The sequence below is a fragment of the Actinoallomurus vinaceus genome (genome assembly GCF_039542055.1).
In the GTDB taxonomy this organism is placed as follows: Bacteria; Actinomycetota; Actinomycetes; order Streptosporangiales; family Streptosporangiaceae; genus Actinoallomurus; species Actinoallomurus vinaceus.
The window spans coordinates 344,209-801,668 of record NZ_BAABHK010000003.1 but is presented as its reverse complement, the minus strand read 5'-3'; the positions used below and the strand labels follow the sequence as shown (position 1 = coordinate 801,668).

425 protein-coding genes, 2 tRNA genes, 5 pseudogenes and 2 riboswitches (2 of these 434 only partly in view) are annotated in these 457,460 nt (G+C 71.4%); of the genes and pseudogenes, 273 read left to right on the top strand and 159 right to left on the bottom strand.

Going from position 1 to position 457,460, the window contains the following annotated elements; translation table 11 throughout:
• From ABEA24_RS14750 to ABEA24_RS14735, 4 genes are all read left to right on the top strand, one after another.
• A protein-coding gene (locus ABEA24_RS14750; RefSeq protein ID WP_345431339.1) for a histidine kinase crosses the window boundary here: on the top strand, positions 1-639 show its 3' portion. The gene continues 564 nt to the left of window position 1, outside the view; the window shows 639 of its 1,203 coding nt (coding positions 565-1,203); its start codon lies off the left edge, out of view; its stop codon occupies positions 637-639.
• 62 nt (positions 640-701) lie between these two features.
• A complete protein-coding gene (locus ABEA24_RS14745; RefSeq protein WP_345431338.1) occupies positions 702-1,463 on the top strand; it encodes a LytR/AlgR family response regulator transcription factor in 762 nt (253 codons plus the stop codon).
• Positions 1,456-1,806 (top strand): hypothetical protein, encoded by a 351-nt coding sequence (locus ABEA24_RS14740; protein WP_345431337.1) that lies wholly within the window; start codon positions 1,456-1,458, stop codon positions 1,804-1,806. The genes ABEA24_RS14745 and ABEA24_RS14740 overlap by 8 nt, the downstream gene beginning before the upstream one ends.
• Positions 1,807-1,918: 112 nt before the next feature.
• Positions 1,919-3,616: a sodium/solute symporter gene (locus ABEA24_RS14735; RefSeq protein ID WP_345431336.1), complete on the top strand. Its 1,698-nt coding sequence runs from the start codon at positions 1,919-1,921 to the stop codon at positions 3,614-3,616.
• A gap of 591 nt (positions 3,617-4,207) precedes the next feature.
• Here ABEA24_RS14735 and ABEA24_RS14730 read toward each other — a convergent pair.
• The 5 genes from ABEA24_RS14730 to thiO form a co-directional block, all read right to left on the bottom strand.
• Positions 4,208-5,071 carry a deoxyribonuclease IV gene (locus ABEA24_RS14730; RefSeq protein WP_345431335.1) on the bottom strand — a complete coding sequence of 288 codons (864 nt, stop codon included), beginning with the start codon at positions 5,069-5,071 and terminating at the stop codon, positions 4,208-4,210.
• A gap of 117 nt (positions 5,072-5,188) precedes the next feature.
• Positions 5,189-7,210, bottom strand: a complete 2,022-nt coding sequence (gene pknB, locus ABEA24_RS14725) for a Stk1 family PASTA domain-containing Ser/Thr kinase (RefSeq protein ID WP_345431334.1) — start codon at positions 7,208-7,210, stop codon at positions 5,189-5,191.
• 217 nt (positions 7,211-7,427) lie between these two features.
• Complete coding sequence (locus ABEA24_RS14720; protein WP_345431456.1) at positions 7,428-8,186, bottom strand: thiazole synthase; 759 nt, start codon at positions 8,184-8,186, stop codon at positions 7,428-7,430.
• 229 nt (positions 8,187-8,415) lie between these two features.
• Entirely contained in the window at positions 8,416-8,616 is a 201-nt protein-coding gene (thiS, locus tag ABEA24_RS14715; RefSeq protein WP_345431333.1) for a sulfur carrier protein ThiS, read from the bottom strand.
• The gene (thiO, locus tag ABEA24_RS14710; protein WP_345431332.1) at positions 8,613-9,728 is read right to left on the bottom strand and encodes a glycine oxidase ThiO; all 1,116 of its coding nucleotides are present in this window, start codon (positions 9,726-9,728) and stop codon (positions 8,613-8,615) included. The genes thiS and thiO overlap by 4 nt, the downstream gene beginning before the upstream one ends.
• Before the next feature lie 148 nt (positions 9,729-9,876).
• Between thiO and ABEA24_RS14705 the strand changes: the two genes are divergently transcribed.
• From ABEA24_RS14705 to ABEA24_RS14685, 5 genes are all read left to right on the top strand, one after another.
• Positions 9,877-11,043 (top strand): NAD(P)/FAD-dependent oxidoreductase, encoded by a 1,167-nt coding sequence (locus ABEA24_RS14705; protein ID WP_345431331.1) that lies wholly within the window; start codon positions 9,877-9,879, stop codon positions 11,041-11,043.
• Between the two features lie 41 nt (positions 11,044-11,084).
• Positions 11,085-11,462 carry an Rv2175c family DNA-binding protein gene (locus ABEA24_RS14700; RefSeq protein ID WP_345431330.1) on the top strand — a complete coding sequence of 126 codons (378 nt, stop codon included), beginning with the start codon at positions 11,085-11,087 and terminating at the stop codon, positions 11,460-11,462.
• Positions 11,463-11,514: 52 nt separating this feature from the next.
• Positions 11,515-12,198: a thiamine phosphate synthase gene (gene thiE, locus ABEA24_RS14695; RefSeq protein WP_345431329.1), complete on the top strand. Its 684-nt coding sequence runs from the start codon at positions 11,515-11,517 to the stop codon at positions 12,196-12,198.
• A 107-nt stretch (positions 12,199-12,305) separates the two neighbouring features.
• Positions 12,306-12,473, top strand: coding sequence for a hypothetical protein (locus ABEA24_RS14690; RefSeq protein WP_345431460.1), 168 nt, complete (start codon positions 12,306-12,308; stop codon positions 12,471-12,473).
• A gap of 266 nt (positions 12,474-12,739) precedes the next feature.
• Positions 12,740-13,159: a hypothetical protein gene (locus ABEA24_RS14685; RefSeq protein ID WP_345431328.1), complete on the top strand. Its 420-nt coding sequence runs from the start codon at positions 12,740-12,742 to the stop codon at positions 13,157-13,159.
• 134 nt (positions 13,160-13,293) lie between these two features.
• On the opposite strand, the gene ABEA24_RS14680 is transcribed toward ABEA24_RS14685, so the two are convergent.
• Both ABEA24_RS14680 and ABEA24_RS14675 read right to left on the bottom strand, forming a co-directional pair.
• On the bottom strand, positions 13,294-13,464 hold the full coding sequence (locus ABEA24_RS14680; RefSeq protein ID WP_345431327.1) for a hypothetical protein: 171 nt from the start codon (positions 13,462-13,464) through the stop codon (positions 13,294-13,296).
• Positions 13,465-13,560: 96 nt separating this feature from the next.
• Positions 13,561-14,622 carry a polyprenyl synthetase family protein gene (locus tag ABEA24_RS14675; protein WP_345431326.1) on the bottom strand — a complete coding sequence of 354 codons (1,062 nt, stop codon included), beginning with the start codon at positions 14,620-14,622 and terminating at the stop codon, positions 13,561-13,563.
• Positions 14,623-14,671: 49 nt separating this feature from the next.
• On the opposite strand from ABEA24_RS14675, the gene metF reads away from it, so the two are divergent.
• The gene (metF, locus tag ABEA24_RS14670) at positions 14,672-15,580 is read left to right on the top strand and encodes a methylenetetrahydrofolate reductase [NAD(P)H] (protein ID WP_345431324.1); all 909 of its coding nucleotides are present in this window, start codon (positions 14,672-14,674) and stop codon (positions 15,578-15,580) included.
• Here metF and ABEA24_RS14665 read toward each other — a convergent pair.
• The 4 genes from ABEA24_RS14665 to ABEA24_RS14650 all read right to left on the bottom strand — a co-directional run bounded on the left by ABEA24_RS14665 (position 15,532) and on the right by ABEA24_RS14650 (position 18,329).
• Positions 15,532-16,119, bottom strand: a complete 588-nt coding sequence (locus ABEA24_RS14665; RefSeq protein WP_345431323.1) for a GNAT family N-acetyltransferase — start codon at positions 16,117-16,119, stop codon at positions 15,532-15,534. The two genes, metF and ABEA24_RS14665, sit on opposite strands and share 49 nt — an antisense overlap.
• A gap of 5 nt (positions 16,120-16,124) precedes the next feature.
• Positions 16,125-16,451: a hypothetical protein gene (locus tag ABEA24_RS14660; protein ID WP_345431322.1), complete on the bottom strand. Its 327-nt coding sequence runs from the start codon at positions 16,449-16,451 to the stop codon at positions 16,125-16,127.
• Positions 16,448-17,467 (bottom strand): hypothetical protein, encoded by a 1,020-nt coding sequence (locus ABEA24_RS14655; protein ID WP_345431321.1) that lies wholly within the window; start codon positions 17,465-17,467, stop codon positions 16,448-16,450. Before ABEA24_RS14655 ends, ABEA24_RS14660 begins: the two co-directional genes overlap by 4 nt.
• A 397-nt stretch (positions 17,468-17,864) precedes the next feature.
• Positions 17,865-18,329, bottom strand: coding sequence for a YbaK/EbsC family protein (locus ABEA24_RS14650; protein WP_345431320.1), 465 nt, complete (start codon positions 18,327-18,329; stop codon positions 17,865-17,867).
• 344 nt (positions 18,330-18,673) lie between these two features.
• On the opposite strand from ABEA24_RS14650, the gene ABEA24_RS14645 reads away from it, so the two are divergent.
• The gene (locus ABEA24_RS14645) at positions 18,674-19,057 is read left to right on the top strand and encodes an SAV_6107 family HEPN domain-containing protein (RefSeq protein WP_345431319.1); all 384 of its coding nucleotides are present in this window, start codon (positions 18,674-18,676) and stop codon (positions 19,055-19,057) included.
• Positions 19,058-19,886: 829 nt separating this feature from the next.
• On the opposite strand, the gene bldD is transcribed toward ABEA24_RS14645, so the two are convergent.
• Positions 19,887-20,381 carry a transcriptional regulator BldD gene (gene bldD, locus ABEA24_RS14640; protein WP_252782932.1) on the bottom strand — a complete coding sequence of 165 codons (495 nt, stop codon included), beginning with the start codon at positions 20,379-20,381 and terminating at the stop codon, positions 19,887-19,889.
• Positions 20,382-20,930: 549 nt separating this feature from the next.
• On the opposite strand from bldD, the gene pyrR reads away from it, so the two are divergent.
• From pyrR to ABEA24_RS14550, 18 genes and pseudogenes are all read left to right on the top strand, one after another.
• The gene (gene pyrR / locus ABEA24_RS14635; protein WP_345431318.1) at positions 20,931-21,467 is read left to right on the top strand and encodes a bifunctional pyr operon transcriptional regulator/uracil phosphoribosyltransferase PyrR; all 537 of its coding nucleotides are present in this window, start codon (positions 20,931-20,933) and stop codon (positions 21,465-21,467) included.
• Positions 21,464-22,372: pseudogene (locus ABEA24_RS14630) on the top strand (aspartate carbamoyltransferase catalytic subunit); the annotation flags it as partial. The gene pyrR and the pseudogene ABEA24_RS14630, both read left to right, overlap by 4 nt.
• 98 nt (positions 22,373-22,470) lie before the next feature.
• Positions 22,471-23,751, top strand: a complete 1,281-nt coding sequence (locus ABEA24_RS14625) for a dihydroorotase (protein WP_345431455.1) — start codon at positions 22,471-22,473, stop codon at positions 23,749-23,751.
• A complete protein-coding gene (carA, locus tag ABEA24_RS14620) occupies positions 23,748-24,863 on the top strand; it encodes a glutamine-hydrolyzing carbamoyl-phosphate synthase small subunit (protein ID WP_345431317.1) in 1,116 nt (371 codons plus the stop codon). The genes ABEA24_RS14625 and carA overlap by 4 nt, the downstream gene beginning before the upstream one ends.
• Positions 24,860-25,057: a hypothetical protein gene (locus tag ABEA24_RS14615; RefSeq protein ID WP_345431316.1), complete on the top strand. Its 198-nt coding sequence runs from the start codon at positions 24,860-24,862 to the stop codon at positions 25,055-25,057. Before carA ends, ABEA24_RS14615 begins: the two co-directional genes overlap by 4 nt.
• A complete protein-coding gene (gene carB / locus ABEA24_RS14610) occupies positions 25,057-28,395 on the top strand; it encodes a carbamoyl-phosphate synthase large subunit (protein WP_345431315.1) in 3,339 nt (1,112 codons plus the stop codon). Before ABEA24_RS14615 ends, carB begins: the two co-directional genes overlap by 1 nt.
• Positions 28,392-29,270 (top strand): dihydroorotate dehydrogenase electron transfer subunit, encoded by an 879-nt coding sequence (locus ABEA24_RS14605; protein ID WP_345431314.1) that lies wholly within the window; start codon positions 28,392-28,394, stop codon positions 29,268-29,270. Before carB ends, ABEA24_RS14605 begins: the two co-directional genes overlap by 4 nt.
• Positions 29,267-30,292 carry a dihydroorotate dehydrogenase gene (locus ABEA24_RS14600; RefSeq protein WP_345431313.1) on the top strand — a complete coding sequence of 342 codons (1,026 nt, stop codon included), beginning with the start codon at positions 29,267-29,269 and terminating at the stop codon, positions 30,290-30,292. Before ABEA24_RS14605 ends, ABEA24_RS14600 begins: the two co-directional genes overlap by 4 nt.
• A complete protein-coding gene (gene pyrF / locus ABEA24_RS14595; RefSeq protein WP_345431312.1) occupies positions 30,289-30,987 on the top strand; it encodes an orotidine-5'-phosphate decarboxylase in 699 nt (232 codons plus the stop codon). The genes ABEA24_RS14600 and pyrF overlap by 4 nt, the downstream gene beginning before the upstream one ends.
• A gap of 1,011 nt (positions 30,988-31,998) precedes the next feature.
• On the top strand, positions 31,999-32,325 hold the full coding sequence (mihF, locus tag ABEA24_RS14590; RefSeq protein ID WP_252782942.1) for an integration host factor, actinobacterial type: 327 nt from the start codon (positions 31,999-32,001) through the stop codon (positions 32,323-32,325).
• A gap of 58 nt (positions 32,326-32,383) precedes the next feature.
• Complete coding sequence (gene gmk, locus ABEA24_RS14585) at positions 32,384-32,968, top strand: guanylate kinase (RefSeq protein ID WP_345431454.1); 585 nt, start codon at positions 32,384-32,386, stop codon at positions 32,966-32,968.
• 14 nt (positions 32,969-32,982) lie between these two features.
• Positions 32,983-33,249 carry a DNA-directed RNA polymerase subunit omega gene (gene rpoZ / locus ABEA24_RS14580; RefSeq protein ID WP_252782944.1) on the top strand — a complete coding sequence of 89 codons (267 nt, stop codon included), beginning with the start codon at positions 32,983-32,985 and terminating at the stop codon, positions 33,247-33,249.
• Between the two features lie 137 nt (positions 33,250-33,386).
• Positions 33,387-34,571 (top strand): bifunctional phosphopantothenoylcysteine decarboxylase/phosphopantothenate--cysteine ligase CoaBC, encoded by a 1,185-nt coding sequence (gene coaBC / locus ABEA24_RS14575; protein ID WP_345431453.1) that lies wholly within the window; start codon positions 33,387-33,389, stop codon positions 34,569-34,571.
• Positions 34,572-34,694: 123 nt separating this feature from the next.
• Positions 34,695-35,888, top strand: a complete 1,194-nt coding sequence (metK, locus tag ABEA24_RS14570) for a methionine adenosyltransferase (protein WP_345431311.1) — start codon at positions 34,695-34,697, stop codon at positions 35,886-35,888.
• Positions 35,889-36,140: 252 nt separating this feature from the next.
• Entirely contained in the window at positions 36,141-36,896 is a 756-nt protein-coding gene (locus ABEA24_RS14565) for an MBL fold metallo-hydrolase (RefSeq protein ID WP_345431310.1), read from the top strand.
• Between the two features lie 533 nt (positions 36,897-37,429).
• Positions 37,430-38,644, top strand: a complete 1,215-nt coding sequence (locus ABEA24_RS14560) for a cytochrome P450 family protein (protein ID WP_345431309.1) — start codon at positions 37,430-37,432, stop codon at positions 38,642-38,644.
• 141 nt (positions 38,645-38,785) lie between these two features.
• Entirely contained in the window at positions 38,786-38,983 is a 198-nt protein-coding gene (locus ABEA24_RS14555; RefSeq protein WP_345431308.1) for a hypothetical protein, read from the top strand.
• Positions 38,984-39,018: 35 nt separating this feature from the next.
• Positions 39,019-39,387 (top strand): MmcQ/YjbR family DNA-binding protein, encoded by a 369-nt coding sequence (locus ABEA24_RS14550; RefSeq protein WP_345431307.1) that lies wholly within the window; start codon positions 39,019-39,021, stop codon positions 39,385-39,387.
• Positions 39,388-39,453: 66 nt separating this feature from the next.
• Here the strand turns inward: ABEA24_RS14550 and ABEA24_RS14545 are convergent, their stop codons facing one another.
• Entirely contained in the window at positions 39,454-39,750 is a 297-nt protein-coding gene (locus ABEA24_RS14545) for a hypothetical protein (RefSeq protein ID WP_345431306.1), read from the bottom strand.
• Between the two features lie 108 nt (positions 39,751-39,858).
• Positions 39,859-40,803, bottom strand: coding sequence for an ABC transporter permease (locus ABEA24_RS14540; protein ID WP_345431304.1), 945 nt, complete (start codon positions 40,801-40,803; stop codon positions 39,859-39,861).
• Positions 40,804-41,103: 300 nt separating this feature from the next.
• On the opposite strand from ABEA24_RS14540, the pseudogene ABEA24_RS53535 reads away from it, so the two are divergent.
• Both ABEA24_RS53535 and ABEA24_RS53530 read left to right on the top strand, forming a co-directional pair.
• Positions 41,104-41,505: pseudogene (locus ABEA24_RS53535) on the top strand (primosomal protein N' family DNA-binding protein); the annotation flags it as partial.
• Between the two features lie 1,386 nt (positions 41,506-42,891).
• Positions 42,892-44,427, top strand: a pseudogene (locus ABEA24_RS53530) (primosomal protein N'); the annotation flags it as partial.
• A 45-nt stretch (positions 44,428-44,472) separates the two neighbouring features.
• On the opposite strand, the gene ABEA24_RS14530 reads toward ABEA24_RS53530, so the two are convergent.
• Together ABEA24_RS14530 and ABEA24_RS14525 are read right to left on the bottom strand one after the other, a co-directional pair.
• Positions 44,473-44,958, bottom strand: coding sequence for a pyridoxamine 5'-phosphate oxidase family protein (locus tag ABEA24_RS14530; protein ID WP_345431302.1), 486 nt, complete (start codon positions 44,956-44,958; stop codon positions 44,473-44,475).
• A gap of 15 nt (positions 44,959-44,973) precedes the next feature.
• On the bottom strand, positions 44,974-46,416 hold the full coding sequence (locus tag ABEA24_RS14525; RefSeq protein WP_345431301.1) for an MFS transporter: 1,443 nt from the start codon (positions 46,414-46,416) through the stop codon (positions 44,974-44,976).
• 98 nt (positions 46,417-46,514) lie between these two features.
• Between ABEA24_RS14525 and ABEA24_RS14520 the strand changes: the two genes are divergently transcribed.
• The 4 genes from ABEA24_RS14520 (at position 46,515) to ABEA24_RS14505 (ending at position 50,040) form a co-directional block, all read left to right on the top strand.
• Entirely contained in the window at positions 46,515-47,009 is a 495-nt protein-coding gene (locus ABEA24_RS14520; RefSeq protein ID WP_345431300.1) for a winged helix-turn-helix transcriptional regulator, read from the top strand.
• 154 nt (positions 47,010-47,163) lie between these two features.
• Complete coding sequence (def, locus tag ABEA24_RS14515; RefSeq protein ID WP_345431299.1) at positions 47,164-47,709, top strand: peptide deformylase; 546 nt, start codon at positions 47,164-47,166, stop codon at positions 47,707-47,709.
• Positions 47,710-47,728: 19 nt separating this feature from the next.
• The gene (fmt, locus tag ABEA24_RS14510) at positions 47,729-48,655 is read left to right on the top strand and encodes a methionyl-tRNA formyltransferase (protein WP_345431298.1); all 927 of its coding nucleotides are present in this window, start codon (positions 47,729-47,731) and stop codon (positions 48,653-48,655) included.
• Positions 48,655-50,040 (top strand): RsmB/NOP family class I SAM-dependent RNA methyltransferase, encoded by a 1,386-nt coding sequence (locus ABEA24_RS14505; protein ID WP_345431297.1) that lies wholly within the window; start codon positions 48,655-48,657, stop codon positions 50,038-50,040. The genes fmt and ABEA24_RS14505 overlap by 1 nt, the downstream gene beginning before the upstream one ends.
• A 293-nt stretch (positions 50,041-50,333) precedes the next feature.
• Here the strand turns inward: ABEA24_RS14505 and ABEA24_RS14500 are convergent, their stop codons facing one another.
• From ABEA24_RS14500 to ABEA24_RS14490, 3 genes are all read right to left on the bottom strand, one after another.
• Entirely contained in the window at positions 50,334-50,813 is a 480-nt protein-coding gene (locus ABEA24_RS14500) for a pentapeptide repeat-containing protein (protein ID WP_345431296.1), read from the bottom strand.
• Complete coding sequence (locus ABEA24_RS14495) at positions 50,813-51,526, bottom strand: hypothetical protein (protein ID WP_345431295.1); 714 nt, start codon at positions 51,524-51,526, stop codon at positions 50,813-50,815. Before ABEA24_RS14495 ends, ABEA24_RS14500 begins: the two co-directional genes overlap by 1 nt.
• A 118-nt stretch (positions 51,527-51,644) precedes the next feature.
• Positions 51,645-52,928, bottom strand: a complete 1,284-nt coding sequence (locus ABEA24_RS14490; protein ID WP_345431294.1) for a pyridoxal phosphate-dependent aminotransferase — start codon at positions 52,926-52,928, stop codon at positions 51,645-51,647.
• Positions 52,929-53,054: 126 nt separating this feature from the next.
• On the opposite strand from ABEA24_RS14490, the gene ABEA24_RS14485 reads away from it, so the two are divergent.
• Entirely contained in the window at positions 53,055-53,975 is a 921-nt protein-coding gene (locus ABEA24_RS14485) for a LysR family transcriptional regulator (protein WP_345431293.1), read from the top strand.
• Positions 53,976-54,072: 97 nt separating this feature from the next.
• On the opposite strand, the gene ABEA24_RS14480 is transcribed toward ABEA24_RS14485, so the two are convergent.
• On the bottom strand, positions 54,073-54,663 hold the full coding sequence (locus tag ABEA24_RS14480) for a hypothetical protein (RefSeq protein WP_345431292.1): 591 nt from the start codon (positions 54,661-54,663) through the stop codon (positions 54,073-54,075).
• Positions 54,664-55,088: 425 nt separating this feature from the next.
• On the opposite strand from ABEA24_RS14480, the gene rpe reads away from it, so the two are divergent.
• Entirely contained in the window at positions 55,089-55,754 is a 666-nt protein-coding gene (rpe, locus tag ABEA24_RS14475; RefSeq protein ID WP_345431291.1) for a ribulose-phosphate 3-epimerase, read from the top strand.
• Positions 55,755-56,202: 448 nt separating this feature from the next.
• Here the strand turns inward: rpe and ABEA24_RS14470 are convergent, their stop codons facing one another.
• On the bottom strand, positions 56,203-57,225 hold the full coding sequence (locus tag ABEA24_RS14470; protein WP_345431290.1) for an MBL fold metallo-hydrolase: 1,023 nt from the start codon (positions 57,223-57,225) through the stop codon (positions 56,203-56,205).
• A gap of 185 nt (positions 57,226-57,410) precedes the next feature.
• Positions 57,411-57,541: riboswitch (FMN riboswitch) on the top strand.
• Positions 57,542-57,609: 68 nt separating this feature from the next.
• Between ABEA24_RS14470 and ribD the strand changes: the two genes are divergently transcribed.
• From ribD to ABEA24_RS14425, 9 genes are all read left to right on the top strand, one after another.
• A complete protein-coding gene (ribD, locus tag ABEA24_RS14465) occupies positions 57,610-58,752 on the top strand; it encodes a bifunctional diaminohydroxyphosphoribosylaminopyrimidine deaminase/5-amino-6-(5-phosphoribosylamino)uracil reductase RibD (protein WP_345431289.1) in 1,143 nt (380 codons plus the stop codon).
• The gene (locus ABEA24_RS14460; protein WP_345431288.1) at positions 58,753-59,352 is read left to right on the top strand and encodes a riboflavin synthase; all 600 of its coding nucleotides are present in this window, start codon (positions 58,753-58,755) and stop codon (positions 59,350-59,352) included. It abuts the gene before it with no gap.
• Positions 59,349-59,996 (top strand): nicotinamide mononucleotide transporter family protein, encoded by a 648-nt coding sequence (locus ABEA24_RS14455; protein ID WP_345431287.1) that lies wholly within the window; start codon positions 59,349-59,351, stop codon positions 59,994-59,996. Before ABEA24_RS14460 ends, ABEA24_RS14455 begins: the two co-directional genes overlap by 4 nt.
• Positions 59,993-61,201, top strand: a complete 1,209-nt coding sequence (locus ABEA24_RS14450) for a bifunctional 3,4-dihydroxy-2-butanone-4-phosphate synthase/GTP cyclohydrolase II (RefSeq protein ID WP_345431286.1) — start codon at positions 59,993-59,995, stop codon at positions 61,199-61,201. Before ABEA24_RS14455 ends, ABEA24_RS14450 begins: the two co-directional genes overlap by 4 nt.
• Positions 61,202-61,301: 100 nt before the next feature.
• Complete coding sequence (gene ribH, locus ABEA24_RS14445) at positions 61,302-61,814, top strand: 6,7-dimethyl-8-ribityllumazine synthase (RefSeq protein WP_345431285.1); 513 nt, start codon at positions 61,302-61,304, stop codon at positions 61,812-61,814.
• Between the two features lie 46 nt (positions 61,815-61,860).
• The gene (gene hisG, locus ABEA24_RS14440; protein WP_345431284.1) at positions 61,861-62,736 is read left to right on the top strand and encodes an ATP phosphoribosyltransferase; all 876 of its coding nucleotides are present in this window, start codon (positions 61,861-61,863) and stop codon (positions 62,734-62,736) included.
• Positions 62,737-62,760: 24 nt separating this feature from the next.
• On the top strand, positions 62,761-63,189 hold the full coding sequence (locus ABEA24_RS14435; RefSeq protein WP_345431283.1) for a PH domain-containing protein: 429 nt from the start codon (positions 62,761-62,763) through the stop codon (positions 63,187-63,189).
• Between the two features lie 209 nt (positions 63,190-63,398).
• A complete protein-coding gene (locus ABEA24_RS14430) occupies positions 63,399-64,622 on the top strand; it encodes an FAD-dependent monooxygenase (protein ID WP_345431282.1) in 1,224 nt (407 codons plus the stop codon).
• A 34-nt stretch (positions 64,623-64,656) separates the two neighbouring features.
• The gene (locus ABEA24_RS14425) at positions 64,657-65,373 is read left to right on the top strand and encodes a TetR/AcrR family transcriptional regulator (RefSeq protein WP_345431281.1); all 717 of its coding nucleotides are present in this window, start codon (positions 64,657-64,659) and stop codon (positions 65,371-65,373) included.
• Positions 65,374-65,416: 43 nt separating this feature from the next.
• On the opposite strand, the gene ABEA24_RS14420 is transcribed toward ABEA24_RS14425, so the two are convergent.
• Positions 65,417-66,154 (bottom strand): ABC transporter ATP-binding protein, encoded by a 738-nt coding sequence (locus ABEA24_RS14420; RefSeq protein WP_345431280.1) that lies wholly within the window; start codon positions 66,152-66,154, stop codon positions 65,417-65,419.
• Positions 66,155-66,502: 348 nt separating this feature from the next.
• Between ABEA24_RS14420 and ABEA24_RS14415 the strand changes: the two genes are divergently transcribed.
• On the top strand, positions 66,503-67,300 hold the full coding sequence (locus tag ABEA24_RS14415; RefSeq protein WP_345431279.1) for a helix-turn-helix domain-containing protein: 798 nt from the start codon (positions 66,503-66,505) through the stop codon (positions 67,298-67,300).
• On the top strand, positions 67,288-67,455 hold the full coding sequence (locus ABEA24_RS14410; RefSeq protein WP_345431278.1) for a DUF397 domain-containing protein: 168 nt from the start codon (positions 67,288-67,290) through the stop codon (positions 67,453-67,455). The genes ABEA24_RS14415 and ABEA24_RS14410 overlap by 13 nt, the downstream gene beginning before the upstream one ends.
• Positions 67,456-67,608: 153 nt before the next feature.
• On the opposite strand, the gene ABEA24_RS14405 is transcribed toward ABEA24_RS14410, so the two are convergent.
• Entirely contained in the window at positions 67,609-68,166 is a 558-nt protein-coding gene (locus tag ABEA24_RS14405) for a NuoB/complex I 20 kDa subunit family protein (RefSeq protein WP_345431277.1), read from the bottom strand.
• Between the two features lie 85 nt (positions 68,167-68,251).
• On the opposite strand from ABEA24_RS14405, the gene ABEA24_RS14400 reads away from it, so the two are divergent.
• Both ABEA24_RS14400 and ABEA24_RS14395 read left to right on the top strand, forming a co-directional pair.
• Positions 68,252-69,142 carry a LysR family transcriptional regulator gene (locus ABEA24_RS14400; RefSeq protein ID WP_345431276.1) on the top strand — a complete coding sequence of 297 codons (891 nt, stop codon included), beginning with the start codon at positions 68,252-68,254 and terminating at the stop codon, positions 69,140-69,142.
• Positions 69,143-69,209: 67 nt separating this feature from the next.
• On the top strand, positions 69,210-70,220 hold the full coding sequence (locus tag ABEA24_RS14395) for an aldo/keto reductase family protein (RefSeq protein ID WP_345431275.1): 1,011 nt from the start codon (positions 69,210-69,212) through the stop codon (positions 70,218-70,220).
• A gap of 142 nt (positions 70,221-70,362) precedes the next feature.
• Here ABEA24_RS14395 and ABEA24_RS14390 read toward each other — a convergent pair whose 3' ends face one another.
• The 3 genes from ABEA24_RS14390 to ABEA24_RS14380 form a co-directional block, all read right to left on the bottom strand.
• Complete coding sequence (locus ABEA24_RS14390) at positions 70,363-70,623, bottom strand: peptidoglycan-binding domain-containing protein (protein WP_345431274.1); 261 nt, start codon at positions 70,621-70,623, stop codon at positions 70,363-70,365.
• A gap of 188 nt (positions 70,624-70,811) precedes the next feature.
• The gene (locus tag ABEA24_RS14385) at positions 70,812-72,488 is read right to left on the bottom strand and encodes a hypothetical protein (RefSeq protein ID WP_345431273.1); all 1,677 of its coding nucleotides are present in this window, start codon (positions 72,486-72,488) and stop codon (positions 70,812-70,814) included.
• A 376-nt stretch (positions 72,489-72,864) separates the two neighbouring features.
• Positions 72,865-73,491 carry an NADPH-dependent F420 reductase gene (locus ABEA24_RS14380; protein WP_345431272.1) on the bottom strand — a complete coding sequence of 209 codons (627 nt, stop codon included), beginning with the start codon at positions 73,489-73,491 and terminating at the stop codon, positions 72,865-72,867.
• A 65-nt stretch (positions 73,492-73,556) separates the two neighbouring features.
• On the opposite strand from ABEA24_RS14380, the gene ABEA24_RS14375 reads away from it, so the two are divergent.
• Positions 73,557-73,967, top strand: a complete 411-nt coding sequence (locus tag ABEA24_RS14375) for a winged helix-turn-helix transcriptional regulator (protein ID WP_345431271.1) — start codon at positions 73,557-73,559, stop codon at positions 73,965-73,967.
• Here the strand turns inward: ABEA24_RS14375 and ABEA24_RS14370 are convergent.
• Entirely contained in the window at positions 73,964-75,445 is a 1,482-nt protein-coding gene (locus tag ABEA24_RS14370) for a glycoside hydrolase family 71 protein (protein WP_345431270.1), read from the bottom strand. The two genes, ABEA24_RS14375 and ABEA24_RS14370, sit on opposite strands and share 4 nt — an antisense overlap.
• Positions 75,446-75,659: 214 nt before the next feature.
• Here ABEA24_RS14370 and ABEA24_RS14365 point away from each other — a divergent pair, with 214 nt between their 5' ends.
• The 6 genes from ABEA24_RS14365 to ABEA24_RS14340 all read left to right on the top strand — a co-directional run bounded on the left by ABEA24_RS14365 (position 75,660) and on the right by ABEA24_RS14340 (position 80,399).
• A complete protein-coding gene (locus ABEA24_RS14365; protein ID WP_345431269.1) occupies positions 75,660-76,520 on the top strand; it encodes an AAA family ATPase in 861 nt (286 codons plus the stop codon).
• Positions 76,521-76,834: 314 nt separating this feature from the next.
• Entirely contained in the window at positions 76,835-77,941 is a 1,107-nt protein-coding gene (locus ABEA24_RS14360) for a vWA domain-containing protein (protein WP_345431268.1), read from the top strand.
• Positions 77,934-79,031 (top strand): XdhC family protein, encoded by a 1,098-nt coding sequence (locus tag ABEA24_RS14355; protein ID WP_345431267.1) that lies wholly within the window; start codon positions 77,934-77,936, stop codon positions 79,029-79,031. Before ABEA24_RS14360 ends, ABEA24_RS14355 begins: the two co-directional genes overlap by 8 nt.
• Positions 79,032-79,158: 127 nt before the next feature.
• Complete coding sequence (locus tag ABEA24_RS14350; RefSeq protein ID WP_345431266.1) at positions 79,159-79,299, top strand: hypothetical protein; 141 nt, start codon at positions 79,159-79,161, stop codon at positions 79,297-79,299.
• Positions 79,300-79,354: 55 nt separating this feature from the next.
• On the top strand, positions 79,355-79,933 hold the full coding sequence (locus tag ABEA24_RS14345; protein ID WP_345431265.1) for a nucleotidyltransferase family protein: 579 nt from the start codon (positions 79,355-79,357) through the stop codon (positions 79,931-79,933).
• A 145-nt stretch (positions 79,934-80,078) separates the two neighbouring features.
• Positions 80,079-80,399 (top strand): hypothetical protein, encoded by a 321-nt coding sequence (locus ABEA24_RS14340; RefSeq protein ID WP_345431264.1) that lies wholly within the window; start codon positions 80,079-80,081, stop codon positions 80,397-80,399.
• Between the two features lie 202 nt (positions 80,400-80,601).
• Here ABEA24_RS14340 and ABEA24_RS14335 read toward each other — a convergent pair whose 3' ends face one another.
• The 4 genes from ABEA24_RS14335 to ABEA24_RS14320 form a co-directional block, all read right to left on the bottom strand.
• A complete protein-coding gene (locus ABEA24_RS14335) occupies positions 80,602-81,798 on the bottom strand; it encodes a DUF6986 family protein (RefSeq protein ID WP_345431263.1) in 1,197 nt (398 codons plus the stop codon).
• Positions 81,799-82,069: 271 nt separating this feature from the next.
• Entirely contained in the window at positions 82,070-82,975 is a 906-nt protein-coding gene (locus tag ABEA24_RS14330; RefSeq protein WP_345431262.1) for an aldose 1-epimerase family protein, read from the bottom strand.
• Entirely contained in the window at positions 82,972-83,397 is a 426-nt protein-coding gene (locus ABEA24_RS14325) for a hypothetical protein (protein ID WP_345431261.1), read from the bottom strand. The genes ABEA24_RS14330 and ABEA24_RS14325 overlap by 4 nt, the downstream gene beginning before the upstream one ends.
• A gap of 213 nt (positions 83,398-83,610) precedes the next feature.
• The gene (locus ABEA24_RS14320) at positions 83,611-84,537 is read right to left on the bottom strand and encodes an oxamate carbamoyltransferase subunit AllH family protein (protein WP_345431260.1); all 927 of its coding nucleotides are present in this window, start codon (positions 84,535-84,537) and stop codon (positions 83,611-83,613) included.
• 223 nt (positions 84,538-84,760) lie between these two features.
• Between ABEA24_RS14320 and ABEA24_RS14315 the strand changes: the two genes are divergently transcribed.
• Together ABEA24_RS14315 and ABEA24_RS14310 are read left to right on the top strand one after the other, a co-directional pair.
• Entirely contained in the window at positions 84,761-86,482 is a 1,722-nt protein-coding gene (locus tag ABEA24_RS14315; protein WP_345431259.1) for a PucR family transcriptional regulator, read from the top strand.
• Between the two features lie 92 nt (positions 86,483-86,574).
• A pseudogene (locus ABEA24_RS14310) lies at positions 86,575-86,961 on the top strand (AraC family transcriptional regulator ligand-binding domain-containing protein); the annotation flags it as partial.
• A 39-nt stretch (positions 86,962-87,000) separates the two neighbouring features.
• On the opposite strand, the gene ABEA24_RS53525 reads toward ABEA24_RS14310, so the two are convergent.
• Positions 87,001-87,147: a transposase gene (locus tag ABEA24_RS53525; RefSeq protein ID WP_425551193.1), complete on the bottom strand. Its 147-nt coding sequence runs from the start codon at positions 87,145-87,147 to the stop codon at positions 87,001-87,003.
• A 150-nt stretch (positions 87,148-87,297) separates the two neighbouring features.
• Here ABEA24_RS53525 and ABEA24_RS14305 point away from each other — a divergent pair, with 150 nt between their 5' ends.
• Both ABEA24_RS14305 and ABEA24_RS14300 read left to right on the top strand, forming a co-directional pair.
• Positions 87,298-88,575 carry an RNA-guided endonuclease InsQ/TnpB family protein gene (locus ABEA24_RS14305; RefSeq protein ID WP_345431257.1) on the top strand — a complete coding sequence of 426 codons (1,278 nt, stop codon included), beginning with the start codon at positions 87,298-87,300 and terminating at the stop codon, positions 88,573-88,575.
• A gap of 62 nt (positions 88,576-88,637) precedes the next feature.
• Positions 88,638-90,035 (top strand): uracil-xanthine permease family protein, encoded by a 1,398-nt coding sequence (locus ABEA24_RS14300; RefSeq protein WP_345431256.1) that lies wholly within the window; start codon positions 88,638-88,640, stop codon positions 90,033-90,035.
• A 101-nt stretch (positions 90,036-90,136) separates the two neighbouring features.
• Here the strand turns inward: ABEA24_RS14300 and ABEA24_RS14295 are convergent, their stop codons facing one another.
• Positions 90,137-90,940, bottom strand: coding sequence for an SAM-dependent methyltransferase (locus tag ABEA24_RS14295; RefSeq protein ID WP_345431255.1), 804 nt, complete (start codon positions 90,938-90,940; stop codon positions 90,137-90,139).
• Between the two features lie 106 nt (positions 90,941-91,046).
• On the opposite strand from ABEA24_RS14295, the gene ABEA24_RS14290 reads away from it, so the two are divergent.
• Positions 91,047-91,580 (top strand): NUDIX hydrolase, encoded by a 534-nt coding sequence (locus ABEA24_RS14290; protein WP_345431254.1) that lies wholly within the window; start codon positions 91,047-91,049, stop codon positions 91,578-91,580.
• A 37-nt stretch (positions 91,581-91,617) separates the two neighbouring features.
• Here ABEA24_RS14290 and ABEA24_RS14285 read toward each other — a convergent pair whose 3' ends face one another.
• Positions 91,618-92,352, bottom strand: a complete 735-nt coding sequence (locus tag ABEA24_RS14285) for a TSUP family transporter (protein WP_345431253.1) — start codon at positions 92,350-92,352, stop codon at positions 91,618-91,620.
• 118 nt (positions 92,353-92,470) lie between these two features.
• Positions 92,471-92,555, top strand: a riboswitch (ZMP/ZTP riboswitch).
• A gap of 23 nt (positions 92,556-92,578) precedes the next feature.
• Between ABEA24_RS14285 and ABEA24_RS14280 the strand changes: the two genes are divergently transcribed.
• Positions 92,579-93,475, top strand: a complete 897-nt coding sequence (locus ABEA24_RS14280; protein ID WP_345431252.1) for a bifunctional 5,10-methylenetetrahydrofolate dehydrogenase/5,10-methenyltetrahydrofolate cyclohydrolase — start codon at positions 92,579-92,581, stop codon at positions 93,473-93,475.
• A 282-nt stretch (positions 93,476-93,757) separates the two neighbouring features.
• Positions 93,758-94,057: a DUF6247 family protein gene (locus ABEA24_RS53520; protein WP_486303921.1), complete on the top strand. Its 300-nt coding sequence runs from the start codon at positions 93,758-93,760 to the stop codon at positions 94,055-94,057.
• 245 nt (positions 94,058-94,302) lie between these two features.
• On the opposite strand, the gene ABEA24_RS14275 is transcribed toward ABEA24_RS53520, so the two are convergent.
• Positions 94,303-94,914 (bottom strand): hypothetical protein, encoded by a 612-nt coding sequence (locus ABEA24_RS14275; protein ID WP_345431251.1) that lies wholly within the window; start codon positions 94,912-94,914, stop codon positions 94,303-94,305.
• Between the two features lie 222 nt (positions 94,915-95,136).
• Between ABEA24_RS14275 and deoC the strand changes: the two genes are divergently transcribed.
• The 3 genes from deoC to ABEA24_RS14260 are packed head-to-tail and all read left to right on the top strand — an operon-like array spanning position 95,137 to position 98,364.
• Positions 95,137-96,081, top strand: a complete 945-nt coding sequence (gene deoC, locus ABEA24_RS14270; RefSeq protein WP_345431250.1) for a deoxyribose-phosphate aldolase — start codon at positions 95,137-95,139, stop codon at positions 96,079-96,081.
• Positions 96,082-96,088: 7 nt separating this feature from the next.
• A complete protein-coding gene (locus ABEA24_RS14265) occupies positions 96,089-97,513 on the top strand; it encodes an aldehyde dehydrogenase family protein (RefSeq protein WP_345431249.1) in 1,425 nt (474 codons plus the stop codon).
• Positions 97,510-98,364, top strand: a complete 855-nt coding sequence (locus tag ABEA24_RS14260; protein ID WP_345431248.1) for an aldehyde dehydrogenase family protein — start codon at positions 97,510-97,512, stop codon at positions 98,362-98,364. The genes ABEA24_RS14265 and ABEA24_RS14260 overlap by 4 nt, the downstream gene beginning before the upstream one ends.
• 165 nt (positions 98,365-98,529) lie before the next feature.
• Here ABEA24_RS14260 and ABEA24_RS14255 read toward each other — a convergent pair whose 3' ends face one another.
• The gene (locus ABEA24_RS14255; RefSeq protein ID WP_345431247.1) at positions 98,530-98,940 is read right to left on the bottom strand and encodes a hypothetical protein; all 411 of its coding nucleotides are present in this window, start codon (positions 98,938-98,940) and stop codon (positions 98,530-98,532) included.
• Between the two features lie 41 nt (positions 98,941-98,981).
• Positions 98,982-99,557: a PadR family transcriptional regulator gene (locus tag ABEA24_RS14250; protein WP_345431246.1), complete on the bottom strand. Its 576-nt coding sequence runs from the start codon at positions 99,555-99,557 to the stop codon at positions 98,982-98,984.
• A gap of 82 nt (positions 99,558-99,639) precedes the next feature.
• Here ABEA24_RS14250 and ABEA24_RS14245 point away from each other — a divergent pair, with 82 nt between their 5' ends.
• Complete coding sequence (locus tag ABEA24_RS14245) at positions 99,640-100,578, top strand: alpha/beta hydrolase (RefSeq protein ID WP_345431452.1); 939 nt, start codon at positions 99,640-99,642, stop codon at positions 100,576-100,578.
• Positions 100,579-100,586: 8 nt separating this feature from the next.
• Here the strand turns inward: ABEA24_RS14245 and ABEA24_RS14240 are convergent, their stop codons facing one another.
• Together ABEA24_RS14240 and ABEA24_RS14235 are read right to left on the bottom strand one after the other, a co-directional pair.
• Positions 100,587-101,450 carry a polysaccharide deacetylase family protein gene (locus tag ABEA24_RS14240; RefSeq protein WP_345431245.1) on the bottom strand — a complete coding sequence of 288 codons (864 nt, stop codon included), beginning with the start codon at positions 101,448-101,450 and terminating at the stop codon, positions 100,587-100,589.
• 95 nt (positions 101,451-101,545) lie between these two features.
• Positions 101,546-102,376 (bottom strand): polysaccharide deacetylase family protein, encoded by an 831-nt coding sequence (locus tag ABEA24_RS14235; protein ID WP_345431244.1) that lies wholly within the window; start codon positions 102,374-102,376, stop codon positions 101,546-101,548.
• Between the two features lie 197 nt (positions 102,377-102,573).
• Here ABEA24_RS14235 and ABEA24_RS14230 point away from each other — a divergent pair, with 197 nt between their 5' ends.
• Positions 102,574-104,295, top strand: coding sequence for a protein kinase domain-containing protein (locus tag ABEA24_RS14230; protein ID WP_345431243.1), 1,722 nt, complete (start codon positions 102,574-102,576; stop codon positions 104,293-104,295).
• Positions 104,296-104,502: 207 nt separating this feature from the next.
• On the opposite strand, the gene ABEA24_RS14225 is transcribed toward ABEA24_RS14230, so the two are convergent.
• Complete coding sequence (locus tag ABEA24_RS14225; protein ID WP_345431242.1) at positions 104,503-105,087, bottom strand: TetR/AcrR family transcriptional regulator; 585 nt, start codon at positions 105,085-105,087, stop codon at positions 104,503-104,505.
• Between the two features lie 122 nt (positions 105,088-105,209).
• Here ABEA24_RS14225 and ABEA24_RS14220 point away from each other — a divergent pair, with 122 nt between their 5' ends.
• Positions 105,210-105,845, top strand: coding sequence for an NAD(P)-dependent oxidoreductase (locus ABEA24_RS14220; RefSeq protein WP_345431241.1), 636 nt, complete (start codon positions 105,210-105,212; stop codon positions 105,843-105,845).
• Positions 105,846-105,970: 125 nt separating this feature from the next.
• Here ABEA24_RS14220 and ABEA24_RS14215 read toward each other — a convergent pair whose 3' ends face one another.
• Positions 105,971-106,345: an FKBP-type peptidyl-prolyl cis-trans isomerase gene (locus ABEA24_RS14215; protein ID WP_345431240.1), complete on the bottom strand. Its 375-nt coding sequence runs from the start codon at positions 106,343-106,345 to the stop codon at positions 105,971-105,973.
• 106 nt (positions 106,346-106,451) lie between these two features.
• Here ABEA24_RS14215 and ABEA24_RS14210 point away from each other — a divergent pair, with 106 nt between their 5' ends.
• Together ABEA24_RS14210 and ABEA24_RS14205 are read left to right on the top strand one after the other, a co-directional pair.
• A complete protein-coding gene (locus ABEA24_RS14210; RefSeq protein WP_345431239.1) occupies positions 106,452-107,069 on the top strand; it encodes a DsbA family oxidoreductase in 618 nt (205 codons plus the stop codon).
• Positions 107,070-107,208: 139 nt separating this feature from the next.
• On the top strand, positions 107,209-108,588 hold the full coding sequence (locus ABEA24_RS14205) for an APC family permease (protein WP_345431238.1): 1,380 nt from the start codon (positions 107,209-107,211) through the stop codon (positions 108,586-108,588).
• Here the strand turns inward: ABEA24_RS14205 and ABEA24_RS14200 are convergent.
• The gene (locus ABEA24_RS14200) at positions 108,524-109,312 is read right to left on the bottom strand and encodes a carbon-nitrogen hydrolase family protein (protein ID WP_345431237.1); all 789 of its coding nucleotides are present in this window, start codon (positions 109,310-109,312) and stop codon (positions 108,524-108,526) included. The genes ABEA24_RS14205 and ABEA24_RS14200 overlap by 65 nt on opposite strands.
• A 51-nt stretch (positions 109,313-109,363) precedes the next feature.
• On the opposite strand from ABEA24_RS14200, the gene ABEA24_RS14195 reads away from it, so the two are divergent.
• The 10 genes from ABEA24_RS14195 (at position 109,364) to aroQ (ending at position 117,913) form a co-directional block, all read left to right on the top strand.
• Entirely contained in the window at positions 109,364-110,542 is a 1,179-nt protein-coding gene (locus ABEA24_RS14195; RefSeq protein ID WP_345431236.1) for a pyridoxal phosphate-dependent aminotransferase, read from the top strand.
• Between the two features lie 21 nt (positions 110,543-110,563).
• Positions 110,564-111,250, top strand: a complete 687-nt coding sequence (locus ABEA24_RS14190; protein ID WP_345431235.1) for an SseB family protein — start codon at positions 110,564-110,566, stop codon at positions 111,248-111,250.
• 9 nt (positions 111,251-111,259) lie between these two features.
• Positions 111,260-111,823 (top strand): prepilin peptidase, encoded by a 564-nt coding sequence (locus ABEA24_RS14185; protein WP_345431234.1) that lies wholly within the window; start codon positions 111,260-111,262, stop codon positions 111,821-111,823.
• A 189-nt stretch (positions 111,824-112,012) separates the two neighbouring features.
• Entirely contained in the window at positions 112,013-112,552 is a 540-nt protein-coding gene (locus ABEA24_RS14180; RefSeq protein ID WP_345431233.1) for a hypothetical protein, read from the top strand.
• Positions 112,553-112,649: 97 nt separating this feature from the next.
• Entirely contained in the window at positions 112,650-112,814 is a 165-nt protein-coding gene (locus tag ABEA24_RS14175) for a hypothetical protein (RefSeq protein WP_345431231.1), read from the top strand.
• Between the two features lie 199 nt (positions 112,815-113,013).
• On the top strand, positions 113,014-114,567 hold the full coding sequence (locus ABEA24_RS14170) for a M28 family peptidase (RefSeq protein ID WP_345431230.1): 1,554 nt from the start codon (positions 113,014-113,016) through the stop codon (positions 114,565-114,567).
• 126 nt (positions 114,568-114,693) lie between these two features.
• Positions 114,694-115,872 carry a chorismate synthase gene (gene aroC / locus ABEA24_RS14165; protein ID WP_345431229.1) on the top strand — a complete coding sequence of 393 codons (1,179 nt, stop codon included), beginning with the start codon at positions 114,694-114,696 and terminating at the stop codon, positions 115,870-115,872.
• Positions 115,869-116,369, top strand: coding sequence for a shikimate kinase (locus ABEA24_RS14160; RefSeq protein ID WP_345431228.1), 501 nt, complete (start codon positions 115,869-115,871; stop codon positions 116,367-116,369). The genes aroC and ABEA24_RS14160 overlap by 4 nt, the downstream gene beginning before the upstream one ends.
• Positions 116,366-117,433, top strand: coding sequence for a 3-dehydroquinate synthase (gene aroB / locus ABEA24_RS14155; protein WP_345431227.1), 1,068 nt, complete (start codon positions 116,366-116,368; stop codon positions 117,431-117,433). Before ABEA24_RS14160 ends, aroB begins: the two co-directional genes overlap by 4 nt.
• Positions 117,434-117,466: 33 nt before the next feature.
• Positions 117,467-117,913, top strand: coding sequence for a type II 3-dehydroquinate dehydratase (gene aroQ, locus ABEA24_RS14150; protein ID WP_345431226.1), 447 nt, complete (start codon positions 117,467-117,469; stop codon positions 117,911-117,913).
• 106 nt (positions 117,914-118,019) lie between these two features.
• Here aroQ and ABEA24_RS14145 read toward each other — a convergent pair whose 3' ends face one another.
• Entirely contained in the window at positions 118,020-118,592 is a 573-nt protein-coding gene (locus ABEA24_RS14145) for a TetR/AcrR family transcriptional regulator (protein WP_345431225.1), read from the bottom strand.
• A gap of 95 nt (positions 118,593-118,687) precedes the next feature.
• On the opposite strand from ABEA24_RS14145, the gene ABEA24_RS14140 reads away from it, so the two are divergent.
• The 8 genes from ABEA24_RS14140 (at position 118,688) to ABEA24_RS14105 (ending at position 125,193) form a co-directional block, all read left to right on the top strand.
• Complete coding sequence (locus ABEA24_RS14140) at positions 118,688-119,119, top strand: PaaI family thioesterase (RefSeq protein ID WP_345431224.1); 432 nt, start codon at positions 118,688-118,690, stop codon at positions 119,117-119,119.
• A gap of 51 nt (positions 119,120-119,170) precedes the next feature.
• A complete protein-coding gene (locus ABEA24_RS14135) occupies positions 119,171-120,217 on the top strand; it encodes an LLM class F420-dependent oxidoreductase (protein WP_345431223.1) in 1,047 nt (348 codons plus the stop codon).
• Positions 120,218-120,455: 238 nt separating this feature from the next.
• Positions 120,456-121,523, top strand: coding sequence for a M24 family metallopeptidase (locus ABEA24_RS14130; protein WP_345431222.1), 1,068 nt, complete (start codon positions 120,456-120,458; stop codon positions 121,521-121,523).
• Positions 121,524-121,559: 36 nt separating this feature from the next.
• A complete protein-coding gene (gene efp, locus ABEA24_RS14125; protein WP_345431221.1) occupies positions 121,560-122,117 on the top strand; it encodes an elongation factor P in 558 nt (185 codons plus the stop codon).
• A 3-nt stretch (positions 122,118-122,120) separates the two neighbouring features.
• Positions 122,121-122,537 (top strand): transcription antitermination factor NusB, encoded by a 417-nt coding sequence (gene nusB, locus ABEA24_RS14120; RefSeq protein ID WP_345431220.1) that lies wholly within the window; start codon positions 122,121-122,123, stop codon positions 122,535-122,537.
• 72 nt (positions 122,538-122,609) lie between these two features.
• Positions 122,610-123,332: a methyltransferase domain-containing protein gene (locus tag ABEA24_RS14115; RefSeq protein ID WP_425551191.1), complete on the top strand. Its 723-nt coding sequence runs from the start codon at positions 122,610-122,612 to the stop codon at positions 123,330-123,332.
• A gap of 8 nt (positions 123,333-123,340) precedes the next feature.
• Positions 123,341-124,612 (top strand): DNA polymerase IV, encoded by a 1,272-nt coding sequence (locus ABEA24_RS14110; protein ID WP_345431218.1) that lies wholly within the window; start codon positions 123,341-123,343, stop codon positions 124,610-124,612.
• A 182-nt stretch (positions 124,613-124,794) separates the two neighbouring features.
• Positions 124,795-125,193: a DUF3040 domain-containing protein gene (locus tag ABEA24_RS14105; protein ID WP_345431217.1), complete on the top strand. Its 399-nt coding sequence runs from the start codon at positions 124,795-124,797 to the stop codon at positions 125,191-125,193.
• 220 nt (positions 125,194-125,413) lie between these two features.
• Here ABEA24_RS14105 and ABEA24_RS14100 read toward each other — a convergent pair whose 3' ends face one another.
• From ABEA24_RS14100 to ABEA24_RS14090, 3 genes are read right to left on the bottom strand one after another with little or no spacing between them, the layout of a single operon-like run.
• Positions 125,414-127,789, bottom strand: coding sequence for a transglutaminase TgpA family protein (locus ABEA24_RS14100; RefSeq protein ID WP_345431216.1), 2,376 nt, complete (start codon positions 127,787-127,789; stop codon positions 125,414-125,416).
• Entirely contained in the window at positions 127,786-129,021 is a 1,236-nt protein-coding gene (locus ABEA24_RS14095) for a DUF58 domain-containing protein (protein WP_345431215.1), read from the bottom strand. Before ABEA24_RS14095 ends, ABEA24_RS14100 begins: the two co-directional genes overlap by 4 nt.
• A 1-nt stretch (position 129,022) precedes the next feature.
• Positions 129,023-130,000, bottom strand: coding sequence for an AAA family ATPase (locus tag ABEA24_RS14090; RefSeq protein ID WP_425551186.1), 978 nt, complete (start codon positions 129,998-130,000; stop codon positions 129,023-129,025).
• 490 nt (positions 130,001-130,490) lie between these two features.
• On the opposite strand from ABEA24_RS14090, the gene mraZ reads away from it, so the two are divergent.
• The 18 genes from mraZ to ABEA24_RS14000 all read left to right on the top strand — a co-directional run bounded on the left by mraZ (position 130,491) and on the right by ABEA24_RS14000 (position 152,004).
• On the top strand, positions 130,491-130,922 hold the full coding sequence (mraZ, locus tag ABEA24_RS14085; protein ID WP_345431214.1) for a division/cell wall cluster transcriptional repressor MraZ: 432 nt from the start codon (positions 130,491-130,493) through the stop codon (positions 130,920-130,922).
• A 329-nt stretch (positions 130,923-131,251) separates the two neighbouring features.
• Entirely contained in the window at positions 131,252-132,319 is a 1,068-nt protein-coding gene (gene rsmH / locus ABEA24_RS14080; RefSeq protein WP_345431213.1) for a 16S rRNA (cytosine(1402)-N(4))-methyltransferase RsmH, read from the top strand.
• Positions 132,316-133,308 (top strand): cell division protein FtsL, encoded by a 993-nt coding sequence (ftsL, locus tag ABEA24_RS14075; RefSeq protein WP_345431212.1) that lies wholly within the window; start codon positions 132,316-132,318, stop codon positions 133,306-133,308. Before rsmH ends, ftsL begins: the two co-directional genes overlap by 4 nt.
• 221 nt (positions 133,309-133,529) lie before the next feature.
• Positions 133,530-135,293 (top strand): peptidoglycan D,D-transpeptidase FtsI family protein, encoded by a 1,764-nt coding sequence (locus tag ABEA24_RS14070; RefSeq protein ID WP_486303922.1) that lies wholly within the window; start codon positions 133,530-133,532, stop codon positions 135,291-135,293.
• 47 nt (positions 135,294-135,340) lie between these two features.
• Positions 135,341-136,873, top strand: a complete 1,533-nt coding sequence (locus tag ABEA24_RS14065; protein ID WP_345431449.1) for a UDP-N-acetylmuramoyl-L-alanyl-D-glutamate--2,6-diaminopimelate ligase — start codon at positions 135,341-135,343, stop codon at positions 136,871-136,873.
• 120 nt (positions 136,874-136,993) lie between these two features.
• A complete protein-coding gene (locus tag ABEA24_RS14060) occupies positions 136,994-138,391 on the top strand; it encodes a UDP-N-acetylmuramoyl-tripeptide--D-alanyl-D-alanine ligase (protein WP_345431211.1) in 1,398 nt (465 codons plus the stop codon).
• Positions 138,388-139,446: a phospho-N-acetylmuramoyl-pentapeptide-transferase gene (mraY, locus tag ABEA24_RS14055; RefSeq protein WP_345431210.1), complete on the top strand. Its 1,059-nt coding sequence runs from the start codon at positions 138,388-138,390 to the stop codon at positions 139,444-139,446. Before ABEA24_RS14060 ends, mraY begins: the two co-directional genes overlap by 4 nt.
• The gene (gene murD / locus ABEA24_RS14050; protein WP_345431209.1) at positions 139,431-140,837 is read left to right on the top strand and encodes a UDP-N-acetylmuramoyl-L-alanine--D-glutamate ligase; all 1,407 of its coding nucleotides are present in this window, start codon (positions 139,431-139,433) and stop codon (positions 140,835-140,837) included. The genes mraY and murD overlap by 16 nt, the downstream gene beginning before the upstream one ends.
• A 171-nt stretch (positions 140,838-141,008) precedes the next feature.
• Positions 141,009-142,262 (top strand): putative lipid II flippase FtsW, encoded by a 1,254-nt coding sequence (gene ftsW, locus ABEA24_RS14045; RefSeq protein WP_345431208.1) that lies wholly within the window; start codon positions 141,009-141,011, stop codon positions 142,260-142,262.
• 45 nt (positions 142,263-142,307) lie between these two features.
• Positions 142,308-143,405, top strand: coding sequence for an undecaprenyldiphospho-muramoylpentapeptide beta-N-acetylglucosaminyltransferase (murG, locus tag ABEA24_RS14040; protein ID WP_345431207.1), 1,098 nt, complete (start codon positions 142,308-142,310; stop codon positions 143,403-143,405).
• The gene (gene murC / locus ABEA24_RS14035) at positions 143,402-144,799 is read left to right on the top strand and encodes a UDP-N-acetylmuramate--L-alanine ligase (RefSeq protein WP_345431206.1); all 1,398 of its coding nucleotides are present in this window, start codon (positions 143,402-143,404) and stop codon (positions 144,797-144,799) included. Before murG ends, murC begins: the two co-directional genes overlap by 4 nt.
• A 190-nt stretch (positions 144,800-144,989) precedes the next feature.
• Positions 144,990-145,877, top strand: coding sequence for a cell division protein FtsQ/DivIB (locus tag ABEA24_RS14030; protein WP_345431205.1), 888 nt, complete (start codon positions 144,990-144,992; stop codon positions 145,875-145,877).
• Between the two features lie 325 nt (positions 145,878-146,202).
• A complete protein-coding gene (ftsZ, locus tag ABEA24_RS14025) occupies positions 146,203-147,642 on the top strand; it encodes a cell division protein FtsZ (RefSeq protein ID WP_345431204.1) in 1,440 nt (479 codons plus the stop codon).
• Between the two features lie 2 nt (positions 147,643-147,644).
• Complete coding sequence (locus tag ABEA24_RS14020) at positions 147,645-148,343, top strand: YggS family pyridoxal phosphate-dependent enzyme (RefSeq protein ID WP_345431203.1); 699 nt, start codon at positions 147,645-147,647, stop codon at positions 148,341-148,343.
• Between the two features lie 100 nt (positions 148,344-148,443).
• On the top strand, positions 148,444-148,962 hold the full coding sequence (locus ABEA24_RS14015) for a cell division protein SepF (RefSeq protein ID WP_345431202.1): 519 nt from the start codon (positions 148,444-148,446) through the stop codon (positions 148,960-148,962).
• A gap of 21 nt (positions 148,963-148,983) precedes the next feature.
• Positions 148,984-149,265, top strand: a complete 282-nt coding sequence (locus ABEA24_RS14010) for a YggT family protein (protein WP_345431448.1) — start codon at positions 148,984-148,986, stop codon at positions 149,263-149,265.
• A 50-nt stretch (positions 149,266-149,315) separates the two neighbouring features.
• Entirely contained in the window at positions 149,316-150,260 is a 945-nt protein-coding gene (locus tag ABEA24_RS14005; RefSeq protein WP_345431201.1) for a DivIVA domain-containing protein, read from the top strand.
• Positions 150,261-150,354: 94 nt separating this feature from the next.
• The gene (locus tag ABEA24_RS14000) at positions 150,355-152,004 is read left to right on the top strand and encodes a midas domain-containing protein (RefSeq protein ID WP_345431200.1); all 1,650 of its coding nucleotides are present in this window, start codon (positions 150,355-150,357) and stop codon (positions 152,002-152,004) included.
• A 74-nt stretch (positions 152,005-152,078) separates the two neighbouring features.
• Here ABEA24_RS14000 and ABEA24_RS13995 read toward each other — a convergent pair whose 3' ends face one another.
• Both ABEA24_RS13995 and ABEA24_RS13990 read right to left on the bottom strand, forming a co-directional pair.
• The gene (locus ABEA24_RS13995) at positions 152,079-152,786 is read right to left on the bottom strand and encodes a DUF1707 SHOCT-like domain-containing protein (RefSeq protein ID WP_425551190.1); all 708 of its coding nucleotides are present in this window, start codon (positions 152,784-152,786) and stop codon (positions 152,079-152,081) included.
• A 174-nt stretch (positions 152,787-152,960) separates the two neighbouring features.
• Positions 152,961-153,101, bottom strand: coding sequence for a hypothetical protein (locus tag ABEA24_RS13990; RefSeq protein ID WP_345431198.1), 141 nt, complete (start codon positions 153,099-153,101; stop codon positions 152,961-152,963).
• A gap of 77 nt (positions 153,102-153,178) precedes the next feature.
• Here ABEA24_RS13990 and ABEA24_RS13985 point away from each other — a divergent pair, with 77 nt between their 5' ends.
• Positions 153,179-154,345: an RNA-guided endonuclease InsQ/TnpB family protein gene (locus tag ABEA24_RS13985; RefSeq protein ID WP_345431197.1), complete on the top strand. Its 1,167-nt coding sequence runs from the start codon at positions 153,179-153,181 to the stop codon at positions 154,343-154,345.
• A 129-nt stretch (positions 154,346-154,474) separates the two neighbouring features.
• Here ABEA24_RS13985 and ABEA24_RS13980 read toward each other — a convergent pair whose 3' ends face one another.
• Together ABEA24_RS13980 and ABEA24_RS13975 are read right to left on the bottom strand one after the other, a co-directional pair.
• Positions 154,475-155,041: a PadR family transcriptional regulator gene (locus tag ABEA24_RS13980; protein ID WP_345431196.1), complete on the bottom strand. Its 567-nt coding sequence runs from the start codon at positions 155,039-155,041 to the stop codon at positions 154,475-154,477.
• Positions 155,042-155,270: 229 nt separating this feature from the next.
• Positions 155,271-156,689 (bottom strand): Ig-like domain-containing protein, encoded by a 1,419-nt coding sequence (locus tag ABEA24_RS13975; RefSeq protein ID WP_345431195.1) that lies wholly within the window; start codon positions 156,687-156,689, stop codon positions 155,271-155,273.
• A gap of 261 nt (positions 156,690-156,950) precedes the next feature.
• Between ABEA24_RS13975 and ABEA24_RS13970 the strand changes: the two genes are divergently transcribed.
• On the top strand, positions 156,951-157,352 hold the full coding sequence (locus ABEA24_RS13970; protein ID WP_345431194.1) for a hypothetical protein: 402 nt from the start codon (positions 156,951-156,953) through the stop codon (positions 157,350-157,352).
• 138 nt (positions 157,353-157,490) lie between these two features.
• Here ABEA24_RS13970 and ileS read toward each other — a convergent pair whose 3' ends face one another.
• Entirely contained in the window at positions 157,491-160,682 is a 3,192-nt protein-coding gene (gene ileS, locus ABEA24_RS13965) for an isoleucine--tRNA ligase (protein ID WP_345431193.1), read from the bottom strand.
• 513 nt (positions 160,683-161,195) lie between these two features.
• Between ileS and ABEA24_RS13960 the strand changes: the two genes are divergently transcribed.
• The 3 genes from ABEA24_RS13960 to ABEA24_RS13950 are packed head-to-tail and all read left to right on the top strand — an operon-like array spanning position 161,196 to position 163,473.
• On the top strand, positions 161,196-161,705 hold the full coding sequence (locus tag ABEA24_RS13960; RefSeq protein WP_425551184.1) for a TraR/DksA family transcriptional regulator: 510 nt from the start codon (positions 161,196-161,198) through the stop codon (positions 161,703-161,705).
• 8 nt (positions 161,706-161,713) lie between these two features.
• On the top strand, positions 161,714-162,544 hold the full coding sequence (lspA, locus tag ABEA24_RS13955) for a signal peptidase II (RefSeq protein WP_345431192.1): 831 nt from the start codon (positions 161,714-161,716) through the stop codon (positions 162,542-162,544).
• Positions 162,544-163,473, top strand: coding sequence for an RluA family pseudouridine synthase (locus ABEA24_RS13950; RefSeq protein WP_345431191.1), 930 nt, complete (start codon positions 162,544-162,546; stop codon positions 163,471-163,473). The genes lspA and ABEA24_RS13950 overlap by 1 nt, the downstream gene beginning before the upstream one ends.
• 160 nt (positions 163,474-163,633) lie before the next feature.
• Here ABEA24_RS13950 and ABEA24_RS53510 read toward each other — a convergent pair whose 3' ends face one another.
• A complete protein-coding gene (locus ABEA24_RS53510) occupies positions 163,634-163,813 on the bottom strand; it encodes a transposase (protein ID WP_425551183.1) in 180 nt (59 codons plus the stop codon).
• Here ABEA24_RS53510 and ABEA24_RS13945 point away from each other — a divergent pair.
• Together ABEA24_RS13945 and ABEA24_RS13940 are read left to right on the top strand one after the other, a co-directional pair.
• Positions 163,755-163,919, top strand: coding sequence for a hypothetical protein (locus ABEA24_RS13945; protein WP_345431190.1), 165 nt, complete (start codon positions 163,755-163,757; stop codon positions 163,917-163,919). The genes ABEA24_RS53510 and ABEA24_RS13945 overlap by 59 nt on opposite strands.
• 11 nt (positions 163,920-163,930) lie before the next feature.
• Positions 163,931-165,208 (top strand): RNA-guided endonuclease InsQ/TnpB family protein, encoded by a 1,278-nt coding sequence (locus ABEA24_RS13940; RefSeq protein ID WP_345431189.1) that lies wholly within the window; start codon positions 163,931-163,933, stop codon positions 165,206-165,208.
• Here ABEA24_RS13940 and ABEA24_RS13935 read toward each other — a convergent pair.
• The gene (locus tag ABEA24_RS13935; protein WP_345431188.1) at positions 165,191-166,324 is read right to left on the bottom strand and encodes an epoxide hydrolase family protein; all 1,134 of its coding nucleotides are present in this window, start codon (positions 166,322-166,324) and stop codon (positions 165,191-165,193) included. The two genes, ABEA24_RS13940 and ABEA24_RS13935, sit on opposite strands and share 18 nt — an antisense overlap.
• Positions 166,325-166,371: 47 nt before the next feature.
• Complete coding sequence (locus tag ABEA24_RS13930; RefSeq protein ID WP_345431187.1) at positions 166,372-167,205, bottom strand: NAD(P)H-binding protein; 834 nt, start codon at positions 167,203-167,205, stop codon at positions 166,372-166,374.
• Between the two features lie 124 nt (positions 167,206-167,329).
• Between ABEA24_RS13930 and ABEA24_RS13925 the strand changes: the two genes are divergently transcribed.
• Both ABEA24_RS13925 and ABEA24_RS13920 read left to right on the top strand, forming a co-directional pair.
• On the top strand, positions 167,330-168,280 hold the full coding sequence (locus tag ABEA24_RS13925; protein ID WP_345431186.1) for a helix-turn-helix transcriptional regulator: 951 nt from the start codon (positions 167,330-167,332) through the stop codon (positions 168,278-168,280).
• A gap of 151 nt (positions 168,281-168,431) precedes the next feature.
• Positions 168,432-168,791 carry an avidin-fold protein gene (locus ABEA24_RS13920; RefSeq protein ID WP_345431185.1) on the top strand — a complete coding sequence of 120 codons (360 nt, stop codon included), beginning with the start codon at positions 168,432-168,434 and terminating at the stop codon, positions 168,789-168,791.
• 117 nt (positions 168,792-168,908) lie between these two features.
• On the opposite strand, the gene ABEA24_RS13915 is transcribed toward ABEA24_RS13920, so the two are convergent.
• Complete coding sequence (locus ABEA24_RS13915) at positions 168,909-169,532, bottom strand: Lrp/AsnC family transcriptional regulator (RefSeq protein WP_345431184.1); 624 nt, start codon at positions 169,530-169,532, stop codon at positions 168,909-168,911.
• 135 nt (positions 169,533-169,667) lie between these two features.
• On the opposite strand from ABEA24_RS13915, the gene ABEA24_RS13910 reads away from it, so the two are divergent.
• Genes ABEA24_RS13910 through ABEA24_RS13885 form a run of 6 tightly spaced genes read left to right on the top strand, consistent with a single transcriptional unit; the run spans position 169,668 to position 175,812 of the window.
• Positions 169,668-171,260, top strand: coding sequence for an ABC transporter substrate-binding protein (locus ABEA24_RS13910; RefSeq protein WP_345431183.1), 1,593 nt, complete (start codon positions 169,668-169,670; stop codon positions 171,258-171,260).
• Positions 171,257-172,282 (top strand): ABC transporter permease, encoded by a 1,026-nt coding sequence (locus ABEA24_RS13905; RefSeq protein ID WP_345431182.1) that lies wholly within the window; start codon positions 171,257-171,259, stop codon positions 172,280-172,282. The genes ABEA24_RS13910 and ABEA24_RS13905 overlap by 4 nt, the downstream gene beginning before the upstream one ends.
• Positions 172,279-173,124 (top strand): ABC transporter permease, encoded by an 846-nt coding sequence (locus tag ABEA24_RS13900; RefSeq protein WP_345431181.1) that lies wholly within the window; start codon positions 172,279-172,281, stop codon positions 173,122-173,124. The genes ABEA24_RS13905 and ABEA24_RS13900 overlap by 4 nt, the downstream gene beginning before the upstream one ends.
• Positions 173,121-173,897, top strand: a complete 777-nt coding sequence (locus tag ABEA24_RS13895) for an ABC transporter ATP-binding protein (RefSeq protein WP_345431180.1) — start codon at positions 173,121-173,123, stop codon at positions 173,895-173,897. The genes ABEA24_RS13900 and ABEA24_RS13895 overlap by 4 nt, the downstream gene beginning before the upstream one ends.
• The gene (locus tag ABEA24_RS13890) at positions 173,894-174,814 is read left to right on the top strand and encodes an ABC transporter ATP-binding protein (RefSeq protein ID WP_345431179.1); all 921 of its coding nucleotides are present in this window, start codon (positions 173,894-173,896) and stop codon (positions 174,812-174,814) included. The genes ABEA24_RS13895 and ABEA24_RS13890 overlap by 4 nt, the downstream gene beginning before the upstream one ends.
• The gene (locus ABEA24_RS13885; RefSeq protein ID WP_345431178.1) at positions 174,811-175,812 is read left to right on the top strand and encodes a M24 family metallopeptidase; all 1,002 of its coding nucleotides are present in this window, start codon (positions 174,811-174,813) and stop codon (positions 175,810-175,812) included. Before ABEA24_RS13890 ends, ABEA24_RS13885 begins: the two co-directional genes overlap by 4 nt.
• A gap of 135 nt (positions 175,813-175,947) precedes the next feature.
• Here the strand turns inward: ABEA24_RS13885 and ABEA24_RS13880 are convergent, their stop codons facing one another.
• The 4 genes from ABEA24_RS13880 to ABEA24_RS13865 form a co-directional block, all read right to left on the bottom strand.
• Complete coding sequence (locus tag ABEA24_RS13880) at positions 175,948-176,259, bottom strand: AzlD domain-containing protein (RefSeq protein ID WP_345431177.1); 312 nt, start codon at positions 176,257-176,259, stop codon at positions 175,948-175,950.
• Between the two features lie 13 nt (positions 176,260-176,272).
• Positions 176,273-176,983 carry an AzlC family ABC transporter permease gene (locus tag ABEA24_RS13875; protein ID WP_345431176.1) on the bottom strand — a complete coding sequence of 237 codons (711 nt, stop codon included), beginning with the start codon at positions 176,981-176,983 and terminating at the stop codon, positions 176,273-176,275.
• 144 nt (positions 176,984-177,127) lie between these two features.
• Positions 177,128-177,805 (bottom strand): SDR family NAD(P)-dependent oxidoreductase, encoded by a 678-nt coding sequence (locus ABEA24_RS13870; protein WP_345431175.1) that lies wholly within the window; start codon positions 177,803-177,805, stop codon positions 177,128-177,130.
• 42 nt (positions 177,806-177,847) lie between these two features.
• Entirely contained in the window at positions 177,848-178,039 is a 192-nt protein-coding gene (locus ABEA24_RS13865; RefSeq protein WP_425551182.1) for a zinc-binding dehydrogenase, read from the bottom strand.
• Positions 178,040-178,173: 134 nt separating this feature from the next.
• On the opposite strand from ABEA24_RS13865, the gene ABEA24_RS13860 reads away from it, so the two are divergent.
• On the top strand, positions 178,174-178,872 hold the full coding sequence (locus ABEA24_RS13860) for a TetR/AcrR family transcriptional regulator (RefSeq protein ID WP_345431173.1): 699 nt from the start codon (positions 178,174-178,176) through the stop codon (positions 178,870-178,872).
• A gap of 145 nt (positions 178,873-179,017) precedes the next feature.
• Here the strand turns inward: ABEA24_RS13860 and ABEA24_RS13855 are convergent, their stop codons facing one another.
• Together ABEA24_RS13855 and ABEA24_RS13850 are read right to left on the bottom strand one after the other, a co-directional pair.
• Complete coding sequence (locus ABEA24_RS13855) at positions 179,018-179,836, bottom strand: AraC family transcriptional regulator (RefSeq protein WP_345431172.1); 819 nt, start codon at positions 179,834-179,836, stop codon at positions 179,018-179,020.
• The gene (locus ABEA24_RS13850; RefSeq protein WP_345431171.1) at positions 179,833-180,846 is read right to left on the bottom strand and encodes a sigma-70 family RNA polymerase sigma factor; all 1,014 of its coding nucleotides are present in this window, start codon (positions 180,844-180,846) and stop codon (positions 179,833-179,835) included. Before ABEA24_RS13850 ends, ABEA24_RS13855 begins: the two co-directional genes overlap by 4 nt.
• 366 nt (positions 180,847-181,212) lie before the next feature.
• Between ABEA24_RS13850 and ABEA24_RS53505 the strand changes: the two genes are divergently transcribed.
• Positions 181,213-182,148, top strand: coding sequence for a chorismate mutase (locus tag ABEA24_RS53505; protein ID WP_425551181.1), 936 nt, complete (start codon positions 181,213-181,215; stop codon positions 182,146-182,148).
• Positions 182,149-182,380: 232 nt separating this feature from the next.
• Here ABEA24_RS53505 and ABEA24_RS13835 read toward each other — a convergent pair whose 3' ends face one another.
• The 3 genes from ABEA24_RS13835 to ABEA24_RS13825 form a co-directional block, all read right to left on the bottom strand.
• Complete coding sequence (locus ABEA24_RS13835) at positions 182,381-183,721, bottom strand: IS200/IS605 family accessory protein TnpB-related protein (RefSeq protein WP_345431170.1); 1,341 nt, start codon at positions 183,719-183,721, stop codon at positions 182,381-182,383.
• Positions 183,722-183,749: 28 nt separating this feature from the next.
• Positions 183,750-184,334, bottom strand: a complete 585-nt coding sequence (locus ABEA24_RS13830) for an IS607 family transposase (RefSeq protein ID WP_345431169.1) — start codon at positions 184,332-184,334, stop codon at positions 183,750-183,752.
• 83 nt (positions 184,335-184,417) lie between these two features.
• The gene (locus ABEA24_RS13825) at positions 184,418-184,687 is read right to left on the bottom strand and encodes a hypothetical protein (RefSeq protein ID WP_345431168.1); all 270 of its coding nucleotides are present in this window, start codon (positions 184,685-184,687) and stop codon (positions 184,418-184,420) included.
• 388 nt (positions 184,688-185,075) lie between these two features.
• Here ABEA24_RS13825 and dnaE point away from each other — a divergent pair, with 388 nt between their 5' ends.
• Positions 185,076-188,600, top strand: coding sequence for a DNA polymerase III subunit alpha (dnaE, locus tag ABEA24_RS13820; protein ID WP_345431167.1), 3,525 nt, complete (start codon positions 185,076-185,078; stop codon positions 188,598-188,600).
• 175 nt (positions 188,601-188,775) lie between these two features.
• Here dnaE and ABEA24_RS13815 read toward each other — a convergent pair whose 3' ends face one another.
• Positions 188,776-190,176 carry an FAD-binding oxidoreductase gene (locus ABEA24_RS13815; protein WP_345431166.1) on the bottom strand — a complete coding sequence of 467 codons (1,401 nt, stop codon included), beginning with the start codon at positions 190,174-190,176 and terminating at the stop codon, positions 188,776-188,778.
• Between the two features lie 224 nt (positions 190,177-190,400).
• Here ABEA24_RS13815 and ABEA24_RS13810 point away from each other — a divergent pair, with 224 nt between their 5' ends.
• Both ABEA24_RS13810 and ABEA24_RS13805 read left to right on the top strand, forming a co-directional pair.
• Positions 190,401-191,831 (top strand): sensor histidine kinase, encoded by a 1,431-nt coding sequence (locus ABEA24_RS13810; protein ID WP_345431165.1) that lies wholly within the window; start codon positions 190,401-190,403, stop codon positions 191,829-191,831.
• On the top strand, positions 191,828-192,517 hold the full coding sequence (locus tag ABEA24_RS13805; RefSeq protein WP_345431164.1) for a response regulator: 690 nt from the start codon (positions 191,828-191,830) through the stop codon (positions 192,515-192,517). Before ABEA24_RS13810 ends, ABEA24_RS13805 begins: the two co-directional genes overlap by 4 nt.
• A gap of 134 nt (positions 192,518-192,651) precedes the next feature.
• Here ABEA24_RS13805 and ABEA24_RS13800 read toward each other — a convergent pair whose 3' ends face one another.
• Positions 192,652-193,617: a GlxA family transcriptional regulator gene (locus ABEA24_RS13800; protein WP_345431163.1), complete on the bottom strand. Its 966-nt coding sequence runs from the start codon at positions 193,615-193,617 to the stop codon at positions 192,652-192,654.
• 71 nt (positions 193,618-193,688) lie between these two features.
• Here ABEA24_RS13800 and ABEA24_RS13795 point away from each other — a divergent pair, with 71 nt between their 5' ends.
• Positions 193,689-194,960 (top strand): MFS transporter, encoded by a 1,272-nt coding sequence (locus ABEA24_RS13795; protein ID WP_345431162.1) that lies wholly within the window; start codon positions 193,689-193,691, stop codon positions 194,958-194,960.
• Positions 194,961-195,015: 55 nt separating this feature from the next.
• Entirely contained in the window at positions 195,016-195,645 is a 630-nt protein-coding gene (locus ABEA24_RS13790; RefSeq protein WP_345431161.1) for a GOLPH3/VPS74 family protein, read from the top strand.
• Between the two features lie 30 nt (positions 195,646-195,675).
• On the opposite strand, the gene ABEA24_RS13785 is transcribed toward ABEA24_RS13790, so the two are convergent.
• A complete protein-coding gene (locus tag ABEA24_RS13785) occupies positions 195,676-196,080 on the bottom strand; it encodes a RidA family protein (RefSeq protein ID WP_345431160.1) in 405 nt (134 codons plus the stop codon).
• Positions 196,073-196,837 carry an IclR family transcriptional regulator gene (locus ABEA24_RS13780; protein WP_345431159.1) on the bottom strand — a complete coding sequence of 255 codons (765 nt, stop codon included), beginning with the start codon at positions 196,835-196,837 and terminating at the stop codon, positions 196,073-196,075. Before ABEA24_RS13780 ends, ABEA24_RS13785 begins: the two co-directional genes overlap by 8 nt.
• A 179-nt stretch (positions 196,838-197,016) precedes the next feature.
• Between ABEA24_RS13780 and ABEA24_RS13775 the strand changes: the two genes are divergently transcribed.
• The 3 genes from ABEA24_RS13775 to ABEA24_RS13765 all read left to right on the top strand — a co-directional run bounded on the left by ABEA24_RS13775 (position 197,017) and on the right by ABEA24_RS13765 (position 201,496).
• Complete coding sequence (locus ABEA24_RS13775) at positions 197,017-198,270, top strand: type III PLP-dependent enzyme domain-containing protein (protein WP_345431158.1); 1,254 nt, start codon at positions 197,017-197,019, stop codon at positions 198,268-198,270.
• On the top strand, positions 198,270-199,859 hold the full coding sequence (locus ABEA24_RS13770; protein ID WP_345431157.1) for an N-acyl-D-amino-acid deacylase family protein: 1,590 nt from the start codon (positions 198,270-198,272) through the stop codon (positions 199,857-199,859). The genes ABEA24_RS13775 and ABEA24_RS13770 overlap by 1 nt, the downstream gene beginning before the upstream one ends.
• Positions 199,860-200,110: 251 nt before the next feature.
• Positions 200,111-201,496, top strand: coding sequence for a GntP family permease (locus ABEA24_RS13765; protein ID WP_345431156.1), 1,386 nt, complete (start codon positions 200,111-200,113; stop codon positions 201,494-201,496).
• 67 nt (positions 201,497-201,563) lie between these two features.
• Here the strand turns inward: ABEA24_RS13765 and tuf are convergent, their stop codons facing one another.
• Both tuf and ABEA24_RS13755 read right to left on the bottom strand, forming a co-directional pair.
• Complete coding sequence (gene tuf, locus ABEA24_RS13760; protein ID WP_345431155.1) at positions 201,564-202,748, bottom strand: elongation factor Tu; 1,185 nt, start codon at positions 202,746-202,748, stop codon at positions 201,564-201,566.
• Positions 202,749-203,076: 328 nt separating this feature from the next.
• Positions 203,077-203,757 (bottom strand): DUF6882 domain-containing protein, encoded by a 681-nt coding sequence (locus ABEA24_RS13755; RefSeq protein ID WP_345431154.1) that lies wholly within the window; start codon positions 203,755-203,757, stop codon positions 203,077-203,079.
• A 102-nt stretch (positions 203,758-203,859) separates the two neighbouring features.
• Here ABEA24_RS13755 and ABEA24_RS13750 point away from each other — a divergent pair, with 102 nt between their 5' ends.
• Entirely contained in the window at positions 203,860-204,471 is a 612-nt protein-coding gene (locus tag ABEA24_RS13750; protein ID WP_345431153.1) for a hypothetical protein, read from the top strand.
• Here the strand turns inward: ABEA24_RS13750 and ybaK are convergent.
• Together ybaK and ABEA24_RS13740 are read right to left on the bottom strand one after the other, a co-directional pair.
• Positions 204,355-204,852, bottom strand: coding sequence for a Cys-tRNA(Pro) deacylase (gene ybaK / locus ABEA24_RS13745; protein ID WP_345431152.1), 498 nt, complete (start codon positions 204,850-204,852; stop codon positions 204,355-204,357). The two genes, ABEA24_RS13750 and ybaK, sit on opposite strands and share 117 nt — an antisense overlap.
• Positions 204,853-204,882: 30 nt before the next feature.
• A complete protein-coding gene (locus ABEA24_RS13740; RefSeq protein WP_345431151.1) occupies positions 204,883-205,545 on the bottom strand; it encodes an LON peptidase substrate-binding domain-containing protein in 663 nt (220 codons plus the stop codon).
• 265 nt (positions 205,546-205,810) lie between these two features.
• Here ABEA24_RS13740 and ABEA24_RS13735 point away from each other — a divergent pair, with 265 nt between their 5' ends.
• The 14 genes from ABEA24_RS13735 (at position 205,811) to ABEA24_RS13670 (ending at position 218,875) form a co-directional block, all read left to right on the top strand.
• Entirely contained in the window at positions 205,811-205,984 is a 174-nt protein-coding gene (locus tag ABEA24_RS13735) for a hypothetical protein (protein WP_345431150.1), read from the top strand.
• Positions 205,985-206,192: 208 nt separating this feature from the next.
• Complete coding sequence (gene hisD, locus ABEA24_RS13730; RefSeq protein ID WP_345431149.1) at positions 206,193-207,500, top strand: histidinol dehydrogenase; 1,308 nt, start codon at positions 206,193-206,195, stop codon at positions 207,498-207,500.
• On the top strand, positions 207,497-208,570 hold the full coding sequence (locus ABEA24_RS13725) for a histidinol-phosphate transaminase (RefSeq protein WP_345431147.1): 1,074 nt from the start codon (positions 207,497-207,499) through the stop codon (positions 208,568-208,570). Before hisD ends, ABEA24_RS13725 begins: the two co-directional genes overlap by 4 nt.
• 23 nt (positions 208,571-208,593) lie before the next feature.
• A complete protein-coding gene (gene hisB / locus ABEA24_RS13720; protein ID WP_345431445.1) occupies positions 208,594-209,184 on the top strand; it encodes an imidazoleglycerol-phosphate dehydratase HisB in 591 nt (196 codons plus the stop codon).
• Complete coding sequence (gene hisH, locus ABEA24_RS13715; protein ID WP_345431146.1) at positions 209,181-209,807, top strand: imidazole glycerol phosphate synthase subunit HisH; 627 nt, start codon at positions 209,181-209,183, stop codon at positions 209,805-209,807. The genes hisB and hisH overlap by 4 nt, the downstream gene beginning before the upstream one ends.
• A complete protein-coding gene (locus tag ABEA24_RS13710) occupies positions 209,807-210,139 on the top strand; it encodes a hypothetical protein (protein ID WP_345431145.1) in 333 nt (110 codons plus the stop codon). The genes hisH and ABEA24_RS13710 overlap by 1 nt, the downstream gene beginning before the upstream one ends.
• Before the next feature lie 227 nt (positions 210,140-210,366).
• Positions 210,367-211,392: a trypsin-like serine peptidase gene (locus tag ABEA24_RS13705; RefSeq protein ID WP_345431144.1), complete on the top strand. Its 1,026-nt coding sequence runs from the start codon at positions 210,367-210,369 to the stop codon at positions 211,390-211,392.
• 263 nt (positions 211,393-211,655) lie between these two features.
• On the top strand, positions 211,656-212,900 hold the full coding sequence (locus ABEA24_RS13700) for a DUF2637 domain-containing protein (RefSeq protein ID WP_345431143.1): 1,245 nt from the start codon (positions 211,656-211,658) through the stop codon (positions 212,898-212,900).
• A 128-nt stretch (positions 212,901-213,028) separates the two neighbouring features.
• Positions 213,029-213,757, top strand: a complete 729-nt coding sequence (gene priA / locus ABEA24_RS13695; protein ID WP_345431142.1) for a bifunctional 1-(5-phosphoribosyl)-5-((5-phosphoribosylamino)methylideneamino)imidazole-4-carboxamide isomerase/phosphoribosylanthranilate isomerase PriA — start codon at positions 213,029-213,031, stop codon at positions 213,755-213,757.
• Positions 213,754-214,158, top strand: a complete 405-nt coding sequence (locus tag ABEA24_RS13690; RefSeq protein ID WP_345431141.1) for a RidA family protein — start codon at positions 213,754-213,756, stop codon at positions 214,156-214,158. Before priA ends, ABEA24_RS13690 begins: the two co-directional genes overlap by 4 nt.
• Complete coding sequence (gene hisF, locus ABEA24_RS13685; RefSeq protein WP_345431140.1) at positions 214,155-214,907, top strand: imidazole glycerol phosphate synthase subunit HisF; 753 nt, start codon at positions 214,155-214,157, stop codon at positions 214,905-214,907. Before ABEA24_RS13690 ends, hisF begins: the two co-directional genes overlap by 4 nt.
• A gap of 368 nt (positions 214,908-215,275) precedes the next feature.
• On the top strand, positions 215,276-216,325 hold the full coding sequence (locus ABEA24_RS13680) for a glucose 1-dehydrogenase (protein ID WP_345431139.1): 1,050 nt from the start codon (positions 215,276-215,278) through the stop codon (positions 216,323-216,325).
• A 12-nt stretch (positions 216,326-216,337) separates the two neighbouring features.
• A complete protein-coding gene (locus ABEA24_RS13675) occupies positions 216,338-217,744 on the top strand; it encodes a sugar porter family MFS transporter (RefSeq protein WP_425551180.1) in 1,407 nt (468 codons plus the stop codon).
• A 150-nt stretch (positions 217,745-217,894) separates the two neighbouring features.
• Positions 217,895-218,875 (top strand): aldo/keto reductase, encoded by a 981-nt coding sequence (locus ABEA24_RS13670; protein ID WP_345431137.1) that lies wholly within the window; start codon positions 217,895-217,897, stop codon positions 218,873-218,875.
• 185 nt (positions 218,876-219,060) lie between these two features.
• On the opposite strand, the gene ABEA24_RS13665 is transcribed toward ABEA24_RS13670, so the two are convergent.
• Positions 219,061-219,534, bottom strand: a complete 474-nt coding sequence (locus ABEA24_RS13665; RefSeq protein WP_345431136.1) for a RidA family protein — start codon at positions 219,532-219,534, stop codon at positions 219,061-219,063.
• A gap of 79 nt (positions 219,535-219,613) precedes the next feature.
• Between ABEA24_RS13665 and ABEA24_RS13660 the strand changes: the two genes are divergently transcribed.
• The 4 genes from ABEA24_RS13660 to ABEA24_RS13645 all read left to right on the top strand — a co-directional run bounded on the left by ABEA24_RS13660 (position 219,614) and on the right by ABEA24_RS13645 (position 221,622).
• Positions 219,614-220,402: an IclR family transcriptional regulator gene (locus ABEA24_RS13660; protein WP_345431135.1), complete on the top strand. Its 789-nt coding sequence runs from the start codon at positions 219,614-219,616 to the stop codon at positions 220,400-220,402.
• The gene (locus ABEA24_RS13655) at positions 220,399-221,172 is read left to right on the top strand and encodes an alpha/beta fold hydrolase (protein WP_345431133.1); all 774 of its coding nucleotides are present in this window, start codon (positions 220,399-220,401) and stop codon (positions 221,170-221,172) included. Before ABEA24_RS13660 ends, ABEA24_RS13655 begins: the two co-directional genes overlap by 4 nt.
• Positions 221,173-221,265: 93 nt before the next feature.
• Entirely contained in the window at positions 221,266-221,403 is a 138-nt protein-coding gene (locus ABEA24_RS13650; protein WP_345431132.1) for a hypothetical protein, read from the top strand.
• Positions 221,404-221,622: a DUF6247 family protein gene (locus ABEA24_RS13645; protein ID WP_345431131.1), complete on the top strand. Its 219-nt coding sequence runs from the start codon at positions 221,404-221,406 to the stop codon at positions 221,620-221,622.
• On the opposite strand, the gene rfbB is transcribed toward ABEA24_RS13645, so the two are convergent.
• From rfbB to ABEA24_RS13620, 5 genes are read right to left on the bottom strand one after another with little or no spacing between them, the layout of a single operon-like run.
• Positions 221,623-222,675, bottom strand: coding sequence for a dTDP-glucose 4,6-dehydratase (gene rfbB / locus ABEA24_RS13640; protein WP_345431130.1), 1,053 nt, complete (start codon positions 222,673-222,675; stop codon positions 221,623-221,625).
• Positions 222,676-222,729: 54 nt separating this feature from the next.
• Positions 222,730-223,599: an SDR family oxidoreductase gene (locus tag ABEA24_RS13635; protein WP_345431129.1), complete on the bottom strand. Its 870-nt coding sequence runs from the start codon at positions 223,597-223,599 to the stop codon at positions 222,730-222,732.
• A 1-nt stretch (position 223,600) separates the two neighbouring features.
• Positions 223,601-224,149 (bottom strand): PadR family transcriptional regulator, encoded by a 549-nt coding sequence (locus tag ABEA24_RS13630; protein ID WP_345431128.1) that lies wholly within the window; start codon positions 224,147-224,149, stop codon positions 223,601-223,603.
• 59 nt (positions 224,150-224,208) lie between these two features.
• Positions 224,209-225,582, bottom strand: a complete 1,374-nt coding sequence (locus ABEA24_RS13625) for a glutamine synthetase family protein (protein WP_345431127.1) — start codon at positions 225,580-225,582, stop codon at positions 224,209-224,211.
• A gap of 27 nt (positions 225,583-225,609) precedes the next feature.
• Entirely contained in the window at positions 225,610-226,167 is a 558-nt protein-coding gene (locus tag ABEA24_RS13620) for a TetR/AcrR family transcriptional regulator (protein ID WP_345431126.1), read from the bottom strand.
• 104 nt (positions 226,168-226,271) lie between these two features.
• Between ABEA24_RS13620 and ABEA24_RS13615 the strand changes: the two genes are divergently transcribed.
• Positions 226,272-227,408, top strand: a complete 1,137-nt coding sequence (locus ABEA24_RS13615) for an FAD-dependent monooxygenase (RefSeq protein ID WP_345431125.1) — start codon at positions 226,272-226,274, stop codon at positions 227,406-227,408.
• 294 nt (positions 227,409-227,702) lie between these two features.
• Here the strand turns inward: ABEA24_RS13615 and ABEA24_RS13610 are convergent, their stop codons facing one another.
• Positions 227,703-228,932, bottom strand: coding sequence for a HEAT repeat domain-containing protein (locus tag ABEA24_RS13610; RefSeq protein WP_345431124.1), 1,230 nt, complete (start codon positions 228,930-228,932; stop codon positions 227,703-227,705).
• Positions 228,933-229,151: 219 nt separating this feature from the next.
• Positions 229,152-230,123 (bottom strand): Lrp/AsnC family transcriptional regulator, encoded by a 972-nt coding sequence (locus ABEA24_RS13605; RefSeq protein WP_425551179.1) that lies wholly within the window; start codon positions 230,121-230,123, stop codon positions 229,152-229,154.
• A gap of 112 nt (positions 230,124-230,235) precedes the next feature.
• Here ABEA24_RS13605 and ABEA24_RS13600 point away from each other — a divergent pair, with 112 nt between their 5' ends.
• A complete protein-coding gene (locus ABEA24_RS13600) occupies positions 230,236-231,711 on the top strand; it encodes an MFS transporter (protein ID WP_345431121.1) in 1,476 nt (491 codons plus the stop codon).
• A gap of 276 nt (positions 231,712-231,987) precedes the next feature.
• On the opposite strand, the gene ABEA24_RS13595 is transcribed toward ABEA24_RS13600, so the two are convergent.
• Complete coding sequence (locus ABEA24_RS13595; RefSeq protein ID WP_345431120.1) at positions 231,988-232,626, bottom strand: TIGR03085 family metal-binding protein; 639 nt, start codon at positions 232,624-232,626, stop codon at positions 231,988-231,990.
• Between ABEA24_RS13595 and ABEA24_RS13590 the strand changes: the two genes are divergently transcribed.
• The 3 genes from ABEA24_RS13590 (at position 232,625) to ABEA24_RS13580 (ending at position 236,796) form a co-directional block, all read left to right on the top strand.
• On the top strand, positions 232,625-234,532 hold the full coding sequence (locus ABEA24_RS13590; protein WP_425551178.1) for an ABC transporter ATP-binding protein: 1,908 nt from the start codon (positions 232,625-232,627) through the stop codon (positions 234,530-234,532). The two genes, ABEA24_RS13595 and ABEA24_RS13590, sit on opposite strands and share 2 nt — an antisense overlap.
• Positions 234,529-236,304, top strand: a complete 1,776-nt coding sequence (locus tag ABEA24_RS13585) for an ABC transporter ATP-binding protein (protein ID WP_345431118.1) — start codon at positions 234,529-234,531, stop codon at positions 236,302-236,304. The genes ABEA24_RS13590 and ABEA24_RS13585 overlap by 4 nt, the downstream gene beginning before the upstream one ends.
• Before the next feature lie 288 nt (positions 236,305-236,592).
• A complete protein-coding gene (locus ABEA24_RS13580; protein ID WP_345431117.1) occupies positions 236,593-236,796 on the top strand; it encodes a cold-shock protein in 204 nt (67 codons plus the stop codon).
• A gap of 12 nt (positions 236,797-236,808) precedes the next feature.
• On the opposite strand, the gene ABEA24_RS13575 is transcribed toward ABEA24_RS13580, so the two are convergent.
• Positions 236,809-237,363, bottom strand: a complete 555-nt coding sequence (locus ABEA24_RS13575; RefSeq protein ID WP_345431116.1) for a PadR family transcriptional regulator — start codon at positions 237,361-237,363, stop codon at positions 236,809-236,811.
• A gap of 97 nt (positions 237,364-237,460) precedes the next feature.
• On the opposite strand from ABEA24_RS13575, the gene ABEA24_RS13570 reads away from it, so the two are divergent.
• The 20 genes from ABEA24_RS13570 to ABEA24_RS13475 all read left to right on the top strand — a co-directional run bounded on the left by ABEA24_RS13570 (position 237,461) and on the right by ABEA24_RS13475 (position 262,436).
• Positions 237,461-238,936, top strand: coding sequence for an MDR family MFS transporter (locus tag ABEA24_RS13570; protein WP_345431115.1), 1,476 nt, complete (start codon positions 237,461-237,463; stop codon positions 238,934-238,936).
• Positions 238,937-238,945: 9 nt separating this feature from the next.
• Positions 238,946-239,314, top strand: coding sequence for a phosphoribosyl-AMP cyclohydrolase (hisI, locus tag ABEA24_RS13565; RefSeq protein ID WP_345431114.1), 369 nt, complete (start codon positions 238,946-238,948; stop codon positions 239,312-239,314).
• Entirely contained in the window at positions 239,311-239,898 is a 588-nt protein-coding gene (locus ABEA24_RS13560) for a Trp biosynthesis-associated membrane protein (protein WP_345431113.1), read from the top strand. The genes hisI and ABEA24_RS13560 overlap by 4 nt, the downstream gene beginning before the upstream one ends.
• Before the next feature lie 152 nt (positions 239,899-240,050).
• Positions 240,051-240,677 carry a response regulator transcription factor gene (locus ABEA24_RS13555; RefSeq protein ID WP_345431112.1) on the top strand — a complete coding sequence of 209 codons (627 nt, stop codon included), beginning with the start codon at positions 240,051-240,053 and terminating at the stop codon, positions 240,675-240,677.
• Positions 240,678-240,920: 243 nt separating this feature from the next.
• Positions 240,921-241,367: a DUF2752 domain-containing protein gene (locus tag ABEA24_RS13550; RefSeq protein ID WP_345431111.1), complete on the top strand. Its 447-nt coding sequence runs from the start codon at positions 240,921-240,923 to the stop codon at positions 241,365-241,367.
• Between the two features lie 291 nt (positions 241,368-241,658).
• Positions 241,659-242,465: an indole-3-glycerol phosphate synthase TrpC gene (trpC, locus tag ABEA24_RS13545; RefSeq protein ID WP_345431110.1), complete on the top strand. Its 807-nt coding sequence runs from the start codon at positions 241,659-241,661 to the stop codon at positions 242,463-242,465.
• A gap of 108 nt (positions 242,466-242,573) precedes the next feature.
• Positions 242,574-243,800, top strand: coding sequence for a tryptophan synthase subunit beta (trpB, locus tag ABEA24_RS13540; RefSeq protein ID WP_345431109.1), 1,227 nt, complete (start codon positions 242,574-242,576; stop codon positions 243,798-243,800).
• Between the two features lie 68 nt (positions 243,801-243,868).
• Entirely contained in the window at positions 243,869-244,693 is an 825-nt protein-coding gene (trpA, locus tag ABEA24_RS13535) for a tryptophan synthase subunit alpha (protein WP_345431444.1), read from the top strand.
• A gap of 113 nt (positions 244,694-244,806) precedes the next feature.
• Complete coding sequence (locus ABEA24_RS13530; protein ID WP_345431108.1) at positions 244,807-245,442, top strand: MauE/DoxX family redox-associated membrane protein; 636 nt, start codon at positions 244,807-244,809, stop codon at positions 245,440-245,442.
• A gap of 31 nt (positions 245,443-245,473) precedes the next feature.
• Positions 245,474-246,307, top strand: a complete 834-nt coding sequence (locus tag ABEA24_RS13525) for a DsbA family protein (protein ID WP_345431107.1) — start codon at positions 245,474-245,476, stop codon at positions 246,305-246,307.
• A gap of 209 nt (positions 246,308-246,516) precedes the next feature.
• A complete protein-coding gene (lgt, locus tag ABEA24_RS13520) occupies positions 246,517-248,013 on the top strand; it encodes a prolipoprotein diacylglyceryl transferase (RefSeq protein ID WP_345431106.1) in 1,497 nt (498 codons plus the stop codon).
• A 127-nt stretch (positions 248,014-248,140) separates the two neighbouring features.
• Entirely contained in the window at positions 248,141-248,926 is a 786-nt protein-coding gene (locus ABEA24_RS13515) for a hypothetical protein (protein WP_345431105.1), read from the top strand.
• A 493-nt stretch (positions 248,927-249,419) separates the two neighbouring features.
• Positions 249,420-250,127, top strand: a complete 708-nt coding sequence (locus tag ABEA24_RS13510; protein WP_345431104.1) for a hypothetical protein — start codon at positions 249,420-249,422, stop codon at positions 250,125-250,127.
• 169 nt (positions 250,128-250,296) lie between these two features.
• Positions 250,297-251,328 (top strand): hypothetical protein, encoded by a 1,032-nt coding sequence (locus tag ABEA24_RS13505; protein ID WP_345431103.1) that lies wholly within the window; start codon positions 250,297-250,299, stop codon positions 251,326-251,328.
• A 318-nt stretch (positions 251,329-251,646) separates the two neighbouring features.
• Positions 251,647-256,218 (top strand): glutamate synthase large subunit, encoded by a 4,572-nt coding sequence (gene gltB / locus ABEA24_RS13500; protein ID WP_345431102.1) that lies wholly within the window; start codon positions 251,647-251,649, stop codon positions 256,216-256,218.
• A 10-nt stretch (positions 256,219-256,228) separates the two neighbouring features.
• The gene (locus tag ABEA24_RS13495; RefSeq protein ID WP_345431101.1) at positions 256,229-257,692 is read left to right on the top strand and encodes a glutamate synthase subunit beta; all 1,464 of its coding nucleotides are present in this window, start codon (positions 256,229-256,231) and stop codon (positions 257,690-257,692) included.
• A gap of 277 nt (positions 257,693-257,969) precedes the next feature.
• Complete coding sequence (locus ABEA24_RS13490; protein WP_345431100.1) at positions 257,970-259,493, top strand: PstS family phosphate ABC transporter substrate-binding protein; 1,524 nt, start codon at positions 257,970-257,972, stop codon at positions 259,491-259,493.
• 248 nt (positions 259,494-259,741) lie between these two features.
• On the top strand, positions 259,742-260,500 hold the full coding sequence (locus tag ABEA24_RS13485; RefSeq protein WP_345431099.1) for a trypsin-like serine peptidase: 759 nt from the start codon (positions 259,742-259,744) through the stop codon (positions 260,498-260,500).
• A 175-nt stretch (positions 260,501-260,675) separates the two neighbouring features.
• On the top strand, positions 260,676-261,752 hold the full coding sequence (locus ABEA24_RS13480; protein ID WP_345431098.1) for a WD40 repeat domain-containing protein: 1,077 nt from the start codon (positions 260,676-260,678) through the stop codon (positions 261,750-261,752).
• 102 nt (positions 261,753-261,854) lie between these two features.
• Entirely contained in the window at positions 261,855-262,436 is a 582-nt protein-coding gene (locus ABEA24_RS13475; RefSeq protein WP_345431097.1) for a hypothetical protein, read from the top strand.
• 28 nt (positions 262,437-262,464) lie between these two features.
• Here ABEA24_RS13475 and ABEA24_RS13470 read toward each other — a convergent pair whose 3' ends face one another.
• On the bottom strand, positions 262,465-262,737 hold the full coding sequence (locus tag ABEA24_RS13470; RefSeq protein WP_345431096.1) for a hypothetical protein: 273 nt from the start codon (positions 262,735-262,737) through the stop codon (positions 262,465-262,467).
• Positions 262,738-262,856: 119 nt separating this feature from the next.
• Between ABEA24_RS13470 and ABEA24_RS13465 the strand changes: the two genes are divergently transcribed.
• The 4 genes from ABEA24_RS13465 to ABEA24_RS13450 all read left to right on the top strand — a co-directional run bounded on the left by ABEA24_RS13465 (position 262,857) and on the right by ABEA24_RS13450 (position 264,810).
• A complete protein-coding gene (locus ABEA24_RS13465) occupies positions 262,857-263,693 on the top strand; it encodes a helix-turn-helix domain-containing protein (protein ID WP_345431094.1) in 837 nt (278 codons plus the stop codon).
• Complete coding sequence (locus ABEA24_RS13460) at positions 263,693-263,881, top strand: DUF397 domain-containing protein (protein WP_345431093.1); 189 nt, start codon at positions 263,693-263,695, stop codon at positions 263,879-263,881. The genes ABEA24_RS13465 and ABEA24_RS13460 overlap by 1 nt, the downstream gene beginning before the upstream one ends.
• A gap of 52 nt (positions 263,882-263,933) precedes the next feature.
• On the top strand, positions 263,934-264,260 hold the full coding sequence (locus tag ABEA24_RS13455) for a DUF6191 domain-containing protein (protein ID WP_345431092.1): 327 nt from the start codon (positions 263,934-263,936) through the stop codon (positions 264,258-264,260).
• Between the two features lie 109 nt (positions 264,261-264,369).
• On the top strand, positions 264,370-264,810 hold the full coding sequence (locus tag ABEA24_RS13450) for a DUF3995 domain-containing protein (protein WP_345431091.1): 441 nt from the start codon (positions 264,370-264,372) through the stop codon (positions 264,808-264,810).
• 170 nt (positions 264,811-264,980) lie between these two features.
• Here the strand turns inward: ABEA24_RS13450 and ABEA24_RS13445 are convergent, their stop codons facing one another.
• Positions 264,981-265,718 (bottom strand): dienelactone hydrolase family protein, encoded by a 738-nt coding sequence (locus tag ABEA24_RS13445; RefSeq protein ID WP_345431443.1) that lies wholly within the window; start codon positions 265,716-265,718, stop codon positions 264,981-264,983.
• Positions 265,719-266,260: 542 nt separating this feature from the next.
• Between ABEA24_RS13445 and ABEA24_RS13440 the strand changes: the two genes are divergently transcribed.
• Positions 266,261-266,881: a dihydrofolate reductase family protein gene (locus ABEA24_RS13440; RefSeq protein ID WP_345431090.1), complete on the top strand. Its 621-nt coding sequence runs from the start codon at positions 266,261-266,263 to the stop codon at positions 266,879-266,881.
• A 132-nt stretch (positions 266,882-267,013) separates the two neighbouring features.
• Here the strand turns inward: ABEA24_RS13440 and ABEA24_RS13435 are convergent, their stop codons facing one another.
• Positions 267,014-268,000 (bottom strand): alpha/beta fold hydrolase, encoded by a 987-nt coding sequence (locus ABEA24_RS13435; RefSeq protein ID WP_345431089.1) that lies wholly within the window; start codon positions 267,998-268,000, stop codon positions 267,014-267,016.
• 470 nt (positions 268,001-268,470) lie between these two features.
• On the bottom strand, positions 268,471-269,322 hold the full coding sequence (locus tag ABEA24_RS13430) for an SDR family oxidoreductase (RefSeq protein ID WP_345431442.1): 852 nt from the start codon (positions 269,320-269,322) through the stop codon (positions 268,471-268,473).
• 148 nt (positions 269,323-269,470) lie between these two features.
• Here ABEA24_RS13430 and ABEA24_RS13425 point away from each other — a divergent pair, with 148 nt between their 5' ends.
• A complete protein-coding gene (locus ABEA24_RS13425; protein ID WP_345431087.1) occupies positions 269,471-269,815 on the top strand; it encodes a hypothetical protein in 345 nt (114 codons plus the stop codon).
• Between the two features lie 206 nt (positions 269,816-270,021).
• Here ABEA24_RS13425 and ABEA24_RS13420 read toward each other — a convergent pair whose 3' ends face one another.
• From ABEA24_RS13420 to ABEA24_RS13410, 3 genes are all read right to left on the bottom strand, one after another.
• The gene (locus tag ABEA24_RS13420; RefSeq protein ID WP_345431086.1) at positions 270,022-270,375 is read right to left on the bottom strand and encodes a VOC family protein; all 354 of its coding nucleotides are present in this window, start codon (positions 270,373-270,375) and stop codon (positions 270,022-270,024) included.
• 234 nt (positions 270,376-270,609) lie between these two features.
• The gene (locus tag ABEA24_RS13415) at positions 270,610-271,479 is read right to left on the bottom strand and encodes a Gfo/Idh/MocA family protein (protein ID WP_345431085.1); all 870 of its coding nucleotides are present in this window, start codon (positions 271,477-271,479) and stop codon (positions 270,610-270,612) included.
• Between the two features lie 12 nt (positions 271,480-271,491).
• Positions 271,492-271,974 (bottom strand): SRPBCC domain-containing protein, encoded by a 483-nt coding sequence (locus tag ABEA24_RS13410; RefSeq protein ID WP_345431084.1) that lies wholly within the window; start codon positions 271,972-271,974, stop codon positions 271,492-271,494.
• A 167-nt stretch (positions 271,975-272,141) separates the two neighbouring features.
• Between ABEA24_RS13410 and ABEA24_RS13405 the strand changes: the two genes are divergently transcribed.
• Positions 272,142-272,888, top strand: a complete 747-nt coding sequence (locus ABEA24_RS13405) for a phosphotransferase (RefSeq protein ID WP_345431083.1) — start codon at positions 272,142-272,144, stop codon at positions 272,886-272,888.
• Between the two features lie 12 nt (positions 272,889-272,900).
• Here the strand turns inward: ABEA24_RS13405 and ABEA24_RS13400 are convergent, their stop codons facing one another.
• Positions 272,901-273,269, bottom strand: a complete 369-nt coding sequence (locus ABEA24_RS13400) for a DUF427 domain-containing protein (protein WP_345431082.1) — start codon at positions 273,267-273,269, stop codon at positions 272,901-272,903.
• Between the two features lie 161 nt (positions 273,270-273,430).
• On the opposite strand from ABEA24_RS13400, the gene ABEA24_RS13395 reads away from it, so the two are divergent.
• From ABEA24_RS13395 to ABEA24_RS13380, 4 genes are all read left to right on the top strand, one after another.
• Complete coding sequence (locus tag ABEA24_RS13395; protein ID WP_345431081.1) at positions 273,431-276,247, top strand: tetratricopeptide repeat protein; 2,817 nt, start codon at positions 273,431-273,433, stop codon at positions 276,245-276,247.
• Between the two features lie 61 nt (positions 276,248-276,308).
• Positions 276,309-276,749, top strand: a complete 441-nt coding sequence (locus tag ABEA24_RS13390; protein ID WP_345431080.1) for a helix-turn-helix transcriptional regulator — start codon at positions 276,309-276,311, stop codon at positions 276,747-276,749.
• 75 nt (positions 276,750-276,824) lie between these two features.
• Positions 276,825-277,280 (top strand): VOC family protein, encoded by a 456-nt coding sequence (locus tag ABEA24_RS13385; protein WP_345431079.1) that lies wholly within the window; start codon positions 276,825-276,827, stop codon positions 277,278-277,280.
• A 154-nt stretch (positions 277,281-277,434) separates the two neighbouring features.
• On the top strand, positions 277,435-278,010 hold the full coding sequence (locus tag ABEA24_RS13380; protein ID WP_345431078.1) for a YceI family protein: 576 nt from the start codon (positions 277,435-277,437) through the stop codon (positions 278,008-278,010).
• Between the two features lie 159 nt (positions 278,011-278,169).
• Here ABEA24_RS13380 and ABEA24_RS13375 read toward each other — a convergent pair whose 3' ends face one another.
• Together ABEA24_RS13375 and ABEA24_RS13370 are read right to left on the bottom strand one after the other, a co-directional pair.
• Positions 278,170-279,291: a YncE family protein gene (locus tag ABEA24_RS13375; RefSeq protein ID WP_345431077.1), complete on the bottom strand. Its 1,122-nt coding sequence runs from the start codon at positions 279,289-279,291 to the stop codon at positions 278,170-278,172.
• Between the two features lie 27 nt (positions 279,292-279,318).
• Positions 279,319-280,749: an alkaline phosphatase family protein gene (locus ABEA24_RS13370; protein ID WP_345431076.1), complete on the bottom strand. Its 1,431-nt coding sequence runs from the start codon at positions 280,747-280,749 to the stop codon at positions 279,319-279,321.
• 350 nt (positions 280,750-281,099) lie between these two features.
• Here ABEA24_RS13370 and ABEA24_RS13365 point away from each other — a divergent pair, with 350 nt between their 5' ends.
• The 4 genes from ABEA24_RS13365 to ABEA24_RS13350 all read left to right on the top strand — a co-directional run bounded on the left by ABEA24_RS13365 (position 281,100) and on the right by ABEA24_RS13350 (position 285,009).
• Positions 281,100-281,654, top strand: coding sequence for a type 1 glutamine amidotransferase domain-containing protein (locus ABEA24_RS13365; protein WP_345431075.1), 555 nt, complete (start codon positions 281,100-281,102; stop codon positions 281,652-281,654).
• Positions 281,655-281,915: 261 nt separating this feature from the next.
• The gene (pyk, locus tag ABEA24_RS13360; protein WP_345431074.1) at positions 281,916-283,352 is read left to right on the top strand and encodes a pyruvate kinase; all 1,437 of its coding nucleotides are present in this window, start codon (positions 281,916-281,918) and stop codon (positions 283,350-283,352) included.
• A 181-nt stretch (positions 283,353-283,533) separates the two neighbouring features.
• Positions 283,534-284,736, top strand: a complete 1,203-nt coding sequence (locus ABEA24_RS13355) for a hypothetical protein (RefSeq protein WP_345431073.1) — start codon at positions 283,534-283,536, stop codon at positions 284,734-284,736.
• Between the two features lie 81 nt (positions 284,737-284,817).
• Complete coding sequence (locus tag ABEA24_RS13350) at positions 284,818-285,009, top strand: hypothetical protein (RefSeq protein ID WP_345431072.1); 192 nt, start codon at positions 284,818-284,820, stop codon at positions 285,007-285,009.
• Here ABEA24_RS13350 and ABEA24_RS13345 read toward each other — a convergent pair whose 3' ends face one another.
• Positions 285,010-285,786, bottom strand: coding sequence for a transcriptional regulator (locus ABEA24_RS13345; RefSeq protein WP_345431071.1), 777 nt, complete (start codon positions 285,784-285,786; stop codon positions 285,010-285,012).
• A gap of 63 nt (positions 285,787-285,849) precedes the next feature.
• Positions 285,850-285,922 (bottom strand) — tRNA-Leu (locus tag ABEA24_RS13340).
• An 89-nt stretch (positions 285,923-286,011) separates the two neighbouring features.
• Between ABEA24_RS13340 and ABEA24_RS13335 the strand changes: the two genes are divergently transcribed.
• The 6 genes from ABEA24_RS13335 to ABEA24_RS13310 all read left to right on the top strand — a co-directional run bounded on the left by ABEA24_RS13335 (position 286,012) and on the right by ABEA24_RS13310 (position 291,838).
• Entirely contained in the window at positions 286,012-286,629 is a 618-nt protein-coding gene (locus ABEA24_RS13335) for an ANTAR domain-containing response regulator (protein WP_345431070.1), read from the top strand.
• Between the two features lie 300 nt (positions 286,630-286,929).
• Entirely contained in the window at positions 286,930-288,069 is a 1,140-nt protein-coding gene (locus tag ABEA24_RS13330; protein ID WP_345431440.1) for a branched-chain amino acid ABC transporter substrate-binding protein, read from the top strand.
• Between the two features lie 89 nt (positions 288,070-288,158).
• Positions 288,159-289,124, top strand: coding sequence for a branched-chain amino acid ABC transporter permease (locus tag ABEA24_RS13325; protein WP_345431069.1), 966 nt, complete (start codon positions 288,159-288,161; stop codon positions 289,122-289,124).
• Positions 289,121-290,308: a branched-chain amino acid ABC transporter permease gene (locus ABEA24_RS13320; protein WP_345431068.1), complete on the top strand. Its 1,188-nt coding sequence runs from the start codon at positions 289,121-289,123 to the stop codon at positions 290,306-290,308. The genes ABEA24_RS13325 and ABEA24_RS13320 overlap by 4 nt, the downstream gene beginning before the upstream one ends.
• On the top strand, positions 290,305-291,117 hold the full coding sequence (locus ABEA24_RS13315) for an ABC transporter ATP-binding protein (RefSeq protein ID WP_345431067.1): 813 nt from the start codon (positions 290,305-290,307) through the stop codon (positions 291,115-291,117). The genes ABEA24_RS13320 and ABEA24_RS13315 overlap by 4 nt, the downstream gene beginning before the upstream one ends.
• A complete protein-coding gene (locus ABEA24_RS13310) occupies positions 291,107-291,838 on the top strand; it encodes an ABC transporter ATP-binding protein (protein ID WP_345431066.1) in 732 nt (243 codons plus the stop codon). Before ABEA24_RS13315 ends, ABEA24_RS13310 begins: the two co-directional genes overlap by 11 nt.
• A 60-nt stretch (positions 291,839-291,898) precedes the next feature.
• Here the strand turns inward: ABEA24_RS13310 and ABEA24_RS13305 are convergent, their stop codons facing one another.
• Together ABEA24_RS13305 and ABEA24_RS13300 are read right to left on the bottom strand one after the other, a co-directional pair.
• Entirely contained in the window at positions 291,899-292,498 is a 600-nt protein-coding gene (locus tag ABEA24_RS13305; RefSeq protein ID WP_345431065.1) for a DUF4352 domain-containing protein, read from the bottom strand.
• Positions 292,499-292,748: 250 nt separating this feature from the next.
• Positions 292,749-293,165 (bottom strand): PaaI family thioesterase, encoded by a 417-nt coding sequence (locus tag ABEA24_RS13300; RefSeq protein WP_425551177.1) that lies wholly within the window; start codon positions 293,163-293,165, stop codon positions 292,749-292,751.
• 53 nt (positions 293,166-293,218) lie between these two features.
• Here ABEA24_RS13300 and polA point away from each other — a divergent pair, with 53 nt between their 5' ends.
• The 7 genes from polA to ABEA24_RS13265 all read left to right on the top strand — a co-directional run bounded on the left by polA (position 293,219) and on the right by ABEA24_RS13265 (position 303,005).
• A complete protein-coding gene (polA, locus tag ABEA24_RS13295; protein ID WP_345431064.1) occupies positions 293,219-295,912 on the top strand; it encodes a DNA polymerase I in 2,694 nt (897 codons plus the stop codon).
• 283 nt (positions 295,913-296,195) lie between these two features.
• The gene (locus ABEA24_RS13290; RefSeq protein ID WP_345431063.1) at positions 296,196-297,341 is read left to right on the top strand and encodes a polysaccharide deacetylase family protein; all 1,146 of its coding nucleotides are present in this window, start codon (positions 296,196-296,198) and stop codon (positions 297,339-297,341) included.
• A 206-nt stretch (positions 297,342-297,547) separates the two neighbouring features.
• The gene (gene rpsA, locus ABEA24_RS13285; protein ID WP_345431062.1) at positions 297,548-299,017 is read left to right on the top strand and encodes a 30S ribosomal protein S1; all 1,470 of its coding nucleotides are present in this window, start codon (positions 297,548-297,550) and stop codon (positions 299,015-299,017) included.
• A gap of 42 nt (positions 299,018-299,059) precedes the next feature.
• Complete coding sequence (locus ABEA24_RS13280) at positions 299,060-301,066, top strand: endonuclease/exonuclease/phosphatase family protein (protein ID WP_345431061.1); 2,007 nt, start codon at positions 299,060-299,062, stop codon at positions 301,064-301,066.
• A gap of 5 nt (positions 301,067-301,071) precedes the next feature.
• Positions 301,072-301,557, top strand: coding sequence for a GNAT family N-acetyltransferase (locus tag ABEA24_RS13275; protein ID WP_345431060.1), 486 nt, complete (start codon positions 301,072-301,074; stop codon positions 301,555-301,557).
• A gap of 14 nt (positions 301,558-301,571) precedes the next feature.
• On the top strand, positions 301,572-302,186 hold the full coding sequence (coaE, locus tag ABEA24_RS13270; RefSeq protein ID WP_345431059.1) for a dephospho-CoA kinase: 615 nt from the start codon (positions 301,572-301,574) through the stop codon (positions 302,184-302,186).
• A 123-nt stretch (positions 302,187-302,309) separates the two neighbouring features.
• Positions 302,310-303,005 (top strand): protein phosphatase 2C domain-containing protein, encoded by a 696-nt coding sequence (locus tag ABEA24_RS13265; RefSeq protein WP_345431058.1) that lies wholly within the window; start codon positions 302,310-302,312, stop codon positions 303,003-303,005.
• 50 nt (positions 303,006-303,055) lie between these two features.
• Here ABEA24_RS13265 and ABEA24_RS13260 read toward each other — a convergent pair whose 3' ends face one another.
• The 4 genes from ABEA24_RS13260 to ABEA24_RS13245 form a co-directional block, all read right to left on the bottom strand.
• Complete coding sequence (locus tag ABEA24_RS13260; RefSeq protein ID WP_345431057.1) at positions 303,056-303,877, bottom strand: glycerophosphodiester phosphodiesterase; 822 nt, start codon at positions 303,875-303,877, stop codon at positions 303,056-303,058.
• 265 nt (positions 303,878-304,142) lie between these two features.
• A complete protein-coding gene (locus ABEA24_RS13255) occupies positions 304,143-306,500 on the bottom strand; it encodes an FtsX-like permease family protein (RefSeq protein ID WP_345431056.1) in 2,358 nt (785 codons plus the stop codon).
• Complete coding sequence (locus tag ABEA24_RS13250; RefSeq protein WP_345431055.1) at positions 306,497-307,186, bottom strand: ABC transporter ATP-binding protein; 690 nt, start codon at positions 307,184-307,186, stop codon at positions 306,497-306,499. The genes ABEA24_RS13255 and ABEA24_RS13250 overlap by 4 nt, the downstream gene beginning before the upstream one ends.
• 262 nt (positions 307,187-307,448) lie before the next feature.
• A complete protein-coding gene (locus ABEA24_RS13245; protein ID WP_345431054.1) occupies positions 307,449-308,657 on the bottom strand; it encodes an RNA-guided endonuclease InsQ/TnpB family protein in 1,209 nt (402 codons plus the stop codon).
• 155 nt (positions 308,658-308,812) lie between these two features.
• On the opposite strand from ABEA24_RS13245, the gene ABEA24_RS13240 reads away from it, so the two are divergent.
• The 4 genes from ABEA24_RS13240 to ABEA24_RS13225 all read left to right on the top strand — a co-directional run bounded on the left by ABEA24_RS13240 (position 308,813) and on the right by ABEA24_RS13225 (position 314,118).
• Positions 308,813-310,129 (top strand): sensor histidine kinase, encoded by a 1,317-nt coding sequence (locus tag ABEA24_RS13240; RefSeq protein WP_345431053.1) that lies wholly within the window; start codon positions 308,813-308,815, stop codon positions 310,127-310,129.
• On the top strand, positions 310,126-310,800 hold the full coding sequence (locus tag ABEA24_RS13235) for a response regulator (protein ID WP_345431052.1): 675 nt from the start codon (positions 310,126-310,128) through the stop codon (positions 310,798-310,800). The genes ABEA24_RS13240 and ABEA24_RS13235 overlap by 4 nt, the downstream gene beginning before the upstream one ends.
• Before the next feature lie 148 nt (positions 310,801-310,948).
• Entirely contained in the window at positions 310,949-313,063 is a 2,115-nt protein-coding gene (gene uvrB, locus ABEA24_RS13230) for an excinuclease ABC subunit UvrB (RefSeq protein WP_345431051.1), read from the top strand.
• Positions 313,064-313,089: 26 nt separating this feature from the next.
• Positions 313,090-314,118 carry a WD40 repeat domain-containing protein gene (locus ABEA24_RS13225; protein ID WP_345431050.1) on the top strand — a complete coding sequence of 343 codons (1,029 nt, stop codon included), beginning with the start codon at positions 313,090-313,092 and terminating at the stop codon, positions 314,116-314,118.
• A gap of 209 nt (positions 314,119-314,327) precedes the next feature.
• On the opposite strand, the gene ABEA24_RS13220 is transcribed toward ABEA24_RS13225, so the two are convergent.
• The gene (locus ABEA24_RS13220; RefSeq protein WP_345431049.1) at positions 314,328-314,531 is read right to left on the bottom strand and encodes a cold-shock protein; all 204 of its coding nucleotides are present in this window, start codon (positions 314,529-314,531) and stop codon (positions 314,328-314,330) included.
• A gap of 300 nt (positions 314,532-314,831) precedes the next feature.
• On the opposite strand from ABEA24_RS13220, the gene ABEA24_RS13215 reads away from it, so the two are divergent.
• The 3 genes from ABEA24_RS13215 to ABEA24_RS13205 all read left to right on the top strand — a co-directional run bounded on the left by ABEA24_RS13215 (position 314,832) and on the right by ABEA24_RS13205 (position 324,756).
• Positions 314,832-315,872 (top strand): SGNH/GDSL hydrolase family protein, encoded by a 1,041-nt coding sequence (locus tag ABEA24_RS13215; RefSeq protein ID WP_345431048.1) that lies wholly within the window; start codon positions 314,832-314,834, stop codon positions 315,870-315,872.
• Positions 315,873-316,064: 192 nt separating this feature from the next.
• Complete coding sequence (locus ABEA24_RS13210) at positions 316,065-317,642, top strand: acyl-CoA carboxylase subunit beta (protein WP_425551189.1); 1,578 nt, start codon at positions 316,065-316,067, stop codon at positions 317,640-317,642.
• A 64-nt stretch (positions 317,643-317,706) separates the two neighbouring features.
• Positions 317,707-324,756, top strand: a complete 7,050-nt coding sequence (locus tag ABEA24_RS13205; protein WP_345431046.1) for an SDR family NAD(P)-dependent oxidoreductase — start codon at positions 317,707-317,709, stop codon at positions 324,754-324,756.
• A 112-nt stretch (positions 324,757-324,868) separates the two neighbouring features.
• On the opposite strand, the gene ABEA24_RS13200 is transcribed toward ABEA24_RS13205, so the two are convergent.
• The 6 genes from ABEA24_RS13200 to pip all read right to left on the bottom strand — a co-directional run bounded on the left by ABEA24_RS13200 (position 324,869) and on the right by pip (position 332,801).
• A complete protein-coding gene (locus tag ABEA24_RS13200) occupies positions 324,869-327,826 on the bottom strand; it encodes a type 1 periplasmic-binding domain-containing protein (protein ID WP_345431045.1) in 2,958 nt (985 codons plus the stop codon).
• A gap of 181 nt (positions 327,827-328,007) precedes the next feature.
• Positions 328,008-329,132, bottom strand: coding sequence for an NAD(P)H-dependent flavin oxidoreductase (locus ABEA24_RS13195; protein ID WP_345431044.1), 1,125 nt, complete (start codon positions 329,130-329,132; stop codon positions 328,008-328,010).
• Positions 329,129-329,518, bottom strand: a complete 390-nt coding sequence (locus ABEA24_RS13190; RefSeq protein ID WP_345431043.1) for a Zn-ribbon domain-containing OB-fold protein — start codon at positions 329,516-329,518, stop codon at positions 329,129-329,131. Before ABEA24_RS13190 ends, ABEA24_RS13195 begins: the two co-directional genes overlap by 4 nt.
• The gene (locus tag ABEA24_RS13185) at positions 329,515-330,681 is read right to left on the bottom strand and encodes a thiolase C-terminal domain-containing protein (protein WP_345431042.1); all 1,167 of its coding nucleotides are present in this window, start codon (positions 330,679-330,681) and stop codon (positions 329,515-329,517) included. The genes ABEA24_RS13190 and ABEA24_RS13185 overlap by 4 nt, the downstream gene beginning before the upstream one ends.
• A 184-nt stretch (positions 330,682-330,865) precedes the next feature.
• Entirely contained in the window at positions 330,866-331,789 is a 924-nt protein-coding gene (locus ABEA24_RS13180) for an arginase family protein (RefSeq protein WP_345431041.1), read from the bottom strand.
• 55 nt (positions 331,790-331,844) lie between these two features.
• Positions 331,845-332,801 carry a prolyl aminopeptidase gene (gene pip / locus ABEA24_RS13175; protein WP_345431040.1) on the bottom strand — a complete coding sequence of 319 codons (957 nt, stop codon included), beginning with the start codon at positions 332,799-332,801 and terminating at the stop codon, positions 331,845-331,847.
• Positions 332,802-332,990: 189 nt separating this feature from the next.
• Between pip and ABEA24_RS13170 the strand changes: the two genes are divergently transcribed.
• From ABEA24_RS13170 to ABEA24_RS13125, 10 genes are all read left to right on the top strand, one after another.
• Positions 332,991-335,111, top strand: coding sequence for a coiled-coil domain-containing protein (locus tag ABEA24_RS13170; protein WP_345431039.1), 2,121 nt, complete (start codon positions 332,991-332,993; stop codon positions 335,109-335,111).
• Between the two features lie 429 nt (positions 335,112-335,540).
• On the top strand, positions 335,541-337,199 hold the full coding sequence (pyrG, locus tag ABEA24_RS13165; RefSeq protein ID WP_345431038.1) for a CTP synthase: 1,659 nt from the start codon (positions 335,541-335,543) through the stop codon (positions 337,197-337,199).
• 94 nt (positions 337,200-337,293) lie between these two features.
• On the top strand, positions 337,294-337,926 hold the full coding sequence (locus tag ABEA24_RS13160; protein ID WP_345431037.1) for an NUDIX domain-containing protein: 633 nt from the start codon (positions 337,294-337,296) through the stop codon (positions 337,924-337,926).
• A gap of 74 nt (positions 337,927-338,000) precedes the next feature.
• Positions 338,001-338,912, top strand: coding sequence for a site-specific tyrosine recombinase XerD (gene xerD, locus ABEA24_RS13155; protein WP_345431036.1), 912 nt, complete (start codon positions 338,001-338,003; stop codon positions 338,910-338,912).
• 141 nt (positions 338,913-339,053) lie between these two features.
• Positions 339,054-339,944, top strand: a complete 891-nt coding sequence (locus ABEA24_RS13150) for a ParA family protein (protein ID WP_345431438.1) — start codon at positions 339,054-339,056, stop codon at positions 339,942-339,944.
• A gap of 114 nt (positions 339,945-340,058) precedes the next feature.
• Entirely contained in the window at positions 340,059-340,883 is an 825-nt protein-coding gene (locus ABEA24_RS13145; RefSeq protein ID WP_345431035.1) for a segregation and condensation protein A, read from the top strand.
• 337 nt (positions 340,884-341,220) lie between these two features.
• A complete protein-coding gene (scpB, locus tag ABEA24_RS13140) occupies positions 341,221-341,790 on the top strand; it encodes an SMC-Scp complex subunit ScpB (RefSeq protein ID WP_345431437.1) in 570 nt (189 codons plus the stop codon).
• Positions 341,787-342,524, top strand: coding sequence for a pseudouridine synthase (locus tag ABEA24_RS13135; RefSeq protein ID WP_345431034.1), 738 nt, complete (start codon positions 341,787-341,789; stop codon positions 342,522-342,524). Before scpB ends, ABEA24_RS13135 begins: the two co-directional genes overlap by 4 nt.
• A gap of 34 nt (positions 342,525-342,558) precedes the next feature.
• Positions 342,559-342,927, top strand: a complete 369-nt coding sequence (aroH, locus tag ABEA24_RS13130; RefSeq protein ID WP_345431033.1) for a chorismate mutase — start codon at positions 342,559-342,561, stop codon at positions 342,925-342,927.
• 71 nt (positions 342,928-342,998) lie between these two features.
• Entirely contained in the window at positions 342,999-345,311 is a 2,313-nt protein-coding gene (locus ABEA24_RS13125) for an ATP-binding protein (protein WP_345431032.1), read from the top strand.
• Between the two features lie 24 nt (positions 345,312-345,335).
• On the opposite strand, the gene ABEA24_RS13120 is transcribed toward ABEA24_RS13125, so the two are convergent.
• Entirely contained in the window at positions 345,336-346,289 is a 954-nt protein-coding gene (locus ABEA24_RS13120) for a cyclase family protein (RefSeq protein WP_345431436.1), read from the bottom strand.
• Positions 346,290-346,558: 269 nt separating this feature from the next.
• Here ABEA24_RS13120 and ABEA24_RS13115 point away from each other — a divergent pair, with 269 nt between their 5' ends.
• The 4 genes from ABEA24_RS13115 (at position 346,559) to ABEA24_RS13100 (ending at position 351,458) form a co-directional block, all read left to right on the top strand.
• Positions 346,559-348,016, top strand: a complete 1,458-nt coding sequence (locus ABEA24_RS13115; RefSeq protein ID WP_345431031.1) for a sugar ABC transporter ATP-binding protein — start codon at positions 346,559-346,561, stop codon at positions 348,014-348,016.
• Complete coding sequence (locus tag ABEA24_RS13110) at positions 348,016-349,134, top strand: ABC transporter permease (protein WP_345431030.1); 1,119 nt, start codon at positions 348,016-348,018, stop codon at positions 349,132-349,134. Before ABEA24_RS13115 ends, ABEA24_RS13110 begins: the two co-directional genes overlap by 1 nt.
• Positions 349,135-349,327: 193 nt before the next feature.
• Complete coding sequence (locus ABEA24_RS13105) at positions 349,328-350,329, top strand: substrate-binding domain-containing protein (protein ID WP_345431029.1); 1,002 nt, start codon at positions 349,328-349,330, stop codon at positions 350,327-350,329.
• Positions 350,330-350,390: 61 nt separating this feature from the next.
• Entirely contained in the window at positions 350,391-351,458 is a 1,068-nt protein-coding gene (locus tag ABEA24_RS13100) for a prephenate dehydrogenase (protein WP_345431435.1), read from the top strand.
• A gap of 62 nt (positions 351,459-351,520) precedes the next feature.
• Here ABEA24_RS13100 and ABEA24_RS13095 read toward each other — a convergent pair whose 3' ends face one another.
• Together ABEA24_RS13095 and ABEA24_RS13090 are read right to left on the bottom strand one after the other, a co-directional pair.
• Complete coding sequence (locus tag ABEA24_RS13095; RefSeq protein ID WP_345431028.1) at positions 351,521-352,828, bottom strand: MFS transporter; 1,308 nt, start codon at positions 352,826-352,828, stop codon at positions 351,521-351,523.
• 37 nt (positions 352,829-352,865) lie between these two features.
• Positions 352,866-353,489 (bottom strand): GntR family transcriptional regulator, encoded by a 624-nt coding sequence (locus ABEA24_RS13090; RefSeq protein WP_345431026.1) that lies wholly within the window; start codon positions 353,487-353,489, stop codon positions 352,866-352,868.
• 139 nt (positions 353,490-353,628) lie between these two features.
• On the opposite strand from ABEA24_RS13090, the gene cmk reads away from it, so the two are divergent.
• Positions 353,629-354,360, top strand: coding sequence for a (d)CMP kinase (gene cmk, locus ABEA24_RS13085; RefSeq protein WP_345431025.1), 732 nt, complete (start codon positions 353,629-353,631; stop codon positions 354,358-354,360).
• On the top strand, positions 354,353-355,729 hold the full coding sequence (der, locus tag ABEA24_RS13080; RefSeq protein ID WP_425551176.1) for a ribosome biogenesis GTPase Der: 1,377 nt from the start codon (positions 354,353-354,355) through the stop codon (positions 355,727-355,729). Before cmk ends, der begins: the two co-directional genes overlap by 8 nt.
• Before the next feature lie 84 nt (positions 355,730-355,813).
• On the opposite strand, the gene ABEA24_RS13075 is transcribed toward der, so the two are convergent.
• Complete coding sequence (locus tag ABEA24_RS13075) at positions 355,814-356,230, bottom strand: STAS domain-containing protein (RefSeq protein WP_345431024.1); 417 nt, start codon at positions 356,228-356,230, stop codon at positions 355,814-355,816.
• Positions 356,231-356,534: 304 nt separating this feature from the next.
• On the opposite strand from ABEA24_RS13075, the gene ABEA24_RS13070 reads away from it, so the two are divergent.
• Positions 356,535-357,620: an S-(hydroxymethyl)mycothiol dehydrogenase gene (locus ABEA24_RS13070; protein ID WP_345431023.1), complete on the top strand. Its 1,086-nt coding sequence runs from the start codon at positions 356,535-356,537 to the stop codon at positions 357,618-357,620.
• Entirely contained in the window at positions 357,617-358,246 is a 630-nt protein-coding gene (locus ABEA24_RS13065) for an MBL fold metallo-hydrolase (RefSeq protein WP_345431022.1), read from the top strand. Before ABEA24_RS13070 ends, ABEA24_RS13065 begins: the two co-directional genes overlap by 4 nt.
• 499 nt (positions 358,247-358,745) lie before the next feature.
• Here the strand turns inward: ABEA24_RS13065 and ABEA24_RS13060 are convergent, their stop codons facing one another.
• Complete coding sequence (locus ABEA24_RS13060) at positions 358,746-359,543, bottom strand: IclR family transcriptional regulator (protein ID WP_345431021.1); 798 nt, start codon at positions 359,541-359,543, stop codon at positions 358,746-358,748.
• Positions 359,544-359,674: 131 nt separating this feature from the next.
• On the opposite strand from ABEA24_RS13060, the gene ABEA24_RS13055 reads away from it, so the two are divergent.
• The 3 genes from ABEA24_RS13055 (at position 359,675) to ABEA24_RS13045 (ending at position 363,530) form a co-directional block, all read left to right on the top strand.
• Positions 359,675-360,616 carry a 5-dehydro-4-deoxyglucarate dehydratase gene (locus ABEA24_RS13055; RefSeq protein WP_345431020.1) on the top strand — a complete coding sequence of 314 codons (942 nt, stop codon included), beginning with the start codon at positions 359,675-359,677 and terminating at the stop codon, positions 360,614-360,616.
• Between the two features lie 15 nt (positions 360,617-360,631).
• Positions 360,632-361,924, top strand: coding sequence for an enolase C-terminal domain-like protein (locus ABEA24_RS13050; protein ID WP_345431019.1), 1,293 nt, complete (start codon positions 360,632-360,634; stop codon positions 361,922-361,924).
• Between the two features lie 148 nt (positions 361,925-362,072).
• Positions 362,073-363,530: a GntP family permease gene (locus ABEA24_RS13045; protein WP_345431018.1), complete on the top strand. Its 1,458-nt coding sequence runs from the start codon at positions 362,073-362,075 to the stop codon at positions 363,528-363,530.
• Positions 363,531-363,583: 53 nt separating this feature from the next.
• Here ABEA24_RS13045 and ABEA24_RS13040 read toward each other — a convergent pair whose 3' ends face one another.
• The 4 genes from ABEA24_RS13040 to ABEA24_RS13025 form a co-directional block, all read right to left on the bottom strand.
• The gene (locus ABEA24_RS13040; RefSeq protein WP_345431017.1) at positions 363,584-365,284 is read right to left on the bottom strand and encodes a CBM35 domain-containing protein; all 1,701 of its coding nucleotides are present in this window, start codon (positions 365,282-365,284) and stop codon (positions 363,584-363,586) included.
• 246 nt (positions 365,285-365,530) lie between these two features.
• Complete coding sequence (locus tag ABEA24_RS13035) at positions 365,531-366,517, bottom strand: pyridoxal-phosphate dependent enzyme (protein ID WP_345431016.1); 987 nt, start codon at positions 366,515-366,517, stop codon at positions 365,531-365,533.
• Positions 366,518-366,589: 72 nt separating this feature from the next.
• Entirely contained in the window at positions 366,590-367,270 is a 681-nt protein-coding gene (locus ABEA24_RS13030) for an SDR family oxidoreductase (protein WP_345431015.1), read from the bottom strand.
• Positions 367,271-367,295: 25 nt separating this feature from the next.
• The gene (locus ABEA24_RS13025; protein ID WP_345431014.1) at positions 367,296-368,312 is read right to left on the bottom strand and encodes an alcohol dehydrogenase catalytic domain-containing protein; all 1,017 of its coding nucleotides are present in this window, start codon (positions 368,310-368,312) and stop codon (positions 367,296-367,298) included.
• 148 nt (positions 368,313-368,460) lie between these two features.
• Here ABEA24_RS13025 and ABEA24_RS13020 point away from each other — a divergent pair, with 148 nt between their 5' ends.
• Complete coding sequence (locus tag ABEA24_RS13020; protein ID WP_345431013.1) at positions 368,461-369,051, top strand: TetR/AcrR family transcriptional regulator; 591 nt, start codon at positions 368,461-368,463, stop codon at positions 369,049-369,051.
• A 36-nt stretch (positions 369,052-369,087) separates the two neighbouring features.
• Here the strand turns inward: ABEA24_RS13020 and ABEA24_RS13015 are convergent, their stop codons facing one another.
• Complete coding sequence (locus tag ABEA24_RS13015) at positions 369,088-370,272, bottom strand: NAD(P)-dependent alcohol dehydrogenase (RefSeq protein ID WP_345431012.1); 1,185 nt, start codon at positions 370,270-370,272, stop codon at positions 369,088-369,090.
• A 169-nt stretch (positions 370,273-370,441) separates the two neighbouring features.
• Between ABEA24_RS13015 and ABEA24_RS13010 the strand changes: the two genes are divergently transcribed.
• Together ABEA24_RS13010 and ABEA24_RS13005 are read left to right on the top strand one after the other, a co-directional pair.
• A complete protein-coding gene (locus tag ABEA24_RS13010) occupies positions 370,442-371,824 on the top strand; it encodes an NADP-dependent succinic semialdehyde dehydrogenase (protein ID WP_345431011.1) in 1,383 nt (460 codons plus the stop codon).
• Between the two features lie 24 nt (positions 371,825-371,848).
• Complete coding sequence (locus ABEA24_RS13005) at positions 371,849-372,646, top strand: maleylpyruvate isomerase family mycothiol-dependent enzyme (RefSeq protein ID WP_345431010.1); 798 nt, start codon at positions 371,849-371,851, stop codon at positions 372,644-372,646.
• On the opposite strand, the gene ABEA24_RS13000 is transcribed toward ABEA24_RS13005, so the two are convergent.
• Together ABEA24_RS13000 and ABEA24_RS12995 are read right to left on the bottom strand one after the other, a co-directional pair.
• The gene (locus ABEA24_RS13000) at positions 372,643-373,188 is read right to left on the bottom strand and encodes a YbhB/YbcL family Raf kinase inhibitor-like protein (RefSeq protein ID WP_345431009.1); all 546 of its coding nucleotides are present in this window, start codon (positions 373,186-373,188) and stop codon (positions 372,643-372,645) included. The two genes, ABEA24_RS13005 and ABEA24_RS13000, sit on opposite strands and share 4 nt — an antisense overlap.
• Before the next feature lie 197 nt (positions 373,189-373,385).
• A complete protein-coding gene (locus ABEA24_RS12995) occupies positions 373,386-374,138 on the bottom strand; it encodes a GntR family transcriptional regulator (protein WP_345431008.1) in 753 nt (250 codons plus the stop codon).
• 295 nt (positions 374,139-374,433) lie between these two features.
• On the opposite strand from ABEA24_RS12995, the gene iolC reads away from it, so the two are divergent.
• The 8 genes from iolC to ABEA24_RS12955 all read left to right on the top strand — a co-directional run bounded on the left by iolC (position 374,434) and on the right by ABEA24_RS12955 (position 383,549).
• On the top strand, positions 374,434-375,525 hold the full coding sequence (gene iolC / locus ABEA24_RS12990) for a 5-dehydro-2-deoxygluconokinase (RefSeq protein ID WP_345431007.1): 1,092 nt from the start codon (positions 374,434-374,436) through the stop codon (positions 375,523-375,525).
• Complete coding sequence (locus tag ABEA24_RS12985; protein WP_345431006.1) at positions 375,515-376,405, top strand: Cgl0159 family (beta/alpha)8-fold protein; 891 nt, start codon at positions 375,515-375,517, stop codon at positions 376,403-376,405. Before iolC ends, ABEA24_RS12985 begins: the two co-directional genes overlap by 11 nt.
• Positions 376,402-377,331 carry a 5-deoxy-glucuronate isomerase gene (locus ABEA24_RS12980; protein WP_345431005.1) on the top strand — a complete coding sequence of 310 codons (930 nt, stop codon included), beginning with the start codon at positions 376,402-376,404 and terminating at the stop codon, positions 377,329-377,331. Before ABEA24_RS12985 ends, ABEA24_RS12980 begins: the two co-directional genes overlap by 4 nt.
• A complete protein-coding gene (gene iolD / locus ABEA24_RS12975; RefSeq protein WP_345431004.1) occupies positions 377,328-379,220 on the top strand; it encodes a 3D-(3,5/4)-trihydroxycyclohexane-1,2-dione acylhydrolase (decyclizing) in 1,893 nt (630 codons plus the stop codon). Before ABEA24_RS12980 ends, iolD begins: the two co-directional genes overlap by 4 nt.
• Before the next feature lie 15 nt (positions 379,221-379,235).
• Positions 379,236-380,228 (top strand): sugar ABC transporter substrate-binding protein, encoded by a 993-nt coding sequence (locus tag ABEA24_RS12970; protein ID WP_345431003.1) that lies wholly within the window; start codon positions 379,236-379,238, stop codon positions 380,226-380,228.
• A 60-nt stretch (positions 380,229-380,288) separates the two neighbouring features.
• On the top strand, positions 380,289-381,347 hold the full coding sequence (locus ABEA24_RS12965) for an ABC transporter permease (protein ID WP_345431002.1): 1,059 nt from the start codon (positions 380,289-380,291) through the stop codon (positions 381,345-381,347).
• Positions 381,344-382,234 carry an ATP-binding cassette domain-containing protein gene (locus ABEA24_RS12960; RefSeq protein WP_345431001.1) on the top strand — a complete coding sequence of 297 codons (891 nt, stop codon included), beginning with the start codon at positions 381,344-381,346 and terminating at the stop codon, positions 382,232-382,234. Before ABEA24_RS12965 ends, ABEA24_RS12960 begins: the two co-directional genes overlap by 4 nt.
• 145 nt (positions 382,235-382,379) lie before the next feature.
• Positions 382,380-383,549 carry a Gfo/Idh/MocA family protein gene (locus tag ABEA24_RS12955; protein ID WP_345431000.1) on the top strand — a complete coding sequence of 390 codons (1,170 nt, stop codon included), beginning with the start codon at positions 382,380-382,382 and terminating at the stop codon, positions 383,547-383,549.
• 1 nt (position 383,550) lies between these two features.
• Here ABEA24_RS12955 and ABEA24_RS12950 read toward each other — a convergent pair whose 3' ends face one another.
• The gene (locus tag ABEA24_RS12950; RefSeq protein ID WP_345430999.1) at positions 383,551-383,709 is read right to left on the bottom strand and encodes a hypothetical protein; all 159 of its coding nucleotides are present in this window, start codon (positions 383,707-383,709) and stop codon (positions 383,551-383,553) included.
• A 33-nt stretch (positions 383,710-383,742) separates the two neighbouring features.
• Positions 383,743-384,447 carry a class E sortase gene (locus ABEA24_RS12945; protein ID WP_345430998.1) on the bottom strand — a complete coding sequence of 235 codons (705 nt, stop codon included), beginning with the start codon at positions 384,445-384,447 and terminating at the stop codon, positions 383,743-383,745.
• A gap of 286 nt (positions 384,448-384,733) precedes the next feature.
• Between ABEA24_RS12945 and ABEA24_RS12940 the strand changes: the two genes are divergently transcribed.
• Positions 384,734-385,738, top strand: coding sequence for an HtaA domain-containing protein (locus ABEA24_RS12940; protein ID WP_345430997.1), 1,005 nt, complete (start codon positions 384,734-384,736; stop codon positions 385,736-385,738).
• A 66-nt stretch (positions 385,739-385,804) separates the two neighbouring features.
• Here ABEA24_RS12940 and ABEA24_RS12935 read toward each other — a convergent pair whose 3' ends face one another.
• From ABEA24_RS12935 to ABEA24_RS12920, 4 genes are all read right to left on the bottom strand, one after another.
• A complete protein-coding gene (locus ABEA24_RS12935; RefSeq protein WP_345431433.1) occupies positions 385,805-386,569 on the bottom strand; it encodes a phosphate ABC transporter ATP-binding protein in 765 nt (254 codons plus the stop codon).
• Positions 386,570-386,658: 89 nt separating this feature from the next.
• The gene (locus ABEA24_RS12930; protein WP_345430996.1) at positions 386,659-386,982 is read right to left on the bottom strand and encodes a hypothetical protein; all 324 of its coding nucleotides are present in this window, start codon (positions 386,980-386,982) and stop codon (positions 386,659-386,661) included.
• Positions 386,983-387,141: 159 nt separating this feature from the next.
• Positions 387,142-388,083 carry a class E sortase gene (locus tag ABEA24_RS12925; protein ID WP_345430995.1) on the bottom strand — a complete coding sequence of 314 codons (942 nt, stop codon included), beginning with the start codon at positions 388,081-388,083 and terminating at the stop codon, positions 387,142-387,144.
• A complete protein-coding gene (locus ABEA24_RS12920) occupies positions 388,080-390,404 on the bottom strand; it encodes a hypothetical protein (protein ID WP_345430994.1) in 2,325 nt (774 codons plus the stop codon). Before ABEA24_RS12920 ends, ABEA24_RS12925 begins: the two co-directional genes overlap by 4 nt.
• Positions 390,405-391,225: 821 nt before the next feature.
• On the opposite strand from ABEA24_RS12920, the gene ABEA24_RS12915 reads away from it, so the two are divergent.
• Positions 391,226-391,804 (top strand): hypothetical protein, encoded by a 579-nt coding sequence (locus ABEA24_RS12915; protein ID WP_345430993.1) that lies wholly within the window; start codon positions 391,226-391,228, stop codon positions 391,802-391,804.
• Between the two features lie 47 nt (positions 391,805-391,851).
• Here ABEA24_RS12915 and ABEA24_RS12910 read toward each other — a convergent pair whose 3' ends face one another.
• The 5 genes from ABEA24_RS12910 to pstC form a co-directional block, all read right to left on the bottom strand.
• On the bottom strand, positions 391,852-392,850 hold the full coding sequence (locus tag ABEA24_RS12910) for a substrate-binding domain-containing protein (protein WP_345430992.1): 999 nt from the start codon (positions 392,848-392,850) through the stop codon (positions 391,852-391,854).
• Positions 392,851-393,077: 227 nt separating this feature from the next.
• Positions 393,078-394,136: a PstS family phosphate ABC transporter substrate-binding protein gene (locus tag ABEA24_RS12905; RefSeq protein WP_345430991.1), complete on the bottom strand. Its 1,059-nt coding sequence runs from the start codon at positions 394,134-394,136 to the stop codon at positions 393,078-393,080.
• 294 nt (positions 394,137-394,430) lie between these two features.
• The gene (locus ABEA24_RS12900; RefSeq protein WP_345430990.1) at positions 394,431-396,017 is read right to left on the bottom strand and encodes a phosphate ABC transporter substrate-binding protein PstS; all 1,587 of its coding nucleotides are present in this window, start codon (positions 396,015-396,017) and stop codon (positions 394,431-394,433) included.
• A gap of 3 nt (positions 396,018-396,020) precedes the next feature.
• Positions 396,021-397,187 (bottom strand): phosphate ABC transporter permease PstA, encoded by a 1,167-nt coding sequence (pstA, locus tag ABEA24_RS12895; protein WP_345430989.1) that lies wholly within the window; start codon positions 397,185-397,187, stop codon positions 396,021-396,023.
• Between the two features lie 34 nt (positions 397,188-397,221).
• Positions 397,222-398,211, bottom strand: a complete 990-nt coding sequence (gene pstC / locus ABEA24_RS12890) for a phosphate ABC transporter permease subunit PstC (RefSeq protein ID WP_345430988.1) — start codon at positions 398,209-398,211, stop codon at positions 397,222-397,224.
• 221 nt (positions 398,212-398,432) lie between these two features.
• On the opposite strand from pstC, the gene ABEA24_RS12885 reads away from it, so the two are divergent.
• Positions 398,433-398,509: transfer RNA gene (locus ABEA24_RS12885), tRNA-Pro, on the top strand.
• 70 nt (positions 398,510-398,579) lie between these two features.
• On the opposite strand, the gene ABEA24_RS12880 is transcribed toward ABEA24_RS12885, so the two are convergent.
• The 6 genes from ABEA24_RS12880 to ABEA24_RS12855 form a co-directional block, all read right to left on the bottom strand.
• Entirely contained in the window at positions 398,580-398,930 is a 351-nt protein-coding gene (locus tag ABEA24_RS12880; protein ID WP_345430987.1) for an L-rhamnose mutarotase, read from the bottom strand.
• A gap of 13 nt (positions 398,931-398,943) precedes the next feature.
• Positions 398,944-400,032 carry a mandelate racemase/muconate lactonizing enzyme family protein gene (locus tag ABEA24_RS12875; RefSeq protein ID WP_345430986.1) on the bottom strand — a complete coding sequence of 363 codons (1,089 nt, stop codon included), beginning with the start codon at positions 400,030-400,032 and terminating at the stop codon, positions 398,944-398,946.
• Between the two features lie 35 nt (positions 400,033-400,067).
• Complete coding sequence (locus ABEA24_RS12870) at positions 400,068-400,982, bottom strand: carbohydrate ABC transporter permease (RefSeq protein WP_345430985.1); 915 nt, start codon at positions 400,980-400,982, stop codon at positions 400,068-400,070.
• Positions 400,979-401,821, bottom strand: coding sequence for a carbohydrate ABC transporter permease (locus ABEA24_RS12865; protein ID WP_345430984.1), 843 nt, complete (start codon positions 401,819-401,821; stop codon positions 400,979-400,981). Before ABEA24_RS12865 ends, ABEA24_RS12870 begins: the two co-directional genes overlap by 4 nt.
• 71 nt (positions 401,822-401,892) lie before the next feature.
• On the bottom strand, positions 401,893-403,254 hold the full coding sequence (locus ABEA24_RS12860) for an ABC transporter substrate-binding protein (protein ID WP_345430983.1): 1,362 nt from the start codon (positions 403,252-403,254) through the stop codon (positions 401,893-401,895).
• Positions 403,241-404,533 (bottom strand): alpha-L-fucosidase, encoded by a 1,293-nt coding sequence (locus tag ABEA24_RS12855; RefSeq protein WP_345430982.1) that lies wholly within the window; start codon positions 404,531-404,533, stop codon positions 403,241-403,243. The genes ABEA24_RS12860 and ABEA24_RS12855 overlap by 14 nt, the downstream gene beginning before the upstream one ends.
• Before the next feature lie 182 nt (positions 404,534-404,715).
• Between ABEA24_RS12855 and ABEA24_RS12850 the strand changes: the two genes are divergently transcribed.
• The gene (locus ABEA24_RS12850) at positions 404,716-405,426 is read left to right on the top strand and encodes a GntR family transcriptional regulator (protein WP_345430981.1); all 711 of its coding nucleotides are present in this window, start codon (positions 404,716-404,718) and stop codon (positions 405,424-405,426) included.
• Between the two features lie 15 nt (positions 405,427-405,441).
• Here ABEA24_RS12850 and ABEA24_RS12845 read toward each other — a convergent pair whose 3' ends face one another.
• Positions 405,442-407,631 carry an alpha-galactosidase gene (locus ABEA24_RS12845; RefSeq protein WP_345430980.1) on the bottom strand — a complete coding sequence of 730 codons (2,190 nt, stop codon included), beginning with the start codon at positions 407,629-407,631 and terminating at the stop codon, positions 405,442-405,444.
• Between the two features lie 104 nt (positions 407,632-407,735).
• Complete coding sequence (locus ABEA24_RS12840; RefSeq protein ID WP_345430979.1) at positions 407,736-408,797, bottom strand: Lrp/AsnC family transcriptional regulator; 1,062 nt, start codon at positions 408,795-408,797, stop codon at positions 407,736-407,738.
• 118 nt (positions 408,798-408,915) lie between these two features.
• Between ABEA24_RS12840 and ABEA24_RS12835 the strand changes: the two genes are divergently transcribed.
• Positions 408,916-410,112, top strand: coding sequence for a lactate 2-monooxygenase (locus tag ABEA24_RS12835; RefSeq protein ID WP_345430978.1), 1,197 nt, complete (start codon positions 408,916-408,918; stop codon positions 410,110-410,112).
• 860 nt (positions 410,113-410,972) lie between these two features.
• Here the strand turns inward: ABEA24_RS12835 and ABEA24_RS12830 are convergent.
• Entirely contained in the window at positions 410,973-412,064 is a 1,092-nt protein-coding gene (locus tag ABEA24_RS12830) for a LacI family DNA-binding transcriptional regulator (protein WP_345430977.1), read from the bottom strand.
• 241 nt (positions 412,065-412,305) lie between these two features.
• On the opposite strand from ABEA24_RS12830, the gene ABEA24_RS12825 reads away from it, so the two are divergent.
• From ABEA24_RS12825 to ABEA24_RS12815, 3 genes are all read left to right on the top strand, one after another.
• On the top strand, positions 412,306-413,217 hold the full coding sequence (locus ABEA24_RS12825; protein WP_345430976.1) for a carbohydrate ABC transporter permease: 912 nt from the start codon (positions 412,306-412,308) through the stop codon (positions 413,215-413,217).
• Between the two features lie 3 nt (positions 413,218-413,220).
• Positions 413,221-414,159 carry a carbohydrate ABC transporter permease gene (locus ABEA24_RS12820; protein WP_345430975.1) on the top strand — a complete coding sequence of 313 codons (939 nt, stop codon included), beginning with the start codon at positions 413,221-413,223 and terminating at the stop codon, positions 414,157-414,159.
• A 91-nt stretch (positions 414,160-414,250) separates the two neighbouring features.
• The gene (locus tag ABEA24_RS12815) at positions 414,251-415,564 is read left to right on the top strand and encodes an ABC transporter substrate-binding protein (protein ID WP_345430974.1); all 1,314 of its coding nucleotides are present in this window, start codon (positions 414,251-414,253) and stop codon (positions 415,562-415,564) included.
• A gap of 68 nt (positions 415,565-415,632) precedes the next feature.
• On the opposite strand, the gene ABEA24_RS12810 is transcribed toward ABEA24_RS12815, so the two are convergent.
• Both ABEA24_RS12810 and ABEA24_RS12805 read right to left on the bottom strand, forming a co-directional pair.
• A complete protein-coding gene (locus ABEA24_RS12810) occupies positions 415,633-417,666 on the bottom strand; it encodes a beta-galactosidase (RefSeq protein WP_345430973.1) in 2,034 nt (677 codons plus the stop codon).
• 178 nt (positions 417,667-417,844) lie between these two features.
• Positions 417,845-418,639, bottom strand: a complete 795-nt coding sequence (locus ABEA24_RS12805) for an IclR family transcriptional regulator (protein ID WP_345430972.1) — start codon at positions 418,637-418,639, stop codon at positions 417,845-417,847.
• Between the two features lie 259 nt (positions 418,640-418,898).
• Between ABEA24_RS12805 and ABEA24_RS12800 the strand changes: the two genes are divergently transcribed.
• Complete coding sequence (locus ABEA24_RS12800; RefSeq protein WP_345430971.1) at positions 418,899-420,065, top strand: aldose epimerase family protein; 1,167 nt, start codon at positions 418,899-418,901, stop codon at positions 420,063-420,065.
• On the opposite strand, the gene ABEA24_RS12795 is transcribed toward ABEA24_RS12800, so the two are convergent.
• From ABEA24_RS12795 to ABEA24_RS12780, 4 genes are all read right to left on the bottom strand, one after another.
• Positions 420,054-420,209: a hypothetical protein gene (locus ABEA24_RS12795; RefSeq protein WP_345430970.1), complete on the bottom strand. Its 156-nt coding sequence runs from the start codon at positions 420,207-420,209 to the stop codon at positions 420,054-420,056. The two genes, ABEA24_RS12800 and ABEA24_RS12795, sit on opposite strands and share 12 nt — an antisense overlap.
• 203 nt (positions 420,210-420,412) lie before the next feature.
• Positions 420,413-422,392 (bottom strand): WD40 repeat domain-containing serine/threonine protein kinase, encoded by a 1,980-nt coding sequence (locus ABEA24_RS12790; protein WP_345430969.1) that lies wholly within the window; start codon positions 422,390-422,392, stop codon positions 420,413-420,415.
• 104 nt (positions 422,393-422,496) lie between these two features.
• Positions 422,497-423,906, bottom strand: coding sequence for a class F sortase (locus tag ABEA24_RS12785; protein ID WP_345430968.1), 1,410 nt, complete (start codon positions 423,904-423,906; stop codon positions 422,497-422,499).
• Between the two features lie 393 nt (positions 423,907-424,299).
• A complete protein-coding gene (locus tag ABEA24_RS12780) occupies positions 424,300-425,328 on the bottom strand; it encodes a glycoside hydrolase family 6 protein (protein WP_345430967.1) in 1,029 nt (342 codons plus the stop codon).
• A gap of 406 nt (positions 425,329-425,734) precedes the next feature.
• Here ABEA24_RS12780 and ABEA24_RS12775 point away from each other — a divergent pair, with 406 nt between their 5' ends.
• From ABEA24_RS12775 to ABEA24_RS12730, 10 genes are all read left to right on the top strand, one after another.
• On the top strand, positions 425,735-428,092 hold the full coding sequence (locus tag ABEA24_RS12775) for a sensor histidine kinase (protein ID WP_345430966.1): 2,358 nt from the start codon (positions 425,735-425,737) through the stop codon (positions 428,090-428,092).
• Between the two features lie 21 nt (positions 428,093-428,113).
• The gene (locus tag ABEA24_RS12770) at positions 428,114-428,539 is read left to right on the top strand and encodes a roadblock/LC7 domain-containing protein (protein WP_345430965.1); all 426 of its coding nucleotides are present in this window, start codon (positions 428,114-428,116) and stop codon (positions 428,537-428,539) included.
• Positions 428,540-428,545: 6 nt separating this feature from the next.
• Entirely contained in the window at positions 428,546-428,920 is a 375-nt protein-coding gene (locus tag ABEA24_RS12765; protein WP_345430964.1) for a DUF742 domain-containing protein, read from the top strand.
• Positions 428,901-429,503, top strand: coding sequence for a GTP-binding protein (locus ABEA24_RS12760; protein ID WP_345430963.1), 603 nt, complete (start codon positions 428,901-428,903; stop codon positions 429,501-429,503). The genes ABEA24_RS12765 and ABEA24_RS12760 overlap by 20 nt, the downstream gene beginning before the upstream one ends.
• Positions 429,504-429,896: 393 nt before the next feature.
• Entirely contained in the window at positions 429,897-430,283 is a 387-nt protein-coding gene (locus ABEA24_RS12755; RefSeq protein ID WP_345430962.1) for a hypothetical protein, read from the top strand.
• A gap of 157 nt (positions 430,284-430,440) precedes the next feature.
• Entirely contained in the window at positions 430,441-431,658 is a 1,218-nt protein-coding gene (locus tag ABEA24_RS12750) for an acyl-CoA dehydrogenase family protein (protein ID WP_345430961.1), read from the top strand.
• Positions 431,658-432,266 carry a TetR/AcrR family transcriptional regulator gene (locus ABEA24_RS12745; RefSeq protein ID WP_345430960.1) on the top strand — a complete coding sequence of 203 codons (609 nt, stop codon included), beginning with the start codon at positions 431,658-431,660 and terminating at the stop codon, positions 432,264-432,266. The genes ABEA24_RS12750 and ABEA24_RS12745 overlap by 1 nt, the downstream gene beginning before the upstream one ends.
• A 32-nt stretch (positions 432,267-432,298) precedes the next feature.
• A complete protein-coding gene (locus tag ABEA24_RS12740) occupies positions 432,299-432,640 on the top strand; it encodes a cupin domain-containing protein (protein ID WP_345430959.1) in 342 nt (113 codons plus the stop codon).
• A gap of 144 nt (positions 432,641-432,784) precedes the next feature.
• On the top strand, positions 432,785-434,761 hold the full coding sequence (locus tag ABEA24_RS12735) for a glycoside hydrolase family 97 protein (RefSeq protein ID WP_345430958.1): 1,977 nt from the start codon (positions 432,785-432,787) through the stop codon (positions 434,759-434,761).
• Between the two features lie 96 nt (positions 434,762-434,857).
• A complete protein-coding gene (locus tag ABEA24_RS12730) occupies positions 434,858-436,714 on the top strand; it encodes a family 43 glycosylhydrolase (RefSeq protein ID WP_345430957.1) in 1,857 nt (618 codons plus the stop codon).
• Between the two features lie 60 nt (positions 436,715-436,774).
• On the opposite strand, the gene ABEA24_RS12725 is transcribed toward ABEA24_RS12730, so the two are convergent.
• Complete coding sequence (locus tag ABEA24_RS12725) at positions 436,775-437,344, bottom strand: TetR/AcrR family transcriptional regulator (protein WP_345430956.1); 570 nt, start codon at positions 437,342-437,344, stop codon at positions 436,775-436,777.
• Between the two features lie 83 nt (positions 437,345-437,427).
• On the opposite strand from ABEA24_RS12725, the gene ABEA24_RS12720 reads away from it, so the two are divergent.
• Complete coding sequence (locus ABEA24_RS12720; RefSeq protein WP_345430955.1) at positions 437,428-438,357, top strand: NADP-dependent oxidoreductase; 930 nt, start codon at positions 437,428-437,430, stop codon at positions 438,355-438,357.
• 22 nt (positions 438,358-438,379) lie between these two features.
• Here ABEA24_RS12720 and ABEA24_RS12715 read toward each other — a convergent pair whose 3' ends face one another.
• Positions 438,380-438,787, bottom strand: a complete 408-nt coding sequence (locus ABEA24_RS12715) for a RidA family protein (protein ID WP_345430954.1) — start codon at positions 438,785-438,787, stop codon at positions 438,380-438,382.
• A 98-nt stretch (positions 438,788-438,885) separates the two neighbouring features.
• Between ABEA24_RS12715 and ABEA24_RS12710 the strand changes: the two genes are divergently transcribed.
• Both ABEA24_RS12710 and ABEA24_RS12705 read left to right on the top strand, forming a co-directional pair.
• Entirely contained in the window at positions 438,886-439,269 is a 384-nt protein-coding gene (locus ABEA24_RS12710) for a winged helix-turn-helix transcriptional regulator (protein ID WP_345430953.1), read from the top strand.
• A gap of 119 nt (positions 439,270-439,388) precedes the next feature.
• A complete protein-coding gene (locus ABEA24_RS12705) occupies positions 439,389-440,363 on the top strand; it encodes an STM4015 family protein (RefSeq protein ID WP_345430952.1) in 975 nt (324 codons plus the stop codon).
• A 138-nt stretch (positions 440,364-440,501) separates the two neighbouring features.
• Here the strand turns inward: ABEA24_RS12705 and ABEA24_RS12700 are convergent, their stop codons facing one another.
• Entirely contained in the window at positions 440,502-441,476 is a 975-nt protein-coding gene (locus ABEA24_RS12700) for a GlxA family transcriptional regulator (protein ID WP_345430951.1), read from the bottom strand.
• A 97-nt stretch (positions 441,477-441,573) separates the two neighbouring features.
• Here ABEA24_RS12700 and ABEA24_RS12695 point away from each other — a divergent pair, with 97 nt between their 5' ends.
• The 5 genes and pseudogenes from ABEA24_RS12695 to ABEA24_RS12680 all read left to right on the top strand — a co-directional run bounded on the left by ABEA24_RS12695 (position 441,574) and on the right by ABEA24_RS12680 (position 445,733).
• A complete protein-coding gene (locus ABEA24_RS12695; protein WP_345430950.1) occupies positions 441,574-442,425 on the top strand; it encodes a dienelactone hydrolase family protein in 852 nt (283 codons plus the stop codon).
• 253 nt (positions 442,426-442,678) lie between these two features.
• Positions 442,679-443,449 (top strand): annotated as a pseudogene (locus ABEA24_RS12690) (DUF5753 domain-containing protein); the annotation flags it as partial.
• A gap of 35 nt (positions 443,450-443,484) precedes the next feature.
• Positions 443,485-443,613 carry a DUF397 domain-containing protein gene (locus ABEA24_RS53500; RefSeq protein WP_425551175.1) on the top strand — a complete coding sequence of 43 codons (129 nt, stop codon included), beginning with the start codon at positions 443,485-443,487 and terminating at the stop codon, positions 443,611-443,613.
• A 40-nt stretch (positions 443,614-443,653) separates the two neighbouring features.
• Positions 443,654-443,830 carry a DUF397 domain-containing protein gene (locus ABEA24_RS12685; RefSeq protein WP_345430949.1) on the top strand — a complete coding sequence of 59 codons (177 nt, stop codon included), beginning with the start codon at positions 443,654-443,656 and terminating at the stop codon, positions 443,828-443,830.
• A 610-nt stretch (positions 443,831-444,440) separates the two neighbouring features.
• Positions 444,441-445,733, top strand: coding sequence for a cytochrome P450 (locus ABEA24_RS12680; RefSeq protein WP_345430948.1), 1,293 nt, complete (start codon positions 444,441-444,443; stop codon positions 445,731-445,733).
• 176 nt (positions 445,734-445,909) lie between these two features.
• Here the strand turns inward: ABEA24_RS12680 and ABEA24_RS12675 are convergent, their stop codons facing one another.
• The 5 genes from ABEA24_RS12675 to ABEA24_RS12655 all read right to left on the bottom strand — a co-directional run bounded on the left by ABEA24_RS12675 (position 445,910) and on the right by ABEA24_RS12655 (position 449,214).
• Positions 445,910-447,169 carry an RNA polymerase sigma factor gene (locus ABEA24_RS12675; RefSeq protein WP_345430946.1) on the bottom strand — a complete coding sequence of 420 codons (1,260 nt, stop codon included), beginning with the start codon at positions 447,167-447,169 and terminating at the stop codon, positions 445,910-445,912.
• A 2-nt stretch (positions 447,170-447,171) separates the two neighbouring features.
• Entirely contained in the window at positions 447,172-447,588 is a 417-nt protein-coding gene (locus ABEA24_RS12670; protein ID WP_345430945.1) for a YciI family protein, read from the bottom strand.
• Positions 447,589-447,620: 32 nt separating this feature from the next.
• Positions 447,621-447,965 (bottom strand): DUF1801 domain-containing protein, encoded by a 345-nt coding sequence (locus ABEA24_RS12665; RefSeq protein WP_345430944.1) that lies wholly within the window; start codon positions 447,963-447,965, stop codon positions 447,621-447,623.
• A gap of 44 nt (positions 447,966-448,009) precedes the next feature.
• Positions 448,010-448,558, bottom strand: a complete 549-nt coding sequence (locus tag ABEA24_RS12660) for a dihydrofolate reductase family protein (RefSeq protein ID WP_345430943.1) — start codon at positions 448,556-448,558, stop codon at positions 448,010-448,012.
• 263 nt (positions 448,559-448,821) lie between these two features.
• Positions 448,822-449,214, bottom strand: coding sequence for a winged helix-turn-helix transcriptional regulator (locus tag ABEA24_RS12655; protein ID WP_345430942.1), 393 nt, complete (start codon positions 449,212-449,214; stop codon positions 448,822-448,824).
• A gap of 79 nt (positions 449,215-449,293) precedes the next feature.
• Here ABEA24_RS12655 and ABEA24_RS12650 point away from each other — a divergent pair, with 79 nt between their 5' ends.
• Positions 449,294-450,163 carry an NAD(P)H-binding protein gene (locus tag ABEA24_RS12650; protein WP_345430941.1) on the top strand — a complete coding sequence of 290 codons (870 nt, stop codon included), beginning with the start codon at positions 449,294-449,296 and terminating at the stop codon, positions 450,161-450,163.
• Between the two features lie 84 nt (positions 450,164-450,247).
• Here ABEA24_RS12650 and ABEA24_RS12645 read toward each other — a convergent pair whose 3' ends face one another.
• From ABEA24_RS12645 to ABEA24_RS12620, 6 genes are all read right to left on the bottom strand, one after another.
• Positions 450,248-451,012 carry a S1 family peptidase gene (locus ABEA24_RS12645; RefSeq protein WP_345430940.1) on the bottom strand — a complete coding sequence of 255 codons (765 nt, stop codon included), beginning with the start codon at positions 451,010-451,012 and terminating at the stop codon, positions 450,248-450,250.
• 211 nt (positions 451,013-451,223) lie between these two features.
• Complete coding sequence (locus tag ABEA24_RS12640) at positions 451,224-452,651, bottom strand: rhamnulokinase (RefSeq protein ID WP_345430939.1); 1,428 nt, start codon at positions 452,649-452,651, stop codon at positions 451,224-451,226.
• A gap of 12 nt (positions 452,652-452,663) precedes the next feature.
• Positions 452,664-453,398 (bottom strand): LutC/YkgG family protein, encoded by a 735-nt coding sequence (locus ABEA24_RS12635; RefSeq protein ID WP_345430938.1) that lies wholly within the window; start codon positions 453,396-453,398, stop codon positions 452,664-452,666.
• Positions 453,380-454,756, bottom strand: coding sequence for a lactate utilization protein B (locus tag ABEA24_RS12630; RefSeq protein WP_345431431.1), 1,377 nt, complete (start codon positions 454,754-454,756; stop codon positions 453,380-453,382). Before ABEA24_RS12630 ends, ABEA24_RS12635 begins: the two co-directional genes overlap by 19 nt.
• A 71-nt stretch (positions 454,757-454,827) precedes the next feature.
• Entirely contained in the window at positions 454,828-455,556 is a 729-nt protein-coding gene (locus ABEA24_RS12625) for a (Fe-S)-binding protein (protein WP_345430937.1), read from the bottom strand.
• Position 455,557: 1 nt separating this feature from the next.
• A complete protein-coding gene (locus tag ABEA24_RS12620) occupies positions 455,558-456,592 on the bottom strand; it encodes a LacI family DNA-binding transcriptional regulator (protein ID WP_345430936.1) in 1,035 nt (344 codons plus the stop codon).
• Positions 456,593-456,890: 298 nt separating this feature from the next.
• On the opposite strand from ABEA24_RS12620, the gene ABEA24_RS12615 reads away from it, so the two are divergent.
• A protein-coding gene (locus ABEA24_RS12615; RefSeq protein WP_345430935.1) for a sugar ABC transporter ATP-binding protein crosses the window boundary here: on the top strand, positions 456,891-457,460 show its 5' end (the start). Its footprint extends 942 nt past the window's final position; the window shows 570 of its 1,512 coding nt (coding positions 1-570); the start codon lies at positions 456,891-456,893; its stop codon lies beyond the right edge, outside the window.

Below are 457,460 nucleotides of genomic sequence, written 5' to 3'. Positions count from 1 at the left end.
CTCGAGGAGGCGGAGATGCGGGCCCTGCGCGCCCAGATCTCCCCGCACTTCGTCTACAACTCGCTGACCACGATCGCCTCGTTCGTCCGCACCGATCCCGAGCGCGCCCGTGAGCTGCTGCTCGACTTCGCCGACTTCGCGCGTTACTCGTTCCGCGACCGGCGGGACTTCACGACGCTGGCCGAGGAACTGCGGTCGATCCACCGGTACCTGCTGCTCGAGCGCGCCCGCTTCGGCGACGAGCGGCTGCGGTTCAGCGTCGAGATCGCGCCGGAGGTGCTGCCGGTCGCGGTGCCGTTCCTGTCCCTGCAGCCGCTCGTCGAGAACGCCATCCGGCACGGCATGCAGTACGGGACCGAACGGTTCCACGTACGGATCACGGCGCGGGACGCGGGCGCCGAGGCGGAGATCAGCGTGGAGGACGACGGGGTCGGCATGGATCCCGGCAAGCTGCGCGCCCTCCTGGCGGACGGGGGAGAGGACGCGGCGCACGGCGGCATCGGCCTGGTGAACGTCGACCACCGCCTGCGTCAGGTCTACGGGGAGGAGTACGGCCTGGTCATCGAGACGGCCGTCGGAGCGGGGATGAAGGTCGGCCTCCGCGTGCCCAAGAGCCACCCAGGTGTCGCCGCAGGGTAAAAGAAAACAACTACTTAGTGAAACGAGTTGCATACTGACGGTAAAAGAGGGAGTCTCCTGCCATGCTTCGCGTGCTCGCCGCCGATGATGAGGCCCCCGCGCTGGAGGAGCTCACCTACCTGCTCCGCCGACACCCGCGGATCGAGCACGTCAAGCCGGCCCGGGACGCCGCCGAGGCGCTCCGCGAGATCGGACGGATGATGAAGAGCGGTGAGCGGCTCGACGCGGTGTTCCTCGACATCTGCATGCCGGCGCTCGACGGCCTCGACTTCGCCCGCCTCGCCGCCGGTTTCGCCGACCCGCCCGCCATCGTGTTCGTCACCGCCCACGACGAGTTCGCCGTCACCGCCTTCGAGTTCGGCGCCGTCGACTACATCCTCAAGCCCATCGACCCCGACCGTCTCGGCGAGGCCGTTCGCCGCGTCGACGAGGCCGTCCACCGGGAGATCGCTCCGTACGAGCCGGAGACGGACGAGGTGATTCCGGTGGAGCTCGGGGGGCGCACCCGCCTGATCTCCCGTGCCGACGTCACCCACGCCGAGACGCAGGGCGACTACATCCGCCTGCACACCGCCGACGGCAGTTATCTCCTCCGGATGCCGCTGGCCGCCCTCGCCGAGCGCTGGCGGACCGCCGGTTTCATCCGGATCCACCGGAAGACGCTCGTCGCCGCGGGGCACATCACCGAGCTCCGCTTCGACGAGGGCCGCGCGCTCGTGCAGGTCGGCGACCTGCTGCTGCCGGTGAGCCGCCGCCACACGCGGGAGGTCCGCGACCTGCTCATCAGGCGCTTCCGGCAGAGGCCCCCATCGCCAGATGAGTGAACGCGTCACCGTCACCAGCCCGCGCGGACGCTCCAGGCGGCCCCTGAGCCGCGTCACCGGTGGCCGGAGCCGCGTCGACGCGGCACCCGTCCGGGCGCTCATGCGTGTCCAGGCCGGGCACGCCGCCGTGACCTGCGCGATCGTCGCGCTGCTCACCGGCGGGCTGCCGCTGTTGTTCGCGTGGGAGCCCGCGCTGTCGCGGGTGCGGCTGTTCGGCGTGCGCCTGCCCTGGCTGGTGCTGTGCGTGGTCGTCCCGGTCGTGTGGGTCGCCGTCGCGCGCCGGCACGTACGCCTCGCCGAACGTGCCGAGCGCGACTTCGCCGCCATGGCCCGGCACGAGTGACCCGAGCCCGCGCCGACGCCGAACGAGTTACCCGATCCTGCGCCGACCGATCCTGCGCCGACGCCGAACCCCCCGGAAGGTGGTGGGACTCGCCGCCCGGCGAGGAGAACACATGATCACAATGCTCGCGATGGCCCTGCTCATCGCCTCCCTGGCGACCGTGCCGGCGCGGGGCCGGCCCGCCCAGGTGTCCGACCTGTACACCGCCGCCCGCGAGGTGTCGCCCTGGTGGAACGCCTCGGCGATCAGCGGCGAGTACGTCTCCGCGGCGGCCTTCCTCGGCATGGCCGGCCTCGTGCTCGCGTACGGCGCCGACATGCTGTGGCTGCCGATCGGCGCCGCCGCCGGTCACGTCGTGCTGCTCGCCCTCGTGACGGCGCCGCTGCGGCGCTCCGGCGCGTACACCCTGTCGGACTTCGCCGAATGGCGGCTGGGCTCGCGGCGGGTGCGCCGCGCGGTCAGCGCCTGCGTCCTCGTCATCGGCTGGTTCTACCTGCTGCCGCAGTTCCAGGGAGCCGGAGTGACCCTCGCGGTGATCAGCGGACTGCCGGTGTGGATGGGCTGGCTCGTGGTGATGGCCGCGGTCGTCGTGCTCGTCCTCCCCGGCGGGGTGCGCAGCATCACCGGCGTCCAGGCCGTGCAGTTCTGGCTGAAGCTGACCGCCGTGACCATCCCCGCGCTCGTCTTCCTGGCCGTCTGGCGGCTGCAGAACGACGCCGACGCCGCCCGGCCCCCGTACTTCCACCGCGAGACCACGGTGACGGCCGACACGGCCGCCGGAATCCACCTGACGGCCCCCGCCGTCGTCGCGGTCACCGGCGTCCTCGACGGCCGGCGGCACACCGGTGAGCGGCTGCGCCTCCCGGCGGGCCGCCACCGGGTGCGGGCCGGGACCCGTCTCCGGTTCCCGGCGGGCGCCGCCGTGCCTCACACGTCCCGGATCGCGCTGCTGCGCGGCGACCGCTGGGCGACGCCCTTCGCGGGCGGCCGTGAGCATCCGCTCGCGGCCACCTACTCCGTGCTCCTGGCGACGATGCTCGGCACGATGGGCCTCCCACAGATCATGGTGCGCTTCTACACGAACTCGTCCGGGCGCACCGCCCGGCGAACGGCCGGGCTCGTCGTCCTGATGCTGGCGGTCTTCTCCCTGTTCCCGGCGTTGTTCGGCACGCTCGGCCGGCTCTACACGCCGGAGCTGCTGATGACCGGGGAGACCGACGCGACGCTGCTCCTGCTGCCGCACCGGATCGTGCCCGGCGTCACCGGCGACCTGCTCACCGCCCTCGTCGCGACGGGGGCATTCGCCGCCTTCACGTTCACGTCGTGCGGCGTCGTGGTCGCCGTGTCGGGCAGCATCGCGCGGGGCCTTGGAGGCGGTGTACGCGGCTTCCAGACCGCCGTCTTCGTCGCCGTGGCGGTGCCGCTGCTGCTCGCGCCCTGGGCCTGCACTCCGCAGTCGGCGGCGCTGGTGACCGTCGCGTTCGCCGTCGCGGCCTCGTCGCTGTGCCCCCTTCTCGTCCTCGGCGTGTGGTGGCGGCGGATCACCCCGCCCGGCGCGCTCGCCGGGCTGCTCGCCGGCGGAGTGCCGGCCACCGCCGCCGGGCTGGCGCGGGTCCTCGGCGACCCCGGTTACGGCTCCGGCTGGCTCGGCACTCTCCTCGAGCAGCCGGCGATCGTCACCGTGCCGCTGGCGTTCGCGGTGACGGTCGCGGTCTCGCTCCTCACCCCCGGGTGGGTCCCCGACCGTACGGACCAGGCGATGGCCCGCATGCACCTGCCCGAGGACCTCCTGCCGGAGGGGCCGCCGTGAACCGTTCGTCGCGTCCCACAGACCGCTCGACTCTCGATTACGGAACGTATACCGCGCACTACTGACCGTTTGCCGAGGCGAGGCCAATATGGGTTTCGCGGGGCGGTGCCGGGACCCTAGGGTTTCGGACACAGCAACGTTCTCGGGACGGCCGCCAGGCTCCGACTCGGGGGGGTGGACGCCAGGCGGCGCGCCTGGGTGCTGCTGAACGGTCGGGGGGTTGTTCAGCGGCACCCAGGCCTTTTTCATGCCGGGGCCGTGCCCGTATCGGGCGCGCGGGTACCGGGCGCCGCTCCCTCGCCAGACCGGCGGGGGAGCGGCCTAACCCGGACACGAAGCCCGGCTGGAGTGGCCCGAGCTGGGCGTGAGGCTCGGCCGGAGTGGCCCGAGCCGGATGCGACGCCCAGCGGGAGCGGCCCAAGCCGGGCGCGATGCTCGGCCGGAGGTCCGAGCCGGATGCGAGGCGCGGCCGGAGCGACCCAAGCCGGGCGCGATGCTCAGCCGGAGGTCCGAGCCGGACGCGAGGCGCGGCCGGAGCGGTCCGAGCCGGATGTGAGGGTCGGCCGGAGCGGCCCGGGCGGGCCGCCGGGCTCAGCCGTCGCGGAGCTTCTTGAGGGCCTCGACGTCGGCGCGGTGCGGCTCGGCGCTGCGGCCCGGGGTCTCGATGACGAGAGGCACGCCGCGGCTCACCGGATGGCGGAACAGCTCGGCGAACGGAGCCGCGCCGATCAGCCCGGCGCCGATGTTCTCGTGCCGGTCCTTGCGGGAACCGCAGGGGTCCTTGCTGTCGTTGGCGTGGATCAGCTTGAGCCGGTCGGCCCCAGCGGTCTCGGCCAGGGCGTCGAGCATCTCGGCGACGCCGCCCGGCGCCGTCAGGTCGTGCCCGGCGGCGAAGGCGTGGCAGGTGTCGAGGCAGACCCCGGCGCGCGGGTGACGGTCGACGGCGTCGAGGTACGGGCCGAGGTCCTGCACGGTGGCGCACAGCATGGCGCCCTGGCCGGCCATCGGCTCCAGGAGCAGGTCGGGGCCGTCGTCGGGGATCTCGTCGAGCAGCGGCCGCAGGTGCTCGCGGAGTTGCCGCATCGCGTCCTCGCGCGGCTGCGACACCGCGGAGCCGGTGTGCACGACCACGCCGCGCGCGCCGATCGCGGCGCCGCGCTGCAGGGCGTGCCGGATCGAGGCGACGGAGTTGGCGATGGTCTCGGGGCTCGGCGAGCCGAGGTTGATGAGGTACGGGGCGTGCACGAACACCGGCAGGTCGTGCTCCTCGCCGTACTCGCGCAGCCGCTGGTCCTCGTCGGGCTTCCCGGCCGCCCGGGCCCAGCCTCGAGGGTTGCTGACGAACACCTGGACGGCTTCGGCGCCGATCTCGGCGGCGTAGCGCAGCCCGCCGGTCGCGAGCCCGCCCGCCACCGGGACGTGCGCGCCGATCGGATTGATGGGTTCACTGGCCATGACCGGTTCAGCTTAGTGCCCCGCACCGGTGCCGTTCGGCCGGGCGCCGCTCCGAGGAGCGGCGCCGACCGACGACCGGCGCCGCCTCCCCGGCGTGGTGCACCCGGGAGGCGGCGGTCAGTGCCAGATCTTGACGACCGTGCCCTTCGGCAGCGGGGTGTTGCCGGGCGGGTCCTCGCCGGTGACGACGTCACCGGCGTTGCCGCCGGCCACCTGGGGCTGGAAACCGTTGTCCATGAGCGTCTGGGCCGCCTGCACGATCGGCTGGCCGCGGACATCGGGCACGACGGCCGGCTGGCCGTTCTGGTCGTTGCCGTGGTCGCGCTGCTGCCACTGGCAGATGAAGTCCAGGGGGTCGCACTTCTTCTTGGCCTTGGTGACGACCACCTGGACCTGCTGGCCACGGGCGACGGTCTGGTTGGGCTGAGGGTTCTGCCCGATCACGGTGTTCGGCTGCTGCCCGTCGGCCGGGTCCTGCTCCTGCCACTGCACGGTGAGGCCGAGGTTGGCCAGCTTCTGGGCGGCCGCCTCTCGCTTGAGGTTGACCAGGTTGGGCATCTGCATGCCCTTGCTGACGACGAGGGTGACCGGGTCGTCCGGGCTCTGCTGGGTGCCGGCCGCCGGCCGCGTCTTGATCACGGAACCGCTCGGCACCGTGGTGCTGCTCAGCTTGACCTGATTGCCGACCTTGAGCCCCAGCTGCTGCAGCTTCTGCGTGGCCACGTCGACCGTGTCGCCCTTGACGTCGGGGATCCCGACCGGCTGCTTGCCCTTGGACAGGATCAGCGTGAGCAGGGTGCCCTTCTTGACCTCCGTGCCCTCCGTCGGCTGGACCTCGGCGACCTTGTCCTTCGGGACCCGCGGGTCGTAGCGCGAGGCGCCGACCTTGACCTTGAACCCGACCTTGGCGGCGTTGACGCGGGCCTGCTCCTCGGTCATCCCCGCCAGCGTGGGCACACGCTCCTTGTTGCCCACGGTCTGGAACCACACGACCCCGCCGATCAGCAGCACGACAACGAGGCCGGCGGCGATCAGCCCGTACAGGCCCGGCGGCCGCAGCAGCCGGTCCCGCATCGTCGGAGGCGGTGGCGGCGGCTCGCGGTGGATCGCCATCGTGTGCGGGCCGAACGTCTGCGTCCCCGCGTGCGGCGGCGCATAGCCGCCCGCGTGGGCGCCGAACATCTGAGTCGAGCCGTCGGCGGCCGTGACGCCGACGGGGGGCGCCGGCGGAAGCGGAGCAGGTGGAGGCGGCGGCGCCGGCGCGACTCCGGCCAGCGCCGTGTCGACCTCCGGCGGCAGCGTCCGGTAGACCTCGCCGGCCGCGGCGTGGAAGTGGTCGGCGTCGGAGGGCCGTCGGGCGGGGTCGCGGTTGGTGGCGCTGGCCACGAGTGCGTCCAGCTGCGGCGGAAGGCCCTGGATCACGCTGGAGGGCAGCGGCACCGTCTCGTTGACGTGCTTGTAGGCGACGGCCAGCGGCGTACCGCCGTCGTACGGCTGACGGCCGGTGAGCAGCTCGAACAGCATGATGCCCGCCGCGTAGACGTCGGTGCGGGCATCGGCGTCACCGGAGATGACCTGCTCGGGCGCGAGATAGCCGACCGTGCCGATGATCATGCCGGTCGCGGTCTGCTTGCTCGCCGTCTCCGCCCGGGCGAGGCCGAAGTCGGCGACCTTGACCTGCCCGTCGGTGGTGAGCAGGACGTTCTCGGGCTTGACGTCGCGGTGGATCAGCCCGGCGCGGTGCGCGGCACCGAGCGCGGACAGCACCGGCTGCATGACCTGCAGCGCCTCGCGCGGACCCAGCCGGCCGCGCTCGGTCAGCAGGGCGCGCAGCGTACGCCCGGGGACGAACTCCATCGCGAGGAACACATAGCCCTTGTCGGTGCCCTGGTCGTACACAGCGACGACGTTGGGGTGGGACAGGGCGGCGGCGTGCTTGGCCTCGCCGATGAAGCGCCGGACGAACTCCTCGTCCCCGGCGAGGTTTCCGTGCATGACCTTCAGCGCCACCGTACGGTCGAGCTTGGTGTCGTGACCTTCGTAAACGGTGGCCATGCCTCCGCGGGCGACACGTGACCGTACGAGGTAGCGCCCGTCGAGCACCTGCCCGACGAGGGGGTCCGCAACCGTCGTATCCATCAGGGGGAGTGTATTAGGGATTGAGGCCCATACTCGTCACCAGTCCGGATCAAAGCATCAATCCTTGTGCGATCGAGACCAAGTTCCCGGCGAATCCCCTGCTGAGCCACTTGCCCGGCGAACCGAACCGATCCGGGTCGTCGCGGAGATCGGGGGAGTGGCGGCTTCCAACCGCCGGGTGCGTGCGGCGTGACCGTTTCCGGCCATGGGAACGGGTTCATCCGGCCGAGCTCAGCCCTTCCCACGGCGAGGACGCCTGGGCGTAGCGGCGCTTGGGGATCCGGCCCGCGAGACGGGCCAGCCGGCCGGCCTCCACCGCACGCCGCATCGCCTCGGCCATCAGCGCGGGCGACTGGGCCCGGGTGACGGCGGTCGCGAGCAGGACGGCGTCGCAGCCGAGCTCCATGGCGAGGGCGGCGTCGCTGGCCGTTCCCAGGCCCGCGTCCAGGATCACCGGCACCCCGGCCTGCTCGACGATCAGCTCGATGTTGTGCGGGTTGCGGATGCCCAGCCCCGAGCCGATGGGAGAGCCGAGCGGCATCACCGCGGCGCAGCCGGCCTGCTCGAGCCGCCGGGCGAGCACCGGGTCGTCGTTGGTGTACGGCAGTACGACGAACCCGTCGTCGACGAGCCGCTCCGCCGCGTCGAGCAGCTCGATCGGGTCGGGCAGCAGGGTCCGCTCGTCGGCGATCACCTCGAGCTTGACCCAGTCCGTCCCCAGGGCCTCCCGGGCGAGTTTGGCGGTGAGGATCGCCTCGCCCGCCGTGAAGCACCCGGCGGTGTTCGGCAGTATCCGGATGCCGCATCGGCGGAGGACGTCGAGCACGGAGCCGGGGGCGTCGGCACCGACGCGGCGCATCGCGACGGTGGTCAGCTCGGTGCCCGACGCGGTCAGAGCCTCTTCCAGGACGTGCATGCTCGGCACGCCGCCCGTGCCCATGATCAGCCGCGACTCGAAGCTCTCACCCGCGATCACGAGCGGCCCCGGCCGGGCCGCCGGGAGGTCGGTCGGGGTCGGTTGGTCGGGAGAGACACGGCCGGCCGCATCCGTTCCGGCGCGGCCGGCGGCCGGTTCGGCGACGGCATCGCCGCGGTCGGCGGGCGCGCCGGCGCGGTCTCCGGCCGATCCGGCCGAGCCGGCGGTACGGTCGCCGGTCATGGCGTCGAGGGCCTCCGTGGGGCCGTCTTCGGCGTGTGGCTGCATGTCAACCTCCCTGGACGGCGGTCAGCACCTCGATGCGGTCCGCCTCCCGAAGAATCGTGGTGTTCCAGTCGGCGCGCGGCACGACCTCGTCGTTCAGCGCGACGGCGACGCCGGCCGGTCGCCCGGTCAGCGACGCGACCACGCCCGCCACGGACGACCCGTCGGGGGCGTCCCGTTCGGCGCCGTTCACGGTGATCTTCAATCGTGGAACCTTCCGGGTGAGAACGGCCGGATGACCTCGGGCGGCTCTCCGGTCGCGATGGTCTCCGCGAGGGCGTCGGCGGTCACCGGGGTGAGGAGCACGCCGTTGCGGAAGTGACCGGTGGCGAGCAGCAGACCGGGCACGGACGACGGCCCGAGCATCGGGGCGTTGTCCGGCGAGCCGGGCCGCAGGCCGGCGCTCACCTCCTCGAACGCCAGCTCGGTCACACCGGGCACCAGCTCGCGGGCGTCCCGCAGCAGCTCCCACAGCCCGCCCGCGGTGACCGTCGTGTCGTAGCCCATCTCCTCCTGGGTCGCGCCGATGACGAGCTCGCCGTCGGCGCGGGGCACCAGGTAGACGGAGGAGCCCCGCACCAGGCCACGGACGGTACGGCCGAGGAAGGGCACCGCACTCCGCAGGCGCACCACCTGGCCCTTCACCGGGCGGACCGGGGGGACGGCGTCCGGCGGCAGGCCCTTGATCTCGTGGCTCCAGGGACCGGCGGCCAGGACGACCTGGTCGGCGGCGAGGGAGTCGCCGCCGGCGAGGCGCACCCCGGCGGCACGGTCGTCGACCAGGATCTCGGTCGCGCGGTCCCGGATGAGCGTCCCGCCGAGCCGGTCGACGGCCGCCAGCAACGCCGCCGACAGGCGACGCGGATCGACGGAGCCGTCGTCGGGCGCGAACAGCCCGCCGCGTACCGACGGCGCCAGCATCGGCTCACGGCGCCGGCACTCCCGGCCGGTGAGGGCCTCCGCGGCGAGGCCGAGCGACTCCTGGAACCGGCGCAGCTCGTCCAGGACGGCCAGGTCGTCGGCGTCGAGGGCGACCTGCAGCACCCCGTCGCGCCGGAACGCGGTGTCGACGCCGGAGGCCTCCTCCAGCTCGGCGACGAACGAGGGGAACCGGTCACGCGAGACGATCCCGAGGCGCAGCAGGGCGTCCTCGCCGTACCCGAGCTCGGTGACGGGGGTCAGCATTCCGGCGGCGACGCGCGACGCCTTGCTCGCCGGTTCTGGATCGACGACCGTGACGCGGATGCCACGGGTCAGGGACCGCCACGCGATCCCGAGACCGATCACTCCGCCGCCCACGATGACCACGTGCCGCACGCATGCGCTCCCTTCGCCGGCATGATCCGGATCAGGTCCAGAGCCCGCTGTGGACTCATGCGGTCGGCGGCCGCTGTGCCGCCCTCTCAGCCCGGTGCGCCGGACTCCCGCGCTTACGCTTACGTATCCAGACTATAAGGTCACGACCATGGAACGGGTGATCGTCGCAGGTGGCGGGCTGGCGGGCGTCCGGACCGTCGAGGCCCTGCGGGCACAGGGCTACCCAGGCCGGTTGACCCTGGTCGGGGCCGAGCCCCACCGCCCGTACGACCGGCCGCCGCTGTCCAAGGCCGTCCTGCGCGGCGAACTCGACGACACGACCGTCGACGCCGACTGGACGGCGCTCGACTGCGAGCTGCTCCTGGGCCACCGTGTGACCGGCCTCACGGACGTCCTGGAGACGACGGCGGGCCCCCTCGGCTTCGACGGCCTGGTGATCGCGACGGGCGCGTCGCCGATCCGGCTGCCCGGCGACGGCCCACAGCACGTGCTGCGCACGATCGACGACGCCCGCGCCCTCCGCGCCGACCTGCGCCCCGGTGCCCGGGTGGCCGTGGTCGGCGCCGGCTGGATCGGCGCGGAGGTCGCGACCGCGGCGGCCAAGGCCGGCTGCCGGGTCACCGTCGTGGAGGCCGCCGACACGCCGCTCGCGGCCGCCGTCGGCGCCGAGGTCGGCGCGAAGACCGCGCCCTGGTACGCCGAGGCGGGCGTCGAACTCCGCCACGGCGTCAAGGTCGCCTCCGTGGAGCGCGGCGGCCTCGAGCTGGCGGGCGGGGGCTCGATCGAGGCGGACGCGGTCGTGACCGGCATCGGAGTCCGCCCCGAGACGTCGTGGCTCGAAGGCTCCGATCTCACTCTCGACGACGGGATCGCCGTCGACGAGCGGCTGCGCACCGGCCGCCCCGGCGTGTTCGCGGTCGGCGACTGCGCCGCCTGGTGGTCCTCGACGTTCCGGCGCCGCCTGCGCGTCGAGCACTGGGACACCGCGCTGAACGCCCCGGAGGTCGCGGCCGCCAATCTCCTGGGCGGCGAGCGGGTCTACGATCCGGTGCCGTACTTCTGGTCGGAGCAGTTCGGGCACATGGTGCAGTACGCCGGGCATCACCCGGTCGCCGACACCATGATCTGGCGCGGGGACCCGGCGGCGGGCGGCTGGGCGGCCTGCTGGCTCACCGGCGATCGGCTCGCCGCGATCGTGACGGTCGACCGGCCTCGCGACCTGGTACAAGCGAGGCGTATCATCGCAGCTCAGAAGCGGATCGACCGGTCAGCGCTGGCGGATCCCGCCATTCCGGTCAGAGACGCTGCCCCGTGAGTGAGGTTTCAGAAGGTGCCGAAGGTGGTAGGCAGGGTTCCGTGACGCACACCGTTGCCGAAATCGAGATCGACCGAAAGACCGACGCACTGGTGGGCGAGTGGCTCACCCTGCGCGAGGCGGCCGACAGGCTGGGCCTCGATCTCAAGCGAGTGAAGCAGCTTCTCCGCGACCACAAGCTCCTGGGGGTGCAGCGGGCCGACGGCCTCTGCGTCCCGGCGGCGTTCATCTCCGGCGACCAGCCGCTCAAGGGACTCCAGGGCACCCTCAACGTGCTCGCGGACTCCGGCTTCGACAACGTCGAGGCGCTGCGCTGGCTGTTCACCGAGGACGCCTCCCTGCCGGGCACGCCCGTCCAGGCGCTCACCCAGCACCGCGTCAAGGAGATCAACCGGCGCGCCCAGGCGCTCGCCCTTTGATCGTCATAGGGCGGGTGGCGCGGCGCGCCGGAATGACCGAAAGGCCAACCGAGTGCTCAGGCACCTGCCCTCTGAACGCGCCGTGACCCTGCGGGCCCGGCTCGACCGGGCCCGCCTCTACCTCTGTACGGACGCACGGGAGTCCCAGGGCGACCTGGAGGCATTCCTGGACGCGGCCCTCGCGGGCGGCGTCGACATCGTGCAGCTCCGGCAGAAGGGTCTGGAGGCGCGGCAGGAGATCGAGTACCTCTCGGCCTTCCGCGCGGCCTGCGACAGGCACGGCGCGCTGCTGGCGGTCAACGACCGGGCCGACATCGCCCACGCCGTACGCGCGGACGTGCTCCACCTGGGGCAGGACGACCTCCCGGTCCCGGCGGCGCGTGCCATCGTCGGCCAGGACGTGCTCATCGGCCGGTCGACCCACTCGGAGGCGCAGGCCGCGGCCGCCGCCGCGGAGCCCGGCGTGGACTACTTCTGCGCGGGCCCGACGTGGCCGACGCCGACCAAGCCGGGCCGTCACGCGCCCGGACTCGGCCTGCTGGAGTACGTCTCCCGAGGCGGCTTCACCCGCCCGTGGTTCGCGATCGGTGGCATCGACGCCGGCAACCTCGACCAGGTGCTCGCGGCGGGGGCCCGCCGCGTCGTCGTGGTCCGGGCGATCACCGAAGCGGACGATCCGCGCGGCGCCGCCGCCGAGCTCGCCCGCCGCCTCCGCGCCGCCGACCCGGCGTTCTAGGGGGTGTCCGGCGGATCTGAACAAGGTCCGCCGGACACCGCCTAGCCTCCGGGGCGGTCGGCGGCCCCGGTCTCGGAGCACTCGTCGGATGCGCGACAATGGGACGCGTGATCGGCAACCCTGACGATGACCGCTTCGTTGAGCTGGCCGACGACGACGATCTGGCGGTGCTGCCCGACCAGACGCGCGACGAGTCCGAGCTCGGCTGGGGCGGTTACTCCGTGGACGATGACGACGACGCCCGCCTGCTGGAGGACCGGCCGCCGCACTGGTAACAGACCCGGCCCGGTCGCGCCAGAGTCCGCTTGATCATTTCTCTGGCGGCCCGGGGACGCCGGGGTTCACCCTCTCTCTGCCAGGAGCTTTGAGCAGGGGCGACAGGTCTTCCAGACTATTTTGGTCGACTTTATGGGGGACTTCCGGCTCAACTTGGTCCTGGGACCTTCCAGCAAGATCGAAGAGCTTGCTAGCTTCACCTCCGGCCGCGGGTGAAGGGTCGCCCAGACGCGGCCGAACCCCCCTTCTCAAAGAGGAGAAACGCATGTCGTTGATCCGTAAGACGCTTGCCGCCACGATCGTGTCCGGTGTCGCCCTCATGGGCGCCGCCGGCACCGCCGAGGCCGCCACCGCCGCGAAGCCCAAGCCCAAGCAGGTGGTGAAGCACTTCCACGTTTACGCGTCCGGCAAGAAGGCGCAGGCGCTTGGAACGGTCACCTTCAACCCGAAGCGTGCGGCGGGCACCAAGGTGAGGGGCTCCGCCGTCAACCTCTCGAAGACCGCAGTCACGCTCAAGGTCACCGCCTACCGGGGCAAGATCGTGATCGGCAAGGCGACGGTCGTCGTCAAGGGCCTCAGTAAGGGCTCTGCGGTGAACCTGGTCTCCAAGAAGACGGCGACCAAGGTCGTCATCAGCATCGGCAACGGCAAGCCGGAGACGGTCACGCCGAAGCGCGTGTTCTAAGCCTGAGTCCTCACCCTCGTACGACAGGAGCCCCCGGCCCGCTCTCTCGGGCCGGGGGCTCTTCACTTTGCCGGGATGGGGGGCCGGTCTCGCCGGCCTCTGCTCAGGAACGCGCCGCCGCGTCAGGTGAGATCTCAGGGATGGGCCGGCAGGCCCAGGCCCAGCAAAAACCCGGCGACGGCCACCAAGGTCAGCGCGAGAATCAGTCTCCGGCTGCGGGGGCTCCGTCGCGGCGCGGGCGCGGGGACGCACACTCGGGCCACGGGTTCGGCGATACGCGGCGGGTACGGCGTGTCGAGCTTCATGCGTGCAATCGGGTTGTCATGCCCCCATTCTTGAGTACTCAAACCCGGCTTGTCCGGCGAATCTGGATCTTGTGCGGAGGTCCAGGTCAGAGAGGGTCAGACCTTTCGGGCCGTGGCGGCGATCGTCAGCTCCGACAGGGCCGCGCGGGCCTCCGCCGTGAGCGGCGCGCTCGCCAGCGCGCCGGACGCCTCGTCGGCGTACCGCTCGATCATCCGCTCGCAGGCGTCGAGCGCGCCGGTCTCCACGATGATCGACCGGAGCCGCTCCACCCCGTCGGGGCCGAGCGTGGGGTCGCCCAGCAGCCGCTCCACCGTCGCCGCCTGCGCCTGATCCGCCCGCTCGAGGGTCAGCGCGATCAGGACGGTCCGCTTGCCCTCGCGCAGGTCGTCGCCCGCGGGCTTGCCGGTCTCGGCCGGATCCCCGAACACCCCCAGGACGTCGTCGCGCAGCTGGAACGCGATCCCCACCGGCATGCCGTACGCCGACAGCTCCGCCATCGCGCCGGATCCGGCGAGCGCCGCACCCAGCTGCAACGGCCGCTCGACGGTGTACTTGGCGGCCTTGAACCGGACGACCCGCAGCGCCGCCTCCACCATGGCCCGGCCGTCCGCCGCCGAACCCCGCGCCTGCCCGACGAGGTCGAGGTACTGCCCGCACATCACCTCGGTGCGCATGATGTCGAAGACGGGCCGGCCACGGCGCAGCGCCTCCGGCGGCAGGCCGCTGCCCTGGAACATCTCGTCGCACCAGGACAGGCACACGTCGCCGAGGAGGATCGCCGCGCCCGCGCCGAACGCCTCGGCCGAGCCGCGCCAGCCCGACTCGGCGTGCAGCGCCTCGAACCGGCGGTGGGCGGCGGGCTGACCGCGCCGCGTGTCGCTGCCGTCCATCACGTCGTCGTGGATCAGCGCACTCGCCTGCAGGAGCTCGAGGGACGCCGCCGCCGTGAAGATCTCCGGCCCGTCCTCGCCGCCCGAGCCGCGCCACCCCCAGTAGCAGAACGCGGGCCGCAACCGCTTTCCGCCGGCCAGTAGTGCGTCGAGCGCGGTCAGCATCGGGGTCAGGTCGTCGCCGACGGCGCTCAGTACCGGGCGCTGCCGGTCGACGAAGGCGTACAGCGCCTCGTCGACCTCCTTGCGAACGCGACTGGGGGTCATACGATTGAGACTAGTGGGCCTTAACGCCCGTCCCGTTACCCTGGTCTGCATGACGTCCGCTCGCCCCACGATCCGGGAAGTGCTCGCCGCGGGCGAGCCCACGTTCTCCTTCGAATTCTTTCCGCCCAAGACGGAGCAGGGTGCGCGCAACCTGTGGCAAGCGATCCGCCGGCTCGAGGTGCTGCAGCCGACGTTCGTCTCGGTCACGTACGGGGCCGGCGGCGGCACCCGCGACCGTACGGTCGAGATCGTCGAGCGGATCGCGACCGACACGACGCTCACCCCGGTCGCGCACTTCACCGCCGTCGACCACTCGATCCGCGAGCTGCGGCACCTGATCGGCAGGTTCGCCGCCGTCGGCGTGCGCGACCTGCTCGCGCTGCGCGGCGACCCGCCCGGCGACCCGATGGGGGAGTGGGTCAAGCACCCCGACGGCGTCGAGTACGCCGAGGAGGTCGTGCGGCTGATCAAGTCGTCGGGCGACTTCAGCGTGGGCGTCGCCGCGTTCCCCTACAAGCACCCGCGGTCCCCGGACGTCGACAGCGACACCCTGCACTTCGTGCGCAAGTGCCGGGCCGGCGCCGACTACGCCATCACGCAGATGTTCTTCCGGGCCGAGGACTACCTGCGGCTGCGCGACCGGGTCGCCGCGCACGGCTGCGAGGTGCCGATCATCCCGGGCATCATGCCGGTCACCCAGCTCAGCACGATCGAACGCTCCGAGCAGCTGTCCGGCGCGCCGTTCCCGCGGGAGCTGGCCGAGCGGTTCGAGGCCGTCGGCGACGACCCGGAGGCGGTGCGCCGGCTCGGCATCGAGCAGGCCGCGGAGCTGTGCCGGACGCTGCTGGACGAGGGCGCACCCGGCATCCACTTCATCACGTTCAACAAGTCGACCGCGACGCGCGAGGTCTACGACCGCCTGGAGGTCAGCGGGAGGCGCGCGCCCATCACCGCGTAGAGCGGTCCGCCCCCGGGGAACCGGAAGCCGGTGAGCAGGTCCGTCATGCCGAGCGAGCGGTAGAGGTTGCGGGCGGGCGTCTGGGCGTCGAGCGTGGACAGCACGACCGTGCGCTCCGGGCGCTCGGCGCACAGCGTGGTGATCAGTCTCCGGCCGAGCCCCTGGCCCTGGCTGTCCGGGTGGACGTGCAGCTCGGCGACCTCGTACGCGTCGCCCATCCATTCCCGCGCGTGCGCCGCGCCACCGGTCTGGGTCAGCGCCGCGAAGACGACGTCGTGCCACCACTGGCCGGACTCGCCGTGGAAGCCGTACACGAAGCCGGCCACGTCGCGCCGGCGCCCGGCGACGAACGCGCGGAAGCCGGGGTAGGCCGCGTGGCGTTCCATGATGGTGCGCCGGCCCGGCATCTGCTCGGCCGGCGGCTCCATCGCCGCCGCATAGGTCGCCAGCATGGCGTCGAGCCGCCGGAAGAACGTCCGCTTGTCGATCTCCCGTATCTGCGGCGCGGTCTCCCGCCGGGATCCGAAGGCTGATCTCACGTGGCTCACTTTGGTATGTAAGGCGGGACTTTCGACAGTGCGCCGTAAATGTCCCACAGAATCTGCGCCGCCGCCTTCTTCAGCTGACCGCGCTCCGTCTCGAGCTGCTGCTGCCACGTCCGTGCGGCCGGACCGACCCAGGCTTCGCCGGCCGTACGGACCGGCGGATCCAGCGCGGCCTCCAGCGTGTGCGCGCTCGCGTAGGCGCGTTCGTAGGCGGCGTACAGCTCGGCGTACTCCGGGTTGGGCCGCTGGGCGGGACTGCCCGGCGGGCCGGTCGGCGGCTCCGTCGGCGGGCGGAGAGTGCCCGGAGAGGGCGGATAGGCGGTCATGCGTGCCTCCCGGCCTCGACGTCGGTCGTATGGGCGGTCGTGACGTGATCGGTGGCGTTGGCCGCGGCTTGGGCGTCGGCGGCCGCATGGTGGGCGTCGGCCGGGTGGACGGCCGCGGTGTGACCGGTGGTGGCGTGGGCGGTCGTGGCGTGGCCGGCGAGGCGCTGCAGCGCCGTCGAGCCCGGGCAGGCCGCCAAGGCCCGGTGCACGGTCTCGGAGTGGCGGGCGTAGAGCTCGGCCGCCGCCTCGGGGTCTGTCGCGGCCGCGCGGACCATCGCCTCATGCGGCGGGCGCGGAGTGGGGAACCGGTGCCCCGGCGGGATCGCGGCCAGGTGCGTCAGCCCGATGTGGCCGAGAGCGACCTTCGCGCGCCGGTCGAGCCCGGAGTGCTCCAGCACGTGGACGACGTCGTCGTGCACGCCCTTCCGCGACGCCTCGTCGAGGAGCTCGCGGAGCCACTTCTCGTCCATCCGCAGATGGTGGCTCGCCAGGCCCAGCGACTCCCGGACGGCGGCCAGACGCGCCTCGTGGCCGAGCGCGGCGGCGATCAGGTCGGCGCTGCCGGCCGGGCCGAGACGGGAGTAGAGCCCCTTGGCGTAGTCGGGGTCGTCGGCGTCGGCTGACAGTCGCTTCCAGACGTCGGCTGGGATCGGACGGTGGGCGCCGAGCGCCGCGTGGATCGCGGCCCCGTCGGCGGCCCCCGCTCGGGTCGCGGCGTGCGCGTCGGGGAAGTGGCCGACGGCGTGTCCCGCACCGGCCGGTGTCGTACGGCCCGGACGGCCGCCGAGCCGGCCCACGCCGACCCGGGGCATGTTCGCGGCGCCCTTGCTCAGATGCGCGATGGCGTAGGCCCGTCGCCGGCCGAGCATCCCCGGCTGGGCGCGGACCCAGCTCTCGACGGCCGCGGCCTGGCGGAGGCCGGTGCGCGGGACGCTCGGGGGCAGCGCGGCGTTCGTGCGCAACCAGGCGGTGATGGCGTTCGAGGCGCTCGTCATCTGCTGGATCAGCTCAGCCATCGCGGCCGTGTCGAGGCCGACGAAATCCTTGTCTCGCGCCGCACTGGCACGTAGACCGTCCTGTCCAGCCATAGGGCACCAGCTCCGAAGAGTGCGCTCGAGCCTCCGGTGACCGTTGTATCACCGCCTGTCGGCCGTTGTCCCCGGCGACGCGGGCCCGATGCCGTGACGGACCGTCCGGCTCCGGTCACCCGAGCGGGCTGAGCGGCGTCGGTCTGTGTGCCGCCGATTGGGCAGGTGGGCTGCGCGACATCCGCCGTGTCGTGGTCGGGCGGGTGGTCTATGCGGCATCGGCCGGCGTGCCGTCGGCGGGCAGGTGGGCTGCGCGGGCTCGGCGCGCCGTCGGTCGGGTGGGTGGGCTGCGTCACACCCGCCGTGCCGTGGCCGGGCGGGTGGGCTATGCGACGTCGGCCGGTGTGCCGCCGGTCAGGCGGAGCAGTTCGTCGTACGAGGTGGGGAAGACGGTGTGGGGATGTCCGGCGGCGGCCCAGACGACGTCGTACTTGGCCAGCCATTCGTCGACGAGCGTACGGATCGGCTCAGGGTGGCCGAGGGGCGCGACGCCTCCGATGGGCTGCCCGGTCGCCGCCCGGACGAACTCGGGGTCCGCCCGCTTGATCCGGGCGACGCCGATCCGCTCGGCGAGCCCGGTGGTGTCCACCCGGTGCGCTCCACTGGTCAGCACGAGCAGCGGCTCGCCGTCGGCGGCGAAGATCAGGCTGTTCGCGATGGCGCCGACGTCGCAGCCGAGCTGAGCCGCGGCGGTGGCGGCCGTCGGGGCGGCCTCCGGAAGCTCGCGGACCTGCCCGGTGGCGCCCAGTTCGCGCAGGCGGGCGGCGACGTTTTCGACGTTGGGGTGCATGGCAGCACCCTACGGCCAGGCGTGAGGTAAGAGGTTCCGAACTGCGAAGACACATCTATTCGAACACGTTGACGAATGGGGCGGCGGACGCTTTACTGAAGTACATGCTCGAACCTGTGTTCGAGTACGGCGCGGGACTCGCGGCCCGCGCCGAGGGGATCGTCTCTCGCGGGCAGCGCATGCCGGGCGGGATGCGACGGCCGGGCGGGGCGAGGGGAAGCGCTTCGCCCGGCCCCCCTGGGCCCTCGGGCCCGCCGAGCGGAAGGAGGCATGTCATGTCCGCAAGGTCGTCAACTGCCGCCCCCCTTCGTCCTACGCCACCGCGCAGGCCCGCCGCATCGGCGATGTCACTCCTCCAGACGGCCCGGCGCGGCCTGATCGAGGCCGCGGAGTCGGCCGCCCCCGCGCTGCGCTATGTCGCGGCGCACCTGGCGGCGTTGCGCGCGGCCGCCGCCGTACTCGCCGAGCGCGCCGATCCCGGATCGCGCACCCGTGGTAGACCGCGCAGCGTCTGGGTGCTGCTCCCCGAGGCCGAGCCCGCGCTGCGTGAGTGGGCGGCGTTCTTCGCCGCCGGCGCCGACAAGCGCGCAGCGGCGGAGGCCGGCCTGCCGCGCGCGGTCACCGCGGACGAGGCCGATGAGCTCCTGCGCGACGCGGAGATCTTCGTGTCACTCGTCGAAACGACCCTCGGCGTCCCGGGCCAGCCCATGCTGCCCGCTGCCGGCTGAAGCCCCTCTGGGGACCGGCTCTTCACCGGAGCACGGTTCGTGCCCGCGGGTCCCGTCGTGGACCTCCCCCCGAAGCGACGGGACCCGCGCGGCCGCTCACCATTTCCACGGTCCGCCGGGTGGCACCCGGCCCGCGGCGCGCTGCCCTCGGTGATCCGGCACAGGCCGTGGCCGGCGATCCGCGGGTCGGTGGTCCCTGAATCACGCCGTCCCGTGGCGAGGGACAAGTCCCTCCTGGTGGGATGGCGCACTGGCGGAGGCCGGTGTCGTCGACGTCCCGGCGCAGGCCGACGGCGAGGACGCGGTCGAGCAGCGGATCCTCGTGGCGGTCGGTCCCCCCGTGCCGGATCCGGCCTCGACGCCGATGAGGTGAAGGCCCGGCTCGCAGCCGGGCGCCGGCCTCGTAGGGCGCGATGAACGCCGGCGATCGCATACGTGCGGCTGCCGACGGCGAGCGGCGGTTCGGTACGCGCGCCGGTGCGGGTGGCCGCTGCACGCATTCTCGGCCGAAAGGGTCCGGGTCGCGTGGCGTTCGGTATGCGCGCAGGGCTGGTGCGGGTGGCTGCTGCGCGCATGCTCGGCTGAGAGGGGCCGGGTCGCGCGGCTGTCGATGCCGAGCGGCGGCTCGGTACGGGCGCAGGGCTGGTGCGGGTGGCTGCTGCGCGCAGGCTCGGCCGAGAGAGGCCGGGCCGTGCGGCGGCGCGATCTGCGACGTGGCGGACCGCGCGCGGGCATGAAGAAACCCGTCCGGTGGCATGCCGGACGGGCTCCGTCACGACGCATCGATCATGCGGCGACCCGTGGGGGCCGCACGATCACAATTTATGGATCAGAACGCCTCGACAGCGCGGCGTGCCTCAGGATCGAGGACGCCCCAGCCGATGAGCTCCTCGGTGAGCTCCGTCGGTGACTTGTCGTAGATCACCGCCAGCGAACGCAGATCCTCCTGCCGGATGGACAGGACCTTTCCGTTGTAGTCGCCCCGCTGGCTCTGGATCGTCGCGGCGTAACGGGCGAGTGGACCGGCCTTGTCCTTCGGAAGCTGCTGGAGTCGCTCGAGATCGATCACGAGCTTCGGCGTCGGGCCGAGCGGGCTCGGCGCGGCTCCGCCGGGGAGCAACTCGGACACCGGCACGCCGTAGAACTCGGCGAGCTCGGCCAGCTTCTGAACGGTGACGGCGCGGTCGCCCCGCTCGTACGAACCCACGACGACGGCCTTCCAGCGGCCACGTGATTTCTCCTCCACACCGTGCAGGGACAGGCCCTGCTGGGTACGGATGGCGCGAAGTCTCGCGCCGAGAGCCTTAGCGTATTCAGACGGCATCGCGGCCCCCAGGCTCACTTTCTCGTCGTCGATAGTGGCCCCGGGAGGAGACCCCGGACGGGAAACCCCGCCGCCCCGAGACGGGTGTGCCGTACGGCGCACTCTCAGCCGGCCGGGGGGCCGACTGCCCGAGGGGTCCATCTCCTGGGATGGTTACGGACAGTGACGGTAAAACGGGTCGAGCCCCAGGTCAAGCTGATTGGAAAAAAGCGGCGAAACAGTCGGCGCTCGGAGGGGCTCCGACGAGGGACTCGGAGGGCCCGGAATCCCTTGCCCGCAGGGGCTCGCGGGATCCGGTGGGCCGGCGCCGTGAGGGCCGTCGACCGTTGGGTAAAAGCTTGCCATATCCCCGGCCCGGCGTCCGGCGGCCCGTTTGCGCAGCGTCGTCACCAGCGGAAACGTGACGGTGCCGGTGTGGGGCGTGTACGCCCGGGCTGCTACCGTGATAGCGCCCGACGTCCTTTAAGACCCGTCCAGAGAGGCGGGAAAGGAGGTATCGCGGTGAGTGCTGCCTCCGTGCCTGCGCACGGACCGTCACCCGATAGTGATGTGAGTCACAAGACCGTTCTCGAGGCCCCCGACATCCGGCGGGCGCTCACTCGGATCGCCCACGAGATCCTCGAGCGCACCAAGGGCGGCCGCGACATCGTCCTGCTCGGCATCCCGACACGCGGGGTCACGCTCGCCGCCCGGCTGGCCGAGCGGATCACCGACGTGGAAGGCACCCCCGTCCCGCGGGGCTCGCTCGACGTGACGATGTACCGCGACGATCTGCGCCTGCGCCCGGCGCGCGCCCTCGGCCGCACCGAGCTGCCGCCCGAGGGGGTCGACGACCGCGTCGTCGTCCTCGTCGACGACGTCCTCTACTCCGGCCGCACCGTCCGTGCGGCCCTCGACGCGCTGAACGACCTCGGCCGCCCGCGCTCCGTGCAGCTCGCCATCCTGGTCGACCGCGGCCACCGGGAGCTGCCCATCCGCGCCGACTACGTCGGCAAGAACCTTCCGACCAGCACCCGCGAGAAGGTCAGGGTGCTGCTCGCCGAGACCGACGGCCGGGACGCCGTCGTGCTGGAGGTGCCCAAGTGAAGCGCCACCTGATCTCGGCGGCCGATCTCACCCGGGACGACGCGCTGCTCATCCTCGACACGGCCGAGGAGCTGTCCCGGATCGCCGATCGCCCGATCAAGAAGCTGCCCACGCTGCGCGGGCGCACCGTCGTCAACCTCTTCTTCGAGGACTCGACGCGCACGCGGATCTCGTTCGAGGCCGCCGCCAAGCGGCTGTCGGCCGACGTCATCAACTTCTCCGCCAAGGGCTCGAGCGTGTCGAAGGGCGAGAGCCTCAAGGACACCGCGCTGACCCTGGAGGCGATGGGCGCCGACGGCGTCGTCATCCGCCACAACGCCTCCGGCGCGCCGCAGCGGCTCGCCGGCTGGGTGCGCGGCAGCGTCGTCAACGCCGGCGACGGCACGCACGAGCACCCGACGCAGGCGCTGCTCGACGCGTACACGATGCGCCGGCGGCTCGGCGACCTCGACGGCCGCCGCGTCACCATCGTGGGCGACATCCTGCACAGCCGGGTCGCCCGCTCCAACGTGCTGCTGCTGAACACCCTCGGCGCGGAGGTCACGCTCGTCGCGCCGCCCACGCTGTTCCCCGTGGCGGTCGACACGTGGCCGTGCGAGGTCGCCTACGACTTCGACGCGGTCCTGCCCAAGAGCGACGTCGTGATGATGCTGCGGGTCCAGCAGGAGCGGATGACCGACGCCTTCTTCCCGACCGTCCGCGAGTACAGCCGGCGGTACGGCCTGGACGCCCGCCGCCTGGCCGCGCTCGAGGACCACGCGATCGTCATGCACCCCGGCCCGATGAACCGCGGCGTCGAGATCGCCGCGGAGGTCGCCGACTCGCCGCGCTCGACCATCGTCGAGCAGGTCGCGAACGGCGTCACCGTCCGGATGGCCGTGCTCTACCTCCTCCTGGGCGGCTCCGAGCCGGCCATCGGCGGCGACGTCGCCCGGAGCGGCGACGCCTCCCGCCAGGAGGACGCACCCCGCGACGGCGACGCATCGAGAAGGGAAGAGGCGTGATGTTCCTCATCAAGGGCGCGCGGATCCTCGGCGGGGCGCCCGCCGACATCCTGCTCCGCGACGGCGTCGTCGCCGAGATCGGCGCGGGCCTGACCGCGCCGGAGGCGACCGTCGTCGAGGCCGACGGGCTGATCGCGCTGCCGGGCCTGGTCGACCTGCACACCCACCTGCGCGAGCCGGGCCGGGAGGACGCCGAGACGGTCGAGACCGGCACCCGCGCCGCCGCGGCCGGCGGCTACACCGCGGTCCACGCCATGGCCAACACCGAGCCCGTCGCCGACACGGCCGGCGTCGTCGAGCAGGTGTGGCGCCTCGGCCGTGAGGCCGGCCACTGCGACGTCCACCCGGTCGGCGCGGTCACCCGCGGCCTGGAGGGCGAGCGCCTCGCCGAGCTCGGCGCGATGGCCGACTCGGCCGCGCGGGTCCGGGTGTTCTCCGACGACGGGCACTGCGTGTCGGACGCGGTGCTGATGCGCCGCGCGCTGGAGTACGTCAAGGCCTTCGACGGCGTCGTCGCCCAGCACGCGCAGGAGCCCCGGCTCACCGAGCACGCGCAGATGAACGAGGGCGAGGTCTCCGGGCGGCTCGGCCTGGCCGGCTGGCCCGCCGTCGCCGAAGAGGCGATCATCGCCCGCGACTGCCTGCTCGCCGCGCACGTCGGCTCCCGGCTGCACGTCTGCCACGTCTCCACCGCCGGCTCGGTGGAGATCCTCCGGTGGGCGAAGAGCAAGGGCTGGCAGGTGACGGCCGAGGTCACGCCGCACCACCTGCTGCTCACCGACGAGCTCGCCGAGACGTACGACCCGGTCTACAAGGTGAACCCGCCGCTGCGCACCAAGGCCGACGTCGAGGCGCTGCGCGAGGCCCTCGCCGACGGCACGATCGACTGCGTCGCCACCGACCACGCGCCGCATCCGGCCGAGGCCAAGGAGACCGAGTGGGCGCCGGCCTCGATGGGCATGATCGGGCTGGAGACGGCCCTGTCCGTCGTGCAGGAGGCCATGGTCGAGACCGGCCTGCTCGACTGGGCCGGCGTCGCCGACCGCATGTCGGTCCGGCCGGCGCACATCGGCCGCCTCACCGGCCAGGGCGGCCCGATCGAGGTCGGCGCCCCGGCCAACCTGACGCTGTACGACCCGGCCCCGCGCACGGCCGTCGACCCGGCGGCCTTCGCCTCGAAGAGCCGCAACACGCCGTTCCGCGGGCTGGAGCTGCCGGGCCGGGTGCACGCGACGTTCCTGCGCGGCCGTCCCACCGTCCTGGAAGGAAAGGTCATTTGAGTTCCGCGACCAAGCCCGCGCTGCTCGTCCTGGAGGACGGCCGGACGTTCCACGGCGCCGCGTACGGCGCCGAGGGCGAGGCGTTCGGGGAGATCGTCTTCAACACCGGCATGACGGGCTACCAGGAGACGCTGACCGACCCGTCGTACCGCCAGCAGATCGTCACGATGACCGCGCCGCACATCGGCAACACCGGCGTCAACGACGAGGACCCGGAGTCCGGCCGCGTCCAGGTCGCCGGGTACGTCGTCCGCGAGCCGTCCCGGATCGTCTCCAACTGGCGGGCCCGCCGCTCGCTCGACGACGAGCTGCGGGAGTACGGCGTCGTCGGCATCGCGATCAACGGCACCCGGGCGCTCACGCGCCACCTGCGCGACAAGGGCGCCATGCGGGCCGGGGTCAGCACGACCGAGACCGACCCCGAGGCGCTGCTGCAGCGCGTGCTGGCCAGCCCGGACATGATCGGCGCCGACCTGGCGCGCGTGGTGTCCACGCCCGAGCCGTACGTCGTGCGCCCCGAGGGCGAGGTCCGTTACCGGGTGGCGGCGATCGACCTCGGCATCAAGGCGATGACGCCCCGACGTATGGCCGAGCGCGGCTGCGAGGTGCACGTCCTGCCCGCGACCGCGACGGCGGAGGAGATCCTCGCCGTCGGCGCGGACGGCGTGTTCTACAGCAACGGGCCGGGCGACCCGGCCGCCTGCGGCTACGCCGTCGAGTCGATGCGCGGCGTGCTGGACTCCGGCACCCCGGTGTTCGGCATCTGCCTCGGCAACCAGATGCTGGGCCGCGCGCTCGGCCTCGGCACGTACAAGCTGCGCTTCGGCCACCGGGGCGTCAACCAGCCGGTGCAGGACCGTGCCAACGGGCGGGTGCACATCACCAGCCACAACCACGGCTTCGCGGTCGAGGCCCCCCTGGACGGCCCGTTCGACACGCCGTACGGCCGCGCGGAGGTCAGCCACGTCGACCTCAACGACGGCGTCGTCGAGGGGCTGCGGCTGCTCGACCGGCCGGCGTTCAGCGTGCAGTACCACCCGGAGGCCGCCCCGGGCCCGCACGACGCCACCGGCCTGTTCGACCGGTTCTGCGAATTGATGGACTCAAAATGAGTGACGTTCACGGGCACACGGACGACCACGCCGCAGGCACCGCGTCGCACGGCCACGTGCCCGGCGACCCGAACGACGGCGTCGTCCGCGCCCGTCCGCCCTCTCCGCTCGCCCTCATCCTCACCGCCGCCGCAGCCGTCTTGACCGCGCTGGCCCTCATCGCCGTCGTGGTCGCGTCCGGACAGGGAACCTGATGCCGCGCCGTACCGACCTCAAATCCGTCCTCGTCATCGGCTCGGGCCCGATCGTCATCGGCCAGGCCGCCGAGTTCGACTACTCCGGCACCCAGGCGTGCCGCGTCCTCAAGGCGGAGGGCCTGCGCGTGGCCCTCGTCAACAGCAACCCCGCGACGATCATGACCGACCCGGAGATCGCCGACGCGACGTACGTCGAGCCGATCACCCCGGAGACCGTCGAGAAGGTCATCGCCAAGGAGCGCCCCGACGCGCTGCTGCCCACCCTGGGTGGGCAGACCGCGCTCAACACCGCCGTGGCGCTGCACGAGTCCGGCGTCCTGGAGCGGTACGGCGTCGAGCTGATCGGCGCCAAGGTCGACGCCATCCAGGCGGGGGAGAACCGCGAGCGGTTCAAGCAGATCGTCGCCGACATCGGGGCCGAGTCCGCGCGCAGCGTGATCTGCCACTCGATGGACGACTGCCTGGCCGCCGCCGAGACCCTCGGGTACCCGATGGTGGTCCGCCCGTCGTTCACGATGGGCGGCGCCGGATCCGGCATGGCCTACGACGAGACCGACCTGCGCCGCATCGCCGGCACGGGCCTGGCCGCCAGCCCGACCAGCGAGGTGCTCCTGGAGGAGTCGATCCTCGGCTGGAAGGAGTTCGAGCTGGAGCTGATGCGCGACCGGCACGACAACGTCGTGGTCGTCTGCTCCATCGAGAACGTCGACCCGATGGGCGTGCACACCGGCGACTCGATCACCGTCGCGCCGGCCATGACGCTCACCGACCGGGAGTACCAGCGGATGCGGGACGTCGCCATCGACGTCATCCGCGCCGTCGGCGTCGACACCGGCGGGTGCAACATCCAGTTCGCGATCGACCCGCGCACCGGCCGGATGATCGTCATCGAGATGAACCCGCGTGTGTCACGGTCCAGCGCGCTGGCTTCCAAGGCGACCGGCTTCCCGATCGCCAAGATCGCCGCCCGGCTCGCCGTCGGCTACACCCTCGACGAGATCCGCAACGACATCACCCAGGAGACGCCGGCGAGCTTCGAACCGAGCCTCGACTACGTCGTGGTGAAGGCGCCGCGGTTCGCGTTCGAGAAGTTCCCCGCGGCCGACAAGACGCTGACGACCCACATGAAGTCCGTCGGCGAGGCCATGGCCATCGGCCGGTCCTTCCCCGAGGCGCTGCAGAAGGCCCTCAGGTCGCTGGAGAAGGCCGGAAGCTCCTTCTCCTGGGCTCCGGGCCCCGAGGCGCTCACGGAGGGCGAGCGGGCCGCCCTGAAGGCCGAGCTGGTCGAGCGGGCCCGCCGGCCGCACGACGGGCGGCTGCGCGACGTCCAGCAGGCCCTCCGGGCGGGCGCGACCGTCGAGGAGCTGTACGAGGCGACGCGGATCGACCCGTGGTTCCTCGACCAGATCGCGTCCCTCGACGAGGTCGCCGCCGCCCTGGCGGGCGACCAGCTCGACCCGGAGGCGCTGCGCGAGGCGAAGCGGCACGGCTTCTCCGACGAGCAGATCGCCGAGATCCGCGGCACCTCCGCCGAGGTCGTCCGCGAGCTGCGGCACGCCCTCGGCATCCGGCCCGTCTACCTGACCGTCGACACCTGCGCCGCCGAGTTCGAGGCCCGCACGCCGTACCTCTACTCGACCTACGACGAGGAGACCGAGGTCCCGCCGGGCGACCGGCCCAAGGTGATCATCCTCGGCAGCGGGCCGAACCGCATCGGGCAGGGCATCGAGTTCGACTACAGCTGCGTGCACGCCTCGTTCACGCTGGCCGACGCCGGCTACGAGACCGTCATGGTCAACTGCAACCCCGAGACCGTCTCGACCGACTACGACACCTCCGGCCGGCTCTACTTCGAGCCGCTCACCCTCGAAGACGTCCTGGAGGTCGTGCACGCCGAGCAGGAGACCGGCGAGGTCGCCGGGGTCATCGTGCAGCTCGGCGGGCAGACGCCGCTCGGCCTCGCGCAGAAGCTCAAGGACGCCGGCGTGCCGGTCGTCGGCACGTCGCCGGAGAGCATCCACCTCGCCGAGGAGCGGGGCGCGTTCGGGCGGGTCCTGGCCCGCGCCGGGCTGCCCGCGCCCAAGCACGGCACCGCCACCTCGTACGAGGAGGCGGCCGCGATCGCGGCGGAGATCGGCTACCCGGTGCTCGTCCGGCCGTCGTACGTCCTCGGCGGGCGCGGCATGGAGATCGTCTACGACGACGACACGCTGAAGTCGTACATCGAGCGCGCCGGTGGCGGGCAGTGGAACCCCGAGCACCCGGTGCTCGTGGACCGGTTCCTCGACGACGCCATCGAGATCGACGTCGACGCGCTGTACGACGGCGAGGACCTGTACCTCGGCGGCGTCATGGAGCACATCGAGGAGGCCGGCATCCACTCCGGCGACTCGGCGTGCGCGCTGCCGCCGATCACGCTCGGGCACGAGGACATCGGCCGCATCCGCACCTCCACCGAGGCCCTCGCCCGGGAGATCGGCGTGCGCGGCCTCATGAACGTCCAGTACGCCCTCGCGGCGGGCGTCCTGTACGTCCTGGAGGCCAACCCGCGCGCGTCCCGTACGGTGCCGTTCGTGTCCAAGGCCACGGCGGTGCCGCTGGCCAAGGCGGCGGCCCGCGTGATGATGGGCGAGAGCATCGCCAAGCTGCGCGCCGAGGGCATCCTGCCCGCCAACGGCGACGGCGGAGACCTCCCGCTCGACGCGCCGATCTCGGTCAAGGAGGCGGTGCTGCCCTTCGACCGGTTCCGCACGCCGGAGGGCGTCGGCGTCGACACCATCCTCGGCCCGGAGATGCGCTCCACCGGCGAGGTCATGGGCATCGACGCGGTCTTCGGCACGGCGTACGCCAAGTCGCAGATCGCGGTGTACGCCTCGCTGCCGACCAAGGGCCGCGCGTTCGTCTCCGTGGCGAACCGGGACAAGCGAGCGATGATCTTCCCGGTGAAGCGGCTGGCCGACCTCGGCTTCGAGATCCTGGCCACCGAGGGGACGGCGGAAGTCCTGCGCCGCAACGGCGTGCGTGCCAAGATCGTGCGTAAGCACAGCGCCGGCCCCGGGCCGGATGGCGAGCCGACGATCGTGCGGCGCATCCTCGACGGCGAGGTCGACCTCATCGTGAACACCCCGTTCGGCAGCCCGGGCCAGTCCGGCCCGCGGCTCGACGGATACGAGATCCGCACCGCCGCCGTCCTGCGCGGCGTGCCCTGCCTCACCACCGTGCAGGCGCTCGGCGCGGCCGTTCAGGGCATCGAGGCGATCGCGGCGGGCGTCGTCGGGGTCCGGTCGCTGCAGGAGCACGCGGAGCACCTCTGGGGTGGCGAGGAGGACAGTTGACCGACTCACCGGTCGCACCGGTACAGGTGCCCGGAACGGTCCTGACGGTACGGCGGACCGGGGCCTACCACACGATCACCCTGGTGGCCCCGGGCGTCGCCGAGCGCTTCCGGCCGGGCCAGTTCGTCGCCCTGGCCGTCGGCGGCGACGAGTCGAGCATGCTGACGCGGCGATGCTTCTTCGTCCACGAGGTCAAACCCGAGTACGGCGGCACCGTCGAGATCGTCTTCGCGGTGCGCGGCGCCGGCACCCGGTGGCTGGCGGCGCTGCGGCCGCGTGACATCCTCGACGTTGTCGGCCCGCTCGGCCGCCCCTTCCCGCTGCCGCGCCACCCCGTGCGCTGCGTCCTCGTCGGCGAGGGGCACTCCGGGGCGGCGCTGTTCCCCCTCGCCGCCGTGCTGCGCCAGCGCGACTGCGCCCTGCACTTCGTGCTCGGCGGCACCGACTCCGAGCACGTGTACGGCACGCGCGCGGCGCGCCGCATCGCCGACTCCACCTCCGTCGTCACCGAGGACGGCTCGCTCGGGCAGCGCGGCCGGCCCGAGGACCTGGTGGCCGCCGTCGTCGAGGAGGTCGGCGCCGAGGTCGTGTACGCCTGCGGGCCGACGGAGACCCTCCGTGCCGTCACCCGGACCGCCGCGCAGTACGACCTGCCCGCCCAGGTGGCGGTCGAGGAGCCGATGTCCTGCGGCACGGGCGTCTGCATGGCCTGCGCGCTCCCCGTGATCGACGACGAGGGCGTCACCCACATGGCGCGGTCGTGCGTCGAGGGCCCGGTGTTCCGCGGCGAGCGGGTGCGCTGGGACGACCTCGGCACGATCCCGTTCGACGCCTACGGCGCCCCCCGCTCCGTGCTCCCGGGATCCCTCTCATGACGGACCTGGAGACCCGGATCGGCGACGTCACGCTGCCGAACCCCGTCATGACGGCGGCGGGCTGCGGAGGCACCGGCCGGGAGCTGGGCCGCTTCTTCGACGTGGGCAAACTCGGTGCCCTGGTGACGCCGTCCATCATGCCCAGCCCGCGCGCCGGGCGCCCCGCGCCCCGGCTCACCGAGACCCCCAGCGGCGTCCTCAACGCCGCCGGGCTGCAGGGCCCGGGGATCGAGGCCTTCCTGACCCGCGACCTGCCCTGGCTCGCCGAGCGGGAGGCTCGCGTGATCGTCTCGATCGCGGGCGGCAGCGTCGGCGAGTACGCCGAGGTCGCCCGCCTGCTCGCCGACGCCCCCGGCGTCGCGGCGATCGAGATCAACACCTCCTGCCCCAATGTGGAGGACCGCGGGTCGATGTTCGCGGCCCACCCGTCGGCCGCCGCCCGCCTGGTGCGCGCGGTGCGGGCGAGCGCGCCGCGCCGCGTCCCCGTGCTCGCCAAGCTGTCCGCGGACGTCACCGACATCGTCGGCGTGGCCATGGCCTGCGCGGACGCCGGCGCGGACGGCCTGTCGATGATCAACACGCTGCACGGCATGGCCATCGACACCGACACGCTCCGACCGCGGCTGGCCGGGATCACCGGAGAGCTGTCCGGGCCGGCGATCCGCCCCGTGGCGGTCCGCTGCGTCTACCAGGTGCACGCGGCGCTGCCGGAGGTGCCGATCGTCGGGATGGGCGGGATACGGACCGGCCTGGACGCCCTGGAGTTCGTCCTCGCGGGCGCCTCGGCCGTCGCCGTGGGCACGGCGACCCTGCACGACCCGTCCGCCTGCGTACGCGTCCTGCGCGAGCTCGACGGGGCGTTGAAGGAGCGCGGCATCGACCGGCTCGCCGACGTCGTGGGGCTCGCCCACAAACCGGCGGGGAGCCTCTACCGCCGCATCGACCCCAACGTCGGCCTGGCGGTCGCCGACACCGCCGGCACGGGCTCGACCGAGCCGATCGAACAGGAGACCACCCAGTGAACACCGCTCCCATCGCCGTCGCGCTCGACGCGGCGGACCTCGAGACCGCCGCGCAATGGGCCGCGCTCGTGACCCCGCACGTCAGCACGGTCAAGGTCGGCCTGGAGCTGTACCTGCGGTACGGCCCGGACGTCGTCGCCAGCGTCCGCGGGGCGAGCGGAGTCCAGGTCTTCCTCGACCTGAAGCTGCACGACATCCCGGCGACCGTCGCGGGCGCCGCGCACGCGGTGGCCCGGCTGAAGCCCGCGTACCTCACCGTGCACGCCGGCGGCGGCGCCGCCATGATCCGCGCGGCCGTCGAGGCGGCCCCTCAGACCAAGATCGCCGCCGTCACGGTCCTCACGTCGCTCTCAGAGGCCGATCTGGCCGGGGTGGGACTCAAGGGTCCGGCGTCCGACGTCGTGCGCCGTATGGCCGCTCTCGCGGTCGACGCCGGGGCCCAGGCCCTGGTGTGCTCGCCCCGCGAGGTCGCGGACGTGCGCGCGGAGGTCGGTCCCGGCATCACGCTCATCACCCCCGGCGTACGGCCGGCCGGCACGGCAACACAGGACCAGGCGCGCGTCGCCACGCCCGAGGAGGCCCTCGCCGCCGGAGCCGACCTCCTCGTGATCGGCCGGCCCATCACCGGCGCTCCGGACCCGGGCGCCGCGGCGGCGGCCATCGCGGCGGCCCTCCGCCGCACGGGCGCAGCCTGACCGGCCCGCTGGGGGCGGCGACCGGTCGGACGGGAACGGTCCGCTGGACGGGCCGCGTCGGCGATGCGTTCGGGCGAGCCGCCCTGTGGACGCCGGGCGGGGGCCTGCAAGCGATCTCGGGGGAGCGGGAGCCGTGCGCGCATGGGACCCGCTGAGCGCTCCGCTGAGGAGCCGTCGGGCCGAGTGCCGCGTGGACGCTCTGTACGGCCCTGTGGGGCATCTTGGGGCAGCGGGAGTCTTGTGCGCCCGTGAGCGGTCCGCTGAGGAGCCGTCGGGCCGAGCGTCGCGCGGACGGCTCTGTACGGGCGTGTGGGCCGTCTTGGGGGCAGCGATAGTCGTGACGGTCCCGCTCTGAGGAGCCGTTGGGCCGAGTGCCGCGTGGACGCTCTGTACGGCCCTGTGGGCCGTCTTGGGGCAGTGGGAGTCTTGTGCGCCCGTGAGCGGTCCGCTGAGGAGCCGTCGGGCCGAGCGTCGCGCGGACGGCTCTGTACGGGCGTGTAGGCCGTCTTGGGGGCAGCGGCAGTCCTGTGTGCCCTGACGGTCCGCTGAGGGCCGCGTGGGCGGTGCGTCTGGCCCCCGGACGCCCGTGGAAACGTTTGGCGCGGAGGGAGCCCTCTGTGAGCGCTCTCGCGGCGGCGGGGCCGGTTCGGTGGAGCGCCGAGGCGATCCGCTGAGGGATGCCGCGCCGGGGAGGTGTCCGGACGGGACGCCGCGCGGCGGCTCCGGGTGAAACGGGGCTTCGCGAGCGACACACCGCCGCCGGGCGTCCCGGGTGTCCCGGTGCCGCTTGACTGGCCTGTTTTCCCCTCGCAAGAAACGCCAGGCCGTCGTACGGTTCGGGGTGTAAGAACCCCCTACTTTCAATACAGTGAGTGACCAGGGAACCCCATAGAGTAACATCTGCAACTTAATGACGGGCTATACGGGCTTTCACGTTGCTTTATGGGCCCTGAACTCGCTAGGTTCCCAAGCCGTCCGACTCAATCGAGTGGAAACACGAGGTGACCCGGCGTGGCGCTTCCGCCCCTAACCCCTGAACAGCGCGCCGCAGCCCTGGAAAAGGCTGCAAAGGCTCGCAAAGAGCGTGCCGAGGTCAAGGACCGGCTCAAGCACGGGGGTACCTCCCTCGCTGAGGTTCTGAAGGATGGGCAGGCCGACGACGTCATCGGCAAGATGAAGGTGTCGGCTCTCCTGGAGTCCCTGCCTGGCGTCGGCAAGGTCCGCGCCAAGCAGATCATGGAGCGGCTCGGTATCGCCGAGTCCCGCCGTGTGCGGGGTCTCGGTGCCAACCAGCGCGCCGCTCTCGAGCGTGAGTTCGGCGGCGGTGGCAATCGCTGACCGACTCGCCACGGGCGGGCGCGGCGGGCACACCGCCGCGGCCGCTTCCGCCACCCCCATGGCGGGCGGCTCCATCCCGTCCAGGCGCCTGACGGTCCTTTCCGGGCCGTCCGGCGTCGGCAAGAGCACGGTCGTCGCCGAGATCCGGCGTGCCCACCCCCAGGTGTGGCTGTCGGTCTCGGTGACAACCCGTGCGCCCCGTCCTGGCGAGGTCCACGGTGTGCACTACTTCTTCGTCGACGGCGCCGAGTTCGATCGGCTCGTCGCGGAGGGGGAGCTGCTCGAGTGGGCCGAGTTCGCGGGCAATCGTTACGGCACGCCGCGCCGCGCGGTGCTGGAGCACCTCGAAGCCGGCGTGCCGGTCCTGCTCGAGATCGACCTGCAGGGCGCCCGGCAGGTGCACGCCGCCATGCCGGAGGCGCTGTTCGTCTTCCTCTCGCCGCCGTCGTGGGACGAGCTCGTCCGCCGCCTGATCGGCCGTGGCACCGAGCCGCCCGAGGTGATCGAGCGCCGCCTCGACGCCGCCCGTACGGAGCTGGCCGCCGAGAAGGAGTTCGACGTCACACTGGTCAACACGTCGGTCCAGGACGTCTGTGCGGAGCTGGTAGCCTTGCTGGCTGCACAACCACCGAACTCCGACTAGCGGAAGGCGCAGGAGTGGCATCGAATGCCCCTGGTGCCGAAGGCATCACGAACCCGCCGATCGACGACCTGCTGAAGATCGTTGACAGCAAGTACAGCCTCGTGATCATGGGGGCCAAGCGCGCCCGCCAGATCAACGCCTACTACGCCCAGCTCGGCGAGGGCCTCCTGGAGTACGTCGGTCCCCTGGTGGAGACCCAGGTCCAGGAGAAGCCGCTGTCGATCGCGCTGCGCGAGGTCCGCGAGGGCCTGCTGCACTCCGAGGCCATCGAAGGCGCCTGAGTTGTCCTCCGGCGGCCCTGGGGCGCGTCGCGCCCTGACGGGCGGGCGTCCGCGGCGACGGCCGTACGGCGTCGTGGCCTGCCCGGAGGAAGGGCCCGCCGGTGAGTGCGGGACCTGACCCGGACGGTCGCCCCCGGGTGATCCTCGGGGTCGGCGGCGGCATCGCCGCGTACAAGGTCTGCGAGCTGCTGCGGCGGCTGACCGAGTCCGGGCACCGCGTCCGGGTGATCCCGACGCGCGACGCGCTGCGCTTCGTCGGTGAGCCGACATGGGCGGCGCTTTCCGGCGAGCCCGTGGCCACGGAGGTCTGGTCGGACGTCGCCGAGGTGCCGCACGTCCGCCTCGGCCAGGGCGCCGACCTCGTCCTCGTCGCACCGGCCACCGCCGACCTGCTGGCCAGGGCCGCGCACGGCCTCGCCGACGACCTGCTCACCAACACCCTGCTGACGGCGCGCTGCCCGGTCGTGTTCGCGCCCGCGATGCACACCGAGATGTGGGAGCACCCCGCCACGCAGGCCAACGTCGCGACCCTGCGCTCGCGCGGCTGTCTCGTGATCGAGCCGGCCGTCGGCCGGCTCACGGGCGCCGACTCCGGCAAGGGGCGGCTGCCCGATCCCGACGCCCTGTTCGACGTCGCCCGCCTCGTCCTGGCGCGGGGCGGCATCCCCACCGACCTCGCCGGCCGCCACGTCGTCGTCTCCGCCGGCGGCACCCGTGAGGCGATCGACCCGGTCCGGTTCATCGGCAACCGCTCGTCGGGCCTGCAGGGCTACGCCCTCGCGCGGACCGCGCTCGCCCGCGGCGCGCGGGTGACCCTCGTCGCCGCCAACGTCGCGCTGCCGGACCCGGCGGGCGCCGAGATCGTGCGGGCCGGGTCGGCGCTCGAGCTGCGCGACGCGGTGCTCAAGGCGTCCGCCGACGCCGACGCCGTCGTCATGGCGGCCGCCGTGGCCGACTTCCGGCCGGCCGGCTACCGCGACGTGAAAATCAAGAAAACGGACGACGACGAACCCGCGCCGATCACCCTGGTCAAGAACCCCGACGTCCTCATCGAGCTCGTCGCCGCCCGCCGCCCCGGCCAGGTGATCGTCGGATTCGCCGCCGAGACGAACGACGTGCTCCGCCACGGCCGGGAGAAGCTCGCCCGCAAGGGCTGTGACCTGCTGGTCGTCAACGAGGTGGGCGAGCGCCTGACGTTCGGCGCGCCCGACAACGCCGCCGTGATCCTGTCCGCCGACGGCACCTCCGTCGACGTCCCCCGAGGGTCGAAGGAAGACCTGGCCGACGTCGTATGGGACCAGGTGACAGGGCGGCTACAGTAAAGAACACGGGTCCAGCGTGGCTTGAGCGTGCCTTAATCGCCTCTGGATAGACTGCGCGTCCGATACCCGTAAGAGATCCGCTCTGCTACGTCAGTCAGCAGCCGCTGCAAGGAGTGCACCCACGTGTCACGTCGCCTGTTCACCTCCGAGTCCGTGACGGAAGGTCACCCGGACAAGATCGCCGACCAGATCAGCGACGCGATCCTCGACTCGATGCTGAAGGACGACGCGCGCAGCCGCGTCGCCGTCGAGACGTTGATCACCACCGGTCAGGTCCACGTCGCGGGTGAGGTGACCACCGAGACGTACGTTGACATCCCCGGCGTCATCCGGGAGAAGATCCTCGAGATCGGCTACGACTCCTCCAGCAAGGGCTTCGACGGCCACTCCTGCGGCGTGTCGGTCTCCATCGGCGCGCAGTCGCCCGACATCGCGCAGGGCGTCGACGACGCGTACGAGACCCGCGAGGGCGAGGGCTCGGACGAGCTCGACCGCCAGGGCGCCGGCGACCAGGGCCTGATGTTCGGCTACGCCTGCCGCGAGACGCCGGAGCTGATGCCGCTGCCGATCACGCTCGCGCACCGGCTCGCCCGCCGCCTGTCCGCCGTCCGCAACAGCGGCGAGGTCCCCTACCTGCGCCCCGACGGCAAGACCCAGGTCACGATCGAGTACGACGGCGACCGCGCGGTCCGGCTCGACACGGTCGTCGTGTCGTCCCAGCACGCCCCGGACATCAGCCTCAGCGACCTGCTGAGCCCCGACATCAAGGAGCACGTCGTCGACCCGGTCGTCGCCGAGCTCGACCTCGACATCGAGGGCTACCGCCTGCTCGTCAACCCGACCGGCCGGTTCGAGATCGGCGGCCCGATGGGTGACGCGGGCCTGACCGGCCGGAAGATCATCATCGACACCTACGGCGGCATGGCCCGCCACGGCGGCGGCGCGTTCTCCGGCAAGGACCCCTCCAAGGTCGACCGCTCCGCCGCGTACGCCATGCGCTGGGTCGCCAAGAACGTCGTCGCCGCGGGCCTCGCGGACCGCTGCGAGGCGCAGGTCGCCTACGCCATCGGCAAGGCCCACCCGGTCGGCCTGTTCATCGAGACCTTCGGCACCGAGAAGGTCCCGGTGGAGAAGATCCAGGAGGCCGTCCTCCAGGTGTTCGACCTCCGCCCGGCCGCGATCATCCGCGACCTCGACCTGCTCCGCCCGATCTACTCCCAGACCGCCGCCTACGGCCACTTCGGCCGCGAGGAGCCGGACTTCTCGTGGGAGCGGACCGACCGCGCCGAGGCCCTGCAGGGGGCCGCCGGGCTCTGACCCCGCGCGCTCTCCGGCGGGGAAGCACCCTGCTTCGCATCGCGGCCGTCCTGGATCTCCGGATCCGGGGCGGCCGCGTCGTTTTCGGCTCCACGGCCGCAGCCGGGTCGTCCGGGCCGCTCATGACGATCTCGAGCTGGTTGGAAGTGCTTCTCCCGTCAGCGGAGGTCACCTGATCCCGAAGTAGCCCTCGTGTCGTACCGGCCGCGCGTCGTGGCATGTGACCATCGGCCCGCCGGTAGGGTCCTCGCCATGAAGATCACCGTGCTGGGCGGCTGCGGCGCGTGGCCGACGGCGGGAGCCGCGTGCAGCGGGTTCCTCGTGGAGCACGACGGCCACCGGCTGCTGCTGGACCTCGGCTACGCGACAGTGCCCGAACTGCTGCGGCACGTCACGGCCGACCAGGTCGACGCGGTGCTCATCAGCCACGGGCATCCGGACCACTGCGCCGACCTCAACCCGCTCCTGCGGGCCCGGGCCCTCGCGGCGGAGCCGGCCCCGGCCCTGCCGGTGTACGCGCTGCCCGGCGCCCTGGACGCGGTCCTGGCGCTGGACCGTCCGGGGATGCTCGACCACGCCCTCGCGCTGCGGGAGTTCTCCGCCGGGGACCGCCTGAGCGTCGGCCCGTTCACCGTCGACACCCGGCTGCTCCCGCACTGGGTGCCGAACGCCGGGATGCGGGTGGCCGCAGGCGGCAGGATCCTGGCCTACACCGGCGACACCGGCCCGAGCCCGGACGTGGTCGAACTCGCCCGGGACGCCGATCTGCTGATCGCGGACGCGACCTATCCGGAGATCGTGCCGCCGGAGGACGCGGCCTTCCTCACCAGCGCCCGGCAGGCGGCGCGGCAGGCCGCCGGCGCGGGTGCCGCCCGTCTGATGCTCACCCACCTGTGGCCCGGAACCCCGCCCGAGACCGCCCGGGAGGCCGCCCGCAAGGAGTTCGCGGGTCCGATCACGGTCGCCGCGAACGACATCGGGCTGAGTCTGTCAACTTCTCGGCCGTGAACGACTGAGCCTGTCGGCTCAGTCGGCCACACCGATTCATGCTCTCCGGCGCGACTGGCTGCCGTGTCCGGAGTCACATCCGCCACATCTATGCAGCGCGGGACCGTTGACAGGGCCCCACGCCGGGGAATCCCCCGGCGACATCCGTCCGGTCAGCACCATCTGAACCGTATCCCCGGCAAGCCGGTTCGTGCCTTACAGGCTCACGAACGGATGCGAGGAGACTACCGGACCGCTGCGCAGTCCAGGGCCCAAAGACGCGATTCCTCCCGGGCGTGGACGCCCGGGGTTCCTCGCAAGAACAGCTGAGAAGGTCGGTCCGAGCGATGGCGGTCCGGGTCGATGTAGCTCCTCGCAGCCGCGACAGCGAAGCTTGAGGCCGGTTGCGGGCGGGCAGACCGAGCATGTACGGGCGGTGTGCTTCCGGTCGTTCGGGGTCGCATCAGCGGAGGCCTGGAACGGGGCACCGGTTGAGAGCGGCGCGGTCCGGACGGCGGACGTCGCCGCCGTCGTGACCGGTTCGGGGGTGCCGGATGGGTGAGCCGATCGTTCTTCCGCATGAGGATCCGGCCTTCGTGGCCGACCCGTTCCCGTTCTACCGCAGGCTCCGCGAGGGCGGACCGGTCCGCCGGGTCGTCACCGTCCGCGGGATGGAAGCGTGGCTGGTGACCCGCTACGAGGATGCGCGGGAGGCGTTCACCGATCCCCGCCTGACCAGCGATCTCCGCGGCGCCACGGACCCTCGGCTCTTGGAGCAAATGCCCTCCGCGGAGCGGACCTCCGCCATGCGCAGCATGATCCGTCTCGATCCGCCCGACCACACCCGGCTGCGCCGTCTCGTGTCGAAGGCGTTCACGGTACGCCGGGTGGCCGAACTCGAACCACGAGTGCAGGCGATCACGGATCGGCTGCTCGACGCGATCATCCCGGCCGGGCGGGCGGACCTGATCGAGGATTTCGCCCTGCCGCTGCCGGTCACGGTCATCAGCGAGCTGCTCGGCGTGCCCCTGACGGACCGGGATCGCTTCCAGGAATGGACGAACGTCCTGCTCACCCAGCGCCCGGACCGGCCGGACCCGGAGGCGACGGACTGGGCGTGGCAGCAGATGTGGTCCTATCTGGAAGGGCTCTTGGCGGCCAAGCGCAGGGACCCCGCCGACGACCTGCTCGGCGCATTGATCACTGCCAGGGACCGGGACCAGCGACTCGATGAGGGCGAGCTGGTGGCGATGGCCTTCCTGCTGCTGGTCGCCGGCTACATCACCACGGTCAACCTGATCGGCAACGGGATCGTGGCGCTGCTCGCCCACCCCGGCCAGCTGAAGCTCCTTCGCGACGACCCAGGCCTTCTCCCGAACGCCGTCGAGGAATTCTTGCGATACGACGGTCCGGTCAACCCGGGTATCCTGCGCATCGCGGCGGAGGACCTCGAGATCGGCGGCGTGGCCGTTCCCCGGGGCGCGACCGTCATCATCGCCACTGCGGTCGCCGACCGCGACCCCGCGGAGTTCCCCGAGGCGGACCGTCTCGACGTCGCCCGGACCGCAGGGGCCCACTTGGCCTTCGGGCACGGCATCCATTACTGCCTCGGTGCGCCGCTGGCCCGGCTGGAGGGGCGGATCGCCATCGGGACGGCGCTGCGCCGGCTCGACGATCTCGCCCTCGCCGTGCCGTACGAAGAACTGCCCTGGCAGGTCGGTGGACTGCGCGGACTCGAGCACCTGCCCGTCACCTTCACGCCGGCCTGATACCTCTGTGGCGGGTGGGACTCCAGAGGCAACAATTATTCACATTTCGGAATATTCATGGGTGATCTTGTGCTGTGAGGTAGGAGAGACACACGCCGTTTCCAACAGGCGTGTGGCATCCCCAACCCCTGGAGGTCACCGGTGAACAACAGCATCCCCCAGCGCAGGACCCAGGCCGCGAGCCCCCGGCAGCACCTGGTGCGGTCGCACTCGCTGCGGGCCCTCGCCGTGGCCGCCCGGCTCGAACGCCATCACGCCCCGGCGGGACCGCCGGGCCGGGCCCGTACGGAGGAGGCCGCCGACGAGATGGAGCTGACCTGCTCCGCGCCGGACTGCTGAGCCGTAACGCGGCCGTGAGGAAGGGACGGGCGGGGATGGTCACGGTCGAGGACGTACGGCGCGTGGCATCGTCGTTGCCGCGCACCGAAGAGCACCTGATCAGGGACCGCATCAAGTTCCGTGTCGGCAAGATCGTCTACCTCGCGTTCTCCGCCGACGAGGAGTGGATGGGCTTCGCGTTCCCCAAGGAGGAGCGGGCCGCGCTCGTCGCCGGAGAGCCGGACAAGTTCCACATGCCCCGTCTCTCCGACCAGCGCTTCAACTGGGTGGAGGTCCGCCTCGCCGCCCTCGACGAGGAGGAGATGCGCGAACTCGTCCAGGAGGCCTGGCGCATGGTCGTGCCCAAACGCGTCGCCGCCGCACGTCTCGGACCGAGCCCGGTCACCGGCGCCCCGCGTCGGTGACCGGCGCCTTCGTGAACGGCATGGTCGTGCCAGAAGGCCCGGCCCCCGTCCATCGTCCGGAGGCGCTCAGTCCTCCTCGGGCGCGAGGTGCTCACCGGTGACGCGGAGCAGCGCGGCAGCCCGCTCGGCGGCGAACTTCGGGCATCGTACGGCGGCCTCGTCCACCGTCATCCCCTTCTCCTCGCCCGGGTCGTGCAGCGCCCGCGCGAGCCGCGCCCAGTCCTTGGCCTCCACGGCGACCTCGGGGTGCCCGTCGGGATGCGGGCACGGCGCGGCGAGCGGGGTCTGATCCACCGACTCGAGCGCCCGGTGGTAGAGCTCGGCCGTCTTCGGGGGGATCGCCTCCCACGTGGCGTTCTGCACGGCGAAGCCGACGGTGAGACCGCGGTCGTCGATCCGCCGACCTCAGCCCGGACGGAATGTGGTGAGCGGCCCCGGCACGCCCGTCGCCCGGCCGGACGGTGGAGCGGTTCAGGCGGGGTGTACGCGGGGGTCGAGGAAGCAGTAGATGATGTCGACGGCGAGGTTCGCGAGCACCGTGAAGAACGCGCCGAGCAGCACGACGGCCATGATGACCGGGAGGTCACCACTGATCATGGACCGCGTGGTCAGCTGACCGAGTCCCGGCAGGCCGAACACCGACTCGGTGACCAGCGCGCCGCTCAACGCCATGCCGGCGTCGATGCCGAACTGCGTGACGACGGGCGTCAGCGCCGCTCGGAGGCCGTGCCGGAAGATGATGTGACCTTCGGCCAGGCCCTTGGCGCGTGCGGTGCGGATGTAGTCCTCGCCGAGGACGTCGAGCAGCGCGCCCCGGGTCAACCGGGTGTAGACGGCCGCCTGAGCGATCGCGAATGTCGCCCAGGGCAGGATCAGGTGTTCGCACCATCGCACCGGATTCTGCGCGATGGGGACGTAGCCGCTCTGTGGAAAGACCGGCAGTGCCGCGGTGAACAGATAGAGCAGGGTCATGGCGGCGATGAACGCGGGTACCGAGATGCCGAGCAGAACGGTGACCGCGATCCCGCGGTCGAGGAGCGTGTGCGCCCGCCTGGCGCTGGCGACTCCGCACACCAGGCCCACGAGCAGCCACAGGGCGCACCCTCCGACCGCCAGGGACACGGTGACGGGAAGGGCCTCTTTGATCAGATCGCCGACCGGAGTGCGCGTGACGTACGAGTAGCCGAAATCGCCCTCGAGCGTTCGAGTGAGAAAGTGCCAGTACTGCACCGGTATCGGATCATCCAGGCCCATCCGGTGCCTGAGCAGGGCGAGCGTCTGAGGTGTGGCCATCTTTCCGGCGAAGCGGGCGGCCGGATCGCGAGAGGTGGCGAAGAAGAGGATGAAGACGCACGTCGTAACGATCCACAGGACTAACCCGCTGGTCAGGACCCGGCGGACCACGAAACGGATCATGTGCGCCAACCTTGTCGTCTGAGGGACATCACCCTTGGCCGCCGTCCGAAGACGCGCGCGGGTGGAGATCGACTCCCGGCGTGGCCGGAGCTTACCGAGAAGGCACCACAGGCGGTACCCGGGTGATGCCCCGAGCCGGTGTACGGCCCTGCGGAAGGCATCGACGCCTAGATCCCGCCGCACACAGACCCCCGCCCGGCGGGCCGGCCGACCCGGGCAGGCGCAGATGGCTACCAGATCAGGCCCTTGGCGGCCTGCTCGACGGCATTCGCCGTCCGCGCCATCTGGTAGGACGGGGGAGTGGCGAACGACGGCGGGGGGGCCGGGCCCGCTCCCCAGATCCCGGGCCTGGACGGCCTGACCGAGCGGGTCACCCGCGCCGGTGACAAGGCGTCCGGGAGGCCGGCCGGCAAGGCGGCGCGCAAGGGCGCGCGGCGGCCCGCGGAGGCGCTGAAGGTCGCGAGGGTCGCCGTCGACGTGTCCCTGCCGCACCTGGACCGGCCGTTCGACTATCTCGTCTCGTCCGACCTGGACGAGAAGGCCGTCCCGGGCTGCCGGGTACGGGTGCGGTTCGCTGGTCAGCTGGTCGACGGCTTCCTGCTCGAACGCGTCGAGGAGAGCGATCACGACGGACGGCTGTCCTTCCTCGATCGCGTGATCTCCCCCGAACCGGTGCTGACCCCCGAGATCGCCGCGCTCGCCCGCGAGGTGGCCGACCGCTACGCCGGCACCCTCGCCGACGTCCTCCGCCTCGCGGTCCCGCCCCGGCACGCCCGCGCCGAAGCGGACCGGAGGCCCGTCCTGGCGGCGACCAGAGGCCGGGACGCGGGCGAGGAGACGGCGACGATCGTCATCGAGGCGGGCGGTACCGGCCGGGGCACGGACGCCGAGCAGCGGGCGGCCGCGCAGGCCGGCGGCGCCGAACGGGAGGCGGCCGCGGCAGAGACCGGCGGCATCGCGTCGGGTCCGGGGCAGGGGGCGGCTGAAGCGCGGGCCGGTGGCATCGAGCCGGGTTCGGAGCAGGGGGCGGCTGAAGCGCAGGTCGGTGGCGTCAAGGGGGAGGCGGCCGCAGCGGAGACCGGCGGCATTGGGTCGGGTTCGGAGCAAGGGGCGGCTGAAGCGCGGGTCGGTGGCGTCGAGGGGGAGGCGGCCGCAGCGGAGACCGGCGGCATTGGGTCGGGTTCGGAGCAGGGGGCGGCCGAGGCGCGGGTCGGTGGCCTCGAGGGGGAGGCGGCCCTGGCGGAGTTCGGCAGCGTCGGGTCGGGCTCGGAGCGGGAGGCGGCCGCAGTGGAGGCCGGCGGCATCGGGCCGGGTTCGGAGCAAGGGGCGGCTGAAGGGCGGGCCGGTGGCGTCGAGCGGGAGGCGGCCGCAGCGGACGCCGGCGGCATTGGGTCGGGCGCGGAGGGAACGACTGCGGCACCAGCCGGTGGCCCTGGGCCGGGCGGGGAGGAGACGACCGCGGTACGAGCCGGCGGCGTCGACCGGGCCACGGAGCAGCGGACGGCCGAGGAACAGGCCCGTGGCGCAGGGCCGCGCGTGGGGTCGGCGGCGGCCGGAGCGCGGAGCGGCCGGGCCGGTAGGGCGGCGCCGGGCACGGACGCCGACGGGACCGGTCGGGACCGGCCCGGGACCGAAGGCGAGGCGACCGGCCACGAAAGGGCCGGAGGGGAAAGCAGCGGTGCCCGTCGAGACCAGGCCGGGGCCGAGGCCGGCGGTGCCGGTGGAGACGGGATGGCGGTCGAGAGCGGCGGCGCCGGCGGAGACGGGACGGTGGTCGACGGCGGCGATGTCGGGCGAGATGGGAGCCCGGTCGAGAGCGGCGGCCTGGGCTTGGACGCGGATACCGAGGGCGGGAGCGGCGGCTCGGACCAGGGGGCGGACGCCGAAGGGGGGGCCGGTGGCATCGGGCCGTGCACGGGCGCGGAGCAGGACCCGCCCGGGACGCTGAGCGACCCCGGCGGTCCGGGGTCCTCGGGTTCGAAGATCGACCCGGGAGCATCCTCCGGCTCGGAGAGCGGCGAGACCGGCCAGGAAGGGACCGAGGCGGCGAGCGGCGGAGCCGACCGGAAGGGAGGCGCGTCCGTCGATCCCGGGCCGTGGGACGCCTATCGCGCGGGTCCGTCCTTCCTCACCGCGCTGACGGAGGGGCGCGCTCCCCGCGCCGTCTGGACCGCCCTTCCTGGAACGGACTGGACCGCCTTCGCCGCCCGCGCCGCGCGGGCCGCGCTGGACGGCGGGCACGGGGTCCTGATCGTGGTCGCCGACGGCCGGGAGGTGGCCCGGGTCGACACGGCCCTCGGGGCGGAGCTGGGCGCGGACCACCACGTCGCGCTCACCGCCGAGCTCGGTCCGGCCGAGCGCTACCGCCGCTGGCTCACCGTTCTGCGCGGCGAGGTGAAGGTCGTCGTGGGCACGCGCGCCGCGATGTTCGCGCCAGTGCGCGATCTGGGGCTCGTGGTCCTGTGGGACGACGGCGACGACGTCCACGCCGAGCCGCATGCCCCGTACCCGCACGCCCGTGAGGTCCTCGCGCTGCGCGCTCACCGGACGGGGGCCGGCGCGCTGATCGGCGGGTACACGCGCACGACCGACGCGACGCAGCTCGTGGAGACCGGCTGGGCGCATCCGCTGGTCCCGGACCGGGACCGGCTGCGCCGGTCGATGCCGTACGTCCGGCCCGCGGGCGACGACGCCGAGCTCGCCCGAGACGAGGCGGCCCGCACGGCGCGGCTGCCGCACCTGGCGTTCCGCACGGCGCGGCAGGGTCTGGAGAACGGGCCGGTGCTCGTCCAGGTGCCGCGCCGCGGCTACGTTCCCGCCCTGGCCTGCGCCCGCTGCCGGGGCCCGGCGCGCTGCCCCGAGTGCGAGGGGCCGCTCGCCCTGACCTCGGGACACGCCGCGCCGTACTGCCGGTGGTGCGGGCGGATCGCCGGCACGTGGCGCTGCCCGGAGTGCGGGAGCCCGCACGTACGGGCGGTGGTGGTCGGGGCGCGGCGCACCGCCGAGGAGCTGGGCCGGTCCTTCCCCGGCGTGCCGGTCCGTACCTCGGGCCGGGACGCCGTGCTGGCGTCGGTGGGCCCCGAACCGGCGCTCGTCGTCGCCACCCCGGGGGCCGAGCCGGTGCCCGCCGAGGGGTACGCCGCGGCCCTGCTGCTCGACGGCTGGGTGCTGCTCGGCCGCGCCGACCTGCGGGCGGGGGAGGAGGCGATGCGGCGCTGGACCAACGCCGCCGCCCTCGTACGCCCCGGTGGGCCCGTCGTCGTGCTCGCCGACGGCGCCCTGGTCCCCGTGCAGGCGCTGATCCGCTGGGACCCGGTGACGTTCGCCGAACGCGAGCTCGCCGAGCGCCGCGAGCTCGGCTTCCCGCCCGCCGTGCGCATGGCGTCCCTGACCGGGAGCCCGCAGGCCATCCGGGAGCTGGTGGAGGCGGCCGAACTCCCGCCCGACGCGGAGGTCCTCGGGCCGGTCGAGGTCGGCGACGGCCAGGAGCGCGCGCTCGTCCGGGTCGACCGGGCGCGGGGCGTCGCCCTGGCGCGGTCGCTCAAGGCCGCCCAGGCCGCGCGCAGCGCGCGCAAGGCCGCCGACGTCGTACGGGTCCAGATCGACCCGCTGGAGCTCATCTGACCGTGCCCGTGCGGGGCTGGGCCCCGCACGGGCCGTGGACGGCGGTCAGGCTGTGTCCTCGTCCTGCCAGATGAGGCTGTGCAGGTCGGATCCGCGGATCACCTGGACGCGCCAGGGGGTGAGCCGGAGCATGTGCAGTTTGGGGTCCGCCGGGCTCTTCCAGAAGTTCCCCAGGTCGTAGCCGGTTCCGGGCGGGCTGCCCGCGCGGTACAGGTTCCACACCCGGCGTCGGGTCTCCATGTCGTCGACCCATTCGGCGACGGTGTCGACGCTGACGGCGTTCTGTCGCGGGCTCCAGTACGAGAAGGTGGCGTGCGGGTTCCTCGCCAGGTGCGCGGCCTTGACGGGGGTCTTGTACGTCGCGAGCCAGCCGGTGGGACGGTCGCCGGCCGTCTCCCAGATTGGGATCAGCACCCGGGCCCGGGGGCGTCCCTTGGCGTCGACGGTCGTCATGGTGGCGTAGACGATGTCGCCGATGTAGGCGTTGAACCGGTCCTCGATGGCGGTGAACGCGGTCACCTTCGTGGTCATCCGATCCTCCGTTCGTCAGGCCGAGACGTCGGCCGGCGCCGGGCGCGCCTCCGCGACCTGGCCGGTACGGGTGCGGGCCCGCAGGCCGAAGGCCGTGACGACGAGGGCGGTGACCGCTGCGGCGACGGGGACCAGCAGGGCGGTCCGGATGGCGCCGAGCGCCGCTCCGGGCGTCGTGGCCGTGCCGAGGCTCGCGACGTTCACGGCGGTCACCGCCGACAGCCCCACTGCGGTGCCGAACTGCATGGCGGTGTAGAGCAGCCCGCCGGCCAGGCCCTGCTCGTGCTCCTCGACGCCCTCGGTGCCGGCCATGGTCAGGGGGCCGTACGTCAGCGAGAACGCGAGTCCGAGCAGCACCATGGTGGGGAGCATCGCGGCGTAGGTCCAGTCGAGCCCGACCGGCAGGAACAGCGCGTAGCCCAGGGCGGCCAGCGCCAGCCCGCCGAACAGCACGCGTACGTTGCCGAACCTGTTCACCAGCCGTGGCGTCACGGTCGGGGCCAGGACGGTGTCGACGCCGATGACCAGCATGGCCAGGCCGGTCTGCAAGGTGGTCCAGCCGCGCAGCTCCTGAAGGTAGAGGGTGGCCAGGAACTGGAAGCCGGCGAACGAGGCGAGGAAGAGCAGCGCACCGAGGTCGGCGCGGACGAGCGGACCCGAGCGGAGGATGCCCAGCCGGACCAGCGGCGCGGCCGACCGTCGTTCGATCGCGACGAAGGCCGCCAGGAGCACCAGTCCGGCCGCGAAGGCGCCGAGCGTGCCGGCGAGCCCGGAGCCGGGGTGCTCCAGCCGCACCACGCCGTAGACGAGAGTGAGCATCGCGCCGGTGGCCGTCAGCGCGCCGGCCAGGTCGAAGCCGCCCGCGGGGCGTTCCGCGGGGGCCTCGTCCCGCAGGAGGGGGATCGCCGCGACCAGGATCGCCGCGGACAGCACGACGGGGGCGAAGAACACCCACCGCCAGCCGAGCGAGGTGAGCAGACCACCGGCGACGAGCCCGAGTGAGAAGCCGCCCGCAGCGGTCCCGGCGTACACCCCGAGGGCCCTGGTGCGCAGTGGGCCCTCGGGGAAGTTGGCGGTCACCAGCGCGAGGCCGGCGGGTGCCATGAACGCGGCCGCGACCCCGGTGACGAACCGGGCGACCAGGAGGAGCCAGCCCGTGGTGGCCAGACCGCCCAGGCCGGAGAAGACCAGGAACACCGTCAGCCAGAACAGGAACATGCGGCGCCGGCCCAGCAGGTCGGCGGTACGGCCGCCCAGCAGCATGAATCCGCCGTAGCCGAGCACGTACGCGCTGACCACACCGCTGAGCATCCCGGTGGACAGGCCGAGGTCCGCCCGGATCGACGGCAACGCCACGTTCAGCATCGCGACGTCGATCCCTTCCAGGAAGATGGCGCCGGCCAGGACGAACAGCACACTCCAGGCGCGCGCGTCCATGCGGTCGTCGGAAGAGGGCATCGATATTCCTCTCAGAGTGCACGGAACCGGCACGGTTACCGAAGTGCCTGCCGGTTCTCTCTTGTAACCGGAAGCATCGTCGGACACCATGGACGACCATGGAAGACGGCACTTCAGAGTCCCCCGGTTACTGCGGGGATACCGACGGCGACTACGACGTCCTGCAGTGGGACACCCGCGAGGACTGCGAGGTCCGGCAGATCCTCGACCGCGTCGCCGACAAGTGGTCGCTCCTGGTGATCGCCCTGCTCGATCGGCGCAGCCTGCGCTTCACGGAGCTGCGTCGCATGATCGACGGCATCAGTCAGCGGATGCTCACCCGCACCCTGCGCCACCTGGAGCGCGACGGCCTGGTGAGCCGCACGGTGCACCCGACCGTTCCGCCGCGCGTCGACTACGCGCTGACACCGCTCGGGGCGACCCTGCACGAGACCATCCGCGCGCTGGTCACCTGGACCGAAGAGCATCAGGGCCAGATCGCCGCGGCGCGTGGCGCCTTCGACCGCCGCGTGGCGGCGGAACAGCAGGCCGCGGCGGAGGAGGCCGCCGAGCGGGAGGCCCTCGCGCGGGAGGCCCTCACCGCCCGGCGGTGACGGCCGGGACGCTCATCCCGGGTGTTCCCGGCAGGTCGAGCGTTCGACGAGGGTGAGCGACCAGTGGGCCCGCGGCTTCGTTCACGTTGTCGTCGGACACCGTTCCCCTCCGTAGACTGGTCCTCCAGCCCCAGAACGTCGAACGGAGCCGTACGTGGCAGTCAAGCCCATCCGCCTCTTCGGTGACCCGGTCCTGCGGACCGCGGCGGATCCGGTCAAGGACTTCGACAAGGAGCTCCGGACGCTCGTCAAGGACCTGTCCGACACGATGCTCGAGGCTCCGGGCGTCGGGCTGGCCGCGCCGCAGCTCGGCGTGGGACTGCGGGTCTTCACCTACTACGTCGACGACCAGCTGGGCCACGTCGTCAACCCCACCCTCGACCTGTCGGACGAGCAGCAGGAGGGCGAGGAGGGATGCCTCTCGCTGCCCGGCCTGGCCTTCCCGACCAAGCGCGCCTTCGGCGTGGTGGCCAAGGGCTTCAACATGTACGGCGAGCCGATCGTGCTGGAGGGCACGGACCTGCTGGCCCGCTGCGTCCAGCACGAGACGGACCACCTCGACGGGATCATCTTCATCGACCGGCTCGACCCGGAGCAGCGCAAGGCCGCGATGAAGGCGATCCGCGAGGCGGAGTGGTTCGGCGAGCCGAAGCCGATCGTCAAGGAGTCCCCGCACAGCACGTTCGGCAAGGCCCTGTGAGCGCGGACGGAGACCGCTAGTGCGCTTGGTATTCGCCGGAACGCCGGAGACCGCGGTGCCCGCCCTGGAGGCGCTGCTGGAGTCCCGGCACGAGGTCGTCGCCGTCGTCACGCGGCCCGACGCGCCCGCCGGGCGCGGGCGCAGGCTGACGCCGAGCCCGGTCGCCCAGAAGGCGGCCGAGGCGGGCGTCGAGATCCTCAGGCCCGCCAAGGTGAAGGAGCCGGAGTTCCTCGACCGGCTGCGTGAGATCGCGCCGGACTGCTGCCCCGTCGTGGCGTACGGCGCGCTGATCCCGCGCACGGCGCTGGACATCCCACGGCACGGCTGGGTCAATCTCCACTTCTCGCTGCTGCCCGCCTGGCGGGGCGCGGCGCCCGTGCAGCACGCCGTGCTGCACGGCGACGACATCACGGGCGCGGCGACGTTCCAGATCGAGGTGGACCTGGACACCGGGCCGGTGTACGGCGTCGTCACCGAGCCGATCCTGCCCGAGGACACCAGCGGCGACCTGCTCGGCCGCCTCGCGCAGACCGGCGCGCACCTGCTGGTCGCGACGATGGACGGCATCGAGGACGGCACGCTGGAGCCGCGCCCGCAGCCCGCCGACGGCGTCACGTACGCCGCCAAGCTCACCCCGGACGACGCCCGCGCCGACTGGAAGAAGGCCGCCCTGCACGTCGACCGGCTGATCCGCGCCTGCACGCCGGCGCCGGGGGCCTGGACGACGTTCCGCGGCGAGCGGCTGAAGCTGGGCCCGGTCCGGCCCGCTCCGGACGCCGAGCCGCTCGCGCCCGGCCGGCTGCGGGCCACCAAGCATGAGGTCTTCGCCGGCACCGGCACCCATCCGGTGCTGCTCGGGCGAGTCCAGCCGCAGGGCAAACAGCGCATGGACGCGGCGGACTGGGCGCGCGGCGTCCACCCGACCGACGAGGACGAGCTGATCTGATGCCGCCCCGGCACACCCGCCGCACCCCCGCAAAGGGGACGAACCGCACTCCCGCGCAGCGGCCGCGCCGTCCGCGCGACCCCGTGCGCCGCACCGCGTTCGACGTCCTCCAGGCGGTCGACGACCGCGACGCGTACGCCAACCTGCTGCTGCCGTCCCTGCTGCGCGAGCGCGGGCTGACCGGCCGCGACGCGGCGCTGGCCACCGAGCTGACCTACGGCACCCTGCGCGGGCGCGGCACGTACGACGCCGTCCTCGACGTCTGCAGCGACCGGCCGGTGGCCAAGATCGACCAGCCGCTGCTGAACGTCCTGCGGCTCGGCGCCCACCAGCTGTTGCGCACCCGCATCCCGGCGCACGCCGCCGTCGGCACGACCGTGGACCTGGCCCGGTCGGTGGCGGGCCCCGGGCAGGCGAAGTTCGCCAACGCGGTGCTGCGCAAGGTCGCCGCCCGCGACCTCGACGCCTGGCTGGACATCGTGGCGCCCGAGGACGAGACGGCGCGGCTCGCGGTCGTGCACAGCCATCCGCGCTGGATCGTGAACGCGCTGCGCGACGCCGTCGGGCGGGCCGAGATCGAGGCGCTCCTCGCCGCCGACAACGAGCGGCCCCGGGTCACGCTGGTCGCCCGGCCCGGCCGCGCGACCGTCGAGGAGCTCGGCGGCGAACCCGCCGCGTACTCCCCGTACGCCGCCTACCTGGCCGAGGGCGACCCCGGTGCGATCCCCGCGGTGGCCGAGAGCCGCGCGGCGGTCCAGGACGAGGCCAGCCAGCTCGTCGCCCTCGCCCTCGTACGCGCTGAGCTCGACGGCCCGGACCGCCGCTGGCTCGACCTGTGCGCGGGACCGGGCGGCAAGGCCGGCCTGCTGTCGGGCCTGGCGGGCGAGCGCGGCGCGCACCTGCTCGCCTGCGACGTCCAGCCGCACCGCGCCCGGCTCGTCGCGGGCAGTATCGACGCCGCGGGCGCGACGGCCGTGGTGGACGGCACCCGGCCCGCCTGGCGGCCGGAATCGTTCGACCGCGTGCTGGTCGACGCGCCCTGCACCGGCCTGGGCGCGCTGCGCCGCCGCCCGGAGGCGCGTTGGCGGCGCGGCCCGGAGTCGCTGGCCGAGCTCGGCCCGCTGCAGCGGCGGCTGCTCACCTCGGCGCTGGAGTCGGTACGACCCGGCGGCGTCGTCGCTTACGTCACCTGCTCCCCGCACCTGGCCGAGACCAAGGTCGTCGTCGACGACGTGCTGCGCGGCCGCGACGACGTCGAGCGCCTGGACGCGCCCTCGCACCTGACGGAGGTGCCGGGTCTGGGCGACGGCCCGTACGCGCAGTTCTGGCCGCACCGGCACGGCACCGACGCGATGTTTCTCGCCCTGCTACGCCGCCGTTCCTGAGCGGCGCCGGGCGGCCGGCGAGGCAGCCAGAACGGCAGCGGCACGGCGTACGCGGCGTCGAGCCGCCGGCCGCGACGCCCCGACGGCGCGCGCAGTGCCCGGGCGAACCGGTCGATCGCCCGGGCGCCCAGGGCGTGTCTGACAGATCCCGTTCGTAGCGAGCGGCGTCCAGACGGCGCGCCGCAAGGCGAAGGAGGGAGTCAGCCTGGTTTTGGCCGGCGGCTCCTCCCGGGGTGGGGGCGACAACGCGGCGAGGCGTCGTCTGGGCGCCGCGCAGCCGGACAGCGGATTTGTCAGATGCCCTTGGCGCCGTCCAGGCGGGCACCGGTCAGGTCGGCGTTCTCCAGGTCGGTTCCCGTCAGGTCGGCGCCGGACAGGTCGGCGTTCCGCAGATCGCTGCGCGACAGGTCCGCGTTCCTCAGGTCCGCCCCGCGCAGGCGGGCCTGGGCGAGCCGGGCGTCGGTGATGGTGGCGCCGCGCAGGTCGGCCCCCGACAGGTCGAGCGACTCGCCGACGATCCCGGTGAGGACGGCCCACGGCAGCGCGACCTCGCGCAGGTCGAGGTCGCTCGGCAGCAGGCGGTTGCGAAGCTCCGCCTGCGCGCCCTCCGTCCCGGACGGCCCCTGGTAGACCGCCAGGACCACACCGCCCACCGCCAGGATCTGGAAACCCCCGGGCCCGCCACCGGAGCCGACCCAGCGCGCGTGGTCCCGGGCGACCGCGTCCAGCTCGTCCTGGGTGACCGGATCACCGGCCATCGCCAGATCGCGCATCAGATCCGGGTCCGGATCCGGCGCCTGAGGGCTTCCAGGGGGAGGGCGACGCGCTCGCGCCCGTGCTCCGACCACGTGGCGGTCTCGTAGACCACCAGCTCGCCGTTGTCGCTGTGGACGGCGAGATGGCGGCCGTCGTCGGAGAAGGCCAGCTCCTCCGTTTCACCGTGGGGGAACGGTTCGAGGACGGTGGCCGGATGGCGGAGGTCGGGGATGTGCGGGAGGTCTTCGGGGCGAGGATCGTCCGCCCACCGCGGATACCAGGCACTGCCCCACGCGTCACCTTCGTTCAGGTGTTCGATCCAGCGTTCGTGGGTGGCCCTGACGGTGTAGTCGGCCTGGACGAGGTGGTCCTCGTCCCTCCAGCCGCCGTCGCGCTCGTAGTAGAAGTCGTGCAGGACCTCCCAGCTCTCCGCGCTCGGCGGATCGTTTCGCCGGGCCGTGCACTCGACGTCCTCGACGAACCAGCGGGCGTTCGTGGCACACCAGCCCTCGTCGAGGATCTGATCCAGGCCGATCGTCGCCTCGCCGATCGGGTGATCCCACCGGCCGCTCTCCCAGAGCAGGCCGAGGAAGAACCCGCGGTCACGATCGGGCAGCGTCATGTAACCGCGGTCGGCGGTCTCGTAGTACACCACGAAGACGCGGAACCGCACCTCGCGGCGGTCGAGATCGACGCCTAGGACACGCGCTCCGAAGATGTCGGTCGCCATGTCAGCCCCGGAGACGACGAGGGAGATCGGCGAGCAGGGTCGGATCGCAGCCTTCGCCGGCCGCACGGCGGTTGATCATGGAAATGGGATCTTATTGTGCGGCGCGGCATCCGGCAGCTCAGGCAGGGAGCGGCACGGCCTCGCGGACGTCCGAGGACAGGTCCGCGAGCACCTCGGTGGCACGCTCCAACGCGTCCGCGATCCAGGGCAGCGTCAGCGGGTCGGCGGCGGCGAGCGCGGCCGCGCGCTCCTCGTGGGTCTCGCCGTAGAGCAGGCTGGTCGCGACGCGGAGACGCAGCGCCTCGGGGCGGTCGCCGAACGCGCTCCCCGGAAGGACGCCGACGCCGTACTTGTCGAGGAGGAACTCCGCCAGGTCGGCGGCCGTCGAGATGCCGAACCGGTCGCCGAGGTCCGCGAACGCCGGCCCGTCGAGGCTCGGATAGCAGTAGAAGCCGCCCTGCGGCATCGGCACGCGCGCCCCGGCGTCGGTGAATCGCTCGGTCATCGCCGTCGCCACCGTCGCGTGCAGCCGCCGGCTCGCCGCGACCCGGTCGACGATCTCCGCCGGCTCGCCGAAGGCGTACGCGGCCGCCTCCTGGACGGGCCCGGAGGCGCTCGACCAGATCTCGCTGGCGACGGCGGCGAGCCGGTCCCGCAGGCCGCTGAGCTCCTCCGGCAGCAGCGCCACGCCGATGCGCCAGCCCCCGAGCGCGAGGCTCTTGCTCAGCGCCGTGGTGATCACGGTCCGCTCCGGCGCGAACCGAGCCGGGCATGGGAACTCGGCCCGCTGGTCGAAGACGAGGTCGCGGTAGATCTCGTCGGCGATGACGATCAGGTCCAGCTCGCGGGCGACCTCGCAGAGCCGGCGGACGGTCTCGGGACGGGCCAGGGTGCCCGTCGGGTTGTCGGGGATGGTCACGACGACGCTGCGGACGGGCTGCCCGGCGGCGCGGGCGCGCGCCACGACCTGCGGCAGGGTGTCGGGGTCGGGCACCCCGCCCTCGCCGGGCCGGGTCGCGACGAAGATCGGTTCGGTGCCCATCAGGCGCGTCTGCGCGGCGTAGCTGACCCAGCTGGGGCGCGGGACGACGACGCTGCCGCCGATCGCGAGCAGCAGGGCGTACAGGAGCGGCTTGCTGCCGGGGCCGGCGACCACCAGATCGGCGTCCGCCCGCAGGCCGCGCCGGTGCCAGTAGCCCGCGGCCGCGTTGCGAAGGGCGGCGCTGCCCGCGACCGGGCCGTACGCGCCGCGGCCGGCCGCGGCGGCGAGCTCGCGTTCGAGCGACGGGTGGACGTTCAGGCCGGCCTCGCCGAACGCGAGAGGCAGCACCGGAAGGCCGGCCCGTCGTCTGTCGTCGAGCGCCTCGTTGGCGGCAAGAGTCGCGGATACTGCGACTGGCATCTTCGCTCCTGGTGGATGCGGGGCGGTTGAGTGAGGTGTTGTCGCGGCGCCGTACCCCTCAATCGTCGAGGGTTTCGCTGCATCATCACAAGCGAGGCTTTCCGCTGCTATGCGTAAGATGAACTTATGCTTGACGTCCGGCGGCTCCGGTTGCTGCGCGAATTCGCCGAGCGTGGCAGCATTGCCGCCACGGCGAAGGCCCTGGGCTACACCCCGTCGGCGGTCTCCCAGCAGCTCGCCGTGCTCGAGCGCGAGATCGGCACGGCACTGCTCGACCGCACCGCCCGCAGCGCCGAGCTGACCGATGCCGGTCGCCGGCTCGCGGGCCACGCCGAGCGCATCCTCCGGATGATCGAGTTCGCCGAGGCGGACATGGCCGAGCCGGAGCCCTCCGGCCATGTGGTCCTGACCGCCTTCCCCACGGCGGCGGTCGCGTTCGCGCCGGCCCTCGCGCACAGCCTGCGCCGGCACTCGGGCCTGACGTTCCAGCTCCGCCAGAGCTCCGGGGACGGGCTGCCGCGAGTGCGTTCCGGCGAGGTCGACGTCGCGCTGATCGACGACTGGACGGGCCGGCTTCCCACGCGCGGGGGCGGCAGCCTGCGCTTCACGCTGCTGATGCACGACCCGCTCGTCCTCGTCGTGCCCGCCGACCACTGGGTGGCCGACCCTGCCGTCCCGGTCGACCTGCGGAGGCTCCGCGAGGAGCCCTGGATGGCGGCCCCGCCCGGGGAGCCGTCACGGCAGGCGTTCGACCGGCTCCTCGCCGACGTCGGCGGCGCTCCGTCGGTGCCGTGGGAGTTCGAGGGGCTCGGCACGATCCTGGGCCTGGTCGCCCGGGGCGTCGGCATCGCCGCGATCCCCAGCCTCGCCCTCACCGCCGACGTGCCGGGGATCGCCGTACGCCGCCTGCCCCGGGCGATGACCCGCTACGTCTACGCGGTCGTCCGCACGGCGAGCGTACGCCGCCCCTCGGTCGCCGTCACCGTCGAGGCGCTGAAGTCCGCCGCGGCCGCCGTGGACGTCGACCGCGTCGGCCTGCGGGGCTGAGGACGGACACCGCCGGCCGGTCCCGCGGACTCTGACGAGCGCCTCGGCGGGCGTGCACGCCGCGCTGGGCGCTGGAACATGACGCGGCGGGCGGTCGTCAGAACAGCACGTCGGCCATGACAGGTGTGAAAGGGAGGTCCACGACGGCCCGGGACGCCCAGCCCGGTGGAAACCAGACGGTGACCTCGGCGCCGGTGGAACAGGCCTGCTCGAACGCCGTAGATCCCTTCCCGCTGAAGCGATACCAGCGCCGGCACCGGTACCCGGTCCCGGTCTCGGGGTCGATCCACTGCAGGCGTACGACGTAGGAAGTGCTGCTCGAGCCCCTGGTCGAGCGGTACCGCCGGTCCACGGCGGCCACGCGTGCCGTTGCCTTGCTCCCGCGCTTTCGCAGCCGGTGCAGTCTCGCTCGCTGGACCCACATGCGAGCCTTGTGGTTGATGGTGAGGCCAACGGTGAGTCCGGCGAGGAACCCGACGGCCAGGCCGCCGACGCCCGGCCGGATGCCCAGCAGGCGCGGCAGCAGCGTCCAGGTCACGGACACGCCCGCGACTCCGCCCCAGAAGACGCACAGCGCGAGGATCACCGGCTGCAGCAGGCCCCATCCGATGCAGACCGCCCACCAGGATCCGCGCCGGGGGATGTCGACCCATGCGACGTCGGCGTGGCCGCGCCGGGCATCGGTCACGCTGATCACCTCCGATTCCGGAGCACGGACCATCCTCAACATGGACCAGACGCCTGTGATCCTCCCAGGCGCGCGGATGACGCCCGGCCGGGGCCCGGATCGCGAGAAGCCGGGGGCGCAGATCGGTCGGCCGAGCGCCGATCTGGAGGCCGTTCGGCGACGGGCGAGCGGCGGGTCAAGGTGGCCGGGCGCGCGGCGGGCCAAGGGGTCGGCCGAGCGCGGGTCCGGAGGCCGTTCGGCGACGGGCGAGCGGCGGGTCAAGATGGCCGGGCGCGCGGCGGGCCAAGGGGTCGGCCGAGCGCGGGTCCGGAGGCCTCTCGGCGACGGGCGAGCGCCGGGTCAAAGTGGCCGGGTGAGCGGCGGGTCAAGGTGGCGCCGGTACACCGCTGAGGAGGTCGCATGAGGTCTCTACACTTGGGCGCATCATGGCCGTGCAAATCGCTCCCAGCATCCTGTCCGCCGACTTCGCCCGCCTCGCCGACGAGGTGACGGCGGTGTCCAACGCCGACTGGATCCACGTCGACGTGATGGACAACCACTTCGTGCCCAACCTCACCCTCGGGCTGCCGGTGGTCGAGTCACTGCTCAAGGTCACGCCGCTGCCGCTGGACTGCCACCTGATGATCGAGGACCCGGACCGGTGGGCCCCCGGCTACGCCGAGGCGGGTGCGTCCAGCGTCACCATCCACGCGGAGGCCGCGAGCGCGCCGATCCGCACGCTGCGGGCGATCCGCGCGGCCGGAGCGCGCTCCGGACTGGCACTGAACCCCGGGACCGCGGTCGAGCAGTACGCCGACCTGCTGCCCGAGATCGACATGATGCTCGTGATGACGGTCGAGCCGGGCTTCGGCGGTCAGTCGTTCCTCGACGTGGTGCTGCCCAAGGTGCGGCGGGCCCGGGAGCTGATCAAGGGCCGGGAGCTCGACGTCTGGCTGCAGGTCGACGGCGGCGTCAACGCCGAGACGATCGAGCGCTGCGCCGAGGCGGGCGCGGACGTCTTCGTGGCCGGGTCGGCCGTCTACTCGGCCGACGACCCCGCCGAGGCCGTCCGTTCCCTGCGCGAACAGGCGAGCGCCGCCTACACCGCGTAGGCCACGGCGCGGTCCGCGCCATCGCACGATTGGCGGTCGCAGGTCCCCACCGACCGCGAGGCCGCGTGCCCTGCGCCTCATCGGCGGGGCGCTCGGGGACGGTAACGGAGCCGGTGGGCGTACGCCGACGTTGCCTCGTCCCCTGTGACGGCGTCTCCCGACGCCTCGTACGCCATGGCGCCGTCGCGGGTCCTTCGACCGCGAGGCCGCTCTATGCGGGAACAGGCAAGGACCGGGCCCCGCCGCGTCGCCGCGCGAGGGGCGGTCGCGGGTCCGCTGACCGGGAGGCCGCTCCTTGAGGGAGCAGGCAAGGGCCAGCCCCACCGCGTAGGCCGCGTCGCCGCGCGAACGGCGGTCGCGGGTCCCCACCGACCGCGAGGCCGCACGCTGCGCCTCCTCGGCTGTGACGTCGCGGCCCTAAGCCTCGTCCCCCCGTGACGGCCCGTCTCTACGCCTCGTACACCGTGGCGCCGTCGCCGTTCGCGTGGCTGCGGAGCCGGCCCTGGGTGACGAGCACCAGCAGGTGCGCCTGGGTCTCGGTGGTGGCCAGCATCTGGTTGAACAGGTCGAGGTCGTCGAAGTGGCGTTCCCGCCGGGTCCAGGACAGGGCGCGGGCCGTCTCGTACGCCGTGCCCGAACCCGCGGTGGCGGCCGCCGCGCAGGCGTCGAGGCGCTCGTCGTGGTGCGCCAGCAGGGCGTCGACGCGGGCGTGCACGCTGTCGGTGACGGGTCCGTGGGCGGGGAGCAGCCGCAGGTCGGGGAGTTCCCGGACGATTCTGAGGGAGTCCAGGTACGCGCCGAGGGGCGAGGCGCCCGGCGCGCTCTCGAACCCGATGGACGGCGTGATGTGGGGGAGGACGTGGTCGCCGGCGAACATCAGCCCGCCGTCGAGGTCGGCGAAGACGAGGTGCCCCCGGGTGTGGCCCGGCGTGGGGACGGCGAGGAGGTCCCGGCCGCCCAGCGGCAGTTCCGTACGGCCGTCGATCCAGTCGTCCGGCATCTCCCACTCGAGGACGTCGTGGCCACCCTCCCGCCAGGCGGCCTTCAGACGCTCGACGAGCGGTCGCGCCCCGCAGGTCAGGAGCTGCGCGAGCTGCGGGGAGTCCTCGCGCCGCCGCGGCCGGGTGAGGAGTTCGAGCGTCGCGCGCTCGCCGATGCCGAGGCTGACCCGCGTGCCGAATTCCCGGCGTACGGCCACCGCCTGCGTGTAGTGATCGCGGTGGACGTGGGTGACGAGGAACCGCGTGATGTCCCCGAGGCCGTACCCGATCTCCTTCAGCGCCGCCTCGAGCCGCCGCCGGGACTCCTCGAGGGCCCAGCCGCCGTCGACCAGGACCAGCCCGTCATCGCCCTCGACCGCGTAGACGTTGACGGCGCGGAGGCCGTCACTCGGCAGGGGCAGGGGGATGCGGTGCACGCCCGGTGCCACCTGGAACGCTCCAGGTTCCGTCCACTCCGTCCGCTGCGTCATTGGCCCGCCTTATCTTTCGCGCTAGAACGACATTCGATCTATATCGGACCACAGGTGGCCCGCGCCATCGTTAGCGTCGACAACTTTCGGGAAACCAAGCGAGCGCTTGTTTGGCCGAATGTGGACGTGCGCATCCTCACATATGGCGTGGAATGCCCGGCGTGGCACACTGGTTGAGAGTCAGTAAGCGTGCTCCGGGGTCGGTGAAATTCCGAACCGGCGGTGACAGTCCGCGACCCGGCCGAAACCATCGGCCGGTTGACCCGGTGGAACTCCGGGACCGACGGTTAAAGTCCGGATGGGAGGCAGCGCGCGGCCGTGCCCTTCGTGGGCATGGCCTTTCGTGGCCTTGCCACACACCCGGAGCCTGATGAGGAGGCCCGGGTGACCGATCATCCCGCGCAGGAGCGGGCGATGCGCCGGGCGCTGGCGCTCGCCGTCCGCGCCCGCGGTGAGACCAGCCCCAATCCCGTCGTCGGCTGCGTCGTCCTCGACGCCGCCGGAGAGGTCGCGGGTGAGGGGTACCACGCCTACGCCGGCGGCCCGCACGCCGAGGTCGTCGCGCTCCGGGAGGCCGCCGGACGCGCCCGGGGCGGCACGCTCGTCGTCACCCTCGAACCCTGCGACCACCAGGGCCGTACCGGCCCGTGCACCCTCGCCGTCATCGACGCCGGCGTCGCGCGCGTCGTCTACGCGGTCGCCGACCCCGATCCCGTCGCGGGCGGCGGAGCCCGCCGGCTCGCCGAGGCGGGCATCGAGGTCGAGGGCGGGCTGCTCGCCGCCGAGGCCGAGCTGGCCAACGCCGAGTGGCTCACCCGCACCCGGCTGAACCGGCCGCACGTCACCTGGAAGTTCGCCGCGACGCTGGACGGCCGGTCCGCAGCCGCCGACGGCACCAGCCGGTGGATCACCGGCCCGGAGGCCCGGCACGACGTCCACGAGCTCCGCGCCCGCTGCGACGCGATCGTCGTCGGCGCCGGCACCGTGCTGGCCGACGACCCCCGCCTGACCGTCCGGGGCGTGCAGCGCCACGATCACCTGCTCACGTCGCGCAGGCCCCTGCGCGTCGTCGTCGACGGCCGGGCGCGTACGCCGCTGACCAGCCGGATCCTGGACGACGAGGCCCCCACGCTGATCGCCGTCGGGGAGGACGCCGACACCACGGCACTGGAGACCCGCACGGCCGTCGTCCGCCTGCCGCGCGGCGACGGCGGCCTCGACCTGGCCGCCCTCCTCGCCGAGCTCCGCGACCGGCAGATCGTCTCGGTCCTCCTCGAAGGCGGCCCGACGCTGGCCGGTGGATTCCTCGCCGCCGGACTGGTCGACCGGGTCGTCGCCTACCTCGCCCCGACGCTCCTCGGCGCCGGCCCCGCCGCCCTCGGCCCGGCCGGCGTCGGCACACTCGCCGAGGCCCGCCACCTGCGGATCGAGGACATCACGCGGATCGGCCCGGACCTGCGCGTCACCGCCGTACCGCAAGCCGCCGAAACCCCCACCCGGCCGGTAGCGGCCCGAAGGGAGAACTGAATGTTCACCGGAATCGTCGAGGAACTCGGCGAGGTGGTCGCGCTCGAACCGGCGGGGGACTCCGCCCGGCTCACCGTCCGCGGCCCGCTCGTCGTCTCCGACGCCGTGCACGGCGCGTCCATCGCCGTCAACGGGGTCTGCCTCACCGTGACCGACGTCAAGGACGACGCCTTCACCGTCGACGTCATGAAGGAGACGCTCGACCGGTCCAGCCTCGCCGGCCTGGAGCCGGGGTCGCCGGTCAACCTCGAGCGGCCCGTACGGCCGACCGACCGGCTCGGCGGGCACATCGTCCAGGGCCACGTCGACGGCGTCGGAAGGATCGTCTCCCGCGAGCCAGGCGACCGCTGGGAGGTCGTGACCGTCGAGCTGCCCCCGCAGCTGGCCCGCTACGTCGTCGAAAAGGGCTCGATCACGGTCGACGGCGTCAGCCTCACCGTCGTCGAGGCCCGCGACGACGCCTTCACCATCGCGCTGATCCCGACGACGCTCGAGCTGACCACCCTGGGCCGCAAGGGCCCCGGCGACCCGGTGAACCTCGAGGTCGACGTCGTCGCCAAGTACGTCGAGCGCCTCGTCACGGCAGGAGGGGCACGGTGAGCTCCTGGACACAGGCGGGCATCACCGTTCTCGGCGAGAAGGTCCTGTGGACCGACCTGGTGGGCAACGTCCTGTCCCTGGGCACGGTCTTGCTGGCGATCCGCCGCACGATCTGGACCTGGCCCGTGCAGATCGCCGGCGCGGCGCTGCTGCTCGTCGCCTCGGTCAGCGCGCACGCGCCGGGCAACGCGCTCAAGCAGGTGATGTTCCTGGCGCTGGCCTCGTACGGCTGGGTCCGGTGGCTGCGCGGTCTCCGGGAGAGCCGGGAGCTGAGCGTGCGCCCGGCCACCCCGCGCGAGCGCGCCGCGCTCATCGGGGCGCTCGCGGCGGGCACCGCCGCGGTGGCCCTGCTGTTCGCGAACATCCCCTGGCTGCAGATCTCCTGGTCGCCGCTGGCCAACGCGTACATCTTCGTCGGCAGCGCGGTGGCGACGTTCGCGCAGAGCCGCGCGCTCGTCGACTTCTGGGTCATCTGGGTCCTCGTCGACCTGGTCGGCGTCCCCCTGGCGTTCAAGTCGGGGCTGTACGTCTCCGGCGCGGCGTACGGGATCTTCTTCATTCTCGTCCTCGCCGGTTTCCGTGACTGGCTGAAGCAGTACCGCCGGCAGCGGCGGCACACCGAGCCCGAGGTGGTAGCGGCATGAGTTTCGACAGCGTCGAAGAGGCGATCGCGGACATCGCGGCCGGAAAGGCCGTGGTCGTCGTCGACGACGCCGACCGAGAGAACGAAGGCGACATCATCTTCGCCGCCTCCAAGGCGACGCCGGAGCTGGTGGCCTTCACCATCCGCTTCAGCAGCGGCGTGATCTGCGTGCCGATGGAGGGCGATGACCTCGACCGGCTGCAGATCCCGCTGATGACGGCGCACAACCACGAGCGGATGCGCACGGCGTACACCGTCAGCGTCGACGCCCGCGACGGCGTCGACACCGGCATCTCCGCCGCCGACCGCGCCCACACGATCCGCACGCTCGCCGACTCGGCGACCGAGCCGTACGAGCTGGTCCGGCCCGGCCACATCTTCCCGCTGCGCTACCGCGACGGCGGGGTGCTGCGGCGGCGCGGGCACACCGAGGCGGCGGTCGACCTGGCGCGGCTGGCCGGGCTGACCCCGGCCGGGGTGCTCGCCGAGGTCGTCAACGACGACGGCACGATGGCACGGCTGCCGCAGCTGGAGATCTTCGCCAAGGAGCACGACCTCAAGCTGATCTCGATCGAGCAGCTCGTGGAGTACCGCAAGCGGACCGAGCGGATGGTCGAGCGCGTCGCCGAGACCCGGATCCCCAACCGCCACGGCATGTGGCGCGCGGTCGGCTTCGCCAGCGAGGTGGACGACGGCGAGCACGTCGCCCTCGTGTACGGCGACCTGGGCGACGGCGAGGACGTCCTCATCCGGGCACACTCGGAGTGCCTGACCGGCGACGTGCTCGGCTCCGAGCGCTGCGACTGCGGCACCCAGCTCGAGGCCGCGATGGCCGCGATCGCCGCCGAGGGCAGGGGAGTGCTGCTGTACCTGCGCGGCCACGAGGGCCGGGGCATCGGCCTGCTGGCCAAGCTGCGGGCCTACCAGCGCCAGGACGACGGCTCCGACACCGTCGACGCCAACCTCGAGCTCGGCCTGCCGGTGGACGCCCGGGAGTACGGCAACGCGGCGCAGATGCTGCTCGACCTCGGCGTCCGGTCCGTCCGGGTGCTGACCAACAACCCGGCCAAGGTCGCCGGGCTGGAGAGCTTCGGCGTCGAGGTGCGCGGACGGGTCGCGCTGCCCGTCTCCGTCACCGAGCACAATCGGCGCTACCTCGCCGCCAAGCGCGACCGCCTCGGCCACACGATCGGAGACCTGGCATGAGCGAGCGCAGCGAGCGAATCGAAAGCACAGCGTGTCTGGTCACTCCCTCGACGCCGGGAGGTCGGCCGGGGTGGGTTGGTCGGGCGAGGAAGGAGGGCGCATGAGTGGCGTCGGACGTCCGGATGAGACCTTCGTCGACGCCTCAGGGCTGAGACTGGGCATCGTCTGCACCCGGTGGCACGCGCAGGTCACCGACCGGCTGCTGGAGCGGGCCGTCGCCACGGCCAAGGAGTGCCGCGTCGCCGAACCGGTGGTCGTCCGCGTGGCCGGCGCGCTGGAGATCCCGGTCGTCGCCCAGCAGCTCGCCCGCGACAACGACGCGGTCGTCTGCCTGGGAACGGTCATCCGCGGTGAGACCCCGCATTTCGACTACGTCTGCGACTCGGTCACCGCGGGTTTGACAAGGGTTGCCCTGGATGAGGGCACCCCGGTGGGCAACGGGGTACTAACATGTGAGACGCTCGACCAGGCATTGGACCGATGCGGGCTGGACCACAGCCACGAGGACAAAGGGATGGAGGCGACCGTGGCCGCTCTTGATACGGCACTGACCCTGCGAGGTCTTCGGCACCACGGTCACGCGCGGCATGACGCGGAGCATCTGGGCTCCTGAGCGTCGACGCCGCGACACCCATCTCTCGCAGAAAGGTTCATGAACCGTGCTGTCACTCGTGCTGCCCAAGGGCTCTCTGGAGAAGGCGACGTTCGAGCTGTTCGACGCCGCCGACCTGACGGTCCGACGCGGCTCCGATCGCGACTACCGCGCCTCGATCGACGATCCGCGGATCGACCGCGTCCGGGTCCTGCGCCCGCAGGAGATCCCGACCTACCTCGAGCAGGGGCTGTTCGACCTCGGTATCACCGGGCGCGACTGGATCACCGAGACCGACTCCGACGTCGTCTCGCTCGGCGAGCTGAAGTACTCCAAGGCCACGTCGAACCCGGTGCGCGTCATCATGGCCGTGCCGAACGACGCGCCCTGGCAGACCGTCTCCGACCTGCCCGAAGGGGTGCGGATCTCCACCGAGTTCCCCGCCCTGACCGAGCGGTTCCTCGCCAAGCACGGCGTCAAGGCGCGGGTGGTGCCCTCGTACGGCGCGACCGAGGCGAAGGTCCCCGACATCGTCGACGTGATCGTCGACCTCACCGAGACCGGCTCGTCGCTGCGCAAGAACGGCCTGCGCATCCTCGACACCCTGCTGACCAGCTACACCGAGCTGGTCGCCAACCGTGAGGCGTACGAGGACGCCGACAAGCGCGCGGCCATGGAGGACATCGCGCTGCTGCTGCAGGGCGCGATCCGCGCCCGCGGCAACGTCCTGCTCAAGCTCAACGTCGAGAACGGCGCGCTGCAGTCGGTCCTGGACATCATCCCGTCGATGTCGTCGCCCACGGTCACCCCGCTGGCCGGCGGTGAGATGCACGCGGTGGAGAGCGTCGTCGCCAAGCACGGCGTGAACACCCTCATCCCGGCGCTCAAGGCGGCCGGCGCCCGCGACATCCTCGAGATCCCGATCTCCAAGATCGTCGACTGATCACTTCGTTAAGGCGGCTCTTTCATGACCACGGCGACGTGGCGGCCACGACGGGCCAGGATCGTCCCGTACGTCCTTGCGACGGTGGTCGTCCTCAGCATGATCGCCCTCGCCGTGGTCATGCCCGCCCCCTGGAGTCTCGGCGACCGGATCGGCCTGGTCGCGATCGGGCTGGTCGTCGCCGGGATCCTCCACATGCTGGCCCGCAGCCGGGTGACCGCCGACCCCGACGGGGTGACGGTCGTCAACGGCCTGCGCACGCACGAGTACGAGTGGGCGGAGGTGCTGGGCGTGTCCATGGCCGAGGGCGCGCCCTGGCCCACCCTCGACCTGTCCGACGGCTCCACCGTCGCGGTCATGGGCATCCAGTCCTCCGACGGCGAGCGCGCCGACCGCGCCCTCGCCGAGTTGACCACCCTCATCCACGAACGCGGCGAGACCCCCGGCCCCTGACCTGACGAGCGGCCCGGGGGGACCGCACCGAGCGTCAAAGGATCCCGCCGCCGCGGGTTCTCGTGGTTCAGACACCGCGACCATCCCAGCCGTCCGAGCGACGGGTGTGCCAGGCCTGGGATCCGGTGACCCTGCACGTGGACTCACTGAGGCCTGCCATAAACTGACCAGCAGAACCATTTTGGTCAGTTCGTCGGAAGGGGCTCGTCATGACGGACACAACCGGGCGGCGTCGTGCGCTGGTGGTCGGGCTGGGGGTCGCGGGCATCGCCACCGCGCTGCGGCTCCGGCAAGTGGGCTGGGAGCCGGTGGTGGTGGAGCGAGCGGCCGCGCGCCGCTCGAGCGGGTACTTCATCATGCTGTTCGGCACCGGGGTCGCCTCCGCGCGGCGGCTGGGCGTGCTGGAGGCGATCGGCGACCGCGGAGATCCGCGGCTCGTCAGCTACGAGGTGGACCGGGCCGGGCGCCGCACGCCAGGGATGAATCCGGCCAATATGCCCGGCGTGGTCACCAGACCCCGGCTACTGCTGCGAGGCGACGTGGAACAGGGACTGTTCTCCGCGCTGCCGGCCGATGTGGAGATCCGCTACTCCACCGTGCCCACCCGCATCACCCAGGACGCCTCCGCGGCGGAGGTCACCCTGCACGACACCGCCTCCGGCGCCACCGTCACCGAGCGCTTCGACCTGGTGGTGGGTGCCGACGGGATGCGCTCGACCGTGCGCGGGCTGGTCTTCGGCCCGGAGGAGTTCCTGCATCCGCTGAACTACATGGTCGGCGCCACCGCGCTCGACGCGCCGATCGAGGGCTTCGGCCTCCACGAGGGCCTGATCATGGCCGAGCCGGGACGCTCGGCATGGACCTTCCCCTTCTCCGATCACGCCCCGAGCCTGCTGTTCTCCTACCGCACCGACGACATCGACGCCGAGTTCGCACGCCCGCCGATCGAGTCCATCCGCGCAGCGTTCGGCCCGCAGCCCGCCGGCCCCCTGCTGGAGACGTTGTTCACGCGGTTCGAGCAGGCCCCGGAGCACCTGTTCGACGCCGTGCACCAGGTCAAGATGCCGACCTGGCACCGCGGCCGGGTCGTCCTCGTCGGCGACGCCGCCTGGTGCGTGACCCTGTACGCGGGCATGGGAGCCTCCAGCGCCATCGCCGGCGGCGAGCTACTGGGCACCATGCTGCAGCGCCACCCCGACGACCTGCCCGGCGCGCTGCGGGCGTGGGAGGCCCGGATGCGGCCGTTCATCGACATCGAGCAGGACAGCGCCCTGATCATGCGCAGGATCTTCACGCCCCACGATCGCAGGGAACAGATCATGCGCACCGTGATGGTCCGCCTCGTGAACAGGCCGATCCTCGGACCGGCCATGGGCAAGATAATGAAAGGCCCCGACTTCACGAACAAAGAGCTCGACGTCGCCGCCGTGTGACCCGTCTTGCGTACGAAAGTAGAGGACAGCACAGGTGAGCCAGCTGATCGAGCACCGCTCGCGCAAAGCCGCCCGCATCCTGGACAGCGCGCGCGAGCTGGTGCTCGACCACGGCGTCCGCAAGGTCACGGTCAGCGAGATCGCCCGGGCCGCACAGGTCGGCAAGGGCACCGTCTACCTGTACTGGCCCGCCAAGGAGGACCTCATCCTCGGGCTGTTCGCCCGCGAACTACTGGCGTTCCTGGATGAGATCATCGGCCGCCTCATCGCCGACCCCGCCGCGGTGCTGCCGCGCCGCCTGGCCCCGCTGCTGATCCGCACCGGGCTGAGACTCCCGCTGGCACACCGCCTGAACAGCGAGGACGCCGACCTGCTGCGGCTGCTCACGCAGCAGGCCGGCGACCGCGACCTGTTCGCCCGCACCAGTCCCAGCGCCCTGTGCGAGGCGGTCATGCCGGTTCTTCACCGACACGGCCTGATCCGCCATGACCGTCCCCTGTCCAGCCAGGCCTACGCCATGCACGCCGTGCTCACCGGGTTCGGCACCGCCATGTCCGACCCGGCCACCGCCACGTTCGGCGTCGACGCGCCTGACGAGGTCCTCGCGGAGACCGTGGCCGTACTGGTCGAACCGCCCATCGCCCCCGGCGACCCGGCCATCGCCGCAGCCGCCGAGGAGACCGTCGCCGTCATGCGCCAGACCCGGGAGGCGCTACTGGACCTCATCGGGCGCAGTCAGGTCGCCGAATAATGCAGGCTCATGGCGGCGGTGGCGACGGCGCGGCCCACGGCCTTCAGCCCTCCAGTCCGAACAGGCCGTCGAGCCGCCTGGCATTGCCTGCCAGCCAGGTGTCGTCGACCAACACTCCGTCGCGCATCGTGACCAGCCGGTCCGCGGTGGCCGCGACCCGCTCGTCATGCGTGACGACCACGAGGGTCTGCCCTGCGGCACGCAGGTCCGCGAAGATCCGCAGCACATCGAGCGTCGCCGCGGTGTCCAGGTTCCCGGTCGGCTCGTCGGCCAGCAGGACCAGCGGTTCGTTGGCCAGGGCACGGGCGATGGCCACCCGCTGACGCTGCCCTCCCGACAGCTGCCAGGGCAGATGCCGGGCGCGGTCGGCGAGCCCGAACCGCTCCAGCAGGACGGCCGCGCGGCGCCTTGCCGAGCGCGCCGACCGCCCGGCCAAGAGCACGGGCAGCTCCACGTTCTCCGCCGCCGACAGCTCCTCCACCAGGTGGAAGGCCTGGAAGACGAATCCCACCGACCGGCGCCGCAGCCGGGCCAACCCCCGCTCGCTCACGGTGTCGATGCGCTGGCCGCCCAGCCACACCTGCCCGTCGGTGGGCCGCTCAAGGCCGCCCAGCAGGTGCAGCAGTGTGGACTTGCCGCAGCCGCTGGGCCCCATCACCGCCAGCATCTGTCCCGCTCGTACGTCCAGGTCGACTCCACCGACCGCGCGGACCAGACTCTGCCCCTGGCCATGCTCTCTGGACAGGCCGCGGACCTGCAGCACATCGCCGAACTCGTTCATGCACCCTCAGATTCCTATCCGACCTCGACCAGGCTCGCTCGCAGGCTTCCCCGGACCTGGCCTGCATTCCCCGAGAGCCCGCCGCAGCCGCGCGCAGATGGTGGCCGTGCGACGGCTCCTTCGCGAGCATCGCGGGCACTGCGTCGCGCATGTCTCCCTAACGGCTAGCTAATAGATAGCGGTTAGCTAATACGGGCGTCAAGCGGAGTCCGAGGGGTCATTGGTTTCTCGGCAATCGACCACAGGGAGTGTTCATATGAGTACTCTGAGGAGTGCTCCACTGTTACCGGGCGAATAGGGCACTCACCGTTTCGTACGAAGGGACGCGGGCCGATGGGCGGAAATCGGATGACAGCACGGGTGTTCGTCGCCAAAGAGCTTCGCCGTGCTCGCGAGGCGAAAGGGCTTACCCGGGCGGCGGTGGCGAAATCCCTCTATGTCTCGGACTCCCTGATCGCCGGGTGGGAGACCCACCGGATGCTGCCGAGGCCGGAGCACCTCGAACGCCTCCTGCCGATCCTGGGTCTGGGCGACATCCTGGTCCGCGTCATCGACGAGCTCGTCGCGGGGGAGGTCCCGCCCGAATGGCTGGACAAGTGGCTGACGGTCGAACGCCGGGCCACCTCACTGCTGTCGTTCGAGTCGACCGTGGTCCCGGGGTTGCTGCAGAACGAGGACTACGCACGTGCGGTGCTGCGGGCGGGCCCGTACGACATCGCCGACCTGGATGACATGGTGGCCGCACGGCTGGACCGCCAGAAGATCCTCAGCAGGGAGGACTCCCCGCCCGTCCTCGTCGCCGTCCTCGCCGAGAGCGTGCTCGGCCAGACCGTCGGCGGAGCCAAGGTCATGGCCGACCAGCTCGTCCACTTGGCGGCCCTGGCCGAACGGGAGAACGTGATCGTGCAGATCGTTCCGTCGAGCGCCGAGGCGTGCGCCGGGTTCACGGGTCCCTTCGTCGTCGCGACCCTCGACGACGGGGCAGAGCTGGCCTACGTTGACAGTCAGCTCAACGGAGAGGTGGTCGGACGCCCGCATGACGTCGCGGTGCTGCGGCGTATGTTCGAGGTGTTCCGGGCTGACGCCTTCCCCAGGCGGCAGTCGATCGAGCTCATCCGGAGGAAGTCGGAGCAATGGATGACCTGACGTGGTGGAAGTCCACTCGCAGCGGCGCGAACGGCGGCAACTGCGTCGAGCTTGCGGTGACGTGGCGGAAGGCTGCGCGTAGCACGGCCAACGGCGGTAACTGTGTCGAGGTGGCCGTGATCGAGGAGGCCCTGCGGTCGCTGGTGATGGCCTGACTCAACGCCGTATCTCCCTCAACACCCCCGCTGGGCCGGCATGGCCCGGCGGGGGTCTTGTGCTTTCGGCGTCCGCCAATGGAATTCATCGGCCCAGGTTCGAACGACGGTCGGTTGGGAGCAGCTTCGCTCCCCATCCACTGCGAGCCGTCGTTACTTCACGGCGGCGGGGGACACGTCGATGAGCGGGAGCCCCGTCAGGCGGGCGCGCTCTTCGGCCACGATCTCGGCGCGCCGGTGTGCGCCCAGTTTCGTGTTCTGGACCTTGTCGTGCAGTTTGACGATCGCGTCGAGCAGCATCTCCGGGCGGGGCGGGCAGCCGGGCAGGTAGATGTCGACCGGCACGATGTGGTCGACGCCCTGGACGACGGCGTAGTTGTTGAACATCCCGCCCGATGAGGCGCAGACGCCCATCGCGATGACCCACTTCGGTGCGGCCATCTGGTCGTACAGCTGCCGCAGCACCGGTGCCATCTTCTGGCTGACGCGCCCGGCGACGACCATGAGGTCCGCCTGGCGCGGCGAGCCCGACGGGCGCTCCATTCCGAACCGCGCGAAGTCGTGGCGCGGATCGCCGGTGGCCATCAGCTCCATCCCGCAGCACGCGAGGCCGAACGTCATCGGCCACATCGACGACTTACGCGCCAGGCCGGCCACCGCCTCGACCGTCGTGAGCAGGAATCCCCCGGGAAGTTGTTCTTCGAGTCCCATAGTGTTTCCCAGGCTCGTCGCGCGGGAGCAGGCGATCAACGACGGATCGCGCCACGATCGTTAAGTGGGGCGACACAATGGTCGTATGGAGATCCGGGAGATCGAGGCGTTCCTGGCGGTGGCCCGCGAGCTGCACTTCGGCCGCGCGGCGGCCGACCTGGGCATCTCCACTCCTCGTGTCAGCCAGGCGGTGCGCGCGCTCGAACGCAGGGTCGGCGCTCCGCTGTTCGAGCGGACGAGCAGGCGGGTCCGGCTGACACCGCTCGGCGAACGGCTGGAGGAGGAGCTCCGGCCCGCGTACGACCGGATGGAGCGGGCGTTGTCCGAGGCCCAGCGCAGCGTACGGCGTGGCGTGCTGCGCGTCGGCGTCGCGACGAGCCTGCCCGAAGGTGTGGCCGACCGGCCGATCAGGGCCTTCGAGCGGGCCCACCCGCAGTGTGCCGTGGTGCGGTCCGCGCACCCCAACACCGATCCGGCCCGCTGGGGCGACGACTGGCCGGTGGACGTCTTCATCGGCTGGCTGCCCGCCGACCCCTCGTTGATCCGGGACCTGGGCGTCCGGGTCGGACCCGCGCTGCTGCGGGACGAACGTGCGGTACTGGTGGCGACCGGGCATCCGCTGGCCCGGCGCGCCGTCGTCGACGTCGAGGAACTGGCCGACCATGACCTGCTCTACCCGAGCGGCATGCCGGAGCGACTCGCCGACATCTGGATCCCTCGTACCACTCCGAACGGAGTACCGCTCCGCCGTGTCACCCGGTACGCCTCCGCGTCCCTCGAAGAGGCGATCATCCTGGCGGCCGAGGGGGACGCGGTCCACCTGACGGTCGCCTCGCTGCGCCCCGACAACCCGCATGTCGTCAGTGTGCCGGTGTCCGGCCTCCCGCCGATGATCTGCGCGCCCGTGTGGCTCGCCGGCACGAGGTCCCCGATGCCCCAGGAGTTCGCCCGGGTGGCCGGAACGAGCTGCGCCTGATCAAGCGCCACCGCTCGCCCCCGCACCGATTCGATTCGCGCCGCGGGCCGTCACTACTGTGATCACCATGGAGCATCGATTCCTGGGGCACAGCGGCCTGAAGGTCAGCGAGATCATTTTCGGGAACTGGCTGACGCTGGACGGTCAGATCGCGGAGGACTCGCAGGCGGCATGCGTCCGGGCGGCCCTGGACGCCGGCATCACGACGTTCGACACGGCCGACATCTACTCCCAGGGGCGCGCCGAGGAGGTGCTCGGCCGTGCGCTGGCCGGGCTCCGCCGCGAATCACTCGTCATCGCGACGAAGGTGTGCCTGCCGACCGGCCCGGGCCCGAACGACCGGGGACTCTCTCGCAAGCACATCATGGAGAGCTGCCACACGTCCCTGCGGCGGCTCCGCACCGACTACGTCGACCTCTACCAGGCGCACCGCTTCGACGAGGACACTCCGCTCGAGGAGACCATCCGGGCGTTCGCCGACCTGGTGCGGCAGGGGAAGGTGCTCCACATCGGGGTGTCGGAGTGGACGGCCGCCCAGATCGAGAAGGGGCAGGAGCTGGCCCGCTCGTTGGGGGTGCCGCTGGTGTCCAACCAGCCGCAGTACTCCATGCTGTGGCGTGTCATCGAGCCGGAGGTCGTGCCCGCGTGCGAGCGTCTGGGCCTGGGGCAGATCGTGTTCTCCCCGGTGGCCCAGGGCGTTCTCACCGGCAAGTACCTGCCCGGCCGTGACGTCCCTGCGGGGTCGCGGGCCGACGACGCGCGGGGTTCGCGCTTCGTCGGCCGCTACATGTCCGACACGGTGCTCGAACGGGTTCAGCGGCTGCGGCCGATCGCCGATGAGGCCGGGCTCACGATGGCCCAGCTCGCCGTGGCGTGGGTCCTGCAGAACGGGAACGTCGCAGCGGCGATCATCGGCGCCTCGAGACCGGAGCAGGTCGCCGAGAACGCCGCCGTCAGCGGGCGGCGTCTCGACGACTCGATCATGAAGCGGATCGACGAGGTGCTCGACGAACTCGTCGACCGCGATCCCGCCAAGACCGCGGCGATGTTCGACGTCATGCCGTCCTGGCGCCGCTGACGTCGTTCGCCGGCCGCCGAGGATTCCCGGGGTCAGGACCCCGGGAATCCTCGGCGAGAAACAGGGGCGGCCCCGCCGCCGAGAAGGCATGGCACGGGCCGACCACCCGGCGATGGGGGCCGGCCCGGATAGTGGTCCTGCGTCAGCGTCCGGGCGAGGCGGCGGCCGTGATCGGTGCCTCCCAGGTGGCCTTCCAGGTGACCGGCCCGACGATGCCGTCCACGGGGCGCAGGCCCTTCTCCTTCTGGAACGCTCTACAGATGCTTTCGCTCTGGTCGCCGTAGTCGCTGTCGACCGTGATGTTCCAGCCGCGGTCCTTCATCCGCTGCTGCCACTGGCGCACCCGATCGTCATTGAACGTCGGGTTCGTCAACGGTGGCGGTGTGTAGGGTGGCGCATGCATTGATCGCTCCTCGTTTGATGTCTCGCCTGAACCGCCGGCCGCGTCAGTGCGACTGACGTGATCCGCGCAGTCCCTCACAATCAACGCCCTACCCATGCAATCGCCGCGAACGCTGATGATCTACCCGGAAATCGTCGCTTCACGAAATTTTGGGGTCCGATTGACCTGTTGAGTCCGGGCCAAGAATTCTAGGTCGAAGGTTTTCTTCGATGTGGCGGGGCGGGGGTGGGTGCGGTCAGCGGGATTCCGTTGCTCTGCCAGTTGATGATTGGATTGAGGCCCGGCTCTTCGGCCAGCAGGCGGACCAGGGTCCATACTCTCGCCGGACTTATGCCGTGCTGTGCGATGAAATTCATCGCTCCCGGAACGGATCGCCTGCCATCGGCCTCACCGTTGGGTACGACCCTTTCGTCGGCGAACGTCCGCAGGAGGCCGGTCGCCGTTCTGATCCCCATGGAACGCAGAGCCTTCCGTAGGTCGGTCACCGCTTCAGCGGAATGCGTTCCTCTTTCCGGGTCCTCTGTGGAGGCTTGCGGTGTCGCCGTTTCCTTGGTCGGATCAACATGCAGGAGCAGGTACGACTGGTCGGCCCAATCCACGAGACGGCCGGCCGGCACCCGGGTGTGGAGAAGTACATCCACGAAGTTGGAGGTGACCAGACTCTGCATGTCCTCGATGCCTTCTTCGAGCAGCCTCGTCTCGTACCATATGTTCAGCCCGTCGATGTCGCTCAAGGGGAATTTCGAGTGGAGCGATCGTGTGGTCAGGCCGACCGCCTTCCAGGCCATTCGGCGAAACAACTCCATGGCGGCCGTCGGAAAGAATCCGATCATGAATCCGACCACCGCGAGCGCCCACAGATTGTCTGCGAGCGGCGGCAGCGCGAGGTAGGCCACCGTCGCGACGATCAGTGCGATGGCGATCCTGAAGAACGCGGTGATATAAGCGCTGGCCTTCAGGTCGTTCTGGAAGAAGCGGCGGATCAGCATCTGGACCACGAAGACGTACGAGCCGAGGAAGGCGAAGGCCAGCATCGGGCGCAGCGACTGCTTCTCCGGCTCGCCGAGCACGGAGTACGCGTAGTCGTCCCAGAGCAGCGCGGTCCAGCAGACGGCGAGGACGAAGGTCGCCAGGTAGACCGGGAGCAGCGTCTCCGACCGCACGTGCCGGCCCGGGTCCTGCGCGTTGGCGGAGGTGGAGCGGCCGTAGTAGGCGTCGAATTTCTTCTGATAGATGCTGGGGGATCCGCCGGCCACGGGGCCGCCGTCCCTCAGCCAGGCGTCATAGAAGGTGGACGCCTGCGGCGGCCGGGGCAGGTTACCGGGCCGGTCCCAGCCCAGGCGATGCAGGTTGATGACGTATTCGTCCCACAGCGCGCCGGCACGTCCCCGTAGGAATCGCACGAACATCCACCCGGGAAGAAAAGCCAGTACGGACACGGCGATCGCTTGCAGCGCGAGGTCGGGAACGTCGCTCTGAAGAGGCCTCGCATCGAGGCGAGGGATGACGAAGGCCGCCACCACGATGACGCCCGACGCCACGGCGGCAAGTGAGGCCGACGCCATCTGCCGCAGGAACCATCGTCGCGATCGCGCGAGCAGATGAGCACTCCGGCGCTTGCCGACGTGGCGTCGCGGGGCCTCCGCGTCTTCCGGCCCGGCGAGCAGACGCCACAACATCTCCCGGCTGTGGCCGCGATGCTTCAGCGCGTCTTCCAGCTCGTACGGACTGGAGATGTACGGCCGCCCTCGGCGGATTTCCTGTAGCTCCGTGACGACGGCTTCCCCGATGTGCGCATCCTCGACGTCGAGCCATTCTCGCCAGTCGCGGGCGGGGCCGCCGTCGGATTTCTGCAGCTCGTACACGGCGTGAACGAGACATCGCGCGAGTTCCCGAGCCCGATACGCCTCTGTCCCGTTGGTCATCGGTAACACCCCGGCGGGGGTCTTCGTCAGGCCCGGCTCGACGCCATGGCCGCAGGACCGGATCCGAGTCGGGCCGGACGCCCCCGGAAATGATGATCGATCATCGATGGCCGCCCGGTTTCACCGGGTGTATTTGAGCGTCGTACCCCGGTGCCCGAACCCGGGCCGCGAGGTCAACCGATCCAGTCCAATCGATGCACGGCTGCTGACCAACCCGGCGTCGAGTCTGTGAAGGTTTGACCCGCCGTCAACTTCGGTTTTAGGCCTTTGCCGTGGCAGACGTGTCGGCGGGCCTCACATGGGGCCGGCGATGGTCCTACATGGGGGAGGGCAGAGCCGAACGCGGGTCGACGCCGCCGATGTACATACCGATGACGTACGCGGCGGTGGCCTCGAGCACCCCCGCCCGGTCGAGGCCGCCGGCGTCGGCCGGCACGCAGCCGAGGTCGGTGGTCAGGGTCCGTACGGTCGCCAGGGCGTCCGTGTCGTCGCCGCAGATCGGCACGGTCAGCGGGCGGCCGTCGACGAGCGGCGGCGTCATCCGCCACAGGTCGTCCGGGCAGAGGTTGAACGCCTTGACCACGTGGGCGCCGGTCGCGTCGGCGATCTGCCGGGCGACGGACGGGCCGGCGCCGGTGGCGAGCGTGACGCCCGGATGCACGATGCCGTTCACGCAGTCGATCACCGTTCGCCCGCGCAGCAGATCCCCGGCGTGCCCGAGGACCTCCTTCACGCCGTCGTACGCGACCGCGAGCAGCACCGCGTCGCCGAAGCCCGCGGCGTCGCGAAGGCCTCCCGCGCGTGCGCCCGGCCCGATCCGTGCCGCGAGCCGCGCCGCCTTGTCACCGTCGCGCGCGCCGACGAGCACCTCGTGCCCCGCGCGCGCCCACTGGGTGCCGAGCGCGTCGGCCATGTGCCCCGATCCGAGAATTCCGATTCGCATGGCAGCGACACTAGGGATTCCGATGGGCACCATTCGGTGCCCGGCCGATGCGATAGGACGTAGGGATGACCGAGGACCTCCTCGCCGACTGTCAGACCCGGCTGGCGCTCGATCTGCTGACGAACACCTGGAACGCCGTCGTGGTGCACGCGCTGCGCCACGGCCCGATGCGGCCGGTCGAGCTGCGCAAGGTGATCGGCGGCATCAGCGGCAAGGTGCTGACCGAGACGCTGCGCCGGCTGGAGCACGACGGGCTGGTGACCCGTCGCGTGTACGCCGAGGCGCCGCCGCGCGTCGAGTACGAGCTGACCGAGGCGGGCCGTGGCCTGCTCGAGCCCATCGACGCGCTCGGCCGCTGGACCGAACGGTACGCCGACGTCGTCGTGGAGGCGCAGGAGCGCGCGGCGGCGGGCCGGACCGGCGACACGGTTCGCCGGTCCGCACAGCCCGTCGGAGCCGCGCCGGTTCAGGTCTAGCGGCCGCTCGTCACCCCGTAGTACTGCTCGTCCTGGACCTGGGGGGTGGAGGTCACGGTGAACGGCGAGGTGACCTTCGCCGTGACCGCGCCGTTCCGCGTCACCGAGACGCTGTTCGTGCCCGCCTTGAGGGCGAACGTCTGGACGTGGACGCCCGCCGGCGCGCTGTAGGTGTGCGCGGTGCCCCCGATGGTCGCGGTGACCTTCGCGGCGGCGGTGAGCATGGTGAGCACCTCGACCTGGTCGCGGGCGGGCGTGCTGCCCGAGCGCAGCGTCATGAGCCTGGTCTCGGCGAACTTCGGCTTGGCCGCCGCCGGCTGGATCCGGTGCGTGACGTACACGACGTCCTTGGTGATGGCCGGGTACTTCCCGGTCTTCAGCCGCGTGAGGTAGTACGACGACAGGTCGAGGTAGGTCCATCCGTGCTTCGCCGAGGGCGACAGCTGCGCGCCTTCGGAGTAGTCGTTCCAGGTGGGGATCTGCACCCAGTCGGCGCCGGCGATCGCCGCCTTCCACGTGAGCCGCAGGTTCTCGGTGTTGCCGGCCTCGTCGTACCTGCCCTGGTTCGGCCGTTCGTCCTGGACCGAGACCGGCTGCATCCAGATCTTGCCGAGCTTGTGGGTGCGGCTGATGTTCGCGGCGAGGCCCGCGTTGGCGGCCGGGTTCCGGTTGCCCCAGTTGGAGAAGCCATAGCTGATGGCGGCGTACGCGTCGGCGTTGGAACCGAAGTTGAGGAAGCACGGCACGAGCGCGATCTCGATGCCGTACCTGTCGCGCATGAGCGTGATCCAGGATGACCACCACGCCGCGCTCTTGCCCTCGGCCTTGAACGGCGAGACGACGAGGCGCTTGTCGGCGAGGTGGTAGACGGCGGGCGACTTGGCGATGCTCGCGACGGCGGCGGCGAGCGTGTCGGCGCTGACGTTCACGAGGCCGTTCATGTCGGGCATCAGGACGATCTTGAAGCCGGGGTCGACCTGCTCGGCCGCCTTGATCAGCAGCTTCGCGCGCGACCAGTTGGCGCTGGAGGAGCTCACGGACAGCAGGTCCACGGTGAAGCCGTCGAGCCCGGCCGCCGCGGCGCGCCGGACCTCGGTCCTCATGTCCTCCAGCTGCCAGTCGCCGCTGATGGGGGCGCGGGCGATCGGGCGGTCCCGGAGCAGTCCGCCGTACGCGGCGTGCTTGCCGTTCTCACCGGTCGGCGACAGGTAGTTCTTCGTGTAGTAGTCGCTCGCCGCGGCCTTGTTGTCCAGGGAGACCGGGTACGGCGTGAAGTAGTGCGCGAACACCTTGTGCTTGGAAGAGCGCAGGACGCTCTGCGCGGGCAGCCGGAACGGCAGCGGGCCCTTGTTCGCCACCGAGGCCCTCGCGCCGGCGGCGGTCTGCGACGCCCGCTGCGCCGGAGAGCACGCGGTCCCCGCGATCCCCACGGCCACGATCGCGGCCGCGACGGTCGGCAACGGAGATCTCAGACGCATCGAACGGCTCCTCGGGCGGTCGTCGGGTCGCGGTGCTCGTTTCATGATCATCGGAGCGTACTGCCCGCTATGCGGCGATTCCGGGAGTTGCGGCAAGAAGATCGCTTCGCGTGCTGTGCGTGACGACCCTGGACGGTTCTGTGTGGACAAGTAGCCTTGAGGCGTGCCGCAGATCACCACAATTCAGGCATCTGACTTCGCTTCACCGACGGCGTTGAGCGAGGCTTTGGACCGGCACGCGTACCTCGCCGACGAGGGGCTCGCCACCGCCTGCTTCCTCAGCCTGCGCATGAGCCGTCCCCTCTTCCTCGAGGGCGAGGCCGGCGTCGGCAAGACCGAACTCGCCAAGACGCTCGCGGCCGTCCTCGGCGTCCCCCTCATCCGCCTGCAGTGCTACGAGGGCCTCGACGCCGCGCAGGCGCTCTACGACTGGGACTTCCCGCGCCAGCTCCTGCACCTGCGGGCGGCGGAGGCGGCGGGCGTGACCGACGTCCAGCGCCTCGAATCGGAGCTGTACGACCGGCGCTTCCTCGTCGCCCGGCCGCTGCTGCGGGCACTGGAGACCTCGTCGGCGGACCGCCCGAGCGTGCTCCTGGTCGACGAGATCGACCGCGCCGACGACGAGTTCGAGGCGTTCCTCCTGGAGGTGCTGAGCGACTTCACGATCTCGATCCCGGAGCTCGGCACCGTACGGGCCGAGCACCCGCCCGTCGTCATCGTCACCTCGAACCGCACCCGCGAGGTCCACGACGCGCTGAAACGCCGCTGCCTCTACCACTGGCTCGAGCACCCGGCGTTCGACCGCGAGGTAGCGATCATCCGGCGGCGGCTCCCGGAGGCGTCCGAACGGCTCGTCCGCCAGGTGGCCGGCGCCACCGCCCGGCTGCGCGGCCTGGACCTGCTGAAGACCCCGGGCGTCGCCGAGAGCCTCGACTGGACCGAGGCCCTCGTCGCGCTCGGCGCACGGGACCTCGATCCCGACACCGCCGCCGTCACGCTCGGCGCGGTGCTGAAGTACCGCGAGGACACCGAACGGGTCGCCAAGGGCCTCGACGTCCTGCTCAACGGATCCTGACCATGAGCGGGCCGACCGGACGCGCCGGGCCCCCGGAGCCCGAACCGCCGGATGGGGCGGAGGGCGGGGAGTCCCCGCGTGACGTGGCCGGGATGCCGGGCGGAAGCGCCGGGGCGCCGGAGCCGCCGAGTGGACGCGTCGGGGCCCCGGAGCGAGCGGAGGGCGGGGAGTCCCCGCGTGACGTGGCCGGGATGCCGGGCGGAAGCGCCAGAGCCCCGGCGGGTGGCGGAGCGGAGCGCCGGGAGCCCGTGCGTGACGTGGCCGGGGCGCCGGGTGGACGCGCCGGGGCCCCGGGGCCGCCGGGTGGTGGAACGGTGGGCGGGGAGGCCTCGCGTGACGTGGTCGGGACGCTGGCCGGGTTCGCCCGTACGCTGCGCGCGGCCGGGGTGAACGCCGATCCCGAACGGCTCCAGGCGATGATCGGCGCGCTGGACCGCCTGGACGTGACGGACGCGCGGGACGTGTACTGGGCGGGCCGCCTCACCCTGTGCGCCGACCCGGCCGACCTGCCGCGCTACGACCGGTGCTTCGCCGCCTACTTCTCCGGCGAGTCCGCGTCGGTCCGCCGTGTCGCCCGGCCCCCGGTCGTCGCCGCGCGGCCGGCCGCGACGGCCGGCGCCGCCGGGCAGGAGGCGCGCGGCGACCCGAGCGTCGCGGCGGCCAGCACGGCCGAGGTCCTGCGCCGGCGCGACGTCGCCCGGCTCAGCGCCGAAGAACGGGACGAGGTGCACCGGCTGATCGCGCTCCTCGACGACGTCTCGGCGCGCCGCCGATCCCGGCGGTTCACCGCGGCCCACCGGGGCCGCCTCGACCAGAACCGGACGGTCCGCTCGATCCTGCGCCGGGGCGGCGAGATCTCCCGGCTCCACCATCGCGCGCACCGGACCCGCCCGCGCCGGGTCGTGCTGCTGGTCGACGTCAGCGGTTCCATGAGCCCGTACGCCGATGTCCTCCTGCGCTTCGCGCACGCCGCCGTACGCTGCGCTCCCCGCAGCACGGAGGTGTTCACCGTCGGCACGCGGCTGACCCGGGTCACCCGTGAACTGCGGCATCGCGAACCCGACGCGGCGATGGCGGCGGTGTCGTCCGCGATCCCCGACTGGAGCGGCGGCACCCGGCTCGGCGAGGAGCTGAAGGAGTTCCTCGACCGGTTCGGCCAGCGCGGCATGGCGCGGGGCGCGGTCGTGGTCGTCGCCTCCGACGGCTGGGAACGCGGGGACGCCACGCTGCTGGCCGCGCAGATGGCGCGGTTGCGCCGGCTCGCCCACCGGGTGGTGTGGGCCAACCCGCACAAGGGCCTGGCCGGGTATGAACCGCTCACGGCGGGGATGGCGGCGGCACTACCGTACGTCGACGACTTCGTGGCCGGGCACAGCCTGGCCGCGCTCGAGGAACTGGCGGGAGTGATCGGCGATGCGTGACGTGCTCGACGAGATCCGTATCTGGTATGCCGAGGGGAAGACGTTCGGCCTGGCCACCGTCGTCGACACGTTCCGCAGCGCGCCCCGCCCGCCGGGCGCCGCGATGGCCGTCTCCGCCGGGGGAGAGGCGGTGGGCAGCGTGTCGGGCGGCTGCGTCGAGGGCGCGGTGTACGAGCTGGCGCAGGAGGTCATGGAGACGGGGCGGCCGGTCGTCCAGCGCTACGGCGTCAGCGACGACGACGCCTTCGCCGTCGGCCTGACCTGCGGCGGGCAGCTCGACGTGCTGGTCGAACCGGTCGGCCCGGCGACGTTCCCGGAGTTCGCGGACGTGACGGCGTCGGTCGACCGGCACGAGCCGGTCGCGGTCGCCACCGTCGTCGCGGGCCCGCGGGAGATCGGCGCCCGGCGCGTCGTCTGGTCCGACCGCGCGGCGGGCTCTCTCGGGCTCGACCGCCTGGACGCCGCCGTCGACGACGACGCCCGCGGGATGCTCGCCCAGGGCATCACCGGCGTCCTCCGCTACGGACCGGACGGCGAACGCCGCCGCGACGAGCTGTCCGTCTTCGTGCACTCCTTCGCGCCGCCGCCGCGCATGCTGGTCTTCGGCGCGATCGACTTCGCGGCGGCGGTCGTCCGTATGGGCCGATTTCTCGGCTACCACGTGACCGTGTGCGACGCCCGTCCGATCTTCGCCACCGCCAAGCGCTTTCCCGAGGCGGACGAGGTGGTGGTGAAGTGGCCGCACCGCTTCCTGGCCGAGACGGAGGTGGACGAGCGCACGGTCATCTGCGTGCTCACCCACGACCCGAAGTTCGACGTGCCGCTGCTGGAGGTGGCGCTGCGCACCCCGGCGGCCTACGTCGGCGCGATGGGCTCCCGCCGCACCCACGACGACCGGCTCAAACGGCTCCGGGACGCGGGCGTGACCGAGGACGAGATCGCGCGGCTGCGGTCGCCCATCGGCCTGGACATCGGCGCCCGTACCCCGGAGGAGACCGCCGTGTCGGTCGCGGCCGAGCTCATCCGCCTCCGCTGGGGCGGCAGCGGCCTGCCCCTCAGCGAGACGGACGGGCGGATCCACGGCGGCTAGTGTCCTCTCACCCCCGGCACCGGTGGGGCTGGCCCCACCGTCAAAGAGTCGGTCTGGCCCCACTGCGCAGGCGTGGACCACGGCCGAGACTCGTAAGAGTCCAGAACGGGGAGGAAGGCCGAGGACCATGTCGCAGAACACCCGGAAGACCGTGATGCGCCGGCTCGTCGTCGTGGCGCTGGTCGGGGCCGCCGTGGCCGGCGGCACGGTGGCGGCCCCCGAGCGCGCCTCCCACGGCGTGCTCCCGCCCGTGACCGGCCACCGCTGATCGACATGACGCCCATCGGCGTGACCGGGGCCACGCCGATGGATACGCTCCGGAGATGGGGATCAGGCACGCTGGCGCACCGGCGGCGCTGTTGCTCGCCGCGGGAGAGGGGCGCCGGCTCGGCATACCGAAGGCACTGGTCGAGATCGACGGCGTGCGGCTCGTCGACCGCGGGGTGCGCATGCTCCACGAGGCGGGCTGTACCCCGATCGTGGTGGTCACCGGCGCGGCCGCGGTCGACGTGGCCGGTGCGGTCGTCATCCACAACCCGGACTGGCGGACCGGCATGGCGTCGTCGCTGCGCGCCGGCCTGTCGGCGCTGGCACCGGACTGCCCGGCCGTCGTCATCGCGCTCGTCGACCAGCCGCGGGTGACGGCGGCGGCCGTACGCCGGCTGCGCGCGGCGTACGAGTCCGGAGCGCGGGTCGCGGTCGCCACGTACGACGGCCGGCCGCGCAACCCGGTCCTGATCGCCCACGAGCACTTCGCGGAGGCGGCGGCCGGTGCCTCGGGAGACGTCGGCGCCCGCGGCTTCCTGCGCGCGCACCCGGAGCTCGTCGTCGCCGTTCCCTGCGACGACGTCGCCGCCGCGGACGACATCGACACCCCGGAGGACCTCGAACGCCTCAGCTGAGCGGGACCGAGGCGGAGGCCGGATCGAGACGCGCGCGATGCCAACCGCGGGTGGGACTCGCGCGTCCTACTGAGGCGCGGGGGCCGTGTACGGTCCAGACAAGATCGCCGGGGCGCGCTCCGGCTGGGAAGGTAAGCAACCCGCTATGACGTCTGCCTGGCCGGAGGAACCCGGCTACCACTGGGTGACGCACAATGACAGTGCCACCTCCCACCTGCTGAAGGCCGAGAGCGCCCTCAACCGAATGCCTCCCGACACGGCGCTGGCGCAGGTCCACGCCACCCTCGCCCAGGCGGAGGCCAGCCTCGTCGTGGTGCACACGCTCCGCGACATCATGGCCAAGATCCGCGAGCAGACCATGGCGATCGACGACCTGCGGCAGTTCATGGGCGTGGACGACCGCGGCGAGGACCGGCGCGTCGACGAGGGGGCGGGGCTGCACCCGGGCGCGGTGGCGGACCGGTAGGCCCGCCGCCCGGCCGATCAGATCCTGCCCGGGATCGCGGTCGACGCACCGGTGGCCCGCCGATCAGCCGATCCGTTCACGCGCGGAGTCGCGCTTGAGGGCCCGACGGGCCTGCCGATCAGTCGGTCGGTTCGCGCTTGACGCGCCGCGGGGCCCGCCGGTCACACGGCGCCGCGGTCGACGGGCCGGTGAGTCTCTCCGGTCAGTCGATCAGCTCGCGTACGGTGTCGCGATCGACGGCGCCGCAGTCGACCGCGCGCCGCAGCCGGGCGGTCAGCGCCGCGACGGTCGCCGGGTCGTCGACGACGCCGTCGTCCTGCCCGGAACGGTGGGCACGGAGCCGTTCGACGGTGTCGTCCAGGCCGTTCAGCAGGTAGGCGTACACCGCGGCGTACCGGCTCGGCAGCTGCGTGGCGTGCTCGTCCCAGCCCTGGTAGAAGCCGTGCAGCAGGGAGTAGCGAACCAGGCTCGCGTGCAGCCGCCAGGCCTTGTGCACGTCCTTGGTCTCCTCACCGGCCGGGACGACGTTCGCCGATCCGTCCGACAGCCGTACGCCGGTGCCGGCGAAGGCGACCTGCATGACGTGCCGGGCGTGGTCGCAGGCCGGATGGTCGAGCCGCTGCTCCGACGGAGGCAGCCCGAGGGCGGCCGTGTAGCCGTACACGCCGAAGTGGGCGGCGCTCAACCGCTTCCCGGCGAGGGAGAGGATGTCCGGCAGATACGTGACCGACTGCGGGGTCTCGATCTGGATCTCGTAGCGCAGCAGGTCCTCCGGCAGGCCGATCTGCTCCTCGAACCGGCCGAGGAAGTCGCCGAAGATCCGCACATGCTCGGGCATCACGATCTTGGGGAAGGTCACCACGAAGCCGCCCGGCAGCCGGCCGAGACGCTCGGCCAGGCCGGTGAGGAAGCCGTCGAGGGTGCGCATGGCCCGCTCGTGCGCGCCGTCCGCGAACGACTTCACCCGCAGCCCCCAGTAGTACGGCAGGGACCGCGTCTCGTACGCCTGGGCGACCGCCTCGACGGCGGCGGTGACGTGCCCGTCCTCCTCGGCGTCGTCGCGGACGCCGTACCCGTCGGCGAAGTCGATGCGCAGGTCCTCCACGGGCTCGCGGGCGAGCTTGGCGGCGACCCGCTCGCGCACGGTGTCGCCGAGGGCCGCGTCGATGCCGAACGCCGCGGTCGCCGCCGTGCCGTCGGGCGCGTGCGCGTCGAGCAGCCGCAGCGCCTCCTTGCCGAGGTCCGCGGCGCTCGTGGCGGTGAAGCGGTCCGCCGGGACATGCACGGTGTGCACCGGCCGGCGCTGCTCCGGCTCGCCGGGGTACAGGCGTTCGTACTCGGCTCGCGCCTCTTCGACACGGGCGCTCAGGTCGTCGACAGAGGACAGGGTCAGCTTCACGGAGTTCCTTCCCAAAGACACCGCGTCACACGTTACCGATCCGGGCCGGCCCGTCAGCGTCCGATCGCCGACGGAGCGGACCCGGCGCGGCGGCACGTCCGGGAAGTCTGATCGCCGTCCGCGCCCATCGGTTCCCGCGAGCGCGCGGAACCGGGCTCGCCCCGTCGGCCGGCCCGGCCCGCTTCCCCACGAGTGCGTGGAGCCGGTTCGCCTCGCATCCGTACCGCCGGCGGGCCCGGCCCGGCTCCCCGCGAGCGCGCGGAGCCGGGGGTCAGGAGCCGGCGATGCCCCAGGAGCCGCTGAACTCGGCGCCGGGCTCCAGCGTGATGAGGTCCGTGCCGGTGACGAAGGCGTTCGGCGGGCAGGTCATCGGCTCCGCGCCCACTCCCGCACGCCGCATCTCCGCAGGCGTCTCGTCGGCGGTGTAGATCTCCAGCCACGGGTGCGCCTCGTCGGCCCACAGCGCGACCGAGTGGGTGCCGTCCTCCAGGCGCACCCACGCGCGCCCGTCCGCGTCACGGTGCAGCCCGGTGTACGGGTTGTCGATCCGCGTGGCGCCGAGCGGACGTCCCTCCCGGAAGTCGTACGGGGTGCCGGCCACGTCGCGGGCGGCCGGCTCGGGGATGGCGCGGTCGTCCACCTCGAGATACCGGTCGGCGGGGATCGTGAGGTCGCACTCGTCCAGCGGGCGGCCGAGGGTGATGTACGGGTGCGCACCGTGCCCGTACGGCGCGGGCCGTGAACCGGCGTTGCGCGCCGACACGCGTACGGTCAGGCCCCGCTCGGCGTCGAGGGCGTACTCCAGGGCCAGATCCAGCCGGAACGGATAGCCGGCGTGACCGAGCAGCCGGTACGTGAGGCGCACCCGGTGCGGCTCGTGCCCGTCCACCGTCCAGGACTCCTGGCGGACGAGGCCGTGGATCGCGTTGTCGCGTTCGTGCTCGTTGACGGGCAGCCGGTACGCCTCGCCGCCGAACTCATAGCGCCCCCGGTCGATGCGGTTCGGCCACGGCGCCAGCAGCTGCCCGGAGGCCGCGGGCGGCATCTCGTCCGGGCCGTGCGTGAGGATCAGCGGCCGGCCGTCCCGGGAGAGCGCGCGCAGCGCGCCACCCTGCTCGGTGACGACGGCGGCGTACGGCCCGGCGGCGATCTCGTACTGGTTCCCCGAGAGTGTCATGCGTCGATTGTCGTCGACTCCGGCGGCGACGTCGCATCCGCTGCCAGGTGTCGCCGCGCGGACCGCCAGACGTCCTCACGGTCGAACTCCGCGGCCGTCCAGGTCATGGCTCTGATCGAGCCGCGCGCCCGGAACCTGCGCATGATCTCCACGTGGGCCGGTAGTTTCACGAAGTCACGGAGCGCCCTGCCGTCGGCCCACACGGACACCGAACCCGCCCGCCGTTCCAGCGGCCGTGTCCAGAGCCACATGCCCACCGCGCCCTCCAGTTCCGGCCAGTACCGGCGCAGGCGGTAGCCGGCACGGGCGATCCCCGGCAGATCGAGCAGCCGGTCGGCGGTGAAATCGGTGACGCTGACCAGCACCGATCCGCCCAGATCGGCGGTGGGGCCGGCCTTCCACGCGGAACGCAGCAGGTCCATGACGCTCGAGCGTATTGATCACGAGCGGCCCAGCAGAAGAGCCAATGACGGCGAACCGCGCTGGGCCGATGCGCGCGTAGGGCAGGGATCGACAGACCTCGTCGTGGACCCGGGATCCGGCCCGCCTCGGTCCGGTGGCGGTCAGAGTCCTGGAACCGGGATCCTGCTCGCCGGGGTGGACCAGGATTCGTGCCCGCCCAGGTCCGGCGACGGTCAGCGGGCCTGTCCGCGGTCGGTGTCCGGCTTTGGGGCGCTGAGCGCCAGGGCGGCACGGCAGCCGGTGAGCAGGCCCCAGGCGACGTCGGCGCCGGAGGTGTGGCTGATGTCGACGAGGCGGCGTGCGGCGGGCACCAGGGGCTCCTGGCCGGCGATGCCGCGCAGCACGGCGGCGGTCTCCATGCTCGCCTGACCGCGCGCGGCGCACTGCAGCAGGGTCGCGGCCAGGGCGGTCGTGCGCTCGCACGCGTACGCGGTGACGGCGGCGCCCAGCCAGTCGGCCAGCCAGACGGCGCGTCCACCGCCGGGCACGGCCCCGCCGAGCAGGCGCAGCGCGAGCAGGAGGCCCGCCAGCGCGTCGTCGCCGCTCGGCGTCAGACCCGGGCCGAGGCCGACGATCCGCTCGGCCGCGTCGACGGCATGGGCGAGGTCGCCGTCCGCGCAACTGTCGGCGAGAACGCCCGGCACCGGGTGCCCGCTGAGGCCCCACGGCCCGGTCAGCTCGCCCAGCGCGTGGGCCCCGTGCGCGAGCCGGGCCAGCGACAGCGGCCCGAGCACCGGAGTGGGGTCCCACCAGCGCCGGATCCGCACCCGCAGCCGCGTGGCGACCTCCACGCCGCCGTCCCCGGCGAACGCGACGTCACCCTCACGGACGCCGCGGAACGGCTCCTGACGGGCCGGTGCGGCCAGGACCACGGCGTTCGGCGGCCGTACGGCGTCGGAGGTCACGAGCGCCAGGATGATCGGCTCGGCGGGTCCGTCGATCCGGAGATAGGCCGCGGAGGGGAACACGGCGACCGCGCGGGCGGCGCGCCGCGGACCGCCGAGCACGGCACGGACGCCGAGGCTGGCGGCGCCCGGCAGGCTCAAGGCCGGGGCGGCACGCGGGCCGCGTCGCCGCCCGGCGGTGGTGGACGCCTTCATCCGGACCTCCCGCGCTGCGCTGGGTCGGATCGTCCCGTGGCCCGTCCGGCACACCGTCGCCCGGCCATGCCGCATACATCATCGTGGCCGGTCACGGTCGTGAACGTAATCGGGTGCGGGCCATGGCCGTATGGGTAATTCTGCCAACGATGGTTGCCAGCGTTCGTATTTATCGTCATCGTGTGATCGTTACCGGGGGGAAACTTCGGCAGATGGGGCGGCCATGTCGTCTTTTTCGGTACCTCGTCCTCCGACGCTTCGTATCGCCGGCACCGGCACGCTGACCTACGGGCTGTCCGTCGGGGAGATTCTGGGCCTGTCCACCCTCGCGGACGCCCGGCTCATCGCCGGGGCCGGCGGGCTCGGCCGCGTCGTGCAGCGCCTGAACGTCATGGAGGTCCCGGACGTCCTCGCCTGGGTCAAGCCCAACGAACTCCTGCTGACCACCGGCTATCCACTCCGCAACACCCCCGAATCCCTCGGCCACCTGGTCGCCGACCTCGACGCGTGCGGGCTCGCGGCCCTCGCGGTCAAACCCGGCCGCTACCTCGACCACCTGCCGGCCGAGATGATCGACCAGGCCGACGGGCTCGACCTCCCCCTCATCCTGCTGCCCGAGGACGTCGGCTTCGACGACATCCTCAACCAGGTGCTCACCGACATCCTCAACCGGCAGGCCGCGGTCCTGGCGCGCGGCGAGGAGGTGCACCGGGCCCTCGTGCAGATCGTGCTGTGCGGCGGCGGACTCCAGGAGGTCACCGACGAGGTCGCCACCCTCCTGGGCGCGGCCGTGGCCGTACTGGACGGCGAGGGCCGACGGCTCGCGGCCTCCGGCGACGAGGCGCTCCTGGCCCGGCTGCGGGCCACACCGCCGGACACCGGCGACCAGGCGCCGCCCGACGCCCTCCCGCCTCTGCGGCAGGCCGCCGCCCCGTCCTTCTTCCCGGCAGCGGACGCGACCGTTCCCTCCATCGGGCCGGTCACCTGCGACGACCCGGGGGCGGCGGAGTTCGACGGGCATCTCGTCGTGCCCGTGGTGGCCGGAGGCTTCACGTACGGCCGGATGGCGGCGATCGGTGGGTCGGCGCCCGACGTCGGCATCCTCGAACGCGCGGCCACCGTCGTCGCCCTCCTCATCACCAAGCAGCAGGCCGTGTCCGCCGTGGAGAGCAAGTACCGCGCGGACTTCCTGCGCGACGTGCTCACCGGCAACTCCGGCGACGACGAGCACGTCGTCGCCCACAGCACGAGCTTCGGCTGGGACCTCGGCCGCCCCTCCGCCGTCATCGTCGCCGCCCTCGACCGCGGGCCCGCGCGCGGCCCGGAGGAACGCGTGCTCCAGGACCGGCTCGTCGCCGCGTGGACCTCGGCGGTCCGGCGCCGCGACCGCAACGGCGCGGTGGCCGGGTTCTCCGGCGAGGTCGTCGCGGTGGTCGCCGCCGACGCCTGCGACGTCCAGGCGCTGGCCAAGGACGCCGCCACGGTCTTCGCCGACCAGGAGCGGACCTTCTCGGTCGGGGCGAGCCGCGTCGCGGAGTTGCCCGCCGATCTGCCGTCGGCGTACGACCAGGCCGTCAAGGCGGTACGGGTCGGGCGGCAGATGCACGGCGACGGGGCCATCGTGCACTTCGACGAGCTCGGCGTCTTCCGGCTGCTCAGCCTGGTGGAGGACACCGCCGAGCTGCACGCCTTCGTCCAGGAGACCCTCGGCGAGCTCGCGGGCGACCGGGACCCGGAGGCGGTCGACCTGCGGCGCACGCTGCAGGTGCTGCTGGAGACCAACCTCAACGTCGCCGAGACCGCCCGCCGCCTGCACTTCCACTACAACACGCTCCGCTACCGCATCGGCAAACTCGAGCGCCTGCTGGGCCCGTTCACCGACGACGCCCATCTCCGCCTCAACCTCACCCTCGCGCTGCACGTCCTGCGCATGCGGGGGATCTGAGGCCCCCACCGTGCCCGCGGCGACACCCGTTCCCTTTCAGAGTGCAGGTGTAGGTTTCGGCTTCGTCCGGGCCCACGGCTGTTGGGGGATCGGTGGCACAAGGGACGGTCTCGACCGCTCTCGTGCGGTTCGTCCTGCATTCGTTGCGGGGGCTCGGCGTCGACTCTGCGGTGTTGAGCCGCCGGGTGGGGCTTCCGGTCTGGGCGCTGGGCGACGACACCGTGCAGGTTCCGACGCTGCAGCTGGTCAAGGTGTGGCGGCTCGGCCGGCTGGAGTTTCCCGATCCCCACCTCGGTCTACGGATATCGGGCCGGTGGAGCCGGGGATGGCTGCATCTGAACGACTACCTGTTCGAGACGGCCGCGACGCTGGGCGAGGGGTTCACCACCGCCATCCGTTACATCCATGTCGTCGGCGACGACGGTGACGCCGACGACGTCGATGTGATCGGCGACGACGGGCATCTGACGATCCGGTATCAGGTCCGGGGTCCTTCCGCCGCTTGGGCGGTTGGTTGGTTAGTCGGGTCGTTTCTGGTTCTCGATGTATCCGGTGATGATCGCCAGGGGTGTGCCGCCGCAGGAGACGGCGAAGTGGGACGGGGACCACAGGTGACCGCCCCACCAGGTGCTTCGACAGGTGGGCGTGGTATTCCTGCCTGAGATGGCAGCGGAGACCCCTCTGGGACTGTTGACCAGGCGGGACAGGGCGATCTTGGGTGGGGTAGTGCAGGGGCAGGTGGACGTGGTCGGTTTCGCCGCTGAATTCGCGGAGTTCGACGTCGATGTCGGTGCGCACTTGTAGGGTCACTTTCCGTGAAGCTGGTGGTGCAGGTGAAGCTGGTGCCGACGCCCGTGCAGGCGGCGGCGCTCGCGGTGACCCTGCCCCTGTGCAACGCCGCCGCCAATGAGGTGTCGGCGCTCGCGTTTGAGAAGGGTGTGTTCGCCCGGCAGAAGCTGCAAAAGCTCGTCTATGCGGATTTGAAGGCGCGGGGGTTGTCGGCGCAGCCTGCGCTGCATGTGATCCGTAAGGTCGCCGACGCCTACACCACCCTGCACGCCCAGATCGAAGCGGGCCTGTTGGGCGGTGAGCATTCACCTCGGCGCCGCAAAGCCGAGTCCAAGCCCATCGCCTTCCGGGTGGATGCGGCTCAGCCGTTCGATGACCGGTGCCTGTCGTGGCAGATGGACGCCCGGACCGTCTCGATCTGGACCGCCCAAGGCCGCCTCCGGGGCATCGCCTTCACCGGCGAGCCCGGGCAATTGAAGTTTCTGGCGGACCACCGCAAGGGCGAGACCGATCTGGTGCACCGCGACGGGATGTTCTTCCTGATCGCGACCTGTGAGGTCGACGAGACCCCGCAGTTTGAGCCGACCGATTGGATCGGGGTGGATCGGGGGATCGTGAACCTGGCCACCACCTCCGACGGGGACAACCACCAGGGCACGGGCCTGGCGCGGTACCGCAGGCGCCAAGCCCGGCTGCGCGCCGAACTGCAGGCCAAGAAAGCCGCGGGAAGCCGGTCGGCCGCCCGCCGCCTGGCCCGAAGGTCAGCGCGGGAGGCGCGGCACGCCTCGAACGAGAACCACAAGATCAGCAAACAGATCGTGGCCGATGCCCGACGCACCGGACGCGGTATCGCACTCGAAGAGCTGAGTGGGATACGCGATCGGGTACGGCTCAGGCGGCACCAGCGGGCCACGCTCTCTACCTGGCCGTTCCATCAGCTCGGTGAGTTCCTCCAGTACAAGGCACTGCGGGCCGGGGTGCCGTTCGTGGAAGTGGACCCGGCCTACACCTCCCAGCAATGTCCCGTGCCCTGGTGCGGACACACCCAGCGGGCCAACCGGCCCGACCGGGACACCTTCCATTGCCGTCGGTGCGGGTTCGCTGGCCCCGCCGACGTCATCGCCGCCACCAACATCCGCAAACGGGCGTGCGTGGCGTGGGCATTCGTCAGCATGCCCGTCCCGACCCCCAATTCCAGGGGGAAGGGAGATGCGACCCCGGCACGACAGCCAGCCGCGACGGGGAGCGCAACAAGGCGTGAACACCCGAGCCGCAAGCCCGGCCGTTCACGGCCGAGAAGCTGACTCGTTCTCATGCACACTTAAGACCTCGGAGATGAGCTGTTGACCACCCCCGGGGGGACTCCATGGCGATCGGCTGGAAACTGCACGGCGACGGGCGCACACCCCCGCCGGGCGAGGTGGTCGCGCCGGACGAGCGCCTGTCCTGGGGCCGCACCGTCGGCATCGGCGCCCAGCATGTGATCGCCATGTTCGGCGCGACCTTCGTGTTCCCGGTCGTGATGGGCCTCGACCCGAACCTCGCGATCATGATGTCGGGCATCGCCACGACCATGTTCCTGCTGATCACCGCCGGGAAGGTGCCCAGCTACCTCGGCACCAGCGCGTCCTTCGTCGGCGCGGTCGCCTCCATCCGCGCGGCGGGCGGCAGCACCGCGAACGTGACCGGCGCGATCCTCGTCGCCGGTGCGGTGCTGGCCGTGGTCGGTGTGGTCATCCACGTGCTCGGCGCCGGGATCATCCACCGGATCTTCCCGCCCGTCGTCACCGGCGCGGTCGTCATGCTGATCGGCTTCAACCTCGCGCCGGTCGTCGCGAACGTCTACTGGCCGCAGGACCAGTGGGTCGCGCTCGCCACCCTCGCCGTCGTCGTCCTGTGCGCGGTCGTCCTGCGCGGTTTCTGGGCGCGGATCGCCGTCCTGATCGGCCTGGTCTTCGGCTTCCTCCTGTCCTGGATCCTCGACGGGACCGCCGGCCGGATCACCGCGCCCAACGGCACCGGCAAGGTCACCTCCCACTTCCGCGTCGACCTGAGCAAGGTCAAGGCGGCGGACTGGTTCGGCCTCCCGCACCTCCACGCCCCCGATTTCAAGACCTCCGCGATCCTCGTCGCCCTGCCGCCGGTCATCGCGCTCATCGCGGAGAACACCGGCCACGTCAAGGCCGTCGCCGCGATGACCCGCGCGGACCTCGACCCGTACCTCGGCCGCGCCATCGCCGCCGACGGCATCGGCACGGTCCTGGCCACCGCGGTCGGCGGCGCGCCGACCACCACGTACGCCGAGAACATCGGCGTCATGGCCGCCACCAGGATCTACTCGACCGCCGCCTACTACGTCGCCGCCATCGTGGCGATCCTCGTGGGCCTGTGCCCCAAGTTCGGCGCGCTGGTCGCCGCGACCCCCGGCGGCGTCCTCGGCGGCATCACGGTCGTGCTGTACGGGATGATCGGCCTGCTCGGCGCGAAGATCTGGATCGAGAACCGCGTGGACTTCGGCGACCCGGTCAACCTCGTCCCCGTGGCGGCGGGCATCATCCTGGCCATCGGCAACGTCACCCTGAAGATCACCAAGGACTTCCCGCTGCAGGGCATCGCCCTCGGCACCATCGCCGTCCTGCTCGGCTACCACGTCCTCAACGCCGTCCAGCGCACCCCGCGCGACACCGGCGCCGGCGTCATCGCCCCCGGCGAGCGCGATGTCATGCCCGGCGCCCGCAGCCGCCGTCCCGGGGAGCCGGAATAACGCCCGGCCGGCGTGGTTCCGCCTCATGGGCGACCGGTCCGCCGGGCCGGAGGCTCGACCCGGCATCGAGCGGGAGATCGTGCTGCGCGCGGGCCCAGGTCCTACGGTTTGCGGCCGATGCCCGCGTAGAACCAGGTCCGTACCGCGTCCTCCGGGCTCACCGGACGCTCGGGCCGCCACAGCGGCGCCCACACCAGGCCGGGGTCGACCAGTGGGAAGTCGCCGAAAAGGCCCGTCACCTGATCGTTGGTACGGGGGGTGCCGGGCGCGGACGTCTTCTTGTAGACCTCGACGACCTTGGCGACCACGTCGGGGATGCCGTCGGCCGAGGCGTGGGTCAGGGTCAGGTGGCTGCCCGGAGCGAGCGCGTCACGCAGCTCGGTCATGATGCCCGCCGGGTCGTCCTCGTCGGGGACGAAATGCAGAGTCGCCACCAGCAACAGCGCCACCGGCTTGCTGAAGTCCAGCAGCCGCTTGGCCTCCACGCGGTCGAGGAGCTCCCGGGGCCGGCGCAGATCAGCCTGGATCATCTCGGTATGCGCCGAGCGGGCGAGCAACGCCCGCCCGTGCGCGACCACCTGCTCGTCGTAGTCGACGTAGACCACCCGGGCGCCGGGGTTCACCGAGTGCGCGATCTGGTGCACGTTCTGCTGGGTGGGCAGGCCGGTGCCGATGTCGAGGAACTGGTCGATGCCCTGCTCGACGAGGTATCTGACCGCACGTCCCAGGAACGCGCGGTTCTCCTTGATCAGGTTGACGAGCGTGGGGTCGGCCGCGACCGCCTCTTCGGCGCGTATCCGGTCCGCCTCGTAATGATCTTTCCCGCCGAGGTAGTAGTCGTACATCCGAGCGATGTTGGGCACGGTCGCGTCGAATCCGCCCGGCCGAGGTCCCCAACCCGACATCGCCTCTCCTCACTACCATGCACGTCGGCCTCCGGCCGGCGGGCAGGCTTCACGCCGCTTTGATCCAAAAAAGACCTTAGTGGTCCCCGGTCGCGGTCGATGACCGGTGCTCGACCTCCTGCTCCCTTTGGGCGGCGGAGCGGCTCAGGCGGCGGCGACCGTCCGGTCGGTATCGGGAGCCGAGCCGACCTCGGTAGGGTGCGCCACGATCAAGGCCGTACGGGAGATCGGGGCAGAGGCGATGTCGGTCATCGACAAGGTGGCGTGGATCAGGGTCGAGGGCGGCAGGGTTCTCAGCACGCGGTCGCGCGGCAAGGACGCCTACTACCTTCCCGGTGGCAAGCGCGAGACAGGGGAGAGCGACCTGCAGACCCTGGTCCGGGAGATCGAGGAGGAGCTCACCGTCGCGATCGTTCCCGAGACCGTCGCCCACCTGGGAACGTACGAGGCGCAGGCGCACGGTCATCCGGACGGCGTGAAGGTCAGGATGACCTGCTACATCGGCGACTACCTCGGTACCCTCTCGCCCAGCAGCGAGATCGAAGAGGTGGTCTGGCTGTCCTACGCCGACCGCGACCGCGTCTCCCCGGTGGACCAGATCATCTTCGACGAGCTGCGAGCCGCCGGTCGGCTGACCTGAGCGGGACACGATCTCCGACGGCGCACCGTACGGGTGATCACGTGAGCTCCCACAGGCCCTTGGCCAGCGTGGTGAGGCCGCCGGCCAGGGCGAGCAGCAGCACGATCCGCCGGGCACGGGGTTCCGGTATGCGATCGCCGAGCGCCCGCCCGGCGACGGCACCTCCCGCCAGCCCGGCCGTGACCAGCAGCCAGGCGGTGACGGTGAGCCGCGGCACGCCCTTCACCAGGAGAGACAGGGCGTTCACGGCGACCCCGTAGAACTGCGCGTTGGGGACGAACTCCCGCACCGGCCAGTCGGCGTTCACCGCGTACAGCGACATCGCCGGGCCGCCGACTCCGGCCGACGAGTTCATGAAGCCGCTCGCGGCACCGGCGGCGACGGCCCCGCCGGATCCTCTCAGCGCGGGCACCCGTGTGCCGAAGATCACAAGCAGCACCGCCGCGGTCACCAGCGCGCCCATCCCGGCGAGCAAAATCTGTTGGGGAAGGCGGGCGGCGACCCACGCCCCGGCCGGCACCGTGCAGGCGGCCGCGACGACCAGCGGCATCATCGCGCGCAGCCGGACCCGCCGCCATCCATCCGCCAGCCCGATCACACTGATGGCACCGGCCGCGGCGTTCGACAGCAGTACGCCCTGGGAGGGGCCGAGGAACAGCACCAGCGCGGGTGCCGCGACCAGCGCGAAACCGATCCCCGCCAGCCGCTGGACGGACGCGCCCACGAGGACGATGCCCCCCAGGCACAGGTCGGCGGTCCAGACACCCGTCACGACGGCTCCTTCTCACGAGACACGGTCGAGAGCCTTCACCGGCGGAACGGCCGGCTTCAACGCGTTTCGAGGGCGGGCGCCTGCCGGTGACCCCGATTCCAGCCGGTTGCTAGTGTGGATCTTGGGCCGTGACTGGCGCTGAGGTGGAGCACCACCGGGGAGCGGCCCGGCAGAGGATCGTGCCGTGCGCCTGGGCCGAGTCGTGAGGACCGCACAGGAGCAGCCCATGCACCAGACGCACGCCGCCCGCCTCATGGACGGTACGGGCCTGGCCCGCCGCATCACCGAGCGCAGCGCCGCCCGGGCCGCGCAGATCACCCGGGACACCGGTACGGCGCCGTGCCTGGCGACCGTGCTGGTCGGAGACGACCCCGCGTCGGTGACCTACGTCCGCATGAAGCGCGCCCGCTGCGAGAAGGCGGGCATCGTCTCGCGGCACGTGGGGTTGCCGTCCACCACCACGACGGCGGAACTGGTCGACGCCGTCAGCGCCCTGTCGCAGGACCCGCAGGTGCACGGCATCCTGCTCCAGCACCCGGTCCCTTCGCACATCGACGAGCGCGCCGCGTTCGAGGCCATCGCCCCGGAGAAGGACGTCGACGGGGTCACGATGCGGTCCTTCGCCGCGATGAGCTTCGGGCTGCCGGGCTTCGTGTCCTGCACTCCCGGCGGCATCATGCGGCTGCTGGAGGAGTACGACGTCGACCTCGCGGGCAGGCACGCCGTCGTGGTCGGCCGCAGCGCCATCCTCGGCAAGCCGGTCGGGATGCTGCTGCTCGCCGGAAACGCCACGGTCACGTACTGCCACTCGCGCACGAAGGACCTGGAATCGATCGTGCGCCAGGCCGACATCCTGGTCGCCGCCGTCGGCCGGCCGCAGTTCATCCGCGGCGAGGACGTCAAGCCCGGAGCCGTCGTGATCGACGCCGGTTACAACCCCGGCAACGTCGGAGACGTCGACTTCGAGACCGCCCAGACCCGCGCGAGCCTCATCACACCGGTGCCCGGCGGCGTCGGACCCATGACCATCGCCGTCCTCCTCGCCCAGACCGTGGACGCGGCGGCCCGGCAGTTGGGTCTGGGACCCGATCGCCGAGTCCTCTCATGTGACGGCGCGCGATGAACCCGATGGCCATGCGTTAGGGCATGGCCGCCGAGCCGCTAGAGCGTCTCTGATTGGCTAAGCGATTCTGAGGAATCCTCAGGAGTCGTCCTGGCTGGATGCCGGGCGTATGCCAATCGTCTTCGTGCCCTGGTGTCGGCAGGCAGAGCCGCCGACCCGCGTGGCACGTCCCTCCGGACGCTATCGGTCCAGCCTGCACAGCTATCGGACCGAGGAGGGTGCCCCGCGTCGCCTGGGCGCGGAGCGTGCTAATGACAGAACGATACCATAAGATTACCGAAGGTGACTAAGAAGAGAAGTGGGCCTGCCGGGCCGCAAGATCCGGGTGAGAATCCGGCCGCGATCTTTGATGCGCTTCCGCAAACGCACCGTGCGCAGTTCCGGGCAGAATACGACCAAGCCCTCGATGCAGCACACGATCTTGCGCGATTCAAGCAGGTGCAGACCTTACTCAGGCGGTGGCGCCTGCGAGCGATCGCCTATGCTCGGCCGGGATACGAAGAGGCTGTTCAGGACGCTGTCCAGGGACGTTCGGAGGCGTTCGTCCGCTACGTCCCCCCGGAGTGGGAAGGCCGGGTGTGAGCTACAAGTTCGACGGCTTCCACGGACGTGCTCTGTATGAGTTGAACGGGCTTCCTGAGCAGGTGCGGAACGGCCCGTTATTGCCCCGGCTCGCCAGGCGGAGGGCCCCGCAGGCTCGTCCGCGGTGAACAGCCAGCGCGGCTCCCCGGTGACCGCGTCGAAACAGTGCACGACGCCGTCGCCGGTGAGGGCATAGATCAGGCCATCGGCCGGCACCGCGGGCCCCATCGGACAACCCTCGGCGATCAGGTGGCGTTGAGCGTCCACGCCAGGTATGGGCGCTCGTGCAGTCCGGGAATTCGGATGGTCAGCGTGTGCACGCCGGGCGCCAGGCCGGGGAGGAGCACCCAGTAGCCGTCGTCGGTGACCCGTACGTCACCGCGTACGACCGATCCGGGGGCCCCGTGCAGGCGGTAGGGGCGATTCTCGATTTTGACCGGGGTCAGGGACCGGCCGTCGAGCCGGACGTCCATCGGGCCCGAGTCGGGCATGGGCTCCGAAGGAGACGGAAGGTCGGTGTCGGCCAATCCTGTGATGACCGGTGCGAGGATGAGCCGGTTCGCGGGAACGTCGCAGCGACGGTGAGTCTCGTCCCCTGCGGGGCCGCCGCCGAGCAGCCAGATGTCGGCCGGTTGCTTCAGCCCACACCCTTTCGGAGTGAAGTACTGCGAGCGAGGCATGGCCACGGAGCGCTGCCACCATCGCCGGACCGCGGCATGGAGGTCCAGTGCCGCGCTCGGAGTGAGCGTGTGCGGCGACGGCGCTTCCACCGTGCGACCGATGGGCGTGCCGGTGTGCTGGGAGCAAGCCGCCGTGACGAGCAAGGCGGCCGCGGCCACGGTCAGACGAACGAACACGTCTTCACTCCGCCCGATTCACTCGGCCCGATCAACGATGAGAGCCGCGCAAGTGTAGGTCGCCCGACCTCGCGACGTCACGGTGTTCGTGTGCTCGTCGTCGTACTGTTGCCGTCCGTTCCGCGAAGACTGTTGAATCGTGGGGGATCGAGCACCTGCAGGTGGTCATGCTCCTCGTGGCGGGGCTTATCCTCGACCGGACACTCGAACACAGGGGGAGACGTGCCTGACCTGTCGACCTTCGCGGACACGGCCGCCTCGCCGGCCGAGCTCCGCGGCTTCCTGCACGGTCTGCCGGCGGTGGACCAGGTGGGGGCGGAGGAGCGGGCCGCGCGGCTGGCGACCCGTTCGATCAAGACGTCGGCGAAGGCGTACGCGATCGACCTGGCGATCTCGATGGTGGACCTGACGACGCTGGAGGGCGCGGACACCCCCGGCAAGGTACGGGCGCTGTGCGCGAAGGCGGCACACCCGGACCCGGCCGATGCGAGTGTGCCGAAGGTCGCGGCCGTCTGCGTCTACTCCGACCTCGTCGGCGAGGCGGTCCGGGCCCTGGACGGCACGGGGATCGGCGTCGCGAGCGTCGCGACGGCGTTCCCGTCGGGGCGGGCGCCGCTGGACGCCAAGCTCGCCGACACCCGCCGGGCGATCGACGACGGCGCGACCGAGATCGACATGGTGATCGACAGAGGCGCGTTCCTGGCGGGCGACCACCAGAAGGTGTTCGACGAGATCGTCGCGGTCAAGGCCGAGTGCGGCGACGTGCACCTGAAGGTGATCCTGGAGACCGGCGAGCTGGTCACGTACGACAACGTGCGCCGCGCGTCCTGGCTGGCGATGCTCGCGGGCGCCGACTTCATCAAGACGAGCACGGGCAAGGTGAGCCCGGCCGCGACCCTGCCGGTGACGCTGGTCATGCTGGAGGCCGTGCGCGACTTCCGGGCGCGGACCGGCCGCCAGGTCGGCGTGAAGCCGGCGGGCGGGATCCGTACGACCAAGGACGCGATCAAGTACCTCGTGCTCGTGAACGAGACGGCCGGGCCGGACTGGCTGACGCCCGAGTGGTTCCGGCTCGGGGCGTCCAGCCTGCTCAACGACCTGCTGATGCAGCGCCGCAAGCTCACGACCGGCGTGTACGGCGGCCCCGACTACTTCACTCTCGACTGAGGCAGACATGAGTTTCGAGTACGCCCCCGCGCCGGAGTCACGGGCCATCGTCGACATCAAGCCGTCGTACGGCCTGTTCGTCGACGGGGAGTTCGTCGAGGCGAAGAACTCCTTCAAGACGATCAACCCGGCCACCGAGGAGACCCTGGCCGAGGTCGCCGAGGCGAGCGCCGACGACGTGGACCGCGCGGTCGCGGCCGCCCGCCGCGCGTACGACACGGTGTGGGGCCCGATGCCGGGCGCGGAGCGGGCCAAGTACCTGTTCCGGATCGCGCGGCTGATCCAGGAGCGTTCGCGGGAGCTGGCGGTCCTGGAGTCGATCGACAACGGCAAGCCGATCCGCGAGTCGCGGGACGTGGACCTGCCGCTGGTCGCGGCTCACTTCTTCTACTACGCGGGGTGGGCGGACAAGCTCGGCCACGCCGGGTTCGGCCCGGACCCGCGGCCGCTGGGCGTCGCGGGGCAGGTGATCCCGTGGAACTTCCCGCTGCTGATGCTGGCGTGGAAGATCGCACCGGCGCTGGCCTGCGGTAACACCGTCGTGCTGAAGCCGGCGGAGACGACGCCGCTGACCGCGCTGGCGTTCGCCGAGATCTGCGTCCAGGCGGACCTGCCGCCCGGTGTGGTGAACATCGTGACCGGGGCGGGGGAGACGGGCCGCGCGCTGGTCGAGCACCCCGGGATCGACAAGGTCGCCTTCACCGGCTCGACCGAGGTCGGCCGGCAGATCGCCCGGTCGGTCGCGGGCACGGCCAAGAAGCTCACCTTGGAACTGGGCGGCAAGGCCGCCAACATCGTCTTCGACGACGCGCCGCTGGACCAGGCGGTCGAGGGGATCGTCAACGGGATCTTCTTCAACCAGGGGCACGTGTGCTGCGCGGGTTCGCGGCTGCTCGTCCAGGAGTCGGTCGCCGAGGAACTGCTCGACCGGCTGAAGGCGCGGATGACGACGCTGCGGGTCGGCGACCCGCTCGACAAGAACACCGACGTCGGCGCGATCAACTCCGCGGCGCAGCTGGCGAGGATCCGCGAGCTGTCCGACACCGGCGAGGCGGAGGGCGCGACCCGCTGGTCACCGGCGTGCGAGCTGCCCGAGCGGGGCTTCTGGTTCGTGCCGACGGTGTTCACCGGGGTGGCGGCGTCGCACCGGATCGCCCGGGAGGAGATCTTCGGGCCGGTTCTGTCGGTGCTGACGTTCCGCACGCCGGCCGAGGCGCTCGAGAAGGCCAACAACACCCCGTACGGCCTGTCGGCGGGGATCTGGACCGACAAGGGCTCGCGCATCCTGTGGATGGCCGAGCGCCTGCGGGCGGGCGTGGTCTGGGCGAACACCTTCAACAAGTTCGACCCCGCCTCCCCGTTCGGCGGGTACAAGGAGTCCGGTTTCGGGCGCGAGGGCGGACGGCACGGACTGGAGGCGTACCTGCGGTGAGCGAGCGACTGAGTGTCCGCAAGACGTACAAGCTGTTCATCGGGGGCGTGTTCCCCCGGTCGGAGTCCGGCAGGACCGTCATCGTGAACGACGCCAAAGGCAAGTTCGTGGCCCACGCCGCGCGCGCCTCGCGCAAGGACGTACGGGACGCGGTGGTGGCCGCCCGCAAGGCCCAGTCCGGCTGGGCGGGGCGGACCGGCTACAACAGGGGCCAGATCCTCTACCGCGTCGCGGAGATGCTGGAGGGGCGCCGCGGCCAGTTCGTCGAGGAACTGCGCGGCTCCGGTCTCGGCAAGACGGCGGCCGCCGCCGAGGTGGACGCGGCGATCGACCGGTGGGTCTGGTACGCCGGGTGGGCCGACAAGTTCGCCCAGGTGACCGGGTCGGCCAACCCGGTCTCCGGGCCGTTCTTCAACTTCTCCACGCCCGAGCCCACCGGTGTCGTCGGCGTGATCGCGCCCGACTCGGCGCTGCTCGGGCTGGTCTCGGTGATCGCCCCGGTGATCGTCACCGGCAACACGGCGGTCGTCGTGGCCTCCGAGCCCGCGCCCCTTCCGGCGATCACCCTGGCCGAGGTGCTCGCCACCTCGGACCTGCCGGGCGGCGTCGTCAACCTCCTCACCGGGCACCGCGCCGAGCTCGCCCCCTGGCTGGCCTCCCACCAGGACGTCAACGCCCTCGACCTGACCGGCGCGCCCGGTGATCTGGCGGCCGACTGCGAGCGGGCCGCGGCCGACACCCTCAAGCGGGTGCACCGCCCGGCCGCCGACGACTGGAGCGCCGACCCCGGCACCGGCCGGCTGACCGCGTTCCTGGAGACCAAGACCGTCTGGCATCCGGTCGGCATCTGACCCCGCGGCGGCCGGGCCGACCGCGCCGGCGACGACACCGGCGCGGTTCCCGCTCACCCGAGGCCCGTACGGCATCGGCGCGGTTTTCCGTTCGCCTAAGGCGGCGTACGGCGGCGGCGCGATTCCTGTCGTCTGAGGCCCCGTACGGCGTCGGCGCGCTTCCCGTTACCCGCTGCGTCGTAGTAGCAGCGCTCCGGCGAGTGTGGCCGCCGCCCCGGCGACGCCGGCCGCGGCGGCGATGAGGGCGGCCCCCGCGAGGCCGGTGGCGCCGGCTAGGGCGCTGAAGGCGAACGGAGCCACGGTGGCGCCCCTGTAGATGCCGACCTGTCCGGTGTGGCCCGTGTTCTCGGCCCGGCCGGGGACGAGCCGCAGCGCGGTGGCGAGCAGGAGGCCGGTCCAGCCCCATCCCGCCGCGAAGGCCAAGACCGCTCCGAGGACGAACGTCACCGGGGTCCCGGCCGCGACCAGCGCGAGTCCCAGGCCGCCCATGGCCATCATTCCCGCGATGATCGTCGGGTTGCGGCGGGGCGCGACGGCCGCGCCTACCATGCCGACCGCCGGCGAGCGCCCGCGCATCGGCGGTCGCCCGATCGAGGCGGCCCGGGGCGGGGTGGGCGTCAGTTGGCCTGCCAGTGGTCCCGGGGGGTCGGCTCGGATGAGTCGTCCGGGTCCTCCGCCGCGGCGATGGTCTCCCAGAAGGCGGCGTGCGCCTGCTCGTGCAGGATCCCGTAGGACAGCATGCGCTCGCGGGAGACGGTGCCCGCGTCGCCGGGGTCGAGCGCGGCGCGCCGCTGCTCGTACATCCTCATCAGCTCTCGGTGCTGATGCACCTGGGTCCGCGCGAGGCGCGCCAGGTCGTCGGGGTCGCCGAGGTCGGCGAAGGCCAGCCTGAGCTGGGCGGGGTCACGGAACTCGGCCTGGGGGACCTCCGGGGCCGCCAGCCAGTCGCGGAGCGCCCTCTCGCCCGCCGGGGTGAGGTGGAAGAAGCGGCGGCGCCGCCCGCTCTCCTCGGTCTCTTCGGTCAGCAGGCCCATCTCCGCCAGCCGGGGCGGATCGCGGTAGAGCTGCGCGTGCGGGATCGGCCAGAACGGGGCGATGCTCTCCTCGACGCGCGCCTTCAGCTCGTACGGGGTCATCGGGCCGTGACGGGCGATCAGACCGAGCACGACGTACGCCGACATGCTCAACTCCACGCGCACCTCCCGTTGACACCGTCTCACTGAGACCATACCTTCGTCTCATTGCAACCGTATCACTGAGACTATTGAGGTGCTCATGTACGTCCACCCCGAACTCGCGGACGTCTTCGCGGCGCTCCCGGCGCGCCCGGCGAACCCCTACGCCGACATCGAGGCGACCCGCGCGAACTTCGCCGCGCTGGTGGCCCCGCGGATGGGCCCGGACCCCCGCGTGACCGTGGAATCCGAGGCCATCCCAGGGCCGGACGGTGACAAGCTCGACCTGCACGTCATCCGGCCGGCCGACGCCGCCGAGGGCGAGGTGCTGCCCGGGATCCTCTACATCCACGGCGGCGGCTTCGCGTACGGCGAGCTGGACGGCCCGAGCCCGATGGCGCGCGACGCCTGCGCCGAGGCCCGCGCCGTCGTCGTCAACGTGCACTACCGGCTCGCGCCGGAGCACCGGTTCCCCGCCGGGGTCGAGGACTGCTACGCGGCGCTGCGCTGGATGGCGGACGGCGCCGCCGCGCTCGGCCTCGACCCGGACCGGATCGCCGTCGCGGGCGCGTCGGCGGGCGGCTGCCTGAGCGCCGTCATGGCCCTCATGGCGCGGGACCGGCGCGGGCCCGCCATCGCCTACCAGTGCCTGCTGATCCCGTGCCTCGACGACCGGGACGTGGCCGCCTCCCGCCGGAACGTCACCGACCGCAGGATCATCAACGGTCCCGGCCTCGTCCACACCTGGGACAACTACCTCGGCCCCGACCGGGGCGAGGCCTCACCGTACGCCGCGCCCGCCCGGGCGGAGGACCTGCGCGGCCTGCCGCCGGCGTACGTCCTCACCTGCGGGATGGACCCCCTCCGCGACGAGGGCGTGGACTACGCCCGGCGGCTGATCGAGGCGGACGTGCCGGTGGAGCTCCACCACGTGCCGGGCGCCTGGCACTTCTTCGAGGCGTTCGCGCCGGAGAGCGCGATCGCGACGGCGACGACCGCGCACTGGCTCCGGGCGCTCCGCACCGCCCTGCATCCCTGACCGGAGGACTACTGGAAGAACTCCGCGGGCAGGTGATCCCGCATCGCGGCGGGCCGGAAGCCCTGCTTCTGGATGGTGCGGAGCATCTTCTTGAAGTCGGCGGTCATGTTCGGGTTGAAATGCACGAGCAGGATGTCGCCCGGGCGCAGACCGCCGGGCCGCTGGTAGGCGATCCGCCCGTTGCTGACGACCTCTCGCCAGAAGAAGATCGCCTTCATCCCGCAGTCCCGCGCGGCACGCAGCGTGTCGTGGTCGGTCTCCCCGTACGGCGCGCGGAACAGCGTCGGGCGCGAGCCGTACTGCGTGGTGTAGATGTCGGCCGCGTCGCAGATCTCCTGCTTCTGCCGCGCGTAGGACAGCCCCGGCATGTACGGGTGCGTCATCGTGTGATCCCCGATGAGCGCACCCGCCTGCTGCAGTTCGCGGAAATAGCCGTAGTTCTTCTTGACGGCCATGTTCGCCAGGAAGAGCGTCACCGGGATCTGCCGCTCCTGGATCAGCCGGACGAAGTCGGCGTCCTTCTCCCAGCCGTCGTCGATGGTGATGAAGACGACCTTGTCCTGGACCGGGATGTCGCTGATCACCGGAGGCAGGCCGTGGCGCGACCGCGGGAACGCCGACGGCGTGCCGGACGTGGGGGAGCCGCTCGGCGTGGGTGAAGGGGAGGACGAGGTGGACGGCGACCCCGAGGCCGACGTGGGCGGGCCGCCGGTCGGCGTCTCGCTCGGAGCACCGCCTCCCGGTCCCCGCGACGCCACCGGCGCCGCGGTCCGCTGGTGCGGAGTGCCCGGGCCGCAGGCTGCCACGCCTCCCGCGGTGAGCACCGCGACCGCGGCCGCGGTGAGGGTGCGGAGCAGTGGGCGAAAAGCCATCGGATATCCCCCAGGAACGACGGTGGACATTTATAAAACTGTCCGGATCTGGCGGTTGATCAACCTGATTTAACGAAACGCGAACGTGGGATGGGTCACCCCGCCGCCTTGCCGCCGAGAGAACGTGGGAGGTAGTTCTCCAGCGCCGCGGGACGCAGTCCCGCCTGGCGGATCCAGGTGAGCAGGTGCTCGAAGTCCCGGGCCAGGCCGGGCCGGAAGTGCATCAGGATGATGTCGCCGGCCCGCAGGTCCGAGCCGCCGTCCATCCGGGCCAGCCGGCCGGACAGGCCGTTGTAGAACTCGATCGACCAGACGATGACCGACTTCATGCCGCAGTCACGGGCCGCGGTCCGGGTGACCTGGTCGTACGAGCCGCCGGGCGGCCGGAAGATCTCCGGTCGCCTGCCGTACTGGCGGGCGTAGATGTCGGCCGAGTCGCAGATCTGCCGGTGCTGGGCGGAGGAGGACAGCCGCCGCATGTCGTTGAACGGCGCCGCGTGGTCCATCGTGTGGTCCTCGATCGGCGCGCCCGCGTGCTGCAGCGCCCAGAAGTACTCGTAGCCGGTCCGGGCCGCCTGGTCCGTGAGGAAGACCAAGATCGGCACCCGCTGGGTCCGGACGATGTCGACGAACCGGGTGTCGTGCTCCCAGCCGTCGTCGATCGTGATGAAGACGACCTTGTCCTGGGTCGCGATCCGGTCGACGACCGGCGGCAGGCCGTCGCCGTGCCGCTGGTAGGACAGCTGCCAGGTGCCCGGCTTCGGAGCCGGCCACCGGGGAGGCGCCAGGACCTGCGCCATCGCCGGACGTTCCGCCGCGTGCGCGGCGGGGGCGTTCATCCGTACCCGGATGTCAGGCCACAGGCCGGAGGCCACTCCGAGCAGCGCCGCGAGCACACACGACGCGATCAACCGTATTCCGCGCATCCATCCCCAGCTTCCCCTCAGTGGATCTTAAGTCTCTTCATAGGGGTTGATGCAGGGATGTGGTGGCCAGGTTCGGGCAATCTCGGATCACTTTCGCCACGCGGCGCGGACACGTCCAGAAATTTCCCCCGTCCGGCACCCATCCGGCCCGGCATCGGCTCCGAATACCCGGCGAAGACGCGCCGAAGGAGGAACGGATGCCGAACACGACGCCCCTGTACCCGGACGACCCGCGGCAGGTGGGGGACATCCGGCTGACCGGCAGGGTGGGCGAAGGCGGCCAGGGGATCGTCTATCGGGGGGAGGCCTCCGACGGCGCGGTGGTCGTCGTGAAACTGCTGCGCGGGGATCTGTGGGGCGACGACGCCGCCCGGGACCGGTTCATGTGGGAGGCCGAACTGGCCATGCAGGTGGCGCGCTTCTGCACGGCGGGAGTGCTGTCGGCCGGAATGGCGGGCGACCGGCCCTACATCGTCAGCGAGTACATCGACGGCCCGTCTCTCCAACGGCGCGTCGCCTCCGAGGGCGTGCTCACCGACGGGGCGCTGGAACGGCTCGCCATCGGGACGGCCACCGCGCTGACCGCCATCCACCACGCGGGCATCGTCCACCGGGATTTCAAACCGGCCAACGTGATCCTCGGCCCCGACGGTCCGCGGGTGATCGACTTCGGCATCGCACGGGCCCTCGACACGACCCGGACCGCCACCCAGGGCGTGGTCGGAACCCCCTCATACATGGCGCCCGAACGCTTCTCCGGAGCCGGCAGCGGCCCGGCCGCCGACGTCTTCGCGTGGGCCGCGACGGTCGTGTACGCGGCGACCGGCCGCCCGCCGTTCGGTGACGACGCGATCCCGGCCGTGCTGAACCGGATCCTGAACGAGTCCCCGGACCTGACCGGCCTGCGCGAACCGGTGTGCGGCCTCGTCGAATCGTGTCTGGCCAAGGACCCGGCACGGCGTCCATCGGCGCGGCAGGTGCTCCTCCGGCTCCTCGGCGGAGCGGAATCCCCGGCGGCCACCGCCCTCGACCGGTCTGCCGCCGGGAACGCCGCCGAGCGGACGGCAGCCGGGAAGGCCACCGACCGGCCGGCCGCCGACGCCGGCCGGACAACGGTCGTCCCCGTACCGGCCGCCGTGGACGGTGTCCCGGTCCCGGCGGCTCCGAACCCCGCGGACACGGCGGATCGAGTCCCGGCCTCGGCGGCGCCGACCTCTCTGGACATACCCCTCCTGTCGGCGGCGGCAGAGTTCGCGGCCGCGGACACCATCGCGGGCTCCGCCGAGACCATCGGGAACATCGGCGGACTCACCACGAACGACGCGGCCGAGAGTCCCCGGCGGTCCGCCGGGCCACGACGGTCCCGGCTGCGGAAGGTCCTCATCCCCGCGGCGGTCGCGGTGGCCGCCTCGGGCGCCGTCCTGGCCGCGAACGCGGCGGAATCGAGGGGCTCGTCCCCGGCCCGTGCCACCACGGGCGCCCCGGCCTCCCCGGCCCCTGGTTCGCCGGCGAGACCGGCGGATGCGGCGCCGGTACGCGTGCCGGAGATCGCCGGGCTGTCCGAGAACGCCGCCGCCGCCCGGCTCCGCGGAGCCGGGCTGACGATGGGGCGCGTCACGGTGGACTGCGCGGCGTCCCGGCGGAAGACGGTCCTGCGCGCCGCTCCCGCCGCCGGCACGACGGCCGCCGCGCACACGCCCGTGGACGTCGTGGTGGGCGGGACACCGGTCACGGTCCTGGACGGAAAGGGCTGGCCGGTGGCCCAGGCCCGCAAGGTGCTCGAGGGGAACGGCCTGCATGTCACGCTCGAGCGGCGCCGGAGCGACTACTGGATCGGCAAGGTCGTCGCGCAGCAGCCGGCCGCCGGCACCCGCGCCTGTCCCGGATCGGACGTCACACTGTTCGTCGGCGTCGGGTGACCAGCGCCAGGCGGCCGGGGTCGGGCGGCCCCGGCCAGATGGCCAGGGCCGCCACCGCGGGCCCACCGTGCGATGACCTCGGAGCCGCGGTGAGCGTCCTGGGGAGTGCGCGCCGCGATCGCGTCCAGGGAGAACTTCGGGACGTACACGCCGTCGGACCGCGCCGGCCGCATCAGCAGCTCGTCACGCCCGCCGGGCCGTCCCTCGTCAACCTCGTACGTCCAGGGCGCGGATGAGTGTGGCGCTGAGCGCGGAAACCGTCTCGTCCGGCACCGGCTTGGCCGAGGGGCCCTCGGCGAAGTAGCGGAGGAACGCCTGCTGGAAGCAGGCGCCGGCCAGCAGGGCGCCCGCCGCGTCGGGGTCCGCGTCGGCCGCGATCCGCCCCAGGTCGCGCTCGGCGCGCAGGTAGTCGGCGAACCGGCGGACGACGTGCTCCGGCCCGGCACCGTACTTGCGGAGCGACTCGCGCTGGGCGGCCATCAGCTGCGGCTCGCCCAGCAGCGAGCCCAGCATCGGCAGCGCGTCGAGGTAGAAGTCCACGGTGGCGCGCGTGAGCTCGGCGATGGTCTTCTCGACGCTGCCCGCGCCGGGGCGGGCGTCGACGCGGGCGAAACCGGGCATCCGTTCGCGCAGTACGTAGAGCAGCAGCTCCGCCTTGTCGGTGAAGTGCTTGTACAGGGCCGCCTCGGAGAGCCCGGCCGCCTTCGCGATCTCCTTGGTGGTGGTGCGCGTGATGCCGCGCTCGCGCATGAGGCCGGCGGCGGCGTCGAGGATGCGATCCCGGGTTCCCACGATCCCCCTTTGTCGATCGGACGTTCTCACATTATCGTGGTTAGTGAGCACTCACCAACCTTCCTCCCGTATGGTTAGTGAGTACTCACCAACCGACGCTGTCAGGGGAAGGGCGACGAGCGATGCGACTTACGATCTTCGGAGCGAGCGGAGGCACCGGCACGCAGCTGGTGCGGCAGGCGCTGGAGCGGGGACACGAGGTGACGGCGGTGGTCCGTGACCCAGCGCGGCTCACCGTCGCCGCCCACGACCGGCTGAAGGTCGTGACGGCCGACGTGATGGACCCGGCGGCCATCGTGTCCGCCGTCGCGGGCGCCGACGCCGTCGTCTCCGCGCTGGGTCCCCGCGACTCCGGCCCGACGACCGTGAGCCAGAACGGCGCCCGCAGCATCATCGCGGCGATGGGCAAGGCCGGCGTCCGCCGCTTCATCATGATCAGTGCGGCCGGCATGGTCATCGACGCCGGCGACGGCCCGGTCACGCGCTACGTCGCGAAACCGATCCTGAAGCGGGTCCTGCGGCACGGCTTCGCCGACATGGGCCGTGCGGAGGAGAAGGTCCGCGACAGTGACCTCGACTGGACGATCGTCCGGCCGCCGCAGCTCACCGACAAGAAGGGCACCGGGCGCTACCGGACCGCGACCGACCTCAACGTCCGGGGCGGGATCCGGATCGCCCGCGCCGACCTCGCCACGGGAATCCTCGCGCTGCTCGCCGACGACGCGACGGTACGCCGGCACATCTCGATCGCGAACTGACCGAACATGCCCGGGGCGCGGCGGCCCCGCCACCGGCGATCGGCGACGCGGCCGCCAAGGTGCGCGACGGCCCCGCCACCGGGAAATCGGCGACGGGGCCGTCGGTCAGGCTCTCAGGGGACCGGTCAGCCGGCGTCCAGCAGGTCGACGACGAAGATCAGCGTCTCGCCCGGCTTGATGGCGCCGCCGGCGCCGCGGTTGCCGTAGCCCAGGTGGGGCGGGATGACCAGCTTGCGGCGTCCGCCGACCTTCATGCCGGCGACGCCCTGGTCCCAGCCCTGGATGACGCGGCCGCCGCCGAGCGGGAAGCTGAACGGCTGACCGCGGTTCCACGAGGCGTCGAACTCCTCGCCGGTCGAGTGCGACACGCCGACGTAGTGGACGGTGACGGTCGAGCCCGGCTTGGCCTCGGGACCGTCGCCGACCGTGATGTCGGTGATCTGCAGGTCGGCGGGCGGGTTGCCCTCGGGGAAGTCGATCTCGGGTCGCTCAAGCGCCATGGGATGTCTTTCCTTGTTGGAGATGTCGAGCCCCCCAGCGTATCCACCGGTAGGGGTACCGGGACGCCGAGGAATGCGGGCACGAGTGTGCCCGTTGGCACTTCTTGTGAACGTTGAGATCTTCTCCGATGTGGTGTGCCCGTGGTGTTATCTCGGCCGGGCGAGGTTCGCGGGTGCCGTGGAACGGTTCGGCGGCGAGGTCGCCGTGACCTGGCGGCCGTACCAGCTGGACCCGGACGCGTCCGCCGGCGGGCTGGTCGAGCAGAGCCTGGCCGAGAAGTTCGGCGGCCCGGAGCGGGTCGCCGAGATGCACGAGCGGATGCGGGGGCTGATGGCGGCGGAGGGCCTGCCGTACGCGCCGGAGAAGGCGCTGCAGGCCAACACCCGCGACGCGCACCGGGTCGTCGCGATGGCCGGTGAGGCCGGGGTTCAGGACGCCGTCGTCGGCCGGCTGTTCCGCGCCCATCACGCCGAGGGGCGCGACCTGAACGACCACGGCACGCTCGCCGAACTCGCCGCCGAGGCCGGGCTGCCCGGCGTGGCCGAGCGCCTCGCCGCCGGGGAGGGCGAGGCGGCGGTCGCCGCGCAGCTCGAGGTGGCACGGAACGTCGGCATCACCGGCGTTCCGTTCTTCGTCTTCGAAGGCACCTGGGCGGTGTCCGGGGCGCAGTCGCGGGAGGTCTTCGAGAACGCGCTCGCCGAGGTCGCGTCCAACGTCGGCTGAACCCCTGAGGCTCCTGCGAACGCTGAGGCGAGTTCAGGTCATGGTAACCCTCTGACCTGGTAAAACGCTTTGGCGTTCCGTTTTCCGGACGGATACATTCCGACATACGGATACATCCGAATTCCCCGGGAGATCCCCCTTGGAGCCGCAGGGTCTTCGCCGCAGTCTGTCGCTGCGCGACCTCATCGTCTACGGACTGCTGTTCATCGGTCCGCTCGCGCCGGTGGGCGTCTTCGGCGTGCTCGACGCGAAGAGCTCCGGCGCGGTCGCCCTCGTCTACGTCGTGGCGACGATCGCCATGGGCTTCACCGCCCTGTCGTACGCGCAGATGTCGCGCCGGGTGCCGAACGCCGGCTCGGTGTTCGCCTACGCCAGCGCGGGGCTCGGCCGGCCGGCGGGCCTGCTCGCCGGCTGGATGGCGATGCTCGACTACCTGCTGATCCCCGCCGTCGCCTACCTGTTCTGCGGGATCGCGCTGCACTCCCAGGTGCCCTCGATCCCCGCCTGGGTCTTCACCGCGGCCGCCTTCGTGGGGACCACCGCCCTGAACCTGGCCGGCGTGCGCATCGCGGCACGCGTCGGGTTCGTCGTGCTCGTCGTCGAGATCCTCCTCCTCGCGGTCTTCATCGTCGCCGCGATCGTGGTCCTCGCGACCCACGGGCCGGCCCGGCCGTGGACGTCGCCGCTCACCGGCGTCGGCGGGACGACCGCGAGCGCCGTCATGGGGGCCGTCTCGGTCGCCGTGCTGTCGTTCCTCGGCTTCGACGGCATCGCGTCCTTCGCCGAGGAGAACACCGGCGACGAGCGGCAGATCGGCCGCGCGGTGCTGTTCTGCCTGGGCCTGGCCGGACTGCTCTTCGTCACGCAGACGTACCTCGCCGGGCTCCTCATGCCCGTGAGCCCGCAGCACCTCGTGTCGGTGCCGGCCGAACAGGGCACCGCGTTCTACACGATGTCCAACTCGGCGTTCGGGCCCTGGCTCCACCTGGCGTTCGTCGTCGTCAAGGGCATCGGACCGGCGTTCTCCGCGATGTCCGCGGTGGCGGCCGCGTCCCGGCTGATGTACGGGATGGCGCGTGACCACGGCCTGCCCGGGGCGCTCGCCACCGTCGATGCCCGCCACCGCGTGCCCCGCGCCGCGCTGCTCACCACGGCGGGGGTCGCGGCCGTCGTCTCGCTGTGGGCGGCCTGGCGCTCGAACGGCCTGGACGTGCTGGTGTCCATCGTGAACATGGGCGCCCTCGCGGCCTTCACCCTGCTGCACGCGTCGGTGATCGGCCTGTTCGTCGTGCGCCGCCGGAGCCGGGCGTGGCTGCCGTACCTGCTCGTGCCGGCCGCCGGCGCCGCGGTCTCCGTCTGGATCATCGTGGCGGCGACCACGATGGCGAAGGTCGTGGCCGCCGTCTGGCTCGCCGCCGGACTGGTCCTGGCGTTCGTCCAGCGCCGTCGCGGCGTCAGCCCATCGCCTCGGGACGGCGATGCGCGAGTGCGGGGAGGATCCTCCGCACACGCTCGGTGACGGCGTCGTCGGTCTCCACGACGCGTACGGCCGGGAACGGCCCCAGGTCGGCCTGGATCGTGCCCATCGGGTCGACGAGCAGGCTGCGGCCCACCCCGGTCGGTCCCTCGGCCTTCGGCGGGTCCGGGGCCTTGTCGACCGCGGCCGTCCAGACGGTGTTCTCGATCGCGCGGGCGCGGACGAGCGTGACCCAGTGCTCCTCCTTGAACGTGCCCTGAGCCCAGGAGGCGATCACGGCCAGCAGATCGGCGCCGCGATCGACGAGCGCCCTGGCCAGCTCGGGGAAGCGCAGGTCGTAGCAGGTGACGAGGCCGATCCGGACGCCGCACAGCTCGACCACCACGGGAGCGTCGCCGGGCGCGATCAGGTCCGACTCCCGGTATCCGAACGCGTCGAAGAGGTGGATCTTGCGGTACGCGCCCGCCGACGCGCCCTCCGCGTCGAGCGCGACGGCGGTGTTGTACACCCGCCCGTCGGGCGCCGGCTCGAAGACGCCCGCGATCACGGCCGTACGGTGCTCGCGCGCCGCCTCGGCCAGGGCGGTCACCCACGGGCCGTCGAGCGGCTCCGCCGCGGCGGTGATACCGCTGCCGAATCGCACCTGCGTGGCCTCCGGGAAGATCGCCAGGTCGGCGTCCGGGGCGGTGGCGAGCGCGTCGCGGACCCGCTCCAGGTTCTCCTTCGGGTCGTCGCCGACCGGGATCTGACACAGGGCGATCCGCATCACGACCTCCTCATCTCGTCTTTCTCCACCGTACAGATCTACGCTGGCCCGGTGAGTTTCGACAACGATCCGCTCGTCACCCGCATGCAGGGATTCGGCACCACGGTGTTCGCCGAGATGACGGCGCTGGCGGTCCGCACCGGTGCGATCAACCTGGGTCAGGGCTTCCCGGACACCGACGGCCCCGCCAAGCTGCTCGAGACCGCGGCCGAGGCCATCATGGGCGGCGCGAACCAGTACCCGCCCGGCCCGGGGCTGCCGGAGCTGCGCGAGGCCGTCGCCGCCCAGCGCGCGGAGCGGTACTCCCTGGCCTACGACCCCGCCGACGAGGTGCTGGTGACCGTCGGCGCCACCGAGGCGATCGCGGCGACGATCCTCGCCCTCGTCGAGACGGGGGAGGAGGTCGTCGTGTTCGAGCCCTACTACGACTCCTACGCGGCGATCATCGCGCTGGCCGGGGGAGTGCGCCGGCCGGTGACCCTGCGACCCGACGCCGGGCGCTTCACCTTCGACCCGGAGGAGCTGCGCGCCGCCGTCACGCCGCGAACCCGGGTCCTCCTCCTCAACTCCCCGCACAACCCCACCGGCACCGTCTTCGGCCGCGAAGAGCTGGAGATCATCGCGGAGGTGTGCCGGGAGCACGACCTCATCGCCGTCACCGACGAGGTCTACGAGTACCTCACCTACGACGACGCCGGAGGCGGGACCGCGCACGTCCCCCTCGCCACGCTGCCCGGCATGCGCGAGCGCACCGTGGCGATCTCCTCGGCCGGGAAGACGTTCTCCGTGACCGGCTGGAAGGTCGGCTGGATCACCGCGCCCCCGCAGTTCGTACGGGCGGCGCAGACGGTCAAGCAGTTCCTCACCTTCACCGCGAGCGCCCCGTACCAGCGCGCGGTGGCGTACGCGCTGCGCGAGGAGCGCGAGTGGGTCGAGGCCCTCCGCGTGTCGCTGCGGGCCAAACGCGACCGGCTGAGCGACGGGCTCACCGCCGCCGGGCTCACGACGTTCCGGCCGCAGGGCACCTACTTCGTGCAGGCCGACGTCCGGCCGCTCGGCTTCGGCGACGGCCGGGAGTTCGTCCGCGCCCTGCACGAGCGCGCCGGCATCGTCGCCATCCCGACGCAGGTCTTCTACGACTCCGACGCCGGCGGCCCGTACGCCCGGTTCGCCTTCTGCAAGCGGGACGAGGTCATCGACGAGGCCGTCGAGCGGCTCCACCGGCTATAACGGGGGATACGCTGGGCTGTTGTGTCCGGACACCGTATCCCGCAGCCGCAGTTCCCCGACGACGACGGCGGCGCACCGCCCGCCGTCGCGGGGGCTCTCGGCGACTACGCCGCGGGCCGTACCGGCGAGCAGGCCGTGCTGGCGGTGCTCGCCGACGCCCGCCTGCTCGTCCCGGTCGTCGCGGTGCTGACCGAGGACGAGACCGTCGACGGCCTGCGGCGGGAGAAAGAGAGCGAGATGGCCCTCCCGACGCTCGTCGGGGCCGACGGCAGGCGTGCCGTCCTCGCCTTCACCTCCACCGACAGCCTCGCCCGGTGGCGCCCGGACGCCAGGCCCGTCGCGGTGCACGCCCGGCAGGCCTGCCAGGCCGCGGTCGACGAGTCCGCCGACGCACTCGTCCTCGACGTGGCCGGCCCCGTGCCGTACGCGATCGAAGGCGCCCGGCTGCACGTCCTCGCGAACGGCGGCGCGATCACCGCCCCGCACGAGGACCCCGACGTCCTGATGGCCGTGCACGCCGCGGTCGACGGCCTGCCCGGCATCACCGGCGTGCGCGTCGAGCCCGGTGAGCGGGCCGAACTCGCCGTGCGCCTCCGGCTGGCCGACGGCGCCGGCGCCCCGGACGTGCGCGCCGCCGCCGACCGCCTCGCCGAACGGCTCCGCGGCCACGTCACCGGAGGCGTCGAGATCGGGCTCGTCCGCGGATAAAGTGCCGGGGTGACCACCCCCGACTGGGCCGAGCCGGTGGTCCGGCGACGGCTCGGCGTCATCACGGCCACCGTCGCCGTCCTCGCACTGGTGGCCTGGCGGATCGGTCCGGCCCCCGACCTCCCCGCGTTCGCCTACCTGGCCGTGGCCGGTGTCGTCCTGACGTTCATCGACGTCGCGCTGAAGCGGCTGCCCGATCCGCTGACGCTCCCGTCGTACCCGGTGGGCCTGGTGCTGCTCGGCCTGGCGGCGCCCTTCACCGACGAGGGCGGCGTCCGCTTCACGTACGCGCTGCTCGGGATGGCGGCGCTGTCCGCGCTCTACGCGGTCCAGTGGTTCATCGCGCCGGGCCAGATCGGCCTGGGCGACGTGAAGCTCGCGGGCGTCCTGGGGCTCTATCTCGGCTGGCTCGGTCTTCGCGCGTGGGTCGCCGGAGTGTGCGCCGGATACGTGCTCGCCGCCGTCTACGCCGCCGGGCTGCTGGTGAGCCGGCGGGCGAGGCTGAAATCCGAGATGCCGTACGGGCCGTTCATGCTCGCCGGAGTGCTGGCGGCGGTGCTCGGGTACGCCTGAGCCGGCCATTCCGCGCCCGAAGAACGAATGATGTCCGGGTGCCGAAATATCATTCCTCGCTGTTTGCCTTTTCCCGGCGTGAGTCGCGATTCCCTGTCGGATGGGAAGGGGTATTCAATTTTGTGGTACGCCCATGGCGTGCCCCGAAGGAGACCCGTCTTATCGGGCCGAACAGATATGGGGAAACAATTGACTCCTCGCGCTAACGGGCGGACAAAGAGCCCGATCACCGGCCTTCGTTCGTGGATCGTCCTGATCACGGCCGGATCGGCCGGGGTGTTGACGGCGGCGACGTCGTGGAACCCGGCGCCGGCCGCCGCCGCGTACCGCGCGCCGGGCCCGGACGCCGCCCACCCGGCACACCAGAACGCCCTCCCGCATGTTCAGCCGTCCCCGAGCACGAGCGCCGTCACGGACGGCGGCGGGACCAACGTCACCGTCGGCCCCGATAGAGACGACGACAATCGGCGCTTCTTCGATGACCGGTTCTTCGACGACGGGCCGTTCAAGACCCGCCGCCACTTGGAGTTCACCGGGGCGATCGGATTCCCGGAGGTCGCCATCGGCTGCTTCTTCGACCCGGACTCCCGCGGCGCCGACCGCCACGGCCGCCGGGTCGTCTGCGTTGAGACGGCCGGACACCCGCCCATCTTCGCGCACACCCGTATCCGCGGCCGCGATTTCTTCGACGGGCGGTTCCGCCGGTTCCGCCACCGGAACGTCCACTGAGCCGACCGCTCGCCGCGTAGCCGAATCGTGTCCCGGATGGCTATTTGCGCCCCTTTCGGGGCACGATTCAGGCCTTTCGGGTGCGCTGTACTGGGAGGTGCTCCGTTCGGCGCTGCGGGAGGGGAAGATCGTCGGGCCGATGGTGCACGACGGCCGGATCGCCGCGCTGTGCATCAGCAACGGAGTGCGCGAACTATGGAGCATGGGCCGGGACTTCACTCGATTTCCCGGCGTTGTCGTTCGCAACCCCCTGCGTCCCTGATCACCACTGGAGTCCGCGGTCGGGCGGCCGTCACACAGGTCTCCGACGGCGGCTCCCGGCCGAGCTCGATGGGGGCGGTGCGCGTGGAGGAGGTCACGCCAACTCTGGCGTTGACGTAAAGAAATAGTAAAGTGCATGATCGTCGCTGACATCGTCGGTGGCGGGGGCCCTCCGGCCGGAGCGACCTCTGGAGTCATGCATGCCCCTGCCCCCGGTCCGCCCCAGCAGACGGGTCGCGGTGGTCGCCGCGATCGCCGCCCTCGCCGCCGCCGGCTCCATGACGAGCGCCTCGGCGGCCGGTCCGGGCGATGCCCGGACGGACACCACCCGCCTGGCCCGCACGCTGGTCCGTGAGGTGAGCGGGCGGGCCGCGTTCCGTCACCTGGTGGCGCTGCAGCGGGTCGCCGACCGCAACGGCGGCATCCGGGCGGCCGGCATGCCGGGCCACGAGGCGTCGGCGCGCTACGTCGCAGAGCGGCTCACCGCGGCCGGGTACCGCGTCAGCCGCCAGGAGTTCACCTTCGACGACTACGACTTCCTCGCCCAGACCCTCGGCGAGACCGCGCCGGGCCGGAAGGCGCTCCATCCGCTGATCGCGCGGTTCTCCGCATCCACCCCCGTCGGCGGCGTCACCGCTCCGCTGGCGGTCGTGCCGACCGGGACCGACGCCACGCCGGGCTGTGAGGCCGGCGACTACGCGGGCGCCGCGTACGACGGCCGGATCGCCCTGATCGCGGCGGGCGGCTGCACCAACACGGTCAAGCAGAAGGCCGCCGCGGAGGCGGGCGCGATCGCCGCCCTGATCAACACGAACAACCCGGCCGAGAACATGGTCCTGCGGACCCGGCTCACCGCCGCCGACGTGCGGATCCCGGTCGCCTCGATCTCCAAGAAGGAGGCCGACGGGCTCGTCGCCGACGCCGCCTCCGGCCCGGTGACACTCCACCTGGAGCTGCGCGGCCGGGCGCGCAAGGCGACGACCTTCAACCTGCTGGCCGACACGCCGACCGGGCGGGCCGACCGGACGGTGGTCGTCGGCGCTCACCTCGACGGCGTCACCGAGGGGCCCGGCATCAACGACAACGGCTCGAGCAGCGCGATGGAGTTGGAGACCGCGCTCCGGCTGGCCCGGCACTTCGGCCAGGTGCGCGACCGGGTCAGGTTCGCCTGGTGGAGCGCTGAGGAGCACGGCGACCTCGGCTCCGGTGTCTACGTCTCCCGGCTCGGCCCCCAGGACCTGCGTGACACCGCGCTCTACCTGAACTTCGACATGATCGGCTCGCCGAACTACGCCCGGATGGTCTATGACGGCGACGACAGCGACCACGAGGGCGCCGGCCCGGGCCCGGCCGGGTCCGCGCAGATCGAGAAGGTCTTCACCGACTTCCACGCGAGTCGTGGCCTGCCGACGGTCGGCCGTGACTTCGACGGCCGCTCGGACTACGGGCCCTTCATCGCGGCCGGCATCCCGGCGGGCGGCGAGACCAGCGGCTCGAACCTGATCAAGACCGAGACGTGGGCACGGCTGTTCGGCGGTGTCGCGGGTCAGCCGCTCGACTGGTGCTATCACCAGAGGTGCGACGACGTCCGCAACCCGAACAAGACGATCTTCGACCAGCTGGGTGACGGGATGGCCTGGGCCGTGGGCCGGTTCGCGGTCGACGTCTCCGACGTGACCGGCCCGAACCCCGCTGCGCGGGCCGTGACGGCCTGGACCCCCGCGGCGCTCGCCTCCGCCGATGAGGAGGATTGACCGGCAGCGCACGGACGCGCCGGGCCGCGTCCCTCATCCGGCTCTCGGACACGCCGGGCCATGTCCTTCGTCTCACGCTCCGGACGGCTGCGCGTAGCCTTCCGTGGGGATGAAAGGATTCACCACATGCTGCGCTGGCTGACGGCGGGGGAGTCTCATGGCCCGGCCCTCGTCGCGATCCTGGAAGGGCTGCCCGCCGGCGTCCGCGTGACCTCGGATGACATCGCCGAGGCGCTGCGCCGCCGGCGGCTCGGTCACGGTCGGGGCGCCCGGATGAAGTTCGAACAGGACAAGGTGACGATCGTCGGCGGGATCCGGCACGGCCGGACCCAGGGCGGCCCGGTCGCGATCGAGGTCGCCAACACCGAGTGGCCCAAGTGGGAGACGGTCATGTCGGCCGACCCGGTCGACCCGGACGAGTTGGCCGCCCAGGCCCGCAACGCCCCGCTGTCGCGGCCCCGTCCGGGCCACGCCGACCTCGCGGGCATGCAGAAGTACGGCTTCGACGACGCCCGGCCGATCCTGGAGCGGGCCAGCGCCCGCGAGACCGCCGCGCGGGTCGCGATCGGCGAGGTGGCCAAGGCGTTCCTGAACCAGGTGGCGGGCGCCCACGTCCTCAGCCACGTGGTCGCGCTCGGCGAGATCGGCGTCCCCGACGGCGTCGTCCCGGGCCCCGACGACCTGGAGCGGATCGACGCCGACCCGGTGCGCTGCGCCGACCCGGAGACGAGCGCCGCGATGGTCGCCCACATCGAGGAGCTCCGCAAGGCCGGCGACACGCTCGGCGGCGTCGTCGAGGTCCTCGCCTACGGCCTGCCGCCGGGCCTGGGCAGTCACGTCCACTGGGACCGGCGGCTCGACGCGCGCCTCGCCGGGGCCCTCATGGGCATCCAGGCGATCAAGGGCGTCGAGGTCGGCGACGGCTTCACGACCGCGCGCCGCCCGGGTTCGCGGGCGCACGACGAGATCGAGAACACCCCCGAGGGCATCCGGCGGCGCACCGGCCGCGCCGGGGGCATCGAGGGCGGCATGACCACCGGCGATCCGGTCCGCGTACGGGCCGCGATGAAGCCGATCTCGACCGTGCCGCGCGCGCTGGACACGGTCGACGTGACGACCGGTGAGCCTGCCAAGGCGATCAACCAGCGCAGCGACGTCACCGCGGTGCCCGCCGCCGGGGTCGTCGCCGAGGCGATGGTGGCGCTCGTGCTGGCCGAGGCCATGGTCGAGAAGTTCGGCGGTGACTCCGTCGAGGAGACCGCACGTAATCTGCAGGGCTACCTCTCATCTCTGGTGATCAAGTGAATTCCAAGGTCGTCGTCATCGGACCGCCCGGTTCCGGCAAGACCACCGTGGGGCGGCTCCTCGCCGAGCGCCTCGGTGTCCCGTTCCGCGACACCGACCACGACGTCGAGACCACCGCCGGCAAGCCGATCGGGGAGATCTTCGTCGACGACGGCGAGGAGCACTTCCGCGCGCTGGAGCGCGCGGCCGTCCAGGACGCCCTCGCGACCCACGACGGCGTGATCGCCCTCGGCGGCGGCGCGATCCTGGACCCCGGCACCCAGGCCGACCTGGCCGGTCACCGGGTCGTGTACCTCGAGGTCGGGCTCTCGGACGCGGTCAAGCGGGTCGGGCTGGCCTCGGCGCGGCCGCTGCTCGTGCTCAACCCGCGCAGCCAGTTCCGCAAGCTGATGGAGGAGCGGCGCCCCGTCTACGAGCGCCTCGCCGTCCTCAAGGTGGCCACGGACGACCGGGAGCCGGCCGACATCGCCGACGAGATCGTCAAGGGGCTGTCGTGACCCGCGTCCACGTCGGTGGCGACGCGCCGTACGACGTCGTGATCGGCACCGGCGTGCTCGGGCAGCTGCCCGCCCTGGTCGGCGAGGCCCGTACGGTCGCGGTCGTGCACCCCGAGGGACTGCCGGAGATCGCCCGGCCCGTGTGCGGGGCGCTCGCCGAGGCCGGCTACGACGTCCACGCGTTCCCCGTCCCCGACGGCGAGGCCGGCAAGGACGTCGCCGTGCTCGCCGGGCTGTGGTCCGGCTTCGCCCGGCTCGGCATGACCCGCACCGACGTCGTCGTCGGCGTCGGCGGCGGCGCGACCACCGACCTGGCCGGGTTCGCCGCCGCGACCTGGCTGCGCGGCGTCAAGGCCGTCCTGGTGCCGACCACGCTGCTCGCCATGGTCGACGCGGCGATCGGCGGCAAGACCGCGATCGACATCCCCGAGGGCAAGAACCTCGTCGGCGCCTTCCACCCGCCCGCCGGCGTCCTGTGCGACCTGACGACGCTCGTCACGATGCCCCGCGAGGACTACGTCAGCGGCCTCGCCGAGGTGATCAAGGCGGGGTTCATCGCCGACCGGCGCATCCTCGAGCTGATCGAGGAGGACCCCGAGGCCGCGGGCCGCCCGGACGGTCCGCACACCCTCGAGCTCATCGAGCGCGCCGTCGCCGTGAAGGCCCGGGTCGTGTCCGAGGACCTCAAGGAGAGCGGCCTGCGCGAGATCCTCAACTACGGCCACACGCTCGGCCACGCGATCGAGAAGGTCGAGGAGTACCGCTTCCGGCACGGCGACGCGGTCGCCATCGGCATGGTGTACGCCGCCGAACTGGCCCGTCTGGTCGGCCGCCTCGGCGACGCGGACGTCGAACGGCACCGGGCGATCCTGACCGCCGTGGGCCTGCCCACCTCCTACCTTCCCGACGTGTGGCCGGCGCTGCGCGACGCCATGCGCGTCGACAAGAAGGCGCGCGGGGCGCGGCTGCGGTTCGTGGTCCTCGACGGTGTCGCCGCGCCGGGCCGGCTGGAGGACCCGGACGAGGACCTGCTCGTACGGGCGTACGAGCGGGTGACCCACTGAGCGGGCCGGACCAGGAGAAGAGGGCAGCGGTCGATGAGTGAGGTCTTCGTCCTGAACGGGCCGAACCTCGGGCGGCTCGGCAGCCGCGAACCCGACGTGTACGGCGCCGCGGACTTCGACGACCTGACGGCGCTGTGCCGCGACACGGCCCGGGCCCTCGGCCTGCACGCCGAGGTACGCCAGACCGACGACGAGGCCGAGCTGGTGTCCTGGCTGCACGAGGCCGCCGACGGCCGGATCCCGGTCGTCCTCAACCCCGCGGCGTTCACGCACTACTCGTACGCACTGCGCGACGCCATCGCCCAGCGCACCGCGCCGCTGATCGAGGTGCACATCTCCAACCCCGCCGCCCGGGAGGAGTTCCGGCACACCTCGGTCGTCGCCGCGGTGGCCACCGGCACGATCGCCGGCTTCGGCCTCCTCTCCTACGTCCTGGCCCTGCAGGCGATCGCCGAGCTCCTGGCGGAGAGCGCGGACTGACCAGGGCGTCCGCCCTCATCCCGAGACGGGGTTTCCGCCTTCCTCCGGAGACGGGGGCCGACCGGAGGCGTCCACCTCCCGGACGGAGCACGCCGCGCGCGGGTCGTCAGCGTTCGCAGGCGGAGGTGATGAGCTCCTCCAGTTCGGCGATGACGTCGTCGAGCGGGTTCAGGGACCGCTGCGCCCGGCACATCACGGTGGCGCCCTCGACGGCGGCGACGATCATCGTGGCGAGGCGGCCGGCGCGGGCGTTGGTCGCGCCGGCCGAGAGCAGCCCGGCGGCCAGGGCCTCCTGCCAGCGCCGGAAGGCGCTCGCGGCCGCCTCGGTGAGCCGTGGCTCGACGGTGCCCGACTCGACGGTGACCGCGGCGATCGGGCAGCCCGCCCGGAAGTCGCTCTTCACCAGCACGCGGCGCCACCAGCCGAGGAAGGCGTGCACGGCGGCGACCGGATCGTCGTCGCGCATCGCGGCGCGGACGCCCGCGCCGAGGTAGTCGCCCGCGTAACGGACGGCCTCCTCGGCCAGCTGCTCCTTGCCGCCGGGGAAGTGGTGGTAGATCGAGCCGCGGGGTGCTCCGCTGTGCTTGATGACGTCGCTGAACGCCGTACCGCTGTAGCCCCGCTCCCGGAAGAGGTACGCGGCGCTGCGGATCATGCGCTCCCGGGCGTCAGAGGTCATCGTCGCTCCGCCTCGGCGTATGAGGTGTCTCACCTTGACTATGACGGCCATCATAGAGAACGCTCATTATGCCAAGCGTCATACTGGGAGGCATCGTGACTGCAGGACTGGAGCAGCTGAAGGCGCTGCTCGATGGGCGGGAGACCGGGATCGGCGGCCTGCTGGGCATGACGGTCGAGACGCTGGAGCCCGGCCGCGTGGTCTTCGGCCTGCGGACCCGGCCGGACCTCGGCAACCCGCTCGGGACGCTGCACGGCGGCGTCTACAGCACGCTGCTCGACTCGGCGATGGGCTGTGCCGTGCACACCTCCCTGCCGGAGGGGGCCGCGTACACCACCCTGGAGCTGAAGGTGAACCTCGTGCGGGCCGTCGCCCTCGACGGAGTGGGGCTGCGCTGCGAGGGCACCGTGATCCATCTGGGCGGCCGCGTGGCCACCACCGACGGGCGCGTCTTCGACGACCAGGAGCGGCTGGTCGCCCACGGCACCAGCACCTGCATGGTGTTCCGGCCGGCCTCAGTACGGTAAGACGGAATCTCATTCGGTTTGAGTGGTACGGACAGGATAGGGGTGCGACAGATGCGCATCGGGATGTCCCTCAACTACGCGGGCGGTTTCCGGGAGACCGTCGATGAGCTGGCGGACTATGAGAAGGCCGGGCTCGACATCGTCTTCGTGCCGGAGGCGTACAGCTTCGACGCGGTCAGCCAGATGGGCTTCATCGCGGCGCGCACCGAGCGTCTGCAGATCGCCTCGGGCATCCTCCAGCTGTACTCCCGCACCCCGACGCTCACCGCGATGACGGCGGCCGGCCTCGACTATGTCTCCGGCGGGCGGTTCGTGCTCGGCCTGGGCGCGTCCGGCCCGCAGGTCATCGAGGGCTGGCACGGCGTCCCGTACACCGCGCCCATCGGGCGGACCCGGGAGATCATCGAGATCTGCCGCAAGGTGTGGCGCCGCGAGCGCCTCACCTACGACGGCAAGTACTACAAGCTGCCGCTGCCCGCCGAGGAGGGCACCGGCCTCGGCAAGCCGCTCAAGCTCATCAACCACCCGGTCCGCGAGCGCATCCCGATCTTCATCGCCTCGCTCGGCCCGAAGAACGTCGAGATGACCGCCGAACTCGCCGAGGGCTGGGAGCCGATCTTCTACGTCCCGGAGAAGGCCGGAGACGTCTGGGGCGACGCGCTCGCCCGCGGCAAGGCCAAGCGCGACCCCTCGCTCGGCGAGCTCGACATCGTCGCGCAGGCGTTCCTGGCGATCGGCGACGACGTCGAGGGCCTGCTCGACTTCGGCCGGCCCATGGCCGCGCTCTACATCGGCGGCATGGGCGCCAAGGGCCGCAACTTCTACAACGACCTCGCCCGGCGGTACGGCTACGAGAAGGAGGCCGAGGAGATCCAGGACCTCTACCTCGACGGCAAGAAGCAGGAGGCCGCCGAGAAGGTCCCGTACGAGCTCCTCCAGAAGACCTCCCTGATCGGCTCGGAGGGCTTCGTCCGCGACCGTCTCGCGGCGCTGAAGGAGTCCGGCGTCACGACCCTCAACGTCACGCCGATGGCGAGCGACCACGAGGGCCGCGTCAAGCTGATCGAGAAGGTCCGGGAGCTCGCCGCCTCGCTGTGACGCCGTGCCGTCGCGTCAGGCTGATCGAGAGGGCCCGGGAGCTCGCCACCTCGGTGTGAGCCGCGCCGTCGCGTCGGGCTGATCGAGCTCGGTGTGACGCCGCGCCGCCGTTCGATCATGGCCGATCGTCCGGCCGATCTCCGCAGCGTACGGCGCGCCGTTCCGGGCGGGTCCGTGGGGGACGGGCCCGCCCGGGCGGTGTCGGCCGAGGTCACCGGCCGGGCGTACAGTCGGGGGCATGCCGGAGATCCACGAGGCCCGCCGCGCGCGGCTGGCCGGGCTCGTCGCCGCCCGCGACGCCGACGCCGCGCTCATCACCCGCCTGGTCAACGTCCGCTACCTCACCGGGCTGGCCAGTTCCAACGCCGCCCTGCTCGTCCGCGCCGACGGGACCGCCGTGCTGGCGACCGACGGGCGGTACGCCGGGACCGCGGCGCGGGTCTGCCCGGAGCTCGAATGCGTCATCGACCGGAACACCTCCGGGGCGCTCGCCGCCAAGGTGCCGGGCCGGCTGGCGTTCGAGGCGCACGACGTCACCGTCGAGGCGCGCGACACGCTCGCCGCGGAGCCGGACGCGCCGGAACTGGTCGTCCTCGGCCATGCCGTCGAGGAGCTGCGGAGGGTCAAGGACGAGGAGGAGATCGTCCTCCTCAGGGAGGCCTGCGCCATCACCGACCGGGCCTTCGACGCGGTCCTGCCGACGATCCGGCCCGGCGTCACCGAACGCCAGATCGCGATCGCCCTGGACCGCGCCATGGTCGACCTCGGCGCCGAGCAGCCCGCGTTCGCGACGATCGTGGCGAGCGGCCCGAACGGCGCGATCCCGCACCACGTCCCGTCCGACCGCGCGATCGAGCACGGCGACCTCGTCACCATGGACTTCGGCGCCCGCCAGGGCGGCTACCACGCCGACATGACCCGTACGGTCGCGGTCGGCGCGGCGGGCGCCTGGGAGCGCGAGATCTACGACCTCGTCGCGGCGTCGCAGGCCGCCGGCGTCGCCGCCGCGCGCCCCGACGCGATCACCAAGGAGGTCGACGCCGCCGCCCGCGATCTCATCGAGGCGGCCGGCCACGGCGACGACTTCCCGCACGGACTCGGACACGGCGTCGGCCTGGAGATCCACGAGGCACCGCTCATGGGGTATGACAAGACCGGTAAACTGACGGATCGAGTTCCCATCACCGTCGAGCCCGGCGTCTACGTCGCCGGTCGCGGCGGGGTCCGCATCGAGGACACGCTCGTGGTCCGTGCGGACGGTCCGGAGCTGCTCACCAAGACGACCAAGGACCTGCTCGTCATCTAGACGCGGCAGACCGCCGAAGCGGGAGAACGACACACAGTGGCGACGACGAACGACCTCAAGAACGGCATGACGCTGAACCTCGACGGCCAGCTCTGGACCGTTCAGGAGTTCCAGCACGTCAAGCCTGGCAAGGGCGGAGCGTTCGTCCGTACCAAGCTCAAGAACGTCCTGTCCGGCAAGGTCGTCGACAAGACCTTCAACGCCGGCACCAAGGTCGACGTGGCCAACGTCGACAAGCGGGAGATGCAGTACCTCTACCGCGAGGGCGAGGACTTCGTCTTCATGGACACCGAGACCTACGACCAGCCCCACATCCCGGCCGCCACGGTCGGCGACGCGGCCGACTACCTCCTGCCGGAGCAGAACGCCGTGATCGCCTTCAACGAGGGCACCCCGCTCTACATCGAGCTGCCGGCCGCCGTGGTGCTGGAGATCACCGAGACCGAGCCCGGCCTGCAGGGTGACCGCTCCACCGGCGGCACCAAGCCGGCCACGGTCGAGACCGGCGCGACGATCAACGTCCCGCTGTTCATCACGACCGGCGAGAAGATCAAGGTCGACACGCGCTCGGGCGACTACCTCGGTCGAGCCTGATCCGTGGCCGCACGGAGCAAGGCGCGCAGACGCGCCCTCGAGATCCTCTACGAGGCCGAGATCCGCGGCGAGCGGCCGGCCGAGGTCCTCGACCGGCGCATCCGCGACTCCGAGCATCGGCTCGCCGAGCAGGAGTTCATGGAGCGCCTGGTCGAGGGCGTCGCCGAGCGCCGCGAGCGCATCGACGAGCTGATCACGACGTACGCCGTCGGCTGGACGCTGGACCGGATGCCCATCGTCGACCGCAACATCCTGCGCCTGGGCGCGTACGAGCTGCTGTGGAGCGCGGACGTCCCCGACGGCGTCGCGGTCAGCGAGGCGGTGGCCCTGGCCACCGAGCTGTCCACCGACGAGTCGCCGAAGTTCGTCAACGGCCTGCTGTCGCGGTTGCTGGAGCTGAAGCCCTCCCTGTCGTTGTAGACGTCTAGTGTGGGCCTGGGGCCGTTGAGCAGGGAGGGGGCAGCCGTGACCGATCGTCCGCGATCGCGGTCGATGCGCACCGCCGTCGTGTGGGAGATCCTGCGCGACGTTCTCGACGAGAGCGCCAAGGAGTCGGGGCGGGACCGCCTCGACGTCCTCGACGCGGGCGGGGGCACGGGCGGCTTCGCCGTGCCGCTCGCCGAGCTGGGGCACCGGGTCACGGTGGTCGACGCCAGCCCCGACGCCCTCGCCGGCCTCGAGCGCCGGGCGGCCGACGCCGGCGTCGTCGTCCGCGCCGTGCAGGGCGACGCCGACGGGCTACTCGACGTGGTCGGGCCCGACAGCGCCGACCTCGTGATCTGCCACAGCGTGCTGGAGTACGTCGACGACCCGGCCACGGCGCTGGCCGCCATCGCCCGCACCGTGCGCCCCGGCGGAGCGGTCAGCGTGCTGGCCGCCAACCAGGTCGCCGCCGTCCTCCACCGGGCGCTCGCCGGGCACTTCGAGGACGCCCGCCGCGTGCTGTCCAGCGCGCAGGGCCGGTGGGGGGACCGCGATCCGGTTCCGCGCCGGTTCACCTCGGGCATGCTGGCAGAGCTGATCGAGAGCGCGGGCCTGCGGGCGGGGCCGGTGCACGGCGTCCGAGTGTTCTCCGACCTCGTCCCGAGCGGCATCATCGACGGTGAGCGCGGCGCGGCCGACGAGCTCGTCGCCCTCGAGCGCGCCGTGTCCATGCACCCCGTCCTGAAGGACGTCGCCACCCAGCTCCACGCCCTGGCCCACCGGCGTCCGTAGTCATAACGATGAGCAGGAAACAGCAGCTGCATCGGCCGGGGCCGCCGCCCGGGCCGCCGGGGGACGACACCGGCTGCACCGTCCTGCACGTGGACATGGACGCCTTCTTCGTGAGCGTCGAGCTGCTCGAGCGCCCGGAGCTGCGCGGCCGCCCGGTCGTCGTCGGCGGGGCGGGGCCGCGTGGTGTCGTGGCCGCCGCGTCGTACGAGTCCCGGGCCTTCGGCGTGCACTCGGCGATGCCGATGAGCCGGGCCCGGCGGCTCTGCCCGCAGGCGGTCGTGCTGCCGCCGCGCCACGACAAGTACGCCGCCGTGTCCGCGGGCGTCATGGAGATCTTCCGGTCGATCACGCCGCTCGTGGAGCCGCTGGCGCTCGACGAGGCGTTCCTCGACGTGGCGGGGGCGCTGCGCCGCCTCGGCCGGCCCGCCGAGATCGGCCGGATGATCCGCGAGCAGGTGTCCGCGCAGCAGGGCATCACCTGCTCGGTCGGGATCGCGAGCACCAAGTTCGTGGCCAAGCTGGCGTCAACCAGGTGCAAACCGGACGGCCTGCTGGTCGTGCCCGCCGACGGAGTCGTCGACTTCCTGCATCCGCTGCCGGTCGCGGCGCTGTGGGGGGTCGGGGAGCGCACCGAGGAGATCCTCCGGCGTCTCGGGCTGCGTACGGTCGGCGACCTGGCGCAGACCCCGATCGACACCCTCCGGCGCGAGGTCGGGGCGGCGATGGGCGAGCATCTGCACGCGCTCGCCTGGGGACGGGACCCGCGGTCGGTGACGCCGACCGTTCCCGACAAGAGCATCGGCGCGGAGGAGACCTTCGACCACGACATCGCCGACCCCGAGGCGATCCGGCGGGAGCTGCTGCGGCTGTCCGACCGGGTGGGCGCACGGCTGCGGAACGCCGACCTGGTCGGCCGCACGATCGCCGTCAAGCTGCGCCGCGGGGACTTCACGACGATCACCCGGGCCCGCACCCTCCCGGACCCGACCGATCTGGCCCGCGACGTGTACGCCACCGCGTGCGCCCTGTACGAGGCGTCAGGGCTCGAGGGGGTTCCGCTACGGCTGGTCGGCGTGCGCGTGGAGAACCTCATGCCGGCCGGCTCGACGCCCCGGCAGCTCGCCCTGGGGGAGCCGGAGACCGGCTGGCGGCAGGCCGAGGCGGCCATGGACCTGGCCGCACGCCGGTTCGGCGCGGGGACCGTACGCCCCGCCGCGCTGGTCCGCGCCGAGCGTGAACGTGATAATCGCCACGATCGGGAGGGCAGGCATGACCCCTGAGACAAGCGTGATCATGGTGACTACGGGCAGTGAGCAGGGACGTTGAATGACGATCCGCCTATCTCCAGTCGAACGTTTTCTTTCCCGCGGTCGTCAGGCCTCGTATTCTGGGCATATCACCGATAGCCATGTCCCCGTCCGGCGTGGGATTCCCCCTCGCGGGGCTGTCTTTGGGAGGCGCCGTGCCGCTCTCTGACCACGAGCAGCGCATGCTCGACCAGATCGAGCGCGCGCTGTACGCCGAGGATCCGAAGTTCGCTTCGGCGGTCCGCTCGACCGATCCGCAGGTGCATTACAGGCGCAGGATCTGGAAGGCCGCGATCGGCTCCGCACTGGGCCTGTTCGTGGTGTTGGCAGGCGTCATCGTGAACACGATGCCGATCAGCATCGTGATCAGCGTGGCGGGCTTCCTGCTCATGGTCACGTGCTGTGCATGGGGCCTGACGAGCTGGAAGCGCATGAACGGCGTCGCCGCCCCGGCGCCGCGCAAGCGCGGGCGCAAGCGGCCGAAAACGGCCAAGAGTGGCGGGTTTATGGAGCGCCTCGAAGAGCGCTGGCGCCGCCGTCACGAAGAGCCCTGACCCCGACAGGACCTTTGTCACCGCCCGGCGGCCCGCCGGGCGGTGACGCGTTGACGGCCGGAAGCGGCCACATCAAGATCCCTTGATCCCGTCCGGCGCGGACATGGCGCCGGTTCGGCGCCGGACTGCCGGCACGCGCCCCTTCAGGCCCGCCCGGCGGACATGGCGCACGGACCGTCCGCCGGGCCCGGAGAGCGGCCGCACCCCATCACGAGCCGGGTCAGCTCGCGGAGTGCCGGCGGCGCAGCGTCAGGGAGTCCAGCCGGTCGAAGGCGTCCAGCACCTGTCCGGCCCCGTGACGCAGGAGCGCGATCGAGGACGGCGGCAGTAGCCGGACCCGCCACCGGCGCCGACGGCCCGCCCCGGCGGCGATCGCGGTCCGTACGACCCGCGCGTCGTCGCGCAGACCCGTGGCGGGGCCCGGCGCCGGGGCGTACCGCGCGACTTCCTCGGCCCGTACGAGCCGGGTGAGGGCGTCCGCGGCCGCCTCGCCGAGGGGCTGCGCCTCCATGAGCCGCCGGGCCGTGGCCCGCGGGCTGTCCCCGGGCCGCCAGGGCAGCCCGAAGTCCATGGCGGCGATCCTCAGCTCGTCCCATGCCGCGTGCGCGACGTGGGCGTCGGACGTCGGCCGGGCCCAGCGGCGGACGCGCGCGAGGCGGTGCAGCGCCGCCGGGATCGCCAGCAGCAGGACGAAGGCCAGAAGCAGGAGCAGCCGACCGATCGGCGGGCCGCTGTGGTCGGGCGGGGGGAACGCGCCGGCCGCGCCGTTCCGGTCCACCGGGTCGGGGCGGTGGCGCGGGGCCGTGCCGGTGCCGCCGGTCGAGCTGCCGTCCGGCGTCTGCCCGGTCGTGGGAAGCCGGTTCGTGGACCCTCCGGTCGGGGCGCCGGGCAGGAGCTGCGGTGCGGTGTAGTCCGGCACGGTCGCGCTGCCCTGGCCGCCGCCGCCCGCGGGGGTGGGTTCGAACCGCAGCCAGCCGATGCCGCTGAAGTACAGCTCGGGCCAGGCGTGGGTGTCCCTGGTCCGGACGATCCAGCTCCCGTCCGGCCGCCGGGTGCCCGCGGTGTAGCCCATGCCGACGCGCGCGGGGATGCCGACGATCCGCGCGAGCAGCGCCATCGACGCCGCGAACTGTTCGCAGTACCCGGTCCGGCTGGTGAACAGGAAGTCGCGGAGCGCCCCGACGTTACGCGGGGACGGCGCGTCGAGGCTGTAGGTGAAGTTCCCCGGCCGGACGAACCACTGCTGGAGCTTCACGGCGCGGTCGTACGGCGTCGACGCCGAGGCGGTGAGCCGGTTGGCCAGGGCCACGACGTCCTGGGGGATCGCGCGGGGCACCGCGAGGTAGCGCGACGCGACGTCGGCCGGGGCCGGCGCCGTGGACTCCAGCTGCTGGTACGTGGGCGTCGGGCGGACACTCGACACCGTGTACGTCCGCCCGCCGGCCGAGTCGCGCAGCGAGAAGATCATCAGTGAGGGGGCGTCCACGCGCCAGTCGCCCTTGATCGCCACCTTGGTCGGCGGGTACGGGGTCGGCAGCACGTTCATCCCGCGCACGTGCGAGTCGACGGCGATCCTGGTACTCACCGTGCGGATCGAACTGTCGCCCAGGCCCGGTGCCTCGGGCAGGGTCTTGCCGTCGACACGCGCGTTCTTGTCCCCGTGCATGGGGGAGTACGTCCAGCCGTCGCCGTCGAACCGGTCCAGGGAGTACATCCGCAGGTACTCCGGGGTCAGGCCGTCGGTGGTGCGGTAGGTGAGGACGACGGCGTCGTCCTGGCGCACCAGCTGGCGTTTGAGACTGACGAGCGGGTCCGGGGTCGTGACGGTGGTGAGTCCGCCCTCGCCGTCCCCGCCGGTGCCGGGCAGCCAGCGGGGGTGGACGTCGGGCACCGCGAGCGGGACGACGAGGGCGATGGCGACGGCGGTCAGCCCGATGCGCCGCCCGGTGACGGCCAGCGGGCTCGAGTCGGGCCGGTCGTGCACGAACTTCTCGCCCGACCAGTGCCGGGTGAAGATCGGGCGGCCCCAGCCGGACAGCCGGTCCCGGGCGTCGGTCACGAGGAGCGCCAGGTATCCGGCCGCGCCCGGCAGGAAGACCAGCCACCCCGCGCTCTCCTGGCGGAACCTCGCCGGCAGGGCGTACATCGCGAGCAGGGGGAGCCCGGCGGGCGCCGCGCGGCGCAGCCGTACGGCCAGGAGGTCGACGAGGAACGCGATCAGGCCGATGCCGCCGGTGCTCAGCAGCTCGACCCCGGGCAGCACCGGCACCGGTGGGGCGTACTGGAACGACTCCTGCCAGCCGTCCTGGACCAGCGCGGCGAGGTACGACATCGACGCGGGGGTGGGGACGACGCCGAGCAGCGCCGGACCGGACGCGAACAGCACCGTCAGGTAGATCAGCAGTGCCGCCGGGCCGATCGCGAGACAGGCCAGGATCGGCAGCCGCAGCCTCCGGGTGACCACGCCCGCCAGACCGACGGTCAGCACCGCGCCGAGCCCGCTGCCGAACCACGTCGCCGTCTTGAACAGCGGATACAGCGCGAACGAGGCGAGCAGCGTCGCCACGCAGGCCACGATCGTGAGACGTATCCTCATCGCGCCTCCGTCCGATCCGGCTCACCGAGGACCGCGGACCCACCGGCCTCGGCCCAGGCCGTCTCCAGTGCGGCGGCCGAGGGGACGGTGAGCACCCGCCACCCCGCCACCCGGAGCATCCGGAGAACTTCGGGGCCCGTGCCGCTTTCCCCGACGATCACCGCGACGCAGGCGGCGGCCCCGCGCCTGGCCTGGGCCACCTCCCGCGCGTCCTCCGATGTCAGCCGCCCGAAGACGCCCACGATGAGGCCGTCGCCGGCGGCAGCGGCCTCGCGGAGGGCCGTCACGCCCGGCCGCAGCGACCGGCCGGTCGACGTACGGACGACGGCGAGGAGGTCGAGCAGCGCCCCCTCGAACGTCGCCGACGGGGGGAGCGCGACGCCCTCGTCCGTGACGTACCGCAGGCCGAGGTTCTCCCGACCGAGCTGCAGCCCGATGGAGGCGGCCGCCGAGACCGCCTGCTCGAACGTCGCCCCGGGCCCGTCGCCCCAGTGCGCCGTGCGCCGGGTGTCGAGGAAGAGGGTCGCGCTGGTCTGCCACTGCTGTTCCTCGCGGCGCACCATGAGCTCGCCGCGGCGTGCCGTCGACCGCCAGTGCACCCGCCTCAGGTCGTCGCCGTGGCGGTATTCGCGCGGGGCGACGTCGTCCTCCCCGGCGCTGGCGACCATGCGGGCCCGGCTCTCGCCGCCGCCCGTCCACGAGCCGGTCAGCCGGCCCGGAGGGAGGGGCACGATCGGCGGGGTGACGGTGATGGCGTCCGCGGCCGAGAACGACCGCGCCAGCTCCACGAGGCCGAACGGGTCCGCGAGACGTACGGTCAGCGGTCCGACGCGGTAGCGGCCGCGGACGTCGGCGCGCACCCGGTAGGCCATCTCCCGCGCCCCGTGCGGCTCGATCCGGTCGATGACGAACCGTGCCCGTCCGCCCAGCGTGTACGGCACCTGGTCCTCCAGGAGAAGGATCCCGGTGGGCAGCCGGGAGACGTTCTCCAGCAGCACGTGCACCTGCGCCTCCTGCCCCGCCGGGAACCGGGCGGGGGACGCCCGGCGTGAGCAGGTCAGCCGGTAGCGGGTCCGGGAGACGACGAGGACGGACAGGAGCGGGAGCGACAGGACCAGCAGGCCGGCGCGGAGCAGGTCGCGCTCGCCCAGCACGAACGAGCAGACGATGGCGGTGATCCCCGCAGCCATGAACGACCGGCCGCGCGTGGTCAGCGCGCTGAGTGTCGTCATGTCAGCGCCGGTGGCCGGGGACCGGAACGCGCTGGACCAGTTCGGCGACGACCTGCTCGGGCGTGCGGCGCTGGACCTGCGCGTCGGCCGTCGGCAGCAGCCGGTGGGCGAGGACGGGGACCGCGAGACGCTGCAGGTCGTCGGGGAGGACGTACTCCCGTTCGTCGAGGGCGGCGTAGGCGCGGGAGGCGCGGACGAGTTGAAGCGTGGCCCGGGGCGAGGCGCCCAGGCGCAGCTCGGGATGCTCCCGGGTGGCCGTGACCAGGGAGATGGCGTACGAGCGCAACGCGGGGGCGACGTGCACCTTGCGGACGACCTCGATCATCGACCGGACGTCGGCGGCGTGCGCGACCGGCTGGAGCCGGTCCAGCGGCGACGGCCCGCCGTGCACGTCGAGCATCTCCAGCTCCGCGCCGGGATCGGGATACCCCATCGCGATCCGGGCGGTGAACCGGTCCCGCTGCGCCTCCGGAAGAGGGTAGGTCCCCTCCATCTCCACCGGGTTCTGGGTGGCGATGACCATGAAGGGGGCGTCCAGCGCGTAGGTGTGGCCGTCCACCGTGACCTGCCGCTCCTCCATGCACTCGAGCAGCGCGGACTGCGTCTTCGGCGACGCTCGGTTGATCTCGTCGCCCACGACGATGTTCGCGAACACCGGCCCCGGCTTGAACTCGAACTCCCGGCGCTCCTGGTTGTAGGCGCTGACCCCGGTGACGTCACTCGGCAGCAGGTCGGGCGTGAACTGGACCCGGCGCACCGAGCAGTCGATCGACCGGGCGAGCGCCTTCGCCAGCATCGTCTTGCCGACACCCGGAACGTCCTCGATGAGCAGGTGACCCTCGGCGAGAAGGACGGTCAGCGCGAGCCGTACGACGTCGGGCTTCCCTTCGATGACGGACTCGATGGCCGCGAGGATCTTCTGCGAGATCTGGCCCAGCCCGTCCAAGCCGCCAACACCGTCGTGCGTGGTTACTGACACTTACCCCTCCTCGGCCACCCGAACGGCGGGCGCGGATAGCCACACCACCGCCCGCGGACGGGCACTCACCCGATATGTCACCTGTAACTGGGTCATACCAATTCCGTGTGGTACTGACAGTACGTCGTCAGGGCCGTTCACGGCGATGTCTTGGGGGTCCCGGAGGGGTCCACGTCGCCGCCCGTGACGGGCCGTGTTCCCTTCGCTCCTCTCCTCCGGTGATGGCCGCCTTCCCTCTGCTCCTCCACTTCCCCCACCACCGCTCCCGGAGGCCGCTCCGGAGGCCCGCGCGGCGGTCCGAACCGACGCGCCCGGCGGCTTTGACGCCCCCTCTGACACCCCACGACGGCGCCCTCTTCTGACCTGGCCATTCGCGCGGCGAGATGCCGTGTGACCGGTGTTTTGGTCGTTGACCGTGGGGGAGAGTGGAGTACAGTGGGGCGCCGTGGGGGAGGGCGCATCGCCCCCGCGAAGCGGGAGGTGGGGGCCGATGTTCCTCGGCACTCACTCACCGCGCCTGGACGACAAGGGACGACTGTTCCTGCCGGCGAAGTACCGCGAGGAGCTGTCAGGGGGATTGGTGATCACGAAGGGCCAGGAACGCTGCCTCTACGTCTTCCCTGAGGCCGAGTTCCAGCGCATCACCGAGGCGCTTCGCACCGCACCGGTCACCGCCAAGGCAGTGCGGGACTACAGCCGGGTCTTCTTCGCCAGCGCCTCGGACGAGGTCCCCGACAAGCAGGGCCGGATCACCATTCCGCAACCGCTTCGGCGCTACGCGGGCCTGACCCGCGACTGCGCCGTCATCGGGGCCAACACGCGCTTGGAGATCTGGGACGCCGCCGCGTGGGAGACCTACCTGGCGGACCAAGAACAGCAGTTCTCCGACCTGTCGGAGGAGGTGCTGCCCGGGATTCTTTGACGCACCATCGCCGGTGATCGGTATTCGTTCGGCGAGGTCTCCACCCGCTCCCAGCTGGCGCACCTTCCCCGGTGCCAGATGGCCGTTGCACAACTCTCTTCCTCACGGAGCAGCGGATGGGGACCTGGCCGGACGAAACCCCGACGGGGGCCGGCGTTGAGCCATTGAGCGGTGAGCCGCCGAGCATGAGGGGTGGCGTCTCCCACGGGGCAGACGGCCACACCGGCCGCCTACATCGTTCCTGATCTGTTTTCTCTCTCAGGGGTGACGGGCGACAGCGAACGCGGTGTCAGCGCTGTCCGCGAGCAGTGGCGTCCTGAGGGGGTTTCATGCACGGCGACGATGAGCGCGAGGAGGGCTCGCGCAGGCAGGGCCATGTGCCGGTCATGCTCGACCGGATTCTGGCGTTGCTCGCCCCGGCCCTGTCGGTGCCCTCCGATGAGGACGCGATCTACATCGACGCCACCCTCGGCCTCGCCGGGCACGCCATCGCCGTTCTCGACGCGTACCCGCGGGCGCGGCTCATCGGGCTCGACCGCGACACGACGGCGCTGGAGCGTTCCGGGCGCCGCCTGGAGCCGTACGCCGGCCGGTTCACGCTCGTGCACGCCGTCTACGACGAGATCCCCCGGGTCCTGGACGAGCTGGGCATCCGCCGGGTGCACGCCGTCCTGTTCGACCTCGGGGTCTCGTCCCCGCAACTGGACGAGGCCGAGCGCGGTTTCGCCTACTCCTATGACGCACCGCTCGACATGCGGATGGACCGCACCCAGCGGCTCACCGCCGAAGAGGTGGTCAACACCTACTCGATCGCCGACCTGACGCGCATCCTGCGCGACTACGGCGAGGAGCGGTTCGCGCGGCGCGTCGCCGAGGCGATCGTCCGTGAGCGGGGGCGCGCCCCGCTCACGTCGACGGCCCGCCTCGTCGACGTCGTCCGCGGCGCCATTCCCGCCGCCTCGCGTCGTACGGGAGGCCACCCGGGCAAGCGCACCTTCCAGGCACTGCGCATGGAGGTGAACGGCGAGCTCGCCGCGCTCGAGCGCGCGGTGCCCGCCGCCCTCGACGCCCTGGCCCTCGGCGGGCGCATCGCCGTCCTGTCCTACCACTCGCTGGAGGACCGGATCGTCAAACGCGCGCTGGCCGAGCGCACCACCGACACGACCCCACCGGACCTTCCGGTGCCGCTGCCGGAGCTGCAGCCCCGGTTCCGCCTCCTCACCAGGGGCGCGGAGCAGCCGTCCGACGAGGAGACCGAGACCAACCCCAGGGCCGCCTCGGCACGCCTGCGCGCCGCCGAGCGGATCCGGGAGGAGCGACGTCCGCGAGGCATCCGCGCGATGCCCCCCGGTGAAGAACCGCCGAGCGGGCGGAGTGGAGCAGGAGGCATCGCATGACCATCACGACTCCGCCGCCGGAGACCCGGCGCCGCCGCCTCCGTCGCGGCGAGGCGTCCACCCGCGCGGGTGCCGCGAAGGACGCCGGTGCCACGACGAAGGACACGGCGGATCCGCCGCGCGACAAGCGCGCCAGGGCGGCTCCGAAGGGCGCCGCGGCGGCGCCGAAGGAGACGCAGGGCGGCCGCACCACCGCGCGGGGGACGGGCGCCACCGGCGCGGCCAAGCGCGGCAAGCCGCGGACCGGCGGCGCCAAGGAGGCCTCGCGGTCGGCGGCCACCGGCACTGCCACCGCGCGCCGCGCCGCCTCGGCGAAGGCGGCCCGCACCGCGGCCGGAAGGACCGGCGCCCCGGCGACCGGCCGGAAGACCGCGACGCCGGCGACGAGTGCCACGGCGACGAAGGCCGCCCGGACGGCGACCGGGACGCCGACGCGCCGGACCGCCGAGGGCGGTGCCGCGACGCGCCCGCAGCGGCGGCCGTCACGGCAGCCCGCGCCGCCGCGCGCCCGCGCGCCGTTCGTCCTGGTCATCGTGGGTCTGCTCGGTGGCGCCCTCGTCAGCCTCCTGCTGCTGAACACCGTCCTGGCGCAGGACGCCTTCACGCTCAGCGAGCTCCAGCGCGACAACCGGCAGCTGGCCGAGCGCAAGCAGGCGCTCCAGGCGGAGATCGCCAAGGAGAACGACCCGGCGGTGCTGCACCAGAAGGCCCTCGGCCTCAACATGAAGGACCCGCAGGGCACGGCCTTCATCGACCCCCGCACGGGACGGCTGATCGAAGGCGGCGCCCGCCCGCAGGGCGTGTCCGATGACGCGGTGGCCGCCGCGGCGGCCGGGGCCGTCACCGGCGCGCCCGGCGTGCTCGTGCCCCCGGCCGACCCCACGCCACCGCGCCGGACCACCACGGCGCCGCGCCGGACCGCCGGCACGGCGCCGCATGCGAAGACGGCGCCGCGTCAGACGGGCGGGACCGGAGGCGGCACGCGGTGACCTCGCGCCGCGGCCGCGGACCGGCCGCACCCTCACCCCCCGGAGGCCCGCGCCGCACGAGTGGCCCCGGGCAGGTCGGCCGGGGCCAGGGCGGCCGCGGTCAGGCGTCATCGGCGCGTTCGGGCGCACGGGGGGCCGCCGGTCCGGCGCAGGGCGCCCGGCGCGTCCGCGGCGGCCGTCCGCCCGCGGCGCGGCGGCCCCGCACGCTCCTGCGGCGCCGGATCGTCCGCCGCGACCCCATCAAGCGCCTGAACGTCGGCCTGCTGCTCGTCGCGTTCGTGCTGTCGCTGTTCGCCGGGCGTCTCGTCCAGCTGCAGGGCATCGAGTCCAAGGGCTACGCCGAGGCGGCCGTACGGCAGCGGCTGAGCCGGATCGACCTGCCGGCGGTCCGCGGGTCCATCACCTTCGCCGCGGGGCAGCCGCTGGCGATGACCGTCGACGCCCGGGTGATCTACGCGGACCCGTCGCTGATCCAGCAGTACGAGGCCAAGCACAAGACGAACATCCGCAACAAGATCGCCACGACGCTCGCGTCGATGTTCGGCCTGAACCCCGCGACGCTCCTGCAGAAGCTGACCCCGCGGTCGAAGATGGACCACTACCGGGAGCTCATCCACCACGTGGAGCCGGACAAGGCCCGGATGGTGACGCAGATGGACTTCACCGGCATCGGCACGCTGCAGGAGTATCGCCGGATCTATCCGGGCGGTTCGCTCGCCGCCAACGTCGCCGGCTTCGTCAACACCCAGAACGACGGCGCCGCGGGCCTGGAGTCCAGCATGAACAAGCTGCTCAAGGGGCGCAGCGGCTGGCAGAAGGTCGAGGTGAGCGAGAAGGGCCAGCGCATCCCCATGGGCGAGGACCAGCAGAGCAAGCCGATCCCCGGCAAGGGCCTGCGCCTCACCCTCGACCAGGACATCCAGTGGAAGGCCCAGGCGGCGATCGCCCAGCAGGTCAAGGCGACCAAGGCGCAGAGCGGCACCGCCATCGTCATGGATCCGCGGACGGGGCAGGTCCTCGCGATGGCGACGGCACCGACCTTCGACCCGGCCACGTACTGGAAGTGGAAGCCCGGCGACTGGGGCGACCGGGCGGTCGGCGACGGGTTCGAGCCGGGCAGCACGAGCAAGGTGGTCACCGCGGCGGCGGCGCTGGAGGTCGGGCACGTGACACCCGACACCGTGTTCACCGTGCCCGACCACGTCACGCGGCTCGACCGGACGTTCCACGACTCCGAGCGGCACGCGCCCGAGAGCCTCACCTTCAGCGGCGTCCTGGCCAAGTCCAGCAACGTCGGCACCATCCTGGCCAGCGAGAAGCTGACCGAGACCCAGCTCTACCAGTACATGCGGGCCTTCGGGTACGCCGAGGAGACCGGTGTCGGCCTGCCGGGCGAGAACCCCGGCCTGCTCAAGCCGCCGAACCAGTGGTGGGGCACCGACCGCTACCCCATCGCGTTCGGGCAGGGCGTGTCGGTCAACGCGCTGCAGGTCGCCAGCGTCTACTCCACGATCGCCAACCACGGGGTCCGCGTGACCCCCAACGTGATCGCCGGCACCACGGACGACCGCGGCAACGTCACGCCCGCCGCGAAGCCGGCGCAGCGCCGGGTCATCAGCGGCACCACCGCCGCCGAGCTCACCAAGATGCTCGAGGGGGTCACCACCAAGGAGGGCACCGCGCCCGCCGCGCAGATCCCCGGCTACCGCGTCGCGGGCAAGACCGGCACCGCCCAGCGGATCAACCCGAGCTGCGGCTGCTACCAGGGCGGGGGTTACACCTCCACCTTCGTGGGCTTCGCCCCCGCGGAGGACCCGCAGCTCGTCGTCGAGGTCGTGCTGCAGAAGCCGCAGAACGGCTACTACGGTGGTGAGGTGGCGGCTCCGGTGTTCAAGGACATCATGAGCTTCGCGCTGCAGAGCCGGCGCGTGCCGCCGAGCTCGGGCCGGTCACAGAAGATCCGTATCTCCCCAGACCAGCGCTGACCGGCGGTACCCTCTCCGCCGTGTCCAACAGACCCGATCCCGATCTCATGCGACCCAAGACCGTTCCCGCCCGCCCGCTGTCCGGGCTCGCCACCCTCCTCGGCCTGAGCGAGGGGAGTGAGCCGCTGCGGGGGATGGTCACCGGCGTGACGCACGACTCCCGGAGGGTCCTGCCGGGCGACCTGTACGCCGCGCTTCCGGGTAGCCGCTTCCACGGTGCCGTGTTCGCGGCGCAGGCCGCCGAGGCGGGCGCCACCGGGATCCTCACCGACCGCGAGGGCCGGATCCGGGCCGAGAAGTCGGGGCTGCCGGTGCTCGTCGTGGACGACCCCCGCGCGGTGCTGGGCCGCGTGGCCTCCTGGGTGTACGGCGACCCGGTGCGCGACCTGACCCTGCTGGGCGTGACCGGCACGAGCGGCAAGTCGACCACGACCTTCCTGCTGGAGGCGGGGCTGCGGGCCGCGGGGCACGAGACGGGCCTGGTCGGCGGGATCGAGATCCGTGTCGGCGGCGAGGTGCTGCCGAGCGCGCTGACCACCCCGGAGGCGACCGACCTGCACGGCCTGTTCGCCCTGATGCGCGAGCGCGGCGTGACCGCGGCGGCCATGGAGGTCTCCAGCCACGCCCTGGACTTCGGCCGGGTCGGCGGTGCCTGCTACGAGATCGCCGTGTTCACGAACCTCTCCCAGGACCACCTGGACTACCACCCGACGATGGAGGACTACTTCGCCGCCAAGGCGCTGCTGTTCACCCCGGAGTACGCCCGGATCGGCGTCGTCAACGTCGACGACTCCTGGGGCCGGCGGCTCACCCAGGTCGCGAAGATCCCGGTCACGACGTTCTCCGCGGACGGCGACCCGGGCGCGGACTGGCGGGCGGAAGACGTGCGGCTGCGGCCGGACGGCAGCGACTTCCGGGTGGTCGGCCCCGGCGGTGTGGAGGCCGAGGCGAGCGTGCCGCTGCCCGGCCCCTTCAACGTCGCCAACGCGCTCGGCTCGATCGTGGCGCTCGTCGAGTCGGGGATCTCCCTGCAGATCGCGGTGCGGGGCGTCGCCGGCGTTGCGGGGGTCCCCGGCCGGCTGGAGCGCGTCGACGAGGGCCAGGACTTCGCCGCCCTCGTCGACTACGCCCACAAGCCCGGAGCGGTCCAGGCGGTCCTGGAGACCCTCCGGCCGCTCGTCGCCGACGACGGACGGCTGATCATCGTGCTGGGCTGCGGCGGTGACCGGGACGCCGGCAAACGTCCCGTCATGGGAGAACTCGCGACGCGTCTCGCCGACGTCGTCGTCCTGACGAACGACAACCCGCGGTCCGAGGACCCCTGGGCCATCCTCAACGCTATGGTCGGGGGGATACTCACCGTGCCGGAGAACGACCGGGCCCACGTCGTCGTGGAGCCCGACCGGGCGGCGGCGATCGCCCTCGCGGCCGGCCGGGCCCGGCGCGGCGACGTCGTCGTCATCGCCGGCAAAGGTCATGAACAGGGGCAGTATGTCGGCGGCTCGGTTCTCCCGTTCGACGACCGCGAGGTTCTGCGCCGCGCCCTGCGCGAGCGCCTGGAGAGACGAGATGACCACTGAGCGCGCGCGGCGCGCCGTCAACGGGCGGCCGCCGTACGCCTCACGCGCGTATGAGACGCGGGGCGGCGTCGGTGTGCCCCCGCAACGACCGACCATTCGGACATCCGGCAAGGAGCAGACTTGATCCCACTCTCGCTCGCGAGGATCGCGGAGATCACCCGGGGGAGGATGGACGGTGCGTCCCCTGAGACGGTCGTGAGCGGACCGGTCGTCATCGACTCGCGCAAGGCCGAGCCCGGGACGCTGTTCGTGGCGTTCCGGGGCGAGCACGCGGACGGGCACGACTTCGCCGCGCAGGCGGTCGAGGCGGGCGCGGCGGCCGTGCTCGCCGAGCGGCCCGTCGGCGTTCCCGCGATCATCGTCGACGACGTCCTGGCCGCCCTGAGCGCGCTCGCCCGCGCGGTGGTGGAGCGGCTTCCCGACACCACCGTGATCGGCGTCACGGGCTCGGCGGGCAAGACCTCGACCAAGGACCTCATGGCGTGGCTCACCGGCCGGCTCGGCCCGGCCGTCGCGCCACCCGGGTCGTTCAACAACGAGATCGGCCACCCGCTCACCGTGCTGCGCGCCGACGAGAGCACCCGCTACCTCGTCCTGGAGATGGGCGCGCGGGGGATCGGGCACATCGCCCACCTCGCGCGCGTCGCGCCGCCGGACATCGGCGTCGTCCTCAACGTCGGCAGCGCCCACATCGGGGAGTTCGGCAGCCGCGAGGTCGTCGCGAAGGCCAAGGGCGAGCTCGTCGAGGCGCTGTCGCCCGAAGGCGTGGCCGTCCTCAACGCCGACGACCCGCTCGTCCGGGCCATGGCCGCCCGCACCTCGGCGCGGATCACGCTGTTCGGCCGCGTGCCGGAGGCGGACGTGCGCGCCACGGCCGAGTCCCTCGACGACGCGGGCCGCCCGCGGTTCACCCTGGTCACCCCGGAGGGATCGGCCGACGTCGCGCTCCGGCTGTACGGCGCGCACACGGTGAGCAACGCGCTCGCCGCGGCCGCCGTCGCCCACGAGCTCGGCATGCCCGTCGCGGACATCGCTGAGGCCCTGTCGGAGGCGACCCCGGCGAGCCGCTGGCGGATGGAGGTGACCGAGCGCTCCGACGGCGTGACCGTGATCAACGACGCCTACAACGCCAACCCCGAGTCGGTGCGGTCGGCGCTGGACACCCTCGTTCACATGGCCCGCGACCGGCGCGCCTTCGCCGTGCTCGGCGAAATGGCGGAGCTGGGTGCGGCGACGGTGAGTGAGCACGAGAGGATCGGTACCCACGCGGCGCGGGGCGGCCTGGCGGGCCTGATCGCCGTCGGCGAGACCGCCGCGTCCGTGCTGGAAGGTGCTGGACAAGTGGGGTCATGGACGGGAGAAGGCGTGCGGGTCGAGGATGCCGACGCGGCGGTGGCCGTGTTGGGCGAGAGACTGCGGCCGGGTGACGTCGTGCTGGTGAAGGGCTCGCGCGTCGCCGGGCTGGAGAAGGTCGCCCAGGCAGTGCTGGAGATGTCCGAAGGGGGGCACGAAGCGTGAGGACCATCCTGGTCGCGTCGGCCCTGTCCCTGATCATCGGATTGCTCGGCACGCCGGTGTGGATCCGCGTGGTCCGCCGTCTCGGGTACGGCCAGATGATCCGTGAGGAGGGGCCCCAGGCGCACCTGAGCAAGCGGGGCACGCCCACGATGGGCGGCACCGTGTTCATCGTCGCCTCGCTCATCGGGTACTTCGTCGCCCACGCGGTGACGGCGACCCCGCCCACGGTGTCCGGCCTGCTCGTGCTGTTCCTGATGACCGGCCTGGGCATGGTCGGGTTCGTCGACGACTACATCAAGGTCTTCAAGCAGCGCAGCCTGGGCCTGCGCAGCGGCGCGAAGATGATCGGCATCATCATCATCGGAGTCGTCTTCGCGCTGGCGTCGCTGCGGTTCCCCAACGCGTACTTCGCCACACCGGCCACCACGCACCTGTCCTTCCTGCGCGATTTCGGGCCCTCGATCGGCCCGTATCTCTTCGTGTTCTGGGCACTGATCATGATCGCCGGTACGTCCAACGCGGTGAACCTCACCGACGGCCTCGACGGCCTCGCCGGCGGTGCGGTCGGCACAGTGCTCGGCGCGTACGTCTTGATCGGTAACTGGCAGCTGCGCAACAGCTGCTTCTACGCCGGGCTCGCGCAGAACTGCTACACCGTGCGCGATCCGCTCGACACGGCGGTCGTCGCCTCCGCGGTGCTCGGCGCCCTCGTCGGGTTCCTGTGGTGGAACGCGCCGCCGGCCCGGATCTTCATGGGCGACACCGGCTCGCTCGGCCTCGGCGGCGTGATCGTCGGCCTGGCCGTGATGACGCGCACCGAGCTGCTGTTCATCATCCTCGGCGGGCTGCCGGTCCTCATCACGCTGTCCGTGATCATCCAGGTCGGGTCGTTCAAGCTGACCAGGAAACGCGTCTTCAAGATGGCGCCGCTGCAGCACCACTTCGAGCTGTCCGGCTGGGCCGAGACGACGATCGTCGTGCGGTTCTGGCTGATCTCCCTGTTGTGCGTGGGGGCGGGCCTGTCGCTGTTCTACCTCGAATGGATGCCGAACTGATGACCGCCTGGAAGGGGCTGCGGGTGTGCGTCGCGGGCGCCGGACTGTCCGGCCGCGCCGCCGCCCGCGTCCTGGCCGCCCGCGGTGCCGACGTCACGCTCGTCGACGCGCGCGACGACGAGGCCCTGCGCGCCGAGGCCGCCCTGCCGGGCGTCACGACGCGCCTGGGCGACGGCGACACCCTGCCGCCGGAGACCGACCTGGTCGTCACCTCGCCCGGCTGGCGCCCCACGGCCCCGCTGCTCGAGACCGCCGCCAAGGCCGGCCTCGAGGTCATCGGCGAGGTCGAGCTGGCCTGGCGGCTGCGCGGGCCGGACGCCCCGCCCTGGCTGGCCGTCACCGGCACCGACGGCAAGACCACCGTCGTGCGCATGCTGGCCCAGATGCTCGAGGCCGCGGGCCACCGGACGATCGCGGTCGGCAACGTCGGCACCCCCATCGTCGAGGTCGTCGCCGGCGCCGACGGCGCGGGGCCGGAGCCGTACGACGTGCTGGCCGTGGAGCTGTCCAGCTTCCAGCTGCACTGGTCGAGCTCGATCCGGCCGCTCGCCGCGACCGTGCTCAACGTCGCGCCCGACCACATCGACTGGCACGGCTCCCTCGAGGAGTACGCCGCCGCCAAGGGAAAGATCTTCGGCCCCGGCACGCTCGCCGTGGTCAACGCCGACGACGAGTGGTCCGTACGCCTCGGGGAGCGCGCCGAGCGCTCCGTCGGCTTCACGCTCGGCATGCCAAGCCCCGGCCGGCTCGGCGTCGTCGAGGACCTCCTCGTCGACCGGGCCTTCACCGCCGACCCCGTACGCGAGGCGGCGGAGCTCGCCGAGCTCTCCGACGTCCGGCCGTTCGCCCCGCACAACGTCGCCAACGCCCTCGCGGCGGGGGCGCTGGCCCGCGCGTACGGCGTGCCGCCCGAGGCGGTCGGCGAGGGACTGCGGCGGTTCCGGCCGGACCCGCACCGCATCGAGCACATCGCGACCGTGGGCGACGTCGACTACGTCAACGATTCCAAGGCGACCAACCCGCACGCGGCGGCCGCCTCCCTGGCGGCGTTCCGCTCGATCGTCTGGATCGCCGGCGGGCTCCTCAAGGGCGCCGACGTGGACGAGCTCGTACTCTCCTGCGCCGAGCGGCTGCGGGGCGTCGTCCTCATGGGCGCCGAACGCGGGCGGATCGCCGAGGCACTCGCGCGACACGCCCCGGATGTCCCGGTCGTCGACGTCGCCGACACCGACACTGGTGCCATGGATCGCGTCGTGACCGAGGCGGCTCGCCTGGCCCGGCCGGGGGACACCGTCCTGCTCGCGCCCGTCGGGGCGTCGTTCGACATGTTCGCCGGCTACCCGGCACGCGGTGAGGCGTTCGCCGCGTCCGTCCGGCGGCTCCCGGGATGAGCGACGCGGCGGGTTTCCGAGCAGAGTGAGCCGACCGTGGCCGGTGGCTCGGGGGTGAGCCGCAGGCCGGGTTTCCGAGGGGCGTGATTCGATCGTGAGCGGGGCCGACGACGGTTCGGGGAGTACTCGGGACGAGCGAGGGGCCGGGTCTCCGAGGAGGGTGAGCCGACCGTGAGCGCGGTCTACGACGAGGAAGAGCCGCGGTCGGGGCCGCGCGCCTGGGCGTCCGGTGTGGCCGGCCTGCTCGACCGCCCGCTCACCTCCTACTACCTGGTGCTCGGCAGCTCCCTGCTGCTGCTCGCGCTCGGCATCGTCATGGTGCTGTCGGCGTCGAGCATCAAGCAGTACCAGGACACCGGGTCGGCCTTCAGCCTGTTCGAGAGGCAGGCGCTGTGGGTCGGCATCGGCCTGCCGCTGATGTGGGTCGCGGGGCGGATGCCTCCGAAGATGTTCCGGACGATCGCCTATCCGCTGATGCTGCTGTCGGCGCTGGCCCTCATGGTGGTACTGATCCCCGGCCTCGGGCAGAGCGCCAACGGCGCGCAGCGCTGGATCAGCTTCGGCGGGCCCTTCCAGCTGCAGCCGTCGGAGCCGGCCAAGCTGGCCCTGGTGCTGTGGGGCGCCGACCTGCTGGCCCGCAAGGAGAAGCTGCGGCAGCTCACCGACTGGCGGCAGCTGCTGATCCCTCTCCTGCCGGGCGCCGGGGTCCTCGTGCTGTTCGTCATGCTCGGCAGCGACCTCGGCACCACCGTGGTGCTGCTGACGATCTTCCTGTCGCTGCTGTGGGTCGTGGGCGCGCCGGGCCGGCTGTTCGTCGGCATGGCCGGTGTGACCAGCGTCCTGGTCGCCATCCTCATCGTCGTCGAGCCGTACCGCATGACGCGGCTGACCGGCTTCCTCGACCAGTCCGGCAACCAGCTGACCATCAACTACCAGGGGATCCAGGGGCTCTACGCCATCGCCTCGGGCGGGCTGCTCGGCACCGGCCTCGGCGAGGGCCGGGCGAAGTGGAACTACCTGCCGCACCCGGAGACCGACTTCATCTTCGCCATCATCGGCGAGGAACTCGGCCTGATCGGCACGCTCATCGTCCTCGGGCTGTTCGGCCTGCTCGCGTACGCGGGGCTGCGGATCGCCCGCCGGGTCAAGGACCCCTTCATGCGGCTGGCCGCGGCCGGGGCGACCGCGTGGCTGATCGTCCAGGCCATCATCAACATCGGCGCGGTGATCGGCGTCCTGCCCATTACCGGCATTCCGCTGCCTCTGGTGTCGTACGGTGGGTCCGCCCTCATCCCGACGTTGTTCGTCCTGGGCATGCTGCTGTCGTTCGCGAAACGCGAGCCCGGAGCCCGGCAGGCCCTCGCCGCACGTGGTCCGGGACCGGCTGTAATGGCTCTAAGCTGGCTGGGCCTGGCAAAGCGCTGAGGGTGTCGAACCCGTGACGGAGCGAGAATGATCAGGAGCGCGAGCATGAGGGTTGTCCTGGCCGGTGGTGGCACAGCCGGACACATCGAACCCGCCCTGGCCCTTGCCGACGCGTTGCGCCGGGAGGACCCCGGCGTGCAGGTGACCTGCCTGGGCACCGAGCGGGGCCTGGAGACCCGTCTCGTACCCCAGCGGGGCTACGAGCTCGCCCTGATCCCTCCCGTGCCGCTGCCCCGCACCCTCACGCCCCGGCTGCTGACGGTGCCCGGCCGGCTCGCCGGCGCGATCAACGCGGCGGCGGCCATCCTCGACCGCACGCAGGCCGACGTGCTCGTCGGGTTCGGCGGCTACGTCGCGACCCCCGGTTACCTCGCCGCGCGGCGCCGGAAGATCCCCATCATCGTGCACGAGGCGAACCCGCGGCCGGGCCTGGCCAACCGCCTCGGCGCCCGCTTCACCGACCACGTCGCGGTCGCCGCGCCCGACACGCCGCTCTCGAACGCCGAGATCGTCGGCATCCCGCTGCGCCGGGAGATCGCCACCCTCGACCGGCTCGGCATGGGCGACAAGGCGCGGGCCCACTTCGGCCTGCGCTCCGACCTGCCGACGCTGCTGGTCTTCGGCGGCTCCCAGGGCGCCCGCTCGCTCAACCGCGCCGTCGGGGAGGCCGTGCCGCAGCTCAGGCAGGCCGGCATCCAGATCCTGCACATCGTCGGCCCGAAGAACCTCGCGGAGCCGGAGTTCACGCCCGACGACCCCGCCTACATCATGCTGCCGTACTGCGACCGCATGGACCTCGCGTACGCCGCGGCCGACTTCGCCATGTGCCGGGCCGGCGCCATCACCTGCGCCGAGCTGACCGCCGTGGGCCTGCCCGCGGCGTACGTCCCGCTGCCGATCGGCAACGGCGAGCAGCGGCTCAACGCCGAGCCGATCGTCCAGGGCGGTGGCGGGCTGCTCGTCGAGGACGGTGAGCTGACCGCCGACTGGATCCGCGCCAACGTGCTCCCCATCCTCGGCGCACCAGATCAGGTCGCCACGATGTCCGAGGCCGCCGCCCGGATGGGCCGGCGGGACGCCGACGTCGCCCTGGCCCGCATGGTCGCCCGCGTCGTCGCCCAGTCCCAGGGAATCCAGTCATGAGTCTCGTCACGCCGGTGGAGATCGTTCCCGCCGACCGTCTGGGCAAGGTCCACTTCGTCGGGCTCGGCGGCGCCGGCATGTCCGGGATCGCCCGGATCATGTTGGGCCGCGGCATCCCGGTCTCCGGCAGCGACGCCAAGGACTCCGAGCTGCTGACCGAGCTGCGCGAGCTCGGCGCGACGACGTACGTCGGGCACGCCGCCGAGCACGTCGGCGACGCCGCCACCGTGGTCGTCTCCACCGCCATCCGCGAGACGAACCCGGAGCTGGCCGCCGCCCGCGAGCGCGGCCTGCGCGTGCTGCACCGCGCCGCGGCGCTCGCGTCGCTGATGGCGGACCGCCGCGCCGTGGCCGTGGCCGGCACCCACGGCAAGACCACGACCACGTCGATGCTGACCGTCGCCCTGCAGCACGCCGGGGCCGACCCGTCGTACTGCATCGGCGGCCAGCTCGTCACCACCGGCCTGGGAGCCGGGGAGGGCTCGGGGGACCTGTTCCTCGCGGAGGCGGACGAGAGCGACGGGTCGTTCCTCATGTTCACGCCGCACGCCGCGATCGTGACCAATGTCGAGGCCGACCACCTGGACAACTACGGCGGATTCGAGAAGGTCAAGGAGACCTTCGCCGACTTCGTCGGGCGGATCGAGACGGGCGGCCTGCTCGTCGTGTGCGCCGACGACCCCGGGGCCCGCGCGCTGGGCGAGACCGGCGTCCGCCGCGGCCTCACCGTGCGGACCTACGGGGAGGCCGCCGACGCCGACTACCGCGTCGAGGGATTCGCCCCCCGTGGGCTCGGTTCGCGGTTCACCGTGACCGGGCGCGACTTCGAGCTGGCGGTGCCGGGCCGCCACAACGCCCAGAACGCCGCGGCGGCGTACGCCGTGGCCGTCGAGCTGGGCGTCGACGCCGCCAGGGTCGCCGAGGGGCTGGCCGGCTTCGGCGGGGCGCGGCGCCGGCTCGAGCCGAAGGGCGAGGTCAAGGGCGTCAGGGTCTTCGACAGCTACGCCCACCACCCGACCGAGCTCGCCGCCGACCTGCGCGCCACCCGCGACTACGTCGAGCAGCTCGGCGGCGGCCGCATCGTCGCGGTCTTCCAGCCGCACCTGTTCAGCCGCACGCAGTTCTTCGCCACCGAGTTCGGCGCCGCGCTCGGGCTCGCCGACGAGGCGGTCGTCCTGGACGTCTACCCGGCCCGCGAGGACCCCATCCCCGGGGTGACGGGCGAGCTCGTGGCCAAGGCCGTCCCGCACGGACGCGTCACGTACGAGCCGGACGAAAGCGCGGTGGCCGGGCGTGTCGCGGCCATGGCGGCCCCCGGGGACGTCATCATCACCATGGGTGCCGGAGACGTGACCCGGCTCGGCCCGGAGATCCTGCGGCTGCTCGGCGCCTGAGCGACCGGTTCCGGCGGCCTCGCGACGCCCAGGGCCGTACGGCGGCGACGCGCCCCTGTCCGCCGGGGATTCCCGGGGCTCCGGCCCCGGAGAGGACCCATGGCGACCGGGCCCGTCGTGGTCGCGAGGTCTCGGGCGCGTTCCGCGCGGCGCGTCCGGTGCCGCCTGGAGCGAGTGAGGAGGCGCGACCATGGACCCCGACGGCACGTCGCGGGGATCGGGAGACGGTCCTTTCTCGGAGGACACGCCAGGTGCGGCCTCGCCCGGCACGGGCACGTCCCATACCGGCTCGACCGACATGGGCGCGTCCGGTACGGGTTCATCCGGCGCGGGCGCGTCCCGTACCGGCGCGTCCGGTTCGGGCGTGGAGGCGGCGGACCGGACGCCGTCCCGCCGGCGCACGAGCCGGTGGAAGGTCCTGTTCGTCGGGCTCTTCGTCGCGGCGGTGCTCGGCACGGCGACGTGGGTCCTGCTGGGGTCCCGGCTGCTCGTCGTCCGGCGGATCGACGTCACGGGGGAGCGGCTCGTCCCGCGCGCCGAGGTGCTCGCCGCGGCGGGGGTGCGGCTGGGCGAGCCCATGGCCAGGCTCGACACCGACGTCGTCCGCGACCGGGTGGAGGGGGTTCAGGCGGTCGAGACGGTCCGTGTGGAGCGGCGGTGGCCGACCACCGTCCGGATCGTCGTGCGGGAGCGGACGCCGATCGTCGTGGCCCAGCACGACAACCGGTTCCTCCAGATCGATCGGTACGGGGTGACGGTGCTCACGTCCGCGGCCCGCCCGCGGGGGCTGCCGGTGCTGGACGTGGCGAATCCCACGCAGAGCGATCCGGCGCTGCGCGCCGGTCTGGCCGTCGTGCGTGCCCTGCCCTCGTGGTTCGGGCGGCGGGTGGTCGGCGTGGAGGTCCTGTCACCGGAGGCGGTCACGCTGCGGCTGCAGGACGGGGTCACGGTCGTCTGGGGCGCGCCGGAGCGCGGTCCGGAGAAGCTCCGGCTGCTGCACGGCCTGCTGAGCGAGTCGCCACAGCGGGGGGTGGGGACGATCGATGTCAGCTCTCCGGAGGTCGTCACCACGAGGTGACGGGGGCGGCGGTCGCGGCCGAGTAGCGAACGATCCTCCGGCGCGGGACACTTGTCTTCGCGCGGCGGGTGGGAACGGCGCGCACCGGATCGGATGAAATGGGATGTCTGGGGTGTCGCGCGACACGCCGGTGTGCTCAGGGCCGGGTTAGTTGACCCTGCAGTGGGGCGCCCCTACTGTCCGTATCAGCCCTAGGTTGACATAACTCTAAGTCTCAACTTGAGGGTGAGGGTTCCGGCCCAACAATGTACGTGACTTCAGTAAGAAACACCGGAGCGGTGTCACGCCGGCCGGTTCGATAGAGCGAGCGGAAGGGCCCCTCGTCGTGGCAGCACCGCAGAATTACCTGGCGGTCATCAAGGTCGTCGGCATTGGCGGCGGCGGCGTCAACGCCGTCAACCGGATGATCGAAGAGGGGCTCAAGGGTGTCGAGTTCATCGCGATCAACACGGATGCCCAGGCGCTGCTGATGAGCGACGCCGACGTCAAGCTCGACGTCGGCCGTGAGCTCACCCGTGGCCTCGGCGCGGGCGCCAACCCCGATGTCGGGCGGAAGGCCGCCGAGGATCACCGGGAGGAGATCGAGGAGGTGCTCAAGGGCGCCGACATGGTCTTCGTGACCGCGGGCGAGGGCGGCGGCACCGGCACCGGAGGCGCTCCGGTGGTGGCCAACATCGCCCGGTCCCTGGGCGCCCTCACGATCGGCGTGGTGACCCGTCCCTTCAGCTTCGAGGGCAAGCGGCGCGCGATGCAGGCCGAGGCCGGCATCGAGACGCTCCGCGACGAGGTCGACACGCTGATCGTCATCCCGAACGACCGGCTGCTGTCGATCTCCGACCGCCAGGTCAGCGTGCTCGACGCGTTCAAGGCGGCCGACCAGGTGCTCCTCTCCGGTGTTCAGGGCATCACCGACCTGATCACCACGCCGGGCCTGATCAACCTGGACTTCGCCGACGTCAAGTCGGTCATGTCGGGGGCCGGCTCCGCGCTCATGGGCATCGGCTCCGCGCGCGGGGACGACCGCTCGGTCGCCGCCGCCGAGATGGCGATCTCCAGCCCGCTGCTGGAGGCCAGCATCGACGGCGCCCACGGCGTCCTGCTGTCGATCTCCGGCGGGTCCGACCTCGGGCTCTTCGAGATCAACGAGGCGGCGCAGCTCGTGTCGAACGCCGCGGCCCCCGACGCGAACATCATCTTCGGCGCGGTCATCGACGACGCCCTGGGCGACGAGGTCCGGGTGACCGTGATCGCCGCGGGCTTCGACGAGATCCGGCCGCACAACGCCCCGGCGCCCCAGGCGGAGCCCAAGCGGATGTCGCCACCGGGCCGCCCGGCCGCGCCACCACCGCACGTGACCCCGCCACGCCCGGTGACGCCACCGTCGCCGCCACCACCGGTGCCGCCCCGCGTCGCCGCGGTCCCCGCGCCGACGCCCGCCCCGCTGCCGGCGTCGGCCCCGCCCGCTCCGCACCGGGAGCCCGGCATGGGGGAGGCCAAGCCGGCCGAGGCGAAGCAGGACCAGCCGAAGGCGGACCCGCCCAAGCCGGAGGCCGCCAAGCCCGAGTCCTCGGCCGACAAGCCGGCCGAGGGCCCGACCGGCACGACGCCGCCGCGTCCGGCCTCCGGCGAGGCGGCGGCGCGCCCTAAGGTGCCGCGGCCGGCCACCGAGCCGACCGCGGCGCGCCTCGGTTCCGATCCGGTCCGCCGCCGCCCCGTCGTCTTCGACGAGGACGACGACCTGGACGTCCCGGACTTCCTGAAGTAGTGATGCCGAGCCGCGAAGCCGAGCTGGCCGCGAACCTCGCGGCGGTCCGCGAACGCGTCGCCAAGGCGTGCGCCGCTGCCGGCCGGTCGGCCGACGAGGTCACGCTCATCGCGGTGACGAAGACCTTCCCTGCCTCGGACGTGCGCCTGCTGGCCGGACTCGGCGTCACCGACGTCGCCGAGAACCGCGACCAGGAGGCCTCCGCCAAAGCGGACGAATGCCGCGACCTGCGGTTGACCTGGCACTTCGTCGGTCAGGTGCAGACCAACAAGGCCCGCTCGGTGGTGTCGTACTCCGATGTCGTGCACTCGGTCGACCGGGAGCGCCTCGTGACGGCGCTGTCGCGCGCCGCGGTCGGCGCCGGCCGGCCGGTCCGGTGTCTCGTCCAGGTGGCGCTCGACGACGCCGAGGGCCGGGGCGGGATCCGCGCCGACGCGGTCCCGGATCTGGCCGACGCGGTCGCCTCGGCTCCCGGCCTCAGCCTCGGGGGCGTCATGGCGGTCGCGCCGTTGGGCGGCGATCCGGCGCGGGCGTTCGCCCGGCTGGCCGACGTCGCCGCCGCGGTGCAGAAGTCTTATCCGGGGGCGAACATGATTTCTGCCGGAATGAGCGGTGATATGGAAGAAGCGATCGCGTGTGGTGCGACACACGTCCGAGTCGGTACGGCGTTGCTCGGAGGCCGACGGGCAATCGTCAGGTAATGTCCCCACCGTGGACCTTGGCGTCCGCGTTCAAACGTAACGATCAGCGAGCGGAAGCTTCCCGCAGGGATCTCCTGTCGGCGGACGACGGAGGGGGCGTATGGCCAGCGCGATGCGCAAGATGGCGGTCTACCTCGGCCTCGTGGAGGACGACCGCTACGACGACGATTACGACGATTACGACGTCTACGACGACGAAGCCGTCGACCGGCGTCGAGCCGAACGCGGATCCGACGATTCCGCAGGCCAGCCTGCCGCAGTTCAGGCGCCCGCCGAGGAGGAGCAGAAGCCGTTCGGGCCGGAGCGCCGGCCCCCAGTTGGGGAGTCGACGGTATCCGACCTCGCTCGTATCACTACTCTTCATCCCAGGACCTACAACGAGGCCCGCACGATCGGAGAGCACTTCCGGGAGGGCACCCCGGTGATCATGAACCTCACCGAGATGGTCGACAGCGACGCCAAGCGTCTTGTCGACTTCGCGGCTGGTCTCATATTCGGCCTGCACGGAAGCATCGAGCGTGTTACGAACAAGGTGTTCCTGTTGTCCCCAGCCAACGTCGAGGTGACCGCCGAGGACAAGGCCCGTATGGCAGAACGCGGTTTCTTCAATCAGAGCTGACAGCCACATGCGAGAGTGTTCGTGAATCTTGGAAGTTACCTGAGCATCCCGCTGTACCTCTTCCTGCTCTTCCTCATCGGCAGGATGGTCTTCGAGACGCTCCAGGCGTTCGCCCGGTCATGGAGACCCAGAGGGGTGGTGTTGGTGCTGGCGGAAGCCACATACACCGTCACCGATCCACCTCTCAAGCTCCTACGCCGTTTCATCCCGTCCGTCCGGCTGGGTAACGTTGCACTCGACCTGAGCTTCACGGTTCTCTTCTTCGTGGTCTGGTTCTTGATCATCATTGTCCAGCCGCTCTGATCGGGTACCGTCCGTTCGGGGACAGACTCCAAGCGCGCCAAGGAGACCAGATGCCGCTGACACCCGCGGATGTGCGGAACAAGCAGTTCAGTACCACCCGGCTTCGGCCGGGCTACGACGAAGAGGAGGTCGACGCGTTCCTCGACGAGGTCGAGGCCGAGCTCGACCGGCTCATACAGGAGAACGAGGAGCTGCGCGCCAAACTGGCCGAGTGCCTTCGCGGCAAGGTGCCGGCGATGGCCGCTCCGATCGTCGAGCCTAAGCCCGAGATAGCGCATCTGCCCGAGCCGCCCAAACCGCCGGAGCCGAAGCCGGAGCCCGAGCCGATGATGGGCGGTCTCGGCATGCCCCCCGCTCCGCAGCAGGCACCGCCGCCGCCTCCGCCGATGGCCACGCCCGGCGAGGACAACATGGACACGGCCGCGCGCGTGCTCGCCCTGGCGCAGCAGACCGCCGACCAGGCGATCGCCGACGCCCGCCGCGAGGCCGACGAGACGTTGGGGCGTGCCCGGCGTGAGGCCGAGGAGATCCTCGGCAAGGCCCGCCGGCAGTCGGAGCAGATCGTCAGCGAGGCCCGCGCCCGCGCCGAGTCGCTCGAGCGCGACGCGCAGGAGCGCCACCGTCAGGCCATGGGCTCCCTCGTCCAGCAGCGCGAGGAGCTCGAGCGCATGGTCGACGACCTGAACGCGTTCGAGCGCGAGTACCGCAGCCGTCTCAAGGCGTATCTCGAGGGTCAGCTGCGCGAGCTGGAGGCCGGCAGCCACGCCGGGCCGTTCGGCGTCGGACCGGGCAACACGGGTCCGCAGCCGGCACAGCCCGCCGTACCCCCTCCGCCGCCGCACCCCGAGATGCCGCGCAACGGACAGCCGAACGTCGGGCCGGGCAACACGGGAGCCAACCCCTTCCCGCAGCCGCCGCAGGGTGAGCCGCAGCACGCCCAGCACGGAGCCACCGGGAGCTTCCACACCGCCGACAATCCGCACGACCGGCGCTGAGTGAATCTAGCCGGTTGGAGGCGGCCGAACCGGCCGAAGTTGCGCTAGCGTTGCTGCGCACCTCCGGTACGACGGTCGGTAGAGGGAGACCTGTGTGATCATCCTGAGTGGCGTGCTCGTCGTCCTGGCGATCGCTCTTCTTGTGACGGGCATCGTCACGGGCAACACCGGGCATGAGATTCTCGGTCTTGACGGGCTGAAGCTGATCTACGTCTCCATCGGGATCAGCATCGTCTCCGCCCTCTTCCTCGCCGTCGGCGTGTTCCTCCGCCGCAAGGAGCTGTTCGGCACCACCGCGGCCCCGGCGAACGCCAAGACGTCCGCCGGCCGGGCGACCGCCAGGCCGGTCAAGGCCAAGGCGCGAGTCGGAGCGGGAGAGGACGCGCCGCTCGTACCGGCGACGTCCGCGTCCCCGGCCGACGTGCCCGCCGAGACGACCGTCTGGGTCGTCCCGGGGCGCAAGAGGTACCACCTGGAGACCTGCCGTCAGCTCGCGGGGCGCGACAAGGAGGAGCTCACCTTCGTCGAGGCGCGCGAGGAAGGGTTCACCGCCTGCACCGCGTGCCTGCCCGACACCGCGCTCGCCGCGCGTGCCGCCCTCACCGACACCGAGCCGGCCGACGACCGGCCCGCGGAGGAGCGTACGGCCACGGCGACCGACACCAGGCCGCAGAGCGCGGCCCTCGATCCGGTCGAGGTGACCCGGACCGACATCCCGGTCACGCGGGATGCGCCCGCCGCCGAGCGGCGATCCGCCGAGGAGCGCGAGGCCCGCACGGCCAGTACGGCCACGGCCGGCGAGAGCACGGCGACCGAGCCGTCGGCGATCGATGCCCACGACGCCGCCGAGTCCACGACCGTCGAACCGGCCGAGCAGTCCTCCGCCGTCCCCACGGAGGATGCCCCCGAGTCGCTCGTCGAGCGGTCGAGGCGGCGCAGCCGATCGCTGTTCGAGCCCGTGGACCGCACGGAGAGCGACACCGCCGCGACGGACGAGCAGGCCGACGAGGCCGTCGCCGCCGAGCCCGAGCCGGAGCCCGCCGAGTCCGCGAAGGCCGAGACGGCGTCCCCGGACGCCGGTCAGCGGGACGACGCCGAGTCCGGTACGGCCCCGGCCGAGGACGAGCCCGAGGCGGCCGAGCCGCAGGACGATCTCCCCACCGACGAGACGGACACCGCGGACGCCGACGCGCCGCCGCGTGAGACCGCCGAGCCCGCCGACTCCGAGCGCGAGGCCGCTCGATCCGAGGACGCGCCTTCGGACACCGAGGCGCCGGACACCGAGGCGCCGGACGCCGATGCCCAGGCGCGGGACATCCAGGCTCCGGACACCGAGGTTGCCGACACCGAGGCGGACGAGACTGCGACGGCCGGATCCGAGCCCGAGACGGCCCCGTCGGACGAGCGTGCCGAGGACGACGAGACCGAGGCCGCGACCGAGCCGGAGGACGCCACCGACGCCGCGGACGACGGGCCCGCCGATGCCGCCGAGTCACCGGCGGACTCCTCCGCCGAGGCTGCCGACGAGAAGCCCGCAGAGCCCGTGGACGAGGCCGATGACACGGAGTCCACGGCCGGCCCGACCGTGCGGATCCTGAGCGGCACCAAGCGCTACCACCGGCCGGACTGCGCGCTGATCGAGGACATCGCCGACGACGCCGAAGACCTGGAGAGCCTGTCCCGGGAGGAGGCGCGGGAGCGCGGCTGCACTCCCTGCCTGGTCTGCCAGCCCGACGACGACTGACCCGGTCGGCCGCCCCGACGACGGTGCCGAGACCGCTCAGGCGGGGCCGGACGTGCGGAACGGACCGTACGGCCTCAGCGGGACCGCCGCTGGCGGCGGAGTTCTCGCTGCTGCTCCCGGAACTCGCGGTGGACCTCGCGCTGCTTCTCCCGGAACTCCCGGTGCAGGTGACGCTCGCGCGTGTGGAAGTCACGATGGTCGGCTTTGGCGCTGCCCGTACTGTCGCCCGACGCCGCGCGTTTGACGTCGACCCCGCCGAGCAACGCCATCCCCGTCAGCCGGATGACCGGGGCGTCCGGTCCGACGGTCTCATCGGACGGCAGTTGGCAGCCGCCGAGGATGGAGGCCACGGAGCTGAGCACCCGCACGCCCGGCGGAACGGTGATCGAGACGCCGCCGAGGATGGCCGAGACGTTGATGGTGACCTCGCGCTGGGCCAGCACGGCCTGGCGGAGGTCCAGTTCGACGCCGCCGAACACGGCGACGACATTGGTCTGCGGCTCGACCAGCCAGCGACCTTTCCGCTCGGCGCCACTGAAGATCGCCACGATGTTGGGGGAGCCCGCCTGCGGAGCCGGCAGGTCGTCGCGGACCGTGGCCGCGGGAGCGACGCCTCCGGCCGCCGGGAGATCCGCCACGATCGGCGTCAGCTCGGCATAGGTCTTCGCCTGGTACACGGCGTCGAGACGCTCGGCGTGCTCCTCGGGCGTGAGACGGCCCTCGGCGAGAGCCTCGCGCAACTGGTCGGCGATCCGGTCCCGGTCGGCGTCCGAGGCACGCATGCGCCCGGGGTCGGCCTCAACGGGTTTCTCGGGAAGGTCCACGCCAGCATCATTCCGCACCGGCCCGGCCGGGACCAGCCGCCCACACGTCACCCCCCCCGCAGAAGCGGCCGACGGGGCCCGGTGAGCCGGAGGAATCCGCCTGCCGGGCCGACGCCGGCGCCTGGGTGTCTCTCAGTTGACGGGCTGCAGTTCGGGACGCTTGGCGGTGCGGCCGTCGCCGGAGGAGTGGCCTTCGAGGCGGCGGAGGATCCACGGACCCAGGAAGGTGCCGACCCAGGTGAGCTCGACCGCTGCGCGTCGCCAGATCGGCATGGGCGGGAGCGGTGGAAGGGGATCGGCCCAACTATTTCCCAGTGCGGTGACGTAAAGCGATGGTATGGTCGCGCATCGTGAAGGTCGTGACGCAGGTCAAGCTGACGCCGACGCCGGAACAGGCGGCGGCGCTGAAGCACACTCTGCGCACGGTCAACGAGGCCGCATGCTGGGTGTCTGGTGTGGCGTTCGAGCGCGGGGTGCCGCGTGAGTACGAACTGCGTAAGCGCACCTATGCCGAGCTGAGGGAGCGTGGTCTGGGTGCGCAGGTGGCGCAGCATGTGATCAAGAAGGTTCGGGACGCCTACACCAGCCTGCACGCCAACCTGCGGGCGGGGAACCTGGGCAAGAAGGGCTCCAAGCGGCGGATCAAGGTCGAGTCCAAGCCGATCGCCTTCCGGCCCCAGGCGGCCCAGCCGTATGACGATCGGTGTCTCAGCTGGCAGTACGACGCCCAGACCGTTTCGATCTGGACGATGGCGGGCCGGTTGAAGGGCGTGCGCTTCGCCTGCTCACCGAACGCGCTCAAGCAGCTGATCGCCCACCGCAAGGGCGAGAGTGATCTGGTCGAACGCGATGGAGTGTTCTACCTGATCGCAACGTGTGAGGTGCCCGAAGCCGAGACGCGTGAGCCGGGCGGCTTCATCGGGGTGGATCTGGGCATCGTCAACATCGCCACGACCTCCACCGGTTACCGGGCCGCCGGGCGCAAGCTGAACCGTTACCGCAGGCGGCAGCTCGCCCTGCGGGCGAAGCTGCAGAAGAAGGGCACCAAGTCCGCCAAACGGCTCTTGGCCAAGCAGCGCCGGAAGGAATCGCGGCGGGCCAAAGACATCAACCATTGTGTTTCCAAGACGATCGTGACCGAGGCTGAACGCACCGGACGCGGAATCTGCCTGGAAGAACTCACAGGGATCCGTGAACGGGTACGGCTCCGCAAGCCCCAACGGGTCGCACTCCACTCCTGGGCCTTCGCCCAACTTGGAGAATTCATCGTCTACAAGGCACGCCGGGCCGGTGTTCCTGTCGTGTTCGTCGACCCCGCCTACTCTTCCCAGCAGTGCGCCGAGTGCGGGCATGTCGATCGGCTCAACCGGATCTCTCAAGCATTGTTCATCTGCCGGGGTTGCGGCGTCGTTGCGCACGCGGACCGGAACGCTTCCCGTGTCCTGGCCCGAAGGGGCCAGAACGTGTGGGATGCGGGGCGGAAGTCACACGTCCCGGCCACCAGCCCACGAAGCTGATGGCCAAGACGCGGCAGACCACCTCACAGCCAGTGAGGCTCTAGCTGCAAGCTCGGTCCTTCAGGACCGAGAAGCTGACTCCCTCGGTCTGGCTGTCGCCGACCGCGACATAGCGCTGGTAGGGCATGGCTACTCCGTGGGGATTCCGGTGCGTTGATCGAGGATGGCCAAGGCCTGGCGGGTCCAGCGGACGTTCTCGCGTTCGAACGCCAGGCCGCGTAGCAGGGTGAGATACGGGCCGATGCGCTCGGCCTGCGCGAGGTGCTCCTCCTCGGTGCGGCCGTCCAGGAGGCGCGCGCGGAGGCGTTCGAAGCGGGCGACCTTGGCTTCGGCCCAGCTCATGCGTTCGTGAAGGGCGTTCTTTACGGCTTCGGCGTCACCCGCGTCGACCGCCTGCACCTGCACCATGAGTTCGTCGCGGATCGCGCCGGGGCGCGGGGGTGCGGCGGTGAACTCGTGCAGTGCGCGGCGGCCGGCCTCGGTGAGAGAGAACAGTCGTTTGTCGGGACGGCGTTCCTGGTGAACGACCCGGCCCTGGATCAGGCCATCGGTCGCCATCTTGTCCAGCTCTCGGTAGAGCTGCTGGGGGGTGGCCATCCAGAAGTTGGCCACCGACGCATCGAAGGTCTTGGCCAGGTCGTACCCGGATGCCTCACCATCCAGGAGCACGGCCAGGACGGCATTGCGCAACGACATGCCCTCAACATAGCTGTGATGTACTCACATACACGAATAGTCAACTATGTGACTATCGCCACCGGCAGACGGCCACGCGCTGGTGTTGTGCGCTCCCACGGGGCCTGGGCGGCGGGCGGGTTGCGGTCCTCGCCTCCCGGCGGCGATCGCGGCAGGCGAGGACCCGTCATGGCACCGCGAGGGGCAAGGCTTCACGCGGTGCCATCACGGGTGAATCAGCGCCCCGACTTCACGGTCTGGTCGTGACCGGGCAGGGCGGTGTTTGGAACACCACGCCGTCCACGAAGTTGCCGCTCGTCGGGCGACCACCCGCCGCCGACACCGAGTGGAGGGCGAATCGGGTGATGGTCTGTCCCGGAGGGACGACGTACGACCCTGTGTAGTGCCGCCAGGCGGTGTTGCCGTCGGAGATGTTCGGGGAGGAGGCCCCGGCAGGGATCTGCGCCACGGGCGCGCCCGGTGCGCCGATGAGCACCTGCATGACGTCGGTGCCCAGGACGCCTCGGTGATACAGCGACCAGGTCATCACCGTTCCGGGAACGGTGGGCACGTCTTGGTAGAGCGTGGAGACCTGGTTGGCGTTGAGTTCGGCGAACTGCTGCCCGTCGGCTGCCGGGACTCCGCCCGTGCCGCTGCGCCAGAACTCAAGCTTCTTGTCGGTAGCGGTGGTGTGCCAGCCGACGCTCGGATTGGTGGAGGCGTCGGGAAAGAGGTCCCAGCCGGCCGCCGCGGTCACGGGCGGCGTTTCGAAGCTGCCGTTGACCAGATTGACCGCTGGCGGGCAGGTGACGGTGACGGTGACCGTGGCGGTGCTGGTCCCGCACGCGGTGGTGATGGTGTAGGTGAAGGTGTCGGTGCCGGCGAAGCCCGGTGCGGGCGTGTAGATCACGTTGCCGCCGGAGATCGTGGCGGTGCCGTGGCCGGGCGTGGTGACGTTGCTGATCGTCGGTGAGCTCGCGGTGTCGTTGGCCAGGACGGGCACGCTGACGGCGTTGCCCTGCCGGGTGGTGGCGGTGTCATCGACCGCCCTGGTGGGCGAGATGGACTGCCCGTTCACGATCTGAATCGGTGGGGCGGGTGTGTTGTTGCCGAGCTGACCCGGAAGGCCGATGACGCTGCTGATCCCGCTCGGCCGGATCGTCATGCTCCGCCCGATGGTGCCCTGCCGAACCCGGAAGGTGATGACCGTCGACGGCGGGTCGGTCTTGCTGCCCACCGAGGGGATCGACAGGGTGTTGCCGTTGATGGTGCCGGTACCCGACCGGCCGATGACGTCGGCGTTGGCCAGCAGGGACGACACGTCCCACATCGTGGTGTAGCTGCGGACCAGGAGCGGCCACTGGGCCGTACGGTGCGTCAGCGTGAGGGTGAAGGTGCCGCCCGGGGTGATCTGCCCGCCCCACAGGGACGGGGAGGTGTTCACCGAGATCGACCCGCTGCCCAGCCTCATGCCGAGCGCGTTCTTCCAGTAGTACTCGACGGGGTAGGTCGTCTGCCCGTACCGGACACAGGGCCCGGTGGCGGCCCGCCGCGCGGTGGGGCCGGCGTGCGCAGCGGCACCGGCCGCCACCTGCACCGCGAGTGCGGCCAGCAGCGCCAACAGGGCGCAGGCCGGTGCGGTGAGAGCGGATCTGGATCGTTGTGACATCAGTGTTGAACTCCCGCTCTGTCGTGAGGGATGTCCTCGTAGATCGACTTCACAGCGGACGCTACTCTGCGTATTCGAGTTATCACGTCAGGTGATAATCCTGCGATCCCCGTGTCGCATCCAGGGCGGACGAGGCTGCCGAGAGCCGGTAAGAGCGAGGTCACCGTCGCGCTATGGATACAAAGAGTAATCGATTGACTACTCTCTGCAATGAACACCCGATCGAGCTCCCACCCCATCTCTCGACCGAGGAGAACGAGTATGCCCGCGAAGCTCACCACCACCGCCATTGCCGCCGCCGCACTGGTCACCGGGGCCGCGCTGTCGGTCGCCGTCCCCGCCCTGGCCGGCATCGGCGGCGCCCACACCCCCGGTGCGCGCGCCGCCGCCTACGTCAACGCCGACGGCACCGTCGTACGCTCCACCGGCATCACCAACGTCCGCCAGATTCACACCGGCGACTACTGCATCGACCTGGACCACCACATCAACGCCGCCACGGCCGTGCCCGTCGCCACGGCGCGCGGAGGCGCTCCCTGGGACACCATCGTCCTCGTCAGCGACAACACCGGATGCGGCGACGCGACCAGAACGTTCCGCGTCCTGACCGGCAAGACCTCCGGCGGATTCCGAAGCGCCCCGTTCCACGTCGTCGTCGACTGACCCCACCACTCCGACCTACGGCGGACCGGGTACCGGCCGCACACTCCTGCGAGGCCCTCACCGCCTAACGGTGAGGGCCTCGCTCGCCTGGTCGACGTCGCCGGGCCTGCCCGGCCGGTCGCCGATGCCCGCGGCGGGTCAGGCGGAGCGGCGCAGCCAGAAGGTGAGGCGCAGTTCCTCGTCTTGGACGGGGGTCAGGTCCGCGTCCGGCTCGCCGTCCTGCCAGGTGCTCGCGAGCACCTCGCCGGCCACCTCGTCGCCGTGCTCGCGCAGCGCCGTCGCGAGTTCGGCGTCGCTGGTGCGCCACCACAGGTCGATCCGGTCGCTGATGTCGAGGCCGGTGTTCTTGCGGGCCTCCTGGACCAGGCGGATCACCTCGCGGACGAGCCCGGCGCGTCGCAGCTCCGGCGTGACGGTCAGGTCCAGCGCCACCGTCTCCCCGGCGGCGCTCTCCACCGCCCAGCCGCTGCGCGGCCGCTCGGTGACGATCACGTCGTCCGGCGCCAGGTCCACCTTGCCGACCTCGTCGGCCTCGACGGTGACCGAGCCGGCGTCGCGCAGGGCGTGCACGAGCCCGGCCGGCTCGGCGGAGGTGACGGCCGCCGCGACCTTCGGGGTCTGCTTGCCGAAGCGCTTGCCCAGCTCGCGGAAGTTGGGTTTGACCTGGTACTCGACGAGCTCGCCGCCGATCGAGGCGAGCGTGTCGAAGCCCTGGACGTTCAGCTCGTCGGCGATCTGCGCGCGCAGCTCGTCGGGGAGCGACGCCCAGCCCGCGGCGCCGACCAGCGCCCGGCCGAGCGGCTGGCGGGTGCGGACGCCCGACGCTGCCCGGGCGGACCGGCCCAGCTCCACGAGCCGCCGGACGAGCGCCATCCGGTCGGACAGCTCGGCGTCGAGGAGCGCCTCGTTCACCTCCGGCCAGGTCGCCAGGTGCACCGAGTCCGGGTCGCCGTCGTGCCGCAGGACGTCCCAGACGTAGTCGGTGACGAACGGGGCGATCGGCGCCATGAGCCGCGTCAGCGTCTCCAGGCACTCGTACAGGGTGGCGAAGGCCGCGGCGTTCTCGCCGTCGCCGGACGCCTCGGGCCCCTCCCAGAAGCGGCGGCGGGAGCGGCGGACGTACCAGTTGGACAGGTCGTCGATGAACTCCGCGAGGCGGCGGCCTGCGGCGGCCGTGTCGAAGCCCTCGAGTGCGGTGTCGACCTCGCGGACCGTACGGTGCAGCTCGGCCAGCACCCAGCGGTCGAGCAGCGGCCGGTCGGCGTACGCGGGGGCGGGCGCGTCCGGCGTCCAGCCCGACGCGTTGGCGTACAGCGCGAAGAACGACGCGGTGTTCCAGTAGGTCAGGAGGATTTTGCGGACGATCTCCTCGAGCGCGACGTCGCCCACGCGGCGGGCGGCCCACGGCTGGCCGGCCGCGGCCATGTACCAGCGCAGGGCGTCGGCGCCGTGCTTGTCCATGAGCGGGATCGGCTCGAGGACGTTGCCGAGGTGCTTGCTCATCTTCCGGCCGTCCTCGGCGAGGATGTGGCCGAGGCAGACGACGTTCTCGTACGACGAGCGGTCGAAGACGAGCGTGCCCACGGCCATCAGCGAGTAGAACCAGCCGCGGGTCTGGTCGATGGCCTCGCAGATGTACTGCGCCGGGTAGGACGCCTCGAACGTCTCGTTCTGCCGGTGCGGCGCGCCCCACTGGGCGAACGGCATGGAGCCGGAGTCGTACCAGGCGTCGATCACGTCGGGGACGCGGCGGGCCTCCTTGCCGCAGTCCGGGCAGGCGAAGACGACGTCGTCGACGTACGGGCGGTGCGGGTCGAGCGCGCTCAGGTCCTGCCCGGCGAGCTCACCGAGCTCCTTGAGAGAGCCGACGCAGGTGGGGTGCTCGTCCTCGCACAGCCAGAGCGGCAGCGGCGTGCCCCAGTAGCGGCTGCGCGACAGCGACCAGTCGACGTTGCCCCGCAGCCACTCGCCGTACCGGCCCTCCTTGATCGTGGCGGGGAACCAGTTGGTGCGCTCGTTCTCCTCCAGGAGCCGGTCCTTGATGGCCGTCGTCTTGATGTACCAGGCGGGCAGCGCGTAGTAGAGCAGTGGCGTGTGGCACCGCCAGCAGTGCGGGTAGCTGTGCTCGTACCGTTCCGAGCGGAACAGCAGCCCGCGCTCTTTCAGGTTCTCGGTGAGGCGCTCGTCGGCCTCCTTGAAGAACACGCCGCCGACGAGCGGCACCGACAGGTCGAACTTCCCATCCGGGTTGATGGGGTTCACGACGGGCATGCCGGCCGCCCGGGTGGCCGCGAAGTCGTCGGCGCCGAAGGCGGGCGCCATGTGGACCAGGCCGGTGCCGTCCTCGGTGGTGACGAAGTCGGCGGCCAGCACGCGGTGCGCGTCGGGGATCTCGACGAGGTCGAACGGCCGCCGGTACGACGTGCCGACGAGGTCGGCGCCGGCGACGCGGGAGACGATGTGCCAGCCCTCGCCGAGGACCTGGGCGAACAGCGGTTCCGCCACCACCACGCGGCCCGGCTCGCCGGAGCGGGCGGCGACGACGTACGTCACGTCCGGGTGGACGGCGATCGCGGTGTTGGACACCAGCGTCCAGGGCGTGGTCGTCCAGACCAGGAGGTCGGTGCCTTCGAGCGGGCCGTCGGCGATCGGGAACCGGACGGTCACCGAGGGATCGACGACGGTCTCGTAGCCGCCCGGCTGGCCGAGCTCGTGGTCGGACAGGGGCGTGCCGCAGCGCGGGCAGTACGGGCTGATGCGGTGGTCGCGGACCAGCAGGCCCTTGTCGAAGATCGTCTTGAGGGACCACCAGACGGCCTCGACGTAGTCGGGGTCCATCGTGCGGTAGGCCTGCGCGAGGTCCACCCAGTAGCCCATGCGCTCGGTCATCGCCTCGAAGGCGTCGACGTGGCGCAGCACCGACTCGCGGCAGCGCGCGTTGAACTCCGCGACGCCGTACGACTCGATCTCGCGCTTGCCGGAGATGCCGAGCTCTTTCTCCACGGCCACCTCGACGGGCAGGCCGTGACAGTCCCACCCGGCCTTGCGGCGGACGCTGTAGCCCTTCATCGTCTTGAAACGCGGGAACAGGTCCTTGAACACGCGGGCCTCGACGTGGTGCACGCCGGGCATGCCGTTGGCGGTCGGCGGTCCTTCGTAGAAGACCCACTGCGGCCCGGCATCGGTCTGGTCGAGGGACCGCTGGAAGACCTTGCCCTGCCGCCAGCGGGCCAGGACGTCCCGCTCCAGCGCGGGAAGGTCGACCTGCGCGGGGAGGGTACGCAGCCTGCCGCGCCCCGTCTCGGGCGTGGCCTGCGGCTCGTCGGGCATTTCGGGTGCACCTCCGGCATCACGAACTTGTACGTGGAAACCGGAGGGACGAGGCGGCGAAGCCCCGCGGTACCACCCTCCTTGGCCGCTCCCGGAAGAAGGAACGACCCGCTCATTGCGGTCGGCTGCCGGGTCTACTGGGCCTGCTGGCCGTTCTGCCGACGGCTCAGGGGTGATCAGACCGCCGGGCACGCCCCCGGACTCACACCGTCTCCGGGTCGCTCAAGGCTGCGTACGGCGGCAGGTGTCCCCATCAACGCCTTGCCGATAGCGACGATAACGCACCAGGGCACGTGACTTCTTCCCGTTAACGGAGCGGAGGCGGGCAGGAGGGGGTTTCGGACCGGCCGCGTGGGTCAAGAGCGGGCAATGACACGCCAGGGGAAGTCGACCTTCTGTTGGCGTAATGGGCGATATGCGGAGTGTGACAACCGCTGGTCATTTGCCGTCTGGCGAACCGCGACCTATGCTGCCCGCACTGCCGAAATACATGATCAGCGCGAGGGGGCCCACATGGACGGTACCACTGGTGCGGGAGATAAGCATCGCACAGCCGAGGCACCCCGTACGTCGCGCACCGGGCCGCGTCACCGGTCGGCCAAGGCTCAGCAGGTCTCCACGGCCACCGCGCAACGGCTTCCGGTCCGCGAGGGGGAGGACCTGTGGACCAGCGCCGAGCTGTCCGAGGTCAGTGACCGGTTGCAGGCGGAGATGCGGGAGCTGACCGCGGAGATCGCGACGGCCGAGTCGCAGATCGCCGAGCGCATCAACGACGCCGCCGAGGGGGCCGGCGACGATCAGGCCGACGCCGGCGCCAAGACGTTCGAGCGTGAGCAGGCCATGGCGCTGACCTACAACGCGCGTGACCTGCTCGCCCAGAACGAACGCGCGGTCGTCCGGATCGATCAGGGCACCTACGGGGTGTGCGAGTCGTGCGGTCAGGCGATCGGCAAGGCGCGCCTGCAGGCGTTTCCGCGTGCGACCCTATGTGTGAGATGCAAACAGCGCGAGGAGCGTCGCTGAGCGACGCCATGAACCCAGAGCAGGAAGCCGCCGAGCGGCCGCGGCGCATCGGCGTGCTCGTCGCCGTCGCGGCGGCCGCCCTCGCCGCCGACGCGATCAGCAAGGTCATCGTCGTGGCGACGCTGCAGGACCGCCCGCCCGTCGAGCTGATCAACGGGCTGCTGACGTTGCGGGTGCTCCGTAACAGCGGTGCCGCCTTCAACATCGGCATCGGCATGACCTACGTCTTCACCGTGATCGCCACCGGCGTCGTCGTGGCGATCCTGCGGTACGCCCGGCGGCTGCGCAGCCTGCCATGGGCCATCACCCTCGGCCTCCTGCTCGGCGGGGCGCTGGGCAATCTGGCCGACCGCCTGCTGCGGTCCCCGGGCCCGCTGCGCGGGCATGTCGTCGACTGGATCGAGCTGCCGCACTGGCCCGTGTTCAACCTCGCCGACTCGGCGATCGTCTGCGGCGGGGCCCTGGCCGTGGTGCTGGCCTCGCGCGGGCTTCAGGTGGACGGCACCGTCTACCGCGACGACGCGAAGAAGGGCGAGCGGGCGAAGGACGACCCGGCCGGGAACGACGCCGGGACCGGCGAGGCCGACGCCTCGACGAAGCCGGACGCGCCCGCCGAGCGCGCCTCCGGCGCGACGAAGGCCACGCGCGGACCGAACGAGGAGGGCGACCCCGGCGCGGCCCGCTCCGGCGGCGACGACGGGACGGACCGCGGTCGCCCGGACGCCGAAGGCGACACCGCCATCGCTCCCGGCGACGCCTCGGCCGAGGGCGAGGGCGGCGCGCCGAAGGACGCCGGCCACACGGCCGACCAGACCTCCGTCCGGGACGCGAAGCACTGATGAGCGAACACCGCAGCCTCCCCGTGCCCGACGGCCTGGAGGGAGAGCGCCTCGACGCGGCCCTGGCCCGGCTCTTCGGACTGTCGCGCAGCCGCGCCGCCGAGGTCATCGCGGCCGGTGACGTCCTCGTCGACGGGCATACCGCCGCCAAATCCGACCGCATGCAGGCGGGCACCTGGCTCGAGGTGACCCTGCCCGCGCCGCCGGCCGCGCCGGCGCCGAAGCCGGAGCCGGTCCCCGGCATGACCATCCTGTACGAGGACGACGACATCGTCGTCGTCAACAAGCCGATCGGCGTCGCCGCCCACCCCACGACCGGCTGGACGGGCCCGACCGTGCTCGGCGGTCTTCTCGGCGCCGGGCACACGATCGCCACCAGCGGCGCCGCGGAGCGCCAGGGCATCGTGCACCGCCTCGACGCGAACACCACCGGGGCGATGGTGGTCGCCAAGAGCGAGGTCGCCTACTCCCGGCTGAAGCGGGCGTTCAAGGACCGGACCGTCGACAAGCGCTACCACGCCCTCGTCCAGGGCCACCCGGACCCGCTGCGCGGCACCATCGACGCGCCGATCGACCGGCACCCGTCCGGCGACGGCCGGTGGGCCGTGGTGGCCGGAGGCCGTCCGTCCGTCACGCACTACGACACGCTCGAGGCGTTCCGGGCGGCCAGCCTGCTCGACATCAAGCTGGAGACCGGGCGCACCCACCAGATCCGCGTGCACATGTCGGCGGTCCGCCACCCGTGCGTCGGGGACTTCCTCTACGGCGCCGACCCAACCCTGTCCGCCCGGCTCGGGCTGACCCGGCAGTGGCTGCACGCCGTACGCCTCGGGTTCGAGCACCCGACGCAGGGGCACTGGGTGGAGTTCGAGAGCCCCTACCCGGACGACCTGGCGCACGCCCTGGAGATCGTCGCCGGCGAGTCCTGATCCCATCGCTGCGCGGACCCCGTGGAGGTGCCGCCAGTGGTGGGCGTTCTCACGGGTGGCCTTTCAACCGGCTTCTAGTGAGGAATCCCGGTCCTTCAGGGCCGGGAGGAATCGCTTCTGTTGCACGCGGCGCGTTAGCGCCGCCTGGGCGGTTGGTTGGTTAGTCGGGTCGTTTCTGGTTCTCGATGTATCCGGTGATGATCGCCAGGGGTGTGCCGCCGCAGGAGGCGGCGAAGTAGGACGGGGACCACAGGTGACCGCCCCACCAGGTGCTTCGACAGGTGGGCGCGGTATTCCTGCCTGAGATGGCAGCGGAGACCCCTCTGGGACTGTTGACCAAGCGGGACAGGGCGATCTTGGGTGGGGTAGTGCAGGGGCAGGTGGACGTGGTCGGTTTCGCCGCTGAATTCGCGGAGTTCGACGTCGATGTCGGCGCGCACTTGTAGGGTCACTTTCCGTGAAGCTGGTGGTGCAGGTGAAGCTGGTGCCGACGCCCGTGCAGGCGGCGGCGCTCGCGGTGACCCTGCCCCTGTGCAACGCCGCGGCCAACGAGGTGTCGGCGCTCGCGTTTGAGAAGGGCGTGTTCGCCCGGCACAAGCTGCAAAAGCTCGTCTATGCGGATCTGAAGGCGCGGGGGCTGTCGGCGCAGCCCGCGCTGCATGTGATCCGTAAAGTCGCCGACGCCTACACCACCCTGCACGCCCACATCGAAGCGGGCCTGCTGGGCGGTGAGCATTCGCACCGGCGCCGCAAAGCCGAGTCCAAGCCCATCGCCTTCCGGGCCGATGCGGCTCAGCCGTTCGATGACCGGTGCTTGTCGTGGCAGATGGACGCCCGGACCATCTCGATCTGGACCGCCCAGGGCCGGGTCCAGGGCATCGCGTTCACCGGCGAGCCCGGGCAGCTCAAATTCCTGGCGGACCGCCGCAAGGGCGAAACCGACCTCGTACACCGCGACGGGATGTTCTTCCTGAACGCGACCTGTGAGGTCGAGGAGGCCCCGCAGTTTGAGCCGACCGATTGGATCGGGGTGGATCGGGGGAGCGTGAACCTGGCCACCACCTCCGACGGCGACAACCACCAGGGCACGGGCCTGCAGCGCTATCGCCGGCGCCAAGCCCGGCTGCGCGCCGAACTGCAGGCCAAGAAAGCCGCAGGCAGCCGCTCAGCCGCCCGCCGCCTGGCCCGCCGGTCGGCGCGGGAGGCGCGGCACGCCTCGAATGAGAACCACAAGATCAGTAAGCAGATTGTGGCCGATGCCCGACGCACCGGACGCGGTATCGCACTCGAAGAACTGAGTGGGATACGCGATCGGGTACGGCTCAGGCGGCACCAGCGGGCCACACTCTCTACCTGGCCGTTCCACCAGCTCGGTGAGTTCCTCCAGTACAAGGCGCTGCGGGCCGGGGTGCCGTTCTTGGAAGTGGACCCGGCCTACACCTCCCAGCGGTGTCCCGTGCCCTGGTGCGGGCACACCAAGCGGGCCAACCGGCCCGACCGGGACACCTTCCATTGCCGTCGGTGCGGGTTCGCTGGCCCCGCCGACGTCATCGCCGCCACCAACATCCGCAAACGGGCGTGCGTGGCGTGGGCATTCGTCAGCATGCCCGTCCCCAACCCTGAAACCAGGGGCAAAGGAGATGCGACCCCGGCACGACAGCCAGCCGCGACGGGGAGCGCAACAAGGCGTGAACACCCGAGCCCCAAGCTCGGCCGTTCACGGCCGAGAAGCTGACGAGAGGCCGGCGAAGAACGCCCGGACGTCTCCGGCGAGCAGGTCGGGCGCCTCCATGGCTGCGAAGTGGCCACCACGCTCGAACTCCGACCAGTGCACGATGTTGTGGGCCTTGTCGGCGAAGACTCGGATGGCGTAGTCGGTGACGAAGACGGCGACCCCGGTGGGGACGGTGCCGCGCGGCTTGGGCGCCCACATGGTGTGGTCGTGGAAGCGCTCGTAGTAGGAGTTGGCCGTTGAGCGTGCCGTCCCCGTCAGCCAGTACAGCATCACGTTGGTCAGCAGCCGGTCCCGGCCGACGGCGTCCTCGGGGAGCTTGGCCGCCGGATCGCTCCACTCCTGGAACTTCTCCACGATCCACGCCAGCTGCCCGACGGGGGAGTCGGTCAGCGCGTAGGCGAGAGTGTCCGGACGGCTGCCCTGCACCTGCATGTACGCGGCGCCCTTGTCCTGGAACCGCTTCATCGCCGCCAGGCGTTCCCGCTCGGCCTCGGTGAGGCTCGCCATGTCGTCCGGGTCGCCGGTGGGGAGCGCGAACATCGCGTTCAGGTGCACCCCGATCACCCGCTCGGGCTTGGCCCGCCCCACCAGCGGTGCGATCAGGGCGCCGACGTCGCCGCCCTGCACGCCGTAGCGCTTGTACCCCAGCCGTTCCATGAGCCGCGCGAACGCGGCCGCGGCGCGCCCGTCGGTCCAGCCGGCCTCGGTGAGCGGGCTGGAGAACGCGAACCCGGGCAGCGAGGGGACGACCAGGTGGAACCGGTCGGTGAGCAGGTCGATGACGTCTGCGAACTCCACCACCGAGCCCGGCCAGCAGTGCAGCAGCAGGAGCGGCATGGCGTCCGGGTCGGCGGAGCGGACGTGCAGGAAGTGGATCACGGCGCCGTCGATCACGGTGGTGTACTGCGGGTACTCGTTCAGCGCGGCCTCGTTCGCGCGCCAGTCGTAACCGTTGGCCCAGTAGCCCGCCAGGTCCTTCAGATAGGCCGCGGGCACGCCTCGGCTCCAGTCCCCGGCGGGCGAGGCGTCCGGCCAGCGTGTCTCCGCCAGCCGCCGCCGCAGGTCGTCCAGTTTCTCCTGCGGAATGTCGATCCGGAACGGGTGGACGTCGGACATGGTTCTCAGGCCTTTCTTGATGGTGCGTCGGAGGGGGTGAAGGGCGGTCAGAATGCGGCGGCGTGGTCGATCACCCATTCGCGGTAGCTGCGCGCGGGGCGGCCGGTGACGTCCTCGACGCCGGTGGTGGTCGGTGTGGTCCGGCCGACGGAGGCGGACCAGACCTTGAAGATGCCGTCGAGGATGGGAGCCGGGACGTGTGCGCTCATGGCCTGCCGCACCGTCTCGGCGGGAAGCTCGGCGAAGCGGATTGGCCGGCCGAGCACCTCGCCGATGATCTGGGCCTGCTCCGCATGGGTCAGCGACTCGGGACCGGTCAGCTCGTAGACGCGGCCCGCGTGCCCGTCCTGGGTCAGCGCCGCGACTGCGACGGCGGCGATGTCGGTCTCGTGCACCGGTGCGGCCGCCGCCTCGGCGTAGGCACCGCGCACCACGTCGCCGGTCTTGGTCTGCCCGGCCCACATCAGAGTGTTGGCGGCGAAGACATCCGGACGCAGGAAGGTCCACTCCAGGTCGGAGGCGCGCAGGGCCTGCTCGATCTCGGCGTGGTACGAAGCGATCGGTCCGTCCTGGGCCTGCGCGTCGTCATCGACCGCCCCGGAGGACAGCAGCACCACCTTGCGCACTCCTGCCTGCCGCGCCGCGGCGACGAAACCCGGTCCGCTGCCGGGGACGGCGAACAGGAACACCGCATCGACGCCGGCCAGGGCCGGGCCCAGCGATGCGGCGTCGGCCAGGTCGCCCGCCATGACGTCGACTTCCGCCGGCCACGTCGCGCGCTGCGGGTCGCGGGACAGGGCGCGGACGGCGCGGCCGTTCTCGACCAGCAGGTCCAGCACGTGGCGGCCGACGTTCCCGGTGGCGCCGGTGACGAGGATCATGACGTTCTCCCTTGGATCGCGTGGTTCGGGCCGTGCGCCGTTCGGGCCGGCACTCGAGACACTAGGAACCGTTGAGGACAGGTATGGTCCTCAAGCAACATCGCCTTTCAAGGAGTTCTCGCGCATGCTGGAGACCTCGGCGCGGCTGCTGCGGCTGTTGTCGCTGCTGCAGTCGCGGCCCGACTGGCCGGGGCCGGAACTGGCCGACCGGCTGGGCGTGACCACACGCACGGTCCGGCGTGACATCGATCGGCTCCGCGACCTGGGCTACCCGGTGGAGTCCGCGACCGGCACGGCCGGCGGTTACCGCCTGGGCGTCGGCGCCGCTCTGCCGCCGCTGCTGCTGGACGACGACGAGGCCGTCGCCGTAGCCGTGGGGCTGCGCGCGGCCGCCGTGGGATCGGTCTCCGGAATGGAGGAGACGTCGTTGCGCGCGCTGGCCAAACTCGAACAGGTCCTGCCCTCGCGGCTGCGCCACAGGGTGACGGCGATGCAGTCCGCGATCGTGCCGCTGACCGGCCCCGGACCAGCAGTGGACGCGAACCTGCTGGCGGTCTTGGCCGCGGCCTGCCGCGCCCATGAGGGAATCCGGTTCGGCTATCAGAAGCACGTCCGCCGCGCCGAGCCCTACAACCTGGTGCACACCGGCCGCCGCTGGTACCTGCTGGCCTTCGACCTGGACCGCGACGCTTGGCGCACCTTCCGTGTCGACCGTATCGACGGCCCGCCCCAGCCCGGCCCGCGTTTCACTCCACGGCCGGCACCGGCCGAAGACCTCCGTGCCTTCATGTCCGAGGCGTTGTCCTCGGCGCCGTACCGATTCCAGGCGAAGATCCTCTTTCTCGCTCCGATCGAAGTGGTCGCCGAACACACCTCACCTGCTGCCGGAAGGCTGGAGAAGCTCGATGAGCAGTCGTGCCTGTTCTACGCCGGTGCCGGCTCACTGGATCAGATCGCCGTGTACATCGCGATCAAAGGCATCGATTTCCAGGTCGTGGACCCGCCCGAACTCCGAGAGCATGTTCGAGCGCTGGCAGCACGCCTGCACCGCGCCGGCGAAGAGCCGGATGATTGACCGACCCGGTCGTCTCGTAGGCAGCCCCGGATCGAGACGTATGGGCGGTTTCCAGAGTGAGATCCCGCGGTTCGTCCAAGCGAAGGGCGCGTGCTCGGCGAAGTGTTCAGCGCCGGTTGCGGATGGCGCGAAACCCGGCACGATGCATTCCGTGAACGAGACGACGCAGCTCAACCTGGACGGCCGGCGGTTCGCCATGGTCAGCTCGACGGCGAGCCGGGTGGATCCCGACGCGCCCACCCGGTTCGACTACCGGGAGGAGGACGGCGTGATCTGGGGTGGCTACGAGGGCGACACGGTGCTGCACGGGCGGTTCGTCGGAGTCCGGCGCCAGGACGAGATCGAACTCAGTTACGTGCACCTGACCATGGACGGCGAGTCGCCGGTGGCCGGGCGCAGCACCAGCCGCATCGAGCTGCTGCCGGACGGGCGGCTCCGACTGGTCGAGGAGTTCACGTTCGACGGGGACGACACGCCGCAGGTCAGCGTCTGCGAGGAGCTCCCCGCCTGAGAGCGGCCGGCGGTGGACCGCCGGATCGGCGAACGGCGAGCCGGCGGTCCCGTCGCCGGTCGCCCCAGGGGGTGTCCGGCGGTCGCGCAGCCGGACAGCGGATGTGTCAGACGCGCCCTACAGTTCGCTCAGGCCGGCGCGGCCGGCGTCCGCGCGCACGAATCGCGTCATCCCCAGCGGCATCGGATCGGTGCCGGGGGCGGCGCCCGACGGTTGGGGCAGCGGTCGCTGATCCGAGGGCAGGACGTACGGGCGGCGCAGCACCTCATCGAGGATGAACACCGTCTCGGTCGCCTTGACGGCCGGGATGCTCGCCAGCCGATGCGTCACGAGGTGATGCACCGTGGCCACGTCGGGGACCCTGATCTGGATCATCGCGTCGTGCTGGCCAGTGGTGATCGCGCAGTACTCCACCTCGGGCATCAGCGCGAGCTGGTTCCGGAACTGCCGCCACATCTGCTGGCGGACGGTCACGAAGACCAGTGCGCACACGCCCAGCCCGCTGCGGACGTGGTCGACCTGGGCGGTGAACCGGACGATCACGCCGTTCGCCCGGAGCGCCTCGAACCGGCTGTAGGCGTTGGCGCGGGAGATGCCCACCTGCTGTGCGAGGGCGGCGATGGAGATCCTGCCGTCCTCGCGCAGCACGTCCAGCATCCGGAGGCTGACGGCGTCGAGGTCGGGAGGGATTTGTCCAGGCCGCCACTCCTCAGAGGACGGTCCGTCCGACGTTTCGGCCATGATCTCGTGCCTCCCGAGCAGTTCATCTCGACTTTCGCGGTGTTTGTGGACACCAATGGCGCAACCCTGCACTATCGACGCTTAAACGTCTAGATGCGGACTTTTCGCCCTGACCGAAATCATCGGAGGCTGTACATGCCGAGCCTGCGCTCCGTGCCCCGGCGGGCGATCCTGCCCGTCCTCGTGGCGTCCGCGATCAGCCTGACCGCATGCTCCGGCGGCGGATCCTCCTCCTCGTCCTCATCGGCGTCCGGAGGCAAGGCGCTGGTCGTCGACACGTCCTTCAACCTGAAGACCGCCGACCCCGGCCGGATGTACGAGCAGACCGGCCTGCTGGTCGACCGGGCGCTCTACGACACGCTGCTGACCTTCACCGGCTCCGACGTCAGCAAGCCGGTGCCCGCGCTGGCCGAGTCGTACCAGGAGTCCAAGGACGGCAAGACGCTGACGCTCAAGCTGCGGCAGGGGGCGACGTTCTCCGACGGCAGCCCGGTCACCGCCGACGACGTGGTGTTCTCCCTGAACCGGGTCCGCGATCTCAAGGGCAACCCGTCGTTCCTGCTGGACGGCGTGACCGTGAAGAAGGTCGACGACACGACGATCGAGCTCCGGTCGGCGCAGCCGAACCCGGCGCTGCCGTTCATCCTGCCCAACCCGGCGCTCGGCATCGTCAACTCCAAGGTCGTCAAGGCCCACGGCGGCACCGAGGGCGCCGACGACAAGGCGGAGTCGTTCCTCAACGGCCAGTCGGCGGGCTCCGGCCCGTACGTGCTGGAGTCGTTCAACGCGAGCACGCAGGTCGTGCTCAAGGCCAACGCCAAGTACTGGGGCACGACCAAGCCGACGTACGGCAAGGTGGTGATCCGCAACGTCCAGGCGCCGACGCAGAAGCTGAACGTGCAGCGCGGTGACAGCCAGGTCGCGCTGGACCTGTCGGCCGATCAGGCCCAGGGGATCGGCGGGGGCCTGCAGGTCGCCAAGGGCGCCTCGGCGAGCGTGTTCTTCCTGCTGGCCAACCACAGCAGCGCCGTCAGCAAGGTCACGTCCAACCCGAAGTTCGTCGAGGCCGTCCGCAAGGGCGTCGACTACCAGGGGCTGCTCCAGCTCGCCGGTGAGGGCTCGGTCCAGGCGGCCGGGATCGTGCCGTCGATGATCAACGGTGCGCTGCCCGCCGCCCAGGCGACCCAGCGTGACGTGGCCGGCGCCAAGGCGGCGCTCGCCGCGAGCGGTGTCACCGCTCCGAAGGTCAAGCTGGAGTTCCCGAGCGACTACACGCTCAACGGGCTGTCCTTCCAGCCGCTCGCCGAGCGCATCCAGGCGAACCTGAAGGAGGTCGGCATCACCGTCGACCTGGCTCCCGCGCCGATCGCGACCGCGTTGCAGAACTACCGCGACGGCAAGGAGGAGATGGGCCTGTGGTGGTGGAGCCCGGACTACCCGGACGCCAGCGACTACCTCGCCTTCCTCCCGGGCAAGCTCATCGGCCTGCGGGCGGGCTGGAAGAAGGGCGACGCCACGTCGCTGGAGCAGGCCGGTGACAAGGCCGCGCAGACCATCGGCGACGAGCGCGCGCAGCAGTACCAGCAGATCCAGGCGCAGCTGAACCAGGGCGGTCCGATCGTTCCGCTGTTCCAGCCGAGCCAGCACGTGGTCAGCGCCGCCTCGGTGACCGGCCTGGCGCTGAACCCGGTGTGGACCATCGACCTCGCGGCGCTCGGCAGCAAGTGAAGCATCAGCTGATCCGCTTCCTGGCCCGGCGGCTGGCGGTCTCCGTACTGCTGGCCGTCGGGGTCACGCTGGTCACCTTCACCCTCACCAACCTGGTGCCGGGTGACCCGGCCGCGGCCAACCTGGGGCAGCAGGCCCTCGGAAACCCGGCGATCGTCAAGCAGTTCCGCGAGCAGCACGGCCTGGACAAGCCACTGCCGGTCCAGTACGTCACGTACCTGCGGAATCTCGCCCACGGCGATCTCGGCGAGTCGCAGCAGAGCCACCGCCCGGTCGACGCGGACCTCGCGGAGTTCGTGCCCGCGACGTTCGAGCTGGCCGGCGCGGCGCTGCTGCTGTCGCTCGTGGTCGGCGTCGCGTTCGGAGTGATCGCGGCGCTGCGCCGGGACCGGATCGTCGACCAGTTCCTGCGGGTGACCAGCCTCGCCGGCGTGTCCGTGCCGACGTTCTGGCTGGCCCTGCTCGCGTTCTACTTCGTCTTCTACCGGCTGAAGCTGGCCCCCGGCTCCGGCCGGATCGCTCCCACCATGTCCGCGCCGCCGCACGTCACCGGCCTGTACACGGTGGACGCGGCCCTGGCCGGCCAGTGGGACGTGTTCGCCAGCGCCGTCGGTCACCTGGCGCTGCCCGCGCTCGTGCTCGCCGCGTACACGATCGGCCTGCTGACCCGGTTCACCCGCTCGGCGGTGCTGGAGGTGCTCGGCCAGGACTACGTGCGGGCGGCACGCGCCAAGGGGCTGCCCGGACGCGTGGTGCTGCTGCGGTACGTGCTGCGCGCCGCGCTGGTCCCGATCATCACAGTGGCCGGCCTGGCCTTCGGAAGCCTGCTGTCCGGCACGGTGCTGGTGGAGTCGATCTTCGCCTGGCCCGGCATCGGACAGTACGCGTACAAGAGCGCGACCAACCTCGACCTGCCCGCGGTCATGGGCGTCGGCCTCGTCGTCGGCGCGATCTACGTCGTGGTCAACCTCATCGTCGACGTGCTGTACGGCGTGATCGACCCGAGAGTGAGGAGCACATGATCCGCCGTCTTCCGGAGGCGTGGCGGAGGCCCCTCGCCGTGGTCGGCCTCGTCGTCACCATCGCCTGGCTGATCGTCGTGGTCGCGGCGCCCCTGCTCGCCCCGTACGACCCGCTGGCGCAGAAGTTCCCCCGGCTGAGCCCGCCGGGCGGCGCGCACTGGTTCGGCACCGACGACCTGGGCCGGGACGTCTTCAGCCGGGTGCTGTACGGCGCGCGGCTTTCGATCCCGCTGACCCTGCTGCTCGTGGCGCTGTCGGTGGTCATCGGCGGCCTGCTGGGCGCCTGCGCCGGTTACTTCGGCCGGTGGGTGGACGAGACGATCATGCGGGTGGCCGACCTGGTCTTCGCCTTCCCGACGGTGATCCTGGCGATGGCCGTGGCCGCGTCGCTGGGCGCGAGCCTGCGCAACGCGGTGCTGGCGGTCCTCGTCGTCTCCTGGCCGGCGTACGCGCGCGTCACCCGCGGTCTGGTGCTCGGCATCCGGTCCCGCGAGTTCGTGCTCAGCGGGCGGCTGCTCGGCTTCTCCGTGTGGCGCTCGCTCCGCACCGACGTGCTGCCCAACGTGACCGGCCCGGTCCTGGTGCTCGCGACCCTCGATATCGGCACCCAGCTGCTGCTGCTGTCCGGCCTGTCGTTCCTCGGCCTCGGCGCCAAGCCGCCCACCGCGGAGTGGGGGGCGATGGTGGCGTCGGCCACGCAGGTGTTCGACAAGTGGTGGGTCGGGGTCTTCCCTGGACTGGCCATCCTCACCGTGGTGATGGCGTTCAACTTCCTCGGCGACACCATGCGCGACGCGCTCGACCCGCGGACCGCCAGGGCGATCAAGGAGCGGGCGCTGTGACGATCCTGGCCATCGAAGAGCTCACCGTCGAGCTGGGCGGCAGACGGCTCATCCGCGGCATCGACCTCGCCCTGGAGGCGGGGAAGGTGCACGGACTGGCGGGGGAGAGCGGCTCGGGCAAGACCATGACCGGCCTGGCCGTCCTCGGCCTGCTCCCGCACGGCGCGCGCCCCGGCGGAACGATCTCCCTCGGCGGCACCGACCTGCTGGCGCTCGCGCCGAAGGAGATGAACAAGCGGCGCGGCAGCGAGATCGGCATGGTCTTCCAGGACCCGTCGACCAGCCTGCACCCCATGCTCTCCGTCGGACGTCAGCTCACCGACCCCATGCGCCACCATCTGAAGCTGGACCGGCGGCAGGCGAGGGAACGGGCCGCGGAACTGCTCGGCAAGGTCCGCATCCCCGACCCGGAGGGCGCGCTCGGCCGGTACCCGCACCACTTCTCCGGCGGGATGCGGCAGCGCATCGCGATCGCCATCGCACTCGCCTGCGACCCGCAGGTGCTGATCGCCGACGAGCCGACGACGGCCCTGGACGTCACCGTGCAGGCCGGCATCCTCCGGCTGCTGCGCGGCCTCTGCGACGACCTGGGCCTCGCGGTGCTGCTCATCACCCACGACCTCGGCGTGATGTCGTCGGTCGCCGACGTGATCAGCGTGATGCGGGACGGCCGCCTCGTCGAGACCGGACCGCGCGCGCAGGTCATGCGCGAACCGGCCGATCCGTACACCCGTGCCCTGCTGGACGCGCTGCCCGACCGGAGCACCCCATGACCCTTCTGTCCGTCGAGGACCTGGTCGTCGACCACCGCACCCCCGGCCGCCCGCCGGTCCGGGCCGTGGCGGGGGCGAGCCTCACCGTCGAAGCGGGCGAGGTCGTCGGCCTGGTCGGCGAGTCCGGCTGCGGAAAGTCGACGCTCGCCCGCGCGATCTGCGGGATCACCGCTCCCACCGCCGGTTCGGTCGCCTTCGAGGACCGGCCGGTACGCCCGCTCGGCCTGCGCCGTCGCGACCCGGAGCTGACGCGGATCCAGATGGTGTTCCAGGACCCGTACGCCTCGCTCAACCCGCGCCGCCGCGTGGGAAGGCAGATCGCCGACGGGATCCGCGACGACGCCACACCGGGTGAGCTCCTGGAGCGGGTCGGTCTCGACGCCGAGGTGGCCGGCCGCTACCCCCACGAGTTCTCAGGCGGGCAGCGGCAGCGCATCGCCATCGCCCGCGCCCTCGCCGCGCGACCGTCCCTGCTGATCGGAGACGAGCCCATCTCGGCGCTGGACGCCTCCGCGCAGGCACAGGTCGCGGGGCTGATGCGGTCCCTCGCCGTCGAATCCGGCGCCGGGCTGCTGTTCATCAGCCATGACCTGTCGGTGGTACGCCTCATCGCGGACCGGATCGCGGTGATGTACCTCGGCAAGATCGTGGAGACCGGTCGCACCGCCGAGGTCTGGGACGACCCGAAGCACCCCTACACCCGGGCGCTGCTCGCCGCGATCCCCGCGCCGGACGGCTCCGGCACGCTGCCCGCCGAGCTCCCCGGCGACGTGCCGAACCCGGCCGCACCGCCCTCCGGCTGCCGGTTCCACCCGCGCTGCCCGAGCGCGATGGACGTCTGCTCCACCCGGGAACCGGTGCCCCTGGACGGGGTGTCCTGCTGGCTCTACGACACAGCGGGCTCGGCCGCCGAGTGAGCGGAGAACGCCTGGACCGGCTCCGTGCCCTGCTCACCGCGCACGGCGTCGACGCGCTCGTCCTGCGGCCGTCGTCGAACCTGAGATACCTCACCGGGGCGACGCTCCGGGCGTTCCTCGTCGTCACGCCGGACGGCCCGCCGGTCCACGTCGCCGACGCGTTCGGCGAGGCGGTCTCGCTCATCCCCACCGGTGCGCGGGTGGCGGTCGATCCGCAGATGCCCGCCCATGAACTGCTCGCCCTGCAGGAGGCGCTCGGCCCGGAGACGCCGATCGCCTCCGCCGCGCCCTTGCTCGCGCCGCTGCGGATGCGCAAGTCCGCCGAGGAGATCGAGCTGATGGACCGCGCGGCGATCGCGGTCGACCGGGCGCTCGTCGCGGCACGCGACCTCACCTGGTCCGGCGCGACCGAGCGCGAGATGGCACGGCAACTGCGCATCCTGCTGCTCGAGAGCGGCCACGAGGAGATCGTGTTCGTGGCGGTCGCGGCGGGGGAGAACTCGGCCGATCCGTACCATCGGCCGTCCGACCGGGTGATCAACCCCGGTGACGCCGTCCGGGTGAACCTCGGCGGCCGGTACGGCGGCCACTGCTCCGACACCGGGCGGATGTTCGTGGTGGCCGAGCCGCCGGAGGACTTCGAGGCGATGTACTCCGTCGTGCTAGCCGCCCAGACCGCCGCCTGCGAGGCGGTGCGCCCCGGTGTCGCGGTCGCCGAGATCGACGCGATCGCCCGCGAGGTCATCGCCGACAGCGGGTACGGCGCGTTCATCCTCCACCGGACCGGCCACGGCATCGGCCTCGACGAGTACGAGCCGCCCTACCTCACGCCCGAGGACGGAACCGTCCTCGACGCGGGCATGACCATGTCGATCGGACCCGGCATCTACCTGCCCGAACTGTACGGCGCGCGCATCGAGGACGTCGTCGTCTGCACCGACTTCGGCGCCCGCCGGCTCAACCAGACGCCCCGCCTGATCTCGGTGGTCGACCTCTAGGGCGCGCATGCCGGATGCCCCGGACATCCCTGGCCGCTCGACGATTGGAGCGGCACGGGGTCGCAGGCCGGTGGGGCGGGCCGTCTCCGGCACCTGCAGCGGCCGCCGGAACTCCCGAGACCGCCGTCATCCGGTTCAGACGCCGAGGGCGCGGAGGCCGGCGGCGACGACGGCCGCGACCACCAGGACGACGAGGAACGGGGCGCGCAGCAGCAGCGCGACGACGGCGGCGGCGAGCCCGGCCAGCCGGGGGCCGTTCAGCTCCAGGGTGCGGCCGTGCGCCAGTGTCTGCACGGCGACCAGCGCGGTCAGCAGCGCGACGGGGACGAGCGCGGTGAACCGCCGTACCCGCTCGTCGTCCAGCACGCGTTGGGGGGCGACCAGCCCGGTGAGCTTGAGCGCGTAGCAGCCCAGCCCGGTCGCCACCACGGCGATCCAGACGGCCATGATCTGTCTCCTCCTAGACTTCTGAGAGTTCCCGGCGCTCGCCGGTCTGACGGGCCTGGGGCGTGCGGCGCCGTACGATCCCGGCCAGCGCGGCGACGGCGGCGAGCATCACCGGCACGCCCGGGGGCAGCAGCGGCGTGGTCGCGACCGCGATCGCCATCGCGAGCAGCGCGACCACGCGCTCGGTACCCCCGGAGGTCAGCCGCGGCCACAGCAGGGCGAGGAACGCCGCCGGGCCGACCACGTCGAGCCCGTACGTCTGCGGGTCGCCCAGCCGGGCCGCGCCGAGCGCGCCGAGCAGGGTGGCGAGGTTCCAGGTGGTGTAGATGCTGATGGCGGTGGCCCAGAACCCCGCGCGGGCCGCCCGTGGGCCGGGCTGCGCGGTGGCCACGGCCGTCGTCTCGTCGATGACGACCTGGGCGGTCAGCAACCGCCGCCATCCGCGTACGTTGAGCGTCCGCGCGAGCCGCAGGCCGTACAGGGCGTTGCGGCCGCCGAGCAGCACCGCGCCGACGGCCCCCGCGATCAGGTTGCCGCCGCCGGCGATCACGCCGATCAGCGCGAACTGCGACGCTCCCGAGAACGCCACGAGACTCAGGGCGCAGGTCTGCGCCACTCCCAGCCCGGCCGCGACCGCCGCGGCCCCGAACGCCAGCCCCGACAGGCCGACGGCCAGGCCGACCCCCAGCCCGTCGCGGATGGCGGCGCGTCTCTCCGAATCCATATCCGCAGGTTAGGAGGCCCAGAGTGGGGTGGTCTTGCACGAAATTGCACCCAATGCGACCCGATCCCGGGTCGCTGCGGACCTGACCGGCCGCATGCCGATGGCCGTAGCACGCCGCGGCGCGATCAGGTGGCCGGAGGGGTGTCAGAGGCTGAAGACGCGCTCGGCTTCGTCGCGGTGGGTGGTGTGCAGCTCCCAGTAGACCGGCGAGATCTCCTCGGGCTGGGCCGTGGGCAGACCGGGCATGACGGCGGTGCCGATCGACACGTCGATGCCGACGTGGGCCGCCTGGACACCGGTGCCGACCAACTCCTTGTGCAGGTTCATCGCCCAGTTGCGCAGCGCGGCCGCGGCGGCGTTGACGTTGGCGACCCGCGGGTCGGGGTCGATCGAGCCGGCGCCGGTGGTGTAGAGGAGGGTGCCCGCGCCGGCCTCGCGCATCGCGGGCAGCACCGCCTGGGTGGCGGCGATGGCCCCGTACAGCTGGAAGTTCATTTCGAACTCCACATGAGACGGTTCGGTCCCGGCCGGAGCGGTCAGAGTCGTGATGCCGAACGTCCCCACCGGGGAGTACTCCAGGACGTCGATCCCGCCGAACCGCACGGCGGCGTCCTTGAGCGCCTGGGTGAGCGCGTCGCGGTCGAGCACGTCCGCGGGGAACGCGGCGGCGGTGATGCCCTCGGCGGTGAGCTTGCCGACGAGATCGTCGAGCTTGGCGCGGTTGCGGGAGATCAGGGCGACGTCGAAGCCGCGGGAGCCGAAGGTGCGGGCGATGGCCAGGCCCAGCTGGGGGCCTGCTCCGACGATGGCGATGCTGGTCACAGCGATCCTTTCGGGGAAACGTGGAGAGAACGGTGTGGTGACTCAGGTGACGGTGATCGCGATCTTGCCGAGGGCGCCGGCGCCGAACGCGGCGAACGCCTGTGCGGCCTGCTCCAGGTCGTGCACGGCGGTCACCGGCACCGACAGGGCGCCCGCGGCGACGTGTGCGGCGAGCGTGGACAGCGTCTCGGCGGTGCCCGGCACCTGCGCCAAGGCCACGGCTTTCATGATCATCACTTCCAGGTTCGCGGTCGCGGGTTGTTCTGGATAGCCCTATCCGTTTTGTGATCCGGATAGCCCTATCCGTTTCGTCGTCAGAGAGTAGCACAGAACTGGATAGGCCTATCCGGTTCGTTAGACTGGTCGACATGAGCCCTGGCGCCCGACACCCTGACGGCACCGCCGCCCAGCCCCTGCGCAGCGACGCCGAGCGCAACCGGGCGCGGATCATCGCCGCCGCGCGTACGACGTTCGGGCGCGATGGCCTGAACGCCTCCATGGCCTCCGTGGCCCGTGAGGCGGGGGTGGGGATCGCCACCCTCTTCCGCCACTTCCCCGCGAAGGAGGAACTGGTCGCCGCCGTCTTCTCCGACCGCATGGACGCCTACGCCGACGCCGTCGCCGTCGCGCTCGCCGACCCCGATCCCTGGCACGGCTTCACCGGCTACATCGAGACCGCCTGCGCGATGCAGGCCGCCGACTACGGCTTCGCCGACGTACTGACCATGACCTTCCCCACCGCCAAGGCCCTGGAAAAGCGCCGCGACGAGGCGTACGAGGCCATGGTGCGGCTCATCGACCGTGCCAAGGCCACAGGCCGCCTGCGCGAGGACTTCGACCCCTCGGATCTGGTGCTGGTGCACATGGCCAACGCCGGCGTCGTCAACGCCACCGGTGACGCCGCTCCCGACGCCTGGCGACGCGTCGTCGCCCTGTTGATCCAGTCCTTCGAGGCCCCTGCCCGCGGCCCCCTGCCCGACCCGCCCGAGCACGACGCCCTCTACAGGGCCATGCTCCGCGCCGGCCCGGCGGGCGTCACCGCATCGGAGCCGGACAAGAGCAGCTGACCTCAGGACCGGAACCACCCTGGCGTGGCATGACGGCAACAGGCCGGGCCAAGGGCGCCCACGCAACGGGCTTGACCACTGGTACTGCGGGTCAACGAGGCACGGTCACGGTGTGAGTATCGACGGGGGCTTCGTCCGGGACCGGTCAGGCAGGGCGGCCGAGCAGGTACGCGCCGGGCGGCACGCCGACGATCCGCTTGAAATGCCGGGTCAGGTGCGCCTGGTCGGTGAAGCCGAGGTCGACGGCGACCTCGGCGGGACGCCGGCCGGCGTCCAGGAGGGCGCGGGCCCGCTGGACGCGGAGGTTCGTCAGGTAGGCGTGCGGCGGCAGGCCGTACGCGGTGCGGAAGGCGCGCAACAGCGCGAACCGCCCGGTGCCCACCATGGCGGCCAGGTCGTCGAGGGACGGCGGGTCGGGCAGCCGTTCGTGGAGGATCTCGCGGGCGGCGCGGACCGCGCGCGGCGGCGCGGCGTCGGGCATCGAGCGGGGCGGCCGGGCGGCGTGGCGGCGAAGGAGCCCGGCGAGGGCCCGGTGCAGCGTGGACGAGGACGCGAGGGCGTCACCGGCCTCGGCGCTGCGGTGGACGGCGCGGAGCAGCCGGGCCGCCTCCGGGTCGTCCACCACCGTGTCGGGGAAGTAGGGCGTGCCGCCCGGGGCGCCCAGCTCGGCGGCGAGTTCCGTCACGACATCCACGGCGGGGTACAGCACGCGGTAGCGCCAGCCCTCGGGGACGCCCGCGTGCCCGCTGTGCACGACCTCCGGGTTGAGGAGCGCGACCTGGCCGGCGGCGGCCCGCAGGAGCGACCCGGCGTGCTCGAACTCCTCCACCCCCGACTCGATGAGCGCCACGGTGAAGGTCGCGTGGGCGTGCCTCGTGTAGCGGTGGGTGACGTAGCGGGCGCTCAGCAGGTCGACGCCCGGCTCCGCCGGGTGCCGCCGATAGTGCGCCACCTCCCGGCTCATGGCTCCGATGCTATCGGCCGCTCCGTCGAGGGCGGCAGGACGGCGGGCAGGCCGAACGTCGTGAACAGGCGCAGGTCGAAGAACTGGGCGACGTGTGCGACCCCTGTGCGCGTGGGCGTGAGGACCTGCAGGGCGAAGGCGTGGTGCGCCCCGTCGGCGGCGCGCATGTACAACGCGAACGCCGGCTGGCCGTTCGCCCGGGTCTCCACCAGCCGCATCGCGCCGGGGCCGTCGGCCGGGCACTGGGTGCTGATGAGGCGGCCGATGTCCTCCGGCCCCTGGTACCAGCCGGTGAAGGGCGGCATCTCCCAGACGGCGTCGGCGGTGAGCAGCCGCTCGATGGCGGCGACGTCGTACTCCTCGAAGGCCCGGACGTAACGGGCGAGCAGCTCGCGCTGCTCCGGCGAGGACGGCTCGGTCAGATCGTCCTGCGGGGGAGCGGCCTCGTCGAGCCGGGCGCGGGCGCGCTGCAGGATGCTGTTGACCGCGGTGGTCGTCGTGTCGAGGGCCTCCGCCACCTCCGCCGCCCGCCACTTCAGCACATCGCGCAGGATGAGGACCGCGCGATGCCGGGGCGGCAGGTGCTGCAGGGCGGCGATCAGCGCGAGCCGGATGCTCTCCCGGGAGGCGACGATCGCCGCCGGGTCGGCGTGCTCGGCGCCGGCCATGGCGTCGGGAACGGGCTCCAGCCAGGGCACGTCGGACCGCTCGACCAGCGTGTCCAACGGGTCGGCGCTCGGGTCGCCGAGCCCGGTCGGGAGCGGCCGGCGGCCCCGGCTCTCCAGGGCGGTGAGGCAGGTGCGGGTGGCGATCCGGTGCAGCCACGTGCGCAGCGACGACCGGCCCTCGAAGGAGTCGTACGAGCGCCAGGCCCGCAGGTAGGTCTCCTGGACCTGGTCCTCGGCGTCGTGCACGGAGCCGAGCATGCGGTAGCAGTGCGCCAGCAGCTCACGGCGGTACGGAGCCGCCTCGCTCAGGAAGTCGTCCTTGACGGCGTTGTCCGTGCTCATGGTGCACCCCTCATCGTCCGGGCGACCGGCGGCCGCCCGCGGGCCCTTCCCCTGTATACGGCACACCGCTGACAAACCGGCCCTGACCTGGAGAATGATCTGAGGTGAACATTCCGCCGCGGAGCTCTCGTCTCATTGACCGAGACGAGGGTCCCGCCCGGTGGCATCCGGGGAATCGTCGCGGTTACCCTGGGCACGTGGATCGTCGCTATTTCGCGTTTATGCAGCCGGCTCCGGGTGAGCCGGTCGACGTGACCTGAGCGACGACCCCCGAGCCGGCCGAGGCAGAGCCCCACGGGCTCTGCCTTTCGCGTTTCCGACGTGAGTGGGCGGCTCGGCTCCGGGGCCGCCCGGAGGGAGAGACCGATGGACCTGCACGATCCGGACCAACCCGTGTTGATCACGGACCTGCACGATCCAGACCAGCCCGTGATGATCGCCGGCCCCGCCGTCGCGCCGGACGTCGCCGTGGTCAGCCTGCGCCGCCTGCACGGTCGCGTGGACGCGGCCGGCGAGCTGGCGCGGGTACGCCGCTCGTACCGGGGGCCGCTGCTGGTGGAGCCGTTCTCCGCGCGCGACCTACCGGCCGTCGTGACGCACGCCGACGGCGTCGTGGTCGGCGGAGCCTGGATGCAGGACTTCCAGCTGCTGCGGGCGGTGGCCCGTACCGGCCTCCCCGTCGTCGTGCAGCGGGCCACGGCCGCGACGCTGGAGGAGTGGCTGTCGGCGGCCGAGTACTGCGTCGCCGAGGGCAACCGCGACGTCGTCCTCTGCGAGACCGGTACCCGCACGCACCTGCCGCACGCGACCATCGACCTGGAGCTGGTCCGGGAGGCCGGGCGCCGCCGGCCCGTGTTCGTGGACGTCTCCGCCGCCCCGGACCTCGCGGTCGCGGCGCTGTCGGCGGGCGCGCGGGGACTGTTCCTCGGCGAGGACGCCGAGCCGGCCCTGGTGGCCGAGGTACGCGCCAAGGCGGCCCTGCTCGGGCCGCTCGTCCGCGACGACGAGCCGGAGACGATCCCCGACGCGCGGGCGGCGATCGATCGGATCGACGCGGCGCTGGCGACACTGCTGGAGCGCCGCGCCGAGCTCGCGGCGACCGTGCAGCGGCTCAAGCCGGTCGGCGGCTTCGCCGGCCGGGACCCGCGCCGCGAACGCGAGATCGTCGAGGCCATGGCGCGGCGCGCCCCACGGCTGGGCGAAGACCGGCTCGCCCGGATCATGGCGGCCGTCATCGAGGCCGGCCTGGAGGCGTCCGAAGAGCGCGACCTCAGAATCCAGCCGCTGGCGAACCGTTCCTAAAGACTGAGCGTGGGTTGTGTGTGCTCAGTCGGACGCTCCGAACGGTGTTGGGCGTCCTGGTTCCCTGCGTTCGCTCCGCGTCCGGGCGGCATGACTCGTGGTCGTGGTCCGGGGGTGCGGGGGCGGGGTTCCTTACGCCCTGGGGCACCTGGTGCGGCCTGGACGGTCCGATGCCCTGCGCGATCGCTCTGGTCGTGCGGGGGCGGTGCCGTCCGTCGCCGGATCGGGTGTCCTAGGGCGCGTCGTCCAATTGCCACCGCCGCCGCCTCATGGCGGGTGACGGAGCACCGGGGGTGGTGAGGGGACGCTGCCAGTGCTGGGCGCCCCATTTGGAGGTGTAGGCGGGGTCGACGGCGACGATGGTGATGCCGAGCTCGGCCGCCATCGCCACCAGCCTGGCGCGTAGTTTCGCCACGGGCATGCCGGAGATCAGGTTACGGAACCGTTTGCGCCGGCCGTGTTTTTCGCGGGTCGTCTCCGCGGCGAAGTCCAGGTTCTCGATCGCGATGGCCAGACCGTGCCGCTTCGCCCAGTGCAGGAGGCGGATGAGGGCGTGCCGGACCTGGGCGTCGCGGTGGGTTGCGGTGCCGGACAGGTCGTAGTCGAATCGGCGGGGTTCGCCGACGGGGTTGCCGTGGGCGTCGAGTCTCCAGGCGGCCAGGTGGTCGGCGTTGGTGTCCACGCCGACCAGGCCACCCGTCCGGGCGGCCTTCAAGGGGACGGTCTTGACGGGAGGGGTCGTCCAGGAGGCGGTCAGGTACCAGCGTTTGCGCTGCACATCTTCGTGGATACGGTAGGCTACCGCCCGATTCGCGCTGATGCGGTCGCGCCATTGCTCACCCCGATGCAGAAACGACACTCTCGAGGCCAGGAGGTACCGGCCGTGTGACGCGTTGGCCAGGTGCGCCAGCGGCGCCGGCAGCTTGATGCTGACCTGACCGTCGGGGGTGACGCGGATGGTCTCGTTGCCGTACGGCTTGCCGGATTCGCCGTCAGCGGCCAGGAACCGGCGCTTGGCCTGCCAGCGTTCACGCCATTCGGCTTTGGTGAGCTCGGCGGCGTCCAGGTTGTGCCGGGTGCGCAGCAGTTTCTTGCCGCCGCGCACGACTCGAACGCGCCCGGCCTGGTTGTCGGCCCGCTGTTGTTCGAGCCGGTCTTGGAGCAGGTGCAGGCGCCGAGTCTTGGCGAACCATTCCTGCGCGTTGCGGTAGCCGCCCGGCGCTTTCTTCTTGCCCTTCTCACCGACCGGCAAGGACAGGCGGTGGGTGATCGTGGCGATCCCGGCTTCGAGGCTGTGGATGTGGGCGAGTTGGCTGCGCCGTGCCAGCGCCCACTGGTCATGGGTGGCCTTGGTGATCGAACCGGCCCACCGCGAGGACGACTCGGCGGTTAACGCCCGTTTGCGGTCCGCCCATTGGCCAGTGTCGTGATCCGGGCCTGCCGCACACCGCGCCTTCAAGTCGCTGGAGGCCAGCGAGCCCAGGTGATCACCCACCAGCCGCAGCACCTTTACGTCGGCCGGCATCAGGCCCTTGAGCCGGTCACGGATCGAGACGCCAGACGGCTCGGTCACAACGAACGGCGCCTCGATAGAACGCAGGTCAGCCATGCCGGGCCGCCTCCAGCACCGTGCCGGCACGGTTCCGCGCCGAACGACGGCCACACGGGCGGGCGAACAACGACGTCAGCGCCTGCCCCATGTTCCGCACCAGATCGTCTTCAACCGCACCGTCGTCCAGGGCCATCGGACGACGGCCATGCCCGACCAGCGCTGCCTCGACCAGTTCCACATCCATCCAACCGAGGCGGTCCGCGTATTCCACCACGATCGTGGTCACGTCCGAGCCGGCCAGCCGCAGTCGGGCCTTGGAACGGGAGCCGTTTATTCCAGAGGCGATTTCGGACTCGACCCGCACGACGCGGTGCTCTTCCTTGGCTGCCCACTGCGACAGACGGGCGACCCGGCGCTCTAGGTCTGGCTTCTGATCGTGGGAGGAAACATGGGCGTACAGCCCGAGACCGCCCACGGCATCCGGCGCAGCGACGGTGTAGATGTTCACCACGGTTGTACGCGGACCCCGCTGAGCCGGAATCGGCAGCGTGCCTTGACGGAACCAGCGGTAAGCGGCGCAGGGACCGATCCTCTGCACTCGTGCCCACTCCGTCGAATTCACACCCAACAACATAGTGTAACCGAAGTCGCACCGTGCGCAGTCGTGCACAGTTAAACTTCGGCAGTTCGCCACCATGCCCACGGGTCGATGAACTCCTAGGCGTTGGGGACGAAGCTGCGGGGCTGGTGCAGGACCAGTTCGCCGAGGGCGCGCATGACGAAGAACGCCGCCATGCCACAGAGGGCGTAGGAGAGGACGAGCCCGGGCCCGGCGGCGGCCATCCTGCCGCCCGCTCCGAGGAACAGGCCGACGCCGATCGCCCCTCCGATGGCGATCATCTTCACCTGCCGGTTGCCCAGGGACTGGGCATAGCCGGAGTTCTCGTTGTCGGACGTCGTGCCCTGGTGATCCAGTGCTGTCGACACACAGCCTCCGAACTGCAGTCTGGTTTTCGCTCCCCCCGAAACCGCAATACGGCCATCGACCTTACAAGCTCGCGGAGCGTGTTCGAGCCGCGACACGAAGTCGGTCGATTCCCTGGCTGAAATGAGGTAGACCCTGGTAGATGAGGCAACCGCCGCCGGCCGGCCCGCCGGCCGCGCACGGCAGGCGTCGCCTGGAAGGGAAGGCATCGCCGACCGAAAATAGGTATAAACCGGACATCCGGAGTGTCGAGCCCCGATGATCCCGGTGGCACCGTTAGGCTCAGGGGACCCGGCTTCCGGCCGGCTCTCACCCCCAGACGACGACTTCCGACGCGGCGCGTGCTCCGGGCACGCGGGGCGTCGCATGCCTGAAGGAGGCGCATCGCGCATGAGTGACTCGTTCGTGCATCTGCATGTGCACACCGAGTACTCCATGCTCGACGGAGCGGCCCGTCTCAAGGAGATGTTCGCCGAGGTCGAGCGGCAGAAGATGCCGGCCGTCGCGATGACCGACCACGGCAACACCCACGGTGCCTACGACTTCTACAAGCAGGCCACGGCCGCCGGTGTGACCCCCATCGTCGGCATCGAGGCCTACGTCGCTCCCGAATCCCGGTTCCACAAGCAGCCGGTGCGCTGGGGTGAGCCCAGCCAGAAGGGCGACGACGTCTCCGGTGGCGGCCACTACACCCACAAGACGATCTGGGCGAGGAACGCCGAGGGCCTGCACAACCTGTTCAAGCTGACGAGCCGCGCCTACACGGAGGGGTTCATCCGCAAGTGGGCCCGGATGGACTTCGAGCTGCTGGCCGAGCACTCGGCCGGCCTGATGGCCACCACCGGCTGCCCCTCCGGTGAGGTCCAGACGCGGCTGCGCCTCGGCCACTTCGACAAGGCCCTGGAGGCCGCCGCCAAGTACCAGGAGCTGTTCGGCAAGGACAACTACTTCCTGGAGGTCATGGACCACGGTCTCGACATCGAGCGCCGGGTCCGTGACGGGCTCATCGAGATCAGCAAGAAGCTCGGCATCCCGCCCGTCGTCACCAACGACTCCCACTACACGCGCGAGTCCGAGGCGTCCGCCCACGACGCGCTGCTGTGCATCCAGACCGGCAAGCAGCTGTCCGACCCGGGCCGCTTCAAGTTCGACGGCTCCGGCTACTACCTCAAGACCGCCGACGAGATGCGGGCGGTCGACACCTCTGACATCTGGGCCGAAGGCTGCCGCAACACCCTCCTCGTCGCCGAACGCGTCGACCCGTCCGGCATGTTCGAGTACCACAACCTCATGCCGCGCTTCCCGGTGCCGGAGGGCGAGTCCGAGGAGTCGTGGTTCCGCAAAGAGGTCTGGCGGGGCATGGAGCGGCGCTTCCCCGAGGGGATCGACGAGGAGCACCGCAAGCAGGCCGAGTACGAGATGGACGTCATCTGCCAGATGGGGTTCCCCTCGTACTTCCTCGTCGTCGCCGACTTCATCATGTGGTCGAAGAACAACGGCATCGCGGTGGGCCCGGGCCGTGGGTCGGCCGCCGGGTCGCTCGTCGCGTACGCGATGGGCATCACCGACCTGGACCCGCTCCCGCACGGTCTGATCTTCGAGCGGTTCCTCAACCCCGACCGCGTGTCCATGCCCGATATCGACGTCGACTTCGACGAGCGTGGGCGCGCCGACGCGATCCGCTACGTCACCGAGAAGTGGGGCGCCGACAAGGTCTCCATGATCGCCACCTTCGGCACCATTAAGGCGAAGGCCGCGATCAAGGACGCGGGCCGCGTCCTCGGCTTCCCGTACGCCCTGGGCGACCGCATCTCCAAGGCGTTCCCGCCCGCCGTGATGGGCAAGGACATCCCGCTGTCGGGGATCTTCGACGACAAGCACCCGCGGTACGGCGAGGCCGGCGAGCTGCGCAAGCTGTACGAGGAAGAGACCGACGTCAAGCAGATCATGGATCTGGCGCAGGGCCTGGAGGGCCTGATCCGCCAGACCGGTGTGCACGCCGCCGGTGTGATCATGTCGGCGGAGCCGCTGACCGACCACATTCCGATCATGCGCCGTGACTCCGACGGTGTGATCATCACGCAGTTCGACTATCCGACCTGCGAGACGCTCGGCCTGCTGAAGATGGACTTCCTGGGCCTGCGCAACCTGACGATCATGCAGGACGCGCTGAAGGCCATCAAGGCCAACAAGGGCGTCGAACTCGACCTGCTGAAGCTCCCGCTCGACAACAAGAAGGCGTACGAGCTGCTGGCCCGCGGCGACACGCTCGGCATCTTCCAGCTGGACGGCGGCGGCATGCGCTCGCTCCTGCGGCTGATGCGCCCCGACAACTTCGAGGACATCTCCGCGGCCCTCGCGCTGTACCGCCCCGGCCCGATGGGCGCGAACTCCCACACCAACTACGCGCTGCGCAAGAACGGCCAGCAGCCGATCACCCCGATCCACGAGAAGCTGGAAGAGCCGCTCAAGGACATCCTCGACACGACCTACGGCCTGATCGTCTATCAGGAGCAGGTCATGGCCATCGCGCAGAAGGTCGCGGGCTACAGCCTCGGACAGGCGGACCTGCTCCGCCGCGCGATGGGCAAGAAGAAGAAGTCGGAGCTGGACAAGCAGTACGCCACCTTCGAGTCCGGCATGCAGGAGCGCGGCTACCCCGCCGCGGCGATCAAGGCGCTGTGGGACATCCTGCTGCCCTTCTCCGACTACGCCTTCAACAAGGCGCATACCGCCGGGTACGGCCTCGTCTCGTACTGGACCGCCTACCTCAAGTCCAACTACCCCGCCGAGTACATGGCGGCGCTGCTCACCTCGGTCAAGGACGACAAGGACAAGAGCGCGCTCTACCTCAACGAGTGCCGCCGCATGGGCATCACGGTGCTCACGCCCGACGTCAACGAGTCCGACTCGGACTTCACCCCGAAGGGCGACACCGAGATCCTGTTCGGCCTGTCCGCGATCCGCAACGTCGGCGAGAACGTCGTCGACGCGATCGTCAAGGCCCGTAACGAGAAGGGCAGCTTCACCGACTTCCAGGACTTCCTGCGCAAGGTGCCCCCGCAGGTCTGCAACAAGCGGGTCGTCGAGTCGCTGGTCAAGGCGGGCGCCTTCGACAGCCTCAAGCACGAGCGCAAGAGCCTCGTGATGGTCCACGAGCAGGCCATCGACGCGATCATCGACATCAAGCGCAACGAGGCGATCGGACAGGACTCCCTGTTCGGCGGGGGCGACGACGCCGTGGACACGACGTTCGACATCGCCATCCCGGAGGGGGAGTGGGACAAGACCACCCTCTTGGCGTTCGAGCGCGAGATGCTCGGCCTGTACGTCTCCGACCATCCGCTGCTCGGCATCGAGCACATCCTGTCCGCCAACGTCGACTGCTCGATCGCCGCCCTGACCGCCGACGAGCGGGCGGACGGGCAGATCGTCACCGTCGGCGGCCTGGTCTCGGGGCTGCAGCGCAAGGTCACCAAGAAGGGCGACTCCTGGGCGCTCACGACCCTCGAGGACCTCGAGGGCGCGATCGAGCTGATGATCTTCCCGTCGGCGTACCAGCTGTGCTCCACGCTGCTCGCCGAGGACGCCATCCTCGTCGTCAAGGCCCGCCTCGACAAGCGCGAGGACACCCCGAAGCTGATCGCCATGGAGGTCACCCAGCCGGACCTGACGGTGAGCGACTCCGGCCGGCCGCTCACCGTCTCGATGCCCGTGACCCGGGTGACCCCACCGGTCGTGCAGAGCCTCAAGGAGGTGCTGGGCGCCCACCCCGGGCAGACGGAGGTCCACCTGCAGCTGCAGAACGGCCCCCGGACCACCGTCGTCCGCCTCGACGACAGGCTCCGGGTCACGGCCTCGCCGGCGCTGATGGGCGACCTCAAGCAGCTCCTCGGGCCCACCTGCCTGGTCTGATCGGCCGGGCCGCCCCGGTGGCGGCCCGACATGTCAGGCGGGTCCCACGCCGCGCGGCCCTGTCCCAGCAGGGGACGCGCGGAGGTGACAGGCCGTCCGGATCTCGCGCGGCCTTGTCACAGCGGGGGACGCGGTGGCTCGGACGCGACCGGCCGTCCGGGTCCCGCGCCGCGAGTCACAGCGGCGGGATGTGGTGACCCGGGCGGAACAGGTCGTCCGGGTCCCAGGTCTTCTTCACCCGGGCCAGGCGCGCGTGGTTCTCCGGCGTGTACGCGGTCGCGGTCCGGGCCGGATCGGCCAGGAAGTTCAGGAAGGACCCGCCGGTGGCGTACGGGCGCAGCCGGCCGGCCAGGCCGTCGACGGCCGCGTCCACGCCGGACCGCACGGCCGGGTCTCCGTACCCGGTGCCGCCCGGCCCGTACGGCGCGCTCACGATCACCGAGAACGGCACGTCGCGGTGGCCCACCGGCCCGGCGTCCGGCGCGGGCCGCGCCATCGCCCCGCCCCAGTGCCGGACCTCGACCGCCGGCGCGGGCGTCCCGCCGAACACCGCGTCCGGCAGCGCTTCGAGCACCGCGCCGGGCAGGTCACGGAACAGGTCGATGTGCTGGCGGACCGCCATCGGGGGCGGCGCCGCCCCGGAGATCGCCGTGCTCGCCGCCCCGAACGTCATCGCCCGGAAGCCGTCGACCAGCGGCGGCCCCGCCGCCTCCAGCAGCGGACCGAGCCGCGCTTCGGCCTCCTCGTACGGGCCCAGGTGGAACACCCGGACGCCGACGACCGGCCGGCCGCGCACCGGATCGGGGATCCCCGGGGCGTCCGGCATCCGCATCAGCATCACGGCGGTGTTCAGCTCGTCGGGCTCATCGGCCGCCCACTCCCGGTAGCGGGCGAGCGTCTCGGCGGCACGCTCGCCGTCGTAGAGCGAGAGGCCCGCGAACACCCGCCCGACGGTGTGCAGCCGTACCTCCAGCGCGGTGACCACGCCGAAGTTCCCGCCTCCGCCGCGCAGCGCCCAGAACAGGTCGGGGTGGTGGTCGGCGTCCGCCGTGACATGCTCGCCCTCGTCGGTGACCACGTCCGCCCGCACCAGGCCGTCGGCGGCGAAGCCGTGCTTGCGGGAGAGCCACCCCGCACCGCCGCCGAGGGTGTACCCGGTCACGCCGACGAACGGGCTGCCCGACACCGGCGCCAGATCGTACGGCGCGGCGGCCGCGATCACGTCCGACCAGCGCGCGCCGGGGCCGACCCGGGCGACACGCCGGTACGGGTCGACCCGGACCTCCGCCATCCGTGACGTCCTGAGCAACAGGCCGCCGTCGGCGGGCACGATCGTGCCGTGCCCCGTGGCCTGCACGGCGAACGGCAGGCCGTGCTCGCGCGCGGCGGCGACCGCGGCCCGTACGTCGTCGAGGCGGGTCGCCTCGGCGACGATCAGCGGGTGCGGGTCGACCTGGAGGTTCCAGGCCGTCCGCGCCTCGTCGTACGACGCGTCGCCGGGCAGGTGCACCAGTCCGGCGAAGGCCTCGCGCAGCGTGTGTGCGATGCGCTCCGCGGTCGTCGCGTTCCACGTCATTGTCGTTCCGCTCCCCGGGAGTGTCGGCCGTCACCGGTGTGACGGCGGCCGTCATCGGTCGCCTCCGATGCTCGCCGCCCGGCCGCCCCGCCGTCGTCGGCCGGGGGACGGCAGTCGCGCTGCCCCACGCGGCGCAGCGACGGCCCGCGTACTCCCGAGGGAGTAGCGCGCTGCTCCACATCCGGGAGGAGCCCGTGGCGAAGTCTTCGGTTTAGGCTGCGCGAATGGGACTCCAGCACCGGCTGCGTCCGCCGGTCTCCGATCTGCTCGTATCGACGGCCGTCGGCGCCTTCGCCCTGATCGGTGCCGCGATCGCGCCTCCCGGGCGTACCGGCCTGGACGCCCTCGGCTACCTGCTCCTGCTGGCCGGGTCCGCCGCGCTCCTCGTACGCCGCCGGTCGCCGGTCGCCGTCCTCCTCGTCACCACCGCGTGCGTCCTCGTCTACCTCGTCCGCGGATATCCGGGCGTGGCCGCCGCCGAGCCGGTGATGGTGGCGCTGTTCATCGCGGCCCGCGCCGGGCGCCGGATCGCCGTCCCGGTGCCCATGGCCGCCCTCGTCATCGTCGTGGTCACGGACCTGACGCTGCACCATGGCGAACCGGTCCGGCAGGTGGTTCAGGACCGGTTCCTGCTCGTCGGCTGGCTGGTCGCCAGCGTGATGATGGGCGGCGCCTTCCGGCAGTGGGACGCCTACGTCCACGAGGCGCGGCAGCGGGCGGCGGAGGCCGAACGCACCCGGGAGGAGATGGCGCTGCGCCGCGCCGGCGAGGAACGCCTGCGGATCGCCCGCGAACTGCACGACTCGCTCACCCACAGCATCTCCATCGTGAAGGTCCAGGCCGGGGTGGCGATCCACCTCGCCCGCAAACGCGGCGAGGAGGTCCCGGAGGCGCTGCTGGCCATCCAGGAGGCCAGCGGCGAGGCGATGCGCGAGCTGCGGGCGACGCTCGAGGTGCTGCGCGAGCCCGACGGCGAGACCGCGGACGGCGAGAACGCCGGCAGCGGACTGAACCGGCTGCCGCAGCTCCTGCGGCGGGCCTGCTCCGCCGGCCTGCGGGCCGACCTGACCATCGCGGGCCGGACCCGCGAGCTGCCGTCCGCCGTCGACCGTGCGGCCTACCGGATCGTGCAGGAGGCGCTGACCAACGTCGCCCGGCACTCCGGCGCCGCGTCCGCGTCGGTGCGCCTCGACTACGGCGCGGACACGCTCACCGTCCAGATCGACGACGACGGCCGGGCACGGCCCGGGACGACTCCGACACCCGGCGTCGGCCTGACCGGCATGCGGGAACGGGTCACCGCCCTAGGCGGGTGGCTCAGCACCGCGCCCCGCCCGGAAGGAGGGTTCACCGTACGCGCCGAGCTGCCCCTGGGCGACCCGCCGGAGCCACCGTCGGACGGCGACGGCCCCGGAAACCCGACCGTCACCGCCCGCACCGGGGCCGGGAGCGCGACCGAAGACGGGACCGAGGCCGGGAGCATTGCCGCGGCCGGGGCTGCCGCGGAGGGCATGGCCGGGAGCGCGGCCGGCGCCGGGACTGCGGGCGGGAGCATTGCCGGAACCGGGACCGGGGCTGCCGCCGGGGGCGCGACCGGCGCCGAGACTGCGGTTGGGAACATTGCCGGGGCCCGGGCCGGGCGGGAGGCGCCGTGATCCGGGTGCTGCTCGCCGACGACCAGGCGCTCATCCGTGCGGGATTCCGTGCCCTTCTCCAGGCCGAGGACGACATCGAGGTCGTCGGCGAGGCGGCGAACGGCGAGGAGGCCGTCGCACTGGCCCTTCGGCACCGGCCCGACGTCGCCCTCGTCGACGTTCAGATGCCCGTGGTCGACGGTATCGAGGCGACCCGGCGGATCACGGCCGACGAGCGCCTGGCCGGCGTCCACGTCGTGATGCTGACCAACTACGGGCTCGACGAGTACGTCTTCGACGCGCTGCGCGCGGGCGCGAGCGGCTTCCTCGTCAAGGACACCGAACCGGCCGACCTGCTGCACGGCGTCCGCGTCGCCGCGCGCGGCGACGCGCTGCTGGCACCGGCCATCACCCGTCGGCTGATCAGGGAGTTCGTGTCCCGGCGTCCGCGCACCTCCACTCCGGACGCGCTCGCCGCCCTCACCAACCGGGAGCGGGAGGTGACGGCGCTGGTCGCCCGCGGCCTGTCCAACGACGAGATCGCCGCGCACATGGTGATCAGCCCGACCACGGCGAAGACGCATGTCAGCCGCGCCATGACCAAGCTGCGCACCCGTGACCGCGCCCAGCTCGTCGTCCTGGCCTACGAGTCCGGCCTCGTGACGGCCGGCGACGCCACCGTCCGCCCATGGGGCCCGGAGCGCTGACGGACGCGGCGGGACCGGATTGCCGAGGCGTCCGGGCGGATGGCCGGGGACGGCGGTCCCGGCGTGATGCGGTGGTCGGGCCGCCGAGGCGGTGAGCGTCCCTGCGGTGGGCGGCCGGAGACGCCCGGCGCGAGTCAGACCGCTGAGGCGCCGAATGTTCTGCGGTAGGTGGCCGGGGAGATGCCTACGGCGGCGTGCAGGTGCTGGCGCAACGAGGCGGCGGTGCCCAGGCCGGCGCGCGCGGCCACCTGGTCGATCGGCAGGTCGGTGGTCTCCAGCAGCCGCCGGGCCTCCTCGATGCGCTGCCGGACCAGCCACTGCGCCGGACTGAGCCCGGTCTCCGCGCGGAACCGCCGGGTGAACGTCCGTACGCTCATGCCCGCCCGGCGGGCGAGGCGTGCCAGGTCGAGCGGCTCGTGCAGCCGCTCGAGGGCCCAGGCGCGGGTCTCCGCCGTCGAGGATCCCGTGGTCTCCGGCAGCGGCCGCTCGATGAACTGCGACTGGCCGCCCTCCCGCCACGGCGGCATGACCGAGCGCCGGGCCGCGCGATTGGCGACGGCGCTGCCGTGGTCGCGGCGGATGACGTGGAGGCACACGTCCACCCCCGCGCCCACCCCGGCCGAGGTCAGCACGTCACCGTCGTCGACGAACAGGACGCCGGGGTCGAGTCGCACCGTCGGATGCAGCGCGCGGAACCGCTCGGCGTGCAACCAGTGCGTCGTCGCCGGGCGGCCGTCCAGCAGGCCCGCGGCGGCCAGCACGAACGCGCCCGTGCAGATCGACATCACCCGCGTGCCCGGTCGCCGCCTGGCCAGTGCGTCGGCCACCGACGGCTCGAGGACGCCCGTCTCCAGGGCCGTGCCGCCGTGTACGCCCGGGATCACGACGGTGTCGGCGGTGGCGAGGACCTCCGGGCCGTGGTCGGGGACGGCCGCGAACCCGGCCGACGTGCGCACCGGCCCGCCGTCCGGGGTGCAGACGCGGACCCGGTAGAGAGGCCGCCCGGAGCCGTCGCGTGCCGCGCCGAAGATCTGCGAGGGCACGCCGAGGTCGAACGCGACCACGTCGTCGAGGGCGAGGACGACCACCTCATGAGCCATGGCCCGATTCTTTCATATGTTGGCCTTTGGGCCACTCGCCGTCGAAGGTCGTGACCGCGAGACTCTCTTGGGTGACCCAGACACTTCCCGACACTCCGGCCCGAACCAGCCCACGTCTGCACCGTGCCTGGATCGTCGCCGCGGTGACCCTGGTCGCCCTCGTCGGGGCGGCCGGGTTCCGCGCGACGCCCGGCGTCCTCATCGATCCGCTGCGCGCCGAGTTCGGCTGGCCGCGCGGCACGATCGCCTCGGCCGTCTCCGTCAATCTCCTCCTGTACGGCCTGACGTCGCCGTTCGCGGCGGCCCTGATGGACCGGTTCGGCATCCGCAGGGTGGTCTCCGGAGCGCTCGTGCTCGTGGCGGCGGGCAGTGGCCTGACCGTCTTCATGACGGCGTCCTGGCAGCTCATCGCCTGCTGGGGAGTGCTCATCGGCCTCGGCACCGGGTCGATGGCGATGGCGTTCGTCGCGACCGTGACCAGCCGGTGGTTCGTCAAGCGCCGGGGCGTCGTGACCGGCGTGCTCACGGCGGGCGGCGCGGCCGGGCAGCTGGTGTTCCTGCCGGTCCTGGCCCAGCTGACCCACATGTACGGCTGGCGGTCCGCGGCCGTCGCGGTCTGCGTCACCGCGCTCGCCGTCGTACCGCTCGTCGCGTTCCTCCTGCGCGACCACCCGTCCGACGTGGGGCTCCCGCCGTACGGCGCGACCGAGCCGGTGCCGAAGCCGCACAACGAGGGCGCTGCGCGCCGGGCTCTCGGCGCCCTCGCGACCGCCGTCCGGACCCCGGTCTTCTGGCTGCTCGCGGGCGGGTTCGCGATCTGCGGCGCCTCCACCAACGGCCTCGTCGGCACGCACTTCATCCCGGCCGCCCACGACCACGGGATGCCGGAGACCACGGCGGCGAGCCTGCTCGCGCTCGTCGGCATCTTCGACGTGGTCGGCACGATCTTCTCCGGCTGGCTCACCGACCGGGTCGACTCGCGGGTGCTGCTCGGTGTCTACTACTTCCTGCGCGGCTGCTCGCTGCTGGTCCTGCCGAGCCTGTTCGCCCGGACCGCGCACCCGAGCATGCTGGTGTTCATCATCTTCTACGGGCTCGACTGGGTGGCGACGGTGCCGCCCACGGTCGCCCTGTGCCGGGAGCACTTCGGGCTGACCGGCCCGATCGTCTTCGGCTGGGTCTTCGCGTCCCACCAGATCGGCGCGGCCGCCGCAGCCATCACGGCCGGCATCATCCGCGATCACCTCGGCGACTACGCGGCCGCCTGGTACGGCGCGGGCGTCCTCTGCCTTCTCGCCGCCTTCCTGTCGATCCGGATCAAGAGGCGGATTATTACTGGTTAAAACGCTTTGCTTAGTGTTTACCGAAGCGTCGTGCGCGCCGCCTACAGTTCCGGGCGTGGCCGAGACCCTGGCCGAGGAGCTGCTGCTTCTCGCCTATGACCTGCGCGGAAAGTGCCGCATGGGCCCCGTGGAGCTGGACTGCGGGGTCGGCGGCGCGATGCTGTCGGACCTCCGGCTCGCCGGCCGGCTGCGGCTGAGCGGCACGGCACTGGCCGTCGACGACCCCGAACCCGTCGGCGACCCGGTCCTCGACGCCCTGCTCACCGACATCGCGGCCTCGCCGCGCAGCCGTACGCCCCAGGAGTGGGTGACGCGCCTGCGCGCGACGGACCACCAGCAGCGCCTGCTGGCACGCCTGGCCGACCGGGGCCAGGTCGCGGTCGACCGCCACCGTACGCTCGGCGTCTTCGTCGAGACCCGATACCCGGTCCGGGACATCGTGGGGCTGTGGGAGGCGCAGCAGCGGGTGGTCGCCGCCGTCACGACGGGTGCGGCGCCCACCGACGCCCGTACGTTCGCCCTCGGCGCGCTCGTGGCGGCCTCGGGGCTGGGGAAGGCGGTCTTCGCGACCTCCGGGAACTGGCGGATCCTCCGCGACCGGATGCGCGAGATGACGGCCGGCGACTGGGTCGCCGACGCCGTACGCCGGGCCCTCTCGGTCGAGCACCGGAGCGTCTCCGCCTGACCGGTGCTCGCCGCCGAGGGCTCCGGGCCGTCAGCCGGTGAAGGCCAGGGCGTCGATCTCGACCAGCATCGACTCGTGCGGCAGGGTGACGAACACGGTGGTCCGGCAGGGGAGCACCCCACCCGGGCAGTTCTCCTCGACGAACTCGCCGTACACCTCGTTCATGGCGGCGAAATCGTCCCGTTCGGTCAGGTAGACGCGGAACATCACGACGTCCTCGACGCTCGCGCCGCCGGCCTCCAGGACCGCCTTGACGTTCGCCAGGGTCCGCCTCGTCTGCGCCTTCACGTCGCCCGGGTGAACGTACTCGCCGGACTCCGGGTCCTGCGGGCCCTGCCCCGACACCTGGATGAGCGGTCCCCGGCGCACGCCCTGGGAGAACACCCACGCCGGGGCGGGCGCGCCCTCGGTCCGGATCTCGATCTTGTCAGCCATGGCCGTTCCCTTCGATCTCGGTGTATCCGCAGTCGGCGGAGATGGTGCGAGCGGTCGTGAGCAGGTCGGGAAGCAGATCGAGCACCTCGGCGCGGCTCAGCAGGACGTGCGGCACCGAGATCGAGACGGCCGCCGCCACCCGCCCGCTCGCGTCGCGAACGGGCGCGGCGACGCAGGTGATGAACGTCTCGTGCTCCGCGTCGTCCACGGCGTAGCCCTGCCGGGCCACCCGGGCCAGCTCGACGAGCAGGGACGCCGGGTCGGTGATGGTGTTCTCGGTGAACCGGGTGTAGTCGATCGCCCGGGCGACCTCGCGCCGTCGCTCCTCGGGCAGGTCGGCCAGGAGCACCTTGGCCAGGGCCGTGCAGTGCAGCGGTACGCGGAGACCGACTCGGGAGTACATCTGGATCGACTGCCCGGAGTCGTGCTTGTCCAGGTAGAACACCTCGCCGCCCTCGTAGACGCCGAGGTGCACGGTCTGCCCGGTGGACCGGCTCAGGCGTTCGAGGCGGGGCGCGGCGATGGCGCGGATCTCACGTTGGGCGAGGGCCGAGTCGGCCAGCGCGAACAACCGGGCGCCCAGGTGGAACCGGTGGAGGCCGTCGCGGTAGACGAACCGCTCGTCCTCGAGCGTGCGCAGCAGCCGCAGGACGGTGGTCTTGTGCACGCCGAGCTCACCGGCGAGGTCGTCGAGGGACCGCGGCCCCTTCTCCAGGCCGACGAGTATCCGCAACGCGCGCGCCAGGCTCTGGCTCACCGCACCCTCCGCTCATCGCCGCCGGTCCCGCCGGGGCCGGTCCCGGTTCCGCAGCATGATGTCCCATTGCTGCTCACCTGCGACACATGCCCCATTGACTCTCGCGTGGCGGCGATGCTACAACCACTGGAACATATCGCGCAACGGACGTTGCAGAATACGCAACGCCGGAGGTGATCGTGGCAGAGAAGATCGACAAGGACGCCGTCAGCGCGCTGCGCGACGAGCGTCTCGACTGGCGCTTCAAAGCGGTGCCCGCATCCGCTCACGGCTCGACCGTCGGGGAGTTCCTCGCGGCGCGCCCGGGGCTCGAGGAGTTCGGCACGCCACTGCTGACCCTGGACGCCGCCGCCCTCGACCACAACATCGCCACGATGGCCGGCTGGGCCGCCGCCGCGGGCGTCCACCTCGCGCCGCACGGCAAGACGACGATGGCGCCCGCGCTGTGGCAGCGGCAGCTCGACGCCGGCGCCTGGGGGATCACCCTCGCGAACCTCCCGCAGCTGCGGGTCGGGCGGGCGTTCGGGGTGAGCCGGCTGATGCTCGCGAACGCCCTGCTCGATCCGGCCGGGCTGGCGTGGGTGGCGGCCGAGCTCGACCGCGACCCGGACTTCGAGTTCACGTGCTGGGTCGACTCGGTGCGCGCGGTGGAGCTCATGGACGCCGCCCTGCGAGCGGCCGGGGCGCGGCGTCCCGTCGACGTCTGCGTCGAGCTGGGCGGTCCGCACGGCCGCACCGGGGCCCGCGACGACCGTGAGGCGCTGCGGATCGCCGACGCCGTCCGCGCGACGCCGGCCCTGCGCCTGGCCGGTGTCGGCGGCTACGAGGGCGCGCTCGCCCACGACGCCTCCTCCGCCGGGCTCGGCGCGGTCCAGGCGTACCTGGAGCGGGTCGCGGCGCTGCACGAGCGGATGCCGTACGAGACCCCCGACCCGGTGGTGACCGCGGGCGGCAGCGCCTACTTCGACCAGGTCGTCGAGGTCCTCGGCGGCCTCACCGGCCGGGTGGTGCTGCGCAGCGGCGCGTACGTCATCCACGACGACGGCTTCTACCGCGCCATCTCGCCGTTCGCGCGGGGCGCGGGGACGCCGTTCCGTCCGGCCATGCACGGGTGGGCACGTGTGGTCTCCCGGCCGGAGCCGGGCCTGGCGCTGCTCGACGGCGGAAAACGCGACTTCCCCTACGACGAAGGGCTGCCCGAGCCGCAGTCGATCCGCGGCAAGGGCGCACTCGACGGCGCCCGGATCGGCGCGCTCAACGACCAGCACGCCTTCCTCCGGCCGGCGGACGGCGCGGTGCTGCCGGACGTCGAGGTCGGAGACGTGATCCGCCTCGGGCTCTCCCATCCCTGCACGGCCTTCGACAAGTGGACGCTCATCCCCGTGGTGGACCCCGCCGGCGTGGTCGTCGACCTCGTGCGGACGTGGTTCTGATGGCCGACCTGGTCATCCGGGGCGCGTACGTCGTCGACGGCACGGGCGCCCCGGGGCGTACGGCCGACGTCGCCGTCACCGACGGCCGGATCAGCGGCGTCGGCGGCGCGCCCAGCGGCCGCCGGGTCCTCGACGCCTCCGGGCTCGCGCTCGCCCCCGGGTTCATCGACATGCACGCCCACTCGGACCTGCGGCTGCTCGTCGAGCCCGACCACGAGGCCAAGGTGAGTCAGGGCGTCACCACCGAGGTCCTCGGCCAGGACGGCCTGTCCTACGCCCCCGTCGACGACACCACGCTGGGCCAGACCCGCCAGGCCATCGCCGGCTGGAACGGCGACCCGCCCGGCTTCGCCTGGAACTGGCGGAGCGTCGGCGAATACCTCGACCGGCTCGACCAGGGCATCGCGGTCAACGCCTGCTACCTCGTCCCGCAGGGCTCGGTGCGGATGCTCGCGATGGGCTGGGCCGACCGGCCGGCCACCGACGCGGAGCTGGCCCGCCAGAAGGACCTCGTGTCCACCGGCATGCGCGAGGGCGCGGTGGGGATGTCCAGCGGGCTCACCTACGCACCCGGCATGTACGCCACGACGGCCGAGCTGGTGGAGCTGTGCCGGGTCGTGGCCGGGCTCGGCGGCTTCTACTCGCCGCACCACCGCTCGTACGGCGCCGGAGCCCTCGAGGCCTACGCCGAGATGATCGAGGTCTCCCGCGCCTCCGGCTGCCCGCTGCACCTCGCGCACGCGACGATGAACTTCCGCGTCAACGCCGGCCGCGCCCCCGAACTGCTGGCCCTGCTGGACGACGCGATCGCCGGCGGCTGCGACATCACGCTCGACACCTATCCGTACCTCCCGGGCTCGACCACGCTCGCGGCGCTGCTGCCGAGCTGGGCGTCCGCCGGCGGGCCGGACGCCATCCTGGCCCGGCTGCGCGACCCCGCCGAGCGGAAGCGGATCCGGCACACGATGGAGATCGAGGGCTCCGACGGCTCCCACGGCGTGCCGATCGAGTGGGAGACCGTCCAGATCTCCGGCGCGCGCGACCCCGCCGTCGTCGGCCGGACCCTCGCCGAGCTGGCCACCACGTCGGGCCGGACCCCGTTCGACGTCTACTGCGACCGGCTCCTCGCCGACGAGCTCGCGACGACGATCCTGCAGCTCGTCGGGGACGAGGAGAACGTCCGCGCGATCATGCGGCATCCGGCGCACACCGGCGGAAGCGACGGCCTGCTCGCCGCGGCCCGGCCCCATCCCCGCGCCTGGGGCACGTTCCCCCGGTACCTCGGCCACTACGTCCGCGAGCTGGGCGTCCTCCCGCTCGAAGAGTGCGTCGCGCACCTGACCGGACGCCCGGCGCGGCGGCTCAAGCTGACCGACCGCGGACTGATCCGGCCCGGCCACCACGCCGACCTCGTCCTGTTCGACCCGGCGACCGTGCGCGACACCGCGACGTTCGACGAGCCACGGCGGCGGCCCGAGGGCGTCCCGTACGTCTTCGTCGGCGGCGTCGTCGTCATCGCCGACGGCCGGCACACCGGGGCGCTGCCCGGACGGTCGCTGCGCCGCACCCCGCGCGGAGACACCCGCTGAGCCCGGCGGTCGACGAGACCGCTCCGATCATCCGAGCCCCCCGAGATCACCCGAGCCCCCCGAGATCACCCGAGCCCCCCGAGATCACCCCGGAAACCGAGCCCCCTGAGGCGCTCCGACAACTCGAGCCCCCCGAGACCGCCCCGACAACTCGAGCCCTCCTCTCCGAGACCGCGCCCATCACCTGAGCCTTCTTCCCCCGGATCCCCGCCGCACCGCGGGTGATCACCCCGCTCCCGAAGGGTCACATCATGCACTGGCTGCAACACGAGACCGGAGGTCTGCTGCTGCTCTGCGCCGCGGCGATCGCCGTTCTGCTCTTCCTCATCATCAAGGTCAGGCTCGAGCCGTTCATCGCGCTCCTGGTGTCCGGCCTGCTGCTCGCGCTGGCCGCCGGCCTGAGCGTGAACCAGATCGTGGGCACGGCGCTGAGTTCCAAGACGTCCCTCCTGGAGACCGGGTTCGGCGCGATCCTCGGGCACATCGCGCCGATCATCGGGCTCGGCACGATCCTCGGGGCGATCCTGGAGGCCTCAGGAGGCGCCGACGTCCTGACCCGGCGGCTGCTGGGGGTGTTCGGCGAGAAGGGCGCCCCGCTGGCGATGGGCCTGTCCGGCCTCATCTTCGGCATCCCGGTCTTCTTCGACATCGGCATCTTCGTCCTCGCCCCGCTCGTGTACATCACGGCCCGGCGCGGCGGGCGCTCCCTGATCCGCTACGCGCTCCCGCTGCTCGCCGGGCTGTCGATGACCCACGCGTTCCTGCCGCCGCACCCCGGTCCCGTGGCCGTCGCCGGGCTGCTCGGGGTCAGCCTCGGCTGGCTCATCGTCATGGGACTGGCCTGCGGCATCCCGGCGTTCCTCGTCGCCGGCGTCGCGTGGGGCGCCTGGATCGGCGAGCGGGTGCGCGTCGAGGTGCCCGAGGACTACGTCGTCGGCGAGGAGAGCGCCGAGCGCGCGGAGCGGCCCGAACCGCCCCTCAGCCTGGTGGGCGCGATCATCGCCGTGCCGCTCGTGCTGATCCTGCTCGCCACCTTCGGCACCGTCTGGTGGAAGAACAGCTCCGCGCTTCCCGTGCTGACCTTCCTCGGCACGCCCGCCGTCGCCCTGACCATCGCCGTCCTGCTCGCGATGTGGCTGCTCGGCACGCGCCGCGGCATCCCGGCGGCCGAGCTCGCCTCGCTGGCGTCCGCGTCGCTGCGCCCGGTCGGCATGATCCTCCTGGTCGTCGGCGGCGGCGCGTTCTTCGGCGCGGTCATCTCCGCGACCGGCGTGGGCAAGGCCCTGGCCGCCACGATGTCCGACGCGGGACTGCCGGTCATCGTCCTCGCCTACCTGATCAGCTGCGGGCTCCGGCTCGCCCAGGGATCGGCGACGGTCGCGCTCGTCGCCACCGGCGGCATCATCGGGCCCCTGGTCCAGAGCCATCACTACAGCCAGGCGCACCTCGCGCTGATCGCCATGGCGGTCGCGGCCGGCTCGATCATCGCCTCGCACGTCAACGACGGCGGCTTCTGGATCGTGTCCCGCTACTTCAACATGTCGGTCAAGGACACGCTGAAGACCTGGACCGTGCTCGAGACGATCCTCTCCGTCGTCGGGTTCGCCATGGCGGGCCTGCTCAGCACGGTGATCTGAACAGGCGTTGTCGCTCCCGCCGCTCTTCGGCCACACGCCTCGGCGGCGTGTGGCCGAAGACCGCGGACTACCGGCCGGGCAGGGCGGTGACGGTGCCCGCGCCGACCGTACGGCCGCCCTCGCGGATCGCGAAGCCGAGGCCCTCCTCCAGGGCGACCGGCCGGCCCAGCTCCACCGTCATCGTGACGGTGTCACCGGGCAGCGCCATCCCGCCCTCGCCCAGGTCGATGTCGCCGACCACGTCCGTCGTCCGGATGTGGAACTGCGGCCGGTACCCGGTGAAGAACGGCCGGTTCCGGCCGCCCTCCTCCGCGCCGAGGACGTACACCTCGGCCTGGAACCGCGCGTGCGGGCGGATCGCCCCCGGCGCGGCGACGACCTGGCCGCGGCGCACCTGCTCCCGGCGGACGCCCCGCAGCAGCACGGCCGCGTTGTCGCCGGCCTCCGCGTGGTCCATCGCCCGGCCGAACGTCTCCAGCCCGGTGGCGACCGTGGTCAGGGTCGCGCCCAGTCCGACGACCTCGACGTGGTCGCCGGTCCGGATCGCGCCCTGCTCGACGACGCCGGTGACGACGGTGCCCCGCCCGGTGATCGTCAGCACGTTCTCGATCGGCAGCAGGAACGGCCGGTCGAGGATCCGCGCCGGGATCGGCACGTACGCGTCGACGGCCGCGAGGAGGTCCTCGATCCGCCTCGTCCAGTACGGGTCGTCCTCGAGGGCCCGCAGCCCGGACACGCGGACCACGGGGATCTCCTCCCCGGGGAAGCCGTACGCCGACAGCAGCTCACGGACCTCCAGCTCGACCAGGTCGAGCAGCTCGGCGTCCTCGACGGCGTCGGCCTTGTTGAGGGCGACGACGATGTGGCGGACGCCCACCTGCCGGGCGAGCACCACGTGCTCCCGCGTCTGGGGCATCGCGCCGTCGAGCGCGGACACGACGAGGATCGCCCCGTCGATCTGCGCGGCGCCGGTGACCATGTTCTTGATGTAGTCGGCGTGTCCCGGCATGTCGACGTGGGCGTAGTGCCGCGTCGGCGTCTCGTACTCCACGTGCGCGATGTTGATCGTGATGCCGCGGTCGCGCTCCTCCGGGGCGCGGTCGATGCCCTCGAAGGGCACGACCCGGGCCAGCCCCTGCCGGCTCAGCACCTTGGTGATCGCCGCGGTGAGGGTGGTCTTGCCGTGGTCGACGTGACCCATCGTGCCGATGTTGAGATGCGGCTTGCCGCGTTCGTAGACCTGCTTGGCCATGGTTCGTCCTCGCGTCGTGATCGAACGTGAGAACCCGGGCAGGGGGCGACGCCTCTGCCGTGCCACCCTCCTCCGCGGGTTCTCGAAGGACGGGGCGGAGGAGGGTCAGCGTCGCAGGCCGTCGGCGAGCACGGCCGCGGCGCCCGGCGCGTCGAGGTGCGCGGGCGACAGGAGGGCGGCCATGCGGAACATGCCACGAAGGTACGGCGCGCGGCGCCGCTGGTCGATCGATTTTTCCGCCGAGGACCTCCGGGACTCCCGGCCCGCCGGGCCTCGGCGATCAGAACCCGCCAGGCCTTGGCGATCAGTGCCCGCCGGGTCTCGGCGGTCAGGAGCGGACGGTCACCGACAGGTTCGCCAGGCGGTCCTGGTCGTCGAACTCCACGACACAGGAGCCGCCGTCCGGCAGCGTCGCGGTGATCGACGTCTCGGCCTGCCGGTACGCCAGCCGGTGGTGGCTGAAGAACCGCATGACGGTCAGCCGGTGGTCGGCGGGGAACAGGGAGAGCCCGCCCGTGATCAGGCGGGGTGCCGTGACGGAGTCCCACGCGGCCGCCGGAACGGCCGGGTCGCGGACGGCGAAGTAGGCGACCCCGCCGTCGTAGGGGCCGGGGATCATGCCGGCCAGGCCGAGCATGCCGGTGGCGACCATGGCGACCAGTTCACCGCCGTTCCGCGCCGGCCCCTCGTACCAGGACAGGTCCAGCTCGCGCGAGGTCATCTCGGGGATTCCGAGGCGGGAGCCCATGGCCTGCGGGTTCAGCACCGCCGGGTGGGAGGGACCGAACTGGGGGTTGGCCCAGCCCCACAGCCAGCTGCGGTCGTTCTCGGCGAAGCTCCCGATGAGGGCCACGTGCAGGGTGACGTCCCCCTGCGTGTAGGTGCCGGTCGTCAGGTCGGTGCTCCAGTCGGCCGCCGGCAGGAATTCCGCCAAAACCTCCTGTTGCTGTGCGGCGACCGCCGCGTAGGCGGCCCCAAGCCGCTCGAACGCCGGGCTGAATCCAGACATGGCGGGCACACTATCTCAGAAGATCTATGCCGCGACGTGGGCCAGGAGGCGTCCAGGTTAAGGCGGTACGCTGCGATGTTCACCGACGCCGGGGGAGGGCGAGTGGCGAGCCGGATTCGCGCAGGAGTGCTGGCGGCGCTTGCGATCACCGTACTGGGCGTGCCGATCGGGCTGCTGTGGGTCGCCCTCGCACCCCGGACGACCTATCAGATGGCGGGCGGCAAGGCGCTCCTCGCCGATCCGGAGACCCAGACGCTGATCGCGGCGGACGGCTGGTTCGCCGTGGTCACCGCCGCGATGGGCCTGCTGTGCGGCGTCGCCGCCTATGTCCTGGCCGGGCGCCTGGGCGAGCTCGGCCTGCTCGTCGGGACCGCGGTGGGCGCCGTCGCGGCGGCCGTCGTGGCGTGGCGGCTGGGCCATTTCTTCGGCTTGGGCGCCTACCACCACGCGCTGCGGGCGGGCGCGGACGGCACGCTGGTCCGGGCCCCGCTCGCCCTGCACGCCCTCGGCGTGGTCCTCGCCTGGCCGCTGACGGCGGCGGTGGTGTTCGGCCTGCTGGAGGCGCTGGACGTGGCGGGCCGGGAGAAGCGCAGGCGGCTAGCCGCGGGCGATCCCGGCCGTGGCGGCGCCGGTCAGCCGTACCAGGTCGGCGGGGGCCAGTTCGATCTGGAGGCCACGCCGACCGGCCGAGACGTAGATCGTCGGGAATCCTGACGCGGACGAGTCGACGACCGTCGGCAGCCGCTTGCGCTGCCCGAGCGGGCTGATGCCGCCCCGGACGTAGCCGGTGACGCGCTCGGCCTGCGCCGGGTCGGCCATGGCGGCGCGCTTGCCGCCGGCCGCGGCGGCCAGGGCCTTGAGGTCGAGCGTGGACGACACCGGCACGACCGCGACGGTGAGGTCGCCGTCGACCTCGGCCACCAGCGTCTTGAAGAGCCGGTCGTGCGGCACGCCGAGGGCGTCGGCCGCCGCTTCGCCGTAGGAGTCCGCTTCGGGGTCGGCCTCGTACGGGTGCAGGGTGAAGGGGATTCCGGCGCGCGTCGCCGACACGGTCGCGGGCGTGCCCTTGCCGCCCGATCGCCGGTTGGATGCCACTGGTGCCTCTTGCCTTTCTGCGGAATCGGGTCAGTTGGGACTGACGGTGCCGCCGAGGAACTCCGCGGCGGGCACGGTCGGGAAGGCCTCCAGCAGGAGGTTCTCCCGGCGGAGCAGGCCGTATTCGAGGTGGAGCCGGGTCGCGGCGTCCTCGGCCTCGAGCAACCGCTGCTTGTCCGGGCGGTCCAGGACCACGGAGGCGCCGACCAGATACGAGAGCTCGACGGGATCCGTCGGCAGGTCGTCGAGGTCGGCCACCTCGGCGCCGTGTTCGACCAGTCGGTCGCAGTAGCGGTGGAACAGACGGCTCACCGGTCCCGTGACCTTGTCGGCCCCGGGGCCGTCCTCCTCCGGCAGCAGGGTGACGTCGGCGCGGAGGTAGGAGAGCGAGTCGTCGATCTGCTCGATGTGGAAGCGCGAGCCGCCGGTCGTGACGACGTCGTACCGGCCGTCGTCGTGCTGCTGGACGCCGCGGATCTCCGCGGTGCAGCCGACCGACGCGAGCCGGCGGGCGGCACCGGGGCCGACCTCATGACCGAGCTCGATCGAGACGACGCCGAACCGATGCGGCTCTTCGGACTCGAGGAGATCGCGCATCAGCTCGCGGTACCGCTCCTCGAAGACCTGCAGGGGCAGCACCAGCCCCGGGAACAGCACGGCTCCCAGCGGAAAGATCGGCAGCCGTTCGGTCACGGCGTCAGCGTACGACGTCCCGGCCCTCGCCGTCGCGCCGGTTTCGGCCAATTCGTGATCTACAATGTAAAGGGCGTGGCCTGGAACGATCATCAGGGCGAGGTCGGGAACGTTCCACGGGCGGTGTGACCGTAGTCACCTTGAACTAGATCGCGTCAACCGGCACACACCACCACGACCTGCGGAGTTACGGTCTGACGACCGCGCGGCCACGCCGCCGCGGCACGGCGGTACTTCCCGCCGGTGTTTTCGCTCGGAGGCCCGTATGTGGCTCAGCATGTTCTTCCTGACGATCGCCAGCCTGTGCGTCGGATTCATCCTCGGCTGGATCGTCGCCCGCCCTCGCCGCTGGCACACCTTCCCCGACGTCGGCCCGGCGGCGGCCGACCGCTCCGAGAACCGGCAGGAGTTCACCGGGGGCGCACGGCCGGGCGCGTAGCGTCTGGATGATCACTGCGCGGCGGCGTCCTGGTCGTGCGCCGGGCTTGAAGTGCGCGCAGACTGCCACCGATCTCCTTCGGTGATCTATTGATTACGCTAAGAAATGGTAATCGTGGTGTCGGTGATGTTCGCCGAGAGGGCACTCCGCCGTCTCGGAGGGTGAGACCGGCGTCCGGGCCGGTGAGGGTCCTTCGTAGACTGATCAGGTGATATCCCGTATCGACCTGCGCGGGTCCCTGCCGGACGACCTGCGCTCCGTGCTGCCGAGAGCCGAGCTCGACGTTGAGGCCGCCCTGGAGAAGGTGCGGCCCATCTGCGATGACGTACGCCATCGCGGCGCCGAGGCCGTACGGGACTACACCGCGCGCTTCGACGGAGTGAAGGTCGAGTCGCTGCGGGTGCCCGCCGAGACCATCGGCCGCGCACTCGACGAGCTGGATCCGGCCGTCCGCGACGCGCTCGAGGAGTGCATCCGCCGCACCCGCGTCGTCCACCGCGCCCAGCGGCGCACCGACGTCACCACCCAGGTGGTGCCGGGCGGCACCGTCACCGAGCGGTGGGTGCCGGTGGAGCGGGTCGGGCTCTACGTCCCCGGCGGCCAGGCCGTCTACCCCTCCAGCGTCGTGATGAACGTCGTGCCCGCGCAGGAGGCGGGGGTCGAGTCCCTTGCCGTGACCTCGCCGCCGCAGCAGGAGTTCGGGGGGCTGCCGCACCCGACGATCCTCGCGACGTGCGCGCTGCTCGGCGTGGACGAGGTGTACGCCGCGGGCGGCGCGCAGGCCGTCGCGATGTTCGCCTACGGCACCGAGGAGTGCCGGCGTGTCGACATGGTGACCGGGCCCGGCAACATCTGGGTCGCGGCGGCCAAACGGCTGCTCAAGGGCGTGATCGGCATCGACTCCGAGGCCGGTCCCACCGAGGTCGCGGTTCTGGCCGACGCCACCGCGGACCCGGTGCACGTCGCCGCCGACCTGATCAGCCAGGCCGAGCACGACACGCTCGCCGCGGCCGTCCTCGTGACCGACTCCGAGGAGCTGGCCGCCGCCGTGGAGCGCGAGCTGGCCGCCCAGGTCGCGCGCACCAAGCACAGTGAGCGGATCACCGCCGCGCTGGACGGCCGCCAGTCGGGAATCGTCCTCGTCGACGGCGTCGACGCGGGGCTGAAGGTCGTCGACGCCTACGCCGCCGAGCACCTGGAGATCCAGACCGCCGACGCCCGTACGGTCGCGGCCCGGGTCCGCAACGCGGGGGCGATCTTCGTCGGCCCGCACGCGCCGGTGTCGCTCGGCGACTACATGGCCGGCTCGAACCACGTGCTGCCCACGGGCGGGTGCGCCTGCCACTCCAGCGGCCTGTCGGTGCAGACGTTCCTGCGCGGCATCCACGTGGTCGACTACGACGAGGCCGCCCTGGCGGAGGCGACCCGGCGGGTCGTCACGCTCGCCGAGGCCGAGGACCTGCCCGCCCACGGCGCCGCCATGAAGGCGCGGTTCGATTGGGGAATCCCCGAGTGACCTCCTTGAGCGATCTGCCGATCCGCGACGACCTGCGCGGGAAGGAGCCGTACGGCGCGCCGCAGCTGGATGTGCCCGTACGGCTCAACACGAACGAGAACCCCTATCCGCCGTCGCCGCGGCTGGTCGAGGCGCTCGGCCGCGCGGTGGCCGACGTCGCCGGCGGCCTCAACCGCTACCCCGACCGCGACGCCGTCGAGCTGCGCAAGGACCTCGCCGACTACCTCGGCCACGGGGTCACCGCACGCCAGGTGTGGGCGGCCAACGGCTCGAACGAGATCATCCAGCAGATCCTGCAGGCGTTCGGCGGCCCGGGGCGTTCCGCGATGGGCTTCGAGCCGTCGTACTCCATGCACCCGATCATCACGCGGGTCAGCGGCACGGCGTGGATCGACGCCTACCGCGACGAGGACTTCGGGCTGGAGGCCGAGCGGGCGGTCGCGGCGGTCGAGGAGCACCGGCCCGACATCGTGTTCCTGACCTCGCCGAACAACCCGACGGGCACGTCGCTGACGCTCGAGGCGATCGAGGCGGTGCTGAAGGTCGCGCCGGGCATGGTCGTGGTCGACGAGGCGTACGCCGAGTTCCGGCGGGAGGGCACGCCGAGCGCGCTGTCGCTGCTGCCCGGCAGTCCCCGGCTGATCGTGACCCGGACGATGAGCAAGGCGTTCGCGATGGCCGGCACCCGCGTGGGCTACCTCGCCGCCGACCCGGCGGTGATCGACGCGCTGCTGCTCGTCCGCCTGCCGTACCACCTGTCGGCGGTGACGCAGGCGGTCGCGCGCACGGCGATCGCGTTCCAGGAGGAGCTGCTGGGCGCGGTCCAGGCGCTGCGCACCGAGCGCGACGCGCTGGTCGGCTGGCTGCGCGGGGAGGGCTTCCAGGTCGCCGACTCCGACGCGAACTTCGTCCTGTTCGGGAGGTTTCCCGACCGGCGTGCCGTCTGGCAGGGCATGCTCGACCGAGGCGTGCTGATCCGCGAGGTGGGGCCGCCGGAGTGGCTGCGGGTGAGCGTCGGGACGCCCGAGGAGATGGCGGCGTTCCGCGCCGCGCTGAAGGAGAGTACGTGAGTTCAACCGGAGGAGAGCAGCGGATGCGGACCGGACGCGTCGAGCGGGGCACGAAGGAGACCCAGGTCCTCGTCGAGATCGACCTGGACGGCGCCGGGCGGGTGGACGTCGCCACCGGCGTCGGCTTCTTCGACCACATGCTGACGCAGCTGGGCAAGCACGGGTCGTTCGACCTGACCGTGAAGACCTCTGGCGACCTGCACATCGACAGCCACCACACGATCGAGGACACCGCGATCGCGCTGGGTCAGGCGCTCCGCGAGGCGCTGGGTGACAAGTCCGGTATCCGGCGGTTCGCGGACGCGAGTGTGCCGTTGGACGAGACGCTCGCCCAGGTCACGGTCGACCTGTCCGGCCGGCCGTACCTCGTGCACACCGAGCCGGAGGGCATCGCCCCGATGATCGGCCCGGACTACGACACGACGATGACCCGGCACATCTTCGAGGCGTTGGTGTTCAACGCCGCGATCTGCCTGCACGTCCACGTCCCGTACGGGCGCAACGCGCATCACATCGTCGAGGCCCAGTTCAAGGCCCTCGCGCGGGCGCTGCGCGACGCCGTCGCCCACGACCCGCGCGCGCACGGCATCCCCTCGACCAAGGGCACGCTGTGAAGAACGTCGTCGTCCTCGACTACGGATCGGGCAACCTGCGCTCCGCCGAGCGCGCCATCGCCCGCGTCGGCGCGGACGTCACGGTCACGGCCGACTTCGACGCCGCGCTGAACGCCGACGGCCTGGTCGTGCCGGGCGTCGGTGCCTTCGCCGCCTGCATGAACGGCCTGCGCGGCGTCCGGGGCGAGCAGATCATCGGCCGCCGGCTCGCCGGGGGCCGCCCGGTGCTGGGCATCTGCGTCGGCATGCAGATCCTGTTCGAGAAGGGCGTCGAGCACGGCATCGCCACCGACGGCTGCGCGGAGTGGCCGGGCACGGTGGAACGGATCGAGGCGCCGGTCCTGCCGCACATGGGCTGGAACACCGTGGAGGCCCCGGAGGGGACGGTCCTGTTCGCCGGCATCGAGCCGGACACCCGGTTCTACTTCGTGCACTCGTACGGCGTGCGCCGCTGGGAGATGGCGCCCGGCCGGTTCACCCCGCCGCTGGTGACCTGGAGCGAGCACGGCGAGCGTTTCGTCGCCGCGGTGGAGAACGGTCCGCTGAGCGCGACGCAGTTCCACCCGGAGAAGTCCGGTGACGCTGGGGCCGCGGTCCTGAAGAACTGGCTGTCGACGCTCTGATGAGCAAGGAGCGTCAGCGGCGGCGGGCCGAGCGGGAGGCCGAGCGCGAGCGCGCCGCCGCCGAGGCCGCCCGCCGGAACGCCCGTGCGGCCCGGCGCCGCGTGCTGGTCGCCAGGCTCACGCGGTGGGTGCCGCGCCGGTCCGGGCGGCCGGGCGGCATTCTCGCCCGCCGTCGCCGCGAGCAGAACGCCATCGTCGCGGTCGTGTTCGTGCTCGTCCAGGTCATCGCCTGGATGAATCTCTCTTCGTGGATGGAGCGGCTGGGAGTGCTGGCGCTGTCGGTGTTCCTGGTCCCCGTGTTCGTCACCCTCGCCTTCGACCGCAGGTCCTGAGGCCTTCTCGGGCTGCCCGGCGGAGGTCGCGGTGACGCCGCGTCCGGCGGGTGCGGCCGGCCGATGCCCCGCCGCGAACGTCATCGGTTCGGGGCGGTAGGCGTCGGGCGGGGAAACGATCTTCGTCGCTTCGGTTAACGATCTTGTGGAAACGCTCCCAAGTTGATTCGATCACGAAAACACCATACGGATGCGTATGGTGATGGCGTGATCATTTGGGAGGGCGCATGCCACAACGACGCAAGGCCATCATGTCCGTACTGACCGCGGCCATGATGTCGCTGGCACTGGGGACCGGGCAGGCTCGGGCCGATACGTCGCCCGACGCGGCGGCGTTCGCGGACGCGGACCAGACCCCGGCGGAGATCCAGGCCTACTGGACACCGGAACGCCTTCGCACTGCCGAGGAAGAGGCCACCGCGACCCCCGAACCCGACGACGAGGGGACCCCCACCACGACCCCTGCCTCGACGATGTCCGACAGCGGCACCGGCAGCGCGCCCCCCTCCGCCCGCACACGGGACGCCGACGCGCTGACGCCGTTCTCGGCGTCGAAGGTCTGGTCCGCGCACGGTACGCAGCCGGCCGCCACGATCGGCAAGCTCTACTACACCAACAATGCGGGAGGGCGTTACTACTGCTCCGCGACCGTGATCAACTCCGACAACCACAGCACCATCTGGACCGCCGGGCACTGCGTCACCGACGGGCACAAGCACTGGTACTCCAAGTTCCTGTTCGCCCCTGACTATCACGACGGACAGTGGCCGTACGGGACGTGGGCGTGGACGAAGGTGGCGGCTCCGCACGGCTACCACGACGGGAAGAGCCGGAGCTTCGACATGGCCGCGATCGCCCTCGCCCCGAACTCCGCCGGCCGCAGGGTCGGTGACGTCGTCGGATGGCAGGGGTACAAGTTCGGCAAGGCCTATGACCAGACGGACTGGTCCGACGTCCGCTCGTTCGGCTTCCCCGTGAACACCCATCCCTCCAGATCCGGGATCAGCGGTGCCGACCTGCGGTTCTGCGTCGACAGTAAGACGTACCGCGAGAGCCTCTTCCAGGTCGTCGACTGCGACATGGGCAGCGGCTCCAGCGGCGGCCCGTGGCTCGACGACCTGGACCTCTCGCGCGGCTGGGGCTACCTCATCGGGCACAACAGCCATCACACCGATGCCGGTTTCGCGACGGAGCGCAGCCCCTGGCTGGACAACGCCGCGATCAATGTCCGCGACACGGTCCGCCGCGCCTGAAACGACGCCGCAACACCCTCGCGGCCCCGGCGATCTTCCACCCGGAGAAGTCCGGTGGCGCCGGGGCCGTGGTCCTGAAGAACTGGCTGTCGACGCTCTGATGAGCAGCGCTCCCACTCCCTGTCGAGGTCTGCCGGGCGCTGCCGTGCGTGGCACCCGTGGGGAGGTTTCCGCCATCATCGACCCGCCGGAGTTCGCTGACGGGCGCCAGAGGCGCTCGTGGCCGACACGGCTGTGACGACCCCGCTAAGGAGATGGCTGCGATGACCCCCGACAGCGCCGTGACCTCCTCCAAGGACGTACCGTCCGACACGCTGCACCCGCCCCTGCGGCGGCCGGACCGCGTTGCCCCCCAGGGCCGTAAGTCGGCGTGGGCGGCGTTCCTCATGGGAGTGGTGGTCAGCGTCGCGGCGAATGTCGCGCACACCTGGCACCCGGCCGCCGCCACGTTGAAGACCTACGCAGCCCTGCACGGCGGTTCGACCGGCGGATGGCATCCGGAGCTCGGGGCGCAGTTGGCGGCGGCGTTCTACCCATGCGCGCTGCTGCTGACGATCGAACTGCTCACCCGGGTGAAGTGGCCGTCCGGCGCGGCATGGGCGTTCGCTCGTTTCGGCGGCACCGGCGTGGTCGCCGCGGTCGCCGCCGTGGTGTCCTACCGGCACATGGCCGGGCTCCTGGCCGCCTACGGGGAGGACGCTCTGACGGCGAGGATCGGGCCGTTGGCGGTCGACGGGCTGATGGTCGTCGCCTCCTTCGCCCTGCTGGCGATCGCCCGCGACCGTACGCCGGCCGCCATGGCGGCATCCGATACGGCCCGATCGGTGCACACCTCTCGACCCGCCACGGCCGCACCCGGCCCGTCTCCGACCACCGACGTCGCTCCCGACGCGACCCGATCGGGTGCGGCGCCGACCGACACGATCCGGGCCGCCGCCGCGGCGGCGGCGGAGACGCTTCGCTCGACCATGGCATCGGCCGACACGTCCCGATCGGTCATCGCGGCATCCCGGACGGCGGTCGACCTGGCGGCGCCCGAGACGACGAGGGCCGACACGGCGGGACGGCCCACGCGAGGCGCGTCGGGAACCGAGCTGCAGACCGTCGTGGCCCTCACCGACGCGGGACACCGCGACGGGCCCACGTCCGATCAGATCCGACAGGCGGCGCAGCCGCACGTGCCCGCGCGGCGAGGCAGCGACAGCCCCTTGCCGGAGGTCTCCAAGCGCCCGTCGAACGGCTCACGGCCGGAAGACGGTCGGCCCGACAGGACGAACAGCGCCACCGACGGTGGTACCGAGGCCGGCGCGGAGCAGTCGGCACCGCGAACGCCGCAGCGGCCCGACCCGTCCGACCTCCGTACGCGCGCCGGCGTCCTGCTCAGCCAGCGACCCGAGATGACAGGCCGGGAACTGGGGCGGGTCCTGGGCGTGTCGGAGCGACACGGCCAGCGGATAGCCACCGAGGTCCGGCGGTCGATGGCCGTCAACGGCAGTGGCCGTCATTAGCAACGGCGGCCAGGCCCGACGGTGAACGGGGCGTCCGGCCGAAAGGGTCGTGACGCGAATATCGGCGCACTCCAGCCGCCGGACCTGCCCGGCAGGACGACCGTCACCGCTTCGGTAGGGTTTCGGGTATGACACTGACGCTGCTTCCCGCGGTCGACGTCGCCGATGGCCAGGCCGTGCGCCTGGTCCAGGGCGAGGCCGGCACCGAGACCTCGTACGGCGAGCCCGTCGAGGCGGCCCTGGCCTGGCAGAGCGCGGGCGCGGAGTGGGTCCATCTGGTCGACCTGGACGCGGCGTTCGGCCGGGGTTCCAACCGCGAGCTGCTGGCCGCGGTGATCGGCAAGCTGGACGTCAAGGTCGAACTGTCCGGTGGCATCCGGGACGACGACTCGCTGGCCGCCGCGCTGGCGACCGGCTGCGCGCGCGTCAACATCGGGACGGCGGCGCTGGAGAACCCCGACTGGTGCCGCAAGATCATCGCCGAGCACGGCGACAAGATCGCGGTTGGGCTGGACGTGCGCGGCACCACGCTCGCCGCGCGCGGCTGGACCCGTGAGGGCGGCGACCTGTGGGAGGTGCTCGACCGCCTGGAGGCGGACGGTTGCCCGCGCTACGTCGTCACCGACGTGACGAAGGACGGCACGCTGCGCGGGCCCAACACCGAGCTGCTTCGCGAGGTGTGCGCGCGCACCGACCGTCCCGTCATCGCCTCGGGCGGCGTGTCGTCCCTGGACGACCTGCGGGCGCTCGCCGAACTCGTGCCGGTCGGCGTCGAGGGCGCCATCGTCGGCAAGGCGCTGTACGCCGGCGCGTTCACCCTGGAGGAGGCCCTGGCCACGGTGGGAGGGTCCGCGTGATCAAGCGGATCCCCTCGGGCGGGCCGTGGGAGGACGTCGTCGGCTATTCGCGGGTGGTCGTGGCCGGTCCGTGGGTGCTGGTCGCGGGCTGCACGTCGACGGTGGACGGCGAGGTCCGCCACGAGAACGACGCGTACGGCCAGACGAAGACCGCGTTCGGCATCGCCCTTCAGGCGGTGGAGGAGGCCGGCGCCACGGCCGAGGACGTCGTACGGACCCGGATGTACGTCCGGGACATCGCCGATGCCGAGGCCGTCGGGCGGGCGCACCACGAGATCTTCGGAGAGGTCCGCCCGGCCGCGACGATGATCGAGGTGTCCGGGTTCATCGATCACCGGATGCTGGTAGAGATCGAGGTGGACGCCTACTCCGAGGCGCTCCAGGACGGAGACAGGCCATGACCGTCGCGATCCGGGTGATCCCCTGCCTGGACGTCGACGCCGGGCGGGTGGTCAAGGGCGTCAACTTCGAGAACCTCCGGGACGCCGGCGACCCGGTCGAGCTGGCCCGGCGCTACGACGCCGAGGGCGCCGACGAGCTGACCTTCCTCGACATCACCGCCTCCAGCGGCGAGCGCGAGACGACGTACGAGGTCGTGCGCCGTACGGCCGAGCAGGTGTTCATCCCGCTCACCGTGGGCGGCGGCATCCGTACCGTCGATGACGTCGACCGGCTGCTCCGTGCCGGGGCCGACAAGGTGTCGATCAACACCGCGGCGATCGCCCGGCCGGAGTTCCTCCGGGAGGCGGCGCACCGGTTCGGCTCGCAGTGCATCGTGCTGTCGGTGGACGCCCGCCGCTCCGGCGACGGCTTCGAGGTGACCACGCACGGCGGACGGCGCGGCACGGGCATCGACGCGGTCGAGTGGGCGCGGCGCGGCGAGGAGCTCGGCGTCGGCGAGATCCTGCTCAACTCCATGGACGCCGACGGCACCAAGAACGGCTTCGACCTGGAGATGCTGCGGGCGGTCCGCGAGGTCGTCGGCGTGCCCGTCATCGCCAGCGGGGGAGCGGGCGCGCTCGAGCACTTCGCCCCGGCGATCGACGCGGGGGCCGACGCGGTGCTCGCCGCCAGCGTCTTCCACTTCGGCGAGCTCAAGATCGGCGAGGTCAAGGAGTCCATCCGCCAGGCGGGCCACCCCGTACGCTGACGGCACCCTGCGCGCCCGGTCTCCGGGTGCGGGAGCTCCGCTCTTCCCGCACTCTGCCGGAACGGCGATTCTCCCGTGGCCGACGGGGATGCGGGGTGACGTCCGTCTCGAATCCGCGTCGGGCAAGCATGTTCGCCGGTGAGCGGGGCACAGGTGGGACGTGTCCCACAGAAGTGACATAGCCCTTAACCCCGCGTTTCGGGCGGTCCGCCCGGTGCCTGGGCGCGTCGGCGCGCCCGTCGCCCCGTACGGTCCGTGGCGAGTCGATCACACTGAATGTGTACGGTTGTCACAAACGCACAATTCAGACATCCGGGGCCGAGGTCACTTCCGGGGGATGAGGAAACGGCTCTGGGCGAGGGATGATCATGCGTGCTCTAACGGTGGTGCCGTTGAAGGCGGGATCGCTCGAGGTCAGTGAGGTTCCCGAGCCCACACGGGGCGAGGGCGAACTGCTCGTCGACGGCGTCGCGCTCGGCGTGTGCGGCACGGACCGGGAGATCATCGCCGGTGATTACGGCTGGGCACCACCCGGCGAGGATCGGCTGATCCTCGGCCACGAGTCGCTCGGGCGGGTCCGGGAGGCCCCGGACGGCAGCGACTTCCACCCCGGTGACCTGATCGTCGGCATCGTGCGCCGGCCCGATCCGGTCCCGTGCGGCGCGTGCGCCCGCGGCGAGTTCGACATGTGCCGCAACGGCCGGTACACCGAGCGCGGCATCAAGCAGATCCACGGTTTCGGATCCGAGCGGTGGACCATCGAGGCCGACTACGCCGTCCGCATCGACCCGGCGCTGGGCGACCTCGGCGTGCTCATGGAGCCCACGAGCATCGTGGCCAAGGCCTGGGACCATATCGAGCGGATCGGCAACCGGGCCTGGTTCGAACCCCGCCGGCTTCTGGTGACCGGCGCCGGCCCGATCGGACTGCTGGCCGCCATGCTGGGCGCGCAGCGGGGGCTCGACGTCCACGTGCTCGACCGGGTCACCGCCGGGGTGAAGCCGAAGATCGTCGCCGACCTCGGCGCCACGTACCACACGGGGTCCGTCGACGACGTCACGGCCAAGGCGTGCCCGGACGTCGTCATCGAGGCCACGGGTGTCTCTCACCTCGTCATGGAGACGATCACCAATAACGCGGCGGCGAGCGTCGTGTGCCTGATGGGCGTCTCGCGCGGGGGCCATCGGATCGAGGTGGACGCCGGTTCGCTCAACCGGGAGATCGTCCTGGGGAACGACGCCGTCTTCGGATCGGTCAACGCAAACCATCGCCACTACGAACTGGCCGCCGAGGCGCTCCTGCGCGCGGACCGGTCCTGGCTGGCGCGACTCATCACCAACCGGCTGCCCCTCGAGCGAGCGCCCGAGACGCTCGAAGACGGCAGCGGAGACGACGTGAAAGTCGTCATCGACCTGTAGATCGGGATGAAAATGACCACACAAGTTCCCGTCGCGCGGCAGGAGCACCTCGCGCACGTCGTCTTCATCTCCGCCGCGGCGGCCCTCGGCGGTTTCCTGTTCGGGTATGACAGCGCGGTCATCAACGGGGCTGTGGACGGCATCAAAGGCCACTTCGGCATCGGAGCCGGCACCACCGGCCTGATCGTCTCCGCCGCACTGCTCGGCTCCGCGCTGGGCGCGGCGATCGCCGGAAAGCTCGCCGACCTCAAAGGACGTCTCATCGTCATGCGGCTGGCCGCCACGCTGTTCGTGGTCAGCAGTTTCGGAGCGATGTTCCCGTTCGCCGATTGGGAGCTGGCGTTCTGGCGGGTCATCAGCGGCGTCGCCATCGGCATGGCGTCGATGGTCTCCCCGGCGTACATCGCCGAGGTGGCGCCGCCCGCCTACCGTGGTCGGCTGGCGTCGTTCCAGCAACTGGCGATCGTGCTCGGCATCGCGATCTCGCAGCTCGTGAACTTCGCGATCGCGGCGCTGGCCGGAGGCAACACCCGAAACCATCTCGTCGGCATCGAGGCGTGGCAGTGGATGCTGGGCGCCGCGGCGGTCCCCGCGGCGATATACCTCGTATTCGCCCTGGTCATTCCCGAGTCGCCGCGTTACCTCGTCGAGGACGGGAAACTGGACCGGGCCCGTCAGGTCCTCTCCGAGGTCGAGGGCGACGTGGACCTCGACGCCCGGGTCCGCGAGATCCAGGCGTCGCTGAGGTTGGAGCACAAGCCGCGGCTGCGGGACCTTCGGGGACCCGCGATGGGACTGCTGCCGATCGTATGGGTGGGCATCGGCCTGTCCGTGCTCCAGCAGTTCGTCGGCATCAACGTGATCTTCTACTACTCCGCGTCGCTGTGGCACTCGGTCGGCATCTCCCAGACCAACTCGCTGCTGATCAGCCTGTCCACCTCGATCATCAACATCGTGGGCACCCTCATCGCGATCGCCTTCGTCGACAAGATCGGCCGCAAGCCGCTGGCGCTGATCGGCTCGGTCGGGATGACCCTCTCGCTGGCCACGATGGCCTGGGCGTTCAGCGCCGCGCGGAAGATCGGTCCCAACGATGTCCGGCTGCCGCACAACGAGGGCCTGGTGGCGCTGTTCACCGCGCACACGTACGTGCTGTTCTTCGCGTTGTCGTGGGGTGTCGTCGTCTGGGTCATGCTGGGCGAGATATTCCCCAACAAGATGAGGGCGGCCGCCATGTCCGTGGCCGTCGCGGCCCAGTGGATCGCCAACTGGCTGGTCACCGTGACCTTCCCGAGCCTGTCCCAGTGGAGCCTGTCCGGCGCGTACGTCGGATACTCGATCTTCGCCGCGCTGTCGGTGATCTTCGTGACCAGGTTCCTGCGTGAGACGAAGGGCAAGAAGCTCGAGGAGATGGGCTGACCGCCCGCAGGCCGACCGTCTGCAGGCCGACCGCTCGCAGGCCGACCGCTCGCAGGCTGACCGCTCGCAGGCCGACCGCTCGCAGGCTGACCGCTCGCAGGCTGACCGCTCGCAGGCTGACGGCCCGGGCCGGCCGGTGAGGAGGAGCGCATGGCCCTGCCCACGGCACGCCTGGGCACGACCGACATGGAGATCACCCGCGTCGGGTTCGGCGCCTGGGCGGTCGGGGGATCCTGGGAGTACGGCTGGGGTCCCCAGAGCGACGAGGAGTCGATCAACGCGATCCGGCATGCCGTGGACCAGGGCGTGAACTGGATCGACACCGCGGCGGTCTACGGTCTCGGTCACTCGGAGAAGGTCGTCGCCCAGGCGCTCAAGGGCGTCTCCGACCGCCCGTACGTCTTCACCAAGTGCGGGATGACCTGGGACGCCAACGGGGACGTCGCGCGCGTCGCCCGGCCGGAGACGATCCGCCGGGAGGTCGAGGACTCGCTGCGCCGGCTGCGGGTCGAGCGGATCGACCTCTACCAGGTGCACCAGACGCCCGAGGACGGCACGCCCGTGGAGATGTACTGGGAGACGATGGCGGAGTTGCACCAGGCGGGGAAGGTCCGGGCGATCGGCCTGTCCAACCACACCGCGCTGCGCCTGGAGAAGGCCGAGCAGGTCGCGCACGTCGACTCCCTGCAGCCGCCGTTCTCGCTGATCGACCGCATGGCCGCTCCGGAGATCGACTGGTGCGCCCGTAACGGCACCGGAGTGATCGTCTACTCGCCGATGCAGTCCGGCCTGCTGACCGGCGCGTTCTCCCGGCGGCGGGTCGACGCGCTGCCCGAGGACGACTGGCGGCGGCGCTCGCCGGACTTCACCACCGGGCTCGACGCCAACCTGGCGCTGGCCGACGCCCTACGCCCCGTCGCCGAACGGCACGGTGTGTCGCAGGCGGCCGTAGCGGTCGCCTGGACGCTCGCCTGGCCGGGCGTGACCGGCGCGATCGTCGGCGCCCGCGGCCCCGAGCAGGTCGACGGCTGGCTGCCCGCCGCGTCCCTGGAGCTCACCCCGGAGGACCTGGACGAGATCGCCGCGGCCGTCGTGCGCACCGACGCCGGCCGCGGCCCCGTACGCCCGTGACCTCGGGCGACTTCGGCGATCGGCTTCATCGCGCGTTGGCGGGGGTCTCGTACGCCCGTGGCCTCGGGCGACTTCGGCGATCGGCTTCATCGCGCGTTGGCGGGGGTCTCGTACGCCCGTGGCCTCGGGCGACTTCGGCGATCGGCTTCATCGCGCGTTGGCGGGGGTCTCGTACGCCCGTGGCCTCAGGCGATCTCCACGATCGCCTCGACCTCGACCGGCACCGCGAACGGCAGGGCGCACACGCCGATCGCGGAGCGGGCGTGGCGGCCCGCGTCGCCCCACAGGTCGCAGACGAGGTCGCTGAAGCCGTTGACGACGGCAGGTGTCTGCTCGAAGCCGGGAGTGCAGTTCACGTATCCGGTGACCTTGATCCATCGCCGTACGCGCGTCAGCTCGCCGAACTCGCGTTTGAGGGACGCGAGGGCCGCGAGGGCGCACTGCCGGGCCGCCGCCCGGCCCTCTTCCACGGTGAGGTCCGCGCCGACCTTTCCGCGGGCGAGCCGGCGCGGCCCGTCGGCCGGGCCGTGCCCGGACAGGTACGCCAGCGGGCCTGCCACCGTGACGAACTCCAGCCGCAGGGCGACGCCGGGCGGAGCGGCGATGGGGGAGGGGAGGACCGCCCCCAGCTCGGACAGGCGTCGTTCGATCAGATCCATGTCGGGCAACCTAGAGAAGTGAAACGCTGTTCCGCAAGATCTTGAAAAATGAAACGCCATTCCGTTATCGTCCCGGTCCATGGTTCCGCGTAACGACGGCGACGAGCAGCCGGTCCAGGCCGTCGCCCATGCCCTCGACGTTCTCGAACTCCTCGCGGCCGAGGGGCCCCGGTCCCTCGGCCGGATCGCCGAGTCCTGCGGGCGGTCGAAGGCGACCACGCATCGGCTGCTCGCCACCCTGGTGACCCGGGGCTACGCCGAGCAGGACCCCGAGACGGGCATGTACCGGGCCGGCCTGCGCTGCGTGGAGCTCGGCATGAGCGTCCTTGCGGGAGTGCGGATCGGTGACGTCGCCCGGCCACACCTGGAGGAGCTGAACGCCGCCACCGGCGAGGTCGTCCACCTGTGCGTGTACGACCGGGGCGAGGTCGTCTACATCGCCAAACTGGACTCCCGCCTGCCGGTCGCGCCCCAGTCCCGCGTCGGTGCCCGCGCCCCGGCACACTGCGTGGCCCCCGGCCGGGCACTCCTCGCCTATCAGCCGCCCGCCGAGTTCGCGCGCGTCACCGACGCCGGACTGCGCCGCTACACCGAGAACACGATCACCGAGCCCGAGCGGCTGGCCGAGGAACTGGTACGGGTGCGCGAACGGGGATACGCGATCAACGAGTCGTCGTGGCGTCCCGGCGTGTGCGGGATCGGCGCCGTCATCCGGGACTACACCGGCACGGCGGTCGCCGCCGTCGGCTGCTGCGTGCCCGAGTCCCGCTTCGGCACCGCGCACCGGCGCGACCTGGCCACGGCCGTCACGACGGCGGCCGCCCGGATCTCGGCGGACCTGGGACACGCCGAGGCGGTGACCGGATGACCTCCCGCCTCTTCGCCGAGATCACCGGCACGGACTCCGGCCGCGACCCGGTCCTGCTGCTGCACAGCCTCGGCCTCGACCACACGATGTGGCGCTCATGCGCCCCGTACCTCGCCGCCGAGCGTCGCCTGATCGCCGTGAATCTGCCGGGCCACGGGCGATCTCCGGCCGGCGCGGACACCGGCGCGGGGCTTCTGGCGCTGCTCGACGACGTCGGGGCGGCCCGCGCCCACGTCGTCGGCGTGTCGCTCGGCGGGAACGAGGCGCTCGCCCTGGCCGCCCGCGCGCCGGAGCGCGTGCGCTCGGTCACGGCGTCGGGGTCGTTCGCGTTCCTGGACGAGACGGAACGCGCGGCGAGACTGGACGCGACGGCCGCGCGTGCGGCGGAGCTGGGCATGGCCGCGTTCGCCGACACGTACATCGCGGGCACCCTGGGTGCGGAGGCCCGGGAGAAGGAAGGGCACCGCCTGCGCGAGGTCCTGGCCGCGACACCGCCGGAGGCGTACGCCGCGGCGGCCCGCGGCTGCTTCGCCACCGACCTTCGCCCGCTCCTGCCCGCCGTCTCCTGCCCGGTCCTGCTCCTCGTCGGAGAACACGACACCAGGACACCCCGCTCCAGCGCCGAGGGCATCGCCGCCGGCCTCGCCCACGCGGAGATCCAGGAGATCCCCGGAGCCGGCCACCTGGCCAACGTGGACGAGCCGCAGCACTTCGCCGCCGCCCTGCGGGCGTTCTGGAACGACGACCGACCGGCGAACGGCACCGGGTGAGCCACGACCACCTCGACCTCGATCGGCAGTGCGAACAGAGCGACCGCGTCGGGTGGGCTCTTTAAGCTCTACGGCAGAGGAAGGAGACCGAGGATGACCGCTCAGCCGCATGAGTCCGGCCCGGAGAAGATGCCCGATCCGGCCAAGAGCCTGCGCGCCATCCGGGCCGCTCTGGTCGTACCCCAGGATCGCGAGGCGTTCGACGCCGGACTCAAGGCCGTGCTCGATTAGGTGCGGGTCAACCTCGATCTCGGAGTTCTCAACGACTTCGTCCATCGCTGGTGGATCTCCGCCTGCGACTCGACACGCGACCCCGAAGGACGCCGCCGGATGCACGCCCGCGCCGAGAGGATTCTCGCCGGGGAGCCGACCCCGCAGACGAGGCCATGGCGCGAGATTCTCGCTGAGCGCCAGAGCGGAGCGGTGACGGGCGGGCGTCCGCCGGTCTGATCAGGGTTTCCGCCGGCCCGCTTCTTCCCGCTGCCGGGCGGCGGGGTGGTCGGGCCAGGCGTCCTCGGTGACCAGGCGGCGGGACAGCAGGGGCTCCCACCAGGAGCGGTGGTCGCGGTACCAGCGGATCGTCTCGCGGATCCCTGTCTCGAAGGGGACGGCCGGGTGCCAGCCGAGCTCCTGGCGGATCCTGCGGGCGTCGAGCAGGTAGCGCCGGTCGTGTCCGGGGCGGTCCGGGACCACCGTCTTCAGCGACGCGGGGAGTGCGAGCTCGTCCAGCACGAGGTCGGCGAGCTCTTCGATGCTCGCCTCCTCGCCCGTACCGACGTGGTAGGTGGCGCCGTCGGTGCCGCGTTCGACGATCGCCGCGATCGCCGCGCAGTGGTCGGCGACGGAGATCCACTCCCGGCGGCTTCGCGTCGAGGCGTACATCGGCAGCGGGCGCCCGGCCAGCGCGTTGGTGACGAACAGCGGCAGCACCTTCTCGGGGAACTGGTACGGCCCGTGGTTGTTCGCGCAGTTGGAGATCGTCACCGGCATTCCGTACGTGCTGTGGTAGGCGCGCACCAGGTGGTCGGCCCCCGCCTTGCTGGCGCTGTACGGCGTGTTCGGCCGGTAGGGACTGGTCTCGGAGAAGCCCTCGGCGGCGTCGAGCGGCAGGTCCCCGTACACCTCGCAGGTCGAGACGTGGTGGAAGCGCCCGACTCCGACCCGGCGGCATACGTCCAGCAGCACCTGGGTGCCGAGGACGTTCGTGCGGAAGAAGCGCTCCGGCTCGACCACGGCGAGACTGTTGTGCGACTCGGCCGCGAGGTTGACGACGACGTCGATCTCCCGGCCGCCGAGCAGGGCGAGCATCCGCTCCTCGTCGCCGATGTCCGCGTGCGCGAACTCGATCTCGCCTTCGAGCCCCGCGAGGTTCCTCAGGTCACCGGCGTACGTGAGGGCGTCGATCGCGATGATCGTGTCGGCCGGCTCGGCCGCGCGCCAGTGCCGCACGAGGTTGCCGCCGATGAACCCGGCCGCCCCCGTGACCACGATCGTTCTCGGCATCTCCCCGCCATCCGTCACCGCTCCGTCTGGAACCTCGCAGGATACCGAGCGTCGTCACCAGGCCGTGGCCTGCGCGGTGAAGGCGGTGAGGTTGGCGGCGGCCCACTGCTGGAAGGTCCGGGGCGGCAGCCCGGTGATCTGCTCGACGGTCGGCAGGGGCGTCTGCCCGCGGCCGTGGAGCGGACTGCCCATGGCCGCGATCGTGGCGTCGGCCAGCCGCTCGTCCATGCCGTACGACACCATCTGGTCGCGGGACTGCTCCGGAGTCAGGACGGTGACGCCGATGGGCCTGCCCAGCAGCTCGGCGAGGACGGCGATCTGACGCCTCGGCGAGATCGCCTCCGGACCCGTCACGGGATGCCCCGCGCCACTGGGCCCCGGGTGGACGAGCAGGTGGTACGCGACGGCGGCGATGTCGACCGGATCGACCGGGGCGGCCGGAAGGTCGGCGAATGGCGCGGACACCGCACCGGCCGCGGCGATGGACGTCGTCCAGTGCAGCGCGTTGCTCATGAACGCCCCGGGCCGGACGAACGCGCAGCGCACGCCCGAGCGTACGACGGCCTCCTCCCCTTCCCGGTGCCAGCGGGTGAAGGGGTCGTCCGCGCCCTCGTCGATGCCGAGGACGGAGAGCTTGACGAGAAGGTCGATCCCCAGGGCGGCGGCCGCCTCGGCCACGATGTGGTCCTGCCGCGGACCGTCCGGCCCGCCCGTCAGCAGGAACACCCGGCGTACGCCGGTCAGCGCCCGCCGGACCGCTTCGGGGTCGTTCAGATCGGCGGCGTACGGCTCGACGCCCGGCAGCCGGTCTCCGCGCTCGGGACGGCGGGACATCGCCCGTACGGTGGCGCCCCGGGCCGACAGGAGGCGGACCAGGGCGCCGCCGACGGTCCCGGTGGCTCCGGTGACGAGGAAGTCGGGCATCTCAGGCTCCTTCGCTGGTGATCTTCGGGAGGGCCTCGAGCAGGTGCTCGTGCCAGTCGACCTCGGTCCGCAGGCGGGCGATCTGGTGCTCCGACACGACCAGCTCGGCCGCGCTCAGCCAGGGGCGGGCCGCCGCGAGTCGGCTCTCGGCCGAGGTCAGCCGGGCCCGGAACTCCAGCAACCGCGCGTTCACGATCTCCTGCAGAGTGTCCTCGGCGACCGTCCGGGCGTGGGCGAGGGCGAGATCGAACGGATCGGTGGGGACGACGACCGCCCGCAGCATCTGGTCGTGCAGGGTGCCCAGCGCCCGCCGGCCCTCGGCGGTGATCTCGTAGACGGTCCGCTCGGGATAGTTGCCCTCCCGCTCGGTCCGGACCTCGGCGACCAGCCCCTCGCGGGCGAGCCGCGCCAGCGCGCCGTACAGCGCGCCCGGTTTGACGTCCGCCCAGTGCTCGGCCCGGTCCTCGGCGACCTGCAGGCGCATCTGGTGCCCGTGCATGGGGCCTCGCTCGGCCAGCGTGCTCAGGACGAAGAGACGAATTGCACTCACGAGCGACTACTCTCGCATGAGTAGTCGCGTGTGGTCAATTTGGTCTGGGCGGTGTTCGTTCAGAATTTCGTGAAGTGGTGGAAGCACTCGTACGCGGCGTCCTGGGCGGCGAACGCCTCGACGTCGGCGCGTTTCACGGCCAGGTAGGCGGCGCTGCGCAGCGGGCCCAGGGCGTTCATGAGCAGGGTGTCGGCCTCGAGGGCGTCGAGCGCCTCGCCGAGGGAGGACGGGAGGCGCGGTGGGCGGTCGGCCTCGGGGAGGGTCTCCGGATCGACGCCGACCGCCGCGCCGGGGTCGGTCTTCGACCGGATGCCGTCCAGGCCGGCGTGGATCACCGCGCCGAGGGACAGGTACGGGTTGGCGCCGGAGTCCGACGGCTTCAGCTCCAGGTTGGTGGTCTCCTTGGCCGCGTCCCGCATCGGCGAGCAGATCCGTACGGCGGCCTCGCGGTTGTCCATGCCGTAGCAGGCGTACGCGCTCGCCCACGACCGTGGGGTGAGGCGCCGGAAGCCGTTGACGGTGCCGGAGGTGAGAGCCGTCAGGGCGGGCAGATGCGCGAGGAGCCCGCCGATGAACCAGCGGCCCTCGTCGGACAGCCCGTACGCGCCGGCCGGGTCGTGGAAGACGTTGCGGTCGCCGGACCACAGCGACAGGTGCAGGTGGCAGCCGTTGCCCGCCTGGCCGGGAATGGGCTTGGGCGCGAGCGAGGCCCACAGTCCGCGGCGCATCGCCACCGCCCGTACGGTCTCGCGGTACAGCACGTGGTTGTCGGCGGCGCGCAGGGCGGAGGAGGGCCGGATCGACAGCTCCTGCTGCCCATGCCCCAGCTCGGGGTAGTAGTGCTCGACGCGCATGCCCTGGGCCTCCAGGGCGTGGACCAGGTCGACGGCGAAGTCGTGCGCGGCGTGGAAGCCGGTCGCGGAGTAACAGAGGCTGTCGTCGATGGGGACGAGCCGGTCCGGGCCGTGGTCGGCGGGTATCCGGCGGCCCAGCGTGAACTCCGGCTCGAACGCCGCGACGAGGGAGAAGCCGGCCTCCGCCAGCGCGGCGATGGCGTCCTTGAGGAAGGTGCGCGGGCAGGCCGCCCACGGTTCGCCGTCGGGATGGACGAGGTCGGACAGCATCGCGGCGGCGCTGGGAGCGTACGGGAGCGGCGTGAACGTGGACGGGTCCCCCAGGATGCGGACCTCTCCCACGGGCCCCATGCCCTCGACCGGCTGCAGCGTGTCGAGCATGGTCATCGCCATCATCGCGACGGTGTGCCCGATGCCCGTGTACAGCCGGTCGGCGATCCGGGCCCCGGCGGCGGCCTTGCCGCGGATGATCCCGCCGTGGTCGGCGTAGAGGAACCGGACGAGATCGATGCGGCCCGTCTCGACCCGCTCGGCCACGTGCGCTGCCACCGGGTCGTCGCGCCTTTTTCTGGCGTCCATGACACTGGAGTAACACGCAGGGTGAGTTCAGACCAGAGGCGCGCCGATGTACCTCTGCACCGTCGGGGCCAGGTCGGCGACGAGCGTGTCGATGTCGAGGGCGACGATCGGCGGCAGCCGCAGGATGTAGCGGCACAGGGCCGCGCCGAGCAGCTGGCTCGCCACCAGGGCGGCGCGGGTCGGGCCGTCCTCGCCGGAGCCCAGCGCCGTGGCGACCTGGGTGGTGAAGATCGTGCGCACGCGCTCGGCCGCGCCGTCGTTGGTGACCGCGGACCGCAGCAGCACGGTCAGCACCTCACCGGGCCCCTCGCCCTCCCATAGTTCGAGGAAGTGGCGCACGAAGGTCTCTCCGACCTGGTCGTGGGGAATTGTGCGGAGGTCTGGCAGCCGCAGGTCGACGTCGACCGCCGCGGCGAACAGGCCCTCTTTGGATCCGTAGTAGCGGATGACCATCGACGGGTCGATGCCGGCGTCGGCGGCGATCGCGCGGACGGTCGCTCGTTCGTAGCCGTCGGCGGCGAAGCGGCGGCGGGCGGCGGTGAGGATCGCCCCGCGGGTCTCCTGGGAGCGAGCGGTGAAGGCCATGCCCACAAGTGTAGGCCAACAAGTGTTGGCAAAGGAGCGACGGACGGCTAATCTCATTGCCAACGGGCGTTGGCCAACAATCGTTGGCCGTTAGGAGGTCACCAATGACTGAGCTTCCAGACACCACCGAGGTCGCCATCGTCGGGGCCGGCCCCACGGGCCTGGCCCTCGCCGCCTCACTGGCCGACCGGGGAGTGGAGTTCGTGCTCCTGGACAAGGCGGCCGAGGGGGCGAACACCTCGCGCGCGGCCGTGGTCCACGCCCGCACCCTTGAGGTACTCGAGCCGCTCGGCGTCACCGGCGAGCTGATCGAGCGCGGAGTGATCGTCCCGACGTTCACGATCCGGGACCGCGACCGGACGCTCATGAAGGTCGACTTCGGCGGGCTGCCTACAGCGCACCCCTACACGCTGATGGTCCCGCAGAGCACGACCGAGGAGGTCCTGCTCCGGCGCCTGCGCGCGCTCGGAGGCGAGGTGCACCGGGGCGGCGAGGTGACCGCGGTGACCGCTGACGCCGAGGGCGCCACCGTGCGGCTGGCCGACGGGGCGACCGTCAGGGCGCGCACCGTCGTCGGCGCCGACGGCATGCACAGCGTCGTCCGCGAGCAGGCCGGCATCGGATTCACGGGCGGCGCCTACGAGGAGTCGTTCATCCTCGCCGACGTCCGCGTGGAGTGGGACCTGCCGGACGACGAGGTCCAGCTGTTCCTGTCCCCGGAAGGAGTCGTCGTGGTGGCCCCGCTTCCCGGAGGCCGGCATCGGGTCGTCGCCACCGTCGACGAGGCGCCCGAGCACCCGGGCGCCGGCGACGTACGCGACGTCCTCGGCGCCCGGGGCCCGCAGGCCTCTCCGGCGCGGGTCGGTGAGGTCGTGTGGAGCTCACGGTTCCGGGTGCACCACCGGATCGCCGACCACTACCGGGACGGGCGGATCTTCCTCGCCGGCGACGCCGCCCACGTGCACAGCCCGGCCGGAGGCCAGGGCATGAACACCGGCATCCAGGACGCCGTGGACCTGGCCGGCCGCCTCGCCGCCGGGACCGAGGACGGCTATGAGGCCGCGCGGCGCCCGGTGGCCGCCGAGGTCGTGGCGATGACCGACCGGATGACCCGCGCGGCGACCGTCGACGGATTCGGAGCCCGCGCGGTGCGCAACACCCTCCTGACCGTGGCCGGCCACAACGCGACGATCCGGCGCAAGCTGGCCATGCGGCTGTCCGAACTCGCGGTGGGCCGCTGAGCGGGGCACGGATCGGTGCGCGTCGCGGTTCAGTTCCGGTGGTCGTCGGGGCGGGCGGTGTGCGACGGCCTGGCTCGGGTGGTCGCCGGTCCCGCACGGACGGTCCGTCGCGGCTCGGTTCAAGCGGTCGCCGGCCGGGCGCGGACCGCGCGTGGCGGTCCGGTTCGGGTGGTCGCCGGCTCCGCACGGACGGTCCGTCGCGGCTTGGTTCAGGTGGTCGTCGGCTGGGCGCGGACCGCGTGTGGCGGTCCGGTTCGAGTGGTCGCCGGCCGGGCGCGGGCGGTGCGTGGCGGCTCAGTTCAGGTGGTCGGCCAGGCGTCGGGCGGCGGCGGACCGTACGTCGGAGTCCTCGGCGTCCTCGTGCCGGAGCCGCCGCAGCCGGACCCGCGTCGCACCGTCGAGGGGCACCGCCCCGGCCGCGATCCGGCGCACCCCGCCCTCGCAGTCCCACAATCCCTCGACCAGGTACGGCTCCGCGACGTGCGGATCGATCCTGCCGAGCGCGCCCAGCAGGTTGGCGCGTAGCTGAGAAGAGGCGCTCTCCTCCCACCCGTACAGCAGCAGCGGGATCGCGGACCGGATCCACAGGCGGCCGAGTCCGTCGGCGGGTACGGCGGCCAGGTCCCAGTCCTCCTCGTCGAGGGCGTCCTTGAGGGCGTCCAGGAGCGGCCGGGCGTCCACCTCCGTGCCGTGCGCGGAGAGCACGTCGATCCCGACGTCGGAAAAGGACCGCTGCTCGGCGACCCAGCCGCGGGCGCGGGTCAGTGCGGCGGGGCCCAGGTCACGGACGGCGCGGCACAATGGCCCGTCGTAGGAGCCGGTGGGCAGGCACTCCTCGACGAGGTCGAGGACCAGGGGACTGCGGCGGCGGCCGAGTTCGAGGATGGCGGCGGTCGCGCCGTCGCCATGGGCCCGTATGCGTGCCGCCAGGTCGGCGTCGGATTGGCCGGTGAGCGATGTCCGCGGCTCGTGCGGGCGTGTCTCGGGTCTGCGGGCGGCGGCGATCCGGGGTTGCCTGTGCGCCCACAATCGCGTCACCGCGCCGTCGACCCCGCACAGCCAGGCGAGCGCGCGGTCGTCGCAGCGGGCCGCCGCGATCTCGTCCAGGCCGTCGGCCAGGGCCGGGTCGTCGAGTTCGACCAGGGCCTGCAGGGCGGTGTACCAGTTCGCGCCGTCGGCGGCATAGCGCCGCAGCGGGACGGCGGCCTCCCGCCGGCCGAGGCGGACCAGCTGGGCGAGCACGTCGAGGGCCAGGTTGGTCCGGTCCGGCTCGGTATCCAGCCGGTCATCAGGATCGAATATATGTTCGACTATAGGGGTGATCTCGAGCTCCAGGTCGAGGATCAACCGTGCGAAGTAGAGTCCGCGGGCCTCGAGGGTGTCCCATCGAGGGTCGCGGCTCACGCAGTCGTAGATCAGATCGCGCGCGCCAGGCGTGCCGGCGGCGCGGCGCGCGGCGCAGCCACGGCCCCGCTGCAGGCGGCCGTGCAGTGATTCCGCCGGATGAATGACGATGGGTTCCACTGCTGCAGGATGCGCACTCGACCACAAATCGGGCAAGCAAATTATGGGAAGAGTGTCGCGCCCGCTTTGGGAGCGCCGTCGCGCCGCTCAGGCAGCGGCGCGCCGCCAGGGGGCAGCGGTGCCGTCCGCCAGGGGAGCAGTGGCGTGCTGCCAGGGGGGCAGCGGCGCGCCCGCCAAGGGGACAGTGGCGCGCCCGCCAGGGGGACAGTGGCGCGTCCCTCAGGGGAGGAGCGGTGCGCCCGCGCCCTTGACCGTGCGGATCACCGGGGCGGTCTCCACGTGGCGGACGCCCTCCAGCGCGCCGACCCGCTCGGTCAGGTAGCGGTACAGGTGGCGCGTGTCCCGGCAGGCGACGGCGACCAGCAGGTTGGTCGGGCCCGTTGTGGCGGCCGCGAAGGTCACCTCCGGATGCCCGCCGATCGCCTCGCCGACGGCGACCAGCTCGGAGGGCAGTACCGACACCCACAGCCGCGCCTCGGCGTGATAGCCGAACGCCTCCGACCGCGCGTCGAGGTCGTAGAACAGCACGCCCGCGCGGCGCAGCTCGTCCATGCGCCGCCGCACCGTGGACTCCGACCAGCCGGTGACGGAGGCCAGCTCGGCGTGGCCGGCGCGCCCGTCGGCGGACAGGGCCGACAGCAGTGCGTGGTCGGCCTCGCTCAGCTCGATCGGCTCGTAATCCGGCGAGGGCGGCTCGGGCCGTAGCCGGGCGACCTGCTCCTCCGAGAGCGAATGGACACCCGACCAGCCGCCGGGGCCGCCCGCGAACAGGTGCAGGATCGCGTGGGCGGTGACCGACGACACGCGGCCCGTGCGCGGCAGTTTCTGCAGCAGCAGGTTGTCGCGCTCCTCCGGCGTCCGGGCCATGGTCCCGCAGGTGATCTCGGTGCCGCCCGACAGCAGGTGCACCCAGTAGGTGTCCGTACGGCGGGCGAGCGCGGCGGCGACCGCCCCCGCCGCGTCCGGCGTGGCCCGTACCCGGAGCGCCCAGGACACCAGGCCCGCGCGGGGTGCGTCGACGGCGCCGACCACCCGCGCCACCCCGGCCGTGCGCAGCCGCCGGTAACGGCGGGCGATCGTCTGGTCCGAGACCCCGATCACCTCGGCGATCTTGCTGAACGGGGCCCGGCCGTCGAGCTGCAACGCGTGGACGAGGTGCCGGTCCAGCTCATCGAGAGTGAGGGAATTCACCATCGGAGAGTAGCGAATGTCGATAAGCGTCACTCGTGTGGGTTCTGGCTGGAGAGTTCCGTTCCGTACAGCGAAGGTGAGGGCCGTCCCCAGAAACCGGAAGGAATCACTCATGCGCAAATGGTGGCCGCTCGTCGCGGTCTGCCTCGGGGCCTTCATGTTGCTCGTCGACGTCACGATCGTGACGGTCGCGCTGCCCGCCATGGCCAAGAGCCTCGACGCGTCGTTCACGGCCCTGCAGTGGGTGCTGGACATCTACGCGCTCGCCCTGGCCGCGCTGCTGCTGGGCGCGGGCTCGCTCGCGGACCTGTTCGGGGCGCGCAAGGTGTACGTCGCGGGGCTCGTGCTGTTCGCCGTGTCCTCGCTCGCCTGCGGGCTGGCGCCGAACGCCACGACCCTCATCGCCGCGCGCGGCGCGCAGGGCGTCGGCGGCGCGGCGATGTTCACCACGACGCTGGCTCTCCTCAACAGCACCTACCAGGGCAGGGACCGGGGTGTGGCGTTCGGCGTGTGGGGCGCCGTCAACGGGCTGGCCGCGGCCGGTGGCCCGATCCTCGGCGGCCTGCTCACCCAGCACGTGAACTGGCGGTCGATCTTCCTGGTCAACCTGCCGGTGACCGTCATCGCGATCGCGCTCACGCTCGCCGTCGTCGGCGAGTCGCGGCGCACCGGCGGCGCCCGGATCGACCTGGCCGGAATGGTCTCCTTCACCACCTGCGCCGGCACGCTGACCTACGGCCTCATCCGCGCGGGCGACGACGGCTTCACCGCGACGATGCCGCTCACGATGTTCGGGCTCGCCGCCGTCGCCCTGATCGTCTTCGTCGTGGTCGAGAAGAGGACCCGGGACCCGCTGCTCGACCTGGGCCTGTTCCGCAACCGGTCGTTCGTGGCCGTCCTGATCGGCGGCGCCCTCCTGATGGCCTCCGCGTTCGCCTGCCTCGCCTTCACCTCCCTGTGGTTGCAGGGTGTCCTGGGCCTGGGGCCGGTACGGGCCGGGGCCGCCCTCATCCCGCTCGCCGGGGCGTCCTTCGTGGTGTCCGCCGTCGCCGGGCGGTTCCTGCACGGCGTCTCGCCCCGGCTGACCATCGGGATCGGGCTGCTGCTGATCGGCGCCGGTTCGGGCCTGCAGGCCGTCCTGGACGCCGGGTCCTCCTCCACCGCGATCATTCCGGGGCTGATCGTCGGCGGCGTGGGCGTGGGAACGTCGATCCCCGTACTGTCGGCGGCGGCGATGAGCGCCGCCCCGCCCCAGCGCGGCGGGATGGCCGGCGGCGCCCTCAACACGTTCCGGCAACTCGGCTACGCCCTCGGTGTCGCCGTGCTCGGCATCGTCTTCCGCGGCCGGATCGAGCACGTGCTCACCGGCCATGTCGCGAACCCGCACGCGATGGCCGGCGCGGCGAGCGGCGGGCAGGCCCCACGCCTGCCGATCATCCGCGCCGCCGTGGCCTCCGGGCTCAACGAGGTCTACGCCGTCTCGGCCGGGCTGGGGATCGCCGCCGGGATCATCGTCCTCGCCCTGTTCCGCACGCGGCGGCGGACCGCCGTACAGCCGGCGCCGGACCGGGAGAAGGCCACCGCCTGACGCGGCCCGCCAGGCCGGTCCGCGGCAAACCGGCGGCCGTCGGCGACCGGCGGGAGGACGGCCGTCGGCGGCCTGGTCTCAGCGCGGCCGTCGGAGGGCCCGCCGGAACGGCCTGGGCGCCGGCGGTGCGGCCCGGGCATCGGTGCCGGCGGCCCTGCCCGGCCATCGGAGGCCCTGCCTGGGCGCTGGCTGCCCGGCCAGGGTGCCAGCGGTCCGGCCCGGCTGGGCGCGGGCGATGGTGGCCGTCGGGCCGGTCGGTCGGCGGTCCGGGCGAGGTCAGAGGCGCCAGCGGCCCTGGTTCAGGACGTTGATCGCCTCGGCCTCGCCCGTCATCTCCACCTGCGCGGCGTCCTTGCGGCCCATGGCCCACAGTGTCAGCTCGCTCGGCCGGCCGTGCACCCTGACCAGCCTGCCGCCCTTCGTGACGCGCTGGGTGCGCCCGCCCGGGTCGACGAAGGTGATCTCCACCGGCAGTCGCCGCAGCACGAACCGGGCCGCCTTCAGCCGCCGCCACAGGTGCTCCTCGAAGGCCGGCGGCAGCTCGCGGGGCTCCCAGCCCTCACGGGCCCGGCGCACGTCCTCGTGGTGCACGAAGTACTCGGTCGTGTTGGCCGCCGCGTCCACGACGGGCAGTGCGAACGGCGACCAGCCCGGCGGCCCGGCCCGGAAGCGCTGGACCAGCTCGGCGTGGGGCATCGAGTCGCGGGCCTGGAGCCGCACCTTCTCGGTGTGACCGGCCAGCAGCGGGATCATGATCCCCGGCGCGGCGTCGGGCCGGTGCTCCCGGATGACGAGATGAGCGGCCAGGTCACCGGTGGTCCAGCCCTGGCAGAGCGTCGGGGCGTCGGGGCCGGCGTCGATCAGGGCGTCGCTCAGGGCATGGCGCTCGGCCCGCGCCCAGTTCTCGTTCCCCATGTCGCCGATCGTAGGCCCGCCCCCCTCAGAGCGGAATAACCGGGCGTCTCCCGCTGATAGAAGTAGCGGACCCCACTATCTGCCACGAGAGGGGAGTTTGTTGTCACAAAAAGTGACATCGGACATTTTGAAGAAGGGGATCGGTGTCCTCTGGGTCGCCGCCCGGGCCGAGCCGCGTCTCCTCACCGCCGCCGTGCTCAGCAGCGCGCTGTACGCGGCGATGACGGTGGGCAGCGCCTGGGTCCTCGGCCGGGTCACCCAGGACGTCGTCATCCCCGCCTTCCGTGACGGCCGCACCACCACCGGCACGCTCGCCGCCGGCGGCCTGGCGATCGTCGGCGTGGCCGCGCTCAAGGCGCTCGGCATCGCTGGGCGGCGGCTGTACGCCGGCATGGTGCAGTACAACATGCAGGCGGCCTACCGGCGGGCGGTCACCCGGCAGTACCTCCGGCTGCCCCTCGCCTGGCACCAGCGGCACCCCACCGGCCGGCTCCTGTCCAACGCCAACGCCGACGTCGAGGCCGCCTGGGCCCCGCTGGCGCCACTGCCCATGGCCCTCGGCGTCGTCCTGATGCTGATCATCGCGGCCGTCGCCATCCTCGCCACCGACCTCGTCGTGGCGATCGTCGGCTTCCTCGTCTTCCCGGCGATCGCCGGGCTCAACGTGATCTACCAGCGGCGGCTCGCCCCGGTCGCGGCGCGGGCGCAGCGCCTGCGGGCGGGCGTCAGCGAGGTCGCGCACGAGAGCTTCGAGGGCGCGCTGGTCGTCAAGACCCTCGGCCGGGAGGCCGACGAGACCGAGCGCTTCGCCGCCGTCGCGCACGAGCTGCGCGATGCCAACGTGGCGGTCGGCCGCCTGCGCGGGCTGTTCGACCCGATCCTGGAGGCCCTGCCGAACCTCGGCGTGCTCGCCGTCCTGCTCGTCGGGTCGATCCGGCTGCGGTCCGGCGCGATGTCGCCCGGCGACCTCGTGCACGTCGCGTACCTGTTCACCCTGCTGGCCTTCCCGATCCGGGCGCTCGGCTGGGTCCTCGCCGAGGTGCCGCGCAGCGTCGTCGGCTGGGAGCGGGTGCAGAACGTCCTGGAGGCGACCGGCTCGCTCCCGTACGGCGAGCGGTCCGTCGACGGCGACGGTCCGGCGCGCCTGGAGGCACGCGCCATCCGGTTCGGCTACACCGACGACGACGTCCTGCACGACGTCGCCTTCACCGCCGAGCCCGGCCGTACCGTCGCGGTCGTCGGCCCGACCGGTTCGGGCAAGTCGACGCTGACCAACCTGCTCGTCCGCCTGGTCGACCCCGCGAGCGGCAGCGTGCTGCTCGACGGCGTGGACGCGCGCGACGTGAAGCGGCACGGCCTGTCCGCGACCACCGCGCTCGTGCCGCAGCAGGCGTTCCTGTTCGACGACACCGTGCGCGGCAACGTGACGCTCGGCCTGGAGGTGCCGGACGAGGACGTGTGGGAGGCCCTGCGGCTGGCCCAGGCGGACGGCTTCGTCTCCGCGCTCGCGGACGGCCTCGACACCCACGTCGGGGAGCGGGGCACCACGCTGTCCGGCGGGCAGCGTCAGCGCCTCGCGCTCGCCCGCGCCCTCATCCGGAGGCCCCGCCTCCTCGTGCTCGACGACGCGACCTCCAGCGTCGACCCCCAGGTGGAGGCCCGCATCCTCGACGGACTGCGCGACTCGGCGGCCACCGTCGTGGTCGTCGCCTACCGCAAGGCGACCATCGAACTGGCCGACGACGTCGTCTACGTCGAACGCGGCCGGGTCGCCGCCCAGGGCCCGCACAAGGAACTCCTGGAGCGGTCCGCCGGATACCGGAACCTGGTCACCGCCTACGAACGCGCGGACGCCGAGCCGGAGCCGACCGAAGACGACGACGAGAACGAGGAGGCTGTGGCATGACGGCCGTCGAGACGAGCCGGCCGTCCGGCCTGGCGACGCTGCGCCGAGGTCTTCGGCTCACCCCCGAGTTCCGGCAGGGCATCGTCGGCACGCTGCTGCTCGCGCTCGTGGCCACCGCGGGACGGATCGTCGTCCCGGTGGCCGTGCAGCAGACGCTCGACCGGGGCCTGCGCGCCCAGGGCGGACCGGACATCGGCTTCATCCGCACCGCCGTCATCGTGTGCGCCGTCGCCGTCGTCCTGACGGCCGTCGCGGCGTACCGGATGAACGTCCGCCTGTACCGCACCAGCGAGAACGGCCTGGCCGCGCTCCGGGTCCGGGCGTTCCGGCACGTGCACGACCTGTCGATGCTCACCCAGAGCGGCGAGCGGCGCGGCTCGCTCGTGTCCCGCGTCACCAGCGACGTCGACCAGATCAGCCAGTTCATGCAGTACGGCGGCCTGATGATCATCATCGCCGGCGGCCAGCTCATCGTGGCGACCGTGCTCATGGCCGTGTACTCTTGGCCGCTCGCCCTGCTGGTCTGGGTCGTCTTCGCGCCCCTCGCGTACGCGCTGCGGGTCTTCCAGCGCTGGCTGTCGAAGGCGTACGGGACGGTGCGCGAGCGGGTCGGCGACATGCTCTCGGCGGTGAGCGAGTCGGTCGTCGGCGCCTCGGTCATCCGCGCGTACGGCGCGGAGGAGCGCACCGCCCGCCGGATCGACGAGTCCGTCGGCGAGTACCGCGACGCGCAGGTCCGGGCCCAGAACCTGGTCGCCCTGACCTTCCCCTCCACCGAGCTGGCCTCGGCGATCGCGACCGCCGCCGTGGTGGTGGCCGGGACGCTGCTGGGCATCGGCGGCCACCTGACCGCCGGAGAGCTCGTGGCGTTCCTGTTCCTGGTCACCCTGTTCGTCAGCCCGCTCCAGGTGGCCACCGAGGTCCTCAACGACGCCCAGAACGCCATTGCCGGCTGGCAGCGCGTGCTCGGCGTGCTGGACATGACGCCGGACGTGGCCGACCCCGGCCCGGAGGGAGTGGAACTGCCCCGGGGCGCGATCGACGTACGGTTCGAGGACGTGTCGTTCGCCTATCCCGGTGGACCGACCGTCCTGCACGACGTGTCCGCGCGCATCGCGCCGCGCTCCCGGATCGCGATCGTGGGGGAGACCGGCTCGGGGAAGACGACCTTCGCCAAGCTGCTGACCCGGATGATGGACCCGGTGTCGGGGCGGGTGCTGGTCGACGGCGTGCCACTGACGGATGTGCGGTTCTCCTCGCTGCGCGAGCGGATCGTGATGGTCCCGCAGGACGGCTTCCTGTTCGACGGGTCCCTCGCCGACAACATCCGTTTCGGCCGGCCGGAAGCGTCCGAGGAGGACATCCGCCGGGTCCTGACCGAGCTCGGGCTGGCCGACTGGCTGGACGGCCTGCCGGCGGGGCTGCGGACCCCGGTCGGGCAGCGGGGCGAGTCGCTGTCGGCGGGGGAGCGCCAGCTGGTCGCGCTGGCCCGCGCCTACCTGGCCGACCCGGACCTGCTCGTGCTCGACGAGGCGACGTCCGCCGTCGACCCCGCCACCGAGGTGCGCCTCCAGCGCGCCATCGAGAGCATCACCCGGGGCCGTACCGCCGTCTCGATCGCCCACCGGCTCTCCACCGCGGAGGCCGCCGACGAGGTCCTCGTCTTCGACCGGGGCCGTCTCGTCCAGCGGGGGCCGCACGCCGCGCTGGTCGCCCAACCCGGGCGATATGCCGAGTTGTACGCGTCCTGGGCGGCACAGTTGAAGATTTGATTTTTCGGACACCTGTGCCGTTCTCCCCGGTGAGAGGTGGGTTGCCGTGACAACGGCGGGGAATATCGAGGGCGGAAAACAGTCTTTCGCACCGGGGCGTGTGACAGAGCACCGAACTTGGTAAACTGAAACCGGTTGCTGTCGTAGTTCCACGTTCGTTTGCCAGACGCCCGCGGACCGATGACTGGCGGGCGTGTTCTTGCTTCTTCAAGGGCCTGCGCACACCCGCGGCAACCACATAAGTGACCCACAACCTGTGGGTTTTGTTTGTCCCGCAAGGAGTTAGGCATGGCCCAGGGCACCGTGAAGTGGTTCAACGCCGACAAGGGGTTCGGCTTCATCGCCATTGACGGCGGCGGTCCGGACGTCTTCGTGCACTACTCGGCGATCTCCACGAACGGATATCGTACGCTCGAGGACAACCAGCGGGTGGAGTTCGAGGTCGTCCAGGGCGACCGCGGCCCGCAGGCGGACCAGGTCCGTCCGCTGTAGTTCACATAAAGTTCACTCAGGTTCACCCGTCGGGGTCCGTACCGTTTCGGTGCGGGCCTCTTCGCTTTTCTGCAGTCGGTCGATCGCCCAGAGCGCCCAGTCGCGTTCGGCGGTCATGTGCCGAAGTCCGCGTTCAAGGGCAAAACCCCCAAAACTGGACTCGCCGACCCGGAGGCGCAGTGCCTCCAACTCGGCCTTTTTCGTCTCGGCGGCGCGCGCCCGCTCCGTGAGCAACTCGATGGCCTTCTGTCCGGGCAGTAGGGGGAGCAGGAACGCGCGCAGCGACGCCTCGTCGCGTACCCGCTGTTCGGTCTTGACCTCGGTCAGCCACTGGTACAACTCCGCCTGGCCGGCCGCGGTGATGGCGTACGTCTTGCGACCGCGCGGGCCCTCTTCCTCGACCTTCAGCAGCCCGTCCGCCGCCATGCGGTTCAGCTCGGGATAGATCTGGCTGTGGCTCGCCTGCCAGACGTGGGCGAGCGACCCCTCGAACCGTTTGGTCAGGTCGTAGCCGCTGGACGGGCCTGCGACCTCGATCAGTGCCAGCAGTGCGGCGCGCAGTGACATGCGATCACCTTAGCTCGGTCGTGACATGTTGGACTTGACATGTCGATTCTTACATGTTGATATCGACGCGTTGATCACGACATATGAGGGAGCCGAGATGTCGACCGCCACCACCACCGCGCCCCCGGGCACGGAGCACCGTCCCAAGATGGGCGTGGTGCTCATCGCCGTCGTCGGCGGCATGTTCCTCGCGATGCTGGACCAGACGATCGTCGGCACGTCGCTGCCGACGATCGTCCGGGACCTGCGCGGTGAGGACCTCTACACCTGGGTCGTCACGGCCTACCTGCTCACCTCGACGATCACCGTCCCGCTGTACGGGCGGCTGTCGGACGTGCACGGCCGCAAACCGCTGCTGCTCATCGGGGTGACCGTCTTCCTCATCGGGTCCGGGCTGTGCGCGGTCGCGCAGAACATGCCCGAGCTCATCGCCTTCCGCGCCGTCCAGGGACTCGGCGCCGGCGCGCTGATCCCGCTGTCCCTGGCCCTGGTCGCCGACATGTTCCCGCCCGAGCGGTCCGGCAAGGTCCAGGGCGCGGTCGGCGGCGTGATGGCCCTCAGCTACGTCGCCGGCCCGTACCTCGGCGGCCTGCTCACCGAGCAGGCGAACTGGCGATGGGTCTTCCTCGTCAACCTGCCGATCGGCGTCTTCGTCCTGGCGGTCATCGCCCTCCGACTGCCCCACCAGCGGCGCGAGCGCGTCCACGCCCGGCCGGACTACCTCGGCATCACGGTCTTCGCGGCCGCCATCGGCCTGCTTCTGTTCGGCCTGACCGAGAAGGGCCGCGCGACGGCCTCGGGGGCGACCCACGCCTGGACGAGCGGGACCGTCGCCGGGCCGATCGCCGCCTCGCTGGCGCTGCTCGCCCTGTTCGTCCTCGTCGAGCGGCGGGCCGCCGAGCCGATCGTGCCGCTGGGGCTGTTCCGCAACCTCACCTACACCGCGGCCAACGTCGGCGCGTTCTTCACCGCCTTCGGGATGTACGCCGCGATCATCTTCCTGCCGCGCTACTTCCAGACGGTGCACGGCGACAGCGCCTCCACCTCGGGCCTGAAGGTCTATCCGCTCATGCTCGGCATGCTGGTCGGCAGCTTCCTCACCGGCGCGCTCATCAGCCGGACCCGCCGCTACAAGCCCTGGCTGGTCGCCGCCCCCGTCCTGCTCGCCGCCGGGGCCCTGCTGTGCGCGAACCTCGGCGTCCACACCGGCGTGTGGATCCTGGCGGGCTGGATGGCCCTGATCGGGCTCGGCATCGGGCCGATGCTGTCCGGGCTCACCGTGGCCGTGCAGAACGCCGTCGACCCGGAGCACATCGGCACGGCCACCAGCAAGATCACCTTCTTCCGCCAGGTCGGCGGATCGGTCGCCCTGGCCATCGCCGGCACCGCGTACGCCTCCCACGTCCGGGAGGCCGCCCCGGCGCACGGCCTGGCGAGCGCGGCGGCGTCGGCCACCGCGACCGTGATCCCCTGGCTCGGCGTCGCCGGAGCCGTCATCGCCCTGGTCGTCTTCGCGCTGATGCCGGAACGCCCGCTGCGCCGCCTCGCCCCCTCCGCGCCCTCGGTCGAGTGAGGCGGCACAATGGATGCCATGTCCTTGGACCCCAAGATCGCCGACCGTCTCAAGCGCACCGAAGACGGTCTCGTCCCGGCCATCGCCCAGCAGTACGACACCGGCGAGGTGCTCATGCTCGCCTGGATGGACGACGAGGCCCTGCACCGCACGCTGACCACCGGCCGCGCCACCTACTGGTCGCGCAGCCGCCAGGAGTACTGGGTGAAGGGCGAGTCCTCCGGCCACCAGCAGTGGATCAAGGAGGTCGCCCTCGACTGCGACGGCGACGCCATCCTCATCAAGGTCGACCAGGTCGGCGCCGCCTGCCACACCGGCGACCGCACCTGCTGGGACGCCGACAAACTCGACGCGCTCGTGGGAGAGCGCCCGCAGTGACGACCCGCCGCGAACTCGCCGCCGCCGCGCTGCTCGGCGCGGCGGGCTCGGGGCTCGCCGCCGGTTTCACCGGCCGGACCTGGGCGACGGTCACCGTACGCGGCGGCGCGGACCTCGTGCCGTCGCTCGAGCCACTCACCGGCCGGTCGCTGAGCGGCGGCGTCGCCGCCCTCGGCCTGGCCGGGCTGGCCGGGGTCGCCGCCCTCCTCGCCACCCGCGGGTGGGCGCGGACGGCCGTCGGCGTGCTGCTGACCGGCTTCGGAGTGCTCATCGCCGTCCTGTCGCCCCTCGCCATGCGCCACGCCCACGTCGTCTCCGCCGCCGCGGAGCGCACGAACCTCACTCGGCTGACCGGCGACGTCACCGTGCACGTGAGCGGCTGGTGGATCGCGTCCCTGGCGGGCGGTGTCCTGCTGGCCGCGGCCGGGCTGCTCACCGTCGTCCGCGGCCGGCGCTGGCCCGGCATGTCCGCCCGCTACGACCGCCCCGGCACCGCCCCGCGACAGGGCGACGACCCCGCCTCGCTGTGGAAGTCGCTCGACCGCGGCGACGACCCCACCAGCGAGGACCTCCAGGACCACTGATGAGCGGGCGCGCGTCGCCTGGACCGAGGAGCGCAGGGAGCGGCGACCAGACGAGGGAGGACGGCACGTTGGGCGCCCGCTCCCGCGCTCGCGGATCGAGCGCCATCGAACAGAGCGGGCGCGCGTCCGGCGAGCGCCATCGGGCCGGGCGCGTGACCGTTCTGGTGGTGGAGCACGACCCGAGCGTCGCCGACCTCATCCGGCTCTACCTCAGCCGCGAGGGGTACCACCCCCACCCCGTGACCGATCCGGCGTCGGCCGCCGCGGTCGCCCGCCGCCTGCGACCCGACGCGGTCGTCCTCGACCTGACCACGGGCGTGCACCGCGAGGTGGCGGAGGCGGCCCGCCCCGCAGTCATCGTGTCCGTCGTGCCGCCCGGGATGACCCCGCCCGCCGGGCACACCGTGCCCCGCCCGTTCAGCCCGCGGGCGCTGCTCGCGACGCTCGGCCGCGCCCTGCGCGGGCACCAGGCGGAGCCTCCTCCTCCCGACGACGTCCTGCACGCCGGTGACGTCGTCCTGGACCCCCGGACCCGTACCGTCACCGTGGCCGGCGCGCCCAAGGCCGTGACGGCCGTGGAGTTCGAACTGCTCGCCTTCCTCATGCGCAACCCGGGGCGGGTGTTCGGCCGCGAACAGCTGCTCGCCGCCGTCTGGGGATCGGCCGAGTCGGCCGGGGTCCGTACCGTCGACGTCCACATCGCCCAGCTGCGCGCCAAGCTGGGCGCCCGCAGCCCGCTGCGCACCGTACGCGGCGTCGGCTACGCCGCCGACCTTTAGAGGGGCCCCTGCCCGCCACCGCGCCGTGAGCCGACGGGTTATGACCCGTTGGACACTCCCGACCCGCGGTGACGTTCACAAGTAACGAAACCCACCGTGCTTGATCTCGGAGGATTCACCCGGCGGGTGGCCGGTCGTTGAGGCGGGGCCTGGTGCGCCGCAGGGTGGCGATCTTTGATGCGGGGCCTGGGGTGTGCTGCCGGGCCGCCGATCTTCGAGCCGCCCGGGCCGTACGCTGGGAGGGTGACAGCGGGGCAGTGGAGGAGCCGGCCGGCCGGGGTGGTGGTGCCCCGTCGGCGTATGGGGCGCTGGGGGCCGTACGCCGTGCTGGCGGCGGTGATCGGGGCGGCCGGGTACGTCGCGGCGGTGGACCCGAACCGGCCGGGGCACTATCCGACCTGCCCCTTCCTCATCGTGACCGGCTACTACTGTCCGGGCTGCGGATCGCTGCGCATGATCCATGCGATCGGGCACGGCCACCTCGCCGAGGCGTTCGGGCGCAACCCGCTGGCCTTCGCAACCCTGCCATTCCTGGCTTACCTGTGGGTGAGGTGGGCATGGGCGGTCCGGACGGGCGGGCCGGTGCGCTCCAGGATCCTCCACCCGGCCGTGATCATCGGCTTCACGGTGGTCATGCTCGTGTTCTGGGTCGTCCGCAACCTGCCAGTCGGGCATGCCCTCGCCCCGTGATCTCGCACCCGCGGGAGGGACACCGGGGCGACCGGGCTACGATCGAGACGAACGTCCGACAAAGGGGGACCGTGTTCCGTGAGCGAGCTTGTGAGGCAGGACTCGGCGCGGCCGCGGTGCGGGCGTCCGGTGAGTATCAGCGGGGAGGACCTGTGAGCGAGCTTGTGAGCGACCGATCCGGTACAGCGGCGTCGCGAACGCGTCCGACGAGGAAGGTGGGCCCGTGAGCGAGCGGAGCGAGCGAACCGAAAGCACAGCGCGCATGGTCACTCCTCCGACGAAGGAGGCCGCGTGAGCGTGCTCGACGAGATCCTGGACGGCGTACGCGCGGATCTCGCGGAGCGGCAGCAGGCGGTGTCGCTCGACGCGCTCAAGGAGATGGCGCGCCACGCGCCGTCGCCGCGGAACGCCCTCGGCGCGCTCCGCGGGCAGGGCGTCGCGGTCATCGCCGAGGTCAAGCGGTGCAGCCCCTCCAAGGGAGCGCTCGCCGCGATCGCCGACCCGGCCGGGCTCGCCGCCGACTACGAGGCCGGCGGCGCCGCCGTGATCAGCGTGCTGACCGAGCGTCGCCGTTTCGGCGGCAGCATCGACGACCTGGCCGCGGTCCGTAACCGGGTCGACATCCCGGTGCTGCGCAAGGACTTCGTCGTCTCCTCCTATCAGCTGTGGGAGGCGCGGGCGTACGGCGCCGACCTCGTGCTGCTGATCGTCGCCGCCCTCGAGCAGGAGGCCCTGGTCTCCCTGATCGAGCGGGCCGAGTCGATCGGGCTGACACCGCTCGTCGAGGTGCACACCGAGGAGGAGCTGGAGCGCGCGGTCGACGCGGACGCCAAGGTCATCGGCGTCAACGCCCGGGACCTGACCACGCTGCAGGTCGACCGGGGCACGTTCGCGCGGATCGCCCCGCAGATCCCCGACGGCATCGTGAAGATCGCGGAGTCGGGTGTTCGCGGGCCGCACGACCTGCTCGCCTACGCGTCCTCCGGGGCCGACGCCGTCCTGGTCGGGGAGAGCCTGGTCGTCGGCAAGGACCCGCGCTCGGCGGTCTCCGACCTCGTCGCGGCCGGAGCGCACCCCGCGTTGCGGCAGGGCAAGTAGGCGGCGGAGCCAGTAGGCTGTGGCCATGCTCCTGCGCGAACGATGGCGAGGCCATCCGTACCACGACTGACCCGGATCGGCCTTTTTCACTTCGACAGGACCATTGCGATGACCATCGATGCCGCACGCGATCTTCCCGACCTGACCGGCCACTTCGGCCGGTTCGGCGGCCGGTTCGCGCCCGAGGCGCTCATGGCGGCGCTCGACGAGCTGACCACCGCCTACCAGACGGCCGCCGCCGACCCGGAGTTCCGGGCCGAGCTCGACCACCTGCTGAAGACCTACGCCGGCCGCCCCAGCCTCCTCACCGAGGCCAAGCGGTTCGGCGCCGAGGCCGGCGGGGCGCGGATCCTCCTCAAGCGCGAGGATCTCAACCACACCGGCTCGCACAAGATCAACAACGTGCTGGGGCAGGCGCTGCTCACCCGGCGCATGGGCAAGACCCGGGTCATCGCCGAGACCGGTGCCGGCCAGCACGGTGTCGCGACGGCGACCGCGGCGGCCCTGCTCGGCCTGGAGTGCGTCGTCTACATGGGCGAGGTCGACACCGTCCGCCAGGCGCTCAACGTCGCCCGGATGCGGATGCTCGGCGCCGAGGTGATCCCGGTCAAGACCGGCAGCCGCACCCTCAAGGACGCCTGCAACGAGGCGTTCCGCGACTGGGTGGCGAGCGTCGAGCACACCCACTACTGCATCGGCTCGACCATGGGCCCGCACCCGTTCCCGATGATGGTCCGCGACTTCCAGCGGATCATCGGCGTGGAGGCCCGTGAGCAGGTCCTCGAGCTGACCGGCCGGCTGCCCGACGCGGTGGTGGCCTGTGTCGGCGGGGGTTCCAACGCCATCGGCGCCTTCCACGCGTTCGTCCCCGACGAGGGGGTCCGGCTCTACGGCTTCGAGGCCGGCGGCGCCGGGGTCGACAGCGGTAAGCACGCGGCCACGCTGGTCGGCGGGTCCGTCGGCGTCATCCACGGCATGCGCACCTACCTGCTGCAGGACGACGAGGGCCAGACCCTGGAGACGCACTCGGTGTCGGCCGGGCTCGACTATCCCGGCGTCGGCCCCGAGCACTCCTGGCTGCGCGACACCGGCCGCGCGACGTACCAGGCCGTCACCGACGCCGAGGCCATGGACGCGTTCGCGCTGCTGTGCCGCACGGAGGGCATCATCCCGGCCATCGAGTCCGCGCACGCCCTGGCCGGCGCGCTGCGCGTCGGCCGGGAGCTCGGCCCGGACGCCACGATCGTGGTCTGCCTCTCCGGCCGGGGCGACAAGGACATGCATACGGCCGCCGAGTGGTTCGGGCTGGTCGAGGGCGAAGGGTCCGCGCGATGAGCGGGGGACCGGTGGCCGAGCGCGACGCGCTCACCGGCCAGGCGCGAGACGATCGGCGGAGTGGATCCATGGAGCGGACCGGCGGCGCACCGACCGTTGCGACGGCGTTCGAGAAGGCCAAGGCCGAGGGGCGCGCGGCGCTCGTCGGCTACCTGCCCGCCGGGTTCCCCTCGTACGAGGGGGCCGTCGCCGCCGCCACGGCCATGGTCGAGGCCGGCTGCGACGTCATCGAGATCGGCCTGCCCTACACCGACCCGCTCATGGACGGCCCGACCATCCAGGACGCCGTCCACCAGGCGCTGACCGGCGGCATCCGGGTCGCCGACGTGTTCCGCACCGTGGAGGCGGTCGCCGCCACCGGCGCGCGCACGCTCATCATGACGTACTGGAACCCCGTCGACCGGTACGGCGTCGAGGCCTTCGCCCGAGACCTGTCCTCGGCGGGCGGGTGCGGCCTGATCACCCCGGACCTCACGCCGGAGGAGGCCGAGCCGTGGCTGGCCGCCTCCGACGCGTACGACCTCGACCGCGTCTTCCTGGTCGCCCTCAGCTCCACCGACGAGCGCCTCGGGATCATCACCAATGTGTCCCGCGGGTTCGTGTACGCCGCCTCGCTCATGGGCGTGACGGGGGCGCGTACGGCCGTCGACACCGGCGCCGCGCACCTGGTCGAGCGCACCCGCAAGGCCATGGCGCAGCGGTCGCCGCTGCCGATCGGCCTCGGCCTGGGCGTCAGCAACGGCGAGCAGGCCGCCGAGGTCGCGGGCTTCGCCGACGGGGTCATCGTCGGCTCGGCGTTCATCCGCCGGCTGCTCGACGCGCCGTCCCCCGAGGCCGGGATCGACGCCGTACGCCGGCTCACCGCCGAGCTCGCCGAAGGCGTACGGCGATAGCGGGCCCGCATGCGCTGGGAAGGTGACAGGATCGACCCCGTACTTGACGGCGTCCTTACATTCTCGTCGCCTATGCTTGCGCGCGCCGGATCATGACAGGGTGAGGAAAGACAGTGGCTGAAGCCAAGGCTGACTCCGCGAGACGCAGGACCAAGGCCACCGGGGGAGCGCCCGCCGGCGGCAGGACGGCGTCCGCGAGACGCGACTCGACGACCAGGAAGACCGACGCCGCGGAGGCCAGGACCGGTCTCACCGCGCGGCTCCGCCTTCCGTCGGCCATTCAGCGCCGCCAGGAGTGGATCACGCTGGTGGTGCGCGTCGCGCTCGCGGCCATCCTCGGGATCGCCGGGTACGCGAAGTTCAGCGAGCCGCCGGCGCTGCAGAAGACCGCCGTCTCCGCGTACCAGATCCTGCCGAAGGGCATGGTCACGCCGGTCGCTCTCGGGCTGCCGGTGCTGGAGATGGTCCTGGCCGCGATGATCCTCCTCGGGTTCGCCACCCGGGTCATGGCGATCTGCGTGGGTCTGCTGTTCATCGTCTTCATCGCCGGGATCATCTCCGTGGCCGCGCGTGGACTCTCGATCAACTGCGGCTGTTTCGGGGGCGGCGGCACGGTGAGCAAGGGCCAGACCCATTACCTTAGGGAGGTCTTCCGAGACCTCGGCTTCCTCGCCCTCGCCGCCTGGCTGATGGTGTTCTCGCGCGGAAAACTCGCGCTCGACCGGGTGCTCGGTCTGTACACCACCTGAGCGTTCAACAGATATTCAACTAGGAGACCAGATGAGTAAGGCCGCTCGACAGCGGTCGGCCCGCGAGCGGCTGGCGGAGGAGCGCAAGCGGCAAGCGCAGAAGCAACAGCGGATGCGCGCCCTCACCATCGCCATCAGCGCCCTCGCGATCGTGGCGCTGGCCGTGATCGTCACCGTGTACGTCGTGAACAAGAAGGACAAGAACACGTACACCGGTGCGCTGGCGCCGGCGACCCGCCTGGCCGACGGCCAAATCCTCATGGGCAAGCCGGGGATCAAGGCTCCCAAGCTGGAGATGTTCGAGGACTTCCAGTGCCCCATCTGCAAGGAGATGGAGAGCACCAGCGGTAACACGATCAAGCGCCTCGCGGCCGAGGGCAAGGTCAACGTCGTCTACAACCCGTTCTGGCTGTTCAAGGAGCGGGAGGAGCCGATCCGCGGCAACTCCCAGCGCGCCGCCAACGCCGCGCTGTGCGCTCCGGGGGACAAGTGGGTCAAGTACCACGACACGATCTACAAGAACCAGCCGGCGGAAGGCTCGAACGGCTTCTCCAACAAGGACCTCATCGGCTGGGCCAAGGACCTCGGCTTCGACACCCCGGCGTTCGAGCAGTGCGTCAAGGGCATGCAGAAGCAGAGCCAGATCGACTCGATGACGAACTACGCCGAGCAGACCCGCAAGGTCACCGGCACGCCGACCGTCTTCCTCAACGGCCAGTCCCTGGACCTGACCAACGTCCTGCTGAAGCCGTCCGCCCTGGAGAAGGCCATCCTGGCCGCCAAGCCGGTCGACGTCACGCCGAGCGCGTCCACGCCGGTCGCCCCGACCGGTTCGGCCAGCCCGTCGACCAAGTCCAGCAAGTAACGACGACCCCGGACGGGGCACGGCCGAGCCGCGCCGTGCCACGGTCGGCGCGGGCACCCGGGAACGCCTGAGTACATGGGGGTACGGCCATCGGCCGTGCCCCCATCGCCATGCTGCCGGGACTCACTCCGGCGGCGATGCGCATTCGACGCCCGATCTTCACCGTCGTCGCGCCGTCGGATGCCCGCCAGACGGTAATCTCACATCCCATGCAGCAGCCGCTCGCCTTCATCCCCAGCCCGTCGCAGGGCAGCATCCATCTGGGGCCCCTGCCCCTTCGCGGATACGCCTTGATGATCATCATTGGGGTGATCGTCGCGGTATGGCTAGGGGAGCGGCGCTGGACGGCCCGGGGCGGCGCGTCCGGGACGGTCGTCGACATCGCGGTCTGGGCGGTGCCGTTCGGCCTGATCGGCGGGCGGCTCTACCACGTCATCACCGACCACCAGCTGTACTTCGGCCACGGGCGCCATCCCATCGACGCGTTCAAGGTCTGGAACGGCGGGCTCGGCATCTGGGGGGCCATCGCCCTCGGCACGTTCGGCGCCTACCTCGGCTGCCGTCGCCGGGGGATCTCCCTGCGCGTCTTCGCCGACGCCGCCGCGCCGGGCATCGTCCTGGCCCAGGCGATCGGGCGCTGGGGCAACTGGTTCAACCAGGAGCTGTACGGCCGGCCCTCGACGCTTCCCTGGGCCGTGAAGATCGACCCGGCGCACCGCCCGCCGAACACCCCGGACATCGCGACGTACCAGCCGACGTTCCTGTACGAGTTCCTCTGGTGCGTCGGAGTGGCCGTCCTGGTCATCTGGGCGGAGAAGCGCTTCCGGCTCGTCTACGGACGGGCGTTCGCCCTGTACGTCGCCGCTTACACCGTGGGCCGGGCCTGGATCGAGTGGCTGCGCGTCGACCCCGCCCACCACGTCCTGGGCCTGCGGCTCAACGACTGGACCGCGCTCGTCGTCTTCCTCTGCGCGGTGGCCTACCTGTACCTCCAGCGGGACAAGACCGAGAACCCGGCCGGAGCCTTCGGTACGGCGGCGGACGCCACGGCGGAGGAGACTGCGGCAGAGGGGTCCGCGGCGGAGGAGTCCGCGAGCGAAGACGACGCCGCGGCCCGGCCGGCCGAGGAGGAGCCGGCCTCGGCGAGAGAGGCCGAGGAGCCTGCCGAGCCGGTAGCGGCCGAAGCGTCCGCCGAGCCCGACGGGGCCGCAGAAGCGGAGGACTCGTCCGAGGCCGTCGAAGCCGCGGAGGCCGCCGAGAAGCCGGAGACGGCCGAGCCGAAGGGCGGCGAGTCCACCGCCGACGCCCCGGAGGACGGCGAGCCGGCCGCCGGCGATGCGGGCGAGGACCCATCCTCGGAGGCGGCGGAGCCGGAGGCGGACGACGCGCACGCCCCGGAGCCGGAGAGCTCCGAGACGGCCGAGGCGGAGGCTGCGCCCGCGGACGGCGATGCCGCGGACGCTCCGCCCGCCGACGCCGACGCCGGCGCGACGGCCGCGGCCGCTCCCGGCGACGAGGCGAAGGACGACGCCGATACCGCCGACTCTCAGGCCGCCGCCGACGTGCCCGACGGCGAGCAGAGCCGCTCGGAGGGCGACGCGGCCGACGGGCCCGAGTCCTCCACCGCGGACGACGTCTCGCACGCCGACGAGAAGGCCTCGCCGACGGGAAAGACGGACCGGTCGTCGGCGGGTCGCGGCGCCTGACGCCTCTTCCCGGGATCCGGGAGAGGCGTTCGGCGGCTCGTGGTATCCGCCACAAACAGCGGGACAAAATGGGGCAGAGCGGCGATATGGACATCTCGTCGCTGGAGGTTCGCTAAGCTCACGGCTCGTGAGCGAGATGGGTTACGAGGACGACGAGCAGGGACAGGGATCGCGAGGACGCCGCGCCGCGCGAGGCTCGGCGGGTGGTTCCAAGCGAAACCTCCTGATCATCGGAGGGGCCGCGGTGGCCGTGATCCTCGTCGTCGCCGTCGTCGCGGTCGTGGCCATGGGCGGCGGTGACGGCAAGAAGCCGCAGGCCGCCGCGGCGGTCAAGGTGCTGCCCAAGGTCTACGTCAACACTCCGCCGAATTCCCAGGTGAAGAAGCTGTCCGACCGCAACAAGGACAAGCGCCCGCTGAACCAGAACGAGGTGTTCGGCGACGACGACAAGACCGTCTCCCACGGCAAGTACAGCTTCACGCTCGCCGGAGCCGACATCGCCGGTGACTGCAAGACCGCCACCTGGGGGCAGCAGCTCCAGGCCGATCTGCAGAAGTACGGGTGCACCCAGATCGCCCGCGGCGCGTACGTCAGCAACGACAAGCAGTACGTCGGCCAGTTCATCGCCCTGAACCTCGAAACCCTCGACGGCGCGGAGCAGATCATCCGTGACCTCGACCCGGGCAGCAGTGCGGGATTCGTCTCGCCGCTCACGGTCAAGGGAACGACGAACTTCAGCGGCGGCTTCAGCGCGGCCTACAGCCAGCCGTTCGGGCACTACGTGGTCATCAGCTGGGTGGAGAAGGCGGGCGGGGCACAGCCGCAGACGATGAACGAACTCCTGGACGCCAGTATCGCCATCGAGCGGGCCGACGACTTCGTCTGGGAACGACTCGTCCTCGCCGGTGGATAGACGGCACAACGGCCCTTCGCAGGGCTGGGACGGGCAGCAGCCCGCCGCGTGGAGTGGCGGGCGGCCCCCCGAGGGGCAGCCGTCTCCGGGCTGGAACGGCGGCCACCCGCCGGTCCCGGACGGGCCCCAGGGTTGGAACGGCGGAGGTCCTCCCGGCGGTCAGCCCGCTCCAGGGTGGAACGGCGGGGGTCCTCCTGACGCGCAGCGCGCTCCAGGGTGGAACGGAGGTCCTCCCGGGGGACAACCGTCTCCGGGGTGGAACGGCGGAGCGCCTCCCGGAGGACAGCCGTCTCCGGAATGGGACGGCGGAGGCCCTTCCGGAGGACAGCCGGCCGGGTGGAACGGCGGCCCGCCTCCGGACGCGCCGTACGACCCGAACGCCGACCCCGAGGGAGATCCCGGGGAGGCACCGCGCAGGCCACGTCCGTCCTTCCGGCTACCCGCGATCAAGACCCCGGCGCGGCTCGCGCAGCGGGACAAGGGGCCGGGCACCGTGCCCGCCACGGCCTACTTCCTCGCGGCCGGTGTGGTCCTGGTCGTCGCACTCATGGCCGTCGCCGGCCTGGTCGTGCTGCTCCACGACGATTCGAAGCCCGCGGCCCCGCAGCCGGGCGGCCTGGCGGCCGGTGGGCCGTTGCCGTCGGTGTACTCCGCGGCGTCCTCCACCGACGTGTTCGCGCCCATCGCCAAGCGCACCGCCGACCCCAGTCCGCTCACCGAGAACGAGGTCTTCGACAAGAAGACCATCGCGGACAAGGAGTCGAAGGCGTCGTTGAAGCTGACCGAGTCCAAGCTGGACGCCCGGTGCTCCGACGCCGTCTGGGGGCAGGCGCTGGTCAGGCGGCTGCAGCAGGCGGGCTGCACCCAGGTGGCCCGCGGGGTGTACGCGGACAAGCGCTTCATGGCGATGGTGGCGATCTTCAACGTGGCCGACTCCACGGTCGCCGACAAAGTGGTCGCGGCGGCCGATCCGCAGAGCGGCGAGGGGTTCGCGCGGCCGCCCTCCGACGAGGCGGCGTTCGGTCAGGGCTTCAGCACCGCCCGCGGGGTGGCGATGGGCCACTACGCGGTGATCACCTGGGTGCGGCGCGCGGACGGCACGGGGAGCGAGACGGACCCGAAGCTGCTGTCGCTGCTCGTCACGGTCGGCCCGCCCCCCGCCATCGTGGGGCGCGTGGCCGATCAGGGGCAGAAGAACTAACGCAACCCTGAGCGGCACGGGCCCCGACCGATGCCGGCCGTCGTGCGGCCTCATCGGGCACTTGACACATGGCGTCCGGCGTAAACGTGTCACAATCCGGCCGAACGGGCGGGAACCACGCCCTAGGCTTCTCCCTCTAAGAGGCGAGGTCATCAGAGGAGATCACGATATGAGTTACCCGTACCCGCCCACCGGTCCCGGCGAGCAGCCCCCTGGAGGTCAGCCCGGCGGGTGGGGTGCGACGCCTCCGCCGGGTGGATACGGTCCGTCCGGCGCCGGCTGGCAGCACCAGGAGACGATGGCGGGCGGCGTGCCCATGGGACCGCCGAGCATGCAGCCGCCGCAGGTGCAGGGTCCGATGGGCCCGATGGGCCCGATGGGCCAGCCGCCCATGGGCCCGCCGCCGAAGAAGGGCAACGGCGGCATCGTCATCGCGGCGATCGCCGGCTCCGTCCTCCTGGTCGGCGGGGTGCTCGGCGGCGCCTACTACGCCGCCTCGAGTGGCGGGGACGGCAAGACCAGCACGGGCACGTCGCCGGCCGCGGTCGGGACGCCCGGGGCGGGGCAGACGGGCCAGCCGGCGCCTGGGCAGCCGGGCTCCGCGGCCGGCCAGTACAAGCCGTCCTACTACAACGCCACCAAGTCCTGGTCGCTGTGGGACAAGCTGAACACCGCCTCGACGGACTCGCAGCCGATGACCGTGACCGAGGTCTTCAGCGACGCCGAGGCCAAGGCGCAGACCAACAACATCGAGCACATCACGATGCAGCTCCAGGGCTCGGGGCGGCTGGACACCGACTGCGGGAGCGCGGTCTGGGGCGCCGGGCTGAAGACGGCCCTGCAGGGCTACGGCTGCACGCAGGCGATCCGCGCCGCGTACGTCTCGTCGGACCAGCGCTGGGTCGGCCAGGTGGTGATCTTCAACCTCCGGGACGTCAACGCCGCGAACAGCCTGATCGGGGACATGGACCCGGACGCGGGCAGCAAGGGCTTCTTCCTGCCGGTCTCGGGGCCCTCGCCGGTCGACCGTTTCGGCAAGGGCAACACGGGCGCGTCCGGCGGAGCGTACGGGCACTTCGTGGTGATCGGCTGGGCCGGCGGCGCGGACGGCACCGCGTCGAGCGCCGACACGATCCCTCCGGCGTCCCTCGTGGAGCGTGCGGGCAAGACGTTCCTGTTCACCAGGAACGTCGGCGGCTGAGCAAGCGGGAACCGCGCTGGGCGGCGACCCCATCGAATATCCGGCGAACATCCGGTGACGACGGGGCCCTTCCGGCGCGGTCCGTCCCTCTCGCCCCAATCAAGCCCTCTCGCCCCACTAATGCGGAATCGAGCCGCTTCAACGGAACAACCGGGCGAAAGCCTCGGTTGGCGCAAGACTCGGAAGATTCACCAAGTTTCGTGATCACGCCGCGTCGGGGATGAATCAGACAGTGTTGTAATCTCTAGACACCGCAGCGGGCCAACGTCGTCCCAGTCTGCAACTGATGGGGAGCGGAACGAGACGACGGGAGGGTTGATGGTGCCTGCTGCCATGATTCCGGGCCGGGGACGCCCAGAGCGTCAAGGTCTGTACGACCCCGCGGGTGAGCATGACGCCTGTGGCGTCGGCATGGTCGCCGACCTGAACGGCCGCAAGAGTCACGACATCGTCGTGAAGGCCTTGACCGTCCTGCGTAACCTGGATCACCGCGGCGCCAAGGGCGCCGAACCGGACGACGGCGACGGCGCCGGAATCCTCACCCAGCTGCCCGACGCCCTGTTCCGGGAGGTCGTGAACTTCGCGCTGCCCGAGCCCGGCGCGTACGCCGCGGGCATCGCGTTCCTGCCCACCGACGAGGCGAAGCGGGCCGAGACGGTCGCGGTCGTCGAGCGGATCGCGGACGAGGAGGGTCTGACCGTCCTCGGCTGGCGTGAGCTTCCTCACGACCCGGACTTCTCCGGCCCGACGGCGCACGCGGTCATGCCGCACTTCGCCCAGCTGTTCCTGAGCGCCCGGAGCGGCGCCCGGGAGCTGGAGCTGGACCGGGTCGTGTTCTGCGCCCGCGAGCGCATGGAGCAGGACACCGGGGTGTACTTCCCGAGCCTGTCCAGCCGCACGATCGTCTACAAGGGGATGCTGACCACCCCGCAGCTGGAGCCGTTCTTCCCGGACCTGTCCGACCGGCGCTACACCACCGGCATCGCACTGGTCCACTCGCGGTTCTCCACCAACACGTTCCCGGCGTGGGAGCTGGCCCACCCGTACCGGTTCATCGCGCACAACGGCGAGATCAACACGGTCAAGGGCAACCGGAACTGGATGCGGGCCCGCGAGGCGCTGCTCAAGTCCGACGTCCTGTCGGGGGACCTGTCCCGGATCTTCCCGGTGATCGACATCGAGGCCAGCGACACGGCCTCGTTCGACGAGTGCCTGGAGCTGCTCCACCTCGGCGGCCGGTCGCTGCCCCACTCGGTGCTCATGATGATCCCCGAGGCGTGGGAGAACCACACCGAGATGGACCCGGAGCGGCGGGCCTTCTACGAGTTCCACTCCACGCTGATGGAGGCCTGGGACGGCCCGGCGAGCGTCACCTTCACCGACGGCACCGTGGTCGGCGCGGTCCTGGACCGCAACGGCCTGCGCCCGGGCCGGTTCTGGGTGACCGACGACGGGTTCGTCGTGCTGGCCAGCGAGGCCGGCGTGCTGGACATCGAGCCGTCGAAGGTGGTCCGCAAGGGCCGCCTGCAGCCCGGCAAGATCTTCCTGGTCGACACCGCCCAGGGCCGCATCGTCGAGGACGACGAGATCAAGGCGGAGCTCGCCCGCGAGCACCCGTACGCCGAGTGGCTGCGCGACGGCCTCGTCCGCTTCGAGGAGCTGCCCGAGCGCGAGCTGCGCGTCGTCGAGGAGCTGCACGAGGGCGCCCTGCCCTCGCACGAGACGCTGGTCAAGCGCCAGCAGGTCTTCGGCTACACCAACGAAGAGCTGAAGATCATCCTGGCGCCGATGGCGAAGAACGGCGCCGAGCCGATCGGCTCCATGGGCACCGACACGCCGCTGGCCGCGCTGTCGGAGCGGCCGCGGCAGCTGTTCGAGTACTTCAAGCAGCTGTTCGCACAGGTCACGAACCCGCCGCTGGACGCCATCCGCGAGGAGCTCGTCACCAGCCTGCAGTCGACGCTCGGCCCCGAGGGCAACCTGCTCGAGCCCGGCCCGGACTCCTGCCGCCGGCTCGTGCTGCCCACGCCGATCCTCGACAACGAGGAACTCGCCAAGATCACCCACATCAACGACGACGGCGACCGGCCGGAGTTCCAGCCGTACGTCGTCTCCGGCCTGTACGACGTGGCCGGTGGGGGAGAGGCGCTCCGGCACCGGCTGGAGGAGATCTGCGCCGAGGTGTCGGCGGCGATCCGCGACGGCGCCCGCCTGCTCGTCCTGTCCGACCGCGGCGCGACCGCCGACCAGGCGCCGATCCCGTCGCTGCTGCTCACCGGCGCGGTGCACCACCACCTGATCCGGGAGAAGACCCGCACGCGCGTCGGCCTGGTCGTCGAGACCGCCGACGCCCGCGAGTGCCACCACATCGCGCTGCTCATCGGGTACGGCGCGTCGGCCGTCAACCCGTACCTCGCCATCGAGACCGTCGAGGACCTGGTCGCCAGTGGCGTCCTCACCGGCGATCCGGCCAAGGCCGTCCGCAACCTGGTCAAGGCGTACGGCAAGGGCGTCCTGAAGGTCATGTCCAAGATGGGCGTGTCGACGGTCGCCTCGTACACCGGCGCGCAGATCTTCGAGTCGGTCGGCCTCGGCGAGGAGGTCATCGCCGAGTGCTTCACCGGCACGACCTCCCGCCTCGGCGGCGTCGGCTACGACGTGCTCGCCGAGGAGGTCGCGCAGCGCCACCACCGGGCGTTCCCGCCCGGCGGCAACGAGCTGTCGCACCGCACCCTCGAGGTCGGCGGGGAGTACCAGTGGCGGCGCGAGGGCGAGCCGCACCTGTTCAACCCCGAGACGGTCTTCAAGCTGCAGCACGCCACCCGCACCCGCCGGTACGAGATCTTCAAGGAGTACACGAAGCTCGTCGACGAGCAGGCGCACCGGCTGATGACCCTGCGCGGCCTGTTCAAGCTGCGCGAGGGCGTACGCCCGCCGGTGCCCGTCGAGGAGGTCGAGCCCGCCTCGGAGATCGTCAAGCGGTTCTCCACCGGCGCCATGTCGTACGGTTCGATCTCCGCCGAGGCCCACGAGACGATCGCGATCGCGATGAACCGTCTCGGCGCCAAGTCCAACACCGGCGAGGGCGGCGAGGACCCCGTGCGGTTCACGCCGGACGCCAACGGCGACCTGCGCCGGTCGGCGATCAAGCAGGTGGCCTCGGGCCGGTTCGGCGTGACGTCGGAGTACCTGACCAACGCCGACGACCTGCAGATCAAGATGGCGCAGGGAGCCAAGCCGGGTGAGGGCGGGCAGCTGCCCGGCCACAAGGTGTACCCGTGGATCGCCAAGACCCGGCACTCCACGCCCGGCGTCGGCCTCATCTCGCCGCCGCCGCACCACGACATCTACTCGATCGAGGACCTCGCCCAGCTCATCCACGACCTCAAGAACGCCAACCCGGCGGCGCGCGTGCACGTCAAGCTCGTCGCCGAGGTCGGGGTCGGAACGGTCGCGGCGGGCGTGTCCAAGGCGCACGCCGACGTGGTGCTCATCTCCGGGTACGACGGCGGCACCGGCGCCTCGCCGCTCACCTCGATCAAGCACGCCGGCGCGCCCTGGGAGCTCGGCCTGGCCGAGACCCAGCAGACGCTGCTGCTCAACGGCCTGCGCGACCGCATCGTCGTGCAGACCGACGGGCAGATGAAGACCGGCCGCGACGTCGTGATCGCCGCGCTGCTCGGCGCCGAGGAGTACGGCTTCGCGACCGCGCCGCTGGTCGTCTCCGGCTGCGTGATGATGCGCGTCTGCCACCTGGACACCTGCCCGGTCGGCGTCGCCACCCAGAACCCGGAGCTGCGCAAGAAGTTCAGCGGCAAGCCGGAGTTCGTCGTCAACTTCTTCGAGTTCATCGCCGAGGAGGTCCGCGAGTACCTCGCCGAGCTCGGCTTCCGGTCCCTCGACGAGGCGATCGGCCACGTCGAGATGATCGACTCCGCCGAGGCCGTCGGCCACTGGAAGGCCGCCGGGCTCGACCTGGCCCCGATCCTGTACCGGCCCGACCTGCCCGACGGCGCGGCGCTGCGCCGCGTCACCGAGCAGGACCACGGCCTGGAGAAGGCGCTGGACAACACGCTGATCCAGCTCGCCGAAGGCGCCATCGCCTACGGCGACCCGGTCAAGCTCGAGCTGCCGATCCGCAACGTCAACCGCACGGTCGGCACGATGCTCGGCCACGAGGTGACCAAGAAGTGGGGCGGCGAGGGCCTGCCCGACAACACGATCGACGTCACCTTCACCGGGTCGGCGGGCAACTCGTTCGGCGCGTTCGTGCCGCGCGGGATCACCCTCCGGCTGGTCGGCGACGCCAACGACTACGTCGGGAAGGGCCTGTCCGGCGGGCGCATCACCGTACGCCCGCCCGCCGACGCGCCGTTCAGGGCGGAGGAGCAGATCATCGCCGGCAACGTCATGCTGTACGGCGCGACGTCCGGTGAGGCGTTCGTCCGCGGCGTCGTCGGCGAGCGGTTCTGCGTCCGCAACTCCGGCGCGACCGCCGTCGTCGAAGGCGTCGGCGACCACGGCTGCGAGTACATGACCGGCGGCCGGGCGGTCGTCCTCGGCCCGACCGGCCGCAACTTCGCGGCCGGCATGTCCGGCGGCATCGCCTACGTCCTGGACCTGCGGGCCGAGCGCCTCAACACCGAGATGGTCGACCTCGACCCGCTCGGCGACGACGACCGCGCCTACCTGCGGGACATCGTCGAACGCCACCGCGCCGAGACCGGATCCACGGTCGCCGCCGCGCTGCTCGCCGACTGGGACGCCGCGGTCGGCCGCTTCGCCAAGGTCATGCCGCGCGACTACAAGAGAGTCCTGACCGCCCGCGCCGCCGCGGAGGCCGAGGGACGCGACGCCGACCAGGCCGTCATGGCCGCCGCCAACGGGTGAAGGGGGAGACATGGCTGACCCGAAGGGCTTCATGACCCATCAGCGGGAACTCCCGAAGCGTCGCCCCGTCGACGTTCGGATCCGCGACTGGCGTGAGGTGTACGAGAACTTCCCCAAGGGCTCGCTGGAGAAGCAGGCGTCCCGCTGCATGGACTGCGGGATCCCGTTCTGCCACAACGGCTGCCCGCTGGGGAACCTCATCCCCGAGTGGAACGACCTCGTCCACCGGGACGAGTGGCGCGACGCGATCGAGCGGCTGCACGCCACGAACAACTTCCCGGAGTTCACCGGGCGGCTGTGCCCGGCGCCGTGCGAGTCCGCCTGCGTCCTGGGCATCAACTCCGACCCGGTGACGATCAAGCGGGTCGAGGTGGAGATCATCGACCGGGCGTTCGCGGAGGGCTGGGTCACGCCGCAGCCGCCGGCCGTCAGGACCGGCAAGAAGGTCGCGGTCGTCGGCTCCGGCCCGGCGGGCCTGGCCGCCGCCCAGCAGCTCACCCGCGCCGGCCACGACGTCGTCGTGTACGAGCGGGCCGACCGGCCCGGCGGGCTGCTGCGCTACGGCATCCCCGAGTTCAAGATGGAGAAGAAGCACCTCGACCGCCGCCTCGGCCAGATGCGCGCCGAGGGCACCGAGTTCCGCACCTCGGCGAACATCGGCGTCGACATCACCGCCGACGAGCTCCGCGCGTCGTACGACGCCGTGGTCCTCGCCGGCGGCGCCACCGCCTGGCGCGACCTGAAGGTCCCCGGCCGGGAGCTCGAGGGCATCCACCAGGCGATGGAGTACCTCCCGCCGTCCAACAAGGTGCAGGAGGGCGACATCACCGAGTCGCCGATCTCCGCCGAGGGCAGGCACGTCGTCGTCATCGGCGGCGGCGACACCGGCGCGGACTGCATCGGCACCGCCGTACGGCAGGGCGCGCTGTCGATCACCCAGCTGGAGATCATGCCGCGTCCGCCGGAGGCCCGTCCCGGCGGTCAGCCGTGGCCGACCTACCCCATGCTGTTCAAGATGGAGTCGGCCCACGAGGAGCTGGCCGACCTCGGCGGCGAGCGCGCGTACGCGACCAACACCCTGGAGTTCCTCGGTGACGAGAACGGCCGGGTCCGGGCGCTGCGCGTCGTCGACGTACGGGGCCCGGAGACCGGCTTCGAGCCGATCGAGGGCACCGAGCGCGAGATCCCGGCCCAGCTCGTCACCCTGGCCATGGGCTTCGTCGGGCCGGAGCGCGCGGGCCTGCTGGAGCAGCTCGGCGTGGAGCTGGACCAGCGCGGCAACGTCGCCCGCGACACCTCGTACGCCACCTCCGTCGACGGCGTGTTCGTCGCCGGGGACATGGGCCGCGGCCAGTCCCTGATCGTCTGGGCGATCGCCGAGGGCCGCTCCGCGGCGGCCGCCGTCGACACGTGGCTGCAGGGCCGCTCCGCCCTGCCGGTCGCCATCCCGCCGACCGCCCGCCCGTTGGTCTGAGCGAAATCGTGTGGGGCACGCCCGAGCCCGGGCGTGCCCCACACGCTTGTTCAGGCCGGCTGGTCCTGGAAGGCGCCGGACCCGCTCGCACCCAAAGTCGTTCATCGATCTTCGCTTTCCTGCGAGAACGCGCCACGGGCGGCGCGTTTATGTGCGTCCGGGTCCGGCGCCAACTCCGCGCGAACGTTGCGCGGCCAGAAAGTTAAGGAGCCAATTAACTCGCCTGTCGCCAAATACCCTGTTGTAGGGGCAATTTTCGGGGTGGGGGCGCGGGGACGTGAACTGGATCAGCCCGGAGAACATCATCGCGGTGGTCGCCGCGCTACTGGGACTCATCGCGCCCGCCGTCGGCTCGGTCTTCCAGCTCCGGACGCGGCGCGGCAAACGCATCGGCCACCGCGTGCAGATGGACACCGCGATCGGCGGCGACGGCCAAGGGCAGCCGAAGGAACGGTTCGGGCTCTTCACGGCGCAGCCCGGCATGCCGAACCCCACCCTCGTGCTTCTGCGCATCGAGAACAACGGCACGAGTAGCATCGCGGAGACCGACTACACCAACCCTGACAAGAATCACGGCCTGAACGTCGTATTCACCGGACGCACCATCTCGAGCGTCGAGGTCATCGCGGATCCCAAGGCGAGACATCTGCTCAGCCACTTCGACCCGGTCGGGGGCAAGGGCGGGTTGCAATACCACGACAACACGATCCATCTGCCCCGTGTCCCGCTCAACGTGAAAGAGCATTTCAAACTGCTCGTGCTTCTAGGCGGCGGCCCGGTCGACAGCGCGATAACGGTCAGCGGGGGAATCCGGGAAGGCAGGGTGGAGCGCACCCGCAGCATGTCGGTCGACGACAAGCCGCCCCTGTTCAGCAAGGTCGCCTTGGGGACCACCGTCGTCCTCGCCCTCTGTCTCCTCACCCTGGCGGGCATCGTCGTCTTCGGGCATTCGACCCCCGTGGGCTGCGTCAAAGGAGACCTCAGAGTGGTCGGCTCGACGGCATTCGCCCCCGCCGCGGAGAGACTCGCCCGCCGGTACGAGGCGGAATGCCCGGGTTCGCAGATCACCGTGGACGCACACGGAAGCAACGAGGGCGTACGGGAACTGGCGAGCGGCAAGGCCAAGAACGGTTCCCCGGCCCTGCTCGCCCTGTCGGACGGCACCGAGCCGCCCGGCTTCACCCGGCTGAACGAGGACCGGGTCGCCGTCGTCGCCTTCGCCCTCGTCGTGAACGACCAGGTCAACCTCCAGAACCTGACGACCGCCCAGATACGCCGGATATACCGGGGCGATGTGGTCAACTGGCAACAGCTCGGCGGCCCTGACCTGCCCATCCGGCTCGTCAGCCGGGACGCCAACTCCGGCACTCGCGACCTGCTCCGCCGGCGCCTCCTCGGCGGCCAGGGCGAACCCGCCTTCACCTCGCGGGACTGCGTGAACAAGGACTCCCCGCAGGACAAGGTCGTCCGCTGCGAGCTGGGAAGTACCGGCGAGGTCCTCGCGACCGTCGCCCAGGTGCCGGGTGCCATCGGCTATGGCGAACTGCGGGCCGCCGCGACCTCCCGGAACGTGCACACGCTGAGCATCGACGGCCAGGCGCCGTCGACCACGGCCATTGCCGCCGACACTTATCGCTTCACCGAGATCGAGTACGCCTACACCAATGGCATGCCGGTCCCCGGCTCTCTGACGTCGAGCTTCCTCAACTACATGATCAGAGGCAGCGGCCAGGATGTGCTGAAGGCCTTGGGGGACGTGCCGTGCTACTCGCCCGACGGTCTGAAGCGCTGCCGGCCGTGACCTTCGGGCCGATTCCCCTTAGGTGGTAATCCGCCGGTTTATGTCTCGCTCTGACCAAATCTGGTTAGTCTTGGCAAGATCAATGGGTACGCTGCGCAAATAGTGGAAGGTCGCACTTGCTGCATAAATTCCCCCTCGCGCTGACCGCTGCCGCATGCGTGGTCGCGTCCTCAGGTATCGCACGCGCCGATTCGGTGACTCCCCGGCCACAGCCCACAGGGCGGCCCATCAAGGTGGACACCGGGTCGTTGAACAGTACGAAGGCGGAGGCCGAGGCGACGATCCGCTACTGGACCAAGACAAGACTGTTGAAGAACTCGCCGTCGACGGAGGCCCCGAGTCCGAAGTCCTCGGATCCGGCGGATCCCGTCCCCACGGTCGGGCGGATCGTCTTTCCCGGGTTCAACTGCACGGCCACCGTCGTCGGGTCGGATCTCGTTCTCACCGCGGCCCACTGCGTCAAGCGATATGGCGTGCCGATCGGAAAGCTCGGCGCGTTCGTGCCGCAGTACAGCGGTGGCAACGGTCCGTTGGGCAACTGGCCGCTGGCCGACTACTACATCGACTCACGGTGGGGGATCGCCGATAACCCGCGGTACGACTACGCGCTGGTGAGGCTGTCAGCGACCGGCCATGACTACCACCTGGGCGACAAAACCGGGTCCGTGCGGATGTCTGCCGACCCGTTCAAGGCCGGTGAGCGGGTCGACCTCCTCGGGTATCCCGGCGACCAGGATGTCCCGTACCGATGCAAGACCCCGGTCAGCTCCGTGAAATTCAGCGGCGTCGATTACTGGAAGGTCGACTGCGCGTCGTACACGGACGGGGTCAGCGGAACCTCCTTCCAGCATTACCAGTCCGCCCCGTGGAATACCACGACCATCGGCGCGGTCGTCGGCGGGTACCAAGAAGGCGGCTCGACGGTGGAGACGAGCTACGGATCCCAGTGGGATTCCAGCATCTACACGCTGTGGCAGCAGGCGAACGCGGGCAGCACCGCCTCCTGAGCCGCGGACGGACCGGCCCGGCCCTGAAGGGCCGGGCTGCGTCCGCGATCCTGGTCAGGCCGGCTGGTTCTGCCGGCGTCGGTACTCCGCCGCCCTTGCTTCACCGCCGGATACGGCTCTCATCCACCCTTGTCGCAGCACCGCGTCTGTCGCGAAGATCGTTACCCTTGTCCGGGTGACTGATGATCGAATGATGCGCGATTACTCCGGCCACTCTCATGACCCAGGCCGGTACCCCACGCCCGTCATCGAGCTGGACGGCGCGCCCGTCTCGGTCAGTGTCGACATACACGCGGTGCTGTGGACCTGCGATCTCCGCGGGGGCGAATGCGCCGGCCGTCCCCTGGACCTCGACGCCGCCGGCCCCGACGACGCCTGGTACCTCGAGAACGACTATTGGGATGAAGGCGACGACGAGTACGGGCGGCGCAAGATCGTCATAAGGGCCGACAACATCGCTTCGCGCATGACGGTGTCGCACCTCGACGGGCGGCCCGTGGTCGTCACCGGTGGCGACCGGTTCGACTTCTCATTCGAGGACGACTACGACTCCAGCGGTGGAATCGTGCGGGTCTGGGATCTGCGCACCGGAAACAGGGTCGGCACAGTCATGATCGGCCACGATCTCGGAGTCTGCTCGCTCACCACCGTTCCCTCCGCGCGGGGGCCGCTCGTCGTCAGCAGCTGCGAGCAGGGCAAACTCCAGGCGTGGGAGATGGCCACCGGTGAACCCGTGGCAGAACTCGAAGGCGGCTACAACGGAGAAATGGGCGCCGCCCTCGTCGACGGCCGGCCGGTCGCCGTGACCGGAGGAGACGACGACTTCCTGCAGGCCTGGGACATCCTCAACGGCGAGCAGATCGGAGAGGATCTGACCGGTATCGAGCCCGGCGTCAGGGCCATCGCGATAACCGAGCTGGCGGGCCGCGCGGTGGTGGTGGCCGGCGGCGACGACGCCAGACTGCATGTCTGGGACCTGGCGACCCAGGACCCGATCGGATCGCCGATGACCGGCCACGCCGAGGGCATCGAAAGAATGGGCATCGCGACCATCGCCGGACAGAGGGTGGCCGTGACCGGAAGTCTCGGTGACATCCGCGTGTGGGACCTCGCCAGGGGAGAACAGATCGGAGACCCGCTCACCGGCCACCACCTTCAGACGGTCGCCGAAATCGCAGGTACTCCCGTCGCCGTCGTCCAAGCCTCTGGCGGCGTCCTTCGCCTCTGGGATCTGACGCTCGCAGCCCGCTGACAGTCCTTCCCTTCCATCGGGTCGGCCCTGAGAGAACAACCGCCAAGTGAGGTCGAAGATCGCGTTGGCTTGGTCGCAGGAACGAAACCCTCAGGAGGGTGCATGGGCGAGCACGAGGCATTCTGGATCGACCGAGACTACGACCGGGAGCGCGCTGCCGACGGGGCGAGCCGCTACGCCGAGCATGTGCGCCAGAACGCCGCCGCGTTCGAGGGATCGTGGGGCGACATCGCCCCGGTCACCTTCGCCTGCGCCGCATGGCGGCTCGCCACGACGCCGGTGCCCCCGTACGTGCGCTGGCATCGGCGGATCCTGACCGCCGCCTGCGACCGCAACCCCTGGGACGGCGGCCTCACCGTCCACGCGATGCTCGTTTCACCGCTTCCCACCCAGCTCACCACCTCCCGCGACTGGTGGCGCGACCGCGGCTGGCGCGACTGGCCGCAGACCTTCGGGCAGTACCTCGACCCGACCGACCAGGACGTCACCCGGAGCCCTTTCCTGCGAACGACCCTGCTCGTCGACGCGCCGATCCCGCTCGGTGCGCTTCCACCGGCCCCCGACGGCCCATCCGACACGCTCGCCGACACGGCGGGCCTCGCCGTGGCCGCCATGGTCAAAGAACTCAACGAACTGCTCAGCCCGATCATCCGCCGGCTCGAGACCGCGCCGACACGCGACTGAGCCGTCCACCGCGACGTCGCGTTGATCCTCATTCTGGGGCGTCGAGCCAGACCAGCGTGACCGTTCGCGTACGGGAGAAGACGCGCCGCGCCGTTTCGGCGTCGTCGAACCGCCCACGCCAGTCGCCGGACTCGGCGCAGACCATGGCGTGACCGTCGCGGAGCTGCAGGCCCCAGCACAGGACACCTCCGTCGTCCTGCTCGGCGTCGGTCCAGCACAGCGCGAAGGGCCGGGGCGCGTATTCGGCGGCGAGTTCCGCCGCCTCCTGCTCGAGGTCGGTGAATGCGGAAATCTTCGTCATGCAACACACTCTGTCCTTGCTCATTTACTCTGAGTGTGCATTCGCGTCCGTGGTGAAGGAGCCGTTAGGGCGGCTCATGCGACATCGGATCGCGTCAGCGCGAGGTGAGGAGCCCGGCAATGGCATCAACGACATCCCGCAAACCGACCACGGGCACCGTCTCCGGCACCACGGCGCTCGCCTACTGGGGCGACGAGCTGCGCTTCTACCGCGAACAGGCAGGCCTCACCCAGGAACAGTTGGGCCGCGCGATCCACATGTCCCCCTCCATGATCGCCATGGTCGAGACGGGCAGACGCGCGCCCCGCACCGAGTTCATCAAGGCGTGCGACAGCGTCCTGGGCACCAACGGCGCCCTCGCCCGCCTCTGGAAGCGGATCATCAAGCACTCCTACCTCGAGTGGTTTCGTCCCTTCGTCGAGGTCGAGTCCGAGGCCACCGAGATGCTTGAGTACGAGCCGCAGGCCGTGCCGGGCCTGCTCCAGACCGAAGACTACGCTCGCGCTCAGATCAAAACGGGCCGGGTCCGCGACAGCGACGAGGAGATCGAGCGGCACGTCGCCGCCCGCATGAGCCGCCAAGAGATCCTCACGCGCAGCGATCCGCCGCTCCTATGGGTCATCCTCGACGAGGCCGTGCTCCGACGCCCGGTCGGCGGCACCGAGGTGATGCGGGACCAACTCGCCCGGCTGGTGCACATCTCGCGGTCCACGCACATCGTGCTCCAAGTGCTCCCTTTCGCGGTCGGTGCGCACGGAGGGATGAGCGGCCCGATGACCTTGTTCACTCTCCCCGACGAGACGAAGCTCGTCTACGCTGAAGCCTTCGGGGGCGGGCAGATCATCGGGCTCCCGGAGGAGGTTGAGAACTGCCGCCTACGGCTCGACCTGATGCGTGCCTGTGCGCTCCCGCCGGACGACTCCGTCCGGATGATCGCAGACCTGATCGGAGAATGATGAGCGGCGAGGTTCGGTGGCGTAAGAGCAGTCGTAGCAGCGATCAGGGCGGCCAGTGCGTCGAGGTCGCTCAGTGGCGAAAGAGCAGCCGCAGCAGCGATCAGGGCGGCAACTGCGTCGAGGTCGCCCGGTTGACCGCCGGGCAGCCGGACGCTGGCGCGTCCCTGCCCGGCGACCGCGTCCAGTGACCAAGACCTCCGTGCACCGCTACCTCGCCGACGCGTTCCAGGGAGCCTGATCATGGCCGGGTACGCAGCAGCGCTTCCGGTTCTTGCGTGTATGCTCCTCGCGCTCGCCGGGCTCGAACGCGCCTGGATCCGGATAACCGGTCACGGGCTTCTGCCCTGGCTTCGCCGGCGTTCTGGTACGCCGCTCTCGGCGACGGGGTTCGACGAATTCACGGCGGCCTTCCAGGGCAGCAAACGGACTGAACTGGACCATCGCCAGGTCGAGCGCGTCCTGCGCGACGAAGACGCCGACGGCGCGCCACCCGCCAACCGAGTCGACCTCGACCAGAACGTCGCCTACATCACCAAATCGAACCCGGACCGCGATGCGAACCAATGAACGCCTGGCCCGGTGGCCCGCCTTCGGCACCTGCGTATGCACCACGGCGTATGGCCTTCTGAAATTCGCCCAAGCCCTCGGTTCCGGGGTCCTGGTGGACAAAGAACCGATGAGGCCGGACCTCAGGGTGCGGATGCTGGCTCGCGACGGGTGGTTCGTCGCCGGCTACTGGTTGATGTTCGCCGTTGCGATCGTCGGCGTGCTCTTCGCGCTCGCCACCATCCAGCCGTGGGGAAGACACCTCCCACGCAGACTCCTGGCAATCCCAGCCTGGACACTCGGCGTCCTCATGGTGCTTCGCTCGATCGGACCGATCGGCTTCGGGTTCCTCGGCGACACGCTCGTCCTCACCGGACTGCGACCACCACCGCCCCAATACCTTGAACTGTCCCGCCACCTCGCCCGCTGGGACCTCATCCTCTGGTCGCCGTTCTTCCTGACCTGGGGCATCCTCTGGATCGCCACTGCCAGAGCCGCGAGCATCCCGGTTCCTGTGTCAACCGAACGGCTCCGTCGGGATGATCGCAGACCTGATCGGAGCGTGCGGTGAGCGGCGAGGTTCAGTAGCGTAAGAGCAGCCGCAGCAGCGGCCAGGGCGGCGACCGTGTCGAGGTCGCTCGGTCGAGTGTCGGGGTAGTCGGAGGCCGAGGCGCTTCTGCCTGAACGCGCCGGCCGGGAACCGAGCCCGACCGGCGCGTCGCGAGCTACAAGGCGGCGGCCTTATCCGAGGTGCCTAGCGAAGAACTGCAGCGCATTGTCGGTCTCGAACGCGGGGATTTCCCCGTGGTCGCCGGGGTTGGCGTGCAGCGTCTTGTCGGTCGATCCCAGGGCGTCGAACAGCGCCAACGCCTGGTCCCTGCGCACCAGCGTGTCGTCCCATTGGAGCAGGAACTGCACCGGCACGGTGACCCGGGCGGCGGTCTCGGCCAGCCCGGGCACGCCGAGCAGGCCCAGCACCGCGGCGCTGATCCGGGGTTCGGCGGCGAGCAGCGGCACACCGAGCCCGCAGCCCATCGACACACCCCAATAGCCGACCGGGCCGGCGCCCACGTGGTCGAGCTCCTGGACCGCGGTCAGAACGGCCTGCCAGTCGGCGACGGCCTGCCCGGCCAGCAGGTCGTGCATGGCCACGACCAACCCGATCGGATCCTCTCCGGCGGCCATGCGGGCACGCATGTCGCCCGCGAGCCGGATGAACTGTTCGTCTTTCGGCCGGTCGCCGTGGTTAGGGGCATCGATCGCCGCAACGGCGAAACCCCCCTCGGCGGCGAACTGGTGCGCACCGGCCAAGACGCCGGGGGCCTTCTTGTGCTGGCCGCCACCGTGTCCCACAAGGATCAGCGGGCGGGGGCCGATGGCGCCTTGCGGCGTGAACAGCACGCCGGGGATCTCGCCGAGGGTGAAGGACTGTTCGGTGACGCCGTCGGTCGACGTCTGAGAGGTCAAGCTGAAGCGCATGGCGTTCAAGGCCTTTCGGGGGTGCCTTGTGCGGGCGCTCCCTAGACCATGCAGGGGAGGGAGCCCCGACCTGTCATCACAGCGTTGATCGGTCTCACCTCCTCCAGCCGTGGTGCCGCATGGCGGCGCCGAACATATCACGCAGACCTCGCAGGGCGAACGTTTGCCCGGTGCCCTGCGACCACGCCTGCCACGCTCACCGCATAACCGGCGACCGTCTGGTTCGCGCTGGCGTCCATTTCGGCAGCACGCCGGAGGTCGAAGCCGTTTGCACACAAAGTGACTCCGCGATCTCCGATTTCCTGCGAGAACGTGAACAGGAGAGCGCGTTTGTGTGTATACGGGGTCGCGCTCCGGCTTCAACGAGGCTCCGCCCCGGCGGAGAACGCCTGAGCTCACCCCCTGGTAGAAAGGTGTCCGACCGGGGCCTGCCGTCACTACTCATCGCGAACACTCCTTGGCGGTTGTCGATGAGTTTCCACTCCGGGAACGGTCAGATCAGGTGACACGCGACCTCATGATGATGATCAAGGAGTGGTTCGATGCGGAAGATAAGCGCCGGCCTGTTCGTCGCGCTCGACGGCGTCGTCGAGGACCCCCAGGACTGGCACTTCCCGTACTTCAATGACGAGATGGGCGCGGCCGTCACCGCCCAGCTGGGTGCCGCGGACACGCTGCTGCTCGGCCGCAAGACCTACGACAGCTTCGCGGGTGCGTGGCCGGACCGTGAGGCCGCGGGCGGCGAGGACGCCGGCATGGCCAAGGCGCTCGGCGACGCGCGCAAGATCGTGGTCTCGAACCAGGATCTCCGGTTCACCTGGCGCAACTCCGAGCAGTTGCGAGGCGATCTCGTCGAGGCCGTCACCGCGCTGAAGAACGAGTCGGGCGCGACGGAGATCGCGATGAGCGGCTCCGTCTCCATCGTCCGTCAGCTGCTGGCCGCCGGTCTGCTCGACGAACTACATCTGCTGGTCCACCCGATCGCCGTACGCAAGGGCATGCGCCTGTTCGACGAGGGCGAGTCTCCGATTCCGCTGCGGCTCGTCTCGTCCCAGGCCTTCACCACCGGCGTCCTGCACCTCATCTACGCCCCGGCCGAGTCGACTCCCACGGGCACGTACGACGACGCCAAGGCGCACCTGCCCCAGCCTGAGAACGGCTGATGTTCTTTACCTCGGCGTGCGAAACGAACGCAACGTGGCTGCGTCCGGGCGGCCTTCGATCGCTCCCGGGGCTCTGACGATTCACGCCCCGGCCTGGCGCCGAGAGGGGACCGGGTCGCGTACGGCTCGGCGTCACGCGGGCAGGGAGGCGAGCCATCCGGTCAGGATCTCGTTGACCTCCGCAGGGCGCTCCTGCTGGATCCAGTGGCCGCAGTCGTCGAGGATGTGCGAGGAGACCAGGCCCGGCAGGGTGGTGGGGTATGCCGCGATGGCGTCGGCCCTCCAGTTGGTGGGGGCGTCCAGCGCGCCGCCGATGAACAGGGACGGCTGGGTGATGGGGGCGCCGTCGAAGTCGGCGAGGTCCTCCCAGTCCCGGTCCACGTTCCGGTAGCGATTGAGCGCCCCGCTCAAGCCGGTCCGCTCGAACTCCGCGGCGTAGAAATCAAGGTCGTCCGTGCTGAGCCAGGCGGGCAGCCGCCCGGCGGGGAACCGGTCGCGCAGCGTCCCGCCCGGGGACACGGAGAGCGGGTTCGGGGCGTCGGTGGGCGGCATGGTGTCGGCGGACAGGGCGGCGTAGATACCGGCGAGCCAGCCGCGGACGTCGGGTTCGATCTCGGCCTCGGCCCGGCCGGGCGTCTGGAAGTAGCTGATGTAGAACTCCTCATCGCCGCCCATCCGCGCGAAGATCTTGCTCGGCCGTGGCCCGCCGCGCGGGGCGTACGGCACGCTCAGCAATCCGACCGCCCGGAACACCTCGGGCCGGACCAGGGCGGAGTTGGCGGCGATGGGCGCACCCCAGTCGTGGCCCACGATCACCGCTGTCCGCTCGCCCAGCGCGTGCACCACGGCGACGTTGTCCTCGACCAGTTCCAGCATCCGGTACGCGGCCACGTCCGCGGGCTTGGAGGAGCGGCCGTAGCCGCGAACATCGACGGCCACCGCTCGGTAGCCCGCCGCGGCCAGCACCGGCAGCTGGTGACGCCACGAATACCAGGACTCAGGGAACCCGTGGACCAGCAGCACCAGCGGACCGGATCCCTGCTCCACCAGGTGGATACGACCGGCAGCAGACGACACGAGGCGGTGCGTGACCTCCGCGCTCTCAGCAGCTTGCGACATCGATCCTCCAAAGCGTTCGATCCCCATGTGTCCAGTGGCTACCACCGGCCGGCTCGTCACCAGGACGGCCGCCATCCAGCGGCTCTTGCATCGATCATCACGCGGTCGGCGGGACCGTCACGAACCTTGTAGCCAGTTTGGCAAACAGCGCTACGCGGGTTTCGGCCCCGTTCGCCACGAGGAGGTCGAGCCTGAACGCCCGGTCAGCGGTATGAGCCGGCGTCGCTGTCAAATGGTTGGCCGGACCGGTGTCCCATCTGGTGGGCTGTCTCGGTGGACGATCACGAGCTGTCCGGTGCTGAGCTGGCTAAGACGTTCTACGTCGACGTGGTGAAGCCGCTGCTGTCCGGCGCCTTCCCTCGGCTTCGGTACGCGGCGGGACGGCTGGGGTCGGGATCAGACGTACTCGGCCTTGACGATGCGACCTGCCTGGTCCCGTCCGCCGTCCCGGGAATTCGATCGCTCGTCGGTCACCGGCCGGGGGCAAGGCCGGCGAGCTCTTCGCTGAGCGTCCACAACCGCGTGGCAGCCCCGGCGTCTCTGGCCAGGGCGCTTGGCTCGGCGGGCTTGCGCTTGACGAAGTAGCCTCCGGTCACGTCGGCGACCTCCGGTGAGCCGGCAAGGTACACCGGGGTGTCGGCACCGGTCGCGGGACCGGGCTGGAAAGGCAGGACGAGCCGCACCACCGCGCCGAGCACGCCGGTGACGTCGCGGCCGAGGGCGGTACGCACGAAGCCGGGATGCAGGCAGTTGGCGGTGACGCCGGTGCCCGTCAGGCGCCTGGCCAGCTCGAACGTGAACAGGATGTTCAGCAGTTTCGAGAGGGGATAGGTCTGCCGGTACCCGGCCGGCCCGCCGTGGGGCAGGTCATCCCACGGAATCGTACGGACCTGCTTGTGAGCGGCCGACGAGACGGTGACCACCCGCGCGGGAGCACTGCGTTCCAACAAACCGCGCAGCAGGTTGGTCAGGAGGAACGGCCCCAGATGGTTGGTCGCGAACGTGGTCTCCAGCCCATCGGCGGTCAGTTGCCGGCGCATCATGATCACACCGGCGTTGTTGACCAGGACATCGAGCCGGTCGTACCGGGCCAGGACCTCCTCGGCCAGCCGGCGTACCTCCGCCAGGCTCGAAAGGTCCGCGACCATGACGTCGACCCGCGCGTGAGGTACCCGCCGGCGGATCTCCTCGGCGGCCATTTCACCGCGCGCCGGTGTGCGGGCGACGATGATCACGGTGGCGCCGAGCATCGCCAGCCGGACCGCTGTCTCCTTGCCGATGCCGCTGCTCGCGCCGGTCACCAGGCACGCCTTGCCCGCCATCGTCGCCACGCGGCCTCCAGACGGAAATTCCATCGCAGGCACCGCCCGTCAGGCATCGAGCGGTGGGCTCGGGAGCTCTATGATCTCACCTGCGCATATCTGATCATCTGTCCGGCGGTACGGACCACAAGCGCAGAAAAGGTGCGATATGAGCTTCATTACCAAGGCATTCGACATCACCGAAAAGGGCTTCGATTCCGGCGTCGAGGCCGTCGAGGAGTGGAACGAGCACCGGCGCGCACAGAAGCTGCTGCTCAAGCTGGGCGTGGCCGTCTACGCCGAGCAGCGCCTGGGCCACGACCACGACACGGTGGAGCGCATCCTGAAGGCCATCGATGGCCATGTCGCCGACCGCGGAGAGATCGAGCTGGATCATCTGCGGGTGGCCAAGGACGTCCTGGGCGAGGACTTCGTCGACGCGCACAGCGGCGACGCCAAGCCGACCGACAGCGAACCCGACGCCGACACCACCGTGACCACCCCCACCGCCTGAGCTCGAGCGGCCGGGCACCCGTGTTTCCGCCCGTCGCAGCGAACCTTCAGGTAATCATCGGCATCTCGGTCAGGCCGGCACGTCACCGGCCTGACCGGACCGGTAATGCGAGGACGGCAGCCCTCGGTACCGGCTCCTCCGCGCGCAAAACCAGCGCGCCCTGACTGAAACCCCATGATGAACGAGATCAGGGCCACATCGGTGTCTCAGTCCCGATGGTGGACGATGTTGATTACGTTGCCGTCCGGGGCTCGGACGAAGAACCGGCGCACGCCCCATGCCTCTGTGGTCAGTGGGTGCACGATCTCGTAGCCGAATTTCTGCGCTTCTTCGTAAGCGCCGTCGATGTCATCCGTGTGGACGGAAATGACCGAGTCTTCGGGTGCGGTCGCGTCGCCCGTTACGAGCTGGATGTTCGCCTTGCGGTCGGGAGAGGTGTAGCGGGCCACCCAGCCCATGTTGAACTCCTCGGTGCCGAGCCCGAGGTAGTCGGTGTAGAAGCTCTTCGTCGCCTCGATGTCGGCCACGCGAAGGTTGGCCATGATGCGTTTGGCGCGCATGCGATCCTCCTGCCTGCAACGGCTCTGCATGATGGTCCTCCGAACGCTGCGGCGTGTCGACACACACGCCGGTGATGTCAGGAGTCCTGCAGCAGTGAGCGGTCGTCGGTGCCCGCGTCCTCGGCCGGTCGACGTGGCCGCCGGGCGGCCTGGACACCCAGGCTGGTGTCGATGTGCTCGCGCATCACGGCGGCGGCTCCCTCCGCCGCTCTTGCCGGCGCCTGAGCCGAGCCGTCATGGGAGCCGGCGGGCGGCCTCGTCGAGGATCTGTGTGACGCGGAGGCCGAAGGCCGCGTCGCAGTCGTGGGCGCGGCCGGTGCGGGCGGAGTCGATGAGGGTGTCGATCATCCGCCGCAGGGCGGACACCGGCGTGTCCTCGCTCGAGGGCATGGCGGTGACGCCGTGGGCGCCGCGCAACTCCACCGCGGCGCCGGATGCGGGGCCCGGTGCGGTGAGGGTGAGCGTCACGGTGCTGGACGTGCCCGCGTCATGCCGCAGGACGAGGTGCACCGTGTCGCCCGGACCGGTCGTGGCGGCCGCCACCTCGCGTACGTCGCCGAGAACGGGAAGCAGCACGGACAGGGCGTGCGGGCCGACGTCCCACAGTGCCCCCTTCTCGTGCCGCCATGGTGAGTTCGCGAACGGCCCGCCGTCGAGCGCGCCGATCCACGAGGCGTGCGCGGTGAACCAGCCGCCCTTCCGTGCCTGCTCGGCGATCCACGCCCGTGGCCCGTCCGCGAAACGGGAGGTGAAGAAGACCGCCGAGGCGACATCCGTCTCCCGCACCGCGTCCGCGACCTCCCGGGCGGCGGCCACGTCGACGGCCAGGGGCTTGTCCAGCAGCAGGTGGCGGCCGGCCCGCGCGGCGCGTACGGCTAGGGGCGCCTGGACGGCCGGCGGGAGAGCGATCGCGATCGCGTCGCTGTCGGCGATCAGGGCGTCCACGTCCGCGTACGGGCGGGTGCCGAAGCGGTCGGCGAGCGCGCCCGCCGCCTCGGGCCGCCGGCCCCAGATCCCGGTGAAGTCCACCTCGGGGTGGCCGTGCAGAGCCGGCGCGTACGCCAGCAGCGCCCACGGCCCGGTGCCCAGAAGCCCGATGCGCATACCTCCGCCTTCCTAGCGCGTTCCGTCGAACGATTTACCGGGCCCCTCGACGATCCGGGCAAGGTTCGCCAGCGCCATGCGCGTGCCCGTCTCATTGTCGGCGGCGGGCACGACATCGGGAATTCCCTCGTGCACGATGAGGACGTCGGTGCCGCCGTCCGCCTCGGTGAGCGTGGTCGTCATCGTCATCGTGCCGCGAAGCGCGGGGTCGTCGGTCTCGAACTCGAACACCTCGACCACCTGCTCGTTCGGCACGAGCTTCAGGAAGCGGCCGTGGTACGTGTCGGTGTGCGTCGCCGACTTGCCGACGGCATCCGGTGCGTCATAGGTGAGCGAGACACGGAACGCACCATCTTCGCGGGCGTCGAACTCGTGCACGTGAGCGCTCATACCGGCGGGCACCCGCCAGCTCGCGATCGCGTTCGCGTCGAGAAGCGCCCGATAGATCGCCGGCCGGGAGGCATCGATGTGCTGAGACACCCGCGTCGAATACATGCGACCGAAGCTACCCCGGCGAACGCGTTCGCGTCAGCGGTCGAATCGGGCCCGCCGGTCGTACTCCCACGCCTCGCGCCCTGGAGCCCCGGCCGGCATGGCAGGATCGACCCGTGGTTGCCGGACCTCCGCGATCAGATGTGACAGTTCCCGCCCCCGTTGGTGAAATGGCGGCGGGCCGGCCGGTGCGTGCGGTCTGGGAGAACGAACTCGGCGGATTGACCTTCGAGGTCGGCGCTGCTCCCGACCGGTTCTTTGTGAAGTGGGCGCCCGCGGCCAGCGGACTCGATCTGGCCGCCGAAGCGGCGCGCCTGTCATGGGCGGTGGCCTTCGCCGCCGTGCCACGGCTGCTCGATCAGGGCGCCGACGACGAAGGGTCCTGGCTCGTCACGGCCCCACTGCCCGGCCAGAGCGCCGTCGCCGACACGTGGACGGCCGAGCCGCGGACGGCGGTGACGGCCATCGGCGAGGGCCTGCGCGCCCTGCACGAGGCGCTGCCCGTCGCGGACTGTCCATTCTCCTGGACGGCCGAGGACCGGCTCGCCGACGCCCGCCGGCGGGCCGCGCAAGGCCGCATCGACGCGACCCGGTGGGATCCGAGTCACCGGCCTCTCGGCGTCGACGGCGCGTTGGACCTGCTCGCGGACATTCCGCCGCCGGACCGGACCGTCGTATGCCACGGCGACAGCTGCGCGCCGAACACCCTGCTGAGCGACGACGGCCGCTGGTCGGGCCACGTCGACCTCGGCGGCCTCGGCGTCGCCGACCGCTGGGCCGATCTCGCCGTCGCCGCGTGGAGCACCGAGTGGAATTACGGCCCCGGATGGGACGGCCTGCTCCTCGACGCGTACGGTGTCCGGCCCGATCCCGACCGCGCCCGCTACTACCGCCTGCTCTGGGACCTCGGCCCCTGAGGTTCACATCCCCTAGGCGGGCTGTCCGTTCACCTCGAGGGTGACGCCCGGTTTCTCGGTCCAGAAGGCGAGCAGTCCCGTGATCTCCTCGACCCTCGGGAACGGCTCCGGGTAGGACCACACGACGTCCTCGGCGACACCGTCACCGGTCTCGACCGACCAGTAGCGGGCGTCACCCTTGAACGGGCAGTGCGACGTCGTCGTCGACGGCCGGAGCAGATCCGTTTTCACGTCCTCCGGCGACAGGTAGTACCGCGCGGGGCAGCCGGTCTCGGTGAGGACGACCGGCCGCGATGAGGTCGCGACGACCGTGTCCTTGATCCGTACCACCACCTGATCCGAGCCGGGCGTGACCTCGATGTCATGTCCCTTGGTGTTCATGCCACGATCCTTACATCTCCGGTCGGAGATTTCGATGACGGCCCACGCCTGGGCCTGCTCCGGCCGGGTTCGGCGGAAATGACCGCCACTCCTATGGTGTGCCCTCGGTCGAGGTGGTTAACGTCGGTGGCGTCGCGCCCGAGCCCGCGTAGGAGCCCGCCATGGCCGAACACGAGCCGTCGCAGAGCGGCCGGGTGTCCCAGAGGGGTAAGGCATCCGGGCACGGCCGGGTGACCTTGGTCGGCCGTGACCAGCACGTCCACCATCACCACGGTGACGGCTCGGCGCCGCGCGTGCCGATGACCCTGCCGGCCGCGTCGGCGCACCTGGTCGGCCGTACCGACGAGACCGCCGGCCTGCTGGAACTGCTCGCCCCTCGCCGACCGGAGACCAGGGCGGTCGTGGTGTCGGCGGTGCACGGGCTGGGCGGAGTCGGGAAGACCGCTCTCGTGCTGGACGCGGCGCACCAGGCGGTCGGGCGCGGTTGGTTCGCCGGCGGGGCGGTCTTCGTGGCACTGCGCGGGTACGACCCGGCAGGCCCCGTCACCGCCGCCCAGGCGATGGACGTCCTGCTGAGGGCGCTGGGCGTCCGGGACGAGGATCTGCCGCCCGGCTATGAAGAGCGGGCCGGGCTGTACCAGTCGGAGCTGGCCCGGCGAGCCGACCAGGACGCTCCCGTACTGGTGGTCGCCGACGACGTGGCCTCGGCCGAGCAGGTACGGCCGTTGATCCCCGCGCAGGACGTGCACCGGTTGCTGGTCACCTCACGGGACGCCCTGGGATCCCTGCCGGCCCGTCTGGTGTCGCTCGACGAGCTACGGCCCGGCCCCGCCGCCGGGATGATCGGCGGAATCCTGACCCTCGCCCGCGCCGGCGACACCCGGCCGGCCGACCAGTCCGCCGCACTGGACCAGGTGGTCGAGCGTTGCGGCCGCCTGCCACTGGCCTTGCGGATCGCCGCGGCGATCCTGGTCGACGATCCCGGCCTGCCCATCGCCTCGCTGGCCGCCGACCTGGCCGATGAGCGTACCCGGCTGGACCGGCTGCACCACGAGGAGGCGGGCGGCCGGTCGACGGCGGTGCGCGCCGCGTTCGAGTTGTCCTATCGGCGTTTGAACCCCGCTCAGCAGCTGATCTTCCGGCTGCTGTCGCTCAACCTCGGTCCCGACATCGCCACCGATGCCGTCGCCGCGCTCGCCGCATGCCCTGCCGCTGATGCACGCCCCCTGCTGGCCGCACTGGCCCGGGCGGGTCTGGTGGCCGAGTCACCGGCAGGGTCCGGGCGCTGGCGAAGACACGACCTGATCGCGGTGTACGCGGCCGAACTCGCGGAACGCCAGGACGCCGATCGGCTCGACCAGGCCCGAAGCCGTCTCCTGGACCACTATTCGACGATGGCCGACGCCGCCGCCGACGATTTTCAGGCGCTGCCCCGTGATCCACCTTCAGGGCGTTTCACCGACCGGGAGGACGCGCTGGCCTGGTTGGACGCCGAAAGACCCAACCTCGTCGCCGCGGTGGCGCGGGCCACCACTGCACATCCGCGCGCGGCCATCGTGCTGGCCAGGTCGCTGGCTCCGTACCTGGCCCGGCGCCGCCACCTCGACGACGCGATCGCGACCGGCGAACTGGCCCTCACCGCCGCACGGCGGCTCGGTGACCAGAAGGGCGAGGCCGCCACGTTGCACAATCTCGGCAACGTTCTGGAGGCGGCGCGCAGGTTCCCGGAGGCGATCGACGCCTTCACCCACGCGTTGGCCATTCGCCGGCAGACCGAGGACCGACGCGGCGAAGGTCACGCGCTGACCGCTCTCGGCGGCGCGTACCAGGGGGTACGCCGGTTCGAGGAGGCGATCGATGCCCACGGCCGCGCCATCACCCTCTTCCAGGAAAGCGGTGACCGGCGTGGCGCGGGCATGGCATCGGCCAACCTCGGATCCGCCCTGGCGAGCGTACGCCGGTTCGATGAGGCGATCGACGCCCTCACCCGGGCCGTCACCATCTTCCGGGAGATCGGTGACCAGTACAACGCTGGGCTCGCGCTGAACAATCTCGGTTCCGTCCTGGCACGCGAACGCCGATTCCGGGAGGCGATCAAGGCTTATTTCCGGGCCGGCGCCATTTATCAGGACGCGGGCGACCAGCACGGCGAAGCCGGCGTATTGAGCAATCTAGGGTCCCTGCTGAAGGACATCGACCGGTTCGATGAGGCGATCGAGGCTCTCACCCGGGCCGTCACCGGCTATCGAGAGACCGGTGACCGTTACCGCGAGGGCATCGCCTGGGACAACCTCGGTTCCGCTCTCAAAGGCGCGGACCGGCTCGATGAGGCGATCGACGCCCACACCCGCGCCATCGCCCTCTACCGGGAGACCGGTGACCGGCACGGCGAAGCCATAGCGTGCAACAACCTCGGCCGGGCGCTACGGGTCGAAGGCCGGTTCGAGGAAGCGGTCGACGTTCTCACCCACGCGGTCGCCCTCTACCGGGAGACCCGTGACCGGCACGGCGAAGGCGGCGCACTGCACAACCTCGGTGACGCGCTGGGTGACGGCGGCGAAGTCGGAAAGGCGATCGACTCCTATACGAAGGCGGCCCTGGTCTTCAACGAGATCGGCGACCGGCACGGCGAAGGGGCCGCGCTGATCAATCTCAGTGGCGCCCTGCGGCAGGCGGAGAGATCCGATGAGGCGATCGATGTCACCACCCGCGCCGCCGCGCTCTACCGAGAAGCCGGTACTCCGTTCCTCGTGGCCGGCGCGCTGCACAACCGCGGCAACCTGCTGGACGAAGAAGACCGGCTCGACGAGGCGGCCGACGCGTACACCCAGGCCGCCGCGATCTTCGGCGAGATCGGCGACCGGGACGCCGAGCAGAGGAGCCTGACGCATCTCAGCCGGGTCCAGCGGGAAGCGCGTCGGCGCGGCGCACGGAACGGATGGCGAGGCGCACTGGACCGGCTGCGCCGGCTACGGTGATCGGCCTCGCAGGCCGTTCCCGCCCGGGCGCGCCCCAGGGCGACGTGGGAGAATCGCGACCATGGTCACCACGGCGGAGCGGGCGCGCGGTACGGCGAAGACCCCGGATCTGGCCGTGCTGCGGCGGCTGCGGCTGGCGAAGGATCTCATGGACCGCGACTGGTCCGAACCGCTCAACCTGGACGCGGTGGCCGCGCACGCCGGCTACTCCCGTTACCACTTCGTACGGCGGTTCCGGGACGCGTACGGCGAGACGCCGGGCCTGTACCTCACCCGGCGCCGGATCGAGCGCGCGCAGGACCTGTTGCGCTCGGCCAACCTGACCGTCACCGAGATCTGCATGCTCGTCGGCTTCACCAGCCTCGGGACCTTCTGCACCCGTTTCCGGCGGCAGGTCGGCATGACGCCGAGCGAGTTCCGGGCGCACGCGCACCGGTCCGCCCCCGCGCCGATCCCGGGCTGCTTCGTCCTGCTGTGGGCCGGCGGCTTCCGCACCGACTGAGCAACATTCGAGAATCCGCAGTTCAGAGCCGTTCCCTACGGTGAGTCTCATCACCTCACGCGAAGGAGCGAAGCCATGATCACCGGACTTGGGCTGGCCACGATATGGGTTCTCGACCAGGACTCGGCCAAGGAGTTCTTCACCGACAAGCTCGGCCTGGAGTTGCGCAACGACATGACCCTCGGCGAGGGCGGCATGCGCTGGGTCACGGTGGGGGCGAAGGACCAGCCGGAGCTGGACCTCACCCTCATGATCCCCGGCCCGCCGTCGCTCGACGCGGAGTCCGCCGAACAGCTCAAGGCGCTCATCGCGAAGGGCGTCCTCGGCGCCGGAGCGTTCACCACCGACGACTGCGTGGCCGAACACCGGGCCCTCGCCGCGAAGGGCGTCGAGTTCGTCCACGAGCCGCAGCGGCGCCCGTACGGCATCGAGGCCATCTTCCGCGACGACTCGGGCAACTGGTACAGCCTCACCCAGCCGTTCGAGACCCTCGACGAGAGCGCCGACTGGGGATCGGTCAGCCGGGACTGAGGGGTCGTACGGCCGCCGTGACCGCTCACCGGGAACGGCGGCCGTGCCCGGCCGTCCGGTTCCGTCTCACCTGCCACGATGTGCCATTTGTGCCTCTTTCGACTACCTTGGGCGCTCGTGCGTAGTTCGGCGAGGCAGATTCCGGGGGAGTGAGATGATCGAGACGGCCGCCGATCCCGGCCTGACCGCCGGGATCTGGACCATCGACCCGGCGCATTCGGAGATCACCTTCAGCGTCCGGCACCTCATGACGACGGTGCGGGGGAGTTTCGCCGAGTTCGGCGGGAGCATCGAGATCGCCGACGACCCCTTCCTCTCCACCGCGACCGCCGAGATCGCCATCGAGTCCATCGACACCCGCAACGCCGAACGTGACGCCCACATCCGTTCCTCCGAGATCATGGACGTGGCGAACCACCCCGCCATGACGTTCACCGCCACCGGCGTCGCCCCCGCCAGGACCGGCCGCCGCGCCCGCCACCCCCGCTACGGCGTCGACGGCGACCTGACCATCCGCGGCGTCACCCGCCCGGTCAACCTGATCACCGAGTTCCACGGCACCGGCGTCGACCCCTGGGGCGGCCTGCGGGCCGGGTTCACCGCCTCCACGCGGATCCTGCGATCGGACTTCGGCATCCAGTTCAACGTCCCGCTGCAGGGCGACCGCCTCGTCCTCGGGGACGACATCGAGATCGGGCTGGAGATCCAGGCCGTCCTCGCCGAGAGCTGACCTGGCCCGCACCGGCCGCCCGGGCCGCCCGGCTCGAGCCGACGCGGCGCGCGGCGGCCGGTAGGTCCCGGGCGCGCCGGAGGCCACCGGAACCGGCCGGCCGGTTCCCGGGCTCGCCTCGGCCGGTCGCTCACGCTGGACCGGGGGCGCGGCCGGCCTTCAACCCGGAGCCTTGGCGAAGGCGATGCCGAGCGGCGCCCCGTCCAGCGGCTTCGTGCCCGTACCGCCCGCGATCGTCGCAATCACCGCGTCCGACGCCGTGCTGATCACCGAGACGCTGCCGGAGAAGACGTTGCCGACCCACGCCTCCGCGCCGTCCGGCGTGATCGCCACCGTGGACGGCAGCTTCCCGACCGCGACCGTGCGCCGCACCTTCCGCGTCGCCGTGTCGACCACCGCGACGAGGTTGTCGTTCATCCGGCTCACGTAGGCCTTGGCGCCGTCCGGCGTCACCTCCACGCCCCACGGCTCGTCCCCGGCCGGGATCCGGGCGCGCTCCCGGCCGCTCGCCGCGTCGAGCACCGACACCGTGCCCGCTCGCGGATTCGTCACGTACAGCGTCCGCCCCGCCGGGTCCACGGCGATCCCCTGCGGGCCCGCCGTGTCGCGGATTCTGCGGACGACCCGGTCGTTCCGGGCGTCCAGCACCGCCACACCGGTGTCGTACGTCACGTACGCCCGCGCGCCGTTCGCCGCGAACACCACCTGCCGGGGAGCGGTCCCGACCCGGACGCTCCGCAGGACGGTGTCGGTCCGCGTGTCGATCACCGCGACGGTGTCCGCGCCGCCCTTCCCGGTGTCCCCGCCGGTGACCGTCGCGTACACCTTCGTCCCGTCCGGGGAGACCGCCACGTCCCGGGGGTACGGGCCCACGTGCACCGACCGCTCCGAGCCACTGGCCGGATCGACGACGAGCACGTCGTACTGACCGGTGTCCGCGACGTACAGCTTCGTGCCGTCCGGCGTCGCCGCCACACCCTGCGCGGCGTCGGTCTCGATGTTGTTCGCCACGATCCGGTGGGCCGCCACGTCCACGGTCGACACGTTGTACCCGCCGGCCAGCGCCACGTACGCGAGGTACGGGCCGGTCGCGTGCCTGGCCTGCGACTGCACGCGCGGCGGATCCCACTTCGCTCCGCCCGGAGCGCTGTTGCCCGGCCGGGGCCGCGCGCCCTTACCCGGCAGCCCGAGCGCGGAACCGGCGGGCACGGCGATGACCACCAGGCCCGCGACGCCTCCCGCCGCCAGGAGAAGACGCCGCCGTGAGATGTTCTTCGGCACGGTGAAACTCCTTCCGGTCCGCCGGGCTCAGCCGCGAGGCCGAGGCCGGGGACCTCTCTCCTGCTGGGGCGGGGTCTGCTCGGCTCCTGGGAACTCCGGTGCCGGCAACCGCTCGACCGCCTCCACCGCCTGCGCCAGGCCGTTCTTCGTACCGGGGAGGCGCGGCGGCCGGCCCTGGGCCGCCACCCCCAGCGCCGACGTCATGTCCCCGAACGCCTGCCGCCGCCACGCGCTGAGGTTCGGCACCCGGACCCCGGTCAGGCGCTCCAGCAGGCGGAGCGTCGACGTGTGGTCGAACGGCTCGCGGGCCACCCAGCCGCCCTGCGTCCAGGGCGAGACGAGGAGGCACGGCACGCGGAAGCCGCCCCCGATCGGCAGGCCCAGGACGAACTCGTCCGGCGTCCCCGCCGGAGGCACCGGGGGAGGGACGTGGTCGAACAGCCCGTCGTTCTCGTCGTAGTTGAGGATGAACAGCGTCTTGCGCCACACCTCGGGGTTGGACGCGATCGCGTCGATCTTGCTGGCCACGTAGTCGGCGCCGGCCGCCGGGGTGTAGTCCGGGTGCTCCGACTGGTAGCTCGTCGGGATGATCCACGAGACCGTCGGGAGCCGGTCATGGGCCGCGTCGTATTCGAACCGGCCCGCCTCGTAGGTGCGCAGCCCATTGCGGAACAACGGCGAATCGGGCGTGGCGTTCTGAAACGCATCGAAGTACTCGAGGACGTTGCAGCCGTAATTGTCGACCTCCTGGTAGACCCTCCATTCGATGCCCGCTTCGGTGAGCGCCTCCGGATACGTCTTCCAATGGTACGGGGCGGGATCCTTGTTGCTGATGACCGGGCCGCCCAGCGTCCCGCCCGGGTCGACGGAGCCGCTCATCAGGTACAGCCGGTTCGGCCACGTCGGCCCCATCACCGAGCAGAAATAGTTGTCGCAGATCGTGAACGACTCGGCCAGGGCGAAATGGAAAGGAATGTCCGAGCGGGTGTAATGCCCCATCACGTACGGGCCGTTCTCCCCGTCGGCCGCCCGGTGGGCCGGAAGCCAGTTGTCCATCTTCCCGTTGTTCCACGCCTGGTGCTGCACCTTCCAGGCGTGGCTCGTGGACGGGATCGCCTGCGCGTTCGTCGTCCGCGTGTCCAGGTGGAACGGCAGCAGGTAGCCCGCCGGGTTGAGGGCGTCCGGCTGGTAGAACACCGACCGGCCGGTGCTCAGCGTGATCGCCGCCGGATCCGAGAAACCGCGCACTCCCGGAAGAGTCCCGAAATAATGGTCGAATGAGCGGTTCTCCTGCATCAGGATGACCACATGCTTGATGTCCGCCAGCCGACCCTTTCCCGGCGGCGGCGCCTCCGCCATCGCCCGCCTCACATTCGGTGGTAGAAACTCCGCGGCGAACGCCGCCGCGGCCATCGCTCCCGCCGAACTGAACAGGCGGCGGCGGGTGAGTTCGGGCATCTGACACGCTCCCGTCGAACCGAGGACCAGAAAGGACAACTAGAAAATGCCCATAAGCGGGGGTCGGGCGCAACGTGAACGGACTAATGGCTGTCGATGATCATGCGACGGAAACGTTAACCCCGACAAACGACAACACCGAGAGTCATGGCCGTATCAGGCCAGAAAAGACCTATTGCGGCCATCCGTGATTAGCCGTGATCATCCCGGTCCCGGCGGGCCGACCCGCACCCCTGGCCGCCACGAGCGACCCGTGCGGAACGTCACAGCCGAACGTGAATACCGGCCCCGCTCACGGGCAGGGCTCCTCAGGCACGGCCGGAAAGCACCACCCGGAGAGGTACCGACCCATGAGCACCAACCTGCAAGGCAAGACCATCGCCTTCCTCGTCGCACCTGACGGGATCGAACAGGTCGAGCTCACCGAACCCTGGAAGGCGGTCGAGCAGGCGGGCGGCACGCCGCGCCTCGTCTCCACCGAGGGCGGCCGGGTCCAGGCCCGCGATCACCTCGAGAAGGCCGACACCTTCCCCGTCGACACCACCGTCGACGACGTCTCCGCCGGCGACTTCGACGCGCTCGTCCTGCCCGGCGGCGTCGCCAACCCCGACTTCCTGCGCATGCGGCCGAAGGCCGTCGCCTTCGCCAAGGGCTTCTTCGACCAGGCCAAGCCCGTCGCGGCCATCTGCCACGCACCGTGGACCCTCGTCGAGGCCGACGTCGTACGAGGCCGCACCCTCACCTCCTGGCCCAGCCTGCAGACCGACATCCGCAACGCGGGCGGCACCTGGGTCGACCAGGAGGTGACGCGCTGCACCGCCGGCTCCAACACGCTGGTCACCAGCCGCAAACCCGACGACCTGAAGGCCTTCTGCCAGGAACTCGTCGAGACCTTCGCCGCCTGAGGCGACACGCGGACACGCCCGGCACGGCGCGGGCGCGGTCGGCGCAGCGCGCCGAGCGGCCGCCCGGACAGAACCCGCACCTCCCGCGCCAGATGGGCCCGACTTCCCGATCCGGCTGCCGTCCGGCGTATCGCGTCATACGCTCCTTCATGGCGGAAGGGACCACTATGGGACCCTTCGGTCTAGACCAATACGTGAACACTGGGCAACGCCGACCTGCACGAATGCGCGTACTGCCCAGTAACTACCTAGGGTTGTAGCGTGAGTCGCCGAGCAAAGATCGTCAGCACGATAGGTCCCGCCTGTTCCAGCAAGGAACGCATCCACGCCCTCGTAGAGGCCGGGATCGACGTCGCCCGGCTCAACATGAGCCACGGCACGCAGGAGCAGCACGAAGAGGTCTACGGGTATCTCCGGGAGGCCTCCAACGCCACCGGACACGGCGTCGGCATCCTCGCCGACCTCCAGGGCCCCAAGATCCGGCTCGGCCGCTTCGCCGACGGACCCGTCCGCCTCACCCTCGGCGACGAATTCACCGTCACCACCGAGGACGTGCCCGGCGACCGCAGCGAGGTCTCCACCACCTACGGCGGACTCCCCGGTGACGTCGCCCCCGGCGACACCATCCTCATCGACGACGGCCGCGTCGTCCTCAACGTCACCGCCGTCGACGGCCCCCGCGTCCGCACCCGCGTCCTCGTCGGCGGCATGGTCTCCGACCACAAGGGCCTCAACCTCCCCGGCGTCGCCGTCAGCGTCCCCGCCCTCACCGAGAAGGACGAGGACGACCTCCGCTTCGCCCTCCGCCTCGGCGTCGACATGGTCGCCCTGTCCTTCGTGCGCAGCCCCGCCGACGCCGAGACCGCCCGCCGCATCATGGAGGAGGAAGGACGCACCGTCCCCCTCCTCGCCAAGGTCGAGAAGCCGCAGGCCGTCGACCATCTCGAAGAGATCGTCGAAGCCTTCGACGGCATCATGGTCGCCCGCGGCGACCTGGGCGTCGAACTGCCCCTCGAACAGGTCCCCATCGTCCAGAAACGCGCCATCGAGCTCACCCGCGAGAAGGCCCGCCCGGTCATCGTCGCCACCCAGATGCTCGAATCGATGATCAGCGCGCCCCGCCCCACCCGCGCCGAGACCTCCGACGTCGCCAACGCCGTCTTCGAAGGCGCCGACGCCGTCATGCTCTCCGGCGAGACCAGCGTCGGCGACTACCCCATCGAGTCCGTCCAGACCATGGGCCGCATCGTCGTCGCCGCCGAGGAGCACACCCTCCGCGCCACCCACCGCCTCGACCGTGTCCCCGAGACCATCGGTGGCGCCATCGCCCGCGCCGCCGCCGAGGTCGGCGCCACCGTCGGAGCCAAGGCCCTGGTCGCCTTCACCATGAGCGGCGAGACCGCGCGACGCCTGTCCCGCTACCGCTCGCCGATCCCCCTCCTGGCCTTCACCGCCCGCCCCGAGACCCGCAGCCAGCTGGCCCTCGTCTGGGGCGTCGAGACCTTCATCGTCCCCGAGGTCTTCCATACCGACGAGATGGTCCGCCAGGTCGAAGCCGCCGTCCTCGACGCCGGCCGCCTCCAGAAGGGCGACCGCGTCGTCATCGTCGCCGGCTCGCCCCCCGGCACCCCCGGCTCCACCAACGCCCTGCGCGTCCACCGCATCGGCGACGCCATCGCCACCCACCCGGCGTCCTGACACCGGACCCGGCCGAGTGCGGGCCATCGTTCCCAGGGGAGCGATGACCCGCACCGACCGGGCGCCGCGACCGTACCCAGGCCCCCGGGGCGGCTGACACGGCTTCCGGCCCCGCACCACGCACTGCGTAAATGATCATTACGGGCGGATCGGCCCCGGCCGATCGGTAGGCTGCCGGGACATGTCACAGGGGACCGACGCACAGGCGGAGTACGACCAGGGCGCCGCGCTCCTCGACCAAGGCCTGTACGACGCGGCGAAAGAGAGGCTGCGCGCGGCGGCCGAGCACGGCCACGCGACCGCGGCCGTGACCCTGGGGCGGCTGCTGTGCCTGGACGCAGACTGCTGGCTGCCCACGGACACACCCGGCGAAGACTACGTCTCCGTCGCCGAACCATGGCTCCGGCGCGCACTCGACCTCGACCCCGACGACCGTACGGCGGCGCTGCTCCTCGCCTCTCTCCTCGACCGGCAGCTCAAGACGATGCGCCGGCAGGACCCCTGGGGCACCGTATGGGTGGACGAGATCGACACCGACGAGAACGACCCCGACGACATCTGGCAGGCGGCGATCACCCGCCGCCACGACGAGGCCGTCCGCCTGCTGGAACACCTCCTCGACACCGACCCCGCCGACGAGGCGGCCGCCGCCGACCTGGTCGCCGTGCACAAAGGCGCATGGGCACACCACCTCGACGAGAACCAACGACACGAGCCACCGCTGCCGGAATCCGACACCACCGGTCGCGCCCTCCTGGACCGCCTCCTCATAACGGCCCGCCGCGCCGCAGAACTGGACCCCTCCGACGCGCTGCCCGCCATGGAACTGGCCGACGCGCTGCGCTGGAGCGGATCGGCGGAGGCCGCCAAGTGGCTGCGCCGATTTACGACGCTGCGCCCCGAATGGACGAAGTCGGGCTCCACGCCGTCCCGGCGTTCCGACGATCCCGCAGAGGGATTCCCGCCCGAAGGCCGGTACGGCTGGTACGTCCTTGAATTCGGACAGATGGTCGACAACTACGGCACCAACGCGTTCAACCGGGTGATGACCGCCGAGCCGGCCGAACTACGCTGGGCCTGCGAAGGCACGTTCCGCAGGCTGCGCGGCGACCCCTTCCACGGCGACGCGCCCCACGACGATCAACCGCCAGAGTGCCTCACCCTGTCGGTGTACGACGCGGGCCACGATCGCGGCGACATCGACCTCATCCCGTACCTACGGACCGCCCCCGACGCGGCCCCTCGAATCGACTGGTCGGCGTTCTCGATCCCACCGCTGAAGAGCACACCCCTGCCGCCGGGCCGCCCCGCGCTGTCCTGGCTCTCCCTCGGACCGGACACCGTCCACTACGGCTTCAGCGAAGACCCGCACTACTACAACTGATCGACGCCAACTCGTCGGCGGCGACCATGCCCGTCGGACACCGGCCTTTGCCCGGGGCCCGGCACGCGGCATGCTGGGAACATGAGCGAAGAACGCGACACCCCGTCGCAGGACGACGCGCAGCCCGAGCGCTCCGCCCGCTGGCGTGACCTCCCGGAACGCCCCGACCCCGAGGACCTCAAGGCCGAACACCGCGACCCGGCCGTCCCCGGCTCGATCCTCGACGCACCGGACGCCGAGAAGGAGTTCTTCATCCGCCACGCCGCCGGCTGATCAGTACTTCGGCCCCACGAACTCATCCAACCGCGCCACCGCCTCCCGGCGGGCGATGGAGATGTTGTTGCGATTGGACCGCTTCCAGGCGATGCCGAGTCTGTCGAGCGCGTCCGTGAACAGCTGAGCGATATCGGTCGATTCGTTCGTGAAGAAGTAGCGGGGGTACTCGTACCAGCGATCGCCGGCCTTGGCCGCATGCCGCACTCGGTTGGTCGAGCGGCTTCCATCGGAGTGGATCAATCCACGTACGAACGGCTTTGTGTACCGCTCCACCAGCTGCTGTTGCCAGTCCTCGAGGGCGATCTTCCGCGTGTGCTTCTTGCCAGGACCGTGCTGAGGGAACATGCACGGCCAGTGCTTCGAGTGACTGTTTATCTCCGTGCATCCTCCCAGCGGGAGGAAGCGGACCTTGTTGTCGGGACGGATCGCGCGGATGGCATCTGCGCACTCGGTCTGCAGCCCCGGGTACTTGTCGGCGCAGAAGATGCGCATGGACCAGATGCGCTTGGAAGGATCGCCGACCGGGCTGATACAGCCATCGCCGAGGTAGAGGCCGAGAAGGTAGACGTATTTATCCCCGGGCGCGAGGGACGCCGCATCGCTGTCGCAGCGAGGGCAGGAACGAACCGGGGCGACGGGCATCCCCTGATCGGCTCGCAGCTGCCAGTCCCGGATGGCCCACCGGGAGATCTGTGTGCGTCGGCTGACCTCGGCGACGGTCAGTCCCTGGGTGAGGAGTTTTAAAGCGCGATTACGCGCAGCGACGTCGTACATGCGCTCAGTGTTGCAGCGCGGTACGACAAAACCGCCGTCCGCTACGGACGACGGTTCACAAAGTGCCCCGAGTGGGATTCGAACCCACACTAGATGGTGTTTGAGACCATTTCCTCTGCCATTGGGATATCGGGGCCTATTTCCTGACATCTAGTTATATGTCCAATTTGGTGCCCGGTAGTGCCACCCGGGTCGGGTACCAGGGTAGCGGGTCCGGGTACGCTCGTGCGCGTGACCGAGAGCGCGCGTCGTGTTGTGATCGCTGAAGATGAGGCCCTGATCAGGCTCGACCTCAAGGAGATGCTGGAAGAAGACGGCTACGACGTCGTCGGTGAGGCCGGGGACGGGGAGACGGCCGTGCGCCTCACCACGGAGCTCGTACCGGATCTGACGATCCTCGACGTGAAGATGCCCGTGCTGGACGGGATCTCGGCGGCGGAGCGGATCGCCGCCGGGCGGATCGCGCCGGTGGTCATCCTGACGGCGTTCTCCCAACGGGAGCTGGTCGAGAGGGCGCGCGAGGCCGGAGCCATGGCCTACCTCGTGAAGCCGTTCACGAAGGCGGACCTGGTGCCCGCCATCGAGATGGCGGTGAGCCGGTTCCAGGAGATCAAGAGCCTCGAGGCAGAGGTGAGCTCCCTGGAGGACCGGCTGGAGACCCGGAAGCTGGTCGATCGGGCCAAGGGCCTGCTGCAGAGCGCGCACGGGTGGTCCGAGCCGGAGGCGTTCCGCTGGATCCAGAAGACCTCGATGGACCGTCGGCTGACGATGCGGGCGGTGGCGGAGGCGGTCATCGCGGGGAGCGGGAGCGCGGGGGAGAGCTCGGATCGGGTGACCGAATAGTGGAGCGTCGCATGTCCGTTAACTCGCCGGAAATGCGGTGACCTGGGCCGCTACGCAGCGTAGTCGTCCGTAACGGAAACCGGCCTTTTAGGGCACGGACCAGTAACGAAGCAGTAACACCCTAGCTGGAGGTCTACTGCTCGCAGGCCAACGCTCGGTGTACTACCCACCGAGCCCCCAGGAAACGTGCATTATCGCCCGCACCGAGTCCACGACCTGGGTGCATAGACGTGCCTGATCCAGGCCGATTCGGACGGAAGGAAAGCTACCTTGCGGAGCAGATTTTTTACGGTCGTCGGCGTGGTGGCGGCGAGCGCGACACTCGCGCTCGGCGCGTCCGCGTGTGGTGGCAAATCCAAGAGTGGCGGTGGGGACAGCGTCACGATCGGATTCATGGGCGACCTGACCGGTGAGAACTCCGGTCTCGTGATTCCGCCCAAGCAGGGCGCTCAGCTGGCCATCGACCAGTACAACGCCACGAACCCGAAGGTCAAGATCACCCTCAAGACCTACGACAGCCAGGGCAAGGGCGAGCAGGCCGTGCCGCTGGCCAAGCAGGCCATCACCAAGGACAAGATCGCCGGTCTGATCGGCCCGACGTTCTCCGGTGAGTCGGCCCAGGCCGACCCGGTGCTGGAAGAGGGCAAGGTCCCGAACATCTCGTCCTCGGCGACCAACGCGGCGCTGGCGACGCACGGGTGGAAGTTCTGGCACCGCGTCATCGGCAACGACAACGTGCAGGGCTCGGGGATCGGCGAGTTCATCGCCAGCTCGCTGAAGGCCAAGAAGGTCTTCATCATCGACGACGCCTCCGAGTACGGTAAGCCGCTCGCCGCGACCGTGAAGTCCACGGTGGAGAAGGCCGGCGCGCAGACCTCCGGTGACTCGATCGACGTCCAGGGTTCGGACTACGGCGCGACGGTCAACAAGGTGAAGGCGTTCAACCCGGACGCGATCTTCTTCGGTGGCTACTACGCCCAGGGCGGCAAGCTGATCAAGCAGCTGCGCGAGGGTGGCGTGAAGGCGCGCTTCCTGTCCGGTGACGGTTCGCTGGACAAGGGTCTGGCGCAGGGCGCCGGCGGCACGAACGCCGACGGTTCGGTCATCGGCTGCCCGTGCCTGATCGACCCGAGTGGTACGGCGAGCGCGGCCAGCAAGAAGTTCGCCACGGACTACAAGGCCAAGTTCAACGCGGACCCGGCGATCTACTCGGCGGAGGGCTACGACGCGGCCACCGCGTACATCTCGGCGATCAAGGCCGGCAACACGACGCCGGAGAAGATCAACGACTACCTGTCGAAGATCGACGTGCCGGGTGTGTCGAAGGAGATCAAGTTCAGCAGCACCGGTGAGCCGACCGCGACGGACGTCTACGTCTACCAGGTCAAGGGCGACCAGCTGCCGCTGCTGGGCAACGCGAAGAACGCGACGGTCAAGTAGTCCGCCTGCCATACGGCGGCCTCGAGATACATAAGCGCAGGGGCGGGAGCGACACGTGCGCTCCCGCCCCTGCGGCAAAGGCGACCACATTGAACAATCTCTTCAGTCAATTCTGGCCGTACACCATTGACGGCCTGTCACTCGGCGCGATCTACGCGCTGGTGGCGCTCGGCTACACGATGGTCTACGGCGTTCTGCGCCTGATCAACTTCGCGCACTCCGAGATCTTCATGGTCGGGACGTTCGCGGTCCTGGGCACCCTGCACCTGTTCGGCATGCCGGCCAATGTGGGCGGCTTCGCCCTGGTGGGTCTGGTCCTGGCGCTCGCGGTGGCGGGCGGTGTCGCGTCGGGCGGCAGCGCGGTCCTCCTGGAGTACGTGGCGTACCGGCCGTTGCGGCGGCGCGGGGCGTCGCGGCTCGCGGCACTGATCTCGGCGATCGGCGCATCGCTGTTCCTGCAGCAGCTGTTCGCGCGGCTGGTGATCCCGAAGGCGTTCAACCTGCCGAAGGAGAAGGGCGCGCTGCCGGTTCAGGGACACTTCGCGCACAAGAGCGACGTGGTCCACATCGGCGGGTTCGAGCTGCCGAACGACAAGCTCATCGTGATCGTCGGCGCGGTGCTCATGATGATCGCGCTGGACATGTTCGTGAACCGGACGAAGCTCGGCCGCGGGATCCGCGCCACGGCGCAGGATCCGGAGACGGCGGTGCTGATGGGCGTCAACATCGACCGGATCGTGACGGCGACGTTCGCGCTCGGCGGCGCGATGGCGGGTGTCGCGGCTGCGCTGTACATGCTGCGGTTCGAGGAGACGCGATTCGACGTCGGCTTCCTGCTGGGCATCAAGGCGTTCACGGCCGCGGTGCTGGGCGGTATCGGCAATCTCCGCGGTGCGCTGGTCGGCGGTATCGTCCTCGGCCTGATCGAGATGTACGGTGCCGCGGTCTTCGGCTCCGAATGGCAGAACGTCGTGGCGTTCAGCGTTCTGGTGCTTGTCCTCATGTTCCGTCCCACCGGCATTCTCGGTGAGTCTCTCCAGCAGGCGCGCGCATGAACGATTCGACCAACCGAAACCCGCTCGCCCGTGCGCGGGACGGGTACTCGTCTTTCTCCGATTCGCTCCATGACCGGTGGGCGTCCGCTCCGCGCTGGGCGCGCTGGGTGGTCTACCTGCTGTTGATCGTGCTGGCGATCATCCTGCCGGCGGACGGCATCGGCAGTTTCATGTCGCCGTACACGGACTGGCCGACGCTGCTGTTCTTCCCGATCGGCGGGTACATCCTGCTGGCGATCGGCCTGAACGTGGTGGTGGGCCAGGCGGGCCTGCTCGACCTGGGCTACGTGGCGTTCTTCGCGATCGGTGGCTACGCGATGGCCATGTTCGGGACGAAGGCCGGCTGGAGCTTCTGGGAGATCCTGGTCGTCGGCGTGCTGCTGTCGGCGTTGTCGGGCATCCTCCTGGGCGCCCCGACGCTGCGGCTGCGCGGTGACTACCTGGCGATCGTGACGCTCGGGTTCGGGGAGATCGTCCGGATCACGGCGAACAACACGAACTACATCGGCGGCCCGAACGGCATCGGTGGGATTCCGCATCCGCCGACGCTGACCGAGTGGACGATCCCGGACAACGGGCTGTTCGACGCGATCGGGATCGGCGGGGTGCAGCCGTTCAAGTACGGCGCGCTGGACGGCAAGCCGTACTACTACCTGATGCTGCTCCTGATCGTCCTGGTGATCATCTTCGCCAAGCGGCTGGAGAACAGCCGGGTGGGCCGGGCGTGGGCGTCGATCCGGGAGGACGAGGACGCGGCCGAGCTGATGGGCGTGCCGACGTTCAAGTTCAAGCTGGCGGCGTTCGCGATCGGCGCGGCGATCGGCGGCGCGAGCGGCGTGGTGTACGCGTCGCAGGCGGTGTCGATCATCCCGACGAACTTCCCGTTCATCCTGTCGGCGACGATCCTGGCGGCGGTGGTCCTCGGTGGTTCGGGCAACCTGCCCGGCGTCATTCTGGGAGCGTTCCTGGTCGCGTGGATCCCGGAGCGGATCCGGGGCATCCAGGAGTACCGCGTGCTGGTGTTCGGCGCGGTGCTGGTCGCCCTGATGATCTTCCGGCCGGAGGGTCTGTTGCCGTCGCGGCGCCGTAAGGCGGAGCTCGCCGAGGGTGAGGGCGGTATGGGCAGCATGGGTGCCGAGGTCGGCGGTCCGGTGACCGTCGGAGCGGGTGAGGGGGCCGAATGAGCGAGACGGCAGCCGTGCCGGCGGAGAAGAGGGTCGGTACGCCGGCGCTGGAGCTTCGCGGCATCACGATGCGCTTCGGCGGCGTCGTCGCGATCAACGATCTCAACCTGACGATCAATGAGGGTGAGATCTTCGCGCTGATCGGCCCGAACGGCGCGGGCAAGACCACGGTGTTCAACGTGGTCACCGGCGTGTACCGGCCGACCGAGGGCCAGGTGCTCTTCGCGGGTGGCCGGATCGACGGCAAGAAGCGGTACCAGGTCACGAAGCGCGGCGTGGCGCGTACGTTCCAGAACGTCCGGCTGTTCCACAACATGTCGGCGATGGAGAACGTGCTCGTCGGGACCGACGCCCATCACCGGGCCGGGCTGGCCAGCGCGGCGCTGGGCCTGCCGTGGCACCGCCGTGAGGAGCGCGAGGGCCGGGAGAAGGCCCGCGAGCTGATGGAGTTCGTCGGGATCTCCCACCGGATGGAGGAGACGGCGAAGAACCTCCCGTACGGCGACCAGCGGCGGCTGGAGATCGCGCGTGCGCTGGCGACGGATCCGAAGCTGCTGCTGCTGGACGAGCCGGCCGCCGGGATGAACCCGACGGAGAAGGAGCAGCTGCAGGGGCTGATCCGGAAGATCCGGGACACCGGGCGCACGGTGCTGCTGATCGAGCACGACATGAGCCTGATCATGGGCATCAGCGACCGGATCGCCGTGCTGGACTTCGGTCAGAAGATCGCTGAGGGTCTGCCCGCCGAGATCCAGAGCAACCAGCGGGTCATCGAGGCGTATCTGGGGGTCCCCGCCGATGCTTCTTGAGATCAAGGACATCCACGTCCACTACGGCAAGATCGCGGCGCTCAAGGGCGTGTCCGTGGAGGTCGACGAGGGCGAGGTCGTCACGCTGATCGGCGCGAACGGCGCCGGCAAGACGACGACGCTGAAGACGATCTCGGGGCTGCGTCCGCTGTCGAGCGGTCAGATCCTGTTCGAAGGCAAGGACATCAGCAAGGTGCCGGGGCACAAGCGGGTGCTGATGGGCATCGGGCAGTCGCCCGAGGGCCGTGGCATCTTCCCCGGCATGACGGTCGTCGAGAACCTCTACATGGGCGCGTTCGCGCGCAAGGACGAGGTGGAGAAGGACCTCCAGGAGGTCTACGACCTGTTCCCGCGGCTCGCCGAGCGCAAGAACCAGGCGGGCGGCACGATGTCCGGTGGTGAGCAGCAGATGCTGGCCATCGGCCGGGCGCTGATGACCAAGCCGAGGGTGCTGCTGCTGGACGAGCCGTCGATGGGTCTGGCGCCGAAGCTGATCCAGCAGATCTTCGAGATCATCACGGAGATCAACCGGCGGGGCACGACGGTCCTGCTGGTGGAGCAGAACGCCCAGCAGGCGCTGCAGGTCGCGCACCGCGCGTACGTCCTGGAGACCGGCAAGGTGGTCAGGTCGGCGGAGGCGAGCGCGCTGCTGAACGACCCGCAGGTGCGCGCGGCGTACCTGGGCGGCGGCGCGGAGGCGGTCGCCCCTCCGGAGGGCTGAGCAGGCGGTACGACGTCGGGGGTGGTGGCTCGCGGTGCGGTGCGGGCCGCCACCCCCTTGTCATGTCAGGGGGATGTCGACGGGGTTCTTGGCGCCGGCGACGGCGGCGCCCTTGAGCTGGTCGCCGAGCCGGGACGAGGAGGGGTCGCCGAAGACGCGCAGGGCTTTGACGCGGGCGTTGGCGGGCACGTCGAACCACAGGTCGAAGGCGCGCATCTCCTGGGAGGCGATGGTCTGCACGCCGACGGGCGCGCGCGAGACCTGCATGGCGTCGATGCTGGGAGCGTGGGTGGCGCCGTCGGCGGTGATGAGGAGCTGGCGGCCGGGGTTGAAGTCGTGGCGTTCGCGGCCGTGGTTGACCATGAGGAGGCGGACGCGGACGAACTGGCCGTGGGGGATCCAACTGGCGTGTGAGCCGATGACCTCCGGGATCTTGGAGCGCAGTCCGATGGCGGTGTAGGTGACCTCGCCGATGGGGGCGGTCTTGCCGCTGAGGGCCTTCTCGTGCTCGGGAAGCGCCTGTGGCGGGATGTGGTAGTCGCGGGCGGGATGGCCGCAGGCCGCGGCGGCCAGGGCCAGCGCGGCGAGCAGGGCGGGGATCCGGGCCCCGCGCCGGTGCCGGCCGGTGATGCCGCCGGGTGTGATCGCGAATGGGCGCACAGCGCGACGGTAGAAGCGGCGGCGGCCGCGCGAAAGACCTTGTGGCCGACGCGTAGAACGCCTGTGGCCGAATCGAGACGTGAACGACGATGAGCCCGGAGCGCCTTTGGTGCCGTACGACTGGCGGCCCGTGCAGGCCTTCCCCGGCCCTGCACGGGTACCGGGTCGTACGTTTTCTACTCAGCGCTCCGGGCTCTTGCCCTCCAACGGTAGCGAGACTGGAGTGACTGGTGCAAAAGATGTGAGAAATCTATGTCTGGTCGCGGATGGCGCAGGTGAGTCTGGCGGTGCAGACGCGGCGGTCCTGGTCGTCGCTGATGACGATCTCGTAGCTGGCCAGCGTGCGTCCGCCGTGCAGGCGGGTGGCGACCGCGGTGACGTGTCCGCTGGTGGCGGAGCGGTGATGGGTCGCGTTGATCTCGATGCCGAGGGCGATGCGGCCGGGCCCGGCGTGCAGGGCGGCGCCGACGGAGCCGGTGGACTCGGCCAGCACGCAGGAGGCGCCGCCGTGCAGGACGCCGTACGGCTGGGTGTTGCCCTTGACGGGCATGCGGGCCACGACGCGCTCGGGGCTCGCCTCGAGGAGCTCGACGCCCATCGCCGTGGCGAGGTCCCCGCGCGGGTCGATGCCGAGATCGTTCACGGGGCCGCCGTCGGCGCTGCTCATGAAACCTCCATCACGTGCATGGAACTGTCGTAGCGGAAGACTAGGCTGCTGGCGTGGTGACGACGGAAGCGACCTCTGAAAACGCGCGCCTGCTGCTCCTGGACGGGCATTCCCTGGCCTACCGGGCGTTCTTCGCGCTGCCCATCGAGAACTTCTCGACCACGACGGGCCAGCCGACCAACGCGGTGTACGGCTTCACGTCGATGTTGATCAACGTGCTGCGCGACGAGGAGCCCACCCATGTCGTGGTGTGCTTCGACCGGTCCGAGCCGACGTTCCGGCACGAGACCTACGTCGAGTACAAGGCGAACCGGCGGGAGACGCCGGACGACTTCCGCAGCCAGATCAGCCTGATCTTCGAGGTGCTCGACGCGCTGCGCATCCCGCGGCTGTCCGTCGCGGGTTACGAGGCCGACGACCTGATCGCCACGCTCGCCACGCAGGCCGTCGGGCAGGGCATGGACGTCTCGATCGTCAGCGGTGACCGCGACGCCTTCCAGCTCGTCGGCCCGCACTGCACGGTGCTGTACCCGCGCAAGGGCGTGTCCGACCTGGCCCGGATGACGCCCGAGGCGGTCGAGGAGAAGTACGGCGTGCCGCCGGAGCGGCACCGGATGCTGACCGCCCTGGTGGGGGAGACCAGCGACAACCTGCCGGGTGTGCCGGGCGTGGGCCCGAAGACCGCCGCGAAGTGGATCACCAAGTACGACGGGCTCGACGGGGTGATCGCGCACGTCGAGGAGATCACCGGCAAGGCCGGCGCCAGCCTGCGCGAGCACCTCGGCGACGTGATGCGCAACTACCAGGTCAACGAGCTGATCCGCGACGTGCCCCTGGACTCCGCGCCGGCGGAGCTGACGATCGGCCAGTGGGACCGCGACGAGATCCACACCCTGTTCGACACGCTGCAGTTCCGGGTGCTGCGGGAGCGGCTGTACGCGACGCTGTCGGCGGTCGAGCCGGAGGCCGAGGAGGGCTTCGAGGTCGAGATGGCCCGGCTGGGGCCGGGCGAGGTCGCCGCGTGGCTGGACGAGCACGCCGGCGGCGAGGGCCGGGTCGGGGTCGCTGTCACCGGCACGTGGGGGCGGGGCACCGGCGACATCACCGGCATCGCGCTGGCCACCCAGGCCGACGCGGGCGCGTTCATCGACCCGGTGGAGCTGCCGGAGGACGACGAGCGGGCGCTCGCCGCGTGGCTGGCCGACCCGAAGCGGGCGAAGGCCGTCCACGACGCCAAGGGCCCGATGCTGGCGTTCGCCGCGCGCGGCCTGCGGCTCGACGGCGTGACCAGCGACACGGCCCTGGCCGCCTACCTCGCGCTGCCCGGGCAGCGTTCCTTCGACCTGGGCGACCTGGTCCTGCGCTATCTGCACCGCGAGCTGCGCAAGGAGGCCGACGACGGCGGCCAGCTGACCATCGACGGCTCCGGCGAGCAGGAGGCCGCCTTCGACCTGGTCGTGCGGGCGCGGGCGGTCGTCGATCTCGCCGAGGCGCTCGACGCGGACCTGGAGCGGCGGGGCGCGACCCGGCTGCTGCAGGAGGTGGAGCTGCCGCTCGTGGAGGTCCTGGCGGGCCTGGAGCGGGTCGGCATCGCCCTGGACATCGACTATCTGGCCAAGCTGTCGGCGACGTTCGGCGCCGAGGTCAAGGCGATGGAGGAGGCCGCCTGGGAGGCGATCGGGCACGAGTTCAACCTCGGGTCGCCCAAGCAGATCCAGCAGGTGCTGTTCGACGAGCTGCAGCTGCCGAAGACGCGCCGCACCAAGACCGGCTACACCACCGACTCCGACGCGCTGACGAGCCTGTTCGAGCAGACCGCCCATCCGGTGCTGGAGCACCTGCTGCGGCACCGTGAGGTCTCGAAGCTCAAGAGCATGGTCGACTCGCTGATCCCGATGGCCGACGAGGACGGGCGCATCCACACGACGTTCGGGCAGATGGTCGCGGCCACCGGCCGGCTGTCGTCGTCCGATCCCAACCTGCAGAACATCCCGATCCGCACGGCCGAGGGCCGGCAGATCCGCGAGGGCTTCATGGTCGGGGAGGGCTACGACTGCCTGTTCACCGCCGACTACAGCCAGATCGAGCTGCGGATCATGGCGCACCTTTCGGAGGACGCCGCGCTGATCGACGCGTTCGGGTCCGGCGCGGACTTCCACACGATCACGGCGTCGCGGGTGTTCGGCCTGCCGCCCGAGCAGATCGACGGCGAGCTGCGGTCGCGGATCAAGGCGATGAACTACGGCCTGGCGTACGGCCTGTCGGCGTTCGGGCTGTCGCAGCAGCTGCGGATCACGCCCGACGAGGCGCGGGCGCTCATGGCGGAGTACTTCGAGCAGTTCGGCGGGGTCCGCGACTACCTGCGGGACATCGTGGTCAAGGCCCGCCAGGACGGCTACACCGAGACGATCATGGGGCGGCGGCGCTACCTGCCGGACCTGACGTCGGACAACCGGCAGCGGCGGGAGATGGCCGAGCGGATGGCGCTGAACGCGCCCATCCAGGGGTCGGCGGCCGACATCATCAAGGTCGCGATGCTGAACGTCGACCGGGCGATGCGCGCGGCCGGGCTGCGGTCGCGGATGCTGCTGCAGGTCCACGACGAGCTGATCTTCGAGGTGGCGCCCGGCGAGCTGGACGCGCTGCAGTCCCTCGTGCGCGAGCAGATGAGCGGCGCGTACGACCTGCGCGTGCCCCTCGACGTCTCCATGGGCACCGGCCGCACCTGGCAGGACGCCGGCCACTAGGGCCGGACAGACCCTGTACGAGCCCCGTGTACGGCTCGGCATCGGCCGTATACGGCTGGGGCGGGACAGACCTGTACAAGCCCCGTGCGCGGCTCGGCGTCCGCCGCGTACGGCTCCGGGCCGCTGCGCGGCGGCCCGGTGCCCGTCGCGGTGCCGCAGAGGTCCGTCCCCTACACGGAATTCGGGTGGGTCCCCCGGGGGCGGTTGCAAGATCCAGTGAGCGGGAAGTAACGGTGCGCACGGTCTCACAGATCGTCGTGGGCCCGAACTCCTGGGGGGACCCGTGCCGCACCTTCACCGACTCGCCGCCTTCCTGATCGTCGCCGCGGTGGCCGTCGGCCTGCTGCTGCCGTCGGCCGGGCGCGGCGGCCGTACGCCCGAGGCGAACGCGCGCCGCGCGGGCTCCGAGGCCGCCGCCTCGCGTGCCGACACGGCGGCGTCGCCGGTGGCCGGCACCGGCCGGGGCCGCCGGGCGGTGGCGCCGCCGAGCCCGGCCGCCGCGCCGCCGCGGCCGGCGTTCGACCACGCGAAGGCGGCCGCGGCGGCACGCGCCGTCGGCGCCAACGAGGTCGGCCAGGTCCCGATCCTGATGATCCACCGGGTGCTGACCAAGCCGAAGGTGTCGCTGGACCGCACGCCCGCGCAGCTGTACGCGGAGTTCAGCCGGCTGGCGACGGAGGGCTACGTGCCGGTGACGGCGGCGGAGTTCGCCACGGGCCGGATGAACGTCCCGGCCGGCCGGCATCCGGTGGTGCTGACCTTCGACGACGGCTCTCCGACCCACCTGGCGTTCGACGCGGCCGGGAATCCGGCGCCGGACACGGCGGTCGGGGTGATCGAGCGGGTGGCCCGGGAGCATCCGGGGTTCCGCCCGGTCGCGACGTTCTTCGTCAACGCCGACCCGTTCGCGCTGGGGGACCGGTCGGCGGGCGCGATGCGGTGGCTCGCCCAGCGCGGGTACGAGGTCGCCAACCACACCACCCGCCACCTGGACATGACCGGGATGAGCCACGGCGAGGTGGCCAAGGAGATCGGCACCGACCAGAAGATGATCACGGACGCCACGGGTGTCCCGCCGGTGACGTTCGCCTTCCCCTTCGGGGCGCCGGCGCGGCTGGCGTGGGCCGAACACGGTGAGGCGGGCGGAGCCCGGTGGGACTTCCGAGGAATGTTCCTCGCGGGGTGGCGTCCGGCCGACTCGCCGTTCGCGAAGGACTATGATCCTCGGCAGATCCCGCGGATCCGCGACGACGGCCGGATAAGGGAAGACGACTGTCGGCAGTTCTGCTCGATCGCCTGGCTCGACTGGCTGGCCCGCAACCCGGACAAGCGTTATACGTCCGACGGTGATCCGGCCACGGTGGCCCTTCCGCAGGCTAAGATGATCTATCTTGCCAGGGGACTCGCGGACCGTGCGTGCCCGTACTGAGCGCCCGTGAGATTGACCTCACCGGCTACGTCCCATATTCTGATCGCTGCGCTGTGGGCCTGCGCGCGCCTCGGACAGAGCAGGCTCGCGCTCGGTCACGTCGACATCGGTATGGTCACGCCGCCGGTTCATCGGCAGGGACGGATAACTGGCCCTCCGCGCAGCACAGGCAACTACGCATGTCCGTACCCGGAGCCATCCCACACATGACGAGCAGCACCGAGGCCACCTCGGCTACCCCGCAGGTAGCGGTCAACGACATCGGGTCCGAGGAAGCCTTCCTCGCGGCGATCGACGAGACCATCAAGTACTTCAACGACGGCGACATTGTCGAAGGCACTGTCGTCAAGGTCGATCGAGACGAGGTCTTGCTCGACATCGGCTACAAGACCGAGGGTGTCATCCCCTCGCGTGAGCTCTCGATCAAGCACGATGTCGATCCGAACGAGGTCGTCAAGGTCGGAGACCACGTCGAGGCCCTCGTCCTCCAGAAGGAGGACAAGGAAGGCCGTCTGATCCTGTCCAAGAAGCGCGCCCAGTACGAGCGCGCCTGGGGCACGATCGAGAAGATCAAGGACGAGGACGGCATCGTCACCGGCACCGTCATCGAGGTCGTCAAGGGCGGCCTGATCCTCGACATCGGTCTTCGTGGCTTCCTCCCGGCGTCGCTCGTCGAGATGCGCCGGGTCCGCGACCTTCAGCCGTACGTCGGGCGCGAGCTCGAGGCCAAGATCATAGAGCTGGACAAGAACCGCAACAACGTGGTCCTGTCCCGCCGTGCCTGGCTGGAGCAGACCCAGAGCGAGGTCCGCCAGACCTTCCTCAACACCCTGCAGAAGGGCCAGGTCCGCAAGGGCGTCGTGTCCAGCATCGTCAACTTCGGTGCGTTCGTCGACCTCGGCGGCGTGGACGGTCTGGTGCACGTCTCCGAGCTGTCCTGGAAGCACATCGACCACCCCTCCGAGGTCGTCGAGGTGGGCCAGGAGGTCACGGTCGAGGTCCTCGACGTCGACATGGAGCGCGAGCGGGTCTCGCTGTCGCTCAAGGCGACGCAGGAGGACCCCTGGCAGCAGTTCGCCCGCACCCACCAGATCGGCCAGGTCGTTCCGGGCCGGGTCACCAAGCTGGTGCCGTTCGGCGCGTTCGTGCGGGTCGAGGAGGGCATCGAGGGTCTGGTGCACATCTCCGAGCTGGCCGAGCGCCACGTGGAGATCCCCGAGCAGGTCGTTCAGGTCGGCGACGAGATCTTCGTGAAGATCATCGACATCGACCTCGACCGGCGCCGCATCAGCCTCTCGCTGAAGCAGGCCAACGAGACCGGCGGGACGTTCACCGACGAGGAGTTCGACCCGACGCTCTACGGCATGCCCGCCGAGTACGACGAGCAGGGGAACTACAAGTACCCCGAGGGCTTCGACTCGGAGACCGGCGACTGGCTCGAGGGCTTCGACGAGCAGCGTGAGACCTGGGAGCGGCAGTACGCCGAGGCCCGCACCCGCTTCGACGCCCACAAGAAGCAGGTCGAGGAGGCCCGCCGGGCCGAGGCCGAGGCGGCCGGACCGCAGTCGTACAACACCGAGCAGCCTCAGGGCGGCGAAGGTGGCGGCGGCGGCGCTCTCGCCTCCGACGAGGCGCTCGCGGCGCTTCGCGAGAAGCTGTCCGGCGGCCAGGAGTAAGGCCCACAACCGCATAACGGCGAGGAGTTAGAAGACCACGTCATGGTCGATTCTCACTCACGCGTCCGATCTGGGGGTCCCGTCGTTGCGGCGGGGCCCCCGGTCGTTCCCCAGGAGCTTTCGCGGATCTCGCTGATCGCGGTCACCGTCACGGTGCTCGCCGAGGTGCTGCGGGCGGCGTTCCCGGCGTTCGGGCACTTCACCGAGTCCGGCGGGGCGGTCATCGCCACCCTGGTGATCCTGCTGTCCGGTCTGGCCGGCGTCCTGGCGCCCGCCGTCCGGGCGGTCACCGGGCCCCGCGGCCTGCTGGTCGCCGGGGTCGGGGGGCTGCTGCTGGTCCGGCTGGCCATGCAGGCCCTGTCGCCGGCGCTGTGGCTCGCCTTCGCGGGCACGGTGTTCGGGATGCTCGCCGTCACGGCGCTGTACGAGGCGGCGCGCGGCCTGTCCGGCACCGGGTTCGCGGTCGCGGCGACCGCCGGGCTCACCGCCGACACCGCGCTGCGGCTGGCCTTCGGCACGTGGGACCCGCCCTCCCGCCCGGGCGTCGCCGCCTGGGCCGTCACCGTCCTGGTCGTCGCGGGCGGCGTCGCGGCGCTCGTGGGATGGCTGCGCACGCCGCCGGTCGAGGCTCCGGTGATCGGCTGGCGTGACGCGCTCGGCGCGGCCGCGCTGGGGCCGTTCCTGGCCCTGCAGATCCTCGTGCTGTCCAGCCCGGCGTTCGCGTCCTCCAGCGGAGGGCTGCCGCTGGCCGTCGCCGGCGCGGTCGTCCTCGCCGGCCAGGCGCTGAGCCTGGCGTTCCTGTCCTCGGGCCTGGCCGTCGCGGCCGTGCCCGGCGGGGTGTGCGTGTTCGGCGGGACGATCCTCGGCGTGGGCGCGGCGGCGGTCACCGGCCGGTACGGCCTGACCGGCGCGGTCGCGATCGCGGTGGTCGTGATCGGGCAGGTGCTGTCGGCGTGGCTGCTGGCGGTGGCCTCGCGGGTGCCGCTGCGGCGCGGCGGCTACCGCGGCCGTCCCGCCGAGCGGGGCGGGCCGGCGCCGGACGTCAGCGTCCCCGACACCGGCGGCCGGGCGTGGCGCATCGACCTGGGCGCGGCCCTCGGCGGGCTCGGCATCCTGGTCGTCATCCTGCCGTACCAGCTGCACTACACCCACCCGCTGCCGCTGCCGAACAAGGTCCTGCCCGGCCTGGCGGGCATCGCCCTCGGGCTGCTGTCGACGATCGCCGCCGCGCGCGGCGGGCCGCTGCCGGCCCGTTCGGCGATCCGCGCCCTCGGCGCCGGCGCGGCGGCCCTGGTGCTCGTGGCCGTCCCGGTGATCTACGCGGTCACCGCGCCGTCGGTGACCGGCGCGGCGTCCCTGCCGGGCACGTTCCGCCTCGTCTCGTACAACGTCCACGACGCGGTCGGCGGCGGACGGCTGGACCCGGAGGCGGTCGCCCGCGCGATCGAGGCGCAGCACGCCGACGTCGTGGCGCTGCAGGAGGTCGGCCGGGGCCGCCCCATGTCGGGGACCGCGGACGTCGCGTCCTGGCTGGCCCGGCGGCTGAAGATGCGGCTCGTCTGGGGGCCGGCCGCCGACCACCAGTACGGCAACGCGGTGCTGACCCGGCTGCGGGTCAAGGCCACCGGGACCGGACGGCTGCCCGTGGGCGCGGGCCCGCAGGCCCCTGGCTACGTCTGGGCGCGGATCGACGCCGGCGGCGGGCGCACCGCCGACGTGTGGTCCGTCGAGCTCCAGCAGGGCGCCGACCGCACCGAGAGCCGGCTGGCCGAGATCGTCAAGCTGCTGCAGCTGTGGAGCGGTGCCCCCCGTACGGTCATCGCCGGGGACATGGGCGCCGGGCCGGGCAGCCCGGAGCTCAACCGGCTGTCCGCGCAGAGCGGCCTGCGCAGCCCCATCGACTCCCCGCCGCCGACCACGACGGGCGGCGGGCGCGTCGACTGGATTTTCGGCAGCGACGACCTCGGCTTCGACAACGGCGCGGTCGACTCCTCCCGGCGGGCCTCGGACCACTACCCGGTGGCCGCGACCGTCCGTGTGGTGGGCTGACCGCCGTGGACGGGGTCCGGATCGAGCGCGCCGGCGTCGACGACGCCGGGGAGATCCTCACCGTGCAGCGCGCCGCGTACGTCACCGAGGCGCAGCTGCACGGCGACCCGTTCCTGCCGCCGCTGGTCGAGTCCCTCGGCCAGATCCGCAAGATGATCGCCGAGTCGGTGGTCCTCAAGGCGAGCGTCGAGGCACGGATCGTCGGGGCCGTACGCGGCCGGTTCAACGAGCGCACCTGCCTGGTCGGCCGGCTCGTGGTCGCCCCGGACCAGCAGGGGCGGGGGATCGGCGGGGCGCTGATGCGGGCGCTGGAGGCGGAGGTGGCCGGGCGCGCCGACGCCTGCGTGCTGTTCACCGGGCACCTCAGCGAGGGGAACCTGCGGCTGTACCGGCGGCTCGGATACGCCGAGACGAGCCGGGAGCGGGTCGCCGACCATCTCATGCTCGTCCACATGCGCAAGACCCTCCTGGCCGCCGCGCCGGGGGAGTGAGTACGCTCGCGGGCGTGCTGAGTGTGGGGTTGACCGGAGGCATCGGGTCGGGCAAGAGCGAGGTCTCCCGGCGGCTGGCGGAGCGCGGCGCGGTGATCGTCGACGCCGACGCCGTCGCCCGGGAGGTCGTCGAGCCGGGCACGCCCGGCCTGGCCGAGGTCGTCGCCGAGTTCGGCGCGGGCGTGCTGCTCGCGGACGGCTCCCTGGACCGGGAGAAGCTCGGCTCGATCGTGTTCGCCGACGACGCGCGGCGCGCACGGCTCAACGCGATCGTGCACCCGCGCGTCGGGGAGCGGATGCGCGAGCTCGTCGAGCAGGCGCCGCCGGACGCGATCGTCGTCTACGACGTGCCGCTGATCGCCGAGAACGGCCTGGCGGGCATGTACGACCTCGTGGTGGTCGTGGACACGCCGGTCGAGGAGCAGGTGCGGCGGCTCACCGAGTCGCGCGGCATGATCGAGGCGGACGCGCGGGCCCGCATCGCCGCCCAGGCCACCCGGGAGAAGCGCCTCGCCATCGCCGACCGGGTCATCGACAACTCCGGCACGCTAGACGGGCTCGCCGCACAGGTCGACGAGCTGTGGGGCGAGCTGACCCGGCGATCCGGCGTGCCGGTGGGCGACCCATAATGGCGCGAACGACCCGGGCGATCGCGGGGCCGACGCGCTGTACCGACGTGGAGACGGCCCGGCGATGCGGGTGATCTGGGCGATCGCGAGGTTGATGCACCGTACCGACGTGGGGAGCCGCCGATGATGCGGGTGACCTGGGCGACCGACCAGGGCAGTCCGGCGCGGCCGAACGAGGACTTCGTCGCGACCGCGCTGGGCGCGGCCGTCGTGCTGGACGGCATGAGCATCCCGATGGACCTGGAGACGGGCTGCGTGCACGGCCGTCCGTGGTACGTCGGGCAGCTCGCGACACGGCTGCTCGCCGCTCTCCTCGACCACGGGCAGGGCCCGGCCGCGGCCCTCGCGCAGGCGATCACCGAGACGGCGGCCGCGCACGGCGGCCGCTGCGACCTGTCCCACCCCTGGACCCCGGCGACGACCGTCGTCGCGCTGCGCGTGCGCGACGAGGCGGCCGAATACCTGGTGCTGTCGGACTCCACGCTGCTGCTCGACCAGGGCGGAGAGATAACGGCCCTGACCGCCGAGGGCAGTGGGTTCGCCGCCGCGGACCCGCGTGTCGCGGGGCGGGCGCTGACCGGGAGCGTGCCGCTGGGGGACCTGCGCCGGGCGGCGCTGCTCACCGACGGCGCCACCCGGCTGGCCGACCGGTTCGGCCTGGCCGACTGGCCGGGCACGCTCGCCACGCTCGCCGAGCGGGGCCCGGCGGCCCTGATCGAGCAGGTCCGCGAGGCCGAGCGCTCCGACCCGCACGGGCGGCGCTGGCCCCGCAACAAGCGCCACGACGACGCCACCGCCGCCTACTGCGAGTTCTCCTAGATCCGGTCTCGAAGTCCCGGTCCGTAGGACGGCGGGGTTCGAGACAGGTCCTAACCGCGGATGACCGAGCGGAGGGTGTCCGGGCGGTTGGTGATGATCCCGTTGACGCCGTAGCCGATCATCCGGCGCATCGTGGTGCGGTCGTTGACGATCCACACGAAGATCTTCAGGTGGCGTTTGTGCACGCTCTTCACGTAGCCGGACGTGACGTCCTTGTACGTGGGGTTGACGTACCGGGCGTACTTCGCGACGGCGGGCAGTTGCCCGGTGGTGGGCGTGCCGAGCACGCCGAGCGGCACCGAGGGCAGCAGCTTGTGGAACGTCTTGAGCGACGACCATTCGAAGCTCTGCACGATCAGCCGGCCGGTGCCCAGCCAGTACGGGTGGGCCCGCAGGTCGGTCGCGATCCGGCTCGTCATGCCGGGGTACAGGGACGGGTTCTTGATCTCCAGGAGGAGCTTGAGCTTGCCCTGCATGGCGTTCAGGGTCTCGTCCAGGGTCGGCACCCGTTCGCCCTTGTACTTGGACGAGAACCACGAGCCCGCGTCGAGCCGCTTGATCTGCTTGAGCGTGTAGTCGCGGACCCGCCACGGCGACCCGTGCGGGTAGACCTTCTCGATGTTGGTGGTCCGGCTGAGCGTCGCGTCGTGCATGATGACCAGCTTGTGGTCCTTGGTCTGCTGGACGTCGAGCTCGAAGTAGTCCGCGTGCCTGGTCTTGGCCAGCCGGAACGAGGCGAGGGTGTTCTCCGGCGCGTACGCGGACGCGCCCCGGTGCCCGACGTCCGCGACCGTCGTGGCGGCGGAGGCGGTGCCGGTGAGTGCGAGGGGGACTGCCGAGGCGAGGGTGACGACGGCGAGGCGTGCGGCCATGGGCATCCTTCGGCGACGGGGGTGGGCTCCGCAATGATCATGCTCCGCCGGAGGGACCGCCGGGCGAGAACGCCATGTTTCCGAGATGACACTCATGTTGACATTCGGTAACGACGAGCCCATACGACCGCGATGCCGGGCATGCCGCCACTGACGATCACCGGCGCGGATCGGCCTCGATGCTGATCGTCAGTGTGCGCCCGCCCTGCCGGCGACACCCCCTGTTCGAGGTGTCGCCGGCAGGGTGACCCGGTCGACGGCACCTCTATTCGGTGCGCAGCGCCGTGGCGGTGCGAGTCCGGGCGGCCCAGCCGGCCGGCAGGAGCGCGCCCGCCGTCGCGAGCACCAGGCCGCCCAGGAGGAGCGGGGCCAGCACGGGCAGGTCGTACACGGCGATGTCCGCCGCCGGGAACCTCGTACCCGCGGCGCGGCCCATGACCGGCAGCACGTAGTCGTGCAGCGCGACGCCGACCGGGACCCCGAGCGCGCCGGCGAGCAGGCCGATCCCGGCGACCGACGTGACGACCATCGTGAGCGTCTGGCGAGGTGCCATGCCCAGTGCCTTGAGCACCCCGAGGTCGTGGACGCGTTCGCGGGTGTCGAGCACGACCGTGTTGAGGACGCCGAGACCGGCGACGGCGACCAGCATCAGCGCGAGGATCGCGGCCAGCGTGTCCATCGCGACGACCACGCCGCTCACCTCGCCGGAGTTCGCCTGGGCGGTGACGCCGAGCGGGCGCAGGGCGGTGTTGAGGGAGCTCAGGTACGCCTGAGTACCGGTTCCCGGCCGGAGGTCGACGGCGAACTCGATCGAGGGAGGGTCGACAGGGACGCCGAGGCCGGCCAGGGACGCCTCGTCGGTCAGGACGGTCATACCTTCCTCATGCAGGTCGAGGGCCTCGCCGACGATCCGTACCGGGGCGGTGCGGCCGCCGCCGGTCAGGGTGACGGTGTCCCCGATGTGCGTTCCGGTGGCGTTCAGGAACCCGGAGGGGACCACCGCCTGTCCGGGGCCGCTGAACCAGGAGCCGGAGACCATCTGGTACGAGCCCCAGGACGAGTCGCCCTGAAAGGCGATCACGGTCGTCGCGCCGGCGAGTCCGGCCACGCCGACCCGGGTCTGGCCCGACCTGAAGAATCGCCGGGTCCCCGGTTGCGCACGGATCTTCGCCGCGATCGCGTCGGCGTCCGCCACCTGGGGCGCGCCGGCACCGGGCGGAGGGGCGGCGTGGACCACGACCGCGCCGGGCGTCCGGCGGTTGAGGCCGTCCTGGATGGCGCTGAGGGACATGGTGAGGCCGACGCCGAAGGTGACGCCGATCGTGCCGAGTGCCACGGCGGTGGCGATCGTCGCCGACCGTGCGGGCCGGGAGAAGGGGGTGGCCAGGCAGAGGCTCACCGGGCGCGGCAGCGGCAGCCGGCCGAGGAGGCGCCGGATCGCGCGCCCGCGCCCGGCACGCGGAGTGCGGCCGACGGCGATCGCCTCGACGGTCCGCAGCCGTCCGGCGCGCAGCGCGGGCGCCAGCGCCGTGGCGGCGACCGCGGCGAGAGCGGCGGCGGGGACCACGACGTCGATCCACGGGGCGACCGTCAGCGTCCCGGTCCCGTACGCGCGTTCCGCCTCGCCCATGACCGGGATCGACAACAGGTTGCCGAAGAGGACGCCGAGGACGGTGCCGACGGTCGCGGGGATCAGCGCCTGCGCGACGTAGGCGCGTACGACCTGTGCCGGGGTGAAGCCGAGGGACTTCAGGATTCCGATACGCCGGGTCGCGGCGCTTACGGCGCCGCTGACCACGATCCCGATGACCAGGACCGACATGAACAGGCCGAGCACCGCGAAGGCGACGACGAACGGCACGAACGTCGCCGAGGTGCGGCTCGCGGCCAGCTTGATCTTCAGGTAGGACGCGGCGCCGGTCATCGACCCCGGCGGCACGGCGGCGGCGATCGCGGAGCGGTCGGCGGCGACCTGGGCGTCGGTGGCGGCCTTGGTGAAGCGGTAGAGCATCTGGTGGGCGGGGGTGCTGCCGGGCGCGGTCAACGCCGCGAGCTGTGCCGGGGACACCCAGGCCTCGGCGCTCGCGCCCACCGACTTGGCCACCCCGACGACGGTCAGCGTCGGGCCGCCCGGCAGGTCGGGGAACGTCATCTGGTCCCCGATGTCGAAGGGCACGCCGCCCTCGTTCATCACGATCTGTCCTGGCCCGGTGACCCATCGGCCGGCGGCGAGGTCGACGTCGTCGACCGGTCCGCCGGGGGCGGCGCGGCCGACGATCGTCATGGGCGGCAGCGGGTCGTTCGCCGGGATGCCGAATCGGTTCCGGCCGGCCTTCGGGCGCAGGGTGAGGACGGGGAACGGCCCGGCGGCGGCCGTCACGCCGGAGACGTGCGCGGTGGCCGCGACCCGCGCGGCGGTGACCTTGGATCCGTCGAACTGCGCGGTCAGGTGCGCGCCCTTCTGCCTGGCGAAGGCGTGGTCGAACGGTGCCTGCGACGCCACGAGGAGACCGGCGCCCAGCACCGACGCCGTGACCGCCAGCATCGTGGTCAGCGCCATCACCACGGTCTGGACCCGGCGCCGTCCGACGCCCGCGCGCACGACCTTGCCCAGAGCGCTCATTTGGCCACCGCCCGGACGTCGCGGGCGATCCTGCCGTCGACGAGTTCGATGGTCCTGGTCGCGCAGGAGGCGGCGAGCGCGGTGTCGTGCGTGACCAGCAGGATCGTCTGCCCGCTTCGGTTGAGATCGACCAGCAGTTCCCTGACGTCGGCGGCGGACGAGGTGTCCAGCGCGCCGGTCGGCTCGTCGGCCAGCAGCAGCGGAGGGCGGTTCATGAGCGCCCGGGCGACCGCGACGCGCTGGCGCTCCCCGCCGGACAGCCGGCCGGGGAAGGCACGGGCGTGCCGCGCGATGCCGAGGTGTTCGAGCAGCTCGGCCGTACGGGCGCGGGCCTTCCCGCGCGGCATGCCGGCCAGCTGGGCCGGCAGCAGCACGTTGTCCTCGACGGTCAGGTCGTCCAGGAGGTTGAAGAACTGGAAGACCATGCCGATGCGTTCCCGCCGGTACCTCGCGAGGGCGGCCTCGCTCAGCGCGTCGACGCGGACGCCGTCCACGGTGACGCCGCCCTCGCTGGGCTTGTCCAGCCCGGCGACCAGGTTGAGCAGGGTCGACTTGCCGCTGCCCGACGGGCCGAGTACGGCCAGCGCCTCACCGGCGCTCACCTCCAGGCTCAGGCCGGCCAACGCCGGCCGTCCCGCGTCATATCTCTTGCTCACGTCGTGGATCTCGATGATCGGCGCGCTCACGGGCACTCCAGGGATCGGGTCGGTTTCGACGCGACCCGACGCTAAGAGCGGCTCCGCTCCCGGCGCGTCGGCAGTCGTGACGAATTCCGGTCCTCCGCGAGGGGGACGAGGCGGCGGGTCATCACTGCGATGTACGCCGCCGTCCGGAGCCGCTCATCACGCGGGCGGATGTGGCAGGTCGGGGCGCTTGCGACACTTGGCCGTTGACTTCCTCCCCCTCTTGGAGGAGGGGGAGTCCCGTCGGCCTTGCGGCCGATCCGGCTTAGGCCGGGCGCCTCGCGGCGCGGGTTTCCTGTTTCAGCGCCGACTGCGGAAGGGAGAGCCCTTGCCGTCTGACACCAGCTCCACAGGCATCGCCAGGGGTCTCCCCGGCTACGGCTCGACCAGCCGCAAGGATGTTCTTGGCCGCGTTGATGTCCCGGTCGTGCCGGGTGCGGCAGGTGGGGCACGTCCAGTGCCGGGTGGAAAGGCTGAGCTCGGTGAGCAGGTGCCCGCAGGCGGAGCAGGTTTTGGAGGAGGGGTACCAGCGGTCGATGACCACGACGGTACGTCCGGCGCGTTCGGCCTTGTATTCGAGCTGTCTGCGGAACTCGCCCCATCCGGCGTCGCTGATGACGCGCGCCAGCCTGCGGTTCTTGACCATGTTCTTCACCGCGAGGCCTTCGATCACGATGATGTCGGCCCTGCGGACCAGATTGGTGCTGGTGCGGTGCAGGAAGTCGGCGCGGGCGTTGCGGATCTTGCGGTGGGCGCGGGCGACCTTGGCCTTGGCCTTGCGCCGGTTCATACTCCCACGCTCGCGGCGGGCCATCCGCCGCTGGTAGCGGGCGAGATTGCGGGCCTTGCGCTCCAGATGCCGGGGGTTGGCGATGCGCTCCCCGTCCGAGGTGACCGCGAAGTCCTTCACGCCCAGATCGACGCCGATCGCATGCCCGGCACTGTCCATGGGGTCAGGGGCGTCGGTGTCGACGGCGAACGTCACGTACCAGCGGCCGTCCGGATCCCGGGAGATGACGACCATGGTGGGGTTGAGCGTGGACACTTCGACGTCGTCGAAGGACCACACGAACCTCAGCGGCGCTCTCGTCTTGGCCATGTACAGCTCGCCGTCCTTCATGCGGAACGCCGAGCGGGTGTAGTGCGCGGTCTGCCGGGAGTTGCGGTTCTTGAACCGGGGGTATTTGGCGCGGCCGGCGAAGAAGTTCGCGAACGCCGCGTGCTGATGCCGCAGCGTCTGCTGCAACGGAACCGACGACACCTCGGACAGAAACGCCAGGTCCTCGGTCTTCTTCCACCCGGTCAACGCGGCGTCGGTCTGCTTGTAGGAGGTTTTTCCGCCTCGCTGGTGATACGCGGCGTGGCGTTCGGCGAGGGTCTTGTTCCACACCAGGCGCACACACCCGAACGTGCGGCTGAACACCGCCGCTTGTTCGGGGTCCGGGTAGGCCCGGCACTTGTACGCCGTCCGCATGGCCGCGACCTTACAGGCCACGTACGTATGCGTAAAGCGATTCGTCAGATTCCGGTGGACCCCGTTCTTGGACCGTCTCGGCTCCACCGGGCCGGTCCTGGCGTAGTCCGGATTCCTGCCCGGCCTGAAGGCCGGGGCATCCTTCGGAGAACTAGGTGAACAGAGCTGAGATCGCCGGCCGGTGGCAGGCCGGCACCGCCGCGCTGCGGCGTGTCACGAGCCCGCCGCCCCTGTCCCGGTGGGCGTGGGCGGCCGACACGATCCTCGCCGTCGTCCTGGCCATCGGCACGCTCAGCGTCCACCCCGGTCCCGCGGCGGTGAACGACGTGCCGGCCCAGGTGATTCCTCCGGAAGTCCCGCCACCGCTGCCGGGCGTCCCGACGCCCCCGGTCGCTCCGACCGCGCCTCCCGGCGTGCTCATCCAACACCACGGGCCGACCTCGTTCTGGCACCTGATCCTGGCGGTCTTGACCGGGCTGCCTCTGGTGGTACGGCGCCGATATCCCCTCGTCTCGTTCTGGATCGTTCTGGGGGCGACGCAGCTCTATCACCTCAGCCCGGGGTTCGACCCCTCGTTCATCTTCGCCGCCTGGCTGATCGCCGCCTACAGCGCCGTGATGTACAGCCCGCACCGGGCGCTCGCGCTGGGGAGCGCCTTGGCGGGCGCCGGAGTGATCGCCGGCGGCCACAAGGCGGTCGTGCCCTCGCTCAGGCCGGGCCTGGTCACGTTCCTCATCCTGATCCCGGCCGGGCTCGCGGCGAACGCGATCCACACCTGGAAGCAGCGTGTACGGACCCTGGAGGCGGAACAGAAGACGGCCATGCGGCGGGCCGTGGAGATGGAGCGCTCCCGCATCGCGCAGGAACTGCACGACGTCGTCACCCACAATGTCAGCATGATGGTGGTTCAGGCCGGTGCCGCGCGGAAGGTGATGGCGACGGCGCCCGAGCGGGCCGAGCAGGCACTGCTGGCCGTCGAATCCGGAGGGCGGACCGCGATGACCGAACTGCGCCACGTCATGGGCCTGCTCACCATGAACGGTGACGACCTCGGCCAGGTCGCCGTGGAGGACCTCGCCCCGCCGCCGGGCCTTGACCAGGTGCCGGCGCTGGTCGAGCGGGTCCGGGAGGCGGGAGTGCAGGTCGAGCTGACCGTGACCGGACCACCGGCGCCGTTGTCCGCCGGCGTGGATCTGGCCGCGTACCGGGTGGTGCAGGAGGCGCTGACCAACACGGTCAAGCACGCGGCCGGCGCCCGCGTGAAGATCACCGTCGCGTACGGCCCTTGCGAGCTGCGGGTCGAGGTGACCGACACCGGCGGGACGCCGGCGGCGCCGGCGCGCACCGGCAGCGGCCGTGGGCTGATCGGCCTGCGCGAGCGGCTCGCCGTCTACGAGGGCGTGCTGGAGGCCGGGGAGCTCCCCGGCGGCGGGTACCGGGTGTGCGCGCTGATCCCGGTGGGGGAGGAGTGAGCGAATCCCTGCGGGTCGTCATCGCCGACGATCAGGCGCTGGTCCGCACCGGGTTCGCGATGATCCTGGCCGCCGAGGGGATCGACGTGGTCGCCGAGGTCGCCGACGGCGCGAAGGCCGTCGACGCGGTCCGCCGGACCCGGCCCGACGTCGTGCTCATGGACATCCGCATGCCGGAGATGGACGGTCTGGAGGCGACCCGGCGCATCCTGTCGGCCGGTCCGGACGCGCCGCGCGTCATCATCCTGACCACCTTCGACCTCGACCGGTACGTCTACGCCGCGCTGAGCGCGGGCGCCAGCGGCTTCCTCCTCAAGGACGTCTCTCCGGAGCATCTGGTCGCCGCCGTGCGCCTGGTGCGCTCCGGCGACGCGCTGCTCGCCCCGAGCATCACCCGCCGCCTCGTCGAGCGGTTCGCCCGGCGGGATGAGCAGGCCGCGACCCTGCATCGCGACCTGTCGACGCTGACCCCTCGTGAGCTCGACGTGCTCCGGCTGCTGGCCCGGGGACTGAGCAACGCCGAGCTGGCCGGCCGGCTGCACGTCGGCGACGCGACCGTGAAGACCCACGTGGCGCGGATCCTGTCCAAGCTCGGCCTGCGCGACCGCGCCCAGGCGATCGTCGTCGCCTACGAGACGGGACTGGTCACCCCGGGAGAGGCCGAGAGCTGATCCGCCCCTGGTGGCGCCGTCTCCCGGCAGGTGCCCCGGAATGTCGGTGCCCGGGCGTAGGTTGGACCTGATACCGGGGACCGTGGCCGTCGGCCCGCCCGGACCAGGGGCCGCCGAGGCGGCAGTGATCTTTCACCGGAGGAGCAGCGTGCGGCCTGTCACCGATCTTCAGCGTAAGGTGGCGCCCTTCGAGGTCGTCACCGACATGACCCCGTCCGGCGACCAGCCGCAGGCCATCGCGGAGCTGGAGAAGCGGATCACGCGCGGCGACAAGGACGCGGTGCTCCTCGGCGCGACCGGCACGGGCAAGACCGCGAGCATCGCCTGGCTGATCGAGAAGCTGCAGCGTCCCACCCTCGTGATGCAGCCGAACAAGACGCTCGCCGCGCAGTTCGCCAACGAGCTGCGCGAGATGTTGCCCAACAACGCCGTCGAGTACTTCGTCTCCTACTACGACTACTACCAGCCCGAGGCGTACGTCCCGCAGACCGACACCTACATCGAGAAGGACTCCTCGATCAACGACGAGGTGGAGCGGCTGCGGCACTCGGCGACCAACTCGCTGCTGACCCGCCGCGACACGATCGTGGTGGCCTCGGTGTCCTGCATCTACGGCCTGGGCACCCCGCAGGAGTACGTCGACCGCATGGTGCGGCTGCGGATCGGCGACGAGATCGACCGCGACGAGCTGCTGCGCCGGCTGGTCGCCATGCAGTACGCCCGCAACGACCTGGCGTTCACCCGCGGCACGTTCCGGGTGCGCGGCGACACGGTCGAGATCATCCCGCAGTACGAAGAGCTCGCCGTCCGCATCGAGATGTTCGGCGACGAGATCGAGAAGCTCGCCACGCTGCACCCGCTGACCGGCGAGGTGATCACCGAGGACGAGGAGCTGTACATCTTCCCGGCCTCCCACTACGTCGCCGGCCCCGAGCGCATGGAGCGGGCCATCGCCGGCATCGAGAAAGAGCTGGAGGAGCGGCTCGCCGAGATGGACCGGCAGGGGAAGCTGCTGGAGGCGCAGCGGCTGCGCATGCGCACCACGTACGACATCGAGATGATGCGGCAGGTCGGCACCTGCTCCGGCATCGAGAACTACTCCCGCCACATCGACGGCCGTGGCCCCGGCACCGCGCCCAACACCCTGCTCGACTACTTCCCCGAGGACTTCCTCCTCGTCGTCGACGAGTCGCACCAGACCACGCCGCAGATCGGCGCGATGTACGAGGGCGACATGTCGCGCAAGCGCACCCTGGTCGAGCACGGGTTCCGGCTGCCCAGCGCGATGGACAACCGCCCGCTGAAGTGGGAGGAGTTCCTGGAGCGCATCGGGCAGACGGTCTACCTGTCCGCGACGCCCGGCCCGTACGAGCTGGGCCGCGTCAAGGGCGACGTGGTCGAGCAGGTCATCCGCCCGACCGGCCTGGTCGACCCCGAGGTGGTCATCAAGCCGACCAAGGGACAGATCGACGATCTGGTCCACGAGATCCGCGAGCGCGCCGAGCGCGACGAGCGGGTGCTGGTCACCACGCTGACCAAGAAGATGTCCGAGGACCTCACCGACTACCTCCTGGAGCTCGGCATCCGGGTGCGCTACCTCCACAGCGAGGTCGACACGCTGCGCCGGGTGGAGCTGCTGCGTGAGCTGCGGCTGGGGGAGTACGACGTCCTGGTCGGCATCAACCTGCTCCGGGAGGGCCTCGACCTGCCGGAGGTCTCGCTCGTCAGCATCCTCGACGCCGACAAGGAGGGGTTCCTCCGGTCGGAGACGGCACTGATCCAGACCATCGGCCGTGCCGCGCGGAACGTCTCCGGCCAGGTCCACATGTACGCGGACAAGGTCACCCCCTCCATGGAGCGGGCGATCGACGAGACCAACCGGCGGCGCGCCAAGCAGATCGCCTACAACGAGGCGAACGGCATCGAGCCGACGGCCCTGCGCAAGAAGATCGCCGACATCCTCGACATGCTGGCCCGCGAGGACGCCGACACCGAGGAGCTCATCGGCGGTGCCGGGCGGCAGCAGAGCCGGGGCAAGGCCCCGGTCCCGGGCCTGTCCTCCAAGCAGAAGGCCGGTCGGCACGCCGCCGACCTCGTCGGCGAGCGCCCGCGCGAGGAGATGGAGGCCCTCATCGACCAGATGACGCAGCAGATGCACCACGCCGCGGAGGAGCTGCAGTTCGAGATGGCGGCCCGGCTCCGCGACGAGATCAAGGAGCTCAAGCGCGAGCTGCGCGACATGAAGGAGGCCGGCGTCCGCTAGGGGTGTCCGTCTGTAAGTTTTGGATCATGGAAACCCCTGCTCTCCTCCTCTCCAGCCGGATCGTCTCCGATACCCCGATCCAGGACTTCGACATCGTCGTCGTGGACGGACGTCCCCTGGTGGTCTGCGCCGACTTTCACGGCGAAAAGGTGTTCACGTGGGATCCGGCCGATGACCGCTGGGTCGAGCACCCACTGGACAACCCGTTCGGACCCGACGAGATGGAGGGAGATTGCCTGCTGGAGATCGGCGCGGTGGTCCTCGACGGGCGGATCGTCGTCGGCGGAGGTGGATACCGCCAGCCCTTCGCCCAGTGGGACCTGGAAACCGGCGCCGTGCGGACCTACATCCGCGACGAGCACGGCGGGCTGGCCAAGACGTCCACCATGGCGTTGGACGGACGGTCCCTGTTCGTCTGCGGCGACAGCAGCGTGCCGGCCAGGGTGCGCCTATGGGACGCGTCGCAGCGCGACTCTCTCATCGAGGACGAGGAGATCGATCATCTCGCCGATCCCATCGAGCTGTACGGACATTTCGACAGCATCGGCGGGCTCGGCTCGGGCACGCTCGGGGGGCGTTCGGTAGTGATCTCCGGGGGCGTGGACGGCCGCGTGATGGTGTGGGACATCCACGACAAGGACCCGGTCGTCCAGTTCGAGCGCGCTCCCTTCGCGGTCATGGGAGTCGGCCTGGCGACCGTCGACGGCCGGTCCCGCGTGGTGGCGGCCGGCGGCGAGTCGGTGATGCTGGGCGACCCTGGCACAGGCGCCTGGGATGAGCCCATCGGCGTGTCCGGCGACGAGGACCAGGACGACGAAGGCATCGAGTGCATGGACGTCGGTGTCGTGGACGGCCGGCCGATCGCGGTGACCGGGGCCAAGGACGGCACGGTGTGCGTCTGGGACCTGGCGGGTCGCCGCCTGCTCGGCGAGCCGTTCACCGAGCACGAGCGGGAGGTCTTCGCCGTCCGGATCACCGCGTTGGGCGGCCGTACCGTCGCCCTCACGGCCGGCCGGGACCGCCGGATGCGCGTATGGAGCCTCGGCGGGCGATGAACTTCCCCTCGGCGGCCGGGCCGTCGGGCCGCCCTAGGCGTGCTGTCCGGCACCGTGGGCGCGTCGGCGGCCGCCGTGGGCCGACGCCCTGCCGCGCCCGCGGGTAAGGCGAGCACGCGCCGTCCACGCCGGCGAAACGGCACCGGGCCCGCACCGACGAATCGGTGCGGGCCCGGTGAAAAACCGCGTTACTTCGAGGACAGGTAAGCCTAGAGCGGCTGGACCTGCTCCGCCTGCGGGCCCTTCGGGCCCTGCGTGGTCTCAAAGCTGACGCGCTGGTTCTCCTCCAGGGTACGGAACCCGCTGGAGGCGATGGCCGAGTAGTGCACGAACACGTCCGGGCCACCACCGTCCGGAGCGATGAATCCGAAGCCCTTGTCGGCGTTGAACCACTTGACGGTGCCTTCTGCCACTTCTTTTTCTCTCCTTCTTGGGAGCCTCACCGATACACCGGGTGGTGTACCGGGGCTGCATACGGACCCTTGCTTTCGTCCGCGAAAACTATCCCGGAGAAGCGAAAACGCCCGCCGTCAGAACTTCCGCGGGCGCTCAAGATCAAACTCAATACGTACGGAAAACCACGACTGCAACACCGGTATGTTATCCGCTTGCCGGAACCCGGGCAAGCGTCCTGGAGAGGCCACGCCGGGCGTCCGCAGGGCTCCCGTCCGCCCGGAGAGAGTGAGATCATTCTCCCGGGGCGGAGGTGGTGCATGGTCGCCGTGCTATGGGGGCGTGTCCGTACGCGCCGGGGTGCGCTCATCGCGATCCCGGCGGTTCTGGCGGTTCTGGCGGCGCTGATCGTCCCGCTGGCCATGACCGAGCAGTGCCGGCTCTTCGGCAGCGGATGCCGGGTCCCGCGCGTCCGATTCGCTCCCCTGCCGACCCGGCTGACCCCATTGGAGGCCGCCGTCCGCGGCGGCTACATCGCCCTCGGCGACTCCTACTCCTCGGGTGAGGGCACCTGGGACCTCGATGCCGACCGCTCGTACACCGGCGGCGCCGAGGACTGTCACCGGTCGCACGGGGCGTACTTCGCGACGGTGCTGCAGGGATACCGGTTCGCGCTCGGCGGCAACCTGTGGGCCTGCAGCGGCGCGCGCGTCGACGACGTCCTGCGGGGCGGACGGCACGGCGAGCCGGCCCAGATCGAGCGCCTGCGCCCCGACACGAGCCTGGTGACACTCACGATCGGCGGCAACGACATCGGCTTCTCCGAGATCGTCACCCGCTGCGTCGTACGGCTCCCGTGGTCGTCGGCCTGCCGCGACCAGGACCCCGACATCCGGGCGCGCATGGCGGCGCTGCCCGCCGGGCTGGCGTCGGTGTTCGACCAGATCGGCCGGCGGGCGCCGAAGGCGCGCGTCATCGTGCTGGGCTATCCCCGGCCGTTCCCGGTGCAGCCGGCGCATTCGGTGGACAACATCGGCGTCGCCGACCAGGGGTACCTCAACGGCGTCGTCCGGTCCCTCGACGACACCATCGCCGCCGCGGCCCGCACGGCCGACGGGGGCCTGGCGGCCGCGGGCAGGCCCGGGACGGTGGAGTTCGTCGACGGGTACGGCGCGTTCGACGGACACGAGCTCGGCGCGGCGCAGCCGTATCTGAACGCCCTCACGATCGACTTCCGCGCGCCGGCCGTCGAGCCCCGCAGCTTCCACCCGAACGAGCTCGGCTACCAGAGCTTCGCCCGGCTGATCGACCGGCAGATCCAGTCCGGCCCGCCCCGGCCTGTGTACCAGTACCGCCGCTGACCGGGTCCCGGCGGTGGCAGGCCGGAAACTCGTCTCCACCGGCGAATTACGGGCTCGTTAATAATATACGTTTCGGTCTTGCGGGCTCGATCAGATCGTTACATTCGAGATCATGAGTCGGCGACGCATGGCCACGGCCGCTCGATACGCGAGCAATACGGCAGATCGCCCGCGATGACGGACGATCAGGCCATCGGCGAGAGGACGGCGGAGCCCGTCGCGGACCGCCGTCGTGCGGCGGCGAAGCTCGCCGAGTTCCACGAACGCGCCGCGCGGTCGCGGTCTCCCGGAACGCCTCAGGCGATCGCCAGGCAACGCTCGCGCGGCAAGAAGACCGCCCGGGAACGCGTCGAACTGCTCCTCGATCCCGGTTCCTTCGTCGAAGTCGACGCGTTGGCGCGGAACCATTCGGCCGAGCTGGAGTCCGCCGACCGTCCGTACGGCGACGGCGTCATCATCGGCCACGGCACCGTGGACGGCCGGCCGCTGGCCGTGTTCGCCCAGGACTTCACGGTGTTCGGTGGCACGCTCGGCAAGGCGCACGGCGAGAAGATCTGCAAGATCCTCGATCTGGCCGCCAAGGTGGGCTGCCCGGTCGTGGGCATCAACGACGGGGCCGGTGGGCGGATCCAGGAGGGGGTCGTCGCCCAAGCGCTCTACGGCGAGATCTTCTTCCGGAACGTGCGCCTGTCGGGCGTCGTTCCCCAGATCTCGATGATCATGGGCCCGTGCGCCGGAGGCGCGGCGTACTCACCGGCGCTCACCGACTTCGTCGTGATGGTGGACAAGAGATCGCACATGTTCGTGACCGGCCCGGACGTGCTCTCCGTCGCCATGGGCGAGCGGGTGGGGCTCGAGGAACTCGGCGGCGCGCGGGTGCACAACACGCGCTCCGGCAATGCGCACTACCTCGCCACGGACGAGCAGGACGCGATCGACTACGTCCGGCAGCTGCTGTCCTACCTGCCCGACAACAATCACGACGCGCCACCCGCCTACGCGGCGGGGAGCGACCCGGACGGGACCGTGCTCGACTCACTGGTCCCCGGGTCCAGGAGCCGGCCGTACGACATGTACACGGTGCTGAACGCCATCGTCGACGACGGCGAATTCCTCGAGGTTCAGCCGCTGTTCGCCCCCAACATCATCTGTGCTCTCGGCCGGATCGACGGAAATTCAGTCGGCATCGTGGCGAATCAGCCCATGGAACTCGCCGGGTGCCTGGACATCGACGCGTCGGAGAAGGCCGCGCGATTCGTGCGGACGTGCGACGCCTTCAACATCCCGATCGTCACGCTGGTCGACGTGCCGGGATTCCTGCCCGGCTCCGAGCAGGAATGGAACGGAATCATCCGGCGCGGCGCGAAACTTCTGTACGCCTATGCCGAGGCCACCGTTCCGAAGATCACCACGATCATCCGTAAGGCCTACGGCGGAGCGTACGTCGTCATGGGTTCGAAGCACCTGCGCGCGGATCTGTGTTTCGCCTGGCCGACCGCCGAGATCGCAGTGATGGGCGCGGAGGCCGCCGTGAACATCCTGCACCGGGAGCAGCTCGGCGCCGCGGAGGATCCGGCGGGCATTCGCGCCAAGCTCATCGATGAGTACGACAAGACTCATTGCACGCCTTATCGCGCCGCCGAACGCGGTTATGTCGATGCGGTGATCGCTCCGTCCGACACCCGGAAGAGCATCGCCGACGCGCTGCGCATTATGAACAACAAGCGAGAGACGTCGCTGCCGAAACGGCACGGAAACATACCTCTCTGAAAACCTGTCCCATCTCGCTCTGGAACCTCCCCCATTCGTTGTGCTTGATGAGTCGGAGCCGCTCGTGGACGGAAAACGTCAACTGGACGAACCGGTCGCGGTCATCGGAATGGCCTGCCGCATGCCGGGAGAGGTCGACTCACCGGATGACCTCTGGCGGCTTCTCATCGAGAAGCGGGACCCGGTCCGGGAAGGCCCCTTCGACCGATGGGACATCGACGCCTTCTACGACCCGGATCGGGAGACGCCGGGCCGGTCCAACACGCGCTGGGCCGCCACGCTCGACGACATCGCCGGGTTCGACGCCGCGTTCTTCGGCATCTCGCCCGCCGAGGCGGCCTCGATGGATCCCCAGCACCGGCTTCTCCTCGAGGCCTCCTGGGAGGCTCTGGAGTACGCCGGAATGCCGCCGCGCGATGTCACGGGGACGCAGGGCGGTGTGTTCGTCGGGATCTGGAGCCAGGACAACTCGGTGCGCCTGGGCGCGCACTACGACAAGATCGATGCGTACGCCGGGACCATCGGGAACGTGCACAGCACGGCGGCGGGACGCGTCTCGTACGTGCTGGGGCTGCACGGGCCGTGCGTCGCCGTCGACACGGCCTGCTCGTCATCGCTGGTCGCGACCCATCTGGCCGTTCAGAGCCTGCGGACGGGGGAGTCCGACTTCGCGCTGGCCGGCGGGGTGAACGTCATGCTGAGCCCGGAGTTCATGCTCTCCGGGACCCGGTGGGGGATGTTCTCGCCCACCGGTCGCTGTCACGCCTTCGACGCTCGCGCCGACGGCCTCGTCAGAAGCGAAGGCGTCGGCGTCGTCGTCCTCAAACGGCTCGCGGACGCGCGGCGCGACGGCGACCGGGTGCTGGCGGTCATCCGGGGCTCCGCGATCAACCAGGACGGGCGGTCCCAAGGGCTGGTCCACCCGTCGGAGGACGCGCAGCGCATGGTCTACGCCGCGGCCGTCGAACAGGCGGGCATCGACCCCGGCCTCGTCGGGCTGGTGGAGACCCACGGCCCGGGGACGCCGGTCGGCGACCCGATCGAGTTCCGCGCGCTGTCCCCGATCTACGGGAACGGCACGGGACGCTGCGCGCTGGGCTCGGTGAAGTCGAACATCGGCCACCTGGAGTCGGCCTCGGGCATCGCGGGCCTCATCAAGGCCGTGCTCGCCGTCCAGCACGGCGTCATCCCGCCCAATCTGCACTTCCAGCGCTGGAACCCGAAGATCTCGCCGGACGGCACCCGTTTCTTCGTGCCGACCGAACCGAGCCCATGGCCGGTGGAGGCGCCGACGCGCCTGGCGGCGGTGTCCTCATTCGGCTTCAGCGGCACCAACGCGCACATCGTTCTGGAGGAGTACACGGACGGGCCGGTGGCCACGGAGCCGCGGACGGACTCCCCGCCGCGCCCGGCACTGGTTCCGCTGTCGGCGACCGCCCCGGAGATGCTGGGCACGGCCGCCGCGCGGCTCTCCCGGTGGCTGACCGGCGCCCGCGACCGCGTCGGCCTCGACGATGTGGTGCACACGCTGGCGGCACGGCGCTCGCACCACCGGGCGCGTACGGCGGTGGTCGCCGACTCGGTGGACGAGCTCATCGACCGGCTCGACCGGCTCGCCGAGGGCGATGAGGAGGACTCGCTCACCGGCACCGTACGCGACGCGGCGGGCGTGGGCGCCGTCTGGGTGTTCTCCGGCCAGGGCTCGCAGTGGGCCGGAATGGGGCGCCGCCTGCTCGACGAGGAACCGGTCTTCGCCGCGACGATCGCCGAACTGGAGCCGCTGATCGCCGCCGAGGCGGGGTTCTCCGTGACCGACACGCTGCGCGCTCCGACGGTGGTCACCGAGATCGACCGCGTCCAGGTCACCCTGTTCGCCGCGCAGGTGGCGCTGGCGGCGGTCTGGCGGTCCCTCGGCCTGCGGCCCGCCGCGGTGCTCGGGCATTCGATGGGCGAGGTGTCCGCCGCGGTGGTCTGCGGTGCCCTGTCGATGGAGGACGGCGTACGGGTCAGCTGCCGCCGCGCCGCGCAGCTGGTACCGCTGGCCGGCACCGGGGCGATGGCCTCGGTGGACCTTCCCCACCGGCAGGTCGAGGAGGAACTCCGGCAGGTGCCGGGCGTCACGGTGGCAGTGATCTCCGCTCCGTCGGCCACCGTGGTCGCGGGAGACCCGGAACCGGTCCGGCACCTGGTCGAACGCTGGCAGGAACGCGGGCTGACGGCCCGGTTCGTGGCCGCTGACGTGGCGGCGCACGGGCCGCATCTGGACCCGTACGCCCCTCGGCTGGTCGACGCGCTGTCCGACATCCGGCCCGAACGCCCCGACGTGCCGGTCTACTCGACCGTCACCGAGGATCCGCGCGAGACGGTGGCCTTCGACGGCGCGTACTGGGCGGACAACCTTCGCAAACCGGTCCGGTTCGCCAACGCCGTCCGGGCCGCGGCCGAGGACGGCCACACCGTGTTCGTCGAGGTGTCGGTCCACCCCATCGTCGGCCACGCGATGCGGGAGACGCTCCAGGAGATCGACGCGGACGCGATCGTCGCGCACACCATCCGGCGCGACAACGACGACCTGCGCACGATCACGGGCCAGCTCGCCCGCCTGTACTGCGCGGGCGTTCCCCTCGACTTCGGCCGGTACGCGGCCGGCTCGCTCGTCGAGGCCCCGGCGACCACCTGGAACCGGATCCGCCATTGGATCGACCTGCCGCTGCCCCACCCGGCGCGGCAGGCGGCGGGGGAGGAGATCCGGCCACCGCTGCTCGGCGCACACACGGCCGTGCCCGAGCCGGGACGCAGACATGTCTGGCAGGTCGATGTCGGCACCGGCGCACTGGCGTGGCTCGCCGATCACCAGGTGGAAGGCGTCACGGTCCTTCCGGGAGCGGCGTACTGCGAGACCGCGCTGGCCGCGGGGACCGAGTTCTTCGACTGCGCCGCGGAACACGTCCAGCTGTCCGACGTGCGCTTCGTCCGGTTGCTGCCGCTCGACGAGCACACGACGCTGTACACGTCGCTCACCCCGCGCGGCGAGGACACGGCGGTCGTCGAGATGCTCACCAAGGGTGACGGCGAGGACGAGTGGATCACTCACGCGACCGCCGAACTGCGCCGCCTGCCGCGGACCGCCCGTCCCGAGCCGGTCGACCTGACCGCGTTGCGCGCGGCGTACGAGGAGCGCATCGAGGTCGACGACCGCTACGCCGGACTCCGCGCCGACGGCTATCACCACGGCCGGGCCTTCGCCGGGGTGGAGAGCCTGCACCGGGCGGCCGACGGTGGGACGCTCGCGCGGGTGGGCGTGCCGCCCGCGGCCCGGGCGCTCGCCGGTCCGGTCCGGCTGCATCCCGTCCTGTTCGACGCGTGCCTGCAGACGCTTCTCATCTCGGCGGTCGCCGCGACCGGCAGCGCCGGATCACGGCTGCTGTTCCCCGTCGGCGTGGGGTCGCTGCGTGTCCTCGCTCCCGGTCGGACCGCCGCGTACTGCCAGACGACGCCGGCGGTGGTCTCGGAGGAAGGCGCGACCGGGACGCTTCGGCTGCTGGCCGAGGACGGGTCCGTGGTGGCCGAAGCCGCCGACGTGCGGTTCGCGCCGATGGAGGGGCCGGCGTCCGCCTCACGGCACGAGCGGTTGTTCCACGAGATCCGCTGGAGGCCGTTGCCGCTGGACCGTCCGGCCACGACCCGTGGCAGCTGGCTCGTCCTCGGCGACGGCGACGATCCGCTGCCGACGGCGTTGCACGCCGAACTGGCCGCGGCAGGGGCGGCCGCGACGCTGCTGAACGCCACCGCGCCCTGGGCGGCGGTGAGACGGACGTCGGCCTCCGTCACGGACGTCGTCGTCCTCCCGTCCCCGATGGCGTCGGCGGACCCGGAGATCGGGGACCGGTGCCGTGACGAGGTGATGCGCGTCGTCGAGCTGGCCGGACTGCTGTCCGAGGCCGGTGCGCCCCGGCTGTGGATCGTTACCCAGGGCGCTCAGCGCGTCACCGGGGATGAGGCGCCGGCGCTCGTCCACGGCGGGCTGCGTGGCGTCGCCCGGGTGGCGATGTGCGAGTATCCCGGCCTGCGCACGACTCTCGTCGACGTGGAGCCGGGCACCGGCGCGGTGGGCGACCTCGTCGCCGAGCTCTTCGCCGGGGGTTCGGACGACGAGATCGCGTGGCGGGGCGGCCGGCGGTGGGCGGCGCGGCTGGTGAACGCACCCGTCAGCGACGGAACCTGGCGGACCAGGCCACGGCGGACCCGGCGGTACGGCCGGGACCGTATCTCGCTCGACATCGCCCGGCCCGGCGACCTGGACACGATCGGCGCGGTCGCACGGCCGCGTCGCGAGCCGGCGCAGGGCGAGGTCGAGATCGAGACGCGGGCGGTCGGGCTCAACTTCGCCGACGTCATGCACATGCTCGACCTGTTCCCGGACCTGCACGGCACCTCCGGCCGGCTCGGCCTGGAATGCGCCGGTGTCATCGCCCGGGTCGGCCCCGGAGTGGACGACCTGCGGATCGGTGACCGGGTGATGGCGTTCCACGACGGTACGGCCGACACCTTCGTCACGCTGCCCGCCGAGACGGTCGTCCCGGTACCCGACGGCATGACCGACGTCCAGGCCGCCGGCGTGCCGGCCGCCCACCTGACCGCCTGGTACGCGCTGACGCGGGTCGGCCGCCTCACCGCCGGCGAGCGGATCCTCATCCACGCGGGGACCGGGGGCGTCGGCCTGGCCGCGATCGCCATCGCCCGGTCGCTCGGCGCGGAGGTCCTCGCCACCGCCGGCAGCGAACGCAAGCGCGAGTACCTCCGTGAGCTGGGCGTCGAGCACGTGATGGACTCCCGGTCACTGGACTTCGCCGCCCAGACCCTCGCCGCCACCGGTGGTGAGGGGGTCGACGTGGTGCTGAACTCGCTGTCCGGGCCGGCTCTGTTCGCCGGTCTGGACGTTCTGAACATCGGCGGACGGTTCATCGAGATCGGCAAACGCGACATCTACGCCAACGCCAAGCTGGGTCTGCTGGCCCTTCGCCGCAACATCACGGTGACCGCCGTGGATCTGGCCCTTCTCGGCCGCGAGCGCCGTCCGCTGATCCGGGAGCTCCTGACCGAACTCCGTGAGGAGTTCACCGCCGGCCGGCTCGCCCCGCCGGCCTGCACCGAGTTCGCCTTCACCGAGGCGGCGACGGCGCTGCGGCACATGGCCGCCGCCAAGCACATCGGCAAGCTGGTCCTGACCGTGCCCCGGCAGGGCGAGGCCGACGTGGCGCTCCCTCCCGGCGGCAGGCCGGTCGTACGCCGCGGCACGAGCTACGTCGTCACCGGCGGGCTCGGCGGCCTCGGCCTGGAACTGGCCCGTTGGCTCGCCGGCCAGGGCGCCGGCCGGATCGTGCTGGGCGGCAGGTCGGCGCCGTCGGAGACCGCGGCCGCCGCGCTCGCCGGGATCCGTGCCGGTGGCACGCAGGTGGAGGTCGTCCGCGGTGACATCGCCGAACCGGGCGTGGCCGAGCGGCTGGTCGCGGCGGCGACCGCGGACGGACGGACGCTGTCCGGGGTGCTGCACGCCGCGGCCGTCCTCGATGACGGCGCCCTGAGCAATCTGGACGCCGAGCGGTTCGACCGCGTGTGGCGGCCGAAGGTGACGGGCGCCTGGCGGTTGCACGAGGCGACCGCCGGCCTTCCGCTCGACTGGTTCGTGTTGTTCTCATCCGTGGCGTCGCTGCTGGGCAGCCCGGGACAGGGCAACTACGCCGCGGCCAACGACTGGCTCGACTCCTTCGCCCGGTGGCGGCGCTCCCGTGGGCTGCCCGCCCAGGCGATCAACTGGGGCGTCTGGGGTGAGGCCGGCCGGGCCACGGAGCTGGGGCACCGCGGGTATGCCGCGTTCAGCACCGCCGAAGGCCTGCGCTCACTGGCGGAGCTGATCGACCACGAGCGGACCAACGCGGGCGTGTTCGTCCACGATCCCGAGCACTGGTTCCACGCCGCCCCGAGCGCGGCCGACTCCGCCTTCTTCGCGGAGATGCCGATCCGGCAGGCCACCGAATCCGGCGTCATCGGCGACGACGGCATCACCGCCCGGCTCCGGGCCGCGCCGCCCGAAGAGCGAAGCAGGATCGCCCTGAGCCACCTCGGCACGTGCACGCGAGTGATCCTCGGGCTGAGCAGCGCCTCGATCGACTCGACCACGGTGCTGTCCGACCTCGGATTCGACTCGCTCACCGCGCTGCAACTGCGCAACCGGCTCGAAGTGGACCTGCGGGTGAAGCTTCCCGCCACCCTCGTGTGGACTCATCCCACGGCGGGAGAGCTGGTGGGTCAGCTGCTGGAACATCTCGATCTGGAGGTCCGCGACGTTCCACCCGCCGGCAAGGGTGATGCGACCGGGCGCTGGTTCCGGACGTTCGCTCCACGGCGCGAGGCGACGACGCGGCTGTACTGCTTCCCGCACGCGGGAGGTTCGGCGTCGACCTACCTGCCCTGGACGGACCTGCTGCCCGGGCATGTCGAGTCGCACGCCGTCCAGCTGCCCGGGCGTGAGGACCGCGCGGAGGAGGAACCGCGCACCGACCTGTTCGCGCTCGCGGATGAGCTGGCGTCGATGATCGCGGCGAATCCGGACGCACGCCCGTTCGCGTTCTTCGGGCACAGCGGCGGGAGCCTGCTGGCGTTCGAGACCGCACGCGCCCTCTGGCACGGCCACGGCATCGCGCCGGTGACGCTGGGGCTCTCGGCGATGCCGGCGCCCGACGGCCCGGGAATGGACGAGCTGTCCGAACGCCTCTTCCGCGAAGAGAGTCCCGAGGCCCTGGAGGCTCTCGCCTTCATTCCCCCGGAGATCCGGCGTGAGCCGGCCCTGCTCGAACGCGCCAGGCGTGCGCTGACGTACGACTACGCCCTGTACCGCGCCTGGCGGTTCAAGCCGGCGTCCGGTCCGCTCGGCTGCCGCATCGTCGTGTTCGCCGGCGACGACGACCCACTCTGCCGACCCGAACACCTGGAGGGGTGGGCGGAGCAGACGACCGGCTCCGTGACGACGCACGTCTACCCGGGCGATCACTTCTACCTCCGGAACCACCTCCCGGAGATGATCGGACGGCTCACGAAGTCCTTCGAGGCCTGAAAGGCGTCAGCCGCTCCCGCGCGTCACCGCCGCTACCGGCACGGTGGAAGGCCGGGTGCCGGTGCCCGCTCGCCGGCGGACCGCAGACGGCCGTGGGCGGGGCTGGCCGGGGCTACCGGCATGGTCGAAGGCCCGGTGCCGGTGCCCCGCCGGCCAGCTGGCCGCAGACGGCCGTGGGCGCGGCCCCGACGTCGCGGCCGGTGACCTTGACCAGCGTGAGCGCCCGGCGGCCGGAGCCGCCGCTCACGTGCTGGTCGTCGGTGAAGTCGATCACTCCGGTGGCTCCCTGGTAGCTGAGGTTCGGGAGTGTGAGCAGGACCGAGCCGGAGGTGACCGACGCGCTGCCCGGAGTCCGGGGGCCGTCGTGCGCGGCGAGGTTCAACGTCCCGAAGGCGTTCTCCGCCGCCCGGGCCAGCGCGGAGGCCGAGTCGTACGTCATCACCATCTGGCCGTCCGCCAGCAGCGCCGAGCGGTCCGCCGGGCCGATCCCCAGCTCGTTCCGGGCCAGGACGAAGAACGGGTTGTCGGCGTCGCGGCCGCCGGCCACGAGGTTCGGCAGGTAGGTGTGCGTCGTGTAGTAGACGGTCATCGACCGGGGCAGCAGCACGTCGGTGGGGCCGGTGCCGAACCGCGACCGCGCCACCTCGTCCCCGCCGAGCACCGTCAGCTCGCGGCCGGCGCAGCCGCCGTCGCGCAGGGCGTTGATCAGGCCGCTGAGGTCCTCGGTCCGTCCGGCGAAGTACACCAGGTCGTAGCGGGCGTCCGTCGAGCTGCGGCAGGCCGCCCGGACCTTGCCGCCGATGTCGTCGGTGCCGTCGTAGCGCAGCATGGTGGAGGACGGGTCGACCTGCAGCGCTCTCCGGGCGTCCTCGGCCAGCTCCGCGCCGTAGTCGTTGCCCGATCCGGGGGAGCGGTAGACGATCAGCGTCCGCCCGGCCCGCCGGCCTCCCAGGGCCTTGCGGGCGACCATGGCCTCGTCGTTGTCGGTCGCGGCCAGGCCGTAGAAGTGCGGCAGCGCGCGGAGGGTGTCGGAGGAGTTGACCGGGGCGACGACGGCCAGGCCGGCGGCGTTCAGCCGGCGGATCGCCTGCTGCGACTCGGCGGTGTTGCGGCCGAAACCCGCCACACCGACGACCGTGCGATCCCGGCGCGCCATGGCGAGGATGCGGTCCGCGGCGATCTTGGAGAAGGCCATGTCCTGGCCCGCGTTCACGGCGAGGAGCCGGATCTTCAGGGGATTGTCGCCGCCGCCGGACTCGGACCGGTTGTTGCTCCGCTGCGCGAGGTACGCGCCGGCCAGCTCGCGGATCGTGCTCACCGCGCTGCTCTCCTGGCCGTTGGCGGCCGTCAGCATCCCGGCGAACAGGATCGTCACGTAGGGCCGGTGGGTGCCCAGCACCCAGGCGTTCTCCGCCGTGATCCGGTCCTCCAGGTCGGCCAGGGTGATCTGGCCGGCGGTGTGAGCGGGGTTCGGCCTGGAACGTCCTCCGTCCAGCGCGGTGCTGACCGGTCCGCGTTCGAAGCGGACGCCCCTCGTGGCGATCCCGACGCACTCACGGCTGCCCGCCGAGTCGGTCCGCAGCCGGGTGTCGGTGTTGGCGAAGAACAGGGCCTGCACGCTGCAGTGCGTCGAGGTGAGCTGGGCGTGCAGGTACGACCCGCCGACGGCGAGGGCGGCCAGGAGCGCCAGCAGCGACCGGCCCGACCACAGCCAGGTCCACCGCGGGCGGATCCGGTGCTTCAGCGGCTGGGGCGCCGCCCGGATCGGGCTGTCGACGGGAATGGGCAGCCGCAGCAGCCACGGCAGGGCCACCTGCGCGCTGGGGCCCTGGGCGCGGGCGAGGGACTCGAGCCACTGCTCGTAGCGCGCCAGCGGGGAGAGCGCGTCCGCGGTGCGGCGGACGCCGGGCAGGTCGTCGATGTCGGCCCGGTGGGCGTGGTCGACGGAGGCCACGACGAGCAGCGGATGCAGCTCGCTGCGTCGGCTGCGCACGTCGCTCATCGCCAGCAGCAGCGCGACGCCGCCGTTCCGCCGGGTGACGTTCTTGAGGAACACGACGGAGGGCACGGGCCGCTTGAATCCCCGCAGCGTGGGGGACAGCTTGCGGTGCCGCGCGCGCAGGTCCTCCAGGAAGGCGAAGGTCTTGGTCTGCAGCCACGACTCCGCCGAGGCGGCCGAGGCGATCGTACGGGCCTGGTTGATGTGGTCGAGTTCGCGGTTCAGCCGTCCGTCGAACCCTCGGTTGCCCTGGACGGCGAAGAACGACGAGGCGGCGAGCCACCGGTAGCGAGTGCCGAACCCGACGCGGGACAGGATCGGCAGCCAGATCCTCCGGTTCATCAGCCCGGCGGCGAGGGCGACGGCGCCCAGCAGGATGAGGCACATCATCAGCAGAGTGCCGGTGCGCGTCTTGTCCGCGACGCCCTGGGCGATGCCGCCGAAGATCGCGGCGACCAGGACGATGACGGTCGACCACCACACGGGCGCGGTCAGGGGCCGCCGCGTCCACGGAAGCAGGACGGCCGCGTCGTACCACTCCTCGGCCGGCGTGGTCGTGGAGGGATGCGCGCTGTTCTTCTCCGCGGCGTTCTCGACCGCCTGCTCGAAGGACCGGACGAGGTCCGACCGGGGGAACCGGTAGCGGCCGGCGGTAGAGCGGTCGCCGGGCCAGGCGTTCGGCCTGGCCAGCGCGTCCAGCAGGCCGATCTCGGCCGGAGCGGTCCTCTCAGGTGCCGTGCCGTCTCCCGCCGTGTTCTCTGGCCCACGGTCGCCGGCGCGGGGTCCCGTGTCGTCCGGCCCGTGGTCGGCGGCGCGCGGGGCCGGCGAGTCGGGGAGCGACAGGGCGAGGTGCGGGATGTCCGCCGCGGCGGCCGCCTGGGCCAGGGCATCGACGTACGCGCCGGCGTCCACGCCCGGATCCGTCGCCTCGAGGACCATGAGGGGGAGCGCCTGGCTCCCGAGGCGCCACGGATGCGCCCTGGTGCGCTTGTCGAGCAGCTCCAGGAGCTCGCGGCCGACCTGGGTGCTCAGGACGTCCTCGGCCGCCTTGGCGGGCCCCGTGACACTCACGCCGCAACCCCCGCGAGATCGGAACGGGCGACGGTGATCGACCGCCGTGAATGCAGCGTACGAGCCGAAACGGGCACCTTCACGACAGGTGGGGATGCGTCCCGACCGGAACCTCAAATCGGGACAGAGGGCCACAATCCCCTCGTGCCGGCCCGCTCCCGGGCCGGCGCGAAAGGTGCTCTCAGGCGTCGGTGATCCGGTTCAGGCGCTCCAGCGCGTCGGCGAACTCCTCGATCATGTCGTAGACGACCTGACGGGCGGGTTTCACCGTGTTCATCTGCCCGACCACCTGGCCGACGAAGTAGTTGGCCAGCTGCCGGGCGCCCTCGTTGCCGGACTCCGCGGCCTTGCCGATGGGTGCCATCGCGCCCTCGGCGACGATCATCTGCAGCGGCATCGGCAGCGGGCCGGGGCTGTCGGGGGAGTCCCACTCGTCGGTCCAGGCGGAGCGGAGCTGCCGCGCCGGCTTGCCCGTGCGCGACCGCGAGCGGACCGTGTCGCGGGAGGTCGCCGCGAGCATCTTCGCCTTCACCGCGGGCAGCGTCTCGGCCTCCTCGGTGGTCAGCCAGACCGAGCCGCACCAGACGCCCGACGCGCCGAGGGCCAGCGCCGCGGCCATCTGCCGCCCGGTCGCGATGCCGCCCGCCGCGAGCACGGGCAGCGGCGCGACGGCGTCGACGACCTCCGGCACGAGCACCATCGTGGAGATCTCGCCGGTGTGGCCGCCGGCCTCGCCGCCCTGCGCCACGATCAGGTCGACTCCGGCCTCGACCTGGCGCCGCGCGTGTTCGACCGTGCCCACCAGCGCCGCCACGGGCACCCCGGCGGCGCGGGCCCGCTCCACCATGACCGGCGGGGGCGGGCCGAGCGCGCTGGCGATGAGCCGGATCGGATGGGCCAGCGCCACGTCGATCAGCTCGGTCGCGCCCTGCTGGGTGACCTGGCGTCCCACGCCGTCGACGCGGGCGTCGGCGGCCGTCTCCGGCACCGGCACGCCGTACTTCTCGAACAGGCCCTTCAGGAACTCCCAGTGCTGCGGCGGCACGGCGGACAGCAGCGAACCCGAGCCCTCGGCCGCCTCCTTCGCGATCTTGCCGGGGACGAGGACGTCGACGCCGTACGGGCGGCCGCCGACGTGGTCGTCGATCCAGCGCAGCTCCTCCTCGAGACGGTCGGGGCTGTACGCGACCGCGCCGAGCACGCCGAAGCCGCCCGCGTTGGTGACCGCCGCGACGACGTCGCGGCAGTGGCTGAAGGCGAACAGCGGGAACTCGATCCCCAACCTGTCACAGACCTCGGTCTTCAATCCTGCTCCTCGAAAACGGGATGGCTCTCGCCCTCGTCCGGGTGGACGAAGCGCGCACGCAGTGGCAGGCCTTCACGCGGGGCGGTCACCCGGTCCAGCCGCCCGTACATCCACGGTCCCTCGGCGAGCTCCACCAGCGCCAGCGGCGCCGTCTCGCCGCCGGGGAGGTGCGCGACCGCCCACGACACCAGGGTCGCCCGGCCGCTCGCCTCGGCCCAGGTGAGCTCCGCGGCGCCGCACGCGGGGCAGCCGCCGGCGTCGGGCGCGTACCAGCGGTCGCAGGGAACGCACCGCCGGATCATCAGCCGGTCCTCCGCCGCGCCGTCGAAGAACGGGCCGGAGCGGCCGTCGCGTCGCACGACGCCTGGGTCCTCTACCGCGCTCATCGGCGTCCCCTCGGGTCCGGGCCGACGATCAGCGTGGAGTGGTGATCGAGGACGCCGCCGTTCCCGCTGACCAGGATCAGGTCGTTGCCGGGCGCCTGGCGGGCGCCGCCGTCGCCGCGCGCCTGGATGACGGCCTCCGACAGCGGCGTCATTCCCCACAGGTAGTACGACGACAGCTGCCCGCCGCCGGTGTTGGTCGGCAGCGTCCCGCCGGGGCCGAGCGCGCCGCTCGCGGCGAACGCGCCGCCCTCGCCCTTGGCGCAGAAGCCGTAGTCCTCCAGGGACACGAGGACCGTGAAGGTGTAGCAGTCGTAGAGCTGGCACATGGTGATCTCGGCGGGCGTGACGCCGGCCATCTTCATCGCGGCCGGGCCGGAGATCGCCGCTCCCGTCGTCAGGCCGAAGTCGCTGCCGCGTTCGAGCCGGTGCCCGGGGTGCCCCTGCCCCCAGCCCCAGAGGTACACCGGCGGCCGCGCCAGGTCGCGGGCGCGCTCGGCGCTCGTGACGATCACGGCGATGCCGCCGTTGGAGACCAGGCAGCAGTCGAGGAGGTGGAGCGGCTCGACCACCCAGCGGGACTCCTGGTGGTCACGCAGCGAGATCGGCTCGCGCAGCTGGGCGCGGGGGTTGCCCGCCGCCCAGGCGCGAGTGCTGACGGCGATCGCGCCGAGCTGCTCGCCGGTCGTGCCGTACCGGGCCATGTGCCGCCGGGCGGCGAGCGCGTAGTAGGCCGTCACGCTGCGGAATCCGTGGGCGGCGCGCAGCCCGTCCAGGCCGTGCCACTCGCGGGCGTCGCGGTGGTACGCCGAGCCCGCGGAGCTGCCGGGACGCAGCGGCGCGTCGGCGAACACGCAGGCGACGGCGGTCGCCGAACCGGCGGCGACCGCGGACGCGGCGTGGGCCACCATCGCGCCGGCGGTCGCGCCGAAGGAGTTCATCTGGACGAGCAGGCGCAGGTCGCGCAGGCCCAGGGTGTGCGCCAGCTCGACGCCGGGGGAGCCGGACATGCCCGGGGCGACGATGAGGCCGTCGAGGTCGGTCAGGGCGAGCCCCGCGTCGGCCGCGGCCGCGCGCACGGCCTGCGCGGCGAACCGCCGCGGGCTCAGGCCGTACACCTTGCCGAGCTCGGTCATGCCCAGCCCGGCGATCGCCGTCTCAGCCATGACTCACCGTCGCCGCCTCACTCTCGCGGTACGTTCGAACCCACCGTACCGAATCATATTCGGATTCGGGTGAGCCGACCGGTCACCTCCTCGCGGCGAAGACCGGTCGCGGGCGGGTCACCGTTTGCGGGCACGGCGGGTCGGGGGCGGGTCACCGTCTCCGGGGACGCCGGTCGGCGGTGGCTCACCGCCTCGCGGTGAAGGCGGTGACGAGGGCGTCGACCAGGGCGCGGCCCGCCTCGCCCGATGGGTCGAGCTCCGGGTCGTAGATGCCGACGTGCATGCCGACCGCGCGCGGATCGGCCAGCAGGATCGCCAGCGCCTCGGTGAACTCCGGGAAGGACAGCCCGTCGGGGTTGGGGGAGTCGACCGCCGGCATGACGCTCTTGTCGAGCACGTCCGCGTCGATGTGGATCCAGTACCCCTCGACGGGCGCGGCCGCCAGGTCCCGGCGCCCGGCCTCGGTGGCGGCCGCCGCGCCGTGCTCACGGACGTACTCGATCGGATACCGGTGGATCGGCGAGGTCTGGAAGGGCTCGTTGTCGTACAGCACGAGGTCCTCCGGCTCGTACTGCACGCCGATGTGCACGGCGTGCTCCTCGGCGACGTACGGCCCGAGGCCCTCGAGGTCGGCCAGCGCGGCCGGACCGTGCCCGGTGGCGAGCGCCAGCCCCATGCCGCCGGCGGCGAACCGGCCGTGGCGGCTCTCCGGGTCCCGGAGCGGGGAGTAGTCGTCGTGGCCGTCGAGGTAGACGAGGCCGTACGCGCCGCGCCGCCGCAGGGCGAGGACCGGTCCGAGCACGATGCCGCAGTCGCCGCCGAGGACGAGGGGGAACCGGCCCTCGTCGAGGATCCGCCCGACGCGGTCCGCGAGCCGTACGGAGAAGTCCGCGATGGCCGGGCCGTTGCGGAAGCCGGTCACCGGCTCGTCGGCGAAGGAGTACGGCGGGGGCTCGACGCCGCCGGCGTCGGTCGCGCCGAGCCGGTCGACGAGGTCGTGGCCGCGCAGGGCGGCGGCCAGGCCGCGGACCCCGGGCTGGTGGCCGTCGTACGGCGGCCGCAGCCCGAGGTTCGACGGAGCGTCCAGTACGGCGATCGACCGCGTCACGTGCACCACCTAAGTCGTTTTGGTGGTTACATCTTGTCGGCGGCGGATCCGGCCGTCAACGGGCGAAGCGGTCCGTGGCCTCGATGAGGTGGTGCAGGATGCCGGGCTCGATGTAGGCGTGGCCCGCGTCGTCGACGATGTGGAACTCCGCCTCCGGCCAGGCCTTGTGCAGGTCCCACGCCGTCGCCGCCGGCGTGCAGACGTCGTAGCGGCCCTGGACGATCACGGCGGGGATGTGCCGGATCTTGTCGACGTCCCGGATCAGCTGCTCGTCCTCGAAGAATCCGCCGTTGACGAAGTAGTGGTTCTCGATCCGGGCGAACGTCACCGCGTAGTCGGGCTCGCCCTGCTCGGCGATGATCTCCGGGTCGGGACGCAGCGTGATCGTCGAGCCCTCCCAGACGCTCCACGCCTGCGCCGCCGGGATCCGTACGTCCGGGTCCGGGTCGTTCAGCCGCTCGGCGAACGCGGCGATGAGGTCGTCCCGCTCGTCCTCGGGGATCGGGGCGACGTACTTCTCCCACAGATCGGGGAAGAGCAGCGACGCGCCCTCCTGGTAGAACCAGTACAGCTCGAACGGCCGCAGCGTGAAGATCCCGCGCAGGATCAGCTCGGTCACCCGGTCCGGGTGCGTCTCGGCGTACGCCAGGGCCAGCGCGCTGCCCCACGAGCCGCCGAAGACCTGCCAGCGTTCGATGCCCAGGTGCTCCCGCAGCCGTTCCATGTCCGCGACGAGGTTCCACGTGGTGTTGTGCTCCAGCGAGACGGCAGGGTCGCTCGCGTGCGGTCGGCTGCGCCCGCAGTTGCGCTGGTCGAACAGCACGATCCGGTACTTCTCCGGGTCGAACTGGCGCCGGTGACCCGGTGTGCATCCGCCACCGGGGCCGCCGTGCAGCATCACCGCGGGCTTACCGTCGGGGTTGCCGCAGACCTCCCAGTAGATCTGGTCGTCGTCGCCGACGTCGAGCAGGCCGGAGTCGTACGGCTCGATCGGCGGGTAGAGCGTTCTCATGATCAAATATTCTTTCCATTCCGACGCGCGGACGATTCCACAGAGTGACCATGGACGGCGCTCTGTTGTGTCACCGCTGGTCACAGCCGTCTTATCATGTCTCGAAGATCTCGAAATCATCACGAGTCGTGCGCCACACCTTGCGTGACATGGCAGACAGCTTGGTGAGACGCCCTTAGAGTTCCCTATGTGAGCGATCTCAACGGTTCGGGCGGTTCCTATGCCCCGGAGGGCGCGGGGTCGTCGTGGGCGCCCAGTAACGCCAACCTCCCGGCGCGTCCTGGTGACGCGGACCAACCGGCCGAGGTGGTCGACCGGCTGAGACAAATGGCGGACATGCTCGCCGGCGCGCTGGCGCAGGGCGAGCAGAAGGTCGCCGAGGCCAAGCAGGACGCCGAGGCGAAGATCGCGGCGGTGCGGGGCGAGCGCGAGTCGGCCAAGCAGGAGGCCTCATCCGCCTGGCAGGAGGTGGAGCGGCTGCGCACCCAGGCGCAGCAGGCGCAGGCCACCGCGCGCCAGATGCTCGCCGAGCGCGAGTCGGCCAAGCAGGACGCCGCCTCGGCGCTGCAGGAGGTCGAGCGCATCCGCGCCTCCCACGACCAGATGGAGCAGCGCGCCGAGCAGGCCGAGGCCGCCGTCCGGCAGATGATGACCGAACGCGAGTCCGCGCAGCGTGAGGCGGCGACGGCGCGGCAGGAGACGGCCGCCGAGCGGCAGGCCAAGGAGCAGGCCGAGGCCACCGCCCGCCAGCTGATGGTCGAACGCGAGGCGGCGCAGCAGGAGACCGTCGCCGAGCGGCAGTCCAAGGAGCAGGCCGAGGCGCACGCCCGCCAGCTCATGGTCGAACGCGAGGCCGCCCAGCAGGAGACGCTCGCCGAACGGCAGTCCAAGGAGCAGGCCGAGGCCGCGGTCCGCCAGATGATGGCCGAGCGCGAGGTGGCCCAGCAGGAGACGCTCGTCGAGCGTCAGGGCAAGGAGCAGGCCGAGGCCGCCGTCCGCCAGCTCATGGCCGAGCGGGAGGCCGCCCAGCAGGAGACGTTCGCCGAACGCCGGCTGAAGGAGCAGGCCGAGGCCACCGCGCGGCAGCTCATGGCCGAGCGCGAGGCCGCGCAGCAGGACGCCACCGCCGCCTGGCAGGAGGTCGACCGCATGCGCGCCCAGGTCGAGGAGATGGGGCAGCGCGTCGAGCAGGCCGAGCTGACCGCCCGGCAGGCGATGTCGGAGCGCGACTCGGCCAAGCAGGAGGCGCAGACGGCCTGGCAGGAGGGCCTGCGGGCGCGGGCCCAGGCGGAGCAGTCCGAAGCGGCCATGCGCCAGGCCCTCACCGAGCGCGACCAGGCGCAGCAGGAGACGGTCGCCGCCCGCCAGGAGACCGACCAGGCCCTCGCGCAGGCACGGCAGGCCGAACAGCGCGCCGAACAGTCCGAGGCCGCCGTACGCCAGCTGATGGCCGAGCGGGAGGCCGCCCAGCGGGAGGCCGGTACGGCCTGGCAGGAGGTCGAGCGCCTGCGCGTCCAGACCGAGCAGGCCGAGGCCGCGATGCGGCAGGCGTTCACCGAGCGCGACCAGGCACGGGTCGCCGCCGACCAGTCCAGGGCCGCGGCCGAGCAGTCCGAGGCGACCGCCCGGCAGGCCTTCGCCGAACGCGACCAGATGCGCGAGGACCGCGACGAGGCGCACCGCTCCGCCGGGGAGGCCCAGACGGCGCGCAAGGCGGTCGAGGGCGAGCGCGACCGGTTCTCCCAGCACGCGGCCGAGCTGTCGCAGTCTCTCGAGGCCGCGAAGTCCGAGCTGAACACCCTGCGGGCCAAGGCCGCCGACCTGGAGGCGAAGGCGCTGACCCACCAGCAGACGGCGGCGGCCTCGGCGAAGGAGGCCGAGGACGCACGCCGCCGCGTCCAGGAGCTCGACGCCGACCGGCGCCGGGCGCTCGACCAGGCGACCAAGGCCGAGTCCGGCCGGGACCTCGCCGAGCGGGGACAGGCGCGGGCCCAGTCGGAGCTGGCGCAGGCGCAGCGCCGGGCCGAGGACGCCGTCCGCGAACGCGACCAGGCCCTCACGCAGGCACGGCAGGCCACCACCGAACGCGACGCCGTCGTCAAGAAGCTGGAAGAGCGCGAGCAGTGGGTCGACCAGCTCGCCGAGGCCGTCACCCAGCAGCGCGACGCCCTGTCCGCGCTGTCCAGCGAGCGGGACCAGGCGCGGACCGCGGCCGACCAGGCCCGGAAGATCATCGATGAGCTCTCCGGCCAGCTGCAGGGCGGGATGTCGCAGAACTCCACCGGGAGCTACGCCAACGGCTACCGCTGACCGGCCCGCCACGCGCGACCGCGGCCACGCGAACGGCGATCGCTGACCGGTCTGCCGTGCGCGTCGGCGGCGACGCCTGCCGCCGTCGCGGACCGGGGCGCCGGGCGCCGCCATCAATCGGAATGCCGGACGCCGTCGATCGGCCCGTGCGCGACGGCGGCCACGCCGTCGCGGATCGAGGGTGTCGGACGCCGCCGTCGATCGGCCCGCCGTGCGTGTCGACGGCCACCCCCTGCCGCCGTCGCCGACCGGGGTGCCGGACGCCGTCGATCGGATCGCCGGGCACGGCAGGGAGCCGTGCGATCGGCTGCCGTTGATCGGATCGCCGGACGCTACCAGGAGAGTCGCCTGTTATTCTGGTGGCCCGTGGACATTCGGCCGTTCGCCACGCCGGTGAACGCCGCGACAACGACCACGGGAGCGTCTTTCTTGCCTTCGGCAGTCATTGGTGGAGCCACCCGGGCCACCAAGCATCTCTTCGTCACCGGCGGTGTCGCCTCGAGCCTCGGCAAGGGGCTCACGGCCTCCAGCCTCGGGCGGCTGCTGACCCTGCGGGGTCTGCGCGTCACCATGCAGAAGCTCGACCCCTACCTCAACGTCGACCCCGGAACGATGAACCCGTTCCAGCACGGTGAGGTCTTCGTCACCGACGACGGGGCCGAGACCGACCTCGACGTCGGCCACTACGAGCGGTTCCTGGACACGGAGCTGCACGGTTCGGCCAACGTCACGACCGGCCAGGTCTACTCCAACGTGATCGCCAAGGAGCGGCGCGGGGAGTACCTCGGCGACACGGTCCAGGTCATCCCGCACATCACCAACGAGATCAAGGACCGAATCCGCGGCATGGCCGGTCCCGACGTCGACGTGGTCATCACCGAGGTCGGCGGCACGGTCGGCGACATCGAGTCGCTGCCGTTCCTGGAGGCCGTGCGGCAGATCCGGCACGAGATCGGCCGGGACAACTGCTTCTTCCTCCACGTCTCGCTGCTGCCCTACATCGGCCCGTCCGGCGAGCTGAAGACCAAGCCGACGCAGCACTCCGTCGCCGCGCTGCGCAGCATCGGCATCCAGCCCGACGCGATCGTGTGCCGTTCGGACCGGCCCATCACCCAGGGGCTGAAGAACAAGATCAGCCTGATGTGCGACGTGGACGCCGACGCCGTGGTCTCGGCGGTGGACGCGCCCAGCATCTACGACATTCCCAAGGTCCTGCACACCGAGGGGCTCGACGCGTACGTCGTGCGCCGCCTCGGCCTGCCGTTCCGCGACGTCGACTGGAAGCAGTGGGACGACCTGCTGCACCGTGTCCACCACCCCTCCCACGAGGTCACGATCGCGCTCGTCGGCAAGTACATCGACCTGCCCGACGCGTACCTGTCGGTGACGGAGGCGCTGCGGCACGGCGGGTTCGCCAACGACACCCGGGTCAACATCCGCTGGGTCAAGAGCGACGACTGCCAGACGCCGGAGGGCGCGGCCCGGGAGCTCGGCGGCGTCGACGGCGTCCTGATCCCCGGCGGGTTCGGCGTGCGTGGCATCGAGGGCAAGGTGTCGGCCGCCCGCTACGCCCGCGAGAACGGCATCCCCACGCTCGGCATCTGCCTCGGCCTGCAGTGCATGGTCATCGAGGCGGCCCGGTCCCTGGCCGGCATCGAGGGCGCCAACAGCGCCGAGTTCGACGAGAAGGCCGCCGACCCGGTGATCGCCACGATGGCCGACCAGGTCGACGTCGTCGCGGGCGAGCGCGACATGGGCGGCACGATGCGGCTCGGCCTCTACCCGGCCGACCTCGCCGAGGGCTCGCTGATCCGCGAGATGTACGGCGCGGCCAAGGTCGAGGAGCGCCACCGGCACCGCTACGAGGTCAACAACGCCTACCGCGACGAGCTGGCAGCGGCCGGCCTGGTGTTCTCCGGCCTGTCCCCGGACGAGCGCCTCGTCGAGTACGTCGAACTGCCCCGCGACCGGCACCCGTTCTACGTCGCCACCCAGGCGCACCCGGAGTTCCGGTCCCGGCCGACCCGGGCGCACCCGCTGTTCGCCGGACTCATCGCCGCCGCACTGGGCGAAGCCGGGGACCGATGAGCGGGCCGGAAGGGCGCGACATGGCCCGGCCTGAGGGGCGCGGCGACCGGAGCGGCGCGGGAAAGGCCCCCTGGCGGCTGAGCGGGGGGCACCGATGAGCGGCAAGAACGGCGTCGCCGACGAGCCCTGCCGCTGGGAGACCGTCGGCAGCGAGCAGCGGTTCGAGGGCGCCATCATCGAGGTGCGCACCGACCGCGTCCGGATGCCGAACGGCGGGAAGTCCGAGGTGGTCGGGCGCGACGTCGTCGTGCATCCGGGGTCGGTCGGCGTGATCTGCCTGGACGACGAGGAGCGGGTCCTGCTGCTGAGGCAGTACCGCCACCCCATCGGTTACCTGCTGTGGGAGCCGCCGGCCGGGCTGCGCGACGTCAAGGGCGAGCCGCCGTGGCGCACCGCGGCCCGCGAGCTGGCCGAGGAGGCCGGCTACCGGGCCCGCGAGTGGCACACCCTGCTGGACGCCTGCACGTCGCCCGGCATGACGAACGAGCGGACGCGGATCTTCCTCGCCCGGGGGCTCAGCGAGATCTCCGCGGACGAGGACGACTTCGAGCGCATCCACGAAGAGGCCGATATGCCGATCGCGTGGCTGCCGCTCGACGACGCTGTCGCGGCCGTACAACGCGGCGCGGTCCACAATCCCCTTGCCGTCATGGGTATCTTGTCGGTCTACGCCGCCCGGGCCACGGGCTTTCGCGACCTGCGCGCACCCGACGCCCCCGAGTGGTGACCCCCGTCCGCCACGACTCGTCGGGATGAGGTGCCGCGCTGATATCCGCCGCCGGTGAAGAGGTCGGACGATCGTTGCAGGCGCAGGTCCGGGCCTACCTCGACCATCTCGCGGTCGAGCGCGGCCTGGCCGCCAACACGTTGAGCTCGTACCGGCGTGACCTGCGCCGTTACGTCGACGCGCTGACCGTGCGCGGCCGTACGGCGATCGGTCAGGTCGGTGAGGACGACGTCGTGTCCTTCCTGGCGGCGCTGCGGGAGGGCGACGACGCGCACCCCCCGCTGGCGGCCGGGTCCGCGGCCCGCGCGGTCGTCGCCGTGCGCGGCCTGCACCGGTTCGCGGTCCGGGAGGGCATGTCGGCGGCCGACCCGGCCCGGGACGTCAAACCGCCCGTGCCGCCGCGCCGGCTGCCCAAGGCCATCGGCATCGGGGAGGTCGAGCGGCTGCTGGCCGTCGCCGGGCCCGCGGACACCCCGCGCGGGATGCGCGACCGCGCCCTGCTGGAGCTGCTGTACGGCACCGGGGCGCGCATCTCCGAGGCCGTCGGCCTGGCCGTCGACGACGTCGAGCTGGACGACGCGGTCGTGCTGCTGCGCGGCAAGGGCGGCAAGGACCGGGTCGTGCCGGTCGGCCGGTACGCCCGCGAGGCCCTGGAGGCCTACCTCGTCCGGGCCCGCCCGGCGCTGAACGTCCGCGGCCAGGGCGGCCCGGCGCTGTTCCTGAACGCCCGCGGCGGTCGCCTGTCGCGGCAGAGCGCCTGGTCGACCCTGCGGTCGGCGGCGGCGCGCGCCGGGCTCGAGGACGTCTCTCCGCACACGTTGCGGCATTCTTTCGCGACACACCTGCTCGACGGGGGCGCGGACGTTAGGGTGGTGCAGGAGTTGCTGGGCCACGCGTCGGTCACGACGACCCAGGTGTACACCCTGGTCACCGTCGACCGGCTGCGCGAGGTCTACGCATCGGCACATCCGCGTGCGCTGGGGTGATTAGGATGCTCGCGCGGTGCGTCGCCTTGCCCGCCCCACTTGACAGGCCCTAGAGTCCCCATCTACGGCAATCCGCAGCCGCCGGGGAGGTTCGAGGAGCTGGTGACTGAGCCCAGCGAGCAGGAGAGAGCACGTTCGGAAATGGCGCTCTCGACCGCCATCGCGACCGATCCGCGTGACGCAGCGCCACTCGGGCCCACGCTGCGTCCGATTCCGTCGTTCCCGGACCCGGTGCCGTTGGCCGAGCACGGGCCGGCCCGCATCGTCTCGGTCTGTAACCAGAAGGGCGGCGTCGGCAAGACGACGACCACGATCAACCTCGGCGCCTCGCTCGCGGAGCAGGGCCGCCGGGTGCTGCTCGTCGACTTCGACCCGCAGGGGGCGCTGTCGGTCGGCCTGGGCAAGGGCGACCCGCGCCAGCTCGACCTGACGATCTACAACCTGCTCATGGAGCAGGGCGTGGAGACCGAAGAGGCCATCCTGCCGACCAGCGTCGAGGGCATGGACCTGCTGCCCAGCAACATCGACCTGTCCGGCGCGGAGGTCCAGCTCGTCCACGAGGTCGGCCGCGAGTACATCCTCGGCGGGCTGCTCAAGCCGGTCGTCGCCGACTACGACTACATCATGATCGACTGTCAGCCGTCGCTGGGCCTGCTGACCGTCAACGCGCTCACCGCCAGCCAGGGCGTCCTGGTGCCGTTGGAGTGCGAGTACTTCGCCATGCGCGGCGTCGCGCTGCTCATGGAGACGATCGAGAAGGTCAAGGGCCGGCTCAATCCCGAGCTGACCATCGACGGGTTCCTGGCCACCATGTACGACTCACGGACCCTGCACACCCGCGAGGTGCTCGGCCGGATCGTGGAGGCATTCGGCGAGCAGGTCTTCCACACGGTCATCAACCGCACGGTCCGCTTTCCGGACGCGACGGTCGTCGGCGAGCCCATCACCCGGTTCGACCCGTCGTCCATGGGCGCGAACGCCTACCGGGAGCTGGCCAAGGAGGTGCTGCAGAGGTGGCAGCTCGCCGAGTGATCCTCCCGCGCGCGGCCGGCCGCCCGGCCCGCGCCGCCGCGGTGACCTGCCCCAGGCCGTACGCGCCGACACGGCGTCGCAGGGGAGTCCGTGACCTCGACTACCGTTGACGAGGTGGGCGAGCAGGCGGAAGAGGAGCAGGAGGGCGGGTTCCGGGTCCATCTCGACAACTTCGAGGGGCCGTTCGACCTGTTGCTCGGGCTGATCTCCAAGCACAAGCTCGACATCACCGAGGTGTCCCTGCACAAGGTCACCGACGAGTTCATCGCCCACATCCGGTCCCACGGCAGCGACTGGGACCTGGACCAGGCGAGTCACTTCCTCCTGGTGGCCGCCACGCTCCTGGACCTCAAGGCCGCCCGGCTGATCCCCTCCGGAGAGGTCGAGGACGAAGAGGACCTGGCGCTGCTGGAAGCCCGCGACCTGCTGTTCGCGCGGCTCCTGCAGTACCGCGCCTACAAGGAGGTCGCGGCGCTGTTCGCCGGCCGGATCGCCGACGAGTCGCGCCGGTTCCCGCGTACGGTCCCCATGGAGCCGCAGTTCGCCAACCTCCTGCCGGAGGTGCTGCTCGGCCTGGGGCCGGACAAGTTCGCCGCCTTGGCCGCCCGGGCGCTCGCGCCGAAGCGGCCGCCCACCGTCTCGATCGAGCACATGTACGCCCCGCAGGCCAGCGTGCGGGAGCAGGCGGACATCCTCGTGGCCCGCCTGCGTGAGCTGGAGCGCGCCACCTTCCAGGTCCTGACCGCCGACTGCGCGGGCACCTTCGAGGTCGTCGCCCGCTTCCTGGCCCTCCTGGAGCTCTACCGTGAGAAGGCCGTCTCCTTCGAACAGGACGAGCCCCTCGGCGAGCTGCACGTCACCTGGACGGCGACCGGCGAGGGCGAGATCAAGGTCGGCGACGACTACACCGGCCGACCGACGGAGTCCGACGATGACTGACACGCCATTCCCCGACCCCGAGCAGATCCCCGCCCCGCGCGTCGGCGAGACGCCCCTGGAGTCCCACGACGTACGCCCCGCCCCACCCGCCCCGCCCGAGAGCGGCCCGGAGACGAATGCGTCCGAGAGCGATCCTGAGACGGACGTGTCCTCGAGCGGCTCGAAGGCTAATGCCTCCGTGAGCGGCCCGGAGGCGGATGCGCCTGAGAGCGGTCCTGAGACGGGCGTGTCCCTGAACGGATCGGAGGCGGGGGCCTCCGCGAGCGGCCTGGAGACGGCTCCGTACGCGGGCGGCCGGGAGGCCGGCGGTCCGTCCGGCGAAGACCCGGGGACGTCCGTGGCGTCCGAGGGGCCGCAGGAGGGCGAGCCGTCGCTGCGGGCGGGGCTGGAGGCGATCCTGCTGGTCGTCGACGAGCCGGTGCCGGAGGTGACGCTCGCCCAGATCCTCGAGCGGCCCCGCCACGAGATCGCCGCGACGCTTCGTGAGCTCGCCGCGGAATACACCGCCCAGGGCCGGGGGTTCGACCTAAGAGAGATCGCCGGTGGGTGGCGCTTCTACACGCGGGACACCTGTGCGCCGCTCGTCGAACGCTTCGTCCGGGACGGCCAGCAGGCGAGGCTGACTCAGGCTGCTCTGGAGACGCTCGCCGTGGTCGCCTACCGGCAGCCGGTGAGCCGGGCGCGGGTCTCGGCCATCCGGGGCGTCAACAGCGACGGTGTGATCCGCACGCTGACGCTGCGGGGCCTGATCGAGGAGGCGGGCCACGACCCGGAGCACCAGGCGGTGCTCTACCGTACGACCGGCTACTTCCTCGAGCGGCTCGGCCTGAACGACTTGGACGAGCTGCCCGATCTCGCCCCCTACCTACCTGACGACCTGGAAGGCATAGAGGAACTCCAGCAGTGAACCAGACGAATGAGGGCGTACGACTGCAGAAGGTGCTCGCGGAGGCGGGTATCGCGAGTCGGCGCGCCTGTGAGGACCTGATCGCCGCCGGCCGGGTCACCGTGGACGGCGAGAAGGTGACGTGGTTCGGCGCCCGCGTCGATCCGCAGACCGCCGTGATCCACGTCGACGGCAAGCGCATCCCGACCCGTACCGAGCTTCGCTACTACGCCCTGAACAAGCCCAGGGGCGTCGTCAGCACCATGTCGGACCCGAGGGGGCGTAAGACCCTCATCGACTACGTCGGCGACGTTCCCGAGCGCCTGTTCCACGTCGGGCGGCTCGACACGGAGACCGAGGGCCTGATCCTGCTGACCAACGACGGAGAGCTGGCCAACCGGCTGATGCACCCGAGCTACGGCGTCAGCAAGACCTACCTCGCCGAGGTCCACGGGCCGATCGACCGCGACCTCGGCCGCCGGCTCAAGAAGGGCGTCAAGCTGGCGGACGGGTTCGCCAAGGCCGACGCGTTCCGGATCTTCGACCAGGTCGGCAAGCGGGTTCTCGTCGAGGTGACCCTCCACGAGGGCCGCAAGCACATCGTCCGGCGTCTGCTCGCGGAGGTCGGCTACCCGGTCCAGCAGCTGGCGCGCATCGAGTTCGGCCCGGTCAAGCTCGGGCGGCTTAAGTCCGGGACGATCCGTGCGCTGACCACCAAGGAGATCGGCGAGCTGTACGCCGCCGTGGAGCTCTAGAACGCCGGGCCCCGCACGGATTCGGAGAGGTTTCATGGGACGATCAGTACGAGCGGTACGCGGTGCGACCCAGGTCGACGAGAACGACCGGGATCAGATCCTCGAGGCGACGGCCGAGCTGGTCGCCGAGGTGATGGGCCGCAACGCCCTCACGACCGACGACGTGATCAGCGTCATCTTCACGGCGACGCCGGACCTGACCGCGGAGTTCCCGGCGCTGGCCGCCCGGAAGCTCGGTTTCAACGAGGTTCCGCTGCTGTGCGCGAGTGAGATCGACGTTCCGCACGCGCTGCCGCGCGTGGTCCGGCTGATGGCCCACATCGAGACCGACCGGCCGCGGTCGGAGATCCAGCACGTGTATCTGCGCGGGGCGGTGGCACTCCGGCTGGACATCGCCCAGTAAGGGGCCGGTTCGGCTGAGTAGACTGGTCGACGACCAGGCCAAACCCTCTCGAAGGTGTCATGGCGGTAGCGATGGCACAGAGGTATGCGGGAAATCTGCCGGCCGAGGTGACGAGCTTTGTCGGCCGACGGCGTGAGCTTGCCGAGGCGAAGCGCCTGCTGTCCACCGGCCGGATGGTGACGTTCACCGGCCCCGGGGGCGTGGGCAAGACCCGCCTGGCGGGGCGCGTGGCCGCCGAGACGCACCGCGAGTTCCCCGACGGCGTCTGGCTGATCGACCTGGCGCCCGTGGTGCCGGGCGAGCCGCTGCCACGCGTCGTGGCCGGGGTTCTCGGGCTGCAGGGCGAGGCCGGGCTGTCGGGGCTGGGCGACTACCTGGCGGACCGGCGGCTGCTGCTCCTGCTGGACAACTGCGAGCACCTGGCGGCCGACTGCGCGGCCCTGTCCGGGAAGCTCCTGGGCATCGCGCCCGGGCTGCGGATCCTGGCCACCAGCCGGCAGGTGCTCCACATCGAGGGCGAGCGCGTCCTGGAGGTGCCGCCCCTGTCCGTACCGGGCACCGACGACGTCGCCTCGGTGGACGAACTGGCGCGCTTCGAATCGGTCAGCCTGTTCGCCGAGCGGGCGTCCGCCGTCGTCCCGGGGTTCACGATCGGCGCCGACAACGCCCTCGCGGTCACGCGGCTGTGCCGGCGGCTGGAGGGCATCCCGCTGGCCGTCGAGCTGGCAGCGGTACGCCTGCGGGCCCTGTCGGTGCAGCAGATCCTCGAGCGGCTGGACGACCGCTTCCGGCTCCTCGTCGGCCGCAGTCCGGTCGCGCTGCCGCGCCAGCAGACCCTCCGCGCGTTGATCGACTGGAGCCACGACCTCTGCTCGCCCGAGGAACGCGCGCTGTGGCGGGGGCTGTCGGTCTTCTCCGGCGGCTGCTCCCTCGAGGCGATCGAATACGTGTGCGCCGGCGACGAGATCGCCCCCGATGAGGTCATCGACGTGGTGACGGGGCTGGTGGACAAGTCCATCCTGCTACGGTCCACCTCGAAGGGCGACGGGCCTCGCTACGAGATGCTGGAGACGCTCCGCGAGTACGGGCGGGAGCGCCTCGCCGAGTCCGGTCAGGAGATGGCGCTGCTGGGACGGCACTGCACGTGGTGCCGGGACATCGCCGCGCGGGCGGAGGCCGAGTGGTTCGGGCCCGGCCAGATGGAGCTGGCCGCCATGCTGCGGTGCGAGCAGTCCAACGTCGTGGCGGCGCTGGAATTCTGCCTCACGCAGGTCGGCACGTCGCACTGCGCGCTGGAGATCGCCGCGTCGATGTGGAGCCACCGGCTCTCGTGGGCCTCGCTGCGGGACGGCCACCACTGGCTGGACCAGGCGCTGGCGCTCGACCGGAGCCCGACGTCGGCGCGGGCCAAGGCGCTGTGGGTGGACGCCTGGCTCATGCTGCTGCGCGGTGAGCCGAAGGTCGCGGGGCCGCTGCTGGAGGAGTGCCGGGGGCTCGCCGAGGGGCTCGGCGACGTCGAACAGCTCGCCGGGGCCGTCCAGATCAGCGGGTTCGCCGCGCTGCTCGCCGGGGACTTCACCGAAGCCGCCACCCTGCTGGAGAAGGCGCTGTCGTACCACCGCACCATCGGGCACCGCGGTCGGTACTGGACCACGCTGTTCCAACTGGCCATGGCCTCGGTCCTGGACCACGATGCGCGGGCCGCCGAGCTCTGCGCCGAATGCCGCGGCATGTGCGAGCGGGAGAACGCCCGGTGGTCGATGTCGTTCGCGATCTGGGTCACGGGCCTGGAACGCTGGAGCAAGGGCGACACACGGGCGGGGACGGACATGGTCCGCGACGCGATCCGCATCAAGGTGCCCTTCGGTGATCACCTGGGGATGGCCCAGTGCATCGAGGTGCTCGCCTGGCTCGTCGCCGACGCGGAGGAGCACCGGCGTGCCGCCGAGCTCCTGGGCGCCGCCCAGGCGGTCTGGGGGTCGATCGGGACGTCGCTGTCCGGGCTCGGGCACCTGGCGGATCCGCACGGCCGGTACGAGGCCCGCCTGCGAGCCACCATCGGTGACCGGGAGTTCGCAACGGCGTACGACCGCGGGGTGCAGCTCGACGTCGACGGCGCCGTCGCCCTCGCGCTCGCCGAACGCGAGGCCGATCTGGAGGCCCCGCAGCCCGAACGCGGTATCGCGGCCGTCCTCACCCGCCGTGAACGCGAGATCGCCGACCTCGTCGCGGAGGGCCGGAGCAACAAGGAGATCGCGGCCGCCCTGGTGATCTCTCAGCGGACCGCGGAGGGCCACGTCGAGCACATCCTGCGCAAACTGGGCTTCACGTCGCGGTCCCAGATCGCCGCCGCCTGGACGCCCTCCGGCCACTCCGAGGACTGAACGCGCCTGATGGAGCGCGCCCGCTCACAGCACGGCGACGGGGGTGAGGGGGGAGCCGGTCGCGCCGGGCACGTTCAGCGGGGAGACGACGAGCAGGAACTCGTATCGCCCGGCCGCGCCGCACGCGCCGGACAGCCGCTCCAGGTCGAGATTGTCCAGGAGCGGCACGCCCATCGCCGCGATGGCGAGGGCGTGGACGGGGGAGTGCACGCCGGCCACCGGAGAAGGCCGTACGTCGCTGTCGCCGTCTCCGCCGAGGAGCGCGATGCCCCGCTCGGCCAGCAGGGGCACGGCGTCGACGTGGAACCCGGCGCTGGCCGCGGACGGGTCCCAGGGCCCGAGGGTCGCGCGGCGTCGCAGGTGACCCGAACGCAGCAGCACGGCGTCTCCTTCACCGATCCGCAGGCCGAGCGCCGCTTCGGCGGCGAGGACGTCCCCGGCGTGGACGGCCTGCCCGGGTTCGAGCCAGTCGACGCCGCGGACCACGGGCAGGTCGAGCAGCACTCCGCGGGTGACGAGCGGGCCGAGCCGGTCGACCGATCCGTACCGTGCCCCGGTCGCGTCGATCATCTCGCGCGCCGTCGGCCCGCCGAAGAGCCGCCCCTGGTAGGCGATGTGCGCGAGCGCGTCGAGGTGGCTGACCGCCTTACCGTGGTAGTCGATGGCGATGAAGTCCTTGTGACCGGTGGGCTCGGGCGCCTCGACGTCACCGAGCTCGGTCATGTGGTGCAGCGCGGGCCGGTGGTTGTCCGGCGCGGGAGCCGTGCTCCACGGCCGGGCCAGCGGGACGACGACGCCCGAGCGTACGAGCGCGGCCGCGGCCAGCACGTGACGCGGGCCGACGAGGTTCCACGCGCCCCGCTCCGGGTCCGGCCACCGGTCCCAGGCGCGCACCGCCGCGAAGAGACGATCGAATTCGGCGCGCGAGACCGCAGGTCCGTTGTCCGGCGGCGCGTCCGCCCCCGAGCCGTCGCCCATGAGCGTCACGGCGCGCGGACCCGGCCCGGCGACCGGCGACCGCCGCCCTCCTTCCTTCCGCCACTTTACGGCGCGTGGCTCGCCCTGCCGCGACCGATGGCGAGCGCTTGACCAGTGCCTTTGTACGATGAAAGACAACTGGGCGAGCGCGAGCGGGGGCCCGCCGGGACGGGAGTTCCGCGGAGAAGTCGGTGTACGACACTCCAGTCGATCCTTTCACGGGTCCGACGGCTGAGGCAGCCGCGGACCCCCTACTCCGGATCCGCGGGTTGCGTAAGAGGTTCGGAGGCACTGTCGCGCTGGCCGGGGTCGACCTCGACCTCCGCCGCGGCAGCGTCCTCGCGCTGCTCGGCGAGAACGGGGCCGGCAAGTCCACGCTGATCAAGATCCTGGCCGGCGTCCACCAGGCCGACGAGGGCCGGATCACCGTGGCGGGTCACCCTCTCGGCACCGAGGCCGCCTCCCGCGCGATGTCCTTCATCCACCAGGACCTCGGCCTCGTCGGGTGGATGACCGTCGCCGAGAACATCGCCCTGGGCACCGGATACGCGCTCCGCCGCGGGCTCATCTCCTGGCGCCGGACCCGTGATCGCTCCGTCGCGGCCCTGCGGGCCGTCGCCGCCGACCTCGACCCCGACCGTCCCGTCACCGGCCTCACCCGCACCGAGCGGTCCCTCGTCGCCATCGCCCGCGCGCTGGCGACCGACGCCCAGGCCGTGATCCTCGACGAGCCGACGGCGAGCCTGCCGGCGACCGACTGCACCCGCCTCTTCGCGGTGCTGCGGACGCTGCGCGACCAGGGGCGCGGGGTCATGTACGTCACCCACCGGCTCGATGAGGTCGCCGAGGTGGCCGACACCGTCGCGGTCCTCCGCGACGGGCACCTCGTCCGGTACGGGCCGGTCCCCGACGGCGTCGACGGCCTGGTGTGCGACGTCGTGGGACGCGACCCCGGGAGTCATCGCCGTCGCGCCTCCCGGACCGGTGAGGTCGTGCTGGCGCTCGCGGGCGTACGCACCGGGCGGGCCGGGCCGGTGAGCCTCGAGCTGCGTGCCGGGGAGGTGCTCGGCCTGGTGGGTCTGACGGGCGCCGGCCACATCGATGTCGGCCGCGCGGCGGCCGGCGTGTGCCCGATCCTGAGCGGGGACGTCCTCCTCGGCGGCCGGGCCGTCGCGATCAGGTCGGCGTTCGCCGCCGTCACTGCGGGCATCGGCCTGGCGACCAGCGACAGAGTCGGGGCGGCTCCCCGCCTGAGCGTCGGGGAGAACCTCCTGGCCAACCCGCGCGTCCGGGGGCTGTCCCCGGTGGCCCTGATCGGGACCGGCCGGGAGCTCACGGGCGCGAGCCGCCTGCTGGCGCGGTTCGGCGTACGCCCGCCGGACCCCGAGGCGCCCTTCGCGGCCCTGTCGGGCGGCAACCAGCAGAAGACCCTGATCGGGCGGTGGCTCGGGGTGCGCCGGCGCGTCCTGGTGCTCGAGGAGCCGACCGCCGGCGTCGACGTGGCCGCCCGCGCGGAGATCTACCGGCTGCTGGACGACGCCCTGGCCCAGGGCCTGGCCGTCCTCCTCGTCTCGAGCGACGTCGACGAGGTCGTACGCCTGTGCGACCGGGTCCTGGTGTTCACGCGCGGCGTGGTGAGCGCCGAGCTGTCCGGAGAGGCCCTCACGGCCGCCACCGTCGTCCGCGCCGCGTCCGCGGGGCCCCTCTCCGGGAGGGCAGGGCGTTGATGGCCTCGCCGCGCTCTTCCGGCCGCCGGTCCGCCGCGCAGCGGATCGGCAGCTACGGACTGCTCGCCCTGGGCGTCGTGCTGTTCGCCGTGTTCGCGGTGGCCCTGCCGGAGACCTTCCCGACGATGGCCACGATCACCTCGCTGCTGTCCAGCCACGCGATCCCCGCGGTGCTCGCCCTGGGCGCGACGATCCCCATCGTCGCCGGACGGTTCGACCTGTCCATCGGCTACGGCCTGGGGCTGTGGCACGTGCTCATCCTCCAGCTCATGATCGTCGACGGCTGGCCGTGGCAGGCGGCGTGCGTGGCCGCGCTCGCCGGGGGCACCCTCATCGGGGCGATCAACGGGCTCCTCGTCGAGTTCGCGCAGATCGACTCGTTCATCGCCACCCTCGGCACCGGCAGCATCATGTATGCCATCAGCGGGTGGACGACCCACGGAGGCCGGATCCTGCCCGGCCCGAGCGGCCTGCCCCCGGCGTTCACCGGCCTGTACGAGACGACGTTCCTCGGCGTGCCCGTGCCGACCTTCTACGTGCTGCTGCTCGCCGCCGTGCTCTGGCTGGTCCTGGAGCACCTTCCCCTCGGCCGGTACCTGTACGTCATCGGGGACAACCCGCGGGCGGCCGAACTCGTCGGCATCCCGACCCGCCGGTACATCGTCTACGCCTTCGCCGCGTCCGGGGTGATCAGCGCCGGCGCCGGCGTCCTGCTCGCCGCCCAGCAGGAGATCGGTGATCCGAGCATCGGGCTCGACTACCTGGTGCCCGCCTTCGTGGCCGCCCTGCTGGGCTCCACCGCGATCAGGCTCGGCCGGCCCAACGCCCTCGGCACGCTGGTGGCCGTCGCCGTCCTGGCGATCGGCCTGGCGGGGATCGGCCAGTTCGGCGCGGAGTTCTGGGTGACGCCGCTGTTCAACGGCGTGACCCTCCTGATCGCGGTGGGGCTGGCCGGCTACTCCGCGCGGCGCCGGGAGCGCGCGCACGTACGCCCCCGCGCGGCACCGGCGCGTCCCGCCGGAGAACGGGGCGAAGCCGCCCCGAGCGCGACGCCGGACGGGACGGCGTCGCCCGCGCCGCCGTCCGGGGAGGGGAGCGCACGTGAACCGCGTGCCTGAGCGGGTCAGGGGGTGTCCGGTGGATCTTGTTCGTAGCAGCCGGACGAAGATCCACCGGACATCCCCCAGGCGCGCGCTGACGGTGATGGTCGCGCTCATCCTGCTCGTCCTGTTCGGCTCCGGATGCGGGCGGAGACCGGCCGGCCCAGGGCCCGGTGGCCCATCGGCGGGTGGGTGCCCCCAGGTGCTCCAGGTGGCGCGACAGGCCGTCGCGCGCGCCGAGGAGGCGGGGGCGGTGTGGACCGGTCCGACCACCGGCCCCCGGGCGGTCCCCGGCAAGCGCGTCGTCGTGGTCGCCGAGTCCATGACCAACCCGGGCGTGGCCGGGGTCGCCCGGGGCGTCCAGGGGGCCGGGCGTTCGATCGGCTGGGACGTCCGGGTCCTCGACGGGCAGGGCGGTCCCGCGGGCATCAAGGCGGCGTTCGGGGAGGCGATCGCCCTTGCGCCGTCCGGGATCGTGATCGCCGGTTTCGACCCCGCCTCCGCGGCCCAGGAGGTCGGCCGGGCCAACGCGGCGCGCATCCCGCTCATCGGCTGGCACGCGGTCGCCGCGCCGGGCCCGAGCTCCACGCCCCGGCTCTTCACCAACGTCACGACCCGGGTCGAGGACGTCGCCCACATCAGCGCCGACTGGGTCATCGCCAGGTCGAACGGCCGGGCCGGCGTCGTGATCTTCACCGACTCCTCGATCCCGTTCGCGGAGCGGAAGTCCCAGCTGATCAGGCAGCGGGTGGAGGCCTGCGCCGACGCGACCGTACTCGCCTACGAGAACATCCCGATCCCGGACGCGACCACCCGTACGCCGCAGGAGGTGGCCTCTCTCCTGGTCCGCTTCGGCGACCGCTGGACCCATTCCGTCGCGATCAACGACCTCTATTTCGCCGAGGCGGCGCCGGCCCTGCAGGCGGGAGGCAGGAGGGGCGACGGCGCGCCGTACTCGATCGGCGCGGGCGACGGCGATCCCTCGGCGTTCGCGCGGATCCGGAACCGGCACTTCCAGTCGGCGACCGTGCCGGAACCTCTCGACCAGCAGGGCACCCAGATCATCGACGAGTTCAACCGCGCGTTCGCCGGCCGGCCGCCGAGCGGCTACGTCGCGCCGGTACACCTGACCACCGTCGACAACATCGACGCCACCACCTCCTGGAACCCGAAGGGCTACCAGGAGGCGTACCGGCGCATCTGGGGCGTGTGACCGGCGTACGGCCCCGGCCGCCCGATCGATACGCTGGTACACCCATCGGGAGGTGAGACCCATCGGCGCACTTCGGCGGATCGTCGTCATCGGCACCGGACTGATCGGCACGTCCGTGGCCCTCGCGCTGCGCGAGCGCGGCGTCGAGGTGTCGCTCGCGGACCGCGACCCGGCGTCCGTGCGCTTGGCGGCCGAGATCGGCGCGGGCACGCCGATGCGCGCCGGGGACGAGCCGGCCGACGTGGCGGTGCTGGCGGTGCCGCCGGCGGCGGTCGCGGCGACCCTGCTGGACGCGCAGAAGCGCGGCCTGGCCCGCGTCTACACCGACGTCGCGAGCGTGAAGGCCCGGCCTCTTCGGGAGGCCGCCGAGCTGGGCTGTGACCTGACCTGTTTCGTCGCCGGGCATCCGCTCGCCGGCAGTGAGCGCTCCGGACCCGCCGCCGCCCGGGCCGACCTGTTCCTCGGCCGGCCCTGGGCGCTGTGCCCGACGGCCGACACCGACGCCGGCGCGCTCGAGACCGTGACCGCCCTGGCCCGCGAGTGCGGGGCCCAGACCGTCGTCGTGGACGCCGCGGAGCACGACCAGGCCGTCGCGCTGGTCTCCCACGCGCCGCACGTCGTCGCCGCCGCCGTCGCCGCCCGGCTGGAGCAGGCCCCGAAGGTCGCGCTGGGCCTCGCCGGCCAGGGGGTGCGCGACGTCACGCGCATCGCGGCCGGCGACCCGGAGCTGTGGATCGGCATCCTCGGCTCGAACGCCCTGCCGGTGGCCGAGGTGGTCGACGAGGTCGCCGCCGATCTGACCGCCGTGGCCGCCGCGCTGCGCGAGGGCGCCGGACCGGGCGTCTCCGATCTGCTGGAGCGCGGCGGCACGGGCCGCCGCCGGCTGCCCGGCAAGCACGGCGGTCGGCCGGGGGCCTACACAGTCGTGTCCGTGGTCATCCCCGACCGGCCCGGCGAGCTCGCGCTGCTGTTCCAGGCGGCGGGCGTCGCCGGGGTCAACATCGAGGACGTCACGATCGAGCACTCGCCCGGCCGGGCGGTCGGTGTGGTCGAGCTCAGCGTCGATCCATCGGCGGCGCAGCGGCTGGCCGAAGAGCTGCGCGCCCGGGGCTGGTCCGTCCCCGGCTGACCTGGGGCGCGTCTGACAGATCCGCTGTCCGGCTGCGCGCCGCTCGCTACGAACGGGATCTGTCAGACACGCCTCAGCCCGCCGTCGGCGGGCCGGCGGCGCAGCAGCAGCGCGACCCGTACGGCGCCGATGACGACGATGGCGGTGATCGGGAGGAAGGCGACCTGGAAGGCGCCGGCGTCGTAGTGACCGCCGGTGGCGTCGAGGAGCACGCCGGCGCTGAGCGAGCCGGTCATGGCGGCCGAGAACCCTCCGACGTTGACGATTCCCGTGGCGATGCCGCCGCGGTGCGGGGGGTTGGCGTCACGGGCGAAGTCGAAGGCGAGCATGGACGCGGCGCTGCCGACGGCGCTGATCAGCACGAGTCCCGCTGCCAGTGGTCCGGGCAGGTGGCCGCCGGGCCAGGTGATCGCGGTGAGCCAGGCGAGGGCGAGGACGGCGGTGGCGCCGATGATCAGCCGGCCGCGCAGGTCGGGGCGGCGGCCGCCGAGCCAGCCGATCACGGGTGCCGCGACCATGGGCGTCGCCGCGCCGAGCGTCAGGACGAGCCGGGCCGTCCCGGGCGCCATCCCGAGCCCTTCGACCAGGTACGGGTAGCCCCACAGCGTGGCGAGCACCATGAAGGACGACATGGTGGCGAAGTGCGTCCACAGCCCGGCGCGGGTGCCGCGCGCGGCGAACACGGCCCGGACGTCGGCCCGGACGGAGGTGCGGACGGTGGAACGTTCCATGGGGCCGCCCGGGTGGTCGCGCACCCACCACCACACGACGATCGACAGCAGGCCGCTCGCCAGCCCGACTCCGAGGAAGGTCGGCGTCCAGCCGAACGCCCGCAGCGCGGCGGACAGCGGCGCGGTGCCGGCGATCTGCCCCAGCGCCCCCGTCATCGCGGTCAGCGCGATGAGCAGCGCGAACCTCCGGCGGGGGAACCATGAGGCGATCAGGCGGATCACGTTGATGAAGGTGAGGGCGTCACCGAGCCCCACCAGCGCCCGGCCGAGGATCGCCAGCGGCATCGTCGTCGCGAACGCGAACAGCGCCTCGCCGAGCGCCATGATGAGGAGGGCGATGCCGAGCATCCGCCGGGGCCCGAACCGGTCGGCCATGATCCCGCCCGGGATCTGCATGGCCATGTAGACGCCGAGCTGCAGGATCGCGAACGTCGACAGGGCGGTCGCGTCGACGCCGAAGCGCTGCTGGGCGGCGAGCGAGGCGACGCCCAGGCTGGTCCGGTGGAAGAAGGCCGTGAGGTAGACCGCCGCGGCGACGGCCCAGACGCTCCAGGCTCGGCGTCCGCCGAGTGGATGTCCGGTGGTCTCCGGCGCGGAGGTGATCGTACGGGGGGCAGCGGTGAGAACCGCGGGATTCAACGGGGGCCTTCCTGGGGGTGTCGATGGTGGCGCGCGGTCACGTGTGGCCGCGCAGGGCCGTCACCGCGGTCTGCAGGTGACGGTGGATCGCGCCGCGGATCCGCCGGCGGTCGCCGGACCGTACGGCCTCGAGGATCTCGCCGTGTTCGTGGATCGCGGACGCCGTACGGTCCGGGTCGTCCGCGGTGAGCCGGGCCATGCGCAACTGGCGGTCGCGCAGGGCGTCGTACAGCTGGATGATGATCTCGTTGCCCGCCGCCGCGACGATCGCCCGGTGGAAGCAGCGGTCGGCGCGGGCGAACTCCCGGGCGTTCCCGGCCGCGGCGTGCTCTCGCATCGCCTCGAGGAACCCCGTGAGCTCGGCGATCAGCGCCGGGTCGAGCGACGCCTTCCCGGCGGCGAACGTCTCCACGAGCTCCCGCGTCTCCAGTACGTCGGAGATCTCCTTGGGGGAGACCGGCAGCACCAGCGCGCCCCGCTTGGGATAGAGGCGCACCAGCCCCTCGGCCTCCAGCCGGAGGAGGGCCTCGCGGACGGGGGTACGGGACACCCCGACGGCAGTGGCGATCTCACCCTCGCTGAGCAGCGCGCCGCCCGGGTAGGCGCGGTCGAGGATGGCCTGCTTGACGTGGTCGTACGCCCGGGAGGTTGCTGAGGTCATCTTGTATCTATGTTACATACAAGACGTATGCGATCTCCCCCGAGGGGTGGACCGCCGCTCCAGCGGGACGGCCATAGCGGGACCCCGGGACCGGTAGCCTCATTCGTTGGCCGGTCGGTACGCAGATAAGGAAGCGAACGTGACGCTCGTCATCGCCATGGACGGTCCATCCGGGTCGGGTAAGTCCAGCGTCTCCAAAGGCGTTGCGCGCGCCCTCGGGCTGCGCTACCTCGACACGGGCGCGATGTACCGCGCCATGACCTGGTGGATGCTGCGCGAGGGCGTACCACTCGACGACCAGGCCGGGATCGCCGCTCGGGCGGGCGAGCCCGTGCTGGTCTCCGGCACCGACCCGGCCGCACCGACGATCACCGTCGACGACGTCGACGTGTCCGGCCCGATCCGCGGGTCGGAGGTCACCGGCGCGGTGAGCGCCGTCGCCGCGGTCCCGGCCGTCCGCGAGCGCCTGGTCGCCCTGCAGCGTGAGATCATCGGGACGGGCGGCATCGTCGTCGAGGGCCGCGACATCGGCACCGCCGTCGCGCCGGACGCCCAGGTCAAGATCTACCTCACCGCGAGCGCCGAGGCACGGGCGCAGCGCCGCAACGCCGAGCTCTCCGGCGCCACGATCGCCGCGACCCAGGCCGACCTGGCCCGCCGTGACCGCCTCGACTCCACGCGCAAGGTCGACCCGCTCGCGCAGGCGGCCGACGCGATCGAGCTCGACACGACCAGCCTCGGCCTCGACGAGGTCATCGAGGAGGTCCTGCGCATCGCGCGCAAGCACACCGCCGACGCCGACGGCGATTCGGCACGACAGGCGCGCTCCCGGGCCGGCGAGCCGCCCACGAGGAGCGAGACCAGTGAGTGAATTCCAGCATGCCGAGGCGATCGACGTCGCGGTCGAGCACGACGTCGCGCCGCCGCCGGTCGTGGCCGTCGTCGGGCGGCCGAACGTCGGCAAGTCCACGCTGGTCAACCGAATTCTCGGCCGCCGCGAAGCGGTCGTCGAGGACGTCCCCGGCGTGACCCGGGACCGGGTCGCCTACGACGCCACCTGGAGCGGACGGCGTTTCACCGTCGTCGACACCGGCGGCTGGGAGCCGAACGCCGAGGGCCTCGCGGCCGCCGTCGCCGACCAGGCGCGGCTCGCCGTCGATGCCGCCGACGTCGTGCTGTTCGTGGTGGACGCCACCGTCGGCTCGACCGACACCGACGAGGCCGTCGCCGACGTCCTGCGGCGCGCCAAGAAGCCGGTCGTGCTGGCCGCCAACAAGGTCGACGACAACCGGACCGAGGCGGACGCGGCCACGCTGTGGTCGCTCGGCCTCGGCGAGCCGCTGTCCGTCTCGGCCCTGCACGGGCGGGGCAGCGGCGACCTCCTGGACGCCGTCCTGGAGGCTCTGCCCGCGGAGGCGCCGCCGGAGACGTTCGGCGCTGCGGGCGGCCCGCGCCGGATCGCGCTGCTCGGCCGGCCCAACGTCGGCAAGTCCAGCCTGCTCAACAAGCTGGCGGGAGAGAACCGCGTGGTCGTCGACGCGGTCGCCGGCACCACTCGCGACCCGGTCGACGAGCTGATCGAGCTGGGCGGGCAGACCTGGCGGTTCATCGACACCGCCGGCATCCGCCGGCGGGTCCGCGAGAACCAGGGCGCCGACTTCTACGCGACGCTGCGCACCCGCTCGGCCCTGGAGCGGTCCGAGGTCGCGGTCGTGCTCGTGGACGCCAGCGAGCCTCTCGCCGAGCAGGACCTGCGGATCATCTCCATGGTGATCGAGTCCGGCCGCGCGCTCGTCCTCGCGTTCAACAAGTGGGACCTCGTGGACGAGGAGCGCCGCCACTACCTCGACCGGGAGATCGACCGGCAGCTCCACCACGCCCGCTGGGCCCCGCGCGTCAACATCTCGGCCCGTACGGGACGGCACGTCGAGAAGCTCGTCCCGGCCATCGAGACGGCCCTGGACGGCTGGGGGGAGCGGGTGCCGACGGCCCGGCTCAACACCTTCATGAGCGACCTGGTCGCGGCCCGGCCGCACCCGGTTCGGGGCGGCAAGCAGCCGAAGATCCTCTTCGCCACCCAGGCGGGCGTGCAGCCGCCGAAGTTCGTCCTGTTCACGTCGGGTTTCCTGGAGGCCGGATACCGCCGCTTCGTCGAGCGCCGGCTCCGCGAGGACTTCGGCTTCGAGGGCACCCCGATCGACATCGGCATGAAGATCAGGGAGAAGCGCCAGCGCAAGTGATCCGCCGACGTCGGGATCATCGCCCTTTCGCGGGCGGGCGGAAACGGAGACGATCCCGACGTCGCCGGACGCGGTGCGGACGGATCACCGCCGCGGTTTCCGGCCGCGTCTTCGGGTGCCGGCGGCCGAGCAGGACAGCGGCGGTGCCGCTGCGGTGCGCCGGGAGTCCGGCAGGCCGATGGTGGTCGGAACGAGCCGGGCCATCGCCGTGAGGTCGAAGACCCGGCGTACCGTCCCCTCCTCCGGGATCGCCACGGACAGGGGAACGGACAGGGCGGTGCTGCGGCCATGGGCCCGCACGATGGTGTGGAGGCCGGCCGAGTCGAGGAAGCGGGTGCCGGTCAGGTCGAGGATCATCTCCGAGATCCCGCTGTTCAGCAGGCGCAGCACCCGCTCGCGGATCGCCGGCGCGTTGACCACGTCGACCTCTTCCGGGAAATGCACGATGGTGACGCCGGAGCTGTCCTCCACCTTCAGATCGACGGTGGACAGATGTCGCATCGCAGATTTCACCTCACGGCTGGCCGGGATCGGGGGGCGATCGCGTGACCGACTGGTTGACCAGTAGTCATGAACGCTGTGTCGCAATCGGAGCTGTACCCCTATAGCGCCGGGAGAATCCTAAAAAGTCCCTGGCCCACGCCTTTCGTCCGATGTGCCGTGCGCGGACCCGCATCCTTCTGGTCTGCTTGACTTTCAACTGGTGGAAGCCGCCGGCCGTGGCCGGGATGGACATGCATACGATCGGCGGGCAGCCTCGAGCCGGCCGGCCGCGGCACGGCCCGACATCGGAAGGACGTCACGCATGGCGCAGGAAGTACGCGGAGTCATCGCCCGGGCCAAAGGCGCGCCGGTGGAGACGACGACGATCGTCGTCCCGGATCCCGGCCCCGGCGAGGCGGTCGTGAAGGTGCAGGCCTGCGGGGTCTGCCACACCGACCTGCACTACCGCGAGGGCGGCATCAACGACGAGTTCCCCTTCCTGCTCGGCCATGAGGCGGCGGGCGTCGTGGAGTCGGTCGGCGACGGCGTCACCGACGTCGCCCCGGGTGACTTCGTGATCCTCAACTGGCGGGCGGTCTGCGGCCGGTGCCGCGCCTGCCTGCGCGGCCGCCCCTGGTACTGCTTCGCCACGCACAACGCCGCGCAGAAGATGACGCTCACGGATGGGACCGAGCTGTCGCCCGCCCTGGGCATCGGCGCGTTCGCCGACAAGACCCTGGTGGCGGCGGGCCAGTGCACCAAGGTCGACCCGGCCGCCTCACCGGCCGCCGCGGGGCTGCTCGGCTGCGGGGTGATGGCGGGCCTCGGCGCCGCGATCAACACGGGCGGGGTCGGCCGCGGCGACTCGGTGGCCGTGATCGGCTGCGGCGGCGTCGGCAACGCGGCCGTCGCCGGAGCCCGGCTGGCCGGTGCCGCGAAGATCATCGCCGTGGACGTCGACGACCGGAAGCTCGAGCAGGCGAAGAAACTGGGCGCCACCCACACGGTCAACTCCTCCCGCGACGACGCCGTCACCGCCATCCGCGACCTGACCGGCGGATTCGGCGCGGACGTCGTGATCGACGCCGTCGGCCGCCCCGAGACGTACGAGCAGGCCTTCTACGCGCGCGACCTCGCCGGCACGGTCGTCCTCGTCGGCGTCCCCACCCCGGACATGCGCCTCGAGCTGCCGCTGCTGGACGTCTTCGGGCGCGGCGGCGCGCTGAAGTCCTCCTGGTATGGCGACTGCCTGCCGTCGCGGGACTTCCCGATGCTGATCGACCTGTACCTCCAGGGCCGGCTCGACCTGGACGCCTTCGTCTCCGAGACGATCCCGCTCGACGATGTCGAGGGCGCGTTCGAGCGCATGGGGCGGGGCGAGGTCCTGCGTTCGGTGGTGACCCTGTGACCGCGCGCGTCGACCGCATCGTCACGTCCGGGACGTTCTCCCTCGACGGCGGCACCTGGGACGTCGACAACAACGTCTGGATCCTCGGCGACGACGCCGATGCCCTGGTGATCGACGCGGCGCACGACGCCGACGCGATCGCCGAGGCGGTGGGCGACCGCCGTCTGGTCGCCATCGTCTGCACCCACGCCCACGACGATCACATCGACGCGGCGCCGGCCCTGGCCGCCCGTGCGGAGGCACCGATCCTGCTGCACCCGGGCGACCGGCCGCTCTGGGACCGCACGCACCCGGGCCGCGCCCCGGACGCGGAACTCACCGACGGGCAGACGCTCCACATCGCCGGCACCGAGCTGACGGTGCTCCACACGCCGGGCCACAGCCCCGGCGCCGTCTGCCTGTACGCCCCGGCGCTCGGCACGCTGTTCTCCGGCGACACCCTCTTCCAGGGCGGTCCCGGCGCCACGGGACGGTCGTTCTCCGACTTCCCCACGATCATCGACTCGATCCGCGACCGCCTGCTGACCCTGCCGCCGGAGACCGTCGTCCACACCGGACACGGGGACGACACCACGATCGGCGCCGAGTCCCCGCACCTGGAGGAGTGGATCGCCCGCGGCCACTGAGCCGACGTCGATGCCGATCGATCAGACCGGCGTGCTCGCGGTCGCTTCCGGGTGACGACGCCGCCGCCCCCGCTCTGCTACATGATCGGTATATTCCCAGGTCAGAGCGGTCTTTGCGATGGGATACCTCACACCTGCATAAGTTGAAGCTTAAACATGTGTACGAGTAATGTTTTCCGTGTCCCACCATCCAGGGACGCAGGGAGACCCGGCACGGGGACCGCTCGGCGGTGGCGCCAAAGGGGGGCGCCACCACCGGTCGGGACGTGCCGCACATCGCCGCCTAGACCCGCGGTGACGGAGCCGAGCCCTCAGGGGAGAGGGCTCGGAGTGACGGCCATCGGCCGGCCGTCGGCTCCGGGGGAAATCACCGCTCAGGGTCGCGGCGGCTGCCGCCGGTCCGGAACCGGTCACGGCCTGGGGGTGCCGGACCGGAACCGGGCCGGCGTTGCTCTGTGAAGGCGCGGCCGGCCGGGGCGCCGGGGAGGCCGTCGTCCGGTCAGCGCCAGACGACGGAGAGGGCGGGGGATGTGGTGGCGGTCTCGATCGCGGCGCGTACGTCCTGCAGGGCGGCGATGACGTCGCTCTCCAGTTCCGGCGTGAGGCGTGACTTGGGGATCGAGCAGCTGAGCGCGTCGGTGACGGCGGGGTCGTAGCGGAGCGTGACGCCGATGCAGTACAGGCCGACGGTGTTCTCGCCGTCGTCGACGGCGTAGCCGCGCCGCCGGGTCTCGGCGAGGTCGGCGAACAGGGCCTTTCGGTCGCACAGGGTGTGGGGGGTCAGCCGCTCCGGCTCGGCGGGGAGCAGGGCGTCGACCTCCTCGTCGGTACGCTCGGCGAGGACCGCCTTGCCCAGGGACGTGGTGTGCACCGGCAGCCGCCGGCCGACGCGGCTGAACCGGCGGCGGTAGTTGTGGGACTCGCGGGTGGCGAGGTAGACCATGTCCGCGCCGTCGAGCCGGGCGAAGTGCAGCGTCTCGCCGAGCTCGGTCGCGAGCGCGTCCAGGTGCGGCTTGAGCATGGCGAGCCGGGGGTCGTCGTCGAGGTAGGCGGTGCCGACGAGGAGGGCGCGGATGCCGATGGAGTACAGCGACCCGGTGGCGTCGGTGCGGACCCAGCCGCGGCCCACGAGGGTCTGCAGCAGGGCGTAGAGGCTGCTGCGGGGGATGTCGATCCGTTCGGCGAGGTCCCGCAGCGTCACCGCCCTGCCCTGGAGCGCGGCGAGGGCCTCGAGGACCTCGACGGTCCGCCCGGCAGACTTCACGTCGCGAACGCCCCGCGGTTGCTCCGTGCTCACAGATCTCCTCCCCGCCGTCCTGCCCGTCATCCTGCCACGTCCGGGTTCGGATGGATTGCGAGTTCTTGACGGACTTGCACGTTTCCGTGCATAGTCTCCCAGCATAGCTGCCGTCTACATATGGAGATGACGTGCAACATACGGACTCGGCCGTCACCGCGCGTACGGCCGCGCTCCGCGCGGGGATGGACCGCGCGGTGCTGTCCTTTCCGCTCACGGCGTTCTCCGCGAGCGGCGATCTGGACCTCGGGGCGTATCGGACTCTCCTGGAGCACCAGCTCGCCGCGTCGCCCGGTGCGCTGTTCGTCTGCTGCGGCACCGGCGAGTACTTCAGCCTCGATCTGGAGGAGTACGCCGCCTGTGTGCGTGCCGCGGTCGAGCTGGCCCCGCCGGAGGTCCCCGTCGTCGCGGGGGCCGGGCACGGCGTCGCGCTGGCCACCCGGTACGTCAGGGCCGCCGAAGAGGCCGGGGCCGACGCGATCCTCCTCCTGCCGCACTACCTGACCGAGGCCCCGCAGGCGGGTCTCGCCGCACACGTACGGCGGGTCGCCGCCGCGACCACCCTGCCGGTGATCATCTATCACCGGGGGCAGGCCCGGTACGCGGTGGACACGGTGACCGCCCTGGCGGCGGAGGTGCCGAACCTCGCCGGGCTTAAGGACGGCACCGGCGACATCGAACACCTCCAGGCACTGCGGCTGGCGACGCCGCCGGAGTTCCTGTTCTTCAACGGCGTGCCAACGGCCGAACTGCAGGCCCGTGCCTACGCGGCGATCGGGATCCCCGCGTACTCCTCGGCCGTGCACGCCTTCGCGCCGGAGATCGCCGGGGCGTTCCACGCCGCGCTGCGCGCGGGCGACGACGCGACCGCCGACCGCCTGCTGTCCGGGTTCTACCTGCCCCTGGCCCGGATCCGCGACCGGACGGCCGGGTACGCGGTGTCGCTCGTCAAGGCCGGGGCGCGGCTGCGCGGCCTGCCGGCCGGCCCCGTACGCCCGCCGCTCGCCGATCCCGGCCCCGAAGACCTGGCCGACCTCGAGCGCGTCCTCGCCGCGGGCCTCGAGCTGATCTGAGTTGGGAGCACACCGATGAGCGACCTGCGCATCGCCGACGCGCGCGTCACCCCCGTCCTCGTCGAGGACCCGCCACTGCTGAACCTGCAGGGCGTCCACCAGCCGTACACGCCGCGGGCGATCGTCGAGGTGGAGACCGAGGACGGCGTCGTCGGCCTGGGCGAGACCTACGGCGACGACGAGTACCTCGAACCCCTGCGAAAGGTGGCCGCGCTGCTGCCCGGCCGTTCGGTCGCGTCGTCCGAGAGCCTGTGGGAGATCGTGGCGGGCGCGCTCGACGCGAGCGCGGTGGGCGGCTCGCTCACCGACGACCTGCAGGCCCGGCGGCTGTTCGGCCGGCAGAACCTCACCAAGCTGCACGCGATCGTCGTGTCGGCGTTCGAGGTCGCCTTCCTGGACGCGATGGGGCGGTCCCTCGGGCTGCCCGTGCACCAGCTGCTCGGCGGCAAGGTGCGCGACCGCGTCGACTTCGCGGGCTACCTCTTCTACAAGTGGGAGAAGCACCCGGTCGCCGGCGCGCCCGTCGACGACTGGGGCCAGGCCCTCGACCCGGACGGCGTCGTCGCCCAGGCCCGGCGGATGATCGACCAGTACGGCTTCGGCTCGCTGAAGCTCAAGGGCGGCGTCCTCCCGCCCGACGAGGAGATCGCCGCGACCCTGGCGCTGCGCGAGGCGTTCCCCGGTGTCCCGCTGCGCCTCGACCCGAACGGCGCCTGGTCCGTGGACACCGGTACGCGTGTGGCCGAGGCCCTCCGCGACACGGTCGAGTACCTCGAGGACCCCTGCACGGGCGTCGAGGCCATGGCCGAGGTCCATCGCCGCACCGGGGTGCCCCTCGCCACCAACATGTGCGTCACCTCGATGCGGGAGATCCCCGAGGCGTTCCGCGCCGACGCCGTGCAGGTCGTCCTGTGCGACCACCACTTCTGGGGCGGTCTGCGCGCCACGCAGGCCCTCGCGCGGATCTGCGAGACGTTCGGGGTCGGCCTGTCCATGCACTCCAACACCCACCTGGGCATCAGCCTGGCGGCGATGACCCAGGCGGCCGCCTGCGCGCCCGGCCACCTGCACGCCTGCGACACGCACCGGCCGTGGCAGACCGATGACGTCATCACCGAGCCGCACGTGTTCCGCGACGGCGCGCTGACCGTCTCGGACGCGCCCGGCCTGGGCGTCGAACTCGACCGCGCCGCGCTCGCCCGCTACCACGAGCGCTGGCGCGCCGGCGACGTGCGATCCCGCGACGACGTCGCCGCGATGCGGGTCGTCGACCCGGCCTGGACCGCCCCGTCGGTCCCGCGCTGGTAGCACCCACCGTCTCCCGGCCGGTCGTCCGCCGACCGGCCGGGCGGGCCCGTCCCCCCGGGCCGTTCCGTCCCTTCCCTCCTCTCCTCCTGGCGTTCCCGGGCGTGCCGGTCGACGGCACGCCCGCCCTCCCTAGCCTCCGGGAGTGCCGATGCACACCACCACCCACCTGCCGGACTGGGGCCTGGCCCTGCTCGCCCTGGCCGGCATCGCCGCCCTGCTCCTCCTCGTCATCAAGATCCGGCTGCACGCGGTCCTCGCCCTGCTCATCGTGAGCGTCGGCGTGGCGATCGCGGCGGGGCTGCCGGTCAAGGACATTCCCGACGTCCTCGCCGGCGGCTTCGGCGACACGCTCGGTTCCGTCGCCATCATCATCACCCTCGGCGCGATGCTCGGCCGGATGCTGGAGATGGCCAACGGCGCCGAAGTGCTGTCACGTGCGATGATCCGCCGTTTCGGCGAGGACCGCGCGCCGCTCGCCATGGGCCTGACCGCCCTCATCTTCGGCATCCCGATGTTCGTCGACGCGGCGTGGATCGTGCTGCTGCCGCTGATGTTCGCCGTCACCCGTACCTCGCGCAAACCGCTGATCGCCATCGCACTGCCCGCCGTCGGCGCCCTGGCCATGACCAACGCGGTACTGCCTCCGCACCCCGGGCCGGTGACCGCCGCCGGGCTGCTGCACGTGAGCCTCGGCTGGGTGACCGTCTTCGGCATCGTGTGCGGCCTGCCCGCCTGGCTGCTGGGCAGCTACGCGTACGGCCTGTGGATCGGCCCGCGGATGAGCGACGTGAAGGTCCCGGAGGATCTGTCCGTCGCCGGTGAGGGCGGCCCCGCCCGGGACGAGAAGGACGACGGATCCCGCGAATCCGCCGACGGCGGGGTCGCCGTGGCCGGCGGGCGGACGACGGCGGTGGCCTCGCGAGCCGTCGAGAACCCGCCGTCGCTGGCGAGCGTGCTCGCGATCATCCTGCTGCCGATGGTGTTGATCATGCTCAACACCTTCTCCACCGTGCTCCTGAAAGAGGGGTCGACGGCGCAGAACGTCCTGGAGTTCGTCGGCGACCCGATCATCGCGCTGGCGATCACGGTCCTCGGCGCGCTCTACATCTTCGGCGTACGGCGCGGGCTGAGCGGGAAGCACCTCGAGCAGGCGGCGAACGCCTGTCTCGGCCCGATCGCCTCGGTGACGCTCGTCATCGGCGCGGGCGGGATGTTCGCGGCGGTGCTGAAGAAGACCGGCGTGGGCAGTGCCCTGGCGCACCTGCTGGGCAACGCCGGGGTGCCGACGCTCGTCCTGGCGTTCGTGCTCGCCACCGCGCTGCGGGTGGCCCTCGGGTCCAAGACGGTCGCGATCGTCACCACCGCGCCCATCGTCGCGCCGCTCGCCGCCCAGTCCCACTTCGGCCAGGCGCAGCTGGCCCTCGTCGTCATCGCGATCGCCGCCGGGGGAACGGTCATGTCGCACGTCAACGACGCGGGATTCTGGCTGATGAACCGCTACTTCCGGCTCACCATCCCGCAGACGCTGAAGTCGTGGACGGTGATGGAGACGCTGATGGGCGTGATCGCCTTCCTGATCGCACTGGTCATCAGCCTGTTCCTGTAAGCAGCGAGAAACGACCGCGGGGGCCGCTCACCGGCCCCCGCGGTCGTTCGGCCTTAGTCGAGCTGGATGTAGTCCAGCTCCGCGTAGCCCGTACCACCGGAGAAGTACGGAGCGCCCTTCGCCAGCCGGATGGCGTTGTATCCGGCGTGCAGGTCGACCGTGGTGGCGACGGTGGAGCCGAACTGCCCCCATCCGGCCGTGGGCGGATAACTGACGGTGTGCCAGGCGCTGCCGTCATAGGCCAGCCCCTGGGTCGAGGTCGCGCCGGTGCCGTTGGCGTATCCGATCGTCATCGTGTACGTGCGGGCGGTCGGCACGTTGACGATGAAGTCCACGTAACTGTCGGTGCGCGGGTCTCCGGTGTTGTCGATCCGGCCGACGTAGCCGCCGGCCGAGGCGGTGCCGCCGGTGAGCCGCTGCGCCCGGAAGACCGAGGCGTTCTCGGCCTCGTAACGGTGCTGGTAGGCGGGCACCCCGCTGACGGGCTCGACGACCAGGTGATAGGCGCTGTTGGCGTCCATGTTCGGCACGGTCACGGTGATGGTGCCATTGGTGACGTTGTACGTCGCCGTCGAGATGTCGGTGGGCGCGGTCACGGCGGTGAACCGCCCCGAGGCCGGTGTGGATTCCAGATGCACCCGGACGGTCTGGCCGAGCGCGGACAGGCCCGAGACGCGCACGGAGTTGGTGCCCGACGCGTTGCCGAAGGCCACATCGGCGATCTTGCGGGTGGGGTCGAAGGAGGCGCACCCGTCCAGGCCGGTCTGGTCGGCCGGTGTGGTGGTGACCATGTTCCCGGCCATGTCGCCGTACCACTTGTACAACCACCAGCTGCCGGTCGGCTGGTTGTTGGTCACGAGGCCGTTGACGGTGCCGTACTCGTACCAGAAGGCCCGGTCGGCCGACTCGACGCCGGCCCGCTCGAACTTCGCGATGTAGCTGGACACGCGGCCGGGCACATCGACCTCGTTCGTCCACGCGTATTCGTTGATGGAGATGCGCCGCGGGCTGATGCCGAGCGACGACTCCATGGCCCGGTAGGCCGCGACCTCCGACGCGATGTTGGCGGCGTTCCATTCGTGCCAGCTGACGACGTCGGGGAGCGCGCCCCGGTCCCTGGCATAGCTGAGGAACGACTGCATATAGGAGGCCTTCCAGGAGGACAGGCTCGGGCCGACGATCGGGGTCAGCGAGTCGAGGGAGCGCACCTCCTGGTACGTGCGCACCCAGCCGGCGTTGAAGTCACCGGCGCTCGCGGTGTTCCAGGTCCCGTCGGGCTCGTTCCAGAGCTCCCACCCGGCGATGTTGCTGACCGAGGTGGCCGCCAGACGTTTCTTGACCATGGTGTCCACCTTGGACAGCCAGTCCGTCCAGCTCACCCACTTGTACGGGAAGTCGGGGTAGATGTCGGGCATCCGGATGAACTCGGCCGCGCCGACCCGGTCGGCCTGCGGCGCGACGAGCAGCGAGTCGCCGCCCGGCGGCTGACCGTTCGGCTTCTGGCCGACTCCAGGGGCGGGCTGGGTGAGGGTGTTCATCGCGATGGGCAGCAGCGTCGAGTCGGCCGGCCGGTTGTTCTCGGCGAGAGCGTAGAGGCCGCCCGACGCGACATGCGTCACGGGCCGGTACGGTGCCGCGGCGTTCACCACCAAGGTCGTTCCCGCCGCGTGCGCGGGTGTGACCGGGCCGGCCACCGCCAGTGCGGCGGCCGCCAGCGCCGCCGTGACGGCGGCGCGGAGTGTTCGCTGGTACATCGGGTCCTCGCTTACTGGAGATCGCGGCGTGGACATCCCATACGGGTGACCGAGAGGAAACTCGGAAATCGATTGCCCCAGAGGCTAAAAGCCGATTATCGGGTCGTCAAGAGCGCTTTCAGCTCGATTTCACGCTGTGCGGGGCACCCTCGAGAGAGAAAATTGGTAAGGAAAATTTCGGAAACTAGGAAAGTCGCAGCCCCGCAGCTGCTGAAGTCGCGGACGGGGGTTCGCGGGATTCCCGTGTCAGGCGAGGGGCGGTGCCGCGCGCAGGCCTGCCTCGGCATGGGCGACGGCCGCCGGATGACCGAAGAGCCCCGGCAGACCGCCGCTGTGCAGGAAGATCGTCTTGCGGCCCGGCACCACGCTGCCGTCGGCGACCGCGGCGATCAGGCCGGCGAGGGCACGGCCCGTGTAGATCGGGTCGAGCGCGATGCCCTCCGTGCGGCCGGCGATGTACAGCGCCTGAGCGACCGGCTCGGTGAGCTCTCCGTAGCCGGCGCCCACCTGCTCGCGCCGGATCCTGAGGCGACCGGCCTCGACGGCGGCCGTGGCGTTCGGCGCCGCCAACTCGGCGACCGCCGGCGCCGGGTCGTCGAGCGCGCCGCAGTCCACGCCGAACACACGCTCGTCGCCGAGAGCTGCCACGAGACCGGCCATGGTCGCGCCGGATCCGACCGCGACCACGACCTCGTGCAGGTCCGGGGCCTGCCGCAGCAGTTCGTTCCCGCACTCGACATAGCCCCGGGCGCTCAGGGCGCTGGATCCGCCGAACGGGATCAGCGCCGGGACGGCGCCCCTGCCCGAAAGGTCGTCGGCGACCTCCCGGGCGGCCTCGGCGAGATCTTCATGGGAGACGTCGCCGGCCCAGACGACGCTCGCGCCGAAGAGACCGGCCAGCGCCAGGTTCCCGGAGCCGGACCGTCCCGGCCGCCCGGCGAGGACCAGCACCGCGTCCAGGCCCGCCCGAGCGGCCGCGGCGGCGGTCAGCCGGGCGTGGTTGCTCTGCGGCGCGCCGGTGGTGACGACGGTGTCGGCGCCCTTGGCGAGCGCGTCGCCGATCGTCCACTCCAGCTTGCGGACCTTGTTCCCGCCTCCGCCGAGGCCGCCGAGGTCGTCACGCTTGATCCACAGGTCGCCCGGCTGGAGGCCGATCGCCGCCGCCAGCCGCGGCGCCTGCTCCAGCGGCGTCGGCCAGGTCCCCAGCGGGAACCTCGATCCCGATTCGGCCATCGTGGTCCTCCCTCCCCCCGACACCTCCCAGAGTGGACCGCGGGAGCCGCCGTGTCCTCGGCAGGGGAGCGGTCAGGCCGTGATGGGCGCGGCCAGACTCTGCTTGACGCTCCGGCTCAGCTCATCGGCGATGATCTCCGCGGTGTCCGTGGCGAGTCCGTCGAGCGCCACCTTGGCGATCACCGCGGGATCGGACTTCTCGGCCGTGATGCCGGTGGTCATGTCGGTCTCCATGTAGCCGACGTGCAGACCGGCGACCTGGATCCCCTTGGGCGCGAGCTCCTGGCGTACGGCGTTGGTCATCGCCCATTCGGCGGCCTTGGCCGCGGAGTACGCGCCGGAGGCCGGGATGTGCACCCAGGAGAGCACGGACAGGACGTTGAGGATGGTGCCGCCGCCGTTGGCCTCGATGACCGGCGCGAACGCGCGGATCACGCCCAGCGTGCCGAAGTAGTGCGTGTCCATCTCGCGCCTGGCGTCCTCGACGTCGCCGTCGATCAGGGACGACCTCGTGGAGATGCCCGCATTGTTGATCAGCAGGGTGGTGTCCGGGGCCAGCCGGGCCGCCTCCCGTACGGATGCCGGATCGGTGATGTCCAGCCGCAGCGGCACGGCGCCGGGCACGTCCACCGTCTCGGGCCGCCGCGCGGCGGCGTACACCTTGGCTCCACGGTCGAGGAGCTGGGCGACGAGATGCCGGCCGAACCCCCGGTTGCCACCGGTCACGACCGCCACCGAACCTTCGATCTTCATGACTTCCCCTCTCGTAGGCGGCGGCTCACGCCGCCATGTCCAGGACCACACGGAATCGGGCCTGGCCGGACAGCATGCGCTCGTAGGCCTTGGGAGCCTCCGCCAGCGGCACGACCTCGGTCATCGGGCGGATCCCGTGGCGCTCGCCGAAGGCCAGGTTGTCCTCGTTCTCGATCGACGACCCGGTGAGGCTTCCGGTGACCGTTCGCGTGCCGAAGATCAGGTCCGCGGTGCCGACCGTGATGGGCGTGGCGCCGGCCCCGACGACCACCATCCGGCCGCGCGGTTCGAGTCCGGGGATCAGTCCCGACATCGAAGCGCCGTCGGCGGCCGTCGCGATGATCGCCGCAGCCCCGCCGAGCCGCCGCAGCTCCGCGCCCGCGTCGGTGGCCGCGCTGTCGATGTAGTGGTCGGCGCCGAGCCGCAGCGCGAGGTCCTCCTTGGCGGTGCCCCGGGCGACGGCGGCCACCCGGTAGCCCAGGCGGCGGGCGTACTGCAGGCCGAGGTGGCCGAGGCCGCCGATGCCCTGGATCGCCACGAGCGCCCCGGGGCGCGCGTCGGCCTGCCGCAACGCCGTGAACGTGGTCAGGCCGGCGCACAGCAGGGGTGCGGCCTCGACGGCGGTGAGGCCGTCCGGGACGCGGACCAGCCCACTGCTCCTGACCACGACCATCTCGGCGTACCCGCCGTCGACGGTGGTGCCCGTCTGCGGCTGGTCTTCGCAGTTGACGAAGTCGCCGCGCCGGCAGCGGTCGCACTCACCGCACGGGCCGCCGAGGAAGCCGACTCCGACACGCTCGCCGACGTGCCAGGCCCGGACGCCGGGGCCGACCGCGTCGATGACTCCCACGACCTCGTGACCGGGAACCACGGGGCGCTCAGGGGCGGGGCGGTGACCCTCGACGGTGACGACGTCCGTATGGCAGACGCCGCACGCCTCGACCCGGACGCGCACGTGACCCGGCGGAGGATCCGGCACCTCCCGCTCCACGAGCGCGAAGTCGTGCGCCCCCGTCACCTCGAAGGCCCGGTAACCGGCCATGCCGCTCTCTCCTCGTGTCGTCTGCGGCGCCGGGCGGGTCCGCCCGACTCGGTAAATATGACCGGTCGTCTTAAGCGTGTCAAGCGGCCCCCACCTCGGTTGACAGGACTGAGACGACCGGCCATATTGATTCCGGAGGTGGGCCGGTATGGGCAGGCGGGGCGTACGCGAGGAGATCGTCGAAGCGGCACTGGAGCAGTTCCACGTCCAGGGCTACAACGCGGCCGGCGTGAAGGTGATCACCGATGCGGCGGGCGTGCCGAAGGGGTCGTTCTACAACCACTTCGACAGCAAGGAGGCGCTCGCCGTCGTGGCCCTGGAGCGGTACGGCGCCGGGCGGCCCGATGAGCTGACCAGGGGAGAGGGAGAGCCGCTGGCCCGGCTGCGCGCGCACTTCGAGGCGCTCCGCGACGGCGTCGTGCGCTACGACTTCACACGCGGGTGCCTCATCGGCAACTTCGGCACGGAGATCGCGGATCACAGTGACGTCATCCGCGAGGCCGTCCGGCAGAGCCTCGCGCAGTGGACGGACGCGATCGCCGCGGTGCTCGCCGAGGCCCGCGACGTCGGCACCCTCCGCGCCGGCCTGGACCCGCCGGCCACGGCGGGCTTCATCGTCAATGCCTGGGAGGGCTCCCTCATCAGGGCCCGCGCCGACCGCTCCGCCGACGCCTTCGCCTCCTTCTTCACCCTGGTCTTCGACGCCCTCCTCGCCAAGGACAGCCCCGAGGCGCCCTGAGAGGTCGTCGACGCCGGGCTCGGCCCGCCGCGGGTTTCACTCGAAGACGATGACCTGGCGTCCGACGATGTCGCCGCGGCCCAGGGCTTCGAGGTTCTCGTTGATGTCCTCGAGCCTGACTTTGGTGACGTTGTGCTTGATGAGGCCGGCTTCGGCGAGGGAGAGCACCTCGACGAGGTCCAGGTGGTTGCCCCAGAAGGAACCGAGGTAGGACAGCTCCGTGCCCACGAAGGGGAACTGACGGTGCTCGACGCGGTCGCTCATGAGGCCGACGGCTGCCAGTGCCCCTTCGGGGCCCAGCAGGTCGAACCCCATTGAGATCGACGCTTCGCTGCCGACGCAGTCCAGGATGGCATCGATTGTTCTCCGGCCGGTCAGCCTCTCCAGTTCGTCCTGGATGGCCGCGGTGGACCTGTCCCTGACGTTGATCCCGTGGTCCGCGCCGTTCTCCTTCGCCACGTCCAGTTTGCTGTCCGTACGCGCGAGCGCCACCACGGTCGCGCCGCCTCCGAGCAGCTTTGCGTATTGGACCGCGTAGCTTCCCAGCCCGCCGATGCCCGTGACCGCGACGGTGCGGCCGGGGCCGAGCTTGCCTGCGTCCCGGAGCTTCCTCATCCCTCGGTACGGGGTCATGCCCGCGTCGGTCATGGGGGCGAGGAGCTCAGGTGCTTTCGCGGCGTCCTCTGAGACCGGGATCGCATGGCGGTACTCCACGGCCATGTACTCGGCGAAGCCTCCGGGAGGGCCGAAGCCCACCCATCGGCCGTTGCCGCTGCACAACTGCTCGTTGCCTTCGCGGCACTGCCGGCACGTGCCGTCTCCCCAGCTGGGGTTGACCACGACCATGTCGCCCTCGGAGTAGCCCACCGTGCTCGGTACGCCGCCACCCAGTCCCGCCACTCGGCCTGTGACCTCATGACCGGGGATGTAGGGCAGGTCCACCGGGAACGGGCCCTTGAAGTAACCGTCGAGGAGCTGGTAGTCGCTCCGGCACATGCCCGTCGCGGCGACCTTCAGGAGAATCTCGTCCGGCGCGGGCTCGGGGACGGGTACCTCCTCGATTCGAAGGGGCTCCTGGTATCCGTACATCCGGGCTGCTCGCATCTGCATCACGCGTGCCTCGCTTTCGCTGACAAGCGGAAGGCGGCTCGGGCCGTGCAGCGTGGGCAGGAATCGGGTTCCGGCGTCGGTCCCCCCGGCCGCCGCTTCGGATTTCACCATGTTAATGGCGCTGTGCTGGGCGATCGGCGGCCGGGTGTGGTGGCCGCGCGCTGTTGGGCAGAGGGGTTTGGCTGACCTGGAAGGTATGGCGCTGGACGATGAGCGCGCCGCTTCGCGGGTCGAACGAGGGCGCAATCGGGTGAATATCGGGCGGTCATACCATGGATTCATGGCCATCGCAACAACGAGTCCCGTGACAGGTGAGGTCCTCAGGAGGTTCGACGAACTGACTCCTGAGGAACTCGAGGACAAGCTCGCGCGGGCGGCGGCAGCGGCCGCCTCGTACCGGCTGACGAGCGTCGAGGAGCGCGCGGGGTGGCTGCAGCATGCGGCCGACCGTCTGGAGAAGGAGGTCGAGAGCGTTAGCGGGATGATCACCACGGAGATGGGCAAGACCTTCCGCGCGGCAGAGGAGGAAGTGGCCAAGTGCGTGCACGGGCTGCGCTTCTACGCCGCCGAGGGCCCCGCGTTCCTGCGGGACCTGGACCGTGACGGCGGGCGCGTGGGCGCGAAGCAGACGTTCGTGACGTACCAGCCGATCGGTGTGGTGCTCGCGGTGATGCCGTGGAACCTGCCGTTGTGGCAGGCCATGCGGTTCGCCGCGCCTGCCCTGATGGCGGGGAACGTGGGCCTGCTCAAGCACGCCTCGAACGTGCCGCAGTGCGCCTTGTACCTGGAAGAGCTCTTCCGCGACGCGGGCTTCCCGGACGACGTGTTCCAGACCCTGCTGATCTCCGCGGGGAGGGTGGAGCAGGTGCTGCGCGACCCGCGAGTGGCGGCCGCGACGCTGACGGGCAGTGAGCCGGCGGGGCGGTCGGTGGCCACCATCGCCGGCAACGAGATCAAGAAGGTGGTCCTCGAGCTCGGCGGCTCCGACCCGTTCATCATCATGCCCTCCACGAACCTGGAGCGGGCCACCGATGTCGCGGTCAAGGCGCGGTGCCTGAACAACGGGCAGTCCTGCATCAACGGCAAGCGGTTCTACGTGCACCGGGACATCGGCGACGCGTTCATCGAGATGTTCGTGGCGAAGATGAGCGCGCTGGTGGTGGGCGACCCGATGGACGAGGGCACCGACGTCGGCCCGCTGGCGACCGAGTCCGGCCGGCGGGATGTGGAGTCCTATGTCGACGACGCCGTCGGCAAGGGCGCGACGGTGCTGCTGGGCGGCGAACGCCCGGACGGGCCCGGCTGGTTCTACCCGCCCACCGTGCTGACCGGCATCACGCCGGAGATGCGCATGTACCACGAGGAGGTCTTCGGCCCCGTGGCGCAGGTGTGGACGGTGCCCTCCCTGGAGGAGGCCCTGCGGGAGGCCAACGGCCATCCCTACGGCCTCGGGTCGAACCTGTGGAGCGAGGACGAGGCCGAACGCGAACTCTTCGTCCGCGACGTGCAGTCGGGCATGGCCTTCATCAACGGCAACACGACCAGCTACCCCGAGATCCCCTTCGGCGGCGTCAAACGCAGTGGCTACGGACGCGAGCTGTCCGACCTCGGCATGCGGGAGTTCATGAATGCCAAGACCGTCTGGATCGGCCAGGACGCCTGAACCCCTCGAAACGGCGGCGGAACGATGACCCATGCCGGTATCGCCGCCGCGCGTTCGAGCACCACGCAACTGGCGGAGATCATCCACCAGGTGGACGACGAGCAATGGGACCTGCCGTCCGCGTGCGACGGCTGGCGCGTCATCGACGTGGTGGCCCACCTCGCGGCCCTCGCCTCCGAGGCGGTGGACCCGCCACCGCCCGACCCCTCACTGCCGAAGAACCGCGAGCGCTACCACGACCTGCGCGTCGACGAACGCCGTGGCTGGAGCCACGCCGAAGTCCTCGACGAGTGGCGGCGCAGCACCCCTCGGCAACTGGACCTGCTGGAAGCGGCCCAGGAACCGCCCGGGGCCGACGAGCCCGTCGAGGTGCCCGGGCTCGGGACGTATCCGCGCCACCTCCTGGCGAACACCATGGCGTTCAACGTCTTCTGCCACCTGCGCAACGACATGCTCGCCCCGAACGGCCCGCTCCCGTTCACCCTGCCGGAACCGACCGACGGCCTGGTCGCCCCCGCCATCGAATTCATGCTCGCCGGCCTCCCCCAGATGCAGGGGCCCGAACTCACCGCCACCGTCCGTCGGCCCCTCGTCCTCGACCTGACCGGGCCGGGCGCCACCACGGTCACCATCCTCCCCGCGACCGGGCCGGACGGGCAGCTGACCGTGGTACGCGGTGCGGACGCCACCACCCGGGTCCACAGCACGGCACTCGACTTCATCGCGTGGGCCACCACCCGCAAACCCTGGCGCGACCACTGCCGCATCACGGGGGACGCGTCCGCCGCGACCCCGTTCCTCGACTGCCTCAACATCATTTAGCAGAGGGCTGCCTGGGCCCGCTCAAAGGTGCCGTACATCGTTGCCCTCGCGATCGCGTGGCTGAACAGGAGGAACTCCAGATAGGCAGGGGTCGATGTCTCGGACACCTCCAGTTCTTCCACGCCGACGGCATGCACCACGAGGAAGTAGCGGTCCGGGCCGTTGCCTGGAGGCGTCGCCGGACCGAGATACCTTCTGTAGCCGGCGTCGTTGGCCAGCGTCACCGCACCACCGGGCAGATCCCTGCCGTCTCCCGCCCCGGCCGGAAGCTCGGTCACGGAGGTGGGCAGATTGGCCACAGCCCAATGCCAGAAGCCCGAGGCAGTAGGCACATCGGGGTCGAACATCGACACCGTGAAACTTCGCGTCTCCTCGGGAAAGCCGGACCAGCTCAGCTGCGGTGAGACGTCCAATCCGCCCGCTCCCAGGATGCCGCTCACCTGCTCACGGGCCAGTTGCCCGCCGTTGGCCACGGACTCCGAGGTCAGTGCGAAGGTCGTGATCGGCGGCATGAAATCGTAGGGGCCATAGGGTTTGATCATGGCGATCCTTCGGAGACGCCGAATGGGGTCAGCCGCCGAACAGTCGCCGGCGTGATCGATCGACGGGTATCGAGTAGGCCCGTGTTGCCGCGCGGGTCGGGAAGGCATGCCCACCTTCAGCGTAGCGAACCCCGACGGCACCACCGCCAATGACTTCTCCGTGATCAATGAGATCGTCCGCGAGCCCTGAGCGTGGCTCAGCGTTCGACGAGGGTGAGGGCGAAGGAGTAGCGGCTGGCGCGGTAGACGTGGCAGCCGTACTCCACCGGGCGGCCCTTGTCGTCGTACGCGACGCGGGTCATGGTCAGCAGGGGGACGCCGCGGCGTTCGTCCAGCAGCCGCGCCTCGATGGCGGTGGCCCCGCGCGCCCCGATCGTCTGGTTGGCGATGCGGAGGTTGACCCCTGCCGTGCGCAGCATCTCGTACAGCCCGCGGGCGGCCAGGTCCTCCGCCGTCAGCGCGACGAGGTCGACGGGGAGGTAGTTGGTGAGCAGGGCCAGCGGCTCGTCGCCGGTGAGCCGGAGCCGGCGCAGGCGCAGGACCTCAGTGCCGGGGGCGACGTCGAGCTCCCGGGCCACCTCGTCGTCGGCGGGCAGGGTGCCGAGCTCCAGCACGCGGGTCGAGGGGCTGCGGCCGGAGGCGAGAAGGTCGTCGTAGAGGCTGGTCAGCTCGATCGAGCGCCGCACCTGCGCCTGCACGACCTGGGTGCCGACGCCGCGCTTGCGGACGAGCAGGCCCTTGTCGACGAGGTGCTGGATCGCCTGCCGGATCGTCGGCCGGGACAGCCCGTAGCGGTCGGCCAGCAGGATCTCGTTCTCCAGGCGGCTCCCGGGGGGAAGGCCGCCGTCGCGGATGGCCGCCTCGAGCTGCTGCGCCACCTGGAAGTACAGCGGGACGGGGCTGGTGCGGTCGACCGAGACCGCCGGCCGGTGCACGGCCGTTCTGTCCATGGTGCGCCTCCGGAATCCCCTGGTAAGCCCGCTCACCGGCAGCGCCGTCAAGCTGTGACATCACGATGTCCGGACAAGGTAGCCGTCAGGCGGGCTCCGTCGCACATCGCGCCGTCCGGTGGCCGTCCTCTGGTAAAAGCTATTACCTCCTAATGTCAGGACAAACTCTTGACATGGGATGAATTCCTGCGGAGGCTGGATGCCACGACGGTGAACGAACCGCAACATCGTCGTCACGCCGGGGTCACCCGGCGCGGTTTCCGAGGAGCCGACGTTCCGGAGGTGCAGCCGCTCCGTGAGTCCGCACGATCTGATCACCATGGGACGGGTCAGCGTGGACGTCTACCCGCTCCAGGTAGGCGTACACCTGGAGGACGTCGAGACGTTCGGCAAGTACCTCGGTGGCAGTCCGACGAACGTGGCGGTCGCGGCCGCGCGGCACGGCCGCCGCACGGCGGTGATCACCCGGACCGGGGAGGACCCGTTCGGCCGGTACATCCACACCGCGCTGCAGGGGTACGGCGTCGACGACCGGTTCGTCACCGCCGTCCCCGGGCTGCCGACGCCGTTGGCGTTCTGTGAGATCTTCCCGCCGGACGACTTCCCGCTGTACTTCTACCGCTACCCCAAGGCCCCCGACCTGGAGATCCACTCCGACGAGCTGGACCTGCCGGCGATCCGCGCGGCGCGCGTGTTCTGGGCCACCGTCACCGGCCTGTGCGAGGAGCCGAGCCGTACGGCGACGCTCGCGGCGCTGGCCGCCCGGTCCCGGCAGCGGGACACCGTGCTCGACCTGGACTACCGGCCGATGTTCTGGTCGTCGCCGGAGGAGGCGAGCGGCTGGGTCGGCCAGGCCCTGGAACACGTCACGGTCGCGGTCGGCAACGTCGAGGAGTGCGAGGTCGCCGTGGGGGAGCATGAGCCGTACGCGGCGGCGGAGGCGCTGCTGGACCGCGGCGTCCGGCTGGCGATCGTCAAGCGCGGGCCCAAGGGCGTGCTGGCCGCGAGCCGCGCGGACTCCGGCGAGACGGCCGTGGTCGAGGTGCCGCCGGTCGAGGTGGAGGTCGTGAACGGGCTGGGCGCCGGCGACGCGTTCGGCGGGGCGCTGTGCCACGGCCTGCTCGCCGGCTGGGACGTCGAGCGGACCGTACGGTTCGCGAACGCCGCCGGTGCGATCGTCGCCTCCCGCCTCGCCTGCTCTCCGGCGATGCCCACCACCCCCGAGGTCGACCAGCTCGTGGCCGGCGGCCCGGTGCCGCCCCAGCCCCCGGAACCCGGCGGACCCGTGCCGCGCGCCCCGGAACCCGGCGGACCCGCAGCGCACGCCTCGGAAACCGGTGGCCCTGTGCCGCCCCAGGCCCCGGAAAGGGCAGCGGATGATCATTGAAGCGTTCGCCGACCGGGTCGCGGCGCTGGCCGAGATCCGGGCCTCCCGGCCGGAGGCGGTCGCCGAGGCGGCCGCGCGGCGGGTACGGCGCGGGTCGCTCCTCGGACCGAACGGCCGCCTCATGCTCGTAGCCGCCGACCATCCGGCGCGCGGGTCCCTCGGCGCCGGTGACCGGCCGCTGGCCATGGCCGACCGGCGGGACCTGCTCGAACGGCTCTGCCTCGCCCTCGGCCGTCCCGGGGTCGACGGCGTGCTCGGCACCCCGGACGTCATCGAGGACCTGCTGCTGCTCGGCGTGCTCGACGAGAAGGTCGTGATCGGCTCGATGAACCGCGGCGGCCTGGCCGGGTCGGCGTTCGAGATCGACGACCGGTTCACCGCCTACGACGTGCCGGCCATCGCCGGCCAGGGCCTCGACGGCGGCAAGATGCTGCTGCGCATCGACGACGCCGACCCCGCGACCGTCCGCACGCTCGAGTCCTGCGCCCGCGCGGTCTCGGAGCTGGCCGCCGGCCGGCTGATGGCCATGGTCGAGCCGTTCATCTCCCGCCGGGCCGACGGCCGGGTGCGCAACGTCCTCACCCCCGACGCCATGACGCGCGCCATCGCGATCGCCTCCGGGCTCGGGGCGACCTCGGCATACACCTGGCTGAAGGTCCCGGTCGTCGAGGACATGGAGCGGGTGATGGCCGCCTCGACGCTGCCGGCCCTGCTGCTCGGCGGCGAGGTGCCCGACGACCCCGACGCCGCGCTGGCCGGCTGGCAGCGCGCGCTTCGGCTGCCGACCGTCAAGGGCCTGGTCGTCGGGCGCAGCCTGCTCTATCCGCCGGGCGACGACGTCGCCGGCGCCGTCGACGCCGCCGTGGAGGTACTGGGATGAAGCACTACCTGCCCGCGGGCAGCACCGGCAGCCCGCCGTACGCGCTGGAGGTCACCCCGGAGACCGCCGGCTGGACGTACTCGGCGCTGCGGGTCCTCGAACTCGACGGCTCGCACACGTTCGACACCGGCTCGTACGAGACGCTGGTGCTGCCGCTGTCCGGGTCGTGCCGGGTCGCCTGCGACGGCGAGACGTTCGAACTGCAGGGGCGCCGCGGCGTCTTCTCCCGCGTCACCGACTTCGCCTACGTTCCGCGCGACGCGTCGGTCACGGTCACCGGCCGCGGGCGGTTCGCACTGCCCGCCGCCCGGTGCGAGAACCGGCTTCGCGCCCGGTACGGCCCGGCCGAGGACGTCCCCGTCGAACTGCGCGGGGCGGGCCAGGCGTCCCGGCAGGTCAACAACTTCTGCACGCCGGCGGCGTTCGAGGCCGACAAGCTGATCGCCTGCGAGGTCATCACGCCCGGCGGCAACTGGTCGTCCTTCCCGCCGCACAAGCACGACGAGGACCGCCCCGGCGAGAGCGTGCTGGAGGAGATCTACTACTTCGAGGTCGCCGCCGCCGGGAGGTCGGCCGGGGTGGGTTGGTCGGGTGAGACTGGGTCGGCCGGGGTTGGTCGGTCGGGGGAGACTCGGCCGGCGGCCATGGCGTACCAGCGGGTGTACGGGACCGCGGACCGGCCCATCGACGTGCTCGAAGAGGTGCGCACCGGCGACACCGTGCTGATCCCGCACGGCTGGCACGGCCCGTCGATGGCGGTGCCCGGGTACGACCTGTACTACCTCAACGTGATGGCCGGGCCCTCGCCGGAGCGCGCGTGGCTGATCTGCGACGACCCGGCCCACGCCTGGGTGCGCGGCACCTGGGAGGGCCAGGAGACCGACCCCCGGCTGCCCCTCAGCTCGACCACCGAGAGGGAGACATGAGGCTGACCGTAGGACAGGCGATCGTCCGGTTCCTGGCCGCGCAGTGGTCGGAACGGGACGGTGTGGAGCAGCGGTTCTTCCCCGGCTGCTTCGGGATCTTCGGGCACGGCAACGTCGCGGGCATCGGGCAGGCGCTGCTGGAGGCGCAACGGACGGGTGGCCCCGATCTGCCGTACTACATGGCGCGCAACGAGCAGGCGATGGTGCACGCTTCGGTCGGGTTCGCGCGGATGAAGGACCGGCTGCAGACGTTCGCGTGTACGTCCTCGATCGGTCCGGGTGCGACCAACATGGTGACCGGCGCCGCGCTGGCCACGATCAACCGGATCCCGGTGCTGCTGCTGCCCGGTGACATCTTCGCCACCCGCGCGACCAATCCGGTGCTGCAGGAGCTGGAGGACCCGCGGTCCTACGACGTGTCGGTCAACGACGCTTTCAGGCCGGTGTCGCGGTACTGGGACCGGATCAACCGGCCCGAGCAGCTCCCGTCGGCGCTGCTGGCCGCGATGCGGGTCCTCACCGACCCGGTCGAGACCGGCGCGGTCACCCTCGCGCTGCCGCAGGACGTCCAGGCCGAGGCGTACGACTGGCCGCAGGAGCTGTTCGCGAAGCGGGTCTGGCACATCCCGCGGCCGGTTCCCGAGCCCGCGGAGCTGGAGCGCGCGGTCGCGCTGCTGCGCGGGGCCGAGCGGCCGCTGATCGTCGCGGGCGGCGGCGTCACCTACTCCGACGCGGCGGGCGACCTGCTGGCCTTCGCCGACGCCACCGGCATCCCGGTCGCCGAGACGCAGGCGGGCAAGGGCTCGGTGCCGTGGGACCACCCCTGCGCGGTGGGCGGCGTCGGGGCCACCGGCACGCCGGCCGCGAACGCCCTCGCCCGGGAGGCCGACGTCGTCCTGGGCGTCGGCACCCGCTACAGCGACTTCACCACCGCGTCCCGCACCGTCTTCGCCCACCCGGACGTACGGTTCGTCAACCTCAACGTCGCGCGGTTCGACGCCCTGAAGCACTCCGCCGTCCCCCTGGTCGCCGACGCGCGGGCGGGGCTGCGCGCGCTCACCGAGGCCCTGGCGGGCCACCGCGTCGACGCGGCGTACGCCGAGCGCGTGCGGCGGCTCGCCGAGGACTGGGGGCGCGTCGTCGACCGGGCGTATCACCTCGGGCACGGGCCGCTGCCGGCGCAGACCGAGATCCTCGGCGCGCTCAACGAGCTCGCCGGCCCGCGCGACGTCGTCGTGAACGCCGCCGGCAGCATGCCCGGCGACCTGCACATGCTCTGGCGGGCGCGCGACCCGCGCCAGTACCACGTCGAGTACGGCTACTCCTGCATGGGGTACGAGATCGCTGGCGGCCTGGGGATCAAGATGGCCGACCCCGGCCGGGAGGTCTTCGTCCTGGTCGGAGACGGGTCGTACCTGATGATGGCCCAGGAGATCGTGACAGCGGTGTCCGAAGGGATCAAACTGACGATCGTGCTCGTGCAGAACCACGGCTTCGCCTCGATCGGCGCGCTGTCCGAGTCCCTGGGGTCGCAGCGGTTCGGCACGAGCTACCGCTACCGCAACCCGGAGACCGGGCTGCTGGACGGCGATCCGCTCCCCGTCGACCTGGCGGCGAACGCCGCGAGCCTCGGCGCGGACGTGCTGCGCGCCACGACCGTGGAGGAGTTCCGCGCCGCGCTCCAACAGGCGAAGGAGGCGAAGGCCACGACCGTGGTCCACGTCGAGACCGATCCACTGGCGCCGGCACCCGACTCGGGCGCCTGGTGGGACGTCCCGGTGGCGGAGGTCTCGGCCCTGGAGAGCACCCGCAAGGCACGGGCCGACTACGAGGCCGCCAAGGCCGCGCAGCGTCACCATCTCGGAGGCGACGCCGCCCCGACCGAGTGAAGACGGAGAGACGCGATGTTCAGACCAGACAGGCGGGCGGGCATCCTCGTCGCGGGGCTCGTCCTCGCCCTGAGCGCGTGCAGCAGCCACGGCGGCAAGAAGGCCCAGGAGACGGCGGAGAACCCCGCCGCCGGCCACGCGAACACCCCCCGCATGAAGATCGCCCTCGTCACGCACCAGCCGCCCGGCGACACGTTCTGGGACATCGTCCGCAAGGGCGCGCTGGCCGCTGCAGCCAAGGACAACGTGCAGCTGATCTACTCCAACGACCCGGACGGCGACAAGCAGGCCACCCTGGTGCAGAACGCCATCGACAGCAAGGTCGACGGCATCGCGGTCACCCTCGCGCATCCGGACCCGATGGCCGGCGTCGTCAAGAAGGCCGTCGCCGGCGGGATCCCGACCGTCGCGATCAACGCGGGCCTGGACCAGTGGCAGAAGCTCGGGATCCTCCAGTACTTCGGCTCCGACGAGAGCGTCGCCGGGGAGAGCGCGGGCAAGCGGCTGGGCGCCGAAGGGGCCAAGCACGCCCTGTGCGTCCTGCACGAGCAGGGCCAGGTGTCCCTTGAGGCGCGCTGCGGCGGCCTGACCAAGGGCTTCTCCGGCAAGACCGACAAGGTGTACGTGACGGGGACGAACATGCCGTCCGTGCGGTCCACCATCGCCGCCAAGCTGAAGCAGGACAAGAGCATCGACCGGGTCGTCGCCCTCGGCGCCCCCTTCGCGCTCACCGCGCTGCAGTCGGTCAAGGACGCCGGCAGCACCGCCAAGGTCGCGACGTTCGACATGAACCCGGCCATGGTCAAGGCGGTGCAGGACGGCCAGATCGAGTGGGCCGTCGACCAGCAGCCCTACCTGCAGGGCTACCTCGCGGTCGACTCCCTGTGGCTCTACAAGACGAACGGCAACGTCATCGGCGGCGGCAAGGCGACGCTGACCGGGCCGTACTTCGTCGACAAGACCAACGTCGCTGCGGTCGCCAGGTTCGCCTCGCGTGGTACGCGGTAGCGACGGTGCCGGGGCCGGGCCGACACCCGTCCCCGGCGCCTTCGAGCCCTGGAGGTGCTCATGAGTCACGCAGTGCGCGTCGGCGAGGCCCCGCCGTCCGTGCCGGACGAGCGGCTCGCCCGCCGGTCGCCGCTCGCCCGCCTGCTGGCACGGCCCGAGATCGGCTCGCTGGCCGGCGCGGTCGTCATCTACGTCTTCTTCTTCGCCGTCGCCGAGCCGTTCCGTGGGCTCGACTCCCTGGCGACGATCCTGTACGCCAGCTCCACGCTCGGCATCCCGGCGGTCGGGGTCGCGCTGCTGATGATCGGCGGTGAGTTCGACCTCTCGGCGGGTGTGGCCGTGACGAGCGCGTCGCTGGTCGCCTCGATGCTGAGCTTCCAGCTGACGATGAACGTGTGGGTCGGGGTCGCCGTGTCGCTGCTGCTGGCCCTGGGCGTCGGCGCGCTCAACGGCTACCTGGTCATGAAGACCGGGATTCCCAGCTTCCTCGTGACGCTGGCGACGTTCCTGATGCTGCAGGGCCTGAACCTGGCGATCACCAAGCTCATCACCGGGAACGTCGCCAGTCCGGACATCTCCGATATGGACGGCTTCGGGGCGGCGCAGAAGGTCTTCGCCGCCGAATGGGACATCGGGGGCCTGTCCCTGCGGATCAGCGTGCTGTGGTGGCTGCTGTTCGCCGCGATCGCCACGTGGGTGCTCCTGCGGACGCGCGTCGGCAACTGGATCTTCGCGGTCGGGGGAGCGCAGTCCAGCGCGCGGGCGGTCGGCGTCCCGGTCAAGGGCGTGAAGATCGGCCTGTTCATGACGGTCGGCTTCCTCGCCTGGTTCACGGGCATGAACCTGCTGTTCTCCTTCAACACCGTGCAGTCCGGCGAGGGCGTCGGCAACGAGTTCCTGTACATCATCGCGGCGGTCATCGGCGGCTGCCTGCTCACCGGCGGGTACGGCTCGGCCGTCGGCGCCGCGACCGGGGCGTTCATCTTCGGGATGACCACCCAGGGCATCGTGTACGCCGGGTGGAACCCCGACTGGTTCAAGTTCTTCCTCGGCGCGATGCTCCTCTTCGCCACCCTCCTCAACCTCTGGGTCCGCCGGCGAACGGAGGCCGCACGATGAGTGACATCCTGACGGAGACGCCGCTGGTGCGTCTCACCGACTGCGAGAAGCGCTACGGCAACATCATCGCGCTGACCGGCGTGTCGCTCGAGGTCCACGCCGGCGAGGTGACCTGCGTGCTCGGCGACAACGGCGCGGGCAAGTCCACGCTGATCAAGATCATCGCCGGGATGCACCAGAATGACGCCGGCACATATGAGGTCGAGGGCGAGCGGGTGCGCTTCGCCTCCCCGCGCGAGGCCCTCGATCGCGGCATCGCGACGGTGTACCAGGATCTGGCCGTCGTGTCGCTCATGCCGGTATGGCGCAACTTCTTCCTCGGCTCGGAGGTCCGCAAGGGCGCTGGCCCGCTGAGCCGGCTCGACATCGGCTTCATGCGGCGCACCACCAAGACCGAACTGGCCAACATGGGCATCGACCTGCGCGACGTCGACCAGCCCATCGGCACCCTGTCCGGCGGCGAACGCCAGTGCGTGGCGATCGCGCGGGCGGTCTACTTCGGCGCGAAGGTGCTCATCCTCGACGAGCCCACCGCCGCGCTGGGGGTCAAGCAGGCCGGGGTCGTCCTGCGCTACATCGTGCGCGCCAAGGAACGCGGGCTCGGCGTCGTCTTCATCACCCACAACCCGCACCACGCCTACCCGGTCGGCGACCGCTTCCTCATCCTGAACCGCGGCCGTCCGCTCGGCGACTACACCAGGGACGAGATCACCCGGGAGCGGCTCACCGCGCTCATGGCAGGCGGCGAGGAGCTCGAGCAGCTCAGCCACGAACTCCAGGGCGCCGCCGCCACCGACACCGAACTCGGCAAGGTCGCGCAGGAGCTCGAGCACGAGGTCGCCGAGCTGTCGGCCCGGCCGATGCCTCCCGAGCGGCCGGCTCCCTGAGGCACGTAGGGGGTGTCCGGTGGATCTTGTTCGTAGCGAGCCGGACGGAGATCCACCGGACACCCCCTGGAGACCCCGCTGGGAGCGTCGCCGTTTCCGCCCGCCCGGAAACGGCGATCTTCCGGCGATCGACGAAGGAGGAACAGTGGAGGCCGGTTCGCGGGAACGGGTGATCGGCGTCGGGGTGATCGGCGCCGGTTGGATGGGGCACGCGCACGCCCGCGCGTACGCCAGGCTGCCCCACCACTATCCCGAGCTGCCCGTACGGCCGCGCCTGGCGGCGGTGGCCGAGACCGTGCCCGCCCAGCTGGCGGACTTCGCGTCCCGGTTCGGCCCCGACCGCCGCTACACCGACTGGCGGGACCTCCTCGCGGATCCCGAGGTCGAGGCGGTCAGCGTCACCGCCCCGAACGCCCTGCACCGCGAGATCGGCGTGGCGGTCGCCGAGGCGGGCCGCCACCTGTGGATCGAGAAGCCGGTCGGCCTCACGGCCGGGGACGCCCGCGCGGTGGCCGAGGCCGTGGCCAAGGCGGGGGTCCGGTCGACCGTCGGGTTCAACTACCGCAACGTCCCCGCCGTCACCCGCGCCCGCGACCTCATCGCCGAGGGCGCCATCGGCACGCCCACCCACGCCCGCGTCCACCTGCTAACCGACTACGCCGCGCATCCCGCCGGCGCGCTGACCTGGCGGTTCCTGCGGGAACACGGCGGCTCGGGCGTGCTCGGCGACCTGGCCTCCCACGGCGTCGACCTCGTCCGCTTCCTCCTCGGCGACCTCGAGCGGCTGGTCGCCGACACCGCCGTCTTCGTGCCCGAGCGCCCGCTCGCCACCCCTGGCGGCAGCCACTACGCGGTCGTCGACGCGGGCGGGCCCGTCGGCGCGGTGGAGAACGAGGACTACGTCTGCGCCCTGCTGCGGACCCGTGGCGGGGTCCGGGTGACCTTCGAGGCGGGCCGCGCCGAGGTGGGGGAGCAGAACACCTACGGCTTCGTCGTCCACGGCACCACGGGGCTGGTCGGCTGGGACTTCCGGCGCGCGGGTGAGCTGGTGGTCTCCGCCGGCGGGGACTACCAGAACCAGCCGGCGACCACGGTGTTCACGGGCCCGGGCGACGGCGAGTACGCGCGCTTCCAGCCGGGCGCCGGCATCGCGATGAGCTACGACGACACGAAGGTGACCGAGGCCGCCGCCTTCCTGCGGAGCGTGGCCGAGGGCGTGCCGCACGGCGCGACGATCGAGGACGCCGTCCGCAGCGCCGAGGCCCTGGAGGCCATGGAGCGGTCCGCCGCCACCTCCGCCTGGGTCGATCTGTGACCTAGGCGGCCACGGTGACGTCGGTGAAGGGCAGCAGCCGCTCCGCCCAAGGGAAGACGCCGAACCACAGCAGCGCGACCACCGCCGCGATCAGCAGCACCGACACGGCCAGTTTGGCCGGTCGGCGGCCTGGCAGTCTGGCCCAGATCCAGGGGTACATCTCAGGTCCTCTCGGTCCGGCGGAGAACGGCGGCTACGGGTGGCGGAACCGGCCCAGCTCGGCGGGCCACCCCGTCTTCTTGGCCTGTTCGCGGCTCAACTCGGCCTGCACGACCAGCCGCTGGTAGTTGTCGAACTTCGGATTGCACGTGGTCAGGGTGAGCAGCCGCCGGGTGGGCCTGCCTCCGGGATGGTCCGGGTCATGGTCGACGACCTCCACCTGGCTCGGCCGTACGACCCGGAGGCGCAGCACCCGGTAGACGAACCAGCCGCTACGAGTCTCGACGACGATGAGGTCGCCCGGGCGCAGCCGGTCGAGGTTCCAGAACACCGAGGGAAGCCGGTGCCCGGCGATCGCGAGGTTGCCGACGGCGCCGGGACGGTCGCTCTTCGGGTAATGACCGGGCCCCCTGGCCAGATCATCTTGCGAGACCCCCTCGACGACCTGCCACTTCTTGCGCAGCCGTGGGATGTACAGCCGGCTCACCGGCTGGCCGGGGACGGGCTTCGCATCCGCCGCCCACGCCCGGGTCAACTGCCTGTCCAGCCGATGCTGCTCCCGGTCGAGGGCCCACCACCCGCCGAGGAACTCATGGGCGCCGAACAGCAGGACCACCAGCCCCAGCGTCAGCATGACCTCGCCGGCGACATAGGCCGCGCCGCGGCGGACCGCGGGTGCCGCACCGGGGTCCTTCCCGCTCCTCCGCGGTACGGCGGTATTCGGGGAACCAGACCCCACGATCGCTCCCTACGTGAAAATGAACAAGGTTAACTGGCGATTAAAGCGCGAAGACGCCCAGGCATAATCACGAACGCGGGTCGCGCCGTTCAGCGGATTCGCCATGATAATAACGGCGTGATGAGTACGTCATAGTCAATCAAATGAAAGGCTGCACGTCGAGCAGGTCGACTTGGAATCCGCCAGCCCTTCCCCCGCAGAAGGTAACCGAATAATGAGCAATTCGAACGCTGAGTCACCCTTGCATTGGCAGTCTTCGGTACGCGCGCTCACGAGTCTCGGCGCGGTGCTTTTGTTCGCCGGAGCCATGCTCGACCTGGCCGCGCTCCTGGGCGGCCGGCCGGCGGCCGCGACACCGCGCCCGGCTCCGACGGCGGCCGTCGTCGGGGGGTACCTGGACTGGGCCCTGCTGGACACGATCCGCGTCGCGGCACCCGACGCCGCGAAGGCGCCGGCCGAGCCGTCGGTCACGGTGAGCGACGGCGCCCGGCGGCGGCCCGACGGAGGCTTCCAGTTCGTGGCGGCCGGGGGGTCGTACGACACGGGCTCGAAGGCGGCGACGGTCCACTACCGCGGAACGGTCACGCTGGCCTATCCCGACGACACGGTCGTGATCGCCGATCCCACGGTCGTGCTGAGCGCGTCGAAGGCGGTGCTCCGCGCGGACGTCGACGCCGTCACCGCCGGCCCCGCAGGAGGGGCGAGCCCCACCGCCACGCCTGAGACGACCGCGAGCCCGGGCGGGACCGCCCGGCAGGCGGAGATCGGCCGGCTCGTGACGTACGGCCTGCCGCCGGAGACCTCGTCGCGGACGATGACCTGGAGCCAGGTCCCGGCGACGCTGACGGCCACCGGCGCGCGGGTGCTGCCCGACACCCGGGAGGGCGGCAGCCTCGGTTCGCTGACGATCGCCGCCACCGTGCGCACGAGCGTGCCCTCGTCCGCCGCCACGCGGGCGAAGGCCCTGGCCACGACGGGCTCCCCGACGACGACACCGAGCCCGACGGCGACGTCCCCGACGCCGTGCCCCACGGACACCACCGGCACGTCCGCCACCCCGACGGGAAGCCCGTCCCCGACCGCGACGAGCACCGACTGCGCGTCGCCGGACCCGTCGCCGTCCTCCTCGACCGATCCCGGGAACTCGACGACCTCGGGGAACAACGGCAGCCTCGCCAAGACCGGCAGCAGGATCGTTCCGATCATGCTGTTCGGGACCACCCTGAGCGTGGTGGGCGCCGGGACGATGCTGGTCGCGCGCCGCAGGGCGGTCGCCGCCGCCCGGAGCTGACCGGACGCGAGAACGAGACCGGCGGCCGCCCCCATCCGAGGGGCGGCCGCCGGTCCCGTTCGCGGGTCAGCCGAACCGGCCGTGCACGTAGTCCAGCGTCCTCTGGTCGGTGGGGGACTCGAACACGCGCCGGGTCGGCCCGTACTCGACGATGCGTCCCGGGGTGCCCTCCTCCGCGAGGAAGAACGCGCACTCCTGCGACACCCGCTGGGCCTGCTGCATGTTGTGGGTGACGATCACGATCGTCACCTCATCCGCGAGCTGCTGAATCGTCTCCTCGATCCGCCGGGTCGAGGTCGGGTCCAGCGCCGAGCAGGGCTCGTCCATCAGCAGCACGTCCGGCCTGATGGCCAGCGACCGAGCGATGCACAGCCGCTGCTGCTGCCCGCCGGACAGGGCGCCACCGGGTGCCCGGAGCCGCCCTTTCACCTCACGCCACAGGCCCGCCTTCGTCAGGCACTCCTCGACGAGCCGGTCCCGTTCGGATCTGCCGAGCCGCATGCCGACGAACTTCGGCCCGGCGAGCACGTTGTCGGCGATGGACATCATGGGGAACGGATTGGGCTTCTGGAACACCATGCCGATCCGCCGGCGCGAGTCGGTGATCCGCTGCCCCGGGCCGTAGACGTCGACCCCGTCGAGCAGCACCTGGCCCGACATCGACGCCGACGGCACGAGCTCGTGCATCCGGTTGAGGATCCGCAGGAAGGTCGACTTCCCGCAGCCGGACGGGCCGATCAGAGCGGTCACCATGCCGGAGCGCACGGCGAGCGAGACGCGTTCCAGCACCTTGTTGTCACCGAACCAGGCCGAGATGTCACGCGCCTCCAGCGCCGAGCCGGCGGAGGAGCCCTCCGGCGGCCCGGCACCGGCGTCCGCGTGCGCTGTCGCCGTGTCGGACGGAGTCGTGGTCGAGGGATTCACGGTCCCACCTCGGTATTCGTGGTCAGGTGTAAGTCAGGGTCGGGGGCGGGTGCCGTCCGCGGCTTCGCGGCCGTGCCGAGCCGGCCGCCGGAGAGGGCGACGAACCGGCGGACGGCGGCGATGCAGTCGATGTGACGCAGGTACGGCGCGTAACACCGCGCCACCACCTCCCCGTCGCCCGCCTCCAGCGCCCAGATCCAGCGGCCCGTCGGCTGCCGCGTGACCGTCGGCGCGCGTTCCTTGACGACCGCGCGCACCCATTCGAGGTGAATGGAGCAGTCGGCGTGGTTGTCGAAGGTCTTCGGCGAGATGGCGAGCACCCGATTGTTGCTGCTCAGTAATCTCCATCGATATCGACCGTCTCTTCCCGCGCGAATGTGAAACCCCGCCACTTACGTCTCCCTCAATGAATTCGCTACCCGCGCCGGTCGCCGCCGCAAAAGAAATCCCGTGAGAGGGTCGAGGATCAGCCCATGTCCTCACAGCACATTCGGCAGCAGTCGGGCGGTGTTCTCATAGACGTTCCACACCACGGCCGCGAGGAGCGGGATCGCGGCCAGGTGGGTCTGCCATCGCCCCCACCGGACGCGCGACCAGGTGATGGCCGGCGCCAGTAGGGCGAGAGCCTGCGACCACAGCACCAGCGGCAGCAGCGCCGCCGGGTCACTCGCCATGGTCTTGTCCGCGTCGGCCTCCACCGACGGCGACCCGGCCGTCTGCTGTACCGGGCTGGTCTGCCAGGCGTCGACGTAGATCGCCTTCGTGGGCCACAGCGGGTCGTCGGCGGTGGCCAGGATGAGCCGCGCCCCGCCGGCACCGACCGGCTGCGGCAGCGGATCGGTGTCGTGGCGGACCCGCTCGACCCGGTAGGGCACCATGCCCTGACCGGTGTAGACGGTGAGCGGATCGCCGGGGCGCAGGGCGTCGATGGTCCGGAACGGCCCGCCGTACGCGGCGCGCCGGCCCGTGATCACCGCGACTCCCGGCTGGCCGGGAAAGGCGGTCGCCGGGCGGTGGCCCGGACCGTTCATCAGGTCGCCGGACGCGGTGCCCTCGACGACGACCTGGCGAAGCCTCAGGCCCGGGATGTCGAGCACGGCGATGGGGGTGCCGGAAGGCAGCCGCCCCCCGGTCCGGGTGACCGGCCCGACCGGCGCCGTGGCCTGGGCGAGCCGGTGGCGGAAGTTCTTGTACATGACGCTCTGCGCGCGGCTCTGTGAGATGCCGGAGAAGGCGAGCAGGTAGACCACGAACCCGAGGAACAGCAGCGACAGCAGTCCCAGGGCGGAGACCGCGACGTCGTGCCGCGCCGGCTGGCTCGGCGCCTCCCGAGGGGCCTGCTCGGGCCCGGGCGCGACGGGCTCCGGCGCCTTCTCGCCGGAGCCCTCGGGACCGTGCTGCGACGCGACGAGGGTGGTCACGAGCGCCCCGGAACCCGCGCCAGGGCGGCCCTCAGCAGGCTCCCGGGCCGCCGGAGGTCGCGGACGACCAGACTCGCCGCCCCGGCCAGCAGGCCGAGGCCGAGGAGGACCGGCAGCGCGAACCGCAGCGACGAGGCGACGGTGGGCCGTCCGCGCCGGGCGAGGGAGTACCGCGCCGGTGTGATCGAAGGCCCGGGATGCTGCGCGGCCCCCGTCGGGGAGGCCGTCGTCGCGGATGTCGTCGTGGGCGTCGCCGAGCCGGCGGTCAGGGGCCCGGAGCCGCCGCCAGCGCCCGAACCCGAACCGGAGCCGGAGCCGGAGTGATGGCTGTGGCTGGGGCTGGGCTTGGGCGCCTTGGCCACGGCCTTCCGTACCGCGGCCGCCGCCGCCCTGGTCTGCGCCTTCATGGCGGAGGACAGCGGGAGGTAGCCGGCGGGCAGGTCACCGAGCTGGGTGCCCGGCACCTGGCCCGCGCCCGCGGCGTGGTCGAGGAAGGTGCCGAGCGCGTTCGCCTTGGCCGAGGTCAGCCCCGACGTCGGCACGGCGGAATAGGTGACGTTGGTCAGCGGGTAGGCGTCGGCGGGCAGCCGGCCGAAGTCGACGCTCTTGGTGATCTTGTCGCTGCCGGTCACCATCGCGCCGACCGCCGAGGTCATCGCGGCGGGCGTCGGAGCGACGAAGGCGCCGCGGGGGTTCTTCACCTTGGCCATAGGGATGTTCAGCGGGACGGCCTCACTGGTGTCCAGGAGCCCGAGCAGGAAGCGTCCGCCGATCGACTGCGCGGTGTCCGCACCCTGGGTGCAGGCCCCGGTGCTCGGGTCGGTCGCCGGGCCGAGACGGGTCAGCGGGAGGCGGCCGATCAGCGCCTGGGCGACGGCTCCCACCGACGACGCGGTCGGGTACTTGTCCTGGACGGGAGCGTACGTGCAGGTGCCGACCTTGTCCGTCAGGCCGTCGCGTAGTTCGAGCGTGTCCTCGGGCAGGGTGATCCCCTTGTAGTACGTGCTCACGTGCATGTCCCACGGGTCGGGCCTGCCGTCGAGGAACGCGCGCGCGTCAGCGTCGGAGCCGATCCAGCGGGTCAGGTCCCAGAGCAGGTCGGTGCCCCCGCCGAGCAGGATGGGGTTGCCGAGGTTGCCGGCCCGTTCCGGCAGTCCCGGGTTCAGCGCGCGCAGCTCCGGATCCGATCCGAAGTTCGTCGGGTTGCCCGTCGTCGCCGGATTGTTGCTCCGTACGCCGTAGGACTGGGTGAGGACCTTGGCCAGCAGTCGCGCGTTGAGGTTCAGCCCGGTGACCTGATGCCCGTTCGCGTCGTCGAGGAGGAACCCGATGCCGAAGCCCGAGATCGCGAGGGGCGCGTACGTGTGCGCCCGGGTCACGTCGCCGCCCAGGGGCCGTATCGTCAGCGCGGCGTCGGCCGCGCCGTTCTTGAACAGATCACGGGCCTGCGGCTCACCGTTCCGGTTGTAGGCCACGTCGACCCGGTTCTTCTGGCTGCACAGCTTCGGCTGCCAGGCCTCCATCACGCGCTGGGCCGCCGTCCCGCCCTCGACGGTGGTGTCGGGATTGCGCAGCGAGCACATGGACGGCGTAGGGGCGAATGACAGCGGCACGACCACCTTGTGGTCCCAGTTGTACGAGCTGAAGGCGTCCGATCCCGGATCGTCGTTGAAAGAGCCGTCCAGGTAGCCCAATGTGGGCACGATGACGAGGGAGCAGGCGGGCACCTCCGTGCCCTTCGCATCGGTCTTACGGGTGCAGCCCAATTCCGGCAACTGCGTAGCCGTGCGGATCTCCATGGTCGCGCGCCCGCCGCCATCGGCACCCGTGATGCCGTAGACCTCATTCGATGAGGGGTTGAGCTGATAGACCACGAGAGGGTTGCCCTTGGCGTCCCGAAAGTCGGAGTGACCGCTTTGGAGGTTGCCGTCCTGGTCGATGGACCAGTACTCGCGGTTGAAGAAGTAACAGTCGTCGCGGCTCGGCTCGGTGCCCCGGCACTGCATGACCACCATGGCGTTGAGCGTGTCTTTCGCCTCCGGCTGAGGGCTCGTCTGCGGGAAATTCCCTTTCCACGACACGTCGAGCGTCTGGTAGACGAGGTCTCGCGTCTGGCTCACCGTGATGCTGCCGTCGACCGAGCCCAGCTTCCAGGGAACCGTCACGGCCGACGACGCCGCCGTCGCCGGGGGCAACGGAGCCGCCAGCGTCTGAACGCCCAGGCCGATCGACACCAGACCGAGCAGGGCGAGCACGAGCGCCATCGCCCGCCGGCGGGCGCTCGGCCTCGGCCTCGGGCCGCGAGGCGGCAACGTGGACACGGAGACCTCCGGGCAATTGAATGATTCGCGATACCCGCCGAGGGGGAGGCGCATGGTGTCGCTTGTATTTCGGGGTTTTGACAGCAAGATCGTAATAGGCGGCTCGCGGGAAATAATGGCATCGCCGCGATAAGAGGGCGTACTGGAAACGTATCATACGGAAACAAGCGGTAAAGCGCCTGCTTGGGGCAGGTTAATACCAACTGAGGGGTTTCGCTCGGAGTGGCGGGGACACGTTACGGATCGCCGATGTAACTGAGCGCTTTTGTGGGCAGCCGAAACGCGAGGAGGATCCGCCGCCGTCGCCGGGGTTCGTCCATTCAGCCAACGGCGGGTAAAGGAGCAATGCGCGGCTGCTGACAGCGTAGCGAACCCGGCTTGATGCGGCGTCTCCTTACGTGGTCGCATCGGATGCGCACCCGGCGCGATTTTGGTCCGGGCCACGGTCACTCGACGGAGGTTTTGGCGTGCTGTTCGGCTCGAGAGCGAAACCGATTTGTGTGGGCTTGGGCGCGGCGGCGATTTTCTCGGTGGGGGCGGCGGCGCTCCCCCCGGCAGGAGCGGCCGCGGAGGCCGCGCCCGCCACGGATTCGGATCCCACGCCCGATCCGAGCCGGCCGCCCACACCCCCTGCCGAGACGCCGCCGGCCACTCCGCCGACGAAGACCCCGCCTGCCACGCCGCCTGCCACCTCGCCGTCGACTCCGTCGAACGGCACTGTGACGGCCGGCCCGCACCCCTCCCTGCCCTCGGGCGGCGCGTCGCCGTCACTGTCGATCCGGTTGTCGTTGTCCGCGGGCAGTGCCGCACCCGGAGAATCGGTGACGGCCACGGTGTGGGTGAGCGCTCACGGAGCCGTCGCACGCCATGCGGCCGTGACCCTCTCGGCGCCGGGCGCGAGCGTCGCGGGTCCCGGAGGCCTGGGCGACCTGGGCTCGGCGGGGCGGTCGGTCTCGGGTTCCGTGCGGATCTCCGGCGGCCACGGTGCGGGGTCGGTCACGGTGACGGCATCCGTCAGAGCCGACCGCGCGGGGGTGCGGACGTCATCCCAGGAGATCACCGTGATCGGCCCCGGAGCCGGCGGGGCGGCCGGCGCGGGACTTCCCTCCGGGTTCTCCGCGCCGGGGACCGCCTCGAACGTCCTGCCGCTGATCGCCGCGGGTCAGCCCCGGCTGCCGCTGGTCGCCCCGGCGCCGATCGTCCCGCGGCGGACGGCGTCCGCCGCGCCGATGACACTGCGCGCCGAGGCGTCGCCTCTCGGCCTCGGGCCCACCGTGTACCGGCTGGTCTGCGCGCAGGTGGCGTGGCTCATCGTGCTACTCGTCAGCCTGTCACTGCTGCTGACCCAGGGCCGGCTGAACCACCGGGGGAGGCACGCGGCACACCGTCGCGGCCGCTGAGGGCGGGGCGGGGACCGCCCTCAGGGGCACCCGTGGTCCGGCGCGGGTCAGGGGTTGCCGCAGCCGTCACCGCGGGACAGGGAGCCGAAGCCCTGCCCGACCACCGCGGCCTGGCCCGCCGCCGAGCAGGTGAAGCCCTGCGGGCCGAAGACGCTCGCCAGGCGTGCCGGAAGGACGCCGTTGTCCCGCTTGGCCACCGCGTACACCGGCCGCTGGTACTCCAGCGGGAACCCGGTGTTGAAGACCTCCTGCCCGGCCGGATCGGTCTTGACCGGAGCCACGACGGACCCGTCGTCGGTCTTGATCCCGCCCAGGCGCAGGTACTTGCGCAGTTCCGGGCAGGACCGCCCGAGCCGGATGAACGCCGGGACGGACGCCGGTGTGATCACGTTGCGCGCGAGCGTGCCGAAGGACGTGCCGTCCCTGCCGGTGCCGACACAGGAGCCCGGCTTGGTGACGCCGATCGCGGACAGGAAGAAGTCGCGCAGCTCCGATCCGCTCGGCGGGAGCAGCGGGACGATCTTCGCGGTGGACGTGCCGCCGACCTTCTGCCACGTCCGCGCGGTGCAGGTGTAGATGGCGGCCAGGTCCGCGGTGCTCAGCCCGGCCGGCGCGTTGGAGACGGAGCCGGCCAGCCAGGACACGCCGTCGTAGGCGTACGGCATGAACGCGAGCGACTCCTCGCCCCCGGCGGCCGGGCGGACCGAGCGGGCGAAGTCGACACACCCGGAGGCGTCGGCCTGCAGGGCCGCGATGCCCTCCGAAGAGGTACGCGGTCGTTCGATCGGCGCGCAGCCGGCCTTCGGGGTGATGGTGGTGGAACCGGTCGCGTCCCACGACGCGAGCTTGTCCGCCGGGGTCGTGGCCTGACCGTTGTAGGTGCCGGCCAGCGCGGTCAGCGCACTCTGGTCGTGGGCGTCGCCCACGCCCACGATGTCGTTGGTCGCCGGGCCCGCCGCCGGATCGGCCACCGCCGGTGTGGCCGGCAGCGCCAGTGCGGCCGCCGCGCAGGCGATCGCGGCCGCCGTCGAAACGCGCTTCAACATGAGCGTCCTTTCTGTGAACGGTGATCCCGGTGATCACCGAGTCGCGGAATCAATGACATGCGTGTTAGATGTCCAAAGGCTGATCATTCGCCGTACGAGGAACGTCGCAGCGCAGTGCTGGAAATGATCCGGGAATCCGGATAAGAAAACTGTGGCGGGCCGCCTGAAAGACGGCCCGCCACAGGTCAGCGAGACGATTCAGCACTGGCCACTAATGGCCGCACCGATCAGTAGCCGCACTGCAGGGTCGGAAGTTTCCCGAACCCGTAGTTCGCGACGACGTTCTGCCCCGCCGTGCTGCAGACGTAGCCGGTCCGGTTGAAGATCGGAGCGAACTTCGACGGCACGGCGCCGCCCACGAGCTTGACGACGTTGAAGACGTTCCGCGTCAGCGTGGTGGAGGTGAAGCCGGTGTTGAGGGACTCGTTGGGAACGGTGCCGTTGATCGGGTTGACGACGGTCCCGCCGGAGTCCTTGACACTGTGGGCCGCCGCCGTGCCCCGCTGGTCCGCGACCGGCGTCTGCCGGCCGTACCAGATGAACTTGGCCACCGAGAACGGGAGCACCGCGTCGTCCGCGCTCTGGCCCGAGCCGAGCGCCAGCGTGAGCTCCCGCGCGTCGTTCTCCTGGATGATCGTGGTCGTTCCCGAGCGGAAGCCGTTGATCACACACGCCCCGGGGCTGATCGCCGTGCCGCCGCCGAGCTGCTGCAGGAAGAACGCCCGGGTGCCGGAGTTGGGGTTGGGAAGGATCGGGACGATCGGAGCGTCCGCGCCGCCGAACTGGTTCCAGTTCGTCTTGTTGCAGAGGTAGATGTCCTTCAGGTCGCCGATGCTCAGCCCGTTCACGACGTGCGAGGTGGTGGTCGAGGTGCCGGCGTAGGTCACCGCGTCCTTCGCGAACGGGATGAACTTCAGGTTGGTCTCACTGGCGTTGGACGGCCGCGACGACCGGGCGAAGTCCAGGCAGCCCGCGGTGTCGTTGTTCAGCGCCGCGATGCCCGCGCCCGACCCGTCGGGCCGGTTGATGCTCGCGCAGCCCGACTTCGGGGTGATCGTCGAGGGCTGGGGCGTGGCGTCCCAGGAGTAGAGCTTGGCGGCCGGGCCGGTCGCGTCGTACGCGGCGGACAGCCCGTTCAGCACGTCCTGGGTCGTGTCGGAGCCGGTGCCGACGATGTCGCCGGTGGCCGGGGCGGACGGCGGGTCGGCGAAGGCCGGCGACGCGGCGAAGGTCAGGCCCATCGCCACGGCACCGATGATCACGGCCGCCTTGTGACTGATCCGCATTTTCGGGTCCCCTTTCAGTCGGACTCACGAGAGAGGTTCCGGATGGTCCTCTCCGGGCTGCGGAATTCGCCCACCAGCAAAATGTCCGGCCGAAATTAACGCGGTGATCTGAATACGGCAACAACAAATGTCCAGGTGGTTAGCCAGTAACCATCAAATTATCGGATGTTCCGAATAACACGACCGGGCGTGTGCGGCGGATATCCCGCCGCACACGCCCGGATTCGAACGTATTTCAGGGTGGCCGGACGTCTTTCGTCCCCTATTCGAGGGGGCAGCGCCCGGAGGGAAGGCTCAGCCCGTGCCGCCTCGACGCATGATGCGGGACAGGGCCGGAGGACCGATCACGGCGCACAGCAGGGAGACCACGGCGATCGCGCCGAGCACGACGGTCATCGCGCCGCCGCCGAGGAAGGAGGAGTCCAGCGACACCGGCCGGCCCGCGACGTCCGTCCCGGTGCCCTTGGTCCCGTACGGCTGGCCGGTCTCCGGGTCGATGCCGGTGGCGTTCGCGGACGTCTGCGCGTTCGGCCCCGCTCCGGCCCCCGTCCCGTTGCCGGCTCCCGCGCCGGTGCCCCCTCCGGCCCCGGATCCAGCGCCGCCACCGCCGCCGGTGCCGGGCTGGTTCGGCCGGGCGGCCTGGCCGCCGCAGTGGGCGCCCGGCGTACCGTCCTCCGGCGGTGGGCAGGGGGCGTGCTCCAGCAGGACGTTGTGCCCGTTCTGCATGGTGGGATTGCCGCACGTCGCCAGGTTGATGTTGGACACGTCGGCGCCCGGGATCCGGCGGATCTGGGTGAACCCGGCCTCGACGAGGTTCTTCGTGAGGGGGGAGTAGCCGATGTTGGACACGTACGACTGCCCCTGGCAGAGGAAGTAGCCGCCGAACCTCGACAGCGTGTTGCCCTTGCCCGTGCTGATCCCGGAATTCGACCCGACGGGCAGCAGGAAGTAGGAGTAGCTGGACAGCGGATAGGCCCGCGGGTCCGAGTAGGTGTAGACGCCGCCCAGATTCTGGGTCAGGTCGCTGTTGATGCGCGCCTGGGTGAGCGCGACCGCGACGTTGGACGCGGTCGGCAGCACGTAGTAACCGCCGTGGTTGAGCACCTTGGCGACGGGGTCGCCCTTCTCCAGCGCGTAGGAGTACTCGACGTACCCGATGGCGCCGTCGCCGTAGCTGGCGTGGATGAAGTTCGACAGGCCGTCCGATCCGGCGAGCGCCTTGGCGCCGGGGAACTGCGGGTAGTTGGACGTGAATCCGCAGAACTGGCCGCCGAGATACCGCTGGCAGAACGGATTCCAGATGCTCGCGTACTGGTTCGCCATCCAGAGTGTGAACTGCGCCGAGGTGCCGGAGCCGTCGGACCGTACGACTGGGATGATCTTCTTGCTGGGCAGGGCCGTGCCGTTGTCGTGGGTGATCGCCGGATCGTTCCAGTTGGTGATCTTCCCGGTGAAGATCTTCGCGATCGTCTCGCCGCTGAGCTTCAGGTTCGTGAACTTCCGGCCGCCGACCTCGATGTGGTAGTGGAACGAGGTGCCGCCGGCCACGACGGGCATGTACGCGTACGACCGCGTCGGCGGATTCTCGCCGGGCGTGACGCCGAACGGGATCTCCGAGACGCCGAAGTCGGTCACGCCCGACTTGAACTGCGCCCGGCCCGCGCTGGAACCGATCGACGAGTAGTTGACGACGAGGCCGTACGACTTGACGTTCGAGATCCAGCGCTCGATCGCGTTCGCGGACCAGGTGGAGCCGGACCCGTTGATGGGCTCGCCCGCCAGCGCCGGGGCGGACGTGCCGAACGTCCACATCGTGGCCAGTGCGAGCGCGGCCGCGGCCCGGATCAGCCGCGCCGGCCACAGGAGACTGCTGCGCTTCATCGATTACCCCTGTTCGGAGTCGGTCGTCGGGACGGCGCGCGACCGCCGCCGCTGCCGGCGGCTCAGCTCGCCCGGTGGCCGCCCGCCCAGGACGCGCGCGGTGACGAACAGCACGAGCACCATGGCGAGCAGCGCCAGCGCGGCCCCGAACCCGCGGGCGATCGCCTCCGGTTCGGGCTTGCGCACCAGGTTGAAGGCGACCAGCGGCAGCGGGACCTGCGGGCCGTTGAACGGGTCGGCGTTGAAGTTCTGCGTGTAGCCGGCGGTCAGCAGCACCGGCGCGGTCTCGCCGAGTCCGCGGGCCATCGCCAGCACGACCGCGGTGGCCAGCCCGGACCGCGCGGTGGGCAGCACCGCGCTCCAGACCATGCGCCACCGGGGCGCGCCCAGGGCCAGCGCCGCCTCACGGAGACCGCCGGGGATGAGCCGCAGCACCACCTCGGAGGCACGGATCACGATCGGCAGCATCATCACCGAGACGGCGCAGGCGGCGGACATCCCGGACTGGCCGAGGCCGAGCGTGACGATGAGCCCCGCGTAGACGAACAGGCCCGCGACGATCGAGGGGATCGCGGTCATCGCCTCGACGAGAGTCCGGACCACCCGGGCCATCCGGCCGCCGACCTCGCTGAGGAACACGGCGGCGGCGATCCCGAGCGGCACGGTGATGGTGATCGCGATGCCGATCTGCTCGAGCGTGCCGACCATCCCGTGCAGGATCCCGCCTTTGGTCAGGGGGTCGTTGGGACCGGTGACCGACAGGTCGGTGGTGAAGAACCGCACGTGCCTGACGGCGCCCCAGCCCCGCTCCGCGGTGAACCCGATGACGACCGCCAGGACACCGACGACGAGGAACCCGGCGGTGTGCACGGCCACCGACACGACCCGGTCGACGACCACGACGCGGCCCCGCCGCTGGCCCACGATCAGCGCGTACAGCGCGAGGAAGGCGATGTACCAGCAGACGACAAAGCCGAGTCTTCCCTTGAGCGGGAGCATCCGCTCGTAGATCAGCCAGACGAATCCCACGGCGCCCATCGCCGCGCCGATCACGGACATGACGTCGTCGAGCTCCCGGCGCCGCAACCGGCGCGGCCGGTCCGGTGGGTCCTCCGCGGCCCGTTCCGGTGCGGAGACACCGGGTGCCGGAGGGTCTGTCGTGGTCGTCATCGGTCTCCTCGTCGTCGTGGCGGGCGGAGCTCGGTCAGATCTCGGTCGCCGCACCCGACCGGGAGCGGGCGACGACGTACGACGCGAGCATGTTGACCGCGAGCGTCAGCAGGAACAGGACCAGGCCGGCGGCCATGAGGCCGGACAGCTGCAGCGGGCTGGACTCGCCGTACTTCAGGGCGATCAGCGACGAGATCGAGCTGCCGCCGTCGTCGAGGATGCGGATCCGCACGTTGAGGAGGAACGACAGCACGAGGAACACCGCGACCGTCTCGCCGAGCGCGCGGCCGAGGGCCAGCATGGTGCCGCCGATGATGCCGCCCCGGCCGAAGGGCAGCACCACGGCGCGGATCATCCCCCAGCGCGTCGCGCCGAGCGCGTAGGCGGCCTCCCGCTCGTACGACGGCGCCTGGGAGAAGACCTCCCGCATGACGGACGTGCAGATCGGCACCACCATCACGGCCACGACCAGACCGGCGATGAAGGTCGTCCCGGCGTACGTCGACGGCTCGTCGTGGGCGGATCTCACCGTGAAGAAGGGGATGAAACCCAGCCAGTCGGACAGCCAGCGGGACAGGCCGAGCACGTTGGGCTGCAGCAGGAAGAAGCCCCACACGCCGTAGATGATGCTCGGCACCGCCGCCATCAGGTCGACCAGCGAGATCAGCGGGCGGCGCCACCGCTGCGCGGCGTACTCGGAGATGTACAGCGCCGCGCCGAGCGAGATCGGGAACGCCACGGCGAGCGCGACCATGCCGATGAGCACGGTGCCGAGGAGCACCGCCGCGATCCCGAACCGGTGGGCGTCGGGCACCCACTGCGACTCGGTGAAGAAGGCGGTCCCCGCCTCGCGCAGCGCCTGTGATCCGCGCATGAAGAGGAAGAGGCCGATCAGGCCCATGACGACGAACACGGTGGCGCCCGCCGAGCGCACGACCACGGCGAACAGGCGATCGCCGGCGCCATGACCTCCGCGCAGTCGGCGCGGATGCTCCCCGGAAGCTGCTGAGTCGGCTGCCGCCATCGGCTCTCCTCGCGACCGTCCTCGGACACGCGGCCGTGTCCGGTGCGCCAGTCGAACAACGCGAATCGACCAAGGCGGGAGGCGATGGCGAACAGCGCCTGACGGGACCGTTTCCTGGGAACGTCTGATCGGACGAAGGCCGTGATCGCCGGTCGGCTCCGTACGATGCGCGAAGAGGTCTCCGTCTACGCTAGAGTTGACTCGCTCGCTGCGGCGGGCATCGGGACGTGGCCTAGCTTGGTAAGGCGTCTGACTGGGGGTCAGAAGATCGTGGGTTCAAATCCCGCCGTCCCGACCACGTGATGTCTCAGGACACTAAAACCCTCCGGCCCTTGTGGGCGCGGAGGGTTTTCGCTTTTCCGGTGGAGTCAGCCGGCTGATCCGTGACGGCCTGGTCCGTCGTGGTGGAAGACCTCCTCCATCGGCGCCCACCACTCTCCTTCGGTCGCCGACGCGACCGGCTGCTGGCACGGATCGGTCAGCTGCCACCAGCGACGTGTCACCTCGTCCTCGGCGAGCCGCGCGAGGTCCGCGGCCAGGTCGTCGCCGCCGTACTCGTAGTAGCCGAACAGCAGGCCGTCGCGGAGGAAGATCGAATAGTTGCTTATGTGCGCGCGGTGCAGCGCGGCCAGCACGTCCGGCCACACCTCGGCGTGCAGCGCCCGGTACTCCTCTTCCTTCTCCGGCCGAAGCCGGATGACGGTGGCGACTCGCCTCATCGGTACTCCTCGTTCAGGCCACGCGGTGGTCGTCGATGGCGTCAGGGTCCCAGTCGATCCCGATGCCGGGTACATCCGGGGGAGCGACGCAGCCGTCCACGATGTCCAGCGAACCGTGTGTGATCGCCTGCAACTGCGGGATGTGCTCGACGTAGATCCCGTTCGGCACGGCGGCGGCGAGGCTGACATGCAGCTCCATGAGGAAGTGGGGGCTCACCTCGATGTTGAACGCCTCGGCGGCGTGGGCCACCTTCAGCCACGGGGTGATCCCGCCGACGCGGGCCACGTCCACCTGGACGATCCCGACCGCTCCGGCGGCCAGGTAGTCGCCGAAGCGCTGGACGGAGTACAGGGACTCGCCGACCGCCACCGGCACGCTGGTCGAGGCGGCCAGCCGGCGGTGTCCGTGCAGGTCGTCGGCGGGCAAGGGTTCCTCGAACCAGGCGATCCCGAGCGGCTCGTACGTCCGGGCGCGGCGGATCGCCTCCGCGGCGGTGAAGGCCTGGTTCGCGTCGACCATGACCTCGAAGTCCGGGCCCACCGCCTCGCGGACCGCCGTCAGCCGCTCGGCGTCCTCGGCGACCGACGGCCTGCCGACCTTGACCTTCACCCCGCGCAGGCCGGCCTCGGCGGATCGCTTCGCACCGGCCACCACCTCATCGATCGGCAGGTGCAGCCAGCCGCCCTCGGTGTCGTAGACGGGCAGTCGTTCGTGGGCGCCACCGGCCATCCGCCACAGCGACTCACCGGTGCGGTGCCCGCGCAGGTCCCACAGGGCGATGTCGACGGCGGCGAACGCCAGCGACGTGATCGCTCCGACGGTCGTCGCCCGCGTCTGGTCGAGCATGAGCCGCCACAGTGCCTCGACCGGACGGGCGTCGTGCCCCAGCAGGGCCGGGGCCAGGTGGTCGCGGATGAGCGACACGACGGCCCGCCCACCGGTTCCGATCGTGTAGGAGTATCCGGTGCCGGACAGTCCGTCGGACGTGTGGACGGTGACGAGCACCGTCTCCTGTTTGACGAACGACTGCATCGCGTCGACGCGGACGGTCGCCGGTTCCAGGTCCACCAGGTGGACGTCGATTCGTTCGATACGCGTCATGTCCTGTGCTCTCTGCGCCGGAGGTCGGTCGCCGCTCACTTGATCGCGCCCAGCGTGATGCCGCTCGTGACGTACCGCTGGAAGAAGAGGAAGAGCAGGACGATGGGGAACGTCGCGATCACGAGACCGGCGAAGAAGGCTCCCTGGTCGCTGACGAACTGGCCCTGGAAGGAGAGCAGACCGACCGAGAGCGTGCGGTTCTGCGGGCGGGTCAGCAGCACGACCGCGAACTGCACCTCGCTCCAGACGAAGATGAGCCCGAGCAACGACACCGAGATGAAGCCGCCCTTGCTGATCGGCAGGACGACGCGCAGCAGCGCGGCCAGCTCTCCGTATCCGTCGATCTTGGCGGCCTCGAGCAGTTCCCGCGGGACCGCGGCGAACACCGATCGCATGATCAGCGCGATCGTGGGCGTCATGAACGCCGCGTAGACCAGCGAGACCCCCAGCACGCTGTTGAGCAACCGGTACCTGCCGAGCAGTTCGAACGTCGGGATCAGCGCGACCACCAGGGGGACGCTCAGCGCGAGCACCATGAGCCGGCTGACCGCGGCCGACAGGCCCCTGCTCGCGCGGGCCAGCCCGTAACCGGCGAGGCTGCCGCAGGTCACTCCGATCGCGAGGCTGCAGAGCGCCACGAGCAGGCTGTTGACGATGTACGTCGACAGCGGCGCGCCGCCGACCACGCCCCGCCAGGCGGCCGTGTAGTTCGACAGCTGCCACCGGCCGCCCAGCCCCAGCGGATGGGCGTAGATGTCGCTCGTCGGGTGCAGCGAGAGCAGCAGCATCGAGAGGAACGGGATCACGGTGATCGCCGTCCAGGCCAGCAGGAGCAGGTAACCGAGGTACCAGAGGGGGCCGCGCCGCCAGGCCGGTCGCCGTACGCGCCGCCTCGCGATCGTCCGCGCGGCCGGGTCGGCGGGCCGGGCCCGCGTCATCGAGGCCGTCATCGCGCGTCCAGGGACCGCTGGCGGAACACCTGCAACACCAGGATGCCGATGGCCCCCACGATCAGTGTCGTCACGACCGCGGTGGCCGAGCCGTAGCCGTAGTCCTGGTCGAGGAAGGACTGCTTGTAGACGAGCACCGGCAGGATGCTCGTGGAGTTCCCGGGGCCGCCCCGGGTCATCGCGTAGATGACGCCGAAGGCGTTGAACGAGAACACCGACATCAACGTGGTGATCGTGCCCAGCATCGGCAGGATGTTCGGCAGGGTGATGCGGAACAGCCGGCCGGCCGCTCCGACCCCGTCGAGCGTGGCCGCCTCGTGGACCTCCGGCGAGATGGTGTCCATCGCGCCCAGCAGGATCAGCATCGCGTACCCGGTCTGCGTCCACACCGCGACGAAGATCGTCGCGTACGGCGCGGTCGACGACGAGGCGAGCCAGGCGTGCCCGTCGCCGAGGCCGACGGAGCCGAGCACGGAGTTCGCCACGCCGGTCGTCGGCTGGAAGGCGTTCGACCAGAAGATGCCCGCGACGCTGACCGGGATGATCACCGGCAGGAACCAGACGACCTTGAAGATCCGCGCGCCGGGGACCTCCCGGCTGATCGCGTTCGCGAGCAGGCATCCGATCGTCACCGTGAACACCACGGTCCCAAGGAAGAAGGCCAGGCTGGTCACGACGGACTGCCGGACCAGCGCATCGTGGGCGAGGCGCCGGTAGTTGGCCAGGCCGCGGTAGGCGACCGAGCCGATGCCGTCCCAGGACCCGAGGCTGATGTGCACGGACTCGGCGATCGGATAGGCGATGAACAGGGCCAGCAGCAGCATGGCCGGCGCGATCATGAAGAGCGGGAAGGTCCGTGGCCTTCGGCGCGGGCGCCGGAGGGCGGCGGGGGTCACTCCGTGGGCGGCCATCAGTCCGAGGCCCCCGACACCTTGCCGGACTGGAGGCTCTCCAGCGCCGTCTGGAACTGCTGCGCCGCCTGCTGCGGGCTCAGTTTGCCGGCCGCGAGCTTCTGCAGCACCGGCACCGCGAACGCCTGCCCGAGCGTGGACGGCACGGTGGAGTCCCAGATGTTGACCAGTCCGACGGACTGCGACAGCTCGAACTGCTGCTGCACCAGGTCGCCGAGGTTCGACAGGCTCGAGGGCCGGATCGAGGTGAACACGGGCAGCGAGCCGCCGCCGGCGACGACGCTGACCTGGTACTTGTCGGTCATGAAGAACTGGAGGAACTTCTTGGCCAGGGCCGGGTTCGCGGCCTTCGCCGGGATCACCAGGGTGTCGCCGTTGAAGGCGTTGAACGGCGTCTTGCGGCCCGGGGTGAGCGAGGGCAGCAGGAACCAGCCCATGTCGAACGACGGCTTGGCCGCCTTCAGATCCGCGTAGGAGTAGTTGCCGCCCTGCAGCATCGCGAGCTTGCCGCTGGTGAACAGCGCCTGGGCCTGCGTGGTGTCCATGCCGAGCATCCCCTTCTGGTAGATGCCCTTGCGCTGCCAGTCCTGGATCGTCTGCAGGACCTTCACGAAGCCCGGATCGGTGTACTTGACGTCCGTGGGGGAGCCCGGCTTGAAGTTCGTGAGCATGGCGGCGTACTGCTCGGGCGTCACCGCGGTGGGCAGCAGCGCGTCGAGCGTGTGGCCCAGGTCGTACGGGCTCGAACCGCCCACGCCGAAGCCCTGGTAGCCGGCGGTCTTGAGCCGGCCCACCATGGCCTCGAAGTCGGCGACGGACGCGATCTGGTGGTCGGCGGGGTCCGGGATGCCCGCCTTCGCGAAGGCCGCCTTGTTGTAGTAGACGGGGGCGATCAGCAGTTCCTCGTAGAGGACGCCGTAGTGGTGCCCGTCGGTCGTGTAGTAGGCGGTCTGGCTCTTGGAATACTTGCTCGCGAGGCCGGCGGCCGTCCAGACGTCGTCGATCTGGGTCAGCTGGTGATTCTTCAGCAGCGCCGACCAGACGCCGGTGCTGCGCTGCAGATAACCGATGTCCGGGGTGGCGGTCGAGCTGAGCAGCGCGACGTTCGGGCCGCGCGAACTGTTGGAGTCGACCCCTTCGAACGTCACCTTGGTGCCGGGGTTGGCCTTCTCGAAGTCCTTGCCGACCTGCTGCATGGCGGAGGCCATCGGTCCGGTCGGGATCTGCACCCGGAGCGACTTCCCATCGCCGGACGAGGCGCCGGGACCGGTGCCACACGCCGGGAGCAGGGCGGCGGCCGCGAGCAGGACACCGGCGACCGCGGTGTACCGGGTCGCCCTGGGGGTTCTAGTGATTCGCACGTGACTCGTCCTTGGGGGAGGGGGACAGTTCGATCGCGATGACGTCGATGAGCGCGCCGGTCGGCGGTGGCACGGTGATGAACAGCTCGCCGAGCGGTTCGTCGTCGGCGCCGTTCGCCTTGTGCACCTCCTCGTTCACGGCGTACGGCAGCGGCTGTTCGGTGCCGAGCAGGCGCACGCCGGTGACCGAACCGATCGGGACGTTGCGGACGATGAGGACGTCGTCCTGCGGGCGGAGCAGAAGGTGCAGATAGATCTGGTCACCCCGCCGGGTGGCCGGGCCGTGGAAGTCGAGGCGCTCGGGCGCCGGCCCGGCGCCGATGATGCTCTCGCCGGCACCTGCCAGCCAGGCGCCGAGGGCCTTGAGCGTGGCGACCTCGGTGGGCACGAGCGACCCGTCGCCTCGCGGTCCGATGTTGAGCAGGAGGTTGCCGCCGCGGGACACGACCTCGCTCAGGTAGCCGGCGAGCATCCGCGGGCTCTTGTAGTCCAGGTCGTCGGGCCGGTACGCCCAGCTCTCGCTCATGGTGAGGCACAGCTCCCACGGGCCGGCCGGCGGCCGGCGCGGCATGCCCTGCTCGGGGGTGGCGTAGTCGCCCTGGCCCGGCAGCCGGTCGTTGATGATCACGTCCGGCTGAAGCGACTTGATCAGCTCGCGCAGCTCCGCGGCGTGCCACTCCTCGGCGGTGCGTTCCCACTCGCCGTCGAACCACAGCAGGTCGATCGGGCCGTACTCGGTGAGCAGCTCGGTCAGCTGTCCCTTGACGTAGTCGATGTACCGCGCCCACTGTTCCGGCGAGGGCCGGCGGTACCGCTCGTACGGGTAGGGGCGGTCGGCGTCGGTGAACGCGGGGTAGTCCGGGTGGTTCCAGTCGAGCAGGGAGTAGTAGACGCCGACGCGGAGACCCTCGGCCCGCAACGCGTCGAAGAACTCGCGGGTGATGTCGCGCCCGTACGGTGACGCCTCGACGGAGAACTCCGAGTGCCGCGTGTGGTACATCGAGTAGCCGGCGTGATGGCGGACGGTGAAGACGACGTAGCGGGCGCCCGCGTCGCGGGCCAGCCGGGCGACCGCCCGCGGGTCCCAGCGCCGGGGGTCGAACTCCGCCGCGCTCGACTGGTACTCCGCGACCGTGACGTCGGCCTCCGGCTCCGTCCGGCCGGGGAGGATCGACTTGCCGACGAGCGGCCACCCGATCTCCAGGCCCTGCCTGCTCGCGTGGTCCCAGTGGACGAACAGCCCGAAGCCCGCTTGGCTGAACCATTCCGGAAGAGTCACGAGGTCGTCCTCTGCGTCCAGGGGGAGGGCTCCCGAAATCGGATACGATACGATTTGATGAGGATGCAGGTCCGTTCCGCCACATGTCAACCAGTGGCCGCGAGGATTTCGCAGCGGTGGCCGCGCCGTACCGGCGAATCGGTGCCCGCTGCGCGATCTCGGACATCGTCGAGGTGGGAGGCATGATGAGTGAGCCGGCGCCGTCCGGACACGCTGACGGCGGAGCCGACCCGGGCGCGGCCGAGCCGGCCAAGGTCAGCGTCCGTGAATCGGTGTTCCAGGCGTTGAAGACGCTGCTGATGGACCACGATCTGGAGCCCGGCGCGCGGCTGTCCATCGACGGGCTCGCACGCCGGCTCGAGGTGTCCCAGACCCCCGTCCGTGAGGCCCTCGCACGCTGTGAGTCGGAGGGGCTCGTCGTACGCCGGCCGAACGCCGGATACCTCGTCGCGCCCCTCCTCGACCAGGAGGGCCTGGACGACCTCTACGACGTCCGCCTCCTGCTCGAGCCGGCGGCCGCCGCCCGCGCCGCCCGGCACGCGACCCCGGACGAGGTGGCCGAGATGCGCCGCACCGTCGAAGAGATGGCGCCGACGCTGCACGGCGACACCTACGAGGCGTACCGCGGGTTCGCGGAGCTGGACGCCGAGTTCCACAACGCGATCGCGCAGGCCAGTCGCAGTCCCCTCATCGCCGACACGCTGCGCAGGTTCCGCGCGCACACCCACAGCTACCGGCTCTACTTCCGCCATGGGATCGCCGGTCCAGCCATCGAGGAGCACCGGGTGGTGCTCGCCGCCATCGAGCGGAAGGATCCAGAGGCGGCGAAGGCGGCCATGCGCGACCACCTCGAGTCGTCACGATCGCGCCTGCAGAGCGCCTACCGCGAATGACACGCCCGGTGCCCGCTAACGCGGATCGGCCGGTCGTACCTCGATGAGCATGGCCTGCTGCGGGTCGAGAGTCGGCATGGGCAGTCCCGCGCGCGCAAGGACGGCGCCGGGGAAGGGGACCCAGTCGCGCATCGCCCGGTCGGCCCACGCGGGAGCGGCGATGTGGTGCATCGACGGGGGCCCCAGGTCGGTCCTGATCCGCACAACGTGGTCGCGGTCCGGCGCCAGACCGGGGAGGCGTACCCGGCCGGACTGGCCCGCGGCGGACGTGACCGTCCGGGCCCAGCAGTACAGCGCGTCGGTCCCGTCACGCGACACGACACCGTGCAGCAGGGTCGCCTCGTCCTCGGTGTCGGCGCGGACCACCCGGCCCTGGTGCAGGAGCGGGCGAAACTCGCGGTACATCGCCGCCCAGGCGGCCATCCGGCCGAGCTCCTCCGCGGAGCAGCGGGTGAGGTCCTGCTCGATGCCCGCGTGCCCGAACAGCGCGGTGGCCAGGCGGAACGACGCGCTGGTCAGTCTCCCCGTGGTGTGCGCCTGTTCCGCCCCGACGTGCGAGCCGATGAGCTCGGGCGGGATCAGCTGGCCCGTCCAGCGCTGGATCGCCTGGCGCTCGACCGGATCGTTGCAGTCGGAGGCCCACACGCGGTCCGTTCTGGCCAGGATCCCCAGATCGATCCGCCCGCCGCCGGCGGCGCACGTCTCGATCTCCAGGGCCGGGTGCCGCGTCTTGAGCGTGTCGAGCAGCCGGTACAGCGCGGTCGTCTGCGCGTGCACGGCGGGACGGTTTGCGCCTCCGGCGTCACCGAACACGGCCTCGAGGAGATCACGGTTGTGATCCCACTTCAGGTAGTCGATCGAGTACCGGCCGACGAGCGTGTCCAGGCGGTCCAGCAGATACGCCCACGCCTCCTCGGCGGCGATGTTCAGCACGTACTGGTGCCGGAAGCCGAGGCCGAGCCCCGACGCCGGCCCGAGGACCCAGTCCGGGTGGGCACGGGCGAGCTCGGAGCCGAGGTTGACCATCTCCGGCTCCACCCACAGCCCGAACTCCATGCCCAGGCCGTGGACGTGGTCGGCCAGCGGCGCCAGCCCGTTCGGCCACACGTTCTCGTCCACGAACCAGTCGCCCAGACCGGCCGTGTCGTCCCGCCGCCCGCGGAACCAGCCGTCGTCGAGCACCACGCGCTCGACCCCGACCTCGGCCGCGCGGTCCGCGAGCGCGAGGAGCCGCTCCAGATCGTGGTCGAAGTAGACGGCCTCCCACGTGTTGAGCGTCAGGGGGCGCGGCCTGGCCGGGTGCTGCGGGCGAGCCCGCAGCAGGTCGTGGAAGCGACCGGCGAGCCCGTCCAGACCACCGTCGGACCAGGCGAAGTAGCAGACCGGCGTACGGTACGTCTCACCCGGGCCGAGGGCGATCTCACCCGGTCTGAGCAGCTCTCCACCGCCCAGCGCGGACGCGTGGACCCCGGCGCCCTCCGGCGGCCGCTCGACCAGGTACCGCTGGTTGCCGCTCCACGCCACATGCACGCCCCACACCTCCCCGGTCCGGAACCGGAATCCCGGCACGCCGGCGACCAGCAGGTACGGCGAGTCCGGGCCCGGCTTGCCCCGGCGGATCTCCCGGGCGTAGCCGCCGAAGTCCAGCGGCCGGCGTTGCGGTGCGCGTTCCCGGCACCACTTCCCGGTGAAGTCGAGCAGCTCGGCCGCCCGCCCGGGCAGGGGCAGGAAGGTCGAGACGCCCGCAACCTGGTAGCGCCCCGCGCCCCCGGCCGTACGGGTCAGCGCCGCGTCGACGGCCAGCACGCCGGACGCGTCGAGCCGGTAGGTGAGCACGATGTCGAGACCGGAGACGTCGTCGGCGAGGTCGACGACGAGTTCCGCGCCGCCTCCCGGGAGCGTCCGGTGCCGTGCGCCGGTGAGGCGCGGCCGGGGAGAGGTCGCGGTGCCGTCGACATGTCCCTCGTGCGCGGGCGTGCCCGACCAGCCCTCCGCCTCCGTCGGCCAGACGGAGAAGCGCCGTGGTACGTCGGGCGCGTTGTTCAGGACCGAGGCCTCGGCGCTGAGAAGAAGCGCCGCGCACCCGTCGTCGGACAGCTCACCGAGGTCCTCGCCCCAGTGCAGCACCCTGGGGACGGTGCCGGTCAGCTCCACGACCACGGCGGTACCCGCCGCGCGCAGCTGAACCACGTTCGGGACATCCATGATCAAGCCTCTTCACCACCCCGGCGCCGTCACCCGGCGCCGCCTCTCCGGACGGACATCGGGCAGCGGTCCCGGGTCACTCCGACCGGGACCACCGACCTGGCTCAGGATCGCAGGACCTCGGCGACGACTGGATTGGCGGGGTCGGACCAGACGTCAGGTGGGACGACGCCGGTTGAGCGGCCGTACGGGTCCAGAAGATGGCCCAGGAGTTTCTCGTGCCGCAGGGTGATCACCCGCTCGGTGATGTCCACCGCGGGGTGCACGGATGCGAGCTGGGTCTCGAAGCGGGGCACGTCTGCCAGCGAGTGCAGGCTCGCCTGCACCACGAGGTTGTTCGGGCCGCTGACCGCCGCGCAGTTCCTGGTCTGGGGCAGCCGTATCAGGGCGTGGCCGATCTCCGGCAGGTCGGCCGGTGGCGCCTTGGCCCAGAAGGTCGCGGCGACGGCCCAGCCGCCGAGCGGGCGGGCGAAGTCGCAGCGTAGGCGTAGCAGGCCGAGTCTGGTGAGTTGGTCGATGCGCCGTTTCACGGTGGAGGCGCTGGTGTCCAGGGCGGCGGCCAGGGAGCGGTAGGAGGCTCTGCCGTCGCGGGCCAGGTGGGCCAGGATCGCCCGGTCGGTGGGGGTGATCTGGCGCGGACCCTGGTCGTCGGGCGGGGGTGCGGTGGTCGCGGTGAGCTGGGCGCGTTCGCCGGGGGCGAGCGCGGCGATCCGCCAGCGGCCTCCTTCGGTGAACATGTGCGTGACGATCCGGGCCCGGACCGCTCTCACGCCCTGGATCGTGGGCAGGACGTCGAGGGTGTGGCGGGACATGGCGGCCAGGTCGGCGGTGGCCACGGTGGCGAGCAGGTCGTACCCGCTGGCGGTGCGCTCGATGGTGACCACGTGCGGATGGCCGCCAAGGGTACGGACGACATCGGCGGTGTCGCCGTGGGCGCAGTCGATCTCGACGAAGGCGACGCACACCTGGTCGAGCAGTTGCCGGCCGGGTGAGAAGCCCACCCAGGCCTCCCCGCGGTCGAACAGGCGGCTCCAGCGCCTGGCCACAGTCACCGCGTCCACCCCGAGCGCGGCGCCGAGCACGCTCCAGGAGGCCCGCGGGTTGAGCTGCAGGGCGTTGATCAGGACGAGATCGTCCTCGCTCAGCATTCTGACGTCATTCTGCACCTCAGCCCACCCTTTTGCGAGTTTGCTGCGTTTTTGGGGCCCTTGCTGGACAGTCTCGCACTCTGGTGGTGCAGGGGCGCGGCAGACGGCAGCGCCCGCGAGCGAAACGGCGAAGACGATGACGTTCGGCTCTCACCAGGACCAGAACGACCAGACGGCGTTCGGCTCCTACCAGGACGAGATCTACGCAAACGGGCTCGGCGGCGTGATGCCGCGCTTCCCGATGACCTACGCGGAACTGGAGGCCCGCGCGCAGCAGGCACTCGCGCCGTCGGTGTGGTCCTACGTCGCCGGAGGCGCCGGCGACGAGCGGACCCAGCGGGCCAACGTCGCGGCGTTCGAACGCTGGGGGCTGCTTCCCCGGATGTTCGTCGGCGCGGCCGAGCGCGACCTGTCCGTCGAGCTGTTCGGGATGAGGCTGCCCTCCCCGGTGTTCATGGCGCCGGTCGGTGTGATCGGCCTGTGCGCGCAGGACGGGTACGGCGACCTGGCCACGGCCCGGGCCGCAGCCCGCACCGGCGTGCCCATGGTCGCTTCAACGCTCTCGGTGGACCCGATGGAGCAGGTGGCCATGGAGTTCGGCGGCACCCCGGGTTTCTTCCAGCTCTACACCCCTACCGACCGCGACCTGGCCGCGAGCCTGGTCCACCGCGCCGTGGCGGCGGGCTTCAAGGGCATCGTGGTCACCCTGGACACCTGGATCACCGGCTGGCGCCCGCGCGACCTGTCGACCGGCAACTTCCCCCAGCTGCGCGGCCACTGCCTGGCCAACTACACCTCCGACCCCGTCTTCCGCTCCCGCCTGCAGCGCCCCCCCGAGGAAGACCCCCGAGCCGCCGTCCTCACGTGGGCGCAGCTCTTCGGCAACCCCCTCACCTGGGCGGACCTGCCCTGGCTGCGTTCCCTGACCGACCTGCCGCTGATCGTCAAGGGCATCTGCCACCCCGACGACGCCCGCCGCGCCAAGGACAACGGCGTGGACGGCATCTACTGCTCCAACCACGGCGGCCGGCAGGCCAACGGCGGACTGCCCGCCCTCGACCTGCTCCCCGCCGTGGTCGAGGCCGCCGGCGGGCTGCCCGTCCTGTTCGATTCCGGCATCCGCAGCGGAGCCGACATCATCAAGGCCCTCGCTCTGGGCGCCACCGCCGTCGGCATCGGCCGCCCCTACGCCTACGGCCTCGCCCTCGGCGGCACCGACGGCATCGTCCACGTGTTGCGCTCACTCCTGGCCGAAGCCGACCTGATCATGGCCGTCGACGGCTACCCCACCCTCGAGGACCTCAACCGGGAAGCACTGCAGCCCGTCGCGTGACGGGCAGGCCCCGGGGCCGGCGGGAGCGACACCGTCAGTGCCCTTGGCGCCGAGTGGCGCGTGCATGCTCGGACCGCCCCGGAAGCGTCTGCTCGTCAGTCCTGGTCCCCCACGAGGGCGGGGGTGGATTCGCTTCCCTGGATCTGTGAGGCGAAATTCTGAAGGAACTCGTCGTCCTCCGGCGCCCTCAACGCCGGGACCTGGCGGTTTCCCTGTATCTGCGAGGCGGCGTTCTGAGGGAGCTCGTCGTCCGTCGGTCTCGTGGCGCTGGCAGAGCGACTCTGCTGCGCCTCCTGGGTGGCGTTCGCCTCACGCCGCCGGGGCGGTCGCGGTTGAGCCGTCTGCCGCGCAGCCTCGACCTTACGCGGCCGGGGCGCTTGCGGTTGAGCCGCCTGCTGAGCAGTTTCGACCTTACGTGGCCGCGGCGGTTGCGGTTGGGCCGCCTGCGGAGCAGCCTGTGTCGCCGCGAAGGCGGGCGCTGCGACTCCGATGGTCACGGTCGCCAGCACGGTGCCGGCAAGAGCCATTTTCTTAAGCCTCATATTTCCCCCTGAATGTGAGTTTTGGCAGGCCGGCGGCTTGCTACCGGCGTCGCCACGCCTTCATGAATTACCCAGGGATTCGGCCTATTCCCAGGCCAGGGGCCGGTTTGGCGAAAAATGTAAGGCTGGTTTTATGATCGGATATACAATATCAAACACTATTGCGACTTCCCTGTCATTCGCGATAAATGACGCAAGTCACGTACCGAATGCCCAGTAGTCGTGGCCGCGAAAAGGACAATAGCTGCGAGCGACCACCGAGACCTCGGCCTTTACCGAGCGTGCTGTCGGCGTGCCGCGGTCGCCGGCCCTGCCGCCTCACTCGCTGCCGGTCGGAGGCGGGGCGGTGCTCTGACGGACGACCAGGCGGGTGGGGACCAGGGTCGTGCCGGGGGCCGGATGCCGGCCGCCCCGGATCTGGTCGAGGGCGCCCTGGACGCAGCGGCGGCCGACCTCGGCGAAGTCCTGGTGCACCGTGGTCAGCGGCGGGACGAACCAGGCGGCGGTGCCGGGGACGTCGTCGAAGCCCACCACGCTGACGTCGGCGGGCACGCGCCGTCCCTTCTCGCCGAAGGCGCGCAGCAGGCCGACGGCCATCTGGTCGTTGGCGGCGAACACCGCGGTGCAGGACGGTTCGTCGGCGAGTTCCAGCCCGATCCGGTATCCCGACTCCGACGACCAGTCGCCGCGCCGTACGGGGGGCACTTCCCTCCCGGCGGACTCCAGGACCTTCCGCCAGGCCGCGGTGCGGCGCTCGGCGGCGAACGACTCCGCCGGGCCGGCGACGTGCCACACCGTACGGTGCCCGAGGTTCAGCAGGTGCTGGACCGCCTGGCGGGCGCCGTCGGCCTGGTCGGTGTCGACCACGCTGTACCGGTCGCCGGCGTCGGAGTCGACCATGACGACGTGGACGTCGGGCGGGAGGGTGAACGACACGGTGTCGAGCAGGTGCGCCTCCATGATGACGATCACCGCGTCGACGGCGAGCTCGCCCAGACGGGTGAAGGCCCCCTGGACGTGGTCCTGGGTCCGGGCGGCGACGGGGATCAACGTGATCGCGTAGCCCTCCGCGGCCGCGTGCGTGGCGATGGCCTCGAGGGTCCTGGAGTTACCGGTCGAACTGAGGCTGAAGAGGATCACGCCGATCGTGCGGAACTCGCCGTACTTCAACGCCCGCGCCGCGCTGTTGGGCCGGTAACCCAGCGTGCGCATGGCCTCGAGGACCTGGTCCCGCGTCGATTCGACGACGCTCGAATGGCCGTTGGCGACCCGGGAGACCGTCTGGGAGGAGACACCCGCGAGGCGGGCCACGTCGGCCATGGACACGCGCTGCTTGCGTCGCCGTCCGACCGGCGCGGTGGGAGGGTCGTCGTGCCGGGACTCACCGGCGTCGGGAGTCGACGAACTCATCGGCGGCTGCTCCTTCTGAACCGTTTCGGCAGCGCCGAAGCCGAGGGTGCGGGGTCGGGACGGCCCTCTCGGACCCTTGACGACCGCTGTGACGGGTGCCACGATACCGCGATAAGTTTACGTAAACATCGTTTCTTCGTCGTCACCCTTTCGCTGTCACGTCCACCGCCGAGATCGCAGGTGGCAAGGGGATGTTACCGGTAACATCCGGGCGGGCGGGACCCGGCGCAGGAGGTTCACCATGGCGGAAGCACAGGCAGTGGTGACGACCCGGGTCCGGCGACCCGGTGGCCGTCGCTCCTGGCGCGGATGGCAGTTCGTCGGGCCTTTCATGGCCATGTTCACCCTGGTCTTCCTGGCTCCGCTCGGGTACTCGATCTACCTGAGCCTCTTCCAGACGAGGCTGATCGGGGGGACCACGTTCGTCGGGATCGACAACTACCGGACCGCTCTGTCGGATCCGCAGTTCTGGTCCTCGTTCGGCCGGATGGCGCTGTTCCTGGTCGTGCAGGTGCCGATCATGTTGTTCATCGCCCTGCTCGTCGCCCTGGCCATCGACAGCGGACGCCTGTACGGCAAGGCGTTCTTCCGGGTCTCGGTGTTCCTGCCCTACGCCGTGCCCGCCGTCGTCGCCACGCTGATGTGGAGCTACATGTACGGCTCCGAGTTCGGGCTGGTCAGCGACATCAACGACGCCTTCGGTCTCTCGCTGCCGAACCCGCTGTCCGCCCATCTGCTCCTGGCGTCGATCGGCAACATCGTGACCTGGGAGTTCGTGGGCTACAACATGCTGATCTTCTACTCGGCGCTCAAGGTCGTACCGGCCTCGCTCTATGAGGCGGCCGAGATCGACGGGGCCGGGCAGGTGCGGATCGTGTGGGCCATCAAGATCCCCGCACTGCGGGGCGCGCTGCTGATCGCCACCATCTTCTCGATCATCGGCACCTTCCAGCTGTTCAACGAGCCGGCGATCCTCAAGCACCTGGCGCCGAACGTGATCACGACGTACTACACCCCCAACTTCTACGCCTATTCGCTGTCGTTCTCGGGGCAGCAGCAGAACTACTCGGCGACCGTGGCCATCGTGATGGGCGTCATCACCGTGGTCATCGCCTACCTGGTGCAGGTGCGCGGCATGCGGAAGGCGGTCTGACCGATGGCCACCACCGGAACCACGACTCCGACGGCTCCCCGGGCCCGGCACGAAGGATCCCGCCGGAAGCCACTGATCGTCCGGCACCGGACCTCGCCCCGCGGCAGACGCAGTCCCCTGCTCACCGCGCTGACCTCGATCGTGCTGCTCTACAGCCTGGTCCCGCTCCTCTGGCTGGTGATCAACGCGACCAAGAGCCAGGAGGGCCTGTTCCATTCGTTCGGCCTGTGGTTCGCCGGCGACTTCTCGCTGTGGAGCAACGTCCGGGAGACCTTCACCTACAACGGAGGGATCTTCACCCGGTGGCTGCTCAACACCTTGCTGTACGTGGTGGTGGGCGCCGGAGGCGCGACCGTCCTGGCCGCGCTGGGCGGCTACGGCCTGGCCAAGTTCTTCTTCCCCGGCAAGCGCCTGGTGTTCGTCCTCGTGCTCGGCGCGGTCGCCGTGCCCAGCACGGCGCTGGCGGTGCCGACCTTCCTGATGTTCGCCAGGATGGGCCTGACCGACACACCGTGGTCGATCATCATCCCGTCGCTGGTCTCGCCGTTCGGCCTGTACCTGATGTGGACGTTCGCGACTGAGGCGATCCCGCGTGAGCTGCTGGAGTCGGCGCGGGTGGACGGCGCCGGCGAGTTCCGCACGTTCTTCCGCATCGGCCTGCCGCTGCTGGGCCCGGGGATCGTCACCGTCCTGCTGTTCAACGTGGTCGCGACCTGGAACAACTACTTCCTGCCGCTGATCATGCTCAAGAACCCCGACTGGTATCCGCTCACCCTCGGCCTGAACCGGTGGGCCGCGCAGGCCCACACCGCCGGCGCGCAGGCCGTCTTCAACCTGGTCATCACGGGTTCGCTGCTCATGATCCTGCCGCTGATCGCGGCGTTCCTGCTGCTCCAGCGGTACTGGCAGTCCGGTCTTGCGGCGGGCAGCGTCAAGGGCTGACCGACCGCCACGATTCCTCTCCTCGCCTCTCAGTGAAAGGACCCCCTCCATGACATTCGGTCGCCGTCGTCTGCTCCTGTCAGGAATCGCGATGGCCGCCAGTCTGGCGCTCGGTGCGTCAGGCTGCGGCTCCTCCGGAAGCGATTCCAAGTCCGATTCATCTGGCAAGTCCGGCGCTGTCTCCGACGCCGACGTCCAGGCCGCGCTGAGCGCCGGCGGCTCCATCACGGTGTGGGCGTGGGAGCCGACGCTCAAGCAGGTCGTGACCGCGTTCCAGACCAAGTACCCGAAGGTAAAGGTCAAGCTGGTCAACCCCGGCACCAGCAACGACGCGTACAAGGCCCTGCAGAACGCCATCAGCGCCAAGTCCGGCATCCCCGACGTCGCGCAGATCGAGTACTTCGCTCTGCCGCAGTTCGCGCTCGGCAAGTCCCTGGACGACCTCACCGGCTTCGGCGCGGACAAGCTGAGCGGGACGTTCTCACCCGGCCCGTGGAACTCCGTGCACCAGGGCAAGGCCATCTACGGCCTGCCGATGGACTCCGGGCCCATGGCGCTGTTCTACAACAAGGACGTCTTCGACAAGTACAAGATCAACGTGCCCACCACCTGGGACGAGTACATCCAGGCGGCGGAGAAGCTGCACGCGGCCGATCCCAAGAAGTACCTCACCAACGACGTCGGCGACGCCGGGTTCACCACCAGCATGATCTGGCAGGCCGGCGGCCGGCCGTACAAGGTCGACGGCACCAACGTCTCGGTGAACTTCGGCGACGCGGGAACGCAGAAGTACACCACGGCCTGGCAGCAGCTCATCAGCAAGAAGCTGGTCGCCCCGGTCGAGTCCTGGAGCGACGCGTGGTTCAAGGGCATGGGCGACGGCAGCATCGCCAGCCTGGTCATCGGCGCCTGGATGCCCGCGAACATGGAGACCGGCGTCAAGGCCGGCAAGGGCAAGTGGCGGGTCGCCCCCATGCCGCAGTGGCAGGCCGGCGGCAACGTCACCGCCGAGAACGGCGGCAGCTCGCTGACCGTCACCGCCGCCAGCCAGCAGAAGAAGCTGGCCTACGGCTTCCTGAAGTTCGCGAACATCGACGACGGCGTGAAGCTGCGAGTGGACGCCGGGGCCTTCCCCGCCACGACCGCCACCCTGCAGTCCCCGGACTTCCTGAACACCACCTCGGACTACTTCGGTGGCCAGAAGATCAACGAGGTCCTGGCGCAGTCCGCCAAGAACGTCGCCCCCGGCTGGTCGTACCTGCCCTTCCAGGTCTACGCCAACAGCATCTTCAACGACACCGCCGGCAAGGCCTACATCAGCGGCACGACCCTCCAGGACGGCCTGAAGGCGTGGCAGGAGAAGTCGGTCGAGTATGGGAAGCAGCAGGGCTTCACGATGAAGTGACCCGGCCGGTCGGCCGACCGTGATCTGGCCCCGTATCCGCCGAGAGCCGGCGGATACGGGGCCACCGGTCATCGGGGACGACGCAGGACGCGGACCCCACGGGGTCCGAGCGCCGGGCCGTCACCGCCGTACAGCACCTGTCCGTCGACGTCCTCGAGGTCGACGGAGCCGGTGGTCCGGTTGATGAGGAACCAGAACTCGGCGTCGTCGGTGGCGCGCACCGCCAGCTCGACCCGTCCGCGGAGCGGCGCGGGCAGCTCGCCGCGCACGCCGGCGACCTCCAGCAGGTCGGCGAGCACCGGCCGCAACCCCTCGGGCCCGAGCCTGGTCGACACGTACGCCGCCGAGCCCGCGCCCGTACGCCGGAGCGTGACGGCGGGACGGCCCGCCTGCTCACCGGACTTGTACGAGGCGAGGACCTCGACGGCCGAGTCGGTCAGGTCGATCCGGTCGGTCCACAGCGTGCCGACGCCCCCGTTGTCGAGGTCGGCACTCTCGCCGTCCGGCAGCGGCCCGAACTCCTCGATCCGGATGCCCAGCAGGTCGCGCAGCGCACCCGGATGGCCGCCCAGCCACACCCGGTCGTTCTCGTCGACGATGCCGGAGAAATAGGTGGTCACCAGGTGCCCGCCGCCCGTCACGTACGCGCGCAACCGCTCCGCCAGGGGAGCGGGCACCACGTGCAGGATCGGGGCCACCACCAGGTCATAGCCGTCGAGCGGGTGTCCCGCCGGGACGACGTCGGCGCGTACCCCTTCGGCGAGGAACGCCGAGTACCAGTCCAGCGCCTCCTGGCGGTAGCGCAGCAGCGACGACGGATGGGAGTCCAGCTCGGCGGTCCACCAGGACTGCCAGTCGAACAGGATCGCCGCGCGCGCCGGCTTGCGCGGCGCCCCGGCCACGGGAGCCAGGTCCCGCAGCGCGGCGCCCAGGTCGCAGACCGCGCGGAACACCGCGCTGTCCTCCCCGGCGTGCGGCAGCATCGCCGAGTGGTACTTCTCCGCCCCGGCCGCGGACTGCCGCCACTGGAAGAAGCAGACCGCGTCGGCGCCGTGGGCGACGTGCGTGAGGGAGTCGCGCGCCATCGCCCCGTCCGGCTTGGCGCGGTTGACGGGCTGCCAGTTCACCGCGCTGGTGGAGTGCTCCATCAGGTACCAGGGGCGGCCCGGCGTCAGGTTGCCGGTGAGGTTGGCCGAGAACGACAGCTCGTCCTGCCCCTGCGGCCCGGGCATCACGTAGTGGTCGTTCGACACGAAGTCGAGCTCGGCGGCCCAGTCGGCGTAGTTCATGCCGGTGATGCCGTCCATGACCATGAAGTTGGTCGTCACCGGAACGTCGGGCGTGACCTCGCGCAGGAGGTCGCGCTCCGCGCGCAGGTACTCCTTCAGCGCGTCGGAGGAGAACCGCTTGAAATCGAGCTGCTGGGCCGGGTTGGGGAAGGATGACGGGGCCGCCAGGCGGGGTGGGAGGACCTGCTCCCAGTCGCCGTAGTGCTGCGACCAGAAGCTCGTCGCCCAGGCGGCGTTCAGCGCGTCGACCGTGGCGTACCGCTGCCGCAGCCACGTACGGAAGGCCCGCGCCGCGTCATTGGAGTAGTCGTAGATGTTGTGGCAGCCCAGCTCGTTCGACACGTGCCAGGCGGCCAGGGCCGGGTGGTCCTTGTACCGGTCCGCCATCGCCCGGACGAGGCCGAGCGCGTGCTCGCGGAAGACCGGGGACGTCGGCCGCCAGTGCTGACGCGCCCCCGGCCACCGGGTGCGCCCCTCCTGGTCGACCGGGAGGATCTCGGGGTGGGCGGTGGTCAGCCACGGCGGCGGCGAGGCCGTGGCGGTGGCCAGGTTCACCGCGATGCCGTGCTCGTGCAGCAGGTCCATGACCTCGTCGAGCCAGCCGAAGTCCCATCGATCCTCGGCGGGCTGGAGACGTGCCCACGAGAAGATCGCCAGCGCTACGACGGTCACGCCGGCGGCGTTCATCGCCCGTGCGTCCTCCCGCCAGACCTCCCGGGGCCACTGCTCGGGGTTGTAGTCGGCGCCGAAGGCGAGCCCGGGACGGACGCCGACGGGCCACCGCAGCCACCGGGGCGATGGGTTGTTGACCACCTGCACTCCTCGCACCGGGAGCGGTCATCCGCACGACCGGCGACAGAACGAATGTTTACGTAAACATGCGCATGCTCGCAGGTCGCCCGAACGCCGTCAAGATCTGGCATTCGCAAGGGATGGTCGGGTGGGATCGCAGGGCGGCGGGGGACCGCTTCGGCGCTCTGGCCGCGGGCCGTCAGGTCGCCGCGCCGGAGTCCCGGCTCGGCGGAGGGCGGTGACCGAGCCGCTGTGAGAGCGTGGCCGCACCGTGGCGGACCAGGCCGCTCCACTCCTCGCGCCGCCGGTCGTCCCAGCGGATGCTGGGCACCGAGATGCTCATCCCGGCGACCATGTCGCCCGTGTGGTCGTAGACGGGGGCGGCGACGCAGAACACCGCGTCGTTCGACTCGCACTCGTCGTAGGAGAGCCCGTCGCGCCGGATCTCCTCCAGGTGCGCTCGCAGCCGTACGGGCGAGGTGATGCTGCGGGCGGTCATGCCGGCCAGCTCCCCGTCGAGCGGGCAGATGGCGTCCAGGCGCTCGGGCGGCAGGCCGGACAGCAGCATCTTGCCGACGCCGGTGCAGTGCGCGGGCAGGCGGCGTCCCACGGCCGAGACCATCCGGACGGGGTGGGTGCTGTCGACCTTGGCGATGTAGACGACGTCGGTGCCGTCGAGGACCGCGACGTGGACCGTCTCGTCGCATTCGGCGGCGACCCGCTGGGCGCCCTCCCGGGCCTCATGGGCCAGGTCCAGCTGGTCGGCGAAGACGCTGCCGAGCTGGAACAGCCGCATGCCGAGCCGGTAGCGCGTCGGCTGGCCGGACACCGGGATGAGGTACGCACGGTCGGCGAGCGTGGTGACCAGCTCGTGGACCGTCGTGCGGGGGAGCCCGAGGCGCTCGGTGATCTCCGGTGCGGACAGGGTGGGGCGTTCGAGGAACAGCTCGAGGATGTCCAGGGCGCGAGTCACCGCCGGTACCGCACGTCCCATCCCCGCCACCTTTCGGACCCCGTACGAAATGCCGAACAGCTTAGTGCCGTGTTCTTGACAGCGCATCGCGGCGGAATTTAGCGTCTGCCCGCAGGCCTCGGACAACGTTCGAAATATCGAACAGGGTGGGACGGTCTGCGTGCGGGGCAGGCCGGCGGCCTTCTCGCAGCCTCCATGACAACGGCACATCGAAGACCGCCTGATCGGGGGCGGGCGGCGGATGCGCATTCCGGCCCCAGGGCCGAAGAAAGGAGCACTCGTGCCCCTCCGCCCAACGAAATCCCGCCTCATCGGCATGGCCGCGCTGGCCGCGCTGGCCGCGCTGGTGACCGGTGTCCTCCCGGCGGCCAACGTCGAGGCGGCGTCGAAGCCGACCATCTCCAAGGACCTGTTCGGCACTCTCTCCGACGGCACGAAGGTCTGGCGCTACACCCTCAGCAGCAACGCCATCAGCGTCAAGATCATCACGTACGGCGGGATCGTCCAGCGGCTCGACGCCCCCGACCGGCACGGACACCGCACCAACGTCGTCCTCGGCTTTGCCAAGCTCGACGACTACGTCGCCAAGAACAACCCGGGACCGTACTTCGGGGCGCTGATCGGGCGGTACGCCAACCGCATCGCCAAGGGCACCTTCACGCTCGACGGCACGACCTACCACCTGCCGCTGAACAACAACGGCAACAGCCTGCACGGCGGTCCGAAGGGCTTCGACACCAAGGTCTGGACCGCCACGCCGGGCAAGGGCAAGGACTCCGTCTCGCTGCGGCTCGACTACACCAGCCCGGACGGCGAGATGAACTACCCGGGCACGCTCAAGGCCAGCGCGACGTACACCCTCAGCGGGCACAACCTGCGCATCGACTACCGGGCCACCACCGACAAGGCCACGATCGTCAACCTGACCAACCACTCGTACTTCAACCTGGCGGGTGAGGGGTCCGGCGGCATCTACGACCACCGGCTGCTGCTCAACGCGAACCGCTACACGCCGGTCGACTCCACCCTCATCCCGACCGGGCAGCTCGCCCCGGTCGCCGGCACGCCGATGGACTTCACGAAGCCGACGCCCATCGGCGCGCGCATCCGGAACAACTTCCAGCAGCTCGCGTACGGCCAGGGCTACGACCACAACTGGGTGCTGGGCGGCTCGGGCTTCCGCCTCGCCGCGGAGGTCAGCGAGCCGACCAGCGGCCGGGTGCTGAAGATGTACACCGACCAGCCGGGCATCCAGTTCTACTCGGGCAACTTCCTCGACGGCACGCTGTACGGCACGAGCGGCCGGCAGTACCGGCAGGGAGACGGCTTCGCGCTGGAGACCCAGCACTTCCCCGACTCGCCGAACCACGCGAACTTCCCGTCCACCGTCCTGCGCCCCGGCCAGACGTACCGCACCTCGACGGTCTACTCGTTGTCAGCCCACTGACCCCGCGGACACCGGGCCGACCGCGTCGAGCGGCGGCCCGGTGTTCACGCTGGGCCCCGACCAGGTGTTCACGCTGAGTCCCGGCCCGGTGTTCACGCTGAGCCCCGACCAGGTGTTCACGCTGAGTCCCGACCTGGTGCTCACGCTGAGCTCCGACCTGGTGTTCACGTCGCGCCGCAGCCCGGAGGTATCGTCCTTCCCGGGCTCGGCCTCGAGTCCCGGTCCGGCCGCACGCCGTGAGCGGCGACCACCGGATCATCGTGCGCCCGGAGTCCCCTTCCGCGAAGGCCTCCGGGCGCACCTGTGTCCAGGGCCTGTCTCGAAATCCCCGTCCCGCGGTTTTGGACCTAGCCGAGGTTCCAGAGGCGCACGGTCGCGTCGTCGCCGGCCGTCGCGAGCGTCCTGCCGTCGGGGGAGAAGGCGACGGCGTCGACGACGCCCGACCGCGGGGTCAGCGTGGCGACGGGGGTCCGGGTCAGGGCGTTCCACAGCAGGACGCTGTCGCCGCCCGCGCAGGCGAGGAGCCGGCCGTCGTGGCTGAAGGCCACGCCGTTGACGCGACCGGGCAGTCCGGGCAGGGACGCGACGAGCCGGTGGGTCACGACGTCCCACAGGCGGACGCGGCCGTCGTAGCCGCCGGCCGCGAGGAGCCGGCCGTCGGGGCTGAACGCCATCCCGACGACGAGTGACGTCAGCCGGGTCACGATGACGGGGCTGCCGGGCCGCGCCGTGTCCCACAGCCGGATGGCCCAGGTCCCGGCGGTGGCCAGGGTGCTCCCGTGCGGGGCGAAGGCGGCGGTGAACAGGCTCTCGCCCCGGGTGGGCAGCGCGCCGGCCGAGCGGTGGTCCGGGACGCTCCAGAGACGGACGGCGTCGCCCGCGCTCGCGAGGACCCCGCCGTCCGGGCTGAAGGTCAGCGCGCTGACGCTGTTGCCGTGCGTGTCCAGGGTCGCGAGGCGCGTGCGCCCGTCGCCGCTCCACAGGAGCACCTTGCCGTCGTACCCCGCGGTGGCCAGGGTGCGTCCGTCCGGGCTGAACGCCGCGGTGAACACGGCGTACGCGTGGCCGGTGAGGGTCGCCGTCAGCCGCCGGTCGGGCAGGCTCCACAGCCGTACGGAGTGGTCCGCGCCGCCGGCGGCGAGGGTGTGCCCGTCCGGGCTGAACGCCACGGTGTAGATCTCGCCCGAGCCCGCCGTCATTGCGGCGGCGAGCCGCGGAGCCGTGCTCGCCGGACGCCGGAGCGGCCGGGAACGCCGTGCGACGTCGTGCGGCTGGTCGGGCACGGTCAGCAGGGTGAGTGCCAGGACGGCCGCCGGCGCGGCCACCAGCAGCGCGAGATGGCGTCCGTGCCACGTGCGCGCACCATGCAGGGAACGCTGCGGACGGGTCGTCTCGGGGAGGGACGCCCAGGACCGGTGGCGGGACCGCGCGACGTGCCCGCGGTGACCCGCGGCCGGCAGGGTGCCCGGGTCCGGCCCCTCGGCGTGCGCCCCGCCGAGGAGGGGCCGCGTGGGACCGGCGATCGCCGCCAGGAGCTCCGCCGCCGCGGCCGCGCCGAGGCGGTCGGAGACGTCCTTGCGGAGCAGGCCGTCCAGGATCGGGGCGAGCGGGCCCGCGTGCGGCGCGGGCGCCGGCTCGTCGGTGACGATGGAGTGCAGCACCGCGTTGGTGTTCGGCCCGGTGAACGGCCGGTGCCCCTCCACGGCGTAGAACAGCGTGGCGCCGAGCGACCACAGGTCCGACGCGGGGACGGCGGGCTCGCCGCGGGCCCGCTCGGGCGCCAGGTAGGCGGGGGCGCCCATGACGACGCCCGACTGGGTGAGCCCGGGGTCGCCCTCCACGGTCGCCAGCCCGAAGTCCCCGAGCACCACCCGGCGCTCCGCGACGAGGACGTTGCCGGGCTTGACATCGCGGTGCAGGACGCCGGCCCGATGCGCGGCGCGCAGGGCGTCGACTAACTGCAGCCCGATGTCGGCGACCCGCTCCGGAGGGAGCGGGCCGTCCGCCCGGACCAGTTCCCCGAGTGACCGCCCGTCGACGAACTCCATGATGATCCACGGATCGTCGCCGTCCTCGACGACGTCGTGGATGGTGACGACGCCGGGGTGGTCGAGCCGGGCCGCCGAGCGGGCCTCCTGGAGTGTGCGCCGGCGCTGCTCCGTGCGCTGCTCCTCGGTGAAGTACGAGGGGAGGAACAGCCGTTTGGCGGCGACGTCGCGGTCCAGGCGTTCGTCACGCGCCCGCCACACCACCGCGAAGCCGCCACGGCCGACCTGCTCGATGAGACGGTACTGCCCGGCGATCAGCCGCCCTCGGCCTTCCGGCATGTCAGGACGATAACCGTCGCCGAGGCCTGGGAGATAGGGGCTTTGGGCCCGTCTTCCCCGGAGGGCCGCCGGCCGCCGCAGCGGCGACGGCCGGCGGTCGGGCCTCACGGGGCGAGGCTCGCGTACACGACCACGTCGCGCCGGTAGTGTCCCGACGCCGGGTCGAAGGCGCCGCCGCAGGTGATGAGGCGCAACTGCGGGTCGGGGGTCGCCCCGTAGACGTCCTCCGTCGGGAAGTCCGTCTTCGGGTACGACCGCACGTGGTCGACCGTGAAGGCCGCGACCCGGCCCCTCGCGTCGGTGACCTGAATCCGGTCGCCCGGCCGCAGAGACCCCAGCCCGGTGAAGACGGCCGCGCCGGTACGGGAGTCGACGTGCCCCGCGATCACGGCGGGCCCGGGAGCGCCCGGACGGATGCCGTCCCCGAACCACCCGGCGCGCGCGGGGTCCCGAGGCGGCCGGAGGCGGCCCTGCGGGTCCGTCGACAACCGCTCCAGCAGGGTCCGCACACCGAGGGCGGGAATCCGCAGCATGACCGGCTCGGCGTACGCGCCCGTCCGGCCGCCGGTCGGAGGGACGATGGGGGAGAGGTCCGCGGGCGGCTTCCCGGCGGTCGGCCTGACGGCGGCCGGCGGAGTCTCGGCCCGCGGCGCGGCGGGCGAAGGGGCTCCGGGCGACTGGGCTTCGGCCGGCGGACCGCCGGGCAGCGGGATCAGCCGGGCGGAGGTCGCCCACGACGGCGGTGCGACCGGCCCGGCGAGGCCGCCGAGGCCCGTTTCGACGCTCCCGCGCGGCGTCCGGCGCGGCGCCGTGGCGTCGCGCAGGTCGAGCAGCCGGGGCGCCGACGGCCCGTCGAGAACCACGAGCGTGTGGATGGAACCGGGGCGCAGCGACAGCCGTGCCGTCAGCGGAGTCCCGGACCCGCTCGCGACGCGAACGGTCGTCGTGCCCGCCCGCATCGGGCGGTACGCGGTGACGGCGGGGAACCGGAGGCCGTCGGCGAGCGGCCGGTCGTCGGCGGTGACGGTCACCGCCGGCCGCTTGAGCGACGCCTCGATGACGCGCAGCGCCGAGCGTCCGGGCGGCACGGCGAGCGCGTCGTCCAGGACCCTGAGCGTGATTCCCTTGTACGGGCCGAGGCCGGCGACGGTGTAGGCCTCCCGCGCGCGGACGCGGACGCGGGCCGACAGGACCGGCGGGCTGGACGCCGCCGCGTCGGCGGGCCGCATCGCGACGGTGTAGGCGCCGCCGCTGAGCCGCTGGTACGGCGAGAGGTCGCCGTAGCCCACGTGTTTCAGGACCAGACGCGGCGTGGTCCGTCCCTCTTCGTACAGGTAGACGTCGACGGCGGGCGTGTCCGGTGACAGGTGTGCGAGCCGGAGGTAGCCGTCGCCCGGGGCGGCGAGCGCGGAGGACGACCCCGGCAGCGCGACGCCTAAGACGGTGACGGCGACGAGGACGGCGCCGCGCCCGAAGAGGCTCCGGCCGGACGGCTGCGGGGGGCGGGTGGTCATGAACGGCCTCCTGACGGCTCGCGCCCGCGACCGGCGCGGGCCGGGGGCATCGACGGGGGGAACGGACGCGACCGGGATGACCCGGCCGATCCTGCTCTGCGTGAAGTCTTCCTCACGGATCGCCGTCATGTCCCGTGATCGAGCTGATGCCCCTCTTCTCCGTCCCGCGCCGATCGCGCCCAGCCGCGATCGGGCCGCTGTCCTCGCGCCCGCGATCGGGTCGCCTCCGATCGGGCCCGTACGGGGGCGCCGCGCGGGCGCTTCGGCCGCGATCGGGCCGGTGTCCCCGCGTCCGGGATCGCGTCGGCGTCCTCGTCGTCGATCAGGCCGGGTGCGGGTCGGCGACCGGCGGTGGGCATGCGCCACGGCCGGTCGCCGGAGCCGTACGGTCGCTCAGCCGCCGTTGATGAGCCGCGTGGCGAGGTCCGGGCTGAACTGGCCGGCCGGGATGCCCTTGCCGACCCCGCAGGGCCCGTCGGAGTCGCCGGGGACCTTGACCCACAGCAGCATCTCCGCGCCGCCGCCGGTGCGGGACGGCGTACCGAGCTTGCGGCCCGCCGGGTTGCACCACTCGCCGTTCTTGGAACCCTTGCCGTTCCGGCTGGTGTCGACGACGAAGTGGCGCGTGTAGCCGTACTTCGACTTGAGCGCCGCGTTGACGGCCTTGGAGTACGAGACCGACTGGGCGGTCGTGTAGTAGTTCGAGACGTTGACGGCGAAGCCGCGGACGCTGCCGACGCCTGCGGACCGCAGCCGCTGCGCCATCGTGGCGGCCGGGATCCACTTGGCGTTTCCGGCGTCGAGATAGGCCCAGGCGCCCGGTGCCTTGGCCTTGAACTGGGCGGCCGCGTAGCTCAGCAGCGACAGGCGGGTCTTGCGCTCGCCGTCGTTCGGCAGGCAGTCCAGCTGCGCGACGGCGTCCGGTTCGATGACGACGACGGCGGGCCGGCTGCCGATGCCCGCGGCGAACTTCGCGATCCATGTCCGGTACGCCGCGGCGCTCCCGGCGCCGCCCGAGGAGGCGCCGCCGCAGTCCCGGCCAGGGATGTTGTAGGCGACGAGGATCGGCAGCTTCTTCTTGGCCTTGGCCGCCGCCGTGTAACCGGAGACGGCCTTGGTGATGTCGCCGCTCCAGTTGCCGAACCAGCGCGCCATCGGCTTCGTGGCGATGGAGGCGTTGATGCGCTTCGCCCGTGCATCTCCGCGGTGGTTCTTGACCCAGGTGGCGGGGTTGGAGCCCGGGTCGACGTAGAAGCCCTTGGTCGCCGTGACCGGGTTCCCGGCGGCCGCGGCCGCGACCCCTCCGGCGGCCCCGTCGTGCTCGGCGGTCGCGCCTGCCGGATGACCGGACGAACAGGACGTCGCGAGTGCGGCCAGGGCCGCGAGCGCGACGATGCCGTCGCGGCGCAACGCGCGTGTCATGCGTTTCCTCCTCAGCGGATGCCCCCGAGAGACCGTTTTTGATCTTGAGGGACCCTAGCGGCCGTGTCGGCCGGAATCCCGAGATATCGCACAAAAGGGCCACCCGCCCCCGCGAGGGCCAGGGGCGGGCGGCGACGGAGCGCGGCCGCCGGGCCGGGCGGCGACCTCGGCGGACACGTTCCGCCCTTCCAGTCGCCCGGGGGACTGAGAAGGTTGCCGCGAATTTTCCAGGGGTCCGCAGAAACGGTCATTCGCCTCATTAACCACTCACGGTGACGAATGAGTGGGTACCGGGATGGCCCAGGGGGGCTATTGCCACGAACGCGCGATCTGTGGTGGCATTTGACCCGGTTAGGGATCTTGAATCTGTTTCACGTAATGCCTGCGATGACCGGTGAGGCCCTTCATGCGTTCCCCCAAGCGTTCCGGCAGGTGGTCCCTGCGGACGAGGCTGCTGGTGATGGTCCTCGTGCCCCTCGTCTGTCTGGCCGGGCTGTGGGCGTTCGCCGCGTTCCTCACCTCGCGCGACGCCCTTAACAAGTACGAGGCGTCGACCGCGTACAACGAGGTCGCGCTGCCCGGCGCCGCGCTGTCGGCCATGCTGCAGCGTGAGCGCGTGGCCTCCGCCGTCCTGCTGAGCTCCCACGGCCGGCAGGGGCGTGATGAGGTCGCCCAGGGCCGGGCCGCCGCCGACGCCGCGGAGGCGACATTCCGCAAGTCGACGCTTTCGGGCAGCGCCCGGCGCTCCATCAGCCCCACGACGAAACAGCGGCTCAGCGACCTGTGGCTGCAGCTCGACGGGCTGACCAACCTGCGCGCGCAGGTCGACTCGGGGTCGCTGGACTCCCTGCGGATGATCGGTGACTACAACACCCTGATCGAGTCCGTGATCCGGGTGTTCAGCACCATGATCGTCATCAACGACTCCGAGATCTACCAGCAGGGCACGGCGCTGGTCTCCTCGACCATGGCGCGTGAGCTGGTGATGCGCGAGGACGCCATCGTGACCTCGGTGCTCGTCGGCAGGCACAAGCTCACCGCCGCCGCGTACGCCATGTTCACGCAGAGCGCGTACAACGAGCGCTACCTGTTCGATGCGGCGCGTGCGCAGCTGAAGCCCTCGCTGCGGGCCCCGTGGGACGAGGTAGCCGGCGCCGAGTCCTTCACGACGTTCCGCGCGCTGGAGCAGGCGATCATCGACTCGCGCCCCGGCTCGCGGCTGCCGGGGCAGGCGATCGGGGAGTGGCAGCCCACGGTGACCCCGCTGATGACCATGTGGGCGAAGGCGACCATCGACGCCGGTACCGCGCTGACCAACGAGGCCAAGCCGATCGGTGACCGGATCATCCGCCTCCTCTACCTCGCCGCGGGCATCGGTCTCTTCGCCATGGCGATCTCGATCGTGGTGTCCGTGCTCTTCGGCCGCGCGCTCACCCGGGAGATGTCCGGTCTGCAGCGCGCGGCCCTGGACCTCGCCGAGGAACGCCTGCCGAAGGTCATCAAGCGGCTGCGCCGCGGCGAGGACGTGGACGTCGAGGCCGAGAGCCCGCCGGTGGAGGTCGGCAGCAGCAAGGAGGTCTCCCGGGTCGCGGACGCCCTGAGCGCCCTGCAGCGGACCGCCGTCGAGGCGGCCGTGGGCGAGGCGCGCCTGCGGAAGGGGATCAACCAGGTCTTCCTCAACCTGGCGTGGCGGAACCAGTCGCTGCTCCACCGTCAGCTCGCCATGCTCGACACGATGGAGAAGCAGGCGCGCGACCCGGACGTCCTCGACGACCTGTTCGCCCTTGACCACCTCACCACCCGGATGCGGCGCCACGCCGAAGGCCTGGCGATCCTGTCCGGTGCGGCGCCCGCCCGCGGCTGGCACAACCCCGTGGGGATCCGCGACATCCTCCGGGCGGCGGTCGCCGAGGTCGAGGACTACACGCGGGTCGAGGTCGAGGCCGCCACGCCGGCCGCGCTCGACGGAGCCATCGTCGCCGACGTGACGCACCTGCTGGCCGAGCTGCTGGAGAACGCCACGGCGTTCTCCCCGCCCACGACGCAGGTGCAGGTCCGGGGTGAGCTCGTCGCCCACGGCTACGCCGTCGAGATCGAGGACCGCGGCATCGGCCTGGACGACGAGGAGCTCGCCGAGGCCAACGAGCGCCTGTCGAATCCTCCGGAGTTCGACCTGCTCGACAGCGACCGGCTCGGCCTGTTCATCATCGGCCGGCTCGCCGCGCGGCACGGGATCCGCGTCACCCTCGGCCGGTCCCCGTACGGGGGCGTCCGGGCGGTCGCGCTGATCCCGCCGGAGCTGGTGGCCGGTGACGACGGCGTCGACTACGAGCACACCTGGGCCGACGAGTCGCCCGTCGAGGCGGCCTGGCATTCCGTCGTGCAGGTCGAGGCGCCCGCCGAGCCGCCGCTGCCCTCGCTGACCGCGCCTCGTGAGCTCGCCGCCGCGGTCGACCACTGGGCGGACGGCCCCGTGTGGTCCGACGGGGGCGCCTGGGAGCGCCCGGACTGGGCCGCGTCCGACTGGGCGGATGAGGACATCCAGACGCCGTACGAGGGCTGGACCGACGACGACGCGCCCGAGCTGCCGAGGCGCGTCCGCCAGGCCAACATGGCACCCCAGCTACGCGACGAGTCGACCTGGTCGGAGCCGCCCGCCCGCGACGCCGCCACGACCCGTCCGCCGGAGGAGACCCGGTCGCTGATGTCATCGCTGCAGGAGGGGTGGCAGCGCGGCCGCCAGGCTCCGGACCTGGACGATTGACCGGCGAAGCGGGAGAGGCGAATGCTCGATACCACGGGTGAGCTGAACTGGCTGCTCGACGACCTGGTGGGACGCGTCGCGCGTGTGCGGCAGGCGATGATCCTCACCGGTGACGGGCTGCCCATGGGCATGTCCCAGGGACTGGACGCCGCGGAGGCCGAGCGGTTCGCCGCGCTGGCGGCCGGGTTCCACGGGCTGGCGCGCACGGTCAGCGAGCGCGTCGAGGGCGGGAACATCCGCCAGACGGTCATCGAACTGGAGAAGGCGTTCCTGTTCGTGGTCGCGGCGGGCGACGGCACGTGCCTGGCCGTCGTCAGCGAGGGCGACGCGAACATCGGGCTGATCGCGTACGAGATGGCGCGGCTGGTCAAGCGGGTCCGGCGTCACCTGGCCACCTCCGCGCGGTCGGCGGCCGGCAGACCGGACGGAATACCGGGTGGAGCGTGATCCCCGTTGACCGCGCCCAAGCGGCGGTGGTTCGACGACGCGGCGGGCCCGATCGTCCGTCCCTACGCGGTGAGCCGGGGACGGACCCGGGAGTATGGGGAGACGCTGGACCTGCTGGCGGTCATCGTCGGCAGGGCGCCGGCGTGGGAGGACCGGCGGTGGCTGGATCCGGAGCACCTGCGGCTGCTCGGCCTGTGCCGGCGGCCGGTGACGGTCGCCGATCTGGCCTCCGAACTCGGACTGCCCCTCGGCGTCATCCGCGTTCTGCTGGGAGATCTTCACTACTGGGGCCTGATCAGCGTGCGGCCTCCGCAGACGCATGTGTACGCGCACGACGAACGGATACTCAGGATAGTGCTCAATGAGCTATACACACTTTGATCCGGCCGTCGCCGAGCCGGAGTCGCAGGTGGCCATCAAGCTCCTCATCGCCGGAGGGTTCGGAGCGGGCAAGACCACACTGGTCGGCACGGTCAGCGAGATCCGGCCGCTGCGCACCGAAGCCCCCCTCACGAGCGCGGGGGTCGGCGTCGACGACATCGTCGGGGTCGAGGGCAAGGAGACCACGACGGTCGCCATGGACTTCGGGCGCATCACGTTCCGGAGCAACGTGGCGCTGTACCTGTTCGGCACCCCCGGTCAGCAGCGCTTCTGGTTCATGTGGGACGAGCTCGCCAAGGGCGCGGCCGGCGCGGTGGTCCTCGCCGACACCCGGCGGCTCGCCGACAGCTTCGCGGCGATCGACTACTTCGAGCAGCGCGGGCTGCCGTTCGTCGTGGCCGTCAACTGCTTCGACAGCGCTCCGCGGTACGACGTGCACCGGGTCCGTACGGCCCTCGACGTCGACCCCGACGTGCCGATCATCCTGTGCGACGTACGGCGCCGCGAGTCGGCCAAGCTGGTCCTGGTCTCGATCGTCGAGCACGCGCTGCGGCTCGCCGGTCGGCGAGCCCCGGCGAGGTGACGGCGCGCCGACCCGCACCGCGTCGACCGGGGAACGAGACGGAAGATTCATTATTTGAACATCGTCTCGGTAACGATCAAAAATTGTTTGATCGATTTCCATGGCCGAGCAGGATTCGGTACTGTTCTACCGTTTTATGGCCCGCATGCATGATCGCTTGCGCCCCCCGACAGCGACTCATGAAAGGACGCCACCCTTGGGTACCGCAGTGCTTCCCCTCGCATTGCCGCCCTGCCGCGTGATCGCTGCCATGAGTGCCTCCGCGGATGTGGGAATGTGAACATCTTCCTATGGATCACCCTGCTAGCCCTCGTGTCCCTGGTACTCGCCGTCCGGGGCCGCCGCCGGTCCGCGGCGCCCGCCCCTGAGCCGGAAGACGGGTACCCCGAGTCGATGACCGCCGTCCTGCCCCCGGGCGACGAGGAATACCTCGCCTGGCTGGCCGATCATTCTTGGCCGGCCGACGAATATCTTGATCTCGAGCGAGACTGGCGCACCGAACTCGCGTCGATCGCCGTTCATGTCGATCAAGACGGCCCAGTTTGTCCTGGTTGCGAACGCCCAGGCGATGATGTCTGGCCTTGCCCGAATTGTGGGCTTTTGGTGCATTCGACGTGTGGTCACGGAATGCGCCGCAGAAAGATCGCCAAGCCCTACCGTACGCGCGACATGGACTCCGAGTCGGTCGTCGCCGAATGGGTCTGCTGCCGGTGCGCCTCGATCGTCGGGCTCGACGTGGACCGCGGCGACGAGGAGACCGGGCACGACCTCCACCAGTGACCGGCACCGGGCCTCCGTCATCGCGGGGGCCCGGCCTCTTTCCCGGCGGGCGTTGACGTCCCCCGCGCGCTCTGCTTACGGTCGTCATACCGACCGGTCGGTATGCTGACGATCGGGCATCCGCGGCCGTACCGGCCGCCTTGGCGAAGGGACGGCGATGGACTTCGCGTTCGACCAGACGACCATCGAGTACCGCGACCGGCTTCTCGAATTCATGGACTCCCACGTCCGTCCCGCCGAGCCCGTCTTCGCCGCGCAGGCCGCCGAGCTCGCCGGCACCTGGTCCACGCCGCCGGTCATCGAGGGGCTCAAGGCCGAGGCGCGCGAACGCGGCCTGTGGAACCTCTTCCTGCCGCACAAGGAGTACGGCGCCGGGCTGACCAATCTGCAGTACGCCCCGCTCGCCGAGATCACCGGCCGGTCCCCGCACATCGCGCCGATCGCCCTGAACTGCGCGGCGCCCGACACCGGGAACATGGAGATCCTCTCCCTGTTCGGCACCCCGGAGCAGAAGGAGCGGTGGCTGGAGCCGCTGCTGGACGGCGCGATCCGCTCGGCGTTCTGCATGACCGAGCCGGCCGTCGCGTCCTCCGACGCGACCAACATCTCCCTGCGCATCGAGCGGGAGGGCGACACGTACGTCCTGAACGGCCGCAAGTGGTGGTCGTCGGGCGCCATGAGCCCGGCCTGCGAGATCCTCATCGTGATGGGCGTGACCGACCCGGACGCCCCGCCGTACCGCCGGCAGAGCATGGTGCTCGTGCCGAAGGACACACCCGGCGTCACGGTCAAGCGCGGCCTGACCGTCTTCGGGTACGACGACGGCACCCACGGCGGCCACGCCGAGATCGACTTCGAGGACGTCCGCGTCCCCGCGGCCGGCGTCCTGCTCGGCGAGGGCGAGGGATTCCGCATCGCGCAGGAGCGCCTGGGCCCCGGGCGGATCCACCACTGCATGCGCGCCATCGGCATGGCCGAGCGGGCGCTCGAGCTCATGTGCGAGCGGGTCGTGTCCCGGGCCGCCTTCGGCGGCCCGATCGCCGACCAGGGCGTCGTGCAGGACTGGATCGCCGAGGCGCGCATCCGGATCGAGCAGGCGCGCCTGCTGGTCCTCAAGACCGCCTGGCTGATGGACACCGTCGGCAACAAGGGCGCCCGCGTGGAGATCTCGGCGATCAAGGCGGCGGTGCCGGAGATGGCGAGCTGGGTGATCGACCGGGCGATCCAGGCGCACGGCGGGGCCGGCGTCTCACAGGACTACCCGCTCGCGGACCTGTGGGCCGGCGTGCGCACCCTGCACCTGGCGGACGGGCCCGACGAAGTGCACAAGCGGTCGATCGCCCGCCGCGAGCTGGCCCCCTACCGGGGGAGATGATGGCCTCCGGGGACGACCGCCCGCTGCCGGAGCGGCTGCTGGCGGTGGCCACCCGGCTGTTCGCCGAGAGCGGCTACGAAGGCACCTCCGTGCAGGAGATCGTCGCGGCCGCCGGCGTGACCAAGGGGGCGATGTACCACTACTTCGCCGCCAAGGACGATCTCCTGTACGAGATCTACCACCGGCTGCTGGCGCTGCAGACGGAGCGGTTGCGGCGGTTCGCGAGCGGTCAGGGTCCGGCCGAGGAGCGGCTGCGCGCCGCCGCCGTCGACGTGATCGAGACGAGCCTCGCCCACCTGGACGAGGTGACCGTCTTCTTCCGCTCGATGCACCTGCTGCCGGCCGAGAAGCAGAAGGCGGTACGCGCCGAGCGGCGCCGCTACCACGAGTGTTTCCGCGCGCTGGTCGAGGAGGGCCAGCGGGAGGGGACCTTCCAGGCCGGGGTCCCGGCGGACCTGGCCGTCAATTTCTTCTTCGGCGCGGTCCACCAGATCAGCACGTGGTGGCACCCCGACGGGCCGCTCGACGCGACCACGGTGGGCGACTACTACATCGGCCTGTTCCTCGACGGGCTGCGGACCGGGAGTGGCGTGTTCGAGGGCCGATGAATCTTTCGCCGCCGCTGCGGTAGATGGAGGACATGCGGAAACTCTCATTGGACGCGGTGAGCCGAGAGCAGCTCGAACGTGCCGTCGCAGGGTCGGCCGGCCGGAGCGCCACGACCGTGTACGGAGGCCATGAGCGCGCGCTGAGGCAGACCGTCGTCGCGCTCAAGGCCGGTTCGACGATGGACGAGCACGTCAGCCCGGGGGAGGGGACCGTGCACGTCCTGCGCGGGCGCGTCCGGCTCCTCGCCGACGGCGACTCCTGGGAGGGGCGGACCGGGGACCTGATCGCCGTGCCCGACGGCCGGCACAGTCTCGAGGCGCTCGAGGACTCGGCGATCCTCCTCACCGTGGTGAAGCCGCGCGAGGGGGCCTGACCCGGACGAAAGCCGTGTTGGAAAATGTGTGAATTATGTTCGGATGTCTGCCTTATTGACAGTTTGAGTGTATTCGGGCCTTAATTATCGCCATCTGAACCGGGTGCCTCCGGGAGCGGCAGGCGTGACCAGGGAGTTGGCGTCATGAGGGCGGACTCAGATACGGGCTCGACCATGCCCGGTGCCGGGATCACGAGACGCGCGCTGCTGGCCGGTGCGATCGCCACGGGAGCCGGAGTCGCCGGAGTCGCGACGGCGAGGACGGCGACGGCCGAAGAGGCGGACTCCCGCGCCCCCGAGAGGACCTGGGCCGTGATCTCACCGCGCGGGCGGCTGCACGCCCGGCTCGGATGGGGACCCGCCGGCCTGACCTGGGCGGTGAGCCTGCGCGACCGGCCCGTACTGCTGCCGTCGGCGCTCGGGCTGCGGCTGGATTCGGGCGCCGTGCTCGGGCCCGGCGCGAGGCTCACCGGGTTCCGCCGTCACCGGATCCACGGGGACTGGACGCCGGCGTACGGGCGGCGGGACCGGCTCACCGAGGAATCTGCCGAACTCCGGGTCGACCTGGTCGATCCGGCGACGAACACGGCGTTCAGCGTCATCCTGCGCGCCTATGACGACGGCGTCGCGCTGCGCTATCTCCTGCGGGACGCTCCCGGAGGCACCGTCACCATCGCCGGCGAACAGACCCGGTTCCGCTTTCCCGCCGGAGCCGCGCTGTGGGCGAGCCGCGACGAGTCGGACTACAGCGCGGTGTCCCCGGGCGCGATACCGGTCTCGAGCAACGGAGCCGGCGACAACGGCCCCCTCGCCGACATCCCTGTCACGGTGCGGCTGGCCGACGGCGGCGCCGCGTGCATCGCCGAGTCGGCGCGCGAGCACTACCCACGCCTGCTGCTCGCCTCGGTGCCGGACGACGCCGGCGCCGTGGTGTCGTACCTGGCCACCTCCGCGCAGCGCGGCGGCGGGCCGATCCAGTCGACGTTCTCGGTCGCCACGCCGTTCGCCTCGCCCTGGCGCACCCTCATCGTGGGCGGCAGCGCCGCCGACCTGGTCGACCGCGGTGACCTGGTGACCACTCTGGCGCGGCCCAGCCTGCTGACCGACACGTCCTGGATCAAACCCGGCAAGGCGTTCCGCTCCAACCTGACGACGGCCGAAGGGCTGGCGGCCGTGGACTTCGCCGCGAAACGCGGACTGCAGTACGTCGAGTTCGACGCCGGCTGGTACGGCCCGGAGAGCAACCCCAGCTCGGACGCGACGCAGCCGATCCCGGCCCTCGACCTCCAGCAGATCATCGCGTACGGCCGTGGCCAGGGCATCGGCGTGATCCTCTACGTCAACCGCATCGCCGCCGAGCGCCAGCTCGACCAGATCGCGCCGCTCTACCAGCAGTGGGGCGTGGCCGGTGTGAAGTTCGGGTTCCTCCGGGAGGGCACGCAGGAGCAGAACGACTGGATCTTCAATTCGATCCGGACGTTCGGCGAGCACCGGCTGCTGGTCAACACCCACGACGACCTGCGGCCGGCGGGGCTGGAGCGCACGCTGCCCAACTACATCACGATGGAAGGCGTCCGCGGCAACGAGCACTTCCCGACCGCCACCCACAACGTGACACTGCCGTTCACCCGGAACGTGGCCGGCCCGATGGACTACACGATCTGTTACGCCCAGTCCCGGGACCAGACCACCGGAGCCCACCAGCTCGCCATGGCCGCCGTCTACTACAGCGCGCTGGAATGGATCTACTGGTACGCCAAGCCGGGCCAGTTCGCCACCGGGTACCCGGAGCTGTCGTGGTTCGACGCGATCCCCACCACCTGGCAGGAGAGCCGGACCCTCAGCGGCGACATCGGAGAGCACGTCGCCATCGCCCGCCGGAACGGTGACACCTGGTTCCTCGGTGCGATGACGAACGAACAGGCCCGCACCATCGAGGTCGGCACCGACTTCCTGGAACACGGCGAGTGGCAGGCGCACGTGTACGCCGACGGCGCGGCCGCGAGCGCTCCCCACGGCACACCGGTGGTGCTGTCGGAACGCACCGTCCGAGCCGGCGACACGCTGCGGCTCGACCTCGCGCCGTCGGGCGGGCAGGCCATCCGCTTCGAACGCCGCTGACGCCCCGCCCCGGCTGAGCGGCATACGCGACACCGGCCCGGGTGCCCCGGCCCGGACCGGATCCTCCCCCTGGACGGGGACCCCTGAAGGAGTGACATGCGCGGACTCATCCCCCGCGTCGTGGCGGTGCTGCTCGCCATGACGACCACGCTGGCCGGCGCGGCCGGCGCGTCCGCCGAGAAGGGCGACGACCCGCCCGGCCGGCCGGCGGGACCGGGCACGGTCGACATCGTGCCCGGCGCCGCCTGGAACGACCAGAACGGCGAGCTGGCGCAGCTGCACGGCGCCGGCATCCTCAAGGTCGGCCACACCTACTACGCGTTCGGCGAGGACAAGGTGGCGGGCAGCGCGTTCACCGCCGTGGCCTGTTACTCCTCCACCGACCTGGTGTCCTGGACCCGGCACGCCGACGCGCTGTCCCGGCAGGCGAGCGGCGACCTGGGCCCGAACCGCGTGGTCGAGCGGCCGAAGGTCATCTACAACGCCACCACGCACCAGTACGTGATGTACATGCACATCGACTCGCCCAACTACGGCGACGCCCGGGCCGGCGTGGCGACGAGCGCCACCCCGTGCGGGCCGTACGACTACCGGGGGAGCTCCCGGCCGCTCGGCCAGCTCAGCCGGGACCTCGGCCTGTTCCAGGACGACGACGGCACCGCCTACCTGCTGTCGGAGGACCGCAACAACGGCCTGCGCGTCGACAAGCTGTCCGCCGACTACCTGTCGGTGGAGTCACCGGCGGCCGTGCTGCCCGACCGGGAGTCGCCGGCCATGGTGAAGGTCGACGGCACGTACTACCTGTTCGGTTCGAAGCTGACCGGGTGGAACACCAACGACAACGACTACGCCACGGCAGCCTCGCCGAACGGGCCGTGGTCCGACTGGAAGCCGTTCGCGCCGGTCGGCAGCAAGACGTTCAACTCGCAGACCAGCTTCGTCCTGCCGGTCACCGGACGGCACGGCACCATCTACGTCTTCATGGGCGACCGCTGGTACGCCAGCCATCTCCACGACTCGGCGCCGATCTGGCTGCCGATGTCGATCGGTGCCGGGAAGGCGTCGCTGAACTGGCAGTCCTCCTGGCGGCTCGACGTCGCCGACGGCACCTGGGAACCCCAGCGTACGGACACCGTCCATGACGCCGCCTCCGACGGCACCTTCTCCAACGGAGCCCAGGTGGTCACCTGCTCGGCCTGCTCGGGCGGTACGGCGGTGGGCGGAATCGGCGTCGGCGGCGGCCAGACCTCCTACACCTACGACGACGTCGACCCGGCACTGCACTACAGCGGCGCGTGGACCCACGCCGCCAACCAAGGGTGGACCGACGGCGACTACGGCAACAACGAGTCCTTCAGCGTCCAGGCCGGCGACACCGTCACGGTCGGATTCAAGGGCACGGCGGTGCGGTGGATCGGCCCGAAGAACACCAACGGCGGTATCGCCGACGTCTACCTCGACGACGCGAAGGTCGCCACGGTGGACACCTACGTCGCCGGCGGCAAGAGCTTCCAGCAGGCCCTGTACGCCAAGTCCGGCCTCAGCGACGGGGACCACACGCTGAAGATCGTCGTCACCGGCCAGAAGAACGCGGCCTCCACCGCGGCGACGGTGGTCGTCGATGCCATCGACCTGCCCAGCGGGAACGCTCCGCCTCCCGCCGGCGTACTGCGGATCGACCACGTCGTCGCGCCCCGGCCCGGGGACTACACGCTCAAAATCACCTATGTCGACTCGGACCCGGCCAACCGGTACGCCTACCTGACGGTCAACGACGACGCACCGATCAAGCTGGCCTTCCCCACCACCGGGACCAACGCGACCAACGTCGCGGTCGCCCGCGTGCGTCTCAAGCCGGGGAGCGACGGTAACGTCCTGCGCTTCTCGAACGACGACGGCCCGGCACCGGTGATCGACACCGTCGCCGTGCCACAGCCGCAGCCCTTCGACTGACCAGGTGGGTCCGCCCTCCTCACGCACCCCAGGCGTCGAGGAGGGCGTGCCGCGTTCGCGTCAGCACGAGGCACTGGCTGCTTGCACTTCGCCGAGCGCTCGCCGCATGACTTCGCTGAAGTCGTCGTCGTTGGCCGTGTCGCTCCAGCGCTCATAGGCGATCTTAAAGGCGAGCGCGCCCAGCTCCGCGGCCACGCATGACGCGAGGTCGGGAACGCCGCGCCGCTTGAGCGCGTCGGTCATCGACGCGGTGAGAGCGAGGCCCTTCAGCGCTTCGCGCTCTCGCAGTTCCGGGCTGGCGGCGATCACTGTCCGCCTCTGGGCGCTGAACTCGCGGCGAGCGGGGGTGAAGACTTCCCTCCCGACCGCGTCCAGGGCATGAGCCACCGTTTCAAGCGGGGTGGCGGTCGCCGGCGCTGCGACTACCGCCTCGCCGAGCAGCCCGGTCATCCTGTCGCCGCCGAAGAGCACTTCCCGCTTGTCCGAGAAGTGTCGGAAGAAGGTGCTCTTCGTCAGCCCCGCGCGCTGCGCGATGTCGATCACCGTCGTGTTCTCGTAGCCCCGCTCCGCGAACAGTTCGAGCGCGGCCAGGGCCAGCCGCTCTGATGCGTTCGGTTGCCAGCGAGCCATGAGAAGAGTGTACGGCACTTGGTCCCGTCACTCGTGTATGGTGATAGGACCAAGTCCCATCACCTGTCTGCTGGAGGTCCCCCATGAGCCGAGCCGTCATCTATGAGACGTTCGGAGGTCCCGAGGTCCTGGAGTTGCGAGAGGTTCCGGAGCCGCACGCCGGCCCGGGCGAGGTCCGCGTCCGCGTGGCGGCCGCCGGGCTGAATCCCATGGACTGGATCCTCGCCTCGCGGCCCGAGGCGGCGGAGCAGTTCGGCATCACCGTGCCGTCCGGCTTCGGATACGACTTCGCCGGCGTCGTCGACGAGGTCGGCGACGGCGCCACGGGTTTCGCCGTGGGCGACCGCGTCTACGGCGGCGCGCTGGGCAGAGCCGTCGCCGACTTCGTGGTGGTGAAGACGCCTACCTCGGCGTCCGAGGCGCTCTTTCATACGCCGGATGGCATCGGCGACGAGGTGGCGAGCACGCTGCCGGTGGCCGGCCTCACCGCCGCCGCCGCTCTGGCGGCGATCGACCTGCGGTCCGGCGACACCGTCCTGATCGGCGGCGCCGCCGGCGGCGTGGGCGTGTTCGCCGTACAACTCGCGAAGCTCGCCGGCGCCACCGTGCTCGGCACGGCCTCGGAGGGCACCTTCGAGTTCCTGCGACAGTTCGGTGTCGAGCCCGTGGCGTACGGCCCCGGACTGGCGGACCGGGTACGGGCATTGGCTCCCGACGGAGTGACCGCGGCGACCGACCTGTACGGCACGGAGACGGCCGAGACCGCGCTGGCGCTCGGCGTACCGCCCGAGCGGATCTCCACGATCGCCGCAGGCCCCAACCCTCCCGGCGGCGTGTGCGCCACCGGCGGCTTCGACGCCGGGCCGGACGCCGTGGAGCGGATCACCGACGCGATCCTCGCGGGTAAGCTCACCGTGCCCATCGCCGCGACCTTCCCGATCGAGAAGATCCGCGACGCCGTCACGCTGCAGTCCGGACGCCACGTCCACGGCAAGATCGTGGTCACGCTGTGATCAGTGGACGAGAGGCACCAGTTCAGTCGAGGATCGCGGTGGCTTCGATCTCGACGAGATGGTCAGGAACGTCGAGTGCCGCAACACCCAGAAGTGTGGTCGGCGGCACCGGGGTGACCTCCAGCCGCGCGGCCGCCCGGGAGATCCCCTCCAGGAGGGCGGGCATCTTGTCGGGGGTCCAATCGACGACATAGAAGGTCAGTTTCGCAACGTCGTCGAAGGATCCGCCGACCTCGGCGAGGGCGGTGGCGACGTTGAGGTAGCACTGCTCGACCTGGGAGGTGAGGTCGCCTTTGCCGACCGTGACCCCCTCGGCATCCCAGGCGACCTGTCCGGCGATGAAGACCAGCTTGGAGCCGGATGCGATCGACACCTGCCGGTAGACATCGATCTTGGGCAATCCGCCGGGGTTCACCAGAGTGATGGCCATGCTGCCTGCCTCCTTGTGATCTCTTGTGGTTACTCAGAAACCATAAGAGAGTGGTTGCTGACATGGAAGAACGCACTTTTCAGTGACTGGGGAACCTGATGGTGACCACACAGCTCAAGGGCGCCTCGGCCGACGACGCCGATCTGAGGCGCGCCGACTCCCTGGCGCGGGAGATCTTCTCGGACGTCGCCAACAAGTGGGCGTTCCTGATCATTGAGATGCTCGGTGAAGGCACCCTGCGCTTCAGCGAGTTGCGGAACGAGGTCGAGGGAATCAGCCACAAGATGCTCACCCAGAACCTGCGCATGCTGGAGCGCAACGGGCTGGTCGAGCGGACAGTGCACCCCACTGTGCCGCCGCGGGTCGAGTACACCCTCACCGAGCCAGGGCGAGCCCTCCGGGCGACGGTCGATGGAATGTGCGTCTGGACCCACCGATACCTTGGCCACATCGAGACCGCTCGCCGCCGCTTCGACACCTGACAACTGGAGCACTCCTGCGCGCAGGACCGCCACCGGTCTTACCGGTGCGCTGTCAGTCGCCATCGGTAGAACTGCTGCGTGCATCGCCCTGGACACGTCGTATGGCAGGAGCAGCCCGAATGAGAACGCAGGACCACCATCTTGAGGAGCTGTACGGTCTCCCCGCCTTCACATTTCCCAAGCCCGGCGAGACGACAAGGCTGCCTGAGCCCGACGCCGTGGCCTGGCGGATCGGCCACCCGAGGTGGGCATCCCCGGAGGTGTGGGAGAAGGACTTCGGCCGTTTCTGCGCCGAAGTCGACATCGCGCGGGTCCGCGCTCTGATCGTCGGCATCTGGGGCGACCCGGAAGACACCGATCCCTCCGAGGTCATCGAACCGCTGTTGGCCGCGCGTGACCGGCTGCCCGCCCTGCGGTCGGTGTTCCTTGGGGACATCACGGACCAGGAGTGCCACCTCTCCCGGATCGCTCAGACCGACGTCACACCGCTGCTGGCCGGCTTCCCCGCACTGGAGGAATTCGGCGTGCGCGCGGGAGAAGGCATCAGCATGGGAGAAACCCTGAGGCTGGAGTTCCCCGCCCTGCGCCACGACGCGCTGCGCAGGCTGACCGTGCAAAGCAGTGGTCTGCCGGGTGACGTCTTGCGTGGTGTGGGGGCGAGCGAACTGCCCGCGCTGGAGCACCTCGAACTGTGGCTGGGCGGCTCCGATTACGGTGCGGACTGTGAGGTGGCCGATCTGGAGGCGATTCTGTCCGGTGCCCGGTTGCCGCGGCTGCGGCACCTGGCCCTGCGCAACAGTGAGATCCAGGACGAGGTCGCCGCCGCCGTGGCGTCCGCTCCGGTGGTCGCCCGGCTCGAGGTGCTCGACCTGTCCCTGGGCACCCTGAGCGACGAGGGCGCCGCCGCCCTCCTCGGCGGCCGGCCGCTGACCCACCTCAAGAAGCTGGACCTGCACTACAACTACCTCAGCGAGCCCCTCCGGCAGCGCATACGCCAAGCGCTCGAACCCGCGGGTGTCGAGGTGGACCTCGACCAGGACGACGCCGAGGGGGACGAAGAGCGAGACATCTGTGTGGGACCAGTCAGCTACTGAACCAGCTGCTGTCGCACCTGGCACACATCGACGCGGCCCGCGCCACGTACGACGCCCGCCCCGACACCTCGTCCGCCCAGGGCCTGCTTCTGGGCGAATGGGAGTGAGGCGCAGACGCCTCTCATCAGGGGAAGGCCGTCATCGGTCGGTGTCACGCCGGAAGCTCGCGCGGTAGTCCCTTGGGCGTCGTCCGGTGTGCTTCGCGAAGAGAGCGGCGAAGGTTCCGGCGTCTTTGTACCCGACTGCGGCGCAGATGCCGGCGACGGTTCGGTCCGTGGTCTCAAGGAGGTGGCGGGCGCGACGGATCCGCGACGACTGCAGGTACTCCAGCGGGCTCTGGCCGGTCTCGTCCGCGAAGCGCCGCAGCAGCGTCCGGGTGCTGACATTGAACGTTTCCGACAACGCGGCGAGGTCGTATCGGGCGGCGAGGTTCTGGTCGAGCCGGCGCATGACCCTGCGGGAGAACTCGTTTCCGGGCGGCGGAAGAAGTCGCGCGTCGACGTAGGGAGTCTGGGATGACCGCGCGTCGTCGACGAGGGCCAGCCGCGCGGTCGTCCGTGCCACGCCGGCGCCGCTGTGCTCGCGGATCAGTTCCAGCGCGAAGTCGTACATGGCGCTGAAGGCCGCCGTCGTCGTGACGCCCTTGTCGGTGACGACCAGACGTTCGGGTCGGACATCGGCGTCCGGGCAGCGTCGAGCCAATTCGTCCGCGAAAAGCCATGCCGTGGTGGCCTGGCGCCGGTTGAGCAGTCCGGCCTCGGCGAGCAGGAACGCACCGACACAGATCGAGACGACGACGTTGCCCGTGGCCGCGTGTGAGCGGATCACGGCGACTTCAGGGGCGAGGGCGGCGAGCTTGGCGTCCACGTCGAGGCCCGGCGCGAGCTCGAAGCCGGGCACGACAAGGACGTCGACCTCGCGCGGCGGGCGGACGGCCAGCGCCGCACCGCCCGATGCGGCGACGCGACGACGAGGTGAAACGATCGACACCTCGTAACCGGCGCGGTCCGGGCCGGCCACGCGCGTGGCCATCGTCAACAGATCGGGCACGCCGAACACCTCGGACGCGAAGCAGCCCGGATAGGCCAGGACGCCAACCCGCAGTGCGCTCACGCCCGCCTCCTCGCCGCCATGCCTCTGGCGAGATTACCCCTGTACATGGCGATCTGGCCTATCGCCTTGTGCGCGCGCATCAGTCCACGCTGTCACCATGAGTGCTGAGAACGAACGCCTTGACGACGCGATCACGGACTTCTCCCGTCGGCTTGTGGAAGTGGACGGGGTGGTGAAGACGGTCTACGCCGCGGGTAGCGGGCCGGCCGTCGTGCTGATGCCGGAGATGCCTGGCATCAGCCCTGACGTCCTTCGGCTGGCGCGGTGGGTGCGGGACGCGGGCTTCGCCGTCTATGTCCCCTCGCTCTTCGGGGTCGACGGCGCCTATCCGACGGCCGAGGGCGGCAAGGAGGTCGTCCGCCGTGCGTGTGTCAGCGCCGAGTTCCGGGCGTTCGCCGGGGGCGGCACCAGCCCTGTCACAGCGTGGCTGCGCGGACTCGCGCGCCAAGCCCACGCCGAACACGGCGGTCCGGGAGTCGGCGCGATCGGACTGTGCTTCACCGGCAACTTCGCCCTCACCATGGCGCTTGAGCCGGCCGTCATCGCGCCAGTGGTCAACCACCCGTCATTGCCGCTGGACGACCCCGCCGGACTGGAGATCAGCGACGAGGACGCGCGAGCGGTCCAAGAGCGGGTCGCGCGCGATGGACTGAAGGTTCTCGCCTACCGCTTTGACGACGACCGCTGGTGCACCGGCCAGCGCTTCGCCGCCTACCAGGCACTCCTCGGCGACGCCTTCGACGGTCGCGTCCTCGCGGGCGGTTCTGCCAACATCGACCCGCCCCCGTTCTTTCGCGATGTGGTCGAGACTCCCCACAGCGTCGTCACCGCCCACCTCATCGACGAGGACGGTCATCCCACGTTGAAGGCCAGGGACGAGATCCTCGCCTTCCTGACCGACCGATTGAACCCGTCTGGACACTCTGAGGGCAACGGTCAAGCCCTTTAGAGTGCCTGTTTCCGTCGTTGAAAAGCCCCGCCGCCGATCGCCGTACGACCGGCTGATCCGCTGCCGGGACATATCGCCACGAGTCCATCGGCGCCGCAGGTCGCCGGTTGGCCTATTCGGCGACGGCGCGCTCGCATCCCTCTCGTCGACCCGCCATAGGAACGCTCGTACTTTTCAGAGCCTGCGGAATCGTGGTGAGCATCGGTGCATCGGATCAGTCTTTCGGCAGGCCGATCCGAAGGGCGTGACCAGCATGGACCTCACCCGAGCGTACGAGATTCCCCGCAGGTTCGATCTTAAGATGTTCGCTTACGCGGAGAACGTCTATCTCGTTCGTAATCTGGTTGATCAGGCCGTTGACACCTGGGGTCTTTCCGGGAAGACGGTCTCCAACGTCGAAGCGGGACGTAGAAAGATCGATGAGAGGCAAGCGAAGATCATCGATCGTCACTTCCGGACCGGCGGCCTCTTCGAGCTCCTGCTCTGGTACGCCCAAAACGGCCACAACCCCGACTGGGCCCAGTCGGTCACCGCGTACGAGGTCATCGCCCGACTGATCAGGATCTATCAGGGTCAGTACATTCCTCCCCCGTTCCAGACCGAGGACTACGCGCGAGCCCTGCTGCTGGCCAGAAGCAACGTCGGGGATCTCGAGGGGACACTCCAGGCAAGGATGGACCGGCAGGCCGCGATTCTGGACAGGCCCGATCCGCCCTACGTTTGGGCGCTGCTAGACGAGGACATCCTGGATGACTGCATCGGCGGCGCCGAGGTCATGCAGGCACAACTCCGGCATCTGCTCGAACTGATACAGCGGCCGCACATCTCCATCCGCATCATCCCGCGCTCGGCGGGTGCCCATATCGGAAAGGATGGTCCGTTCCGCATCATCACCCGGGATATTGCCTACGCTGGAGCAGCGCGAGGCGGTCGGCTCATTGAGATGTGCGGCGAGGTCGAAGAGTTCCGGCTGGACTTCGACCTGATTGGGCAGAAGGCAGCGTCCGACGACGCCTCACGCGCCCTGATCGAGCGGCGATTGGAGGCCATCGAGTGGCGATGCAGTGGCGGAAGAGCTCCCACAGCGGAGGCGTCAACGACGAGGCATGCGTCGAGGTCGCGCCGGTTACCTGGCAGGAGGCCGTCGACTTGACGGCGCAACCCACGGCCGACGACAACGGCCGCTGACCGGCGCGGCCTGTGCCAGCGAAGCTCACGGCGTCCGAGGATGCCGCGCGTCCTGATCGAACGGCGATTGGAGATCAGCGGATGGGCGCAATGGCGCAAAAGCTCAGTCAGCACTGCGGTCAACGACGAGGCGTGCGTCGAGGTGGCGCCGCTGACCTCCCAGGAGGCCGCCAGTCTGACGGCGCAATTCACGACTGACGCCCCGCCTGTAAGCTGACCCCCTTCGCGATCTTGAGAGGGGACGGCGGATGGGCGGGGCCGCACGGCGATTCGGGCGTACGGCACGCGTGTGGCTCGTTTCGGGCGTGGTCGTGGCGGCGATGGCGGCCACAGTCTCCTCCGAGACCACGGCGCCCGCGCCTTCCGGCCTTTCCGTTCCGAAGTACGTCGTGTCGGTTGGGATGGGCGGCCAGGACTGGGCCCAGGTGCTCAGGCGAGCGACCCCCCGAGCACTCGAAGCGGTGCCGGTCCCGTCGCCCGGCTTCGGCCGGGCAGCGGCGGTCGTGGCGGCCGTCGTACAGCCGTGGTCCGCGACCCGCGGTCGGGGGACCAGAGGTGGTTCTGCTTCGGCCCCGGTCGTTCGCCTCGTCTGATCGAGCTGATCAAGGCCGACACGGTCGTCCTGATGGCCACTCGCGGTTCAGACCGCCGGCACGAGTGCGGCGGCGACATCGACGCGGTCTACGAGAGCGGCGGGCGCTTCATGCCAGGTCTCCCGGCCGGGCACCTCGGCTGCTCCCAAGCGCCGTGACCGGGATCGCTTCGCCTCTTGACCGTAACCGCTCACTTACCTGAGCATGGAGGTCGATCCGGAAGGCGGTGGCGTGATGACGATCCGGTCCGGCCCGGCCCCATCGGAGCTCCCTCTGTCCGCGTTGGAGTTCTGGGCGTTGCCCGTCGAGGAGCGGGAGGCCACGTTCGCGGCCTTGCGGGCGCGGGAGCACCCGGCGTTCTTCAGCGAGATCCCCGTCCCGTTCGTACGGCCGGGCAAGGGCTTCTACGCGCTGGTCCGGCACGCGGACGTCAGCGAGGCGAGCCGCCACCCGGACGTCTTCAGCAGTGAGCCGAGCGCGACCAGCATCCCGGACTTCCCCGCGTACATGGAACGGTTCTTCGGCTCGCTGATCAACTTGGACGACCCGCGGCACGCCAAGATCCGCCGCATCGTGTCGCGCGCCTTCACGCCGAAGATGCTCGCCAAGACCGAGGACGACATCCGGCGACGCGCCGCGCGGATCGTCGACGAGCTGGTCGAGACCGGTCCGGGCGACTTCGTCTCCAAGGTCGCCGTCCGCCTGCCGGTCGAGGTCATCTGCGACATGCTCGGCATCCCCGAGCACTACCACGCCCGGGTGGTCCGGCGGACCAACGTGATCCTCGGCAACTCCGACCCGGAGTACACCGGCGTCACGCCGGGAGCAGAGATGAGCCGGGTCGCCGCCGGCCGCGCGCTGCTCAAGATCATGTGGGCGGCCCGCGACCTGCACCGGCTCGCCGCCCGCCTCGGGCGCGAGCGCATGAAGAACCCGACCGGTGACCTGACCTCGGCCCTGGTGACCGCCAACGTCGACGGCGAGCACCTGACGACCCGCGAACTCGGGTCCTTCTTCCTGCTGCTCGTCGTCGCGGGCAACGAGACGACGCGGACGGCCCTCAGCCACGCGCTGAAGCTGTTCACCGACTTCCCCGACCAGCGGGCCGTGCTGCTGGAGGACTTCGAGGGCCGGATTGGCGGCGCCGTCGAGGAGATCGTGCGCTACTCCACGCCGGTGATCTTCATGCGGCGCAACCTCACCCGCGACCACGAGATGAACGGCCACACCTACAAGGCCGGCGACAAGGTGCTGCTGTTCTACAACTCCGCCAACCGCGACGAGACGGTGTTCGACCACCCGGACGTCTTCGACATCACCCGGGATTCCAACCCGCACGTCGGCTTCGGCGGCCCGGGTCCCCACTTCTGCCTCGGTGCGAACCTGGCCCGCCGGGAGATCACCGTCATGCTCCGGGAGCTGTTCACCCGCCTGCCGGACATCCGCGCCGACGGCGAACCCGACCGCCTGCTGTCCGGCTTCATCAACGGCTACAAGCGCCTGCCCTGCACCTTCACCGGACCCTAGACGCCGCCATCGAAACGGGCGCACACGCTCCACGAGGTACTTCAGAGCGCGGCCGCCCAGGTTTCCGGAGGCCCCGCAGACAGCGAGCATGGCAACGGCTCCTTCATTCTGGTCCCATGCTCTTGAGCAGGCTCCGCATTCTCGTGATATCCGCGGACTGAGCTGAGTGTGCGGAGTCAGCGATCTGCGGGACGATCGGCGAGTGCTTGAGCCATTCGTTCGAGCAGGAGCCTGCGCTCACGCCAGGTGGGCGCGAGTTGGGCGGCGCGCTCCAGTTCTTCGGCCGCCTCGGTGTTCCGGCCGAGGCGGAGAAGGATGTCGCCCCGGACCGCACCGAGCAGGTGGTACCGGGCGAGCCTTCGATCCTCTCGGAGGGAGTCGGCCGCCGCCAGCGCGGCCTCTGGCCCATCGGTGTAGAGCAGCGCCACCGCCCGGTTGAGCTCGATCACGGGAGACGGGGTCAGCTGGGCGAGGGCGTCGTAGAGCGCGACGATGGCGGCCCAGTCGGTGTCGACGAAGGTGGCTGCCCGGGCGTGGTACGCGGCGATGGCGGCCTGGAGTGTGTAGGGCCCGAGTGGGCGGCGCAGACCGGTCGCCCGGTCGAGCATGGCGAGACCGTGGGTGATGAGCGTACGGTCCCAGCGGGTCCGGTCCTGGTGTTCGAGCAGCACCGGTGCGCCGTCCGCATCGGTACGGGTGGGGAACCGCGAGGCCTGCAGTTCCATAAGCGCGACCAGCCCGAAAACCTCGGGTTCACGCGGCAGCAGCCCGGCGAGTACCCGTCCGAGCCGCATCGCTTCCAAGGCCAGGTCTCGTCGTACCCACCTCTCGCCGGACGTCGCCGTGTAGCCCTCGTTGAAGACGAGGTAGACGACTTCGAGCACCGCGCTGACCCGCGCCGGCAGTTCCCCGGCCTGCGGGGATTCGAAGGGAACGCGCGCTTCGGACAGTGTGCGCTTCGCCCGCGAGATGCGTTGGCCGAGCGTGGCGGAAGGGACGAGGAAGGCGTGGGCGATCTCCTCGGTGGTCAGACCAGCGACCAGGCGCAGAGTGAGCGCCACCCGCGACTCGGGCGAGAGTACCGGGTGGCAGGCGATGAAGATGAGCGTGAGCAAGTCGTCGGGAATCGGGTCGAGCGCTTGCTCGGCGGCGTCCGGTGTCCGGTCGTCCAGGTCGGCCGCGAGCAGCGCCGCCTTGCACCGGCCGGCCTCCTCGCGTCGGGCACGGTCGATCGCCTTGTGCCGGGCGGTGGACATCAGCCACGCTCCCGGCCGCAGCGGGATGCCGTCGCGGGGCCACTGTTCGAGGGCGGCCACGAACGCCTCGGAGGCGAGGTCCTCCGCTATCGCGACATCTCCGATCTGCCGGGCGAGCGTGGCGATGATCTGTGGCGACTCGATCCGCCACACCGCCCCGATCGACTGGCGGACATCCATGATCAGGCATCGCCCCGCTCGATGAGCTCCTGGCCCTTCGCAAGCGTCTGGGAGTCGACGACCTCCGCGAAGTCCGCCATGTCGAAGAACGGCCGGATCTCAAGCACCTGCGTTGCGCCGTATCGAGGGTCGAAGGGGCACCGCCTGGCCCACTCCACGGCCTCCGCGAGCGAGCTGACCTCCCAGATCCAGTACCCGGCGATGATCTCCTTCGACTCCGTGAACGGCCCGTCGACCACCGAGGTCTCTCCCGCCGTAAAGACCACCTGGGCCCCGGCGTCGCTGGGCTTCAGACCTTCCCCGGCGAGCAGGATGCCGGCTTTGACGAGTTGTTCGTTGTAGGCCTGCATCTTCTCGAACATCTCCTGGGACGGCTGGCCTTGGCCCTCATCAGCGCCGGTCCCCTTCGTCATCACCATGACGCGCACGATGCGGTTTCCTTCCTTGTCGGTCAGCGCGCGCCGCCGGTACGGCGCAGGATGTCGGCGAGGAGGTCGTAGCCGACCTCGTCGCCTTCACGGATGTCGACGGCCTTCCGCTCACCGTTGCCGAGCGGCCGAAGAAATCCCGGCACGGCCTCGACGCCGACCGCGTCGAACACCATGAACGAGACCTTGTCCCGCGCGACGTGGATCACCGCCGAGTGACGGCCATCGCGAAGGAAGTGGGGCTTTCCATACTGGAACGCTTCCTCGACCCCGGGAATGGTCCGGTGCATCATCTCCCGCAGCCTCGTACACACCTGAGCCTGCCAGGGCTTCGTCTTCTCGATGTAGGCCGTTACGTCGTCGTTCATCCGGTCCTCAAGTGTTCGATCCGACGCTCGTCTCGTCGCGCCTGTCATGCCGCGGCCGGGCGATAGGTGAGCACGACGACGCCCGAGTCGAAGGTGACCGTGTCGACCAGCTTGACCGGACCGGTGCTCTCCGGCCGGAAGAGCGGCTGGCCGTGGCCCTTGATCACGGGGTAGAGCCAGGTGCGGTACTCGTCGAGCAGGCCGGCCGCGGCGAGATCATCGGTGAGGCGACCGCTGCCCCAGATGAGAATATCGGCGCCGTCCTGCTGCTTGAGCTGGCCTACTGTCTCGACCAACTTGCCCCCGGGGACCACGGTTGACGGTCCCCACGCGGCGATGTCGACCGGCTCGGAGGCCACGACGTACTTGGCGATCGAGTTGACGTGGTCGGCGTAGGGATTGCCGCCCATGTTCGGCCACGCCTGAGCCATGCCTTCGTAGGTGACACGGCCGAGCAGCAGCGCGTCGGCACCGAGGGTGAGCTCGAAAGCGTACTTCTGAGCTCCCTCGTCGTTGTACTGGAGCGACCACTCGTGCGGGTTGTCGATGTAGCCGTCGAGCGTCGTGTAGGTCGAAGCGATGATCCTGCGCATGGCAGTCCTCCCATGATGAAGTGATCGGGCTCGGCAGCCCTGACACCCGGTCTTCGAACGGGGGGCCGCGTTTTCGACACCGGCATGAGAAAACTTCGGATCGGTCACGCTACCGACGGCCAGTGACAACGCGCGGAGCCCGGTCACCGTGCCGGAGCAGCGAGGACGGCGTTGCCGGACATCCGCGCCGACGGCGAACCCGACCGCCTGCTGTCCGGCTTCATCAACGGCTACAAGCGCCTGCCCTGCACCTTCACCGGACCCTAGACCCCACCATCGAAGCGGGCGCGAGCGGCCCGGATCTCGGTCTCGTGGTCGACGGCCCACCGGCCCAGCATGAGCAACGGTTCGCGGAAGGATCGTCCGAGGTCGGTGAGGGCGTACTCCACTCTCGGCGGCCGGCCAGGGTGGACGGTCCGGCTGATCAGGCCGTCGCGTTCGAGCGTGCGCAGGGTGCGGGTGAGCACGCGGCGGCTGAGTCCCTGGATCGCCCGGTCCAACTCGTTGAAGCCGTACGGCCGCGCGTCCAGGAGCGACAGCACCAGAACGCCCCACTTCTCGCCGACCCGGCGTAGCACCCCGGTCGCCGGGCAGGTCTCGTGCTCTTCGACCGTCACCGGTGTGGACAGGGCGACGGCGGCGTCACCAGTGGACATGAAAGTGCCTTCTTTCGCGGCCGGTCCGATCGACACAAGATCAGCGTACGTAAGTGATCGGAACCAAGGAGCCATTGCCGTGATCGCTGTCTGCGGAGCCTCCGGAAACCTGGGCGGCCGCACTCTGAAGCACCTCGTGGAGCGCGTCGACGCCTCTCGGGTGGTCGCCCTCTCCCGTACGCCGGACCGGGTCCCCGCGGTGGGGGTGGAGACCCGCGTCGCCGATTTCTCCGACCCCGACGGGCTCGTACGGGCGTTCGACGGGGTCGAACGGCTGCTGATCATCAGTCTTGACGCCATCACGGGCCGGGTGCCGAAGCACGCCAACGCGATCGACGCGGCGGCGAAGGCCGGTGTCGGCCACGTCGTCTACACGTCGGTGGCACGCGCGGGCGAACCGGGGAACCCGGTGCGGGTCGTCCCGGATCATCGGGACACCGAACGTCTGCTGGCCTCGTCCGGGCCGGCGTTCACCGCACTGCGCTTCAATGTGTGGCCCGAGATGCTGACCTACCTCGGGGTCGCGCAGCGGGCGGTGGCCGGTGGGCGGCTGCCCAGCAACGCCGGTGACGGGCGGGTCGGTTACCTCACCCGGGACGACAGCGCCGCCGTCGCCGCCGCGGCGCTGGCCGACGGCGGCTGCGAGGGGCAGTTCCTGGAGGTCACCGGGCCGGAGGCCGTCAGGGACACGGACATCGCGGAGGCGCTGACCGAGGCGTCCGGCCGTCGCGTGCGGCTCATGCCGGCGACGGACGAGGAGATGCCGATGCGTCTCACCGAACTGGGGATGCCGGCACCACTCGCCGAGGCGTGGACCGAAGCCGGTGTCACGCGCCGGGAGGGCTGGTTCGACGTCCTGACCCACGCGGCCGAACGGCTCACCGGTCACCGGCCCACGTCGATCGCCGAGTTCTTCGCGGCCGAACGTGCGACGCTGCTGACCGCCTGACGATCAAGGGCGCTACAGGCCGCCGAGCGGCCTGTAGCGCCTGAACCGCCCTTTGCCGTGAGGCCGTCGGGTCGGACGACGGTACTAGGGGAGGGTGACGAACCGGGCGAGGAAGTCGCGGGCGGGGCCGGCGTCCAGGCGGTAGTCGTAGTTGGTCGCCTTGCAGGCGTCGTCGTCCCCGCTGATCGTCGTGGCCACCAGCAGGTCGGAGTTGCCGAGGAAGTTGGGGCCGCCGGAGTCGCCGTAGCAGGTGCCTCCGTCGCCCGGCTTCAGGTCGAGCTTGAGCCACACGCGGGTGAGGTCGTCATAGGAGATCGACGTCCGGCTGCGCGTGTCGGTGTAGACCAGCTTGGCCTTGCGCGACGCCTTCGTCTGGTTGATCGACCCGTACCCGACCGGCGTGAACTTGGCGTCCCGCAGCGACCCGTCGGCGCGCATCCGGGACAGCAGGCCCGCCGAGGGCAGCTTGGCCGGCTTGATGCCGGCGATCGGCGAGCCGAACACCACGACGGCGATGTCGTGGAGATCGCCCTTGGGGTTGTAGCGCTCGTCCGGGATGTAGCGGCCGCTGTAGACGGTCTCGCCCTGCTGGTAGTGGCTGGCGAAGGTGACGCGCGCGGTCCGCTGGTTCCGGTGACCGCAGTGCGCGGCGGTCAGGAGGACCGTCGGGGAGATGAGCGTGCCGGTGCAGTACGCCCAGGTGCCGTCGGGGTACGGCTTGTCGGCGATGAGGGCGCCGACCGACGGGTGGTCGTTTCCGTCCGGAGATCCATTGGTGATCGCGGAGGCGGGAGAAGCGAGACTAACCAGAAATAGCGCAAATGCAACTATGGGGGCGGCGAAACGCATGAAGGAGACTGTAAGTGGACATATGGCGTTTCTCCAAAAGGATCAGGCAAAGATCTACCTAGCCCTCTACCTGCGGATACGTGATCGGGGTAGGTGATCGAAATTCGCCGGGAAGGGTCCTCGTGATCGCGTTTGAGATCGAATTAAGCCGCCTGGAACGGCGACGAGAACCGGGCCCGCGGCAGCGCCGCGAACCCGCGAATCCGGGGACTTACGAGAGACCGATCCGTCGCGCGGCGCGGTCCCAGGCGGCGTCGTCGCCGCGCGGCCGGTAGACCGTCAGCTCCTGCGTCCGGCGCACGAGCTCGCGCGGGTCGGCGGCCAGCCCGTGCGCGCGGGCCTGCGCCAGCGCGTTGCCGATCGCGGTCGCCTCCACCGGTCCGGCGACGACCGGCAGGCCGCAGGCGTCGGCGGTCAACTGGCACAGCAGCGCGTTGCGCGCGCCGCCTCCGACGATGTGCACGACCTCGACGGACCGCCCGGACAGGCGCGCGGCGTCCCGGATCGCGGCGCGGTGCCCGAGGGCGAGGCTCTCCAGGATGCAGCGGACGATCTCGGCCCGTCCCTCCGGAGGCCGCTGGCCGGTCCGCGCGCAGTACGCGGAGATCCGCGCGGGCATGTCGCCCGGCGGGATGAACGCCTGGTCGCCCGGGTCGACCAGCGCGGCGAACGGCGGGGCGTCCGTGGCCGCGGCCAGCAGCTCGGGCAGCGACGCCTCGGCCCGCCAGGTCCGCAGCGACTCCTGCAGCAGCCACAGTCCCATGACGTTGCGCAGGTAGCGGATGGTGCCACCGACGCCGACCTCGTTGGTGAACCCGGCGGCCCGGCTCTCCTCGGTCAGCACCGGCGCGTCGAGCTCGACGCCCGCCAGCGACCAGGTGCCGCAGGACACGTAGCCGAACCGGTCGTGCTCGGCGGGCACGGCCAGGACGGCGGAGGCGGTGTCGTGCGAGCCGACCGCGGTGACCGGCAGGGACTCCGGCAGCCCGGTCTCGGCCGCGACGTCCGGCCGCAGCGTGCCGATGACGTCGCCCGGCCGGCGCAGCGGCGGGAAGATCCCCGTCGGCAGCCCGAGGCGCTCGATGAAGGCGTACGCCCAGTCGCCCGTCCGCACGTCGTACAGCCCGGTCGTCGAGGCGTTGGTCTGCTCCGCGCCGACCTCGCCGGTCAGCCAGTACGCCAGCAGGTCGGGGATCATCAGCAGCGTGCGCGCCGCCTCCGGGACCGGCGCCGACAGCAGCTGGTACACCGTGTTGAACGGGAGGAACTGCAGCCCGCCGATGTCGTACAGCGTCTGCGCGCCCACCTCGTCGATCAGCTTGTCCATGACGCCGTCGGTGCGGCCGTCCCGGTAGTGGACGGGGTTGCCGATGAGCGCGCCGGCCGGGTCGAGCAGGCCGTAGTCGACGGCCCAGGAGTCCACGCCGACCGAGGTGACGCCGTCGGCGCCCCGCAGCCCCTCGAGGACCTCCCCGTACAGCCCGAGGACGTCCCAGTAGAGGGTGCCCGCCGTGCGGACCGGGCGGTTCGCGAATCGGTGCGCCTGACGCAGCGTCAGCTCGTCGTCCCCGACGCGGGCGATCATGACGCGCCCGCTGGAGGCGCCCAGGTCCACGGCGGCGAACGAACGCGGGGGCATGGCTGCTCCTCCTCAGTCGATGATCACGATGGTGAGCCGGCGCGGCCCGTGGACACCTTCGACGCGGGACAGCTCGATGTCGCTGGTGGCCGAGGGGCCGGACACGAACGTCAGCGGCCGGTCGGGGGAGAGGCGTTCGAGGGCCTCGGGCACGTCCGCCGCGATCCGCGCCGCCTCGACCACGACGACGTGGTGGTCGGGGACGAGCGTGACCGCGCGGCGGCCCTGGCCGGCGCCGTGGTCGAGCACGACCGTGCCGGTCTCGGCGATCGCGACCGCGCAGCCGGTGATCACACCGTCCAGGGCGTCCAGCTCGGCGACCGACACCGGCGGGTCGTCCCGCACGACGTCCAGCCCGCCCGTCGAGGCCCGGGGGCCGCCTCGTTCGGCGTCGAGGCCGTCGGTCGGGGCCGACGGGTCGTCCCGTACGACGTCGAGGCCGCCGGTCGCGGCCTGCGCGTCGTCCCGTACGGAGTCGAGTCCTGCCGTCCATGCCTCGGGCAGGCCGTTCGGCGCGAGGTAGCGGCCGCGCAGCGCGCCGAGCACGCCCGGCAGGTCGGCGCGGCCGATCCGGCGGACCTCAGCGCGGTAGTCGGCGGCGCGCTCGGCGAACAGGCCGACGACGTCGCCGTCGTGGTGGCGGCGGAGGTACGGCCGGGGGATCGCGTCGTACGCCGCGGCGTCCATCGGTGCGTCGCCGAGCCGGCCCAGGATCTCCTCGCGGGCGTTCACGATCGTCTCTCCCACCAGTCGCGGAAGGTCTCTTTCGCGGGGACGGGCGCGTCACGGGTGTCGGTCCAGCGCGCGAGCGGACCCGGCAGCCGCCGGATGCCGCCCTTGCGGCCGAGGGCCCGCCCGGCCGTGCCCGCCAGACGCTGCCCGAAGGCGAGCCGGGCGGGGGAGCGCAGCGTCCAGGCGGCGAACCGCATGGCCGCCCGCTCGGCACGGCCGTGCACGGCGCGCGACCGCAGGTGGACGAGCACCTCGGGGATGTCGATCGCGACCGGGCAGACCTCGTAGCAGGCGCCGCACAGTGTCGAGGCGTACGGCAGCGAGTCGTCCACCGGCGAGCCGCCGCCGCGCAGCTGCGGCGACAGGATCGCGCCGATCGGCCCGGGGTACGGCGACCCGTACGCGTGCCCGCCCGCCCGCTGGTAGACGGGACACACGTTGAGGCAGGCCGAGCAGCGGATGCACCGGAGCGCCTGCCGGCCGACCTCGTCGTCGCGCGTGGCCGTCCGGCCGTTGTCGACCAGCACCAGGTGGAACGTCTGGCCCTCGGTCGCGCCGGACCAGATCGAGGTGTAGGGGTTCATCCGCTCGGCGGTCGACGAACGCGGCAGCAGCTGGAGGAACACCTCCAGGTCCCGCCAGGCGGGCACCACCTTCTCGATGCCCATCACCGAGATCAGCGTCTCGGGGAGCGTCAGGCACATCCGCCCGTTGCCCTCGGACTCGACCACGACGAGCGAGCCGGTCTCGGCGACCGCGAAGTTCGCCCCCGACACGGCCACCTTCGCCGCCAGGAACCGCTCCCGCAGGTGGGCGCGGGCGGCTCCGGCGAGCCGGGCGGGCTCGTCGGTGAGGTCACCGGGTACGCCGGGCATCTCCCGGCGGAAGATCTCGCGGATCTCCGCGCGGTTGCGGTGGATCGCCGGGACGAGGATGTGGGACGGGCGGTCGTTCCCGAGCTGGACGATCAGCTCGGCCAGGTCCGTCTCGTGCGCGCGGATGCCCTCGGCGGCGAGCGCCTCGTTCAGGCCGATCTCCTGGGTGGCCATCGACTTGACCTTGACGACGTCGGTCTCGCCGGTGGCCTTGATCAGGTCGGTGATGATCCGGTTCGCCTCGGCGGCGTCCCGAGCCCAGTGCACCGTGCCGCCCCGGGCCGTCACCTGCTCCTCCAGGAGCCGCAGGTAGTGGCCGAGGTGCTCGATCGTGTGGTCCTTGATGCGTTTGCCCGCCTCCCGTAGTTCTGCCCAGTCCGGCAGTTCGGCCACGGCGGCGGCCCGCTTGGCGCGGATCGTGGTGGTGGCGTGCGCGAGGTTCCGGCGCAGCTGCGTGTCGCGTACGGCCTCTCGCGCCGCGTCCGGGAAGGCGGGCATCCCGACGTACGTCGGCATCCGGGCCCCGTCGTGCGTGGGCATGGTCGGTCCTCGTTCGCCGATCCGGTCGTTCATTCGGTGGCCGCCAGGATCTCGGCCAGGTGCAGGGTCCGTACGCCGGTCCGGAGCCGGGACAGCAGGCCGCCGATGTGGGCGAGGCAGGAGTTGTCCGCCGCGCACACCACCTCGGCGCCGGTCTGCCGGATCCGGGCGACCTTGTCCGCGCCCATCGCCGCCGACACGTCGGGGTTCTTCAGCGCGAAGGTGCCGCCGAAGCCGCAGCACTCGGCCGCGTCGGGCAGCTCGACGAGGTCGATGCCGCGCACCGCGCGCAGCAGCCGCAGCGGCCGGTCCCCGAGGCCGAGGGCGCGCAGGGAGTGGCAGGTCGGGTGGTAGGTGACGCGGTGCGGGAAGTACGCGCCGACGTCCTCGACGCCGAGCACGTCGACGAGCAGCTCGGACAGCTCGTGGACGCGCGGCGCGGTCCGAAGAGCCTCCTCGGCCAGCGCGTCGTCGCCGACGGTGCGGGCCACCCGCGCGTGGTTCTCGCGGATCATCCCCGCGCAGGACGCCGACGGAACGACGACCACGTCGTACGGTTGGAACGTTTTAACGAAATCTCTGACCAGTGGCCCGCACTCCCGGTCGTACCCGGTGTTGTAGTGCATCTGGCCGCAGCAGGTCTGCTCGGCGGGGAAGACCACCTCGTGCCCCAGCCGCTCGAGCAGCGTCACGACCGCCTTGCCGGTGCCGGGGTACAGCGTGTCGTTGAAGCAGGTGACGAACAGGGCGACGCGCATGTCAGCGGCTCGATTCGCGGACGACGAGTTCGGGCTGGAACATGATCTGCTGGTGCGCGTGGCCCGTCGGGGAGTCGCACTCGTCCAGCAGCAGCTCGGTGGCGATCTTGCCGAGCTGGTAGGTCGGCTGGCGGATCGAGCTGAGCGGCACCGCCGCCGCCGAGGAGAACTCGATGTCGTCGTAGCCGATGAGGGAGACGTCGTCCGGCACCCGCACCCCCGCCTGGGACAGCGCGCGCAGCACGCCCAGCGCGAGCAGGTCGTTCGCGCAGAAGATCGCGTCCGGGAGCTCGCCGGACAGGAGCTTCTCGGCGGCGAGCGCGCCGCCGCTCGCGTTCATCTCCGGCACGACCACGTCCTCAAGAGCGCGGGCGGGCAGCCCCGCCGCGCGCAGCGCGCGCCGGGCGCCCTTGCGCCGGTCCGTGCACTGCCGGATCGCCAGGGGGCCGGTGACGTACGCGAGCCGCTCCGCGCCCCGGGCGAGGAGGTGGGCGACGGCCAGGTCCCCGCCGGCGACGTCGTCGACGGACACCGAGCACACGTCCCCGGTCGCCGGGTGGTCGACCAGGACGACCGCGACTCCGCGCTGACGCAGCAGGTCCAGGCGGGAGAGGTCCTCGTCGGTCGGCGTGATCAGGACGCCGCGGACCCGCTGCTCGGCCAGGACCCGCAGGTTACGGGCCTCCCGCTCGGGTGACTCGCCGGAGTTGCACAGGATGACCGCGTGGTCCCGGTCGCTGACGACGTCCTCGACGCCGCGCGCGACCGCGACGAAGAAGGGGTTGCCGACGTCGAGCACGACCAGGCCGATCGCCCGGCTCTGCCCGGCCCGCAGGGTCGCGGCCGAGCCGTTGCGGACGAAGCCCAGCTCGCGGATGGCCTGCTCGACGCGGGCGCGCGTCGCCGCGGCGACGCGTTCGGGCCGGTTGAGCACGTTCGACACCGTGCCCGGCGACACGCCCGCGCGCTGCGCGACCTCCCTGATCCCCACGGTCCCCAACGCCGGTACCTCTTCTCCGAATGTGATGGCGTTCACTGTGACGACTGAATTAAAACGTGTCAACAGGCCCCGCGGAGGTCGTTCGACGAGACCCGGCGGTGACCTGGTCGTTATCTCGGCTATATATCCGCAGGTCATCGTGCAGGTAGCTGGCCGCGAACGAGGGCCCGCTCGAAACTCACCCTTGACGTGACCGCGCTCACAGACTTAGCGTCCCGGGTCAATCGCGTTAAAACGTTTTTATTCCGTTCACTTCCGGAGGGACCATGAGCGAGCGGAGCGAGCGAATCGAAAGCACAGTGCGCCTGGTCACTCCTCCGACGAAGGAGGCCGCGTGACTGAGTCGCCTCCGATCCTCGCCCTGGCGAGCGTCAGCAAGGCGTTCGGCGCGGTGCGGGCTCTGCAGGACGTCTCCCTGGAGCTGTGGGGCGGAGAGATCCACGCGCTCGCCGGCGAGAACGGGGCGGGCAAGTCCACCCTCGTCAAGATCCTGGCGGGGGTGCACCGGCCCGACGAGGGGCAGGTGCTGCTGGACGGCCGCCCGAACGAGTTCCACGGTCCCGGCGACGCGCAGCACGCGGGCGTCGCCGTGATCTACCAGGAGCCCACGCTCTTCCCCGACCTGTCGGTCGCGGAGAACATCTTCATGGGCCGCCAGCCGCGCGCCCGCTTCGGCCGCATCGACCGCCGCGCCCTCCGGGCCGAGACCGCGAAGCTGTTCGAGCGGCTGGGCGTCGCGCTCGACCCGGACCGGCCCGCGCGCGGCCTGTCCATCGCCGACCAGCAGATCGTGGAGATCGCCAAGGCGATCTCCCGCGACGCCCGCGTACTGATCATGGACGAGCCGACCGCGGCGCTGTCCGGCAACGAGGTCGCGCGGCTGTTCGCCGTCGCCCGCACCCTC

Bases quoted from the DNA above. Each gene is read 5' to 3' on its own strand.
- ABEA24_RS53505 (WP_425551181.1), top strand. From the start codon at position 181,213: ATGGACCTGCACGATCCGGACCAACCCGTGTTGATCACGGACCTGCAC.
- ABEA24_RS13975 (WP_345431195.1), bottom strand. From the start codon at position 156,689: ATGTCACAACGATCCAGATCCGCTCTCACCGCACCGGCCTGCGCCCTG.
- ABEA24_RS14500 (WP_345431296.1), bottom strand. From the start codon at position 50,813: ATGCGCGATCTGGCGATGGCCGGTGATCCGGTCACCCAGGACGAGCTG.
- metF (WP_345431324.1), top strand. From the start codon at position 14,672: ATGACGTCCGCTCGCCCCACGATCCGGGAAGTGCTCGCCGCGGGCGAG.
- ABEA24_RS13120 (WP_345431436.1), bottom strand. From the start codon at position 346,289: ATGGGCGACGGCTCGGGGGCGGACGCGCCGCCGGACAACGGACCTGCG.
- ftsL (WP_345431212.1), top strand. From the start codon at position 132,316: ATGACCATCACGACTCCGCCGCCGGAGACCCGGCGCCGCCGCCTCCGT.
- ABEA24_RS14330 (WP_345431262.1), bottom strand. From the start codon at position 82,975: ATGACACTCTCGGGGAACCAGTACGAGATCGCCGCCGGGCCGTACGCC.
- ABEA24_RS13025 (WP_345431014.1), bottom strand. From the start codon at position 368,312: ATGGCCGGTTACCGGGCCTTCGAGGTGACGGGGGCGCACGACTTCGCG.
- ABEA24_RS13350 (WP_345431072.1), top strand. From the start codon at position 284,818: ATGAGCGAAGAACGCGACACCCCGTCGCAGGACGACGCGCAGCCCGAG.
- ABEA24_RS13300 (WP_425551177.1), bottom strand. From the start codon at position 293,165: ATGAGCAGCGCCGACGGCGGCCCCGTGAACGATCTCGGCATCGACCCG.
- rsmH (WP_345431213.1), top strand. From the start codon at position 131,252: ATGCACGGCGACGATGAGCGCGAGGAGGGCTCGCGCAGGCAGGGCCAT.
- ABEA24_RS13345 (WP_345431071.1), bottom strand. From the start codon at position 285,786: ATGTACGACGTCGCTGCGCGTAATCGCGCTTTAAAACTCCTCACCCAG.
- ABEA24_RS14265 (WP_345431249.1), top strand. From the start codon at position 96,089: ATGAGTTTCGAGTACGCCCCCGCGCCGGAGTCACGGGCCATCGTCGAC.
- ABEA24_RS13430 (WP_345431442.1), bottom strand. From the start codon at position 269,322: ATGGCGGGCAAGGCGTGCCTGGTGACCGGCGCGAGCAGCGGCATCGGC.
- ABEA24_RS13355 (WP_345431073.1), top strand. From the start codon at position 283,534: ATGTCACAGGGGACCGACGCACAGGCGGAGTACGACCAGGGCGCCGCG.
- ABEA24_RS13185 (WP_345431042.1), bottom strand. From the start codon at position 330,681: ATGGCTGAGACGGCGATCGCCGGGCTGGGCATGACCGAGCTCGGCAAG.
- ABEA24_RS12680 (WP_345430948.1), top strand. From the start codon at position 444,441: ATGACGATCCGGTCCGGCCCGGCCCCATCGGAGCTCCCTCTGTCCGCG.
- ABEA24_RS13525 (WP_345431107.1), top strand. From the start codon at position 245,474: ATGAGTAAGGCCGCTCGACAGCGGTCGGCCCGCGAGCGGCTGGCGGAG.
- ABEA24_RS12655 (WP_345430942.1), bottom strand. From the start codon at position 449,214: ATGTCCACTGGTGACGCCGCCGTCGCCCTGTCCACACCGGTGACGGTC.
- ABEA24_RS13665 (WP_345431136.1), bottom strand. From the start codon at position 219,534: ATGGATCTGATCGAACGACGCCTGTCCGAGCTGGGGGCGGTCCTCCCC.
- ABEA24_RS12665 (WP_345430944.1), bottom strand. From the start codon at position 447,965: ATGAACGACGACGTAACGGCCTACATCGAGAAGACGAAGCCCTGGCAG.
- trpB (WP_345431109.1), top strand. From the start codon at position 242,574: ATGACCATCGATGCCGCACGCGATCTTCCCGACCTGACCGGCCACTTC.
- ABEA24_RS14100 (WP_345431216.1), bottom strand. From the start codon at position 127,789: ATGAGGATACGTCTCACGATCGTGGCCTGCGTGGCGACGCTGCTCGCC.
- ABEA24_RS14200 (WP_345431237.1), bottom strand. From the start codon at position 109,312: ATGCGGATCGCCCTGTGTCAGATCCCGGTCGGCGACGACCCGAAGGAG.
- dnaE (WP_345431167.1), top strand. From the start codon at position 185,076: ATGAGTGACTCGTTCGTGCATCTGCATGTGCACACCGAGTACTCCATG.
- trpA (WP_345431444.1), top strand. From the start codon at position 243,869: ATGGAGCGGACCGGCGGCGCACCGACCGTTGCGACGGCGTTCGAGAAG.
- rpsA (WP_345431062.1), top strand. From the start codon at position 297,548: ATGACGAGCAGCACCGAGGCCACCTCGGCTACCCCGCAGGTAGCGGTC.
- ABEA24_RS12820 (WP_345430975.1), top strand. From the start codon at position 413,221: ATGGCCACCACCGGAACCACGACTCCGACGGCTCCCCGGGCCCGGCAC.
- ABEA24_RS14020 (WP_345431203.1), top strand. From the start codon at position 147,645: ATGCCGAGCCGCGAAGCCGAGCTGGCCGCGAACCTCGCGGCGGTCCGC.
- ABEA24_RS14095 (WP_345431215.1), bottom strand. From the start codon at position 129,021: ATGACGACACTCAGCGCGCTGACCACGCGCGGCCGGTCGTTCATGGCT.
- ABEA24_RS13995 (WP_425551190.1), bottom strand. From the start codon at position 152,786: ATGCGTGCCTCGGACGCCGACCGGGACCGGATCGCCGACCAGTTGCGC.
- ABEA24_RS13005 (WP_345431010.1), top strand. From the start codon at position 371,849: ATGACCCATGCCGGTATCGCCGCCGCGCGTTCGAGCACCACGCAACTG.
- ABEA24_RS14600 (WP_345431313.1), top strand. From the start codon at position 29,267: ATGACGGACCTGGAGACCCGGATCGGCGACGTCACGCTGCCGAACCCC.
- ABEA24_RS14370 (WP_345431270.1), bottom strand. From the start codon at position 75,445: ATGCGTCTGAGATCTCCGTTGCCGACCGTCGCGGCCGCGATCGTGGCC.
- ABEA24_RS14390 (WP_345431274.1), bottom strand. From the start codon at position 70,623: ATGCATGCGCCACCCTACACACCGCCACCGTTGACGAACCCGACGTTC.
- ABEA24_RS13600 (WP_345431121.1), top strand. From the start codon at position 230,236: ATGCGCAAATGGTGGCCGCTCGTCGCGGTCTGCCTCGGGGCCTTCATG.
- ABEA24_RS12710 (WP_345430953.1), top strand. From the start codon at position 438,886: ATGGTGACCACACAGCTCAAGGGCGCCTCGGCCGACGACGCCGATCTG.
- ABEA24_RS14420 (WP_345431280.1), bottom strand. From the start codon at position 66,154: ATGAACGAGTTCGGCGATGTGCTGCAGGTCCGCGGCCTGTCCAGAGAG.
- ABEA24_RS13910 (WP_345431183.1), top strand. From the start codon at position 169,668: ATGCCGAGCCTGCGCTCCGTGCCCCGGCGGGCGATCCTGCCCGTCCTC.
- ABEA24_RS14655 (WP_345431321.1), bottom strand. From the start codon at position 17,467: ATGGCTGAGCTGATCCAGCAGATGACGAGCGCCTCGAACGCCATCACC.
- ABEA24_RS13260 (WP_345431057.1), bottom strand. From the start codon at position 303,877: ATGGCCGCACGCCTCGCCGTCGTCACCCTCGCCTCGGCAGTCCCCCTC.
- ABEA24_RS13935 (WP_345431188.1), bottom strand. From the start codon at position 166,324: ATGTCCGACGTCCACCCGTTCCGGATCGACATTCCGCAGGAGAAACTG.
- ABEA24_RS13650 (WP_345431132.1), top strand. From the start codon at position 221,266: ATGACCGCTCAGCCGCATGAGTCCGGCCCGGAGAAGATGCCCGATCCG.
- ABEA24_RS14230 (WP_345431243.1), top strand. From the start codon at position 102,574: ATGCCGAACACGACGCCCCTGTACCCGGACGACCCGCGGCAGGTGGGG.
- ABEA24_RS13900 (WP_345431181.1), top strand. From the start codon at position 172,279: ATGATCCGCCGTCTTCCGGAGGCGTGGCGGAGGCCCCTCGCCGTGGTC.
- ABEA24_RS13465 (WP_345431094.1), top strand. From the start codon at position 262,857: ATGGCATCAACGACATCCCGCAAACCGACCACGGGCACCGTCTCCGGC.
- pknB (WP_345431334.1), bottom strand. From the start codon at position 7,210: ATGGATACGACGGTTGCGGACCCCCTCGTCGGGCAGGTGCTCGACGGG.
- ABEA24_RS13810 (WP_345431165.1), top strand. From the start codon at position 190,401: ATGGGACTCCAGCACCGGCTGCGTCCGCCGGTCTCCGATCTGCTCGTA.
- murD (WP_345431209.1), top strand. From the start codon at position 139,431: ATGGATGCCGAACTGATGACCGCCTGGAAGGGGCTGCGGGTGTGCGTC.
- ABEA24_RS12730 (WP_345430957.1), top strand. From the start codon at position 434,858: ATGCGCGGACTCATCCCCCGCGTCGTGGCGGTGCTGCTCGCCATGACG.
- hisF (WP_345431140.1), top strand. From the start codon at position 214,155: ATGACCGTCGCGATCCGGGTGATCCCCTGCCTGGACGTCGACGCCGGG.
- ABEA24_RS13225 (WP_345431050.1), top strand. From the start codon at position 313,090: ATGGAAACCCCTGCTCTCCTCCTCTCCAGCCGGATCGTCTCCGATACC.
- ABEA24_RS13880 (WP_345431177.1), bottom strand. From the start codon at position 176,259: ATGGCCGTCTGGATCGCCGTGGTGGCGACCGGGCTGGGCTGCTACGCG.
- ABEA24_RS13615 (WP_345431125.1), top strand. From the start codon at position 226,272: ATGACTGAGCTTCCAGACACCACCGAGGTCGCCATCGTCGGGGCCGGC.
- ABEA24_RS14245 (WP_345431452.1), top strand. From the start codon at position 99,640: ATGTACGTCCACCCCGAACTCGCGGACGTCTTCGCGGCGCTCCCGGCG.
- ABEA24_RS13460 (WP_345431093.1), top strand. From the start codon at position 263,693: ATGAGCGGCGAGGTTCGGTGGCGTAAGAGCAGTCGTAGCAGCGATCAG.
- ABEA24_RS13875 (WP_345431176.1), bottom strand. From the start codon at position 176,983: ATGGATTCGGAGAGACGCGCCGCCATCCGCGACGGGCTGGGGGTCGGC.
- ABEA24_RS13265 (WP_345431058.1), top strand. From the start codon at position 302,310: ATGATGCGGGTGACCTGGGCGACCGACCAGGGCAGTCCGGCGCGGCCG.
- ABEA24_RS14660 (WP_345431322.1), bottom strand. From the start codon at position 16,451: ATGACCGCCTATCCGCCCTCTCCGGGCACTCTCCGCCCGCCGACGGAG.
- ABEA24_RS14325 (WP_345431261.1), bottom strand. From the start codon at position 83,397: ATGGACCTGCTGCGTTCCGCGTGGAAGGCCGGCCCCACCGCCGATCTG.
- ABEA24_RS14685 (WP_345431328.1), top strand. From the start codon at position 12,740: ATGTCGTTGATCCGTAAGACGCTTGCCGCCACGATCGTGTCCGGTGTC.
- ABEA24_RS12815 (WP_345430974.1), top strand. From the start codon at position 414,251: ATGGCCGCCAGTCTGGCGCTCGGTGCGTCAGGCTGCGGCTCCTCCGGA.
- ABEA24_RS14345 (WP_345431265.1), top strand. From the start codon at position 79,355: ATGGGGATCAGGCACGCTGGCGCACCGGCGGCGCTGTTGCTCGCCGCG.
- hisB (WP_345431445.1), top strand. From the start codon at position 208,594: ATGCGGACCGGACGCGTCGAGCGGGGCACGAAGGAGACCCAGGTCCTC.
- ABEA24_RS13580 (WP_345431117.1), top strand. From the start codon at position 236,593: ATGGCCCAGGGCACCGTGAAGTGGTTCAACGCCGACAAGGGGTTCGGC.
- ABEA24_RS12745 (WP_345430960.1), top strand. From the start codon at position 431,658: ATGGCCTCCGGGGACGACCGCCCGCTGCCGGAGCGGCTGCTGGCGGTG.
- ABEA24_RS12905 (WP_345430991.1), bottom strand. From the start codon at position 394,136: ATGCGGATCAGTCACAAGGCGGCCGTGATCATCGGTGCCGTGGCGATG.
- ABEA24_RS14530 (WP_345431302.1), bottom strand. From the start codon at position 44,958: ATGACCACGAAGGTGACCGCGTTCACCGCCATCGAGGACCGGTTCAAC.
- ABEA24_RS14495 (WP_345431295.1), bottom strand. From the start codon at position 51,526: ATGGCGACCGACATCTTCGGAGCGCGTGTCCTAGGCGTCGATCTCGAC.
- ABEA24_RS14135 (WP_345431223.1), top strand. From the start codon at position 119,171: ATGCGCATCGGGATGTCCCTCAACTACGCGGGCGGTTTCCGGGAGACC.
- ABEA24_RS14355 (WP_345431267.1), top strand. From the start codon at position 77,934: ATGCGTGACGTGCTCGACGAGATCCGTATCTGGTATGCCGAGGGGAAG.
- ABEA24_RS14015 (WP_345431202.1), top strand. From the start codon at position 148,444: ATGGCCAGCGCGATGCGCAAGATGGCGGTCTACCTCGGCCTCGTGGAG.
- ABEA24_RS13570 (WP_345431115.1), top strand. From the start codon at position 237,461: ATGTCGACCGCCACCACCACCGCGCCCCCGGGCACGGAGCACCGTCCC.
- ABEA24_RS53500 (WP_425551175.1), top strand. From the start codon at position 443,485: ATGCAGTGGCGGAAGAGCTCCCACAGCGGAGGCGTCAACGACGAGGCA.
- ABEA24_RS13310 (WP_345431066.1), top strand. From the start codon at position 291,107: ATGCTTCTTGAGATCAAGGACATCCACGTCCACTACGGCAAGATCGCG.
- ABEA24_RS14705 (WP_345431331.1), top strand. From the start codon at position 9,877: ATGGAACGGGTGATCGTCGCAGGTGGCGGGCTGGCGGGCGTCCGGACC.
- ABEA24_RS14435 (WP_345431283.1), top strand. From the start codon at position 62,761: ATGACCACGGCGACGTGGCGGCCACGACGGGCCAGGATCGTCCCGTAC.
- ABEA24_RS12780 (WP_345430967.1), bottom strand. From the start codon at position 425,328: ATGACACGCGCGTTGCGCCGCGACGGCATCGTCGCGCTCGCGGCCCTG.
- ABEA24_RS14295 (WP_345431255.1), bottom strand. From the start codon at position 90,940: ATGTCGGGTTGGGGACCTCGGCCGGGCGGATTCGACGCGACCGTGCCC.
- ABEA24_RS13030 (WP_345431015.1), bottom strand. From the start codon at position 367,270: ATGAAGATCGAAGGTTCGGTGGCGGTCGTGACCGGTGGCAACCGGGGG.
- ABEA24_RS12845 (WP_345430980.1), bottom strand. From the start codon at position 407,631: ATGGATGTCCCGAACGTGGTTCAGCTGCGCGCGGCGGGTACCGCCGTG.
- ABEA24_RS14415 (WP_345431279.1), top strand. From the start codon at position 66,503: ATGACAGCACGGGTGTTCGTCGCCAAAGAGCTTCGCCGTGCTCGCGAG.
- ABEA24_RS13950 (WP_345431191.1), top strand. From the start codon at position 162,544: ATGAGCGAACACCGCAGCCTCCCCGTGCCCGACGGCCTGGAGGGAGAG.
- ABEA24_RS14170 (WP_345431230.1), top strand. From the start codon at position 113,014: ATGCCCCTGCCCCCGGTCCGCCCCAGCAGACGGGTCGCGGTGGTCGCC.
- ABEA24_RS14130 (WP_345431222.1), top strand. From the start codon at position 120,456: ATGCCGGAGATCCACGAGGCCCGCCGCGCGCGGCTGGCCGGGCTCGTC.
- ABEA24_RS12900 (WP_345430990.1), bottom strand. From the start codon at position 396,017: ATGAAGCGCAGCAGTCTCCTGTGGCCGGCGCGGCTGATCCGGGCCGCG.
- ABEA24_RS12630 (WP_345431431.1), bottom strand. From the start codon at position 454,756: ATGCCCGCCTTCCCGGACGCGGCGCGAGAGGCCGTACGCGACACGCAG.
- ABEA24_RS12705 (WP_345430952.1), top strand. From the start codon at position 439,389: ATGAGAACGCAGGACCACCATCTTGAGGAGCTGTACGGTCTCCCCGCC.
- ABEA24_RS12835 (WP_345430978.1), top strand. From the start codon at position 408,916: ATGACGTTCGGCTCTCACCAGGACCAGAACGACCAGACGGCGTTCGGC.
- ABEA24_RS14220 (WP_345431241.1), top strand. From the start codon at position 105,210: ATGCGACTTACGATCTTCGGAGCGAGCGGAGGCACCGGCACGCAGCTG.
- lspA (WP_345431192.1), top strand. From the start codon at position 161,714: ATGAACCCAGAGCAGGAAGCCGCCGAGCGGCCGCGGCGCATCGGCGTG.
- ABEA24_RS13765 (WP_345431156.1), top strand. From the start codon at position 200,111: ATGCACTGGCTGCAACACGAGACCGGAGGTCTGCTGCTGCTCTGCGCC.
- ABEA24_RS13830 (WP_345431169.1), bottom strand. From the start codon at position 184,334: ATGTTGTTGGGTGTGAATTCGACGGAGTGGGCACGAGTGCAGAGGATC.
- gltB (WP_345431102.1), top strand. From the start codon at position 251,647: ATGGTGCCTGCTGCCATGATTCCGGGCCGGGGACGCCCAGAGCGTCAA.
- ABEA24_RS12830 (WP_345430977.1), bottom strand. From the start codon at position 412,064: ATGAGTTCGTCGACTCCCGACGCCGGTGAGTCCCGGCACGACGACCCT.
- ileS (WP_345431193.1), bottom strand. From the start codon at position 160,682: ATGCCCGACGAGCCGCAGGCCACGCCCGAGACGGGGCGCGGCAGGCTG.
- ABEA24_RS12825 (WP_345430976.1), top strand. From the start codon at position 412,306: ATGGCGGAAGCACAGGCAGTGGTGACGACCCGGGTCCGGCGACCCGGT.
- rfbB (WP_345431130.1), bottom strand. From the start codon at position 222,675: ATGCCGAGAACGATCGTGGTCACGGGGGCGGCCGGGTTCATCGGCGGC.
- ABEA24_RS14065 (WP_345431449.1), top strand. From the start codon at position 135,341: ATGCGACCCAAGACCGTTCCCGCCCGCCCGCTGTCCGGGCTCGCCACC.
- ABEA24_RS13255 (WP_345431056.1), bottom strand. From the start codon at position 306,500: ATGAGCGCTCTGGGCAAGGTCGTGCGCGCGGGCGTCGGACGGCGCCGG.
- ABEA24_RS13000 (WP_345431009.1), bottom strand. From the start codon at position 373,188: ATGATCAAACCCTATGGCCCCTACGATTTCATGCCGCCGATCACGACC.
- ABEA24_RS13755 (WP_345431154.1), bottom strand. From the start codon at position 203,757: ATGTCTGGATTCAGCCCGGCGTTCGAGCGGCTTGGGGCCGCCTACGCG.
- ABEA24_RS14115 (WP_425551191.1), top strand. From the start codon at position 122,610: ATGCGCACCGCCGTCGTGTGGGAGATCCTGCGCGACGTTCTCGACGAG.
- ABEA24_RS13925 (WP_345431186.1), top strand. From the start codon at position 167,330: ATGCTGGAGACCTCGGCGCGGCTGCTGCGGCTGTTGTCGCTGCTGCAG.
- ABEA24_RS13590 (WP_425551178.1), top strand. From the start codon at position 232,625: ATGTCGCCGATCGTAGGCCCGCCCCCCTCAGAGCGGAATAACCGGGCG.
- ABEA24_RS12910 (WP_345430992.1), bottom strand. From the start codon at position 392,850: ATGTTGAAGCGCGTTTCGACGGCGGCCGCGATCGCCTGCGCGGCGGCC.
- ABEA24_RS12980 (WP_345431005.1), top strand. From the start codon at position 376,402: ATGAAGCACTACCTGCCCGCGGGCAGCACCGGCAGCCCGCCGTACGCG.
- ABEA24_RS14215 (WP_345431240.1), bottom strand. From the start codon at position 106,345: ATGGCGCTTGAGCGACCCGAGATCGACTTCCCCGAGGGCAACCCGCCC.
- ABEA24_RS14540 (WP_345431304.1), bottom strand. From the start codon at position 40,803: ATGATCCGTTTCGTGGTCCGCCGGGTCCTGACCAGCGGGTTAGTCCTG.
- ABEA24_RS13215 (WP_345431048.1), top strand. From the start codon at position 314,832: ATGGTCGCCGTGCTATGGGGGCGTGTCCGTACGCGCCGGGGTGCGCTC.
- ABEA24_RS12695 (WP_345430950.1), top strand. From the start codon at position 441,574: ATGAGTGCTGAGAACGAACGCCTTGACGACGCGATCACGGACTTCTCC.
- ABEA24_RS12670 (WP_345430945.1), bottom strand. From the start codon at position 447,588: ATGGTGATGACGAAGGGGACCGGCGCTGATGAGGGCCAAGGCCAGCCG.
- ABEA24_RS13815 (WP_345431166.1), bottom strand. From the start codon at position 190,176: ATGACGTGGAACGCGACGACCGCGGAGCGCATCGCACACACGCTGCGC.
- ABEA24_RS12865 (WP_345430984.1), bottom strand. From the start codon at position 401,821: ATGATCGCGCCGGCCATGCTGCTGCTGGCCCTGTTCATCGCCTATCCG.
- aroC (WP_345431229.1), top strand. From the start codon at position 114,694: ATGCTGCGCTGGCTGACGGCGGGGGAGTCTCATGGCCCGGCCCTCGTC.
- ABEA24_RS13075 (WP_345431024.1), bottom strand. From the start codon at position 356,230: ATGCGACATCTGTCCACCGTCGATCTGAAGGTGGAGGACAGCTCCGGC.
- ABEA24_RS13620 (WP_345431126.1), bottom strand. From the start codon at position 226,167: ATGGCCTTCACCGCTCGCTCCCAGGAGACCCGCGGGGCGATCCTCACC.
- ABEA24_RS13415 (WP_345431085.1), bottom strand. From the start codon at position 271,479: ATGCGCATCGGGCTTCTGGGCACCGGGCCGTGGGCGCTGCTGGCGTAC.
- ABEA24_RS14405 (WP_345431277.1), bottom strand. From the start codon at position 68,166: ATGGGACTCGAAGAACAACTTCCCGGGGGATTCCTGCTCACGACGGTC.
- ABEA24_RS14675 (WP_345431326.1), bottom strand. From the start codon at position 14,622: ATGACCCCCAGTCGCGTTCGCAAGGAGGTCGACGAGGCGCTGTACGCC.
- ABEA24_RS14410 (WP_345431278.1), top strand. From the start codon at position 67,288: ATGGATGACCTGACGTGGTGGAAGTCCACTCGCAGCGGCGCGAACGGC.
- ABEA24_RS14030 (WP_345431205.1), top strand. From the start codon at position 144,990: ATGGACCCCGACGGCACGTCGCGGGGATCGGGAGACGGTCCTTTCTCG.
- ABEA24_RS13970 (WP_345431194.1), top strand. From the start codon at position 156,951: ATGCCCGCGAAGCTCACCACCACCGCCATTGCCGCCGCCGCACTGGTC.
- murG (WP_345431207.1), top strand. From the start codon at position 142,308: ATGAGGGTTGTCCTGGCCGGTGGTGGCACAGCCGGACACATCGAACCC.
- ABEA24_RS14110 (WP_345431218.1), top strand. From the start codon at position 123,341: ATGAGCAGGAAACAGCAGCTGCATCGGCCGGGGCCGCCGCCCGGGCCG.
- aroH (WP_345431033.1), top strand. From the start codon at position 342,559: ATGGGACGATCAGTACGAGCGGTACGCGGTGCGACCCAGGTCGACGAG.
- ABEA24_RS14300 (WP_345431256.1), top strand. From the start codon at position 88,638: ATGGCGATCGGCTGGAAACTGCACGGCGACGGGCGCACACCCCCGCCG.
- gmk (WP_345431454.1), top strand. From the start codon at position 32,384: ATGGCGGGCGGCTCCATCCCGTCCAGGCGCCTGACGGTCCTTTCCGGG.
- ABEA24_RS12755 (WP_345430962.1), top strand. From the start codon at position 429,897: ATGACCGCCGTCCTGCCCCCGGGCGACGAGGAATACCTCGCCTGGCTG.
- ABEA24_RS14730 (WP_345431335.1), bottom strand. From the start codon at position 5,071: ATGGCCAGTGAACCCATCAATCCGATCGGCGCGCACGTCCCGGTGGCG.
- ABEA24_RS13045 (WP_345431018.1), top strand. From the start codon at position 362,073: ATGCACACCACCACCCACCTGCCGGACTGGGGCCTGGCCCTGCTCGCC.
- ABEA24_RS12720 (WP_345430955.1), top strand. From the start codon at position 437,428: ATGAGCCGAGCCGTCATCTATGAGACGTTCGGAGGTCCCGAGGTCCTG.
- ABEA24_RS14525 (WP_345431301.1), bottom strand. From the start codon at position 46,416: ATGCCCTCTTCCGACGACCGCATGGACGCGCGCGCCTGGAGTGTGCTG.
- ABEA24_RS14625 (WP_345431455.1), top strand. From the start codon at position 22,471: ATGTTCCTCATCAAGGGCGCGCGGATCCTCGGCGGGGCGCCCGCCGAC.
- murC (WP_345431206.1), top strand. From the start codon at position 143,402: ATGAGTCTCGTCACGCCGGTGGAGATCGTTCCCGCCGACCGTCTGGGC.
- ABEA24_RS12735 (WP_345430958.1), top strand. From the start codon at position 432,785: ATGAGGGCGGACTCAGATACGGGCTCGACCATGCCCGGTGCCGGGATC.
- aroQ (WP_345431226.1), top strand. From the start codon at position 117,467: ATGAGTGAGGTCTTCGTCCTGAACGGGCCGAACCTCGGGCGGCTCGGC.
- ABEA24_RS14505 (WP_345431297.1), top strand. From the start codon at position 48,655: ATGCCGCCCCGGCACACCCGCCGCACCCCCGCAAAGGGGACGAACCGC.
- carB (WP_345431315.1), top strand. From the start codon at position 25,057: ATGCCGCGCCGTACCGACCTCAAATCCGTCCTCGTCATCGGCTCGGGC.
- ABEA24_RS13440 (WP_345431090.1), top strand. From the start codon at position 266,261: ATGCGGAAGATAAGCGCCGGCCTGTTCGTCGCGCTCGACGGCGTCGTC.
- ABEA24_RS12645 (WP_345430940.1), bottom strand. From the start codon at position 451,012: ATGCGTTTCGCCGCCCCCATAGTTGCATTTGCGCTATTTCTGGTTAGT.
- pstA (WP_345430989.1), bottom strand. From the start codon at position 397,187: ATGACGACCACGACAGACCCTCCGGCACCCGGTGTCTCCGCACCGGAA.
- ABEA24_RS13675 (WP_425551180.1), top strand. From the start codon at position 216,338: ATGACCACACAAGTTCCCGTCGCGCGGCAGGAGCACCTCGCGCACGTC.
- ABEA24_RS14350 (WP_345431266.1), top strand. From the start codon at position 79,159: ATGTCGCAGAACACCCGGAAGACCGTGATGCGCCGGCTCGTCGTCGTG.
- ABEA24_RS13420 (WP_345431086.1), bottom strand. From the start codon at position 270,375: ATGCGCGCCAAACGCATCATGGCCAACCTTCGCGTGGCCGACATCGAG.
- ABEA24_RS12790 (WP_345430969.1), bottom strand. From the start codon at position 422,392: ATGCCGGAAGGCCGAGGGCGGCTGATCGCCGGGCAGTACCGTCTCATC.
- ABEA24_RS13070 (WP_345431023.1), top strand. From the start codon at position 356,535: ATGGCGCAGGAAGTACGCGGAGTCATCGCCCGGGCCAAAGGCGCGCCG.
- ribH (WP_345431285.1), top strand. From the start codon at position 61,302: ATGAGTGGCGTCGGACGTCCGGATGAGACCTTCGTCGACGCCTCAGGG.
- ABEA24_RS13575 (WP_345431116.1), bottom strand. From the start codon at position 237,363: ATGTCACTGCGCGCCGCACTGCTGGCACTGATCGAGGTCGCAGGCCCG.
- pip (WP_345431040.1), bottom strand. From the start codon at position 332,801: ATGAGAACGCTCTACCCGCCGATCGAGCCGTACGACTCCGGCCTGCTC.
- ABEA24_RS13190 (WP_345431043.1), bottom strand. From the start codon at position 329,518: ATGAGCGCGGTAGAGGACCCAGGCGTCGTGCGACGCGACGGCCGCTCC.
- ABEA24_RS13150 (WP_345431438.1), top strand. From the start codon at position 339,054: ATGGCGCTCTCGACCGCCATCGCGACCGATCCGCGTGACGCAGCGCCA.
- ABEA24_RS13705 (WP_345431144.1), top strand. From the start codon at position 210,367: ATGCCACAACGACGCAAGGCCATCATGTCCGTACTGACCGCGGCCATG.
- ABEA24_RS12970 (WP_345431003.1), top strand. From the start codon at position 379,236: ATGTTCAGACCAGACAGGCGGGCGGGCATCCTCGTCGCGGGGCTCGTC.
- ABEA24_RS13010 (WP_345431011.1), top strand. From the start codon at position 370,442: ATGGCCATCGCAACAACGAGTCCCGTGACAGGTGAGGTCCTCAGGAGG.
- ABEA24_RS13110 (WP_345431030.1), top strand. From the start codon at position 348,016: ATGGCCTCGCCGCGCTCTTCCGGCCGCCGGTCCGCCGCGCAGCGGATC.
- ABEA24_RS13050 (WP_345431019.1), top strand. From the start codon at position 360,632: ATGAGCGACCTGCGCATCGCCGACGCGCGCGTCACCCCCGTCCTCGTC.
- ABEA24_RS14740 (WP_345431337.1), top strand. From the start codon at position 1,456: ATGAGTGAACGCGTCACCGTCACCAGCCCGCGCGGACGCTCCAGGCGG.
- ABEA24_RS12995 (WP_345431008.1), bottom strand. From the start codon at position 374,138: ATGGACAGAACGGCCGTGCACCGGCCGGCGGTCTCGGTCGACCGCACC.
- ABEA24_RS13655 (WP_345431133.1), top strand. From the start codon at position 220,399: ATGACCTCCCGCCTCTTCGCCGAGATCACCGGCACGGACTCCGGCCGC.
- ABEA24_RS13585 (WP_345431118.1), top strand. From the start codon at position 234,529: ATGACGGCCGTCGAGACGAGCCGGCCGTCCGGCCTGGCGACGCTGCGC.
- ABEA24_RS14235 (WP_345431244.1), bottom strand. From the start codon at position 102,376: ATGCGCGGAATACGGTTGATCGCGTCGTGTGTGCTCGCGGCGCTGCTC.
- ABEA24_RS13390 (WP_345431080.1), top strand. From the start codon at position 276,309: ATGGTCACCACGGCGGAGCGGGCGCGCGGTACGGCGAAGACCCCGGAT.
- ABEA24_RS14240 (WP_345431245.1), bottom strand. From the start codon at position 101,450: ATGGCTTTTCGCCCACTGCTCCGCACCCTCACCGCGGCCGCGGTCGCG.
- ABEA24_RS13850 (WP_345431171.1), bottom strand. From the start codon at position 180,846: ATGAGCACGGACAACGCCGTCAAGGACGACTTCCTGAGCGAGGCGGCT.
- pstC (WP_345430988.1), bottom strand. From the start codon at position 398,211: ATGGCGGCAGCCGACTCAGCAGCTTCCGGGGAGCATCCGCGCCGACTG.
- ABEA24_RS14450 (WP_345431286.1), top strand. From the start codon at position 59,993: ATGAGTTTCGACAGCGTCGAAGAGGCGATCGCGGACATCGCGGCCGGA.
- ABEA24_RS14315 (WP_345431259.1), top strand. From the start codon at position 84,761: ATGTCGTCTTTTTCGGTACCTCGTCCTCCGACGCTTCGTATCGCCGGC.
- ABEA24_RS12985 (WP_345431006.1), top strand. From the start codon at position 375,515: ATGATCATTGAAGCGTTCGCCGACCGGGTCGCGGCGCTGGCCGAGATC.
- ABEA24_RS13380 (WP_345431078.1), top strand. From the start codon at position 277,435: ATGATCGAGACGGCCGCCGATCCCGGCCTGACCGCCGGGATCTGGACC.
- ABEA24_RS13785 (WP_345431160.1), bottom strand. From the start codon at position 196,080: ATGGCTGACAAGATCGAGATCCGGACCGAGGGCGCGCCCGCCCCGGCG.
- ABEA24_RS13495 (WP_345431101.1), top strand. From the start codon at position 256,229: ATGGCTGACCCGAAGGGCTTCATGACCCATCAGCGGGAACTCCCGAAG.
- ABEA24_RS14520 (WP_345431300.1), top strand. From the start codon at position 46,515: ATGGAAGACGGCACTTCAGAGTCCCCCGGTTACTGCGGGGATACCGAC.
- ABEA24_RS13425 (WP_345431087.1), top strand. From the start codon at position 269,471: ATGAGCTTCATTACCAAGGCATTCGACATCACCGAAAAGGGCTTCGAT.
- ABEA24_RS13680 (WP_345431139.1), top strand. From the start codon at position 215,276: ATGCGTGCTCTAACGGTGGTGCCGTTGAAGGCGGGATCGCTCGAGGTC.
- ABEA24_RS13040 (WP_345431017.1), bottom strand. From the start codon at position 365,284: ATGTACCAGCGAACACTCCGCGCCGCCGTCACGGCGGCGCTGGCGGCC.
- ABEA24_RS14460 (WP_345431288.1), top strand. From the start codon at position 58,753: ATGTTCACCGGAATCGTCGAGGAACTCGGCGAGGTGGTCGCGCTCGAA.
- ABEA24_RS13930 (WP_345431187.1), bottom strand. From the start codon at position 167,205: ATGATCCTCGTCACCGGCGCCACCGGGAACGTCGGCCGCCACGTGCTG.
- bldD (WP_252782932.1), bottom strand. From the start codon at position 20,381: ATGCCGTCTGAATACGCTAAGGCTCTCGGCGCGAGACTTCGCGCCATC.
- ABEA24_RS14485 (WP_345431293.1), top strand. From the start codon at position 53,055: ATGCTTGACGTCCGGCGGCTCCGGTTGCTGCGCGAATTCGCCGAGCGT.
- ABEA24_RS12960 (WP_345431001.1), top strand. From the start codon at position 381,344: ATGAGTGACATCCTGACGGAGACGCCGCTGGTGCGTCTCACCGACTGC.
- ABEA24_RS14340 (WP_345431264.1), top strand. From the start codon at position 80,079: ATGACGTCTGCCTGGCCGGAGGAACCCGGCTACCACTGGGTGACGCAC.
- ABEA24_RS13890 (WP_345431179.1), top strand. From the start codon at position 173,894: ATGACCCTTCTGTCCGTCGAGGACCTGGTCGTCGACCACCGCACCCCC.
- ABEA24_RS13475 (WP_345431097.1), top strand. From the start codon at position 261,855: ATGGGCGAGCACGAGGCATTCTGGATCGACCGAGACTACGACCGGGAG.
- ABEA24_RS13990 (WP_345431198.1), bottom strand. From the start codon at position 153,101: ATGCCGATCTGGCGACGCGCAGCGGTCGAGCTCACCTGGGTCGGCACC.
- ABEA24_RS13670 (WP_345431137.1), top strand. From the start codon at position 217,895: ATGGCCCTGCCCACGGCACGCCTGGGCACGACCGACATGGAGATCACC.
- ABEA24_RS12725 (WP_345430956.1), bottom strand. From the start codon at position 437,344: ATGGCTCGCTGGCAACCGAACGCATCAGAGCGGCTGGCCCTGGCCGCG.
- ABEA24_RS12740 (WP_345430959.1), top strand. From the start codon at position 432,299: ATGCGGAAACTCTCATTGGACGCGGTGAGCCGAGAGCAGCTCGAACGT.
- ABEA24_RS13660 (WP_345431135.1), top strand. From the start codon at position 219,614: ATGGTTCCGCGTAACGACGGCGACGAGCAGCCGGTCCAGGCCGTCGCC.
- ABEA24_RS13395 (WP_345431081.1), top strand. From the start codon at position 273,431: ATGGCCGAACACGAGCCGTCGCAGAGCGGCCGGGTGTCCCAGAGGGGT.
- ABEA24_RS13855 (WP_345431172.1), bottom strand. From the start codon at position 179,836: ATGAGCCGGGAGGTGGCGCACTATCGGCGGCACCCGGCGGAGCCGGGC.
- ABEA24_RS13445 (WP_345431443.1), bottom strand. From the start codon at position 265,718: ATGCGCTTCAGCTTGACCTCTCAGACGTCGACCGACGGCGTCACCGAA.
- ABEA24_RS13365 (WP_345431075.1), top strand. From the start codon at position 281,100: ATGAGCACCAACCTGCAAGGCAAGACCATCGCCTTCCTCGTCGCACCT.
- tuf (WP_345431155.1), bottom strand. From the start codon at position 202,748: ATGGCCAAGCAGGTCTACGAACGCGGCAAGCCGCATCTCAACATCGGC.
- ABEA24_RS13455 (WP_345431092.1), top strand. From the start codon at position 263,934: ATGGCCGGGTACGCAGCAGCGCTTCCGGTTCTTGCGTGTATGCTCCTC.
- ABEA24_RS13315 (WP_345431067.1), top strand. From the start codon at position 290,305: ATGAGCGAGACGGCAGCCGTGCCGGCGGAGAAGAGGGTCGGTACGCCG.
- ABEA24_RS13800 (WP_345431163.1), bottom strand. From the start codon at position 193,617: ATGGCTCATGAGGTGGTCGTCCTCGCCCTCGACGACGTGGTCGCGTTC.
- ABEA24_RS13865 (WP_425551182.1), bottom strand. From the start codon at position 178,039: ATGATCATGAAAGCCGTGGCCTTGGCGCAGGTGCCGGGCACCGCCGAG.
- ABEA24_RS13470 (WP_345431096.1), bottom strand. From the start codon at position 262,737: ATGACGAAGATTTCCGCATTCACCGACCTCGAGCAGGAGGCGGCGGAA.
- ABEA24_RS12640 (WP_345430939.1), bottom strand. From the start codon at position 452,651: ATGCCCCCGCGTTCGTTCGCCGCCGTGGACCTGGGCGCCTCCAGCGGG.
- ABEA24_RS14645 (WP_345431319.1), top strand. From the start codon at position 18,674: ATGTCACTCCTCCAGACGGCCCGGCGCGGCCTGATCGAGGCCGCGGAG.
- ABEA24_RS12785 (WP_345430968.1), bottom strand. From the start codon at position 423,906: ATGACCACCCGCCCCCCGCAGCCGTCCGGCCGGAGCCTCTTCGGGCGC.
- ABEA24_RS13035 (WP_345431016.1), bottom strand. From the start codon at position 366,517: ATGGCCGAATCGGGATCGAGGTTCCCGCTGGGGACCTGGCCGACGCCG.
- ABEA24_RS14145 (WP_345431225.1), bottom strand. From the start codon at position 118,592: ATGACCTCTGACGCCCGGGAGCGCATGATCCGCAGCGCCGCGTACCTC.
- ABEA24_RS13090 (WP_345431026.1), bottom strand. From the start codon at position 353,489: ATGACCTCAGCAACCTCCCGGGCGTACGACCACGTCAAGCAGGCCATC.
- ABEA24_RS13410 (WP_345431084.1), bottom strand. From the start codon at position 271,974: ATGTATTCGACGCGGGTGTCTCAGCACATCGATGCCTCCCGGCCGGCG.
- rpe (WP_345431291.1), top strand. From the start codon at position 55,089: ATGGCCGTGCAAATCGCTCCCAGCATCCTGTCCGCCGACTTCGCCCGC.
- priA (WP_345431142.1), top strand. From the start codon at position 213,029: ATGACACTGACGCTGCTTCCCGCGGTCGACGTCGCCGATGGCCAGGCC.
- ABEA24_RS12775 (WP_345430966.1), top strand. From the start codon at position 425,735: ATGCGTTCCCCCAAGCGTTCCGGCAGGTGGTCCCTGCGGACGAGGCTG.
- ABEA24_RS14395 (WP_345431275.1), top strand. From the start codon at position 69,210: ATGGAGCATCGATTCCTGGGGCACAGCGGCCTGAAGGTCAGCGAGATC.
- ABEA24_RS13385 (WP_345431079.1), top strand. From the start codon at position 276,825: ATGATCACCGGACTTGGGCTGGCCACGATATGGGTTCTCGACCAGGAC.
- ABEA24_RS13980 (WP_345431196.1), bottom strand. From the start codon at position 155,041: ATGTCGTTGCGCAATGCCGTCCTGGCCGTGCTCCTGGATGGTGAGGCA.
- ABEA24_RS14560 (WP_345431309.1), top strand. From the start codon at position 37,430: ATGGGTGAGCCGATCGTTCTTCCGCATGAGGATCCGGCCTTCGTGGCC.
- ABEA24_RS13860 (WP_345431173.1), top strand. From the start codon at position 178,174: ATGAGCCCTGGCGCCCGACACCCTGACGGCACCGCCGCCCAGCCCCTG.
- ABEA24_RS13735 (WP_345431150.1), top strand. From the start codon at position 205,811: ATGTGGCTCAGCATGTTCTTCCTGACGATCGCCAGCCTGTGCGTCGGA.
- ABEA24_RS14615 (WP_345431316.1), top strand. From the start codon at position 24,860: ATGAGTGACGTTCACGGGCACACGGACGACCACGCCGCAGGCACCGCG.
- ABEA24_RS14745 (WP_345431338.1), top strand. From the start codon at position 702: ATGCTTCGCGTGCTCGCCGCCGATGATGAGGCCCCCGCGCTGGAGGAG.
- ABEA24_RS14735 (WP_345431336.1), top strand. From the start codon at position 1,919: ATGATCACAATGCTCGCGATGGCCCTGCTCATCGCCTCCCTGGCGACC.
- ABEA24_RS12880 (WP_345430987.1), bottom strand. From the start codon at position 398,930: ATGAGGCGAGTCGCCACCGTCATCCGGCTTCGGCCGGAGAAGGAAGAG.
- ABEA24_RS12760 (WP_345430963.1), top strand. From the start codon at position 428,901: ATGAGCTATACACACTTTGATCCGGCCGTCGCCGAGCCGGAGTCGCAG.
- ABEA24_RS12675 (WP_345430946.1), bottom strand. From the start codon at position 447,169: ATGGATGTCCGCCAGTCGATCGGGGCGGTGTGGCGGATCGAGTCGCCA.
- ABEA24_RS14565 (WP_345431310.1), top strand. From the start codon at position 36,141: ATGAAGATCACCGTGCTGGGCGGCTGCGGCGCGTGGCCGACGGCGGGA.
- ABEA24_RS13635 (WP_345431129.1), bottom strand. From the start codon at position 223,599: ATGCCCGACTTCCTCGTCACCGGAGCCACCGGGACCGTCGGCGGCGCC.
- ABEA24_RS13710 (WP_345431145.1), top strand. From the start codon at position 209,807: ATGAGCAAGGAGCGTCAGCGGCGGCGGGCCGAGCGGGAGGCCGAGCGC.
- ABEA24_RS14320 (WP_345431260.1), bottom strand. From the start codon at position 84,537: ATGAAGGCGTCCACCACCGCCGGGCGGCGACGCGGCCCGCGTGCCGCC.
- ABEA24_RS14380 (WP_345431272.1), bottom strand. From the start codon at position 73,491: ATGCGAATCGGAATTCTCGGATCGGGGCACATGGCCGACGCGCTCGGC.
- ABEA24_RS13125 (WP_345431032.1), top strand. From the start codon at position 342,999: ATGGCACAGAGGTATGCGGGAAATCTGCCGGCCGAGGTGACGAGCTTT.
- ABEA24_RS12750 (WP_345430961.1), top strand. From the start codon at position 430,441: ATGGACTTCGCGTTCGACCAGACGACCATCGAGTACCGCGACCGGCTT.
- ABEA24_RS13505 (WP_345431103.1), top strand. From the start codon at position 250,297: ATGAGTTACCCGTACCCGCCCACCGGTCCCGGCGAGCAGCCCCCTGGA.
- ABEA24_RS14375 (WP_345431271.1), top strand. From the start codon at position 73,557: ATGACCGAGGACCTCCTCGCCGACTGTCAGACCCGGCTGGCGCTCGAT.
- ABEA24_RS13625 (WP_345431127.1), bottom strand. From the start codon at position 225,582: ATGGACGCCAGAAAAAGGCGCGACGACCCGGTGGCAGCGCACGTGGCC.
- ABEA24_RS13435 (WP_345431089.1), bottom strand. From the start codon at position 268,000: ATGTCGCAAGCTGCTGAGAGCGCGGAGGTCACGCACCGCCTCGTGTCG.
- ABEA24_RS13405 (WP_345431083.1), top strand. From the start codon at position 272,142: ATGGCGGCGGGCCGGCCGGTGCGTGCGGTCTGGGAGAACGAACTCGGC.
- ABEA24_RS13450 (WP_345431091.1), top strand. From the start codon at position 264,370: ATGAGGCCGGACCTCAGGGTGCGGATGCTGGCTCGCGACGGGTGGTTC.
- ABEA24_RS13280 (WP_345431061.1), top strand. From the start codon at position 299,060: ATGGTCGATTCTCACTCACGCGTCCGATCTGGGGGTCCCGTCGTTGCG.
- ABEA24_RS14280 (WP_345431252.1), top strand. From the start codon at position 92,579: ATGCACCAGACGCACGCCGCCCGCCTCATGGACGGTACGGGCCTGGCC.
- ABEA24_RS14005 (WP_345431201.1), top strand. From the start codon at position 149,316: ATGCCGCTGACACCCGCGGATGTGCGGAACAAGCAGTTCAGTACCACC.
- ABEA24_RS12625 (WP_345430937.1), bottom strand. From the start codon at position 455,556: ATGCGCGTCGCCCTGTTCGTCACCTGCTTCAACGACACGCTGTACCCC.
- ABEA24_RS14470 (WP_345431290.1), bottom strand. From the start codon at position 57,225: ATGACGCAGCGGACGGAGTGGACGGAACCTGGAGCGTTCCAGGTGGCA.
- ABEA24_RS13020 (WP_345431013.1), top strand. From the start codon at position 368,461: ATGGGCAGGCGGGGCGTACGCGAGGAGATCGTCGAAGCGGCACTGGAG.
- ABEA24_RS12715 (WP_345430954.1), bottom strand. From the start codon at position 438,787: ATGGCCATCACTCTGGTGAACCCCGGCGGATTGCCCAAGATCGATGTC.
- ABEA24_RS13160 (WP_345431037.1), top strand. From the start codon at position 337,294: ATGAGCGGCAAGAACGGCGTCGCCGACGAGCCCTGCCGCTGGGAGACC.
- ABEA24_RS13595 (WP_345431120.1), bottom strand. From the start codon at position 232,626: ATGGGGAACGAGAACTGGGCGCGGGCCGAGCGCCATGCCCTGAGCGAC.
- ABEA24_RS12875 (WP_345430986.1), bottom strand. From the start codon at position 400,032: ATGACGCGTATCGAACGAATCGACGTCCACCTGGTGGACCTGGAACCG.
- hisI (WP_345431114.1), top strand. From the start codon at position 238,946: ATGGATGCCATGTCCTTGGACCCCAAGATCGCCGACCGTCTCAAGCGC.
- ABEA24_RS12685 (WP_345430949.1), top strand. From the start codon at position 443,654: ATGCCGCGCGTCCTGATCGAACGGCGATTGGAGATCAGCGGATGGGCG.
- ABEA24_RS13770 (WP_345431157.1), top strand. From the start codon at position 198,270: ATGGCCGACCTGGTCATCCGGGGCGCGTACGTCGTCGACGGCACGGGC.
- ABEA24_RS13370 (WP_345431076.1), bottom strand. From the start codon at position 280,749: ATGCCCGAACTCACCCGCCGCCGCCTGTTCAGTTCGGCGGGAGCGATG.
- ABEA24_RS13320 (WP_345431068.1), top strand. From the start codon at position 289,121: ATGAACGATTCGACCAACCGAAACCCGCTCGCCCGTGCGCGGGACGGG.
- ABEA24_RS12770 (WP_345430965.1), top strand. From the start codon at position 428,114: ATGCTCGATACCACGGGTGAGCTGAACTGGCTGCTCGACGACCTGGTG.
- ABEA24_RS13400 (WP_345431082.1), bottom strand. From the start codon at position 273,269: ATGAACACCAAGGGACATGACATCGAGGTCACGCCCGGCTCGGATCAG.
- mraZ (WP_345431214.1), top strand. From the start codon at position 130,491: ATGTTCCTCGGCACTCACTCACCGCGCCTGGACGACAAGGGACGACTG.
- ABEA24_RS14400 (WP_345431276.1), top strand. From the start codon at position 68,252: ATGGAGATCCGGGAGATCGAGGCGTTCCTGGCGGTGGCCCGCGAGCTG.
- ABEA24_RS12805 (WP_345430972.1), bottom strand. From the start codon at position 418,639: ATGGGACGTGCGGTACCGGCGGTGACTCGCGCCCTGGACATCCTCGAG.
- ABEA24_RS13015 (WP_345431012.1), bottom strand. From the start codon at position 370,272: ATGGTGAAATCCGAAGCGGCGGCCGGGGGGACCGACGCCGGAACCCGA.
- ABEA24_RS12965 (WP_345431002.1), top strand. From the start codon at position 380,289: ATGAGTCACGCAGTGCGCGTCGGCGAGGCCCCGCCGTCCGTGCCGGAC.
- ABEA24_RS13915 (WP_345431184.1), bottom strand. From the start codon at position 169,532: ATGGCCGAAACGTCGGACGGACCGTCCTCTGAGGAGTGGCGGCCTGGA.
- ABEA24_RS14550 (WP_345431307.1), top strand. From the start codon at position 39,019: ATGGTCACGGTCGAGGACGTACGGCGCGTGGCATCGTCGTTGCCGCGC.
- ABEA24_RS12950 (WP_345430999.1), bottom strand. From the start codon at position 383,709: ATGTACCCCTGGATCTGGGCCAGACTGCCAGGCCGCCGACCGGCCAAA.
- ABEA24_RS14490 (WP_345431294.1), bottom strand. From the start codon at position 52,928: ATGCCAGTCGCAGTATCCGCGACTCTTGCCGCCAACGAGGCGCTCGAC.
- lgt (WP_345431106.1), top strand. From the start codon at position 246,517: ATGCAGCAGCCGCTCGCCTTCATCCCCAGCCCGTCGCAGGGCAGCATC.
- ABEA24_RS14255 (WP_345431247.1), bottom strand. From the start codon at position 98,940: ATGCGCGGGCGCTCGCCGGCGGTCGGCATGGTAGGCGCGGCCGTCGCG.
- ABEA24_RS13960 (WP_425551184.1), top strand. From the start codon at position 161,196: ATGGACGGTACCACTGGTGCGGGAGATAAGCATCGCACAGCCGAGGCA.
- ABEA24_RS14430 (WP_345431282.1), top strand. From the start codon at position 63,399: ATGACGGACACAACCGGGCGGCGTCGTGCGCTGGTGGTCGGGCTGGGG.
- ABEA24_RS13245 (WP_345431054.1), bottom strand. From the start codon at position 308,657: ATGCGGACGGCGTACAAGTGCCGGGCCTACCCGGACCCCGAACAAGCG.
- ABEA24_RS12660 (WP_345430943.1), bottom strand. From the start codon at position 448,558: ATGCGCAGGATCATCGCTTCGACCTACACGACGCTCGACGGCTACATC.
- ABEA24_RS12850 (WP_345430981.1), top strand. From the start codon at position 404,716: ATGATGAGTGAGCCGGCGCCGTCCGGACACGCTGACGGCGGAGCCGAC.
- ABEA24_RS14680 (WP_345431327.1), bottom strand. From the start codon at position 13,464: ATGAAGCTCGACACGCCGTACCCGCCGCGTATCGCCGAACCCGTGGCC.
- ABEA24_RS12870 (WP_345430985.1), bottom strand. From the start codon at position 400,982: ATGACGGCCTCGATGACGCGGGCCCGGCCCGCCGACCCGGCCGCGCGG.
- iolD (WP_345431004.1), top strand. From the start codon at position 377,328: ATGAGGCTGACCGTAGGACAGGCGATCGTCCGGTTCCTGGCCGCGCAG.
- ABEA24_RS13700 (WP_345431143.1), top strand. From the start codon at position 211,656: ATGACCCCCGACAGCGCCGTGACCTCCTCCAAGGACGTACCGTCCGAC.
- ABEA24_RS14650 (WP_345431320.1), bottom strand. From the start codon at position 18,329: ATGCACCCCAACGTCGAAAACGTCGCCGCCCGCCTGCGCGAACTGGGC.